The organism is Microbacterium sp. ET2, assembly GCF_030347395.1.
GTDB lineage: Bacteria > Actinomycetota > Actinomycetes > Actinomycetales > Microbacteriaceae > Microbacterium > Microbacterium albipurpureum.
Map to the genome: position 1 here is coordinate 2,038,396 of NZ_CP128170.1, position 449,354 is coordinate 2,487,749.

444 protein-coding genes, 1 tRNA gene and 19 pseudogenes (2 of these 464 only partly in view) are annotated in these 449,354 nt (G+C 70.2%); 279 read left to right on the forward strand and 185 right to left on the reverse strand.

Annotation, left to right across the window (positions count from 1 at the left end; translation table 11 throughout):
- The 6 genes in view from QSU92_RS09860 to QSU92_RS09885 are tightly spaced (at most 43 nt apart) and all read left to right on the forward strand, a layout consistent with a single transcriptional unit that may run on beyond the window.
- Positions 1–125 carry the final stretch of a metal ABC transporter permease gene (locus QSU92_RS09860; protein ID WP_289261319.1) on the forward strand. It extends 784 nt beyond the left edge of the window, so 125 of the gene's 909 nt are visible here — the last part of the coding sequence; its start codon lies beyond the left edge, outside the window; its stop codon occupies positions 123–125.
- Positions 126–127: 2 nt separating this feature from the next.
- On the forward strand, positions 128–538 hold the full coding sequence (locus QSU92_RS09865; RefSeq protein ID WP_289261322.1) for a Fur family transcriptional regulator: 411 nt from the start codon (positions 128–130) through the stop codon (positions 536–538).
- 43 nt (positions 539–581) lie between these two features.
- The gene (locus QSU92_RS09870) at positions 582–1,622 is read left to right on the forward strand and encodes a permease (protein ID WP_289261324.1); all 1,041 of its coding nucleotides are present in this window, start codon (positions 582–584) and stop codon (positions 1,620–1,622) included.
- Positions 1,615–2,589, forward strand: a complete 975-nt coding sequence (locus QSU92_RS09875; protein WP_422880372.1) for a TIGR03943 family putative permease subunit — start codon at positions 1,615–1,617, stop codon at positions 2,587–2,589. Before QSU92_RS09870 ends, QSU92_RS09875 begins: the two co-directional genes overlap by 8 nt.
- A complete protein-coding gene (locus tag QSU92_RS09880; protein WP_289261326.1) occupies positions 2,579–3,997 on the forward strand; it encodes a hypothetical protein in 1,419 nt (472 codons plus the stop codon). Before QSU92_RS09875 ends, QSU92_RS09880 begins: the two co-directional genes overlap by 11 nt.
- Positions 3,994–4,773: a DNA-3-methyladenine glycosylase gene (locus QSU92_RS09885; RefSeq protein WP_289261328.1), complete on the forward strand. Its 780-nt coding sequence runs from the start codon at positions 3,994–3,996 to the stop codon at positions 4,771–4,773. The genes QSU92_RS09880 and QSU92_RS09885 overlap by 4 nt, the downstream gene beginning before the upstream one ends.
- Before the next feature lie 141 nt (positions 4,774–4,914).
- On the opposite strand, the gene QSU92_RS09890 is transcribed toward QSU92_RS09885, so the two are convergent.
- Positions 4,915–5,211: a DUF4287 domain-containing protein gene (locus QSU92_RS09890; protein WP_289261331.1), complete on the reverse strand. Its 297-nt coding sequence runs from the start codon at positions 5,209–5,211 to the stop codon at positions 4,915–4,917.
- Between the two features lie 118 nt (positions 5,212–5,329).
- Here QSU92_RS09890 and QSU92_RS09895 point away from each other — a divergent pair, with 118 nt between their 5' ends.
- From QSU92_RS09895 to rpsN, 4 genes are all read left to right on the forward strand, one after another.
- Entirely contained in the window at positions 5,330–6,661 is a 1,332-nt protein-coding gene (locus QSU92_RS09895) for an HNH endonuclease (protein WP_289261332.1), read from the forward strand.
- Positions 6,662–6,863: 202 nt separating this feature from the next.
- On the forward strand, positions 6,864–7,100 hold the full coding sequence (gene rpmB / locus QSU92_RS09900) for a 50S ribosomal protein L28 (protein WP_124291907.1): 237 nt from the start codon (positions 6,864–6,866) through the stop codon (positions 7,098–7,100).
- Positions 7,100–7,270 (forward strand): 50S ribosomal protein L33, encoded by a 171-nt coding sequence (gene rpmG, locus QSU92_RS09905; RefSeq protein ID WP_005051772.1) that lies wholly within the window; start codon positions 7,100–7,102, stop codon positions 7,268–7,270. The genes rpmB and rpmG overlap by 1 nt, the downstream gene beginning before the upstream one ends.
- A 4-nt stretch (positions 7,271–7,274) precedes the next feature.
- The gene (gene rpsN / locus QSU92_RS09910) at positions 7,275–7,580 is read left to right on the forward strand and encodes a 30S ribosomal protein S14 (protein ID WP_289261350.1); all 306 of its coding nucleotides are present in this window, start codon (positions 7,275–7,277) and stop codon (positions 7,578–7,580) included.
- Positions 7,581–7,627: 47 nt separating this feature from the next.
- Here the strand turns inward: rpsN and QSU92_RS09915 are convergent, their stop codons facing one another.
- Both QSU92_RS09915 and QSU92_RS09920 read right to left on the reverse strand, forming a co-directional pair.
- Positions 7,628–7,765 carry a hypothetical protein gene (locus QSU92_RS09915; RefSeq protein ID WP_289261352.1) on the reverse strand — a complete coding sequence of 46 codons (138 nt, stop codon included), beginning with the start codon at positions 7,763–7,765 and terminating at the stop codon, positions 7,628–7,630.
- Complete coding sequence (locus tag QSU92_RS09920) at positions 7,762–8,523, reverse strand: potassium channel family protein (RefSeq protein WP_289261353.1); 762 nt, start codon at positions 8,521–8,523, stop codon at positions 7,762–7,764. Before QSU92_RS09920 ends, QSU92_RS09915 begins: the two co-directional genes overlap by 4 nt.
- 23 nt (positions 8,524–8,546) lie before the next feature.
- Here QSU92_RS09920 and QSU92_RS09925 point away from each other — a divergent pair.
- The 4 genes and pseudogenes from QSU92_RS09925 to QSU92_RS09940 all read left to right on the forward strand — a co-directional run.
- Positions 8,547–9,236 (forward strand): annotated as a pseudogene (locus QSU92_RS09925) (alpha/beta hydrolase); the annotation flags it as partial.
- A gap of 149 nt (positions 9,237–9,385) precedes the next feature.
- Positions 9,386–9,667: an alpha/beta hydrolase fold domain-containing protein gene (locus QSU92_RS09930; RefSeq protein ID WP_289265874.1), complete on the forward strand. Its 282-nt coding sequence runs from the start codon at positions 9,386–9,388 to the stop codon at positions 9,665–9,667.
- Between the two features lie 235 nt (positions 9,668–9,902).
- Positions 9,903–10,190, forward strand: coding sequence for an HU family DNA-binding protein (locus QSU92_RS09935; protein WP_289265875.1), 288 nt, complete (start codon positions 9,903–9,905; stop codon positions 10,188–10,190).
- Positions 10,191–10,296: 106 nt separating this feature from the next.
- Entirely contained in the window at positions 10,297–12,300 is a 2,004-nt protein-coding gene (locus QSU92_RS09940) for a bifunctional copper resistance protein CopD/cytochrome c oxidase assembly protein (RefSeq protein WP_289261355.1), read from the forward strand.
- 15 nt (positions 12,301–12,315) lie between these two features.
- Here QSU92_RS09940 and QSU92_RS09945 read toward each other — a convergent pair whose 3' ends face one another.
- Positions 12,316–13,386 (reverse strand): hypothetical protein, encoded by a 1,071-nt coding sequence (locus QSU92_RS09945; RefSeq protein WP_289261357.1) that lies wholly within the window; start codon positions 13,384–13,386, stop codon positions 12,316–12,318.
- A gap of 66 nt (positions 13,387–13,452) precedes the next feature.
- Between QSU92_RS09945 and QSU92_RS09950 the strand changes: the two genes are divergently transcribed.
- Positions 13,453–14,817, forward strand: coding sequence for an ATP-dependent DNA helicase (locus QSU92_RS09950; RefSeq protein WP_289261359.1), 1,365 nt, complete (start codon positions 13,453–13,455; stop codon positions 14,815–14,817).
- A gap of 3 nt (positions 14,818–14,820) precedes the next feature.
- Here the strand turns inward: QSU92_RS09950 and QSU92_RS09955 are convergent, their stop codons facing one another.
- Complete coding sequence (locus QSU92_RS09955; RefSeq protein ID WP_289261361.1) at positions 14,821–15,474, reverse strand: biliverdin-producing heme oxygenase; 654 nt, start codon at positions 15,472–15,474, stop codon at positions 14,821–14,823.
- 82 nt (positions 15,475–15,556) lie between these two features.
- The gene (locus QSU92_RS09960) at positions 15,557–15,865 is read right to left on the reverse strand and encodes a DUF2470 domain-containing protein (protein WP_289261363.1); all 309 of its coding nucleotides are present in this window, start codon (positions 15,863–15,865) and stop codon (positions 15,557–15,559) included.
- Positions 15,866–15,965: 100 nt separating this feature from the next.
- Here QSU92_RS09960 and QSU92_RS09965 point away from each other — a divergent pair, with 100 nt between their 5' ends.
- From QSU92_RS09965 to QSU92_RS09985, 5 genes are all read left to right on the forward strand, one after another.
- Entirely contained in the window at positions 15,966–17,249 is a 1,284-nt protein-coding gene (locus tag QSU92_RS09965) for a serine hydrolase domain-containing protein (RefSeq protein WP_289261365.1), read from the forward strand.
- Between the two features lie 13 nt (positions 17,250–17,262).
- On the forward strand, positions 17,263–18,135 hold the full coding sequence (locus QSU92_RS09970) for an EamA family transporter (RefSeq protein WP_289261367.1): 873 nt from the start codon (positions 17,263–17,265) through the stop codon (positions 18,133–18,135).
- Between the two features lie 54 nt (positions 18,136–18,189).
- Positions 18,190–18,849, forward strand: coding sequence for a GntR family transcriptional regulator (locus tag QSU92_RS09975; RefSeq protein ID WP_289261370.1), 660 nt, complete (start codon positions 18,190–18,192; stop codon positions 18,847–18,849).
- Positions 18,850–18,869: 20 nt separating this feature from the next.
- The gene (locus QSU92_RS09980; protein WP_289261372.1) at positions 18,870–19,211 is read left to right on the forward strand and encodes a Dabb family protein; all 342 of its coding nucleotides are present in this window, start codon (positions 18,870–18,872) and stop codon (positions 19,209–19,211) included.
- A 138-nt stretch (positions 19,212–19,349) separates the two neighbouring features.
- Positions 19,350–20,561, forward strand: coding sequence for a Fic family protein (locus QSU92_RS09985; RefSeq protein WP_289261374.1), 1,212 nt, complete (start codon positions 19,350–19,352; stop codon positions 20,559–20,561).
- 77 nt (positions 20,562–20,638) lie between these two features.
- On the opposite strand, the gene QSU92_RS09990 is transcribed toward QSU92_RS09985, so the two are convergent.
- Positions 20,639–20,712 (reverse strand) — tRNA-Gly (locus tag QSU92_RS09990).
- Positions 20,713–20,773: 61 nt separating this feature from the next.
- Here QSU92_RS09990 and dcd point away from each other — a divergent pair.
- Complete coding sequence (dcd, locus tag QSU92_RS09995; protein WP_289261376.1) at positions 20,774–21,379, forward strand: dCTP deaminase; 606 nt, start codon at positions 20,774–20,776, stop codon at positions 21,377–21,379.
- Positions 21,380–21,440: 61 nt separating this feature from the next.
- A complete protein-coding gene (locus QSU92_RS10000; RefSeq protein WP_289261378.1) occupies positions 21,441–21,599 on the forward strand; it encodes a hypothetical protein in 159 nt (52 codons plus the stop codon).
- Positions 21,600–21,610: 11 nt separating this feature from the next.
- On the opposite strand, the gene QSU92_RS10005 is transcribed toward QSU92_RS10000, so the two are convergent.
- Positions 21,611–22,204: a hypothetical protein gene (locus tag QSU92_RS10005; protein WP_289261381.1), complete on the reverse strand. Its 594-nt coding sequence runs from the start codon at positions 22,202–22,204 to the stop codon at positions 21,611–21,613.
- A gap of 111 nt (positions 22,205–22,315) precedes the next feature.
- Here QSU92_RS10005 and QSU92_RS10010 point away from each other — a divergent pair, with 111 nt between their 5' ends.
- Positions 22,316–22,885: a MarR family winged helix-turn-helix transcriptional regulator gene (locus QSU92_RS10010; protein ID WP_289261383.1), complete on the forward strand. Its 570-nt coding sequence runs from the start codon at positions 22,316–22,318 to the stop codon at positions 22,883–22,885.
- 12 nt (positions 22,886–22,897) lie between these two features.
- Here the strand turns inward: QSU92_RS10010 and QSU92_RS10015 are convergent, their stop codons facing one another.
- Together QSU92_RS10015 and QSU92_RS10020 are read right to left on the reverse strand one after the other, a co-directional pair.
- Entirely contained in the window at positions 22,898–24,301 is a 1,404-nt protein-coding gene (locus QSU92_RS10015; protein WP_289261385.1) for an MFS transporter, read from the reverse strand.
- Positions 24,302–24,363: 62 nt separating this feature from the next.
- Entirely contained in the window at positions 24,364–25,158 is a 795-nt protein-coding gene (locus tag QSU92_RS10020; protein ID WP_289261387.1) for a response regulator transcription factor, read from the reverse strand.
- Positions 25,159–25,436: 278 nt separating this feature from the next.
- Here QSU92_RS10020 and QSU92_RS10025 point away from each other — a divergent pair, with 278 nt between their 5' ends.
- The 3 genes from QSU92_RS10025 to QSU92_RS10035 are packed head-to-tail and all read left to right on the forward strand — an operon-like array spanning position 25,437 to position 29,516.
- Complete coding sequence (locus QSU92_RS10025; RefSeq protein WP_289261389.1) at positions 25,437–27,101, forward strand: GspE/PulE family protein; 1,665 nt, start codon at positions 25,437–25,439, stop codon at positions 27,099–27,101.
- A complete protein-coding gene (locus QSU92_RS10030) occupies positions 27,088–28,287 on the forward strand; it encodes a type IV pilus twitching motility protein PilT (RefSeq protein WP_289261391.1) in 1,200 nt (399 codons plus the stop codon). The genes QSU92_RS10025 and QSU92_RS10030 overlap by 14 nt, the downstream gene beginning before the upstream one ends.
- A complete protein-coding gene (locus tag QSU92_RS10035; protein ID WP_289261393.1) occupies positions 28,287–29,516 on the forward strand; it encodes a type II secretion system F family protein in 1,230 nt (409 codons plus the stop codon). The genes QSU92_RS10030 and QSU92_RS10035 overlap by 1 nt, the downstream gene beginning before the upstream one ends.
- Before the next feature lie 9 nt (positions 29,517–29,525).
- On the opposite strand, the gene QSU92_RS10040 is transcribed toward QSU92_RS10035, so the two are convergent.
- From QSU92_RS10040 to QSU92_RS10080, 9 genes are all read right to left on the reverse strand, one after another.
- The gene (locus tag QSU92_RS10040; RefSeq protein ID WP_289261395.1) at positions 29,526–29,681 is read right to left on the reverse strand and encodes a hypothetical protein; all 156 of its coding nucleotides are present in this window, start codon (positions 29,679–29,681) and stop codon (positions 29,526–29,528) included.
- Positions 29,678–30,199 (reverse strand): hypothetical protein, encoded by a 522-nt coding sequence (locus QSU92_RS10045; RefSeq protein ID WP_289261397.1) that lies wholly within the window; start codon positions 30,197–30,199, stop codon positions 29,678–29,680. Before QSU92_RS10045 ends, QSU92_RS10040 begins: the two co-directional genes overlap by 4 nt.
- A gap of 4 nt (positions 30,200–30,203) precedes the next feature.
- The gene (locus QSU92_RS10050; protein WP_289261399.1) at positions 30,204–30,857 is read right to left on the reverse strand and encodes a hypothetical protein; all 654 of its coding nucleotides are present in this window, start codon (positions 30,855–30,857) and stop codon (positions 30,204–30,206) included.
- Complete coding sequence (pilM, locus tag QSU92_RS10055; protein ID WP_289261401.1) at positions 30,854–31,969, reverse strand: type IV pilus biogenesis protein PilM; 1,116 nt, start codon at positions 31,967–31,969, stop codon at positions 30,854–30,856. Before pilM ends, QSU92_RS10050 begins: the two co-directional genes overlap by 4 nt.
- 10 nt (positions 31,970–31,979) lie before the next feature.
- Positions 31,980–32,807, reverse strand: a complete 828-nt coding sequence (locus tag QSU92_RS10060) for a prepilin peptidase (protein ID WP_289261404.1) — start codon at positions 32,805–32,807, stop codon at positions 31,980–31,982.
- Complete coding sequence (locus tag QSU92_RS10065; protein WP_289261406.1) at positions 32,804–34,417, reverse strand: hypothetical protein; 1,614 nt, start codon at positions 34,415–34,417, stop codon at positions 32,804–32,806. Before QSU92_RS10065 ends, QSU92_RS10060 begins: the two co-directional genes overlap by 4 nt.
- Positions 34,408–35,031 (reverse strand): PulJ/GspJ family protein, encoded by a 624-nt coding sequence (locus tag QSU92_RS10070; protein ID WP_289261408.1) that lies wholly within the window; start codon positions 35,029–35,031, stop codon positions 34,408–34,410. Before QSU92_RS10070 ends, QSU92_RS10065 begins: the two co-directional genes overlap by 10 nt.
- Positions 35,028–35,447, reverse strand: coding sequence for a type IV pilus modification PilV family protein (locus QSU92_RS10075; RefSeq protein ID WP_289261410.1), 420 nt, complete (start codon positions 35,445–35,447; stop codon positions 35,028–35,030). Before QSU92_RS10075 ends, QSU92_RS10070 begins: the two co-directional genes overlap by 4 nt.
- An 82-nt stretch (positions 35,448–35,529) precedes the next feature.
- Positions 35,530–35,907 (reverse strand): type II secretion system protein, encoded by a 378-nt coding sequence (locus tag QSU92_RS10080; protein ID WP_289261412.1) that lies wholly within the window; start codon positions 35,905–35,907, stop codon positions 35,530–35,532.
- Between the two features lie 278 nt (positions 35,908–36,185).
- Between QSU92_RS10080 and dnaK the strand changes: the two genes are divergently transcribed.
- The 4 genes from dnaK to QSU92_RS10100 are packed head-to-tail and all read left to right on the forward strand — an operon-like array spanning position 36,186 to position 40,170.
- On the forward strand, positions 36,186–38,057 hold the full coding sequence (dnaK, locus tag QSU92_RS10085; RefSeq protein ID WP_289261414.1) for a molecular chaperone DnaK: 1,872 nt from the start codon (positions 36,186–36,188) through the stop codon (positions 38,055–38,057).
- A gap of 2 nt (positions 38,058–38,059) precedes the next feature.
- Positions 38,060–38,689, forward strand: a complete 630-nt coding sequence (locus tag QSU92_RS10090; RefSeq protein ID WP_289261417.1) for a nucleotide exchange factor GrpE — start codon at positions 38,060–38,062, stop codon at positions 38,687–38,689.
- Positions 38,690–38,701: 12 nt separating this feature from the next.
- Entirely contained in the window at positions 38,702–39,694 is a 993-nt protein-coding gene (locus tag QSU92_RS10095; protein WP_289261419.1) for a DnaJ C-terminal domain-containing protein, read from the forward strand.
- Positions 39,695–39,708: 14 nt separating this feature from the next.
- Entirely contained in the window at positions 39,709–40,170 is a 462-nt protein-coding gene (locus QSU92_RS10100) for a heat shock protein transcriptional repressor HspR (RefSeq protein WP_289261421.1), read from the forward strand.
- On the opposite strand, the gene QSU92_RS10105 is transcribed toward QSU92_RS10100, so the two are convergent.
- Complete coding sequence (locus QSU92_RS10105) at positions 40,167–41,531, reverse strand: DUF2252 domain-containing protein (RefSeq protein WP_289261423.1); 1,365 nt, start codon at positions 41,529–41,531, stop codon at positions 40,167–40,169. The genes QSU92_RS10100 and QSU92_RS10105 overlap by 4 nt on opposite strands.
- Positions 41,532–41,669: 138 nt before the next feature.
- Between QSU92_RS10105 and QSU92_RS10110 the strand changes: the two genes are divergently transcribed.
- The 3 genes from QSU92_RS10110 (at position 41,670) to QSU92_RS10120 (ending at position 44,898) form a co-directional block, all read left to right on the forward strand.
- Positions 41,670–42,386, forward strand: coding sequence for a potassium channel family protein (locus QSU92_RS10110; RefSeq protein WP_289261425.1), 717 nt, complete (start codon positions 41,670–41,672; stop codon positions 42,384–42,386).
- 22 nt (positions 42,387–42,408) lie between these two features.
- The gene (locus QSU92_RS10115; RefSeq protein WP_289261428.1) at positions 42,409–42,966 is read left to right on the forward strand and encodes a cysteine hydrolase family protein; all 558 of its coding nucleotides are present in this window, start codon (positions 42,409–42,411) and stop codon (positions 42,964–42,966) included.
- A 1,020-nt stretch (positions 42,967–43,986) separates the two neighbouring features.
- Positions 43,987–44,898, forward strand: coding sequence for a hypothetical protein (locus QSU92_RS10120; RefSeq protein WP_289261430.1), 912 nt, complete (start codon positions 43,987–43,989; stop codon positions 44,896–44,898).
- Between the two features lie 111 nt (positions 44,899–45,009).
- Here the strand turns inward: QSU92_RS10120 and QSU92_RS10125 are convergent, their stop codons facing one another.
- Positions 45,010–45,606, reverse strand: a complete 597-nt coding sequence (locus QSU92_RS10125; RefSeq protein ID WP_289261432.1) for a hypothetical protein — start codon at positions 45,604–45,606, stop codon at positions 45,010–45,012.
- A gap of 155 nt (positions 45,607–45,761) precedes the next feature.
- On the opposite strand from QSU92_RS10125, the gene QSU92_RS10130 reads away from it, so the two are divergent.
- Positions 45,762–46,979, forward strand: coding sequence for a glycosyltransferase (locus QSU92_RS10130; protein ID WP_289261434.1), 1,218 nt, complete (start codon positions 45,762–45,764; stop codon positions 46,977–46,979).
- 10 nt (positions 46,980–46,989) lie between these two features.
- Positions 46,990–48,192 (forward strand): glycosyltransferase, encoded by a 1,203-nt coding sequence (locus QSU92_RS10135; RefSeq protein ID WP_289261438.1) that lies wholly within the window; start codon positions 46,990–46,992, stop codon positions 48,190–48,192.
- On the opposite strand, the gene QSU92_RS10140 is transcribed toward QSU92_RS10135, so the two are convergent.
- Positions 48,179–48,622 (reverse strand): hypothetical protein, encoded by a 444-nt coding sequence (locus QSU92_RS10140; RefSeq protein WP_289261444.1) that lies wholly within the window; start codon positions 48,620–48,622, stop codon positions 48,179–48,181. The two genes, QSU92_RS10135 and QSU92_RS10140, sit on opposite strands and share 14 nt — an antisense overlap.
- 253 nt (positions 48,623–48,875) lie before the next feature.
- On the opposite strand from QSU92_RS10140, the gene QSU92_RS10145 reads away from it, so the two are divergent.
- A complete protein-coding gene (locus QSU92_RS10145) occupies positions 48,876–49,868 on the forward strand; it encodes a GlxA family transcriptional regulator (RefSeq protein ID WP_289261446.1) in 993 nt (330 codons plus the stop codon).
- Between the two features lie 109 nt (positions 49,869–49,977).
- Complete coding sequence (locus QSU92_RS10150; RefSeq protein ID WP_289261448.1) at positions 49,978–51,582, forward strand: hypothetical protein; 1,605 nt, start codon at positions 49,978–49,980, stop codon at positions 51,580–51,582.
- A 12-nt stretch (positions 51,583–51,594) separates the two neighbouring features.
- Here the strand turns inward: QSU92_RS10150 and QSU92_RS10155 are convergent, their stop codons facing one another.
- The gene (locus QSU92_RS10155; protein WP_289261452.1) at positions 51,595–53,148 is read right to left on the reverse strand and encodes a M28 family peptidase; all 1,554 of its coding nucleotides are present in this window, start codon (positions 53,146–53,148) and stop codon (positions 51,595–51,597) included.
- A 270-nt stretch (positions 53,149–53,418) separates the two neighbouring features.
- Here QSU92_RS10155 and QSU92_RS10160 point away from each other — a divergent pair, with 270 nt between their 5' ends.
- Entirely contained in the window at positions 53,419–55,641 is a 2,223-nt protein-coding gene (locus QSU92_RS10160; protein WP_289261454.1) for an ATP-dependent Clp protease ATP-binding subunit, read from the forward strand.
- A gap of 28 nt (positions 55,642–55,669) precedes the next feature.
- Complete coding sequence (locus QSU92_RS10165) at positions 55,670–56,512, forward strand: UbiA family prenyltransferase (RefSeq protein WP_289261455.1); 843 nt, start codon at positions 55,670–55,672, stop codon at positions 56,510–56,512.
- 19 nt (positions 56,513–56,531) lie between these two features.
- Here QSU92_RS10165 and QSU92_RS10170 read toward each other — a convergent pair whose 3' ends face one another.
- From QSU92_RS10170 to QSU92_RS10190, 5 genes and pseudogenes are all read right to left on the reverse strand, one after another.
- Complete coding sequence (locus tag QSU92_RS10170) at positions 56,532–56,942, reverse strand: DUF2255 family protein (RefSeq protein ID WP_289261457.1); 411 nt, start codon at positions 56,940–56,942, stop codon at positions 56,532–56,534.
- A 135-nt stretch (positions 56,943–57,077) separates the two neighbouring features.
- Positions 57,078–58,211 (reverse strand): FAD-dependent oxidoreductase, encoded by a 1,134-nt coding sequence (locus tag QSU92_RS10175; protein ID WP_289261462.1) that lies wholly within the window; start codon positions 58,209–58,211, stop codon positions 57,078–57,080.
- Positions 58,204–58,911: a methyltransferase domain-containing protein gene (locus QSU92_RS10180; protein WP_289261463.1), complete on the reverse strand. Its 708-nt coding sequence runs from the start codon at positions 58,909–58,911 to the stop codon at positions 58,204–58,206. The genes QSU92_RS10175 and QSU92_RS10180 overlap by 8 nt, the downstream gene beginning before the upstream one ends.
- Positions 58,908–60,048: pseudogene (locus QSU92_RS10185) on the reverse strand (type III polyketide synthase). The gene QSU92_RS10180 and the pseudogene QSU92_RS10185 overlap by 4 nt, the downstream one beginning before the upstream one ends.
- Before the next feature lie 63 nt (positions 60,049–60,111).
- A complete protein-coding gene (locus QSU92_RS10190; protein ID WP_289261465.1) occupies positions 60,112–61,386 on the reverse strand; it encodes an MFS transporter in 1,275 nt (424 codons plus the stop codon).
- Positions 61,387–61,497: 111 nt separating this feature from the next.
- On the opposite strand from QSU92_RS10190, the gene QSU92_RS10195 reads away from it, so the two are divergent.
- Complete coding sequence (locus tag QSU92_RS10195; RefSeq protein ID WP_422880441.1) at positions 61,498–61,974, forward strand: helix-turn-helix domain-containing protein; 477 nt, start codon at positions 61,498–61,500, stop codon at positions 61,972–61,974.
- A gap of 107 nt (positions 61,975–62,081) precedes the next feature.
- On the opposite strand, the gene QSU92_RS10200 is transcribed toward QSU92_RS10195, so the two are convergent.
- Both QSU92_RS10200 and QSU92_RS10205 read right to left on the reverse strand, forming a co-directional pair.
- Positions 62,082–63,272 (reverse strand): glycosyltransferase, encoded by a 1,191-nt coding sequence (locus QSU92_RS10200; RefSeq protein WP_289261469.1) that lies wholly within the window; start codon positions 63,270–63,272, stop codon positions 62,082–62,084.
- Entirely contained in the window at positions 63,269–63,838 is a 570-nt protein-coding gene (locus QSU92_RS10205; RefSeq protein WP_289261471.1) for a TetR/AcrR family transcriptional regulator, read from the reverse strand. The genes QSU92_RS10200 and QSU92_RS10205 overlap by 4 nt, the downstream gene beginning before the upstream one ends.
- Before the next feature lie 112 nt (positions 63,839–63,950).
- On the opposite strand from QSU92_RS10205, the gene QSU92_RS10210 reads away from it, so the two are divergent.
- On the forward strand, positions 63,951–64,349 hold the full coding sequence (locus QSU92_RS10210) for a VOC family protein (protein ID WP_289261473.1): 399 nt from the start codon (positions 63,951–63,953) through the stop codon (positions 64,347–64,349).
- A 42-nt stretch (positions 64,350–64,391) separates the two neighbouring features.
- Here QSU92_RS10210 and QSU92_RS10215 read toward each other — a convergent pair whose 3' ends face one another.
- From QSU92_RS10215 to QSU92_RS10225, 3 genes are all read right to left on the reverse strand, one after another.
- Complete coding sequence (locus QSU92_RS10215; protein WP_289261475.1) at positions 64,392–65,777, reverse strand: glucose-6-phosphate dehydrogenase; 1,386 nt, start codon at positions 65,775–65,777, stop codon at positions 64,392–64,394.
- Positions 65,778–65,853: 76 nt separating this feature from the next.
- Positions 65,854–66,954, reverse strand: a complete 1,101-nt coding sequence (locus QSU92_RS10220; RefSeq protein WP_289261477.1) for an ABC transporter permease — start codon at positions 66,952–66,954, stop codon at positions 65,854–65,856.
- Positions 66,951–67,835 carry an ABC transporter ATP-binding protein gene (locus QSU92_RS10225; RefSeq protein ID WP_289261479.1) on the reverse strand — a complete coding sequence of 295 codons (885 nt, stop codon included), beginning with the start codon at positions 67,833–67,835 and terminating at the stop codon, positions 66,951–66,953. The genes QSU92_RS10220 and QSU92_RS10225 overlap by 4 nt, the downstream gene beginning before the upstream one ends.
- A 242-nt stretch (positions 67,836–68,077) precedes the next feature.
- On the opposite strand from QSU92_RS10225, the pseudogene QSU92_RS10230 reads away from it, so the two are divergent.
- A pseudogene (locus QSU92_RS10230) lies at positions 68,078–68,626 on the forward strand (NADPH-dependent FMN reductase); the annotation flags it as partial.
- 204 nt (positions 68,627–68,830) lie between these two features.
- Positions 68,831–69,382 (forward strand): annotated as a pseudogene (locus tag QSU92_RS10235) (dihydrofolate reductase family protein); the annotation flags it as partial.
- A gap of 9 nt (positions 69,383–69,391) precedes the next feature.
- Here the strand turns inward: QSU92_RS10235 and QSU92_RS10240 are convergent.
- Positions 69,392–70,132: a response regulator gene (locus QSU92_RS10240; protein ID WP_289261482.1), complete on the reverse strand. Its 741-nt coding sequence runs from the start codon at positions 70,130–70,132 to the stop codon at positions 69,392–69,394.
- Complete coding sequence (locus QSU92_RS10245; RefSeq protein WP_289261484.1) at positions 70,129–71,430, reverse strand: sensor histidine kinase; 1,302 nt, start codon at positions 71,428–71,430, stop codon at positions 70,129–70,131. The genes QSU92_RS10240 and QSU92_RS10245 overlap by 4 nt, the downstream gene beginning before the upstream one ends.
- Positions 71,431–71,562: 132 nt before the next feature.
- Here QSU92_RS10245 and QSU92_RS10250 point away from each other — a divergent pair, with 132 nt between their 5' ends.
- The gene (locus QSU92_RS10250; protein WP_289261485.1) at positions 71,563–71,805 is read left to right on the forward strand and encodes a hypothetical protein; all 243 of its coding nucleotides are present in this window, start codon (positions 71,563–71,565) and stop codon (positions 71,803–71,805) included.
- Positions 71,806–71,852: 47 nt separating this feature from the next.
- On the forward strand, positions 71,853–72,422 hold the full coding sequence (locus tag QSU92_RS10255; protein ID WP_289261487.1) for a hypothetical protein: 570 nt from the start codon (positions 71,853–71,855) through the stop codon (positions 72,420–72,422).
- 9 nt (positions 72,423–72,431) lie between these two features.
- Here the strand turns inward: QSU92_RS10255 and QSU92_RS10260 are convergent, their stop codons facing one another.
- From QSU92_RS10260 to QSU92_RS10270, 3 genes are all read right to left on the reverse strand, one after another.
- On the reverse strand, positions 72,432–73,877 hold the full coding sequence (locus tag QSU92_RS10260) for a carotenoid oxygenase family protein (RefSeq protein ID WP_289261489.1): 1,446 nt from the start codon (positions 73,875–73,877) through the stop codon (positions 72,432–72,434).
- Positions 73,874–75,538: a phytoene desaturase family protein gene (gene crtI / locus QSU92_RS10265; RefSeq protein ID WP_333783422.1), complete on the reverse strand. Its 1,665-nt coding sequence runs from the start codon at positions 75,536–75,538 to the stop codon at positions 73,874–73,876. The genes QSU92_RS10260 and crtI overlap by 4 nt, the downstream gene beginning before the upstream one ends.
- A 117-nt stretch (positions 75,539–75,655) precedes the next feature.
- Positions 75,656–76,504, reverse strand: coding sequence for an exodeoxyribonuclease III (locus QSU92_RS10270; RefSeq protein ID WP_289261493.1), 849 nt, complete (start codon positions 76,502–76,504; stop codon positions 75,656–75,658).
- A 40-nt stretch (positions 76,505–76,544) separates the two neighbouring features.
- Here QSU92_RS10270 and pyrE point away from each other — a divergent pair, with 40 nt between their 5' ends.
- Positions 76,545–77,123 carry an orotate phosphoribosyltransferase gene (pyrE, locus tag QSU92_RS10275; RefSeq protein WP_289261495.1) on the forward strand — a complete coding sequence of 193 codons (579 nt, stop codon included), beginning with the start codon at positions 76,545–76,547 and terminating at the stop codon, positions 77,121–77,123.
- 115 nt (positions 77,124–77,238) lie between these two features.
- Here the strand turns inward: pyrE and QSU92_RS10280 are convergent, their stop codons facing one another.
- From QSU92_RS10280 to QSU92_RS10290, 3 genes are read right to left on the reverse strand one after another with little or no spacing between them, the layout of a single operon-like run.
- Complete coding sequence (locus tag QSU92_RS10280; protein WP_289261499.1) at positions 77,239–77,367, reverse strand: hypothetical protein; 129 nt, start codon at positions 77,365–77,367, stop codon at positions 77,239–77,241.
- Positions 77,364–77,936, reverse strand: coding sequence for a YdeI/OmpD-associated family protein (locus tag QSU92_RS10285; RefSeq protein ID WP_289261501.1), 573 nt, complete (start codon positions 77,934–77,936; stop codon positions 77,364–77,366). The genes QSU92_RS10280 and QSU92_RS10285 overlap by 4 nt, the downstream gene beginning before the upstream one ends.
- A gap of 44 nt (positions 77,937–77,980) precedes the next feature.
- Positions 77,981–78,814 carry an HAD-IIA family hydrolase gene (locus tag QSU92_RS10290; protein WP_289261502.1) on the reverse strand — a complete coding sequence of 278 codons (834 nt, stop codon included), beginning with the start codon at positions 78,812–78,814 and terminating at the stop codon, positions 77,981–77,983.
- A 63-nt stretch (positions 78,815–78,877) separates the two neighbouring features.
- Between QSU92_RS10290 and QSU92_RS10295 the strand changes: the two genes are divergently transcribed.
- Positions 78,878–79,813 carry an SDR family NAD(P)-dependent oxidoreductase gene (locus QSU92_RS10295; protein WP_289261504.1) on the forward strand — a complete coding sequence of 312 codons (936 nt, stop codon included), beginning with the start codon at positions 78,878–78,880 and terminating at the stop codon, positions 79,811–79,813.
- A 164-nt stretch (positions 79,814–79,977) separates the two neighbouring features.
- On the opposite strand, the gene QSU92_RS10300 is transcribed toward QSU92_RS10295, so the two are convergent.
- The 5 genes from QSU92_RS10300 to QSU92_RS10320 are packed head-to-tail and all read right to left on the reverse strand — an operon-like array spanning position 79,978 to position 84,485.
- Positions 79,978–80,616 (reverse strand): metal-dependent transcriptional regulator, encoded by a 639-nt coding sequence (locus tag QSU92_RS10300; RefSeq protein ID WP_289261506.1) that lies wholly within the window; start codon positions 80,614–80,616, stop codon positions 79,978–79,980.
- A gap of 13 nt (positions 80,617–80,629) precedes the next feature.
- Complete coding sequence (locus QSU92_RS10305; protein WP_289261507.1) at positions 80,630–81,043, reverse strand: ATP-binding protein; 414 nt, start codon at positions 81,041–81,043, stop codon at positions 80,630–80,632.
- Complete coding sequence (locus QSU92_RS10310) at positions 81,033–81,365, reverse strand: STAS domain-containing protein (protein ID WP_422880373.1); 333 nt, start codon at positions 81,363–81,365, stop codon at positions 81,033–81,035. The genes QSU92_RS10305 and QSU92_RS10310 overlap by 11 nt, the downstream gene beginning before the upstream one ends.
- Positions 81,362–83,323: a glycosyltransferase family 2 protein gene (locus QSU92_RS10315; RefSeq protein WP_289261509.1), complete on the reverse strand. Its 1,962-nt coding sequence runs from the start codon at positions 83,321–83,323 to the stop codon at positions 81,362–81,364. The genes QSU92_RS10310 and QSU92_RS10315 overlap by 4 nt, the downstream gene beginning before the upstream one ends.
- Before the next feature lie 16 nt (positions 83,324–83,339).
- A complete protein-coding gene (locus QSU92_RS10320) occupies positions 83,340–84,485 on the reverse strand; it encodes a PP2C family protein-serine/threonine phosphatase (RefSeq protein ID WP_289261511.1) in 1,146 nt (381 codons plus the stop codon).
- A gap of 156 nt (positions 84,486–84,641) precedes the next feature.
- Here QSU92_RS10320 and QSU92_RS10325 point away from each other — a divergent pair.
- Together QSU92_RS10325 and QSU92_RS10330 are read left to right on the forward strand one after the other, a co-directional pair.
- A pseudogene (locus tag QSU92_RS10325) lies at positions 84,642–85,269 on the forward strand (TrmH family RNA methyltransferase).
- Positions 85,270–85,350: 81 nt separating this feature from the next.
- Positions 85,351–87,261 (forward strand): heavy metal translocating P-type ATPase, encoded by a 1,911-nt coding sequence (locus tag QSU92_RS10330; protein ID WP_289265878.1) that lies wholly within the window; start codon positions 85,351–85,353, stop codon positions 87,259–87,261.
- On the opposite strand, the gene QSU92_RS10335 is transcribed toward QSU92_RS10330, so the two are convergent.
- The gene (locus tag QSU92_RS10335; RefSeq protein ID WP_289265879.1) at positions 87,209–88,519 is read right to left on the reverse strand and encodes an MATE family efflux transporter; all 1,311 of its coding nucleotides are present in this window, start codon (positions 88,517–88,519) and stop codon (positions 87,209–87,211) included. The genes QSU92_RS10330 and QSU92_RS10335 overlap by 53 nt on opposite strands.
- Before the next feature lie 263 nt (positions 88,520–88,782).
- Here QSU92_RS10335 and QSU92_RS10340 point away from each other — a divergent pair, with 263 nt between their 5' ends.
- Both QSU92_RS10340 and QSU92_RS10345 read left to right on the forward strand, forming a co-directional pair.
- Positions 88,783–90,765: a M13 family metallopeptidase gene (locus QSU92_RS10340; protein WP_289261515.1), complete on the forward strand. Its 1,983-nt coding sequence runs from the start codon at positions 88,783–88,785 to the stop codon at positions 90,763–90,765.
- Positions 90,766–90,845: 80 nt separating this feature from the next.
- Positions 90,846–91,643 (forward strand): annotated as a pseudogene (locus QSU92_RS10345) (serine hydrolase); the annotation flags it as partial.
- A gap of 128 nt (positions 91,644–91,771) precedes the next feature.
- Here the strand turns inward: QSU92_RS10345 and QSU92_RS10350 are convergent.
- Complete coding sequence (locus QSU92_RS10350) at positions 91,772–92,224, reverse strand: shikimate kinase (protein ID WP_333783468.1); 453 nt, start codon at positions 92,222–92,224, stop codon at positions 91,772–91,774.
- Between the two features lie 172 nt (positions 92,225–92,396).
- Here QSU92_RS10350 and QSU92_RS10355 point away from each other — a divergent pair, with 172 nt between their 5' ends.
- The 5 genes from QSU92_RS10355 to QSU92_RS10375 all read left to right on the forward strand — a co-directional run bounded on the left by QSU92_RS10355 (position 92,397) and on the right by QSU92_RS10375 (position 100,069).
- Positions 92,397–93,314 (forward strand): PaaX family transcriptional regulator, encoded by a 918-nt coding sequence (locus tag QSU92_RS10355; RefSeq protein WP_289261517.1) that lies wholly within the window; start codon positions 92,397–92,399, stop codon positions 93,312–93,314.
- Between the two features lie 371 nt (positions 93,315–93,685).
- Positions 93,686–94,855: an HNH endonuclease signature motif containing protein gene (locus tag QSU92_RS10360; protein WP_289261519.1), complete on the forward strand. Its 1,170-nt coding sequence runs from the start codon at positions 93,686–93,688 to the stop codon at positions 94,853–94,855.
- Positions 94,856–94,903: 48 nt separating this feature from the next.
- Positions 94,904–95,794 (forward strand): hypothetical protein, encoded by an 891-nt coding sequence (locus QSU92_RS10365; protein WP_289261520.1) that lies wholly within the window; start codon positions 94,904–94,906, stop codon positions 95,792–95,794.
- A 230-nt stretch (positions 95,795–96,024) separates the two neighbouring features.
- The gene (locus QSU92_RS10370) at positions 96,025–98,847 is read left to right on the forward strand and encodes a DUF6351 family protein (RefSeq protein WP_289261522.1); all 2,823 of its coding nucleotides are present in this window, start codon (positions 96,025–96,027) and stop codon (positions 98,845–98,847) included.
- A 109-nt stretch (positions 98,848–98,956) separates the two neighbouring features.
- The gene (locus QSU92_RS10375) at positions 98,957–100,069 is read left to right on the forward strand and encodes a 5-methyltetrahydropteroyltriglutamate--homocysteine S-methyltransferase (RefSeq protein ID WP_289261524.1); all 1,113 of its coding nucleotides are present in this window, start codon (positions 98,957–98,959) and stop codon (positions 100,067–100,069) included.
- A gap of 60 nt (positions 100,070–100,129) precedes the next feature.
- On the opposite strand, the gene QSU92_RS10380 is transcribed toward QSU92_RS10375, so the two are convergent.
- The 5 genes from QSU92_RS10380 to QSU92_RS10400 form a co-directional block, all read right to left on the reverse strand.
- A complete protein-coding gene (locus QSU92_RS10380; RefSeq protein WP_289261525.1) occupies positions 100,130–100,426 on the reverse strand; it encodes a GIY-YIG nuclease family protein in 297 nt (98 codons plus the stop codon).
- A gap of 191 nt (positions 100,427–100,617) precedes the next feature.
- Positions 100,618–101,625 (reverse strand): VOC family protein, encoded by a 1,008-nt coding sequence (locus QSU92_RS10385; protein WP_289261526.1) that lies wholly within the window; start codon positions 101,623–101,625, stop codon positions 100,618–100,620.
- 47 nt (positions 101,626–101,672) lie between these two features.
- A complete protein-coding gene (locus QSU92_RS10390) occupies positions 101,673–102,749 on the reverse strand; it encodes a PrpF domain-containing protein (RefSeq protein ID WP_289261528.1) in 1,077 nt (358 codons plus the stop codon).
- Positions 102,736–103,449, reverse strand: a complete 714-nt coding sequence (locus tag QSU92_RS10395; RefSeq protein ID WP_289261530.1) for a 4-carboxy-4-hydroxy-2-oxoadipate aldolase/oxaloacetate decarboxylase — start codon at positions 103,447–103,449, stop codon at positions 102,736–102,738. Before QSU92_RS10395 ends, QSU92_RS10390 begins: the two co-directional genes overlap by 14 nt.
- Positions 103,446–104,201 carry a PIG-L deacetylase family protein gene (locus QSU92_RS10400; protein ID WP_289261532.1) on the reverse strand — a complete coding sequence of 252 codons (756 nt, stop codon included), beginning with the start codon at positions 104,199–104,201 and terminating at the stop codon, positions 103,446–103,448. Before QSU92_RS10400 ends, QSU92_RS10395 begins: the two co-directional genes overlap by 4 nt.
- A gap of 142 nt (positions 104,202–104,343) precedes the next feature.
- Here QSU92_RS10400 and ligM (QSU92_RS10405) point away from each other — a divergent pair, with 142 nt between their 5' ends.
- On the forward strand, positions 104,344–105,750 hold the full coding sequence (ligM, locus tag QSU92_RS10405; protein WP_289261533.1) for a vanillate/3-O-methylgallate O-demethylase: 1,407 nt from the start codon (positions 104,344–104,346) through the stop codon (positions 105,748–105,750).
- On the opposite strand, the gene QSU92_RS10410 is transcribed toward ligM (QSU92_RS10405), so the two are convergent.
- From QSU92_RS10410 to QSU92_RS10425, 4 genes are all read right to left on the reverse strand, one after another.
- Positions 105,741–106,547, reverse strand: a complete 807-nt coding sequence (locus QSU92_RS10410) for a DUF1932 domain-containing protein (RefSeq protein WP_289261535.1) — start codon at positions 106,545–106,547, stop codon at positions 105,741–105,743. The two genes, ligM (QSU92_RS10405) and QSU92_RS10410, sit on opposite strands and share 10 nt — an antisense overlap.
- The gene (locus QSU92_RS10415) at positions 106,540–107,421 is read right to left on the reverse strand and encodes an IclR family transcriptional regulator (protein ID WP_289261537.1); all 882 of its coding nucleotides are present in this window, start codon (positions 107,419–107,421) and stop codon (positions 106,540–106,542) included. Before QSU92_RS10415 ends, QSU92_RS10410 begins: the two co-directional genes overlap by 8 nt.
- Before the next feature lie 3 nt (positions 107,422–107,424).
- Positions 107,425–107,868 carry a DUF6069 family protein gene (locus tag QSU92_RS10420; protein WP_289261538.1) on the reverse strand — a complete coding sequence of 148 codons (444 nt, stop codon included), beginning with the start codon at positions 107,866–107,868 and terminating at the stop codon, positions 107,425–107,427.
- 180 nt (positions 107,869–108,048) lie between these two features.
- Positions 108,049–109,416 (reverse strand): aminomethyl transferase family protein, encoded by a 1,368-nt coding sequence (locus QSU92_RS10425; RefSeq protein ID WP_289261539.1) that lies wholly within the window; start codon positions 109,414–109,416, stop codon positions 108,049–108,051.
- Positions 109,417–109,674: 258 nt separating this feature from the next.
- Between QSU92_RS10425 and QSU92_RS10430 the strand changes: the two genes are divergently transcribed.
- The 5 genes from QSU92_RS10430 to QSU92_RS10450 are packed head-to-tail and all read left to right on the forward strand — an operon-like array spanning position 109,675 to position 114,372.
- Positions 109,675–110,454 carry an ABC transporter ATP-binding protein gene (locus QSU92_RS10430; protein ID WP_289261540.1) on the forward strand — a complete coding sequence of 260 codons (780 nt, stop codon included), beginning with the start codon at positions 109,675–109,677 and terminating at the stop codon, positions 110,452–110,454.
- Positions 110,441–111,151: an ABC transporter ATP-binding protein gene (locus tag QSU92_RS10435; RefSeq protein ID WP_289261542.1), complete on the forward strand. Its 711-nt coding sequence runs from the start codon at positions 110,441–110,443 to the stop codon at positions 111,149–111,151. Before QSU92_RS10430 ends, QSU92_RS10435 begins: the two co-directional genes overlap by 14 nt.
- A 1-nt stretch (position 111,152) precedes the next feature.
- Positions 111,153–112,034 carry a branched-chain amino acid ABC transporter permease gene (locus tag QSU92_RS10440; RefSeq protein WP_289261543.1) on the forward strand — a complete coding sequence of 294 codons (882 nt, stop codon included), beginning with the start codon at positions 111,153–111,155 and terminating at the stop codon, positions 112,032–112,034.
- Positions 112,034–113,092: a branched-chain amino acid ABC transporter permease gene (locus tag QSU92_RS10445; protein WP_289261545.1), complete on the forward strand. Its 1,059-nt coding sequence runs from the start codon at positions 112,034–112,036 to the stop codon at positions 113,090–113,092. Before QSU92_RS10440 ends, QSU92_RS10445 begins: the two co-directional genes overlap by 1 nt.
- Positions 113,089–114,372, forward strand: a complete 1,284-nt coding sequence (locus QSU92_RS10450; protein WP_289261552.1) for an ABC transporter substrate-binding protein — start codon at positions 113,089–113,091, stop codon at positions 114,370–114,372. The genes QSU92_RS10445 and QSU92_RS10450 overlap by 4 nt, the downstream gene beginning before the upstream one ends.
- 152 nt (positions 114,373–114,524) lie before the next feature.
- Here QSU92_RS10450 and QSU92_RS10455 read toward each other — a convergent pair whose 3' ends face one another.
- Positions 114,525–115,178, reverse strand: coding sequence for a GntR family transcriptional regulator (locus QSU92_RS10455; RefSeq protein WP_289261554.1), 654 nt, complete (start codon positions 115,176–115,178; stop codon positions 114,525–114,527).
- A 240-nt stretch (positions 115,179–115,418) separates the two neighbouring features.
- Between QSU92_RS10455 and QSU92_RS10460 the strand changes: the two genes are divergently transcribed.
- The 8 genes from QSU92_RS10460 to QSU92_RS10495 are packed head-to-tail and all read left to right on the forward strand — an operon-like array spanning position 115,419 to position 123,941.
- Entirely contained in the window at positions 115,419–116,339 is a 921-nt protein-coding gene (locus tag QSU92_RS10460; RefSeq protein ID WP_289261555.1) for a transporter substrate-binding domain-containing protein, read from the forward strand.
- Between the two features lie 7 nt (positions 116,340–116,346).
- Positions 116,347–117,270, forward strand: coding sequence for an amino acid ABC transporter permease (locus QSU92_RS10465; RefSeq protein ID WP_289261557.1), 924 nt, complete (start codon positions 116,347–116,349; stop codon positions 117,268–117,270).
- Positions 117,267–118,076, forward strand: a complete 810-nt coding sequence (locus tag QSU92_RS10470; protein ID WP_289261559.1) for an amino acid ABC transporter ATP-binding protein — start codon at positions 117,267–117,269, stop codon at positions 118,074–118,076. The genes QSU92_RS10465 and QSU92_RS10470 overlap by 4 nt, the downstream gene beginning before the upstream one ends.
- Positions 118,073–119,197, forward strand: coding sequence for a CapA family protein (locus QSU92_RS10475; RefSeq protein WP_289261561.1), 1,125 nt, complete (start codon positions 118,073–118,075; stop codon positions 119,195–119,197). Before QSU92_RS10470 ends, QSU92_RS10475 begins: the two co-directional genes overlap by 4 nt.
- Positions 119,194–120,447: a CaiB/BaiF CoA transferase family protein gene (locus QSU92_RS10480; protein WP_289261563.1), complete on the forward strand. Its 1,254-nt coding sequence runs from the start codon at positions 119,194–119,196 to the stop codon at positions 120,445–120,447. Before QSU92_RS10475 ends, QSU92_RS10480 begins: the two co-directional genes overlap by 4 nt.
- Positions 120,444–121,484, forward strand: coding sequence for a 2-hydroxyacyl-CoA dehydratase family protein (locus QSU92_RS10485; RefSeq protein ID WP_289261565.1), 1,041 nt, complete (start codon positions 120,444–120,446; stop codon positions 121,482–121,484). Before QSU92_RS10480 ends, QSU92_RS10485 begins: the two co-directional genes overlap by 4 nt.
- Complete coding sequence (locus QSU92_RS10490) at positions 121,481–122,725, forward strand: 2-hydroxyacyl-CoA dehydratase family protein (protein WP_289261567.1); 1,245 nt, start codon at positions 121,481–121,483, stop codon at positions 122,723–122,725. The genes QSU92_RS10485 and QSU92_RS10490 overlap by 4 nt, the downstream gene beginning before the upstream one ends.
- A 4-nt stretch (positions 122,726–122,729) precedes the next feature.
- The gene (locus tag QSU92_RS10495; RefSeq protein ID WP_289261569.1) at positions 122,730–123,941 is read left to right on the forward strand and encodes an MFS transporter; all 1,212 of its coding nucleotides are present in this window, start codon (positions 122,730–122,732) and stop codon (positions 123,939–123,941) included.
- Here the strand turns inward: QSU92_RS10495 and QSU92_RS10500 are convergent.
- The 6 genes from QSU92_RS10500 to QSU92_RS10525 form a co-directional block, all read right to left on the reverse strand.
- Entirely contained in the window at positions 123,931–124,167 is a 237-nt protein-coding gene (locus QSU92_RS10500) for a hypothetical protein (protein ID WP_289261571.1), read from the reverse strand. The genes QSU92_RS10495 and QSU92_RS10500 overlap by 11 nt on opposite strands.
- Entirely contained in the window at positions 124,130–124,468 is a 339-nt protein-coding gene (locus QSU92_RS10505) for a MarR family transcriptional regulator (protein WP_289261576.1), read from the reverse strand. The genes QSU92_RS10500 and QSU92_RS10505 overlap by 38 nt, the downstream gene beginning before the upstream one ends.
- A gap of 22 nt (positions 124,469–124,490) precedes the next feature.
- Positions 124,491–125,069: a PadR family transcriptional regulator gene (locus tag QSU92_RS10510; protein WP_289261579.1), complete on the reverse strand. Its 579-nt coding sequence runs from the start codon at positions 125,067–125,069 to the stop codon at positions 124,491–124,493.
- Positions 125,070–125,144: 75 nt separating this feature from the next.
- A complete protein-coding gene (gene ligM / locus QSU92_RS10515; RefSeq protein WP_289261581.1) occupies positions 125,145–126,554 on the reverse strand; it encodes a vanillate/3-O-methylgallate O-demethylase in 1,410 nt (469 codons plus the stop codon).
- Positions 126,555–126,608: 54 nt separating this feature from the next.
- Entirely contained in the window at positions 126,609–127,493 is an 885-nt protein-coding gene (gene purU / locus QSU92_RS10520) for a formyltetrahydrofolate deformylase (RefSeq protein WP_289261585.1), read from the reverse strand.
- A 10-nt stretch (positions 127,494–127,503) separates the two neighbouring features.
- Positions 127,504–128,310, reverse strand: a complete 807-nt coding sequence (locus QSU92_RS10525; RefSeq protein WP_289265881.1) for a methylenetetrahydrofolate reductase — start codon at positions 128,308–128,310, stop codon at positions 127,504–127,506.
- A gap of 321 nt (positions 128,311–128,631) precedes the next feature.
- On the opposite strand from QSU92_RS10525, the gene QSU92_RS10530 reads away from it, so the two are divergent.
- The 5 genes from QSU92_RS10530 to QSU92_RS10550 all read left to right on the forward strand — a co-directional run bounded on the left by QSU92_RS10530 (position 128,632) and on the right by QSU92_RS10550 (position 133,034).
- Positions 128,632–129,630, forward strand: a complete 999-nt coding sequence (locus tag QSU92_RS10530; protein WP_289261586.1) for an ABC transporter substrate-binding protein — start codon at positions 128,632–128,634, stop codon at positions 129,628–129,630.
- Positions 129,631–129,783: 153 nt separating this feature from the next.
- Complete coding sequence (locus tag QSU92_RS10535) at positions 129,784–130,578, forward strand: ABC transporter permease (RefSeq protein ID WP_289265882.1); 795 nt, start codon at positions 129,784–129,786, stop codon at positions 130,576–130,578.
- On the forward strand, positions 130,575–131,399 hold the full coding sequence (locus QSU92_RS10540) for an ABC transporter permease (protein WP_289261588.1): 825 nt from the start codon (positions 130,575–130,577) through the stop codon (positions 131,397–131,399). The genes QSU92_RS10535 and QSU92_RS10540 overlap by 4 nt, the downstream gene beginning before the upstream one ends.
- Positions 131,392–132,198, forward strand: a complete 807-nt coding sequence (locus QSU92_RS10545; protein WP_289261590.1) for an ABC transporter ATP-binding protein — start codon at positions 131,392–131,394, stop codon at positions 132,196–132,198. Before QSU92_RS10540 ends, QSU92_RS10545 begins: the two co-directional genes overlap by 8 nt.
- Positions 132,195–133,034, forward strand: coding sequence for a PaaX family transcriptional regulator (locus tag QSU92_RS10550; protein ID WP_289261597.1), 840 nt, complete (start codon positions 132,195–132,197; stop codon positions 133,032–133,034). The genes QSU92_RS10545 and QSU92_RS10550 overlap by 4 nt, the downstream gene beginning before the upstream one ends.
- Positions 133,035–133,160: 126 nt before the next feature.
- Here the strand turns inward: QSU92_RS10550 and QSU92_RS10555 are convergent, their stop codons facing one another.
- The 8 genes and pseudogenes from QSU92_RS10555 to QSU92_RS10590 all read right to left on the reverse strand — a co-directional run bounded on the left by QSU92_RS10555 (position 133,161) and on the right by QSU92_RS10590 (position 141,544).
- Positions 133,161–134,681, reverse strand: a complete 1,521-nt coding sequence (locus QSU92_RS10555) for an acyl-CoA synthetase (RefSeq protein ID WP_289261598.1) — start codon at positions 134,679–134,681, stop codon at positions 133,161–133,163.
- 47 nt (positions 134,682–134,728) lie between these two features.
- Complete coding sequence (locus tag QSU92_RS10560; RefSeq protein ID WP_289261599.1) at positions 134,729–135,181, reverse strand: MaoC family dehydratase; 453 nt, start codon at positions 135,179–135,181, stop codon at positions 134,729–134,731.
- 24 nt (positions 135,182–135,205) lie between these two features.
- Positions 135,206–136,399 (reverse strand): acyl-CoA dehydrogenase family protein, encoded by a 1,194-nt coding sequence (locus QSU92_RS10565; protein WP_289261600.1) that lies wholly within the window; start codon positions 136,397–136,399, stop codon positions 135,206–135,208.
- A 2-nt stretch (positions 136,400–136,401) separates the two neighbouring features.
- On the reverse strand, positions 136,402–137,286 hold the full coding sequence (locus QSU92_RS10570; RefSeq protein WP_289261602.1) for an amidohydrolase family protein: 885 nt from the start codon (positions 137,284–137,286) through the stop codon (positions 136,402–136,404).
- A gap of 25 nt (positions 137,287–137,311) precedes the next feature.
- A complete protein-coding gene (locus QSU92_RS10575; protein WP_289261604.1) occupies positions 137,312–138,226 on the reverse strand; it encodes an SDR family oxidoreductase in 915 nt (304 codons plus the stop codon).
- A gap of 77 nt (positions 138,227–138,303) precedes the next feature.
- Positions 138,304–139,708, reverse strand: a pseudogene (locus tag QSU92_RS10580) (NAD(P)/FAD-dependent oxidoreductase).
- Between the two features lie 100 nt (positions 139,709–139,808).
- A complete protein-coding gene (locus QSU92_RS10585; RefSeq protein ID WP_289261606.1) occupies positions 139,809–140,270 on the reverse strand; it encodes a MarR family winged helix-turn-helix transcriptional regulator in 462 nt (153 codons plus the stop codon).
- A gap of 53 nt (positions 140,271–140,323) precedes the next feature.
- Positions 140,324–141,544, reverse strand: coding sequence for an MFS transporter (locus tag QSU92_RS10590; protein ID WP_289261608.1), 1,221 nt, complete (start codon positions 141,542–141,544; stop codon positions 140,324–140,326).
- A gap of 113 nt (positions 141,545–141,657) precedes the next feature.
- Here QSU92_RS10590 and QSU92_RS10595 point away from each other — a divergent pair, with 113 nt between their 5' ends.
- Entirely contained in the window at positions 141,658–142,878 is a 1,221-nt protein-coding gene (locus QSU92_RS10595; RefSeq protein ID WP_289261610.1) for an MFS transporter, read from the forward strand.
- 45 nt (positions 142,879–142,923) lie between these two features.
- Here the strand turns inward: QSU92_RS10595 and QSU92_RS10600 are convergent, their stop codons facing one another.
- From QSU92_RS10600 to QSU92_RS10610, 3 genes are all read right to left on the reverse strand, one after another.
- Entirely contained in the window at positions 142,924–144,108 is a 1,185-nt protein-coding gene (locus tag QSU92_RS10600; protein ID WP_289261612.1) for a 4-hydroxybenzoate 3-monooxygenase, read from the reverse strand.
- Between the two features lie 113 nt (positions 144,109–144,221).
- Positions 144,222–144,980 (reverse strand): IclR family transcriptional regulator, encoded by a 759-nt coding sequence (locus QSU92_RS10605; protein ID WP_289261614.1) that lies wholly within the window; start codon positions 144,978–144,980, stop codon positions 144,222–144,224.
- 12 nt (positions 144,981–144,992) lie between these two features.
- A complete protein-coding gene (locus tag QSU92_RS10610) occupies positions 144,993–145,481 on the reverse strand; it encodes a hypothetical protein (RefSeq protein WP_289261616.1) in 489 nt (162 codons plus the stop codon).
- Between the two features lie 116 nt (positions 145,482–145,597).
- On the opposite strand from QSU92_RS10610, the gene QSU92_RS10615 reads away from it, so the two are divergent.
- The 17 genes and pseudogenes from QSU92_RS10615 to QSU92_RS10695 all read left to right on the forward strand — a co-directional run bounded on the left by QSU92_RS10615 (position 145,598) and on the right by QSU92_RS10695 (position 162,286).
- Positions 145,598–146,383 carry an IclR family transcriptional regulator gene (locus tag QSU92_RS10615; RefSeq protein WP_289261617.1) on the forward strand — a complete coding sequence of 262 codons (786 nt, stop codon included), beginning with the start codon at positions 145,598–145,600 and terminating at the stop codon, positions 146,381–146,383.
- Positions 146,384–146,656: 273 nt separating this feature from the next.
- Positions 146,657–147,501: pseudogene (gene pcaH, locus QSU92_RS10620) on the forward strand (protocatechuate 3,4-dioxygenase subunit beta).
- Positions 147,501–148,082 (forward strand): protocatechuate 3,4-dioxygenase subunit alpha, encoded by a 582-nt coding sequence (gene pcaG / locus QSU92_RS10625; protein ID WP_289261619.1) that lies wholly within the window; start codon positions 147,501–147,503, stop codon positions 148,080–148,082. The pseudogene pcaH and the gene pcaG overlap by 1 nt, the downstream one beginning before the upstream one ends.
- The gene (locus QSU92_RS10630; protein ID WP_289261621.1) at positions 148,057–149,469 is read left to right on the forward strand and encodes a lyase family protein; all 1,413 of its coding nucleotides are present in this window, start codon (positions 148,057–148,059) and stop codon (positions 149,467–149,469) included. The genes pcaG and QSU92_RS10630 overlap by 26 nt, the downstream gene beginning before the upstream one ends.
- Positions 149,466–150,251 carry an alpha/beta fold hydrolase gene (locus QSU92_RS10635; protein WP_289261623.1) on the forward strand — a complete coding sequence of 262 codons (786 nt, stop codon included), beginning with the start codon at positions 149,466–149,468 and terminating at the stop codon, positions 150,249–150,251. Before QSU92_RS10630 ends, QSU92_RS10635 begins: the two co-directional genes overlap by 4 nt.
- Positions 150,238–150,639 carry a 4-carboxymuconolactone decarboxylase gene (gene pcaC, locus QSU92_RS10640; RefSeq protein ID WP_289261625.1) on the forward strand — a complete coding sequence of 134 codons (402 nt, stop codon included), beginning with the start codon at positions 150,238–150,240 and terminating at the stop codon, positions 150,637–150,639. The genes QSU92_RS10635 and pcaC overlap by 14 nt, the downstream gene beginning before the upstream one ends.
- Positions 150,640–150,646: 7 nt before the next feature.
- A complete protein-coding gene (locus QSU92_RS10645) occupies positions 150,647–151,549 on the forward strand; it encodes a hotdog domain-containing protein (RefSeq protein WP_289261627.1) in 903 nt (300 codons plus the stop codon).
- Between the two features lie 338 nt (positions 151,550–151,887).
- Positions 151,888–152,616 (forward strand): 3-oxoacid CoA-transferase subunit A, encoded by a 729-nt coding sequence (locus QSU92_RS10650; protein ID WP_289261630.1) that lies wholly within the window; start codon positions 151,888–151,890, stop codon positions 152,614–152,616.
- Complete coding sequence (locus QSU92_RS10655) at positions 152,613–153,263, forward strand: 3-oxoacid CoA-transferase subunit B (protein WP_289261632.1); 651 nt, start codon at positions 152,613–152,615, stop codon at positions 153,261–153,263. The genes QSU92_RS10650 and QSU92_RS10655 overlap by 4 nt, the downstream gene beginning before the upstream one ends.
- A gap of 2 nt (positions 153,264–153,265) precedes the next feature.
- A pseudogene (locus QSU92_RS10660) lies at positions 153,266–154,436 on the forward strand (thiolase family protein).
- A complete protein-coding gene (locus QSU92_RS10665; RefSeq protein ID WP_289261633.1) occupies positions 154,433–155,212 on the forward strand; it encodes an IclR family transcriptional regulator domain-containing protein in 780 nt (259 codons plus the stop codon). Before QSU92_RS10660 ends, QSU92_RS10665 begins: the two are co-directional and overlap by 4 nt.
- A 183-nt stretch (positions 155,213–155,395) precedes the next feature.
- Positions 155,396–156,697 (forward strand): C-glycoside deglycosidase beta subunit domain-containing protein, encoded by a 1,302-nt coding sequence (locus QSU92_RS10670; RefSeq protein ID WP_289261635.1) that lies wholly within the window; start codon positions 155,396–155,398, stop codon positions 156,695–156,697.
- Between the two features lie 13 nt (positions 156,698–156,710).
- A pseudogene (locus QSU92_RS10675) lies at positions 156,711–156,974 on the forward strand (C-glycoside deglycosidase beta subunit domain-containing protein); the annotation flags it as partial.
- Positions 156,975–157,449: 475 nt separating this feature from the next.
- Positions 157,450–158,196 carry a sugar phosphate isomerase gene (locus tag QSU92_RS10680; protein WP_289261638.1) on the forward strand — a complete coding sequence of 249 codons (747 nt, stop codon included), beginning with the start codon at positions 157,450–157,452 and terminating at the stop codon, positions 158,194–158,196.
- On the forward strand, positions 158,189–159,106 hold the full coding sequence (locus QSU92_RS10685) for an alpha/beta hydrolase (protein WP_289261640.1): 918 nt from the start codon (positions 158,189–158,191) through the stop codon (positions 159,104–159,106). The genes QSU92_RS10680 and QSU92_RS10685 overlap by 8 nt, the downstream gene beginning before the upstream one ends.
- On the forward strand, positions 159,103–160,809 hold the full coding sequence (locus QSU92_RS10690; RefSeq protein ID WP_289261642.1) for a DUF5597 domain-containing protein: 1,707 nt from the start codon (positions 159,103–159,105) through the stop codon (positions 160,807–160,809). The genes QSU92_RS10685 and QSU92_RS10690 overlap by 4 nt, the downstream gene beginning before the upstream one ends.
- The gene (locus QSU92_RS10695) at positions 160,793–162,286 is read left to right on the forward strand and encodes a family 43 glycosylhydrolase (protein ID WP_289261644.1); all 1,494 of its coding nucleotides are present in this window, start codon (positions 160,793–160,795) and stop codon (positions 162,284–162,286) included. The genes QSU92_RS10690 and QSU92_RS10695 overlap by 17 nt, the downstream gene beginning before the upstream one ends.
- 103 nt (positions 162,287–162,389) lie before the next feature.
- Here the strand turns inward: QSU92_RS10695 and QSU92_RS10700 are convergent, their stop codons facing one another.
- The 3 genes from QSU92_RS10700 to QSU92_RS10710 all read right to left on the reverse strand — a co-directional run bounded on the left by QSU92_RS10700 (position 162,390) and on the right by QSU92_RS10710 (position 168,161).
- Entirely contained in the window at positions 162,390–163,355 is a 966-nt protein-coding gene (locus QSU92_RS10700) for a LysR family transcriptional regulator (protein ID WP_289261646.1), read from the reverse strand.
- Positions 163,356–163,526: 171 nt separating this feature from the next.
- Entirely contained in the window at positions 163,527–164,837 is a 1,311-nt protein-coding gene (locus QSU92_RS10705) for an extracellular solute-binding protein (protein WP_289261648.1), read from the reverse strand.
- Between the two features lie 99 nt (positions 164,838–164,936).
- Complete coding sequence (locus QSU92_RS10710; RefSeq protein WP_289261650.1) at positions 164,937–168,161, reverse strand: glycosyl hydrolase; 3,225 nt, start codon at positions 168,159–168,161, stop codon at positions 164,937–164,939.
- 171 nt (positions 168,162–168,332) lie between these two features.
- On the opposite strand from QSU92_RS10710, the gene QSU92_RS10715 reads away from it, so the two are divergent.
- The 16 genes from QSU92_RS10715 to dinB all read left to right on the forward strand — a co-directional run bounded on the left by QSU92_RS10715 (position 168,333) and on the right by dinB (position 182,545).
- A complete protein-coding gene (locus QSU92_RS10715) occupies positions 168,333–169,295 on the forward strand; it encodes a carbohydrate ABC transporter permease (protein WP_289261652.1) in 963 nt (320 codons plus the stop codon).
- Positions 169,296–169,298: 3 nt separating this feature from the next.
- A complete protein-coding gene (locus QSU92_RS10720; protein ID WP_289261654.1) occupies positions 169,299–170,135 on the forward strand; it encodes a carbohydrate ABC transporter permease in 837 nt (278 codons plus the stop codon).
- A 49-nt stretch (positions 170,136–170,184) separates the two neighbouring features.
- Complete coding sequence (locus tag QSU92_RS10725; protein WP_289261655.1) at positions 170,185–170,979, forward strand: sugar phosphate isomerase/epimerase family protein; 795 nt, start codon at positions 170,185–170,187, stop codon at positions 170,977–170,979.
- Positions 170,976–172,484 (forward strand): GMC oxidoreductase, encoded by a 1,509-nt coding sequence (locus QSU92_RS10730; protein WP_289261657.1) that lies wholly within the window; start codon positions 170,976–170,978, stop codon positions 172,482–172,484. Before QSU92_RS10725 ends, QSU92_RS10730 begins: the two co-directional genes overlap by 4 nt.
- A 77-nt stretch (positions 172,485–172,561) precedes the next feature.
- Positions 172,562–172,966, forward strand: coding sequence for a C-glycoside deglycosidase beta subunit domain-containing protein (locus QSU92_RS10735; protein ID WP_289261659.1), 405 nt, complete (start codon positions 172,562–172,564; stop codon positions 172,964–172,966).
- Positions 172,963–174,072 (forward strand): sugar phosphate isomerase/epimerase family protein, encoded by a 1,110-nt coding sequence (locus tag QSU92_RS10740; RefSeq protein WP_289261661.1) that lies wholly within the window; start codon positions 172,963–172,965, stop codon positions 174,070–174,072. Before QSU92_RS10735 ends, QSU92_RS10740 begins: the two co-directional genes overlap by 4 nt.
- A 10-nt stretch (positions 174,073–174,082) precedes the next feature.
- Positions 174,083–175,129 carry a sugar phosphate isomerase/epimerase family protein gene (locus QSU92_RS10745; protein ID WP_289261663.1) on the forward strand — a complete coding sequence of 349 codons (1,047 nt, stop codon included), beginning with the start codon at positions 174,083–174,085 and terminating at the stop codon, positions 175,127–175,129.
- Positions 175,122–175,904 (forward strand): nuclear transport factor 2 family protein, encoded by a 783-nt coding sequence (locus QSU92_RS10750; protein WP_289261665.1) that lies wholly within the window; start codon positions 175,122–175,124, stop codon positions 175,902–175,904. The genes QSU92_RS10745 and QSU92_RS10750 overlap by 8 nt, the downstream gene beginning before the upstream one ends.
- A 10-nt stretch (positions 175,905–175,914) precedes the next feature.
- Complete coding sequence (locus QSU92_RS10755) at positions 175,915–176,184, forward strand: C-glycoside deglycosidase beta subunit domain-containing protein (RefSeq protein ID WP_289261667.1); 270 nt, start codon at positions 175,915–175,917, stop codon at positions 176,182–176,184.
- Positions 176,096–176,332, forward strand: a complete 237-nt coding sequence (locus QSU92_RS10760; protein ID WP_289265976.1) for a hypothetical protein — start codon at positions 176,096–176,098, stop codon at positions 176,330–176,332. Before QSU92_RS10755 ends, QSU92_RS10760 begins: the two co-directional genes overlap by 89 nt.
- The gene (locus tag QSU92_RS10765; RefSeq protein ID WP_289261668.1) at positions 176,329–177,516 is read left to right on the forward strand and encodes a Gfo/Idh/MocA family protein; all 1,188 of its coding nucleotides are present in this window, start codon (positions 176,329–176,331) and stop codon (positions 177,514–177,516) included. Before QSU92_RS10760 ends, QSU92_RS10765 begins: the two co-directional genes overlap by 4 nt.
- 23 nt (positions 177,517–177,539) lie before the next feature.
- Positions 177,540–178,547: a sugar phosphate isomerase/epimerase family protein gene (locus tag QSU92_RS10770; protein ID WP_289261670.1), complete on the forward strand. Its 1,008-nt coding sequence runs from the start codon at positions 177,540–177,542 to the stop codon at positions 178,545–178,547.
- A gap of 3 nt (positions 178,548–178,550) precedes the next feature.
- Positions 178,551–179,423, forward strand: coding sequence for a ThuA domain-containing protein (locus QSU92_RS10775; RefSeq protein ID WP_289261672.1), 873 nt, complete (start codon positions 178,551–178,553; stop codon positions 179,421–179,423).
- A 2-nt stretch (positions 179,424–179,425) separates the two neighbouring features.
- Positions 179,426–180,418 carry a Gfo/Idh/MocA family protein gene (locus tag QSU92_RS10780; protein WP_289261674.1) on the forward strand — a complete coding sequence of 331 codons (993 nt, stop codon included), beginning with the start codon at positions 179,426–179,428 and terminating at the stop codon, positions 180,416–180,418.
- A gap of 52 nt (positions 180,419–180,470) precedes the next feature.
- The gene (locus QSU92_RS10785; protein WP_289261677.1) at positions 180,471–181,088 is read left to right on the forward strand and encodes a histidine phosphatase family protein; all 618 of its coding nucleotides are present in this window, start codon (positions 180,471–180,473) and stop codon (positions 181,086–181,088) included.
- A 248-nt stretch (positions 181,089–181,336) separates the two neighbouring features.
- On the forward strand, positions 181,337–182,545 hold the full coding sequence (gene dinB / locus QSU92_RS10790) for a DNA polymerase IV (protein ID WP_289261679.1): 1,209 nt from the start codon (positions 181,337–181,339) through the stop codon (positions 182,543–182,545).
- A gap of 15 nt (positions 182,546–182,560) precedes the next feature.
- Here the strand turns inward: dinB and QSU92_RS10795 are convergent, their stop codons facing one another.
- The 3 genes from QSU92_RS10795 to QSU92_RS10805 are packed head-to-tail and all read right to left on the reverse strand — an operon-like array spanning position 182,561 to position 185,266.
- Complete coding sequence (locus QSU92_RS10795) at positions 182,561–183,565, reverse strand: restriction endonuclease subunit R (protein WP_289261680.1); 1,005 nt, start codon at positions 183,563–183,565, stop codon at positions 182,561–182,563.
- The gene (locus QSU92_RS10800) at positions 183,555–183,965 is read right to left on the reverse strand and encodes a hypothetical protein (protein ID WP_289261681.1); all 411 of its coding nucleotides are present in this window, start codon (positions 183,963–183,965) and stop codon (positions 183,555–183,557) included. Before QSU92_RS10800 ends, QSU92_RS10795 begins: the two co-directional genes overlap by 11 nt.
- Positions 183,966–184,018: 53 nt before the next feature.
- A complete protein-coding gene (locus QSU92_RS10805) occupies positions 184,019–185,266 on the reverse strand; it encodes an ROK family protein (protein ID WP_289261683.1) in 1,248 nt (415 codons plus the stop codon).
- 146 nt (positions 185,267–185,412) lie between these two features.
- Here QSU92_RS10805 and QSU92_RS10810 point away from each other — a divergent pair, with 146 nt between their 5' ends.
- The 14 genes and pseudogenes from QSU92_RS10810 (at position 185,413) to QSU92_RS10870 (ending at position 199,416) form a co-directional block, all read left to right on the forward strand.
- A complete protein-coding gene (locus QSU92_RS10810) occupies positions 185,413–186,444 on the forward strand; it encodes a Gfo/Idh/MocA family protein (protein ID WP_289261686.1) in 1,032 nt (343 codons plus the stop codon).
- Positions 186,441–187,262: a hypothetical protein gene (locus tag QSU92_RS10815; RefSeq protein WP_289261688.1), complete on the forward strand. Its 822-nt coding sequence runs from the start codon at positions 186,441–186,443 to the stop codon at positions 187,260–187,262. The genes QSU92_RS10810 and QSU92_RS10815 overlap by 4 nt, the downstream gene beginning before the upstream one ends.
- A gap of 116 nt (positions 187,263–187,378) precedes the next feature.
- A complete protein-coding gene (locus tag QSU92_RS10820) occupies positions 187,379–188,389 on the forward strand; it encodes a VOC family protein (RefSeq protein WP_289261690.1) in 1,011 nt (336 codons plus the stop codon).
- Positions 188,390–188,461: 72 nt separating this feature from the next.
- On the forward strand, positions 188,462–188,962 hold the full coding sequence (locus tag QSU92_RS17515) for a hypothetical protein (RefSeq protein ID WP_333783423.1): 501 nt from the start codon (positions 188,462–188,464) through the stop codon (positions 188,960–188,962).
- Positions 188,963–188,982: 20 nt separating this feature from the next.
- A complete protein-coding gene (locus QSU92_RS17520) occupies positions 188,983–189,429 on the forward strand; it encodes a fumarylacetoacetate hydrolase family protein (RefSeq protein WP_333783424.1) in 447 nt (148 codons plus the stop codon).
- Positions 189,426–190,443: pseudogene (locus QSU92_RS10830) on the forward strand (cyclase family protein). The gene QSU92_RS17520 and the pseudogene QSU92_RS10830 overlap by 4 nt, the downstream one beginning before the upstream one ends.
- A gap of 36 nt (positions 190,444–190,479) precedes the next feature.
- Positions 190,480–191,646 (forward strand): FAD-dependent monooxygenase, encoded by a 1,167-nt coding sequence (locus tag QSU92_RS10835; RefSeq protein ID WP_289261692.1) that lies wholly within the window; start codon positions 190,480–190,482, stop codon positions 191,644–191,646.
- The gene (locus tag QSU92_RS10840) at positions 191,643–192,662 is read left to right on the forward strand and encodes an amidohydrolase family protein (RefSeq protein ID WP_289261694.1); all 1,020 of its coding nucleotides are present in this window, start codon (positions 191,643–191,645) and stop codon (positions 192,660–192,662) included. The genes QSU92_RS10835 and QSU92_RS10840 overlap by 4 nt, the downstream gene beginning before the upstream one ends.
- Positions 192,659–193,643, forward strand: a pseudogene (locus tag QSU92_RS10845) (fumarylacetoacetate hydrolase family protein). The gene QSU92_RS10840 and the pseudogene QSU92_RS10845 overlap by 4 nt, the downstream one beginning before the upstream one ends.
- A gap of 129 nt (positions 193,644–193,772) precedes the next feature.
- The gene (locus QSU92_RS10850; protein ID WP_289261696.1) at positions 193,773–195,269 is read left to right on the forward strand and encodes an MDR family MFS transporter; all 1,497 of its coding nucleotides are present in this window, start codon (positions 193,773–193,775) and stop codon (positions 195,267–195,269) included.
- Between the two features lie 30 nt (positions 195,270–195,299).
- Positions 195,300–196,892: a GMC oxidoreductase gene (locus QSU92_RS10855; RefSeq protein WP_289261698.1), complete on the forward strand. Its 1,593-nt coding sequence runs from the start codon at positions 195,300–195,302 to the stop codon at positions 196,890–196,892.
- A 39-nt stretch (positions 196,893–196,931) separates the two neighbouring features.
- A complete protein-coding gene (locus tag QSU92_RS10860; RefSeq protein ID WP_289261700.1) occupies positions 196,932–198,143 on the forward strand; it encodes a cysteine desulfurase-like protein in 1,212 nt (403 codons plus the stop codon).
- A 105-nt stretch (positions 198,144–198,248) separates the two neighbouring features.
- Positions 198,249–198,845 (forward strand): hypothetical protein, encoded by a 597-nt coding sequence (locus QSU92_RS10865; RefSeq protein WP_289261703.1) that lies wholly within the window; start codon positions 198,249–198,251, stop codon positions 198,843–198,845.
- Between the two features lie 40 nt (positions 198,846–198,885).
- Positions 198,886–199,416, forward strand: a complete 531-nt coding sequence (locus QSU92_RS10870) for a hypothetical protein (protein WP_289261705.1) — start codon at positions 198,886–198,888, stop codon at positions 199,414–199,416.
- Between the two features lie 66 nt (positions 199,417–199,482).
- Here the strand turns inward: QSU92_RS10870 and QSU92_RS10875 are convergent.
- Positions 199,483–200,614 (reverse strand): annotated as a pseudogene (locus tag QSU92_RS10875) (AAA family ATPase).
- A 12-nt stretch (positions 200,615–200,626) separates the two neighbouring features.
- Positions 200,627–201,019 (reverse strand): MerR family transcriptional regulator, encoded by a 393-nt coding sequence (locus QSU92_RS10880; RefSeq protein WP_289261708.1) that lies wholly within the window; start codon positions 201,017–201,019, stop codon positions 200,627–200,629.
- An 84-nt stretch (positions 201,020–201,103) separates the two neighbouring features.
- Between QSU92_RS10880 and QSU92_RS10885 the strand changes: the two genes are divergently transcribed.
- Positions 201,104–202,627: a SulP family inorganic anion transporter gene (locus tag QSU92_RS10885; protein ID WP_289261710.1), complete on the forward strand. Its 1,524-nt coding sequence runs from the start codon at positions 201,104–201,106 to the stop codon at positions 202,625–202,627.
- Here QSU92_RS10885 and QSU92_RS10890 read toward each other — a convergent pair.
- The 3 genes from QSU92_RS10890 to QSU92_RS10900 are packed head-to-tail and all read right to left on the reverse strand — an operon-like array spanning position 202,621 to position 206,395.
- The gene (locus QSU92_RS10890) at positions 202,621–203,406 is read right to left on the reverse strand and encodes an SDR family NAD(P)-dependent oxidoreductase (protein ID WP_289261712.1); all 786 of its coding nucleotides are present in this window, start codon (positions 203,404–203,406) and stop codon (positions 202,621–202,623) included. The genes QSU92_RS10885 and QSU92_RS10890 overlap by 7 nt on opposite strands.
- 3 nt (positions 203,407–203,409) lie before the next feature.
- Complete coding sequence (locus QSU92_RS10895; RefSeq protein ID WP_479724388.1) at positions 203,410–205,008, reverse strand: peptide MFS transporter; 1,599 nt, start codon at positions 205,006–205,008, stop codon at positions 203,410–203,412.
- Positions 205,009–205,036: 28 nt separating this feature from the next.
- The gene (locus tag QSU92_RS10900) at positions 205,037–206,395 is read right to left on the reverse strand and encodes an MFS transporter (RefSeq protein WP_289265884.1); all 1,359 of its coding nucleotides are present in this window, start codon (positions 206,393–206,395) and stop codon (positions 205,037–205,039) included.
- Positions 206,396–206,655: 260 nt separating this feature from the next.
- On the opposite strand from QSU92_RS10900, the gene QSU92_RS10905 reads away from it, so the two are divergent.
- The 6 genes from QSU92_RS10905 (at position 206,656) to QSU92_RS10930 (ending at position 211,898) form a co-directional block, all read left to right on the forward strand.
- Positions 206,656–207,375: a GNAT family N-acetyltransferase gene (locus QSU92_RS10905; RefSeq protein ID WP_289261714.1), complete on the forward strand. Its 720-nt coding sequence runs from the start codon at positions 206,656–206,658 to the stop codon at positions 207,373–207,375.
- Complete coding sequence (locus QSU92_RS10910; RefSeq protein ID WP_289261716.1) at positions 207,372–207,542, forward strand: hypothetical protein; 171 nt, start codon at positions 207,372–207,374, stop codon at positions 207,540–207,542. Before QSU92_RS10905 ends, QSU92_RS10910 begins: the two co-directional genes overlap by 4 nt.
- 72 nt (positions 207,543–207,614) lie before the next feature.
- Complete coding sequence (locus QSU92_RS10915) at positions 207,615–207,752, forward strand: hypothetical protein (RefSeq protein WP_289261718.1); 138 nt, start codon at positions 207,615–207,617, stop codon at positions 207,750–207,752.
- Positions 207,753–207,868: 116 nt separating this feature from the next.
- Positions 207,869–209,737: a glycoside hydrolase family 15 protein gene (locus QSU92_RS10920; protein WP_289261721.1), complete on the forward strand. Its 1,869-nt coding sequence runs from the start codon at positions 207,869–207,871 to the stop codon at positions 209,735–209,737.
- A gap of 50 nt (positions 209,738–209,787) precedes the next feature.
- A complete protein-coding gene (gene menC, locus QSU92_RS10925; protein ID WP_289261723.1) occupies positions 209,788–210,921 on the forward strand; it encodes an o-succinylbenzoate synthase in 1,134 nt (377 codons plus the stop codon).
- Positions 210,922–210,926: 5 nt separating this feature from the next.
- On the forward strand, positions 210,927–211,898 hold the full coding sequence (locus tag QSU92_RS10930) for a hypothetical protein (protein WP_289261725.1): 972 nt from the start codon (positions 210,927–210,929) through the stop codon (positions 211,896–211,898).
- On the opposite strand, the gene QSU92_RS10935 is transcribed toward QSU92_RS10930, so the two are convergent.
- Genes QSU92_RS10935 through QSU92_RS10970 form a run of 8 tightly spaced genes read right to left on the reverse strand, consistent with a single transcriptional unit; the run spans position 211,895 to position 221,128 of the window.
- Positions 211,895–212,266, reverse strand: coding sequence for a hypothetical protein (locus QSU92_RS10935; RefSeq protein ID WP_289261726.1), 372 nt, complete (start codon positions 212,264–212,266; stop codon positions 211,895–211,897). The two genes, QSU92_RS10930 and QSU92_RS10935, sit on opposite strands and share 4 nt — an antisense overlap.
- On the reverse strand, positions 212,256–216,266 hold the full coding sequence (eccCa, locus tag QSU92_RS10940) for a type VII secretion protein EccCa (protein ID WP_289261728.1): 4,011 nt from the start codon (positions 216,264–216,266) through the stop codon (positions 212,256–212,258). Before eccCa ends, QSU92_RS10935 begins: the two co-directional genes overlap by 11 nt.
- The gene (locus QSU92_RS10945) at positions 216,263–217,024 is read right to left on the reverse strand and encodes a hypothetical protein (protein WP_289261730.1); all 762 of its coding nucleotides are present in this window, start codon (positions 217,022–217,024) and stop codon (positions 216,263–216,265) included. Before QSU92_RS10945 ends, eccCa begins: the two co-directional genes overlap by 4 nt.
- Entirely contained in the window at positions 217,021–218,340 is a 1,320-nt protein-coding gene (locus QSU92_RS10950) for an EsaB/YukD family protein (protein WP_289261732.1), read from the reverse strand. The genes QSU92_RS10945 and QSU92_RS10950 overlap by 4 nt, the downstream gene beginning before the upstream one ends.
- The gene (locus QSU92_RS10955) at positions 218,337–218,630 is read right to left on the reverse strand and encodes a hypothetical protein (RefSeq protein WP_289261734.1); all 294 of its coding nucleotides are present in this window, start codon (positions 218,628–218,630) and stop codon (positions 218,337–218,339) included. Before QSU92_RS10955 ends, QSU92_RS10950 begins: the two co-directional genes overlap by 4 nt.
- On the reverse strand, positions 218,623–219,708 hold the full coding sequence (locus tag QSU92_RS10960; protein ID WP_289261736.1) for a DUF6177 family protein: 1,086 nt from the start codon (positions 219,706–219,708) through the stop codon (positions 218,623–218,625). Before QSU92_RS10960 ends, QSU92_RS10955 begins: the two co-directional genes overlap by 8 nt.
- On the reverse strand, positions 219,705–220,478 hold the full coding sequence (locus QSU92_RS10965) for an FHA domain-containing protein (RefSeq protein ID WP_289261738.1): 774 nt from the start codon (positions 220,476–220,478) through the stop codon (positions 219,705–219,707). The genes QSU92_RS10960 and QSU92_RS10965 overlap by 4 nt, the downstream gene beginning before the upstream one ends.
- A 53-nt stretch (positions 220,479–220,531) precedes the next feature.
- Positions 220,532–221,128 (reverse strand): TetR family transcriptional regulator, encoded by a 597-nt coding sequence (locus tag QSU92_RS10970; protein ID WP_289261740.1) that lies wholly within the window; start codon positions 221,126–221,128, stop codon positions 220,532–220,534.
- A gap of 73 nt (positions 221,129–221,201) precedes the next feature.
- Here QSU92_RS10970 and QSU92_RS10975 point away from each other — a divergent pair, with 73 nt between their 5' ends.
- Complete coding sequence (locus tag QSU92_RS10975) at positions 221,202–222,020, forward strand: SDR family NAD(P)-dependent oxidoreductase (protein WP_289261742.1); 819 nt, start codon at positions 221,202–221,204, stop codon at positions 222,018–222,020.
- A gap of 52 nt (positions 222,021–222,072) precedes the next feature.
- Here QSU92_RS10975 and QSU92_RS10980 read toward each other — a convergent pair whose 3' ends face one another.
- Positions 222,073–222,702, reverse strand: a complete 630-nt coding sequence (locus QSU92_RS10980; protein WP_289261743.1) for a TNT domain-containing protein — start codon at positions 222,700–222,702, stop codon at positions 222,073–222,075.
- Positions 222,703–222,782: 80 nt separating this feature from the next.
- Here QSU92_RS10980 and QSU92_RS10985 point away from each other — a divergent pair, with 80 nt between their 5' ends.
- Complete coding sequence (locus QSU92_RS10985; protein ID WP_289261744.1) at positions 222,783–223,214, forward strand: hypothetical protein; 432 nt, start codon at positions 222,783–222,785, stop codon at positions 223,212–223,214.
- 176 nt (positions 223,215–223,390) lie between these two features.
- Here QSU92_RS10985 and QSU92_RS10990 read toward each other — a convergent pair whose 3' ends face one another.
- The 5 genes from QSU92_RS10990 to QSU92_RS11010 are packed head-to-tail and all read right to left on the reverse strand — an operon-like array spanning position 223,391 to position 227,661.
- Complete coding sequence (locus tag QSU92_RS10990; RefSeq protein ID WP_289261746.1) at positions 223,391–223,681, reverse strand: YrhB domain-containing protein; 291 nt, start codon at positions 223,679–223,681, stop codon at positions 223,391–223,393.
- Positions 223,674–226,652, reverse strand: a complete 2,979-nt coding sequence (locus QSU92_RS10995) for a glycohydrolase toxin TNT-related protein (protein WP_289261748.1) — start codon at positions 226,650–226,652, stop codon at positions 223,674–223,676. The genes QSU92_RS10990 and QSU92_RS10995 overlap by 8 nt, the downstream gene beginning before the upstream one ends.
- 3 nt (positions 226,653–226,655) lie before the next feature.
- Positions 226,656–227,000 carry a DUF6507 family protein gene (locus QSU92_RS11000; RefSeq protein ID WP_289261750.1) on the reverse strand — a complete coding sequence of 115 codons (345 nt, stop codon included), beginning with the start codon at positions 226,998–227,000 and terminating at the stop codon, positions 226,656–226,658.
- Between the two features lie 13 nt (positions 227,001–227,013).
- Positions 227,014–227,325: a pore-forming ESAT-6 family protein gene (locus QSU92_RS11005; RefSeq protein ID WP_289261752.1), complete on the reverse strand. Its 312-nt coding sequence runs from the start codon at positions 227,323–227,325 to the stop codon at positions 227,014–227,016.
- 15 nt (positions 227,326–227,340) lie between these two features.
- Positions 227,341–227,661 (reverse strand): hypothetical protein, encoded by a 321-nt coding sequence (locus QSU92_RS11010; RefSeq protein WP_333783425.1) that lies wholly within the window; start codon positions 227,659–227,661, stop codon positions 227,341–227,343.
- A gap of 162 nt (positions 227,662–227,823) precedes the next feature.
- Between QSU92_RS11010 and QSU92_RS11015 the strand changes: the two genes are divergently transcribed.
- Genes QSU92_RS11015 through QSU92_RS11025 form a run of 3 tightly spaced genes read left to right on the forward strand, consistent with a single transcriptional unit; the run spans position 227,824 to position 231,489 of the window.
- The gene (locus QSU92_RS11015) at positions 227,824–229,656 is read left to right on the forward strand and encodes a glycoside hydrolase family 15 protein (protein WP_289261755.1); all 1,833 of its coding nucleotides are present in this window, start codon (positions 227,824–227,826) and stop codon (positions 229,654–229,656) included.
- A 47-nt stretch (positions 229,657–229,703) separates the two neighbouring features.
- Entirely contained in the window at positions 229,704–230,084 is a 381-nt protein-coding gene (locus QSU92_RS11020) for a DUF4870 domain-containing protein (protein ID WP_289261757.1), read from the forward strand.
- 19 nt (positions 230,085–230,103) lie between these two features.
- On the forward strand, positions 230,104–231,489 hold the full coding sequence (locus QSU92_RS11025; RefSeq protein WP_289261759.1) for a glycine--tRNA ligase: 1,386 nt from the start codon (positions 230,104–230,106) through the stop codon (positions 231,487–231,489).
- A 1-nt stretch (position 231,490) separates the two neighbouring features.
- Here the strand turns inward: QSU92_RS11025 and QSU92_RS11030 are convergent, their stop codons facing one another.
- On the reverse strand, positions 231,491–231,913 hold the full coding sequence (locus QSU92_RS11030; protein WP_289261761.1) for a DUF1801 domain-containing protein: 423 nt from the start codon (positions 231,911–231,913) through the stop codon (positions 231,491–231,493).
- Entirely contained in the window at positions 231,910–232,482 is a 573-nt protein-coding gene (locus QSU92_RS11035) for an HhH-GPD-type base excision DNA repair protein (RefSeq protein WP_289261763.1), read from the reverse strand. Before QSU92_RS11035 ends, QSU92_RS11030 begins: the two co-directional genes overlap by 4 nt.
- Before the next feature lie 78 nt (positions 232,483–232,560).
- Here QSU92_RS11035 and QSU92_RS11040 point away from each other — a divergent pair, with 78 nt between their 5' ends.
- From QSU92_RS11040 to QSU92_RS11095, 12 genes are all read left to right on the forward strand, one after another.
- Positions 232,561–234,975 (forward strand): FtsX-like permease family protein, encoded by a 2,415-nt coding sequence (locus QSU92_RS11040; RefSeq protein ID WP_289261765.1) that lies wholly within the window; start codon positions 232,561–232,563, stop codon positions 234,973–234,975.
- Positions 234,972–237,704, forward strand: coding sequence for an FtsX-like permease family protein (locus tag QSU92_RS11045; RefSeq protein ID WP_289261768.1), 2,733 nt, complete (start codon positions 234,972–234,974; stop codon positions 237,702–237,704). The genes QSU92_RS11040 and QSU92_RS11045 overlap by 4 nt, the downstream gene beginning before the upstream one ends.
- 4 nt (positions 237,705–237,708) lie before the next feature.
- On the forward strand, positions 237,709–238,671 hold the full coding sequence (locus QSU92_RS11050) for an ABC transporter ATP-binding protein (protein ID WP_289261769.1): 963 nt from the start codon (positions 237,709–237,711) through the stop codon (positions 238,669–238,671).
- Entirely contained in the window at positions 238,665–239,387 is a 723-nt protein-coding gene (locus tag QSU92_RS11055; RefSeq protein WP_422880442.1) for an ABC transporter ATP-binding protein, read from the forward strand. Before QSU92_RS11050 ends, QSU92_RS11055 begins: the two co-directional genes overlap by 7 nt.
- A complete protein-coding gene (locus QSU92_RS11060) occupies positions 239,371–240,831 on the forward strand; it encodes a protoporphyrinogen/coproporphyrinogen oxidase (RefSeq protein WP_289261772.1) in 1,461 nt (486 codons plus the stop codon). The genes QSU92_RS11055 and QSU92_RS11060 overlap by 17 nt, the downstream gene beginning before the upstream one ends.
- A 99-nt stretch (positions 240,832–240,930) precedes the next feature.
- Complete coding sequence (locus QSU92_RS11065) at positions 240,931–241,311, forward strand: hypothetical protein (RefSeq protein WP_289261774.1); 381 nt, start codon at positions 240,931–240,933, stop codon at positions 241,309–241,311.
- Position 241,312: 1 nt separating this feature from the next.
- Positions 241,313–241,714, forward strand: coding sequence for a phage holin family protein (locus tag QSU92_RS11070; protein WP_289261776.1), 402 nt, complete (start codon positions 241,313–241,315; stop codon positions 241,712–241,714).
- On the forward strand, positions 241,704–242,006 hold the full coding sequence (locus tag QSU92_RS11075) for a hypothetical protein (RefSeq protein WP_141936698.1): 303 nt from the start codon (positions 241,704–241,706) through the stop codon (positions 242,004–242,006). The genes QSU92_RS11070 and QSU92_RS11075 overlap by 11 nt, the downstream gene beginning before the upstream one ends.
- Before the next feature lie 158 nt (positions 242,007–242,164).
- Complete coding sequence (locus QSU92_RS11080; protein WP_289261780.1) at positions 242,165–243,007, forward strand: uroporphyrinogen-III synthase; 843 nt, start codon at positions 242,165–242,167, stop codon at positions 243,005–243,007.
- 3 nt (positions 243,008–243,010) lie between these two features.
- On the forward strand, positions 243,011–243,751 hold the full coding sequence (locus QSU92_RS11085) for a sulfite exporter TauE/SafE family protein (RefSeq protein WP_289261782.1): 741 nt from the start codon (positions 243,011–243,013) through the stop codon (positions 243,749–243,751).
- 56 nt (positions 243,752–243,807) lie between these two features.
- Positions 243,808–244,344, forward strand: a complete 537-nt coding sequence (locus QSU92_RS11090) for a GNAT family N-acetyltransferase (RefSeq protein WP_289261784.1) — start codon at positions 243,808–243,810, stop codon at positions 244,342–244,344.
- A 53-nt stretch (positions 244,345–244,397) separates the two neighbouring features.
- Entirely contained in the window at positions 244,398–244,796 is a 399-nt protein-coding gene (locus QSU92_RS11095; RefSeq protein ID WP_289261786.1) for an ester cyclase, read from the forward strand.
- Here QSU92_RS11095 and QSU92_RS11100 read toward each other — a convergent pair.
- From QSU92_RS11100 to cofG, 7 genes are all read right to left on the reverse strand, one after another.
- Positions 244,709–246,061, reverse strand: a complete 1,353-nt coding sequence (locus QSU92_RS11100; protein ID WP_289261788.1) for an FAD-dependent oxidoreductase — start codon at positions 246,059–246,061, stop codon at positions 244,709–244,711. The genes QSU92_RS11095 and QSU92_RS11100 overlap by 88 nt on opposite strands.
- A gap of 47 nt (positions 246,062–246,108) precedes the next feature.
- Positions 246,109–247,476, reverse strand: a complete 1,368-nt coding sequence (locus QSU92_RS11105) for an HNH endonuclease signature motif containing protein (RefSeq protein WP_289261790.1) — start codon at positions 247,474–247,476, stop codon at positions 246,109–246,111.
- A 115-nt stretch (positions 247,477–247,591) separates the two neighbouring features.
- A complete protein-coding gene (locus tag QSU92_RS11110) occupies positions 247,592–248,383 on the reverse strand; it encodes a DNA/RNA non-specific endonuclease (protein ID WP_289261792.1) in 792 nt (263 codons plus the stop codon).
- Positions 248,380–248,997, reverse strand: coding sequence for a 2-phospho-L-lactate guanylyltransferase (gene cofC, locus QSU92_RS11115; protein ID WP_289261794.1), 618 nt, complete (start codon positions 248,995–248,997; stop codon positions 248,380–248,382). The genes QSU92_RS11110 and cofC overlap by 4 nt, the downstream gene beginning before the upstream one ends.
- Positions 248,990–250,006 carry a glucose-6-phosphate dehydrogenase (coenzyme-F420) gene (fgd, locus tag QSU92_RS11120; RefSeq protein WP_289261796.1) on the reverse strand — a complete coding sequence of 339 codons (1,017 nt, stop codon included), beginning with the start codon at positions 250,004–250,006 and terminating at the stop codon, positions 248,990–248,992. The genes cofC and fgd overlap by 8 nt, the downstream gene beginning before the upstream one ends.
- On the reverse strand, positions 250,003–251,520 hold the full coding sequence (locus tag QSU92_RS11125) for a flavin-containing monooxygenase (protein WP_289261798.1): 1,518 nt from the start codon (positions 251,518–251,520) through the stop codon (positions 250,003–250,005). Before QSU92_RS11125 ends, fgd begins: the two co-directional genes overlap by 4 nt.
- Positions 251,517–253,931: a 7,8-didemethyl-8-hydroxy-5-deazariboflavin synthase CofG gene (cofG, locus tag QSU92_RS11130; protein ID WP_289261800.1), complete on the reverse strand. Its 2,415-nt coding sequence runs from the start codon at positions 253,929–253,931 to the stop codon at positions 251,517–251,519. Before cofG ends, QSU92_RS11125 begins: the two co-directional genes overlap by 4 nt.
- A 105-nt stretch (positions 253,932–254,036) precedes the next feature.
- Between cofG and QSU92_RS11135 the strand changes: the two genes are divergently transcribed.
- Complete coding sequence (locus tag QSU92_RS11135) at positions 254,037–254,516, forward strand: hypothetical protein (RefSeq protein ID WP_289261802.1); 480 nt, start codon at positions 254,037–254,039, stop codon at positions 254,514–254,516.
- An 18-nt stretch (positions 254,517–254,534) separates the two neighbouring features.
- On the opposite strand, the gene QSU92_RS11140 is transcribed toward QSU92_RS11135, so the two are convergent.
- Positions 254,535–255,185, reverse strand: coding sequence for an ABC transporter permease subunit (locus tag QSU92_RS11140; protein ID WP_289261804.1), 651 nt, complete (start codon positions 255,183–255,185; stop codon positions 254,535–254,537).
- A 166-nt stretch (positions 255,186–255,351) separates the two neighbouring features.
- On the reverse strand, positions 255,352–256,518 hold the full coding sequence (locus QSU92_RS11145; RefSeq protein WP_289261806.1) for an ABC transporter ATP-binding protein: 1,167 nt from the start codon (positions 256,516–256,518) through the stop codon (positions 255,352–255,354).
- A 93-nt stretch (positions 256,519–256,611) separates the two neighbouring features.
- Here QSU92_RS11145 and QSU92_RS11150 point away from each other — a divergent pair, with 93 nt between their 5' ends.
- Genes QSU92_RS11150 through QSU92_RS11170 form a run of 5 tightly spaced genes read left to right on the forward strand, consistent with a single transcriptional unit; the run spans position 256,612 to position 259,842 of the window.
- The gene (locus QSU92_RS11150; RefSeq protein WP_289261807.1) at positions 256,612–257,673 is read left to right on the forward strand and encodes an enoyl-CoA hydratase/isomerase family protein; all 1,062 of its coding nucleotides are present in this window, start codon (positions 256,612–256,614) and stop codon (positions 257,671–257,673) included.
- A gap of 5 nt (positions 257,674–257,678) precedes the next feature.
- Positions 257,679–258,554: an LssY C-terminal domain-containing protein gene (locus QSU92_RS11155; protein WP_289261809.1), complete on the forward strand. Its 876-nt coding sequence runs from the start codon at positions 257,679–257,681 to the stop codon at positions 258,552–258,554.
- Positions 258,551–259,078, forward strand: a complete 528-nt coding sequence (locus QSU92_RS11160; protein ID WP_289261810.1) for a hypothetical protein — start codon at positions 258,551–258,553, stop codon at positions 259,076–259,078. The genes QSU92_RS11155 and QSU92_RS11160 overlap by 4 nt, the downstream gene beginning before the upstream one ends.
- 36 nt (positions 259,079–259,114) lie before the next feature.
- A complete protein-coding gene (locus QSU92_RS11165) occupies positions 259,115–259,498 on the forward strand; it encodes a YidH family protein (RefSeq protein ID WP_289261812.1) in 384 nt (127 codons plus the stop codon).
- Entirely contained in the window at positions 259,495–259,842 is a 348-nt protein-coding gene (locus tag QSU92_RS11170; protein ID WP_289261815.1) for a DUF202 domain-containing protein, read from the forward strand. The genes QSU92_RS11165 and QSU92_RS11170 overlap by 4 nt, the downstream gene beginning before the upstream one ends.
- Here the strand turns inward: QSU92_RS11170 and QSU92_RS11175 are convergent, their stop codons facing one another.
- Genes QSU92_RS11175 through QSU92_RS11185 form a run of 3 tightly spaced genes read right to left on the reverse strand, consistent with a single transcriptional unit; the run spans position 259,843 to position 263,011 of the window.
- A complete protein-coding gene (locus tag QSU92_RS11175; protein WP_289261817.1) occupies positions 259,843–260,913 on the reverse strand; it encodes a threonine aldolase family protein in 1,071 nt (356 codons plus the stop codon).
- A 24-nt stretch (positions 260,914–260,937) separates the two neighbouring features.
- The gene (locus QSU92_RS11180) at positions 260,938–261,612 is read right to left on the reverse strand and encodes an SDR family NAD(P)-dependent oxidoreductase (RefSeq protein ID WP_289261819.1); all 675 of its coding nucleotides are present in this window, start codon (positions 261,610–261,612) and stop codon (positions 260,938–260,940) included.
- Complete coding sequence (locus tag QSU92_RS11185) at positions 261,605–263,011, reverse strand: DUF6421 family protein (RefSeq protein WP_289261821.1); 1,407 nt, start codon at positions 263,009–263,011, stop codon at positions 261,605–261,607. The genes QSU92_RS11180 and QSU92_RS11185 overlap by 8 nt, the downstream gene beginning before the upstream one ends.
- Positions 263,012–263,099: 88 nt before the next feature.
- Here QSU92_RS11185 and QSU92_RS11190 point away from each other — a divergent pair, with 88 nt between their 5' ends.
- Together QSU92_RS11190 and QSU92_RS11195 are read left to right on the forward strand one after the other, a co-directional pair.
- Positions 263,100–263,600, forward strand: a complete 501-nt coding sequence (locus QSU92_RS11190) for an Lrp/AsnC family transcriptional regulator (RefSeq protein WP_289261823.1) — start codon at positions 263,100–263,102, stop codon at positions 263,598–263,600.
- Complete coding sequence (locus QSU92_RS11195; RefSeq protein WP_289261824.1) at positions 263,597–264,544, forward strand: diacylglycerol/lipid kinase family protein; 948 nt, start codon at positions 263,597–263,599, stop codon at positions 264,542–264,544. Before QSU92_RS11190 ends, QSU92_RS11195 begins: the two co-directional genes overlap by 4 nt.
- Positions 264,545–264,671: 127 nt before the next feature.
- Here QSU92_RS11195 and QSU92_RS11200 read toward each other — a convergent pair whose 3' ends face one another.
- The 9 genes from QSU92_RS11200 to QSU92_RS11240 all read right to left on the reverse strand — a co-directional run bounded on the left by QSU92_RS11200 (position 264,672) and on the right by QSU92_RS11240 (position 275,301).
- On the reverse strand, positions 264,672–266,204 hold the full coding sequence (locus QSU92_RS11200) for a CoA-acylating methylmalonate-semialdehyde dehydrogenase (protein ID WP_289261826.1): 1,533 nt from the start codon (positions 266,202–266,204) through the stop codon (positions 264,672–264,674).
- 52 nt (positions 266,205–266,256) lie between these two features.
- Entirely contained in the window at positions 266,257–267,594 is a 1,338-nt protein-coding gene (locus QSU92_RS11205) for an aspartate aminotransferase family protein (protein ID WP_289261828.1), read from the reverse strand.
- 406 nt (positions 267,595–268,000) lie between these two features.
- Positions 268,001–269,167: an ABC transporter substrate-binding protein gene (locus QSU92_RS11210; protein ID WP_289261830.1), complete on the reverse strand. Its 1,167-nt coding sequence runs from the start codon at positions 269,165–269,167 to the stop codon at positions 268,001–268,003.
- Between the two features lie 96 nt (positions 269,168–269,263).
- Positions 269,264–270,043, reverse strand: a complete 780-nt coding sequence (locus QSU92_RS11215; RefSeq protein ID WP_289261832.1) for an ABC transporter permease — start codon at positions 270,041–270,043, stop codon at positions 269,264–269,266.
- Positions 270,040–270,879, reverse strand: coding sequence for an ABC transporter ATP-binding protein (locus QSU92_RS11220; RefSeq protein ID WP_289261834.1), 840 nt, complete (start codon positions 270,877–270,879; stop codon positions 270,040–270,042). Before QSU92_RS11220 ends, QSU92_RS11215 begins: the two co-directional genes overlap by 4 nt.
- Positions 270,876–271,835, reverse strand: coding sequence for an ABC transporter permease (locus QSU92_RS11225; protein ID WP_289261836.1), 960 nt, complete (start codon positions 271,833–271,835; stop codon positions 270,876–270,878). The genes QSU92_RS11220 and QSU92_RS11225 overlap by 4 nt, the downstream gene beginning before the upstream one ends.
- Positions 271,836–271,842: 7 nt before the next feature.
- Positions 271,843–272,859, reverse strand: a complete 1,017-nt coding sequence (locus QSU92_RS11230) for a TIGR03842 family LLM class F420-dependent oxidoreductase (protein WP_289265885.1) — start codon at positions 272,857–272,859, stop codon at positions 271,843–271,845.
- A 5-nt stretch (positions 272,860–272,864) separates the two neighbouring features.
- Complete coding sequence (gene hydA / locus QSU92_RS11235) at positions 272,865–274,298, reverse strand: dihydropyrimidinase (RefSeq protein ID WP_289261838.1); 1,434 nt, start codon at positions 274,296–274,298, stop codon at positions 272,865–272,867.
- A gap of 154 nt (positions 274,299–274,452) precedes the next feature.
- Complete coding sequence (locus QSU92_RS11240) at positions 274,453–275,301, reverse strand: nitrilase-related carbon-nitrogen hydrolase (RefSeq protein ID WP_289261840.1); 849 nt, start codon at positions 275,299–275,301, stop codon at positions 274,453–274,455.
- 245 nt (positions 275,302–275,546) lie between these two features.
- On the opposite strand from QSU92_RS11240, the gene QSU92_RS11245 reads away from it, so the two are divergent.
- The 4 genes and pseudogenes from QSU92_RS11245 (at position 275,547) to QSU92_RS11260 (ending at position 279,745) form a co-directional block, all read left to right on the forward strand.
- The gene (locus QSU92_RS11245; RefSeq protein WP_289261842.1) at positions 275,547–276,725 is read left to right on the forward strand and encodes a sensor histidine kinase; all 1,179 of its coding nucleotides are present in this window, start codon (positions 275,547–275,549) and stop codon (positions 276,723–276,725) included.
- Positions 276,722–277,377: pseudogene (locus QSU92_RS11250) on the forward strand (response regulator transcription factor). The gene QSU92_RS11245 and the pseudogene QSU92_RS11250 overlap by 4 nt, the downstream one beginning before the upstream one ends.
- Positions 277,378–277,493: 116 nt before the next feature.
- Positions 277,494–278,279 carry an ABC transporter ATP-binding protein gene (locus tag QSU92_RS11255; protein ID WP_289261844.1) on the forward strand — a complete coding sequence of 262 codons (786 nt, stop codon included), beginning with the start codon at positions 277,494–277,496 and terminating at the stop codon, positions 278,277–278,279.
- Positions 278,276–279,745 (forward strand): ABC transporter permease, encoded by a 1,470-nt coding sequence (locus QSU92_RS11260; RefSeq protein ID WP_289261847.1) that lies wholly within the window; start codon positions 278,276–278,278, stop codon positions 279,743–279,745. The genes QSU92_RS11255 and QSU92_RS11260 overlap by 4 nt, the downstream gene beginning before the upstream one ends.
- A 153-nt stretch (positions 279,746–279,898) precedes the next feature.
- On the opposite strand, the gene QSU92_RS11265 is transcribed toward QSU92_RS11260, so the two are convergent.
- On the reverse strand, positions 279,899–280,405 hold the full coding sequence (locus QSU92_RS11265) for a hypothetical protein (RefSeq protein ID WP_289261848.1): 507 nt from the start codon (positions 280,403–280,405) through the stop codon (positions 279,899–279,901).
- Between the two features lie 52 nt (positions 280,406–280,457).
- Between QSU92_RS11265 and QSU92_RS11270 the strand changes: the two genes are divergently transcribed.
- Complete coding sequence (locus QSU92_RS11270; RefSeq protein WP_289261851.1) at positions 280,458–281,138, forward strand: 2-phosphosulfolactate phosphatase; 681 nt, start codon at positions 280,458–280,460, stop codon at positions 281,136–281,138.
- Here the strand turns inward: QSU92_RS11270 and QSU92_RS11275 are convergent.
- The 3 genes from QSU92_RS11275 to QSU92_RS11285 all read right to left on the reverse strand — a co-directional run bounded on the left by QSU92_RS11275 (position 281,091) and on the right by QSU92_RS11285 (position 283,175).
- Entirely contained in the window at positions 281,091–281,645 is a 555-nt protein-coding gene (locus tag QSU92_RS11275) for a SprT-like domain-containing protein (RefSeq protein ID WP_289261852.1), read from the reverse strand. The genes QSU92_RS11270 and QSU92_RS11275 overlap by 48 nt on opposite strands.
- A 29-nt stretch (positions 281,646–281,674) precedes the next feature.
- Positions 281,675–282,202 (reverse strand): hypothetical protein, encoded by a 528-nt coding sequence (locus QSU92_RS11280; RefSeq protein ID WP_289261854.1) that lies wholly within the window; start codon positions 282,200–282,202, stop codon positions 281,675–281,677.
- Between the two features lie 109 nt (positions 282,203–282,311).
- Entirely contained in the window at positions 282,312–283,175 is an 864-nt protein-coding gene (locus QSU92_RS11285) for a spermidine synthase (protein WP_289261856.1), read from the reverse strand.
- 193 nt (positions 283,176–283,368) lie between these two features.
- On the opposite strand from QSU92_RS11285, the gene QSU92_RS11290 reads away from it, so the two are divergent.
- From QSU92_RS11290 to QSU92_RS11300, 3 genes are all read left to right on the forward strand, one after another.
- On the forward strand, positions 283,369–285,036 hold the full coding sequence (locus QSU92_RS11290; protein ID WP_289261858.1) for an ABC transporter substrate-binding protein: 1,668 nt from the start codon (positions 283,369–283,371) through the stop codon (positions 285,034–285,036).
- Between the two features lie 129 nt (positions 285,037–285,165).
- Positions 285,166–286,170 (forward strand): ABC transporter permease, encoded by a 1,005-nt coding sequence (locus QSU92_RS11295; RefSeq protein WP_289261860.1) that lies wholly within the window; start codon positions 285,166–285,168, stop codon positions 286,168–286,170.
- On the forward strand, positions 286,167–287,126 hold the full coding sequence (locus tag QSU92_RS11300) for an ABC transporter permease (RefSeq protein ID WP_289261862.1): 960 nt from the start codon (positions 286,167–286,169) through the stop codon (positions 287,124–287,126). Before QSU92_RS11295 ends, QSU92_RS11300 begins: the two co-directional genes overlap by 4 nt.
- A 195-nt stretch (positions 287,127–287,321) precedes the next feature.
- Here the strand turns inward: QSU92_RS11300 and QSU92_RS11305 are convergent, their stop codons facing one another.
- Positions 287,322–289,061: an ABC transporter ATP-binding protein gene (locus QSU92_RS11305; RefSeq protein ID WP_289261864.1), complete on the reverse strand. Its 1,740-nt coding sequence runs from the start codon at positions 289,059–289,061 to the stop codon at positions 287,322–287,324.
- Positions 289,062–289,153: 92 nt separating this feature from the next.
- On the opposite strand from QSU92_RS11305, the gene QSU92_RS11310 reads away from it, so the two are divergent.
- Together QSU92_RS11310 and QSU92_RS11315 are read left to right on the forward strand one after the other, a co-directional pair.
- Complete coding sequence (locus tag QSU92_RS11310; RefSeq protein WP_289261866.1) at positions 289,154–289,909, forward strand: 5-oxoprolinase subunit PxpA; 756 nt, start codon at positions 289,154–289,156, stop codon at positions 289,907–289,909.
- 26 nt (positions 289,910–289,935) lie between these two features.
- Positions 289,936–291,513 (forward strand): 5-oxoprolinase subunit B/C family protein, encoded by a 1,578-nt coding sequence (locus QSU92_RS11315; protein ID WP_289261868.1) that lies wholly within the window; start codon positions 289,936–289,938, stop codon positions 291,511–291,513.
- An 18-nt stretch (positions 291,514–291,531) separates the two neighbouring features.
- Here the strand turns inward: QSU92_RS11315 and QSU92_RS11320 are convergent, their stop codons facing one another.
- Positions 291,532–294,201, reverse strand: a complete 2,670-nt coding sequence (locus tag QSU92_RS11320) for a DUF4062 domain-containing protein (RefSeq protein ID WP_289261871.1) — start codon at positions 294,199–294,201, stop codon at positions 291,532–291,534.
- 297 nt (positions 294,202–294,498) lie between these two features.
- On the opposite strand from QSU92_RS11320, the pseudogene rpoB reads away from it, so the two are divergent.
- The 3 genes and pseudogenes from rpoB to QSU92_RS11335 all read left to right on the forward strand — a co-directional run bounded on the left by rpoB (position 294,499) and on the right by QSU92_RS11335 (position 302,830).
- Positions 294,499–297,997: pseudogene (gene rpoB / locus QSU92_RS11325) on the forward strand (DNA-directed RNA polymerase subunit beta).
- Positions 297,998–298,042: 45 nt separating this feature from the next.
- Positions 298,043–301,912, forward strand: a complete 3,870-nt coding sequence (rpoC, locus tag QSU92_RS11330; protein ID WP_289261872.1) for a DNA-directed RNA polymerase subunit beta' — start codon at positions 298,043–298,045, stop codon at positions 301,910–301,912.
- A gap of 300 nt (positions 301,913–302,212) precedes the next feature.
- A complete protein-coding gene (locus QSU92_RS11335) occupies positions 302,213–302,830 on the forward strand; it encodes a hypothetical protein (protein WP_289261873.1) in 618 nt (205 codons plus the stop codon).
- 12 nt (positions 302,831–302,842) lie between these two features.
- On the opposite strand, the gene QSU92_RS11340 is transcribed toward QSU92_RS11335, so the two are convergent.
- A complete protein-coding gene (locus tag QSU92_RS11340) occupies positions 302,843–303,463 on the reverse strand; it encodes a hypothetical protein (protein WP_289261875.1) in 621 nt (206 codons plus the stop codon).
- Positions 303,464–303,681: 218 nt separating this feature from the next.
- Here QSU92_RS11340 and QSU92_RS11345 point away from each other — a divergent pair, with 218 nt between their 5' ends.
- From QSU92_RS11345 to tuf, 14 genes and pseudogenes are all read left to right on the forward strand, one after another.
- Positions 303,682–304,824: an ABC transporter gene (locus QSU92_RS11345; protein ID WP_289261876.1), complete on the forward strand. Its 1,143-nt coding sequence runs from the start codon at positions 303,682–303,684 to the stop codon at positions 304,822–304,824.
- A gap of 61 nt (positions 304,825–304,885) precedes the next feature.
- A complete protein-coding gene (locus QSU92_RS11350; RefSeq protein ID WP_289261878.1) occupies positions 304,886–305,425 on the forward strand; it encodes a hypothetical protein in 540 nt (179 codons plus the stop codon).
- A 31-nt stretch (positions 305,426–305,456) separates the two neighbouring features.
- Positions 305,457–306,116 (forward strand): spermidine/putrescine ABC transporter substrate-binding protein, encoded by a 660-nt coding sequence (locus tag QSU92_RS11355; protein ID WP_289265886.1) that lies wholly within the window; start codon positions 305,457–305,459, stop codon positions 306,114–306,116.
- Between the two features lie 157 nt (positions 306,117–306,273).
- Positions 306,274–307,411, forward strand: a pseudogene (locus QSU92_RS11360) (serine/threonine-protein kinase).
- On the forward strand, positions 307,411–313,428 hold the full coding sequence (locus QSU92_RS11365; protein WP_289261882.1) for an Ig-like domain-containing protein: 6,018 nt from the start codon (positions 307,411–307,413) through the stop codon (positions 313,426–313,428). Before QSU92_RS11360 ends, QSU92_RS11365 begins: the two are co-directional and overlap by 1 nt.
- A gap of 34 nt (positions 313,429–313,462) precedes the next feature.
- On the forward strand, positions 313,463–314,431 hold the full coding sequence (locus tag QSU92_RS11370; RefSeq protein ID WP_289261884.1) for an AAA family ATPase: 969 nt from the start codon (positions 313,463–313,465) through the stop codon (positions 314,429–314,431).
- A 38-nt stretch (positions 314,432–314,469) separates the two neighbouring features.
- Positions 314,470–315,858, forward strand: coding sequence for a DUF58 domain-containing protein (locus QSU92_RS11375; RefSeq protein ID WP_333783426.1), 1,389 nt, complete (start codon positions 314,470–314,472; stop codon positions 315,856–315,858).
- Positions 315,855–318,374, forward strand: a complete 2,520-nt coding sequence (locus QSU92_RS11380; RefSeq protein WP_289261888.1) for a transglutaminase TgpA family protein — start codon at positions 315,855–315,857, stop codon at positions 318,372–318,374. Before QSU92_RS11375 ends, QSU92_RS11380 begins: the two co-directional genes overlap by 4 nt.
- The gene (locus QSU92_RS11385; RefSeq protein ID WP_289261892.1) at positions 318,371–320,389 is read left to right on the forward strand and encodes a DUF5684 domain-containing protein; all 2,019 of its coding nucleotides are present in this window, start codon (positions 318,371–318,373) and stop codon (positions 320,387–320,389) included. Before QSU92_RS11380 ends, QSU92_RS11385 begins: the two co-directional genes overlap by 4 nt.
- Positions 320,390–320,391: 2 nt before the next feature.
- A complete protein-coding gene (locus QSU92_RS11390; RefSeq protein ID WP_289261894.1) occupies positions 320,392–320,919 on the forward strand; it encodes a hypothetical protein in 528 nt (175 codons plus the stop codon).
- 245 nt (positions 320,920–321,164) lie between these two features.
- Positions 321,165–321,533 (forward strand): 30S ribosomal protein S12, encoded by a 369-nt coding sequence (gene rpsL, locus QSU92_RS11395; RefSeq protein ID WP_018171438.1) that lies wholly within the window; start codon positions 321,165–321,167, stop codon positions 321,531–321,533.
- 5 nt (positions 321,534–321,538) lie between these two features.
- Positions 321,539–322,009, forward strand: coding sequence for a 30S ribosomal protein S7 (gene rpsG, locus QSU92_RS11400; RefSeq protein WP_124291717.1), 471 nt, complete (start codon positions 321,539–321,541; stop codon positions 322,007–322,009).
- A gap of 74 nt (positions 322,010–322,083) precedes the next feature.
- The gene (fusA, locus tag QSU92_RS11405) at positions 322,084–324,198 is read left to right on the forward strand and encodes an elongation factor G (RefSeq protein WP_289261907.1); all 2,115 of its coding nucleotides are present in this window, start codon (positions 322,084–322,086) and stop codon (positions 324,196–324,198) included.
- Between the two features lie 126 nt (positions 324,199–324,324).
- Entirely contained in the window at positions 324,325–325,518 is a 1,194-nt protein-coding gene (gene tuf, locus QSU92_RS11410; protein ID WP_124291715.1) for an elongation factor Tu, read from the forward strand.
- A gap of 463 nt (positions 325,519–325,981) precedes the next feature.
- Here the strand turns inward: tuf and QSU92_RS11415 are convergent, their stop codons facing one another.
- On the reverse strand, positions 325,982–326,854 hold the full coding sequence (locus QSU92_RS11415) for an endonuclease domain-containing protein (protein ID WP_289261910.1): 873 nt from the start codon (positions 326,852–326,854) through the stop codon (positions 325,982–325,984).
- A gap of 211 nt (positions 326,855–327,065) precedes the next feature.
- Here QSU92_RS11415 and QSU92_RS11420 point away from each other — a divergent pair, with 211 nt between their 5' ends.
- From QSU92_RS11420 to QSU92_RS11540, 25 genes and pseudogenes are all read left to right on the forward strand, one after another.
- A complete protein-coding gene (locus tag QSU92_RS11420; RefSeq protein ID WP_422880374.1) occupies positions 327,066–327,317 on the forward strand; it encodes a hypothetical protein in 252 nt (83 codons plus the stop codon).
- 396 nt (positions 327,318–327,713) lie between these two features.
- The gene (gene rpsJ, locus QSU92_RS11425) at positions 327,714–328,022 is read left to right on the forward strand and encodes a 30S ribosomal protein S10 (protein WP_045246810.1); all 309 of its coding nucleotides are present in this window, start codon (positions 327,714–327,716) and stop codon (positions 328,020–328,022) included.
- An 11-nt stretch (positions 328,023–328,033) separates the two neighbouring features.
- Positions 328,034–328,694: pseudogene (rplC, locus tag QSU92_RS11430) on the forward strand (50S ribosomal protein L3).
- A 5-nt stretch (positions 328,695–328,699) separates the two neighbouring features.
- Complete coding sequence (gene rplD / locus QSU92_RS11435; RefSeq protein ID WP_179558514.1) at positions 328,700–329,362, forward strand: 50S ribosomal protein L4; 663 nt, start codon at positions 328,700–328,702, stop codon at positions 329,360–329,362.
- Positions 329,359–329,664: a 50S ribosomal protein L23 gene (rplW, locus tag QSU92_RS11440; RefSeq protein ID WP_289261920.1), complete on the forward strand. Its 306-nt coding sequence runs from the start codon at positions 329,359–329,361 to the stop codon at positions 329,662–329,664. Before rplD ends, rplW begins: the two co-directional genes overlap by 4 nt.
- A 24-nt stretch (positions 329,665–329,688) precedes the next feature.
- Complete coding sequence (gene rplB / locus QSU92_RS11445; protein WP_124291709.1) at positions 329,689–330,528, forward strand: 50S ribosomal protein L2; 840 nt, start codon at positions 329,689–329,691, stop codon at positions 330,526–330,528.
- A gap of 13 nt (positions 330,529–330,541) precedes the next feature.
- Positions 330,542–330,823: a 30S ribosomal protein S19 gene (rpsS, locus tag QSU92_RS11450; RefSeq protein WP_124291708.1), complete on the forward strand. Its 282-nt coding sequence runs from the start codon at positions 330,542–330,544 to the stop codon at positions 330,821–330,823.
- A 23-nt stretch (positions 330,824–330,846) separates the two neighbouring features.
- On the forward strand, positions 330,847–331,245 hold the full coding sequence (gene rplV / locus QSU92_RS11455) for a 50S ribosomal protein L22 (protein ID WP_124291707.1): 399 nt from the start codon (positions 330,847–330,849) through the stop codon (positions 331,243–331,245).
- Positions 331,245–332,000 (forward strand): 30S ribosomal protein S3, encoded by a 756-nt coding sequence (gene rpsC, locus QSU92_RS11460; RefSeq protein ID WP_124291706.1) that lies wholly within the window; start codon positions 331,245–331,247, stop codon positions 331,998–332,000. The genes rplV and rpsC overlap by 1 nt, the downstream gene beginning before the upstream one ends.
- Positions 332,000–332,419 (forward strand): 50S ribosomal protein L16, encoded by a 420-nt coding sequence (rplP, locus tag QSU92_RS11465; RefSeq protein WP_124291705.1) that lies wholly within the window; start codon positions 332,000–332,002, stop codon positions 332,417–332,419. Before rpsC ends, rplP begins: the two co-directional genes overlap by 1 nt.
- Entirely contained in the window at positions 332,419–332,736 is a 318-nt protein-coding gene (gene rpmC, locus QSU92_RS11470) for a 50S ribosomal protein L29 (RefSeq protein ID WP_124291704.1), read from the forward strand. The genes rplP and rpmC overlap by 1 nt, the downstream gene beginning before the upstream one ends.
- Complete coding sequence (gene rpsQ, locus QSU92_RS11475) at positions 332,736–333,071, forward strand: 30S ribosomal protein S17 (protein ID WP_289261927.1); 336 nt, start codon at positions 332,736–332,738, stop codon at positions 333,069–333,071. Before rpmC ends, rpsQ begins: the two co-directional genes overlap by 1 nt.
- A complete protein-coding gene (rplN, locus tag QSU92_RS11480) occupies positions 333,068–333,436 on the forward strand; it encodes a 50S ribosomal protein L14 (protein ID WP_124291703.1) in 369 nt (122 codons plus the stop codon). The genes rpsQ and rplN overlap by 4 nt, the downstream gene beginning before the upstream one ends.
- 2 nt (positions 333,437–333,438) lie before the next feature.
- Positions 333,439–333,798 carry a 50S ribosomal protein L24 gene (gene rplX / locus QSU92_RS11485; RefSeq protein WP_289261931.1) on the forward strand — a complete coding sequence of 120 codons (360 nt, stop codon included), beginning with the start codon at positions 333,439–333,441 and terminating at the stop codon, positions 333,796–333,798.
- A gap of 2 nt (positions 333,799–333,800) precedes the next feature.
- Positions 333,801–334,391 (forward strand): 50S ribosomal protein L5, encoded by a 591-nt coding sequence (gene rplE, locus QSU92_RS11490; protein WP_289261933.1) that lies wholly within the window; start codon positions 333,801–333,803, stop codon positions 334,389–334,391.
- 69 nt (positions 334,392–334,460) lie between these two features.
- Positions 334,461–334,859, forward strand: a complete 399-nt coding sequence (gene rpsH / locus QSU92_RS11495) for a 30S ribosomal protein S8 (RefSeq protein WP_124291700.1) — start codon at positions 334,461–334,463, stop codon at positions 334,857–334,859.
- Positions 334,860–334,865: 6 nt separating this feature from the next.
- Entirely contained in the window at positions 334,866–335,402 is a 537-nt protein-coding gene (rplF, locus tag QSU92_RS11500; protein ID WP_289261936.1) for a 50S ribosomal protein L6, read from the forward strand.
- Positions 335,403–335,404: 2 nt separating this feature from the next.
- Positions 335,405–335,764: a 50S ribosomal protein L18 gene (rplR, locus tag QSU92_RS11505; RefSeq protein WP_289261938.1), complete on the forward strand. Its 360-nt coding sequence runs from the start codon at positions 335,405–335,407 to the stop codon at positions 335,762–335,764.
- Complete coding sequence (gene rpsE, locus QSU92_RS11510) at positions 335,761–336,453, forward strand: 30S ribosomal protein S5 (RefSeq protein WP_422880375.1); 693 nt, start codon at positions 335,761–335,763, stop codon at positions 336,451–336,453. Before rplR ends, rpsE begins: the two co-directional genes overlap by 4 nt.
- Positions 336,453–336,638, forward strand: a complete 186-nt coding sequence (gene rpmD, locus QSU92_RS11515) for a 50S ribosomal protein L30 (RefSeq protein WP_289261942.1) — start codon at positions 336,453–336,455, stop codon at positions 336,636–336,638. Before rpsE ends, rpmD begins: the two co-directional genes overlap by 1 nt.
- Entirely contained in the window at positions 336,638–337,234 is a 597-nt protein-coding gene (rplO, locus tag QSU92_RS11520) for a 50S ribosomal protein L15 (protein WP_289261944.1), read from the forward strand. Before rpmD ends, rplO begins: the two co-directional genes overlap by 1 nt.
- 101 nt (positions 337,235–337,335) lie before the next feature.
- Positions 337,336–338,658, forward strand: coding sequence for a preprotein translocase subunit SecY (secY, locus tag QSU92_RS11525; RefSeq protein WP_289265888.1), 1,323 nt, complete (start codon positions 337,336–337,338; stop codon positions 338,656–338,658).
- Complete coding sequence (locus QSU92_RS11530; protein ID WP_289261945.1) at positions 338,658–339,251, forward strand: adenylate kinase; 594 nt, start codon at positions 338,658–338,660, stop codon at positions 339,249–339,251. The genes secY and QSU92_RS11530 overlap by 1 nt, the downstream gene beginning before the upstream one ends.
- An 8-nt stretch (positions 339,252–339,259) precedes the next feature.
- Complete coding sequence (gene map / locus QSU92_RS11535; protein ID WP_289265889.1) at positions 339,260–340,093, forward strand: type I methionyl aminopeptidase; 834 nt, start codon at positions 339,260–339,262, stop codon at positions 340,091–340,093.
- Positions 340,094–340,120: 27 nt separating this feature from the next.
- Entirely contained in the window at positions 340,121–340,804 is a 684-nt protein-coding gene (locus tag QSU92_RS11540) for a DsbA family protein (RefSeq protein ID WP_289261947.1), read from the forward strand.
- A gap of 156 nt (positions 340,805–340,960) precedes the next feature.
- On the opposite strand, the gene QSU92_RS11545 is transcribed toward QSU92_RS11540, so the two are convergent.
- Positions 340,961–341,941 (reverse strand): hypothetical protein, encoded by a 981-nt coding sequence (locus QSU92_RS11545; protein WP_289261949.1) that lies wholly within the window; start codon positions 341,939–341,941, stop codon positions 340,961–340,963.
- Positions 341,942–342,276: 335 nt separating this feature from the next.
- Between QSU92_RS11545 and infA the strand changes: the two genes are divergently transcribed.
- The 6 genes from infA (at position 342,277) to rplQ (ending at position 345,397) form a co-directional block, all read left to right on the forward strand.
- Positions 342,277–342,498 (forward strand): translation initiation factor IF-1, encoded by a 222-nt coding sequence (gene infA / locus QSU92_RS11550; RefSeq protein ID WP_028496510.1) that lies wholly within the window; start codon positions 342,277–342,279, stop codon positions 342,496–342,498.
- A gap of 74 nt (positions 342,499–342,572) precedes the next feature.
- Positions 342,573–342,689, forward strand: a complete 117-nt coding sequence (gene rpmJ / locus QSU92_RS11555) for a 50S ribosomal protein L36 (protein WP_022893853.1) — start codon at positions 342,573–342,575, stop codon at positions 342,687–342,689.
- A 121-nt stretch (positions 342,690–342,810) separates the two neighbouring features.
- Positions 342,811–343,185, forward strand: coding sequence for a 30S ribosomal protein S13 (gene rpsM / locus QSU92_RS11560; protein ID WP_179558525.1), 375 nt, complete (start codon positions 342,811–342,813; stop codon positions 343,183–343,185).
- Between the two features lie 32 nt (positions 343,186–343,217).
- The gene (gene rpsK / locus QSU92_RS11565; RefSeq protein ID WP_013583990.1) at positions 343,218–343,616 is read left to right on the forward strand and encodes a 30S ribosomal protein S11; all 399 of its coding nucleotides are present in this window, start codon (positions 343,218–343,220) and stop codon (positions 343,614–343,616) included.
- Positions 343,617–343,753: 137 nt separating this feature from the next.
- Positions 343,754–344,743 carry a DNA-directed RNA polymerase subunit alpha gene (locus QSU92_RS11570; RefSeq protein WP_141936816.1) on the forward strand — a complete coding sequence of 330 codons (990 nt, stop codon included), beginning with the start codon at positions 343,754–343,756 and terminating at the stop codon, positions 344,741–344,743.
- A 39-nt stretch (positions 344,744–344,782) separates the two neighbouring features.
- Positions 344,783–345,397, forward strand: a complete 615-nt coding sequence (gene rplQ, locus QSU92_RS11575) for a 50S ribosomal protein L17 (protein ID WP_289261975.1) — start codon at positions 344,783–344,785, stop codon at positions 345,395–345,397.
- A 78-nt stretch (positions 345,398–345,475) separates the two neighbouring features.
- Here rplQ and QSU92_RS11580 read toward each other — a convergent pair whose 3' ends face one another.
- Positions 345,476–347,515 carry an acyltransferase family protein gene (locus tag QSU92_RS11580; protein ID WP_289261977.1) on the reverse strand — a complete coding sequence of 680 codons (2,040 nt, stop codon included), beginning with the start codon at positions 347,513–347,515 and terminating at the stop codon, positions 345,476–345,478.
- 102 nt (positions 347,516–347,617) lie between these two features.
- Between QSU92_RS11580 and truA the strand changes: the two genes are divergently transcribed.
- From truA to QSU92_RS11605, 5 genes are all read left to right on the forward strand, one after another.
- Positions 347,618–348,484: a tRNA pseudouridine(38-40) synthase TruA gene (truA, locus tag QSU92_RS11585; RefSeq protein ID WP_289261979.1), complete on the forward strand. Its 867-nt coding sequence runs from the start codon at positions 347,618–347,620 to the stop codon at positions 348,482–348,484.
- A gap of 75 nt (positions 348,485–348,559) precedes the next feature.
- Positions 348,560–349,261 carry an endonuclease/exonuclease/phosphatase family protein gene (locus QSU92_RS11590; protein WP_289261981.1) on the forward strand — a complete coding sequence of 234 codons (702 nt, stop codon included), beginning with the start codon at positions 348,560–348,562 and terminating at the stop codon, positions 349,259–349,261.
- Positions 349,262–349,360: 99 nt separating this feature from the next.
- Complete coding sequence (locus QSU92_RS11595) at positions 349,361–350,998, forward strand: sensor histidine kinase (protein ID WP_289261983.1); 1,638 nt, start codon at positions 349,361–349,363, stop codon at positions 350,996–350,998.
- Positions 350,995–351,903 (forward strand): hypothetical protein, encoded by a 909-nt coding sequence (locus QSU92_RS11600; protein ID WP_289261985.1) that lies wholly within the window; start codon positions 350,995–350,997, stop codon positions 351,901–351,903. Before QSU92_RS11595 ends, QSU92_RS11600 begins: the two co-directional genes overlap by 4 nt.
- A 62-nt stretch (positions 351,904–351,965) precedes the next feature.
- Positions 351,966–352,130: a hypothetical protein gene (locus QSU92_RS11605; protein WP_289261987.1), complete on the forward strand. Its 165-nt coding sequence runs from the start codon at positions 351,966–351,968 to the stop codon at positions 352,128–352,130.
- Positions 352,131–352,145: 15 nt separating this feature from the next.
- Here the strand turns inward: QSU92_RS11605 and QSU92_RS11610 are convergent, their stop codons facing one another.
- A complete protein-coding gene (locus QSU92_RS11610; protein WP_289261989.1) occupies positions 352,146–352,790 on the reverse strand; it encodes a hypothetical protein in 645 nt (214 codons plus the stop codon).
- 259 nt (positions 352,791–353,049) lie between these two features.
- On the opposite strand from QSU92_RS11610, the gene QSU92_RS11615 reads away from it, so the two are divergent.
- From QSU92_RS11615 to QSU92_RS11625, 3 genes are all read left to right on the forward strand, one after another.
- Positions 353,050–353,796 carry a fructose 1,6-bisphosphatase gene (locus QSU92_RS11615; RefSeq protein WP_289261991.1) on the forward strand — a complete coding sequence of 249 codons (747 nt, stop codon included), beginning with the start codon at positions 353,050–353,052 and terminating at the stop codon, positions 353,794–353,796.
- Positions 353,797–353,966: 170 nt separating this feature from the next.
- Positions 353,967–355,400 carry a glycosyltransferase family 2 protein gene (locus tag QSU92_RS11620; protein WP_289265890.1) on the forward strand — a complete coding sequence of 478 codons (1,434 nt, stop codon included), beginning with the start codon at positions 353,967–353,969 and terminating at the stop codon, positions 355,398–355,400.
- 120 nt (positions 355,401–355,520) lie between these two features.
- Positions 355,521–356,591, forward strand: a complete 1,071-nt coding sequence (locus QSU92_RS11625; protein ID WP_289261993.1) for a response regulator transcription factor — start codon at positions 355,521–355,523, stop codon at positions 356,589–356,591.
- 30 nt (positions 356,592–356,621) lie between these two features.
- Here QSU92_RS11625 and QSU92_RS11630 read toward each other — a convergent pair whose 3' ends face one another.
- From QSU92_RS11630 to QSU92_RS11640, 3 genes are read right to left on the reverse strand one after another with little or no spacing between them, the layout of a single operon-like run.
- Positions 356,622–357,647, reverse strand: coding sequence for a glycoside hydrolase family 6 protein (locus QSU92_RS11630; RefSeq protein ID WP_289261996.1), 1,026 nt, complete (start codon positions 357,645–357,647; stop codon positions 356,622–356,624).
- A 10-nt stretch (positions 357,648–357,657) separates the two neighbouring features.
- Positions 357,658–358,221, reverse strand: coding sequence for a cell wall protein (locus QSU92_RS11635; RefSeq protein WP_289261998.1), 564 nt, complete (start codon positions 358,219–358,221; stop codon positions 357,658–357,660).
- 9 nt (positions 358,222–358,230) lie between these two features.
- Positions 358,231–360,033: a DUF4012 domain-containing protein gene (locus tag QSU92_RS11640; RefSeq protein ID WP_289262000.1), complete on the reverse strand. Its 1,803-nt coding sequence runs from the start codon at positions 360,031–360,033 to the stop codon at positions 358,231–358,233.
- A gap of 105 nt (positions 360,034–360,138) precedes the next feature.
- On the opposite strand from QSU92_RS11640, the gene QSU92_RS11645 reads away from it, so the two are divergent.
- The 5 genes from QSU92_RS11645 (at position 360,139) to QSU92_RS11665 (ending at position 361,947) form a co-directional block, all read left to right on the forward strand.
- Positions 360,139–360,582: a VanZ family protein gene (locus tag QSU92_RS11645; protein WP_289262002.1), complete on the forward strand. Its 444-nt coding sequence runs from the start codon at positions 360,139–360,141 to the stop codon at positions 360,580–360,582.
- A gap of 104 nt (positions 360,583–360,686) precedes the next feature.
- A complete protein-coding gene (locus QSU92_RS11650; protein WP_289262006.1) occupies positions 360,687–360,989 on the forward strand; it encodes a hypothetical protein in 303 nt (100 codons plus the stop codon).
- A complete protein-coding gene (locus QSU92_RS11655; protein WP_289262008.1) occupies positions 360,986–361,369 on the forward strand; it encodes a PPOX class F420-dependent oxidoreductase in 384 nt (127 codons plus the stop codon). Before QSU92_RS11650 ends, QSU92_RS11655 begins: the two co-directional genes overlap by 4 nt.
- An 81-nt stretch (positions 361,370–361,450) precedes the next feature.
- Positions 361,451–361,729, forward strand: a complete 279-nt coding sequence (locus tag QSU92_RS11660) for a hypothetical protein (RefSeq protein WP_289262009.1) — start codon at positions 361,451–361,453, stop codon at positions 361,727–361,729.
- Positions 361,726–361,947, forward strand: coding sequence for a TFIIB-type zinc ribbon-containing protein (locus tag QSU92_RS11665; protein ID WP_289262013.1), 222 nt, complete (start codon positions 361,726–361,728; stop codon positions 361,945–361,947). The genes QSU92_RS11660 and QSU92_RS11665 overlap by 4 nt, the downstream gene beginning before the upstream one ends.
- On the opposite strand, the gene QSU92_RS11670 is transcribed toward QSU92_RS11665, so the two are convergent.
- From QSU92_RS11670 to QSU92_RS11680, 3 genes are read right to left on the reverse strand one after another with little or no spacing between them, the layout of a single operon-like run.
- A complete protein-coding gene (locus QSU92_RS11670; RefSeq protein WP_289262015.1) occupies positions 361,896–362,207 on the reverse strand; it encodes a hypothetical protein in 312 nt (103 codons plus the stop codon). The two genes, QSU92_RS11665 and QSU92_RS11670, sit on opposite strands and share 52 nt — an antisense overlap.
- Positions 362,204–362,794: an Asp23/Gls24 family envelope stress response protein gene (locus QSU92_RS11675; RefSeq protein ID WP_289262017.1), complete on the reverse strand. Its 591-nt coding sequence runs from the start codon at positions 362,792–362,794 to the stop codon at positions 362,204–362,206. The genes QSU92_RS11670 and QSU92_RS11675 overlap by 4 nt, the downstream gene beginning before the upstream one ends.
- Entirely contained in the window at positions 362,791–363,342 is a 552-nt protein-coding gene (locus tag QSU92_RS11680) for an RNA polymerase sigma factor (protein WP_289262019.1), read from the reverse strand. The genes QSU92_RS11675 and QSU92_RS11680 overlap by 4 nt, the downstream gene beginning before the upstream one ends.
- A 146-nt stretch (positions 363,343–363,488) precedes the next feature.
- Here QSU92_RS11680 and QSU92_RS11685 point away from each other — a divergent pair, with 146 nt between their 5' ends.
- From QSU92_RS11685 to QSU92_RS11715, 7 genes are all read left to right on the forward strand, one after another.
- Positions 363,489–363,977: an Asp23/Gls24 family envelope stress response protein gene (locus QSU92_RS11685; RefSeq protein WP_289262020.1), complete on the forward strand. Its 489-nt coding sequence runs from the start codon at positions 363,489–363,491 to the stop codon at positions 363,975–363,977.
- Positions 363,974–364,162, forward strand: coding sequence for a DUF2273 domain-containing protein (locus QSU92_RS11690; RefSeq protein WP_289262024.1), 189 nt, complete (start codon positions 363,974–363,976; stop codon positions 364,160–364,162). The genes QSU92_RS11685 and QSU92_RS11690 overlap by 4 nt, the downstream gene beginning before the upstream one ends.
- Positions 364,159–364,542, forward strand: a complete 384-nt coding sequence (locus QSU92_RS11695) for a hypothetical protein (RefSeq protein ID WP_289262025.1) — start codon at positions 364,159–364,161, stop codon at positions 364,540–364,542. Before QSU92_RS11690 ends, QSU92_RS11695 begins: the two co-directional genes overlap by 4 nt.
- Positions 364,539–365,129, forward strand: a complete 591-nt coding sequence (locus tag QSU92_RS11700) for a DUF6286 domain-containing protein (protein WP_289262027.1) — start codon at positions 364,539–364,541, stop codon at positions 365,127–365,129. Before QSU92_RS11695 ends, QSU92_RS11700 begins: the two co-directional genes overlap by 4 nt.
- Complete coding sequence (locus QSU92_RS11705) at positions 365,126–365,740, forward strand: hypothetical protein (RefSeq protein ID WP_289262029.1); 615 nt, start codon at positions 365,126–365,128, stop codon at positions 365,738–365,740. The genes QSU92_RS11700 and QSU92_RS11705 overlap by 4 nt, the downstream gene beginning before the upstream one ends.
- 56 nt (positions 365,741–365,796) lie before the next feature.
- The gene (locus QSU92_RS11710; protein WP_289262031.1) at positions 365,797–365,970 is read left to right on the forward strand and encodes a CsbD family protein; all 174 of its coding nucleotides are present in this window, start codon (positions 365,797–365,799) and stop codon (positions 365,968–365,970) included.
- Between the two features lie 101 nt (positions 365,971–366,071).
- Positions 366,072–366,242: a CsbD family protein gene (locus QSU92_RS11715; protein WP_289262033.1), complete on the forward strand. Its 171-nt coding sequence runs from the start codon at positions 366,072–366,074 to the stop codon at positions 366,240–366,242.
- A 66-nt stretch (positions 366,243–366,308) separates the two neighbouring features.
- On the opposite strand, the gene QSU92_RS11720 is transcribed toward QSU92_RS11715, so the two are convergent.
- Entirely contained in the window at positions 366,309–366,854 is a 546-nt protein-coding gene (locus tag QSU92_RS11720) for a MarR family winged helix-turn-helix transcriptional regulator (protein WP_289262035.1), read from the reverse strand.
- An 85-nt stretch (positions 366,855–366,939) separates the two neighbouring features.
- Positions 366,940–368,436: an aldehyde dehydrogenase family protein gene (locus QSU92_RS11725; protein ID WP_289262037.1), complete on the reverse strand. Its 1,497-nt coding sequence runs from the start codon at positions 368,434–368,436 to the stop codon at positions 366,940–366,942.
- Positions 368,437–368,667: 231 nt separating this feature from the next.
- On the opposite strand from QSU92_RS11725, the gene QSU92_RS11730 reads away from it, so the two are divergent.
- From QSU92_RS11730 to QSU92_RS11770, 9 genes and pseudogenes are all read left to right on the forward strand, one after another.
- Positions 368,668–369,543, forward strand: coding sequence for a transketolase (locus QSU92_RS11730; protein WP_289262038.1), 876 nt, complete (start codon positions 368,668–368,670; stop codon positions 369,541–369,543).
- Positions 369,543–370,502 carry a transketolase family protein gene (locus QSU92_RS11735; RefSeq protein ID WP_289262040.1) on the forward strand — a complete coding sequence of 320 codons (960 nt, stop codon included), beginning with the start codon at positions 369,543–369,545 and terminating at the stop codon, positions 370,500–370,502. The genes QSU92_RS11730 and QSU92_RS11735 overlap by 1 nt, the downstream gene beginning before the upstream one ends.
- Positions 370,503–370,521: 19 nt before the next feature.
- Complete coding sequence (locus tag QSU92_RS11740; protein WP_289262042.1) at positions 370,522–371,583, forward strand: zinc-dependent alcohol dehydrogenase; 1,062 nt, start codon at positions 370,522–370,524, stop codon at positions 371,581–371,583.
- 5 nt (positions 371,584–371,588) lie between these two features.
- Positions 371,589–371,747: pseudogene (locus QSU92_RS11745) on the forward strand (hypothetical protein); the annotation flags it as partial.
- Between the two features lie 688 nt (positions 371,748–372,435).
- The gene (locus tag QSU92_RS11750) at positions 372,436–373,119 is read left to right on the forward strand and encodes an ATP-binding cassette domain-containing protein (protein ID WP_289262044.1); all 684 of its coding nucleotides are present in this window, start codon (positions 372,436–372,438) and stop codon (positions 373,117–373,119) included.
- 1 nt (position 373,120) lies between these two features.
- Positions 373,121–374,110, forward strand: a complete 990-nt coding sequence (locus QSU92_RS11755; RefSeq protein WP_289262046.1) for an ABC transporter permease — start codon at positions 373,121–373,123, stop codon at positions 374,108–374,110.
- 74 nt (positions 374,111–374,184) lie between these two features.
- A complete protein-coding gene (locus QSU92_RS11760) occupies positions 374,185–375,186 on the forward strand; it encodes a sugar ABC transporter substrate-binding protein (protein ID WP_289262048.1) in 1,002 nt (333 codons plus the stop codon).
- Between the two features lie 82 nt (positions 375,187–375,268).
- Positions 375,269–376,051 carry an SDR family NAD(P)-dependent oxidoreductase gene (locus tag QSU92_RS11765; RefSeq protein WP_289262050.1) on the forward strand — a complete coding sequence of 261 codons (783 nt, stop codon included), beginning with the start codon at positions 375,269–375,271 and terminating at the stop codon, positions 376,049–376,051.
- Complete coding sequence (locus QSU92_RS11770) at positions 376,051–376,980, forward strand: sugar phosphate isomerase/epimerase family protein (protein ID WP_289262053.1); 930 nt, start codon at positions 376,051–376,053, stop codon at positions 376,978–376,980. The genes QSU92_RS11765 and QSU92_RS11770 overlap by 1 nt, the downstream gene beginning before the upstream one ends.
- Before the next feature lie 9 nt (positions 376,981–376,989).
- On the opposite strand, the gene QSU92_RS11775 is transcribed toward QSU92_RS11770, so the two are convergent.
- A complete protein-coding gene (locus QSU92_RS11775) occupies positions 376,990–378,156 on the reverse strand; it encodes a cystathionine gamma-synthase (RefSeq protein WP_289262055.1) in 1,167 nt (388 codons plus the stop codon).
- Positions 378,153–379,103: a cystathionine beta-synthase gene (locus tag QSU92_RS11780; protein WP_289262057.1), complete on the reverse strand. Its 951-nt coding sequence runs from the start codon at positions 379,101–379,103 to the stop codon at positions 378,153–378,155. Before QSU92_RS11780 ends, QSU92_RS11775 begins: the two co-directional genes overlap by 4 nt.
- A 308-nt stretch (positions 379,104–379,411) precedes the next feature.
- On the opposite strand from QSU92_RS11780, the gene QSU92_RS11785 reads away from it, so the two are divergent.
- The 3 genes from QSU92_RS11785 to QSU92_RS11795 are packed head-to-tail and all read left to right on the forward strand — an operon-like array spanning position 379,412 to position 382,030.
- The gene (locus QSU92_RS11785) at positions 379,412–380,674 is read left to right on the forward strand and encodes an aminotransferase class V-fold PLP-dependent enzyme (RefSeq protein ID WP_289262061.1); all 1,263 of its coding nucleotides are present in this window, start codon (positions 379,412–379,414) and stop codon (positions 380,672–380,674) included.
- A complete protein-coding gene (gene sufU, locus QSU92_RS11790) occupies positions 380,671–381,105 on the forward strand; it encodes a Fe-S cluster assembly sulfur transfer protein SufU (protein WP_289262063.1) in 435 nt (144 codons plus the stop codon). Before QSU92_RS11785 ends, sufU begins: the two co-directional genes overlap by 4 nt.
- A 43-nt stretch (positions 381,106–381,148) precedes the next feature.
- Positions 381,149–382,030: an SGNH/GDSL hydrolase family protein gene (locus QSU92_RS11795; protein ID WP_289262065.1), complete on the forward strand. Its 882-nt coding sequence runs from the start codon at positions 381,149–381,151 to the stop codon at positions 382,028–382,030.
- A 69-nt stretch (positions 382,031–382,099) separates the two neighbouring features.
- On the opposite strand, the gene coaBC is transcribed toward QSU92_RS11795, so the two are convergent.
- The gene (gene coaBC, locus QSU92_RS11800; RefSeq protein WP_289262067.1) at positions 382,100–383,335 is read right to left on the reverse strand and encodes a bifunctional phosphopantothenoylcysteine decarboxylase/phosphopantothenate--cysteine ligase CoaBC; all 1,236 of its coding nucleotides are present in this window, start codon (positions 383,333–383,335) and stop codon (positions 382,100–382,102) included.
- 35 nt (positions 383,336–383,370) lie between these two features.
- Here coaBC and QSU92_RS11805 point away from each other — a divergent pair, with 35 nt between their 5' ends.
- Positions 383,371–384,069 (forward strand): NRDE family protein, encoded by a 699-nt coding sequence (locus QSU92_RS11805; protein ID WP_289262071.1) that lies wholly within the window; start codon positions 383,371–383,373, stop codon positions 384,067–384,069.
- Here QSU92_RS11805 and QSU92_RS11810 read toward each other — a convergent pair.
- Together QSU92_RS11810 and QSU92_RS11815 are read right to left on the reverse strand one after the other, a co-directional pair.
- Positions 384,064–384,954 (reverse strand): oxidoreductase, encoded by an 891-nt coding sequence (locus tag QSU92_RS11810; RefSeq protein WP_289262073.1) that lies wholly within the window; start codon positions 384,952–384,954, stop codon positions 384,064–384,066. The two genes, QSU92_RS11805 and QSU92_RS11810, sit on opposite strands and share 6 nt — an antisense overlap.
- A 75-nt stretch (positions 384,955–385,029) precedes the next feature.
- Positions 385,030–385,635, reverse strand: coding sequence for a peptidase M23 (locus tag QSU92_RS11815; RefSeq protein WP_289262075.1), 606 nt, complete (start codon positions 385,633–385,635; stop codon positions 385,030–385,032).
- Between the two features lie 86 nt (positions 385,636–385,721).
- Here QSU92_RS11815 and QSU92_RS11820 point away from each other — a divergent pair, with 86 nt between their 5' ends.
- Positions 385,722–387,734 carry an acyltransferase family protein gene (locus QSU92_RS11820; protein ID WP_289262077.1) on the forward strand — a complete coding sequence of 671 codons (2,013 nt, stop codon included), beginning with the start codon at positions 385,722–385,724 and terminating at the stop codon, positions 387,732–387,734.
- Positions 387,735–387,740: 6 nt separating this feature from the next.
- On the opposite strand, the gene QSU92_RS11825 is transcribed toward QSU92_RS11820, so the two are convergent.
- Complete coding sequence (locus QSU92_RS11825; RefSeq protein WP_289262079.1) at positions 387,741–388,214, reverse strand: GNAT family N-acetyltransferase; 474 nt, start codon at positions 388,212–388,214, stop codon at positions 387,741–387,743.
- Positions 388,215–388,259: 45 nt separating this feature from the next.
- Here QSU92_RS11825 and QSU92_RS11830 point away from each other — a divergent pair, with 45 nt between their 5' ends.
- Positions 388,260–388,691 (forward strand): MmcQ/YjbR family DNA-binding protein, encoded by a 432-nt coding sequence (locus QSU92_RS11830; RefSeq protein ID WP_289262081.1) that lies wholly within the window; start codon positions 388,260–388,262, stop codon positions 388,689–388,691.
- On the opposite strand, the gene QSU92_RS11835 is transcribed toward QSU92_RS11830, so the two are convergent.
- Positions 388,669–389,541, reverse strand: coding sequence for a helix-turn-helix transcriptional regulator (locus QSU92_RS11835; RefSeq protein ID WP_289262083.1), 873 nt, complete (start codon positions 389,539–389,541; stop codon positions 388,669–388,671). The genes QSU92_RS11830 and QSU92_RS11835 overlap by 23 nt on opposite strands.
- 166 nt (positions 389,542–389,707) lie before the next feature.
- Between QSU92_RS11835 and QSU92_RS11840 the strand changes: the two genes are divergently transcribed.
- Together QSU92_RS11840 and QSU92_RS11845 are read left to right on the forward strand one after the other, a co-directional pair.
- On the forward strand, positions 389,708–390,565 hold the full coding sequence (locus tag QSU92_RS11840) for an SDR family NAD(P)-dependent oxidoreductase (protein ID WP_289262085.1): 858 nt from the start codon (positions 389,708–389,710) through the stop codon (positions 390,563–390,565).
- Positions 390,566–390,626: 61 nt separating this feature from the next.
- Positions 390,627–392,093: a glutamate-cysteine ligase family protein gene (locus QSU92_RS11845; RefSeq protein WP_289262087.1), complete on the forward strand. Its 1,467-nt coding sequence runs from the start codon at positions 390,627–390,629 to the stop codon at positions 392,091–392,093.
- 12 nt (positions 392,094–392,105) lie between these two features.
- Here the strand turns inward: QSU92_RS11845 and QSU92_RS11850 are convergent, their stop codons facing one another.
- The 8 genes from QSU92_RS11850 to QSU92_RS11885 are packed head-to-tail and all read right to left on the reverse strand — an operon-like array spanning position 392,106 to position 397,436.
- Positions 392,106–392,249 carry an SIP domain-containing protein gene (locus QSU92_RS11850; protein WP_333783469.1) on the reverse strand — a complete coding sequence of 48 codons (144 nt, stop codon included), beginning with the start codon at positions 392,247–392,249 and terminating at the stop codon, positions 392,106–392,108.
- On the reverse strand, positions 392,200–392,892 hold the full coding sequence (locus QSU92_RS11855) for a siderophore-interacting protein (RefSeq protein ID WP_289262089.1): 693 nt from the start codon (positions 392,890–392,892) through the stop codon (positions 392,200–392,202). Before QSU92_RS11855 ends, QSU92_RS11850 begins: the two co-directional genes overlap by 50 nt.
- Before the next feature lie 30 nt (positions 392,893–392,922).
- Positions 392,923–393,675: an iron ABC transporter ATP-binding protein gene (locus tag QSU92_RS11860; RefSeq protein ID WP_289262091.1), complete on the reverse strand. Its 753-nt coding sequence runs from the start codon at positions 393,673–393,675 to the stop codon at positions 392,923–392,925.
- A complete protein-coding gene (locus QSU92_RS11865) occupies positions 393,675–394,682 on the reverse strand; it encodes an iron chelate uptake ABC transporter family permease subunit (protein ID WP_289262092.1) in 1,008 nt (335 codons plus the stop codon). The genes QSU92_RS11860 and QSU92_RS11865 overlap by 1 nt, the downstream gene beginning before the upstream one ends.
- Complete coding sequence (locus tag QSU92_RS11870) at positions 394,679–395,620, reverse strand: iron chelate uptake ABC transporter family permease subunit (protein WP_289262093.1); 942 nt, start codon at positions 395,618–395,620, stop codon at positions 394,679–394,681. The genes QSU92_RS11865 and QSU92_RS11870 overlap by 4 nt, the downstream gene beginning before the upstream one ends.
- A complete protein-coding gene (locus QSU92_RS11875) occupies positions 395,617–396,654 on the reverse strand; it encodes a siderophore ABC transporter substrate-binding protein (RefSeq protein WP_289262094.1) in 1,038 nt (345 codons plus the stop codon). Before QSU92_RS11875 ends, QSU92_RS11870 begins: the two co-directional genes overlap by 4 nt.
- 60 nt (positions 396,655–396,714) lie before the next feature.
- Entirely contained in the window at positions 396,715–396,951 is a 237-nt protein-coding gene (locus tag QSU92_RS11880; protein ID WP_289262096.1) for a helix-turn-helix domain-containing protein, read from the reverse strand.
- Positions 396,951–397,436 carry a DUF2975 domain-containing protein gene (locus QSU92_RS11885; protein WP_289262098.1) on the reverse strand — a complete coding sequence of 162 codons (486 nt, stop codon included), beginning with the start codon at positions 397,434–397,436 and terminating at the stop codon, positions 396,951–396,953. The genes QSU92_RS11880 and QSU92_RS11885 overlap by 1 nt, the downstream gene beginning before the upstream one ends.
- Before the next feature lie 94 nt (positions 397,437–397,530).
- Between QSU92_RS11885 and QSU92_RS11890 the strand changes: the two genes are divergently transcribed.
- The 4 genes from QSU92_RS11890 to QSU92_RS11905 all read left to right on the forward strand — a co-directional run bounded on the left by QSU92_RS11890 (position 397,531) and on the right by QSU92_RS11905 (position 400,376).
- Entirely contained in the window at positions 397,531–399,258 is a 1,728-nt protein-coding gene (locus tag QSU92_RS11890; RefSeq protein ID WP_289262100.1) for an FAD-dependent oxidoreductase, read from the forward strand.
- A complete protein-coding gene (locus QSU92_RS11895; protein WP_141936917.1) occupies positions 399,258–399,533 on the forward strand; it encodes a metal-sensitive transcriptional regulator in 276 nt (91 codons plus the stop codon). The genes QSU92_RS11890 and QSU92_RS11895 overlap by 1 nt, the downstream gene beginning before the upstream one ends.
- 25 nt (positions 399,534–399,558) lie before the next feature.
- Positions 399,559–399,726, forward strand: coding sequence for a hypothetical protein (locus QSU92_RS11900; RefSeq protein WP_289262103.1), 168 nt, complete (start codon positions 399,559–399,561; stop codon positions 399,724–399,726).
- Between the two features lie 128 nt (positions 399,727–399,854).
- Positions 399,855–400,376, forward strand: coding sequence for a hypothetical protein (locus tag QSU92_RS11905; protein WP_289262105.1), 522 nt, complete (start codon positions 399,855–399,857; stop codon positions 400,374–400,376).
- Positions 400,377–400,609: 233 nt separating this feature from the next.
- On the opposite strand, the gene QSU92_RS11910 is transcribed toward QSU92_RS11905, so the two are convergent.
- Positions 400,610–401,662: an agmatine deiminase family protein gene (locus QSU92_RS11910; protein ID WP_289262107.1), complete on the reverse strand. Its 1,053-nt coding sequence runs from the start codon at positions 401,660–401,662 to the stop codon at positions 400,610–400,612.
- 347 nt (positions 401,663–402,009) lie between these two features.
- Positions 402,010–403,683 (reverse strand): annotated as a pseudogene (locus QSU92_RS11915) (amidase); the annotation flags it as partial.
- 67 nt (positions 403,684–403,750) lie between these two features.
- Between QSU92_RS11915 and QSU92_RS11920 the strand changes: the two are divergent.
- Positions 403,751–405,226: a protein adenylyltransferase SelO gene (locus QSU92_RS11920; RefSeq protein ID WP_289262109.1), complete on the forward strand. Its 1,476-nt coding sequence runs from the start codon at positions 403,751–403,753 to the stop codon at positions 405,224–405,226.
- 50 nt (positions 405,227–405,276) lie between these two features.
- Positions 405,277–406,275 (forward strand): arsenic resistance protein, encoded by a 999-nt coding sequence (locus tag QSU92_RS11925; RefSeq protein ID WP_289262110.1) that lies wholly within the window; start codon positions 405,277–405,279, stop codon positions 406,273–406,275.
- Here QSU92_RS11925 and QSU92_RS11930 read toward each other — a convergent pair.
- Positions 406,223–406,573 (reverse strand): biopolymer transporter Tol, encoded by a 351-nt coding sequence (locus tag QSU92_RS11930; RefSeq protein WP_422880443.1) that lies wholly within the window; start codon positions 406,571–406,573, stop codon positions 406,223–406,225. The genes QSU92_RS11925 and QSU92_RS11930 overlap by 53 nt on opposite strands.
- A 234-nt stretch (positions 406,574–406,807) precedes the next feature.
- On the opposite strand from QSU92_RS11930, the gene QSU92_RS11935 reads away from it, so the two are divergent.
- The 3 genes from QSU92_RS11935 (at position 406,808) to QSU92_RS11945 (ending at position 410,067) form a co-directional block, all read left to right on the forward strand.
- Entirely contained in the window at positions 406,808–408,118 is a 1,311-nt protein-coding gene (locus QSU92_RS11935; protein ID WP_289262114.1) for a quaternary amine ABC transporter ATP-binding protein, read from the forward strand.
- On the forward strand, positions 408,118–409,071 hold the full coding sequence (locus QSU92_RS11940; protein WP_289262122.1) for an ABC transporter permease: 954 nt from the start codon (positions 408,118–408,120) through the stop codon (positions 409,069–409,071). The genes QSU92_RS11935 and QSU92_RS11940 overlap by 1 nt, the downstream gene beginning before the upstream one ends.
- Before the next feature lie 81 nt (positions 409,072–409,152).
- Entirely contained in the window at positions 409,153–410,067 is a 915-nt protein-coding gene (locus QSU92_RS11945; protein ID WP_289262126.1) for a glycine betaine ABC transporter substrate-binding protein, read from the forward strand.
- Between the two features lie 86 nt (positions 410,068–410,153).
- Here QSU92_RS11945 and QSU92_RS11950 read toward each other — a convergent pair whose 3' ends face one another.
- On the reverse strand, positions 410,154–410,795 hold the full coding sequence (locus tag QSU92_RS11950) for a phosphoribosyltransferase (protein ID WP_289262129.1): 642 nt from the start codon (positions 410,793–410,795) through the stop codon (positions 410,154–410,156).
- Between the two features lie 21 nt (positions 410,796–410,816).
- Positions 410,817–411,719: a hypothetical protein gene (locus QSU92_RS11955; protein ID WP_289262131.1), complete on the reverse strand. Its 903-nt coding sequence runs from the start codon at positions 411,717–411,719 to the stop codon at positions 410,817–410,819.
- 171 nt (positions 411,720–411,890) lie between these two features.
- On the opposite strand from QSU92_RS11955, the gene QSU92_RS11960 reads away from it, so the two are divergent.
- Entirely contained in the window at positions 411,891–412,721 is an 831-nt protein-coding gene (locus QSU92_RS11960) for a tryptophan-rich sensory protein (protein ID WP_289262133.1), read from the forward strand.
- 13 nt (positions 412,722–412,734) lie between these two features.
- On the opposite strand, the gene QSU92_RS11965 is transcribed toward QSU92_RS11960, so the two are convergent.
- Together QSU92_RS11965 and QSU92_RS11970 are read right to left on the reverse strand one after the other, a co-directional pair.
- Positions 412,735–412,938 carry a glycine zipper domain-containing protein gene (locus tag QSU92_RS11965; RefSeq protein ID WP_289262135.1) on the reverse strand — a complete coding sequence of 68 codons (204 nt, stop codon included), beginning with the start codon at positions 412,936–412,938 and terminating at the stop codon, positions 412,735–412,737.
- A gap of 9 nt (positions 412,939–412,947) precedes the next feature.
- A complete protein-coding gene (locus QSU92_RS11970) occupies positions 412,948–413,811 on the reverse strand; it encodes an alpha/beta fold hydrolase (protein ID WP_289262137.1) in 864 nt (287 codons plus the stop codon).
- A 122-nt stretch (positions 413,812–413,933) separates the two neighbouring features.
- Here QSU92_RS11970 and QSU92_RS11975 point away from each other — a divergent pair, with 122 nt between their 5' ends.
- The 4 genes from QSU92_RS11975 to QSU92_RS11990 are packed head-to-tail and all read left to right on the forward strand — an operon-like array spanning position 413,934 to position 415,980.
- Positions 413,934–414,374, forward strand: a complete 441-nt coding sequence (locus tag QSU92_RS11975) for an ester cyclase (protein ID WP_289262139.1) — start codon at positions 413,934–413,936, stop codon at positions 414,372–414,374.
- The gene (locus QSU92_RS11980) at positions 414,371–414,829 is read left to right on the forward strand and encodes a MarR family winged helix-turn-helix transcriptional regulator (RefSeq protein ID WP_289262141.1); all 459 of its coding nucleotides are present in this window, start codon (positions 414,371–414,373) and stop codon (positions 414,827–414,829) included. Before QSU92_RS11975 ends, QSU92_RS11980 begins: the two co-directional genes overlap by 4 nt.
- A complete protein-coding gene (locus tag QSU92_RS11985; RefSeq protein ID WP_289262143.1) occupies positions 414,826–415,542 on the forward strand; it encodes a hypothetical protein in 717 nt (238 codons plus the stop codon). The genes QSU92_RS11980 and QSU92_RS11985 overlap by 4 nt, the downstream gene beginning before the upstream one ends.
- A gap of 9 nt (positions 415,543–415,551) precedes the next feature.
- Positions 415,552–415,980, forward strand: coding sequence for a hypothetical protein (locus QSU92_RS11990; protein WP_289262144.1), 429 nt, complete (start codon positions 415,552–415,554; stop codon positions 415,978–415,980).
- 253 nt (positions 415,981–416,233) lie between these two features.
- Here the strand turns inward: QSU92_RS11990 and QSU92_RS11995 are convergent, their stop codons facing one another.
- Positions 416,234–416,401 (reverse strand): hypothetical protein, encoded by a 168-nt coding sequence (locus QSU92_RS11995; protein WP_289262146.1) that lies wholly within the window; start codon positions 416,399–416,401, stop codon positions 416,234–416,236.
- A gap of 189 nt (positions 416,402–416,590) precedes the next feature.
- Positions 416,591–418,036 (reverse strand): HNH endonuclease signature motif containing protein, encoded by a 1,446-nt coding sequence (locus QSU92_RS12000; RefSeq protein WP_289262148.1) that lies wholly within the window; start codon positions 418,034–418,036, stop codon positions 416,591–416,593.
- 178 nt (positions 418,037–418,214) lie between these two features.
- Here QSU92_RS12000 and QSU92_RS12005 point away from each other — a divergent pair, with 178 nt between their 5' ends.
- Both QSU92_RS12005 and QSU92_RS12010 read left to right on the forward strand, forming a co-directional pair.
- Positions 418,215–418,883, forward strand: coding sequence for a hypothetical protein (locus tag QSU92_RS12005; protein ID WP_289262150.1), 669 nt, complete (start codon positions 418,215–418,217; stop codon positions 418,881–418,883).
- Between the two features lies 1 nt (position 418,884).
- Entirely contained in the window at positions 418,885–419,550 is a 666-nt protein-coding gene (locus QSU92_RS12010) for a hypothetical protein (protein ID WP_289262152.1), read from the forward strand.
- A gap of 50 nt (positions 419,551–419,600) precedes the next feature.
- Here the strand turns inward: QSU92_RS12010 and QSU92_RS12015 are convergent, their stop codons facing one another.
- The 5 genes from QSU92_RS12015 to phnD all read right to left on the reverse strand — a co-directional run bounded on the left by QSU92_RS12015 (position 419,601) and on the right by phnD (position 425,342).
- Entirely contained in the window at positions 419,601–420,548 is a 948-nt protein-coding gene (locus tag QSU92_RS12015) for a PaaX family transcriptional regulator (protein ID WP_289262154.1), read from the reverse strand.
- 62 nt (positions 420,549–420,610) lie between these two features.
- Entirely contained in the window at positions 420,611–421,861 is a 1,251-nt protein-coding gene (locus tag QSU92_RS12020) for a cytochrome P450 (RefSeq protein WP_289262156.1), read from the reverse strand.
- A gap of 1 nt (position 421,862) precedes the next feature.
- Entirely contained in the window at positions 421,863–423,503 is a 1,641-nt protein-coding gene (gene phnE / locus QSU92_RS12025) for a phosphonate ABC transporter, permease protein PhnE (RefSeq protein ID WP_289262157.1), read from the reverse strand.
- Positions 423,500–424,219: a phosphonate ABC transporter ATP-binding protein gene (locus tag QSU92_RS12030; protein ID WP_289265892.1), complete on the reverse strand. Its 720-nt coding sequence runs from the start codon at positions 424,217–424,219 to the stop codon at positions 423,500–423,502. The genes phnE and QSU92_RS12030 overlap by 4 nt, the downstream gene beginning before the upstream one ends.
- 115 nt (positions 424,220–424,334) lie before the next feature.
- Positions 424,335–425,342 (reverse strand): phosphate/phosphite/phosphonate ABC transporter substrate-binding protein, encoded by a 1,008-nt coding sequence (gene phnD / locus QSU92_RS12035; RefSeq protein WP_289262159.1) that lies wholly within the window; start codon positions 425,340–425,342, stop codon positions 424,335–424,337.
- A gap of 285 nt (positions 425,343–425,627) precedes the next feature.
- Between phnD and QSU92_RS12040 the strand changes: the two genes are divergently transcribed.
- The gene (locus tag QSU92_RS12040) at positions 425,628–426,992 is read left to right on the forward strand and encodes an alpha/beta hydrolase family protein (protein WP_289262160.1); all 1,365 of its coding nucleotides are present in this window, start codon (positions 425,628–425,630) and stop codon (positions 426,990–426,992) included.
- Positions 426,993–427,133: 141 nt separating this feature from the next.
- On the opposite strand, the gene QSU92_RS12045 is transcribed toward QSU92_RS12040, so the two are convergent.
- A complete protein-coding gene (locus QSU92_RS12045; protein WP_289262162.1) occupies positions 427,134–427,700 on the reverse strand; it encodes a TetR/AcrR family transcriptional regulator in 567 nt (188 codons plus the stop codon).
- A gap of 98 nt (positions 427,701–427,798) precedes the next feature.
- Here QSU92_RS12045 and QSU92_RS12050 point away from each other — a divergent pair, with 98 nt between their 5' ends.
- The gene (locus QSU92_RS12050; RefSeq protein WP_289262167.1) at positions 427,799–428,764 is read left to right on the forward strand and encodes an alpha/beta hydrolase family protein; all 966 of its coding nucleotides are present in this window, start codon (positions 427,799–427,801) and stop codon (positions 428,762–428,764) included.
- Positions 428,765–428,785: 21 nt separating this feature from the next.
- On the opposite strand, the gene bla is transcribed toward QSU92_RS12050, so the two are convergent.
- Entirely contained in the window at positions 428,786–429,736 is a 951-nt protein-coding gene (bla, locus tag QSU92_RS12055; protein WP_289262169.1) for a class A beta-lactamase, read from the reverse strand.
- 267 nt (positions 429,737–430,003) lie between these two features.
- The gene (locus QSU92_RS12060) at positions 430,004–430,267 is read right to left on the reverse strand and encodes a helix-turn-helix domain-containing protein (RefSeq protein ID WP_289265893.1); all 264 of its coding nucleotides are present in this window, start codon (positions 430,265–430,267) and stop codon (positions 430,004–430,006) included.
- Positions 430,268–430,358: 91 nt separating this feature from the next.
- On the opposite strand from QSU92_RS12060, the gene map (QSU92_RS12065) reads away from it, so the two are divergent.
- Positions 430,359–431,135, forward strand: a complete 777-nt coding sequence (gene map / locus QSU92_RS12065) for a type I methionyl aminopeptidase (RefSeq protein WP_289262172.1) — start codon at positions 430,359–430,361, stop codon at positions 431,133–431,135.
- A 10-nt stretch (positions 431,136–431,145) separates the two neighbouring features.
- Here map (QSU92_RS12065) and QSU92_RS12070 read toward each other — a convergent pair whose 3' ends face one another.
- Together QSU92_RS12070 and QSU92_RS12075 are read right to left on the reverse strand one after the other, a co-directional pair.
- On the reverse strand, positions 431,146–432,444 hold the full coding sequence (locus tag QSU92_RS12070) for an MFS transporter (protein WP_289262174.1): 1,299 nt from the start codon (positions 432,442–432,444) through the stop codon (positions 431,146–431,148).
- A gap of 77 nt (positions 432,445–432,521) precedes the next feature.
- Complete coding sequence (locus tag QSU92_RS12075; RefSeq protein ID WP_289262176.1) at positions 432,522–433,136, reverse strand: TetR/AcrR family transcriptional regulator; 615 nt, start codon at positions 433,134–433,136, stop codon at positions 432,522–432,524.
- A 127-nt stretch (positions 433,137–433,263) separates the two neighbouring features.
- On the opposite strand from QSU92_RS12075, the gene QSU92_RS12080 reads away from it, so the two are divergent.
- Positions 433,264–433,497 (forward strand): hypothetical protein, encoded by a 234-nt coding sequence (locus QSU92_RS12080; RefSeq protein WP_289262177.1) that lies wholly within the window; start codon positions 433,264–433,266, stop codon positions 433,495–433,497.
- Positions 433,431–433,985 carry a TetR/AcrR family transcriptional regulator gene (locus tag QSU92_RS12085; protein ID WP_289262178.1) on the forward strand — a complete coding sequence of 185 codons (555 nt, stop codon included), beginning with the start codon at positions 433,431–433,433 and terminating at the stop codon, positions 433,983–433,985. Before QSU92_RS12080 ends, QSU92_RS12085 begins: the two co-directional genes overlap by 67 nt.
- Before the next feature lie 88 nt (positions 433,986–434,073).
- On the opposite strand, the gene QSU92_RS12090 is transcribed toward QSU92_RS12085, so the two are convergent.
- Positions 434,074–435,348 carry an ABC transporter substrate-binding protein gene (locus tag QSU92_RS12090; protein ID WP_289262180.1) on the reverse strand — a complete coding sequence of 425 codons (1,275 nt, stop codon included), beginning with the start codon at positions 435,346–435,348 and terminating at the stop codon, positions 434,074–434,076.
- A gap of 125 nt (positions 435,349–435,473) precedes the next feature.
- Here QSU92_RS12090 and QSU92_RS12095 point away from each other — a divergent pair, with 125 nt between their 5' ends.
- The 4 genes from QSU92_RS12095 (at position 435,474) to QSU92_RS12110 (ending at position 439,433) form a co-directional block, all read left to right on the forward strand.
- Positions 435,474–436,427, forward strand: coding sequence for a LysR family transcriptional regulator (locus tag QSU92_RS12095; protein ID WP_289262182.1), 954 nt, complete (start codon positions 435,474–435,476; stop codon positions 436,425–436,427).
- Between the two features lie 82 nt (positions 436,428–436,509).
- The gene (locus tag QSU92_RS12100; RefSeq protein WP_289262184.1) at positions 436,510–437,709 is read left to right on the forward strand and encodes an acyl-CoA dehydrogenase family protein; all 1,200 of its coding nucleotides are present in this window, start codon (positions 436,510–436,512) and stop codon (positions 437,707–437,709) included.
- A 19-nt stretch (positions 437,710–437,728) separates the two neighbouring features.
- Positions 437,729–438,961 carry a flavin reductase gene (locus tag QSU92_RS12105; RefSeq protein WP_289262186.1) on the forward strand — a complete coding sequence of 411 codons (1,233 nt, stop codon included), beginning with the start codon at positions 437,729–437,731 and terminating at the stop codon, positions 438,959–438,961.
- A 37-nt stretch (positions 438,962–438,998) separates the two neighbouring features.
- Positions 438,999–439,433 carry a protein-tyrosine phosphatase family protein gene (locus tag QSU92_RS12110; RefSeq protein ID WP_289262188.1) on the forward strand — a complete coding sequence of 145 codons (435 nt, stop codon included), beginning with the start codon at positions 438,999–439,001 and terminating at the stop codon, positions 439,431–439,433.
- A 13-nt stretch (positions 439,434–439,446) separates the two neighbouring features.
- Here QSU92_RS12110 and QSU92_RS12115 read toward each other — a convergent pair whose 3' ends face one another.
- On the reverse strand, positions 439,447–439,869 hold the full coding sequence (locus QSU92_RS12115) for an organic hydroperoxide resistance protein (RefSeq protein ID WP_289262191.1): 423 nt from the start codon (positions 439,867–439,869) through the stop codon (positions 439,447–439,449).
- A gap of 52 nt (positions 439,870–439,921) precedes the next feature.
- Positions 439,922–440,371, reverse strand: a complete 450-nt coding sequence (locus tag QSU92_RS12120) for a MarR family winged helix-turn-helix transcriptional regulator (RefSeq protein ID WP_289262194.1) — start codon at positions 440,369–440,371, stop codon at positions 439,922–439,924.
- A 311-nt stretch (positions 440,372–440,682) separates the two neighbouring features.
- Between QSU92_RS12120 and QSU92_RS12125 the strand changes: the two genes are divergently transcribed.
- Complete coding sequence (locus tag QSU92_RS12125) at positions 440,683–441,468, forward strand: glucose 1-dehydrogenase (protein ID WP_289262196.1); 786 nt, start codon at positions 440,683–440,685, stop codon at positions 441,466–441,468.
- Positions 441,469–441,567: 99 nt separating this feature from the next.
- On the opposite strand, the gene QSU92_RS12130 is transcribed toward QSU92_RS12125, so the two are convergent.
- On the reverse strand, positions 441,568–441,936 hold the full coding sequence (locus tag QSU92_RS12130) for an HNH endonuclease signature motif containing protein (RefSeq protein ID WP_289262198.1): 369 nt from the start codon (positions 441,934–441,936) through the stop codon (positions 441,568–441,570).
- Positions 441,937–442,037: 101 nt separating this feature from the next.
- Positions 442,038–442,988: a DUF222 domain-containing protein gene (locus tag QSU92_RS12135; protein ID WP_289262200.1), complete on the reverse strand. Its 951-nt coding sequence runs from the start codon at positions 442,986–442,988 to the stop codon at positions 442,038–442,040.
- A 285-nt stretch (positions 442,989–443,273) separates the two neighbouring features.
- On the opposite strand from QSU92_RS12135, the gene QSU92_RS12140 reads away from it, so the two are divergent.
- Positions 443,274–444,764 (forward strand): plasmid pRiA4b ORF-3 family protein, encoded by a 1,491-nt coding sequence (locus QSU92_RS12140; RefSeq protein WP_289262202.1) that lies wholly within the window; start codon positions 443,274–443,276, stop codon positions 444,762–444,764.
- A gap of 55 nt (positions 444,765–444,819) precedes the next feature.
- Here QSU92_RS12140 and QSU92_RS12145 read toward each other — a convergent pair whose 3' ends face one another.
- From QSU92_RS12145 to QSU92_RS12160, 4 genes are all read right to left on the reverse strand, one after another.
- Positions 444,820–445,233 (reverse strand): type II toxin-antitoxin system VapC family toxin, encoded by a 414-nt coding sequence (locus tag QSU92_RS12145; protein ID WP_289262204.1) that lies wholly within the window; start codon positions 445,231–445,233, stop codon positions 444,820–444,822.
- 5 nt (positions 445,234–445,238) lie between these two features.
- Positions 445,239–445,478 (reverse strand): type II toxin-antitoxin system Phd/YefM family antitoxin, encoded by a 240-nt coding sequence (locus QSU92_RS12150; RefSeq protein ID WP_289262206.1) that lies wholly within the window; start codon positions 445,476–445,478, stop codon positions 445,239–445,241.
- Positions 445,479–445,598: 120 nt separating this feature from the next.
- Entirely contained in the window at positions 445,599–446,399 is an 801-nt protein-coding gene (locus QSU92_RS12155) for a DUF2690 domain-containing protein (RefSeq protein ID WP_289262208.1), read from the reverse strand.
- Between the two features lie 375 nt (positions 446,400–446,774).
- Positions 446,775–447,782 carry a LacI family DNA-binding transcriptional regulator gene (locus QSU92_RS12160; RefSeq protein WP_289262210.1) on the reverse strand — a complete coding sequence of 336 codons (1,008 nt, stop codon included), beginning with the start codon at positions 447,780–447,782 and terminating at the stop codon, positions 446,775–446,777.
- Positions 447,783–447,986: 204 nt separating this feature from the next.
- Here QSU92_RS12160 and QSU92_RS12165 point away from each other — a divergent pair, with 204 nt between their 5' ends.
- A complete protein-coding gene (locus tag QSU92_RS12165) occupies positions 447,987–449,255 on the forward strand; it encodes a sugar ABC transporter substrate-binding protein (RefSeq protein ID WP_289262212.1) in 1,269 nt (422 codons plus the stop codon).
- Between the two features lie 49 nt (positions 449,256–449,304).
- Positions 449,305–449,354, forward strand: partial view of a carbohydrate ABC transporter permease gene (locus tag QSU92_RS12170; protein ID WP_289262214.1) — the start only. 913 nt of this gene lie beyond the right edge of the window; only the first 50 of its 963 coding nucleotides appear in the window; its start codon is at positions 449,305–449,307; its stop codon lies off the right edge, out of view.

Below are 449,354 nucleotides of genomic sequence, written 5' to 3' on the forward strand. Positions count from 1 at the left end.
CCACGATCTCGTTCGTGATCTACCTCGTCTGCCGCGTGATCGGCGCCCGGCAGGGACGGGTTACCCGGGAGCGCGGGGGAGATCCGCGTCCAGCAGTGGCTCAGGGCGCCTCGGTAAACTCCTGATCATGGCCCAGCGGAACACGTGGCAGCGCGAACGCGTGCGCGAAGCCCTCGCCGACGCTCGCGGCTTCGTCAGCGCTCAGTCGCTGCACGCCACCCTCCGGGGCGAGAACACCGGCATCGGCCTCGCCACGGTGTACCGGGCGCTCGCCGGCCTCGCCGCCAACGGTGAGGCCGATTCTCTGCAGAGCCCGGAGGGCGAGAGCCTCTACCGCGCCTGCGTGTCGACCGGCCATCACCATCATCTGATCTGCCGCACCTGCGGCGTGACCGTCGAGATCGAAGCGACGGATGTCGAGGACTGGGCGCGTCGCACCGCCACCGCCCACGGGTTCAGCCAGGCCGAGCACATCGTCGACATCTTCGGTTACTGCTCCGCCTGCACGGCCGGAGCCGGTGAGCGTGACACGGACTGATCCGGCCCCCCGCGTCGCGCCCCCCGAGAGCCGCGCTCGCACCGTGACCCCCGAGGGGTCGCGGCCGTCGTCGAGCGCGCGTGCGCTGGTCGCCCTCGGCATCGGGGTCGCGGTGATCGTCGGACTGTTCCTCGTCGACGCGCTCGCGCCCGCGATCTTCCCCGACCCGCTGCCCACCCGCGCGCAGGACGGGCTGACCCTCGCCGTCAGCGTGCTGATCGAGTCGCTGCCCTTCGTCGTCCTCGGCGTGGTGCTCTCGATCGCGGTGCAGGTGTGGGTGCCGCCGGGGCTCATCGAACGATGGATGCCGCGGCGAGCGTGGGCGCGCAGGGCGGTCCTCTCCCTCCTCGGCATGCTGATTCCGGTCTGCGAGTGCGGCAACGTCCCGTTCGCCCGCGGGCTGCTGATGCGCGGATTCAGCGTGTCCGAGACGATGACCTTCCTCATCGCCGCGCCGATCGTGAACCCCATCGTCATCATCACCACCCACGCCGCCTTCGGGTTCGACGACGGGATCCTGGTCGTCCGACTCATCGGCGGGTACCTCATCGCGAACCTCATCGGATGGCTCTACAGCCGTCACCCCGACCCCGACGCACTTCTGACCGACCGCTTCCGCGACACGCGCGCGCTGCAGGTGGCACGCGGTCCGGTGGAGGCGGGATCGGCGGGCGCCCTCGGCGAGCGCGGGCGTCGCAGCCTTGCGCAGTTCGTGATCGAGCTGCGCGCTGTCATGCCGGCGCTCATCATCGGCTCGGCGATCGCCGGGGCCGTGCAGGTGCTGATCCCGCGCGATGTGCTGCTGGCGATCGGATCGAACCCGGCACTGTCGATCGTGGCGATGATCGCACTGGCGATGGTGGTGTCGATCTGCTCGAACGTCGACTCGTTCTTCGCGCTGTCCTTCGCCTCGACCTTCACGCCCGGATCGCTCGTCGCGTTCCTCCTCGTCGGGCCCCTCGTCGATGTGAAGATGCTCGCCCTCATGCGCACCACCTTCACCACCCGCGCGCTGGCCGGTGTCGTCGTGGTGGTGCTTCTCGCCGCCTTCGCGATCGGGACGGGGGTGAATCTCCTTGCCTGAGCGCTCCGCCCTGCTGACACGGTGGCTCGGCGTCGGCCTCGCCGCGATCATGGCCGTCGTCACCGTCTCCCTCGCCCTCACCGGAAGGCTGGGTCTCTACATCAACCCCGAGTCGTCGTGGTTCGCGGTGTCGATGTCGGTCCTCGTGCTGGTCGGCGCGGTGTTGAGCTTCCTGCTCCCGGCCGGAGCCGAAGAGGACCACGGGCACGATCACGGTGACGGTGCTGACGGGCACGGGCCTGACGGGCACGGTGCTGACGGGCACGGTGGCGACGTCGACGCGCACGTCCACAGCCACGGCCCCGATCCCGTCGCCGACCACCCGGCTCCGGCCGCCCCCGTCCTCACCCGTGCGCAGGCGCGCGCCGCGGCATCCCGTTCACGTCCGTCTCGCCCATCTGGGGTACCGCGACCCGCTCGAGCACCGCGGCGATCGCGAGAGAGCCGCCGACGCTCACTGGGGCTGATCGCGACGGCGACCGGGGCGGTCCTCGCCTCGACGGTCGTTCTGCTGACACTCGTTCTCCCCCCTCGCTCCCTGTCGGCCGAGCTCGCGATCTCACGCGACGTCGGAGCCCCTCCGCTTTTCGGCGGAACCGATGTGGTCACCCTGGCGCGCACCGGCGACACCGCCTCGTTCGGCGTCGGGGAATGGTCGGCGGTCTTCGCGACCGCGACCAATCCCGAGGCGTTCGACGGCGACCCGGTGACGCTGACCGGCTTCGTCACGCCCGGAGAGGACAGCGGATTCGCGCTGTCGCGCCTGGTTATCACGCATTGCGTGATCGACGCCCAGTCGGCGAGCATCCCGGTCGCGGTCGGCGAGAACGAGGCGCCCGCCGACGCCGAGACCGGACAGTGGGTCACGGTCGACGGCATGGTGCGCGCGAATTCCGACGGACGCCTGTTCATCGACGCGGCGACGGTGGAGCTGATCGACGAGCCCGAGGACCCGTATGAGTACTGACCGGGTGCGCTCCTCGCCGCGCACGCGTTCGACATCTCGTCGCGCGTTCGTGCTGCCGTTCCTCATCGTCGCCGCACTTCTCGGCGCGCTGGGTCTTGCGGGGGCCGCCGTGAGCACTCTTCAGGGGCCCCGGGTGACCGCGGTCGATGTCGACCCCGAGGCTGCGGCCGCCGCATCCGGGGGCCGTCTGATCGTCTCGACCTCGCTGCCGCTCGCCGAAGTGGCGGCTGATCAGGTGAGCATCACCCCCGAGGTCCCGTTCGCGATCGACACGTCGGGGCGCAATCTCGGGGTGCGCTTTGGGCTGCCGCTGCGGGATGACACCGAATACACGGTCAGCATCGATGGGCTGACCGCCGCGGGCGGCGGGCCCGCCACCGAGGTCATCGAGACGTTTCGAACGCCGCGGGCCGAGGTCTTCCTGCTGCAGCGCGGCAATGGCGGCGACACCGTGTTCCGCACCGATCTGACCGGCGACGACGCCGAGGCGGTGTTCTCGCACCCGCACATCGAGGACTTCCGCGCGACCTCGCGGCACCTCGTGATGTCGGTGCTCGCCGACGACGGATCGGCCGAGTTGATCGTGACGGACCTCGAGGGCGGAGACGAGAGAACTCTCCCGCTGCCCGGCGACGGTTTCGTCTCGAACCTGCAGAGCGCCGATCGCGGCGAGGTGGTCGGCTACCTGTACACCGATGACGATGTCAGCGCCGAGGGTGCGCGCGAGAGTCGCCTCTACACGGCATCACTCGCTCGGGGCGCCACCGAGACCGAGCCGACCGAGATCGCGATCGACGGAGCCGACCCCCGCATCGCGGAGTGGCGGTTCGTGCCCGATACCGACAGCATCCTGCTCCTCTCCTTCGACGGTCAGCTCCTCCTGACCGGCGCGGACGGTGCGGATTCGACGGCGCTCGGGACAGCGCTCTCGATCGGCGGAATCGCCCGGGGTTCGTCGGCGGCAGTCGTCGAGCGCGCCGACGGGCCGGCTGTGATCGATCTGACGGATGCGTCGGAGGAGCCGCTGGCGACTCCGGAATCCGATCTCGGGACGGTCACCACCATCACTCCCATGCCCGATGGCGGGACGATCCGCTCTGCCGCGGTGTTCGGCGCCGACGGCAACCCGACCGGATCGACGGCCGTCGTGCGCGTCGGAGCCGACGGCGCCACGAGCGCCCTCACCGAGATCGGAGCGGAGGACGCCGTCGTGCAGACATGCGTCTCGCCGAGCGCGCGCTATCTCGCGGTGCTCGTCGCCCCGGCCGCGGCTCAGAACGCGTACGACGACTACCGTCTGCCGCTTCCGGAGCGACTTCAGACCCGCATCGTCGAGATCGACGACGGCACGCAGGTCGTCTCGCTGCAGGGCTTCGACATCTCGTGGTGTCAGGTGCCGCCGCGGTGAGCGTGACCCCGGAGAACTCTGCCGGGGCGCGCTCGGGGCTGCGTCCGGCCTCGCGCGCCGACGTTGCGGGACTGCCCGTCGACGTCGCGCCGCGGCTGCTCGGAGGAGTCCTCGAGGTGACCGTCGCGGGAGAGACGGTTGCCGTCCGCCTCACCGAGGTCGAGGCCTACCACGGTCGGGGCACGGGCCCGGTACCCGACCCAGGCTCGCATGCCCGAATGGGGCCGACAGTGCGCAATGCCACCATGTGGGGGGAGCCCGGTCACCTCTACGTCTACCTCAGTCACGGGATCCATTCGTGCGTGAATGTCGTGTGCGGCCCCGAAGGTACCGCGGGCGGAATCCTCCTTCGCGCGGGAGAGATCGTGAGCGGAAGGGATGCCGCGACGCGGCGTCGCACCGCCGCCCGGCCGTCGGTTGCCGCCGACGCTGCCTCCCGGCCGTCGGTTGCCGCCGACGCTGCTTCCGGCACTCTCACGCTTCCGCACCGTGACCTCGCCCGCGGACCCGGCCGGTTGGGTCAGGCCGTCGGTCTGCGGCATCCGGTTCACGATGGAATCGACGCGATCACCTCCGAGCCCCGCGCAGGAGCGGTGGCAAGGCTCCTGCTTCGAGAGGAAATCCTTCCGGAGACGGTCTCGGGGCCGCGGGTCGGCGTCGCCGGCGTTGCGGGCACCGCCGTGTTCCCGTGGCGTTTCTGGATCGACGGCGACCCGACGGTGTCGCCTTTCCGGTGGGGACGCGGCGCCCGCGAGGCCGCAATACCGGCCACCTGACGATCGCGGCCCCAGACGGTGGGCCCCGGAGGGACCCGACGGTCGCGATATCCACGTCGCAGTCGCAGTCGTAGTCGCAGTCGTAGTCGCAGTCGCAGTCGCAGTCGATGCCCGAGTTGCAGTCAATGCCCGAACCCGTCGTCAGAACCCCTCGGGCTTGGTCGCGATGCCGTCGAGCCAGAGACGATCGCTTGCGTCGGCGTGCGTGCCGCCCGAACCGACATGCTTCGGGTCGATCCGATCACCCTTCGTGATGACGTGGACCATCGCCATCGCATGCCCGCGTCCGAGGTCGTAGTCGGACTTCAGCCACTCGATGATCTCCGTCGCCTTCACGCCGGGCGCATCCAGTCCTCGCTCGTGGGCGACCCCGACGAGTTGCCGGGGGGTCAGTCCCGTCTTGCGTTCGATGGTGTCGAGATAGGCCTGGAAGGACATCCCCTGCTCCTTGGCGTTCGATCGGTGGAGGCGCCGGCGGCGCGACATCATCAGCATATCGAAGAAATCTTCGTTTGCAAGTGTTGTATTGATAGAACATGTGTACTACTATCAAGGCATGACATCACCACTCGCGGGGATCGCACAGGCGCTCGAGGCGCTGGCGCTCGCAGGTGGCGACCGCATGCCGTCGGCGCTGACCCCGTCGGAGCTGATCGAGGTGACCAACGCTTTCGGGTCGTTGAAGAGGCACGTCGACGCGGCATACGCGGGTGTTGCGGCGGAGGTCGCTCGGCAATCGCGCGCCGAGCTCGGCAGAGACTCCCTGGCGAAGAGACAGGGATTCGGATCGCCCGCGGTCCTCATCTCGACGACGACCGGCACGAGTGTCGGTGAGTCCGTGCGGATGATCCAGGTCGGCGAGGCAACAGCGCCCCGCATCGCCCTGAGCGGGGAGCAGCTTCCGGCCAGGTGTCCGCACGTCGCAGCCGCGGTATCCGCCGGGCGGATGGGGATGACGGCCGCCGCATCGATCGTGACCATGTTGACGAAGCTGGCGCTGCGGGTTGATTCTGTGAGGCTCGACGACGCCGAGCGGCAGATGTGCGACCTCGCGCCGGGACTGCGCCCCGACGAGCTGGTCAAGCTGCTCGCGCGCGTCGAAGCGCACCTCGACCCCGACGGTGTCGCCCCGCGACACGAAGAGCTGAGGGGCGCGCGGACGCTCGTGATCCAGGAGCGCGACGGGATGCTGGTCATCTCGGCGAAGCTCGACGTGGAGACCGGTGCGCCGGTGAAGGCGGCGATCGAGTCGCTCGTGGGTGCGACGCTCCGTCGGAACGAGCACGCCCCGGACGACGACCGGGACGTCCGGTCGGTGAAGCAGATGAGTGCCGATGCCCTCGCCGACATCTGCCGGCACGCCATCGGATGCGATGAGGTTCCGACTGCGCCGTCGGCGACCGTGGTGATCCGCATGGACCTCGCGTCCCTCGAGAGTGGCCTCGGCGCGGCGACGATCGACGGTATCGCTCAGCCGGTTCCCGCGGGGATGATCCGCCGACTGGCCGCTGACCAGCAGGTCATTCCGTGTGTGCTCGGCGGTGAGAGCGAGATCCTCGACTGGGGTCGTAGTCGTCGACTGTTCACGACGGCCCAGAAGCTCGCCATCGTCGAGCGCGACGGAGGATGTATCGACTGCGGCGCACCGCCGGCGTGGTGCCATGTGCATCACATCTCCTGGTGGAACAGGGACGGAGGCGCGACGGATCTCCGCAACGGAGTCCTGCTGTGCACCGGCTGTCATCATCGGCTTCACGCCGACGGATGGGAGATCATCGTCGACGGCATGGGGGTCGACGGTCGCGTCCACCTGGTGCCACCACCTTGGATCGATCCACAGCGAAGGCCGCGACTCGCCGGGCAAGCCCGCTACCGCCTGACCGCCTGACCGCCTGCCCCCGAGATCGCCGCTCATCCCAATTAGGTCGAGCCTGCGGCATCCGGTACCATCGAGGTTTGTCTGCGCGCACTCCAGCGCGTAGTTCGTACCCCTCCTTCGAAGCCGGCCCATGGTCGCGCCCGAATCGGGGTGCAGACAAGGGATCTTGGGTGGCACCGTCCGGTGTCACGGTACAGAAGGAGACATCACCATGGCAGCAGTGTGCCAGGTGACTGGAGCGGTTCCCGGCTTCGGTCACAACATCTCGCACTCGCACCGCCGGACGAAGCGCCGCTTCGACCCGAACGTGCAGAAGAAGACCTACTACGTTCCCTCGCTCGGTCGGAAGATCACGCTGAACGTGTCGGCCAAGGGCATCAAGGTCATTGACGTCCGCGGCATCGAGTCGGTCGTGAAGGACCTCATCGCGAAGGGTGTGAAGCTCTGATGGCGAAGAAGGCTCAGGACGTACGTCCGATCATCAAGCTGCGCTCGACCGCCGGCACGGGGTATACCTACGTGACGCGCAAGAACCGCCGCAACAACCCCGACCGCATCGTGCTGAAGAAGTACGACCCGGTCATCCGCAAGCACGTCGAATTCCGAGAGGAGCGCTGATCTCATGGCCAAGAAGAGCAAGATCGCGCGCAACAACCAGCGCAAGGAGATCGTCGAGCGCTACGCGGCCAAGCGGGCCGAGCTGAAGAAGGCCCTCGTCAGCCCCACCAGCAGCGACGAAGAGCGGGAAGCCGCCCGCCTGGGCCTGCAGAAGCTGCCCCGCGACGCGTCGCCGGTTCGCCTGCGTCAGCGCGACGCCATCGACGGCCGTCCCCGCGGAAACCTCCGCAAGTTCGGCATCTCGCGTGTGCGCTTCCGTGACATGGCCCACCGTGGCGAGCTGCCCGGTGTGACGAAGTCGTCCTGGTAATCACAACCAGCCGGTGAAGGGCGGGAGTTCTCCGGAGCTCCCGCCCTTCACCCGTTTCCGGGGCGCGGCGGAGACGCTGATCGCTCGGCGTGGGCGATCGCGACATTCGTCACGATCTCCTCGGTCGACTCGCCGACGACGTGCGGATACTGCGCCTTCAGCAGGCTCGCGACCTCCTCGATCACGGCGGAAAGGCTCCTTCCTGCTGCGCGGACGTCCACGCTCGTCGACGACAACGCCGCATCGCGAAGCTCGAGCACGTACTGCATGCGTGGGGGGCGGACATCCGCTCCGACGCCGAACCGAAGTAGAAGATCTCAGAGTTCTGCACGAGATCCGCGGTCAGCGTCGAGAGCGAGTCCGTCACCGCTGTCAGGAGATCGGCGGCCCGGCCAGCACTCAGCGCCGCGAGGTCCTCGGCAGTTCGCGCCTCGCTGAGGCTGTGCACCAACAAGTCGAAAGCCCGCCGGCGGGCCAACGCCGGGTAGACCTGCATGAACCACGACACCGATGCCGAGAGCAGCGCGAACCCCATGAGCGCTTCGAGCGGAGAGACGAACCGCAGAACCGGTTGGCTCGGAACCACATCGCCCAGCCCCAGAGTCGTCAGTGCGACCATCGACATCGTGAGTGCTTCCGCGAACGGATGGTAGTCGGATGCGTCAACGCTCTGGTAGGCGAATCCGTCCGGCATGTGCGGGAGATAGATGAGGGCCCAGCCGACGGTCACGAGCGAGACCCACACGATGATGACCGCCAGAATGGTCAGCGGAGCCGACGCTGCGACCCGCCGGGTTCGCCTCAACGACCAGGCCAGCCGGAAGATGAGATGAGTGAGTCTTCCGGTCCCGCTCGGGCGCAGGAGCGTCTGGAAGACGTCGTTCAACGCCACGAGGATCAAGAGGATGCCGGAAACCGTGGCTACCGCGGACAGAACGGTCATCTCACACAGGGTAGGGGAGCCCCATGCCACTCGATCCGATCTTCGCCGAGCGCCTTCGGGTCCACCGGCGATACCTCATCGGGCAAGCACTCACGGCCGCCAAGAAGCGCCTCACCGCGCTCTGGCCCTTCGCGCACGCGCTGAGCTCCGGCTCGACGCAGAAGCAGGATGCCGCGCCGCCGTCGGCCCGGCGACCGGCAACGCCTGAGCTGACGCCCGTCGCCGCCCGCGCCCGTGCGCGGGCGAAGCATCGTCGCGCCGCCCTGGCCTGGGATCGCACGGAGCTCGAGACCGTCGGAACCCCGGGCCCCGACATCCGCACGATCGAGCGCACCGTGGACGTTCCGGGACGGCCCGCCGTGCGCGTGCGCGTCTACGACCCGCGCTCGTCCGCCGCAGGCCCTGCCACGACGCCCGCACCCGCGGTGCTGGCGTTCTTCGGTGGCGCCTTCCGCATCGGCGGAATCGACTACCCGACCACCGACGCCGGCTTCCGCCGCCGCGCCGCCGATGCCGACGTCGTCATCGTCGCCGTCGACTACGCACTCGCTCCCGAGCACCGCTATCCCGTCGCGGTCGAACAGGGCGCGGCGGCGCTCCGCTGGCTCTTCGCCCACGCCGCCGAGCTCGGCGTCGACGCGGGCCGCATCGGCATCCTCGGCACCTCCGCGGGCGCGAACCTCGCTGCGGCCGTCACCCTCCTCAACCGCGACGACGAAGGTCCGCTGCCCCTCCGACTCCAGGTGCTCGAGGTCCCGGTCCTCGACCTCACCGGCCGCCATCTCGACCTCCGGGCCACCCGTGCGCTGGGCGTGCCGACCGTCATCGCGCTCCGCGGCTCCGCTCGGTCGCCCGCACCTACCTGCCTCATCGCCGTACGGCGCGCGAACCCCTCGCCTCGCCCCTCCGGGCCGCCTCGCACGCGGGACTCCCGCCCGCGGTCATCTTCACCGCCGAATTCGATCCGCTCCGCGGCGACGGCGCCGCCTACGCCGCAGCGCTCCGCGCGGCCGGCGTCGACGCCAGCGCGGTGCAGTACCTCGGCGTCACCCACGACACCCCCATCTTCACCGGCGTGCTTCCCGCGGCTCGGCGATGGCACGGCGACGTCGTCGCAGCCCTCCGTCGACTCCATGGACACTGATCGCGCCGCTCGACCTGCGCCGCCGCGGGATCATCCCGAATCCCGCCTCAGGCGTCACAACAGCACCACAGAACGCGCGACACGCCGCCCATTCCGTCCGCCAGGAGCCGAAATCCGCGAGATTCCGCGGTTCCGTGGGTATATTCGACCCCGGTCGGTCCGACCAGCCGGCGGCGAACCCGCCCCGGTCCACGTAGCAGAAGGCGACCTGCGGTCGCCCTGGAGGACAATCCACATGGCTGACAAGTCCATCACCAAGACCGAACTCGTCGCGAGCATCGCGAGCGCCACGGGTCAGAGCCAGTCCGCCGTGTCCGGCGTGCTCGACTCGCTCTTCTCCACGGTGTCGGAGGCGGTGGCCAAGGGCAGCAAGGTCTCCATCCCCGGATGGATCTCCTTCGAGCAGGTCGACACCTCGGCTCGCACCGGCCGCAACCCCCAGACGGGCGAAGAGATCAAGATCCCCGCCGGCAAGCGCGTCAAGGTGACCGCCGGCTCCAAGCTCAAGGCTGCGGTCAAGTAACCACTGCCGCACCTGATCGAAGGGGGATGTCGCACAGCGCGGCATCCCCCTTCGGCTTCCCCCGCGCGCCCAGCCGCCGCCCACCGCCCGCACGTAGGCTGGAGGGGTGAACTCCCGCGCGCTGCGGGCCACCGGGCCCGCGATCCTGGTCGCCGCGGCGCTCGTCACCCTCATCGCGGGACTCGCCCTCGGCGGGGGAGCAGCCCCGCTGCTCATCGGCGATCCCGGCCCCGTCGCCCGCTGGGGCCTCCCGGTCGCCAAGCTCCTGGTCAACCTCTCCGCCGCCGGCATGGTCGGCGCTCTCGTCCTGGCGCTCTTCGCCCTCCGCGCGGGAGAGCGCGAGTTCGACGTCGCCCTCGACACCGCATCGGTCTCGGCGGCGCTCTTCACCGTCTCCGCCGCGGCCACCGGCTTCCTCACCTTCGTCGACGCGTTCAACCCGGCTGTCAACGCCGGCGCCGAGTTCGGAGCCCAGCTCGGCCGCTTCCTCGTCGACACCGAACCCGGCCGGGCGTGGCTCCTCACGACGGTCGCCGGCGCCGCCCTCACCGTTCTGACGTTCGCGGTGCGCTCCTGGCTCGCCACGATGCTCGTCGCCCTTGCCGCGATCGCGGCGCTCATCCCGATGGCCACGCAGGGCCACTCGGGGGAAGAGGCCAACCACAACTCCGCCGTCATCGCGCTCGCGCTTCACATCATCGCGGCCGCCGCATGGCTCGGCGGCCTCCTGCTCCTCGTCATCCTCCGGCCGGTCCTCGAGCGTTCCCGCCTGACCGTCGTGCTCAGCCGCTACTCGAGCATCGCGCTGGCCGCCTTCCTCGTCGTGGCCCTCTCGGGCACCGTCCGCGCCGCGATCGGCGTGGTCACCCCCGAGGCGCTCCTCAGCCCCTACGGCGCGATCCTGGCCGTGAAGGTGATCGCCCTCATCGCGATCGGTGTCTTCGGTGCCTGGTACCGCCGCGGCGCCATCGCACGACTGGATCAGAAGCCGGATGCCGCGGCCCGCCGCTTCTGGGGGATCATCGCCGTCGAGCTGGCGTTCATGGGCATCGCCAGCGGCGCCGCCGCCGCGCTCGCGCGCACGCCCCCTCCGGTCGACACCACCCTCCCGACCGTCCGCACCCCGGCCGAGGTCCTCACCGGAGCCCCGCTCCCGCCCGAGTTCACCCTCGACCGGTGGCTGACGGCGTGGGACCTCGATCTGCTGTGGGCGACGGCGGCCGGCTTCGGGCTGTTCTTCTACCTCGCCGGCGTCTGGCGCCTCACCCGCCGCGGCGACCGGTGGCCCGTGTACCGCACGGTGCTGTGGACCCTCGGGATCGTGCTGCTGTTCTGGGTGACGAGCGGTCCGGTCAACGCCTACCAGGACTACCTGTTCAGCGCCCACATGCTCGGCCACATGCTGCTGTCGATGGCCATCCCCGCCCTGCTCGTGGCCGGTGCCCCGGTGACCCTGGCGGCGCGGGCGATCCACAAGCGCGACGACGGCACGCGCGGCGGCCGGGAGTGGATCCTCTGGGCGGTGCACACACCGTTGTCCCGCGTGCTGACGAATCCGTTCGTCGCCGCCGGGCTCTTCATCGGGTCGCTCTGGGCGTTCTACTACACCGATCTCTTCCGCTGGTCGCTCTACGACCACCTCGGCCACGAGTGGATGATCGCCCACTTCCTCATCACCGGATACCTCTTCGCCCTCACCCTCATCGGCATCGACCCCGTGCCCTGGCGTCTGCCGTACGCGGGCCGGCTGCTGCTCCTCATCGGCGTCATGGCGATGCACGCGTTCTTCGGCGTGGCCATGATGATGCAGTCCGGTCTCATGGTCGCCGAGTGGTTCGGCTCGATGGGCCGCACCTGGGGGCCCACGCCGGTGGAGGACCAGTACATCGGCGGCGGGCTCGCCTGGTCGGTGGGAGAGATCCCGACCCTGATCCTCGCGATCACCGTCGCCATCCAGTGGAGTCGCAGCGATGCCCGCGACCAGAAGCGCAGCGACCGTCACGCGGACCGCACCGACGACGCCGAACTCGAGGCCTACAACGCCCAGCTCGCCGCCCTCGCCCAGCGCGACGCCGAGCGTGCCGAACGCGAAGCCCGCGTCAGCCGCTGATCGTGCCGCCGGAGATCACTGCGTCTCCGAGCCGGTGATCGAGATCGACGCCCGCCCCTCGGGGTCGACCGTGATGCTGCCCGCGAGGGTGAACGGCACGTCTTCCTCTGTGCGCTCCACGCGACCGTCGAAGAGCGAGCGGATGTCGACGGCGATCCGTGCCACAGCCGGGGCCGCCGCGATGGTCCAGTTCGCCCCGTCGGGCTCCAGTCGGATGGCGGGCTGCTGTGTGATCGACCAGGTCGGCGGCGAGACGATGCGGTCCTGCACCCGGTAGCCGAAGGGGCAGCCGGTCGGCTGGAGCACCTCCTGGGTGGCGCACTCGGTGAGGAACTCCTCGACACGGTCCTGCACCACCGAGACGAACTCCTCGGTCGGCTGGGCCTGGAGGGACACCGGCACCGAGGAGAACGGGCTGTCCGACACCACGGCCACCCCGGGCGTGGTCGAGATCGCCGTGTCCACCGAGACGGAGTAGATCCCGGGGGAGAACACCAGCAGCGACACCGGTGCCGACGGGTCGGCCTCCGTGCCGTCGGGCGAAACCTGCCGCTTGTCCAGCGAGAAGCCGTTGACGTCGAAGGTCATCGACCCCTGCACGGCCACCTGCATGACCGCGAGCGGGCTCGTCGCGAACCGCCAGGTGGGAAGCGGCCCCACCGATCCGTCGCGCTCGACCTCGAAGGTCGTGGTCCCCTCGAACTGACCGGCCCGGTAGGCGGCGGTCACGCGGGTCACGCTGCGGTCGGTCTCCTCGCCCACGATCTCCACGCCGCCGAGGGCCGCGAGAGCGTCCCGACGCAGCAGCGCCTGCGAGGCGGTCGGGGGGAGACCCGCCGCCTCGAGCGCCTCGATGTCGACCGAGACCCCCGGGGTGGCCAGGGCTTCGGCCGCTCGCCCGTCGGCGAGGAGTCCCAGATACCGCTCGACGAAGGCGGCGGGGCTGTAGAACTCGCGGTAAAGCGTCGCGCCCGCCGCGACAAACGCGGCGACCAGGAGCGCCCCGACCACGCCCAGCACGGCCAGATCGGTGGCCAGGCGCGAGCGCGAGCGACGCCTGCCCCCCGCCGCCGCCCCCTGCTGCATGAGCCCAGTCTAGGAAACCGCTCCCCGGTCTGCGCCGAGCTCGCGGCATCCGTCTACCATGAACCGGTGACCACGCCCGCGCTCTCCGCCGAGCAGGAGGCGCTGTTCCGGCTCATCGAGGACTCCCGCGACCACGTCTTCGTCACCGGCCGCGCCGGAACCGGCAAGTCCACGCTGCTGCAGCACCTGGCGTGGAACACCTCCAAGCAGATCGCGGTGTGCGCCCCGACCGGCGTCGCCGCGCTCAACGTCGAGGGTCAGACGATCCATTCGCTGTTCCGGCTGCCGATCGGGCTCATCGCGAACACCGACCTCGACCAGTCCGATGCGACGCGGCGCATCCTCAACGCCATCGACACCCTGGTCATCGACGAGATCTCCATGGTCAACGCCGACCTCATGGACGGCATCGATCGCGCCCTCCGTCAGGCGCGGGGCCGGCGCGCCGAGCCCTTCGGGGGCGTCCAGATCGTCATGTTCGGCGATCCCTACCAGCTCGCTCCCGTGCCGCCCCGCGGCGACGAGATGCGTTACATCCGCGACCACTACCGCTCGTTCTGGTTCTTCGACGCCAAGGTGTGGACCGGTGAGGTCGCCGGCGACGGGCTGATGGAGCTCGGAGGGTACGGCGCCTCGCTGCACGTGCGCGAGCTCGCCGAGATCCACCGGCAGGCCGACCCCGCGTTCAAGGCGATGCTGAACGCCGTCCGTCACGGTCGGGTCACCGCCGACATCGCGCAGGTGCTCAACGACACCGGTGCCCGCACGCCCCCGCACCCCGACGACGGCGAGCACCCCATCATCACGCTCGCCACCCGCAACGACATCGTCAACAACATCAATCGCCGCCACCTCACCGAGCTCGTCGGCCGCGAGCAGACCGCGGTCGCCGAGATCAACGGCGACTTCGGGCGTGGTGAGGCGAACTACCCCGCCGACACCGAGCTGAAGCTCAAGGTGGGGGCTCAGGTGATGTTCCTGCGCAACGACGCCCAGGGCTACGGCGATCCGCCCCGGTGGGTGAACGGCACGATCGGCACGGTCACCCGCATCGCCGGCGGCACCGTGCGCGTCGAGGTCGACGGGCAGGAGTTCGATGTGGAGCCCGCGGTGTGGGAGAGGTTCCGCTACGCCTACAACGCCGGATCACGCACGCTCACCCGGGAGGTGGTCGCCGAGTTCACGCAGTTCCCGCTGCGGCTGGCGTGGGCGGTGACGATCCACAAGTCGCAGGGCAAGACCTACGACCGCGCGGTGATCGACCTCGGTTCGGGCGCGTTCGCGCCCGGCCAGACCTACGTGGCGCTGTCGAGGCTCACCTCGCTCGACGGGCTCTACCTCTCGCGGCCCCTCCGACCCAGCGACATCCGCGTGGATCCGGATGTCGCGCGGTGGATGCACGAGCACGTCCGCCGCCCCGCGGCATCCTGACCCTCAGGCGACGGCTTCGGCCTTCGCGGCGGCGAGATCCTCGAACAGCTCGGTGTTGTAGCGGTACGCGCGCAGCACCTCGTCGATGACGCGTTCCTGCTCGTCGGCGTCCCACGGTGCGGCGTCGAGCTGCTCGCGGTAGACGTCCTTGAAGCCCCGGGGGTCGGCGATCTCGTCGAAGAGGTAGAAGCCGATGCCGTTGGTCTCGAATCCGAAGCGCCGGGCCATGAGGCGCCCGATGAAGAGTCCGCCCGACAGGTCGCCGAGGTAGCGGGTGTAGTGGTGTGCCACGAAGCCGCCCGGCCAGGTCGCCCCGACCTGCCGGATGCGCTCCACGTAGGCGCGGGTCGTCGGGAGAGGGCTGATGCGGTCTCGCCAGTCGGCACCCAGCAGGAACGCGAGGTCGGCTTCGAGGGCGGGGAGCCTGGTCAGCTTGTCGGAGATGAAGACGGATGCCACGGGGTCGCGGCGCATCCGCTCGGCGGCCGTCTCGAGTGCCTCGTAGATGAACCAGTGCTGGGCGACCAATGCCACGTAGTCCTCGCGGGTTCCGGCACCCTCGATGAGGTCGGCCATGAATCCGGAGCGCTCGCTGGAGGAGTGCGCGCTGCTGGAGCGCTCACGCAGCATCGCCGAGAACGGGATGAGGTCGGCCATGCGCCTCATCATAGGCGACTTAGGGTCACCTAACCAGCATCGTTCCCCGGTCGATGCGGGCGTCGCTCCGTGCAGGCGTTGGTCAATGCGGTCGTGGCGCGACGCCGAGGCGACGGCACGCCTCGTCGTACAGCGCCACGATCTCGCGCCGCACCTCGGGGCGTTCGGTGATGGCTCCCCCGGGCCAGTCCACTCGCACCGCGACCTCGTCGCCCGCGTCGGTCTCGGCCGTCCAGTCGCCTCCCGCGCCGTCGAGCCCCGTCATCCGCGCCCCCCGGTACGGGCCAGACGGACCGAACGCGCTCACGATCAGCAGATTGTCGTCACGGTGGTCGTCGTTCATGTGGCGGAGGATCGCCGCGACGGTGGTGTCGTCGAACCGATGGGTCACAGCTGACCACCCTACGACGCTGAGCACACGACGACCAGGAGCGTTCACCCAGCCCCCGTGTGCTTAGATTCTCGAGGACGACGATGCTCCTGGGGGTGACATGCGGCTGCGTTCGGATCGATCGCGCGCCCTTCGTGGCGCCCTCGCGGCGGTCGTCGCAGGTGCGGTCGCCATCGGGCTGACGGCCTGCTCTCCCGACCAGACGGTGCCGATCGACGTACCCGCGCAGGTCGACGGCGCCCTTCCCGACGACATCGTCACTCAGCTGCAGGACGCCGTGACCTTCACGATGGCCGCCACCGGGTCATCCGGCGCCGTCGTGGGCGTCTGGGCGCCCTGGAGCGGATCATGGGTGTCGGGGGTCGGGACGACCGCCCCCGGCGGCGCGGAGACGTCCGCCGACAGCGCCTTCCGCGCCGGACAGGTGACGCGGGCCATGACCTGCGACGCGGTCTACCTCGTCGCGGAGCGGGGACTGATCGACCTCGACGCGCCCATCACCGACTATGTCTCGGGTTTCGCCGGACTCGCCGACGTCACCGTCGAGCAGCTGTGCGACGGCACCTCGGGACTCGGCGACTACGCACCCCGTCTGCAGAGCAGTTTCCTCACCACACCCGACCGCGTCTGGAACCCGAGGGAGCTCGCCGGATACGGCGTCGGCACGACCGCCGACGTGACGCCCGGCGCTGCGTTCCGCGACTCCGACTCGGGATACCTGCTCGCCGGGCTCATCCTGGAACGCGCGACAGGCCAGACCGCGGCCGAGGTGCTGCAGGACGAGGTCTTCACCCCGCTCGCCCTCGACGCCACCCGGCTTCCGGGCGGAGCGGCAGCGGCGCCGGCGACCGAGGGTGCGGTGCTCGACGGACTCTGGTCACCCGACATCGAAGGCGGCGTCGACTGCGCCGAGCCGCTGAACATCACCGAGGCCTCGGCGAGCTTCGGCTGGACCGACGCCGGCGTGGTGACGACGATCGACGACCTCGGTCGCTACGCCCAGGGCCTGGCCGCCAACGCCCTCGGCATCGACACCGACCAGCGCTACGACGCACCGCTTCCGCCCTACGACGGCGCACCGTCGTGGCAGACCACCGCCGGCGGCGTCGTCCAGGCGGGGTCGATGATCGGCCAGTACGGCTCGACCCCCGGGTACATCACCGCCACCTTCGCCGACCCGCAGACCGGCCTGACCGTCGCCGTCTCGCTGAACAACTCGCGCGCCAACGACGGGATCGGAGCGTTCCTGGCCTGGCAGCTCGCGGCGGTCGCGTCGAAGGCGCCCGCCGCGTCGGGGCAGACAGCACCCGAGGCGGGTCTTCCCTGGACTCCCGAGCAGCAGCGCGACGCGATCGCCCAGAACGCGATCTGCCCCCTCCCGTGACCGCGCCGGTCTCGTGAGCACGCGGGCGCCGAGCCCCGCCGTCCTCCTCGTGGTGGCGGGCCTGGCCTGCCAGGAGGTGGGTGCCTCGATCGCGGTGCTGCTGTTCCCGCAGGTCGGGCCGCTCGGCATGGTGCTGCTGCGATTGGCCTTCTCCGCCGTGCTGCTGCTGGCGGTCGCCCGCCCCGCGCTCCGCGGGCATTCGCGGGCGGCGTGGCGCGCCGTCATCCTGTTCGGTCTCGTCCTGGCCCTGATGAACGGACTGTTCTACCTCGCGCTCGAACGCCTCGCTCTCGGGGTGACGGTCACGATCGAGGTGCTCGGCCCCCTGGTCCTGTCGATCGTCGCCTCCAAGCGTGCCTCGGCGTGGCTGTGGGCGGTGCTGGCTTTCGCAGGTGTGGTCGCGCTCGGCGGCGGGGGGTGGGACCGCCTCGACCCCATCGGCGTGCTCTACGCGCTCGGCGCCGCAGCGAGCTGGGCGTTCTACATCCTCGCCTCAGCGCGCGTCGGGCGGGAGTTCCCGAAGCTCGACGGACTCGCCATCGCCATGGCCGTCGGTGCCGTCGTGATGCTGCCGCTCGGGATCTGGGATGCGGGGCCCGCGCTCCTCCGCTGGGATCTCCTGGCGCTCGGAGCGGCCGTGGCGGTGCTGTCGTCGACCATCCCCTACGCACTCGAGCTCATCGCCCTCCGCCGGCTGCCCGCGGCGGCTTTCGCGATCCTCATGAGCCTCGCTCCGGCCACCGCCGCCCTCGCTGGATTCATCCTGCTCGGCCAGGAGCTCGCCTGGCTCGAGCTCGTCGGCATCGCCCTCGTGATCGCGGCGAGCATCGGAGCCGTGCGTTCGTCGGCCCGCGCCGCGCGCGAGACCGCCGAGCCGTTGCCGTAGCGCCGGGACACCGCGCGGTTGCGCCGATGCCGCACACTGTGTGCAATATGTCAGGTGCCGATCCCTCCCGCCTCCCCGTCGCTTCCGCGCAGCCTGCTCCGCGATGACGTCTACCGTCGACTCCGCGACGCGATCGTCGACGGCACGTTCGAACCCGGGGAGCAGCTGAAGGACGGCGATCTCGCCGCATGGCTCGGCGTGAGCCGCACCCCGGTGCGCGAAGCGCTGCTGCGACTCGGCGGCAGCGGGCTGGTCGTGTCGCAGCCGGGTCGCTCGACCACGGTGAGCCCGATCGAGGAGTCCGCACTCCGCGACGCGCGCGACGTCGTCGCGGCCATGCACGAACTCGCCGTCCGCGAGACGGTCGGGCGGCTCACTCCGGCCGACATCGCAGGCATGCGCGACGCCAACCGGCGTTTCACCGCGGCCGCGGAGCGCGGTGACGTCTCGGCAGCCCTCGACGCCGACGACGAGCTGCACGCGGTCCCCGTCGAGGCCCTCGGCAATGCCGCCGTCGTGACGGTGCTCGAGCAGTTCGGTCCGATCGTCCGCCGCGCCGAGCGCCTGCGCTTCGGCAGTGACGCACCGGCGGCCGCGGAGCGCCACGAGCGCTTCATCGTGCTGTGCGAGAAGAAGGATGCCGCGGCCGCGGCCGCCATGGCCTACGAGACCTGGCACACGCTCCCGGTCCGTGCCCGGGACGCGGTCGAATGACGAAGGAAACGAGGAACGAGATGTCGATCGTCCATGTCGTGCTCATCCAGTGGCCGAGTGGGGTCTCGCCGGCCAGGGTTGAGCGCGCCCGTGTCCTCGCGCGCGAGTTCCCCGATCGGATCGGCGGGCTGAGCATCGTCGAGGGGCCGAGTGTGAGCGGCGAGGGGCTGGAGCGGGGGAACGACTACGGGATGGTGGTGACGTTCCGCGACCGGAATGCCCTCGAGCACTACCTGCCGCATCCCGTGCACCAGGAGTTCGTGCGCGTCCTCGAGGAGCAGCCGCCGGCTCAGGTGACCGTCTTCGACATCACGGGCGCGTCTTCCGCGGCAGAGACGCCCGGGAGTACGCCTCCCGGGTGACGGGGTCCGAAGGTGTGCCGGGAATGGTGACGTTCCGGTGTGTGGGTCGCTGCGCGTCGGCGCAGGCTCGCAACCAGGGCTATCACTCTTGTTATTCCTGTTTGTAGTATCTAAACAGGAATAACGGAAGAGCTATTCATGGTTACCGAGCTCGCAACAAGCGACTGGCCGCCGCACGGCGCGGAGGTGGTTCCCTGGCGTCAGGAGCGTCGCGGCGGCAGCCGGGAGGACCGGGTGCTCACCGAGGTCACGACCTCGATGCCACCGCTGATCGCGGAACTCGATTACGCCATCCCTGCTGATCTGACGGCGCTGAGCGAGCGCGCACTCGTCGTGCTGGGAGCGATGGACGGTGAGGCGACAGGGCAGCCTGCCGCGATGGCGCGTTTCATGATCCGGAGCGAGTCGGTCGCATCCTCGAAGATCGAGCGCATTTCGGCGAGCACGGAGGACTTCGCCCGTGCACTGGCCGGCCAGAGATCGAACTCTTCGGCACTCAGCATGGTCGCGGCCAGTACTGCGCTGGCGACGATGGTCACATCCGCCGGGTCGCGCGGCACGATCGACAAGGCCGACATCCTCGCCGCGCACGAAGCTCTGATGCGCGACGACCTTGCCGAGGGTCCGTACGCGGGGACGCTGCGCGACAGTCAGAACTGGATCGGTGGCAGCGACAACAGCCCGCGCAACGCGCTCTTCGTCCCGCCCCCGCAGGGTCGGGTGGACGAGCTGCTCGATGACCTCATCGTCTTCGCGAATCGGGATGACCTCCCGACGATGGCGCAGGTGACCATCGCGCACGCGCAGTTCGAATCGATCCACCCTTTCGGGGACGGCAACGGCCGTACCGGTCGCGCCCTCATCGGCGCGATTCTCCGACGTCGCGGTGTCACACCGCAGACCGTCGTGCCCGTCGCCAGCGGCCTGCTCGCCCGCCGCGGCGACTACTTCGACGGGCTCGGCAGCTATAGGGCTGGTCACGTTCGGCCGCTGCTCGAGCTGATGCTCCGCTCCGCTGTCGCCGCGGCCGAGGAGGGCCGAATCTCTGTGCAGCGGATCAAGCAGTTCCCGCAGCAGTGGGAAGCGCAACTCGACGTGCGTCGCGGCTCCACCGCAGCCCTGCTCATCCCGGCGTTCTTCGACAACCCGGTCATGAGTGTCGCCGATATCGAGCGGGTCGTCGGCCCGGTGTCGCAGAAGCTCTACAACGCGATCGCCAGACTGGAGGACGCGGGCATCGTCCAGGAAATGACCGGCCGAAAGCGGGACCGAGTCTGGGCGGCTGTCGATCTGATGGCAGAACTCGAGGATCTCGACGGGCGGATCGCCGCCGCGATGGAGACGATCTGACCGTTCGTGCTCCTGGCTTCGTCTCGCTGCTCTAGCCCTACTTCAGCTTCTTGTTCTTCGTGGCGGTGATCGTCAGGTGGAGGGGGTGACGGGAATCGAACCCGCGCTCTCAGCTTGGGAAGCTGATGTTCTGCCATTGAACTACACCCCCGGAGGGTGCGCCCGAAGCGCCTCGCAAGGATAACACCAGCGACAGCGATAGTCTGATCCGCGTGCTGCTGAGCGACCGCGACATCCGCTCCGAGATCGACGCCGAACGCATCGGTCTCGCGCCGTGGGATCCCGCGATGGTGCAGCCCTCGAGCGTCGATGTGCGCCTGGACCGCTACTTCCGGCTCTTCGACAACCACAAGTACCCGTTCATCGACCCGGCGCTGGACCAGCCCGACCTCACCCATCTCATCGAGGTCGACCCGGCCGAGCCGTTCATCCTGCACCCGGGCGAGTTCGCGCTCGGGGCGACGTTCGAGCAGGTGAGCCTCCCCGACGACATCGCCGCGCGCCTGGAGGGGAAGTCGTCGCTGGGGCGGCTGGGTCTTCTCACCCACTCCACCGCCGGCTTCATCGACCCGGGTTTCACCGGGCACGTCACGCTCGAGCTGTCGAACGTCGCGACCCTGCCGATCAAGCTGTGGCCGGGGATGAAGATCGGGCAGCTCTGCTTCTTCCGCCTCTCCTCGCCCACGCAGACGCCCTACGGTTCAGGGCCGTACGGCAATCGGTATCAGGGTCAGCGGGGTCCGACGGCGTCGCGCTCTCACCTGAACTTCCACGTCACCGACGTCGGCGCCACCGACGCCGGAGCCCGCGGCGCCTGAACGCCACGGGCTCCGCTGTCAACCCTTTGCCGCCAGGAGGCAGACGGGTCAGGCTGAAGGCATGCCCGTACTCGCACTCATCCTGCTCATCGTCGGAATCGTCCTTCTGCTCCTCGGCTTGTTCGTCGAGGCGGTGAAGTTCCTGCTCTGGCTGGGCATCGTCCTGCTCGTGCTGGCCGTGATCGCCTGGCTGATGCGCTTCATCCGCCGGCAGACCTGATCCGGCTCCCGTCAGACCGCGTCCGCGTCGGGACGGGGACCGGCACCGCGGAAGCCGTGGTGGGGATTGCCGCCGAAGCGGCGGCCGGGGCCGTCTTCATCGCCGGGACGGGGTTCGCCCGGCGCGAAGGGCCGGAGACCGAAGCGGTGGCGTGGATGCCGCAGCGCACCGCGCCACGGACGAGGGTCATCCTCGGAGAACCCGAGCTCCCGCGCGATCGCCTCGAGGGAGGCGATCGTCGTGCGGTAGTCCTCGGGGGAGACGGCGTCGGAGACGCGGGCACGGACGCCGCTGACCGTGTCGGCCAGGAGGTCGCGCCGGGCGCGCCCCTCGGTCGTCAGGGTCCAGTCGTCGCCGTCGCGATCGACCAGGCCACGATCGGCGAGGTGTCGGAGCATCTTCGGTCTGCGGGCGAGACGGTCGCGGAACCCGCGGGCGTCGACGTCGCCTGCGAGCACATTCAGCACCATCCATTCTCGCCGGTCGGCATCGTGGGCGGCGAGCGCCGCGTCGACCTCGCGTGAGATCAGGGCCTCAGTCGCCCGGAGCCAGAAGCCGAGCGGGCGGTCTGGTGTGTTCGGGGTGTCGGGTGATTCGGTGTTCATGGTGTCCTTCCGATCGTCGCGCACGGCGACGAGATTCATATGTCATAAGGCATGTACATGCAGTGTGACATGCATCTCAAATGCATGTCAAGTGGCATGTATTCTGGACGGGTGAGCGATCCGCTGTCCGACCCGTCGCCGGATCCCTCGGACCGCTTCGCCGCGGCCGATCAGATCGCCGCAGCTCTGGCCCGGCTCCGACCCCGTCGCGGCGGGCCGCCCTGGACGGGGCGCGGCGACACCGAAGGCGCCGGCCCGCGGCATCCGTGGTCCGAGCGGGGACCGCGCGGTCACCGGGGCCCGCCGGCTGCCGGTCCCGAGGCCGCCGCCATGCCCCCGCACTTCGGCGGACCTGCGCGCCTGCGACTGCTCGAGTCTCTCGCCGCGGCCGCGCATCCGCTGAGCGTCGGCGAGATCGGCGAGGCGATCGGCGTCGACCAGCCCCGCGCTTCGCGTCTGGTGCAGCAGTGCGTGCAGCTCGACCTGGTGCGCCGCGAAGCCGACCCCGACGACGCCCGGCGCACCCGCGTCGCGCTGACCGACGCCGGGAGACGGCTCGTGCGAGGGTTCCGCGGCGAGCGACGCGAGGCCATCGCCCAGGCTCTGGAGACCTTCACCGAGGACGAGCGCACCGAGCTCGCGCGCCTGCTCGCAAAGCTCGCCGACAACCTCAGCGGCTGACCCCTCGGCCCGTCAGCGCGGAGCGCGCACGGGCAGCAGCAGCAGCAGTCCGACGAGCAGGACGAGCACGATCCCCAGGATGCCGAACGCGGTGACGCCTCCGATGATGATGAAGACCGACCACATCGCCGACGCCATCCAGCTCGCGGCGCGTCCCGTCGTGGCATAGAGGCCGAAGATCTCGCCCTCCCGGCCGGCCGGCGTGACGCGCGAGAGGAACGATCGCGCGGCAGCCTGAGCGGGGCCCACGAACGCGCAGAGGATGAGACCGCCGATCCAGAACACCGTGGTCCCGGCGTCGACGAGGAAGAAGACGGCGAGCCCTGCGATCACCATGCCGCTCAGTGAGAACACGATCACCGACTTCGGGCCGAAACGGTCGTCGAAGCGCCCGGCGATGATGGTCGACACACCGGCGACGAGGTTCGCGGCGACGCCGAAGATCACGAGGTCCAGGAACTCGAAGCCGAACACCTGCGCGGCGATGACGGCCCCGAAGGCGAACACACCGCCGAGTCCGTCGCGGAAGACGGCGCTGGCCAGGAGGAACCAGAACGTCTGGCGGGTGCCCGGGTTCTTGTAGAGGCCGATGACATCTCGGATCAGCAGGCCGTAGGCGGCGAAGAATCCCACCTTGCGCTCGGGGCGACCCACGGAGGGCTCCGGCACGGCGAGGAAGATCGGGATCGAGAAGACGATCGCCCAGATCGCACAGCCGACGGCGATGATCCGGAACGGAAGGCCATCGGCTTCGGAGATGCCGAACCAGTCGGCGCTGTAGAACACGATCACCAGCACCAGGGCGACGATGCCGCCGAGGTAGCCGAAGCCCCACCCGAGCCCGGACACCCGGCCGATCGTCTTCCGGTTCGCGATGCCGATGAGCATCGCGTTGGAGTTGACCGCCGCGATCTCGCCGAACACGGTGCCGGCGGAGATGAGCGCGACACCCAGCCAGAAGTACGCCGGCGCGGGTTCGACGAACCACAGCCCGAACATGCAGAGGATGAGCGCGCCCGTACCGATTCCGAGCCAGAGCTTCTGGCGTCCGCGGGCGTCGGCCTGCTGCCCGAGGATCGGCGCGATCGCGAGGATCAGCAGGCCCGCGATCGTGCCACCCCAGCCGAGCCCGACGGCGAGGTCGGCGAGGGCCGCCTCCTTCGCCGGCGCATCGTTCGGGAGAGCTGCGACGTCGGCCGGCAGGAAGGCGTCGGTCGTGAGGTACAGGGCGGTGAAGATGAAGGTGAGGATGACCGTGTTGAACGGCTGCGTCGCCCAGTCCCACAGCGCCCAGGCATAGATCTGGCGCCGCGGCGCGGCGCGATCCTCCCGGAGGTCCAGCCCCATCACCGGGACGGCGGCGCTGTCAGCGGCTGCGGGGGGTTTCATAGGACGGGCCTCGTCGCGCGAACTCATGCGCTCACGCTAGGACCGGCGGGTGAACGCGGGAAGAACCGCCGCGCCGCACGGTCGCGGGCTCACCCCGCCACGTGGAGCATCACCGGCACGCGCGCCGCAGCGGGGGCCAGGCGGTAACCGAGACCTCGGACGGTCTCGATCCACAGCGGCGCTCGGGGGTCGTCGGCGAGCTTTCGGCGCAGGTTCATGATGTGCACTTCGACGGCGTGGCGGTCGTGGGGCGTGATGTGGTGGCCGAGGAGCCCGTTCGATTCGCGGAGCATGAGCGCCAGCGAGGCTTTCGTGAAGACCTGGTCCTTCGCGCTCATGAGCGTGAGGAGGATGTCGAACTCGGAACGCGTGAGGTCGCATTCGGCGCCGTCGACCTCGACGCGTCGAGACGCGGCATGCAGGCGGAGCGACCCGTGCTGCATCCACCCGGCGCCGTCGTCGAGGACCGAGGACTCCAGGCGCACCCGCGACCGACGCAGCAGCGCGTCGATCCGGGCTCGGAGTGCGTGAGGACCGTAGGGCTTCATCACATAGTCGTCAGCGCCGGCCCGAAACGCCTCCACCGCCGCCGACTCGGTCTCGTCGTCGCTCACCACGAGGATGTAGCCGTCCGAGAACGCCCGGATGCGCCGAATCGTCTCGAATCCATCGATGCCCGGGAGATCGAGGTCGACGACCATCAGGTCCGGCCGGTGCTTGCTCGCCCGCTCGACTCCCCGCAGCCCGTCGCGGGCGACGTGCACCGTGAAGCCCTGGCCCCGGAGCGCCCCCGCGAGCTTCTCGCTGTGGAGGGCATCGCGGTCGATCACGAGCGCGGTGCGCGCGAAGGGATCGGACAGGGGATGTGAGGCGATCGGTCGCATGGGTTGGAGCTTTCTGCGGCGCGGTGGGGGGATGGAGAAACGCGTGGGTCGAAAAGCTTCGTTTATGAGTGTTTTCTCATCTTGCACGTATTCCTCAGAATTCACATAGCTCACACTCAGATTCAATTTCAGTTTTTCCTCAGCACGCGCAGGTCTTGCTCAGCGTTCGCGGTCGTCACGGTTCCTTCGTTGTAGGTCGCCGTAGCGTGGTCGTGGTCCACGCGGTCGCTCTTCCTGGAACGCCGGTCGGGACGAGTCCGTCGGGGGTGACACGGAATATGCGCGGAATCGCACAGACCCTCGTCCTCATGGGCGCGACACGCGCTGCTCAGCTGAGTGAGCTGCTCGCGGAGCACGGCGAGAGCGACGAGTTCATGCGCCAGCTGGTCGATCGGGGTCTGGTCACGCCCACGCAGCTCAGCGAGGCGATCGCGCGCCACACCGGTCATCGCTTCGTCGACATCAACGCCGCTCAGCTCGACGCCGGCGTGGTCGGGATCATCCCCGGGAGCCTCTGCCGCAAGTACGAGGTGCTGCCCATCGACCGCCACGGCGACCGCATCGTCCTGGCGATGGTGAATCCCACCGACATCATCGCCCTCGACGACGTGGCGACGCTCACCGATCTCCAGGTCGAACCTGTCGTCGTCGCCTCGGATGCCCTGCAGTCGGCGTTCCAGCGGTACGTCCGCTCCGATGAGGAGCTCTCCGACCTCTCCGCCACCCTCGAAGAGAGTGCGTCGACGACGCAGGTCGCGACCGAGAGCATCGACGAGCAGGACAGCGACGCCCCCATCGTCCGGTTCGTCAACCTGCTCATCACGCAGGCGATCGATGATCGCGCCAGCGACATCCACGTCGAGCCCGGCGAGACGCACCTCATGGTCCGCTACCGCATCGACGGGGTCCTCCACCAGATGCAGCGGGCCGATCGCAACATCCAGGACGGCGTGATCTCGCGGCTGAAGATCATGGCCGCGATCGACATCGCCGAGCGTCGCCGTCCGCAGGACGGCCGGCTCTCGGTGTCGCACGACGGGCGCAAAGTCGATCTGCGCGTGGCCACGCTGCCGACCGTGTGGGGCGAGAAGATCGTCATGCGCATCCTCGACACGACGGCCGTCAGCCTCTCGCTCGGCGACCTGCGGATGGGTCCGGAGAACCTCGGTCGATTCCGGTCGGCGATCTCCCGTCCCCACGGCATGGTCCTGGTGACGGGGCCGACCGGGTCGGGCAAATCCACGACGCTGTACACGGCTCTGCGAGAGGTGTCGTCTCCGACCGTGAACGTCATCACGGTCGAAGACCCCGTCGAGTACCGGATGACCGGCATCAACCAGGTGCAGGTGAACACCAAGGCCGGCCTCACCTTCCAATCGGCGCTCCGCAGCATTCTGCGCGCCGACCCCGACGTCGTTCTGGTGGGTGAGATCCGCGACAGTGAGACCGCCATCATCTCCATCGAGGCGGCCCTCACCGGTCATCTCGTGCTGTCCACTCTGCACACCAACGACGCTCCGGGCGCGGTGGCGCGCCTCACCGAGATCGGCGCCGAGCCATACCTGGTCGCCACCGCCCTGTCCGCCGTCGTCGCCCAGCGGCTGGCGCGTCGGCTCTGTGTCACCTGCCGGGAGCCCTATCGGGAGGATCCGGTCGTGCTGCGGCGTCTGAACGTGCCGCACGACCCCGCCGACCCGCCTCTTCTCTACCGGGCCGCGGGATGTCCGGCGTGCTCGGGCACCGGCTACCGCGGTCGCGTCGGGGTGCACGAGGTCATGGCGATGACGGACGAGCTCGAAACGCTCGTCGTGCGGACGGCGACGGGCACCGAGATGCGCGAACTCGCCCTGGAGCAGGGGATGACGACGCTGCGCGACGACGGCTGGGCCAAGGTGCTCGAGGGGCTCACCACGATCGAGGAGGTTCTGCGTGTCACAGTCTGAGATGAGGATGTCGGGCGTCGGCCTGGCGGCCGAGGGCGCAGCGCCGCTCCTCGACGGCATCCTCCGCGAGGCGGCCGCGGCGGGAGCGTCGGACATCCATTTCTCCGCCGACGCCCCGCCGCTGCAGCGCCTCGACGGCGACCTCGTCGGCGTGCCGGGGTACCCGGACGCCCTGCCGGCGGCGACGCTCCTCGACGAGCTGCTCTCGACCATGGGACCGTCGCATCGTGAGGACTACCGCGCCTCGGGGGAGGTGGACCTGTCGTACCACGTCGCCGGCGTCGGGCGCTTCCGTGTCAACGTCTTCCGCCAGCTCGGTCAGGTGGCAGCGGCTTTCCGGCTCATCGCGTCCCGCGCCTACACGCTCGATGAGCTGGGCGCCCCGCCGATCGCGCGCGAGCTCGCGCTCCGCCCGCGCGGTCTCGTCCTGGTCACCGGTCCCACCGGGTCGGGCAAGTCGACCACGCTCACGGCGATGATCGACATCATCAACACCCTCGAGCCGGCGCACGTGGTCACGGTCGAAGACCCGATCGAGTTCGTCCACACCAGCCGCCGCTCGCTGATCCATCAACGCGAGGTCGGTTCCGACACCCGCTCGTTCGCGGAGGCCCTCCGGCGCGTGCTGCGTCAAGACCCCGACGTGATCCTCATCGGCGAGCTCCGCGACCCCGAATCCATCTCGACGGCGCTCACCGCGGCCGAGACCGGGCACCTCGTGCTGTCGACCCTCCACACGCAGGGAGCGGCCAAGAGCATCAACCGCATCGTGGACGCCTTTCCCGCTCATCAGCAGAATCAGGTGCGCAGCCAGCTCGGCGACACCCTGCAGGGCGTCATCAGCCAGACGCTCCTGCCTCGTGCGCAGGGCGGCGGCCGCGTGATCGCGACCGAGGTGCTCGTCTCGACGCCGGCGGTGGCGAACCTCATCCGCGAGAACCAGATCTCGCAGCTCTACAACGCCATGCAGGCCGGAGAGGCCCACGGCATGCACACCCTCGACCAGTCGCTGAAGCACCTCGTCGCCGAGGGAGAGGTCGCGGCCTCGGTCGCGCGGCACTTCCTCACCGACGCCCACGCCCTCGACGACGTGCGCGTGCGCCCCCGCGATCTCGACGCCGAGGCGTGGCTGGCGGCCGCGGCTCCTCCGGCCGCCGCCGCGGCATCCGACGACTGGAGCATGTGATGCCGCTCGAGGAATATCAGTGGCGTGCGGTCAGCGCAGCGGGGGCCGAGGCGAAGGGGACGATCGAAGCCGCGAGCGAGAGCGCCGTCGTGGCGAAGCTCCGTGCGCAGGGGCTTCTGCCCCTCAGCGTCGTTCCGATGTCGAAGGCCGGGCTCAACCGCGACATCTCGATCCCGGGCTTCGAGAAGCGGGTGGGCACCAAAGACCTCGCGGTCTTCGCCAAGCAGTTCGCCGGGCTCATCCACGCAGGTCTGCCGCTCGTGCGTGCGCTGGCGATCCTCGCCGACCAGACCGAGAACCGGAAGCTCGCCTCGGCCCTGGTGGCGGTGCAGGTGGACATCGAGTCCGGGCACTCCTTCTCGTCGGCTCTCTCGGCGCATCCGAAGGTCTTCCCCCCGCTGATGGTGAGTCTGGTGAGCGTGGGGGAGACCGGCGGATTCCTCGCCGACTCGCTCGACGCGATCGCCCGCGCGTATCGCGCCGACGTCGACCTGCAGCAGAAGATCAAGTCGGCCATGACCTACCCGATCATCGTGCTGGTCATCGCGGTGATCGGCGTCATCGCCATGATCACGTTCGTCGTGCCCATCTTCGAGGGCATGTTCGCGAGCATGGGCGGCGAGCTCCCCCTCCCGACGCAGATCCTCGTGACGCTGTCCCGCAACATGGCGTGGATCCTGCCGCTCGTCGTCGTGCTCGTCGTCGGCGGCACGGTCTGGTACCAGCGGGTGAAGAACACCGATCGGTTCCGCGGCGCGGTCGACCCCTTCCTCCTGCGGATGCCCGTCTTCGGGCCGCTCGTGACGAAGATCGCCGTCGCCCGCTTCGCGCGGAACCTCTCGATGATGCTGAAGGCCGGCGTCCCGCTCATGCAGGCTCTCGACCTGGTCGGCCGTGCGGCGAACAACAAGGCCGTGGAAGACGCGCTGCACCAGGTGCGCGAGTCCGTCCGCCTCGGGCGGTCGTTCGCCGCGCCGCTGGCGAAGGCGAATGTGTTTCCGCCGCTCGTGGCGCAGATGGTCTCGGTCGGCGAGGAGTCCGGCTCTCTTCCCGACATGCTCGAGAGCATCGCGGACTTCTACGAGACCGAGGTGAACGCCGCCTCCGAGCAGCTCACGAGTCTCATGGAGCCGATCATGATGACCGTCCTCGGCATCCTGATCGGCGGCATGGTCGTGGCGCTCTACATGCCGATGTTCACCATGTACGAGCAGCTCGGCCAGCAGTGAGCGGCGCAGTCAGGGGCGGTAGAACGACAGCAGCGCGGCCGTCAGGGTCACGCGGCCGTCGGTTGCGGTCGTCACCGTCGCCTGCGTGACCGACACCAGGCGCGGCCCGGCACGAAGTGCGTCGACGATGCGGGTCACCGCCGGGACGTCCGCGGCCTCGATCACGACGGTCGCGGAGATCTGCTGCGGCGCGTCGGCGGTGGGGGCTGCCTCGGGCGGAGCAGCCCCGGGCTGTGCGTCGGTGCTCGGTGACGCCGACGGCGCCGGCGCGCCGTCGGGCGTCTCATCAGCGGGCGGTTCGGCAGGAGGAGCAGGCTGTTCACCCGCCGAGGTCGTGCGCTCGATGAACGGCTCGGGCGTGCCGGGGGTGAGCGAAGTGACGACGCCGCCATGGTCAGCCGCCGCCTCGACGGCGAGGAGCAGGATGTCGTCGAGGTGCGCCGCGGCGGGGATCTCGTCCCGGGCTCGCCGACCGCGGCTTCGAGGTCGGCCATCTCCCTCGACTGCGCCGTGAGGGTGTCGAGGAGGAGCTGCTGGTCGCGGTTCTGGCGGGCGACGTCGTCGGCCGATGCGGCCGTGGCGGTCGCTGCCGAGAACTGGGGCAGCGCGAAGACCAGGATCCCCACGGCCAGGATGCCGGCGACGCCGAGGGCGCCGATGAGATTCACGAGTTGCTTGTTCACCGCGTCAGTCCTCCTCGTCGGGTGCGAACGCTCCGGTGTAGACCGTCTGATCCACGTCGACGCGCACCCGGTAGGTGAAGATGCCGTCCGCAGAGGTGAGCTCGGCGAGGTCGGCGTCGCGCATGCCGGGGGCGCTGCGCAACTCTCGTGTGGTTCCGACGAAGTCGATCGCCGCGGGGCTCACGAAGGTGACCGTTCCCGAGACACCCGTCGCGTCCTCCGGTGCCACGTCCGCCGCGGGAACGGGCCCGGCGTCCAGGGCGTACCCGGTGATCGACACCCCGGGGGGCAGACGCTCGGCGACCAGATCGATGACCGGTCCCCACGCCAGGTCGCCGCCCATCGCCTGACCGCGGAGCTGCTGGAGGGCGCCCCGGGTGGACAGGGCTTGGCTGACCTCCGACAGTTCGGCGATGCCCCCGAGGATCTGCTGCGTACGGGTCTGCTCGAAGCCGAGTCGCAGGGAGGTGGCCACGTTGTACATGAAGGCGCCGGCGATGGTGACCGCGGCGACGGCGGCAGCGGCGACGGCGACGTACACCCAGCGTCGCGCCTGCCGGAGCATGTCGCGTCGGCGGACCTCGGAGGGCGGCAGCAGATCGACCCGGGGCAGCGCGCCGAGCGGAAGGATCGGCGCGCGTGAGGACAGCGCGCTCATCGGCTCGGTCCGAGGAGGAGGGCGACCGTGCCGGCCAGTCGCTGGGCGGAGGTGGGCGAGAGCGCGAGCGCGCGGCTCGGCGCGACGAGGTCGGTCGCGGTCACCGGCGTGACCGTCGTGCCGGTGACCCGGCCCACCGCCTCGAGGAGACGAGGGTGGTCGGCGTACGGGCCGGTGACCCACGTGCGGTCGATCGGCACCGCCTCCGGACGGTCGCGGTAGAACGTCACGGTCCCGCGCAGCCGGCCGACGAGATCGATGAGCGCCGCCTGCACCGCCGGGTGAAGCGTCGGTGGAGCAGAGGGAGGAGCGGATGCGGCGGGGTCCACCGCGCTCGCCGGCGAGCGATCGCGCCGCAGGGCGAGCCGCGATACGGGTGCGGCCGCCCCGGCTGACGTCGCGACGGGCGCTGCCGCGCCGACCATCGCCAGCTCCTGGGGCGCTCGCTCGGCGGCATCCGCGTCCTCGTCCTCGTCCTCGGCCGGGGGGACGACGTCGATCGGCACCACCCGGACGAAGCGGGGGATCCCGCCGGTTGCGATGACGATGTGCGTCGTGTGCTCGCCGATGCCGAGGAGGAGCCCGGTCTCACCCGGTGCGCTGAGGGTCGCCAGTGCCCGCGCGAGTCCGAATGCGGTGAGGTCGATCGAGGTCGCGCGCAGCTTCGCCTGCTCGAGCGCTCCGACGAGTTCCTCCATGTGCTCGGCGACCGCCGCGACGAGGAGACCGTGCACGCCGCGGTCGTCCTGCGCGGTGGGAACGAAGTCCAGCACCGCCTGATCGACCGGCACGGGGAGCCGGTCCTGCACCTCGAAGGGCAGAGCCTGCCGGATCTGCGCCGGATTCGTCAGCTGGGTGGAATGCTCCCGAACGAGGATGCGGCGGTTGCCGACACCGAGGACCACGTCGCGACGGGAGAGCTTCGCGTCGGCCCAGAGCCGCTGAAGCGCCACGGCGACGGCATCCCGGTCGAGGATCTCGGAATCCTTCGCCGCGCCCGGGGGGAGGGGCACTTCGCCCCCGGCGACGAGCGTCGGCGTACGACCGGTCGTCATCTCCACGGCACGCACGCTCGTCTCGGTGATCTCCACCGCCACCTGGGTCTTGGCCATCAGTTTCCTCTCAGAGCAGCACTGGATACAGGGCCAGATACGACCGCCCGAGCGCCTCACCCGCGACGACACCGATCCAGGCGCCGACGACGATCCACGGCCCGAACGGGATGGCGGTGCGTCGATGCGCGCGCCCGCGGGCGAGGAGGGCGACGCCGAAGACCCCGCCGAGGACGAAGGCGGCGAACCCTCCGACGAGGAGCGGACCCCAGCCGAGCCAGCCGAGCATCAGACCGACGACGGCCGCGAGGCGGACGTCTCCGCCGCCCATGCCGTCCGGACGGATGACGCGGAGCAGGGCGTAGAACCCGGAGACCGCCGCGGCACCCGTGAGGGCGCGGATGAGTGGTGCGGCGTCGCCCGCGAGCAGGCTCGCGACCCCGAGGAGTGCAGCGCACACGGCGAGGGTCGTGCCGGTGATGACGTGCGGCAGTCTCCGGACGTCGAGATCGATCACGGTGAGGACGATGCCGGCGGCGGCGAACCAGAGGAAGGCCGCGAACACGGCCCACTGCCCGAGGCCCGTGCCGGCGCCGGGCTGCGCCGCCCACCAGGCAGCCACGCCGGCGAAGACGGCGCCGGTGACGGCTTCGACGATCGGGTAGCGCGCCGAGATGGGCGACCTGCATGACGCGCACCGGCCCCGGAGGAGGAACCACGACGCGACCGGCGCGTTCTGCCACCATCGCACCGGCGCGGCGCACGAGGGGCAGCGGCTCTCGCGAAGGAGCGAGACGCCCGCGGGCACACGGTAGGCGACGACGTTGAGGAACGACCCGACCGCGAGCCCGAGCAGGCCCGAGAACGCGACGACGAAGACGGTGAGGGGAGCGCTCACGGCTCGCCTCCGACATCCCGGCGGGAGAGGACCTCGCCGAGGGTGTGACGTCCCGTCTCGACCACGACCGGCGTCCCGCCGTACCCGGCGTCGGGAGGGGGCATGCCGGGAAGCGTCATCAGCTCGCCCTTGATCGTGATCTGCCCGCCGGAGTTGAAGCCGTTCGTGTAGAGCGAGCCGAGGAGCACGCCGCCGCCCGAGACGGACAGGCGGCACGGGGTGTAGATCAGCGAACGGACGCCGTCGAGGTTCGCGCCGTTGGTGTCGAAGTTCGTCGCGGTCGCGCCGAGCGGGCAGGTGGGCTTGGCGTCGGGCACCGTGTCCTCGGTGATGAACCACACGCGGGGCGAGGCACCCGGTGCCGAGGTCATCGTGAGACCGGTGGTGTTGTACCGCTTGGCCAGGAGCACGACGTGCGACGCCTTCAGCGCGGGTGCGGGGTTGCCGCCGGCGTTCGAGGTGAGGAGGTCGCAGGCGCGCGCGTCGACGACGACCGTGCCGGTGTAGTTGGCGAGGTCCTTCCAGCCCTGGTTGGCGAACGTGCCGTTGTTCTCGTTGAAGTAGCGGCACGAGGTGGTGCTCATGTCCGACACCTTGCGGAGGGTGACGACGACGGCGCCCGGCCAGTCCTCCGGCTTGTACGTGTAGTCGATCCAGCCGGGGAGGGCGGGCGGCTCGACGACGGGGATGCTGTCGCTGTTCACCACGCCGCCGTCGATGCGGCCGCCCGACCCGATCGAGGGCGTAAGCCCGGCGGGCAGGGTGACGCTGCCTTCGACCACGCGGCTGTTGACGGTGACGGCACCGCCGGCGACGACGTTCGCGTGCAGCCGGGCGCCCGACCACAGCAGGTCGACCGCGCCGCCGGTGCGGACGGTGGAGAGGGGGGAGCCCGCGGGTCCGCCGATGCTGCTGTTGATGCGCGAGAGGCCCGTGCCCGCGGCGACGATGTCGCCGGTGACGGTGGTCGCTCCGCCGTTGAAGGTCACGGTGCCGCCGACGTAGATGTCGCCGGCGACGTTGCACCCGTCGGAGGAGGTGACATCGCCGCCGACGATGAGGTTCCCCGGCACCGTGAGCCGGCAGCCGAAGGGCCCTTTGACCGAGACGATCTGGGGCTCGTTGCCGCCGTGCGCGAGGAGGGTCACCTGGCCCATGGACGACCCTTCGTAGATCACCAGTCCGACCGGGGTGAGCGACGGATCGATCACCTCGGTGGTCTCGGGGACCAGCCGGTGCACCGCCTGGACGGTCGTCGACGTGCCGCCCGCCGTGCCCGTGGCCTCAAGGGTGACGCTCGTCATCGCGTCGTCGCACGTGACGCGGGCGGTGTAGGCGGCGCCCCCGCCGCTGCCGGGCAGCGTGCCGTCGGGGACGGTCGCCGCGCACACCTCGCCCGCCTTGGCGGCGGCGACGGCGGCCGCCATGCCGGCGTCGGCGGCGGCCTGCGCCTGGAGCGTGCCCCGCACGTCGACGGTCGTGCGGGTCGTGTTCATCACCGCGGCCGACAGGGCGACGGTCAGGAGGCCGAGGACCAGCGCGACGATCACGACGGAGATGAGGGCCGCACCGTCGTCTCCCGGCCGCTCGTCCGTCCGGGTCACCAGCATCGGACCGCCTCCTCGGTCTGCGCGAGGGCGGTCGCCGTGCCCGTGATGGTCGCGCTGCTCCGCGCGCTCACCGAGGGCTGTTCCGAGACGACGACGGTGAGCGCCCACGAGAGTCGGCCGTCGGCGAGGGTGAAGACGGGGATGTCGGCGCCGGTGGCGTCTTCGGCGTGCTCGATGCGCTCGGCGAGGGCGCCCCAGCCGGTGGCAGGGGAGGGCGCGGTCGCGGCCGGGCCGAGGGGCGCGTAGGTCGTGACCCGGAACTCCGGGCGACCGTCGGCGCCGGCGCGCCGGCCCGCGGCATCCGTCGTCTCCAGGTCGACCACCGCCCAGGCGCGGCACTCCCACCCGGCATCTCCGGTGGCGACCAGCGCGCGGACGACGGTGCCGTCCTGCTGCACGGCGGCGGCGTTGCGGATGCTCGTGGTGAGCGCGGTGCTGATGGCCTGGGCGCGACCCGTCGCCAGGTCGCGGTCGCGCGTGGCGGCGTTGGCCTGCAGGGTGGTCACGAAGATCGTGCCGATGAGGCTGAGGATGAGGCCGCCGACGAAGACCGTGACGAGCAGCTCGACCAGGGTGATCCCGTCGTCGGAGTCGTGGCGAACGCGAGCGGTCATGGCGCCAGCACCACGATCTGCGTGGCCATCGTGACGAGCGCTGCCGTGCTTCCGACCGTCGTGTCGCGGACGGCGACGGTCGCGGTGACGGTCGAGGGGAAGGTCGCCGGGCACGTGGCGACGGTCAGGTCGGCCACCAGGTCGGATGCCGCGGGCGCGGCGGTCGTGCCGGCGGCGCCGCGGACGGCGGCGCAGGAGTTGGCCGCGTGGTCGGGGAAGAGCTCGCGGAGGGCGGCGAGCTCGCCGGAGGCGAGAGCCTGGGCCGTGACGGTGTCGCGGTTGCCCGCGCTCAGCTTCGTGGCCTGGATCGCCAGAGGCAGGATCGCCATCGCGATGACCGCGAACAGCAGCATCGCGACCACGACCTCGACGAGGCCGAAGCCGTCGTCGAGGTCGTGATCGCGTTCGCCGCGCATGCGCTGCGCCCTTCTTGAGGGAGGGGAATTACGGCCGGGCGGTGGGATGGGGGATGGGCCGCCCGGCCGGTATGGGTGATCGCTACGAACAACCAGGGCCGGACGTCTGGGACGTTTGGCCGGTCTTGCTCGCGGTGACGCAGAAGTTGTCGAGCGTCGGCGTCCCGGCTGCGGGGAGGGTCAGGGCGACCTTGATGCCATCCGCCGCGTCTTCAGACAGGTTCGACGGATCGGGCGCTTCACCCTTCGCAATCTCGGCTGCCACTTGCGAGGCGCCATTGGCAGCGGCCGTCCTCAGCGCATTCGTCTCCGCCTCGCTCTGAAGGTTCATGAACACCGGGATCGCGATCGCGGCGAGGATGCCGAGGATCACGACGACGACGATGAGTTCGATGAGGGAGAAGCCCGATTCGCCGGTCTCCTCCTTGCGACGCTTCAGGGCGTCCAGGTAGTGCTTCATGGGTTTCTCCGATGCTGGTGCAGTGTCCGACGCGGGCCCACCCCGCGTCATCCCACCCTGGCGATGCTGTTTCAAGCGATGCGTCGCACGGAGTCAGCCCTTCCTCAGGGTTCGCTCAGGACGGCTCGTCGCGAGAAGTTGAGCCGACGCATATCAAGTTCATTTGACGCCGATCACCGCGCCGCGTAGTCTTGAGTCATCGCGGCTCAACCCGCGAGAAGACTTCATGACAACGCCCCGGGTCGAGGCTCTCGGCCCCGTGAAAAGGAGAAACACACATGGCACGTGCTGTTGGTATCGACCTCGGAACGACGAACTCCGTCGTCGCGGTGCTGGAGGGCGGCGAGCCCAAGGTCATCGCGAACGCCGAGGGCTTCCGCACCACCCCCTCGGTGGTCGCGTTCACCAAGGACGGCGAGATTCTCGTCGGTGAGACCGCCAAGCGACAGGCGGTCACCAACGTCGACCGCACCGTCTCGAGCGTGAAGCGCCACATGGGCACCGACTGGACCTTCGAGGTCGACGGCAAGAAGTGGACGCCGCAGGAGATCTCGGCCCGCATCCTCCAGAAGCTCAAGCGCGACGCCGAGCAGTACCTGGGCGACACCGTGACCGATGCGGTCATCACGGTGCCGGCGTACTTCAACGACGCCGAGCGTCAGGCCACCAAGGAGGCCGGTGAGATCGCGGGCCTGAACGTCCTGCGCATCATCAACGAGCCCACCGCCGCGGCCCTCGCGTACGGCCTCGACAAGGGCAAGGAGGACGAGCTCATCCTCGTCTTCGACCTCGGTGGCGGTACCTTCGACGTCTCGCTGCTCGAGGTGGGCAAGGACGACGACTTCTCCACCATCCAGGTGCGCTCCACCGCCGGTGACAACCGCCTCGGCGGTGACGACTGGGACCAGCGCCTCGTGGAGTACTTCATCAAGCAGTTCAAGGACACCACCGGCGTCGACGTCTCGGGCGACAAGATCGCGCTCCAGCGCCTGAAGGAGGCTGCGGAGCAGGCGAAGAAGGAGCTGTCATCGTCGACCTCGACGAGCGTCAACCTCCCCTACCTGTCGCTGACCGACTCGGGCCCCGTCTCGCTGTCGGAGACGATCACCCGTGCGAAGTTCGAGGACCTCACGAAGGACCTCCTCGACCGCACCAAGAAGCCCTTCGAGGACGTGATCCGCGAGGCGGGCATCAAGGTCGCCGACATCGCCCACGTCGTGCTCGTCGGTGGCTCGACCCGTATGCCCGCCGTGTCGGAGCTCGTCCAGCGCGAGGCCGGCAAGGAGCCCAACAAGGGCGTGAACCCCGATGAGGTGGTCGCCGTCGGCGCCGCTCTGCAGGCCGGTGTGCTGAAGGGCGAGCGCAAGGACGTCCTGCTCATCGACGTCACCCCGCTGAGCCTCGGCATCGAGACCAAGGGCGGCATCATGACCAAGCTCATCGAGCGCAACACCGCCATCCCGACCAAGCGCAGCGAGACCTTCACGACCGCCGATGACAACCAGCCGTCGGTGGCGATCCAGGTCTTCCAGGGCGAGCGCGAGTTCACCCGCGACAACAAGCCGCTCGGCACGTTCGAGCTCACCGGCATCGCGCCGGCTCCCCGCGGCATCCCGCAGATCGAGGTCACCTTCGACATCGACGCCAACGGCATCGTGCACGTCTCGGCGAAGGACAAGGGCACCGGCAAGGAGCAGTCGATGACGATCACCGGCGGCTCGTCGCTGCCGAAGGACGACATCGAGCGCATGGTGCGCGAGGCCGAGGAGCACGCTGCGGAGGACAAGAAGCGCCGCGAGGCCGCCGAGGTCCGCAACCAGGCCGAGACCCTCGCCTACTCCGTCGACAAGCTCATCAAGGACAACGACGACAAGCTGCCCGCCGACGTCAAGGAGTCGGTCCAGGCCGACGTCGACGCGCTGAAGACCGCGCTCGCCGGTGAGGACGACGACGCGGTGAAGTCGGCGTTCGAGAAGCTGTCGCAGTCGCAGGGCAAGATCGGCGAGGCGATCTACTCGGCGAACCAGGCCGCGCCGCAGGCCGACGGCGCCCCCGCCGGTGGCGAGGGTGCGCCCGCGGACGACCAGCCCTCGAACGATGAGGACGTGGTCGACGCCGAGGTCATCGACGACGAGGAAGACAAGAAGTAACCATGGCCAAGGACAAGGACGACCCCACGGTTCCCGGGCCTGACCCCGAGGACGGTTCGGCGCCCGAGTCGGCAGACGCCTCACCGAACGCGTCGGCGGACGCGGCGAACGCGGAGGACGACGACTTCACCGTCGACGACATCCTCGGCGCCGCCCAGTCCGCCGACGCGGCGGCCGCGGATGACACCGACGCCGTCGCCGACCGCGTCGAGGCTCTGGAATCGCAGCTGCTCACCGATCTGAAGCGCCTGCAGGCGGAGTACGCCAACTATCGCCGCCGCACCGAGGACCAGCGCGAGGTCGAGATCGAGCGTGCCAAGGGCGCGGCCGCCAAGGGCCTCATCCCGGTGCTCGACGACCTCGACCGTGCGGCCAAGCACGGCGATCTCGTGGAGGGCACGCCCTTCGCCGCCATCGCCGACAAGGTGCGGGCTGTCGTCGAGCGCATGGGTGTGGAGGCGTACGGCGCCGCCGGCGAGACGTTCGACCCGCAGCAGCACGAGGCGATCTTCCAGCAGCCGACCCCCGGTGCGACGGAGGCGACGATCCTCGAGGTGGTCGAGACGGGCTACCGGCTCGGCTCGGTCGAGCTGCGTCCCGCCAAGGTCGTCGTCGCGGTTCCGGCAGAGTAGGCCGGAGGCGCCATGGCCAGCCAGGACTGGTTCGAGAAGGACTTCTACAAGGTGCTGGGGGTCTCCAAGGAGGTCTCCGACGCCGATCTGAAGAAGACCTACCGCAAGCTCGCGCGGCAGTACCACCCCGATTCCAAGCCGGGGGATGCCGCGGCCGAGGCGAAGTTCAAAGAGATCAGCGAAGCGTACGCGGTACTCTCCGACCCGGAGCAGCGTGCCGAGTACGACCAGATCCGTGCCATGGGCTCGGGCGCCCGCTTCACCGCGGGCGGCCCGGGCGCCGGCGGGTTCGAAGACGTCTTCAGCGCGTTCGGTCAGGGTCGCGGCGGCGGCCGCTACGAGTCCGCCGACTTCGACGACATCTTCGCGATGTTCAACCAGCAGCAGGGCGGCAGCTTCGGCTCGGGCCGGTTCGGGCAGCCCACCGGCGGCTTCCGCGGGTTCGGCGGTCCGACCCGCGGGGCAGACGTCACGGCCCGCACGACCATCGACTTCGTCACCGCGACGAAGGGCGAGACGATCACCCTCCAGGGCGAGGACGGCAAGCCGTTCAAGGTGAAGATCCCTGCCGGCGTCGCCGACGGGCAGCGCATCCGCCTCCGCGGTCGCGGGCGCCCCTCGCCCGACGGCGGCGAGAACGGTGACATCGTTGTGCAGGTGACCGTGCGCCCCCACCCCGTGTTCACCCGCGAGGGACTGAACCTGCGGGTGGTGGTGCCGGTGACCTTCACCGAAGCCGCTCTCGGCGCCACGATCGAGGTCCCCACGCTCGGTGGAGACCCGGTGAAGCTGCGCGTCGCGCCGGGCACCCCGTCGGGCCGCGTGCTGCGCGTCAAGGGGCGCGGCGTCGCGACCCAGAAGGGGACCGGCGATCTTCTCGCCGAGGTGCAGGTGGTCGTCCCGTCGCACCTGGAGGGTGCGGCGCGCGAAGCGCTCGAGCGCTTCCACGAGGTGGAGCCGAAGGAGAACCCGCGGGCAGACCTCATGGCCAAAGCGCGCGGCTGACACAGGAGGGACGGATGACGGACCACGTCGACATCGACGGTGACGCGCCGATCTTCGCGATCGCCGCGGCAGCGGAGCTGTCGGGCATGCACCCGCAGACGCTGCGTCAGTACGACCGACTCGGTCTCGTCGTCCCCGCCCGCACGCAGGGCGGCTCCCGCCGCTACTCGCTCCGACACGTCGAGCAGCTGCGGGAGGTGGCCCGGCTGTCGGCCGACGGCATGAGCCTGCCGGCGATCGCTCGGCTCATCTCGCTCGAGCAGCGCGTGCACGATCTCACCCGGCGGGTGCGCGATCTCGAGCAGCAGCTCGAGATCGAACGCCAGTCACGCCCCGGAGCGCGGGTCTTCGCCGCGGGAGCGACCGGATCGGTCGTGACCCTCCGACACGGCACGCGCGTGCGCCGCGCCACCGAGCTGGTGGTCTGGCGCCCGCGTCATCCGCTCTCTCCCGGCGCCGAAGACGAGTCGGCCTAGCTTTCCGTCACCTGCGTGATCGACCGGTGGCGCCGGAAGGCCTCCCAGTCCTGGTACGACAGATCGGCGTAGGCGTAGGCCCACTCGACGATGGCGTCCTCGAACCGCGTTCCGCCCCCGACGTAGCCCGCGGCCGTCGCCCCCGTCGGCGATTGCCCGTGGGCGCGCGCCAGCGTCGCCGCGCACGCCATGGCGTACCAGCGGAACGGCTTGTCCTCCATCGCCTCGGCGTCGAAGCCGCCCTTCATGTCGTGGAACTGCCGCACGTAGAAGTCCCGTCGCGCGCCGGACGGCGACCGGCGGATGTGACCGAGGAAGGGGTCGGACACCGCCTGCAGGATGCGCTGCAGCGCGACCACCCGCCCCCCGTTGCCGTAGGTGTCGATGAAAGTGGCGACAGCCTCGGGCTGCGCGACGCACCCGTACTGCACGAGCACGCTCTCGCCGGCCTCCTTCCCCTGGAGGAGGAGCACACCGCCGTCGCCGTCCTGAAGGGCGATCAGCAGACACCGGGTGCCGACGCTGCCGACGCCGACCACGCGAGCGGAGACGTCGGCCATCACGTACTTCTGCAGCAGGACCCGGATGTCGACATTGACCGACAGTCGGTACTCGTCGAAGACCCGCCACGCCCGTTCCTCGTCGGCGGTCGTGAGGTGGGTCATCACGGGGGGATCGTCGAGGAGCGTCACGCGGCCGTGATCGTCGGTCGTCGTCAGCTTCCGCGCAGCCCGCGAACCGGTGCGCTTCTGCGCGGACTGCACCGCGCGCTCGACGACCGTCGCCGTCTCCTGATCGGTCGACCGGTGAGCTCCCAGCGCGTCGAAATGGTCGAAGTACCGCTCGAGCGGCGACCGTTTGGCGGCGGTGCGGAGGCCCCGCTGATAGGTGCGGACGGCCTGCCTCGCGGCATCCTCGATGACGGCGTCCGCCCGAGAGGTCGCGCGGCCGGCGATGACGACGCTGGTGACCAGCCGCTTGAGGTCCCACTCGAAGGGCGCCCAGGCCGACTCGTCGAAGTCGTTGAGGTCGAACACGAGGGTGCGCTGCGGTGAACCGTACAGGCCGAAGTTCGACAGGTGCGCGTCGCCGCAGGAGGCGACGAGGATGTTCGTGCTCGGGCCGCGCGACAGGTCGTCGGCCATGATCGCGGCGCTTCCCCGGTAGAACGCGAACGGGCTCGCCCCCATACGGGCGGTGCGCAGCGGCACCAGCTCCGGCACGCGATCGACGTCTTGCGCGTCGAGGACCGCCATCGGGTCTCGGTCAGTGGTCACGAGCTGGGCGAGCGCGGCACGGGGCGTCCGACCTGGCTCGACCTTGCCCTCCGCCGTGTGAGCCGACAGGCCCGGGGGTGGCATCCATGGATCTCGAGGCACGGCGCCTCCTCTCGCCCGGCCGCATCGCCGCCTGATCAGACGGTACGGGATGGGGTCGCGCGCCGCCAGCATCGGCGTGCGCTCCCGGTCTCGAGCGACCTGCGCCGTTACTGTCGAGCCGTGACGCAAGAGCGGTGGCACCAGCTGACGTACTGGCCGCTGATCATCACGTCGCTGATCTTCATCGTCGTGTACTCCTGGCAGGTGATCGCCGACCTGCAGGGACCGGCCTACGCCGTCGCGCGCGTCGTCATCGCGGTGACGTGGGTCGTCTTCGCCGTCGATTACATCGTCCGGTTGGCCCTGGCGGATCCGCGCGGGAAGTGGTTCCGAGGGCACCTGTTCGACCTCGCCGTCGTGGCGATCCCCGCCCTTCGGCCGCTGCGGCTGCTTCGCGCGCTGACCGTCGTCAAGACGCTGCAGCGCACAGCCGGGTCGGCGATCCGCAACCGGGTGGCGATCTACGGTGCGGGTGCGGCGGCGATCCTCATCTGGATCGCCGCGCTCGCCGTCCTGGAGGCCGAGCGCGGGGCCCCCGGCGCCAACATCGAGAATTTCGGTGACGCCGTCTGGTGGGCCTTCGTCACGATCACCACCGTCGGCTACGGCGACTTCTACCCCGTCACCTGGTGGGGCCGCGTCGTGGCGGTGCTGCTGATGTGCGGTGGTATCGCGGTCGTCGGCGTCGTGACGGCGACGGTGTCGTCGTGGGTGATCGAGCGCGCGGCGGCGACCGTCGGCGACGACACCGAGCCGGCCACGCGAGGGCAGGTGCGCGAGCTCTCCCGGCAGCTGACGGCGGTCAGCGCCAAGCTCGGCGACCCGCCGGCGCGCTGACCCGCGCGCCTAGGCTGAGGCGATGGGCCCGGTTCTCGTCCTCATCGACATCCAGCGCGACTACTTCCCCGGCGGGCGCTTCCCCCTCGTGGATCCCGATGCCGCGGCGGAGCGTGCTGCGGAACTGCTCGTGGCCTTCCGCGCGGCGGGGCTCCCCGTCGTGCACGTGCGACACGAGTCATCCGGTTCGGGAAGCTTCCTCGAGGCCGGGACACCGGGAGCCGAGATCGACCCGCGGGTCGCCCCCGAGGGCGACGAGACGGTCGTCGTGAAGCACCACCCGAATGCGTTCTGGGGAGGGCTGCTCGGCGAGGCGCTCGCCGCCCATGCCGGTGCCCCGCTCGTCGTCGCCGGGATGATGACGAGCATGTGCGTCGACGCCAGCGTTCGCGCGGCATCCGATCTCGGCTGGGAGGTGACGGTCGCCGCCGACGCCTGCGCCGCCCCCGACCTGGCCTTCGGTGGCGTCACCGTCGGCGGAGCCGACGTGCACGCGGCCTTCCTCGCCGCCCTCGCGAGCGCCTACGCCCGGGTCGAGCCGGTCGCCGCGGTGGTCGCCGCGCTGCGCGCCCCCGCCTGATCGGCGCGCGCCGGGGCGCGCGCCCCGCGCCTCCCCCGACCCGCTCGCGACCCGTCGATTTCTGCGGCTGTCGCGCTGATCGGGCCGCACGTTTCGACGGGTCGCGCTCGGGGCCGCGGGTCCGACCCGCGCGCTACGCGCCGGCGCACACCCTGCCCGCGCACGACCGGTCGATTTCTGCGGCTGTCGTGCCGAGCGGGCCGCACCTTTTGACGGGTCGCGCTCGGGGCCGCGGGTCCGACCCGCGCGCTCCGCGCCCGCGCACACCGTGCCCGCGCACGACCGGTCGATTTCTGCGGCTGTCGCGCCGATCGGGCCGCACATTTTGACGGGTCGCGTTCGGGTCGCGGGTCCGACCCGCGCGCTCCGCGCCCGCGCACACCCCGCCCGCGCACGACCGGTCGATTTCTGCGGCTGTCGCGCCGACCGGGCCGCACATTTTGACGGGTCGCGCTCGGGGCCGCGGGTCCGACCCGCGCGCTCCGCGCACACCCCGCCCGCACGCGACCCGTCGATTTCTGCGGCTGTCGCGCCGATCGTGCCGCACGTTTCGACGGGTCGCGTTCGGGGCGCGGGGTCGACCCGCGCGCTACGCGCCGGCGCACACCGTGCCCGCGCGCGACCGGTCGATTTCTGCGGCTGTCGCGCCGATCGGGCCGCACATTTTGACGGGTTGCGTTCGGGTCGCGGGTCCGACCCGCGCGCTCCGCGCCCGCGCACACCCCGCCCGCGCACGACCGGTCGATTTCTGCGGCTGTCGCGCCGATCGGGCCGCACATTTTGACGGGTCGCGCTCGGGGGCGCGGGGCCGACCCGCGCGCTGCGCGCCCCCGCACACCCTCCCCCCGCACGACCGGTCGATTTCTGCGGCCTGTTCGACGGCTCAACCGCAGAACTTGACGGGTCGCGCAACGCCGTCGCGAGCCGGTCGACTCCTGCACAAACGCGCGAATCGGCGGGCTATCCACCGGCGCGGTTGCGACGCGTCATCCGGTATCCAGGTGGCGGGATGCTGGGGCGATGCCGCATCCGAAACCTCTGCCCACAGCTCTTGCCGGCAAACCGTTCGCGGTGGCCGAGGCGCTTCGCGAGGGAGTGTCGCCGGGGCGTCTTCGGGCCCGTGATCTCGATGCTCCGTTCCAGGGTGTACGTAGCCGAGCCGGCGGGGATTCGTCGTTCGTCGGGCGCGTGCGCGCGGTGGCCCCGCGCCTCCGCGACGGCGACGCGGTGAGCCATCTCGCTGCGCTCGCGCTCGTCGGAGCCGACGCGATCGGCGGCCTGTCGACGATGGTCGACGTCTGTTCTCGGGCGCCCCTGACCCGCATGCGGGCCCGCGGCGTGCGGGGGCATCAGATCATCGAGGGCTCCGTCCGCGTCGGCGCCGTGGCCGGCTTACCCGCGGTGCACCCCGTCGATGCCTGGTGTCAGCTCGCCTCCGACCACTCCGTGCGAGAACTCATCATCGTCGGCGATGCGCTGGTTCGCCGCCAGAACCCCATCGCTGACCGGGACGAACTTCGGCGCGCGACCGCGCAGTGGAGCGGTCGCCGCGGCGCGAAGCGGCTGAGGGAGGCCGAAGCGCTGGTGCGCGAGGGGACCGACTCTCCGCGCGAGACGCGGCTGCGCCTCGACGCTGAGGCCTACGGACTGCCGGAACCGGTGGTGAACCACCCCGTCTACGACGAAACCGGGCAGCTCGTCGCGATCCTCGATCTGGCTTACCCGGAGTACCGCGTCGGGCTCGAGTACGACGGCGACCACCACCGCACCGATGACGGGCAGTACTACCGCGACCTCGAGCGGCTCGACGCCCTCGCGCGGCTCGGGTGGCGTGACGTCCGCGTCACGAGAGAGCACCGCGGCATCCGGCTGAGCCTGGCACTGAGCAGAGTGGCCGATGCCCTCCGGGATCGCGGATGGCGGCCCGGGTGACGGCTGCGCGCGACCCGTCAAGAATCGTCGGTCCGCGGCCGGGTGAGCCGCAGGAATCGACGGGTCGTGGCAGCGATCAGGCGGGTGGGCGCGGGGCAGGGGCGGGCCCGGTCAGGCCCGCGGCTCGATGCGCAGCACCTCGGGCGAGTCGCCGACCGTCAGGTCATCGATGACCCGGATGCTGCGGGCCACCTGATCCACGAACGGGATCACCGTCCCCACCCGCTCCCGGTCGGAGCACACCGCCGTCAGCGTGACGAGGTGGGTTCCGGTGTCCCACGTGTAGGTGGCGAATGGCGGTGTGCGAGGCTCGGGCGGCAGCGCCATGACCAGACGCTCGCCGACACCCAGGTGAGGGTTGTGGAACGACTCGGTGTCGTGGTACTCGATCGGCATCATCGCCCGCGCGGTGCGCAGCTGCGGGGTGAGCTCCTGCAGCTGGGCCATCATCACGACGAGCTCGGGGTCGGCCTTCCAGACCCAGATGAGAACACGGCCGTCGGCACGACGCATCAGCAGCGGTGCCGCCTGACTCATCATCCATGCCATCCCGCGGCTTCCCGGGCGCTCCTCGGCGCCCATCGCCCGATTGGCCTGGCCCAGCAGCATCCGGATAGCCGCCTTGCGATGGCGACGCCCGCGGAATCCGAGCGAACCGGTGACGGGAACCCAACGATCGGGGGAGGCATCGGCCTGAAGTCGAGGCATGCCCCCAAGGGTAGGCGCGCGGCCTGCGGAAATCCTCGACGCACGCCCCGCCCGAGCCGCGCTCCCGGGGGGAACGCCCCGCCTCGATTAGAGTGGGACCGCCGTGCGACCCTGCGCGGCGCCATCCTCCGCCGCAGAGAACAGGCACACCTTTCGTGACCACCCCCGCGACGCCCGATGACCCCATACGCTCCGACGCCGTGAAGCGACCGCTCCGGGTGCTCATCGGCTGCGACACCTTCGCTCCCGACATCAACGGCGCCGCCCGGTTCGCCGAGCGCCTCGCCGCCGGCCTCGTGGCCCGCGGCCACGACGTGCACGTGATCGCCCCCAACAGCGCCTACCGGAGAAGCCCCGCCCACACCGAGGTGATCGAGGGCGAGCCGATGACGATGCATCGCCTGCCCTCGGTGCGCTGGCCTCCCCACGACTGGCTGCGCTTCGTCTGGCCGTGGCGGTCGAAGCACTACGCCCGCATGGTGCTCGACGAGGTCAAGCCCGACGTCGTCCACATCCAGTCGCACATCGTGATCGGTCGCGGTCTGTCGCGCGAGGCGCGCAAGCGCGGCATCCCGATCATCGCGACCAACCACGTCATGGCCGAGAACATCCTCGACTTCACCACGCTCCCCGACGCGATGAACAGGGTGGTGCTGAAGCTCGCCTGGGCCGACGCGCGGCGCACGTTCCAGATGACCCGCGCTGTCACGACCCCGACCCGCCGCGCCGCCGACTTCCTCGAGTCGACGATCGAGATCCAGAACGTCATCCCGATCAGCTGCGGCATCGACCGTTCGAACTACGCCCCCGACCTGACACCGCGCGACCGCAACCGCGTGCTCTTCGTCGGTCGCCTCACGAGCGAGAAGCACATCGACGTGCTGCTGAACGCCGTCGCGACGCTCGACCCGGCCCTCGACGTCTCGGTCGACATCGTCGGCGGCGGCGATCAGCGCAAGAACCTCGAGAACCTCACCGCCCAGCTCGGGCTCACCGATCGCGTCACCTTCCACGGTCACGCGTCGGAGGAGGACCTGCGGGCCATCTACTCCCGCGCGAGCGTCTTCGCGATCGCCTCGATCGCCGAGCTGCAATCCATCGCCACGATGGAGGCCATGGCCTCGGGGCTGCCGATCGTCGCGGCGAATGCCGTCGCCCTGCCTCACCTCGTGCGCGACGGCGAGAACGGCTACCTGTTCGAGCCGGGGAACGTCGCCGAGATGGCCGACAAGCTCACGGCCGTCCTGACCGCCACCCCCGAGGAGCGGCAGCGGATGCAGCAGGCCTCGCTCGACGGGGTGGTCGTCCACGACATCGGCCGCACCCTCGACACCTTCGAGGCCCTGTACCGCGGCGAGCCCATCCCGCAGTGAGGCGTTCCGCGTGCACATCGTGATGTTCGGCGACCAGCACGTCGAGTCCTCCGGCGGCGCGCAGGTGTCGATGAGGCTGCAGCGACGCTTCCTCGAGCGCGCCGGGCACATCGTGACCATCGTCCAGCCGCGCCTTCACGCCCGCCGGGTCGACGACCCCGCCTACCTCGACCTGCCGTCGGTGCCGGTCACCCTCGACCGGGAGTACGGGATGACGCTGCCCACGCGGGCGGCCGACCGCGCCGTCGATGCGGGAATGGCCGAGCGCCCGCCGGTCGACGTCGTGCACGTGCAGGGCGATTTCTGGGGGGCGGTCCTCGGTCACCGCTTCGCCGCCCGTCACGCGCTGCCGCTCGTGCACACCATGCACAACAGGGTCGACGTGGGAATCGAGGCGACGACGCCCTTCCCCCGCCTGGCGCTGCGCGCACTCAACACGTGGGCGAGCCGGGCGATCCTTCCGCGCGCGCCGCGGGAACCCGGCACGGACGGGTGGGCCTACCTCCGCCGGTTCGCCGCGCGCGCCGCGGCGGTGACCGCGCCGTCATCCCACTTCGCCCATCGCCTGATGGCCCACCACGTGCGTCCCGGCGGGTCACCGGAGGGCCACGTCGATGTCGTCTGGAACGGCATCGATGACGAGGTGCTGGATGCCGCGGCCGCTGCCGGTCCTCGACAGCCGGTGCCTCCGCAGCCCCGGCTGGTGTGGGTCGGTCGGATGAGCCCCGAGAAACGCCTGCTGCCCTTCCTCGACGCGCTCGCCGACTCCGGCGTCTCCGCCGACGTGACGGTGATCGGCGGCGGAGGTCAGGCCCGCGCGGCGCGGCGGCTCGTGGCGCGCCGACGGCCGGCGGCGCGCGTCACCTTCGCCGGGCGGCTGCCCTACGCCGAGACCCTCCGGCGCCTCGCCGCCGCCGACGCCGTCGTGCAGAGCTCGATCGGCTTCGAGACGCAGGGGATGACGGTGTTCGAGGCCGCGTCGCTGGGCACCCCGGCCATCGTGGCCGACCCCGACATCGCCGACGAGCTCGGCGACGGAGTGTGGCGTGTCGGCGAGGAGCCCGATGGCTTCGCGCAGACACTCCGCGACGCCGTCGCCGACATCGCCGCCGGGCGCGCGCCGCGGCCGCTGCCCGAGACCGCCGAGGCGTTCCGCCAGTCCTCGCGGACTGCGGCGATGGTGGCGGTGTACGAGCGGGTCAGGCGGCGCTGAGGATCAGCGGGTAGAGCACGTTCCAGAGCACCGCGCTCAGCAGGGCGAATCCCCCGGCACCGAGCGCGATCGCGGCCAGGACCGGTGAACGGTCACGCTGGAAGAGGCCGACGAGGCCGAGGACGACGGTGACGAGGGCGACGAAGCCCTCGACGATGCCGAGGATGCCGGTGATCGGACCGAACAGGTCGTAGGTCTGCGACAGCAGGATTCCGACCTGCACGAACAGCTGCAGCACGAGAAGCAGGACGAGGACGGCGGCCGAGATGATGGCGGCCAGTCCCCACGGGTTTCTGCGGCCTCGAGCGCCACCGGGCGCCGGGGCGACGCCGGCGGGGGCATAGCCGGCCGGCGGTGCGAAGGAGGAGGCCGGCGCCGCCGGCTCGACGCCGGGCGTAGGCGTGGGATCAGAAGGAGTGGAGTAGGACACGGCGACCTCGTCTCATCGAGGTTCCGAGTCTATGGTCAGCGCAGTCGCGTGCCGTCGGTCGGCACGCGACGGTACCCGTCACGGCGCACGGCGATCGCGGAAGCGACGATGCCCCACACGGAGGCTGCGGCAAGGAGGATGAGGAGTGACATGGCAGAAAAGCTATGCTTGACGCGATACTGCCAAAAGTGGCAGGATGGACACTGTCCGAATGATTTCTGCCATACCGTGGATGGGTACGGAAGGATCTGCCATGAGAACCGTCGCCTGCATCGTGACCGACGGGTTCGCCCCGTTCGAGTTCGGCGTCGCCTGTGAGGCATTCGGGCTGGATCGCTCGGCCGACGGTGTGCCGAACTTCGACTTCCGCGTGGTGACACCCGACCCGGGCCCCGTCTCATCCAAGCTCGGCTTCTCGATCAACGTCGCCGCCGATCTGGGCTTCGCCGACGAGGCCGATCTCGTGGTGGTCTCGCCCACTCCGCATGAGTACTGGGGCGATCCGGACCCCCGCGTGATCGAAGTGATCCGCCGCGCGGTCGATCGTGGTGCCTGGGTTCTCAGCGTCTGCAGCGGCTCCTTCGTGCTGGGCGCCGCCGGCGTGCTCGATGGACGACGCGCGACGACCCACTGGATGTACGCAGCGACGATGGCCGAGATGTTCCCCGCCGTCGAGGTCGACCCCGACGTGCTGTACGTCCAGGACGGCCGCATCATCACCAGCGCCGGCACCGCCGCCGGAATCGACGCGTGCCTGCACCTGCTCCGCCAGGAGCTCGGCGCGGAGCTGACCAACAAGATCGCCCGGCGCATGGTCGTTCCTCCCCAGCGCGACGGCGGTCAGGCGCAGTTCATCGACAAGCCGTTGCCGGTGTCGACGTCGCAGTCGCTCGCGCCGGTCACCGACTGGATGCTCGACAATCTGCGCAGCGACCTCACCGTCGAGCAGCTGGCCGCGAAGGCGCACATGTCGCCACGCACGTTCGCCCGGCGATTCAAGGCCGACCACGGCGCGACTCCTGCCGCGTGGCTTGCTCGCCAGCGTCTCATCCACGCGCAGCGGCTGCTGGAGACCACCGACCTCGGCCTCGATCGCATCGCCTGGGAGAGCGGCTTCGGATCGGCCGCGGTCCTGCGGCAGAATTTCGCCCGCACTCTGGGGATCACTCCGACCGCGTACCGCGACCGGTTCTGCTGCGTGCGGGAGGGCTCCACCGCGGCATCCGTCCTCGAACCCGCCCTCTGAAGAGTTTTCCCGGACGAAACGTTCGGACGCTAGGCTCCCGCCGAAACCGACCGGCCCGCGCCCGGGGCCATCGTTCGGTCACATCGAGTTCGCCGGGGGGGATGGCGACATGGGGACACCGTATGCGGTCGCGATCGACCTGCGCGACGAATCGACGTCCGTGGCGATCGCCGAACGGCTGCCGGACGGCGCGCTCGCTGTGCGCCCGGTCCTCGAAGGGTCCGACGGCGGCATACCGACGACGGTGTTCCTGGGGGACGACGACGTGGTCTTCGGTGAGGCGGCGCTCGAACTCGGCCTCGCCGAGCCGGATCGCCTGATCGACGGTTTCGTGTCCCGCGTGGCAGAGGCCGGCGCGTTCTTCGAGGTGCACGGCGAGCGGGTCACACCGCCGCAGTTGGTCGCGTGGGTCGTCGACGACGTCGTCCACCGGGTGACGGGACTGATGGGAGAGGCTCCGGCGAGCATCGGAGTGCTCGTGCCCGACGCGTGGAGCGATGCGCGCCTGGCCGCCGTGGAGGAGGAGCTGCGCGCCGACGGCCACCGCGCCGAGTTCCTCGACAGACTCGATTCCACCGCTCTCGCCTTCGCCCGCAGCGCGCCGTACTTCGGCAGCCGGATGATCGTGTCGAGTGTCGCGGATGACACATCAGTGGAATCTGCGGTGCTGCGCATCGGCGGCGACGGGGTCGTGAATCGGTTGGCCGATCCGGTCACGATCGAGCTGGATGCGGGCCTCGACCACCGGCAGGATGCCGCGGACGTGCGGCAGGCGATCCTCGACGCCCTTGCTGCGGCCGGCCGGGCCCTCGAGGATATGCACGCCGTCATCGTCAGCGGCGAACCCGCCGTCGTCGAGCCGATCGCGCCGACGATCGCCTCGCAGCTCGGGAGACCCCTTGAAGCGCTCGCCGACGTCGGTGCCTTCGCGGCGGTCGGTGCGGCGTGGGACCTCTCGGCGGAGCTCGCGCCCGTTGCGCCGCTGACCGCGGTGCTGCCCTCCGCCGGGGCGACGGCCGCATCCGCCGGCAGTGCGTCGCCCGCCGTCTCCACGACGGCGATCTCGTCGCCGACCGACCCGGCTGCGGGTTCCCGCCCCGCGCGCTCGAGGCGATGGATCGCCGTGTCCGCGGCGGTGGTCGCGATGGTCGCGGTCGTGGGTGGGGCCTCGGCCCTCGCCCTGGGAGTCGGCGGCACGCCCGAGGTAGACCAGGAGGTTCCTGCAGTGGTCGCGCCGACTCGTTCCCCCTCGGAACGCGAGGTTCCCGCCTCCCCGACCCCCGGTCCCACGTCTCCGGCATCGGTGACGCCCGTGCCTTCCCCCACGAGTGAGATTGTCGTCGACGGGCCGACCGAGGCAAGCGACCGGCGCACGTCCGCCCGCCCGACCCCCACGAGGTCGACCCCTGTCGCATCGACGCCGCCGAGGGCGACGTCTCCGACGCCGACGTCGCCCTCGGCCACCTCGCCCGCGACCACGCCGTCGCCGTCGGTCACGGCGTCGCCGCCGGTCACGCCCTCCCCGGAACCGAGTGAGTCATCCCCGACGCCGGATCCCCCGCCCGCCTCGCCGACGCCGAGTCCGTCCGAACCGGAGGAGCCGGGGGAGCCCGGAGTGCCCGGGGAGCCGGGGGAGCCAGGTGAGCCGGAGAACCCGACGGAACCCTTCGTCCCGGATCCGGGCAACGAGGTACCGCCGGGGACTACTCCCTGACCCCCCGAGGCGTCAGCGCGCCGCCGCCTCGGTGTGATGCCCGTGGTCGTGCAGGAACCCGCCACCGGGGGTCGACGGACCGTCCGTCGCCCCCTGAGATCCGTCTCCGCCACCGGTGAGGATCGACGTGTCGAAGGCGAACGTGATGATCGCCGACGCCAGAGCATCGGAGTTGACGTCGAGCGCCGTGCGGTTGACATTGCCGGTGAGGCGCTGCTTCACCGAGCGAGCGAGATCTTTGTAGAGCACCTCGTCTTGGCCCTCACCGGTGAGGTTGTCGCACAGCTGGTGATAGCAGGGGTCGTACGCGACGCCGGCGAGACCGCCGAAGCGAGCGGCCTCCTCCTCGGTCTTGATCCCTTCGGCGCCCGTGAACAGGCCGCCCGCCGGAATGCCGACGGCGATGAAGGGCCCGTAGTCGGAGCGTCCGGAGAACTCGGTGTCCTGGAAGGGCACGCCCTGGGAGGTGTAGAACTGCTCGAACACGTCCTCGATCTCCGCCGACCCGGCGGGGATGAAGCCCTCCGGCGCGGTACCGCTGGAGTTGTCGCCGTCGTAGACGCCGTAGACGTGGTTCGGCGAGCCGATCATGTCGAAGTTCAGGTACAGAGCGATGTCGTCGATCTGTTCCGGCGTGAGATTCGACACGTAGTGGTCGGCTCCGAGGAGACCCTCCTCCTCCGCGCCCCACCACGCGAAGCGCACGGTGTTCGTGGGCTCCACGCGCTGCATCTGGATCGCGGTCTCGAGGAGCGCTGCGCTGCCCGACCCGTTGTCGTTGATTCCCGCGCCCGCCTGAACGCTGTCGAGGTGCGCGCCCGCCATGACGACGTTCGCGTCATCTCCGGTGTTCGTCTCCGCGAAGACGTTGTAGGTGGCGCGTTCCTCGGAGAAGTAGTCCACCGTCACGGTGACGCTCGCGCCGGGGGTGGCGGCGAGGTCCTCGCCGACCGTGGACGATGTGAACACGGCCGGGATGGTCAGCCCTGTGGCATCCCCGCTCATCTGCACGAGGCCGGGGCGACCGTCGTTCGTGACGATCACCGCGGAGGCTCCCGCGGCCTGCGCATTCAGGGCCTTCACGACGAAGTCGCACGTGCCGCGCTGGACCAGTGCCACGCCGCCGGCGGGGAAGCCGGCGAAGTCGTCGGCTTCGCACCCGCTCGTGCTCGTGCCGTCCGCCGGGAAGGGTGTGACCAGATCGACGGGCACGAGCGCGCCCGTGGCGGTTCCCTCCGGCGCGCTGGGGTCGAAGCCGTTGCGGAGGAAGTCCTGCCCGTCGACCCACGTCACGGCCGGGTCCTCGCGGCTGAGCGCGCTGTTCTCCTCGGTGTAGGTGAAGGGGAACTCCTGGACCTCGGGCGAGTAGCCGGCGCGCGTGAGCTCCTCGACGATGTAGTCCACCGATGCGTCGTAGCCCGGCAGGCCCGACGCACGGTTGCCGTCGTTGGCGTCGGCGATCTTCTGGAACTGCTTCAGGTGGTTCATCACCTGGCTGATCTTGACGGCCTTGACGATCTTCTCGGGTGTGTCGGCGACCGGTACCGCGTAGGCCGGTGCGGCCATTCCCATCGTGGTGATGACGGCGGCCGCGGCGGTGACCGCCGCGACCCTGCGCTTCGTGAGCGACAGGGCTCTCCCTTCGGATGCCGGCGACCTCGTCGACGCCGACCCTCCCGACCGTAGTGACGCGGGAGCGGGCGGGGAAGGGAAATCTGCGGAGATGAGAGGGGTCTCATCCGACGGTGCCATTGCCGCAGCGCCGAGGCGCTGCTAAACTTGAGCCATACCGACTCAGGTTTTTCCTCTTGAGTCCCTCAGTCTTCAGGAGAACCCATGCAAGCCACGCAGATGCCCGGGCAAGAGGAGCAGCAGAGCGCCCTCGAGCAGTTCGGGATCAATCTCACCGACCGTGCCCGGCAGGGCAAGCTCGACCCCGTCATCGGGCGCGACAGCGAGATCCGCCGGGTCAGCCAGGTGCTCACCCGCCGCACCAAGAACAACCCGGTGCTGATCGGCGAGCCCGGCGTCGGCAAGACCGCCGTCGTCGAGGGTCTCGCCCAGCGGATCGTCGCCGGCGACGTCGCGGAGTCGCTCAAGGACAAGGAGCTCGTCACCCTCGACATCTCCGCGCTCGTCGCGGGCGCGATGTACCGCGGTCAGTTCGAGGAGCGTCTGAAGAGCGTCCTGAAGGAGATCACCGAATCCGACGGCAAGATCATCACCTTCATCGACGAGCTGCACGTGCTGATGGGCGCCGGCGGCGGTGAGGGGTCGGTCGCGGCATCCAACATGCTCAAGCCCATGCTCGCCCGCGGCGAGCTGCGGCTCATCGGTGCGACGACGCTGAACGAGTATCGCGAGTTCATCGAGAAGGATGCCGCGCTCGAGCGTCGCTTCCAGCAGGTCTACGTCGGCGAGCCGTCGGTCGAAGACACCGTGGCGATCCTGCGCGGACTCAAAGAGCGGTACGAGGCGCACCACAAGGTCGCGATCTCCGACGGGGCGCTCGTCGCCGCGGCATCCCTGTCCCATCGCTACATCCCGAGCCGCCAGCTGCCCGACAAGGCCATCGACCTCATCGACGAAGCGGCGTCGCGGCTGCGGATGGAGATCGACTCGGCGCCGCTCGAGATCGACGAGCTGCGCAGGCACGTCGACCGGCTGAAGCTCGAGGAGCTGGCGCTGAAGAAGGAGAAGGATGACGCCTCGCGCGAGCGTCTCGCGGCGCTGCGCGAGAGCCTCGCAGGGGAGCAGGCCAAGCTCGACGAGCTGCAGGCGCGCTGGGAGCGCGAGCGGTCGTCGCTGAACCGGGTCGGCGACCTGAAGACCCGACTGGATGCCGCCCGCATCGAGGCCGAGCGCGCGCAGCGCGAGGGCAACCTCGAGAAGGCCTCGCGGATCCTCTACGCCGAGATCCCGCGGCTCGAGCGCGACCTCGTCGAGGCCGAGCGCGAGGAGCCGGCCGGCGACCGGATGGTGAACGACCAGGTCACCGAGGAGGACATCGCCGCGGTGATCGCCGCCTGGACGGGGATCCCGGTCGGGCGCCTCATGCAGGGTGAGACCGAGCGGCTGCTGCACCTGGAGAAGGAGCTCGGCAAGCGTCTCATCGGCCAGCGCGACGCGGTGCGCGCGGTCTCGGACGCGGTCCGGCGCTCGCGCGCGGGCATCAGCGACCCGAACCGGCCGACGGGGTCGTTCTTGTTCTTGGGGCCCACCGGTGTCGGCAAGACGGAGCTGGCCAAGGCGCTGGCGGAGTTCCTCTTCGACGACGAGCACGCCATGGTGCGCATCGACATGTCGGAGTACGGCGAGAAGCACACGGTGTCGCGGCTCGTCGGCGCTCCTCCCGGGTACATCGGCTACGAGCAGGGCGGACAGCTGACCGAGGCGGTGCGTCGCCGGCCGTACTCGGTCGTGCTGCTCGACGAGGTCGAGAAGGCGCACCCCGAGGTGTTCGACGTGCTGCTGCAGGTGATGGATGACGGGCGCCTGACCGATGGGCAGGGGCGCACGGTCGACTTCAAGAACGTGATCCTCATCCTGACCTCGAACCTCGGGTCGCCGATCCTCATCGACCCGACGCTGTCGACCGAGGTCAAGCGCGAGCAGGTGCAGGCGCTCGTCCGGCAGGCGTTCAAGCCCGAGTTCATCAACCGCCTCGACGACATCGTCATCTTCCAGGCGCTCACCGAGGACGATCTCGCCCAGATCGTCGAACTCGCCGTCGACGCGCTGCAGCGGAGGCTGAAGGACCGGCGTCTGACCCTCGCCGTCACCCCCGATGCCCGAGCCTGGCTCGCCGAGCGCGGGTACGACCCGGTGTTCGGGGCGCGGCCGCTGCGCCGGCTCATCCAGTCCGAGATCCAGGACCGCCTCGCGATGGCGATCCTCTCGGGCGGGGTGCGCGACGGCGATCTCGTGCGGGTCGATGTCGCGGCCGACGGATCGTCGCTGGTGCTCACGAGCGACGGTCCGGCGAACGTGCCCGGCGGCGCCGGTGCAGCGGACGGGGCGGACGACGACGAGGTGATCGAGGCGATCCTCGAGGACTGACCGCCCCGCGGTCGGCTAGCGTCGGATGATGCGGATCGTCCGGGCGCTGTGGGGGTCGTCCCATCCCGGACCGACCCTCGTCGTCACCACGCTGTCGGCGGGCCTCGGCATCGCCGCGGGGCTGGACGCCTGGCGCATCGCGGTGCTCGCCGCCGCCGTGTTCTTCGGCCAGCTGTCGATCGGCATCTCCAACGACGCGATCGACGCCGACCGCGACCGTGCGGTCGGCCGCAACGACAAGCCGATCGCGCGCGGAGACATCAGCGGCCGGGTCGCGTGGATCGGTGCCGTCGGGTGCGTCATCGTGGCGTTGGCGTTCTCGGCACCGCTCGGGTGGGGCGTGCTCATCGGCAACAGCGTCGTCATCCTGTCGGGGTGGGTCTACAACCGGCCCCTGAAGTCGACCCCGCTGTCGATCGTGCCGTTTCTCGTCGCTTTCGGGTCACTTCCGTCGCTGGCGACCCTCGCCGCGTCGCCGCCGACCCTGGCGCCGGCGTGGGCGACGGTCGCCGGTGCGGCGCTCGGCGCCTCGGTGCATCTGACGAACGTGCTGCCCGACCTCGACGCCGACCGTGAGACAGGAGTGCGGGGGCTGCCGCACCGGCTCGGGGCTCGCGCGTCGACGGTGCTCGCGGCGCTCGGCGTCGTCGCCGGTGCGCTCGCAGTGCTGCTCGGTCCGGTCGCCGGCGATGTCTCCCGGGTCGCGGTGGTGTCGTGGGTGCTGTTCGCGGCCGTGATCGCGCTGGCGGTCGTGACGGTCGTGCTGACCGTGAATCGCGCGCCCGGGCGGACGCTGTTCCGGCTGGTGATGCTGTCGGCGCTCCTCCTGGCGGCCCAGCTCATCCTGTCGGGCGGAGCGCTCCGGGTCTGAGGTGCGCGGGGGCCTGGAGTCAGGCGGCGACGACGCGGAACGTGCAGGCGCGGGCGCGCGGGGTGATCGTCTCCTCGACCGAGGAGGGTTCATCGGCGTACTTGGTCCAGAGCGCCTCGTCGATGCGGTCGTTGATCGGGTTGTCGGCGGGGACGGGCTCGAGGGCGACGCGCTCGCGGGGAAGATCGAGGGCCACTGCCTTGTCGCGTTCCGCGACGGCGCCGTCCGCCATCGCGAATGCGACGTCGCGACCCGCCATGACATGGCGGTACCACCACGCCTTCTCGCCGTAGGCCGAGCGCACGTAGGGGACGCCGTCGATCACGACGGCCCAGATCGGGGTGGCGGTGGGCGACCCGTCCTGGCGGCGGGTGATGATGGCGACGACGCGGGTGGCGTCGAGGTGGTTCACGACATCGAGGAAGGTCACGCGTCAACGCTACGCGTCGAGGGCCCCGCGCCGCCACGGCCTCAACTCCTGCAGAATCGCGTCTCTCGGTCTCAGAACCCCTTCTGAGCGGGGTGGGAGCCCCGGGTTGCAGGAGTTAGGGACACAGCAAGACCTTCACGCATCGCGGTCGAGGCCCATCGCGTACGCGTGGGCGAAGGCCCGCGCGCCTGGTCCGGCGAGGAGCGCGCGCAGTGCGACTCGTCGCGTCGCGTCCGCCGCCGCGCCGCGCGGCCGCCCGAGCCCGGTGTTCAGTGACGCCAGCATCGCCGCGCGCCGTGCCGAGGCGACCCGCCGCCGCTCCCAACGCTCGAGCTCGGCGTCGGGCGCCTCGCCGTTGCGCACCCACGCCGCCACGAGCGGGGCGAGTGTCGCGGCATCCAGCAGCCCGAGGTTCATCCCCTGCCCGCCGATGGGGCTGACCTCGTGCGCGGCGTCGCCGATCACGACGACCCTCCCGCGGCGCAGGCGCGGGGCGACGGCCCGTCGCACCCGGAAGGACGTCGCCCCGTCGATCGAGACCGCAGCGTCCGCCCTGCCGCGGTCGGCGACGGCCGCGCGCAGCCGAGCAGTCCGGGCGGCGGGGTCGTCATCCTCCGGGGACGGATCCCAGGCGACGAAACGGCGCACGCCGCCCGGCATCGGGAACGACTCCAGCACACCCCCGCGGTCGAGGTGAACCTCCGCCACGGGTCGACCGCCGGCGGGGGCATCGGCCATGAGATACCGGTCGGCGTATTCGCGCACGGCGACGGCGCCCGGGCGGTAGACGAGCTCGCGTGCCCCCGCACCCGAGGCCACGATAACCACCGCCGCGCGCATCTCGCCGGGCTCCCCCGCCCGTTCGACGTCGATCCGAACCGCACCGCGCTCGGCCACGATCCCTCGGACCGTGACCCCGCGCTCGACCTCGGGCGCGCCATCCGTCAGCACGCGTTCGGTCGCGGCCTGGGGCAGCGTCGCGACGAACGGGAACCGGCGCGACAGCCGATCGAATCGCACGACCCCCAGCACCCGGCCGCCTGCGCGCGCCTCCCCCCGATCCACCCGCAGCGCCTCGGCGAGCAGGCTCTCGGTGTATCCCCCCGGTTCGAGCGCCGCGAGCGACGGCGAATGGATCCCGATCGCACGGGACCCAGGCCCCGCGATCGGCCGGCGCTCGATCACGGTGACGTCGCGGCCGAGGCGCCGCAGCTCGGCGGCGGCCAGAAGCCCGACGGGCCCGGCGCCGACGACGACGACCTCAGGCACGGCGGCCCCCCGCCACGGCCAGCACCCGGAACGGCGCGGGCCGTTCGACCCGCCACCCCGTCCCGAGGGCGGTCGCAAGCTCAGGGCCGGTATACGAGCGACGGATGCTGCGGAGCCCGTCCGTCCGCAGAAACGACCCCGGGGCGAGCGGCGTGATCCCCACGGCATAGAGGCCGTACGCCAGGCGCCCGCGGGCGATGTCGCCGTGCAGCACGAGCCCGCGCGACCCGCCCTCGACCAGGGCGAGCGAGTCGTCGCGGAACGCGGCGAACGCCGCCTGGTCGAGGTGGTGCAGCACGTGGTTCGAGATCACCACGTCGAACCGCTCGCCGGCCGCGCGGAGCGCCGCCGAGTCCGTCGCCTCGAACCGTATGCCGAGACCGGCATACCGCCGGGCGACGGCCAGGGCCCGTTCATCGGGGTCGACACCCACCCACTCGGCCACCAGGCCCTCGCGGCGCGCCAGCGCGGCGAGCCGGGCGATGACGTCGCCGCCGCCGCATCCCAGATCCAGCACCCGGGCGGGCCGCCCGAGCCCGCGCAGATACGGCGCCACGCGCGACCGGTAGACCGCGCCCCATCCCGACACCAGCCGGTTGACCACCGAGAACCGGCGGAGCGTGGTGTGCAGGCGGGTCAGGTCGCAGGCGGGGTCGTCCATGAGCTCGCGCAGCTGGGTGTCGCGCACGGCGAGGGTCACGCGCGCCCGCCGGTGCGCGCGGTCAGGAGAGCCGCCTCGACCGTCAGTCCCGGGCCGAAGGCCAGCGCGGCCACGCGCTCACCCTCGTCGAGGCCACCGCGCAGCATCTGCTGCAGGATGAACAGGATCGTCGCGCTCGACATGTTCCCGTAGTCACGAAGCACCGCCCGTGACGCGTCGAGCGCAGTGTCGGAGAGCTCCAGTCCCTGCTCGACCCGGTCGAGCACACTCCGACCGCCCGGGTGCACGGCCCACGTCGCCGGGCGCTCGTCGCCGAGGAATCCGCCGACCGCGTCCCGGATCTCGCGGCCGATGATGCGGGGGACTTCGGCCGACAGGGTCATGAGGAAGCCCTCGTCGCCGATCGTCCAGACCATGTCGGACTCACCCTCGCTCGTCAGCGTCGTGGCGAAGCGGTCGAGCTCGAGCGTCGTGCCGGGCACGCCGGCGGCCAGATCGTCGCGCGCTGTCACGACCGCCGCGGCGGCGCCATCGGCGAACACCGAGGCGGCCACGATCTGCTGGGGGTCATCCGAGGCGCGGATGTGGAGCGAGCAGAGCTCGGTGCAGACGACGAGCACGACCGCCTCGGGCTGGGCCGCGCATATCCGCGCGGCCGCGCGCAGCCCCGGAAGCGCCGCCGCGCAGCCGATGAACCCCAGGTGATACCGCTCGACCGTCGTGCTCAGATCCAGATCGCGGACGAGCCGGTAGTCCGGACCCGGGGCGAAGAACCCCGTGCACGAGACGGTCACGACGTGGGAGACATCGGATGCCGCGACGCGCCCGTCCGCCAGTGCGTCGCGAGCAGGCTCGCGCCGAGAGCTCCGGCGCGAGCGCCGTGTAGGCGGCGTTTCGATCGCCCGTCGAGGGCCGGTTGAGGTCGCCCTCGGCGCCGATGAACCCGCCGCCGGGCGCGGCCTGCGCGGCATCCGTGCCGTCGACGCCGCGAAGACGGCCGAACTCGTGCAGGACGGTGTGCCGGCGATCGATCGCCGCGGCGTCGAACGCCGCTCCGATCAGCCGACCGGTGAGCCGGTCGACGCCGGGCTGCCGGGTGAAGAAGTCGCGCACATCGCTCTGGGCGAGCGCGGTGGCGGGAACCGCTGTGCCGATCGAGAGGATGCGTGCGACCATGCTCACACTCAACCACGCCCGGCACCGGGTCGGGCCGGGGCTTGCGTCCCGCGGGAGCGGCGCCTACGCGTCCGCGTGCGCGTCGGGGAGCTCCCGCATCCCCCAGAACGGGCCGATCACCACGAACAGGCACGACAGCAGCTCGCCGGCTGCGGCGATCCACAGGGTCGGCACCGTGCCGATCCAGGTGCCGAGGGCGCCGGCGACCAGGGCGGCGACGGGCATCACGCCCCACACGACGAAGCGGATCGACGCGTTCATCCGCCCGAGGAGGCGTGCGGGGGTGATGCGCTGCCGGAACGTGACCTGCGTGATGTTGTACAGCAGCACCGAGAAGCTGAGCCCGAAGAACTGGATGACCAGCAGCGGGAAGGCGAGCTCCGGCACGAGCGAGATCGCCGGCAGGAAGAAGGGCACCAGGCAGAAGATGATCGCGCTGATCGGGATGGCGCGGGCCTCGCCGATCCGCTTGACGATGTGCGGTGTCGCGATGGCGCCGAGGAGGCCGCCGACGGCGGAGAGGGAGAACACGACGCCGAGCATCTCGGGGGAGAGTCCGAGCTCGCGCAGCACGAAGATCGGCAGCAGCGTCGTGGCGATCGTGCCGAAGAAGTTCGCGGTGCCGGTCGTGCAGACGATGCGGCGCAGCAGCGGGTTGCCGAACACCCAGCCGAGCCCCTCGCCGATCTCGCGGTGCAGCGGACGGCGGCTCTCTCGCTCGTGGGGCGGTTCGTGGTCGCGTGTGAACAGCAGCGCGACGAAGGAGGCGAGGTAGGTGGCCACCGTGGCGAGGATGGCGACGGGAGCGGCGAGGACGCCCACGAGCCATCCGCCCACCGCCGGCCCCGCGAGACCCGCGACCTGGTGGGTCGCCTCGAGCTTGCCGTTGGCCTCGGCGATCTGACCGGGCCCCACGAGCGAGGGGATGAGGCTCTGATACGACACGTCGAAGAAGACCGTGGCGACACCCATCACGAGCGCGACGGCGATGAGGTGCCAGATCTCCAGGATCCCGGCGAACCAGAGCAGCGGCAGCGAACCGAGCGCGAGCGCCCGGACGAGGTCGGCCCAGATCATGACGTGGCGCTTGCGCATCCGATCGATCCAGGCACCGGCGGGCAGGCCCACGATGAGGAACGCGGCGACGTTGGCGGCGTTCAGGACGCCCACCTCCCACTCGGTCGCCTGGAGGAGGATGACGGCGAGCACCGGGATCGCGAGCTCGGTGATCTGCGAGCCGAACTGGCTGAACGCCTGCCCCGTCCACATCGTGAGGAAGTTGCGGTCGCGCCAGAGAGACCCTTTCGGTGCGGCGTCGGCAGCGACTGATTGAGACATGTCGATCAGTGTGGTGCGCTGATTGAGAGAAGTCAATCGGTGTGGTTAGGTGGGGGCGTGAGTCGCGAGCGGATCGAGCTGCGCCCGGGGGATCCCGAGGCCGAGGCGCGGATGCGCGCGCTCAGCTCGCCGCTGAGGCTGCGGGTGCTGCGCCTGTGCGCCTTCGAGGCACGCACCAACAAGGAGCTCGCCGAGCTTCTCGGGGTGAACCCCGGGACGATGCTGCATCACGTTCGGACGCTCGTCGGCACCGGCTACCTCGCCGCCGAGGCCGAGCGCAGCGGCGCGCAGGGCGCGCGCGAGGTGCCGTACCGGGCGACCGGGCTGTCGTGGCGCACGTCGATGCCGGGCGGGTCGCATGTCCTGGTCGAGACGTTCCTGCAGCAGATCGAGGGCCTCACCGACGAGGACCTGGACGCGACCTGGCTGGGGCTGAAGCTCAACGATGCGCACAAGGAGGAGCTGCAGGACCGGCTCTACGCGCTCGTGAGCGAGTTCAAGGACCGCGGGCCCGACCCCGACGGCGAGACGTACTCGCTCTTCACGGTGCTGCACCCCGACAAGAACCCGCCCGCCGTGGGCGCGTGACCCCAACTCCTGCAATTCGCGACGGAAACCCCTGATTCGGCCGCCTCAGCCGCTCGAATCGACGATTCTGCAGGAGTTGGGGACAGGCGAACGCCTGCACATTCCGCTCAGCCGGCCTCGATCAGCTCGAGCGCGCGACCGGTGCCGTCCTCCGCGGCGACGAGGGGGCCGAGCTCGGCTGCGCGCCGCCGGCACCTGAGGGCCTGGTCGATGGCACCACCGGCGCGCCGCACCGTGAGGTGACGCCGCGACAGCGGGTCGGCGGCGACGCCACAGCCGCGGAGCGTCCGCGCCCAGAACGGCTGATCCGCCAGGAACGGCACGACCACCGACGGCGTGCCGGCGCGCACGGCGGCCTGCGCGGTCCCCGCACCACCGTGATGCACCGCCACGTCGACGAGGGGGAACACCTGGTCGTGCGAAGCGCCGTCGATGACCAGCACGTCGTCGCCCCGCAGCTCGGGCGGCACGTCGGCACCGCCCCAGCCGCGGAGCACCAGCGTCTGCAACCCGCGCTCGCGCGAGGCCGCGACGAAGGCCGCACCGCGCGCGAGGGGATCGCCCTGCGCCATCGACCCGAAGCCGACGGACACCGTGGGCCCCGTGCGAAGGAAGGCCGCCACCGTGGCATCCCCCTCTTCGTCGACGGCTTGGTCGCCGTCGCCCACCCAGGCGCCCGTGAGGTGGGCGCTCGCAGGCCAATCGACAGGGCGCGGCAGGATCTGCGGGCTGATGGGCAGGAGTGTCGCTCGCGCCGCGCGCGGCTGAGGGCCGCCGAGGAGCCGCGCCGCCTCGGCCAGTTCACGCCGGAACATCGCCGCGGCGGCCCCGCCCGCGCGGTACGTGAGCCGGTTGAGCGGCCCCAGGTCGAACGGCACCGTGCCCGCGGCCGGGAACTCGCGGGTGGGAATGGTGGTGGGGACGGTCTCGACGGCGAACAGCTGCGCCCCGAGACGCGCGGCGATGTGCGGGGCCGAGAGCACCTTGGGGTGGGCGATGACCGCGTCGGCGCCGTGATCGAGACCGATCTGCGCCGCGCCGACGATCACGGCCCGCATGGTCGGCCGTACGACCGATGCGAAGTTCCGCATCGCCTGCCGGACCGACGTGCCCTGCGCGGCGATCATCGCCTGGAAGTCCGCTCCGAGCGATGCGGTGTCGAGCCCTGACAGGTCGACCCCGGAGTTGTCGGGCACGGCCAGCGTGACGTCGTGTCCGTCCCGCTGCGCGCGGCGCGCAAGGGCGGCGAACGGCTCGACGTCGCCCCGAGAGCCTGCCGTCAGGAGCAGCAGCCTCACCGCGTGACCCTCGCGCCGAGGAGGGGCGCCACGGCCGCGAGCCCGGCGTCCAGGCGCAGGAGCACGTCGGCGTCGACTTCGTCGTGCCCGAAGCGCCGGGCGATGAGTCCGCCGAGGAGGAGGGGGGCGAGCGAGTAGGCGGTGAGCGCGACGCGGGCGTCTTCCCGCGCGTCGGCCGAGGCGCCGGCGAGCATTCCCGCCGTGTCGAGGATCCGATCCGATGACGCGATGAGCGCGTCGAAGAACGCGGCCGCGCTGTCACCCCCTTCGATCAACGCGCGGGCGATGTAGCGGACGTGAGGCGCGAGGTGCTCTGCGAGCATGCGCCGGCTCACCTCGTCGTCGGGTTCGCCCTTGTGGGTCACGGCGTGGAGCGCGGCGTCGTCGCAGGCGCGACGGAGGCCGGATTTGTCGGTGAAGTGGTGGATGACCAGCGCCGCGCTTACGCCCGCCTCGGCGGCGATCGTGCGGACGGAGCAGGCGAACCCGTCGCGGGCGAAGCACGCCACCGCGGCGTCGAGGATGCGCTGGCGGGTGGAGTCGGATGCCGGTGGGGGAGGAGTCACGCAGCACATCATTGAACAAGTGTTCAATGCCTGTCAACCGCCGGGTCTCCTCAGCCCTGGACGCCGACCGCCGAACGCGCCAGGCTGGCACCGACACCACTCAGGAGGACCCATGTTCACCACCGACCACGCCTTTTCCGGCTTCAGCGTCGACGACATCGACGCGGCGCGCCAGTTCTACGGCGAGACGCTCGGACTCACCGTCAGGGACAACCCGATGGGCTTCCTCGATATCGGTTTGGCGTCGGGGGCGCACATCCTCGCGTACAGCAAGACGAATCACGAGCCCGCCAGCTTCACCATCTTGAACTTCCCCGTCGCCGACATCGAAGCGGCCGTCGACGATCTGAACGCCCGCGGCGTGACGACCAAGATCTACTCCGACGATGAGTTCCCCACCGACCACCGCGGCATCCTCCGCGGCGAGGGACAGGGCCCCGACATCGCGTGGTTCCGCGACCCGGCCGGTAACGTCCTCGCCGTGATGCAGGACGACGCCCTGTCCGGATGACCGCAGGCGCCGCTTCCGTCGTGAGGTGCGCCTGACCGGCGCCTAGGGCCGCGGCCACCCCGCGGGGCCGTCGGTGCCCGCGGGGTACTCATCCAGCGGCACCTGGCCGCTGCGCCACGCGTCGAGCACGGGCTGAACGATCCGCCAGCACTGCTCGGCCGCGTCGCCGCGGACGGCGAGCATCGCGTCGCCGTCGAGGATCCCCGACAGCACCTCGGCATAGGCCTTCAGCGTCCCCTCGCCGAGGTCGGCGACGAGCCGGGCGCGTTCGAGCTCGAAGGCGTCGCCGTCTCCGCTGACGTTCAATTCGAGCGTCATCCGGTCGGGGCCCAGTGCGAAGCGCAGCACGGTCGGCTCGGTGCTGCCGGTGAGACCGTCGGGGAGGTGCCGCACGGGCTTGAATCGCACGATCACCTCGCGCTCGGCGTCATCCAGCGCCTTCCCCGACCGCAGCGTGAAGGGAACCCCCTGCCAGCGGGCGTTGCGCACCTCGAACACGACCTGGGCGAGTGTCTCGGTCTCGCGCGCTGGATCCACTCCCGGCTCGTCGACGTACGACGGGAGGGCGCGGGCCTGCACGACACCGGCGGTGTACCGCGCGCGGTGCGACGAGGCCACCGGGTCGCCCTGCCAGACGTCGGTGGCGCGAAGGACCGCGCCGGTCGCCTCGCGGAAGTCGATCTCGGACAGTGACGCCGGAGGCTCCATCGCCACGATCGCCAGCACCTGCAGGAGGTGGCTCTGGATCATGTCGACGAGTGCCCCCGCGTGGTCGTAGTACCCGGCCCTGCCCTCGAGTCCGAGGGTCTCGTCGTAGCCGATGAAGATCGACTCGATGTGCTCGGCCGACCACACCGGCTCGAGCACCCGGTTCGCGAGCCGCGCGCCGAGGATGTTCAGCGTCGTCGACCGTCCGAGGAAGTGGTCGATGCGGAACACCTGCGACTCGGGGACGATCCGCGCGACCGTCTCGTTGAGGGCACGAGCCGTCGCCTCGTCGCTGCCGAAGGGCTTCTCGATCGCGAGGATGAGCCCCTCGGGAACCTCCAGCCCGGTCAGCGCCTGGCACGCGCGCTCGGTGATCGCCGGCGGCACGGCGAAGTACAGCGCGACCCGCCCGTCGTTTCCGGCCATGAGTGCGGTGAGGTCGGCGGGGTCGGTGATGTCGGCCTTCGTGTAGGTCGTCTCCGCCACCGAGGCGAACGCCTTCTGCGACCCGGTCGTGGCGAAGGACGCCTTGACCACCTCGCGCCACCGGTCGTCGTCCCAGTCATCCATTCCGGCGCCGCGGAGGTGGATCCGGCGGTCGGGCTCGCGGGTGAGCAGCTGCCCGAGGGCGGGGAGGAGGAGCCTCGAGGTGAGGTCTCCCGATGCTCCGAGGATGATCAGGGTGGTCAGGTCGGTGGCCGTCTTCTCCGCAGCGCTCATGCTCGCCACCCTAGTTTCTCGGCGAGGAGGAAAAAGGGGGATGCCGGAATTCCGGCATCCCCCCTGGCGCGGCGCCTCAGGCGGCCAGCGCCTCCCGCAGCTTGACGCGTGCCCCCATGCGCAAGAGCGAGTTCTCGTAGATCTTCGCGCCGACGAGGATCGCCCCGACGCAGGTCGCGGCGAGGATCGCCAGCGACACCAGCGGCTCCCACCACTGCGCCTCGCCGAGGAAGAGCCGCATCGGCATCCCCACGGGTGCCGAGAACGGCACGTAGGACATGATCGTCAGCACCAGCGAGTTGTCGTTGAAGAAGATCACCAGGAAGTACGGCGCCATGATCAGCATCGTCAGCGGCGTCGTGGTCGACCCGATGTCCTCCTGGCGCGACACCATAGCCGCCGCCGCGGCGAACAGCGCCGCCAGCAGGATGAAGCCGAAGAGGAAGAACACCGCGAACCACGCGATCGGCGCGCCGAGGCCCTGCAGCAGCGCGGTCTGATCGGTGACGGTGAGTCCCACCACCGCCACCGCGGCGAGCACCAGGATCTGCCCCACCGCGAGCACGGTGTTGCCGATGACCTTTCCTGCCAGCAGCGCCCGGGTGGGCACCGCCGAGATCAGCAGCTCGACCACGCGGGTCTGCTTCTCTTCGACCACACTCTGGGCGATGGTGCCGCCGAAGAGCGACGCGGCGAGGAGGAAGACGATTCCGAACCCGAGGGCGACGAAGTAGCGGAGGAGGGGGTTGGTCTCATCCGGGTTCAGCAGCTCGACGGGCGGCACCTGCGCCAGGGTGAGCATGAGGTCGGTCGGCGGGTTCGAGTCGGCCACGATGATGAAGCCGAGCGGCGAGGACGAGTCGCCCACGACCGCGGCGTCGACATCACCCGAGGCGACGAGATCCTCGGCCTGAGCGCGGTCGCTCACGTCGGTGACCTCGAGCCCCTCGACGCCGTCGACGTACTGCGACGCGTTGCTGGTGACCGCGACAGGGGTCGCCGACGAGTTCCCGGCGGTGAAGCCGCCCCAGATCACCAGGGCGAGGGCGCCGAGGATGAGGATCGCGGTGGAGATGACGAAGGCCTTGCTGCGCAGCTTCGACCCGATCTCGCGCTCGGCGACGAGCCACACGCTCTGAGCGGTGCTGGGTGCGGCGGGAAGAGTGGACGTGCTCACTGGATGACCTCCTTGAAGATCTGGGCGAGGGTGGGATGCTGCGGGGCGAAGCTCGCGACATCCCCCTGGGCCACCGCACGGCGGAGCACCCGCTGCGCGGCGTCTTCGGAGTCGACGTCGAAGACGGCGTACCCGCCGTCGAAGTCGACGACGCTCACGCCGGGCTCGTCGCGGAGCCAGCCGGCGTCACCGGCCGACACGAGCTCGTACCGGTGGGCGGAGTGCTCCGCGCGCAGGGCGTCGCGCGCCCCGGCGGCGCGCACCCGGCCTCCGGCGATGATGACGAGGTCGTCGCACAGGCGCTCGACGACGTCGAGCTGGTGCGAGGAGAACAGCACCGATGCGCCGGCCGCGGCCCGCTGCTGCAGCACGCCCGCGACCACGTCGACCGCGAGCGGGTCGAGGCCGGAGAAGGGCTCGTCGAGGATCAGCACCTCGGGCTGATGCACGAGGGCGGCGGCGATCTGTGCACGCTGCTGGTTTCCGAGCGACAGTGTCTCGACGTTGTCCTCGAGGCGCTCGCCGAGGCCGAGCTCCTCGAGCAGCGCGGTGGCTCGGGCGGTGGCGTCGGGCTTGGAGAAGCCGTGGAGGCGCGCGAGGTAGACGATGTGCTCGAGCACCTTCATCTTCGGATACAGCCCCCGTTCCTCGGGCATGTACCCGAAGCGGCGGCGGTCGGCGGGGGTGACGGGTGATCCGTCGAGGGCGACGGTGCCGGCATCCTTCCCCAGGACCCCGAGGACGATGCGCATCGTCGTGGTCTTACCGGCGCCGTTGCCGCCGACGAAGCCCGTCAGGCGCCCGGGGCGGACGTCGAACGACACGTCGTCGAGCGCGCGGCGGCCGCCGTACGCCTTGGTGATGCCTCTCAGCTCCAGCATGATGCTCCTTCTGGTCGGGGTCGGCCGGGGATGACATCGACGTTACGGAGCGGGCCCGCCCGCGGCATCCGTCCCCGGGTGGGTTTCTCGTCGGCCCGGCTCCTCCTCCCCGCGGGGGATGTCACGACGTCGAGAGGAATTTCCATACGCGGGAATAGATAACGGATGCCGGGCCTTTGACCCCGTTGGAATGTCCGACGGCGGTCTCCCGCCGGGAGACGCCATCTATGGAGGAGAACTCAATGAGCAACCGCACAATCGGGTACATCGTCGGGAGCATCTCGTCGACCTCGATCAACCGTCGCCTGGCGAAGGCCCTCGAGCGTCTCGCTCCGGAGGGGACGACCCTGGTCGAGATCCCGATCCAGGACCTGCCGTTCTACTCGCCCGACTACGACGCCGACTTCCCTGAGGTCGCCCGCGACTTCAAGCGCGCGATCGAGGACGTCGACGGCGTGATCATCGTCACCCCCGAGTACAGCCGCTCGATCCCCGGCGTGCTGAAGAACGCCCTCGACTGGGCGGCGCGCCCGTGGGGTCAGGGCTCGTTCAACCACAAGCCCACTGCCATCATCGGCACCTCGCAGGGCGGCATCGCCACGGCGACCGCGCAGCAGCACCTGAAGGCGATCCTCAGCCACTTCAACGCCCCGACGCTCGGCCAGCCCGAGGGTTACGTCCAGACGACCCCCGGCCTCTTCTCCGAGCACGGCGAGATCACGAGCGACGAGACCGCCGCGTTCCTCGTCAGCTACCTCGAGGCGTTCAACGCGCTCGTCGACCGTTACGCGCACGGCTCGTCAACGCCTGACGGATCCCCCTCGACGGCCCCGGTCCCGCCTCGGCGGGCCGGGGCCGTCGCTCTTGCCGCTGCCGCCTCGCCGGGCGAGGATGAAGACGGACGCAAGCGCGGAGGGGACCACATGACCGGACGCATCACCATCGACCTGTTCGTCTCGCTCGACGGCGTGGCACAGGCGCCGGGAGCGCCGGACGAGGATCGCTCGGGCGGCTTCCCCTACGGCGGCTGGCAGGCGCCGGTGATGGGGGAGGTGGAGGGTCGGGAGGTCGCCCGAGGTATCGAGGAGATGGACGCCCTGGTGCTCGGCCGCCGCACCTACGACATCTTCGCCGCATACTGGCCGCACCACGTCGAGGGCGACGGAGCCGGCCGCATCGGCCGGACGTTCGCGGCGATCCCGAAGTACGTCGCCTCGCGCGGAGCGCCAGAACTTCACTGGCAGGGGGCGAGGCTGCTGGGCCCCGACGCGGTGCAGGCGGTCCGCGCGCTTCGCGACGTGCACGAGCAGGTCCACGTCATCGGCAGCGTCGACTTCGTCCAGTCCCTCCTCGCGGCGTCGGCGTTCGACGAGCTGCGGCTCTACACCTACCCGGTGGTGATCGGCCGGGGGAAGCGGGTGTTCCCCGAGGGCGCCGCGCCCGCAACCCTCGCGCTGCTCGGCGACCCGATCGTGTCGGAGAAGGGGGCCGTGCTCCTCCGCTACGCCCCTGCCGGCGCGCTCCGCACGGGAGAGATGGGCGACTGACGGCCCCTCTCAGGCCAGGCCGTGGCGGTGGGCGTAGACCACCGCGGCGACCCGGTCGCGGGCGCCGAGCTTCTGCAGCACGTTCGACACGTGGGTCTTGACCGTGGCCTCGCCGATGAACAGGCGCTCGGCGATCTCGGCGTTGCTGAGCGCCTGCGCGATGAGGCGCAGCACCTCGGTCTCGCGGTCGGTGAGGTCGACGACGGGTGCGCCGGGCGCCGCCTGCGGTCCAGAAGACGAGATCCGGTCCAGACGAGGACGTTTCGGCGCGAAAAGTCCTCCGCTCGGCCGATCCTCCTCGCGGGGGGATGCCTGGGCCGCCGGCCCGCCGCCGCCCGCGAACCGGCGGATCACCCGGCGCGTGACCTCGGGGGCGAGAAGCGCGTCACCCGCCGCGGCGACCCGCACCGCGTGGACGAGCTCCTCGGGCCCGGCGTTCTTCAGCAGGAATCCGCTCGCCCCCGCCGACAGCGCCTCGAAGAGGTAGTCGTCGCGGTCGAAGGTCGTCACGATCAGCACGGCCGCCTCAGACCCGGCGTCGACCAGCTCCCGGGTCGCGGCGATCCCGTCCATTCCGGGCATCTGCACGTCCATGCAGATCACGTCGGGAGAATGCGCGGATGCCGCGGCGACCGCCTCGGCACCGTTCGCGGCCTCTGCGACCACGGCGATGTCGTCCTCGGACTCCAGGATCATCCGGAACCCGGCGCGCATCACGGCGTGGTCGTCGACGAGGAGGACGCGGATCATCGGGAAGCGCCTTCGGCCACCGCGACGCCCACCGGCGGCGTCTGCGGCTTCGGGGTGCCGAGCGGCACGTGCGCACGAACGCGGAACCCGCCGCGTGGGCGAGGCCCGGCCTCCAGGACGCCACCCGACGCGGCCGCGCGTTCCCGCATCCCCACGAGACCGAGGCCCGGGCGCGGGGAGGTGGCGACGCGACCGGTGTTGGTGACCTCGAGTTCGACGCCGTCGCGGGAGTACCGCAGCCGCACGTCGGCGCCGGCATCAGGACCGGCGTGACGACGCGCGTTCGTGAGCGCCTCCTGGGCGATGCGGTAGAGATTGACCTGCACGACGTAGGGGACGGGCAGCGGATCGCCGACGACGGTGAACGTGGTCGGCAGACCGTTGTCCTCGGCGTGTCGGACGAGGGCCTCCAGGTCGTCGAGCGACAGGGTGGACCCTTCGTCCGTGTCGGCATCGGCCGTGCGCAGGGTCTGCAGCAGATGGCGCAGCTCGTCGAGGGCCGATCGCGCCGACGACTCCACTCCTGAGAGCGCCGCGCGCGCAGCATCCGGGTCCTTTTCGATCACCGCGCGTGCCGCACCGGCCTGCACCCCCATGGCGGAGACGTGGTGCGCGACGACGTCGTGCAGTTCGCGGGCGATCTTCAGGCGATCGAGGGCGACCGCCTGCGCCGCCGTCAGTTCGCGCTCGCGCTCGAGCTCCTCTGTGCGAAGCTCCAGCGCACGGCGCTGCAGGGCGGAGGCGTACGCGCGATCGCCCATGTAATAGGCCCCGCCGAAGAAGGCGACGTTCACCAGGAACTGGATGAGCATGTAGGCGACGAAGGGGGAGAAGATCCCTTCGCGCGAGAGCCCGTCATCGGTCGGCGCCGTGACGGCCTGGAATGTGGTGATCAGAAGCCAGAGGAACATGCCGACGGTGATCACCGCGCGGACGATGACGGCCCGCCGGCGGTCATCGACCCAGGCGCCGACGGTGTAGAACGCGATGAAGACGGCGATGTTGCCGACGTACAGCTCGGGGATCCGGACGCTCATCCCGATGAAGAAGGCCAGCGAGACCACGACGGCGATGATCTCGGGGTAGCGACGCCGCAGGGCAAGCGGCAGGGTGAGCGCGGCTCCGTACAGCAGTGACCACTGGATCTCGGCGGTGTCGGTGCCGTAGAAGCCGGCGACCGAGCCGAGGGCCGCGCTGAGGATGGCGCCGACGAAGAGGCCGATCGCGAGGCCGAGGTCGGCGCGGAAGTCGGCGCGTGTCGCCGGAGCCCGAGCGATCGTGGATGCGGGCGACGTCATCCTTCCACGGTAGAGGCGCCGACCGGCCGTGGCATCCGCCCGCGGGCGGAGCGATGCGTCTCCGTCGCGCGGGGGAGGCGCGGGGCCGGGCGCGCTGAGAGGGTGGGCGTCACGAACGGGAAGGAGTCCGCGATGGCGACGCTCGAGAATCTGATGTGGGGCGACCGTGACGATCCCCGGCGTGAGTTGGCCGAGCTGTTCCCCGGCGAGGGTGATGCGGTGTCGGTGCGGGCCCGCGACTGGGCACGCCGGGTGGTGGATGCGGCGGGTGTACCCCGCGAGGATGAGCTGCGCGTGATCAGGACGCTGCGCGATGCCGAGCCGCGGCTGTCGCTCAAGCCCGCCCGCTATCTGGCGGCGCAGCTGAACGTCTGAGGCCCGGCTCCTCGGGACCCGGGCCATCCGCTGCTAGCGTGCGGCGGGTGAGCGAACAGCAGACCCGGGAGCCGGATGACACCCAGCGCGCGGTCCCCATCGGGGTCGTCATGGTCGGGATGTCGCTGGTGGTGTGGTGGCCCGCCTTCACCATCGGCGCGTGGGGCGATCTCTTCTTCGATCAGCTGCTGACCCTGTGGGCGGCGTCCACCGCTGCGCTGGTGTTCGTCCTCGTGGAGCGAAAGCCGGTGGGCGCGAAGCTCGGGCGGGCGCTGCTGCTGCTCACCCCGTCGCTGTGGATCGTGCTGTCGTACGTCTTCAATGAGAACGAGACGAACATCGCCGTTCTGCTGCTGGCCGTCGGCGGCATCCTCGTCATCGTCGCCGGGCTGCCGCTGACGATGTGGGTGCTGGTGCGCATCGTCTGGCCCGACTTCGCGTCGTTCACCCGGCGGTCCACGCGATGGCTCATCCTCGGTGTGGTCGGCGGGATCGCGATCATCTCGTTCGTCCTGGGTCTCACGCAGTCGCAGTGGCTGTACTGCGAGGACTTCGCGATCAGCGGCAACTCCGAACCCGCCGGCTGCACGCCCGAGCCGCCCGACCTCTACGAGTGACGTGCGACGTCAGTTCGGGCGCACCTCGCCGTAGAACTGACCGTGATAGCCGTGGAGCACCGCGTGCGGAAGCTCGGCGCGGGCGATCTCGGCGAAGCTCGCGGCGTCGAGCACCAGCAGGAACGACGTCTCCGCCGCGGCATCCAGCACCACCGAGAGCACGACGCCGTCGTCCTCGGCCTCCCGCCCCGGGCGCCCGACGAAGACGCCCTCGCCCGGGTAGCAGCCCTCGGCCCGCCAGGTGGCGGTCGTACGGGCGACGTTGTCGATCTTGACCAGGCGGTCGTAGAAGCCCGGCGCGTCGCCGAGACTCACGCCGTAGATGTAGCGGTGGTCGGGCCGGGTGTTCATCCGGGCGTAGTCGAGACTCGGCAGCTCGATCGGCGTCGGCGAGATCTCCTCGCCGGTGACCGTCTTCCCCCCGCCCTTCAGCGCCAGCCGGAATCGGCGGAGCGTACCGGGAGGGATCCGTGCGTCGGGCTCTTCGAGCCGGTGCAGGTAGAACGCTTCGATCACCGAGGCGTCGTCGTAGCCCACGAGGTCGACGACGACGTCGTCGCCGTCGTCGTAGGCGTTGACGTGGTGGAAGGCGAAGAAGGCGGGAGAGGTGAGGGTCTTCACGTGCGCGCCGGTCTGCCGGTCGAACACGTGGAACTTCGTGCCCCGCTCGGGCTTCCACCGGAAGTTCTCGATGTAGGGCTTCAGCCACAGCAGGAGCGAGACGGGGTTGACCACGAGGGGGAACTCGGCGAGCACGAGGTAGCGCTCCGACATCCCGAACGAGTGGATGTAGCCCGGTTCGCCCACTCGCCGACGCGCCAGCGTCGTCGGAGTCGCCCCCGGGGCGGTGGTGTCGAGGTGGCGGAAGACGTACTGGCTCGAGGCGTTGAAGCGCGTGACGAGGTTGATCGCCTCGCCGCGCGCGTCATCCAGCTGAGGGTGCACCGTCGTCATCCGTCCGAAGTTCGAGGTGTCCCACCCGGTCACCCCCACGGTCTTCAGCGTCACGGGGTCGAACTCGACCTGGATCGGCGTCTCGGCCAGGGCCAGGAACTTCTCGGCCACCTTGGCGATGTTGACCTTCGCGCTGTCGGTGGGCTGGGGATCGAACACCGCCATCGCGCGGGCGAACAGCGACCGGCACGGATCGGTCGCGAACTCGGGGAAGGCGATGCGGCCCTCGTCGCGCGCCGCACGGTAGGCCTCGGTCTCGAGGAACCGGTTCTGGTACGACACCCGGCCCTCCGAGACGGTGAAACGGTGAAGCATCGCCAGACCGTCGAACCAGTGCCGGTAGCGCCGCTCGCCCACCTGGAACGACCCGGGACCGTTGCGCAGCAGTGAGCCTTCCAACCAGTCGGGAAGGATGCCGCGGACCGGCACGTCGTCGATCTCGACCTCGGGGCTCTCGCCGAACCCGGCGGCGAAGCCCTGCGACGTCGTGCCCGCGCTCACGAGGGCACCTCGTCGGCGATGCGGGTCGTGTCGGCGTCGCCCGAGCGGCGGGTGGCGGCTCCGGGGTACTCCTCGCCGATGAGCCCCGCCGCGATCTTTCCCGAGGCGAGCACTGCCGGCACCCCGGCGCCCGGGTGGGTGCCGGCGCCGACGAGGTACAGACCCCGGACGGCGCGGGAGCGGTTGTGCGGGCGGAACCAGCCCGACTGGAAGAGCGTCGGCTGCAGGGAGAAGGCCGCGCCGCGCGGCGTCTGCAGGATGTCGCGGAAGTGCTCGGGCCCGATCGCGTGCTCGGCGACGATGTGGTCGGACAGGCCGGGGAGGAAACGTTCGTCGAGCGTGTCGAGCACGAGGCGCCGCACGCGCGCGGCCTCGTCGGCGGCGGCCTCGGCCGACCGCTCACCGTGCGCGGGAAGGGCCGGAGAGGCCACCAGCACGTACAGCGCCTCGCACCCGGGCGGCGCGACCGACGCGTCGGTGCGGGTCGGCACGTGCACGTAGAGGAAGAGGTCATCGGCCGCCAGGTGCGCATCACCCGCGAGGTCTCGGGCTTTCGGCCGGAAGACGCGCTGCATCACCGCGCGGGCGTCGCCGCCGAGGAGGAGATTGTGGTGGGCGAGCGGGGTGTCGGGCCAGGTGCGGTCGGCGCCGAAGTAGAGCACGTGCAGCGACATGCTCGGCGTGCTCCGCCGCATCCGCATCCGCGACGGCGCCGCCTGCGGCGCACCGGCGAGCAGGCGTTCGTAGGTGGCGCCGGGGTCGGCGCCGGAGATCACGACGTCGGCCTCGATCTCCGAGCCGTCGACCAGGCGCACACCGGTGACGCGCCCGCCGGCGTGGAGGATGCGGTCGACCTCGGCGCCGCAGCGGATCGTGCCGCCCAGGCGCTGGACGAGTGCGCCGATCGCCTCGACGAGGGCGCTCGTGCCGCCGATGGCGTAATGCACGCCCCAGCGGCGTTCGAACTCGACGATGAGGGCGTACAGCGACGGGGTGCGAGCCGGGTCGCCGCCGATGAGGAGCGGGTGGAACGCCAGTGCCCGCCGCAGGAAGGGGTCGCGCACGGTGGTGTTCACCAGGTGCTGCATGCCGCGGGCGGCACCGTGACGCAGCAGGTAGGGGAGCATGCGCAGCATGACGTGCAGCTGCATCATCGAGCGCTCGGTGTAGGGGTAGAAGGCGTCGAAGATTCCGCTGATCTTCCGCTGCAGCCGGTCGAATCCCGAGACGTCGGCGGGGCTGCGACGAGCTACCTCCTCGCGGAAGTCATCGAGCGCGGCGCGGAAGTCGAAGCGCCCACCCGCGGCGTCGAAAGCTCGGTAGAAGGGGTCCAGGGGGACGAGCTCGACGTGGTCGGACAGCTTCTCACCGGCGAGGGCGAACAGCTCCTCGAACATGAACGGGGCGGTCAGCACCGTCGGCCCGCCGTCGAAGCGGAACCCGTCGATGTCGTACCGGTACGCCCGCCCGCCGATGAGGTCGCGCTTCTCCAGGATGGTGACCTCGTGCCCGGCGGCGGCGAGGCGCGCGGCGGCGGCGAGCCCTCCGAAGCCGGCGCCCACGACGACGACGCGCGCGCCCCCGGCGGTCACCGGCGGCCGCTCGGTGCGGGGTGCACCACGACGATCGAGGTCACGGCCGCGGCCACGCCTCTTCCCCACCCGCGGGAGCTCCCTCGGGTTTCTGACACGCTCCCCATCGCACTCCCCTTTCGAGGATGTGGGGCTAGCATACGGCTCCCCCGAGAGGGGGCGGGTCGCGGGAAAGGGTCTTCCGGTTCAGCCGAAGATCATGGGGCGATCGTCGTCTTCGTCCGCCGGCGGCTTCAGGTCGAGGTCGATCACGACGGGCACGTGGTCGCTCGGCAGCTCGCCCTTGCGCTCGTTGCGGTGGATCTGAGCGCCGGTGACCTTCTCGGCCAGGCCCGTCGAGCCCAGGATGAAGTCGATGCGCATCCCCTCGTTGCGGGGGAACTTCAGCCGCTTGTAGTCCCAGTAGGTGTAGCCGGTGGGCACGAGCGGTCGCACCACGTCGGTGAGTCCCGCCGACTGCAGCGCCGAGAACGCCTCGCGCTCGGGCGGTGAGACGTGCGTGGAGAATCCGGGCACCACCGCGGGGTCGCCGTTGTCGGCGTCGGTGGGGGCGATGTTGAAGTCGCCGACGAGCGCGAGCGGCAGACCGGGTTCCGCGGCGAGGGCGTCGCGGGCGTACTGCTCGAGGGCGGCGAGCCAGTGCAGCTTGTAGTCGTAGTGCGGGTCGCCGAGCGCGCGACCGTTCGGCACGTACAGACTCCACACTTCGACCCCGTCGATGCGCGCGCCCAGCGCCCGCGCCTCCTGCGGAGCATCCGGTCCCTCATGCCCCTTCGCGAAACCGGGCATCCCCGGGAAGGCGGTGCGGATGTCGTCGATCGGCGCCTTGCTCGCGATCGCGACGCCGTTCCACTGCGAGAAACCGTGCGCCTCGACCTGGTAGCCGGCCTCTTCGAACCGCTCGAAGGGGAACTGCTCGGCCTTGCACTTGATCTCCTGCATCGCCAGCACGTCGATGCTCTCGCGGACGGCGAAGTCGACGATGCGGTCGACGCGAGCACGGATCGAGTTGACGTTCCAGGTGGCCAGGCGCATGCCTCCAGCGTAGAACCGCGCCGGATCTAGACTCGTCGTCGTGACCGTCGCCTCCACTGCCGAGCTCGAAGCCGACCGCCAGGCCCTCATCGCCCTCATCACCGGCGAGGCGGTGTTCCACGGTGACTTCACGCTCTCCAGCGGCAAGAAGGCGTCGTACTACGTCGACATGCGCCGGCTCACCCTCGACCACCGGGCGGCTCCCGCGATCGGACGGATCATGCTCGACCTCATCCGAGACGTCGACGGCGTCGTCGCCGTGGGTGGGCTGACGCTCGGGGCCGATCCGATCGCCAACGCCGTACTTCACGAGTCGGTGCGGGCGGGGCGACCGCTCGACGCCTTCGTCGTGCGCAAGGAGCCCAAGGACCACGGCCGAGGCCGGCAGGTCGAGGGGGCGGATGTCGCAGGCAAGCGCGTCGTCGTCGTCGAGGACACCTCCACCACCGGCCAGTCGGCGCTGAAGGCGGTGGAGGCCCTCCGACGCGAGGGCGCGGAACCGGTCGCGGTCGCGGTGATCGTCGACCGCAAGACCGGGGCGCAGGACGCCGTCGAGGCGGCCGGGCTTCAGTGGCTCGCCGCGATGGACCTGGACGACCTGGGCCTCGCGCCGCAGTAGCCCGCGCTTCCGTGGGGCCCGGGTGGTTCACCGAGAAACCAGATCTCCGCCGAGACGTCGCGCGGTGGCGTGGGGGCTCTGCGCCGATGTGCTTTCTCGGCGAGACGGCGAGGGACTACTCGTCGTCGCGCGGGCCGCGCCCGCGGCGCGATCGCACCAGCTGCCAGAGCAGCACCACGAGCGTGCCGGCGATGATGATCGCGCTGGTGACCAGCAGCAGCGTCTGCTCGGTCTCGGAGATCATGGGCGCTTCCCTTCCGCCGCGTCCGCGACGATCTTCGCGATGCGCGCCGCACGGGTCTCTTCCCTGCGGGCGGTGTCGACCTGGGTGATGCCGAACTTCCGGGATGACGGCGGGAAGCCGTTCCACGCCGCGCGCGCCTCGGGCGTCGCATCCAGAGCCGCCGCGAGGTCGTCGGGTTCGCGCAGGGCTTCGGCGTTGTCGAGCACGCTCCACGCCCCGTTCGCCTTCGCCACCTCGATCGCGCGGAGGCCGGCCTCTTCGAGGAGCCCCTCCGCCTCGAGCCGCGCGACGCGCGCCTTGTTGGTCGCGGCCCAGCCGCTCGTGGGCCGGCGCGGCGCGAACCACAGTCCGCTCGTGCGTTCGTCGAAGGTCCGCACCGGCCCGTCGATCCAGCCGAAGCACAGGGCCTGGAGGATGGCGTCTTCGTAGCCGATGAGGTCGAGGTCCGATCCCGGCCGCGGTCGGACGAGCCAGGCGCCTCGCGATGCGCGGTGGTTCTGTTCCAGCCACGAGCGCCACGCCTCGGCATCCTTCGCGATGACCTGCTCGCCGTCGTCGAGCGCTCCCATGCGGTGACTCTATCGGGCGGTGGCGTGACGGGTCCCGGACGGGTTCAGAGTCCGTCGAGCGACCCCATGTCCGACGCCTCCGTGAGGTCGGATTCCAGGGGTTCGGGGGCGAGCAGGTCGGCGACGGAGTCGACGACCTCGTCGGGTCGGAACGGGTAGCGCTCGATCTCGGTCTGGTCGCTGATGCCGGTGAGGACGAGAACCGTGTGAAGGCCCGCCTCGATGCCGGCCACGACGTCGGTGTCCATGCGGTCGCCGATCATGCCGGTGGTTTCGGAGTGCGCACCGATGCGGTTCAGCGCCGACCGGAACATCATGGGATTGGGCTTGCCGACGACGTAGGGCTCCTTGCCGGTCGCCCGGGTGATGAGCGCAGCGAACGACCCGGTGGCGGGGACCACTCCGTGGGGGGTCGGCCCCGTGGCATCCGGATTGGTGATGATGAAGCGTGCCCCGTCGTTGATGAAGCGGATCGCCTTGGTGATCGTCTCGAAGTTGTACTGCCGAGTCTCGCCGACCACGACGTAATCGGGCTGCGTCTCGGTCATGACGAACCCGGCCTCGTGGAGGGCGGTCGTCAGGCCCGACTCGCCGATGACGAACGCCGTGCCGCCGGGGAGCTGCGAGCGGAGGAAGTCGGCGGTCGCGAGCGCGGAGGTCCAGATCCGCTCCTCGGGGACCTCCAGGCCCGACCGGGTCAGCCGGGCGCTCAGGTCGCGCGGGGTGAAGATCGGGTTGTTCGTGAGGACGAGGAACGGTGTCGCCTGGTCGCGCCACTGCGCGAGCAGCTCGGCGGCGCCGGGGATCGGACGGTTCTCGTGGACGAGGACCCCATCCATGTCGGTGAGCCAGCATTCGATATCGGCGCGGGTCCGCATGGTGCCAGCGTACCGGGGAAGCCGGGGATGCCACCGGGCGAGGTGAGGTCTACTGTCGGAGGGGTGACCGCGCCCGACTGGGACCCCGAAGCGCTGCCGGATCTGACCGGCCGCACTTACCTCGTCACGGGTGCGACGCGGGGCCTCGGGTACTTCGCCTCGGAGCAGCTGGTGCGTGCGGGCGCGCGGGTCGTCATGACCGGCCGGAACCCGAACCGCCTCGTTTCGGCTCGGGCGGCGGTGGAACGGCGTGTGCCCGAGGCGGCCACCGTCGGACCCACCGAGACCCTGCTGCTGGACACCAGCAACCTCGGCTCGGTGCGCGCGGCTGCGGCGACCGCGCGAGCCCGGTGGAACATCGACGGCGTGCTGCTGAACGCCGGCGTCGTGCATCCGCCCCGCACCCGCGAGACCACCTACGGCGGCAACGAGGTCGTCTTCGCCACGAACGTGCTCGGTCACTTCGCCCTGGCGGGGGCGCTGCTGACCTCGTTGTCGGCCGTCGCGGGGCGGATGGTGTGGGTCGGCAGCGTCGCGGCGACGATCTCGCCGTACGACCCCGTCGACCCGCAGCTCGTCGAGGGCTACACGCCCTGGCGGGCCTATGCGCAGTCGAAGGTGGCGTGCACCTCGCTCGGGCTCGAGGCCGACCGCCGGCTGCGGGCGGCGGGCGCGCCGGTGTCGAGCGTCGTCGCCCACCCCGGCTACAGCATCAGCGGACGGACCCCGGGCATCCACGGGGTGAACGAGCCGTCGCGCTGGGCGCGCTTCGTCGACAACCTGCAGGGGCCCGTCACCCAGTCGAAGGAGGAGGGTGCGTGGCCCCTCGTCCGCGCCCTCGTCGACCCGACGGTGGGCGGCGGGGAGTTCTGGGGGCCGCGTCACCTGCTCCGTGGCCGGCCGGCGCAGCAGCGCCCGTCGAAGGTCACCCGCGACCCCGAGGTCGCCGAGCGACTGTGGCGCTTCTGCGAGGAGACGTCGGGCATCCACTGGCCCTGAGCGCACCGCTCCGGCGCTGCTACCCGGCGAACCACCCCGAACGCGTCGAGCCTCCCGGCATGGCGCGGCGGCTCGACGCGGATGAGGTGGTTCGGGGTGCCGAGGGGGGCGAGGGGGGGAGGTGCCTCTCGGCGGAAGGGGGAGGGCCGGAGCGCGGTTGGGGATCAGGCGCTCAGCCATACCGCCGACGTCGCGCCCTCGGGGAGGGTGAGCGGCGCGCCGCCGTCGACCGAGACCCGGCCCGCCGGGCGCACCTCGATGTCGTGCCCCACGGCGACACCGACGACCTCCAGGGCACGGAGCAGATCGGGGTCGCGATCGCTCACCCGCAGCACGCGTCCCCGGTGCCCCGCGGGGGCGACCGCGAGCAGCACGAAGGGTTCGCGCTCGACGCGCCCGTCGGCGTCGGGGATCGCATCGCCGTGCGGGTCGAACCGCGGGTGCCCGAGTCGCTCGTCGATGCGGGCGAGCAGCCGGTCGCTGACGGTGTGCTCGAGCACCTCGGCTTCGTCGTGCACCTCGTCCCAGCTGTACCCGAATTCCCGCACCAGCCAGGTCTCGATGAGCCGGTGGCGACGGATGATCGCGGCGGCGCGCCGCTGCCCGTTCTCGGTGAGCGTCACCGGCCCATAGGGGCGGTGGGTGACAAGCCCCTGCGCGGCGAGCTTCTGCACCATCTCGGTCACGCTCGAGGGAGCGAGGCCCAGCACCGTCGCGAGCTGGGACGGCGTCATCCGGGCGTCCTGCCACTCGGTGTGGTGGTAGATCGTCTTCAGGTAGTCGTCGACGGCGGGGGAGGCCACCGTTCCAGGCTACCTAGGAGCCTCGACTCAGCCTGCGTGTGAGCCGCCACACGTTGCCGCCCTCGCCGGAGTGCTCGAGTTCGTCGAGGGTCGCCAGGGCGAGCGCCAGTCCGCGGCCGGACTCGGCGTCGACGTCGGGCATCGACACGTTCCTCAAATCGATGAGGGCGGGGTCGGCGTCATCGGCGAACACCGCCCGCAGCCCGGTGTCGTCGATCGACACGTCGAGGCTCATCGAGATCTCCTCGCGTGCGCGCGCGTGTTCGACGATGTTCGTCGCGATCTCGCTGACGGCCAGGGTGAAGAGGGTCCGGTCCTCCTCATCGACCTCGGGGTGGCTCGACCACAGCAGATCGAGCACATGATGCACGTCGTCGATGAAGCCGTCGTCGGCGCGCCCCTCGACCCGGAGGCCGTCAACGCTCATCGAAGGCCGCTTCGACGGTGTCGTACTCACGGAGCACCCGATCGAGGTTGGTGAGCTTCAGCACCCGACGCACCGGCTCGGTCACACCGGCGATCCGCAGGTCGCCGCCGGCGAGACGTGCGGACTTCAGCCCGCCGATGAGCGCGCCCAGGCCCGACGAGTCGACGAATTCGGTACCCGCGAGGTCGATGACGACCCTGGTGCTCCCGCCGTCGACGAGTTCGCCGATGGCGGACCGCAGGCGCGGCACGCCCGGAGCGGTCAGGCGCCCTTCGAGGGCGATGACGGCGTAGGCGCTGCCGGGGGTGACGGTGAGGTTCACGGGGCGATCTGCCTTTCGTCGGTGAACGGGGCCTTGGGGCCACGATAGAGCGCGGCCTGGATGATCACGCTCAACACCGCGAGGTCGTAGACGACCCAGACCGTGTTGACGAGCGTTCCCGTGCCGTCGGCGGTGCCGACGGCGAGCCGGGTGAGCCCGATCCCCAGGGCGAAGACGAGCACGGCGATGGCGGTCAGCTGCGGCCAGATCTGCCGCCACGGCGGGCCGCCCTCGGCCCGGCCGTCCTTCTTCGTCACGGCGAAGCCGAGGGGCTGCTTCAGCACGACGTTGGCGAAGGCCGTCACGCAGGCATCGATCCACACCGGGAAGAGCGCGAGAGCGTACTGCTGCCCTCGCCAGGTCTTGATGCCCCGCGCCACGACGAGGAAGAGGATCTGGTTGATGATGAAGTACGGCAGGAACCGTGCGAAGAAGTCCACGCTCCAGGCCGTGACGGGCATGACGCCGAAGACGAGGTAGATCACGGGGGCAGCGAGGTAGACCAGCGCGGTGAACCCCGAGAGGTAGCTCCACATGGTGGCGAAGTACATCAGCCGCTGCCCCGCCGACAGCCCCTTCTTCACCAGCGGGTTGTCGCGCAGCATCACCTGGAGCGTCCCCTGAGCCCAGCGAAGGCGCTGGGTGAGCATCGTGCGCAGGTCTTCGGGGGCGAGGCCGTGGGCGAGGATCTCGTGGTGGTAGACGCTCCGCCACCCCAGGGAGTGCAGCTGCATCGCTGTCGCCATGTCTTCGGTGACCGAGATCGTGGCCATCGGCTGCACCGGCTGGGCTTCTCCGGGGCGGTCGACCCGCAGAGCGTCGAGGAGGGCCGAGACCGACTCGACCGCACCGAGCGGTGACATCTCGCGGGTGGCGAGGGCGTCGAGCGCGGTGTCGTCGATGACGATCGCGTCGAGCTCGCTGTCACGTTCGATCGGCAGCTGGGCGATGACGTCGAGGTCTGCCTGGAGGGCTGCGAGATCGCGCGAGACCAGACGGCGGGATGCCGCGTCGACGGCGCTCTGCACGCGGTACGTCACCTCGCCGATGGGCTCGCCGGCGGCGATCTGGCGGCGCGCGCCGGCGACCTCGTCGCGTAGCGCCGTCAGCTCGGTGCGGACGGTCTCGTCGGCGTCGCGGTCGCGCGCCGCGCGCGAGAGGAGAGACTCCGCAGCCCGGAGGGTGCGGGCTGTGGACTGCTCGAGGTCGCGGACGTAGCCGACGATGCCGAGCTGCATGAGCGCGTCGCGACGGAGGACGGCGTTGGATCCGCAGAAGAAGGCCGCATTCCAGCCGTCCTTCCCCTGCTGGATCGGCCCGTAGAACAGCGGCGCCTGGCTGCCCAGCGGATCGGCGTCGTCGACGTTGACGAACCACTGCGGCGTCTGCACCAGCGCCACCTCGGGGTCGTCGGCGAAGTAGCCCAGCGTGCGGTGGAGGATCAGCGGGTCGGGCACCTGGTCGGCGTCGAGGATGAGCAGGAACTCGCCGTCGGTGTCCATCAGGGCGTTGTTGAGGTTGCCGGCCTTGGCATGCCGCGGCTTGCCGGTCCAGTCCTGGGACCGGGTGATGTACCCGAGCCCCGCCTCCTGAGCGGCGGCGGCCATCTCGGGTCGTGCCCCGTCGTCGAGCACCCACGTGTTGTGCGGATAGGCGATGCGCTGGGCGGCGAGGGCCGTGGCCATCACCATCTCGATCGGCTCGTTGTAGGTGGTGATGAAGACATCGGCCGTGCCCTGCGGTGGCGAGGTGGGCGCCGGCCGGTCTTTCGCACGCCACATCGTGACGGCGAAGAGGAACGTGTCGATGAGGCTGTAGGTCTCGGCGATGACGAGGGGGACCGCGATCCACCACGCCGACCAGTTGATCGAGTCGAGCCACCGCCACGCGATGTAGTTCACACCCAGGAGCACCGACAGCAGGGCGAGGATGCGGATCCAGACGAAACGCGCGCTCATCGTGCGCGACCCCTTCTCACGCGTCCCGGCGCACGAGCAGCACCGTGACGTCGTCGGGAGCGTGGCGCTCCTGAGCGAGCCGTACCGCTTCGGCGACCGCTCCGACCGGCCCGTGTTCGGCGATCACCCGCAGCACATGATCGAACGGATCATCGTCGAGGATGTCGAGCAGACCGTCGCTGCAGCACAGGAATGCATCTCCCGGCTCGAGCTGCACCGAGGCCGCCGCGCGGTCGAAGTCGAAGCCCATCCCCAGGGGCAGACCCGTCGAGCGCAGCGCCGTCCAGCCGCCGTCAGCCCGCAGGATGAACGCCAGGCTGTGGCCGGCGTCGACGAACGAGATCGTCCCCGACTCGGGGTCGAGCTCGGCGTGCACGGCGGTGACGAACAGTCCGGCCCGTCCGAGGTCGGATTCCAGCAGCCTGTCGGCCTCTCCGACGGCGTCGGCGAGGCCGCGGTCGGGCGCGGTTCTGAGAGACGCCCGCACCGACGCGGCGACGATCGCGGGTCCGGTGCCCTTGCCCATGACGTCGGCCAGCGTCATCCGCAGTCGCCCGTCGTGGAGATACCAGTCGTAGAGGTCTCCCATGAGCTGACCGGATGCCGTGGCGGCCGCCGCCAGGGTGTACCCGGCGATCTCGGGGGTGTCCCGGGGGAGCAGCGCCTGCTGCACGACTGTGGCATGGTCGAGATCGTCTTCGGCCATGAGCTCGGTCTGCACCCACTGCGCCATCTCGCGCAGGAGCTCCACCTCGCGGGCGTCGAGGGACCGGGGCTGGGTGTCGAGGATGCACAGCGTGCCCACATGCTCGCCCCCCGGCGCCTGGAGCGGGTGGCCGGCGTAGAACCGGAGGTGCGGGTCGCCCACGACGAACGGATTCTCGGCGAAGTAGTCGTCGATGCTCGCGTCCTCGACGATGAGGGTGTCGCCGGTGCGGACGGTGAGATCGCAGAAGGCGCCCTCGCGTGACGCCTCGTTGCCGCCGAGGCCGATCTGCGACTTCCGCCACTGGCGGTCGCGGTCCAGCAGCGTGACGCTCACCATCGGCACGCCGAAGATCTCCTGGGCGAGGCGCGTCACCCGGTCCACGCGCTCATCGGGTCGGGTGTCGAGCAGTCCGAGCGCCTCGATGGCGCGCTGTCGTCGGTCGTCGTCGAACAAGGAAACCCCCCACTGGTTCGTCGTCGGCGAATCTCCAGTATGTCGGGGATCGGCCGGAGAGGGGAGGGCAGGGGAGGGTTCGGAAAATGCTTGCGCGGGCGGCGATAACCTGTGTCCGTGGATGCCGCACCGTCCGAGCCGCAGCCGGAGTCGGCCATCACTGAGCCTGCGCAACCCGCTCTGGCCCACGGCGTCGGCCCCTGGCCCGGCGGGACGGACACATGGCCCGACGACCCGCGGTACGACCCCGACCTGCTGGCCACCGGTGATACGCGGAATGTCGTCGACGACTACCGGTACTGGCGGATGGAGGCGATCGTCGCCGATCTCGACCGGCGTCGCCACGGCTTCCACGTCGCGATCGAGAACTGGCAGCACGACATGAACATCGGCTCGATCGTGCGAAGCGCGAACGCCTTCCTCGCGGCCGAAGTGCACATCGTCGGCCGGCGCCGCTGGAATCGGCGCGGGGCGATGGTCACCGACCGCTACCAGCACGTGCGTCACCATGAGGATGTCGCGGCCTTCGCCGCGTGGGCGGAGCCTCGAGGGTCTCCCCGTCATCGCGGTCGACAATGTCGAGGGCTCGGTGGCGCTCGATCACGCCGACCTCCCCGAGCGATGCGTTCTGCTGTTCGGCCAGGAGGGCCCGGGGCTGTCGCCCCAGGCGCTCGCCGCAGCATCGGCGGTGGTCGAGATCACCCAGTACGGCTCCACCCGATCGATCAACGCCTCCGCCGCGGGCGCTGTGGTCATGTACGAATGGTGTCGCCGCTGGGCGTGATCGGCTCCCCGTGTCGGCCGCCTCCCGGGACGTGACCTTGGTCCCGTGGTGAGTGCCGACCGCGACCGCCATGCTGGAGCGATGGCGGTGGTGAGGGCGCTGGTGCGGTACCCGATCATCGCGGCGACGCTCGTCGTTCTCGCTGCGGTGGCGATCATCGCGTCCTCGGGTGGGGAGCAGCAGGCCCGATGGATCGCGAGCGCGTACGTGGGGATGTTCATCGCGTGGACCCTCGTGCGGATGGTGCGCGACGTGCTGCGCGGGCACGTCGGCCTGGACGTGCTGGCGGTCGTTGCGATGGTCGCCACCCTCGCCGTCGGGGAGTACCTGGCCTCCCTCATCATCGTTCTGATGCTCTCGGGCGGCGAGGCACTGGAAGACTTCGCCGCGCGTCGGGCGACGCGCGATCTCACCGCTCTCCTCGACCGCTCGCCGCGCACCGCGCACGTCGTGGCGCCCCTGCCGCCGGAGCGCATCACGGACGTTCCCGTCGACGAGGTCGCCGTCGGCGACATCCTGCTCGTCCGTCCCTCCGAGATCGTGCCCGTCGACGGCGAACTGCTCGGCGAAACCGGCACGTTCGACGAGTCCTCCCTCACCGGCGAGAGCATGCCCGTGGTCCACAGCCGGGGGGAGGAGGTGTTCTCCGGCGCGGTCAACGGGTCGGAGGCCGTGCGGATCCGGGCGCGCCGTCCGAGCTCCGAGAGCCAGTACCAGCAGATCGTCGCTCTCGTGCAGCAGGCGCAGGCCTCGCGGGCACCGGTCGTGCGGCTCGCGGATCGCTTTGCGATCCCGTTCACCGCGGTGTCACTCTCCCTCGCCGGCGCCGCGTGGACGATCTCGGGAGATCCGGCGCGCTTCGCCGAGGTGCTGGTGCTCGCCACGCCGTGCCCCCTCCTCATCGCGGCACCCGTGGCCTTCCTCGGCGGGCTCTCCCGCGCGGCGAAGGCCGGCGTCATCGTCAAGGGCGGCGGCATCATCGAGCGGCTCGCGCGGGCACGGTCGGCGTGCTTCGACAAGACCGGGACGCTCACGGCGGGAAGGCCCGAGCTCGTCGACGTCAGACCGGCCGACGGGTTCGACCGTCGCGAACTGCTGACCCTCGCCGCATCGGCCGAGCAGTACTCCACGCACGTGCTCGCAGACGGGGTGCGTCGCCTCGCCGCCGCGGAGGGCATCACCCTCCGTCCCGCGGAGGCGGCGACGGAGATCGCCACCAACGGCGTGACGGCGCTCATCGACGGCACTCCGGTCGCCGTGGGGAAGCCGGCGTTCATCGCCTCGCGCGCACCCGCCCTCACCCGTACGCCTCTCGTGTCGGGGCATGCCGCGGCGTACGTCGCAGTGGGCGACCGCTTCGCCGGCGCCCTCGTGCTCGCCGACGCCGTCCGGCCGGAATCGGCGGCCGTGGTGGACTGGCTTCGCAGGAACGGCGTCGAGCGGGTCACGATGCTCACCGGGGACGCCGAGGCCACCGCCACCGCCATCGCGTCCCAGGTCGGGATCACCGAGGTGCACGCCGAGCTCCTCCCGCCCGAGAAGGTCCACCTGGCCGCCGGCATGCGGCCGAGGCCCACCATGATGGTCGGCGACGGCGTCAACGACGCCCCGGTGCTCGCCGCCTCCGACATCGGCGTGGCGATGGGCGCGCGCGGGGCGACCGCGGCCGGCGATGCCGCCGACGTGGTCGTGGTCGTCGACTCCCTGGCCAAGGTCGTCGAGGCGGTGGCGATCAGCCGCCACACCCTCCGAGTGGCGCTGACGGCGATCTGGATCGGGATCGCCCTCAGCGTCGGGCTGATGCTGGTGGCGACGACCGGCGTCATCCCGGCCGTTGCGGGCGCCCTGATCCAGGAGGGCGTCGATCTGGCGACGATCCTCTACGCCCTTCGCGCACTGCGCGGACCGGTGCCGGTGATCGGCGCCGCAGCGCCGGAGATCACTCGCCCGCGGTCAGCCACGCCCGACCGCGCACCCGGCGCCCCAGCGTGACCAGGCGCGCGAGCATGTAGATGCCGAAGAACGCCACCGCCAACCACGCCAGGCCCGCGGCGCCGGCCGGCGCGAAGATCGCCACGAGGACCAGCGCGGGGACGAACGGCACGAGGTTCAGCACCCCGACGATCGCGAGGTACTTCCCGTCGCCGGCTCCGATCAGCACCCCGTCGAGCACGAACACCACGCCGCACACCGGCTGGGTCACCGCGAGCACGAGCAGGGCCGGCTGCACGAGGGCGGCAAGCGCCGGGTCGCCGGTGAACACCAGGCCGATGACCCCGGATGCCGCGGCGATGGCCGCGCCGACGATGACGCCGAACCAGGCTCCCCACGCCACCGTGCGACCGAGCACGCGGCGAACGTACGGCTCGTCGCCGGCGCCGAGGCCCCTGCCGATGAGTGCCTGTGCGGCGATCGCCAGCGCATCGAGCGCGAAGGCCGCGGTGGAGAAGATCGTGAAGGCCACCTGCCAGCCGGCGAGCTCGTCCGTGCCGAGACCGGTCGCGACCGCGACCGTCGCGAGCAGCGCCGCGCGCAGTGACACGGTGCGCAGGAACATCCATCCGCCCTGCAGTGCCGAGCCGCGCACACCCTCGCGCTGCGGACGGACGGATGCCGCGTGCCGGCGGGCCAGCCGGCCGATGACCACCACGTAGGCGGCGACCATGCCCCACTGGGCGACGACCGTGCCGGCAGCCGACCCCGCGATCCCCCAGCCGAAGGCGTAGATGAACACCCAGTTCAGCAGCGCGTTCGCACCGAACCCGAGCCCGGCGATCCACAGCGGCGTCACGGTGTTCTGCATGCCCCGGAGGAGGCCCGTCGCGGCGAAGACGATGAGCATCGCCGGGAGGCCCCACATCGAGATGCCGAGGTAGATCTGCGCGTCGGCGGCGACCTCGGCGCCGGCGCCGAAGAGACCGACGAGGAACGGGGTGGCGAGGTATCCCGCGAGGGCGAGGATCGCTCCGATGCCGAGGGCCAGCCACATGCCGTCGATGCCGACCGACACCGCGCGCGAGGGATCGCCTGCCCCGAACCGCCGGGCGACGGCGGGGGTGGTGGAGTAGGCCAGGAACACCATCAGACCGACGATCGTCTGCAGCACCGCCGCACCGATGCCGAGCGCTGCGAGCGGCACGATCCCGAGGTGCCCGACGAAGGCGGAGTCGAGGATGAGGAACAGGGGCTCGGCGATGAGGGCACCGAGCGCCGGGACGGCGAGTCTCAGGATGTCGCGGTTCAGCGACATCCGCCCGGTCTTCTGCCCGCTCTCGCTCACCCTCCGAGGGTAGAACCCGTCGGCGACATCGCTCGTGATCTGCGTTCGCGGGGAGGCCGCGGTCGTGCGGATCGCCGACCCGTCAGAAAACGCGGCTCCGCCGCATCCCGAGCCGCGTTTTTCGACGGGTCGCGGCATGACGGGTGGTATTCGCGGCGCGAGGGGGCGCGCTCGACGGGCCGGCGACACGGGCCCGGACGCCGCCCGCAGAACCGCCGCCTATCCTGGAACCCATGACCGATGCACTCCGCTCCGGCCTTGCGCTCGACGAGCTCCGCGACGAGATCCGCCCGCAGGACGACCTTTTCCGCCACGTGAACGGGTCGTGGCTCGACCGCACCGAGATCCCCGACGACAAGGCGAGGTGGGGGTCGTTCCACCTCATCGCCGAGCAGGCCGAGAAGGATGTCCGGGCGATCATCGAGGAGTCGCAGGACGCCGAGCCCGGCACCGAGGCCCGCAAGATCGGCGACCTCTACGCCAGCTTCATGGACACCGGCCGCATCGCCGAGCTCGGCGCCGCGCCGCTGACGGCGCAGCTCGCGCGGGTCGACGAGGTTGCGAGCATCCCCGATTTCCTGCGTCTCGTGGGCGCGTTGGAGCGGGAGGGTGCGGGCTCGCTCATGGTGCTCTACGTCGAGCCCGACCCCGGCAACCCGCAGCGGTACGTGCCGTTCTTCGTCCAGGGCGGCTTGAGCCTTCCCGACGAGAGCTACTACCGCCTGGAGAACTTCGCCGACACGCGAACAGCGTTCCGGACGCACCTCGAGAAGATGCTGGAGCTGGCCGGGGTCGCCGACGCCGCAGCGTCCGCTGACCGCATCTTCTCGCTCGAGACGGAGCTCGCGACCCACCACTGGGACAACGTCAAGAGCCGCGACGCGGTCGCGACCTACAACCTCCGCACCTGGGAGCAGGTGAAGAGCCTCGCCGGGGCCGACCTCCAGCCGTGGCTCGAGGGCCTCGCTCCCGGGTACGAGGACGCGTTCGGTGAGGTCGTCGTCTACCAGCCGAGCTTCATCGAAGGACTGGGCGGGCTGCTGCGCGACGACCGGCTCGAGGACTGGAAGGCGTGGCTGCGCTTCCAGGTCGTCCACGCGCTCGCGCCGTTCCTCTCGGATGACTTCGTCGAGGCGAACTTCGCCTTCTACGGCACTCAGCTCACCGGCGTGCCGGTCAATCGCGAGCGCTGGAAGCGCGGGGTGAGCCTCACCGAGGCGGCCATGGGCGAGGCGATCGGCAAAGTCTACGTCGAGCGACACTTCCCGCCGGCGGCGAAGGACGCGATGGACGAACTCGTCGCGAACCTCATCGAGGCATATCGCCAGAGCATCTCCGAGCTCGAGTGGATGACCCCCGAGACCCGCGAGCGGGCGCTCGCCAAGCTCGAGGCCTTCACGCCCAAGATCGGTTACCCCGTGAAGTGGAAGGACTACTCCGCACTCGATATCGACGAGGCCGATCTGGTGGGCAACGTCCGCCGCTCGCACATCTGGGAGCACGACCGTCAGCTGTCCAAGGTCGGCGGGCCGATCGACCGCGACGAGTGGTACATGACCCCGCAGACGGTCAACGCGTACTACAACCCCCTGATGAACGAGATCGTGTTCCCGGCGGCGATCCTCCAGTACCCGTTCTTCGACGAGACGCGCGATGCGGCCGCCAACTACGGCGGCATCGGCGCGGTCATCGGCCACGAGATCGGTCACGGCTTCGACGACCAGGGGAGCCGCTTCGACGGCGACGGATCGCTTCGGGACTGGTGGACCGATGCCGACCGCGCGGCATTCGAGGAGCGCACCGGCGTGCTGATCGAGCAGTACAACTCCCTCGTGCCGCAGGGCCTCGCCGAGGAGAACACGGTCAACGGGGCGCTCACGATCGGCGAGAACATCGGCGACCTGGGCGGTCTCGGCATCGCCATCAAGGCGTATCGCCTGTCGCTCGGAGCCGACCTCGAGGGTGCCCCGGTGGAGGGTCCCGAGATCGACGGCTACACCGGCATCCAGCGGCTGCTGCTGTCGTGGGCGCAGATCTGGCAGCAGAAGGGGCGCGACGCCGAGACGATCCGCCTGCTGACGATCGACCCCCACTCGCCGAACGAGTTCCGATGCAATCAGATCGTCCGTAACATCGATGCGTTCTACGACGCGTTCGGTGTCACCGAGTCCGATGCCCTCTGGCTCGAGCGGGACAAGCGCGTCACCATCTGGTAATCCGCCCGGTCTGGTGGCGGAGGCCGTCTTCGCGTAGACAGTTGATCGAACCGTCTGGCAGGAGGGACAGTCGCGTGGCGATGCCCATCGAACCGCCCTCGCAGGGGTCTTCCGAACCCGGCTCCCGTCGGGAGCCCGACACCCTGCGCGGGCCCCGCCGCGGGCGTGCGCGCACCTCGCGTCGCGGCGGGGGCGGCGCGCGCACGTTCACCACGACGCTGCGCGCCCTCGACGCCGTCGCCGCGTCGGGCGCGCAGGTCTCGGTGCGCATCACGGACCTCGATCGGGGCACCACCGTGCTCGCCGGCGACGACCATGTCACGCAGCCGGTCGCCGGCCTGGGCGTGGTGCCGCTGCTGATCGAGGTCGCGGCGCAGTTCGAGGGCGGAACCCTCGACCCGCTCGAGCTGGTCGACCGGGCGAGCCTCGCCGGCATCGAGGGGGCGGGCATCTGGCAGCACCTGAAGGTGCCCACCCTTCCGCTCGTCGACGTTGCGGTGCTCGCGGCTGCCGCCGGTGACGGCCTCGCGGCGAACGGACTGCTCGAGCGGGTCGGCCTGCCCGCGGTGCGGGCGCGGATCGACGCACTCGGTCTCACGCGCACGGCTCTCCTCGACCGGTTCCGCGACCACCGCGGGCCCGACGACGCGCCGCACTTCGCCCTGAGCTCGGCCCGGGACCTCGCGGAGGTCTTCGCGGCCCTGGCGAACAGTCAGGCCGTATCGCCGGCGGTCAGCGCCCAGGTGGCGGAGTGGCTCACCCTCAATCACGACCTCTCCCTCGTCGCCTCAGCGATGGGGCTCGACCCGTTCGGACACGAGAGCGACGACCACGGACTGCTCTTCCTCAACAAGACCGGCCGCGACCGCGGCATCCGGGTCGAGGCCGGCGTGATCGCCGGACCCCGCGCCGGTGTGGCCTACGCGCTCATCGTGTGCTTCGATGACCTGTCGGTCATGCACCGCAGCCGCGCGCACGAGGCGTTCCGCACGCTCGGGGTGGAGCCTCATGGAGTACGTGTACTGAGGGCCTCGACCTCGTCTGCGAGGTCGGCGACCGGTCTGCGGGCGTCGAGCTCGAGCGTCGCCGATCGGCGGAGGAGGGGCTCGACCTCGATCGTGTATCGGCGGATGTCTTCCTGCTGGGTGGGCGTCTTTCCGTACGGATTGCCGGTGCGGTGCTGCACCCGGTCGAGGAGGACTTCGATCGGCGCGCTGAGCAGGACCACATGGGCGAACCGGTCTCGGAACACTCCCTGGTTCTCGACGGTGCCCGAGACCACGACGTCCTCGTGCGAGGCGAGGAGCCGGGTCATCCGCTCTTCGTCCCAGGGGCCGCCGTCGCCGTCTGTCCAGCCCTCATAGTCCGTGTCGACGGTGTCGTAGCCGCGCCGCGCGAACTCGGCCAGGAGTGTCGACTTCCCGGCGCCCGACATTCCGGTGATGAGGATGCGAGCCATCCGGCCCCTCAGACTCCCTCGTCGCCGGGGACGCCGGCGAGGTCGGCGAAGTCGAGCGGCATCCCGCGCCACGTCGTCCGCGCGGTGCTCGTCTTCATTCGCCACAACATACCGGCGCCGTGGCTCGCACGATAGCGGCCGGGGTGGCCGTGCGACCTGCCAGGATGTCGGCATGGCCCTCGCCCCGTCATCCGCTGGTGTGTCGCCGTCCTCCGGGGTGGCCGCGGCTGGCGCGGGATCGAGCCGTCCGCTGCGGAAGGTCTCGCCCGCTCGCCAGGTACTCACCCTCTTCGGCGACTACTGGTGGCGCAACGACGCCCCTCTTCCCTCCGCGGCGCTCGTCGGTGCGATGGGCGATCTCGGGATGAAGGAGCCGGCCGCGCGGGCGACCCTGGCGCGGCTCGTCCGGCTGGAGCTTCTCGAGCAGCACCGCGACGGGCGGCGTACGACGCACGGACTCACCGCACGTGGTCGCGCCATCATCGAGGACGAAGCGGCGTGGCTGGAGAGCTTCGGAGTCGCGCCGATCGTGTGGGACGGGGCGTGGAGCGTCGTCACGTTCTCGATCCCCGAAGCGCAGCGTGCGCTTCGCCACACGGCGCGCTCGCGGCTGAAGTTCCTGGGGTTCGGTCCGCTCTACGACGGCGTCTGGATCTCTCCCTCGGATGTCGCTGCGCTCGCCCGAGCGGAGCTGCTCGCACTCGGGGTTCCGGATGTCACCACGATGCGCGCACAGCTGGATGTCGCGGGGCCGGGCGGGCCGCAGCGCGCGTGGGATCTCGCTGGGGTCGGGGAGCGCTACGGGGTGTTCCGACGCGAGCTGGTCGCGTCGACGGCGGAACTCACGGGGGCGGCGGCGCTGGCGGAGCGGACGGGGCTGATGATCCACTGGCAGGCGTTCCGAGGCGTGGATGCGGGGCTTCCGGCCGCACTGCTGCCGCCGGACTGGCCGCGCGAGGAGATCCGCGGGCGCTTCGGCCGCCGATTCGACGAGCTCGGACCGGCCGCGGAGGAGCGGATGCGGTGGCACGTGTCACGGGTGGATGAAGCGCTGGCCTGGGGCGTTCTGGAGCGACGGCTGTCTCGGTGATGTCTCGAAATTAGTTTCTACTTTCGTGGCCTTGAGCCCGAGTCAATGTCGGAGCTCCCTGCGATGATGTGGGTAGGTCATCGAGACGGGGATTCCAGTGAACGCGGACGAGAAGCGGCGGCGGGCTGAAGACAAGCGCGCCGGGGTGTTCGCGGATGAGCTGGCGAAGCTGCAGCGGGCGGAGGCGAAGCTTGCCGCGAAGAAGACCCGGCTGCTGGCGGACGCGTACGCGCTGACTCTGGAGCAGCGGTCCCGGATCGGGTCCGCGTCGTCGCGGGAGCGGGACATGCCGCTGCGGTCCATGGCGCTGGAGCTGGGGATGGCGGTGCGGGTCAACGACCGGTCGATGCAATCGCAGATGCACGACGCGCATGAGCCTGATCGAACTCTTCCCCGCGACGATGGAGGCCCTGGTGGAGGGGCGTGTGTCGCGGGCGCATGCGCAGGTGATCCAGGACGCCGGCCGGGTCATCGAGGATCCCACCGACCGGGCCGCGTTCGAACGGATCGTGCTGGTAGAGGCGGAGCGTCAGACGGTGGCGCGGACGAAGACGTACGCCCGGCAACGCGCCGCGGTCCTCGACCCGCGGCCGTTGCAGGAACGACACGACACGGCGATGCGGGAACGCCGGGTGTGGGTCACCGACCTCGACGATGCCATGTCGACCCTCACGATCCTCGGCAAGAACGTCTACATCCACGGGGCCTACCACCGACTGACGGGCCAGGGCACCACGACCAAGGACGTCGACCGCGCGAGACGACGCGCATATGCGGCCGCGCAGGCGGACGCGAGTGCCGGGCCGAGTGGTGGCGATGGTTCAGGGGCCGCGTTCGGGCTCAGCGGCGACGGGGATGGCGCCGGGAGCGGTAGCGGCGACGACGAAGCGGCCTCGGGTGAGGATACTGAGCCGTGGTTCGATGAACGGACGCTGGATGAGATCCGCTGCGACCTGGCGCTGGACATGCTGCTGGCCGGGTCGCCGGTGATCGACCCCACCGACCCCACCACCGGTGGGCTGGGCGCCATCCGCGCCGAGGTGCAGATCACGATCCCGATCACCACCCTGACGGGGGTCACCGGGTCGGGGGCCGAGTTGAATGGGGTGACTCCGGTCGATCCGGAGACGGCACGCCGGATGGCGGGGACGACCCGGGTGTGGGACCGGGTGATGACCGACCCCATCAGCGGAGTCGTCACCGCCGTCGACAGATACCAGCTCCATCCCTCCCAAACCCGCTACCTCAACGCCAGGGACGTGACCTGTCGAACACCGGGATGTCGAAGGCCGGCGAAGCTGTGCCATATCGACCATTCGAAGGACTTCGCCCTCGGCGGACCCAGCTGCAACGACAACCTCTGCAACGAATGCGCCCGACACCACACGCTGAAGCACGCCACGAACTGGCACGTGGAACAGCTGCCCGGCGGCATCCTGACCTTCACCAGCCCGGGTGGGAAGACCTACGACAGCCACCCACCCTCACGCGTCACCTTCGTCCCCACCGACGACGGCCAACTCACCGTCGCACCCTTCTGACCGGTTTCCCCGTACGCTCCGGTGTGGGGGGCGACGATGAAACGAACGATGGAGACGGCAGCCTTGGCGGCAGCGGTCATGGCGACGGCAATTGCGATGACGGCGGGAATGGGTGCGAGCGCCGTGGCTGCCACGGCCGAGGAAGAGCTCGCGATCACGGTGCCGGTTGGGCTCGTGGTCGAAGATCTCGTGAAGTCCGACCTCGCCGGCGACATCCTCATCGAGGGGTGTGCGGATGGCAGCAGTCTCATCGATCTCTTCTACTCTCCGCTCGATCGCGGAGACGATCCCGGTCCGTCGCTGCGGGATGTCTTTCTGGTCCCCGACGATGACGGTGTGACGCGCCTGCCCGTGCAGACGGTTTCGAGCTGGTTCTCCTCGACGACGCGTCCGCCCGGTGGCGAGGTCGAGATCACGGTCGAATGCGACACCGCCGGTGACCGCACCTACGCCCTCGCCGCCATCGAGTCGATGGGGCTCCGCGTGGTTGTCCCTGCGGGCATGACGGTGGCCACGCTTCGCGCCGCCGCCGTGCCGAGCGCGGTGACGATCGAGGGATGCACCGGCGGAGCCGTCTCCGCACAGTTCAGCTACGCCTATCCGCTCGGCCCGGGAGCGCCGGATGTATCGACGCCGATCGTGCTCGTGCCGCCCGTCGAGACGGTGGACAGCTCCGTCTCGATCCCTCTCGCGGCCGTCTCGGAGTGGCTGCGGCTGAACGTTCCCGAAGCAGTGGAGGAGGAGCGGATCATCGTTGCCGCGCAGTGCGTGGGACGAGACCGAGCCGAAGGGGTCATCCCGTCCGATCTCGCGGTCGTGCCCGAGATCCCCGACACCGAACCGCTGCCCGACGGCGAACCGCTCCCCGAGGTCGCGCCCGTTCCCGGGAGCGCGACCGGCTCGCCGCAGCAGGGGCGCCCGCTCCCCGCCACGGGCTGAGGCGAGACCTCCGCCGAGACCGTGCCAGCGGGCGGTGCGTGCCGCGCCCGGGCCGCACTCGGCGTGGCCCGGAGATCGTCGACTACAAACTTTCATTGACGCTCGTCACTGTGACTTCTACTATGACTCGCGTGCGGCGACGACGCCGCATGTCAACGACGATGACGTCGAAAGGTTCGGGACCTATGACTTCTGCTCGAGCGCGCCTGTGGGCGTGTACGACCGCGACGGTGGCGCTCCTCGCCTCTGTCCTCACCCCCGTGGCGGCGAATGCCGCTCCACAGAGCGCAGCGATCGAAGTGCTGTCTGGGCGCGCCGACAGCGTCTCAGGCGGTGACGCACTGATCGGCATCTCGGGAGCCTCCGACGGCTTCCGCGTCACCGCCGCAGGCGCCGAGGTCACCGACGCCTTCGCGCCGCTCGGCGGGCGACTCGTCGGCGAGATCGACGGACTTCCGATCGGTCTGAGCGAGATCACCGTGACCTCGAGCAAGGGCGTCGAGCTCGGCAGCCTCGAGGTCGAGAACCACCCGGTCACCGGTCCGGTCTTCTCCGGCCCGCAGCATCCGATGTACTGCACCGCCTCCGGTGCGCCCTGGAATCTCGGGTCCGTCGACGAAGACTGCCACGTCGAGTCAGCGGTCGTGACCTACCGTTACCGCACGACCGGCGGACAGTTCGCGAACTATCCGACCGACGGCTCGACCCCGGGAGACGTCGCCACAACCACGACCCTCGAGGGTGACACCGTCCCGTACGTCGTCCGCGTCGAGCGGGGCACCATCAACCGGGCGGTCTACGAGACCGCGATGCTGCACCAGCCGACCGATCCAGAGCCGACCCCCTTCGCAAGCCCCACGGGCTGGAACGGACGCCTCGCGTACACCTTCGGGGGCGCCTGCGGTGTCGGGTACTGGCAGGGATCGTCCACGGGCGGGGTCGAGAACGACCTGCTGCTCAGCCGTGGCTACGCGGTGGCGTCGGCGACCTTCAACGTCTACGCCCAGAACTGCAACGACGTCACCAGCGCCGAGACGGCGATGATGGTCAAGGAGCACATCGTCGAGCAGCTCGGTCCCGTGAAATACACGGTCGGCTCGGGCGGATCGGCGGGGACCATGCAGCAGCTGCTGCTGTCGAACAACTACCCCGGCATCCTCGACGGCGTCCTCGGCGAGATCGGCTACCCCGACGAGCGGTCGACCACGATCGGCGGTCACGACTGCCGCGGTCTGCTCGGCTACTGGAACTCGCCCGCCGGCGCCGGCTGGACCGATGAGCAGAAGCTCGCCGTCACCGGCCACGCCACCACGGGCACGTGCTTCGGCTTCACCTTCTTCGACGGCGTCGACGACCCCAACCGCGGGTGCAACGCGGCGATCCCCGTCGAAGACCGGTGGTCCCCGAGCAACCCCGAGGGTCTGCGCTGCACGATCGCCGACATGGTCAAGAACGTCTACGGCACCGACGACCAGGGCCGCGGCCTGCGGGTAGAGCCTGACAACGTCGGCATCCAGTACGGACTGAATGCCCTCGAGGACGGCGTCATCACACCCGAGCAGTTCCTGTCGCTGAACGAGAACATCGGCGGCATCGACGTCGACGGCGCCCCCACCGCCGAGCGTTCGGAGGCGAGCGTCGAGGCGATCGAGCGGGCCTTCGCCACCGGCCGGGTCAACATGATGACCGGCGGGCTCGAGACCATCCCGGTCATCGAGATCCGCAACTACACCGACCCCACGGGCGACTTCCACGAGCGGTACCGCTCTGCGATCATCCGTGAGCGGATGCTGCGGGCCTGGGGTGATGCCGATACGCACGTCAACTGGACCGGCCCGAACAACGGTCCGGCGACGGCGGCGATGCGGGCCGAAGCGCTGACCCAGCTCGAGGCGTGGCTCGATGCGATCGTCGAGGCCGGCGGTCCGGGCGATCGGGCTCGGACGGTCGCGGCGCGTCCGGCGGGCCTCACCGACGGGTGCTTCGACGCCGAGGGCGGGTTCATCACCGAAGTCCTCGATTACGACGACCCCACCACGACGTGCAACACGCTGTATCCGTATCACTCGCAGCCGCGAGCCGAGGCCGGACTGCCGTTGTCGGCCGAGGTGCTGAAGTGCCAGCTGACCGAGCCGGTGCGGGGCGACTATCCCGAGATGACCGATGACGAGTGGAATCGCCTGACGGCGCTCTTCGACACCGGTGTCTGCGACTACACCCAGCCGAGCCAGGGCTACACCGAGCTCGCGGGCACGTGGCTCGACTTCGGTGACACCGAGGCAGCTGCGCTCGACGCTGTAGGAATCACCGGCAGTGCGCGCGTCGGTGCCGAGCTCGCCGCCACAGGCGGGTCGTCGACGCCGGGCGCGACGCTGTCGTACCAGTGGTTCGCCGACGGCCAGCCGATCGAGGGCGCCACCGGGGCGACCTACGTCGTCGACCCCGCCGTCGCGGGTGCGGCGATCACGGTGCGGGTGACGGCATCCGCTCCCGGCTTCGTCGACCGTAGCGTCGTGTCCGACCCGACCCAGCGGGTGCTGCTCGCCGCGGTGCCGACGATCGAGGGCACACCGGTGGTCGGCGAGACCCTCCGCGCGGTGCCCGGCACCTGGACCGAGGGCGCGAAGCTGACCTACCAGTGGTACGTCGGCGACCGGGCGATCCGCGGGCAGAACAAGCCGACGCTGAAGGTCAGCGCGGCGTACCTGAAGCAGCCGCTGAGCGTCGAGGTGACCGGCACTCTCGCCGGGTATGAGACGGTGACCCTGCGCTCGGATGCGACGCTGAAGACGGCGCTGGCGACCGAGGGCTTCGTCATCGGCCTGCCGTGGGTCGGTGCGAAGGTCACCGCGGTGGCCGGGGTCTGGACGCCCGGGACGGCGATCAGCTACCAGTGGCTCCGCGACGGGGAACCGATCCCCGGCGCAACCGGCCGCCAGTACACCCTGACCCGGGATGATCGCGGCTCGAGCATCTCGGTCGCCATCACCGGGACGCTCGACGGGTACCCGACGGTCACCCTCGAATCGCGGAACGCGGTGCGGCTGCGCTGAGCCGGCGTGTGCCTGCACGGGGTCACGTCCTCGGCCGCTGGAGCCGGGAGACGTGACCCCGTGTGTCAACGGGCGGGTGATGTCGGCGAGTGGTGATTACGCTCGAGCCATGTCCACACCGCCCTTCCGCGCCGACATCGTCGGCAGCTTCCTCCGCCCCACCGCGCTCGCCGAGGCGCGAGCACGGCACGCCGCCGGCGAGCTGGATGCCGAAGGGCTGCGCGTCGCCGAAGACACCGCGATCGCCGAGCTCGTCGTGCAGGAGGCGGATGCCGGGCTGAGGCTCGCCACCGACGGGGAGTTCCGACGCTCGTGGTGGCACTTCGACTTCTTCGGTCTCCTCGACGGCGTCGAGATCGTCGAACTCGACCACGGCATCCAGTTCCAGGGCGTCCAGACCCGGCCGCGGGGCATCGAGATCACCGGACCGATCGGGTTCAGCCCGAGTCATCCGTTCCTCGAGCACTATCGGTCGCTCGCCTCGCTCCTCGAGAGGACAACGGGCGCCGTGCCGAAGTTCTCGATTCCCGCGCCGACCGTGCTCGACTTCCGCCTCGAGCCCGGGCACATCGACGCCGGCACCTACGGCGGGCGTGACGCCATCGTCGACGACCTCGTGCAGGCGTACCGCGACGCGGTGCAGGCGTTCTACGACGCTGGTGCGCGGTACCTGCAGTTCGATGACACCGCCTGGGCCTACCTCTGCTCCGAGGAGGAGCTGACCAAGGCGGCGAGCCGCGGCATCCGCACCGACGGCATCGCGGAGCGCTACGCCGAGCTTCTCAACCGCATCCTCGACGGTCGGCCTGACGACCTCACCGTCACCACGCACGTGTGTCGCGGAAACTTCCGTTCGACCTGGATCTCGTCGGGTGGCTACGAGCCGGTCGCCGAGCAGCTGCTCGGCGTCGTGGACTACGACGGCTACTTCCTGGAGTACGACAGCGAGCGTGCCGGTGGCTTCGAGCCGCTGCGGTTCCTTCCCAAGGGTGACAAGACCGTGGTGCTCGGGCTCGTGACCACCAAGAGCGGTGCGCTCGAGGATCCGGATGCCGTCCGTCGCCGCATCGACGAAGCTGCGGCGTTCGCGCCACTCGAGCAGCTGGCGCTCAGCCCGCAGTGCGGATTCGCCTCGACCGAGGAGGGGAACCTCCTCAGCGAAGACGAGCAGTGGGCGAAGATCCGCGAGGTCGTCGCCGTCGCCGACGCCGTCTGGGGCTGACCCGCCCGCGGTCAGCGAGGGAGCCTCGGTCGTTGAGCGAGCGAAGCGAGTCGAGACGCGTCAGCCCGTGGCGCGCTTCTTCCGATCACGCACGCTCCAGCCGATGACCGCATCAAGGCCACCGTCGATGAGAGCCTGCCGCTTGGCGCGGCTCCATCCCTGAATGCGCTTCTCCCACGCGAAGGCTTCGTCGATTCGGGCGAAATCGGCGCTCCAAGCGAGCTGAACCGGTAAACGACGACGCGTATAGGCGCTTCCCATTCCCGCGTTGTGCTGGGTGAGCCGTCTTGCCAGATCGTTGGTGCTTCCGACGTAGAAGGAACCGTCGGCGCAACGAAGGATGTAGACGTAACCCATGGCGTGAAGATAGCCGCGGCCGCGGACACCCGGGCAGGGCGTTTCGTCTCGCTGCGCTCGCTCAACGACCGGGTGCTCGTTTCGTCTCGCGGCGCTCGCTCAACGACCGGGTGCTCGTTTCGTCTCGCTGCGCTCGCTCAACGACCGGGTGCTCGTCTCGTTGCGCTCGCACGACGACCGGCGGCTCGTCGTCAGGGCTTCTTGTAGGGCTCGCCGCGCATCGCGGCGGCGTCGATCTCCTCCTGGTTCTCCACGAACGGGGTGCCGTGGGTGTGGAAGGTGGGAACGGTCTTCGCGCCCCAGGCTTGACCCTTCGCCCGCTCGGCCTGGCTCCATTCCACGACCGGCCAGTCGGGGTCGAGGATGAGCCGCGCACCCGCGTTCGCCAGCTCGATGCGATTGCCGCCCGGTTCCCAGACGTAGATGAAGAACGTCTGGTTGATTGCGTGCTTGTACGGCCCGAACTCGATGTGCACGCCGTTCTCGAGGAAGATGTCGGCGGCCTTCAGGATGTCTTCGCGGGTGTCGGGCGCGAAGGCGAAGTGGTGGAACCGACCGCGCGTACCCGTCCAGTCGTCGGAGTACACCACGTCGTACGACTTCTGCTGGAACCGGAACCACCAGGCCCCGTAGCGGCCGTCGTCCAGCCGCACTCGCTCAGACTCGCGCGAGCACATGACATCGCGCCAGAACTCGCCGGCGGCGTTGACGTCGGAGGCGAGGTAATTGATGTGGTCCATGCGACGGGCGTTGGCCCCGCGGCCCGGGAACGCCGAGGCCTGGTTCTTCAGGGCGGGCCGATCCTCGTCGTCCGAGACGTAGTGCTCGGTGTCGTAGTAGAGCGCCATCACGTGCCCGTCGGGGTCTTCGAACTCGTAGGACCGCCCGACGCCCACCTCGGGCTCGCGCCACCCGTGTCCGAGCCCTGCCGCCTCGATCGCGGCCACCCGACGATCGAGCGCATCCGGGCTGGTGGTGCGGAAGAGCGTACGGCCGATGCCGTTGGTGTCGGACGCCGTGAGCTTCAGCGTGTACAGCTGGTACTCGTCCCAGCACCGCAGGTAGACGGAGTCACCCTGCTCGGCGACGACCCGCATCGCGAGCAGATCGCGGAAGAAGTGCAGGCTCTCATCGAACTTCGGGGTGTACAGCTCGACGCCGCCGATGTGGGCGAGGTCGAAGTTCTCGCTGCTGGCCATGGTCGGTCCTCTCTGACGCGGGTGGGTGAGACGCGGGTGGTTCGGGGTCAACGGCGCGGCCGTGGGAACACGGCGCCGTCGAAGATCTTGCGGGCGGTGCGAAGGGATGCGGATGTCGCGTGCCAGACGCCCGTGTCGTCGGCGGCGACCCGCACCCGGGAGGTGAGGATGCCGCTCGGATGCTCGACGTCGATCGCGAGACCCGCATCGGGCGCTCCCTCCGGAAGCCGCGCGGCATCGGCGCCGATCGCGCCGGGAACGCAGACGCCGGCGGCGACGGAGGCCGCCATCAGCACCCCGATGGACGAGTGGACGCGGTGGGGGATGAAGGCACGGGTCGCCACGGCGCCGTCCCCGGCCGGGGCCGACACGAGGATCATCTTCGGAACGGTCTGGTCGGTGACGTCACCGAGTCCCATGAGAGGGCCCGCCGCGCGGCGAATCTCCTCGACGGCCGCTTTCACCGCGATGTCCGCTTCGAGTTCTTCCGGCACCTCGTGCCCGGTCGCCCCGACATCCTCGGGGCGGAGGAGCACCACCGGCATCCCGTTGTCGACGAGAGTGACGGTGCGCCCGGCGACGACGTCGGTCACGTTCCCCGTGGGGAAGAGGGCACGGATGCCGCCGGACTCGAGCTCGATCGCAGCGGCCGTCCCCGGCACACCGTCGATCGACGCCTCACCGTCGTAGCGAGGCATTCCGTTCTCCAGCGGGAAGGTTGCTGTGGCGACGTCGCCGGTGTTGACCAGCCGTATGCGGATGACGGCATGATCGCCGTCGGCCTCGACGATGCCCCGCTCCATGGCGAAAGGACCCACGCCGGCGAGCAGGTTGCCGCACGTCTGCGTCGTTGCGACGGTGGGCTCCTCGACGCCGATCTGGAGGAAGAGGTAGTCGACGTCGACGTCGGGCACGCTCGACCGGCTGACGATCGCGACCTTCGACGTCAGCGGGTGGGCTCCGCCGAGGCCGTCGATCTGACGGGCATCCGGGGTGCCCATGATCCGCAGCATGAGGTCGTCGCGGGCGTCGGCGTCGGCGGGAACGTCATCGGCCACGAAGTACGCGCCCTTCGATGTGCCGCCTCGCAGCAGCATGCACCGGATGCCGTCACTGCTGCCCACGCTGATATTCCTCCTGCGTCATGTACGCGACGCCGAGGTCGGCGAGGAGCGGTCGCAGCCCCTTGCGATCGAGACTGAGCTCTGTTCCCGCCGCGTAGACGTCCCGGTCGGCAGACTCCTTGGCCACGCGCGCGTCGGCGGCGGCCAGCGCCGCGGGGGCGTCGGCGCGCGGCACGACGACGACACCGTCATCGTCGGCGATGACGACGTCGCCGGGATGGACGACCGCGCCGGCCACGACGACCGGCACGTTCACCGAGCCCGGCGTCGCCTTGACCGTGCCCTGCGCGTGCACGCCGTTGGACCACACCGGGAAACCCATCCCACGGAGGTCGGCGATGTCGCGCACCCCGGTCGTGGTCACCAGGCCCCGCACGCCCCGGGCCTGCAGCGCCGTGGCGAAGAGGTCGCCGAAGGCGCCGTCGGAGGAGGGCGAGGTCGTGGTCACGACGAGGAGATCACCCGCACGGCACTGCTCGATCGCCGCATGGATCATGAGGTTGTCTCCCGGTGCCCCGACGACGGTGACGGCGCTGCCGGCCACGCGCGCCGCATCCTGAATCGGACGGATTCCCGGCCCGACGAGACCTGTGCGCCCCATCGCTTCATGCACCGTCGCCACGCCGTGGGCACCCAGTGCATCGATCACGCGGGACTCGGCCCGCGCGATGTCGGTGACGATGACGGGGCGGGTGGTCACGACAGGACGCTCGTGACCTGGGGGAGGTGGCGCATGTACGCCTCGCCCATCGTGTCGTGGGGCAGGCCCAGGTTCGGGCCCGCGTTGCGCTTGACCTGAACCCCGCGGCGCACGGCGAGGTCGGTGTAGTACGACCACATGTGCTTCTGGGCGGGAAGGCATTCCATCGCCGCACGCTTGCGCGGGAAGGCGTCGGTGATGTCGAGCAGGACGTTGGGTGTGAAGTCGCACTGCTCGGGCTGGTGCGGTTCGAAGAAGAACACCGGCGGAGCGCCGATGATCTGCTCCTTCGTCGGCGTCGATCCGTCGCCGTTGGGAACGCCGATGGCCTGCGCGAGGATCCGCGCCTCCAGGGCCATCCGCGCCGCGGCCGGGTGGTCGCCGTTGTAGGGATCGCGCAGGGTGTGGGTGAGCACGACGGTGGGCTGGACCCGCCGGTAGAGGTCGACCAGCTTCACGACGGCGTCCCGCGATTCCACGAGGGGGTAGTCGCCGAGGTCGAGGAATTCGATCTCCGCGCCGAGGGCGGATGCCGCGGCCTCGGCCTCCCCGCGCCTGATCTCCTTGATCTCGTCGAGGTCCTTTCCCTGCAGCCACTGACTGGCCGACTCGCCACGCTCGCCGTACGAGAGGCAGGCCACCACGGCGCGATCACCACGCATCGCGGCGGACGCAATCGCGCCCCCGGCCCGCCAGACGAAATCGCCCGCGTGGGCGCTGACCACCAGCAGTGTGCCCTGAGCCTCTGACATGCCGTAAGGGAATCACACCCCTAGCGGAATGGTCAAGAAATTGTCTACAATCTCGGCTACCGGATCCCTCCGCTCGTAGGGATGTCGCCCACCCACGCCGCAGCCGCGGACGCGGTGCTGACAAGGAAGTCGAGGACGCCACATGGCCGCCACCCTGCAGGAACTGCTCGATGAGCGCGGGAACACCGTGGACATGCTCCGCAACTCCCGCCTCGGCACCTACATCTACCCGGTGGTGCCGGCCGAGTTCACCAACTGGCGACGCGAGCAGAAGGCGTGGCGTGAGACCGCCGTGCTCTACGACCAGTCGCACCACATGGTGAATTTCTTCATGTCGGGCCCGGGTGCACTGCAGCTGCTCTCGGACACCGGTATCAACAGCTTCGCCAACTTCCCCGTCAACGTCGCCAAGCAGTTCGTCCCGACCGCCTCCAACGGCGGTGTCATCGGCGACGGCATCCTCTTCCACGAGGCCGAGAACGACTACGTCTACGTCGGCCGCGCACCCGCGGCGAACTGGCTGCAGTTCCACGCCGAGACCGGCGGGTACGACGTCGAGACCCGCTACGACGACCGCTCGCCTTCGCGCCCCTACGGCGCCGCGGTCGACCGCGAGTACTACCGCTTCCAGATTCAGGGTCCCAACGCCTGGGCGATCATCGAGAAGCTCGCCGGCGGCGAGGTCGAGAAGGTCAAGTTCTTCCACATGGGCGAGATGACCATCGCCGGCGAGAACGTCCGCACCCTGCGCCATGGCATGGCCGGCGCGCCGGGCCTGGAGCTGTGGGGGCCGTACGAGCACCACGGCAAGATCCGCGACGCGATCCTCGAGGCGGGCGCCGAGTTCGGCATCGAGCCGTGCGGCTCGCGGGCGTACTCCTCCAACACGCTCGAGTCGGGGTGGATCCCCTCGCCCCTTCCGGCGATCTACACCGGCGGCGACATCGAACGTCGTTACCGCGAGTGGCTCCCCGCCAACAGCTACGAGGCGATCAACGCCCTCGCCGGATCGTTCGTCTCCGACAGCATCGACGACTACTACCTGAACCCCTGGGAGCTCGGGTACGGCTCGTTCGTGAAGTTCGACCACGACTTCATCGGCCGCGAAGCGCTCGAGCAGATCGACCCCGAGCGCCAGCGCAAGAAGGTCACGCTCGCCTGGAACGACGAGGATCTCGCGAAGATCCTCGCCTCGCCGCTGGACCGTGAGGGCCCCGGCTACCAGTTCTTCGACCTGCCGAACGCCAACTACGGCTCGTCCAACTACGACGCCGTCATCGACGCCGACGGGAACACCGTCGGGCTGTCGCTGTTCACCGGTGTCACGGCGAATGAGAAGCGCGGCCTGTCGCTGGCGACGGTCGACCGCGACGTGCCGATCGGAGCCGAGGTGCGCGTGGTGTGGGGCGAGCCCGACGGCGGGTCCGGCAAGACCACCGTCGAGCCGCACGAGCAGATCGCGGTGCGTGCCGTGGTGAGCCCCGTGCCCTACGCCGAGACCGCGCGCACCGAGTACCACGGCGGCTGGCGCACCACCGGTCAGGCCTGATCGGCGCCCTGCCGGCCCTGATCGCTGCGGAGCCGCGCGAGCCACGCGAGCGTCGCGCGGGTCATGTCGGTGGGCGCGCCCAGGGCCTCGAGCTCGGTGAGGGCGTCGTGCATCTCCTGCTCGCGCCGCGCGGCGTGGGTGCGGGTGCCGTCGACGAGGCGCGCCACGCGCTGGTGACCCTCGCCATCGACGTCGAGCTCGGCGGCGATGTGGTCGCGCATCCACGCCTCGGCATCGGCAGCGCGCGCGGCGTCGAGGCTCTCGAGCACGACGGCGGCGAGCCCCTTCATGAACACGCTCCGCAGGAGCTTGCGTTCGGCGGCCGCCCCCGCGGGTGCATCGACGACCTCGACCGGCACGCCGAGCGGTGACACGATCGCCGCGAAGGACGCGGCGCCGTCGCCGGAGGCGAGAAGCGGCGTCGCGTGCCCGGTCCGCGGAACCGGGGCGAGCACCGCGACATCCGCCATCGACACTCCGCGGTCGGCCGCCATCCGCGCGACCGTCCGCATCGCGTCGGGCGAGGCGGCGTTGAGGTCGGCGTACACCGTTGTGGCGGCGATGTGGGGGAGGAGGCCGGAGGCGACCTCGATCGCGAGTCGACCGTGCACGAGGCTCAGCACCAGGTCCGCGCCGGCCACTGCGGCGGCGGCGCTGTCGGAGTGCACGACGCCGGAGAGTCCGGGGGCGTGATGCGGATCGTATCCGCGCACGCGGGCACCGGCGGCCGCGAGTCCCGCGGCGTAGCGGCTGCCTGCCTCGCCGAGCCCGATGACCGCGATGGTCGGCTCACTCACCGCGCACCACGATCCCGGCGTCGTGGGGGTCGCTCGTGAGCTGTTCGAAGTACTCCAGCGACCGCGCCGAGCCGCGCACGAGGGAGCGGATGCCGAGGGGATGCTCTTCGACGTCGGCCCGGTAGGCCTCGGCGAGGTCCTTCTCGATGCCCGCGGCGGCACGGCGGAGGAGTCCGATGTATGGATGCGGCGACGCGCCGTCGTTGGGGACGACGACCCCGATCGCGGCGTACACCGATCCGTCGGGCCCGGAGACCGGCACGGCGATCCCGCGCGAGTCGGCGTGGATGTGGCCGTCGTTGACGGCGAACCCGTCGGCGCGCACCTGGCGCAGGCGCGCGCGGAGGTCCTTCTCGGTGCGGATGGTGCGCTCGGTGTAGACGCGCAGGCCCTGCCGCACCACCTCGGTGACGAGGACGGGATCGGCGAACGCGAGGAGCACCAGTCCGCTGGAGGACGCGTGCAGCGGCATCCGTCCGCCGATGAGGGTGGCGTTGAGGACGGCGTCCCGCATCGAGAGGCGCTCGATGAAGAGCACGTCGGTGCCGCTGAGCACCCCGAGCTGCGTGTGCTGGCGCACCCGCTCGTGCACCGCGCCGAGCCAGGGGCGCGCGATCTCTCGCAGACCGAGGGCTCCGGGTGTGCGGCTGGCGAATTCCCACAGCCGAACGCCGAGCCGATAGGTGCGGTCGGGGAGGCGCTCCAGCAGTCCCTCGCGTTCGAGCTCGGAGACGAGACGGTGCGCACTGGAGCGCGGCAGCCCCGAGGCATCCGCGATCTCACTGAGGGTGAGGAACGGATGCCACGCGTCGAATGTGTCGAGGATGCGGAGGTGCTTGTGGAGCACCGACTCCCCCGCGGATCCGCGTGCCATGGGTCACTCCTGCGTCACGGCGCGCCGTGCGTCGCGCCGAGCGCGGAGGGCGAGGAGCGCCGCAGCGGTGAACGGCGCCATGGCGAGGTGGCAGAGGGCGAGGGCGACGGTGCTGCCGGTGTCGAAGTCGGCGGGGATCGTCAGGGCGAAGATCGTCCCGATCTCGAGCAGCACCGCCACGATGATCGCGACGAGGAAGACCCAGCGCCACCAGTGCCCCACGATCGCCGCGACCGTCAGCCCGACGAGGAGCGGGACGGCGGTGAACTGGATCAGCACGGGTGGCAGCACCTGCAGCGGACCGCCGGCGGCGGTGAACCGGAAGTCGACCCCGAGAAGGCGTGCGATGCCGTAGATCGCGAGGTTCGCCAGCACGGCGCCGACCACGGCGATGAGGATGATCCAGACCGACCTCAGCGACGAATATCGGTTCATCGCGCGGCGCATGCTCGCACGCTACCCGAGATCCACCCTTCTCAGAGCGAATCGGGCCCCGCCTCATCAACGCTCACGAGGAGATCCACGCTCCTACGGACCGATCGAGCGGAATGGCACCGTAGGAGCGCGAACCGCCTCGCGGAGGAGGCGCAGAAGCCGGGACGAGCGAGCCGCAGCGAGCGGCGCGGGTCAGTCGTTCGCGCGATAGACCGTCCGCGCGTACTCGTGGAACGGCGCCGGAGCGACCGTCGCTCGGATGCGCACCTGACGGTGCTGCCGGTCGACGGAGTGCTTGCGCGAGATCGGCTCCTCGCCCCAGAGCACCTCGACCTCGGCGCCCTCGGGAATCTCGTTGTCGAGGGTCGCGAGCGACATGTACAGCTGGTCGTAGGCGACGTAGCCGGCATCGGTCGAGATGCCGACGCGGCGACCGTCCTGCTGGACCGCATCCATCTGGTAGAAGCCGTAGCGGGCCTTGGGGAAGTCGAGGTACTTCGCCGGCACGCCGGGTTCGACCTGCGAGCGGACGACGTCGGCGACGTCCGAGGAATTCCAGATGAGGGTGACCTTGCGGCGCGCCGGCGCCTCGGCGATCTTCTCCAGCGCCTCCCGGCCGTGGAAGTCGTGGTCGAAGCGCACCGAGCGGCCGAGGCCGAGATCGAACGGCGTCATGTAGTAGTCGTGGACGTCGGGCGAGTACAGCGATCCGCCGATGGACCCGATCCGCGCCGCGGGGAGCCACTCGCGGTACTCGGCGAAGTCGTCGTCGAAGATGGCCGGGAACGGCGTGGGGACCCATCCGGACTCCAGCGGCGAGGACGAGTACGCCTTCGCGCCCACGCGGCGGATGTCGAACTCCTCCCCGGCCTCCATGATCGCGTTCAGGACCACCTCGTTGTCCTCCCAGGGGCCGTAGAACTCGAAGCCCGGCTGGCCTGCCATCCCGTGGCGGAGTGCCTTGACGGGACGGCCGGCGATCTCGACGTCGCCGATGTGGAAGAACTTGATCGCCGGCGGCGGGCCGCCGAAGATCTTCTCCATCACCCGGTCGGCGTGCGGCCCCTGCAGCTCGTAGCGGTAGAACGTCGGCGGGCCCTGGCGCATGTGCGAGTTCGGGTCGAGGCGATACTGCGCGTCCTTGCCCGCGGCCTGCGCCTTCTCGATGTTGAACCGCACCCAGTCGATGAGGATGTGGTGTCCCACCAGCACGATGCCGTCCGAGCCCTCGTGGTTGTAGAACAGGATGCCGTCGCCGATGAGGTAGCCGTCCTTGTTCACCGAGATGAGCTGCTTGGCGACCCCCGGCCGGAACGTCGCGAAGGTGTTCGGCGAGATGCTCTGCAGCAGAGGGATCAGGTCGGCGCCGTCCATGAACAGCTGCGTCATGTGGTGCGACTGATCCATCAGTGCCACCGAGGTGTTCCATGCGCGCTGCTCGTCGCGCCAGTTGGTGAACTCCGGCGCCACCGGGAAGGTGAACGCGGGCCAGTTCTGGTTCCGCAGCAGTTCCACCGGGCTTGCCTCGCGGGCGATCGCCTGGGCCAGTGTTTCGGTCATCGTCGACCCTCCATTCGTCGGCGTCACACTATGCGCTGCCGCGTGGCGATACCGGCGTTGTTCCGTTGAACGGAAATTGGCGGCGCCTGCACGCGGCGGCGCGCCACCATCGGAGCGCAAGGGTCTCGAATGGGTCACAGTCAGCCGATCTGCGCACCAAAATCGTTGACAATTTCGACGATTATCGCGTAGCGTCCCCTGCACGGGACGACTCGATCCCTGGTGTCAGAGCAGAGGCGCGACGACGGAAGGCGGGCAATGGGTGCTCGATTGACGGTGTCGGACGTCAACCTCCACTTCGGCGGTGTCCGTGTGCTCGAGGATGTCTCGTTCGCCGTGGAACCCGGCAGCATCGCCGGGCTCGTCGGACCGAACGGGGCCGGCAAGACGTCGCTGTTCAACTGCATCAGCGGTCACTACAAGCCCTCGAGCGGGTCGATCACGATCGACGGCTCCGAGGTGCTGGGCTCCTCGCCCGCGAGCCTGGCCACGCACGGGCTCGCCCGCACCTTCCAGCATCCGGCCCTCCAATTGCGCGAGACGGTTCTCGAGAACGTGCTCCTCGGCGCCCACGGACGACTGCCCGGCGGCGCACTGGAGTGGTCGATACGGATGCCGCGGACTCGCCGCACCGAGAAGGAGCTGCGCGCCGAGGCGCTCGCCCTGCTCGAGCGCAACGGCCTCGGCTGGACCGCTCACGTGCGCGCCGATGAGCTGTCGCACGGTCTGCACAAGGGCGTCGAGCTCTGCCGCGCCCTGATGAGCCGCCCGACGCTCCTGCTCCTGGATGAGCCCGCAGCTGGGCTGCCGCACAACGAGGTGGAGCAGCTCGTCGAGACCGTGCGGAGGGTGCGCGACGATGGCATCACCGTCGTCGTGGTCGAACACAACATGGGGCTCATCGCGGCACTGACCGACCACGTCGTCGTCCTCGACCACGGCCGGAAGCTGATGGAGGGCACTGCCGCAGAGGCCCAGTCCGATCCGCGCGTGATCGAGGCGTACATCGGAAAGGACGCCGACGATGACGCTGCTTGAGCTCAAGGACGTCACCGCCTTCTACGGACCCGTTCAGGTGCTGGAGGGCGTCTCGCTGACCGTGCCCGACGGCGGGGCGGTCGGCATCCTCGGCGCGAACGGCGCCGGCAAGACCACCACCCTGCGTGCGATCAGCGGAACCGTCCGCGCCGGCGGCACCATCCTCTTCGAGGGCAAGGACATCCGCGGCTCCAAGCCCGAGAAGGTCGCGGCCATGGGGATCGCGCACGTCCCCGAGGGCCGTGGCACCCTGGGCGGGCTCACGGTCCGCGAGAACCTCCGCGTCGGTGCGTACCTGCGGCGCGACCGCAAGGGCATCGAGAGCGACATCGAGTACTGCCTCGATCTCTTCCCGCAACTGCGCGACCGCATCCGCTCTCACGGCTCGGCCCTGTCGGGCGGCGAGCAGCAGATGCTCGCGGTGGCCCGCGCGATCATGGCCAAGCCCCGCCTGTTGCTCCTCGACGAGGCGTCGCTCGGACTCGCGCCGTCCACCGCGAAGTCCGTCTACGAGGCGATCGGGCGCCTGCGCCGCGAGTCGGGTATCGCGATGCTCGTCGTCGAGCAGAACGCCAACCTCGCCTTCACCCTCGTCGACAGCGCCACGGTGCTCGAGACGGGCCACAACGCCGTCACCGGCTCGACCGCGGAGCTGCGGGGCATGGACGAGATCCGCCGCGCATACCTGGGAGGCTGACGTGCAGACCTTCATCCAACTCGTGGTCGACGGCCTGTCGACCGGGTCGATCTACGCAGCGCTCGCACTTGCGATCGTCCTGGTGAATCAGGCCACCGGCCTGATCAACTTCGCCCAGGGCGGCATCGCGGTGCTCTCCGCCTACATCGCCTACCAGTTCACCGTGTGGGGGCTCCCGCTGGTCCTGGCGATCCTCGCCTCGGTGGTGGTGTCCTTCTTCATCGGGGCGTTCATCGAGCGATACCTCATGCGCCGCTTCGAGAAGGGCGACCCCGACACCGCCGTCGTGGTCACGATCGGGCTTCTGACCCTCATCACCGGCATCTGCGCGTGGATCTGGAGCTACAACAACCTGCAGTTCCCGTCGCTCTTCCCGCTGGACACCGTCACGATCTTCGGAGCGGTCGTGAGCGTCCGCTCCCTGGGCACGATCCTCGTCATCGTCGTGATCATGCTGATCCTGCAGGGGCTCTTCCTCGGAACGAAGCTGGGCCTGGCCCTGCGCGCGGTGGCGATCAACCCCGAGTCGGCGTCGTTCTCCGGCTTGAAGGTCGGCCGGCTCCTCATGGTCGGGTGGGGCCTGGCCGCCGCCCTGGGTGCCGTCGCCGGCGCGATGGTCGCCCCGCAGCTGACCCTCACCCCCGGGATGATGGACGGCGCCCTCGTCTACGCGCTCGCCGCCGTCATCATCGGCGGTCTCTCCAGCCCCCTGGGCGCGGTCGTGGCCGCGTGGCTCATCGGGGTTCTGGAGAATCTCGCCGCGGTCTACGTTCCCTTCATCGGCTACGACCTCCGCATCGCAGTGCCGTTCATCCTCCTCTTCATCGTCCTCATCCTGAGGCCGCAGGGCCTGTTCGGCCGGAAAGTCGTGGTGCGGGTGTGATGACAACGGCAACCAGCATCCTGCAGCGTCCCTGGGTCAGATGGGCGGGCCTCGCGCTCGGCGTCATCCTCGCCATCGTGCTCCCGCTCGTCTTCGACGCGGGTACGAATTCCACCCTCGCCCGCATCGGCGTCTTCGCCGTGGCCGTCCTCGGCCTGAACGTGATCATGGGATACACCGGCCAGGTCATGCTCGGTCAGATCTTCTTCGTCGGACTCGGCGCGTACATCACCGCCTACGGGGTGTCGCAGGAGTGGAACATCCTCCTGGTGTTCATCCTCGCTCTCGCGCTGACCGCCCTCGTCGGGCTCGTGATCGCGCTGGCGGCAGCGCGCCTGGGCGGACTCGCGATCGCCATGGTGACCATCGCCCTCCCCATCGTGGGCGTGCCGCTCGCCCGGCGCCTGGGGGAGTTCACCGGCGGATCGCAGGGCCTGTCGGCGCGGTTCTCCAGCGCTCCCGAGTGGGCGCCGCTGTACGACGATCAGTGGCAGCTGTACCTCGTGCTGCTGATCGGCGGCATCACCTTCCTCCTCACCCGCAACCTCGTGCGGGGGAAGTACGGACGCGCGTTCGCCATCGTGAAGGAGAACGAGGCGGTCGCGGCATCCATGGGCATCTCGCCCTACAAGTACAAGGTGCTCGCCTTCACCATCGCCGCCCTCATCGGCGGGGTGAGCGGGTTCCTCTACATGGTCGTGATCCAGTACACCTCGCCCGAGACGCTGAGCTTCGGTCACTCGATCGAACTCGTCATCTCGATGGTCGTCGGTGGGGCCGGCAGCATCGTCGGGTCGATCCTCGGCGGCGCCTACTACGTCCTCGTCCCGCAGCTGACGAACATCATCGACCCGAACCTGACCGCGATGCTGCAGGGCGCCATCCTGCTGCTCGTGCTGTTCCTCCTCCCCGGCGGGCTCGTCTCGCTTCCCCGGGTCATCCGGCGGCTCGTCCGCCGCGGCGACCGGGGTGGAGGACCCGGCGCGCGGTCTCAGGCGGCGACACCGCAGCCGGTCGCCGCATCCCACCCATCCACCGAGAGAAAGCAAGACACATGAGCGAGTTCCACACGAAGACGTGGGGACGCCGGGCGCGGGTGACGACCGTCGTCGCCGGCATCGGCATCCTCGCCCTGGTGGCCACGGGCTGCGCCCGCGGCGCGAACACCGGGGGCGGTGATGAGTCGGGCGACGCCGTCGCGGCGAGCCCGGGCATCACCGACGACAGCATCACGCTCGGCATCACCACGCCGCTGTCGGGTCCGACCGCCGGACCCGGCACCTGCACGGTGGCGGGCCTGGAGGCCTACTTCGGCGCCGCGAACGCCGAGGGCGGCATCGAGTTCGGCGACGGCAACACCCGCACCGTCGAGATCGAGGCCCTGGATGACGCCTACGACCCGCAGCAGGCGGCGGCGAACTTCGAGCAGCTGAAGGACAGCGTGTTCGCCATGACCTCGGGACTCGGCACGCCGACCAACCGCGCATGGCGCGAGGCGGCGATCGACGACGAGGTGCCGCAGGTGCTGATCATGACCGGCGACCCGTTGTTCTCCAACACCGAGGAGAGCCCCTGGCAGCTCGGCTTCGTTCCGATCTACCAGAACGAGGGTGCCGCGTTCGGCGAGCTCCTGGCCGCGTCGGGCGAAGACCACAAGGTCGCGATCCTCGCGCAGAACGACGACTACGGCGAGGGCTATGTCGAGGGCTTCAAGGAGGCCATCGAGGGCGCCGGCAACGTCGAGATCGTCGAGGAGCTCACCTACGAGGCGACCGACACCTCGGTCGACGCGCAGCTGACCGAGCTGGCCGCATCCGGCGCCGACGTCTTCTTCAACGCGATGTCGATCACGCCGCTGGTGATCTCGTCGCTGCAGAAGGCGCAGGAGCTCGGGTGGCTCCCCTCCTGGTTCCTGCCCTCCAACACCTCCAGCCCCACGGCGATCCTCGAGCCGGGCGGCGCGACGGCGTTCCCGGGTGTCTACTCGGTGTCGTTCGCCAAGGCTCCCGCGAGCCCCGCCTACGCCGAGGACGAGGATGTGCAGAACTTCCTCACCAACCTCGCCGAGTACGCCGACTACCCCGACACGCCGGCGTTCCCCCACTGCATGTGGAGCTACATGATCGGCGGCACGCTCGAGCAGGTGTTCGGCGAGATGACCGAGCCGACCCGGGAGAACTTCATGGAGGCGCTGCGGACGGTCTCGGACTACCAGGCGCCACTGATGCTCGAGGGCACGGCCGTCGACACGACCGAGGACGGCCAGCCCGCCGTTTCGAGCGTCGTGGTGCAGAAGTACAACGGCCGCGGGTACGACACGGTGGAGACGTTCGAGTAACCGGCGTCGTCCCATCGCTGCGCAAGGCGCGTCGTCCCCACAGGGGCGACGCGCCTTCCCGTTGCGATGAGACGTCCGCGACCCGTCACGGACTGCGGGTCGTGCAGCGCACAGGCCGCAGATGTCGACGGGTCGCGGTGGGAGCCGGGATGTCAGCCGAGCGCGCGCAGCACTCCGACGATGCCGTTCAGGTGGGCGCGGGTGGCGGCGTCGGCCGCATCGGGGTCGCGGGCGAGCACCGCGTCGATGATGGCGATGTGCTCCGGCGCCGACTGCGAAGCCCGCCCGGGGTGGAAGGCGAGACGGAACTGGTGGCGCGCCGACTGGGCCCGCAGCCGCTCGAGCAGCTGGGTCGCGGTCAGGTGGCCGCTCTCCTCGCGGAGGCAGCGGTCCATCTCCTGGTTGAGCCGGGCGTACTCCACGAGGTTGCCGGTGGCGATGGCCTCTTCGATGCCGTCGCGGATGGCGCGGAGCTCCGCCTCGCCCTCCGCGGTGAGATTCTCGGCGGCCTTCCTGGCGCAGAGGGACTCCAGCCCCACGCGCACCTCGACGATCTCGACCGCTTCGTCGACGCTGATGGCTCGCACGCGTGCACCCCGGTTGGGGAGGCGCTCCACGAGTCCCTCGCCGGCGAGGTTCAACAGGGCGTTGCGCACCGACGCCCGGGACGCCTCGAAGCGTTCGCTGAGGTCTGCTTCGATGAGCCGCTGATGCGGCGCGAACTCGGCGCTCAGAATCGCGTCGCGGATGCGCTGGGTGAGGTCCGGGCGCGCGGGCGCGCCATCCAGAACGTCCGTGTCGGTCATCCGCTCCACCTCTCCATCGACGTCGACCGGGCACGCGGGCGTCCTCACGCAGGAGGATCAGCCGCACACGGTCCGAGCGTACTCCGAATCGACGATTGCCGACGAGATCGCCGCGGATTCTGTCGCCAATCGCCGCGGAGGAAATCGTTGAACTTCTCCATGAAAATATCAATCAATATGATATTCTTCCTCCGAGGGACGCGAAGAACGCGGCCTGCAGCACAACGATGTGGAGTCCTCATGCGCACTTTCCGAGCACCCGTTGCGGCATCCTTCGCGGCCGCCGCTGTTCTCGCACTCACGGCCTGCAGCGGCGGCGGTTCAGGTGATGCGCCGGCCGCGACCGACGAGCCCGGAACCGGGGCGAGCGCCGACGCGCCGCTCTACGACCAGCTTCCCTCCTCGATCCGCGACGCGGGCGTCATCACCGTCGCCGCAGACACGCACCCGCCGTACCGCACCATCGAAGAGGGCGGCGAGATCACGGGGATCGACCCCGACCTGCAGGCGGCCCTGTCGGAGCAGCTGGGCGTTCCGTTCCAGATGCAGACCTCGTCGGGTCTGGATGCGATGCTCACCGGCATGCTCTCGGGGCGCTTCGACGCGTTCAACGGTCCCGTGCGGACCACGCCCGAACGGGAGGCGGAGTTCGACGCCGTCGTCTGGATGACGACGCGGACCTCCTACGTCTTCCTCGCCGAGCGCGCCGACGAGCTCGACGATCCCGAGGCGCTGTGCGGAGCCCGGGTCGCCGGCGTGACGGGGTCGGTCACGGAGAGCCAGCTGGAGCGCTACAACGAGTGGTGCGAAGGCGAAGGGCTCGATCCCGCCGAGTTCGTCGGACTCGAGGACACCAACTCGACCTTCCTCGCCGTCAACTCCGACCGAGCCGACTACGCCGGTACGACCCAGTCCGCAGCGATCGATCTGCAGGCGAGCGATCCCGATCAGTACGGGTACCTGATCCAGACGGATGAGCAGGGGGCCGGAGTGGACCAGCTGGCCATGTTCATGCCGAAGGACAGCGGTCTGGCGGAGCCGATGCTCGCGGCGTTCCAGGCCATCTTCGACAACGGCGAATACGACCGCATCATGTCCGAGTGGGGCATCGAGGACGCCGCCGTCGAGGAGCCGTCGCTGAACCCCATGACCGGACAGTGAGGACCGCATGACCGACCTGACCACGCAGCCCGTGCGCAACCCACGTGCCGACAGGACCGTGGACGTCGCCGCAGCCAAGCGTCGCATCCATCCCTGGCGAGTGGTCGTCGGCATTCTGCTCCTCCTGGTGACAGCGCAGATCCTGGTCTTCCTCGTCACCAATGAGCGCTTCGACTGGCCGGTCGTCGCCGAATACCTGTTCAACCCCAGCGTGCTTGTCGGCCTCAGCGTCTCGATCATGCTCACGATCGTGGGCATGGTGCTGGGGTCGATCCTCGGAACTGCGCTCGCGGCGGGTCAGCTCAGCGACTTCGCGCCACTGCGCTGGGCATGCATCGCCTTCGTGGGGGTCTTCCGTGGCGTCCCGCCGCTGGTGCAGCTGATCTTCTGGTACAACCTCGCCTACCTCCTGCCCCGCCTCGCCGTCGGAGTGCCCTTCGGGCCGGAGCTGTTCAGCTGGCCGACCAACGACCTCATCACCCCCCTGACCGCCGCGATCATCGGCCTGTCGCTGCACGAGGCGGCCTACATGGCCGAGATCGTGCGGGCCGGCATCTCGTCGGTGGACTCCGGGCAGCGCGACGCCGCCAAGGCGATGGGATTCAGCCGGTGGCACTCGTTCAGCCGTGTGGTTCTTCCGCAGGCCATGCGCGTCATCATCCCGCCGACCGGCTCGCAGGTCATCGCGCTGATGAAGGGGACGTCGCTGGTGAGCGTCATCGCCATGGGCGACCTGCTGCACTCGGTGCAGGTCATCTACAACCGCACATACGAAGTCGTGCCGATGCTGATCGTGGCGGTCATCTGGTACCTCGTCGTCGTCACGGGCCTGACCATCCTGCAACGGCGGGTCGAGCGTCATTTCAACCGAGGGATGTCGCGCGCCGCCATCACTCGACGGGTCGTCGCACGCACGGAGGTGACCGCATGATCGCCGGTTCCGACACATCGACCACCCCGGTGCTCCAGGTCACCGGGCTCCGCAAGGAGTACGACGGCACCCTGGCCCTCGACGGCGTGGATCTGGAGGTCCACGCCCAGGAAGTCGTCGCGATCCTCGGCCCGTCGGGGTCGGGCAAGTCGACGCTCGTCCGGTGCGTCGACCAGCTCGAGTCCATCGAGGGCGGCGCGATGTACCTCGACGGCGAGCTCCTGGGCTACGAGGACCACCGGGGGCACCTCCGTCCGCTCCGCGACAGCGACGTCGAGCGTCAGCGCCGGCGGATGGGCATGGTGTTCCAGCAGTTCAACCTCTTCCCCCACTGGACCGTGCTGCGAAACATCACCGAGGCGCCGATCAAAGTGCACGGCATGGCGCCCGCCGAGGCGCGCGAACGCGCGATGGATCTCCTCACCCGCGTCGGGCTGGCGGACAAGGCGCAGGCGCACCCTCGGCAACTCTCCGGCGGTCAGCAGCAGCGGGTCGCGATCGCCCGCGCCGTGGCGACCAATCCGCGCATCCTGCTGTTCGACGAGCCCACGAGCTCGCTGGATCCCGAACTCGTCGACGAAGTCCTGCAGGTCATGAAGGACCTCGCGGATTCGGGGATGACGATGGTGGTCGTCACACACGAGCTCGAGTTCGCTCGCGGCGTGGCCGACCGGTGCGTCTTCATGGCCGACGGCCAGGTGATCGAGGACCGGCCCTCGACGGAGTTCTTCGCCGACCCCCACTCCACCCGGCTCCAGGCGTTCCTCACCCGTAGCTCGCGTCCCGACCGCGAGGTCTCGGCGTGATCACCGTTCACGCGGTCGGCGACCTCGTCCTCGAGACGACGGATGCCGCCGGCCTGCTCGCACCCGTGGGGGAGACGCTGCGCGGCGCGGACGTCGTGATCGGCCACCTGGAGATCCCTCACCTCGAAGGGGGCATCGTCCACACGACCGACGTCGCCGCCGTCCCGGGTCCCCCGTCGGCGCTCGATGCCCTCGCCGACGCCGGGTTCGACATCCTGACCCTCGCAGGCAACCACGTCTACGACTTCGGTCCGGAAGGGATCCGCGAGACACGCCGACACTGCGAGGAGCGTGGGATGCAGGTGGCGGGTGTCGGAGAGACGCTCGACGACGCCTTCGCCCCCGCGCTGGTCTCCGCGGGTGGGGTCACCGTCGCCGTCGTCAGCATCAACTGCGTCGGACCTCGGGAGACGTGGGCGACCTCGCTCAAGCCCGGGGCCGCGTACGTCGACGTCGTCACCCACTACGAGCCGCGGGGCGCGAACCCCGGCGGTCCGCCGCGGGTGCACTCCTTCGCGGAGCAGACGAGTCTCGCCCGGGCCGTGGCTGCCGTCCGGGATGCGGCGTCGGCGGCCGACGTCGTCATCGTCGCGCTGCACAAGGGACTCGTGCACGAGCCGGCCCGGATCGCGGACTACGAACGCGAGGTCTCCCACGCGATGGTCGACGCGGGCGCGCAGGCCGTCGTCTCGCATCATGCGCACATCGGCAAAGGCATCGAGATCTATCGGGGCCGCCCCATCCTCCATGGGCTCGGCAACTTCGCCACGGTCACCCGTGCGCTCGCACTCGACGGGGATGATCCCGGACGTGCGGCGTGGGCGAGGGAACGTCGGCGTCTGTTCGGATTCGAGCCCGACCCGGCGATGCCGACCTACCCGTTCCATCCCGAGAGCCGCCACACCATGATCGCCGCCCTCACCTTCGACGACGGCGCCGTGGAAACCGCCCTCATCCCCTGCTGGATCGACGACGATGCCCGCCCGGTGCCCGTCGGCCGCTCGCCTCGCGGCGAGGCGGTCGCCGACTACCTGCGCACCATCACCGCCGATGCGGCTTTCGCCACCGACCTGGCGTGGAGCGGCGACAGACTCGTCGCCCGCGCAACGGAGACACCATGACCGCCACCCGACCGACCCAGGGTCCGCTCGCCGGCAAGACCGTCATCGACCTGACCACCGCCCTCGCCGGGCCCTACGCCACGCTGCTCCTGGCGAGCCTGGGCGCACGGGTCATCAAGGTCGAGAACCCCGAGCGCGGAGGTGACTCCTCGCGGAACAACTCGCCGTACGTCACCGCGGACGGTCTGCAGATGCGCCGCCAGGATCCCGACGACATGTCGGTGTCGATGATGGCCCGCGGCCGAGGCAAGGAGAGCATCACTCTCAACCTGAAGCATCCGCAGAGCCGCGAAGTGTTCTTCGATCTCGTGCGCAACGCCGACATCGTCGTGGAGAACTACAGCGCGGGGGTGACCCGGCGCCTGGGGATCGACTTCGCCGTGGTGCAGCAGATGAACCCGCGTATCGTCTACACCTCGATCAGCGGCTTCGGGGCGCAGGGCGTGCCGGGCGACGGCAAGGCCATGGACACCATCATCCAGGCCCTGAGCGGCGTGATGATGACCGCCGGTGAGCCGGGGGACGCGCCGGTGCGGTTCGGCCTGCCTATCGGCGATCTGGTGGCGCCCCTGTTCGCCGTGATCGGCACCCTCGGTGCGGTGATGCATGCCGACGCGACAGGAGAGGGACAGCACGTCGACGTCTCCATGCTCGGGAGCCTCACGTCGCTCGTCGCCTGTGAGCCGTTCGATGCCCTGGAGTCCGTCGGCTTCCCGCTCCGGACCGGCAGTGTCGTCCCGCGACTCGCCCCGTTCGGCACCTTCGAGGCCGCGGACGGATGGTTCGCGATCTGCGCACCGACCGACGCCTTCGCCCAGGGGACGCTGGCGGCCATCGAGCGGGAGGACCTCGTGGCAGACCCGCAGTTCGCCACGCGAGACGCCCGGGTCACCAACGCCGATGAGCTGCACGCGCTGATCACGGACTGGGCGGCGACGCGCTCGACAGCCGAGGTCCTGAGCGCCTTCGAGCGGAACGGCGTGCCGGCCGCCCCCGTCCGGGACACGGCGACCGCGGTCCGTGACGACATCGTCACCGGTCGCGGGGAAGTCGTGCCGCTGGTGCACCCCCGATTCGGACACTTCGAGGGGCTGTACGGCAGTGGGCTCCCGGTGGTCTTCTCGCGGAGCACCACCGACCTGTCCCGCCCGGCTCCGGGCCTCGGCGAGCACACGGACGAGGTGCTCGGTCGGATGCTCGGGTACGACGCCGATCGAGTTGCAGAGCTGCGCGGCAACGGAGTGCTGTGACCGCCGGGTCAGGGCCGGTGATCGGGATCGTCGGCAACGACGTGCCCCGACAGATCGTGCTGGCCTCGGGGGCGCTGCCCTTTCGGATCACGGGGCTGTGGGAGGCGCCCGGCGACCGCGCCTGGCTCGATCTCCTGGGCGCCGCCGACCCCGTGGCTGCCACCGTCGCCGAGGAGCTCAGCGACGCCGACGTCGACGGCATCGTGGTGAGCAACGACAGCGAGGCTCATCTCCGGCTGTTCTACGTCCTCCGGGCGACGGGCTCGCGTGTCCCGCTGCATCTGGTCGACCTCCCCCGCCGCGACTCGGCGGGGTCGCGCAGATTCCTCCGGCATCAATTCACCGCGCTGGCACGCTTCTGCGGCGGGGTCACCGGACGGACTCCGGATGCGCAGAGCCTGCACGACGCGGCTGTCGCCGAGGCAGCGCTGGGGGAGGAGCTGGAACGCCTCCGCGCGCGCCGCCGCGCGCACCCGCCCCGGTGCTCCGGCGCTCAGGCTCTGGAGGCGACACTCGCTGCGATGCGGGTGCCGCCGCCAGTCGCGGCCGACATCATCCGCGCCGCAGGCGGTGAGGACGTCCCCGCCCGGCGCCGCGTCCACATGACCGGATCCGATCACCCCGACGCTCGTGCGTACGCGGCCCTGGAGGCAGCGGGCCTGATCGTCGTCAGCGAGGACCACGGCACCGGCGACGGGGCCTGGCTCGGCGTGAGCGCGGCCGGCGGCTCGGTGACGGAGACGGTGGACCGGCTGATCGACGCGCATTTCGCCCGCATTCCCGCTTCGACGACGGGGTCGGGCGCAGACCGCGCCCGGACGACCCGGTCCCTCGCCGCAGCGAGCGGTGCGGATGTCGCCGTGTCCCTCATTCGCGATCTCGACGAGTCTCCGCTGTGGGATGTCGTCGATCAGCGCGATGCCCTCGCCGCGGATGGGATCGAGCTCCACGTCGCCGACCACGTCCGGCCGGGTGAGGTCGTCGGCCGGGTGTCTGCGATGGCAGCGGAACTCTCAGCCGGAAGGGCGAGCCGATGACGAGGTCACCGCGGCTTGACAGCGCCGTCGCCGCCACGACGTATCAGAAGGAGTGGTTCGCCCGGACCTCGGCGGCGGCTCGTGCCGGTGCGCCCCTCGCGCTCGCGAACGCCGACGCCCCGCATGAGATCCTCCGCGCACTGGACATCCCCTATGTGGTGAACCAATGGTGGTCCTCGATCATCAGCGCCAAGCGGGCCGGTCCTGCCAGTCTCGCCGCCGTGGCTGCGCTCGGGCTCCCCGACGACAGCCGGCAGTACGACGTGCTGCCTCTCGGCGCTCAGCTGCTGCCTTCCGACGAGGCGCCGTGGGGCGGGCTGCCCGAGCCGCGGTTCGCGATCGCCGAGCGCGGGGGCGATGTCACGCACAAGATCTTCGAGCAGTGGGGACGTCGGCCGGGCACCGAGACGTTCCTGCTCTCCCGCACCGGCGCCGTCCCCGCACCCGAGGGGTGGTGGGACATCGTCGCCGACGAGTGGGACGCGGTGTTCGGCGCCGAGCGCATCGACCTCCTCCGCGACGAGATCGTCGAGCTCACGCACTGGCTGGCCGAGCGCACCGGTCGCGGACTCGACCTGGCGGTGCTCGCCGGCATCCTCGACCTGGCCAATCAGCAGGCCGAATGGAACCGGCGCACCCGAGCACTATTGGCACAGGCGCGTCCGCTCCCGGTGCCGGTGACCGATGTCATCCCGGCGGTCATGGTCCCGCAGTGGCACCGCGGCACGGCCTGGGCGGTCCAGGCCGCCGAGCGCCTGCATGACGAGGTGGCTGCGCGGATCGACGCCGGAGACGCGGTCCACCCCCGCGAGCGACGCCGTCTGATGTGGATCGGGCGAGGGCTGTGGTCGGACCTCGACATGTACCGCGCGTTCCAGGACGAGTTCGACGCCGTCTTCGTGTGGTCGATGTACCTGGCGATCGCCGCCGACGGATACCTGCGCCGCGGCCCCGACCCGCTGCGCACCCTCGCCGCGAGATTCGTGGGACTCACCGACCTGCTGTACGTGCCGCCCATGTCGTCGTCGTGGTACGCCAAGGAGGCGCTCGCACACGGGGTCGACGGCGTCGTGCACCTCGTCGCCGACGACACCCCCGGCAGCGCACTCATCACCGCCGCGCTCGAGGAGCAAGGCGTGCCCGTCCTCGAGCTCCGCGGCAGCAATGCCGACCCGCGTGCGACCGGCGGGGTCCGCGAGCGCATCGCGTCGTTCCTGCGCGAACGCGTACCGGTGTCGTGAGCGGATGACCCGGGGCGGGCCGACCGCGGCGCTCCAGCCCTTTCACAACCGCAACTTCTCCCTGTACTTCGCGGGGCAGGTCGCATCGAACACCGGCACGTGGTTCCAGAACCTCGCGCTCTCGCTCGCGGTGCTGGACGCCACCGGCAGCGCGCAGGCGCTCAGCGGTGTCACGATCGCTCAGTTCCTGCCGCTGCTGCTGCTGAGCGTCCCGGCCGGGCGCGTCGCCGACCGGTTCCGTCCACGGTCGATTCTCCTGGTCACCTCCATCGCCTCGGCTGCCGTCGTCGCGGGCCTCGCTCTGCTCACGCTCGCACCCACACTTCCGCTCGGGCCCCTGTACGCACTGGTGGCGGCGCTCGGCGTGGTCCATACGTTCGAGCGACTCGCCGCGCAGGCGATCATCTACGAGCTCGTGGGGCCCGAAAGACTCTCGACGGCCGTGTCGCTCAGCACGATCGCGCTGGCTTCGGCGCGGTCCATCGGACCAGGGCTCGCCGGCGTCGCCTTCGCTGCGCTCGGGCCGACGGTGTGCCTGCTGGTCAATGCGGGTTCGTTCCTTCTCGTGTTCGTGTCGGTCCTGCTCCTGCGGCCGGCGCGGATGTTCCCTCGGGTCATGCGCGATCGCCGCGCGCCCCGTTTCCGCCCGCCCCGCGCGCTCGCGACGCTGCTCGTGGTCAACGTCGTGATCGCTCTGCTGGCGCTGAACCTCATGCTGGTACTCACCTCGACGGTGACGCTGTCCTTCGGCGGCGACGCGGCAGCGGTCGGCGCCGTGCACACTCTCAATGCCGTCGGCGCCATCGTCGGCGGCCTCATCGCCGCGGGCAGAACGACAGTGACCGTGCGTTCGCTCATCGTCGCGTGCGCGGTGATGGGGGCAGCGCTGCTGGTCAACGCCGCCGCGCCGACGCTCGGAGTGCTGCTGCTCCTCGGCCCCGTCCTCGGCCTCGGTGTCGGGTACTACCAGGGTGTTCTCTACGCCGCCGCGCAGGGGAGCGTGGCGCCCGAGCACATCGGCAGGACGATGTCGTGGGTCACCCTCGGCAACTACGGGATGGTGCCGATCGGTGCGGCGCTGATCGGCTGGGTGATCGACCTCTCCGACGGTCGAGTCGCCCTCGCCATCGGTGGAACGGCTGCTCTCGCATGCGCGGTGTTCGTCGCGCTGCGGCTGGGGCGACGCGGCGAGGCGCCCGGCGCGGTCACAGACTGAGTCCGGGCCCCTTCGCCGGGCGGCGACGGCGTGCCTCCACGGCTGCGGCTTCCGCGGCACGATCGCCGAAGTAGCCGCCGGCGAGCACCGAGGCGGCGCGGTCGAGCACCTCGGCGAGGGAGTCACCGAGGTCGGGGCCGATGAGTTCGGTCAGACGGTCCTCGCGCGCGCGGATGTCGTCCTCGCAGTCATGGAGGACGCGCCATCCTTCCTCGCTCAGCCGCACCAGCCGGACTCGTCTGTTCGTGGGATGTTCGGCACGCTCGATGAGGCCGTTCGCCAGGAGCCTCGGCCGAGACGACGTGCGCGGCCTGAGAGCTGACGAAGGTGCGGCGTGCCACCTGGGCGTTGGACAGTGGCTCTCCCTCACCCAGCACCTGCAGGATGAGCAGCTGCGGCAGGGTGACGCCGTGAGCGAGGGCCGTGTTCTCCGCCGCACGGTTGAGTGCGCGAGCCAGTCGATAGGCCGTGTAGTTCAGACGCTCGGTGGCGGGCCTGCCCCGAGGATCGCGGTCCATGCTCGCCACCGGTCCAGCCTACGGCGAACCGTCAGCCCACCCGGTCCACGAGGTCGAGCCCCCGCCGGGCCCACTCGATCTCGCCGCGAGCCCGCTCCACGAGGCCCTCGTAGGCGAAGCGCTTGTAGGCGATCGTGCGCTCGCGATCCTCGTCGGCGGTGGCCGCGAGGCGCCTGACGAGCATCGGGTTGCTCAGTGCGTCGATGCGCGCCAGCTCCCCCTCCCACTGCGCGAGCTCGGCCGACCAGGCCATGATGTGACGCTCGAGGAAGCGCCGCGCCGCGTCGGGCGTCGTGGTCTCGAGGTAGGCCGCTCGCAGATGCGCGGGGTCTCGCACGCGCTGGTAGTCCAGCGGTGAGGTCATCCAGTCGAGAAAGGCGCGATCACCGGCATCCGTCACGTGATAGAGCCGTCGCCGACCGCGCTCGCCGCGGGTCTGCTCCTCAGCCTCGACCAGGCCCTCCTGCTCCATCTTGCGCAGCTCGGGGTAGATCTGCGAGTCGGGAGCATGCCAGACATGACCGACCGAGAGGGAGAACTGCTTCTGCAGCTCGTAACCCGACAGCGCACCGACGCGGAGGATCGCCAGCAGGGCGTATCGCAGACTCATGAAGCTCCTTGCCGGGTCTGGGTCAGTGAGCGAAGGGGCCCGGACGTGTGCGCCCGAGCCCCTTCGCGGTCATGGTCAGTCGTTCTTGTAGCCGGTGCGCCATCCGCCCTGGTAGGTCTGGCGGGCCACCGTGGAGTACGGCACCGGAGAGACCACGACGCGGACCTCGGTCTGCTCGTGCGGCTCGACCGACGCCTTGGACGAGCCGCCGTTCGGCTCGCCCCAGACGACCTTGAGCTCGGTACCCTCGGGCACGTCGGGGTCGACGGTCCCCAGCGACAGGCCGCGCTTCTCGTTGGCGCTGTATCCGGTGAACATCGAGTATCCGACGACCGTGCCGTCGGCGTCCACGACCGAGTCGTAGTTCGCCGAGCCGTAGTTGGCCAGCGGCAGGTCGAAGAACTTGTAGCTCGGGCCGTCGACATCCAGCAGCGACGACCACACGCGGCCGAGGTCCTCGGCGTTCCAGGCGAGGGTGACCTTCTTGCGCTGTGTGGCGGGGTCGATCTTCTCGAGGGCGTCGCGGCCGATGAAGTCGTGGTCGAACTTCACGAACGAGCCGTAGCCGAGCTCCCACGGGGTGAGGTAGTAGTCCTCGATGTTGTCGGACACGAACGACCCGGCGAGCGTACCGGTCGCCTCGTAGCTGTCCACGCCGAGCCACTCGCGGTACGCGCGCTCCTCTTCGCCGGTGTAGATGGCGGGGAGGGGCGAAGGGATCCACCCCGACTCCAGCGTGTTCGACGGGTAGGCCCTCGAGCCCACCGGCACCAGGCCGAACTCGGCGCCGGCCTCGACGATGATGTCGCGCACCCGGTGGTGGTCGGCGTAGGGACCCCAGATCTCCAGACCCGGTGCGCCGGCCATGCCGTGACGGAGCGTGCGGACGTTCATGCCTTCGATGTTCATCGTCGACATGGCGAAGAACCGCAGCTGCTCGAGCGGTCCGCCGTTGAGCTTCTCGATGACCTTCCAGGCCGCAGGGCCCTGGATCTGGAAGCGGTAGTAGCGGCGCGAGACGGCGTCGCCGTAGGGACGCGACGGGGAGCGGCGGTCGACCTCGATCTCGAGGTTCTTGTAGCCGCCGGTCTCACCGTGGAACATCAGCCAGTTGGACGCGGGCGCGCGGCCGACGTAGACGTACTGGTCCTCCTCCTCGTGGAAGAGGATGCCGTCGCCGATGACGTGGCCCGACGCGGTGGTCGGCACGTACTGCTTGGCGCGGTTGACGGGGAACACCTCGACGGAGTTGATCGCGGTGTCGCGGATCAGGTTGATCGCGTCGGAGCCGCGGAGGAACACATTGTCCATGTGGTGCGACTGGTCGTACAGGACGGCGGTGTCGCGCCAGGCCTTCTGCTCCTTGATCCAGTTCTGGAAGTCGGCGGGGACGACGGGGTAGATGTAGGAGCCGATCTGGGAGTTGCGCAGCAACTCGACCGGGCTTCCCTTCTCGTCCAGCAGGGCTTGCAGATTCTCTGCCATGGGTGGAACCTCTCTGTTCGGTAGGTGGTCTTTCGGGAGGGTGTGCGGGGATCGTCAGGGGCGGTCGCTGAAGACGATCGTGTGGTTGCCGTGACGGATGACGCGGTCCTCGGCGTGCCACTGCACGGCGCGCGACAGCACAGCGCGCTCGACGTAGGCGCCGCGGGCCTGCAGGTCGGCCGCCGTCATCCGGTGGTCGACGCGGGCGACATCCTGCTCGATGATCGGTCCCTCGTCGAGGTCGGCGGTGACGTAATGGCTCGTCGCCCCGATGAGCTTGACGCCCCGTTCCCTGGCCTTCTTATAGGGCGCCGCGCCGATGAAGGCGGGGAGGAAGGAGTGATGGATGTTGATGACCGGCACGCCGATCTTCGCCAGGAACTCCTCCGAGAGGATCTGCATGTACCGCGCCAGGACGACGAAGTCGACGTTGCCGTCGAGGAGCTTGAGGATCTCCGCCTCGGCGGCGGACTTGTCGGGCCCCTGCGAGTGGACGTGCACGAACGGGATGCCGAACGAGCGGACGTCCTCGGCGGTGTTGGTGTGATTGGAGATGACCATCGGGATGGTCACGGGTAGCTCGCCGCGGCGATGGCGCCACAGCAGCTCCAGCAGGCAGTGGTCGCTCGTCGAGGCGAGGATCGCCATGCGCTTGGGCACCGACTGGTCGGTGAGCACCCAGGTCATGCCGAGTGGTCCGAGCGTCTTCTCCAGGTCGGCCTCGATGGCGGGCATCGTCGCGGTGAGATCGGGGCGGTGGAACACCACGCGCTGGAAGAACTCCCCGCCCTCGGGGTTGTCGGAGTACTGGTCGAGGGTGACGATGTTGCCCTCGTTGCGGGCGATCAGCGCCGACACGGCCGCGACGATCCCGGGCTGGTCGGGGCCGTGGACGATCAGGCAGGCGTGGTCGCGCCGGGCATCGGTGTGCAGCGTCATGCGGGACTCCTCAGGATTGCGGGGCGCGGAAATCGCGCACCCACTCCGAGGTCGCGCGCAGCCCGCCGAATGTGTAGAAGTGCAGTCTGACATTCCCGAGGGCGCCGTTCTGAGCCAGCAGGTCGGCGAGGTCGGTGACGAAGCGGTCGGGACCCGCGGTGCCCATCAGGTTGGTCAGCGAGAAGCCGTACTTCTTCACGATCATCGCGTTCGCGCCGATTCCGAAGCGGCGGGCGAAGCCCAGCAGGCGCTTGATGCCCGCGGGACCGGGCGTGCCGATCCGGATCTCGGCGGTGATGCCGCGGCGCCGGACCTCCTGGATCCAGGCCATCACCGGATCGGTGTCGAAGGCGAACTGCGTGAGGATGACCGCGTCGAGACCCTGCTCGGCGAGGGCGGCGATCTTGTCCTCGAGGTGGCGCCACAGGATCTCTTCGGAGATGTCGGGGTGACCCTCGGGGTATCCCGCGATGCTGACCTCCTTCACGCCGTACTGCTGCAGGATGCCGGATCGGATCACCGACAGCGAGTCTTCGTAGGGGCCTTCGGGCTCGGCCGGGTCGCCGCCGACGGAGAAGACGTGCTCGCTCGCGCCGACCTCCTGGAGGTGGGCGAGGAACTCCTGGAGCTGCTCCGCGGACTTCAGGCGCCGCGCCGAGATGTGGGGTACGGGGACGAAGCCGGCTTCCTTCACCGCCTTCGACGCGGCGACGCGCATCTCGAGGTCTTCATTGCCGAGGAACGTCACGTTCACCTTGGTGCCGGCGGGGATCGAGTCCTGCGCCTCCTGCAGACCCGGGATGTCCTTCCCGGTCATCTCCAGCGAGTAATCCTGAACGAGCGCGCGAGCGGCTGCGGAATGTTCGGAGGTGGTGCGTGCCACGTCGAGGTCCTTTCCTCTGCGATGAGCATCGGTGCTCTCGTCCCTAACGATAACTATGAACATAGGTAATGGCAAGAGGCATGTGATGTCGTGCAGATTCAACGATTCGGTGACGCTCGTCACAGAAGTCTTGACAAGCGGATGTCGCTGCCGGACCATGATCTCGTCAGGCCACGAGGACGTGACGACCCGACGCAGCACCGACGTCACGCCTCGAGGACCGGCTCCACTCCGACACCAACGAGAGGCCCGTCAATGAAGAAGAGGCTCGCCGCGCTCGGCCTGATGGCCGCAGCCGCACTCGCCCTCGCCGGTTGCACCGATTCCGCAGCCGGCCCCACCGCCGAACCCAGTGACAGCGCCGACGCCGGCGGTGGCACGACCGAAGAGATCCGCGACGTCCGCGTGGCCGCGCTCCCGATCGCCGAGTCCGGGGCCCTGTGGGCCGCCATCGACGAGGGGATCTTCGAGGAGTACGGGCTGAACGTCGAGGTGGTGCCCGCCCAGGGCGGCGCCCAGGCGATCCCCGCGCTGCTCAGCGGCGACATCGACTTCGCGATCGGTCAGCCCTTCGGCCCCATCCGCGCCGACCTGCAGGACCTCGGCGTCGTCATCTTCAGCAACTACGCCTCGTCGCTGGCCGACGGTGAGGACGTCAACGGCGTGGTCGCGCTCGGTGATGCCGGCATCGCCGGCCCCGCCGATCTCGCCGGCAAGCGCGTGGCCGTCAACAGCCTCGGTGCCGCGGGTGACCTGACCATCCGCAAGGCGGTCGACGACGCCGGCGGCGACTCCTCGACGATCGAGTTCGTCGAGGTCGCCTTCCCCGACGCGCAGGCCCAGCTCGAGGCCGGCAACATCGACGCCGCGTGGGTCCCCGACCCGTTCCGCGGCATCGTCGTCGGGGGTGGTGGGGTCGAGGTCGTCGCCCCGTACCAGGCGACCATCCCGGGCCTGACGGTGCTGACGAACTTCACCACGCAGGCGAAGATCGACGAGGACCCCGAGCTCGTGGCCGACTACGCCGCGGCGATGGCCGATGCGCTGGAGTTCGCCTCGCAGAACGAGGATGCCGTGCGCGCGGCGATCGCGACCAACCTCGAGATCCCGGAGGAGGCCGCCGCCGGGATCGTGCTGCCGGACTTCACCGCCGACCTGGGCAGCGCCGGTGTCGAAGAGCTCGCCGCCCTCGCGGTCGAGTACGGCTACATCGACGCCGAGCCGGACTTCTCGCGGCTCATCCAGCAGCAGTAGCCCGTCGGGAGCGGGCGGCCGCGTTCCCGCGCGCCGCCCGCTCCCGTTCCCCACTTCGATCCCGAGAGGTCCCCCGTGTCCGAGAACGCGGTGATCCCATCACCGAAGACGACCGTGCCGCCGCGTGAGCACCGCCCGGCCCCGTCGAGCCGTCTGCGCTCGGCCCGCCGCGCCCGCGCCTTCCGCAAAGTCGCCCTCGGGGCACTCGGCATCGCCGGGTTCCTCATCACCTGGCAGCTGATCCCGACTTTCGGGATCCTCGACGCCCGCTTCTTCCCGCCGCCCACCGAGGTCCTCGCCCGCCTCGCCTCCGACCTGCGCGACCTCGAGTTCTGGCGCAACATCGGCCGCACGATGACCGCCTGGGCGATCGGGCTCGCCATCGCCACGGTGCTGGCCGTGGTGCTCGGCACGATCATCGGACTCGTGCCGTTCCTGCGGAAGGCGACCCACACGACGGTGGAGTTCCTCCGTCCCATCCCGTCGGTGGCCCTCATCCCGCTCGCGATCCTCATGTTCGGTCTGCGCATCGAAGCGGCGCTCGTGATCGTCGTCTACGCCACCTTCTGGCAGATCTTCGTTCAGGTGCTGTACGGCGTCGCCGACGTCGACGCCGTCGCCCGCGATACCGCCAAGAGCTTCGGGCTCCCGCGCGCCCACCGCATCCGCTATCTGATTCTGCCGACAGCGCTGCCCTACCTCATGACCGGGCTCCGCCTCGGTGCGACGGTGGCGCTGATCCTCGCCGTCACCGCCGAGCTCACGATCGGAAACCCCGGGCTCGGCCGTGCGATCGTCGTCGCGCAGTCCGCGGGTGACTATGTCCGGGTGTACGCGCTGGTGATCGTCACCGGCATCCTCGGGCTCATCATCAATCTCGTCTTCCGCTTCATCGAGCGCCGGTCGCTCTCGTGGCATCAGTCGGTCCGCGGGGAGGAAGTGCTGTGACCCTCTACACCAGCACCGTGGTGACGCCGGGGCCCCGCTCCCGCCGCTGGGCGAAGTTCGGCTCGGGCATCGGGTACGCCCTCGGGTTCCCCATCGTTCTGCTCATCCTGTGGGGGATCTGGTCGTCCTTCTCGACGACCCCGTTCTTTCCGAGCCCCCTCGCCATCGCCGAGGCGTTCGTCGATACCTGGGTGGGTCCGGCGTTCTTCACCGACGTGCTCCCGAGCCTCGGGCGCCTGGTCGTCGGGGCCGCCCTGTCGATCGTCGTCGGCATCGTCGCCGGCTTGGTCATCGGGCTCACCCGGTGGCTGAGCGAGCTGCTCGAGCCGATCCTGGAGTTCTTCCGCGCCATCCCGCCGCCCGTGCTCATCCCGATCATCGCGGTACTGCTCGGCCCCACCGACTCGATGAAGATCGTCGTCATCGTCGCCGGCTCGCTCTGGCCGGTGCTCCTCAACACCATCGACGGCGTCCGGGCGACCGACAGCGTGATGACCGAGACAGCCCGCTCCTTCGCGCTGACGCCGGGCGAACGCATCCGCTATCTCGTGCTGCCCGCCGCGAGCCCGCGCATCATGACCGGCGTCCGACAGGCCCTGTCGATCGCGCTGATCCTCATGGTCATCTCCGAGATGTTCTACTCGTCGTCGGGACTCGGCTACCGCATCGTCTTCTTCCAGCGGAACTACCTCATCGCCGAGATGTGGAGCGGCATCGTGCTTCTCGGTCTCATCGGTGTGCTGCTCGCCACGATCTTCGGGTTCGTCGAGCGGAGGGTGCTGCGCTGGTACCACGGAATCAAGGAGGTGGAGCGTGCCTGAAACGCTGCTCGAGGTGCAGAACCTCAAGAAGGTGTACGAAGCGGCGACCGGAGACGTCGAGGCGATCGGCGACATCAGCTTCCGGATGAAGGCCGGCGAGCTGGTCTGCATCGTCGGTCCGTCGGGCTGCGGCAAGACCACGCTGCTGAAGTGCATCGCGGGGCTCCTCCGCCCGACTGCCGGCAGCGTCGAGCTCGACGGTCAGGCCGTCACGAACCCGCCGGAGAGCATGGCGCTGGTCTTCCAGGAGTACGGCCGGTCGCTGTACCCGTGGCTGACGGTGCGCGGGAACGTCGAGCTGCCGCTCAAGCACAAGCGGATGTCGCGGGCCGACCGCGACCGCCTCGTCGACGACGCCCTGAAGGCCGTCGGTCTCGATCACGCCGACAAGAGCTACCCCTGGCAGCTGTCGGGCGGGATGCAGCAGCGCGTCGCGATCGCGCGGGCGGTGGCCTATCAGCCCGAGGTGCTGATCATGGACGAGCCTTTCGCCGCCGTCGACGCGCAGACCCGTGCCGACCTCGAGGATCTCGTGCGGACCCTCCACCGCGAGCGCGGGATGTCGATCCTGTTCGTCACCCACGACATCGACGAGTCGGTGTACCTGGGGGAGCGCGTCGTGGTGCTGTCGAAGTCGCCGACCTGGGTGCAGGAGGATCTGGCGATCGACCTGCCGCCGGCGCGCGATCAGATCACGACGCGGGCGATGCCACGATTCACCGAGCTGCGGACCCACGTGTACGAGCAGATCCAGCGCGCCAAGCGCGGCGAGGCCGTGAGGCCGGGCGCGGTGGCGTGAGCACTTCTGCCCTCCGGTCGGCGCCGCCCGATCGCACCTTCCGCACGCGCAAGCCGCGCCAGCTGCTGCTGGCGTTCTTCGGCGAGTACGTCAGCGATCGGTACTTCGAGCCGCTGCGCGCGAGCGTGCTGCTGGGGGTGCTGGAGGGAGCGGGGGTCACCGGCCCCGCGGTGCGGACGAACCTCGACCGGATGGTCTACAGCGGCCTCGTCGAGCGCCGGCGCCTCGGCCGCGAGATCGGCTTCGTGCTGACTCCCCACGGCAGCGACGTGCTGCGCGAGGCATCGCACCGCGTGCACAGCCCCACCCCGTTCGCGCGGGAGGGGGAGGGATGGACGCTGGTGACCTTCAGTGTTCCCGAGCACCAGCGGACCCTTCGTCACCGCCTTCGCGCGGCCCTCACCTGGTCGGGATTCGCGCCGCTGCGCGACGGGCTGTGGATCGCCCCGGGAGAGGTCGACCTCGCTGCCGCGCTCGCCGCCATCATCCCGGATCTGAAGCCCGGGTCGGTGACGGCCTTCGCCGCGAGCCAGCTCGACGGCTTCCCGATGGGAGACGCGGTGCGCACCGCGTGGGACATCGAGTCGATCCGGCGTGCGCATCAGGAGTTCCTGTCGCAGTGGGATGACGACGTCGACCCCGATGCTCCCGGAGCCCTGGCCACCCGCATCCTGCTCGTGGCCGACTGGCTCGCGCTGCTGCGCGCCGACCCGGCGCTGCCGGCGCAGTACATGGATGACGACTGGCCGGCGGACCGCTCGCTGGAGCTGTTCACACGCCGTCACCGCGAGTTGGCCTTCCCCGCGGTGCGGGAGTTCGCCGCGCTCGTCGGGTGAGGGCACCCCGGACATCGTCATCGAAGGTGGCGCAGATGGCGACCTTGGGGCGCTGAACCTCGCCATGCGGGTCACTTCGGCGCGGGCTGCGACGAGCGGCGACAGGCGACGGCCGCCGTGCCCGCCTCACCGCGCGAAGCGCGTGCGAAGCTCGGCCTTCCGCACCTTCCCCGACGCGGTGCGGGGCAGCTCGTCGACCACCACGAGGTTCTTCGGGATCTTGTACCGCGCGATCCGTCCCTCGAGGTGCCCGCGCACGTCGTCGAGCGACACCTCCGTCCCGGGCGCCGTCGTGACGACGGCCCACGGCACCTCGCCCCAGCGCTCGTCGGGCACGCCGATCACGGCGACCCCCGTCACGCCGGCGACGTCGCTGATGAGGTTCTCGACCTCGGCGGGGTAGATGTTCTCGCCACCCGAGATGATCATGTCCTTCAGCCGATCGGCGATGAAGAGGTACCCGTCGGCGTCGAGGTACCCGAGGTCGCCCGAGCGGAACCAGCCGTCGGCGGTGAAGGCCGCGGCCGTGGCATCCGGCAGGTTCAGATAGCCCGCGAACACGTTCGGTCCGGAGATCTCGATCTCCCCCACGGTGCCGCGGGGCACCATCGCCCCTGACTCGTCGGCGATCCGCACCTCGGTGAAGAAGTGCGGCAGCCCCACGCTCCCCTGCTTCTCGCGCGTCTTCTCAGGCGAGAGCGACGTCGCCCCGGGCGAGGTCTCGGTCATGCCGTAGCCCTGCGAGAACGACATCCCGCGCGCCTCGTAGGCATTGAGGATGCGGGTGGGGACGGCGGATCCGCCACAGGTGAGCTTCCGCAGGCTCGACAGGTCGGTGTCGGCCCAGTCGGGATGATCGGCCATCAGCTGATACGTGGTGGGCACACCGCTGAGCATCGTCACCCGGTGCTGCGCGATGAGCGCGAGCGCCCGGCCGGGGTCGAAGCCCTTCTCGAGCACGAGCGTGCCGCCCTTGAGGAAGACCGGCAGCGCACCCATCCCGAGCGAGGCGACGTGGAAGAGCGGCGAGATCATCAGCGCGATGTCGGTGGAGACCACGTCGTAGTCGATGATGCAATTCAGCGCCACCCATGTGAGGTTGCCGTGGGTGAGGACGGCGCCCTTCGCCTTCCCGGTCGTGCCGGAGGTGTAGATGATCGCCGCGGCGTCGTCGGGGCCGGCCTGCTCGTCGGCCTGGCCGCCGGAGGCCGCCCGGATCAGCAGATCCAATCCCGGATGCTGCGCGTCACCCTCACCGGTCTCGATGACGTCTCCGATGCGGGCCTGTTCGATCCCCGGCTGGGCGCGATCGCGGAGGGCCGGGTCGACGATCACGACATGCGCCCCCGAGTCGGCGAGCACATGGGCGACCTCGGGCGGGGCGAGCCGGGTGTTGACCGGCACGAACACGGCACCCAGCTGTGCCGCGGCGAACATCACCTCGAGGAACTCGGGGCAGTTCTCACCGATGTACGCCACCGCCTCGCCGCGACCGAGGCCGCGATGACGCAGCACCGATGAGATGCGGTCGACCTGATCGGCGAACTGCCGATAGGTCACCTTCACGTCACCGGCGACGATCGCCACCTTGTCGGGGCTCTTCAGGCGACGCGTCGCCGCCCATGCCCCGATGCCGTGGTTGTGCATGCACTTCTCCTTCGAAGTCGGATGCCAGAGCCCGCCGTCCCGCGCGCTCAGGCGTAGAAGCGGTACAGGCCCCGGGCGACCACGGCGGGCTTCTCGGCACCCTCGATCTCGATCGTCTGGTCGACGGCGAACTGGTATCCGCCCTTGACCTCGGTGACCTCGGCGATGACGGCCGTCATGCGCACGCGCGCGCCGACTTTCACCGGCGAGACGAAGCGCACCTTGTCCAGGCCGTAGTTGACGCGGGTGCTGACGCCGGTGACGTCGAACAGCTCCGACCAGAACTTCACCGTCAGCGACAGCGAGAGGAAGCCGTGCGCGATCGGGGCGCCGAACGGACCCTCGGTGGCGCGGGCGGGGTCGACGTGGATCCACTGGTGGTCGTCGGTGGCGTCGGCGAAGAGGTTCACCCGGTCCTGGGTGACCTCGAGCCAGTCGGTGTAGCCGAGGTCGGTGCCGGCGAGGCCGGCGACGTCGTCGTAGCTGACGGTGGTGGTCATGGGATGTCTCCTTCGGTGGATGGATCAGGTGAAGGCCGAGGCGCCGGTGAGCGCGCGCCCGACGATGAGGGCGTTGATCTCGTGCGTGCCCTCGTACGAGTACACGGCCTCGGCATCGGCGAAGAACCGCGCGACGTCGTGCGCGAGCAGGATGCCGTTGCCGCCGAGCACCTCGCGGCCGAGGGCGGCGGTCTCCCGTGCGAGGCGCGAGGTCTGCATCTTCGCCAGCGCCGAGTTCTCGTCGGCGAAGGTGCCCGAGGCGTCCTGGTGGAGCGACAGCTCCACGACGAGGGAGAGGGAGGCGACGGCGTTGCCGAGCATGCGGGCGAGCTTCTCCTGCACGAGCTGGAACCCGCCGAGCGTCCGATCGAACTGGCGCCGCTCACGCGCGTAGCGCACGGCCGCATCGAGCACGCCGGCCTGCAGACCCGCGGCGATCCAGGCGACATCCGATCTCATGGTCCGGAGGATCCGCGAGACGTCGCGCCAGCCGTCGACCCGCTGCAGGCGATCGCTCTCTCCCACCCGCACGCCGTCGAGCGCGATGAGGGCGTTCTGCATCGGCCGAAGCGAGACCTTGCCGGTGATCGCCGCCATGCTGACCCCCGGGGCATCGGTCGGCACGAGGAAGGCTTTGACGGCGGCGTCGGCGACGTCGCGGGCGAAGACCACCAGGACATCGGATGCCGCGGCGCCGCCGATCCAGGTCTTCGCGCCGTCGATCACCCAGACGTCGCCGTCCCGGCGCGCGGTGGTCGCGAGGCCGCCGGCGACGTCGGAGCCGTGGTCGGGCTCGGTGAGGGCGAAGACGCCGGTGACGTCGAAGCTCCGCACGCGCGGATCGAGCTCGGCCGCCTGCTCGGGGGAGCCGCCGAGCGCCACGGCTGAGCGGAAGAGGCCCGACTGGGCGTTGTACAGGGTCGCCACCGAGACGTCGGTGCGGGCCAGGACGTAGTTGCGGAAGCCGGAGAACATCGTCGAGCGCGCCTCCGCGGCATCCATCCCCGACGGCTGCATGAGGTCGAGCGGGATCAGCGCCTCGAGGATCGCCTCGGGCATCACCGCCCGTTCCCAGGCGTCGGCGAGGAGGGGGCGCACCTCGCGATCGAGAGTCGCCTGCAGGCGCGCGAGCGCGTCGCGCGCGGCCGGGCTCAGGTGCCGCGCGGCGATCGCGTACGGGTCGAACCCGAACACCTCGTCCGCTTCGAGCGCGGGCATTGTCAGCGTCCGAGGCCGAGGAGCCGCACGGCGTTGTCCTTCAGGATGCCGGGCATCACCTCGGGCTTCAGCGTGGTCTCGGCGGCGTCGCGCTGCCAGCGGTCGGGAGTGAGGAGGGGGAAGTCCGAGCCGAACAGCACCCGCTTCTTCAGGTAGGAGTTCGCCGCCCTCACAAGCGACTCGGGGAAGTACTTCGGGCTCCACCCCGACAGGTCGATCCAGGTGTTGTGCTTGTGGGTCGCCACCGACAGCGCTTCGTCCTGCCAGGGCACGGAGGGGTGGGCCATGATGATCTGCAGCTCGGGGAAGTCGGCGGCGACGGGGTCGAGGAGCATGGGGTTCGACAGGCCCAGCCGCATGCCGCGCCCGCCCGGCAGACCCGCCCCGATGCCGGTCTGGCCGGTGTGGAAGAGGGCGACGACCCCGGCCTGCTGAAGGATCGCGTACAGCGGGTGCCAGCGCTCGTCCGACGGGTCGAAGCCCTGCACCGTGGGATGGAACTTGAACCCGCGCACCCCTGCGTCCTCGATGAGGGCGCGCATGCGGTCGGCGGCGTCGTCGCGGTGCGGATCGACCGAGCCGAAGGGGATGAGGACGTCATTGTGACGGGCGGCGCCCTCCGCGACCTCGGCGCTGGAGATCGGCGGATGGCCGAGCGTGTGCTCGGCGTCGACGGTGAAGACCACCGCAGCCATCCTCCGTTCGCGGTAGTAGTCCGCCACGGAGTCGAGGTCGGGGCGGGGGCCGTCGGCGGCGAAGTACCGGGATGCCGCGGCGACGAGGTCGTCGGGAAGGGAGTGGTGTCCGTGCCCGTCGACCTCGATGTGCACATGGACGTCGACGGCGGTGATCGCGTCGACGTCGATCGCGGGCTCGTAGCGGGTCATGGGCGCCTCAGGGTCATCGCGCCGGTCAGCGCTGCAGATCCTCGGGGAGGGGCGGGAATTTCTCGCCGACCGTCTGCAGGTCGCCGACGGCCTCGCTGAAGCCCTCGACGAGGGCGTCGTAGGTCCAGCCCCCCTCTCGGTAGGCCGTCGCGACGGCCTCGGGATGCGACCACAGCTGCAGGCGGTCGCCGCCGATGCCGATCGCCTGGCCCGAGACGCTCGCGGCGGCGTCGGAGGCGAGGAAGGCGATGAGCCCGGCGACGTCGTCGGAGGTGCCGAACCCGAGGTCGTGGCGGAAGAAGGCGGGCATCGCCTCGCCCTTCTCCTCGGCCTCGACGGCGGCGGCGAAGTAGGGAACGGTCGCCGTCATCGCGGTCGCCGCCACCGGGATCACCGCGTTGGTGGTGATGCCGGCCTTCTTCAGCTCCAGCGCCCAGGTGCGGACCATCCCCACGATGCCGGCCTTGGCGGCGGCGTAGTTGGTCTGCCCGAAGTTGCCGCGCTGACCGGTGGGCGAGCCGATGCAGATGATGCGCCCCGCGATCTCATTCGCCCTCATGTAGGCAGCCGCGGCGCGGACGCAGGTGAAGGTGCCGCGCAGGTGCACGTTGATGACGGTGTCGAAGTCGTCGTCGCTCATCTTCCACAGCACGGTGTCGCGGAGGACTCCGGCGTTGGTGACGAGGATGTCGAGGCGCCCGAACGTGTCGACGGCCGTCTGCACGAGCTGCTCGGCGGTCTCGGTCGGGCCGACCGGGGCGACGACGGCGACAGCGGAGCCCCCGGCATCGGTGATCGTCTTCACGGCCGCGTCGGCGGTGGCGGCGTCGACGTCGTTGATGACGACCGAGGCGCCCTGTCGTGCGAGTTCCTGCGCGTAGGCCAGGCCCAGGCCGCGGCCCGAACCGGTGACGATGGCGACTTTGCCTTCGAGTGACATGACTGCTCCTTCGGTCATCACCCATTGAATCGGACGATGATTGAAGTTGTCAACTATTCAGCGTTGCGGGTGCGCTGTCAGGAGTCGAATCCCATCCCGACCGCATCGAGCGCGCGCAGGAGCAGGTTCCGACGCCCCTGGTTGTGGTCGGCGCGGTCGAGCGACCACTTGGTGAGGGTGACGCCGAGGGCAGCCGCCGGCTCGGGCGGGAAGGGGATGGGCTTGTCCCTGACCATCTTCAGCTCGGTGCGCTCGGTGGGCGATCCGGCGAGGAGGTCCAGCATGACGTCGGCGGCGAACCGCGTGGCGCCGACCCCGAGTCCTGTGAAGCCGGCGGCATAGGCGACGGTGCCGCCCCGGGCGACGCCGTAGAAGGCGCAGAACCGCGAGCAGGTGTCGATGGGGCCCGACCACCGGTGCGAGAAGCGGAGCCCTTCGAGCTGCGGGAAGGTGGTGAAGAAGTGCGACGCGAGGCTGCGGTAGCTCGACGGCCGTTCCTCATAGGCCGGGCGCACCTTCCGGCCGTAGTGGTAGATCGCGTCGTACCCGCCGAAGAGGATGCGGTCGTCGCGGGTGAGTCGGTAATAGTGGAACTGGTTGGCCAGGTCGGCGATGCCCTGGCGTCCCTCCCACCCGATCGCGGCCTTCTGCTCCGCGGTGAGCGGCTCGGTCATGAGCACGTAGTCGTAGACCGGCACCGTGTAGAGCCGAGTGCGGGTCAGCAGCGACGGGAAGACGTTCGTCGCGAGCGCCACTCCGGCGGCCCGGACGGCGCCGTCGGCGGTGCGGACGATCGGCCGGCGCCCCGCCTCGGAGTCGATGCCGACCACGCGGGAGTGCTCGAAGATCTCCACTCCTGCCTCGGTCGCCACCCGTGCGAGCCTCGGCGGCGAGCTTGGCAGGGTGGACGAGCGCGGTCTCGTCGCGCTCCCAGGCGCCGGCGAGATAGGTGGGCGAGTCGACGAGGGCGCGGGTGGCCGCGGCATCCAGGAATCCCTCCTCCTCGGCCAGCCATTCGATCTGATGGGGTTCGACGGCCACCGACAGCGTGCCGGTGCGCTCGAACTCGGCGTCCATGGCGTAGCGGGCGACGGTGTCGCCGATCGCATCGAGGTTCTCGCGACCCAGTTCGTCGAGGCGGTCGATCTCGTCGGACCAGCGGGCGGCGCCGTTGTCATGGCCGTGGGTCAGGCTCGCCTCGCAGAAGCCGCCGTTGCGGCCGGAGGCCGCCCAGCCGACGGTGCGGGCCTCGACGACGACGACGCGTCGCCCGGGGTCGCGCTCCTTCGCGCGGAGCGCTGTCCAGAGCCCCGCGTACCCTGCTCCGACCACGACGAGGTCGGCGAGGTGCGTGCCGACCAGACGCGGATAGGAGGGCGGGGTGATGTCGTCGAGCCAGAACACGCTGTGGCGGGTCGCGCCGAGCGCGTGATCGATCACCGAGGCCGCCGGTGGTCGGCGTTCGAAGACGGTGGTGTGCATCGGGTCCTCCTCGAGCGTGGCGAAGGCCGCTCAGCACCACTGTGCACATCGACGGCATGGTTCGCCAGTGCCGCGGGTCGAGTGGGGAGTGCGTGTGCCGTCAGGAGGCGAAGGCGAGGCGGCGCAGGAGCGCCATGAGCGTGCGGCGCTCGTCGGCGTCGAGGTCGCCGTGCACCGCTTCCTCCGCGCGGCGCGCCGTCTGCTGCGCGTCGCGGGCGAGCTCCTGCCCGGCGGCGGTGGCGACCACGGCGTTCGCGCGCCTGTCGTTGGGGTCGGCGCGGCGTTCGACGAGGCCCCGCTTCTCGAGCTGGTCGATCAGTGCCACGACCTGGCTGGGATCCAGGCGCAGGAAGTCCGCGAGCTCGCGCTGCGACGGCGGCGGAGTGGCGCAGGCCGCGACCAGCACGGCGTATGAGCGGGCCTTCAGATCGTGCGCGGCGAGGGCGGCGTTGCCGGCGCTCAGCGACAGGGCGTTGGCGCGCGCGAGAAGGAAGCTGAGGTCGTCGCCGAGGACGGACGCCGCGAGCCCGGCTGTCGCGATGGCGTCGTCCTTTGTCGGCATGCCGCCGATCGTAGCGCCGAATCGTTGAGTTTCCCAACGATATGCGCAGGGGGTCACTCCAGCACGTATCGCGGGCGTCCCGCGAAGACGCCCACCGCGCTCTGACCGAGGAGGACGACGAGCAGCAGGCCGAGCGGCCACAGCCACGACCCGGTCGCGGAGTACAGTGCGCCGAAGACGATCGGTCCGGCCGCCGCGACGAGGTAGCCGACAGACTGCGCCATCCCCGACAGTGCCGACGAGGCGACGTGGTCGCGGGCGCGCTCCGCCATGAGCGTCAGCGACATGCCGAGCGACGCCCCCGACGACAGTCCGATGAGCACCACCCAGCCGGTGATGAGGCCGGGCGCGGCCATGAGCCCGACGGTACCGACCACCGCGAGCACCGGGACGGAGGCCGGGGCCCAGCGCTCGAATCGGCCGCGCAGGAGCAGCGGCAGCACCAGGGCGCCCGCGGTGGCGAAGAGCTGGTAGAGCATCACGTCGACGCCCGCTGCGACTTCGCTCCGCCCCGTCGAGACCGAGATCGCGGCGAACCAGGTGACGCTCATGTAGAACATCGCCGACTGCAATCCCATGTAGGCCGCGACGAGCCAGGCCACGCGGTCGCGCCAGATCCCGGTGCTCCGCCGGGGCGGCCGCGCCGTGGCATCCGCTCTCTTCCGGCGCGATGCCGCGGCCCATCCCGCGATAGCCGGGGGGATGAGCACGCCGCCGACGAGGACCAGCGCCCAGCGCCAGCCGAGCTCGCCGCCGGCGGTCGACAGGTGCGAGAGCGGTACGACCACCCCCGACGCGAGGGCGCCGAAGCCGCCGAGGAGGGCGGTGTAGACCGCCATCATCAGCGGAACGCGGGCGGGGAAGTCGCGCTTGACCACCGCGGGCATGAGGACGTTGACCACGGCGAGCGCCATGCCGATGAGGGCCGTTCCGATCCACAGCAGCGCGATGGGACCCGGGAGCGAGCGGACGACGGCGCCGACGAGCAGCAGCACGAGTGCCCCGAGGATCGCGCCGCCGAGGCCGAAGCGGCGCGCCACCTCGTGCGCGAGGGGGGAGAAGAGCGCCCAGGCGGCGAGCGGAACGGCGGCGAGAACGCCCAGCACGGCGAGCGAGAGACCGGTGTCAGCGCCGATCTCGTCGAGCACCGGGCCGAGCGCGGTGATCGTCGGGCGCATGTTGGCTGCGACCAGGCACACCGCGAGGACCAGGATGACGGTGCGCGCCGTCGTGCGCGATGCCGTGCGCCCCGTTGTCCGCGCCGGTGAGGTCATGAGCACCGAACCTAGCCGAGCCCTGCGCCCGGTCGGACCCGCCGCTCACTCACCGGGACCGGGAGGGTGCAGGTGGGGTCGGGTGCCCTTGATCGCGCACTAGCCTGGGCGGGATGTCCGTCCGACCGCCCCGCTCGACCGCGACCTCGCTGTGGGGCGTCGCGCTCACGATCGTGCTCACCGCGGCGGTGCTGCGCTCGCCGATCGTGGCGGTGGCGCCGGTGGCGCGTGACATCCAGGCCGACCTCGACGTCTCGGCGGGCGTCGTCGGGCTCCTCACCAGCATCCCCGTCCTGGCCTTCGCGGTCTGCGCGCCGCTCGCCGTCATGGCGATCCGACGACTCGGGCCCGACGCCGCGCTCAGCCTCGCCCTCGCGGGAGCGGTCATCGCGTCGATCGTGCGCTCCGCGGGCGGCCTTCCCGCGGTCATCCTCGGAACGGCCCTGCTGGGGGTCTTCCTCACCGTCGGCAACGTCGTCGTGCCGCTCATCATCAAGCGGGAGTTCCCGCCGGAGCGGGTGCCGTGGATCACGAGCCTGTTCACCTCGGCCATGAACGTCGGCACGATGACGGTCACCCTGGCGACCGCACCGATCGCCGCCGTCACCGACTGGCGGGTCGCGATCGCGGTCTGGGGCGGTTTCGGGCTCGCCGCACTCGTCGTCTGGGTCGGCATCCGCCGCGGCGAGGCTGTGCGGGCCGCCCCCGAGCCGGTGACGACCGGGGCTGCCGGGCGCCCCGATGGGCGGGGGCGTGCCGCGGCCCTGACGCTCAGCACGTGGCTGCTCGCCCTCGCCTTCGCCGGCCAGGCGTTCGCCTTCTACGGAACCACCGCGTGGCTGCCCTCGCTCCTCATCGACGGCGGGATGCCGGCGGTGCAGGCCGGGGCGGTCGCGGCGATCTTCCAGGTGATGGGCGTCGCCGGCGCCCTGCTGACGCCCGTCCTCACCCGACGCTTCTCGGCCGCACCCGCGGCCGTCATCATCGGCGCGGGATGGCTCGCCATACCCCTGGGGTTCCTGCTGGCGCCGGACGGATGGCTCGCGTGGTGCCTCGTCGGAGGTCTCGCCCAGGGCGCGGGGATCACCTGGGTCTTCATCATGCTGAACGGCTTCGGAGGTGACGAGCGGGTGGTCGCAGGGCGGTCGGGGACGGTGCAGGGGATCGGGTACGCCGCGGGCGCTCTCGCACCTCCGCTGCTGGGAGGCGTGCACGATGCGACCGGTGACTGGACCCCGGCGCTTCTGCTCCTGCTCGGGGCGGTCGTGGTGCTCCTCGTCACCGGAGCCGTGGGCGCGAGGATCGGGGTGCGCGAGGCCCGCGACCGCTGGTGAGCCTGCCCGGCCGGCTGTGGTTGAGCCGGATGCCGCGGAGGGGCCTCAGCCCGCCTGCGGGAGCGGCCAGCCGGTGTAGGCCTCCGCCAGGTAGGTCTTCCCCGCCTCGGATTCCACCACCGAGCGCAGCTCGCCGATCTGCCGTCGCCGGTCGAAGTCGGTGGCGTCGGGCGCCACGTGGAGCATGCTCGTCATCCACCAGGAGAAGTGCTGAGCCTTCCAGATGCGGGCGAGTGCCGTCTCGGGGAAGGCCTCGATGAGCCGGGCGTCGTTCTCGAGCAGCAGGGCGCGCAGCGCCCGCTCGAGGACGATCACGTCGGCGATCGCGAGGTTCATGCCCTTCGCGCCGGTGGGCGGCACAGTGTGGGCGGCGTCGCCGATGAGGGCGACCCGGCCGCGCAGCAGTTCGTGGGCGACGAAGCTTCGGAACCGCAGCACGTCGCGCTGGAAGATCGGCCCCTGGTTCAGGGTCGTCCCCGGAACCCGCACCTGCAGCTCGTGCCAGAGCTGCTCCTCGCTGTACGAGGCGGGATCGACCTCGGGGTCGCACTGGAAGTACATCCGCTGCACGGTGGCGTTCCGCTGGCTGATCAGGGCGAAGCCGTCGGCGGAGTTGGAGTAGATCAGCTCCTCCGAGCTCGGCGGCGCCTCGCAGAGGATCCCGAACCACGCGAACGGGTACTCGCGGAAGTAGCCGCCGGTCGCCGATCCCGTGACCGCAGGACGCACCACGCTGCGGGAGCCGTCGGAGCCCACCACGAAGTCGGCCTCGATCTCGAGCGGCTGACCGTCGGCATCGACGGCGATGACCCGCGGATGATCCGTCTCGGCGTCTTCCACCCGCTCGGCCGTGACCCCCAGGCGCAGGTCCTGCCCCTCGGCGAGGCGCACCGCGACGAGGTCTTTGAGCACCTCGTGCTGCGGGTACAGCCAGACCGCACGGCCGGTCGCCGACGGGAAGTCGATGCGGTGCCCCTCGCCCTCGAAGCGCAGCTCGATGCCCTCGTGGCGGTTCCCGACGGTGCGCACGCGGGAGGAGGCGCCGCTGGATTCGAGGATGTCGACGGTGCCCTGCTCGAGGATCCCCGCACGGATCGTCGTCTCGATCTCCTCGCGGGTGCGCTGGTCGATCACGATGGATTCGATGCCGGACTTGGCGAGCAGGTGCGACAGCAGCAGGCCGGCGGGGCCGGCGCCCACGATCGCGACGCGGGTGCGGATGCGGGTCATGACGTCTCCTTCGACGGAAGTCGGTGCGCGGCGACGGATGTCGGTGCGCGGCGCTCGGCGCCGGTGCGACCAGTGTGCCGGGCCTCAGCCGCGCAGCATCCACTCTTTCTCGTTCAATGAGAACCTGGTCGGAGTGCCTGCTCCACGCCCGCTGCGGCGGACCGCAGCTCGTCGAGTGCCCCGGCGGTCGGCGCGTCGCGGGGGAGGACGACCGAGAGCGCCGCGACCACGGGGCCCGTCCGGCCCTCGCGGACCGGCACCGCCACCCCGGTCGACACCGTCTCGACCGTGCCGGCGGCGACGACGAAGCGCTCGCGGCGGATCCGGGCGAGGAGGCGCCGGAGCTTCGCGGCATCCGTCACCGTCTCGGGAGCCACAGCAGCCAGGGGGCCCGACAGCACGTGCTCCTGCACCGTCTGATGGGCGAAGGCGAGGAGCACCAGTCCCGAGGAGGAGGCGTGGAGCGGCAACCGCCCCGCGACGCGGGTGATGTTCGCTCCGGCCTGCGGGTGGCTCAGGCGTTCGAGGAACAGCGCCTCGCCCTGCTCCAGAACGGCGAGCTGGGTGTGCTCTCGCACCCGCGCCTGCACCCGCTCCATGAACGGCAGGGCGGCCTGGCGGAGGCGCAGGGCGAGCGATCCGCGTTCGGCGAGCTCCCACAGCCGCAGGCCCAGGCGCACCCGATGATCCTCATCGCGCTCGAGAAGCCCGGCGGCGACGAGGTCGCCGACGAGGCGGTGCGCGGTCGAGGGCGGAAGACCCGCGCGGCGACCGATCTCGGACGCCGTCTGCAGCGTCCGATCGGCGTCGAAGGTCTCGAGCACCCGTACCAGGCGGTCCAGACCCGAGTCGCCGGAGGGCGAGTTGGCCATGGTGACACCATCTCACGCGACCGACCACCGCCCCAGGTGGTCGTCGGCGGTCAGCTGCCGGATGCCGTCGTCGTGGAGCACGAACTGCGCCCGGAGGTGCACGCCTTCGGCGCCGCACTCGACCGCCATCGCCCCCGCCCACGTCCGTTCATCCTCGGTGAATTCGCGCGATCCGCGTCGCTCCCACACGATCACCGCCTGGGCCGCGCCGATCGCCGCGAGCAGACCGCCGATCCAGGCCGCGAGGATCTCAGCGCACGGCAGGGGCCCGAGGTCATCGGTCACCTCGAGCCCGAACGGATCGAGCGGGTAGTCGTCGCACGGCATGACGGGGCCCGTGAGACGCTGGTCGGCGTCGAGGAAGAGCAGCCACACCTGCCGGGGGTTCAGCGCCCGGTCCAGGAGCAGTTCGAGCACCTCCTCCAGATCGCTGTCATGGCGGAGTGCGCGGTCGCGGCTGAGCCTGCTGTCGGGACCGAGTCGGGGATCCATCGTCGTCATGCCCCCACGCTGGCCGAGCGCGCGGTGCGGATGAGGCCCCTCGACGGATCTGGGGACAGCTCGCCTCGCCGGGGCGCCTGTGCAGGAGCGGTTGCGGGGACCGTAATGTCGGATGGGTGCGCGAAGCTGCCGAACAGCGGGACGACCGAGCCCCCTCGGGGGAGGGTCTCCTCGATCGCGCGCTGCGCGTCCTCGGGGCGTTCACCGAGGACGAGCCGGCGCTCACGGCCGCCGAGCTCGGGGCCCGCGCCGCCCTGTCGTCGTCCACCCTGCACCGGCTGCTCGCCCGTCTGATCGATCAGGGCCTTCTCGTGCGGCTCCCCGACCGCCGCTATGCGATCGGCCCGCGGCTCTGGGAGCTCGGCGAGCTTTCCCCCCTCGCCCTGAGGCTGCGCGAGACCGCGCTCCCGCACATGCTGCGCCTCTACGAGGCCACCGGCGAGAATGTGCATCTCGCCGTCCTCGACGGCCCGAGCCCGGCGGGCTCGGCGGCGCTCTACGTCGGCCGGGTCACCGGGCGGCACTCGATCCCGACCCTCAGCCGCATGGGCGGCCGCGGGCCGCTGCACACCACCGGTGTCGGCAAGGCGCTGCTGATGACGAGGGATGGTGCGTGGCTGGCGCAGTACTTCACCGCTCCGCTCGAGCGCGAGACCGTCCACTCGCTCACCGACGAGAACGCGCTGCGCGCCGACGTGTCCCGCGCTCGCGCGCGGGGCTTCGCCACGACGCGCGAGGAGATGACGCTCGGAAACGTGTCGGTCGCAGCTCCCCTGCCGCGCATCGACGGGCTGCCGCCCGCGGCGATCGGACTCGTCGTACACCTCGAGCGGGCCGATGAGCGCCGTCTCGGCCCCCTGGTGATCCAGACCGCGCGCGAGCTGGCCGACGACCTGCGCTGAGGTCTCCCCGCCCGGCACAGCGGAGGAGATCGGCATGGCGGAGGCCAAGGCGCGCGCGAACCGCCTCCCTGCGGCGAACCTCCTCCCGTGTGCGGAGGGCCGGGGTGTGAGGGGTGAGGGTGAGCGCGCGTGAGGTGAGGGTGAGGGTGAGTGAGGGTGCGGGCGAGGCGCGGGCAGCGCTCGCCCTGCTCCCACTGAGTGAGACAGCGGCCGGGGTCCGCGACCGCGCGGTGTCACCCTGGACGCACCCGGACCCGTCGAAGGAGACCGCCGATGACACTCGCGGACCAGGCGCCCACGCCACCCGCCGCCGCGGCCGACGCCGCAGCCCCCGAGTCGCTGCTCGCGACCCCGGTGCAGGTGAGCCAGGCCGAGATCACCCAGGAGATCCGCGATCTCCACGCCGAGTACGACCGGCGCGAGGCCGCGGGCGAGACCCTCCCCGCCACGATGTGGGACTTCCCGCCCTACCGCTCGAGCATCCTGCGGCACCCGACGAAGAATCCCAAGCTCGTCGACCCCGAGACGATCGAGCCCTCTCCCCGGCCTTCGGTCAGCGCGACGTCGCTGCGATCGAGTCCGACCTCACGCTGCAGCACTCCGGTGAGCCGATGGGTGAGCGCATCACCGTCCGCGGTCGCCTGCTGGACTCGTGGGGTCGCCCGATCCCCAATCAGCTGATCGAGATCTGGCAGGCCAACGCCGCCGGTCGCTACATCCACCAGCGCGACCAGCACCCCGCTCCGCTCGACCCGAACTTCACCGGTGCCGGGCGCACGGTGACCGACGATCGGGGCGAGTACCTCTTCACCACGATCAAGCCGGGGCCCTACCCGTGGAAGAACCACACCAACGCCTGGCGTCCGGCGCACATCCACTTCTCGGTGTTCGGGAGCGCCTTCACGCAGCGCATCGTCACCCAGATGTACTTCCCCGGCGACCCGCTGTTCGCCCTCGACCCGATCTACAACACCATCCGCCGCCAGCGCGATCGCGATGCCCTGATCAGCATCTACGACCACGACCTCACCGTGCCGGAGTTCTCGATGGGCTACCGGTTCGACATCGTCGTGGACGGCCCCGACGCCACCTGGTTCGAGCCCGAGGAAGAGCACTGATGCCCCGCCCCACCGGTCCGAAGACCCTCACCCCGTCAGCCGGCCAGACGGTCGGCCCGTTCTTCCACTACGGCGTGACCTACGACGCGATGCATCAGGTCGCCTTCCCGCACTCGCCGGGGGCGGTCGTGCTGTCGGGCACCGTCACCGACGGCGCGGGTGCGCCGATCCCCGACGCGCTCGTGGAGATCTGGTCGGCCGACAGCGACGGCACCGTCTCGCGCGCCCGCGGCGCGCTCCGCCGCGACGGCCACACCTTCACCGGGTACGGCCGCTCGGGCACGACCGACGACGGCCACTACGAGTTCTGGACCCGCAATCCGGGGGCCGAGGCCGGCAAGGCCCCGTTCTTCGCGGTGATCGTCTATGCCCGGGGCCTGCCGAACAAGCTGCACACCCGCATCTACCTGCCCGACGACGAGTCGCTCCTCGCCGCCGACCCGCTGCTGGCCTCACTCGACGCCGACGAGCGCGCTACGCTCATCGCAACGCGCACCCCCGACGGCCATCTGCGCCACGACATCCGGCTGCAGGGGGAGAAGGAGACCGTGTTCCTTGCCTTCCCCGACGCCCCCGCCTGACACGCCTGACGACTTCGGCCCGATCGACGTCGGTCTGCTCAGTCCCGTCACCGTCGGTCACGACGCGCGGGTCTCGGATGCCGCTGTGCTCGACGCCCTCGTGACGGCCGAGGTCGCCCTCACCCGCGCCTACGCCCGGGTGGGCGCCGCCCCCGAGAGCGCCGTCACCGAGGTCGCCTCGACCTTCGGCTGGCAGGACGGGCAGAGCGGATGCCGCGGCCACGACCTCGCACTCGGTGATCTCGTCGCCGCGTCGGTGGCCGGAGGCAACCCCGTCATCCCGCTCGTCAGCGCCCTGAAGTCGCGGGTCTCACCCTCGGCGGCGGTGTGGATCCACCGCGGGGCGACGAGTCAGGACATCCTCGACACCGCTCTGGTCCTCGTGGCGCGAGCCGCTGCGGCGGAGGTCCTCGCTTCGCTCGCGGCGGCCTCTGGGGCCCTCGCGCACCTCGCGCGCGCGCACCGCGACGAGGTCGCCGCGGCCCGCACGCTCACCCAGCACGCCGTGCCGACGACGGTCGGTGCCCGCGTCGCGGGCTGGCTCCGCGGGGTCGACCGCGCCCGGGCCAGGCTCGACGACGCGCGCGCTGCGCTTCCGGCCCAACTCGGCGGCGCAGCCGGGACGGCCGCCGCCTTCGCCGAACACCTGGGATCCGACGCGGGCGCCACCGCGCTCATCGACGCCTACTCCGCCGAGCTCGGCCTCGCCGCACCGGCAGCCCCCTGGCACACCGAGCGCTGGCCGATCACCGAGCTCGGCGATGCGCTCGTGCAGGCGATCGACGCGGCCGGCAAGATCGCCGCCGACGCCGCCACCCTCAGCCGCACCGAGATCGGCGAGATCGCCGAGGGCGCCGGCGGCGGATCATCGGCCATGCCGCAGAAGCAGAACCCCGCGGCATCCGTCCTCATCCGCTCCGCGGCGCTGCGTGCCCCGCAGCTGGGGGCGACCCTGCACCTGGCCGCCGCGCTCGCCGCCGACGAGCGGCCCGACGGCGCGTGGCACGCCGAGTGGCCGACGCTGCGCGACCTCCTCCGGCTCGCCCTCGGCGCGGCCGCCACCGCCGCGCGGCTGGCCGGCGGCCTGCGGGTCGACGCCGGCGCGGTCGCGGACAACCTCGCCGCGACCGGCGGCCTCCTCGTCTCGGAGCGGCTCTCGATCATCCTCACCCCCCTGGTCGGCGCGACGCGCGTGCGCGAGATCGTCGCTGCCGCCGCACGCGGCGACGACCTCGCGGCTCTGCTTCGCGCCCTCCCCGAGCTCGACGGAACGGATGTCGCGGACCTCCTCGATCCCGCGGCCTACACCGGCCTCGCCGGCACCTTCGTCGACCGCTCGGTCGCCGCCGCCTCGCCCGCCCCCGACGCCGCGGAGGACGCCCGATGACCCGCCCCGTGCTCACCCTCACCGATGCCGGCGGCCCGGCAGGCGCCCCGCTCGTGGTGCTCGGCAACTCGCTCGGCACCTCGACGATCCTGTGGGAGCAGGTCGTTCCGGCCCTTCGGGACCGGTTCCGGGTACGCGCGTTCGACCTCCCCGGTCACGGTGTGTCCCCGGCGGCGACCGACGCGTTCTCCGTCGCCGATCTCGCCGACGCCCTCGCCGAGGAGATCGCGGAACCGTTCCACTACGTGGGCGTGTCGCTCGGGGGCGCCGTCGGGTTGGAGCTGGCCCTGCGGCATCCGTCCCTCGTCCGCTCCGCAACGGTCATCGCCTCGGGTGCCAGGATCGGCACGGCCGAGGGATGGCAGGAGCGTGCCGCACAGGTGCGGCAGCAGTCGACGTCGTCGCTCATCATCGCCTCGGCGGGACGATGGTTCGCCCCCGACACCATCGCCGAGAAACCCGACCTGACCGGGCGGCTCCTGCATTCCCTGCGCGACGCCGACGCCGAGAGTTACGCCCGCTGCTGCGAAGCGCTCGCCGCCCACGACGTGCGCGACCGTTTGGGAGAGATCACCGTTCCCGTGCTGGCGGTGTGGGGCGGACACGACCAGGTCACCCCCGAGAGCTTCGCCCGCGAGATCGCCGACGGCGTCGCGCGAGGCCGCGCCACCGGCATCCCGACCGCCGCCCACCTGCCGCCCGCGGACGACCCGACCGCCACGGCGGCCGTGGTCGCCGAGTTCATCAGCGAGATCGAGAGGACATCGGATGACCCGGCCTGACGGCGAAGGACTGACCGACCAGGAGCGATACGACCAGGGCATGTCGGTGCGCCGCGAGGTGCTCTCACACGCCCACGTCGACCGCGCGATCGCGGGGACGACTCCGCTGACGGCGGACTTCCAGGACTTCATCACCCGCGTCGCCTGGGGGGACGTGTGGTCGCGCCCGGGGCTCGATCGCCGCGCCCGCTCGGTGGCCGTGCTGACCGCTCTCATCGCGCTCGGCCATCACGAGGAGCTGGCGATGCACCTGCGGGCCGCGCTTCGCAATGGCCTCACCGTCGACGAGGTGCGCGAGGTCATCCTGCAGTCGGCGGTGTACTGCGGGGTGCCCGCCGCCAACACGGCGTTCCGCATCGCTGCGGAGGTCTACGCCGACGGGCCATGATGTCAGCATGAGCGCTGAGCCGCCCGTGACGGATGCCGCCGCCCCCGCCGATCGCGTGACGATGCGCTTTCTCGCGCTTCCGCACGACGCCGCCGCCGGCGGCCTCTCCGTCGCTGCGGGAAGCGTGATGGAGTGGATCGACCAGGCCGGGTATGCCTGCGCGGTCGGCTGGAGCGGGCGGTACTGCGTCACGGCGTACGTCGGGAACGTGCAGCACACGCGGCCGATCGCACCCGGGTCTCTCGTGGCGGTCCACGCGCGGGTCGTGCACACGGGCCGGTCGAGCGTGCACGTCGCCGTGACCGTCGAGGCCGCCGACATCCGCTCCCGCCGATACGAGCCGGCGACCACCTGCATGCTCGTCTTCGTCGCCGTCGATGACGATCGCCGGCCCGCGTCCGTGCCCGAGTGGACGCCGCGCACCGACGCCGACCGCGCACTCGGGGCGATCGCGACGTCGCGTATCGCCGCGCGCGACACCATCAAGAAGGCCATGCTCTCCCAGGTCTACACCGACGACACCGCGGCACCCCGGTCGCAGATGCGCTTCCTCGCCCCGCCGAGCGCGGTGAACTTCGGCGGCGCCGCGCACGGCGGCACGGTGATGGGCTGGATCGACGAGGCCGCCTTCGCGTGCGCAGCCGCGTGGTCGTCCGACAAGGCCGTGGCGGTGTACTCCGGGGGAATCCATTTCCTCGCGCCGGTGCGGATCGGTCACGTCGTCGAGCCTCGACGCCCGCCTGATCTACACCGGGCCCCGCAGCATGCACATCGTCGTGCGGGTGCTCTCCGCCGACCCCCGGATGCCCGCCGAGACGACCCTCACCACGCAGTGCATCATGGTCTTCGTCGATCCCGGCCAGGACGGCCGTGCCCGCGCCGTTCCACGCTGGGAGCCCGAGCTCGCTGAGGACGTGCGGCTCGTGAGGCATGCGGTCGAGCTCATTCACGAGCGGGAGCGGATCGTGCCGATCCCCGCCGAGCTGACCCTCCAGGACTGAATCCCGCCGCGTCGCCCCCCACCGCTCGCCTGTCGCGATCGGCGATCCCGCACCGCGCATCGTGCCCACCGAAGCACGGTCACGGTCATTCGCCTGTCGCGAACGGTGCACGGGGGAGCCGTTCGGGCCAGGTGAACGATGGCGTCTTCGAGAGGGGTCGCGGTAGGGGCGGCCCCGGCGTACGATAGGTCCGTCATACGTACACGTGTACGTATCGCGAACACTTGCGGAGAAGGCAGGAGCCGGTGTGATCGACAAAACCGTGGCGGGCGTCGCAGACGCCGTCGCCGACATCCCCGACGGGGCGACCATCATGATCGGCGGGTTCGGCCGCGCCGGTCAGCCGGTCGAGCTCATCGACGCCCTCATCGCGCAGGGCGCGAAGGACCTGACGATCGTCAACAACAACGCCGGGAACGGCGATGTGGGGCTCGCAGCCCTCCTCGCCAAGAGGCGGGTGCGCAAGATCATCTGCTCGTTTCCGCGCCAGAGCGACTCGTGGGTGTTCGACGGACTGTACCGCGACGGCGACATCGAGCTCGAGCTCGTGCCGCAGGGGAACCTCGCCGAACGCATCCGCGCCGCCGGCGCCGGGATCGGCGCCTTCTTCTCACCGACCGGGGTGGGCACCGAGCTCGCCGAGGGCAAGGAGGCCCGCGAGATCGACGGTCGCACCTACGTGCTGGAGTACCCGATCAAGGCTGACGTCGCGCTGATCAGCGCGCTCACGGGCGACCGGTGGGGCAACCTCGTCTTCCGCGAGACGGCCCGCAACTTCGGCCCGATCATGGCCACAGCGGCGACCCGCACGATCGCGCAGGTCGACCAGATCGTCCCGCTCGGAAGCCTCGATCCCGAGGCTGTGGTGACCCCCGGAATCTTCGTCGACCGCGTCGTCGCGGTCGGCGAGCGCCCCTGGCTGAAAGACGGCGCCTTCGTGGGCGGCGTCGACCTGGAAGGACGGCCCGTCCGATGAGCACCCGCATCTCGCGAGACGACCTCGCCCGCCGCATCGCCGCCGACATCCCCGAGGGCGCCTACGTCAACCTCGGCATCGGCGCCCCCACCCTCGTGGCGAACTTCCTCCCCGCCGACCTCGAGATCATCCTCCACACCGAGAACGGGCTCCTGGGAATGGGGCCCGCGCCCGAGGCGGGCGCCGTGGACCCCGACCTGATCAACGCCGGCAAGCAGGCCGTCACCGCCCTCCCGGGTGCGGCGTACTTCCATCACGCCGATTCCTTCGGCATGATGCGCGGCGGGCACCTCGACGTCTGCGTGCTGGGGGCGTTCCAGGTCTCGGAGACCGGCGATCTGGCGAACTGGTCGACGGGGGCGCCCGGCGCGATCCCCGCCGTCGGCGGGGCGATGGATCTCGCCATCGGCGCGAAGGATGTCTACGTCATGACCGACCTGCTCACCAAGTCCGGGGAGTCCAAACTCGTCACGGCCTGCACGTATCCGCTCACCGGCGTGGGCTGCGTCACCCGTGTGTACACCGACCACGCGATCTTCGACGTGACCCCGGGGGGGTTCGCGGTACGGGAGGCGTTCGGCGACAACACCGTCGCCTCACTCGAAGAACTCACCGGCCTCAGCCTGGCCCCGGCGGAAGGACACTGACCATGCCCGCGACCTACATCTACGACGCGGTCCGCACCCCGTTCGGCCGCGCGGGCGGCGCGCTCTCGGGCGTGCGTCCCGACGACCTGGCCGCCGTGGCGATGAAGGCGGCCGTCGAGCGGACGGGCCTCGACCCCGCCCGCATCGACGACGTGATCTTCGGCGACGCCAACCAGGCCGGTGAGGACAACCGCAACGTCGCGCGGTTCGGCGCCCTCCTCGCGGGGTTCCCCACCACGGTGCCGGGTGTCACCGTCAACCGCCTCTGCGGCTCGAGCATGGAGGCCGTCATCCAGGGCTCCCGCGCGATCGAGTCCGGCGATGCCGACGTCATCCTGGCCGGGGGCGTGGAGTCGATGAGCCGCGCGCCGTTCGTGGTGGAGAAGTCGCCGAAGCCGTGGCCGGCCACCGGCAACCAGACGATGTGGAACACCTCGATCGGCTGGCGCATGACGAACAAGGCGCTGCCGAAGGAGTGGACGATCTCCAACGGCGAGTCCGCCGAGAAGCTCGCCTCGATCTACGGGATCTCCCGAGAAGAACAGGATGCCTTCGCGCTGCGCAGCCACGAACGTGCCGCCCGGGCCTGGGCGGACGGCGTCTTCGACGGAGAGATCACCCAGGTCCCCGGCGCCGAGCTCACCCGCGACGAGGGCATCCGCGCCGACACGACCCTCGACAAGCTCGCGGGTCTGCGCGCGCTCTTCGCCGCCGACGGCACGGTCACCGCCGGCAACTCGTCGTCGATCAACGACGGCGCCGCAGCCATCGTCCTGGGCGCCGAGGGGGCGCTGGACGCCGAGCCGCTGGCGCGGATCACCGGCCGCGCCGCCTTCGGCAACGACCCCGACGTGTTCGGCGTCGCCCCGGTCGAGGCCGCCCATCGGGCCCTCGCCCGCGCCGGCCGGACGTGGGCCGATGTCGACGTCATGGAGCCTCAACGAGGCGTTCGCGTCGCAGAGCCTCGCGTGCCTGAAGCTGTGGACCGAGCTCGACCCCGAGAAGGCGAACGTGCACGGCGGTGCGATCGCGATCGGGCACCCGCTGGGCGCCTCGGGTGCCCGCGTCATCGGCCGCGCAGCGCACGAGCTCGCCCGTCGCGGCTCGGGTGTCGCGGTGGCCGCACTCTGCATCGGCGTCGGTCAGGGGCTCGCGGTGGTCCTCGAGCGGTGAGCGGCGAAGGACCCGAGCCCTCGAGCGAGTTCGTTCAGTCGCTGGCGCGCGGACTCGGCGTCATCCGCGCCTTCGACGCGGAGCACCCGTCGCTCACCCTCAGCGACGTCGCGCGCCGCACCGATCTGACCCGCGCCGCGGCGCGACGGTTCCTGCACACGCTGCAGACGCTTGGATACGTCCGCAGCGACGGTCGTGCCTTCGCACTGACGCCGAAGGTGCTCGAGCTCGGGTTCAGCTACCTGTCGGCGCTGTCGCTGCCCGAGGTCGTGCAGCCGCACCTCGAGGCGCTCTCGCGCGAGGTCGACGAGAGCGTCTCGGCGGCCGTCCTCGCCGGCGCGGAGGTCGTGTACGTCGCCCGCGTGCCCACGCGTCGCATCATGAGCGTCCGCATCACGATCGGCACGAGGTTCCCCGCCTACGCCACGTCGATGGGACGGGTGCTGCTGGCCGCCCTGCCGGAGGCGGCGGTCGCCGGCATCCTCTCCCTCCTTCCGCCCGCGCACCTCACCGACCGCACCCTCACCGATCCCGAGGCGCTCGCCGCCGAGCTCGCGCGCGTGCGCACGCAGGGGTGGTCGCTCGTCGACGGCGAGCTGGAGCCGGGCCTCCGCTCGGTCGCCGCACCGGTCCGCGACCGCACCGGCTCGGTGGTGGCCGCCGTGAACATCTCCACCAGCGCGACGCGCGACACCGTCGACCGGGTGCGCGAGACCTATCTCCCCGCGCTCCTGGCGGCCACTCGGGCGATCGAGGCGGATCTGCGGCTGGTGTAGCGGGGCTGAGGCGTTTCGTCTCGCTGCGCTCGCTCGACGACCGGCAGCATCGGCCACCTCAATGCGGATATCGATCCTTCTTATGCGCGAAAATGACAGATCGGTCTAGCCTGGGGGTGGGCCTGTCGAGGCCCCGTGCCGGCGTCGCCGCCGTGCCGGACCATCCCGACGAAGTGAGCATCGATGCTTCTCGAACGAGACATCCTCCAATCCATCGGCTTCCGCAACGTCCGTGAGGGCGACCGCGTGACCGGCTTCCAGATCCGCCTGCGCATGCCGTCGTATCGCGGCATGGCGGCCTCGCTCATCGACGGGGTCGCGGTGCGCGTCGGCGACCTCCTCGATGTCGGTCCCGACGTTCCACGCTGGACGCTGCAGGGCCGCACGTACACCCTCCAGGAGTTGTGGGACTCCGAGGGTGTGCGGTGGCCGCTGGAGGATGCCGCGGTGATCACCGTTCCCTTCGACGGCGGCCTCCCGGAGGGCACCCACGAGGTGTCGATCGAGCTGCGGCTGCGGATGTCGTACATCCCCGTCGAGCATCAGCCGTCGACATACCGCGAGACGCGGCACATCACCCTGAGCTCCGACCTCGACGGCGGGCCCTTCAAGTACGGCGTCTCGCTGTACAGCTTCATGCACGACTTCGGCACGGTGCTCGACCTCGAGTCGGCGCTCGCACACGTCGCCGACGTCGGCGCCACCGGGGTCGAGATCCTCGGGGAGGGGCACATCGCGGGCTACCCCGAGCCGTCGACCGCCTGGATCGACACGTGGTTCACGCTGCTGGAGAAGTACCGGCTCGAGCCGACGAACTACGGCTCGTGGATCGACACGCGCCTGCACTCCAGCGGCGCGAACGCGCGCGACCTCACCGCCGCTGAAGGAGCAGCGATGCTCCAACGCGACCTGCGGCTCGCCCGTCGCCTGGGATTCGGGTTCGTCCGTCCCAAGATCGGTGTGATCTCCAGCGACCTCGTGCCTCACCCGACGTGGACGGAGGCCGTGGAGCGGAGCCTCGACCTCGCCGCCGAGCTCGACGTGATCATCTGCCCCGAGATCCACTCGCCGACCCCCATCAAGCACGAGGTGGTCGACGACTACATCGGGCTCATCCAGCGCACCGGCACGAAGCATTTCGGTCTGCTGCTGGACACCGGCATCTTCCAGGACCGGCCGATTCCGCTCCGCCCCGGGGAGCTTCCGGGTCAGCGCCCGGCCTTCCTCGACGGCATCGGGGTCGACCCGGCCGACATCGCCGACATCGCCGAGTACGTCGTGTTCATCCAGGCGAAGTTCCACGACATCGACGAGGACCAGGTCGATCAGCAGATCCCGTGGGAGCCGGTGCTCCGTGCTCTGAAGGACGCGGGGTACTCCGGCTACCTCTCCAGCGAGTACGAGGGCGATCGCGCGCCGTGGCGCGCGATCGAGCAGGTGCGAAGGCAGCACAGCCTCATCCGCCGCATCGCCTCCGGCCTCTGACGAGGAGCAGCCCATGCCCAATGGACTCATCGCCGACGACAGCCTCCGCCCGCACCCCGAGGGCTTCGCGCTCGCGCTCACCCTCCCCTGGTACCGAAGCCTTTGGCTGTCGTCGGTCTCGACGCTCGCCGTCACCATCGACGGCGCGAAGGTCGCGGCATCCGATCTGTCCTTCGAGCTCGCCGGGCGCCGCTACGCGATCGACGAGCTGTCCGCGCAGAGCGAGACGCTGTGGTTCCTGCAGGCGCATCCCCTGCTCATCGTCCGCCGCGACGAGAAGGTCACCGTCGGCGACACCCACGCGGTGACGGTTCACGGCGAGCTGCGGCTGCCCTACATGCAGATCGCGCCCGGGGACGAGGGCGGCCCGGGCCTGTACGTGCCCAATGTGGTGCATCAGACGCTCACCCTCACGGCCACCGACGTCGACGCCGCGCCTCCCGCGCTCGTGCGCGATGTCGCACCGCCGCCGTCTGCGACCGACAGTGATCCGTTCCAGCTGGGGCTGACCCTCTACTCCGCGAGCGCCGAATTCCGCGCTGGCTGGTACGACTTCGATGGCCTGCTCGACCGGGTCGCCGAGCTCGGCATCGGCCCCGGCATCGAGATCGTCGCGTCGCAGATGGTACCCACCTACCCGGTCGTCTCGGATGACTTCGTCCGCACGTGGCGCGACGCCTTCGACCGGCACGGGTTCGCGGCGAGCCTCCTTCGGTGCCAACCTCGACATGGGCCGACGCCGCGATCGCGACATGACGCCCGACGAGGAGTTCGCGTTCTCGGTGGAGATGTTCCGCGGCGCGAAGAAGCTCGGGTTCCCTCTGGTGCGCATCCAATCGGCGAAGCCCGCGCTGCTGCGGCGGCTGCTTCCGGTGGCCGAGGAACTCCAGCTCACGCTCGCCTACGAGATCCACGCGCCACTCGGTCCGAACGCGCCCGAGATCATGAAGGTGCGCGACACCTACGCCGAGCTCGATTCGCCCCTTCTCGGGTTCGTCGCCGATTTCTCCTCGACGATGCACGCGATGTCGCCGACGCTGCTGCGCGCGGTGCGGCGGGCGGGGCTCGACGACCCTGCCGTGGAAAGGCTGCAGGAGATCTGGGCCACAGACGCGTCGATGCGCGATCGGCAGCAGGAGTTCATCGCCTATCTGCACGGCCGGGATTTCGATCCCGGGCGGCTCGGGGCCTTCGCCCACCTCGCTTTCAACATGCACGGCCACGTCGACCCGCGGGAGTGGGCCGACATCATGCCGCAGATCCTCCACGTGCACGCGAAGTTCTACGACATCGACGACAACGGGCAGGAGCCGGCGATCGACTATCCCGCCCACGTGCGGGTGTTCGTCGAGGGAGGCTACCGCGGCTTCTGGTCCAGCGAGTGGGAGGGTCACGCGTTCGCCGAGCTCGGCGAGGTCGACCCGCTCCTCCTCGTCCGGCGACAGCATGACCTCATCCGCTCGGCGATGCGGGCTGCGACGGAGCCGGCACGTGCCTGAGACAGACACTGATTTTCGCTCCCTGCCCCTTACGGAGCTTCTGCGGCTGCTGCGTGAGGAGGGTGAGCCGTCCGACCCGCGCACCGACATCGACACCGCATCTCTGAAACGCCGGTTCCCGAGGCTCGCCGAGGTGGCGATGCGCGACCTCTCGTTCGACGGTGGCGAGGGTCGTGCGGTCCCGGCGAGGGTGTATCGGGATGTCACGGCGCCGGCCTCGGGCCGGGCGCTCGTCTGGGTCCACGGCGGGGCCTTCATCGGCGGTCACCTCGACATGCCCGAGTCGCACTGGGTCGCGATGGAGCTCGCCGCACGCGGCACTCCTGTCCTCACGCTCGACTACGTCAAGTGCCTCGGTGCAACCCACTTCCCCGAGCCCTCCGACGACGTGCTGGCAGGATGGTGGTGCGCTGTCGCCCACGCCGAGGAGCTCTTCGGGCTCCCTGCATCCGCGGTTCTTCTTGGCGGCGCGAGCGCTGGCGGCAATCTGACCGCAGGGGTCACCGCCCGCCTGCGTGACGCAGGAGACGCCATGCCGGCGGGGCTCGTCCTCGTCTACCCTGTGGTTCATCCCAACGGGCCGGAGGCCACCGCCGAGGTCGACCCGTCCTCCCGCCACGGGGAAATGGTGCTGAATTTCGCGGGCACGATCGAGGTCCTCGCCGACCCGCATGCGTTCGCGGCGCTCGGTCCGGCGGCGGGCTTCCCGCCGACGCTGGTGTTGGTGTGCGAGCACGACGAGCTCCGCCCGTCAGGCGAGGCGTTCGCACGGCAGCTCGGCGATGCCGGCGTGCCCGTCTCGCTGCGGGTGGAGCCCGGCGCAGCGCACGGTCACATCAACGAGCCGTCCGACCCCACCGCCCTCCCCACCGTCAAGGCGATCGCGGACTGGATCGGAGGACTTCCGTGAGCACGTCAGGCAATCACTCACGTTGGGCGTTCGACGACGACATGCGTCTGCGACAGGGGAACGAGCTTCGTCTCCTTCTCGGCGGGCAGGTACACAACTCGTCCAGTTCCTCGGCGGCGACAATCCGCCGGTCATTCGCGCACACCCGACGCCTGGGCGCCAATGCGGTGCTCGCCCCGGTCAGCTGGGCGCTGACAGAGCCGCAGGAGGGCGTCTTCGATTTCGACCTCGTGGACACGATGATCGAGGAGGCGCGCCGGCTGAGTCTGCGCCTCGTGCCACTGTGGTTCGGTGCGTTCAAGAACGCTGCCTCAACGTACGCGCCGCGGTGGGTTCGCGCAGACCTCGAGAGGTTTCCGCGAGCCGTGGTGCAAGCCAAGGTCCGCGGCAACGCGTTCCACTACTCCGGAGTGACGCCCACACCCGTGCTTTCGGTGTTCAGCGAGAACCTCCGCGCGGCCGATGCTGCGGCGTTCGAGGCGTTCCTGGCACACGTGGCGAAGGTTGACGCGACCGACGTCGTCGCCATGGTCCAGGTCGAGAACGAGTCGGGCATCCTCCGCGACAGCCGAGATCGAAGCGCACTCGCCGAGGAGGCTTGGGCCGGCCAGGTCCCGTCCGAACTGATCGTGCTCGCACGCGCTGGTCGCGCCGACTCGTTGCTGCGCGAGCTCTGGACAGCGCACGGGGAACGGGAGAGCGGAACCTGGGCCGAAGTGTTCGGTGAGGGGTCCGGAGCCGACGAGGTCTTCATGGCGTGGTCCATAGGCTCATACGTGCAGCACGTCGCCGAACGTGGACGTGTGCACAGGCGTGTCCCGATGTACACCAACGCGTGGCTCGGGCCGCAGCCGGGGCAGGACGAGCCGGGACGGTGGCCGAGTGGCGGCCCCGCCAGCCGGGTCGTGGATGTATGGCGCACTGCGGCTCCCTCGCTGTCGTTCGTCGCCCCCGACATCTACGTCGACGACGCTGATTCGGCGATGCGGGTCTACACCTCCCACAACCAGCCGTTCTTCGTCCCGGAAAGCCGGTTGCGCGCAGGCGAGCTCGTCCGTGCGATCGGCAGCTACCGCGCCATCGGCTGGTCGGCGTTCGGCATCGATGGCGCGAACCCCGATGGCCAGGTCGCGGCCGTGCTCACGTTTCTCAGCGCCCTCGAGTCGGACATCGCCGAGGCTCAGCGCGCCCGTCGCATCGGAGCCGTCGTCGTCGAGCGCGGCTCTTCACCTGCCGAGACTCGGGTCGGCGATCTCACGGTCTCGGCCCGCGGCCTCAACGACATCGTGCGCACTTTCCTCCTCGACGTCGGTGTGCAGCTGCCCGACGCAGCACTCCCCGTTCCTGACGAGACGCTCCCGCAAGAGCCCGTCCCGACGCCCGGTGAGCAGCGACCGTTCGCCCTGGTCTTCGCAGTAGCCGACGACGAGCTGGTCGTCGTGGGACAGGGGGTCAAACTGGACTTCGCCACTTCCGACGGCGATGTCGAAATCGACTCCGTCACGGAACTGCTCGTCGAAAAAGGAGAGCTCGTGCCGGGCAGGGTCCTCAATGGCGATGAACGCCTGCAGGTCGTGCCGGTGGACCGCGTCGGCGCTGCGAAAATCACTCTGCTCAGGCTTTCTCAGAATCAATGGGTCCGGGCGGTTCGCCCGAGCGTCACCGAGTGGCGTGCAGGAGGGGGACGTGGATCAGGAAGCTGACGGACCGGGAGCTGCGCGGAGCTACACCAACCCAGTCCTCGGGGGAGACCGGCCCGACCCCGCGGTCATCAAGGTGGGGGACGAGTACTGGATGACGTACTCGTCGTTCGAGGCGGCTCCCGGGCTGCTCCTGTACCGCTCGGACGACCTCGTCACCTGGACGTACGTCACAGCCGCGCTCCCCGAACCTCTCGGCAGCACGTTCGCCGTCGACGTCGCCGAGCATGACGGCCGCTTCTTCATCTACATCCCCTTCATCCCGACACCGTGGTCGTCCCTCACCGACGCCTCGATCTTCGTCATCCACGCCGACGCGATGGCCGGTCCCTGGTCGGAGCCGATCGATCTCGGCGTCCGGGGAGCCATCGACCCCGGCCACGTGGTCGGCGAGGACGGCCGGCGCTACCTGTTCCTCAGCGGCATTCGCCGGGTCGCCCTGTGCGACGACGGACTGTCGACCGTGGGGGAGATCGAGCAGGTCTACGACGGCTGGCGGTACCCCGACGACTGGATCACCGAGGCCTACGCCCTCGAGGGCCCCAAGCTGTTCCGGCGCGGGGAGTGGTTCTACCTCGTCAGTGCGGTCGGCGGCACGGCTGGCCCGCCGACCGGTCATATGGTGATCGTCGCCCGATCGCGGTCGGTGCACGGTCCGTGGGAGAACCACCCGGGTAACCCGATCGCTCGCACCCGCAGCGCGGACGAGCGCTGGTGGTCGCGCGGGCACGCCACGATCCTCGAAGTCCCGGGCGAGCAGTGGTACATGCTGTCGCACGGGTACGAGAACGGCTACCGCACTCTCGGTCGGCAGATCCTGCTCGAGCAGGTTGCGTGGACGGAGGACGGATGGCCCGTGGCGGCCGCCGACGACGTCGGCGGTGCGCTTCCCCTCCCCGAGGGGGCAGCCCCGCAGCATCCGCTTCTCCCACCGGCCGAAGAGATCCCCGGCTTCCGCCTCGGGGAGCGCTGGGCCTTCCACGCCCCGTTACCGGGCGAGTCCGGGCGCCTCACCGTCGCCGACGACGTGCTGGTCCTCCGCGGCAAGGGGGTGGGGCCCGGAGACTCCTCGCCGCTCGCCCTCGTCACCGGCGACCACGCTTACGAGATCGAGGTCGACGTCGAGCTGGAGGGGCCCGTCGAGGCGGGGCTGCTGCTGTTCTTCAACGGGCGCCTCTTCTGCGGGATGGGCATCGACGGTGCGGGGATGCGCAGCTACTCCGGGGGCATCCGCACGCACTGGCGGGAGCCCGCGCCGGCCGGGCGCCGCCTGTCGCTTCGCCTGCGGAACGACCACCACATCGTCACGGGCTGGTGGCGCGAGCAGGGCGGCGAGTGGACACGGCACGGCGTCCGCTACGAGACGTCGGGCTACCACGCCAACACGATCGGCGACCTGCTGAGCCTCCGTCCGGCCATCTACGCCGCCGGTGACGGGTCGGCGCGCTTCCGCGACCTGCGCTACCGCCGCCTGGCCTGACGCGCTGCCCGTCGGCTGGCACACGGAAGGAGATCGGCGCGCAGGAGGTCGACGCCGCCCGTCTCGTCCTCCGCTGTGCCGATGTCCTCCGGGGCGCGCGCGGCTATACCGCGACGGCCGCCTCGGGCATCGAGGCGACGTGGGCGCCGGAGTCGACGATGCGTCCGGCCTCGACGAAGAGGTCGCGCATCCAGGCGTGCTCGGGGTCGCGCCCGTGCACCGGATGCCACCACAGGGCGTTCGTGAGCGGTGTCGGCTCGAACGGCAGCCCGACCGCGCGCACCCCGCCGGCCCGGGTGGCGAGGTGGGCGATCGCCTTCTGGATGACGCCGATGCGGCGCGTTCCGGCGATGAAGTGGCTCATCGCGAGGAAGCTCTCCACGATTGCCTCGATGCGCGGCTCGATCCCGAGCTGCTGCACCTGCCTCCCCGCCGAGGTGAACGCCGAGCGGGTCTGATACGTCATCACCCAGGGGAGCTCGGCGAGCTGGTCACGGGTGAGTTCGCTGCCGACCTCGTCGTTATCGGTGGCGACGAGGGCGGTCCAGTCGTCATGCCAGAGGTCGACGAACGGATGATCAGAGATCGGCCCGTGGGGGATGATCATGCCGTCCACCGACCGCAGCCGGGTCGCCGCGTCGTCGACGATCGTGGGGTTGTGGAGCATGAAACGGAAGCGCACGCCCGGCGCTCGCTCGGCGGCGAGGCGCGACACGACACTGCCGACGGTGACGAAGCCGTAGTCGGAGCCGTAGATGGAGAACTCACGCGTGGACTCCTCGGGTGACCAGGTCGCCTGCGACTCGAAGACGCGACGGGCGGCTTCGAGGGCCGAGGTCGTGTGCTCGCTGAGGCGTACGGCGAAGGGCGTCAGTTCGTAGGTGTTGCCGCGGCGGGCGAGGATCGGGTCGCCGAAGTGGGTGCGCAAGCGTGCGAGCGAGGCGCTGAGGGCGGGCTGGCTGAGGTGCAGCCGCTCCGCGGCCCGGGTGACGCTCCGCTCGGTGAGGAGAGCGTCCAGGGAGACCAGCAGGTTCAGGTCGAGGCGGGAGAGCGGCATCTGGTCGGTCACGGCGGTGTGATCCTTCGGTCGGGGATACACCAACCGTATCAATCGGCTCTATGTTCGTGCTATCCCTTATCGGCGCCAGCGATGCGCCTGGTCGCACGAGACAAACGTCGCCGCCCGGGAGGAGGACCCGGGCGGCGACGGTTCGACGCAAGGCGTCAGGGATGTGCGGAGTTACTCACCCCATGCGGCATCCATCTCATCGAGCACCTGGTCGACGGTCTTCTGTCCGGTGAGCAGACCCTGGACACCCACGCCGAGCGTGTCGTAGACGTCGGGGTTCGGCCACGTGGCGTTCGGAAGACCCGCGTAGTCGCCGTTCTCGAGCAGCTGGCCGATCGGCGAGTAGATCGGCAGCAGGTTGTCGGCCGTGGCGCCGGTGATCGGGACGAAGCCCGACAGGTCGGCGAAGGCCTGCGACTCCTCGGGGGTCGCCAGCCAGTCGAGGAACTCCTGTGCGGACGCCTTCACGGCGTCGTCAGCCGAGGCGTTCACGGCCCAGGCGTAGTTGGCCGAGGCCAGCCCGTAGGGCGCGCCGCCGTCTGCGGGCGGGAAGGCCTGGACCGTCAGGTCGAGGCCGGTGCCGGCGCTGATCGACGTCGCCGCCGAGCCGGGAACCGCCGCGGTGAGCGAGGCCTGCGATCCGATGCCCTGCGTGATGGAGTCGAAGGTGCCGCCGGCGACACCGTCCTGGAAGCAGCCGCCCTCGTTCATCTCCAGGATGTCCTCGAGCACGTCGCGCCATCCGCTGTCGGCGAAGGTCACATCGCCCGCCGCGCGCTGCTCGTTCCAATCGGGGGTCTCGGCGTACACGCGGGTCGCGGAGATCAGCATCGAGAACAGGCCGGTGTTGAACGGCACGCTTCCGGCGAGCACCGTGAAGGTCTTGCCGCCGTCGCGTGCCGTGGTGCACGCCTCGAGCAGGTCGTCGTAGGTCTCGGGGTAGGCGTCGATACCGACCTCTTCGCCGCCGGCGCCGTTGTAGATGAAGCCGACAGGCACGAGCGCGGCGGGCTGGGCGTACACATCACCGTCGAAGGAGTACTCGGCCTCGGTCCCGGCGGGGATCGTGCCGCTGGAGGTCTCGTTCAGCGGCTCGAGGAAGCCCGCCTCTGCGAGGTTGACGACCGAGATCGGCTGCCCGGTGCCGGGTGCGAGCACCATCATGTCGGCGGCGTTCCCGGCCTGCAGCTGGGTGGTCACCTGCGTGTTGTACGCGTCGGAGGGGTAGGGGATCACCTCGATCTCGACGCCGGTCTGCTCGGTGTACTTCGCGGCGGTCTCGGCCCAGTAGTCGTCCTGGTCGTTGGCCTGAGCGACCATGAGGCTGAAGTTCGCAGAGGTCTCGTCGCCGGAGTCTCCTCCGCTGTCGGACCCGCCGTTGTCGGAACCGCCGCCCGAGCAGCCCGCGAGGACGAGAGCGCCGGCGGCGCCCACAGCCAGGAGGGACCAACGGAGGCGCCGGATGTCGGAATGCTGTGACATGTCGACCTTTCATGACGTCGTTGTCGCCAGTGCAGAACTGGCGCGGCTTCGGATCTGCCGCACCATCAGCCTGACACGATATGCCGCTTTTCGACATAACTAGTGCTTATGTATAGCCATAGTCCTGCTGATTCGCCGGTCTGGGCCCAGAACGAGTGACACCGGCCCGGCGATCCCGGCGGGCCGAGGGGTCGCGTCCACGGTGAAGACCGTCGTCATCGGTTCATAGACCTCCCCGGTCGGTGCCTTCGCCTCGGCGATGAGCCGGTTGCGCCACCCCGTCGCCACGCGGACCGTCACGTCGTTCTGCCCCTCGCCGACCAGACCCGTGATGTCGAGACGCCAGGGCGCTGTCCACACCACTCCGGCGCTCTCCCCGCCCACGAGGATCTCCGCGATGTCATGGACGGCCTCGAACTCCACGCTCACCCGCCCCTGCAGATCCGCGGCCGAGAGGGTGAACCGCGTCTCGTAGGTGCCGACCCCCGAGAAGCCGACAGCCTCCGGGTGCTGCGTCCACGGCTCGGGCCCGGTGGTGAACTCTCGAGGTGCGAGCCCGGGCAGTGTCATCCGCCATGGCCCCTCGAGGGGCACCGACCGCTCGTCGACCTCGGAGACGAGGGGCGCGTCTGCTCCGGACAGCAGGAACGCAGAACCGAAGGGCCCGAGCGTCAGCTCGAAGGTCGTCGGGTCGTCGTCCGGCGCGCTCTCGAGCGCTGTGACCATCGTGGTGGCCGCGTCCCAGCGGGCGATGCGCTCCGCGTCGCCGATCGACACCGTGGTCGTGATCGGGGCGGCGGAGGGATTGGCCACGAAGGTCAGCAGCTGTCCGTCGATCCGCCGCGACAGGGTGCGGACGGAGGGGTCGGCGACGGTGACCGGGGGCGCGATGCCGAGCCCCCGAAGCGCGCCATGGAGATCGGATGTTGCCACGAGGCGTCCCCCATGATCAGAGCCCCAGATCCGGTCGCGGACACGGGTGAACGTCTCGACGTCGTCCGCGAGCGACGGAGAAGCGGCCGGTGGACGCCCCACCACGGTTGCGCCGGCAGCGAGGAGGCGCTCGATGTGAGCGAGGGCGGTGAGTGTCATCCGGTGTGAGGTGCCGCCGAGGAACAGGGCGGCATAGGAGGCGCCGCGCGCCATGACCCGCCCGCCCTCGACCCGGAGGACGTTCGCCAGGGCGTCGGCTCCGACGTAGTCGAAGCCGTACCCCGGGGGCACGGTCTCGTCCGATGCCTCGCCGAAAAGGCCCGTGACCGGTGCCTCCTCGCCGACGAACACTGCGACGTCCACAACCGGCTCGCCCTCGGCGAGCAGCGCCGAGCATCGCGCGAGGTAATCGGTCCACGGTCTCGCCATTCGAGCCCATGTCTCGTTTCGAGAGAAGGTCTGCCCGAGGAAGGGCGCGAGAGCCATCCCGGGAGGCGGAACCGTCGTGGGCTGATGCGGTGACGAGTGGATGCAGAACCGGGTCACACCGAGGGTGAGCTGCAGATCGGCGACGTGCTTGAGGCTGCCGGGTGTCGCCGTCCACGGGTCTTCGAAGGCGGTGAACGCCTCTGATCCGGTGCGGGAGGCTCCGTACACATGCGCCACCGACGCAGCGCCGCGCAGGTCGGCGACGTACGTCGGTCTGGGCCCGTCCTCCGGCGCGAAGGTCCACATCGCGCCCATCGGCACGTCGGCCGCTGCCCGCATCGCCAGGTCGTCGCCGAGCTGCGGGCGACGATCTTCCAGCGCTTCGGCGTAGAGGGTCCAGCCCCGCTCGTGCGCGACCGCGGCGAGGGTGCCGTAGTAGTGCTCGGCGAGAAGCTCGGCGAGCGTGCGTCGATAGTCGTACAGGAACGCGTCGGCGCGGCCCGCGTCGCCCACCACCCATCCGAGGAGGCACGGTAGCCACGGCGTCGGATCGTAGCCGCGCCGCGCGGCGAACTCTTCGGCGATGGCATCGGTCCAGTTCTGCAGCCCCGCCTCGATGCTGTCGCTGAGGAGCGCCGAGACGGCCTCTGCCGCCGCCCCGGCGAAGCGCGCCAGGTGGGTCTCGAGATAGCTGCGCACCCGGCGGCCGTCGAGCTTGTCGACCTCGAGACCCGTCGCATCGGGAAGTGCCGGGCCGTTGACCGCGCCCGTGGTCGAGGCTCCGAGTCGCAGGACGCGCCAGCGTCCCGGCGGGGGAGCCCAGTGCAGGATGCCGTCTGAGACGTGTCCGGTGAGGTCGACCACCTCCGCCGGATCGATCACTCCGGCCGCCGCGTCGGGGGAGTCGAGCGCGTAGTAGTCGGATGCGACGCCGAAGCCGGCCTTCGCTTCGCTCATGTGCACACGGGACGCGCTGAACAGGGCGAACTCGCTGACCTCGAAGGTGTGGGCGGGGCGGAGCACGGGTGGTGTGGCGAGGCCGTCGGCCGTCGGAGGCAGCGCCGCTGCGGCAGGCTCGCCGTGCAGCCGAAGCCGGAACACGCGGGAGGTCACGGGCGCGAAGGAGGCCGATCGCACCGGCGCGCGGGTGTCGATGAGCTCGGAGATCGAGGCCCACACGCCGTCGACCCGCTCCGCCTCGAGCACCGCGCCCGCCGGCGGCGCGGCGCCGAAGCCGCGGGGACCGGGCAGTCCCACGACTACCGAGCGCACGGTGACCGGCTCGTCGAACCTCTGCACGATCCAGGCCTCAGACGGCCGATCGGGATCACGGGCCAGTGCGACGCCGGCGACGAAGGAGCCGTCGGTGAGGACCTCCGGCGACCCGACGGCGCCTGCAGACGTGTCGACCGTCTCGGCACGCAGCGGCAGGCGATCGACATCCTCGGGTACGGCGAGAACCCGCCACGGAGCCGTGAACCGCCGCTCCGGGTCATCCGATCCGCAATCCTGGTACGCGCCCACGGCGTCGGGTAGCGGGGGGAGAGGGACGCGCACCGGTGTGCCACCCTCGACGATCGCCTGCGACCACACGACCTTCTTCATCGCGTTGACGGGCTCCACCCAGGGCCCGCCCGAGGCACTCCACCCTGAGGAGGTGGCCACCGCCACCTCGAGTCCGAGCTCCCGCGCCCGTGCTGTCGCTGCGGTCATCGCTTCGTCCCATGCCGGTGTTCCCGGTCGCACCGGCGCTGCGACCACCGACGGAAGCCCCATGCCGCCGTCGAAGATCTGCACGCCGCCGACGCCGACCTCGCGCATCCACTCGAGGTCGGCGAGAAGACCGGGAATGTCGATGTTGCCGTCCATCCAGTGCCACCACACGTGGGGTCGCGCATCGGCGGGCGGGTCGAGGAACACCCGGCGGAGGCGGGCGACGGTGTCTGGGGCGGGCTCGATCACGCGCCGATCCTGCCACCGCGCCGCATCGGGGCGGCACCCTCCCGCGCCTCGCGCCCACTTATATCCGATATCGCAAAAACTAATGTGCGGTTTCGACGCAAGCGTGTGATCCTGAATCGACGGCGCCCCGAAACTGCTGCGGGCGCGCAGACGACGACGAGGTCAGGGCGAATGACAGCGACGATGCAGGACGATCAGAGCACCCGGGCGGTGACCGTGCCGCCGAAGAACCGTCGGGCGAGCACCCGCGTGAAGGGGCGCCGGCCGCTCATCAGCTACGGCCACTGGTGGTGGGCGCTGCCCGCCGTGATCTTCGTCATCGGGGTGCACTACGTCGCAACCCTGACGGGCGGGTTCTTCGCCTTCACCAACTGGACGGGCCTCGGCGACTGGGAATTCATCGGCGTCGACAACTTCGTCCGCATCTTCAGCGACCCGCTTCTGCTCGGCTCGGTCTGGAACACCCTGTTCCTCGCGATCGGCTCCGTGGTGCTGACAAACGTTCTGGGCCTCCTCTACGCCCTCGCCATCAACCGCATGCTGAAGACCCGCTACATCCTGCGGACGCTGTTGTTCATGCCGGTGGTGCTGAGCCCCCTGGCGGTGTCGTACGTGTGGAAGTTCATCTTCCAGTTCGATGGGCCGCTCAACGACTTCCTCGGCCTCATCGGCCTGCAGTCGTGGCAGAAGGTGTGGCTGGCCGACCCCACCTACTCGATCTGGGCGATCCTCATCGTCATCGTCTGGCAGCAGACCGGCTTCACCATGGTGATCTACCTCGCGGGACTGGCGTCGGTGCCCGTCGAAGTCGAAGAGGCCGCGGCGCTCGACGGCGCGAACCTCTGGCAGCGCTTCCGGCATGTCGTCGCTCCTGCCATCCGTCCCTCGATCGCCATCGCGACGACCCTCGGCATCATCCAGGGGCTGCGGGTGTTCGACCAGATCCTCGCCCTCACGGGCGGTGGACCCGCCGGAGTCACCGAGACCCTCGCCACCCAGGTCTACAAGCAGGCGTTCTCACTCGGTCAGTTCGGCTTCGGTTCGGCGCTCGCGCTCGTGCTGACGGTCATCATCCTCGTCTTCGCCATCTTCCAGCAGTGGCTCACCCGCGACCGCTCGGTCGGAAAGGCCTGAGACATGTTCCGCTACACCAAACTCACTGCCACGCGCGAGGTCTTCGTCTGGGTGGTGACCCTCCTCGGACTCCTTCCTTTCTGGATCCTCATCATGACGTCGCTGAAGTCCGACCAGGAGGCCCTGACCTCCAGCGCCGTCGCCCCGCCCACCGCCCCGACCTTCAACGCCTTCGTCGAGGTGCTCACCACCACGGGGCGCAACAGCATCCCCCTCAGCATCCTCAACAGCGCTCTCATCACCGCAGGGTCGATCTTCCTGCTCGTGCTGCTCGGGTCGGTGTCGGCCTACGTCATCGCGCGGCGCACCCGCACCTGGACGACCCTCACCTACTACCTCGTGCTGATCGCGATCATCCTCCCCGCGCAGCTGGGCACCGTGCCGCTGTACATCGGTGCCCGCAGCGTCGGTCTGACCGGGTCGGTGCTTGGCATGGTGCTGCTGTGGGCCGGAATCCTCCTGCCGCTGTCGGTCTTCCTCTACGCCAGCTTCTTCCGAGGTTTGTCGACCGAGTACGAAGAAGCCGCCGTCATCGACGGCGCCTCGCCCACGCAGGCGTTCTTCCGGGTCGTGCTTCCTCTCATGGCGCCGGCGACCGGGACGGTGGCGATCCTCACCGGCCTCATCATCTGGAACGACTTCTTCAACTCGCTGATCTTCCTCGGCGGCACCACGACGCAGACCCTTCCGGTGGCCATGTACACCTACGTCGGCGGCCTGGTGTCGGCGTGGAACAAGATCTTCGCCGTCGTGATCATCTCGATGATCCCGATCCTGGCCTTCTACATGTTCGCCCAGAAGCGCTTCATCCAGGGCTTCGCCGGCGGGCTCAAGGGCTGAGCCCTCACCCGCCCGTCGACCCACCCGCATCCCGTCAGGAGACCTTTCCGTGTATCAGCTCGCCCCCAATATCGAACTCCTCTTCACCGAAGCCGGTGACTACCACGATCGCGTCCGCGCGGCCGCGGCCGCCGGGTTCACCGCCGTGGAGATGTGGGGTCCCACCGGTGTCGACGCTCCGGCGCAGCCGAAAGACCTGCCGGCGCTGAAGGCGGCGCTCGAGGAGACCGGAACTCAACTGACCGCACAGCTGTCGGAGCCGCGCACCCAGTTCATGATTCCGCCGTGGGACCACACCGAGTTCTTCCGCAAGCTCGACGAGGGCGTGGAGATCGCCCAGGACCTCGGCTGCCCGCGCATCGTTGTCGGCAGCGGCACGGGGTTCGGCGGGTGGAAGCGCCAGGTGCAGCTGGACAAGCTCGTCGAGATCTACCAGAAGGCCATCGCACAGATCGACGGCTCAGGCATCACGCTCGTGCTCGAGCCGGTGAACGTGCGGGTCGATCACCCCGGCTCCCTCCTGGACCGCACTGCCGAGGCGGTCTACGTCGCCCGGGGTGTCGACTCGCCCTTCTTCGGGGTGCTCTACGACGTCTACCACTCCGCGGTGGAGGGCGAAGACATGGCCGCCGAACTGGCGAACGCGGGCGACCTCGTGAAATACGTCCAATTGGCGGATGCACCGGGCCGGGGTGAGCCCGGATCCGGCGGCCTCGACTGGACTGAGCGTCTGGGCGTCCTGCGCGCTTCCGGCTACGACGGACCCATCGGCCTGGAGTACTACCCCACCATCGAGTCCGCCGCCTCGGTCGCGCGCATCGTCGAATGGGCAGCATCGGCATGACGCGGTACCCCTCCGAGGTCGATGTCGCCATCGTCGGCAGTGGTCCGACCGGCGCGGCGTACGCGCGCGTCCTCAGCGAGCAGGCGCCGAACGCCACGATCGCGATGTTCGAGGTGGGTCCCACGGTGTCCGACCCGCCGGGCGCCCATGTGAAGAACATCGCCGACCCCGAGGCCCGCGCCCGCGCGCAAGCCGCTTCCGAAGGCCCCGGCGAACGCGGCGAGAAGGTGGCCAACCCCGGCCAGGCGAAGGCCGGCATGCGCGCCGCTCGACCGGGCACGTTCCTCCTCGAGGACGGCTTCCGATTCCCGGACGAGGACGGGATGCCGGTGGCGGCGATGTCCAGCAACGTCGGCGGCATGGCCGCGCACTGGACTGGTGCCTGCCCGCGGCCCGGCGGCAGCGAGCGGATCGCCTTCCTCCCCGACCTCGACGACCTGCTGACCGAGGCGGAGCGCCTGCTCGGCGTCACCACCGACGCCTTCGACGCCGCGCCCTTCGGCAAGATCGTGAGGGATCGCCTCGCCGTCGCGGTCGACGAAGGCCGGACGGCGGAGGCGAAAGTGCAGCGCATGCCGCTGGCCGCGCACCGCCGCGCCGACGGCCGGCTGGTCTGGTCGGGATCGGATGTGGTGCTCGGCGACGTCACTCGCGACAACCCCATCTTCGACCTGTTCGATGAGTCGCTCGTCACGCGGGTGCTCACAGGCGATAGTCGCGCGACGGGCGTGGAGGTTCGGGATCTCCGGTCCGGAGAGACCCACCGGGTGGCGGCGCGGTTCGTGGTGGTCGCCGCCGATGCGCTGCGCACTCCGCAGGTGCTCTGGGCCTCCGGCATCCGTCCCCCCGCCCTCGGGCGCTATCTCAACGATCAGGCGCAGATCGTCTTCGCCTCGCGGCTGCGCGGCGTCGAGACCCTCGGCGCCGATGCGCCGACCACGGGGCTGGCGGAGTACAGCGGCGTCAGCTGGGTGCCGTTCACCGACGAGGTGCCCTTCCACGGGCAGATCATGCAGCTCGACGCCTCGCCGATCCCCCTCGCCGAGGACGACCCGGTCGTCCCGGGCTCCATCGTCGGGCTCGGACTCTTCTGCGCGAAGGATCTGCAGGCCGATGACCGCGTCGAGTTCGATGACGATGCGCATGATGGCTACGGCATGCCGGCGCTGCGGATCCACTACCGGCTCACCCCGCGCGACCACGAGGTGATCGATCGGGCCCGTACCGAGATCGTTCGCCTCGGAGAGGCGATCGGCAACCCGCTGGACAGCCGGCCGTTCACCCTGCCGCTCGGCTCGTCGCTGCACTATCAGGGCACGACGCGCATGGGCCGGACGGATGACGGCACGAGCGTCTGCGGACCCGACAGCCAGGTCTGGGGCGTGCCCGGCCTGTACGTCGCCGGCAACGGTGTGATCCCCACGCCGACGGCGTGCAACCCGACCCTCACCTCGGTCGCCCTCGCGGTGGCCGGGGCTCGTTCCCTTGCTGCCGCACTTGCTTAGGTGCGAAAGAGACATTAGAGTGTGTGAAACATGACAAAGCAGTCTGCGGCGCTCGCCGCCGTGACAAGGAGGTCGCTGTGATTCCCGATCGCATAATCGAGCAGGGAACGCTCACCACCGGGAGCGGCCGTGCCGCCGTCGAGGTGCGCCTGCCCTGGTACCGCGCCTTGCCGGGATCGTGCATCGCCGGTGCGAAGCTGGCCGTCGACGGAGTGGAAGCGCCGGCGGAGTCCGTTCGCTGGCGGATGAACGGCACCGACTTCACCTTCGACGAGCTGAAGACGAACACCGACGAGTGGTGGTTCCCGACCGACTCGGCGGTGCTCTCCGGCGATCTCGAGGTCGCCGGCAGCGGCGAGCACGAGGTGAGCGTCGAGCTCGTCCTCTACATCCCGTACATCATCATCTCCGACGACGAGGTGCTGCACATCGAGGAGCGCGACACGAAGAAGATGACCGTCCGCCAGGAGGTTTCGGCATGACCGCCGCCGCCACACCGGGCACGCCCATCCAGGGCGTCACCCTGTACAGCTTCACCCGTGCGTTCCACGGCCGGGAATACGACCTCGACCAGCTGATCCGCAAGGTCGCCGACGAGGGGTACGGCCCCGGCCTGGAGATCATCGGGTTCTCGAGCTTCCGTGGTTTCCCCGAGATCGACGATGCGTACGCGGCATCCTTCTCCGACCTCGTGGACGAGGCCGGCCTCGTGCGCACCTCCCTCGCGGTCAACGCCGACATCGGTATCCACCGCGACCGGCTGCTCAACCAAGACGAGCTGCTGGAGTACATGAGGCGCCAGATCCAGGCCGCCGCCAAGCTCGGCTTCCCCATCGCGCGCGTGCAGATCTCGATCACGCCCGACTCGATGGAGGCGCTCGCACCCATCGCCGAGGAGTACGGCGTCACCCTCGCACTCGAGGTGCACGCCGACCAGTACGCGTCGCACCCGCGCATCCTCGCCCTCCGCGACCGCTACGAGAAGGTCGGCTCGCCCTTCCTCGGCTTCACGATGGACTGGGGTGCCACCGTCTCGGGCTTCGCTCCTTCGCTCATCGAGGCCTACCGTCGCCGCGGCGCCTCCGAGGAGTTCCTCACCGCGGTCGTCGAGCTGTGGAACGACTTCTACGAGCAGGGACCCCCCGCCGATCAGGCCGAGCACGGCCAGCGTTTCGGACGCTTCATCGGGCTCGCGCACCAGCACGGCCGCCCCGACCTCGGCATCGACGTCGGCATCAACGGCACGGGGCTGTTCGGTCCCGCCCGCGTCGATGACTGGCTGGAGATCTTCCCCTGGATCCGTCATGTTCATGGCAAGTTCTTCGGCATCGACGAGAACCACCAGGAGCCGTCGGTGCCCGTCACCGAACTCACCACCCTGCTGGTCGAGAACGGCTACAGCGGCGCGATCTCGAGCGAGTACGAGGGCTGGCACTGGAACCACTGGCAGAGCCCGTTCGAGATCATCCGCGACGAGCAGGCGATCCAGCGTGCGGCCGCTCAGGCTGCGGGCTCCCGAATGATCACGGATGCTGCGGAGGCCCGCCGCATCCTCGATTCCCACCTCGCGCACGCTGTGCGCTCCTGAGAGGACGATGATGAGCGAAGGTATCGCCGGAACCGGCATCAAGCTCGGCACCACCCTGTATTCGATGACCAGCGAGTTCGCTGCGGGCCTGTACACGCCCGAGACGCTCATCAAGGCCGTCTACGACGAGGGCATCGGCCCGGGTGTGGAGTTCAACATCGCCCAGCTGCTGCGCACGTACCCCGATGTGGATCAGGAGTTCGTGAAGCTGTGGTTCGATTCGCTGGAGAAGTACGGCCTTGAAGCCAGCGCGGTCGGCACGAACCTCGACATGGGTCGTCGCAAAGACCGCGACATGACCCCCGACGAGGAGCACGACTTCCTCGCCCGGCAGCTCAAGACCGCGCACACGCTGGGCTTCAAGAGAGTGGTCATCCGCTCGCACGGCAAGGAGCTCCTGCGCGGCCTCCTGCCGCTCGCCGAGGAGTACGACCAGTACCTCGGCTACGAGATCCATGCACCGTCAGGGCCGAACGACCCGCAGGTGCTGCAGATGCGCGAGATGTACGACGAGTTGCAGTCCGAGCGCCTCGGCTTCACCGCCGACTTCTCCTCGACGATGCACAGCCTCTCGCCGACGCTGCTCGCGCAGCTCGGCAAGATGGGCATGGACGAGAAGCACTTCTCCGTCATGGACGAGATCTGGCACGAGCCGACGCCCATGCACGTGCGCAACCAGAAGTTCGAGGACTACCTCGTCAGCGAGGGTGTCGACCCCTTGACCTTCGGTCCGTTCACGCGCCTCGCCTTCAACATGCACGGTCTCGTGCCGGCGGAGGAGTGGCTCGACATCATGCCGCAGATCTTCCACGTGCATGCGAAGTTCTACGACATCGGTGCCGACGGCGAAGAGCCGGCGATGGACATCCCGCGCATCGTCAAGCAGTTCGTCGTGGGCGGCTACGAGGGATATCTCTCCAGCGAGTGGGAGGGCCACGCCTTCCAGGATCTCGGCGAGGCCGACCCCATCGATCTCGTGAAGAAGCAGCATGCGCTCATGCGCAAAGCCATCGAAGACACCGTCGCCGAGCAGTCGAAGGAGACCGCCAATGTCTGACACCGCCACCGACGTCTCGGTCGCGGAGCTCGCCGCCGAGCTCGCCGCCCTCCGCGAGGAGGTCGTCGCCGCCCGCGCTTTCGCGCAGCGCGCCGAGGACCGTGGACAGGTCGAGAACCTGTTCAACCGCTACATGTACCTCCACAACGCCTTCGAGGACGAGCAGATCATCCCGCTCTGGGTGAAGGAAGGGACGGAGGGCATTCGCGCCCGCTACACCAACGCCGGTCAGTACACGACGTGGAAGAGCGTCACCGAGTACCACCGTGGTCGGCCCCACCCGGAGGGCAAGCTCATCCTGCACGCGACGACGACCCCGGTCATCGAGGTAGCTGCCGACGGCAAGACCGCCAAGGGCGTGTGGTTGATGGCAGGAACCGAGTCCGGCCTCACGGACCCCGAGGTCGCTGAGGCCTTCCCCGACATGTACTCCCCCGACGAGGTGCTCGGCAAGAAGGTCTGGGCGCACTGGGTGTGGTGCAAGTACGCCATCGACTTCCTCAAGCAGGACGGCGAGTGGAAGTTCTGGAAGTTCCGCTGCTACGAGCTCGCCCGCGCGCCGTTCGAGGAGAACTGGGTCAGCTTCGGCCTGAAGAACCAGGGCGCGTTCGACCTCGACCTCATGTATTTCGGCGATGACGGCAAGCCGGTCTTCATGCCGCCCGCCGACGAGCCCGTGCCGTCGACCAACCACCCGTACAGCCCCGAGACGGTGCAGAAGCTCGAGCCGGCCCCGCCGGTTCCGCACGACACCTTCACCGACACCTACGCCTGAGGAAAAGATCATGGCCACGCACGACTCCCTCTTCCGCGACGACGACGTCCGTCGCACCGATGACGGCCTGGCCGTCTCGCTGCAGATCCCCTGGTACCGGAGTCTCTGGCTCTCTGCGGTCGACGACGTCGCTGCGACCGTCAACGGCGTGGAGGTCGCCACCGAAGACCTGCGCTTCGTGCTCGAGGGACGTGAGTACCGCATCGAGGAGCCTCCCCGAGCAGTGGGACACCCTCTGGTTCGTCGCCGAGCGCCCCGATGTCCTGATCCGCCTCGATGACCCGCCTGCCGCCGGTGAGAAGGTCACCGTCGGGGTGGTGCTCACCATGCGCCTGCTGTACATGCAGATCATGCCGGGCGTGGACGGCGGACCCGGCCGGTACGTGACCAACCGTGTGCCTGTGGAACGGGAGCTGGTGCTGGCATGACCAGGCCGCTCCGCGTCGCCATGATCGGCTACGGCTTCATGGGGGCTGCGCACTCGGTGGGCTGGCGCCAGGCGCCGCGGGTGTTCACCCTGCCCGAAGCCGTCGAGATGGCCGTCGTGGTCGGTCGAAACGCGCGGGCGGTGGCGGATGCCGCGGCCCAGTGGGGCTGGCAGGAGTCGGCGACCGACTGGCGCGAGGTGATCGCACGTGACGACATCGACATCGTCGACATCGTGACGCCCGGCGACTCGCACGCCGAGATCGCGATCGCCGCCCTGGAGGCGGGCAAGCACGTCCTGTGCGAGAAGCCGCTGGCGAACACGGTCGCAGAGGCCCAGGCGATGACGGATGCCGCGGAGCGGGCGTCCGAACGCGGGATGCGCGCCATGGTGGGCTTCACCTATCGGCGGGTTCCGGCGGTCACGCTGATGCGGGACATGATCGCCGAGGGTGCCGTGGGAACGGTGCAGCAGGTGCGGGCTGCGTATCGGCAGGACTGGCTCGTCGATCCGGCGATGCCGCTGGCGTGGCGCCTGCAGAAGGAGCACGCCGGAACCGGCGCGCTCGGCGACATCGGCGCGCACATCATCGACATGACGCAGTTCGTCACCGGGCAGGCAGTTGAGCGCGTGAGCGGCACGCTGGAGACGATCGTCTCGGAGCGTCCGCTGCAGGCGGCCGGCTCGGGCCTCAGCGGCGAGGCCGGTGCGGGTACGGGCACGGTCACCGTCGACGACCTCGCGATCTTCACCGGCCGACTCTCCGGAGGGTCGCTCGCCTCCTTCGAGGCGACGCGCTTCGCGACGGGGCGCAAGAACGCGCTCACCGTCGAGGTCTCCGGTGACCGCGGCGCGCTCGCGTTCGACCTCGAGGACCTCAACAGCCTGCGCTACTACGACCGCACAGCCCCCGAGGGGCGGCAGGGCTTCACCCAGATCCTCGTCACCGAAGCCGTGCACCCGTACGTGGCGGCATGGTGGCCGGCCGGCCACATGCTCGGATATGAGCACGGCTTCAGCCACCAGGTGGTCGATCTCGTCACCGCGATCGCCGAAGGCACCGACCCGCACCCGAGCTTCGCCGAAGGCCTCAGCGTGCAGCGGGTGCTCGACGCGGTCGAGCGGTCGAGCGAGAACGACGCCGCCTGGACGCCGGTCGCGACCAACGCGCCGGTCGCGGTCTGATCTCTCTACTGAAGGAGCCTGACATGGCACGACCGATCACGTTGTTCACGGGTCAGTGGGCGGATCTTCCGTTCGAGGAGGTGGCGCGGCTGGCGGGTGAGTGGGGGTACGACGGGCTGGAGATCGCCTGCTGGGGTGATCATCTGGATGTGTCGCGGTGGGATGACGCGGAGTACGTGGCGTCGCGGAAGGAGATTTTGGAGCGCAACGGTCTGGGGGTGTGGGCGATCTCGAATCATCTGACCGGTCAGGCGGTGTGCGATGACCCGATCGATCAGCGGCATCGTGACATCCTGTCCGACCGGGTGTGGGGCGACGGCGATCCCGAGGGGGTCCGGCAGCGCGCGGCGGAGGATCTGAAGGACACCGCGCGGATGGCGGCGAAGCTCGGTGTGATGACGGTGAACGGGTTCAGCGGGTCATCCATCTGGAAAGCGGTGGCGATGTTCCCGCCGGCCTCGGACGAGTGGATCGACGCGGGGTACCAGGACTTCGCCGACCGGTGGAACCCGATCCTCGACGTGTTCGAGGAGGAGGGCGTGCGGTTCGGTCTCGAGGTGCACCCGTCCGAGATCGCCTACGACTACTGGACCGCCAAGCGCACCCTCGAAGCGATCGGCCACCGGGCATCGTTCGGCCTCAACTTCGACCCGTCGCACTTCATGTGGCAGCAGCTGGATCCCGTCGCCTTCGTCCTGGACTTCGCCGACCACATCTTCCACGTGCACGTCAAGGAATCGATCACGAACCTCGACGGCCGCAACGGCGTGCTGGGCTCCCACCTGGGGTGGGCCAACCCGCGCCGGGGGTGGACGTTCGTCTCGACCGGTCACGGTGCCGTGCCGTGGGAGCCGCTGTTCCGTGCCCTGAACGCGATCGGCTACGACGGACCCACGAGCGTGGAGTGGGAGGACGCCGGCATGGACCGCCTCATCGGCGCCCCCGAAGCCCTGCAGTTCGTCCGCAAGCTCAACGCCATCACCCCACCCGCCGCAGCGTTCGACGCCGCGTTCTCGACCAGGGCGGATTGACGAATGACCGACATCCTGAACGTCCTCATCCTCTCGGGCCACATGACGCGAGAGCACGACAACGAGCACCGCAGCTTCCGCCTGCACAACCAGTGGATCACGACCCTGCTCGAGGACACCGGCCGCTTCAAGGTGCGCGTCGTGGAAGACCCGCGAGGGCTCGGTGCCGACATCATCGACAAGTACGACGTGCTGATCGTCGTCTTCGAGGGACGCGACGGCTTCTTCGAGAAGGCCGTCGGGTTCGGCGCGGAGACCGACGCGGCGATCCTGAAGTTCGTCCACGACGACGGCAAGGGCATCGTCTGGTTCCACGGCTCGGCCGCACAGGAGGACCGCTGGGGCTACCCCGAGGAGTACAACATCATGCGCGGCGCCAAGCTCAGCGCGTATGAGACCGGCCTGCGTCCCCGCCCGTGGGGCGAGGCACAGCTCGACACGGTCGAGCCGCGGCATCCGATCACCGAAGGGATCAGCGCCCGCTGGACGGTGACCGGTGACGACATCCTCACCGGCGTCGACCTCTACGAGGGCGCCCAGGTGCTGCTGACGACCTTCGACGATCTCGAGGCGTACGAGAACGCGCCGATGTGGCCGATGTCGCACTACCCGGTCGAGATCCCCGAGGGGGGGATCGCTGCGCTCAACGGCATGAACACCGACCAGCCGATCGCCTGGATCAACGAGTACGGCGAGGGGCGGTCGTTCACGATCACGATCGGACACGACATCGACACGTTCCGGCGCATCGAGTTCATCCGCATGTTCCCGCGCGGTGTCGAATGGGCGGCCACCGGCGAGGTCACCCTCGAGGGTCCCGATCGCCGTGGCGAGCGCCGCTTCCTCCCCTGGCCCTACTACAACCGCGAGGGCTGAACGTGGCGAACAAGCCGCTGCGGGTCGGGATCTTCGGCTCGGGCGGTATCGCCGAGCGGGCCATGGTGGAGCCGGCTGCATTCATCGAAGGCGTCGAGGTGGTCACCGTGGGATCACGCGACCCTGAGCGTGCGCGCGCGTTCGCCGACCGGTTCGGCATCCCCTCGGCCGGCGGTTACGCCGACGTGATGGCCGACGCCGACGTGGATCTGATCTACGTGGCGCTCCCGCCCGCCGTGCACGCCGAGTGGGCGACGGCCGCCCTCCGCGCCGGCAAACACGTGCTCTGCGAGAAGCCGCTGGCGGCCAATGGTGCCGACGCGCGCCGCATCGCCGAGGCAGCGGAAGAGAACGGCCGCGCGGCGTTCGTGGGCTTCCACTATCGTCTGCACTCGTTCACGCGCCGGGTGCTCAACGTCCTGGGCTCGGGCGTCCTCGGCGACATCCACGACGTCGAGGTCGACTTCAGCATCCCCCACTTCGTCGTGAAGCCCGGCAACATCCGGCTCGACGGCGACCTCGGGGGAGGGGCGGTCATGGATGTCGGCTGCTATGCGATCGACCTGCTGCGCGCGGCGTGGGGCGACGCCGAGGTGGTGTCATCGGTATCGCGTGTGTACGAGGCCGACCCGCGGGTCGATCTCGAGACCGACTTCGTGCTGGCCTTCTCCCGCGGCGGGACGGCCCGGGTGCGTGCGTCGTTCCTCGGCGACGACGAGGGACGGATGCATCTGCACGTCGTCGGCTCCGCGGCGACGCTGCACGCGACGAGTGTCATCGTGCCGCAGTGGGGAGCGACGCTCCGCGTCACCGCGGGCGACGATGTGCTCATCGACGAGAAGGCCGACGTGACGGAATCGAGCTACGCGGCGCAGCTGCGGCATCTCGTCGAGGTGGTGCCCGACGGGCCGTCGCCGCTCCGGGCCGCCGACGCGGTGCGGACGATGGAGCTCGTCGATGACGTCTACCGCGCGGCGGGCCTGCAGCCGCGCTGACGGGCTGCGGTGATCGGACTTCGCGGCCAGGGCAGGGCAGGATGAAAGGGTGATGAGCACCGCGAGCACTGAACCCCGGGGAACGATGGTCCTCGTCCGACACGGCGAGACCGAGTGGAGCAAGATCGGGCGCCACACCGGTCTCACCGACATTCCGCTCACCGAGACCGGCGTCTACAAGTCCGAGCTCGCCGGCACGCTCCTCGCCGCCCGTCGCTTCGACCGCGTGCTCACCAGTCCGCTCCGCCGTGCCGTCGAGACCGCGCGGTATGCCGGGTTCCCCGACGCCGAGCCCGATGAGCGCCTCCACGAGTGGGACTACGGCGCGTACGAGGGGCTCACCACCCCCGAGATCATCGCGCAGCTCGGCCGCCCGTGGTCGATCTGGGATGACGGGGCGCCCGCGGGCGAGACTCCCGGCGAGAGCATCGCTGCCGTCACCGCCCGCGCCGAGTCGCTGCTGGGCGACATCCGTCCGCACCTCGAGCGCGGCGAGCACGTGCTGATGTTCTCCCACGCCCACTTCATCCGCGCCCTCACCGGCACCTGGCTCGGACTCACCGCCGCCGGCGGCCGCTACTTCTGGCTCGGCACCTCAGCGGTGAACGAGCTCGGCTTCGAGCACGGGCGGCCCGTCGTGCTGCAGTGGAACCACGTGCGCGGCCGCTGACGGTCAGCGCGCTGTCATCCCGAAGACGCGCATGATCGAGGTGGCGAATCTGGTCGCCGGCAAGCTCGAGATCCGACCATCTTCGTCACCTCGATCGCACCACTGCCATCGAGGTGGCACAAAATGCCGCCCGCGCCGCTGAGCGGCGACCAATTCCGCCACCTCGGTCACGCAGCCTGCCGGCCCGGCCGCCTCCGGCCCGCGATGTCACACCCCCGTGCGACGATGCGCACGGGAGAGGGAGTGACATGCGCGACGCCGCGACGGTGCTGCACGCCGACCTCGATGCGTTCTACGCCTCGGTCGAGCAGCGCGACGCACCCGCCCTCCGCGGCCGCCCCGTGATCGTCGGCGGCGGGGTCGTCCTCGCCGCCAGCTACGAAGCGAAGGCGCGCGGGGTGCGCACCGCGATGGGCGGGCGTCAGGCGCGGGAGCTCTGCCCCGATGCGATCGTCGTGCCCCCGCGCATGGAGGCGTACTCGGCGGCGAGCAAGGCGGTGTTCGAGATCTTCTGCGACACCACCCCGCTGGTCGAGGGGCTCTCGATCGACGAGGCCTTCCTCGAGGTCGGCGGACTCCGACGCATCGCCGGCCCTCCCGCCGACATCGCTGCGCGCCTGCGCGAACGCGTCCGCGCCGAGGTCGGCCTTCCGATCTCGGTCGGCGTCGCCCGCACGAAGTTCCTCGCCAAGGTCGCCAGCGCCGTCAGCAAGCCCGACGGGCTCCTCATCGTCGAGCCCGGCGACGAGGAAGCCTTCCTCCTGCCGCTGCCGGTCGAGCGACTGTGGGGTGTGGGGGCGAAGACGGCCGAGAAGCTGCACGGCCTCGGCATCCGCACGGTCGGTCAGCTCGCCGAGCTCGAGGCCGCGACCGCCGAACGCCTCCTCGGAAGGGCGGCGGGTGCGCACCTCCATGCGCTCGCGCGCCTGCGCGACGCGCGACCGGTCGACACCACCCGCCGGCGCCGCTCGATCGGGTCGCAGCGGGCGCTGGGCACCCGCCCCCGCACCCCCGACGAGCTCGACGTCATCCTCAGCCAGATCGTCGACCGGCTGGCCCGGCGGCTCCGCGACGGCGACCGCGTCTGCCGGAGCATCGTTCTCCGCCTCCGCTTCGGCGACTACACGAAGGCGACGAGGTCTCGCACGCTCCGGTTTCCGACCGACCGCACGTCGCTGCTGCTCGACACGGCACGGATGCTGCTGGCCGCCGCCCTTCCGGCGATCACCGAGCGGGGCATCACCCTCATCGGTCTTTCGCTGTCGCACCTCGAGCGCGCCGACGGCGTCCAGCCCGAGCTGCCCCTCGACTTCAGCGGGGAGGATGAGGTCGACGGCGCCCTCGACACCGTGCTCGACCGCCTCCGCGATCGCTTCGGTTCCACCGCGGTCGCCCGCGCCACGCAGCTCGGTCGTGATCCGGGGTGGTCGACCCCGATCCTCCCCGAGCACGAGTGACGACCGAGACCCCGCTCACTCGATCCCGAGGGCCTTGCGGGCCCCTGCGATGTGCGCCCGCGTCATCTCGGTGGGGTCGGCGTCGAGCCACTCATGACCGCCCCATTCGCTGGTCAGTACGCCGTCGAACCCGCTCCCCGCGAGCTGCGCGCCGAGGTCTCGCACCGGCTGCCACACGCGGCCGTCCGCATCCTCGAGATCCCAGAATTTGAGGTGGAATCCAGCCACCAGGGGCAGAACCGGACGGATGACGTCGACCGACGACCGCCCGAAGCGGACGACCATGTCCATGTACAGCGTGCGAACCGGTCCCGGGACCCCGCCCGACCGCAGCAGCTGGACGACTACGCCCAGCGTGGCGGGATCGCGCCAGTGGTCGCGCACGCGCTCACGCAGTGAAGCCGGCACACCCCCGCGCTCGAGCTCGGAGAGGTAGCTGACCGGCACCGCGGGCATGAGCATGCTGATGTCGATGAGGAGGCGCACGTGGCGATCGTCAAGTTCGGCGATCACGTCATACGCTTCCGCCGACGTCGGAGACTGCGGAGTCTGCGACCCCTGCGCCTCCTCGAACAGCACGAGATCGAGCTCGTGGAGGAGGGGCAGCAGTCGTCGGAGGAGCTCGGGCCCCGCCTGCCCGATCGGCAGGCGCACACCGATGGCACCGAGTGCATGCGCGGCATGCAGCTGGGGCACGAGGAACTCCAGGCGCTCCTCCTCGGTGCGACGCCGCGTCGGCGACATCCAGTCATCCAGACTCGCGCCGACGATGGTGACCCGCCCTCCGACCGCCGCGAGGTGCTCGCGCAGGAGCGCGGCCTCGTCGACACGGGTGACCGGGAACGATCGCCACAGCTGGCCGGGCTCGACCTCGACGAGCGTGCTCACCCCCTCGGCGACGATGTCCACGGTGATGTCGGTCGCGGCGTGCTCGGCGCGGATGACCTCAGGGGTCCAGTTGAAGGCGCTCGCCCCGATCTTCAGGGTGGGGGGAAGGGATGCTGCGGCATCAGGCGACATCGCGCGACACCGTCCCCATGGCGGGCGCGTCCAGCAGAAGGGTGCGCGCGGAGGAGAACGGGAGGCTGAGCGGCCCGTCACCACCCGCGTCGAGGTAGGGCACGATCAGCCGGAAACCGAGCATCACCTCATGGACGCCGGGTGCCAGCATCCGTCGTCCCTCGAGCCGGAGTCGATCCTGCACGAACCACCAACCGCGCTCGAAGGCGAGCGCGGAGGGGGCGACGCGGCGATCGCCGATCCCCACAGCCGACACGCCGACGGGATCGCCGTCGACGGCCAGCTCCAGCGAGTTCACGCTCCACACCGGCAGCGACCTGATCCACGGCAGAGAGATCCGCAGCTCGAAGCCGACGTCCGTGGAGCTCAGGGCGTCATCGCGCAGGCTGGGCAGACTCATGAAGCACGTCCTCGTGGTGTCTTTGACCTAGAAGATACATGCTTACGTCGAAATCAGGTAAAAGCGATCCGCTCGCTCGTCGGTCGACCGTCGGCGAACCACCGGGCGAAGGTGACCTCGAACAGCTGTTCCCGCGCGAGTTCTGCCCCGCCCCGGAGCGGTGCGTTGGGATCATTCACCGATTGGACGATCTCGAGGTCCCGGGTCGCGAGCGGCAGCGAGAGCTCGTACACCCGCTGTCTCACTTCGGCGAGATAGAGCTCGCCGGCTGAGGCGACCGCCCCGCCGATCACGATGATGCCCGGGTTGAAGACGTTGACCAGTGTCGCGATGGATCCGCCCACCACCCGCGCCGAGGCCTGCAGCAGCGAGATGGCCAGCGCGTCCCCGTCCTCGGCCGCCAGCGAGATCGTCTCGGCGCTGAGGTCGTCGGGGGACAGGCGACTGGCTTCCCCCGCCTGAATGCGCGCCTGCGCCTCGCGCACGAGCGCCCAGCCGCCGGCGACGGCCTCGAGGCACCCGATCTTCCCGCAGCGGCATGGCGCGTCCGACTCCGGGACCCGGACGTGCCCGATGTCGCCTGCCGACCCGTTCGCGCCGCGATGGATCCTTCCGCGCGAGAGCAGGCCTGCGCCGATTCCCGTGCCGATCTTGATGTAGACGAGGTCGGCGTGGTGGCGGTGCCGTTCGGCGCGCTCGCCGAGAGCGAGGAGATTCACGTCGTTGTCGACCCAGACGGGGGCGTCGAAGCGCTGCTCGAAGCGTCGCCGGATGTCGAAACCGTTCCAGCCCGGCATGATCGGCGGGGCGACGGGACGGCCTGTCTCGAAATCGACCGGACCAGGCACGCCGACGGCGACCGACCAGACCGGGGCGTCGCCGGTGCGTTCGAGCACCTCGTCGATCATGCTCATCACCACATCGAGGGTGTCGGCGGGGCCGCGGGAGATCTCCCACGACCGGTGCACCTCGGCGAGGACATCCCCGTCGAGGGCGGCGACGCCGACGTGGATGTGCAGTGCGCCGAGGGCGCAGACGATGATGCGGCCCTGGTCGGCGCGGAAGTGGAGCGTGCGCGGCGCGCGACCCCCCGACGACGGGCCGAAGTCGCCATCGGCGAGAAATCCCATGTCGATCGCCTGATCGACCCGCTGCGTCACGACGCCGCGGCCGAGTCCGGTGATGCGTCCGATCTCCGGGCGGGTCGCCGCCTCCCCGGTTCGAACGAGGTTCACGATCCGCAACAGGCTGGTCACTTCATCGGTCTGCGCCGCGAATCGGAGGGTGCTGTCTCTCGCCACGCTCGATTCTGACACAACGGATGCCACGAAGAGCCCATATCACCGATGACTAATGCCGAACTCGCCTAGCCTTCTGTATTGTTCAGACCGAAGCGCCGGTGTTCGGGCTTGGGTATCACGGGGTGCGCGTCGACGAGGGGGCCGCCATGCGAGGAGTCGGGCTGGTCGGTGCCGGGCCGGGCGGGTGGGCGCTGCATGCGCCGACGCTCGCGCGTCTGGGGGGCGTTTTCCGCCTCGTCCACGTCGCCGACGGCGGCAGTGGTCGTGCCGCCGAGATCGCCGCCGCGTGGGGCGCGCGGAGCTCGGCCGGGATCGACGGGCTCCTCGCGGATCCCGCCGTGGAGGTCGTGGCGATCTGCTCCCCACCCGACGCGCATGCGGCCCAGATCCTCGCCGCCGTGGACGCCGGCGTCCGCGTCATCCTCTGCGAGAAGCCGCTGGCCACCTCCATCGCCGACGCCGAGCGGGTGATCGAACGCTGCCGCGAGGCCCGCGTCGCGTTGGTCGTCGGCACGCACCACCTCTTCGATCCGGCCTGGGGCCGGGCCACCCACCACCTCACCGCCCTGTCCGGCCAGGTGCGGAGCGTGACGGTCACGCTCGCGCTGCCGCCGAACGACCGATACCACCGCGTGGTGAGCGACGCCGCCCTCCCTCCTTCGCCGCCGCGCCCGCGGCCGGATCTCTCGAACGCCGCCGTCGCCGCACAGGTCGCCCGAGCCCTCGTCTCCGGGCTTGTGATCCACGACCTTCCGCTCGTGCGGGATCTCGCCCGTGGCGTCCCGCAGCTGACCTATGCGACGCTCCTCCCGCCGATCGGCGTGGCGCTCGGGTGGACAGCCGGCGAGGTGGCGGTGCGTTCCTCCGCGGTCATGGTGCAGGGCGGCGCGGATGCGCTCTGGCGGCTGACCGTGCAGACCGACCGTGACCGCCTCGACATCGCGTTCCCACCCGCCTTCGTGCACGCCGGGAGTGCGACGGTCACGGTGCGAAGCGCCGACGGCACCCGGACGATCCACCCCGCCGACGCCGACGACGGGTACGTCGCCGAGTGGCGGAACCTCGCCGCGCTCGCGCGAGGCGAGGACGTGGTCGAATACGACGAGATCCTCGCCGATGCGCGCTTCGCGATCGACCTGGCGGATGCCGCGGCTGCGGCGATCGGATCGGACTCGTGATCGCGGTGTGGGCCTCCCCGGGCATCGCCCGCCAGGCCGCCGTCGCGGTGGGCTCACTCACGGCCCACGCCGTCACGACGACGAAGGCCGCCGACGCGCTCGCCGTCGTCGGGGGAGCGGCCTGGTGCTCCGATGCGACGGCCGCCCTCCAGGCCGGAGCCCGGGCAGTGCTGGCCGTGCACCCCGAGGGCGGCACCGCCGCCGACCTCCACGCGGTCCGCGCGGTCGCCGATGGCCGCCGGGTGTGGGTCGAGCGGCGACTCCGACCCGCCCGACTCGCCGCGCAGGTGCGTGAGCTTCTCGCTGCGCCGCGATCGGCCCTCTTGCCCCCCTCGCTCATCGAGATCGACGTCGCGGCCGCGGGAGCGGATCTGGCCGATGCGCTCGCCGACGCGATCTCGTGGGTCGGCGTCGTCGTCCACGATCCCGTCGTGCGCCTCGAGGGCAGCGCGGCGACGCGCTACGGGGCGATCGCGCGGCTGACGGCGCTCACCGGGGTCGGCGACGCTGCGGCGTCGACGACCGTCGTCGTGACCGCGACTGCCGTTCGAGCGGGCGCCGGCGTACTTCGCGCGACCCTCCTCGCTCCTGCGCGCGTGGAGGTGGAGATCGACCTCGATGCCCGAACGCAGGCGGTCACCGTCACCGATGAGCAGGGTGCGATGACCCTCGCTCCCTCGTTCGACGATCCCCTGCGTCACGCCCTCCGACGGGCGATCGAGCGCCTCGACAGCGCCGAGCCCACCCATGATCTCGACGCTCTTGTCGACGATCGCGCAGCCGCAACGGGCATCTTCCGGCCGACCGACTATGCATAAAACAGGCTGATATCTGGCATCCGCATATTCGGATTCCCTTATGTCTTTAATCGACCGATAGTGGATCTGGGCGCCGAAGTGACACGCCCCCCAGAGCTTTTTCGAAAGGGTCGAAGATGATCAAGCTTCTCTCTCACCTGTCCTATATCTCCATCACGACGCCCGACGTCGAGGCGTCGGTGAAGTTCTACGAGGAGGAGGTCGGACTCACCGTCGTCGACCGCGTCGACGGACGCGTGTACCTCCGCTGCTGGGGTGACTACTACGCCTACTCGGTGGTCGTGGTTCCCGGCGACGAGCCGACGCTGGAGACGATGGCGTGGCGCACCTCGAGCGAGGAGGCCCTCGACGAGGCCGTCAAGCGCATCGAGGCGGCGGGCGTTCAGGGCGAGTGGTTCGAGGCGCACAAGATCGGGCGCGCATACCGCTTCGTCGGTCCGCAGGGTCACCCCATGACCCTCCACTGGAACGTCACGCGCCACCAGGCGCCGGGACACACCGCGTCGATCTACCCCGACCGCCCCGAGAAGCGCAGCAAGATCGCCGGTGCACCCCGCCAGCTCGACCACGTCACGATCGCTGCGCGCGACGTCGACGAGTTCGCGAAGTGGTACAACGAGGTGCTGGGCTTCCGCATCATGGCCCGCACCGTCCTCGACCAGGCCCCGATCTCGGTGTTCAGCGTGCTGACCACCAACGAGAAGTCGCATGACCTCGGCGTCGTCCTGGACGGTTCGACCCGGCCCGGCCGCATCAATCACTACGCGTTCTGGGTCGACACCTACGAAGAGCTCCTCATCGCCGCCGACACGCTCATGGAGCGCGACATCCCGATCGAGTACGGCCCATCCATCCACGGCATCGGCGAGCAGACGTTCCTGTATTACCGCGAGCCGTCCTCGATGCGCATCGAGCTGAACACCGGCGGCTACCGCAACTACGTGCCGGACTGGACGCCCAACACCTGGAAGCCCTCGCTCGGATCGAGCAACATGTACCGCAACGGCGCCATGCCGATGTCGATGACGGAATCGTTCCCGTCCGCCGACGGCCCGAGCGCGACCGAGGAGGGCGTGCCCGACGAGATCCGTGACGCGCTCATCAACCCGTACACCACGACCGGCTGATCACGTGCTCCACTCCTGGGGCGGTCGTTCGGCGGCCGCCCCAGGCACCACGTCAGGATTCGAGGAGGACTCATGACGACACCACCCCCCGCTCCCTTCGCTCTCGCCCGCTACCGCGAGGGCGATTCCGTGCGTCTGGGCCTCGTCGCCGGCGACCGCATCCGACCGCTCGGAGAGACCGAGCTCGGCGCGGCGAGCGTCAACGGTTTCCTCGCCGCACCCGACTGGTCGCGGCTGCAGAAGCTGGCGGAGCAGACGGATGCCGCGTGGCGGCCGCTCGACGAGGTCACCCTGACTGCTCCGGTGGAACCCCGGCAGGTGCTGCAAGCCGGTGCGAACTACCGCACCCACGTGGTGCAGCTGATCATGGCGGGGCTGACGAAGGGCGGCGAGTCGGAACTGAGCCCCGACGAGGTGCGCGCGAAGGCCGAGAAGATCATGGACGCCCGGGCCGCGAGCGGTCGGCCCTTCATCTTCCTCGGCCTCGCGCAGTGCGTCGTCGGTGACGACGCACCACTGGAGCTCCCCTCCTACAGCGACACCCACGACTGGGAGCTGGGCTCGCCGTGGTGATCGGCCGGGAAGCGTTCCGGGTGACCCCGGAGAGCGCGCTCGACCACGTCGCCGGCTACACGATCGTCAACGACATCACCACGCGCGACCGCGTGTTCCCGCCCGACGTGGGAGACATCGGCGCGGACTGGTTCCGCTCGAAGAACGCGCCCGGATTCCTCCCGACGGGCCCGTACCTCGTGCCGGCTCCGTTCGTCGACCCGAGCGACCTGTCCGTGCGCCTCGAGCTGAACGGCGAGGTCATGCAGGACGCGACGACGGCGGAGCTCGTCTTCGACGTGCCGACCCTCATCTCCGCCGCATCGCAGACCCTCCCCCTTCTCCCGGGCGACCTCCTCCTCACGGGCAGCCCCGCCGGCAACGGCCAGCACTGGAAGCGGTTCCTCCGCGACGGCGACGTCATGACCGGCACGATCGAGGGCCTGGGAACCCAGGTCCTCCGCTGCGTGGCGGAGGTCGGCGCGTGAGCGGGCACACCGAGACGACACGTCCGTCCGAGAACCCGGCCGACCTCGACCGCACCGATCCCGAGGGCGAGATCGCGGCACGTGCCGCGGCCTACCGCAACTGGGGGCGCTGGGGTGAGGACGACGTGCTCGGGACCCTCAACTTCATCGATGCCGAGGCGCGCGTCGCCGCGGCATCCCTCGTCCGTGAGGGGATCGTGGTCTCCCTCGCGCAGGCCTTCGACACCGACGGGCCCCAGACCGGCTGGCGGCGCCGCACGAACCCGGTCCATACGATGACCGACACCGGCACCGACGCCGAGCGGGGCAACCAGGGCTTCCCGCACGGCATCGGCGGCGCTGACGACGTGATCGCGATGCCGCTGCAGTGCTCGACGCAGTGGGACGGTCTCGGGCACATCTTCGACCACGGCATGGCGTGGAACGGTCGTCGTGCGGGCGACGTCGTCACCAGCGACGGCGACCTCGTCACCGGCATCGAGCACACCCGCACCTCGTTCGTCACCCGCGGCGTGCTGCTCGATGTCGCCGCGCACCTGCGCCCCGACACGGGCGAGCCTCGAGGACGGCTACGCCATCTCGGCCGCCGATCTCGAGGCCACGATCGCCGCGCAGGGGCCGTCGAGCCGGGTGGGTCGCGGGGACATCGTCGTGGTGCGCACCGGGCGCTATGCGCGCACGCGCCGCGAGGGCTGGAACGGCTACGCCGGAGGCTCGGCGGCGGGGCTCTCGCTCACCACCGCCGGGTGGCTCCACCGCACCGAGATCGCCGGGATCGCCACCGATACGTGGGGCTTCGAGGTGCGGCCGAACGAGTTCGACGTACCCTCCTTCCAACCCCTCCACCAGGTCGTGATCCCCAACATGGGACTCTCGATCGGTGAGATGTGGAACCTGGAAGAGCTCGCCGAGACCTGCCACGGTCTCGGCCGGTTCGACTTCTTCCTCGCCGCACCGACCCTGCCGATCACCGGCGCGGTCGGATCGCCCGTCAATCCCGTCGCCGTCCTGTAGACGGCGCGCACACCCACAGAACAGGGAGGTTCTGAAATGACCGAGCAGCATGACGATGCCGTTCAGGACAATGCCGTGCAGAAGGTCGCGATCGCCGGTGCCGGCGTCGCGGGACTCGCCGCCGCGATCCGGTTGGCGGCGAACGGCGTCGACGTCGACCTGTACGAATCCAAGCCCGAGCTCACGGCCCTGGGGTCGGGGATCTCGCTGCAGGGGAATGCGCTCCGGGTCTTCGACGCCCTCGGTGCGTGGGACGACATCCGTGCCGCCGGTTTCGCGTTCGAGGGCCTGACGCTGCGCGCCCCCGGACCCGAAGCCCCCGTGGTGGCGAACCTCCCCGACGTCAAGACCGGCGGTCCGGACTATCCGGCGGCGATGGGGATGCCGCGGCCTGACCTCGCGCGAATCCTGCTCGAGCACGCCGAGAAGGCGGGTGCCCGGGTGCACTTCGGTCGCTCGATCACCGGTATCGATGCCCGCGCGAACGACGCGGTGGAGGTCTTCGTCGACGGCGAGTCGGCCGGCGAGTACGACCTGCTGATCGGCGCCGACGGGCTGAACTCCGCGATCCGAGAGATGATCGGCATCACCGAGAAGCCCGAGCCGACCGGGATGGGCATCTGGCGCACCTTCGTCTCCCGCCCCGCCGAGGTCGAGCGCAGCGAGCTCTACTACGGCGGGCCCGTCTACATCGCCGGGTACACCCCCACCGGTGAGAACTCGATGTACGCCTTCCTCGTCGAGAAGGCGCAGGACCGTCAGGGCGTGTCCGATGAGGAGGCGACCCGCATCATGATCGAGGAGTCGCGCGCGTACGGCGGCCCCTGGAACGCGATCCGCGCCGACCTGGAGAAGGGTGCGCACGCCAACTACACATGGTTCACCAAGCACCTCGTCGACGGACCGTGGAACCGCGGCCGCGTCGTCATCATCGGCGACGCCGCGCACAGCTGCCCTCCGACGATCGCCCAGGGCGCGGCCCAGGGTCTGGAGGACGCCCTCGTGCTGACCGAGCTCCTCACCACCCGCGACACGGTCGATCAGGACCTCTGGGACACCTTCCACGCGCGGCGCCTGCCGCGGGCGAAGGCGGTGGTCGAGGCATCCGTCCAGCTCGGACAGTGGCAGATCGACGGCAATCGTGATGCCGACGCCGGCGGCCTCATCTTCGGCATCGCCCAGCAGATGGCCCAGCCCGCATGAGCGCCGTCGCCCCGATCACCGACGTACACGCGCACGTGCTGCTGCCGGCGCTGCACGCCGAGGTCGAGCGACGAGCGCCGGACGAGGTGCGCGCCGCCGCCGAGCTGGACCTGCGTCGAAACGGCGCCGAGAGCCAGGCGGTGTCGGGCCCGATGGTGGGTTCGCGCATCCCGAAGCTCACCGACGTCGCCGTGCGGCTGGCCGATATGGATGCCCAGGGCGTCGATCGCCAGTGGGTGAGCGCGTCGCCGAACCACTTCTACCCGTGGGCGAACGAAGGACTGTCGGTGTGGATCGCGATGGAGGCCAACCGCCTCATCGCCGAACACATCGCCGAGGCCCCCGACCGTCTCACCGGTCTCGGCGTCGTCCCGCTCCAGCACCCCGAACGGATCGTCGAGTGCCTCGACGACGCCGTCCTCGGTCGCGGACTCGCGGGGGTGGAGATCTCCTCCTTCGCCGGCGACGTCGAGCTCTCGGACGAGCGGCTCGAGCCGTTCTGGGCACGGGCGGCCGAACTCGGCGTCGTGATCTTCCTGCACCCCTTCGGCTGCAGCCTCGACGAGCGGCTCGACCGGTTCTATCTCGCCAACACGGTGGGACAGCCGGTGGAGAATGCCGTGGCGCTGTCGCACCTCATCTTCTCGGGCGTGCTCGACCGGCATCCGGATCTGAAGATCGTCGCCGCGCACGGCGGCGGGTATCTTCCCACGGTGATCGGGCGCTCCGATCACGCCTGGCGGGTGCGGCCCGACGCGCGGCGCTGTGCGCACCTGCCGTCGACGTACCTGTCGAAGCTGTGGTTCGACACCGTGGTGCACGACGCGCGGACGCTCCGCGCCCTCGTGGACGTCGCGGGCGGCACCAAGGTCGTCCTCGGCAGCGACTACCCCTTCGACATGGGACTGGAAGACCCGGTCTCCTTCGTGCAGGACGCAGACCTGTCCGAGGAGACCACCCGGCGGATCCTGTCGGAGAACGCCGCCGAGCTCCTGCGGACGCGGGTGAAGGTATGAAGATCGCACGTTGGACGGGTGGGGGCGAGGGCTTCATCATCGGCGATCGCGTCGTGCCGTTCCCCGACGGACTGACCGTCGCGCGGGTGCTCGCGGGCGGACTGCCGCTCGCGCAGGCGCTGCACCATCGCGTCAGCGACAGCCGCACGATCGCCGATCACGGCCGGCCGCTGGAGGATGTCACGCTGCTCGCGCCGCTGCAGCCGGCGTCGGTCCGCGACTTCGTGACCTTCGAAGAGCACGTCGAAGGCGTGAGCGCCGGCGTCGAGGGCAAGAGCAACGTCGCCGATGAGTGGTACCAGGCGCCGACGTTCTACTTCACCAATCCGCACACCATCCTCGGCCCTGACGAGACGGTGGATCCACCCGTCACCGAGCGCCTCGACTTCGAGCTCGAAGTCGCCGTCGTCATCGGCGACGTCGCCGGATCGACAGGCTCGAACCTCGACGCCGAGCAGGCGGCGGCGCACATCTTCGGCTACACGATCATGAACGACTGGTCGGCCCGCGACCTTCAGGCGCGTGAGATGAAGGTGCGCCTCGGACCCGCGAAGGGCAAGGACTTCGGCACGAGCCTCGGTCCCTGGATCGTCACCGCCGACGAACTCGCGCACCATCTCGACGACGACGGCTTCCTCGCGATCCGCGCCGAGGTGCGGGTCAACGGCGAGCTCATCGGCGAAGATCTCGTGTCGAACATGGGCTGGCCCTTCCCCGAGGCTCGTCGCCTACGCCTCGCGCAACTCGCGCGTCGCGTCGGGGGACGTGCTCGGTTCGGGGACGGTCGGCAACGGCGGATGCCTCGGCGAGCTGTGGGGCCGCAACGGCGACCTGACACCGCCGCCCCTGAAGCCCGGCGATGTCGTGACGATGTCGGTCGAGGGCCTGGGTGAGTTGAGCGGTCGGGTGGGGGAGTACGTCCGGGCCCCCGAGCTGCCCGTCGCTCGTCCCCGCCCACGGCTGCGGCGGCGACCACTTTAGTTGCTTTTCGACTGAAGCAGGCCTAAGATGGACATGACGTCGGGGTCCTCCGGGCCCGTTCCCGCCGTGATGGATCGGATGGGGCACACCGAGTCGCGTCGACGGCCCGATCGATCGGGCACATCGAATATGCCGCTCTCCCGCGCCAGGCTCCGCCTGCTCGTCTTCTCCCTTCTGACCGCCGCCTTCCTCGGCGCCCTCGACCACACGGTCGTCGCGACCTCACTGGCCACCGTGGCCGGTGACCTCGGTGCCCTCGAACACATGAGCTGGGTGGTCGTCGGCTACACCCTCGCCGCGACGGTGCTGCTCCCCGTCCTCGGCAAGCTCGGCGACATCCTGGGCCCGCGGGCGGTGTTCCTGACCTCCCTCGTCGTCTTCATCGTCGCCTCGCTCGCGTGCGGCTTCTCCCAGGACATGACCCAGCTCGTCATCGCGCGTGTGCTGCAGGGGGCCAGCTCGGCGGGGCTTCAGCTGATGTCGCAGACGATCGTCGCGTATGTCACCACTCCGCGCGAGCGGCCGCGGTACCTCGCCATCATCGGAGCCGCGTTCCCGGTCGCCATCGTGCTCGGCCCCCTCTTCGGCGGTCTCATCACCGACTTCTGGGGCTGGCCGTGGGTGTTCTGGGTCAACGTGCCCGTGGGCCTGGTCGCCCTCGTGCTGGCCGTCGTCGCGGTGCCGCACGTCGAGCCGTCGGGGAGGCGCAGCTTCGACGTCCCGGGCGCGGTCCTGTTCACCGTGGCGATGGTCGCCCTCGTGCTCGCCGTCAGCTGGGTCGGCGACCCCGCGGCATCCGTCCCGGTGCTCATCGCCTTCGCGGTCGCCGGCGTGACCTTCACGGCGTTCTTCGTGGTGGAGGCGCGGGTGGCCGAGCCCTTCGTGCCGCTGCGCGCCTTCCGCAGCCGCACGGTCGCTGCCGGCATCGCCCTGTCGGGGATCATCGGCATCGGCCTGTTCTCGGTCACCGCGTACCTTCCGACGTACTTCCAGATGGCCTACGGCACCACCGCGACCGTGTCGGGGCTCGTCCCCATCGCCACGGTGTTCGGGATGCTGGTGGCCAACCTCGGCACCGGATGGCTCGCCAGCCGCACGGGGCGCTACCGGCCCTATCCGATCATCGGCACGACCCTCGGTGCCATCGGACTCTTCACCATGTCGCTCCTTCCGGTCGGGCTCCCCCTCTGGGTGCCGATGGTGGTCATGGCCGTGGTCGGGCTCGGCACCGGGAGCTTCATGAGCCTCGTGATCGCCGTCGTGCAGTCGGCCACGCCGCGCAGCGAGACCGGCAGCATCACCGCGACGATCAACCTCGTCCGCCAGGTGGGCTCGACGGTCGCGACCGCCGTCATCGGGGGAGTGGTCGGTTTCGGCGTCGCGGCGCGCCTGCCGTCGATGATTGATCCGAACGGGCTCACGCCGCAGGTCGTGCGCGAATCCTCCCTCGCCGTCCAGACCGAGGTCGCCGCGATCTACCGCGACGTGCTGGCCCCGGTCTTCCTCGCCCTCGCCGTGGTCTACGCCCTCGGCATCATCGCCGCGCTGCTCCTTCCCGGCGGCCGGCTCTCCGACGAGGCGCCGGCCGACACCCCCGTCGACGCCGACCGCGTCACCACGCCCTGAACCCCCTCACCCGCACCACCAGGAGTCACCATGTCCGACACCCGCACCGTCGCCATCGTGGGCAGCGGCCCGATCGGCAGCGCCTATGCGCGCACCATCCTCGAAGGCTCGCCCGACACCCGCGTCATCATGTTCGAGGCGGGACCGACGCTCACCGACCCCCCGGGTCAGAGCGTCCGCAACATCGCCGATCCCGACGCCAAGGCCCGCGCACGCGAGATGTCGCAGGGCCCGCAGGCCGGCGACTACCGCTCGGAGCTCGGGATTCCCGAGTCGGTCGTCGTGGAGGGGATGTTCACCGCCCGTCAGGGCACGCACCTGCTGGACTTCGGGGGCCCGGGCTCCGCGCACGCGCCGAGCTTCGGCGCCGTGGCGGCCTCGACGAACGTCGGCGGCCAAGGGGCGCACTGGACCTGCGCGACGCCCGCGCCGCAGTTCAGCGAGCGCGTCCCGTTCATCGACGACGCCGAGTGGGAGGAGCTGATCGCCGAAGCCGGACGCCTGCTGCACGTGCAGAGCGCCGCATTCGCCGACTCACGGGTGGGCGAGGCGATCCGCTCGCTCCTCGATGAGGAATTCGGCGCCGAGCTGCCCCCCGGTTTCGGCCCGAGCACCCTCCCGGTCGCCGGCGACCCGCAGCCCGACGGCACGATGCGGTGGGCGGGAGCCGACGTCGTCCTCGGCCCGCTGGTCGAACCGGGTCATCCTCTCGCCGGGCGCTTCGAGCTGCGCGACCTCACCCTCGTCCGCCGGATCGAGCACGACGGCACGCGCGCCACCGGTGTGACCGTCGAGGATCTCCGCACCGGGGAGCACTCCACGGTCGATGCCGACCTCGTCGTCGTCGCCGCCGACGCGTTCCGCTCGCCGCAGCTGCTGTGGGCGTCGGGCGTCCGCCCGCAGGCACTCGGGCGCTACCTCACCGAGCACCCCGTCGTGATCTCGACGGTCGCCCTCGACGCCGAGAAGATGCGGCGCTTCGCCGACGAGTCCGACCTCGCCGACGAGAAGGCCCGTCGCGCGGTGAACCCCGTCGACCCGGTCGCGGCGGTCAACCGCATCCCGTTCTCCGAGCCCGATCACCCGTACTCGCTGCAGGTGATGTACTCCGAGACCACTCCCTTCCTCATGGAGCCGGGCACCCCGTACGCCGAGAACGAGTGGGGATACGTGAACATGGGCTACGGACTGCGCAAGCGCCCGCGTGTCGACGACGGGGTGAGCTTCGACGACGAAGAGCTCGACTGGCGCGGGTTCCCGAACATGACGATCGACTACGCCCTCACCGATGACGAGGAGCGCGAGATCGCCGCGGCGACCGAACGCCTCCGCCGCGCCGGAAACGCCCTCGGTCACTTCGTCGCCGAGCCGCGACTGCTTCCCGCCGGGTCGAGCCTGCACTACATGGGCACGATGCGGATGGGGGAGGCCGACGACGGCACGTCGGTGAGCGACCCGTGGTCGCGTGTCTGGGGATTCGACAATCTCGTCGTGGGCGGCAACGGGGTGATCCCGACGGCGAACACCGTCAACCCGACTCTGATGAGCACCGCGATCGCCGTGCGCGGTGCCCGCAAGGCGCTCGAGCAGCTGCGCGGCGCGGAGGCGGTTTCCTCACGCTGAGCGATAGCCTCGCTCCGTGCCTGGAAATGAGCGGGGTTCATGAGTCTCGATGTCGATGCGCTGCGCGCGCAGTTCCCCTCTCTCGCCTCCGGCATCGTGCACTTCGACGGCCCCGGCGGCACCCAGACGCCGCTCGCGGTGGCCGAGGCGATCGCACGCACGCTGACCGGGCCGCTGTCCAACCGCGGCTCGTCGGTGCGGAGCGAACGGAACGCGGATGACGCGGTCGCGGGGTTCCGCGAGGCGGTGGCCGATCTGCTGGCCGCAGACCCTCGGGGCGTGGTCTACGGCCGAAGCGCCACCCAGCTCACGTACGACCTCTCCCGCACGCTCGCACGGTCGTGGGCGGAGGGCGACGAGATCGTCGTCTCCGAGCTCGATCACGACGCCAACGTCCGTCCCTGGGTGCAGGCAGCCGAGGCGCGCGGGGCCATCGTGCGGTGGCTGCCGCTGGATCCCGCCACCGCCGATCTCGACCTGTCGGGTCTGGACGAGATCGTCAACGACCGCACCCGGCTGGTCGCGGTCACCGCGGCATCCAATCTCCTCGGCACCATCCCGCCCGTCGCTCGCATCGCGGCCCGCGCCCACGCCGTCGGTGCCCTCGTCCACGTCGCCGGGGTGCACTACACCGCCCACGCGTCGGTGGATGTCACCGCCCTCGGAGCCGACTTCTTCGTGTGCTCGCCGTACAAGTTCTTCGGCCCGCACTGCGCGGTGCTCGTCGCCGACCCGGCGCTTCTGGATACCCTGCGCCCCGACAAGCTCGTGCCCTCGAGCGACCAGGTGCCCGAGCGGTTCGAGCTCGGCACCCTGCCCTACGAGACCCTCGCCGGCGTCACCGCCGCGATCGAGGTGATCGCCGGCCTCGCCCCCACGACCGGCGAACCGGGTGCCACCCGCCGCGAACGCCTCGTCGCCGCGCACGAGCTGATCGAGGAGCGCGAGAGGGCGCTTCGCGAACGCATCGAGACTCGCGTCACCCAGCTCGGCCTCGAGGTGCACTCGCGTGCCGCGCGACGCACGCCGACGCTCTACATCACCCTCGGCGACCGCGTCGCTGCGGCAGCGTCGAGCTTCCTCGCCGAGCGCGATGTCCTCGCGCCGTCGGGGAGCTTCTACGCCTGGGAGACCTTCCGGGCGATCCGCCTCCCGGTCGAGGCCGGTATGCGGATCGGGGTCGCCGCATACACGAGCGACGACGACGTCGATCGCCTTCTCGAGGGACTCTCGGAGTTCCTGTCGCGATGACCGCAGAACCCTCCGCATCGGAAGCGCCCGCGGCTGCCCCGCCGGCGCGCCTGTCCGGCCTCTTCGGCGACATGGAGCCTGCTCGTCGTCATCCTCCTCGGCATCGTGTCGGTCGCCACCGCCTACACCTCGTTCCAGTCGACGCTGTACGACGGGCTCACCGCGTCGTCATACTCGCAGGCGCAGAACAGCCAGACCGAGGCCGAGTCGCTGTACCTCGAGGCCAACCAGACGTATGTGCAGGATATCCAGGCCTGGGGCCGGCTCACCGAGCTCTCCGTCGACATGGAGAACCCTAATCCCGTGATCGCCGACGCCGCGAGTGCGAAGTTCGACACCCTGCAGTTCGTCCTCGTCGACGAGGCTTTCGACGCGGCCATCACCTGGTCCGACGAGCAGACCACGGCCACCGGCGACTACGTCGGCCCGTTCGAGTCGGAGGAGTACTTCGCCGCCCGCTTCGGTGCCTGGGCCGAAGAGGATGACCGCAGCATCGCGCTCTTCGAGACCGCCGAGGAGTTCAACACCCTCGGCGATCGGCTGCAGCTGAACACCGTGCTGATGGCGATCACCCTGTTCCTCCTCGGTGTCGCCGCGGTCGTCAAGCGCCGCCGCATCCAATGGATGCTCATCGGATTCGGCATGTCGATCTTCACCGTCGCCGCGGTGTTGACGGCTCTGGTGCCGTTCGCCTGGTTCTGATCGGATGGGTTCTGACCGGCGTGAGCTGAGGAGGCAGGCGATGACATCCACTCCCGAGGATCCCGACCGGTCGGCGCTCACCCCCCTGGCCGCCCTGACCTCGAGCTTCGTGACGGAGCAATCCGTGTACGGGGTGATCCTGGTGTCGGGGATGATCGTGATGAGCGGCGCCGGGGATCCCACCAGTCTCAGCGTCTTCGTCGTCGTCGTCAGCACCGTCGTCGTCTTCTGGGGCGCTCACGTCTACGCCGGCACGGTCGCCGGGCACGGCTTGGGGCGGGATGCGCGCCCGCTGTCGGTCGCGTTCCGTCGAGCGGTGCGGCAGTCGAACGGCTTGCTGATCTCCGCCCTGATCCCCTGCGCCATCCTCCTGCTCGGCACGGCGCGCCTGGTGGACGACCAACTCGCGATCTGGGCGGCTCTTCTGTCGGGAACCGTGCTGCTGGCGGCGCTCGGGTGGATCGCATTCCGCCGACGCGGCGCGTCGGTGCCGCGCAGTCTCGCCGGTTCGGCCATGACAGCCGCCTTCGGCGCCATCATGGCGCTGCTGAAGGTCGTCGTCGTGCACTGACCGCGGTGCAGACGCGTGCCCCGCTCGCGTCGGCTGGGTCGCGCTCGGGATCGTGATGAACGCGCGCTACCGCGACCCCCAGTTCCACGCCGGCCGGTCGAGCATGCCCTGCCCCGCGACCTGCGTGCCGTCGGTCGCGCCCTCCAGCCGATGGGTGAGCGCGCCCGATCGCTCGAGCTCTGCGGCCAGACGTTCGGCGTGCGTGACGACGACGACCTGGGATCGAGCGGATGCCGCGGCGATGAGTTCGGCGAGGGGGTCGAGCAGGTCGGGGTGCAGGCTCGCCTCCGGCTCGTTCAAGACGAGGAGGGGGGCCGGGCGGGCGGGGAGGAGTGCCGCGCACAGCAGCAGATATCGCAGCGTGCCGTCGGAGAGCCTCACCGGCGGCGAGCGGACGAAGCAGTCCCGGCTGCCGCACCGCCAGGGTGAATCGACCGTCCGCCGCGTCGATCTGCACCCGGGTGCCCGGGAAGGCGCGGGCGACGGCACCGTCGAGATCCGCGCCGAAGCCGGCATCGCGGATGCTCGCCCAGACTGCCGCGAGGTTCTCGCCGCCGTGCGCCAGGGTGTGCGAGCGGGTACCGATCTGCGGCGTTCGGGCGGGGGCATCGGCGTCGACCCGGAAGTGGTCGTAGAAGCGCCAGCCCGCGAGGGTGCGTCGGAGCGTCAGGAGCTCGGGACCGGTGTCGCCGTCGGCGAGGTCGGTGACGATGCTCTCCCACGGCGCGAGCGGCTGGGCGAGGGTCGTCCAGGAATCCTCGCGGACGCGCGTCGCCGAGCCTGTGCGGTCGATGAGCAGCGCAGCCGGCTTCGCGACCGGCCCCGCGAACACCTGCTCGCGCTTGATCTCGGGGTCGCGGCTGAAGAGGTTCTGCGGGTCGGCCTGCGGGATGCCGAGGTCGACGAGGAAGCCGAGTTCGTCCGAGGCGTACCCGAGCTTCACCGCGATCGGTTCGCGCCGGACGGTGCCCTGGGTGCCGCCCGACTCGGGGCCTGCCCACAGCAGAGAGGGAAGTCCGCCTTCGCGGGCGACCGCCGCGATGAGCGACCCCGTGGCGGACTGCGCGAGAAGGCGCATCGCCCGGTACAGGTTGGACTTGCCCGACCCGTTCGGGCCGGTGATGACCGTCAGCGCGTCGAGCGGGAGCACCAGGTCGCGAAGCGACCGGTAGCCGGCGACGGCGAGGGTGGTGAGCACCCCGCCATCCTGTCAGGGGTGGACGACGTCGCCGTGGCGCGCCTGCAGCTGGGCGACGAACTCCTCGGCTGCCGCGAGCTGCTGGGCGAGGCGGTCACGGCGCTCCACCGCCTCGCCGGTCATCTCGGCGAGCCTGCCGTGCAGGTCGGCATCCGTCGCATCCCTTTCGAGACCATCGATGACCGTCAGGAGCTCACCCATCTGCTCCAGGCTGTAACCCAGCGGCTTCATGCGACGGATCAGCAGCAGTCGGGATTCGTCGTCGGGAGTGTAGAGACGGAATCCGCCCTCGCTCCGACCCGAGGGCGTGAGCAATCCGATGTCGTCGTAGTGGCGCAAGGTGCGCAGCGAAAGTCCGGTCCGCTCGGCCAGCTCGCCGATGTGCATCGTCCCCTCGTCCGCCATCGCTCCGATTTCCTCTCAAACCTCACGTTACGTTAGTGTTGCCCGGTCCAGGTCGTCTGACCCCGCCGTCCCCGAAGGAGCTCCGTGACCGCTGTCGTGCCCCGTGACGACCCCCGAGCTCGGTATCGGATCGAACCCACCGTAGGCCAAGCGCTGCGCAGCCCCCGCATCCTCACCCGTGAGGTGCTGGCGGGGCTCGTCGTGGCGATCGCGCTGATTCCCGAGGCGATCGCCTTCTCCATCATCGCCGGCGTGGATCCCCGACTCGGGCTGTTCTCGTCGTTCGTGATGGCGGTGGCGATCGCGTTCCTCGGCGGCCGCCCGGCGATGATCACCGCGGCCACCGGCGCGATCGCCCTCGTCATCGCTCCGGTCGCGCGGGAGTACGGCGTCGACTATCTCATCGCGACCGTCATCCTGGGCGGACTGATCCAGATCGTCTTCGCCGCGCTGGGGGTGGCGAAGCTGATGCGCTTCATCCCGCGCAGCGTCATGGTCGGGTTCGTCAACGCCCTCGCCATCCTCATCTTCACCGCCCAGTTCCCCCAGCTGTTCGGCGTCGACATCCCCTGGCTCGTCTGGCCGCTGGTCGCCGCGGGGCTCGTCATCATGTATCTGCTGCCGCGCTTGACCAAGGTCGTGCCCTCGCCGCTGGTCGCGATCGTGGTGCTGACCGCGGTCGTTGTCAGCTTCGGCGTCGCCGTGCCGACGGTGGGTGACCAGGGTGACCTTCCGGAGTCGCTGCCTCAACTGCTCATCCCGAACGTTCCGTTCACCCTCGAGACGCTCTCGATCATCGCGCCCTACGCGGTGGCGGTGGCGGTCGTGGGCCTTCTCGAGTCGCTGATGACGGCCAAGCTCGTCGACGACATCACCGACACCCACTCCCGCAAGACCCGCGAGGCCTTCGGTCAGGGCGGCGCGAACATCCTCTCCGGCATCTTCGGCGGGATGGGCGGCTGCGCGATGATCGGGCAGACGATGATCAACGTCAAGGCCTCGGGCGCCCGCACGCGCATCTCCACCTTCCTCGCGGGGGTCTTCCTCCTGGTGCTGGTCCTGGTCCTCGGCGACGTGGTCGCCGTCATCCCCATGGCCGCCCTCGTGGCGGTGATGATCGTCGTCTCGGTGGCCACTTTCGACTGGCACAGTGTGCGCCTGTCGACTCTGAAGCGCATGCCCAAGAGCGAGACGCTCGTGATGGTCGTGACGGTCGCCATCACCGTGTGGACTCACAACCTCGCCATCGGCGTGGGTGCGGGAGTCATCGCGGCGATGGTTCTCTTCGCCCGGCGCGTCGCACACTTCGTGACGGTGACCCGTCAGGTCGACGACGCGGCGGGGACGGCGCGGTACACCGTCGACGGCGAGCTCTTCTTCGCCTCGAGCAACGACCTCACGACGCAGTTCGAGTACTCCCGCGATCCCGACACCGTGACGATCGACATGTCGCGTTCGCACGTGTGGGATGCCTCGACCGTCGCAGCGCTCGACGCCATCCAGACCAAGTACACGCACCTCGGGAAATCCGTGACCTTCGAGGGCATGAACGACGCCACCACGCAGTTCCACGGGCGCCTGAGCGGCGGCCTCGGCGCCGGTCACTGACCGGGAGCTCGCGACTGCCTCAGCCGGTCGGAGAGCACCTTCGCCCCTGCGGATGACGCGAACCCGCCGTCGACCGGGATCTCGGCACCCGTGACGTAGGTCGCGGCATCGGACAGCAGGAACGCCACCATCTCGGCGACCTCCTCGGCCTCACCGGTGCGCTCGAGCGGTGTGAGGTCGAGCTGCGCGGCGCGCATCGCGGCCGGCGCGTTCGCCGTCATCGGCGTCTCGACGAACCCGGGATGCACGATGTTGACCCGCACCCCGCGCGGCCCGAGCTCGGTCGCCGCGGCATGGGTGAGGCCCCGCAGGGCCCACTTCGAGGTCGTGTAGGCGACGGGGTAGTGCCCGCTCACCGCTGCGATCGAGCCGACGTTCACGATCGACGACCCCTGGTCCATGAGTGTCGCGAGGGCCTGGATGCCGAGCATCGCCCCGGTCACGTTCACCGCGAGCACCCGGTTCCAGTCGGCAAGGGCGACCTCGCCGAGCCGCGCGCGGTGAGTGATTCCGGCGTTGTTGACGAGCCCCCGCACAGGTGGGCCGTCGGCGAGCTCGGCCGCGAGCGCACCCCACGCGCCCTCGTCGGCGACGTCCAGTCGACGGTAGGTCACCCCCGACCCCTCGAGGGCGGGAGCGGTGTCGCTGAGATCGGTCGCGATCACCCGCGCCCCCGCCTCCGCCAGGAGGAGCGCTTCGGCGGCCCCCTGTCCTCCGGCTGCGCCCGTCACGACCACCACGCGGTCGGCGAGTCCCGGATGACGCCCGCTCGGCGTCATCCGCTACTTCACGCCCTTCATCAGCGCCAGCACGGGCTTCACCGACACCAGCAGTCCGATACCGACGACGATCGCGAGCCCGCCGAGGATCGCGAAGTACGGACCCTCGTTGTCCACATCGAAGAACTGGGCGAGCCAGCCCGAGATGGAGGTGCCGAGCGCGACCGACAGGAAGAACAGCGCCACCATCTGGGTGTGGAACATCTCGGGCGCGAGCTTGGTGGTCACCGAGAGTCCCACGGGGGAGACCAGCAGCTCGGCCACGGTGAACACGAACAGGATGCCCACCAGCGCGAGGAGCGGGGTGGAGTTCGGCCCTCCGCCGGCGAACGGCAGGAAGAGCAGGAAGGCGAGGCCCATGATCATCGTGCCGATGGCGAACTTCACCGGTGTCGACGGCTGGCGGGTGCCGAGCTTCAGCCACAGGGTGGCGAAGACGCCCGAGAGGATGATGATGAAGATCGGGTTGATGGACTGCACCCACGACACCGGCATCGTCCAGCCGAAGATGTCGCGGTTCAGCTTCTGGTCGGAGTAGATCGTCACCACGGTGAACTGCTGCTGGTACAGCGACCAGAACGCCACGCTGGTGATGAACAGCGGCAGGAATCCCCAGACCCGAGAGCGCTCGGTCGAGGTGATGCGGCGGCTGGAGAGGATGACGAAGAAGTAGGCGATCGTCGCGCCGAGCGTGACCACGATGACCACCAGCGAGAGGTTGTCGACCGTGATGACGCCGACGAGCAGCAGCACCACGATGAGCCCGAGCCCGGCAGCGGCGATGCCGATGAAGAGGCCGTAGCGGTGGCGCGGAAGCGGGTTCGGCACGATGCTCGCCTCGGGCGGGAGCTGCTTGCGGCCGAAGGAGTACTGGATGAGCCCCAGGGCCATGCCGACCGCGGCCAGGCCGAAGCCCCAGTGGAACCCCATCGTCGTCTGCAGGAGACCGGTCAGGAGCGGCCCGAAGAACGCGCCGAGGTTGATGCCGAGGTAGAACAGCGAGAACCCGGCGTCGCGGCGCGGGTCATCGGCGGTGTACAGCGTGCCGACCACGGAGGTGGCGTTGGCCTTCAGTCCGCCCGATCCGAGGGCGACGAGGATGAGGCCGACGGTGACCCCGAGGAATCCGGGGAGGAGCGCGAGGGCGATGTGCCCCGCCATGATCACGATCGCGCTGTAGAAGAGCACCCGCTCGGAGCCGAGGATGCGATCGGCGATCCAGGCGCCGAGGATGGTGGAGAGGTAGACCGATCCGCCGTAGGCGCCGACGATGCCTGCCGCGACGGTCTCGGGCAGGCCGAGGCCGCCCTGCGTCGTGGAGTAGTAGAGGTAGATGAGCAGGATGCCCTGCATGCCGTAGAAGCTGAAGCGCTCCCACATCTCCACGCCGAAGACATGGGCGAGCGCCCACGGCTGGCCGAAGAACCGGGTGTCGTGGTCGCCCTTACCGCGCCCGAAGGCGGCCGCGGCGTCGGTGCCGCTGTCGTCGGCGGCGCGCTGCCCTGCGGGCGTGCGGGCTTCACGATCTGCGGCCGCCGTTGCGCCCGTGGGGGGTCCTACGGGCACCTGCTCCGGTGCCCGGTCGCGGTCGTCGCTGTCCATGCGATGACCATACGCCCGGGCGGGGGGCTCAGCCAGTGACGCGCTCGTGCTCCGGCAGCGCGGGGCGCCGTTCGCGCGAGTCGTGGCGGCGCGGGATGAAGAGGGCGACCACGAGCGCGACGATCGCCGCGGCGCCCCCGAGGATGAACGACATCTGGAACGCCGTGCCGGTCGGGACGTCGACACCCTGGAACGGGGTGACGTACGTGGCCAGTACAACGCCGATGACGGCGGCGGCGGTGCTCGTGCCGAGCGAGCGGAAGAGCGCGTTGAGTCCGTTGGAGGCGCCCGTCTCGGACTGCGGCACCGAGCGCATGATGAGCATCGGCATCGCGGCGTACCCGAAGCCGATTCCGACGCCGATGAGGATGTTCGCGACCAGGATCTCCCACACCTCGGTGGAGAACAGCAGCGTGTAGCCGTAGGCGGCGATGAGGGCGAGTGCGCCGAGGACGAGGAGCAGGCGCGGCCCGAAGAGGCGGGCCAGGCGCCCCGAGAAGGGAGAGAGGAGCATCATCATCAGCCCCGCCGGCATGACGACCAGGCTCGCGGCGATGAGCGAGAGCCCGAAGCCGCCGGTCGCGACGGGAAGCTCGAGCATCTGCGGGTAGACCACGTTCGATGCGAACAGCGAGAAGCCCATTGCGATCGAGGCGATGTTGGTCAGGAGCACCGGGCGGCGCGCGGCGACACGCAGATCGAGGAGCGGTTCGCTGATGCGCAGCTCGTACCAGCCCCACGCGACCAGGATGGCGAGCCCGCCGAGCCCGAGCGCCAGGACGGCGGGAGAGCCCCAGCCCCACTCGTTCCCCCGGGAGATCGCCAGCAGCACGCCCAGCAGGCCGATCGACATGCCGGCCGCGCCGACATAGTCGAAGCGCCCGGCGGTGCGCAGCGTACTCACCGGAACGATCCACAGCACCAGGCCGAAGACGACGACGCCGAGACCGGCCGACATCCAGAACAGCACATGCCAGTCGCTGCGCTCGGTGATGAGGGCGCTGATGGGAAGGCCCAGTGCCCCACCGACGCCGAGGGTCGCGCTGATGAGCGCGATGGCGGTGTCGACGCGGTTCTCGTGGAGCACGTCGCGGAGGATCGAGATCCCGAGCGGGACGACGCCGGTCACCGCCCCCTGCAGGGCGCGCCCGACGATCACCCCCACGATCCCGGGCGAGAGCGCGGCGATCACCGAACCGATGACGAGGAGGGTCAGGAGCACCAGCACGATGCGGCGCTTGCCGTACATGTCGCCGAGGCGCCCGGCGACGGGGGTGCTGATCGCGGCGGCCAGAAGGGTGGCGGTCACCACCCACGCGGTGTCTTCGCGGCTGGCGTCCAGAAGCTCGGGGAGCTTGGACTGGATGGGCACCACAAGGGTGAACATGAAGGATGACGCGAGCCCGGCGACGGCGAGCACGGCGACGATCGCCCCCTGTCGAGGGTTTCGGCTGAGGCTCTTCCGGGTGTCCTCAGCTCGATCTCGCACCGGGTAAGCCTACTCCCGTACAGCGAGTGCGGCGCTCGCTGAGTGAACAAGTGTGCGCTGAACGCACGGGCACTATCGCCGAGCTGATGCCCGGGGTGTCGCTGGAGCACTGGGGCACCCAGCGACGGGGAGAAGAACCTCGCGAGTAGGGTGAGGCCATGGCCGAGGCATCCGTTCCCACTCCGCCCGGAATAGCCCTTCGCCCACTCGACACGGTGGAGGCTGTCCACACTGCCTCGGCGGTGCTGTCGGAGGTGTGGGGCGGTGACCGATCGGGCATGCCGCCGAACCTCTTGCGCGCGCTCGCGCACACCGGCAATTACGCCATGGGTCTCTACGCCGAGGAGCGGATGGTCGGCGCCTCCGTCGCATTCTTCGCCGCGCCCGCCGCCCGCTCGATGCACTCGCACATCACCGGCGTCCTCCCCGGACACCAGAGCCAGGGTCTCGGGCGGATCCTCAAGCAGCATCAGCGCGAGTGGGCGCTCGCGCGCGACGTCGGGCACATCACCTGGACCTTCGACCCGCTCGTCGCGCGCAACGCCCACTTCAATCTCCAGGTGCTCGGCACAAGGGTCACCGAGTACCTGGTGAACCACTACGGCGCGATGGACGACGGGGTCAACCGGGGCGACCAGACCGATCGGATCCTGGTGTCGTGGGCGCTCGCCGCGCCGCCGGTGCCGACACCCGCCGATGACCGGGTCGTCGCCGAGGTGCCCGTGCCCTCCGACATCGCCGCGATCCGGCGCGACACTCCGGCCGAGGCGGCTGCCTGGCGCCGGCACGTGCGAGCAGCGCTGCTCGGGCGCCTCGCCGAGGGTCTCGTCATCGGCGGGTTCGACGCCTCCCGCGGCTACCTGCTGGTGCGGCCGTGATCCCGCCGGACTGGACCCCTCACCGCCGCGACGATGGCGAACTCATCGGCTGGATCTCGGTCGGCCGGCGTCCGAAACCGTCGACGCGCATCCCGCTCCCCTGGCCGGCGCTCGCTGCGCTGCGGCCGCGACGGCCGGACGACCCGGACGGGCGTCTGTTCGGCTGAGGGACGTATCAGATCCGCTGGCCGGGCCTCTCTTCTGATGACGCTGGGGGCGTCATGACAGGGGAGTCCGACATGAATCTGCGCACCACGATGTTCCCGACCACCGCTGACGGTGCGGCGCGTCGTCTCACCGCACGCATGGTGCGGCGACTTCGTCCGCGGCGGGCGCGCTCGACCTTCCGGCCGCTGAACGCATCGTCGGTCGGCTGACACGGGGGCACGGTCGATCCAGGGAGTAGCAGACCCCTGGAAGCTTCGGATGATCCAGGGCATGGTGGGGGATGCGAGACGAATCGTCATCCACCCGCTGACAGAACGGTCACGGCATGCCTGGGAACACCCCATCTCCCCATTCAGCGGACGACAGTGCCGACGATGCCGGTCGTCCCGCAGCGTCTTCCCGTGCGATCAGCGACCACGGGCTGATCGGTGATATGCGCTCGGCCGCGCTCGTCGCCGATGACGGGACGGTCGACTGGTTCTGCCCGGGCCGGTTCGATGCGCCCAGCGTCTTCGGGGCGATCCTCGACCCGGACCGCGGTGGCCACTGGCGGATCGGACCGACCGACCCCGAGGCGACGAGCCGGCAGTTCTATCTGCCGGACACCAATGTGCTCGTCACCCGTTTCGCAACAGCGAGCGGCGTGGTCGAGGTCTGGGACGCGATGATCGTCGAGCGCGCGCACGACACCGAGCACCGGCAGCGGTTGGTTCGCAACGTCGTGGGCGTCCGCGGCTCCCTCGACATGCGGTGCGAGATATCGCCGCAGTTCGATTACGGCAGGCGCCCGCATCGAGCGGACATCAGCGGTCACGGCGCGGTGTTCTCAGATGAGCGCACCGTTCTGAGCCTTCACACGCCCGTGGCGCTGCGGGTGGTCGACGCGACGGCGTCGGCGGAGATGACTGTCACCGTCGGGGACGAGTACGAGTTCATGCTCGTCGTCGGATCCCCCGGCGACGAGCAGGACGACTCCGTTCCGTCCACGCGGCCGTTGATCGACGCGACAGTCGCCTTCTGGCAGGGGTGGCTGCGGCAGTCGCAGTACCGCGGACGGTGGCGGGAAGCCGTGCACCGGTCAGCGCTGGTGTTGAAGCTGCTGACCCACGAACCGACCGGTGCCGTCATCGCCGCGCCCACCACGTCGCTTCCCGAAGTCCTCGGCGGCGAGCGGAACTGGGATTATCGACACGTCTGGGTGCGTGACGCCGCGTTCTCGATGTACGCCCTGCTGCGGCTGGGCTTCATCGAGGAGGCGCGGGGCTTCATCAACTGGCTCATGAGCCGGCTGGAAGACCGCGCCCACTGCGACGACAGCCTGGGACCGCTTCGGTCGATGTACGACATCGACGGCAACACCACCAGCGGGGAGTTCACCCTCGATCACTGGCGCGGGCACCGAGACAGCACGCCGGTTCGGGTGCGGAACGACGCCGCCGACCAGCTGCAGCTCGATGTCTACGGCGAGCTGATCGATTCCGTCTACCTGTACGACAAGCACAGTGACGGCATCGGTTACGACGATTGGAGCCGACTCACCGGAGCCGCAGACTGGCTCGCGGAGAATTGGCGGCGTCCCGATGAGGGGATCTGGGAGACCCGGGGCGGAAGGCGGGAGCACACCTACTCCCGGGTCATGAGCTGGGTGGCATTCGAGCGGTTGCTCCGCATGGCGCGCAGCCGCGGTCTGCCGGGAGATCTCCCGCAGTGGATGCGGGTGAAGGACGAGATCGCCGCCAGTGTCTTCTCCGACGGCTGGAACGACGAGCTCGGCGCCTTCACGCAGTACTCGCACAGCGACGTCCTCGACTCCTCTCTGCTGCTCATGCCGGCAGTGAAGTTCGTGTCGCCCTCCGACCCGCGGTTCCGTTCGACGGTCGCCGCGATCGAGCGGGAGCTCGTCACCGACACCCTCGTGTTCCGGTATCACGCCGCCCGATCCCCTGACGGCTTGAACGGCGAAGAGGGGACGTTCTCGATGTGCTCGTTCTGGTATGTCGAAGCACTCACCCGGACAGGGCGGCTGGATGAGGCGAAGCTCGCACTCGAGAAGATGTTCACCTACGCCAATCCGCTCGGACTCTATGCCGAGGAGGTCGGGCTGAACGGCGCGCAGCTCGGCAACTTCCCCCAGGCGTTCACCCACTTCTCCCTCATCAGCGCCGCAGTCAATCTCGATCGCGCGATCGGCTGACGCGGCAGACGGCCCCGCGCACCGCCTGAGACCCGGCGTACGCTGAGCGCATGCCCATCGCTCAGCCCGCGGCATCCGTGTCTATCGAGGGGTTCGAGCTGCGCGTGCTCCACCTGCCGCTGGTCTCGCCCTTCACGACCTCGTTCGGCACCGAGACGGTGCGCGAGGTGATCGTCGTCCGGGCCCTCACCGCCGACGGCGACGGGTGGGGGGAGGTCGTCACGGGGGCGGCGCCGCTGTACTCCAGCGAGTACACCCAGGGTGCGTGGGACGTCGCGACACGCTTCCTCGTGCCGGCCCTGCTCGAGCGCGGGCGGGTCGCGCCCCACGAGGTGCCCGGCGTCTTCGCTCCCATCGTCGGACACCGCATGGCCAAGGCCGGCCTCGAACTCGCCGTCCTCGATGCGGCGCTGCGCGCCGAGTCGCGCTCGCTCGGGGCGTTCCTGGGGGCGAAGGTCGACCGGGTGCCCTCCGGCGTCTCGGTGGGACTGCAGCGCGACCCGGCGGCGCTCGCCGACGCCGTCGGCGCCTACCTCGCCGAGGGGTACGTGCGCATCAAGATCAAGATCAAGCCAGGGCGGGATGTCGCCGACACCGCCGCCGTGCGCGACGCGTTCGGCGAGGTGCCGCTGCAGGTCGACGCGAACTCGGCGTACACCCTCGCCGACATCGACACCCTGGCGGCTCTCGACGCCTTCGATCTGCTCCTGATCGAGCAGCCGCTGCAGGAGGACGACCTCGTCGACCACGCCGTGCTCGCCGAGCGCGTGCGCACGCCCATCTGCCTGGACGAGTCGATCGTCTCGGCCAAGGCCGCCGGTGATGCGCTCGCGCTGGCGGCGGCGTCGGTGATCAACATCAAGGCGGGCCGGGTAGGGGGGTATCTCGAGGCGGTGCGCATCCACGACCTGTGCGTGGCCGCGGGGGTGCCCGTCTGGTGCGGCGGCATGCTCGAGACCGGCATCGGTCGGGCCGCCAATGCGGCCCTCGCCGCCCTTCCCGGCTTCACGCTGCCCGGCGACGTGTCGGCGGCGAGCAGGTTCTACCACCGCGACATCGTGACCGAGCCCGCGGTGCTCGAAGACGGGCACGTGCGGGTGCCGACCGGCCCGGGGCTCGGAGTCGAGATCGATCGGTCGTTCCTCGACGAGGTCACCGCGGAGCGGGTCGAGATCCGGAGATAGCGCCGGTGCGGTGTCCCCAACTCCTGCAGATCGGTGGTCGACGTCGTCGACACGCCGAGCGGAAGGTCCATGGTCGCCGATTCTGCAGGAGTTCGGTCGCCCTCGCCGTCGGGCTCCTCCTGACGGGCTGCGCCGGTGGCGGCGAACCGGGTGATGCTGCCTCCCCCGGCGCGCCGGCCCTCCCCGACGGCGTCACCGTGGAGATCGTCCAGCTGCGCGCCGACGTCGCGGTGCGTCAGGCGCAGGTGCACGTCGTCAACGACGGCGACACCGACCTCGAGATCGGCGAGGTCGCCGTCGACGACCCCCGCTTCGTCGCCCCCGCGTCCCGCGTACTCCCCGGCCGCACGAGCCGCGTGCCCGCCGGCGGCGAGGTCGACATCCGTGTACAGCTGCCGGAGGTGGCGTGCTCCGCCCGCGAGGCGGACACGGCGGACTCGACGGCGGAGCCGACCGTGGAGCTGACGTTCCTCGCCGACGGCATCGAGAGCACCGCGCGCGTCGCCGCTGCCGACCCTCTGGGCTTCCTCGCGCCCCTCCACGAGCGGGAGTGCCGGGCGGCCGCGCTCGCCGAGGCCGCGACGCTGGAATTCACCGGGTTCGCTCCCGCGGCGACGGGAGCGCCGGCAACCCTCGAGCTGACGGCGACCCCGACCGGTCGCGGCGGAGAGGCGACGGTCGTCGCGGTGCAGGCGACCAACCTGCTCGACTTCGGCCCGGCGACCGTCGACGGGGCGTTCCCGCTCGATCTGCGGGTGTCGCCCGGCGACGCCGAGCCCGTCGTCGTCGACATCCCGATCCTCCCCTCGCGGTGCGATCCGCACGCGGTGCAGGAGGACAAGCGGGGCACGATCTTCGACGTCCGGCTGAGCATCGACGGTGAGCCGGGAGAGATCGAGCTCTTCGTCGGCGACGCGCTTCGCGGCGACATCCTCACCTGGGTGTCGAGCTGGTGCGGGTTCTCAGGCTCGGACTAGTCCTCGCGCGCCGGACCCACCCCGCCGTGCACCGCGATGCCGTCGAGGGCATCGAGGATCGCCACGCCGAGCGACCCGCCGGCATGCCAGGGGGTGTATGCCTCGGTCCACCAGCGGGTGGTCTCGGGCGGCGTCACGCCTGGCAGCACGCGCGCCAGCTCGCGGACCTCGGGCACGAGGCGCGGTCGCAGCACCGACAGCACCACGACGCCGTCGGCGATGACCTGCAGAACAGCGCCGTCATCCAGGGGGCGCAGCTCGAAGGGTGCGTCGCCGCCGGACACCCGGTCGTGGACGGATGCCGCGGCCCGGCCGATCGCGGTGGCATCGACCGGGTCGGGGGTGAGCACCACGCTGCTACGAGGCATCGGACATCCTCCGTCGGCGTCGCGGACCCGGTGCCGCGGTTTCGGGCTGTGGCGCCGGCTGTGGCGCCGGCGCCGGCGCCGAAACCGCTCCGGCTTCGAAGCGCGCCACCTGAACAAGCGTCGGCCGCTCGCCACGCCGCGCGAGGCGTCCGCGGCCGGCGATCATCGGCTCGGCATACAGCTTGGGGAGCAGCTGCCCCTCGGCGCGGTCGCCCGACATGATCAGGGCCGTGCCGCCGGTGTCTCGGATGCCCTGCAGCGCCAGGTCGAACATCGCGCGCGAGGCTCCGGCGACCGGCCGGCTGACCACGACGTTCAGGCGCAGGTCGCGCGCCGAGGCGAGGTAGGGCAGAAGCGGGCGGAGCGGCTCGGTGCCGCCGGCGGCGAGGATGTCGAAGTCGTCGGCGACGACCAGGATGCGGGGGCCTGGGGCCGATCGGTCGATTGCGCGCTTCTCGAGCTCGGTCGCGATCGACTCCGCCAGCTGGCGTCCCTGACGACCCGAGGTGGCGTGTCCGCCGAGGTAGGCGTCGGGCACGTCCGCGGCGAGCTCACCGCGCGCGTCGAGCAGGCCGACGACGAGCTCTTCGGGCGAGTAGCGGTCGATCGCGCCCTGCACGACGCCCCGGAGGGTCGTGGTCTTGCCGCAGCGACTGTCGCCGAAGACGAGCAGGTGCGGGTCGCCGGTGGCGAGGTCGAGGGCGACCGGCTGCATGGTGTCCTGGCGGATGCCGAAGGGGATCGCATCGGGCTCGTCGAGCGCGTCGGGAAGCTCGGCGGGCTCGAGCACCTCGGGGAGGAGCCGGATGGGCGCGGCCTCGGGCCCCTGCCACCGCGCGGCGCTCTCGCGGGCGATGCGTTCGAGGGCGGCGCCGATGTCGTCGTCGGCCTCCTCCAGGAGCGGCAGCGCGATCTGGGCGAACAGCTTCTCGTCGGTGAGCACCCGGCCCGGCTCGTCGGCGCGGAGGGTGGTGGAGAGCTTGCGGGCGATCTGCGAGTCGGCCGGATCGTTGAGCTTCAGCCCCAGGCGCGTGCCGACGAGGTTCTGCAGGTTCATCCGCAGCTCGTTCCAGCGAGACAGGGTCACCACGACGTGGATGCCGAAACTGCCGCCGCGCTCGAGCAGCTGCGCGATGGGTGCCTCGAGGTCTTCGAACTCGGTGCGGACGGCGCCGAGGCCATCGACGAGCAGCACCACGTCGGCGCTCGGGAGCTCGGGGAGCCGACCGGCGGCGTGCTGGCGGCGCATGTCCGCGAGGGAATCGAGGTTCTGCTCGCGGAAGACCCGCTCCCGCACGGCCAGCATGCCGGTGAGCTCTTCCAGCAGTCGTCCCAGACGCTCCCGGTGCCCGCGTGTGGCGACGCCGCCGACGTGGGGGAAGGGCTCGATCCGCGCCAGTCCACCGCCGGTGAGGTCCATGCCGTAGACGCTCACCTCGCGCGGCGAGTGGGTGAAGGCGAGCGCGGTCGCGAGGGTTCGCAGGAACGTCGACCGGCCCGACTGCGGGGCGCCCATGATCGACACGTGACCGCCCGAGCGGGTGAGGTCGAGCAGCCACGGCTCCTGCCGCTGCCGGCTCGGGTCATCGAGCAGGCCGATGGGCGCCTTCAGGGTGCCGGCGACGCTCTCGCCCTCGCTGCTGGGGAGCACCCCGCCGAGGGTGAGCACGGGCGGGAGAGGCGGAAGCCACACCGGGCGGGTGCGCGCGACACCGCGTGCGACGCGCTCGGTCGCGGCCTGCACCAGGGTGCGCCCGGTGAGGGGAACCTCGGGCTGCGAGCTGTCGAGCCCGTCGGGGTCGCCGGGGTCGACGTCCGCGACACGGACGTCGTACGGCGGCAGGGGCAGCACCGGCGGCGCCGCCTCGCGCTCGGGGCCGCGTTCGACCCGCTCGGGCACGGGGCCCGAGACGAATCCTGCGCGGAACCGCGTGTAGACCGAGGTGTCGACCTTGAGGTAGCCGAACCCGGGGATCGCGGGCAGATGGAACGCGTCGGGGCTGTCGAGCACGACGGCCGACTCGGCCTCGCTGAAGGTGCGCAGGCCGATGCGGTACGACAGGTAGGTGTCGAGGCCGCGCAGGCGCCCCGCCTCGATGCGCTGGCTCGAGAGCAGCAGGTGCACGCCGATCGATCGACCGATGCGCCCGATGGTGAGGAGAAGCTCGACGAAGTCGGGCTCGGCGGTGAGAAGCTCGCCGAATTCGTCGATGACGAGGAAGAGGTGCGGGAGCGGCGGAAGATCGTCGCGTTCGCGACGCAGCTGGCGGTAGTGCCCGATGGATGCCGCGTTGCCGGCCTCCTTCAGCAGGCGCTGGCGGCGCACCACCTCGCCCTGGATGCTCGCGCGGGCCCGCTCGGTCAGCTGCGGGTCGTCGGCGAGGTTGTCGATGATGCCGGCCACATGGGGGAGCTGGGCGAACGGCGCGAAGGCCGCGCCGCCCTTGTAGTCGACGAGGATCATCGACAGATCGTCGGGGGCGTGGGTCAGGGCGAGCCCGAGGATGAGCGTGCGCAGCAGCTCGCTCTTGCCCGATCCGGTCGCTCCGATGCAGATGCCGTGGGGGCCCATGCCGAGCTGGGCCGATTCCTTCAGGTCGAGCAGAACCGGAGCGCCGCTGTCGTCGATGCCGATCGGCACGCGCAGGAAGTCTCCGGCGCTGCGGGGACGCCAGGCCGAGCCGACATCGATCGTGTCGACGTCGGCGACGCCGAGCAGCTCGGTGACGTCGGGGGCGAGCACGGTCCCGCTGTCGGTGGAGCTCGTGCGGGTGAGGCGGAGGCCGGCGAGGGGACGGCCGATCACCTCGAGGAGTGCGATGTCGACGGGGTCGGGCTGGATGTCGGTGACGGCGGGGACGCCGGTTCCCGGCGTCTCCACGGTGGCGGTCCCTTCTGCGAGGGTGATGCGCGTGGCGACGGTCGAGGGCTCCTTCAGTCGGTCGTCGACGACGTGGACGACGGTGACACCGAGGTCGGCGAGGTCGAAGGCGGCATCGATGCGCGGGAGCGCGGTCGCGGCCGCTCCGTCCTCGTCGATGAAGATGACGAGACGTCCGGGCTTGGTGCGTCGCCCGGCGCGGCGGGCTGCGGCGGTGGCGGCGGCTCGGTCTCGCAGCTCGTCGCGCAGCAGGGTGAGGAGCTCCGGCAGGGACGGCGCGATGCGGCGGGCGGCGAGGGCGCCGGCGGGGATGTCGCTCGCGGCGACGTGGGGCAGCAGGTCGAATCCGCGCCACTCGTCGCGCACCCGCTCGGGGAGGACGGCGGCCAGGTGGACGTCGTCTGGCGAGTGCAGTGCGGCGATCTGCGCGGCGATCCCGCGGCACACCTGGAGGGCTGCCTCGCGGTCCCCGACGATCGAGACCTGGCCGCCCCGCTCGAGGTCGATCTGGGCCGGCATGCCCTGCGAGAGACCGGCGAGGCGTACCATCCGCTCGGCTGATTCGCGCATCACCGGGTCGAACGGCTGCACCGGATTCTGCTCCGGCGGCAGCGCGACCTCGACCGCGCGCAGGTCGGCGGTGCCGATCCTGACGCGCAGGAAATCGGCGTCGCTCGGGCGGCGCTCCCACCGTCGCGCCGGATTGAGCGCGACCTCGACGAGGGTCGCCGGCGCCGGATGGAGGGCGAGCAGGGACTCGCGATGGGCGTCGGCGAGCTCGCGCACGTCGCCGCGGGTGCGCTCGAGGTAGTCGAGATACCGCTCGCGCTGCAGGCGGCGCTGGCGCGCGGCGTTGCCGCGCGAGCCGAAGGCCATGCCGACTCCGCCGACCAGGGCGACGACGAGGATGACGGCGCCGACGACGACCATGATCGGGTTGTTGCGCAGCAGCACGATCATCGTGATCGACGACAGGCTCCCCACGACCGGGAGGAGGGACTGGATGGGGAAGCCCGAAGCCCCTTCGCCGAGGGGAGGCGGCGGCGCGAGCATGATGTCGGCCGGCGGCTCGACCGGGGTGGTGAGGCGCGCGGGGCGGTGGATGACGCGAAGGGTCATGCGCTGACCTCCCGTCCGCCGGCCACGAGGGATGCGGCAAGGCTCAGGACGGCGCGGCGCGCGGCCCGCGGAGCGCGTGGGATGAAGACGACCGGATGCGAGGAGGTCATCGCGATCGCTCGTGCCACCGCCGAGGAGTCGGGATCGGTGTCGGTGAGCGCCAGAACCACGGCGGGCGCTTCGGGCAGCGCCTGGATCGCGGGGACGACCGCGCGGGCGTTCTCGGCCGCGAGGCGGGTCGCGTCGGCGACGAGGCACACGACATCGCTGAGCGCGGCGCAGGAACCGAGGTCGGCGAGGGGGTGGTGGGCGCCGAAATCGGTGACGGCCACCTCGAAGAATCGGGTGATCGGCGCCGCCTCAGCCAGCCACGCGCCCACCGGATCGCCGGCGGCAGGTGGGCGGAGGCCGACGATGCCGCGGCGGTCCTCGAGCCCGGTCAGTGCCTCCGCGGTCGTCCGCGCGCCGGCGCGCGTCTCGTTCGGCGCCGTCTCGGCGACTTCGAGCGCCCGTGCCAGGCCGCCGTCGGGGGTGACGTCGACGGTGAGCACCGACTCGGGGCGACGTGCAGTGACGGCGCGGGTCACCTGCAGTGCGAGGTGTGTGATCGACTCGTGCGGCGAGAGCGAGAGGAAGCCGATGCGACGCGTCGTGGACAGCGGAGCGCGGATCGCGGCATCCTGGGTTGCCAGCACGGTCTGCGCGGCGGTGGCGCTGCCGAAGACGATGCGGGGAAGCGAAGCGAGCCCCTGACTCATGCGCCGCCGCCGAACATACCGAGGAGCTCGTCGTAGACGCCGAGCGCACCGAGGAGCAGCGGCAGCAGCGACGCGACGGCGAGGGTCTCGAGGATGTTGCCGAGCCCGCGCAGGCGCGCGCGGGCGGCGGGCTTGGGCGAGACGATGCTCGCGGCGGCGATGACGGCGGCGACCGCGACGCCGACGGCGGGGGCGATCCAGCCGAGGGCGGCCAGCTGCGTGAGGAACGCGGTGAGCGCGATCGCACCGACCGCGGCCCAGAGCGCCCAGCCCTGCGCGCGGAGGGGGAACGCGCGGAAGCGGAGGGCCGCGACCACGGTGATGGCGAGGGCGACCAACCCCGGCCACAGCGCATCGGCGAGAACGAGTGCCACCCCGGTGATGGCGAGGGCGGCGGCGACCGCGACCACGCTCCAGGTGAGGGCGGCGTACGCGTCGTCGATCGCCGAGAACGCCCGGCCTCGGCCGATGCGGTCCCCGGCGGCGGCCTGGGTGTCGAGGGTGGTGAGCCCGGCGGCCGACAGGGCGATCCACGGGAGGGGCCCCGTGGCGAAGGCGGCCACGACCCCGGTGATCGCGGCGGCGGCCGGGTCGGGGACGCCGGCGAGAAGGAGGACGAGGAGGAGCGTGCCGAGCACCGCCCCGAGAGCGCCGCCGGCGAGGGCGCCGGGAGCGCGACGGGCGACACCGATCGCCACGAGGACGGTGGTGGAGGCGGTGGCGAGTCCGACAGCAGCACCCACGAGCAGGTCGGAGGTGAGGGTGGCGGCGGCGATCGCGAGCACGGCGGCGACCCCTGCGGCGGCTGCCCCGACTGCGGCCGACACGCGACCGAGCCCGCCGAGCCCGAGCCCGGCTGAGGCGGCGAGGAGGATCGCGAACGCCGCGATCTGGGTCGCCGCGGCCGCATCGCCCGGCAGTGGCAGGAGCAGGGCGCCGCCGCCGACGGCCACCGCGATGCCGATGCCGGCCGCGAGGGCCCGGGCGCGCGAGTCCCACCGGTCGGGACGACCGTCGTGGGCGTCGGCCGCCGCGTCGGTCACGTCGATGACCACAGGCGACGGGGGCGCGGCCTCGAGCCGCTCGAGCCGGAGCAGCGTGCCATCGAGCAGGTCGAGCTGCGTGGGCGTGCGGGCGATGTCGAGCTGTTCGCCGTCGGGGGTGACGAGGGTGAGCGGGCGGGCGACGGTGCCCTCGGTCTCCCCGAGGAGGTCGAGCAGGCGCGGCAGTGCCGAGCCGAGGGACTCGTCGCTCGGAACGACGACCTCGGCACGGGCGCGGGCACCGGCGACGGTGACGCGGGTGTAGATGCTCACAGGGTCTCCGTTGTCTCGGTCAGAGCGGAAAGGGGCAGGACGATTCCTGCCGGGACGGCGTTCGCCTGCTCGCGGGCGGCGGCCTGATCGGCCAGGAGCTGGCTGACGAACGAGATGCCCGCGCAGACCGCGCAGGCGATCGCGGCGACGATGATCGAGCCGATCAGCCGCTTCATGTGGTCGTTGACGGTGCGGCGCTCATCGATATGTCCGTAGAGGAGGGCCGACCCCAGTCGCATCCGCTGGATCTTCGCCTGCTCGATGAGCACGGCGTCCTTCTGATCAGGCATCTTCTGTACCTCTGCCTTCGAAGAACAGGCGCGCGACGGCGGGCGAGAGCCCGAGGAGGCGCCACAGACGTTCGCGTTCGAGCGGGGCGACGACCTCATCCAAGCGCTGCCACCCGCCGCCGTCGATCGACCCCAGGGGGATCAAGACGCCGGGGAGGCGCGGGCTGCCGACGGTGGTGCCGCCGACCTGGGCCGTCCACGCGGCGGCGTCGACACCGAGGGCGCGGACGCCCGGCGGGCCGACGAGCAGGGCCAGGGGTTCGGGGGCAGGGGAGGCGGTGGCGCGGCGAGCCAGATCGGGCGATCCGATCGAGCCGAGCACCACGCCGATGAGCGGCATGCCGACTGTGGCCGCGGCCGCGAGCGACCTACGGGCGAGCCCGGCGAGATCGGTCGAGGCCGCGTCATCCGCTCCGGCCACGTCGGCGACGACCCGTGTCGTCTCCTCGAGACCTTGACCGGTGCGACTGACGTGAACAGTCGCGGCCAGGGGTCGGGGAGAAGCGGAGACGGCGACCCAGCGGCTGTCGTTCGGCATGCGCCGGCGGCTGCGCTCGGTGAGGTCGTCGCGATCCCACTCGGCGAGAAGGGGTTCGAGGGCGCCCCAGTGCGTGGGCGGCGCCTGGGTGACGACCTCCGACACCGCGTCGAGGACGCCGCCGAGGCGCACGGGGCGGCTCACCCGGTGACGGGTGGAGACGGTGACGACCAGCTGCAGGCGACTGCGGATCGTGGCGCGGAGGAAGGCGGGGTGCACGCGGGCCGGGTCCAGCCGGCCGCCCAGGGACAGTACGGCAGCGGGTGCGTCGAGGCGGGTGCCGGAGCGGGCGTCGTAGAAGCCGTCGGCGTGGGTGCGGACGATCCAATGCCCCTGCGTCGAGGACAGCGCTTCGGCCAGGGGCTCGGTCATCCGGGCATGCTCGCCCGAGACGATCAGGGGTCTACGGCCCTCGGCGGCGGTGCGCCCGATGAGATCGCTGAGCCCCTGCGAAAGGCTGAGCACCTCGCTGTGGATCTCAGTGAGCACCCAGCCTTCGCCGGTCGCATCGGCGAGGGGATGGTCGATCGTGAGCGTCATCGCGCCTCCGTCACCGAGAGGCTCCGATCGCCGAGGTCGATCTCGGCGGGGAGGGGAAGCGGGGTGCGCTGGTGTGCGAGGAGCGGATGCCGGTTGCCGGCAGTGCGCACGAAGGTGCCGTTGGTCGAGCCGAGGTCGGTGATCCACAGGCGCGCGCCGTCCCACTCCAGGCGTGCGTGCGACTTGGACAGCGAGCGCGAGAGATCGGGCCATTGGAACGCTTCGGCCGGGGCGTCGGCGGGAGCGGTGGGCGTGCGTCCGAGGATGAGGGCGGATTCGAGGGAGAGGCGCTCGCCGGAGTCGAGGCGGACGAGCGGCACACCCCCGCGGGCGGCGGGTCGGGGCCGGGGCGCCGGTGCCGGCGTCTGCGGGAAGGTCACGGGGGCCAGAGCCGGTGCGAAGGGGTCGCGGCCGCGCCGCAGGTCGAAGGTCTCGAGCTTTCCGCGCAGCAGCGCCGGGAGGAATGAGCGGCCTGCGGCCGCGCCGGTGAGCGCCTTCACCGTGCGCAATCCCACGGCGAGCCCGCCGAGGGCGCGGCCCGTGCGGGCGAACTGCCAGGCGGTGAGGGCGATGAGGATCGCGGCGATGACGAGAAGCGCGGCGCCGAGGGCAGGCGCTCCCGTGACGAGGGCGAGCATGCCGCCGATCGTGGCCACCAGCGGAGCAGCGAGGTCGATGAAGACGGCCCCCGCGAACTGGCCGGCCCGAGCGCGGGCGGTGAGCACGAGGGGGTCGACGTCAGCCAAGCGCAGCGAATCCTGTGTGGTCATCGTGTTCTTCCCGATCCGGCGAACCCTCCGATCTTAGTCGGGGCCGCTTCTGATCAGGCTTTCGGGCGGACGGCGGTCAGGGCGGCGTCGACGTAGTAGAGGAGTGGCCGCGCCCCGTCATCCCGCGTCCACGCCTCTCCGGCGAGGTCGATACAAGTGATGGCGGTTCCGACGAGCACCCGAGCGGCGAGTGCGCGGGCGTCGGTGGGGGGCGGGAGCCGTCGTTCGACCTCCGGGACGAGGTCGTCGTACCAGCGCAGGTGCTTCTCGATGCTGCGTGCGCGAAGGGACGGCGTGCCGTACATCATGCGCGACACCGCGAGCATCTGAGCCTGGTCGGGTGCGGCGAGGGTGGCTGTGACCGCCGCCTGGAGCGCCTCCCAGGCATCCTCATCGGTGGGGCGCTTCTCGAGCTCGGCGCGCAGGAGCGCGCCGTCCGCGACGAAGTGGCCGAGCACCACGTCCTCCTTCGTTCCGAAGTAGCGGAAGAAGGACCGCCGGGAGATCCCCGCCGCCTGCGCGATCTCGTCGATGGTGGTGTTGTCGAACCCATTGGCGAGGAACAGGCCCATCGCGACCTCGGTGATCTCGGCGTACGCGCGTTGGCGGGAGCGGGCCCAGAGGCCGGGAGCAGGGGTGGGGGAGGTCATTTCAGCATCCTAGGACAGCGTGACTTCCTCTGCCGGTTTGGCACTAGGTGCCAGTCAGGCATAGGATGCGAGAATGACGACTCCCACTGCACTCGACTTCCCTGCCCAGACGGTTCTCATCACCGGCGCGAGCGCCGGCATAGGCGCGGAATTCGCGCACCAGCTCGCCGCACGCGGCAGTGACCTCGTTCTCGTGGCCCGACGCGCGGATCGGCTCCGAGCGCTCGCCGACCAGCTCGCCGCGACGTACGGCGTGCGCGCGCTCGCGCTCCCCGCGGACCTCTCCGAGCCGGGCATCGGTGAGCGCCTGCGCACGCGGACCGCCGAGGCGGGTTTCGCCGTGACGGGCGTCGTCAACAACGCCGGTTTCGCCAATCACGGTCTACTCCATGAGGCGCGGCTGAGCGACCTTCAACGCGAGATCGCCGTGGATGTGTCGAGCGTCGTGGAGATCACCCATGCGTTTCTTCCGCAGCTGCGCGCGCGGCGCGACGGCTTCGTCGTCAACGTCGCGAGCATGTCGGCCTACGCGGCGAACCCCACCATGGCGGTGTACGCGGCGACGAAAGCGTTCGTACTCAGCTTCACCGAGGGGGTGTGGTTCGAGTCGCGAGGAACTGGGGTGCGGGTGATGGCCCTCGTCCCCGGCGCGACCGAGACGGAGTTCTTCCAGGTGGCCGGCGAAGCTGCAGGCGGCGGTGCCCGTCGCATGTCGGCTGAGGCCGTGGCCCGCACTGCTCTGACGGCGATCGCCCGGCGTACACCGCCGGTCACCGTCATCGCGGGAACCTCGAATCGTCTGTCCGCCATCGCCACCCGGCTTGCCGGGCGCCGACGCATGACCGAGTTCGTCGGGCGCTTGATGATGCGTGATCAGCCGGTGCGGGCCTGAGGGGCGATACGCCGCGCCTCAGCTGCGTCGACGACATCCCCCGTGAGCCTGTTCACGGCGTCGCGATCCTCCGCAGCTGTCCTTCTCGCACGAGGTCGCGGACGCCCATCGAGGGGTCTTGGACCGCGAATCGGATGCCGCCCCCTTCGCGGCCGAACCACGGCGGTGTGACGGTGGCGGCAACCCGGATCGGGGCCGTCGTGAGGAAGGACTGGAGGGGCTGATCCAGGGCGGCCACCGGAAGCGAGCGCGCCTCGAAGGACGTGCCGGTCGGGTAGAGGAGGAACCCGTCGAGGGCTCCGATCCGGTCGACCAGCAGTCCGGCGGGCAGGTCGATCACGGTGTCCTTCACGCCGCGAGCGGCGAGATCCATCACGTGCGGAGCGGCCCAGGAGAGAAGTCGTTCCCGCTCGATATCGGGTAGTTCCTCCGGCTCGGGGAGCGGCGACAGCGCGTACTGGAACAGGGCGGTGACGATCTCCGGCGCCGATGGGCGTCGCAACAGGACGCGCGCCGTCCCGTAGTCGACGGTGGAAAGGGTCCACCGGTCACCGGCGTCGGCGATGACAAGAGCCCCTTCCCAGGGCACCCCGTCATCCCCGGGGAGGAGGACGGCACGGTCGGGGACACCGTTCTCGCGCAGGGTGGTTCGGACGTCCGCCCACGAGATCTCGGGCGTCATCGGTCTCCTCTTTCGTCGCAGGACATCGCGATCAAGCCTATGCACACGGCCGGAATGTCGATCGACGTCAGAATAGGGCTGTGGATGACGCTGGAATTCTCGCGATGTGGGCCGACCGCCTGTCCTACCTCCCGCTGACGGGCGACGGGAGGTTGCTGGTCGGGTGGGGCGACCTGGAGACGGCGTTCGCCATTCGCCAGGACCGCGAGGGGTTCACCGTCGACAAGCAGAGTCGAGGTCAGTGGACGACGCTCGGGCGCTTCTCGTCACGGTCGGAAGCGGAGACCTTCCTCGCGGTCTGCCTGGCATCGATCTGGCGCGCCGATCGCGGGCTCGGAGATGTCTTCCCCGCCGAACCCGCACCGGACACCACCGTCACCCGGATCGATCAGGGATACGACGTCGAAGCCCGAGGACACGAAGCATCCTTCCGTCAACGCACAGACGCCAAGCGCTACACCTACGTCGCCGGCCTCGGACTCCGTCAGGTCAACGGCTTCCTCATGCAGTAGGCGGGCCGGTCGTCGGGTTCCCGATCAACATGGCGTCGATGTCCGCTCTCGACGTGCGCCAGCCACCCCATCTCGCACGCGACGGCCCAGCAGTTCGGCCAGCTCGGGCTCGTAGGCGTCCGTTCCGGTTGTGCCGTCTCGCTCGAAGAGCCTGCTCTCCACTTACGGCCGAGTTGTCACTCACGCTCCCGGATGCGGGCGAGTTGGATGTCGGCCGGCTCCGCGCTCCCCAGGCGGAACGGCGGCGAACCATCCTTGGGTATGGCGAAGGGTCCATTGCCTGCAAGCGCCTGCATGATGTCCCCCTCTTCCATGAAGGCGCGGCTCTGGTAGCCCTGCACCCACCAGCGACCGTGATCCTCTGGTTCACCGACGAGCACGCAGGGGACACCTCCGTTGCGCTCTCCCTCGGCGAGGAGCTCCACGGCGATGCGCTGCGCCTCGACAGCGTCGACGACGTCAGCCATTCTTCGTCACCATGAGTCCGATTCTCGACACATCTTCGAGGCGGGCGAAAGCGCCGGTCTGCGCATCCAAGAACACCACGCCGTTGCGATCGTGGATGACGTTGAACACGTGAGCCGACCCATTCGGTCTCGCGATGTAGACGACCCCGCGGCTGCCCTCGGGCATGGCGGTCATCCGCGCGACGACATCCTGATATCCACCCATCCACTGGAAGTTCGGTTCGATGCCGAGTCCGGTGAAGATGTCTCCCACGTCACGGGGTACGGCGGAGGGCATCGCCGATGCCGGCGTTCCTTCCATGACGCGATCGAACGCGATCACGCATCGCGTGCAGTTCTGATCCCATCCTCGCTGGGCGAATCCCGGATCGAGCGTGCCGGCTTGAAGGCCGTCGAACCGCGTCGCATTGACGCCGAGAAGCCCCGGGTACTCGTGCCGGATGATCGAGCGCTGCAGGTCAGCCGGGATGCTGTCGAAGTGAAGCGCCGTCACATCGACAGCACCGGGGACCGGTGAGGAGAAGTCGCTGAGTGCGTTGGCGCCCGCGTCCAGACCACTCGGCACCGTCGGGGTCGTCGACTCGATGATCCGGTAGTCGTTCGACAGCAGCTGCTCGACGCTGAGAACACCGTCGACGTCGTCGACGAACTGCAGCTGGATGCCGCCGCCCGGCTGACCGAACGCGGGAGCGACCTCGGAGACCTCGATGTGGACCCCGGGAGGGAGCTCATCGGTGAGACGGAACACGTGATACCCGGCGTTGAGGTTGCCGCCCGGCAACGCCCGCTGCTCGAACAGCACACCCTCCGGCGAGAGGTAGGCGCCACCGCTCCCGCCGAAGCGGTCGATCGTGTCGCCGTAGTCGCGGCGGAACGCCTCCATGTCGGTGTACGATACGCGCGAGCCGGGAACCGCGCCGTCGTTGCCGGGGTAGATGGGGCGGTTGTCCGGACCCATGTACCGCTCTTCCCACTCTGCGCGGGTGTAGGGCTCGCCATCCGACCCGCGACCGTAGGGCGCCTCGGGGTCGGAGACGAGGTGCCGGATGTCGGCCGGCACGTCAGCCGGCGGCGCGTACTGGTCGGCCAGTGTCCCGTGATCGGCGCGAGGCTCCCCGTATTCGGGATCGATGTCTCCCCCGCGGTGCTCCGGTCCCTCGGTCCAGCCGTCGCCCTCGTCGCCGCGACCGACCGGAGCCGACCCGTCGCCCGGGCCCGAACCGTCGCCCGATCCTGCGCCGTTTCCGGCGGGTCCGTTCGTGTCCGCGCTGGCGCCGCCCGACCCGCCGGTCTCGGTGCGCACCGGTGCCTCGTCCACGACCGCGTTCGCCGGCGCAGGGCCGGTCTCGCCGCGCACGCCACCCGCATTCACCAGTTCCGGCTCGCGCACGGGCGCGGGAACGGATGCTTCGGCCCCGCCGTCGCCGGCGCGGACGCCACCGGCCACGGCGTTGTCGAGAGAGCCCGCCGGCATCTCGATCACACCGCCGGGGAACTCCAGCACGGGCGCGCCGGTCTCGTCGACCCGGGCGTAGACGTTCTGCGGGTCGACGCCGACCTCGTCCAGCAAGCGCATCGCCGACGTCGGGTCGGTCGCGGTGTACACCTCGACGGGGCCGAGGTTCACGTCGACGGGGGTGGTGTCGAGACGCCCGATGAGGTTGTCCAGGCTCCCGAGCCCGGCGCTTCCCAGGCGCATGGTGCCGTTCACGGCCCAGGCGGCCGGGTCGACGAAGTCGGCGACCCGCGCCATCCGGGAGAGGACGGATGCCGCTGTCGAGGCCGTCTTCACTCCGGCGACCGCCGCACCGCCCACCGGGATGAGCGCCGTGCCGACGTTGAACACCGACTCGCCGAGTGCGGTACCGGGGTCATCGGCCCACTTGTCCCAGGCGATGAGCGCCTTGCCGGTGTTGATCGCGGCCTCGTCCGCCTGTGCTTTGAAGTCGCGCACCTCCTGCGGCAGGAACCCGTCGCCGCCGAGCTGCTGCATGAGCGAATCGGCGTGGAAGATCGGAGCGAGCACACCGGTGTTGGCGGCGCCGGCGAACAGCAGATTGCCCAGGTTCCCCCAGGCCGCCCCGTAGGCGTCGCCGGAGAAGAAGTCACCGGTCGCGGGGTTGTAACCGAGGACCAGAGTGCCGAGGCCCTCGACCGTGCCCCAGATCCCGCCGACGGCGATGCCCTCCCAGAGGAAGTCCTTGAAGACGAATTTCGCCGTCGCCTCGCCGCAGCCCTCGGTGCGCTCGACCTCGGCGCCCCACGGCATCTCGGTGCCCTCCGGGATCTCCTCGATCCCGTATCCGAGGGCGTCGTCCTCCGACTGCGCGGCCCGGAGCGGATCAGCGCCGTACAGGGCGCGGATGGTGTTCGCACAGTCGCGCTCGGCCTCCCACAGCAGTACCTGCTGTGCGTTCACCTGCGCGATGAGGTCGTTGTTGCGGTCGACATACTCCTGGACCTCGTGCCACTCCTTCGTGACGGTCCGGTACTGCTCCACCGGCTCGGCCGTCGACGTGGATCCAGTCGCGCCGTAGGCGTTCCACGACCCCGAATACGTTGCCGTCGTGCCCCCGTACGACCCGTACGCGGTGTACGCGGGGTTCAGCTCCTGCACCTGCACGCCGCCGGCGATCTCCGCGCGGAAGGCCTGCGCGTCCAGGCGCAGCTGATCCAGTGCCGCCTTGATCGGGCGCACCGCCTCGGCGAACCCGTTCAGCGCCTGCGAGACGACGGAGAGGTTGTCTCCGACCTGCGTGGACTGGGTGTTCACCGGCTGCATCAGGTCGAGAACGATGCCTGATTCGGGCGCCTCGTACACCGCGGCCATGCCCTGCCACTTCGTGTGCACGGCGGCCCCGTGGTCGCGCACCTGGCCGGAGATGGTGCTCACCGTGCCCGCATGCAGCTCGATGGTGTCCGGATCGATGTCCTTGCCCGGAATCGCGTCCGGATCGATGGCACTCGGCATCGGTCACCTCACCCCCGGGGGCAGCACGGGCGGGTAGACCGTCGCGTGCGCCGCAGACTGCGCATTGGCCGCCATGTCCAGGTCGCCCTGCACATAGGCCTCCGTTGCGCTCACCACGCCCGTCGCGGCCGCGCCGATCCGAGCACTCATCCCCTGGATACGAGGACCCTCGTGAATCTGGAAGTACGACTGCACCGCTTCAGCGATCGCGGCCGACTGCGAGGCGGTCACCGCCCCCTCGAGGGCGGGACTGAGGTTGTTCAACGCGGTGCCGAGAGCCTCGGCATCGACGTTGACGTCCTGCAGTACGGCGACGACCCCCGACGGTTGGATTCTCCAGCCCGTCACAGGTCAGCCCCTCTCAGCCGATGGATTCGACCGCGGTGCGCGCCTTGCCGAGAGCGGTCTGCGCCGACTCGTCATTGCGCTCCAGCGACGAGCGGAGCGTCTGGATGATGGAGCGCACCTCGCCCGCGGCGTTCTTCCACCGCAACTCCTTGGCGCGATAGTCCTCCGAGACGCCGTCGGCGGCGTAATCGGCCATCGCGGCGTTCACGTCGCGGTCGTGCGCGTCGATCAGCGTCTCGAGCTGCGCGGCCACGCGGTTGAAGTTGTCCTGGGCATTCTGCGATGCCGGAATGCTGTAGTCCCGACGGTCACCCTGATTCGCCATGATGATCCCCTCCCGTCATCGGGCGCCGAAGCGCGCCGCGTCGAACGATGAACCCGACTCGAGGCTGGTGGTGGAGTCGACCATCGACGCCTCACCTTCCTGGAACGACCGGTCCATCCCTGCGATACCGCCGAGCACGCCGTCCAGCGCGAGCTTCAGCTCACCCGAGATGGCGTCCGTACGGGCCTTGAAGCGGTCGAACGCCACGCGTCCAGCGCCCTGGAACTGCCCCTCCAGCGGCTCCGCCGCCTCGAGCAGCTGCCGCACCAGCAGTGCCAGCTCGTCGCTCGACCCGGAGGTCGCCTTTCCCAGCACGCCCAGCGTGTCAGCCCCCATCGCGAACTTCATCGCGTACCTCCCCGAACCCGTTGAAAACGACTTCCACAGCCTAGACAACGGCGAAACCGCCTTCCAATCAGATGAGAGAACTCTCCTTTTCGCGTCCCTCAGCTGACACGATGGGTCCGACGGCCACGACCGTCGGACTGGAGGGTGCTCATGGCGGATTACCCCAACATCGCCGACCACGGCGTGATCGGCGACCTTCAGACCGCGGCGCTGGTGTCGACCGAGGGCACGATCGACTGGTTCTGCGCCCCGCGGTTCGATTCCCCCAGCATCTTCGGTTCGCTCCTCGATGCCGAGAAGGGCGGGTTCTGCAGCATCCGCCCGCTCGCCGACGACGTCGTGACCCGGCAGCTCTACCTGCCCGACACCGCGATCCTCATCACCCGGTTCATGACCGAGGACGGCGTCGGCGAGGTCGTCGATTTCATGCCGATCGCGGGACGTGGGCATACTCAGCGCCACCGCATCGCACGCCTCATCCGCGTCGTCCGAGGTGCGATGGAGTTCGAAGCCGAGGTCCGCCCCCGGTTCGGATACGGAGAACACCCCGAGAGCGTCGAGGTATCGCCCGATCACGGTGTGGTGTTCACCGGGGCGGGTCAGAGCCTCACCGTCCACCGGGTCGGTGACGTCATCGAGCGCGACGGTGCTCCCGCCGGCCACCTGGAGATGGTCGACGGCGCCCTCCGCGTCCGAGGCGAGCTGCGTGCCGGTGAGAGCACCGGGCTGCTGCTGGAGACCGGCGGCGCCCGCGCCGAGCGGGTTCCGGCCGGTGAGCTCGACCGGATGTTCCGGCGCACTCAGCGGTTCTGGCGGGAATGGGTGGACCGCTCGACCTATCACGGTCGATGGCGGGAAGTGGTCACACGTTCGGCGATCACCCTGAAACTGCTGACCTACGCACCCACCGGGGCCCTGGTCGCCGCACCCACCGCCGGACTCCCCGAGCAGGTCGGTGGCGAGCGCAACTGGGACTACCGCTACACGTGGATCCGAGACGCGTCGTTCTCCGTCTCGGCCCTCCTGGCTCTCGGATACGCCGACGAGGCGGAGGCCTTCGTGGCGTGGCTCGCCGATCGCGTCAAGGAGAGCGTCGGTGATGAATCGGGTCCGCTGAAGATCATGTACCGCGTCGACGGCACCCACGACCTCGACGAGACGGTGCTGGAAGACGTCGAGGGCTACCGCGGTTCACGACCCGTACGCATCGGCAACGGCGCGGAAGACCAGCTGCAGCTGGACATCTACGGCGAGGTCATGGACTCCATCGCACACGCCCAAGCTCACGGCCTGATGCTCTCGCACCGCGGGTGGACCGAGGTCGCGCGCATGCTCGACTGGGTGTGCGACAACTGGCAGCGCGACGAAGAAGGGGTCTGGGAGACCCGCGGCGGCCGGCAGCGCTTCACCTTCGGGCGCCTGATGTGCTGGGTGGCGCTGGACCGCGGCATCCGTCTGGCGGAATCGATCGGAAAGCCCGCCGACATCGTCCGCTGGCGAACCGAGCGCGACGCCCTCTACTCCGAGATCATGAGCGCCGGGTGGGACGACAAGCGTCACGCCTTCGTCCAGCACGAGGGGACGGACGTGCTGGATGCGTCGCTCCTGGTGATGCCGCGGACCGGTTTCGTCTCGCCGCGCGACCCGCTGTGGCTCTCCACCCTGCGCGCGATGGAGGAAGAGCTCGTCTCCGACAGCCTCGTGTATCGCTACAACCCGGCGGCCTCTCCCGACGGCCTGCGCGGGTCGGAGGGCACCTTCACCCTCTGCTCCTTCTGGTACGTCGATGCGCTCGCGCGGTCGGGAAGACTGGATGACGCGCGGCTGACGTTCGAGAAGATGCTGACCTACGCCAATCACCTCGGTCTGTACGCCGAGGAGATCGGTCTCACGGGCGAGCAGCTCGGCAACTTCCCGCAGGCCTTCAGCCACCTCGCTCTCATCGACGCAGCCGTGAACCTCGACCGGCTGCTGGGAAAATAGGGGTAACCCCCTCCCACTCCGGCACCGGCCGCTCGTACGCTGAGCCCATGACCACGTCGCCTCCGCCGCCCGCCGGCGGCTATGCCCCGCCCCCGGCGCAGCCGATGAACCCCGCGGATGAGAAGCTCTGGGCCACGCTGATCCACCTCGGCGGACTCTTCTTCGGTTTCCTGGCGCCCCTCATCGGCTACCTCGTGCTGAGGGATCGGGGGCCCTTCGTCCGGGCGCACACGGCCACTGCGCTGAACTTCCAGCTGACCCTGATCATCGCCTACCTCGTCGGCGGGATCCTGACCTTCTTCCTCATCGGCGTCTTCGTCATCCTGGCCGCCTACGTCCTGAACATCGTGTTCTGCATCATCGCCGCCGTCGCCGCCAACCGCGGCCAGTGGTACACCTACCCGCTGTCGATCCCGTTCGTTCGGTAGGCCTCACTAGAATCGACGGGTGCCCGACCAGTCCCGTCTCGATAAAGTCATCGCTCTCGCTCGCCATCGCGGGTTCGTCTTCCAAGCGGGCGAGATCTACGGAGGGTCGCGGTCGGCGTGGGACTACGGTCCGCTCGGCACCGAGCTGAAGGAGAACATCCGCCGCCAGTGGTGGCAGACCTTCGTCCGCGGACGCGGCGACATGGTGGGCCTGGACTCCTCCATCATCCTGCCCAAGCGCGTGTGGGAGGCCTCGGGCCACGTCGCCACCTTCACCGACCCGCTCGTGGAGTGCCTGCAGTGCCACAAGCGCTTCCGCGCCGACACCCTGATCGAGGACTTCGAAGCACGCAAGGGGCGCGCGGCCGAGAACGGCCTGGCCGATGTGCCGTGTCCGAACTGCGGCACCAAGGGGCGGTACACCGAGCCGAAGGCGTTCTCAGGCCTGGTGAAGACCTACCTCGGCGTCGTCGACGACGAGTCGGGTCTGTACTACCTCCGTCCCGAGACAGCGCAGGGCATCTTCGTCAACTTCTCCAACGTGCTCACGGCGAGCCGCAAGAAGCCACCGTTCGGCGTCGGCCAGGTGGGCAAGGCGTTCCGCAACGAGATCACTCCCGGCAACTTCATCTTCCGCACCCGCGAGTTCGAGCAGATGGAGATCGAGTACTTCACCCCGCCGACCGAGGCCGAGACGTGGTTCCACCACTGGGTCGAGGCGTGCTGGAACTGGTTCGTCGACCTGGGCATCGATGAGGGCAACATGCGCCGCTTCGATGTGCCCGCCGAGGACCGCGCGCACTACTCCGCCGGCACCATCGACCTGGAGTACCGCTTCGGCTTCCCGGGCAAGGAGTGGGGCGAGCTGATGGGGGTTGCCAACCGCACCGACTACGACCTCAAGAGCCACAGCGAGGCGTCGGGCCAGTCGCTGACCTTCTTCGATCAGGCCTCGGGGGAGAAGTACACACCCTTCGTCATCGAGCCCTCGTTCGGTCTGACACGGTCGATGATGGCCTTCCTCGTCGACTCGTACCACGAGGAGGAGGCGCCCAATGCCAAGGGCGGCACCGACAAGCGCACCGTGCTGCGTCTGGACCCGCGCCTGGCCCCGGTGAAGGCCGCCGTCCTGCCGCTCTCGCGCAACGAGCAGCTCTCGCCGATCGCCCGCGAGGTGGCCGACGACCTGCGCGGGCAGTGGAACGTCGACTTCGACGACGCCGGCGCGATCGGTCGCCGCTACCGCCGCCAGGACGAGATCGGCACGCCGTTCTGCGTGACCATCGACTTCGATTCCCTCGAGGATCGGGCGGTCACCGTCCGCGACCGCGACACGATGGGTCAGGAGCGCGTGCCCCTCGAGGGCCTGCACGCCTACCTCGCGGAGCGACTGAAGGGCGCCTGACTCAGCCGGTCACCGTGATGGCGGCGTAGTCGCCGCCGCCGCTGGTGACCGATGCGAAGCTCTGCACGAGGATGTGGCGGAGCACGTCGAGGTCGACCTTCTCGAGGTCTTTCAGGTAGATGCACGACACGCTCGACGTGTGCGGCCCGAGCTTCGCCAGATCGTCGGTGTGCGCGGCGACGGCGTCGACGTAGACCGTGGTCGATGCCTTTCGCGGCGCGAACGACAGCAGCGGCATGTCGCCCTCCGTGCCCGTGGGATAGCGGTAGTGACAGCTGCCGAAGCCGATGATCGTGCCCCAGAGCTCGGGCTCCCGGCCGGAGATCTCGCGCATCATCGTCACGAGCGTCTCCGCATCGCGCCTCCGGCGCTCCGGCGTCACGGCCGCGATGTACTCCTCGACGCTGCCTCCGGTGGCTTTCACGACGACTCCTTCGCCTTCGCCTTCATCGCCCGCTTGTACTCGCGCACCTTCGTCAGCGATTCGGGCGAGACGATGTCGGCGACGCTGCGGAACGACCCCTCCTCGCCGTAGGGGGCCGACGCCTCACGCCAGCCCTCGCCGGTGTAGCCGTACTGCTTGCCGAGCAGGGCGAGGAAGATCTTCGCCTTCTGCTCTCCGAACCCGGGCAGCTTCTTCAGACGCTTCAGCACCTCGGCACCGTCCGGTTCGCCGCGCGTCCAGATCGCCGAGGCGTCGCCGTTCCACTCCTCGACGACCGCGGCGCACAGCGACTGCACCCGTGCCGCCATGGACCCGGGGAAGCGGTGCACCGCCGGGGTGGCGGAGAACAGCTCGGCGAAGGCGTCGGGTTCGAAGCTCGCTATCGTCGCCGCATCGAAGGTGCCGGCTCGCTCGGAGATCTTCAACGGACCTGCGAAGGCGGTCTCCATCGCCACCTGCTGGTCCAGCAGCATCCCGATCAGCAGCGCGAGCGGATCGTCGCTGAGCAGCTGATCCGCGGTCTCATCACCGGTGATGTGAAGCGTCATGCCGACAGTCTCCCACCCGTTAGGTTGTCAGGAGCCATCGATCGGACCACCATCGAGCAGACCAAGGAGGTGCGCGACGTGGCGGATCCGCGCACGCTCGTCACGGCCGGCCTGCTCTTCCGCAGAGCCCGTGCCCGCACCGGGCATCTCGGCGCGCTGGCGGCGACGGTCGCCGTAGCGGTGGCAACCGTCATCCTCATCCTCGTCGTCACCGGCGAAGCCGAGTCGCGCGCCCGCGCCGCCGCGGCCGCCGGCACTCCCGTGGAGGACGTCGACGCCGCCGTCGCCGTCGGGGCGGCGTCACTCGCCTCGGCGCTTCCCTCACTCCTTCTCACCGTTGCGGTCGTGGCGGGCGCCGCGGTGGCGCAGCTGGGCAGACTGCTCGCCGCCGCGCGTGAACACGAGACCGAGACCGCCCGCGCTCGAGGACTCTCGCGCGGCCAGGCGCTCCTGCTCCACACGACCGAGGCGGTGATCGTCGGTGTGGCCGGCACGCTCGCGGGTTCGGGGATCGCCGCCGGGCTCGCGGCGGCGATCGGAGGGACGGATGCCGCGACCGCGGCCCTGACGCAGACGGCGGCCGCAGCGCTGATCGCGCTGCTCCTCGCGGTGATCCTCGTCTCGGCGCTCGCGCGGCGCTCGGTCACGCGTCGCCGGGGGGCGCGCGCGACCACCATCGCCGCCGTAGCCCTCGTGGTCGCCGCCGCAGCCCTCGGCCTCTGGCAGCTCGGGTTCGCCCGGCCCGGGGGGTTCGACCCGATCGTGGCGCTCACCCCCACCGTCGTCCTCCTGGCCGCTGCGCTGGCGGCACTCGCCGTGTTCGGCGTCCTCGCGCGCGTCGCAGCTCTCCCGGCGGCGCGCGCCCGAGGCCTGGAGACCGCGCTCGGCCGCCGGCAGGTCGCCCGCCGGCTTCCGCTCTCGGGGGTGGCCGTGCTCCTGGTGGCGCTGACGGTGTCGCAGGCGATCCTGGCCGGTGCATTCGCCGGCACGTGGGCCGCCGCCACGACCGACTCGGCCGCGCTGCGCGTCGGAACCGACCTCCGCGTCGACCTGGCACCGCAGAGCGCGTCACCCGCCGATCTCGGCGCGAGCGCCGCCGTCGACGGCGTCGACGCGGTGGCCGGTGCGGTCACCGATCTGCTCGAGTTCGGCGACGACGAGGTGAGCCTCGTCGCGCTCCCCGCCGCTTCCGCACCGGTGGTCATGACCGATGCGGGCGGCGCCGCCGATCCCTCAGCGCTCGTGCGGGCGGTCACCGGTGAGGAGGGCGACGCCGGTGAGGCCGGCGCCGGTGAGGCCGACGTCGTGCGCGCTGCACCCGTGGCGCTCGGGGAGGGAGCTGCCGGCCTCTCGATCACCGTGTCGGCGCAGTGGACGGGCGCTGACGTGAGCGGCGCGCTGCAGCCGCTGGCGATCCTCCTGGACGCACGCGGGACGCCCGCGGCCGTGCCGCTGACCGTGGCGCGCTCGCTGTCGTCGATCGATGGCGCGCGGGTGGTGGCCGAAGCCGCCCTCCCCGGCGGAGCGGCGCCGTGGACGCTGGCCGCCCTCGTCATGCGGGTGGGCCCCACCCCCGGCGTGCCGGCCGGGACGGTGACCCTGGAGGAGATCTCGGCGGTCGGCGGCGAGGCCCTCGATCTCGCCGGCTCGGTCGTCTTCCAGGGCGGCGAGCGTGAACAGGTGATCTGGCTCGCCGACGGCCGGGAGCGCGGCCCCGCGGCCGTGCCGGCCGATGCCCTGCGGGTCGCGGTCTCCGAAGCGTTCGGGGCGCGGTTCGGTGTCGCCGTGGGTGACCGTCTCGATTACCGGGTCGCCGGCACCGGCCGCCGCGGCGAGGTGCTCGTCACCGCCGTCGTCGACGCGATTCCCGGGGCCTCGCGCGCCGACGCGGTCTTCGCGGTGACGGACGACCTCCTCGTCGCCTCGCTGCAGCGCGGAACGTCGTTCGCCCTTCCCGGAAGCGTGTGGGCTGCGGGCCGCTTGGATTCCGATGCCGCGCTCAGCGCTGCGCTCGACGACCGGGCCGTACGGGTCGCCGCTCCGGGGGTGGCCGACCGGATGGTCGGGGTGCTCGTCCCGGGATGGTGGGTGGCCGCCGGTGGCGCTGCCGTCCTCGCGCTGATCGCCACGCTCGCCATCGTGCAGTCGCTCGCTCTGGCCCGGGGGCCCGAGCTCGCGGTCCTCCGGGCGCTCGGAGTCACCGGCGCCCGGCAGGCACGGCTCCGCACCGGCGAGCTCGGAGCGATCCTCGGCGGCTCCGCCCTCCTCGGCGTGGTGGGCGGTGCAGCGGTCGCGCTGGTGCTGGCCGAGCCCCTCGTCCGCGCGACGACGCCCGGCATCCTCGCCGTGGCTCTCTCGCTCCAGCCGGCCTGGGCTCCCCTCATCGGTGTCGTGGCAGCGCTTGCCGGCGGACTGGTGCTCATCATCGTCGGCGCGAGCCAGAGGGTCCGTCGTGCCGCTCGCGACGCGGTCGTGGGGGAGGAGGCCCGATGAGTGGCCGCGTGACCCGCGCCGCGCTGCTGCGCCACCACCTCGGCTTCGCCTCGGGCGGCGGGTTCGTGGTCGCGCTGCTCGTGCTGGTTCTCACGATTCTCGCCACCGCCGCTCCGGTGGCACTGGGCCGACTCGGCGATGCGACGGTGCAGTACCGGCTCGCGGGGCTCAGTGCGGTCGAGCGCGACGTCGTGGCCGACGAGAACGGCATCCCCCCGGTCGCGCCCGACGTGCTGTTCTCCAACCCGACCGTCGTCGCCGACGTCTGGGGAGGCTTCACGACCGAGGTCGAAAGGATCCGCACCGAGGCGGCGGCGCCGCTCCCCGACATCCTGCAGCCGGCGCGCACGATCGCCGTCGGCTCCGCTGCCGCCCTCGCCGACGAGCCGGGGACCGCGGAGATCGCCGTCGCCGCGGATCCCCGCTACGAGGACGAGATCGAGATCGTCGACGGCCGGCTCCCCGACCCCGCTGTCTTCGTCGAGCCCGGCGCCGAGGGCGCGGACGGTCAGGCCCGCGGGAGGATCGAGATCGTCCTCTCGGCCGACACCGCCGATGAGCTCGAGTGGGAACGGGACACCACGCGTCAGATCATCGGCTTCGACGGCGTCGTCGACGTGGTGCTCGTCGGTGTCTTCGCCCCCGTCGATGCGGCCGGTGCGTATTGGCAGCACGTGCCGTCGGTGCTCGAGCCGAACATCTTCGACGACGGCAATCGGCCGCGCGTCGTCACCGGCACCGGGTTCGCCCACCCCGCATCCCTCCGCGCGACCTTCCCGACGCAGGGCGCGAGCGTCACGACGACCGTCTGGTACCCCTTCGACGAGACCGCGGTCGACGCGCGGGACGCGGAGGCGGTCGCGGCGGGCCTTCGCCTCCTCACCGCGGTGGGACACACGGTCGCCGAGACCTCTACGGGCACCGGCGGCATCCTCAGCCTCCGATTCACCGCCGACGCCATCGGCGCCATCGACGCCGCGCAAGCCCAGGAGCGGGCGACCGCGGGCGTGGTCGCCATGATCGCCTCCGGTCCGATCGGCGTGGCCACCGCGGTGCTGATCCTCGGCTGTCGTCTCGTGTTCGACCGGCGCCGACCCGCCCTTCGGCTTCTCGCCGCGCGCGGGGCGGACACCCGACAGCTCCGGGCTCTCCTCGCGCTGGACGGGGTCGCGTGCGGCATCCTCCCCGCCCTTCTCGGGGTCGGAATCGGCGTGGCCGTCACGCAGTTGGCTCTGGGAACCGTTCCCGACCTCGCAGGTGTCGGCCTTGCGGTCGCCGTCGGTGTCGTTCCCGCCGCGGTACTCGCCATCCTCGCACCGTCAGCCGCGGACCGCCGGCCCCGTGCCGACCTCGGCGGACGCGGCTCGCGGCTGCGCGTCGTCCTCGAGGGCGCTGTGCTCGTGCTGGCCGCCCTCGCACTCATCCTGCTGCTCCTGCGGGGCGCGGGTGACGGTGCCGATCTCCTCACCGCCGCGACCCCGCTCCTGCTTGCGCTCGTCGCGTGCGTGGTGACGCTGCGGCTGTATCCGGTCCCGCTGGCCGCACTCCTCCGGCGCTCTCGCGGAGCGCGCGACCTCGCCGGCTACCTCGGCGCCGTGCGGGCGCTGCGGGAGCCGGCGATCGGACTCACCCCCGTGCTCGCGCTCGTGGTCGGGGTGTCGGTGGCGGTGTCCTCCGGCATCCTCCTCTCCACCGTCCAGGCGGGGATCGACCGATCGGCGGGCGCGCAGATCGGCGCCGACGTCCGGGTGGCGGGCGGCATCATCACCGGTGACCAGCTCGCTCAGCTGGGTTCGCTGAACGGCGTGGCGGGGGCGACCGGGATCTCGGGAGCCGACCCCGTCACCCTCGACATCGACGGTGAGCGGGTCGGCACCTCGGCCTTCGTCGTCGACGCCGACGACCTCCGCGCGGTGCAGGGGGAGGGCCCGGGGATGCTGCCGCCCGGCGTCTCGCTGGCACCGGCGTCAGGGCCGCTCCCGATCGTCGTCTCCACAGCGCTCGCCGACGAGATCGATGGCCGCGGCGGCCTGCGGGTCGGCTCGGTTCCCGCCGAGGTGGTGGGGGTGCTCGACGGTCCCGCGCCGATCGGTGCCCGTGCCGCGTGGCTCGCGCTGGACTCCTCCGCCGCCGAGGAGACGCTCGGGCGGGATCCGAGCGATCGCACCGCCGTCATCCGGCTGGAAGAGGGCGCCGACCCCGTCGCGGTGGTCGACGCCGTGCGGCAGGTGGTGAGTCCCACGCTCCGCATCGACACCGCCCGCGAGATCACCGATCAGATCGAGGAGAGCCCCGCCGTCGCGGGACTGCGCGCCGCGCTCTTCGCCGCGACGGCGCTCGCCGCCCTTCTCGGGGCCCTCGCCGTGGTGATGACGCTCACCCTCGCCGCCGCGCCGCGGGCGAGGCTGCTCGCGCTCCTGCGCACCCTCGGCGCCCCCGCCCGCATCGGGCGCGCCCTGGCGGCGTGGGAGGTCGCGCCGGCCGGGCTGGCCGCCCTCGTCGCCGGCACCCTCTTCGGGGCTCTGGTGCCCCTCGTCGTCCTGGCCGGGGTCGACCTCAGATCGTTCACCGGCTCGACGGCCCAGCCCGCGTATTCCGTCGACCCCGTCATCCTCGGGGTGACCCTCGGTGCCTTCGTCGCGCTGGTCACGGTCGCCACGCTCATCGCCCTCGCGGTCTCGCGCCGCGCCCGCACCTCGCGCCTCCTGCGTACGGTCGAGGAAGGATAGGACCATGGACCCCACCACCCGCTCACGCCCCGCGGCGGCGCCCGACGCCGACATCTGGTGCGCTGACCTCGTGCGCATCTTCCAGGTGCCCACCGCTTCGGGTCCCGGCATCGAGGTGCAGGCCCTCCAGGGACTGAACCTGCGGGTCGAGGCCGGAGAACTCGTCGCCGTCGTGGGTGCGTCGGGGTCGGGCAAGTCGACGCTCCTGTCGATCCTCTCCAGCCTCGACCGGCCCACCGCCGGCGTGGCGGTCGTCGCCGGCCACGACCTCCTGACGATGAAGGAGAAGGAGCGGGTCGGCTTCCGCCGTCGCAGCGTCGGATTCGTGTGGCAGCAGACCTCGCGCAACCTCTTCCCCTACCTCACAGCCGCCGAGAACATCGCGGCGAGCCTCGCCGTGACCGGGACGCCTCGCGGCGCGGCCGCCCGCAAGGCACGGGTGCAGGAGCTCCTCGATCTCGTCGAGGTGGGGCACTGCGCCGCTCGTCGACCGGCGGAGATGTCGGGTGGTGAGCAGCAGCGGGTTGCGATCGCCGTCGGCATCGCCAACGATCCGCGGGTGCTCCTCGCCGACGAGCCGACCGGTGAACTCGACGACGCCACGAGCGCCCACGTCCTCGAGGCCATGCGCACGGTCAATCGGGAGCGCGGCATCACCACGCTCATCGTCACGCACGACCCCGGCGTGTCCGACCATGTCGCGCGCACCGTGCAGATCCGCGACGGGCGTACCTCCACCGAGGTTCTGCGCTCCACCCGCGTCGACGAGCACGGGGCCGAGGAGCACATCGCCGAGGAGTACGCGGTGCTCGACCGGGTGGGACGACTCCAGCTTCCCGATGAGTTCGTCTCGGCGCTCGACCTGCGCGATCGGGTGCGCCTGGCCCTGGAACCCGACCACGTCCAGGTGCGCCCAGGGGAGCGAGCGGATGCCGCGCCCCAGGCTCCCGCGGAGGATCGATCGTGAGCGGCGGCGGGCCCGCGGCCCTTCGCGGCGAGGGGCTCACCCGCACCTTCCACAGCGCCGCCGGTGACGTCCACTCCTGCGTCGACATCGATCTCGAGGCGCATCCAGGAGAGCTCGTCGTCGTCACCGGACCCTCGGGCGCGGGGAAGACGACCCTTCTGAACATCCTCGGCACACTGGACCGACCCGATGCGGGCCGCGTCTGGGTGGGCGAGACCGAGGTGACCGGCCTCGACGAGGACGCCCTGGCCGAGGTCCGCCGCCGTGATCTCGGGTTCGTCTTCCAATCCTTCGGCCTGATCCCCGTGCTCTCGGCCGCCGAGAACGTCGAGCTGCCATTGCGGATCGCGCGCACTGATCCCGCCGAGCGCGACGCGCGGGTCACCGAAGCCCTGCGACAGGTGGGGCTCGCCGACCACGCCGCGCAGCGGCCCGGCGAGCTGTCGGGCGGGCAGCAGCAGCGGGTCGGGATCGCGCGCGCGATCGTCGCCGAGCCGCGCGTGCTCATCGCCGACGAGCCGACGGCGCAGCTGGACTCCCGCACCGCAGCCGCCGTGATGGACCTCATCGTCGATCTCGTCCACACCCGGGGCATCGCCGCGGTGGTCGCGACCCACGATCCGATCCTCCGCGCACGCGCCGATCGGGTCGCCGAACTGCACGACGGCCGACTGGCGGCCGCCGAGGGGAGGCTGCGCCGTGACCGACGCCGCTAGCGCCGCATCCGTCCCCTCGCATCCCGCCGAGAAGGCCGTGATCGTCGTCGGAGGCGGTGTCGCGGGCCTGGTCGCCGCCCTGGAGTGCGCGAAGGTCGGGATGAGCGTCACCGTTCTCGAACGCGACACCCGGGTCGGCGGCGTCATCCGCCGCGAGGACGTGGGCGGGGTCTCGGTGGACCTCGCCGCCGACGGTTTCTCCACCCGCGGCGGGGTGGTCTCGGCCGTCCTCGACGAGGTGGGGCTCGGCGGCGCGGTGATCCGTCCCGACCACGGCGGGCGCTGGATCGCGGGCGCGAACGGCGTCGCCGTTCTCCCGGCGGAGACCGTCTTCGGCATCCCTGCGAACGCGTGGGCTGACGACGTCCGACGCCACATCGGGTGGTCGGGCGCGTGGCGCGCCTACCTCGATCGCCTCCGTCCGCCCCTGACGATCGGTCAGGAGCAGAGCCTGGGTCGCCTCGTGCGAACCCGGATGGGAGACCGGGTCCGTGACCGGCTCGTCGCCCCGCTCAGTGTCGGCGGTTACGCCGTCGATCCTGACGACGTCCTCGTCGACGAGGTGGCGCCGGGCCTGAACGCCGCCCTCACCCGCACGGGATCGCTCGCCGGCGCGGTGGCCGCCGTCCGCGCCGAGCGCGACGGCGGAGAAGACGGCCTCGCCGGGCTCTCGGGCGGGATGTCGCGGATCGTCGACGGACTCGTCGCGCGCCTGTCCGACTTCGGCGTCGAGATCCGCACCGGGGCGCCGGTCACCGGGATCGGGCGCGCCGGCGCCGGCGACGGTCGGCCATGGCGGGTCCAGACAGCCGCCGACGCCGTCGCTGCCGATGCCGTCATCGTCGCCGTGGATGAGGGGGCCGCACGGGCGCTCCTCGCCGACGCGGCACCGCAGCTGGCCTCTCTCGCCGTCGATGTCGCACCCACCGTGCCGCTGGAGTCCATCACCCTCGTCCTCGACGCCCCCGGCGGCGCGGCCGACCGTCCCGGGCCGGTCGTGCACGCGGTGCCGGGAGCCCGAAGGGCGTCGACGCTTCTTCATCAGACCGGCCGTTGGGAGGAGGTGCGCACGGAAGCCGGGGACAACGGCCTCGTCGCCCGGGTGACCTTCGGCCGCCCGGGCGTGCTCCCCGCCACGGCTGCGCTCGATGACGCCGCGGCGACGACGATGGCGCTCGCCGAGGCATCCGCTCTGCTGGCCCTTCCGCTCGACGGCGTCCGCCTGCGGGGCACGCACCGATATCGCTACGACCAGCCACCGCCGGCCACGGCCCGGGGGCGCGCCGAACGCGCCACCCGCGCCCGTGCCGCACTGGCCGCGCCGGGCATCGCGCTCGTCGGGGCCTGGCTGGCGGGAACGGGCCTTGCGCAGGTCGTGGAGGATGCGGTGGCTCAGGCCGACGCTCTTCGACGTGGCGTGCTCTTCGGCGGTGTCGCCGGTTGATTGTGCCCCGCGCGACTGCGTGCGTCAAGAGCGGATGCCGTCAAAGGAATACGCCGCTACTGTGTAAGGGATTTCACCCGACGAACGTGAGGAGACGTCATGCGAGGCAAGATCGGGCTGGTCATCGGACTGGCCGCCGGCTACGTTCTGGGATCCCGAGCGGGACGCGAACGCTACGAGCAGATCAAGACGCAGGCCGAGAAGCTGTGGAACCAGCCCCCGGTGCAGAAGCAGGTCGCGAAGGTGACGGAGTTCGCCAAGTCCAGCGCCGCCTCCATCCCGGGCACCCTGTGGGATGGCGCGGTCAAGGTCACCAAGGCGGCCACGTCGAAGGACACCAGCGGCGACCAGAAGGCCGCCGAGGTCAAGCGTGCCGCGAAGTCGTCGGCGGAAGCCGTGAAGGATGCCGCAGCCGACGCCGCCTCCGACGCGTCATCGGCTTCAGCGAAGACGTCATCCGCGTCCACCTCCGGAGCCTGATATGACGACCCCGCGCGGGTTCCGCGACCGGGCTGACGACAGTCTGCTGACGCTTGTCGGCGACATCCCCGAGCTGGTCAAGAACCTCATCGTCGCCGAGATCGACTCGGCGAAGAAGTGGCTGGCGAAGACCGCGAAGGATGCCGGCATCGGGGCGGGGTGGTTCGTCGCGGCCCTCTTCGTGCTCTTCTGGTCGGTGCCGGTCCTCGGGACCTTCGTCATCGCGGGCCTGTCGTCGTGGTGGCCGGTGTGGCTGTCGGCCATCGTCGTCTTCGCGGTGATGATCCTGATCGCTGTGGTTCTGGCGTTGCTGGGCTATCTCCGTTTCCGGCGCCTGTCCAACCGCGAGACTCCGGTCCAGTCGATCGCCCTCGACGTGAAGGAGGTGCGCGATGAGCTCTGAGGTCTCGCCGCGCAAGAGCGCTGTGGCGCCGGTTCCCGTCCCCCGGACCGCCGTGCCGATCGGCATCGCCGACCCGGTGGAGCAGGCGCGAGCCGAGTTGAAGGCTGCGCTGGCCGCCATCGAGGTCAAGGCCAACGTGCCGCGTCGGGTCTCGGAGGCGACCGACCGGGAAGTCGAGCGCGCGCGCGACTTCGCGCGGCGCAACCCCGGTGCGGCGACAGCTGCGGTGGTCGCTGCCGCCGCGGCGGTGGGTGGGCTCGTCTGGCTGTTCGTGCGCTCGTACACCCGGTGATCTGAAATATCGGTCGCGAGGCGGTCTCGCGCGCCCGGGGGTATGCTCGGGGAGCAGGCAGTGCAATGGAGCGGATGCTGCCGATCGCGCGTATGCACCTGCGCGCGTCGGTTGCTCGAAGTGCGGGCGGCCGAACACGCCCCACGAGAGTCGACTGAATGAACCACGCAGCTCAGGACCCGTCCGTCAAGCCCCTCGGGGGTTGGCGCGTCCTCGTGCCCCGCGGTGGCCCGTGGGGTGATGGGGTGGCGGCGTCGCTTCGCCGTCAGGGCGCGACGCCGGTCATCGCGCCGCTGATCAACTTCGCCCCCACGCGCGATCACGAGACGCTCGAGAAGGCTCTGGCCGACCTCGCCGCGGGTGCCTTCCGCTGGCTGACGGTGACGAGCGCGACCACGGTCGATGTGCTCTACGCCTATCGCGCCACGATCCCCGCCTCCACCAAAGTCGCCGCCGTGGGCGAGACCACATCGGCTGCGCTCCAGGCCGTCGGCTACAAGGTCGACCTCGTGCCCGAGCGCGACAACTCCGCCGCGGGAATGGCCGAGCAGCTGATCGGGCTCGAGCCCGAGCCGGTCGACATCCTCACGCTGCGGAGCGAGATCGCCAAGCCTGTGCTGACGCGCAGCCTCAGTGACGCGGGTCATCGGGTGCGCAGCGTCGTGGCCTATCGCACCGTGGGGGTGCCTGTCGCCGACCGAGTGGCGCGCGATGTCGCGAGCGGTCGCATCAACGCGATCCTCGTCACCAGCGGATCGGTGGCCGAGCAGGTGCACGCTCAGTTTCCCCGCATTCCCGAGACGACCGTCATCGCCGCGATCGGACCCCGTACCGCGCGCGACGCACGGCGTGCCGGCCTCGCGGTCGATGTCGTCGCCGACACGCAGACGGTCGATGCGCTCATCGCCGCCGTGGCGACGTTCTCGCTGCCGCACGCGGCCGATGAGTTCGCCCCTCAGACGGGTGTGATCCGGCTGCCGGGCGTCGGTCGCGAAGACTGAGGGGTGCCCGAACTCAGCCCATTCGCCTGGGTTCTCCTCGCTGTCGCGGCGGTCGTCATCGGACTGTCCAAGACCGCGGTCCCGGGGGCGGGCACGCTGGCGGTGGCGTCGTTCGCCGCCGTCCTTCCCGCGCGCGAGTCGACCGGCACCATCCTGCTGCTGCTGATCCTCGCCGACATGTTCGCCATCACGATGTATGCGCGGCACGTCAACTGGCGGGCGCTCCTCCGGCTGGCCCCGGCGATCATCGCCGGCCTTCTCGTCGGCGTGCTCTTCCTCGCCGTCGCCGATGACGCGTGGGTGAAACGGACCATCGGGGTGCTTCTTCTCGGGGTGATCGCGGTCACCCTGTGGCGTCGCCGGATGGCGTCGACCCTCGTCGAAGGACCGCCTCGGCGCGGCGCGGCCGCGGTGTACGGCACGCTGGGCGGTTTCACGACGATGGTCGCCAATGCGGCGGGACCGGTGATGTCGATGTACTTCCTGGCCGCACGGTTCCCGGTGAAGGAGTTCCTCGGCACCGCGGCATGGCTCTTCGCGATCGTCAACATCAGCAAGGTCCCCTTCTCCGTCGGCCTCGGCCTCATCACGGTGCCGGGTCTCGTGCTCGACGCGATCCTCGCTCCGCTCGTGGTGGCCGGTGCCCTCGGCGGTCGCTGGATCGCCGACCGAATCGACCAGCGGCTGTTCGAGCGTCTCGTGATCATCCTGACGGTCGTCGGCGCGGTCTATCTGCTGATCTGACCCGCTTCTCCACGACCCGCTGCTTCACCGACGTCGGGCGGCGGTACTCTGCGGTCGTGATCACGTTGCGCACCGAGAGACTGGTCCTGGAGCCGCTCGGCGTCGACGACCGCGACGCCTTCGTCGCCTATCGCCGCGACCCCGACGTCGCACGCTGGCAGTCATGGACGCCTGACTACGGCGCGGCGGACGCCGACGCGCTGCTCGCCGGGCAGCCCGAGCAGTGGCCGCCACCGGCCGGGGAGTGGCTGCAGATCGCGATGCGGGATGCCGCCTCCGGCGCCCTGCTCGGCGATGTCGCCGTCCACACCCTGGCCGATCAGCCCGACACCTACGAGGTCGGCGTCACGGTGGCGGCCGAGCATCAGCGGCACGGTATCGCCGGTGAGGCGCTGGGAGCGGTCGTCGCTTCGCTGTTCGACGATCACGGTGCGCACCGGGTGATCGCGACGTCCGATCAGCGCAACGCCGCCGTCGCGCGACTTCTCACCGGACTGGGATTCCGCCACGAGGGCCGCGCGGTGGAGGCCGACTGGTTCAAGGACGAGTGGACGACCCTCGACACGTGGGCGATCCTGGCACGCGAACGGTGAGGGCCGGGCTCGCCGCCGACGATGATCCGGGCTCGCCGACGATAATGGGCCGTGTGGAGCCCTGGCAGATGCACGAGTGGTTCGCGGACTACATCGATGCGGCCAACCGCCACGACCTCGACGCGATCCGCGGCTTCGTGCACGCCGACGTGCGGCGCGCCCATCGACCCGCGGGTGCCGAGGCGTGGGTGAGTGACCTCGAGGATCTCTTCCACGCCTTCCCCGACTGGCGGTGGCGGATCATCCAGGTGGTCGCCGAGGATGACCGCGTCGCCGCACACGTGCGGGGAAGCGGCACGCACACCGGAGCCTGGGAGGGCATCGCGCCGACGCGTCGCCACGTGAACGTGGCCGAGTTCGCCGTCTACACGGTGACGGCGGGTCGGGTCACCGCGTTCTCGGGTTCGGAGCCGTTCGAATTGCGGGTGCAGCTCACCGAGCCTCGCGGCTGATCGGCGCCGCGCCGTCCGGTCGGCGCGCCCACCGCGGTGCGCGCTCGGGTCTGATGCCCACCCCGATCGCGAAGGCGGGAATGACCGTCAGCGGCGGGATGGCGCGGACGAGGCGGAGGAGCCATACGGGCGGGTCCAGCGTGCTCCCGCCCAGGCCCGGCATGATCACCCGCGCGTGGAGGATCCGCTGGAGGGTCTGGATGACGACCACCGCCGGGAGGCGGCGCCTGCGCACCCGGGCCAGCACGCGGCTGCCGGCCGGGCGGAGGAGCCTCACCTCGTGCGAGGGGACCGGCGAGGAGGCGAGCGGTCGCGACGGCGTCCTGGATGGCGAGGTTGATGCCCACACCTCCGACGGGTGACATGGGGTGGGCTGCGTCGCCGATGCAGAGGATGTTGTTCGCGTGCCAGCGCCGCAGTCGCTCGAGCCGCACGTCGAGATGTTTGACATCGTCCATGCTCGCGACCGTGTCGACCGCATCCGCGAGTTCCGGGAACAGCGTCGCCGCGTCGCGACGGAAGGCCTCGATCCCGCGGGTGCGGACTGCCACGTCGGTGTCCTTCAATCCGAGGGCCGCAACCTGTACGTAGCCGCGGCGGGGGATGCCGATCGCCACCTTGCCGTCCCTCACGCGGGGCAGGAGGCTCTCGTCGAGGTGTCGGTCGGTGGTCAGCCGGTACCACCAGACGTCGAACCCGACCGGGATCTCCCGCACCGCGAGCCCGACGCTGCGGCGGACGGTGGACCAGCGGCCGTCGCATCCCACGACCAGGTCGGCGGTGAGACGGCCGTCGCCGCTCGGTGAGGTGAAGGCGACCCCCGTCGCACGGCCGTTCCGGCGGGTCACCGCGGTCACGTCGTGTTCGCGCAGGAGGGTGAAGGAGGGCTCGGCGGCGGCGGTACCCGCGAGCAGGTCGAGCAGGTCCCACTGCGGCACCATCGCGATGTACGGATGCCGAACCGGCAACCGGCTGAAGTCGGCGAAGACGTCGGTGCCTTCCCGGCCTGGGAAGAAGGCGCGACGGATCTTCGAATGCGGCAGGGCATCGAATTGATCGAACAGCCCGAGATCATCGAGGAGTCCGAGGGTGGCGGGGTGCACCGTGTCGCCGCGGAAGTCGCGGAGGAAGTCGGCGTGCTTTTCGAGCACCGTCACCTCGATGCCGGCGCGGGCGAGCAGGAGACCCAGGACGATACCCGCGGGGCCGCCGCCCACGATCGCGCAGGTCGTGTGGGCGGGCGCGGCGTTGGTGCCTTCGGTCACGCGACGAAGATACTCGGGAGGGATCTCCCGCGAGCAGACCGGAGCGGTCAGAAGGGTGCGACGGTGAGTTGGCCGTCGTCGGTGGGGACGAAGGTGACGCGTGAGGGTGGGTGGCTGTTGTAGGTCTTCCCGCCGGGGCTGGTGAAGGTCAGGATGCCGCCGGGCAGCTGTTCGACGTGCCAGTTCGTGGCGTGCTTCAACGTGTGGTGTCGGGCGCATTCGTTGCAGAGGTTGTCGTTGCAGCTGGGTCCGCCGAGCGCGAAGTCCTTCGAATGGTCGATGTGGCACAGCTTCGCCGGCCTTCGACAGCCGGGTGTGCGGCAGGTGACGTCGCGGGCGTTGAGGTATCGGGTTTGGGAGGGATGCAGCTGGTATCTGTCCACCGAGGTGACCACGGCCGTGATGGGGTCGGTCATGATCCGATCCCACACCCGGGTCGTCCCCGCCATCCGGCGTGCCGTCTCCGGATCGACCGGAGTCACCCCATTCAACTCGGCCCCCGACCCGGTGACCCCCGTCAGGGTGGTGATCGGGATCGTGATCTGCACTTCGGCGGTGATGGCCCCGAGCCCACCCTTGCTCTGATCGGTGGGGTCGATCACCGGGGTCCCGGCGAGGAGCATGTCCAGGGCGAGGTCGCAGCGGATCTCGTCGAGGAGCCGGTCGTCGAACCACGGCTCGCTGCCCTCCGTGGGCTCTGCTCCGCCGCCCGCGTTCTCCGCCTCGGCCTGCGCGGCGGCATAGGCGCGCCGCTTGTCCCGGTCCACGGCTTTGATCTCGGTGCCCTGGCCCGTCAGTCGGTGGTAGGCCCCGTGGATGTAGACGTTCTTGCCGAGGATCGTCAGGGTCGACATGGCATCGTCCAGGTCGGTGACCCACACCCGGCGTTCCCGCATCGCCGTGTCGTGTCGTTCCTGCAGTGGCCGCGGGTCCAGGACCGCGGCGCGTTGGATGGCGTACTTCTTCGTGCGCGGCACCGTCTGCCGTTCGGCTTCGACGAGGACGATGCGTTCGAACGCGGCCCGGTCCGTGGCATCCTCGATCACCCGCCCGGCGTCCTGGATCACCTGCGCATGCGCCCGCGACACTCGCCCCTCCGAAAGCGCCTCCATCGTCGCGGGGAAGAGTTCGATCAGCTCATGCGCGTCGTGCATCTGGGACTGCATCGACCGGTCGTTGACCCGCACCGCCATCCCGAGCTCCAGCGCCATGGACCGCAGCGGCATGTCCCGCTCCCGCGATGGCGCGGACCCGATCCGGGACCGCTGCTCCAGGGTCAGCGCGTACGCGTCCGCCAGCAGCCGGGTCTTCTTCGCGGCAAGCTTCGCCTCCGCCCGCTGCAGCTTCGCCAGCTCATCCGCGAACACCCCGGCGCGCTTGTCTTCAGCCCGCCGCCGCTTCTCGTCCGCGTTCACTGGAATCCCCGTCTCGATGACCTACCCCCATCGTCGCAGGGGGTTCCGACATTGATCACGACTCCTGGGCTCATAACTCGAAACTAAGAACGAGTAACGCGAAGCTACGAGCCCGTCACCCCCGGTGCCACCGGATATCCGAGACCTCCGTGAGCTCGCGCCATCCCGCCACCCGGGCACCGGCCGTCCCGAGCACATCCGCCACGACCAACGGTCCGAAATCCAGACCCGTCGCCGTGGCGATATCGCTGATCGGCACCTGGAACGTCCGGAACGCGCCCAGACGATTCACCACCACGACACCCGCGCGGGTGTCGACCAGCTCCGACTGATCCAGCACGAATCCCGTCGCCTCGAGCCCGGAAGCACCCCGCCACGCGGCGACCTTGTAGAACCGCAACGGCACCCGGATACCCCGGTACGGCGGGTCCTCGTCACCGAAGATGGGAGCGGTGAAGACACTGACCCGCTGGTCGGATGCCTCGGCGAACGCGAGCACGTGATCCTCGAGCCCCAGCCACAGCTCCCGGGACTGATTGAAGTCCGCGGCCTGCGGTGCGGCGTTCGTGTAGAAGAAGGTCGCCTCAGTGGCCTCCCGCGCCTCGGCCGGCGTTCCCCAGCCCGGATCCCGCCGCCGCACCAGGTGTCCTCGATCGAGGTCGTTACGGGAGTAGACCTCGGGGCCGGTCTGCTCGGCCGCGGGCGCACGGGGGTCGAGTCGCCAGTCTCCGGTGCGCGGGAGATCGAGAAGTCGTGCGCCGTCGATGTTCACCGCCGTCACCGCGGCGAGCCTTCGGTCCGCGTCGAGCAGCACGCTGAAACGCGGGTAGTCGAGCATGCGCCCGCCCCGCGAAGACACGGCGAGCGGAACCGGCACCCCCAGGAAGTCCGGATCGTAACCGCTCATCCGAGCATCGCCGCCGTCCGCACCCCGAGCCCGAAGGCGGCCGCGTCACGCAGTTGATCAGCGGTGTCGACGTCGCGCCGCAGGGTCGAATCGCCCGGCACCTCGAGCACCTCGCACCCGAGCGCGCGATGCGCGGCGAACGACCCCTCACCGAACGCCGACGACCACGGCACCCCCACCCACGCCGTCACGAGCGTCGACCCGGTCCCCTCGGCGTCGGCGACGACGCCGCGCGCGACGCCCGACGCAGCCCGGAGCGCCACAGCCAGATCCTCGCCCCGCAACGCGGGCACGTCACCGAGGAGGGCGGCCCGCGGCATCCGGTCTCCTGCCGCTTCCATGCCGGCGGCGATCGCGGCATTCAATCCCCGTGCGTCCCCCTCGGGCACGAACCGCAGACCGGGGATGTCGGACGCATGAAGCGGAAGCGTCGCCTCGTCGGTCACCACGATGACCTGCCCGACCGCGGGACTGGATGCCGCTGCGGCGATCGTGTCGAGCGCGATCGCCCGCGCGAGCGCGACACGATCGAGCCCCTCGACGGTGAGCCGTGACTTCCCGCGGGTGGTCGCCTTCACGGGGACGACGACCACCCAGGGAAGCGCATCAGGCATCGGCGAAGCGTGCCCGCAGTCGGGGCAGGATCTCCTCGCCGTAGGTCCGGAGGAACTCGGCCTGGTCGTGACCGGGGTCGTGGAAGACGAGGTGGCGGAACCCGAGGTCGACGTACCGGGCGATCTGCTCGACGTGCTCCTCAGGGTCGGTCGAGACGATAAATCGAGAGGCTGCCCGCTCGATCGGCAGCTCGGCGGCCCGGCGCTGCATCTCGATCGGGTCGTGGATGTCGCGCTTCTCCTCGGGTGAAAGGGCGAGCGGCGCCCAGAAGCGCGTCTTCTCCAACGCCGTGGCGCGGTCGGGATGGTACGAGACCTTCACCTCCATGAGCGTGTCGATCGCATCGCTCGGGCGTCCGGCCTTCTCGAGCCCCTCGTGCAGGGCGGGCAGCAGGGTGTCGGTGTACAGGGAGGGATCCTTGCCGCTCGTGGTGATGTAGCCGTCGGCGATCCGACCCGCGAGCCGCGTCGCGGCCGGACCCGACGCACCGATGTAGATCGGCACCTTCTGTTCGGGCCGGTCGTAGACCGTCGCTCCGTCGAGCGAGTAGTAGGTGCCGTCGAAGGTCACCCGCTCGTCGTCCCAGAGCTTGTCGATGAGCTGGATCGATTCCTTCAGGCGCTGGAACCGCTCGGGCGGGTCGGGCCACTCCAGACCCAGGGTCACCTCGTTGAGCGCTTCGCCTGTTCCGACACCGAGGATCACCCGGCTGGGGTACATCACCCCGAGGGTCGCGAACGCCTGCGCGATCACCGCCGGGTGGTAGCGGAACGTCGGGGTGAGCACCGATGTGCCCATGACGATGGTCGACGTGCGTGCACCGATCGCGCCGAGAACCGGGATGGCCGCCGGGGCGTGCCCGCCCTCGTGCATCCACGGCTGGAAGTGGTCGGAGAGGAACACCGAGTCGAACCCCATCTCCTCGGCGAGGACGGCGAAGTCGGTGAGTTCCGCCGGACCGAACTGCTCCGCCGACGCCTTGTATCCGAACCTCAGCGGTACGGTCATGTCGATTCCTTTCCTCGTGCTCCCACCGGGGTCCCGGTGAACTCGGTCCCATCCGTCTCCGACAGCCGCCGCCGGAAAGCGTCGACCGTCCCCGGCCAGAGCAGCGTCAGTCGCCCCGACCGGTCGTCCACGTACCAGTTGCGGCATCCGCCCGAGAGCCAGGGAGTGGATGCCGCGGCCGCGGCGATCTCGCTGACGTACGCGCGCTCGGCGGTGGGATCCACCCGCAGCACGCCATCGGCGGTGAGACCTCGGCGCTCGAGCGCCGAGACGGCGTAGGCTGCCTGCTCCTCGATCATCAGAACGGCGGAGTTGTGGCCGAGCGAGGCGTTGGGTCCGTTCAGCACGAACAGGTTCGGGAACCCGCTCACCACTGTCGAGGCGAATGCGCTCATGCCCTCGGACCAGTGCTCGGCGAGGGTCGTGCCGCCTTCGCCGCGGACCAGCTCGGCGTAGGGCTGGCGCGACGAGGCGAAACCCGTGGCGAGCACGACGGCATCGACGTCGACCTGCCGTCCGCTCGCGGCGACGAGAGTCCTTCCGTCGGCCCCCGCGAGCGCTGACGGCTCGAGGGTCACCGTCTCGGAGGTGACAGCGGGATAGAAGTCGTCCGAGAGCAGCACGCGCTTGCAGCCGAAGGCGTAGTCGGGCGTGAGAGCCCGACGGAGCGCGGGGTCGGCGACCTGGCGGCCGAGGTGCGCGAGCGCGACCGCCCGGGCGGCTTCGGATGCCGCGGCATCGCCCGACCGCGAAGCGAAGCGCTCCTCACCCTCGCGGTACAGGTCGTCGCGCAGGCGTGCGAGCTCCTCGGGGTGCGCAGCGAATCGGGCACGCTCGGCGTCGGTGTACTCGCGTGCCTCGCGCGGCACGATCCACGCCGGCGTCCGCTGGAAGAGCGTGACGTGCGAGGCGATGCGGGCGAGCTCGGGAACGAGCTGGACGGCGCTGGCGCCGGTGCCGACGACGGCGACGCGAAGGCCCGCGAGGTCGGTCTCGTGATCCCACCGCGCGGAGTGGAACAGGGGACCGGGGAAGGTCTCGAGCCCCGGGACCTCGGGGATGAGCGGCTCGGTCAGCCGGCCGCACGCGAGCACGAGGGCCTCGGCGGTGATCTCCCCCGCCGGTGTGCGCACGCGCCATCGCGCGGCGATGTCGTCCCACTCGGCGCCGAGCATCGGAGTGCGAAGCCGCGTGCGGCTCCGCAGGCCTTCACGGTCGGCGACGCCGTCGAGGTAGCGGCGGATCTCGTCGCCCCGGGCGAAGACGCCCGACCAGTCGGGATTCGGGTGCGCCGCGAACCCGTACAGATGGCTCGGCACGTCGCACGCGACCCCCGGATAGGTGTTGTCGCGCCACGTTCCCCCGACCGCGTCGGCCCGCTCGAGGACGACGACGTCGTGGTGGCCCGCGCGGCGAAGGGCCATCGCCATGCCGAGACCGGCGAAGCCGGCACCGACGATCACGACCTCGGCGGTCCGCGGCAGCGGGGGAGGGGGAACGGGGGTTCGATTCACTCGGCCGCCCCGCTGCCGGAGAGAGGATGCGACACCGTTCGGTAGTCGGTCGTGCGCAGCCGGAACGGCCGGAACAGGCGTGCCGCGATCCCCGCGGCATCCGCCACCGGCAGCTCCTGGCCGTACTCGATGCCCGCCTCGGGCTTGACCCGCCCGTCCAGGAGCGTTCCGCCGAGGTCGTCGCCGCCGGCGCCGAGGAGCACCGCGGCGTCGGCGCGGCCCACCCGCGTCCACGGGATCTGGATGTGCGGGATGCTCCCCGACAGCAGAAGCCGCGAGACCGCGACCATCGCCCGGTGCTCGTCGATCGCGGCACGCCCGGCGACGAGCGGTACCCCGCCCGCGGGACCGGGGAGGGGAATCGGCACGAACTCGGTGAACCCGCCACCGCCGGCCGCCTGCAGTGCCCGCAGGCGCCGGAGGTGTGCGATCCGCTCGGCCGCGGTCTCGACGTGGCCGTAGAAGAGCACGGAGGTGGAGCGGAAGCCCGCACGGTGCGCGGCGGTGATGCCCTCCTCCCACCGGTCGATCTCCAGGTCGCCCGGTGCGACGACAGAACGGACGCGTTCGCTCAGCACCTTCACGCCCGTCCCGGGGACGGTGTCGACCCCCGCCGCGCGGAGCGCGGACAGCGCGCCGGCGAGGCCGAGCCCGACCCGGTCGGCGAGGTCCCAGACATCCTGCGGGCGGTAGGCGTGAAGGTGCAGCAGGGGAGCCGCGGCACGCGCCGCGCGCACGATCTCGACGTACGCGTGCGGGTCCTCCGCATCGGGCAGTCGCCCCTGGATGCACAGCTCGCTCGCGCCGAGCGCGGCGGCATCCGCGGCGATCGCCGCGACATCGTCGAGGTCGAAGGTCTCGCCGTCGGTGGCGCCCGCCGCACGGAAGCCCGTCGAGGTGAGGTTGCGGTTGACAACGAGGGTCACCGCCTCGCCGACGGTGTACCGGCGCACATCGTCCGCGGTGGCGGTCAGCGCGTCGAGGTCGGATCCGGTCGCCGTCAGCAGGCGCTCCCACTCGGCGTCGTCGAGGGTGAGCGGGTCGGTCGCGGCCCGCTCGACCAGGGGACGGACGCCGGCGGCGCTGGTTTCCACAGCGAGGGGCAGCTCGGTGCGCGGTGGGCGATCGGATGCCGCGGCGGGCGACGTCTCGGGCTTCGCCAGGCCGGTCGCCGGGTCGGCGAGGCGTGCGACAGCCTGGTGCAGGCCGGGGTCGATCCATTCGGTCGCGGCGGTGATGTAGTCGGGCTGGGCGGTCAGGCGCTCGGCGAGCGTGAAGCCGAGCTCGGCGGTGCGCTCGGCGAGCTCGGCGAGCTGGGGCCACGGCCGCTCCGGGTTGACGTGGTCTGCGGTCAGCGGCGAGACTCCGCCCCAGTCGTCCGCGCCGGCGCGGACGAGCAGCTCGAGCTCGCGTGCGTCGGAGAGGTTCGGGGGCACCTGCACGCGCGCGTGCGGACCGAGCACCAGGCGCGCGGTGGCGACGGCGGCGACGTACTCGCGCATCGTGGCGTCGGGCGCGCCCTGCATCGCCGTCCGGGGCTTCGCGCGGAAGTTCTGGACGATGACCTCCTGCACGTGGCCGAGCTTGCGTCCACCGGGGCCGTCGACCCGGTGGGCCTCGTCGGCGGCGCGAATCGCCACGAGCGACTCGGCCCGGTCGCGGATCGTCTCTCCGATCCCCACGAGGATCCCCGTCGTGAACGGCACGCGGGCGCGGCCGGCGTCCTCGATCACCGCCAGACGGACGGCGGGGTCCTTATCGGGCGATCCGTAGTGCACCTGGCCGGGCTCGGCGAACAGCCGTCGCGAGGTCGTCTCGAGCATCATCCCCATCGAGGGCGCGGTGGGCCGGAGCGTCTCGAGTTCGGCCAGCGTCATGACGCCGGGGTTGAGGTGCGCGAGCATCCCGGTCTCGGCGGTGATGAGCCGCGCGATGTAGCCGACGTAGTCGAGGGTGGAGGCGAAGCCGTGGTCGTCGAGCCACTCCCGGGCCTCGGGCCAGCGGTCTTCGGGGCGGTCGCCGAGGGTGAGGAGCGCCTCCTTGCATCCCATCGCCTGACCCTGACGCACGACGGCGAGCACCTGCTCGGGGGACATGAAGGCCGGCTTGTGCTTCTTCCTCAGCTGCGACGGAGTGTCCACGAACACGCAGTAGTGGCATCGATCGCGACACAGCGTCGTCAGCGGAACGAAGACCTTCCGCGAGTACGTGAGGATCCGCCCGCGTCCGGCCGCGTCGAGACCCGCCGTGCGGACGGACGCGGCGAGCTCCAGCATCCGCTCGAAGTCGGCACCCTCGGCCTGCAGCAGAATCTCGGCATCGTCGACCCCCAACCGCGCGCCGGACTCCGCTCGCGCGAGGACGTCGCGGGCGGAGAGTCGGGAGGCGCGGACCGGATCGAGCAGGGTCACGCTCCCAGTCTTGCACCGTCGCCCGACAGCGGGGCGCCGGGATCGTTGCCGCTCTGTGAGCAAAAGCGTTCTCGAGCGCCCGCTGAGCGCTGGCAGACTAGTCGCATGGTGACCCTGCTGCTCGACTCGACCCGGCTCGAAGTCGCGCTGTCGGTCACCGAGCGCGCTCTGTCATTCCGCAAGGGGAATGTGCTCATCGAGCGGTCGGCGATCACGAAGGTGCAGCTGACGGACGACCCGTGGACCTGGCTCCGCGGCGCGGCGAGTCCGGGCACGTTCGTTCCCGGCATGGTCGCGATGGGGACGTTCAAGATCGCCGACGGCGCCGACTTCGTCATCGTCCGGCGGCGGCGGCCGGGCGTCGTCATCGACCTCGACGGGCACCCGGAGTACGCCCGGGTGATCCTCACCACCCGCCACGGTGTCGCTCTCGCACAGGCGCTGCGCCTCGACACCGACGCGACGCCCACCGACGTCGTCGACATCATCGCCGCCACCGGACCCATCGAGACCGTGACGCCGAAGCAGAAAGCGCGCCGTCGTCCGTCACCGGCGCCCGCCCCGTCACCGGCCCCTGCGCCCTGACGACACCCGGTCGATGACTCAGGTGACGTCGCGTCGCCAGCTGACCACGTGCCCGAGCACGACGAGCACCGCCGCGTAGGCGATGAGGACGAGTCCGCCGGCCCACCATGCCAGGGGCTCGGGCCCGCCCGCGCCCGAGGCGGCCGAGAGGATGCTCTCTCCCACGAGGGCATCGCTGGCGGCACCGGGGAGGAAGCGCAGCACGTCGCCGAGGCCCTCGACGAAGGATGCCGCCAGGCGGGCGATCGGCTCGAGGAACAGCGTGAACACCAGGACGCCGACGATCGCGCCGACCTGGTTGCGGATGAGGGCGCCCACTCCGATGCCGATCCACACCCACAGCACGAAGGCGATGAGCATACGGCCGAGCAGCGCCCACGTGTCGCCCGAGGTGAGGTCGGTGTCCAGGCCGTAGCCGGCGAGGAACGCCGCCGACGGCCCGACGGCGGCGATGACGCCGAGCACGCCGAAGAGCAGACCGACCACGAGCCCCACGACGAGCTTGGCTCCGAGCACGAGTCCGCGGCGCGGCGTGGCGAGGAAGGTGGAGGTGAGGGTCTTGTGGCGGAACTCCCCCGTCACCATGAGCGTGCCGATGAGGAGGGGGAACACGTAGCCGACCGCGGTGGCGGTGCTGTACAGGAGCGCCGGAATCCCCTCTGGCGGCACCGGGGAGCCCCCTCGCCGCCGATCGAACCGGTCGATGCGGCCGAGAAGACGAAGGCGAGTGCGGCGGCGTTGAATCCGATGTACCCGACGAGCGCGATCGCGAGCACCCACCAGATCGACGTGGTGAACAGCTTCGTGCTCTCGGAGCGGCTGGCGGCGATCAGACTCATCGCGCTTCTCCCCTGTCGGTCGTCGGATGCCCGCCCGGGCCGTCGACCTCGGGGCTGATCACATCGATCACGCCGGTGCTCGCGACCGAGAACGAACGGTCGGGGGCGGCCGCGGGATCCGGGGCTCCCTCCGGCGCGGCGGCGGGCTCGACCGCGCTGCCGGGCTCGACCGCGCTGGCGGGCTGAGGTTCCGGCTCCGGTTCCGGTCCCGCTTGGGGTTCGGGTTGGGGTTCGGGTTCCTTCGGCAGTCCCGAGGCGCTCGGGTGGGTCCGCACGCCGTTGACCAGTTCGAGGAACACCTCCTCGAACGCCGGGCCCTTGCGCTGCAGCGACGACAGGGCGACACCGGCGTCGGCGGCGACCCGGCCGATCTCCTCCGTGGTGTGCCCGCGAACGGTGAGGCCGGTGCGCAGCACCTCGCCCTCGATGCCCGCCGCCGCCATCGCGGCGACCAGCGCCGCGCGATCGGGGGCGTCGACGACGGTGGCGAACTCCGTCGGGTCGGCGAGATCGGCGATCTCGCCCTGGAAGACCAGGCGCCCTCGCGAGATGATCAGCAGCGCGTCGACGGTCTGGGCCACCTCGGCGAGGAGGTGCGACGAGACGAACACCGTCCGGCCCTCGGTGGCGAGCTGGCGGAGGAACCCGCGCATCCACTTGATGCCCTCCGGGTCGAGGCCGTTCGACGGTTCGTCGAGGACGAGCACTCCCGGGTCGCCGAGCAGGGCGTAGGCGAGCCCCAGGCGCTGGCGCATGCCGAGCGAGAATCCGCCGATGCGGCGGCCCGCGACATCCGCCAGTCCCACCAGACCCAGCACCTCGTCGACCCGCGATTCCGGCAGTGAGGCCGCCTGAGCGTACACCTTCAAATGGTTCGCGGCACTGCGCCCCGGGTGATAGCTGGACGCTTCGAGCACCGCGCCGACGGTCTGCAGCGGGTGGCGCAGCTGCGCATAGCGCTCACCGCCGATGAGTGCGGCGCCGGCGTCGGGGCGCACGAGGCCCAGGAGCATCCGCAAGGTCGTGGTCTTGCCGGCCCCGTTCGGGCCGAGGAACCCGGTGACGACTCCGGGCTCGACCCGCGCGGTGAATCCGTCGACCGCCGCGACGGCACCGAACCTCTTGGTCACCCCGGAGAAGTCCAGCGCGTGTCCATCGGGCATGCCGAAGTCCCCTCGTCGTGGAAAGCCGTTCCCCCCATCTTGGCCGATCACCCCCTCCCGGGCGAAAAGGTCCGCGGCCGGTAACGTGGCATTGTGACCGACAGCGACCGTTCTCATGTGCTCACCCGCATCGCGAACGGCCTCGGCCACCTCACGCTCAACCGCCCGCGCGCCATCAATGCGCTCGACCTCGGCATGATCAACGACCTGCACGCAGCGCTGGACGCGTGGGAGCGTCATCCGGGGGTGGATCTCATCGTCCTCGACGGCGCCGGCGAGCGCGGGTTCTGCGCCGGCGGAGACGTGCGCGGCCTGCGCGAGCAGATCCTCGGAGGAGATCCGGATGCCGCGGGCGTCTTCTTCCGCGCCGAATATGCGCTGAACGCGCGGATCGCCGAGTACCCCAAGCCCGTCGTCGCCCTCGCCGACGGGGCCACGATGGGAGGGGGCATCGGCCTCGCGGGCCACGCCGCCGTGCGCGTGGTCACCGAACGCTCGCGGCTGGCGATGCCCGAGACCCGGATCGGGTTCACCCCGGATGTCGGAGGCTCCTGGCTCCTCGCCCGCGCACCCGGACGCACCGGCGAGTACCTGGCCCTCACCGGCCGCACGATGGACGCGGCCGACGCCCTCTACGCCGGCTTCGCCGACCACCTCGTGGTCTCGGCGAGTCTCGAGCCCCTGCGCGAGGCGCTGCAGAACCGGGCCGATCCGGCGAGCCCGACGGAGATCGTGCTGCTGTTCGACGACACCGCCGGAGCGCCGGCGCTCGCCGCGGCACGCCCCTGGATCGACGATGCCTTCGCCGCCGACACCGTGGTCGAGATCGTCGATCGCCTCCGCGCCCGTCCCGAGCCCGAGGCGCTCGCGACCGCCGACACGCTGGGGGAGCTCTCGCCTACGGCGCTCGCCGTGACGCTCGAAGCCGTCCGCCGGGCGCGCACCCTTCCCGACCTCCGCGCGGCCCTCGCCCAGGAGTACGGACTCGTGCTCTGGTTCGCCGCCACCCAGCCCGATCTTGTCGAGGGGATCCGCGCGCAGCTGGTCGACAAGGACCGTTCGCCGCGCTGGCATCCCGCGCGGCTCGCGGACGTGTCGCCGGAGACCGTCGACGCGGCCTTCGCGTTCGAGCCGTCACGGCCGCTCTGGGGCTGACGGAGATGTCGCCGAGATCGGAGCGCGCCCGGCGGCGCCGCGTGTCCCGGGGCGTCGCGGTCGACTGGTTCTTCTTCGTCTTCGCCGGTCTCGCCGCGATCTGGCTGGCCTACCTGAGCCTCACCGAGTCGTTCCGAGTCGGCTGGTGGGGGATCCTCGTCGCCGTTGCATTCTGGGTGCTGCTGGCCTACCTCGTCCTTCCGCGGCTCCACCGGATCCTCACCGCGATCTACGTGCCCGACTACTTCATCGGGCGCACCCGTACGAGTGATGGGCTGCTCGGCGACCCCGTGAACCTGGCGTTCGTCGGCGAAGCCGAGCAGATCAAGGCGGCGCTGCGCGCGTCGCGGTGGACCGAGGCCGACCCCGTCACCCTCGCCTCGTCGTGGCGCATCGTCACCTCGACCCTCTCGCGTAGGAGCTACAACGAGGCGCCGGTGAGCCCGCTGTTCCTCTTCGGCCGCCAGCAGGACTTCGCCTTCCAGCAGGAGGTCGACGGCAACCCCGCCAAGCGCCACCACGTGCGTTTCTGGCGCTGTCCCGACGACTGGCTGCTCCCCGGCGGCTACCGCGTCGACTGGCTCGCGGCCGGCACCTTCGACACCGCGGTCGGTCTGTCTCTGTTCACCCTGCAGATCACCCACCGCATCGATGCGAACACCGACATCGAGCGCGACCACATCGTCCGCACACTCCGCGAGGGGGTGCCGGAGATCACCGTGAACGTCATCGCCGACTTCTCCACCGGCTACCACTCGCGAAACGGCGGCGGCGACAGCATCCGCACCGACGGCGACCTGCCGGTCGTCGACGTCCGCGCTGTGCCGGTCATCTCGGCGTCGGCAGGGCTCCCCCACTCCACGGGCGAGGTGAGCGCATGAGGCACGAGGAGCATCCCAAGAAGCGGGTGGCCTTCGAGCCCGCCGAGCGCCTGCTCCAGGCTCCGGGGTACGACCCGACCATGAAGCGACCGCCCACGATCATCGCAGGCGCCCTGCTCATCGTCCTCGGCGTCCTCGCCGGGGCGGTGTGGATCATCGCTTCGTCAGGGGTGTGGCCGGAGTGGGTGGGAGAGGTCGCCGCGATCATCGGCGGTGACGGGGGAGACGTTCCCGACCGCGTGGAACAGAGCACCTTCCTCCTGTTCGCCGCGTTCGGCGGCGTCTTCCTGGCGATCGAGGCGACGCTCGCGCTGCTGGTCTTCCTCGGAGTGAACTGGGCACGGGTGCTGATCATGGTCTTCGCCGCCCTCACCATCTCCGCTGCCTTCGTGCGGTGGTGGTCGGAGGGTCAGGAGATCGAGATCACCACCACCTACGTCTCCCTGGGCATCGACATCCTGATCCTGCTCGCGCTGTCGAGCCGGAGTGCCGCGGCCTACGCGCGCCGCACGGAGCGCCGCTGAACACCCGGTCGCAAGCGCCGGACCTAGGGTGGAACCGTGTCGACTCCGCGTGATCCCCGTGGCCGCCGCCGCTTCCCGGCCGCCGTGTTCCGTCACGGCGCCGAGCCCGACGCACGCTTCACCCTCGCCAACGAGCGGACCTTCCTTGCGTGGATCCGCACCGCGCTGGCCCTCATCGCCGGCGGGGTCGCCCTCGAACTCCTGGGGCTCCAGCTCCACCCGGGGCTGCGGCTCGCGGCGAGTCTGGTGCTCGTGATCGTCGGCGTGATCGCGCCGGCTCTGGCCTGGCTGAACTGGATGCGCGCCGAGCGCGCACTCCGCAACGCCGAACCGCTACCGGCGTCGCTGCTCGGTCCGGTCATCGCCGTCGCCGTCACGATTGCTGGGGCGCTGGTGCTGCTGTCGATCCTGCTGGCATGAGCGCCCTGTTCGATCCGGGGCTGCAACCGGAGCGCACGGAGCTCGCGTGGCGGCGCACCGCCCTGGCGTTCGGCATCGGCTCGATCGTCGCGATGCGGCTGATCCCCGCCGTCTTCGGCAGCGCCTGGTGGGTGCTCGTGGGCGTCGCGGGACTGATCACGGCGGGCGCGCTCTGGGTCTTCGCCCAACGACGGTACCGCGCCGTCAACGTCGTCCTGCGCCGAGACGGAGACCGGGGGCGGATGCCGGGGGGCGGCCTCCTGCTCGCCCTCGCCCTGTGCGCGGTCGGGGCCGGCCTCCTCAGCCTTGCGGTGGTGCTGGTCGTCGCGCTCGCGCGCGGGTGATCAGGCGTCGCCCGTCAGCCGCGACAGCTCCACGACGAACGCGTCGACGTCGTCCTCGGTTGTGTCGAAGGAGCACATCCATCGCACCTCCCGGCGCGCGGCGTCCCAGTCGTAGAAGCGGAACTTCTGTCGCAGCTGATCGGCGACCCCATCGGGGAGGATCGCGAACACGCCGTTGGCCTGCGTCGGCTGTGTGAACTCCACGCCGGCGATCGAGCCGTCGGCCAGGCCCGCTTCGACCCCGGCGCGCAGGCGCTGGCCCATGGCGTTCGCGTGACGGGCGTTCCGCAGCCACAGGTCCCCCTCGAGCAGGGCCACCAGCTGCGCCGAGACGAAGCGCATCTTGCTCGCAAGCTGCATGTTGAGCTTGCGCAGATAGGTCAGCCCCGCAGAGGCAGCCGGGTCGAGCACCACGATCGCCTCGCCGAGCATCGCGCCGTTCTTGGTACCTCCGAAGCTCACCACGTCGACGCCGACGTCGCGCGTGAACGCCCGCACCGGCAGATCGAGGGCGGCCGCGGCGTTGGCGATGCGCGCGCCGTCGAGGTGCAGGCGCATCCCGAGGGGGTGGATGTGGTGGGCGATCGCCCGGATCTCGTCGGGGGTGTAGAGGGTGCCGAGCTCGGTGGACTGCGTGATCGACACGACGAGCGGCTGGGCGCGGTGCTCGTCGCCCCACCCCCACGCTTCGCGGTCGATCAGCTCGGGTGTGAGCTTGCCGTCCTCGGTGGGAACGGTGAGGAGCTTGATGCCTGCGACCCGCTCGGGCGCCCCGCCCTCGTCGACGTTGATGTGCGCGCTGGACGCCGCGATCACCGCGCCCCACCGGGGGAGCATCGACTGCAGGCCCACCACGTTGGCTCCGGTGCCGTTGAACACCGGGAAGGCCTCGACGCCCTCGCCGAAGTGGGCGGTGAACACCTGCTGGAGACGCTCGGTGTAGACGTCCTCGCCGTAGGAGATCTGATGCCCCTCGTTCGCGGCGGCGATGGCCGCGAGGACCTCGGGGTGGATGCCGGAGTAGTTGTCCGAGGCGAAGCCCCGCACAGCGGTGTCGTGGATGGTCGTCACGTCGATCAAGCCTAGGTGTACGAATCAGGCGTCGAGTGTGAAGACCTCGTGGTTCACCGACGACGCTTCGCCGGAGAACAGCGCGACGAATTCGGCGGCGACGCGCTCTTCCAGACCCTCGAGGCTCTTCACGCGGAAGATCACCGCGGCGCTCGACGCGGGCTCACCGGCATCCCTCGCGGCCTTCGCCAGACCCTGCGCGACCGCACGGGTCCATGCCTCGCTCGCCGCCTTCACCGCGGCGTAGTTCGCACCCCCGGCGAGCGGACGCGCGACGGCGGTCGACGAGATCATCGCCAGGCGCCCCACGGGGGAGGCCACGAGGTCGTCGAAAAATGCGCGCGAGGTGTGGCGGAGTGCCGTCAGAGACGTCTCGAGCACGCGGTAGTCGTGGTCGGTCTGCCCGGCGAGCCCGCCGCCGCCGCGCCATCCGCCGACGAGATGGAGGATGCCGTCCACGCGGCCGTGTGCGGCGTGCACCCTCTGTGCGAGCTCGACAACCGCCGACTCATCGGTGAGGTCGACCGCCTCGGTGGATGCACCGGGGACGGCGGAGGCGAGGGCGGCGAGCTTGTCGGGATCGCGGCCGGCGACCACCACCTGCGCGCCCGCGGCGGCCAGGGCTTCGGCCGCCACGCGGCCGACCGTGCTCGTGCCGCCGGCGAGCAGCACGACCCGGCCGGTGACGGCGTCAGTCATCGGTGCCCCGGATGCCGGCGGTCGACTCGATCACCGGACGCATCTTCTTCTCCAGCGCCTCGAAGAACATCGACAGCGGGAACTCGTCGTCGAGCACCGCATCGGTGTATCCCTTCGGTGCGCCGGCGAGGATGTCGTCGGGGAGTCCGCGGGCCCACCGAGACGCCGGGTGCGGGGTGAGGGTCTGACGCACGAGGTCGTAGGCGGCGAGCCAGTGAGCGGTCTTCGGGCGGTCGATCGAGCGCCAGTACAGCTCGTCGATCGCGTCGCCGAGGGCGACGACCGCGGCGGGCACACCCTCCCAGTCGAACGCGAGCGAGGTGTCGGTCCAGTGCAGCACGCCCCGCTGGTGCAGCCACGCGAAGAGCAGCTGACCGCCGAGTCCGTCGTAGTTGCGCACCCGCGAACCGGTGATCGCGAAGCGGAAGATGCGGTCGAAGATCACCGCGTACTGCACCAGCACCGCATGCTCGAGCGTCTCGGCGTCGGTGGCGTCGAGAGTCTCGCCGGCCTCGACCCGCGACCGCAGCCGTGCGGTGAGGCCGACGCACTCGCGGAACGCGGTGAGGTCGCACCGCAGCTCCTCCAGCGAGTAGAGGAAGTACGGCATGCGCTGCTTGATCATGAACGGGTCGAACGGCAGGTCCCCGCGCATGTGGGTGCGGTCGTGGATGAGGTCCCACATGACGAACGTCTTCTCGGTCAGCCGCTGGTCGTCGAGCATGCGCGCGGCATCTGCGGGCAGGTCGAGCTTGGTGATCTCGGCGGCGGCCCGGGTGACCCGGCGGTATCGGGCGGCCTCGCGGTCCTGGAAGATCGCACCCCAGGTGAAGGTCGGGATCTCCCTCATCGCGACGGTCTCGGGGAAGAGCACGGCGCTGTTGGTGTCGTAACCGGGGGTGAAGTCCAGCAGCCGCAGCGAGAGGAAGAGGCGGTTGGTGTACTCGGTCTCGAGCCGGGCGATGAACTCGGGCCAGATCACCTCGACGAGGACGGCCTCGAGGTGCCGGTCCGGTGACCCGTTCTGCGTGTACATCGGGAAGACGACGAGATGGCGGAGTCCGTCGACGCGGTGCTGCTGGGGCTGGAAGGCCACGAGCGAGTCGAGGAAGTCGGGCTCGGCGAAGCCGCCGGCGGCCCAGCGGCGAAGGTCGGCGACGGATGCCGCGAGGTAGGCCTCGTCATGCGGGAAGCGCGGTGCGAGGGCGGTGATCGCGTCAGCGACAGTGGCCACGAGCTCGCGTGCGCGGTCGTGCACCTGCGGATCGGGGATCGAGCCGTCCTTCACCTGGAGGGCCTGGATGTCGATGGTGGCGACCTTCAGGGCGAGCCACTCGGGCGAGGTCTCGACTCCGGACGCGGTCAGCGACACCACAGGCGCGGGGATGACGGTGCTCATGAGCCTCAGTATAGGAAGTATTCCTGCGAGCGGCCAGAACGACAGGAGAACTTCCGGTCCGACGTGAGCACGCTGCTACGCTCGAGCCATGACCGGAGGCGACGAGAGCAGCCGCGGCCCCCGCCTCGACGACGACATCGACGCCGGGATCGTCTCGGTCGTGAGCGCCAACGCCCGCGCGACGCTGGCGGAGCTCTCCGCCGCGGTCGGGCTGTCCGTGTCGGCGGTGCAGACGCGCCTGCGACGCCTGGAGGCGCGCGGAGTCATCACCGGGTATCGGGCGCAGCTCGACGCGGAAGCGGTCGGCAAACCCCTCTCGGCCTTCGTCGAGATCACCCCGCTCGACCCCGGTCAGCCCGACGACGCGCCCGAACGACTGGAGCACCTCGCCGAGATCGAGGCGTGCCACTCCATCGCCGGCGATGCCAGCTACATCCTCTTCGTCCGCGTGGAGAGCCCGCGTCACCTCGAGGCACTGATCCGCGACATCCGTGCCGCCGCCCAGGTCAACACCCGCACCACCGTGGTGCTGCAGACCTTCTATGAGAACCGGCCGATCCGGGTGCCGCGGGGTACGGTCGACGGATGACGACCGACGGTTCGGGCCTGCTCATCCTCCGCAACAGCCGGTCGGGGACGGCGGTGATCCGCACCGACCCCGCCGAGCTGTTCGCCGAACGCCTTCCCGCGGCGCGCGTGCACGAGCTGAATGAAGGCGAAGACCTGGCGGATGTCGTCGAGGCGGCGTTCGCCGACGGCGACGCGCCCACGGTCCTCGGCGTCTACGGCGGCGACGGGTCGGTCTCGCGCATGGCGGGCCTGGCGCGGCAGCACGGCGTCCCACTGCTGGTGATGCCGGGCGGCACCTTCAACCACTTCGCCCGGTCGGCGGGTCTCGAAGACGTGGAGACCGCCGTGGAGGCGTTTCTTGCGGAGGACACCGTCGAGGTGAGCGCCATGGAGGTCCGCGAGAATGGCGCCGACGCGGTGCTCGTCCTCAACGCCGCGTCGGTGGGCGCCTACCCCGAGCTGATCGAGGAGCGCGACAAACGGCGCCGGCGGTTCGGGAAGTGGCTCGGCGGCATCGTCGCCGCCTGGCGGACCATGCGCACGGCCGAGCCGCTCGTGATCGTCCGGGACGGCCGCCGCGCTCGGGTGTGGTCGGTCTTCGTCGGCGTCGGCACGAACGACCCGAAGCGGGTCGCGACGATGCAGCGCGAGAACCTCGAGGACCCCGTCCTCGACATCCGCATCCATCACGCCCGCGGCACGCGCCTGCGCGCGATCGCCTCGCTCGCCTTCGGCAAGCGGACGGCGGCGGTGCTTCGCGCGGTGCGGCTCATGCCCGCCGAGCGCGACGTCGAGCGGCTCCTGGAGACCGGGTTCGAGATGATCGTGCGGCCCGGGCCCGGGCGTCCCGAGGTCTGGGTGCACGATGGCGAGCTCGAAGAGCCGCACGGTGAGGAGTTCACGCTGCGCTTCGCCGTGGTCCCCGCGGCGCTGACGGTGTTCGCCCCGCGCCCTGGTCGCTGACCCGCCCTCCGCCCTCGTCCCCTTCCCCCGTCCGCGAGAGTGCATCTGAGCGCCGAGCATGCGGGTAGACCCCGGATTCTCGGCGCGCAGATGCACTCTCGCGGTGGAGAGCGGAGGAGGGGTCGCGTCAGCTGTGCTGGGGGAAGCCCAGGTTGATGCCCCCGTGCGACGGGTCGAGCCATCGGCTCGTGACCGCCTTCTCCTGCGTGAAGAAGTCGAACCCGTGCGGGCCGTACGCCTTGGCATCGCCGAAAAGCGACGCCTTCCACCCACCGAAGGAGTGGTAGGCCACGGGCACGGGGATCGGCACGTTCACGCCGATCATCCCGACCTGCACCTCGTGCTGGAAGCGGCGGGCCGCGCCCCCGTCGTTGGTGAAGATCGCCGTGCCGTTGCCGAAGGCGCCGGAGTTGATCAGCTCCAGTCCCTCCTCGTAGCCGTCCACCCGCACCACCGAGAGCACCGGGCCGAAGATCTCGTCGCGGTACGCCGCCGAGGAGGTCGGCACCCGGTCGATGAGGGTCGGCCCGACCCAGAATCCGTTGGGGTCGCCGTCGACTTCGATGCCGCGCCCGTCGACGACGACGTCCGCGCCGTCGCCGGAGGCGACGTCGACGTACGACGAGACCTTGTCGCGGTGCGCGGCGGTGATCACGGGGCCCATGTCGCAGCCCCGCGTGCCGTCGCCGGTCCGCAACGTCGCCATCCGCTCCGAGATCTTCTCCACCAGCGCGTCGGCGACCGCGTCGACGGCGAGGACGACCGAGATCGCCATGCACCGCTCGCCCGCCGAGCCGAAGCCGGCGTTCACCGCCGCGTCGGCGGCGAGGTCGAGGTCGGCGTCGGGGAGGACCAGCATGTGGTTCTTCGCTCCGCCGAGCGCCTGCACGCGCTTGCCGTGGCGGGTTCCGGTCTCGTAGACGTAGCGGGCGATCGGGGTCGAGCCGACGAACGAGATCGCGCGCACCTCGGGGTGCTCGAGGAGCGCGTCCACGGCCACCTTGTCGCCGTGGACGACGTTGAGCACGCCGTCGGGCAGGCCCGCCTCGGTGAGGCGCTCGGCCATCCAGTTCGCCGCCGTCGGGTCCTTCTCGCTGGGCTTGAGCACCACGGCGTTGCCTGCGGCGAGAGCGATCGCGAAGAACCACATCGGCACCATCGCCGGGAAGTTGAACGGGCTGATGATTCCGACGACGCCGAGCGGCTGACGCAGGGTGTACACGTCGATGCCGGTCGAGACGTTCTCGGAGTACGCGCCCTTGGTCAGATGACCCAGGCCGCAGGCGAACTCCACGACCTCGAGGCCTCGCGCGATCTCGCCGTGTGCGTCGGAGATCACCTTGCCGTGCTCGGAGGTGAGGATCGCGGCGAGTTCGTCCTTCCGCTGATTCACCAGCTCCCGGAAGGCGAACATCACCTGCTGGCGTTTGGCGATGCTGGCGTTCTTCCACTCCGACGCGGCGGCCGAGGCGACACCGACGACGTGATCGACGTCGTCGGCGGTGGCGAAGCGCACCTCCTTCTGCACCCGACCGAGGGCCGGGTTGTACACCGGGCCGGTGCGCTCGCCCGCTCCCGCCCAGGGGGCGCCTCCCACCCAGTGATCGAGGATCGCGGTCGCGGACGGCGTCGTCTGCTCCAGAGTCGTGGTGTCGGTCATCTCTTCCTTCCGGTGGGTCCCCTCGTGAGGGACACGTGGTTCCAGTGTGTCGTCAGAGTCGGACGGTCGCGAGGGCGGCGTCGTAGATCTCCAGCGCCTCGGCGACCTCATCGGCGGTGACGACGCACGGTGGCACGACGTGGATGCGGTTGTCGGCGGTGAAGGGCAGGAGGCCCCGCGCCAGGAGGTCCTTCTTGAGCGCTCCGATCGCTGCGGCGGGCAGCGGTTCACGGGTCTCACGGTCGCTGACGAGGTCGAGCGCCCAGAAGACGCCCTCGCCGCGCACCTCCCCGATGACCTCGTGCTTCTCGGCGAGCGCGAGGAGCCCCGGACCGATCGCCTCGGCACCCATGCGGCGGGCGTTGTCGACGATTCCCTCGGACTCCATCGCATCGAGCGCCGCGATGATGGATGCCGCGGCGAGCGGGTGCCCGCTGTACGTGAGGCCGCCGGGGAAGACGCGCTCGTCGAACGTCGCGGCGATCTCGTCCGAGATGATCACTCCGCCCACCGGCACGTAGCCGGAGTTGACGCCCTTGGCGAAGGCGATGAGGTCGGGCACCACGTCGTAGCCGTCGAACGCGAACCAGCGGCCGGTGCGTCCGAACCCCGCCATGACCTCGTCGAGGATGAGGAGGATGCCGTAGCGGTCGGCGAGGTCGCGAACCCCGGCGAGGTATCCCGGCGGCGGGAGCAGCACCCCGGCGGTGCCGGGTATCGACTCCAGCAGCAGGGCGGCGATGCTCGCAGGCCCCTCGGCCTGGATGACGCGTTCGAGGTGGTGGAGCGCCCGTGCGCTCTCCTCTTCGGGTGTCGTCGCCCAGAACTCCGAGCGATACAGATACGGGCCGAAGAAGTGCACGTGCCCGCGGGCGTACTCGTTCGGGATGCGGCGCCAGTCGCCGGTCGCGACGATCGCCGCCCCGGTGTTGCCGTGGTACGAGCGGTACGTCGACAGCACCTTCTCTCGCCCGACCTCGCCCTTGGCGGCGGCGTGGAGGCGCGCCATCCGGATCGCGTTCTCGATCGCATCCGCACCGCCGTTGGTGAAGAACACCCGGTTCATCCCCTCAGGGGCGCGGGCGACGATGCGGGCGGCGGCCTCGCCGCGCTGGAGGTTGGCCGTCGCGGGCCCGATCGTCGCGAGCCGAGCGGCTTGCTCCTGGATGCCCGCGACCACCGCAGGATGCTGGTGACCGATGTTGACGTTCACGAGCTGGCTCGAGAAGTCCAGCATCCGATTGCCGGCGTGGTCCCACACCGTCGTCCCCGACCCCCCGGCGATGACGGGCAGATCGAGCCCGGCCTGCGCCGACCACGAGTGGAAGACGTGCGCACGATCGAGCTGCGTAGCCCGGGCGTCGAGATCGGTCTGGATGTCGGTGGTCATGGTGTCTCCTCATCGATGGTGCGGTCCCACCCACGAGACAGCACTGCGGCTGAGAGACCCGTTGCGGCGAACGTCGTCTCGGCGCGCATATGCAGTCTCGCCGATCGCGGGCGTGTTGGGGAGAGGGTCACGCGGAGCGCGCTCCGTCTCAGGCGCCGATGTATGCCAGGAAGAAGAAGAATCCCCATGCGCCGGAGTTCACGACGGTGACACGACTGTCGGATGCCACGAGCCGACCTCACTTCCCCTTCGCCCCGGGTGGTCACGTCCATGATCGCGAGGCAGGTGTCGCGGCTCCGGGCCCAAGGTCCCGCGAGACTGCACTGCGGCGTCGAGACCGATCGCGGCGCGGTCGGTCTCGACGTGCACATGCAGTCTCGCGGATCACAGATGGTTGCGACGCGGCTCAGTTGCCGCCCTCCTGCAGCTCGACCTCGATGGGCTCGAACGACTCGCCGAACACGTCGACGCCGTCGGCCTCCAGCTCATCGAGCGCCTGCTGGATGTACTGGTTGTCGTACGCCGTCGCCGGGGGCTCCTCGGTGATCAACCGCGCACCGGTCTCGTTGACCGCGGCGAGGGCGCCCTCGACGGTCTGTGTCCAGGCCGCTTCGTCGATGATGCCGATGCCGTCCGCCGCGGGCCAGATGAGCTTGTTGGTCTCGTTCATCATCCACAGCTCGTGGCTCGGGCCCCAGCCCGACCCCGACGCGAGGGTGATGTCGGCGGCCTGCTCGGGGTTGTCGCGCGCGTACGCCCACCCCTTGATGACGGCCTTGAGGAACGCCACCGCCGTCTCGGCGTACGCCTCGTCCGATTCCAGACGCTCGGTGTCGGCCCAGATCGCGTCCTGCAGCATGGCTCCGACGGTGTCGTCCTGGTAGCTGATCACCGAGAAGTCCTCGGGCTGATAGAGCTCACCGGTGTCGGGGTCGACGGTCTCGAGCAGCTGGGCGTACTCGTTGTAGGTCATCGCCTGCGCCGCGTCGATGTCGCCCTGCAGGAAGGCGTTCATGTTGAAGTCCTGCGTGATGATCTCCACGGTCGTGGAGTCCAGACCCTCGGCGGCCATCGCCGCGAAGATCTCCCACTCGTTGCCGAAGCCCCACGATCCGATCCGCTTGCCCTCGAAGTCGGCGACCGAGTCGATGCCCGCATCGGCCCACGCGACCTGCAGGGTGCCCGAGCGCTGGAAGATCTGGGCGATGTTGGTGAGGTTGGCGCCCGCCTCGATCGATCCGAGGACCTTCGGCACCCAGGCGATGGCGAAGTCGACGTCACCGGCGGCGAGGGCGTCCTGCGGCACGATGTCGCCGCCGGAGGGGATGATCTCCACTTCCAGGCCCTCCTCCTCGAAGAAGCCCTGGTCGACGGCGGCGAAATAGCCGGCGAACTGCGCCTGCGGCAGCCACTGCAGCTGCAGCGTGACGGGTGTCAGTTCGCCGTCGGGGGCGTCGCCGGACGCCTCTCCCGAACCCGAGTCCGAGCCGCCGCCCGAGCAGGCGGTGAGGACGAGCGCCGCGGTCAGCGCGGCGGCTCCGGCCGCGAGGATGCGGCGTGTGCTGTGTCTCATGGTGGTTCCCTTCGGATCCCTCCCGGGATCAGATCGTGCGATGGGATGGTGCGGTGCCGGCCCCGCCGGGTGCGGGGACGCTGTCGGGGGCGGGCGTCATCGCGCGGCTCCCGGAGAGATGCGACGGAGCACCAGGCGCTCCAGGGCCGCGGTGGCGAGGAAGAACAGCAGGCCTAGGGCGATCGCCGCGGCGACGTAGGCCCAGGCGCGCGCGTAGGCGCTCGTGGCGGCCGAGGTGGAGATGAAGCTCCCCAGGCCACCGCGGGGCCCGCCGAAGTACTCGGCCACGAGGGCGGAGATGACGGCCAGCGAGCTGGCGATCCGGATGCCGGTGAGGAGGAACGGCGCGGCCGTCGGCAGCGTCACGATCCGGAAGGCCTGCGACGAGCTGGCCGCGTAGCTGCGCATGAGGTCGCGGTGCACCGGGCGGGTCTGCCGGAGGCCCCGGAGAGTGTTGACGAAGACGGGGACGAACGACGCCAGGGCGGCGATCGCCTGCCGACCGAACTGGCTGTCGGCGCCGAACATCGAATTCAGCACTGGAGCCAGCGCCACGATCGGCACGACGGCGAGAGCGGCGACCACAGGGGCCGACATGCCGTCGACCGCCTGCCAGCGGGCGGCGAGGGCGGCGAGCACCACCGCGAGGATCGTGCCGACCACGAGCCCGATGAGGGCGTTGGTGCCGGTCACGAGGGTCGCGTCGCCGATCGCAGGTGCGAAGGCGATGAACTCCTCCGCGATGGCTGCAGGACTGGGAAGCAGATAGTCCGAGACGCCGACGACGCCGACCAGCAGCTGCCAGACGCCGAGGAAGATCAGCCCGACGACGATCGGGGCGATGATCCGCAGGCGCTCGGCGGTGGCGGCCGTCATCGCATCTCCCGCGTGGCGGCGCGCTCGCCGTCGGCCTGCCCGTGCAGGGCTTCACGCACCGCGGTCACGCTGTCGAAGAAGACGGATGCCTCGCGAAGGGCCTCATCGCGACGGGTGGCCCCGAAGCTCACATCCACCACCGCGGTGATCCGGCCCGGGCGCGGGGACATCACGACCACCCGGTCGGAGAGGAAGACAGCCTCGGGGATGGAGTGGGTGACGAAGACGACGGCTGCGCCGGTCTCGGTCGCGATGCGTGCGAGCTCGGTCTGCATGCGCTCGCGCGTCATCTCGTCGAGCGCCCCGAACGGCTCGTCCATCAGCAGCAGCCGCGGCTGTTCGGCGAGGGCCCGCGCGATGGCGACGCGCTGCTGCATCCCTCCCGACAGCTGATCCGGATACCGGTCGGCGAAGTCGGTGAGTCCGACCATCTCGGTGAGCTCGGCCACGCGCGTCCGCCGATCGGCGGCTCCGACGCCGTGGATCTCCAGGGGCAGGGCGATGTTCGCGGCGACCGTCCGCCAAGGGAGGAGACCCGCCTGCTGGAAGGCGATGCCGTAGTCCTGGTCGCGGCGGGCGCGGGAGGGGTCTTTGCCGAAGACGTCGATGTGCCCCGACGATGCGGTGTCGAGATCGGCGATGAGCCGCAGGAGCGTCGACTTGCCGCACCCGGACGGGCCGATCAGCGACACGAACTCGCCGGGGGCGACCGTGAGGTCGACGGCGCTGAGCGCCTGCACCTCGCCCGAGGACGAGGGAAAGGTCTTGGTCACGTCGGTCACCGAGACCGCTGCTGTCGCGGTGACCGGTACGGCGGTGGGGGTGGGGGTGCTCATGCGGTGACCTCGCCTCGTCGATAGTTCTTCAGGATGACGCCGAGGACCGCGATCGATCCGGCGGCGATGAGGCCGAGGGCCACGGCGCCGAAGATCGGCCCCCAGGCCTTGGCGGGGTCACCCGAGGCCTGGCCGGCGAACTGGATGAGGAGGCGGCCGATCCCGCCCTGGAGGCCCGTGGACACCTCGGCGACCACCGCGCCGACCACGGCATTGGCCGCTCCGAGGCGCAGCGCCGGGAGGAGGTAGGGCACCGCGGCGGGAAGCCGCAGGCGCCAGAGGGTCTGCCAGTAGCCGGCGGAGTAGGTCTGGAAGAGCTCGGCGTGGAGGCGCTCGGGCGACTGCAGCCCGCGCAGAGCGCCGACGGCGATGGGGAAGAACGCGAGGTACGAGGCGATGACGGCCACCGACATCCAGTCCTGCCACTGGGCCCCCGCGATCTCGATGCGCGACCCCCAGCTGCGGACGATCGGGGCGAAGGCGATCAGCGGAACGGTCTGGCTGAGGATGATCCAGGGGAGAAGCCCCCACTCCGCCAGCCGCCAGCGCTGCATCACCAGGGCGAGCGCCATGCCCACGACGAGACCCACGAGCCATCCGGCCGCCGCGATCCCCAAAGTGGTGAGGGCGGCGAGCGCGACCGCCGTCCACAGCGGCGGCGAGCCGTCCTGCCGGGTGACGGGTTCAGCCAGGCGCACCACCATGTCCCAGACGTGGGGCATCGCGAGGTCGGTGGTGCGTGGCAGGACCCGGACGTCGCCGACGATCACGCCGTTCTCGGGCGCGAGGAGCTTGTACATCTCCCAGAGCAGGATGACCGCGGCGACCCCGACGACGCCCCAGAGCCACGCCGCGCCCCGGCGTCCACCGCGCCGCCCGCCGGGGCGGGCCGCACGGACCGACGTGGACCGGGTGGCCGCGGTGACGACGTCGGGTGCGACATCCGTTCTCGTCATCCAGCCCTCACTTCTTCGCCGCCACGTGCGCCTGCAGAGCCGGGATCACGGTCTCGCCGTACACGCGCATCGTCTCCTCCTTGTTGTCGTGCTGGAGGTACCCCGCGAACTGGGTGACGCCGAGGGCGCGGAGCTGCTCGAGCTTGGCGATGTGCTCCTCGGCGCTGCCGAGGATGCAGAACCGCTCGACGATCTCGTCGGGCACGAAGTCGACGTGGTCGTTGTCGGCCTTGCCGTGGGTGTTGTAGTCGTAGCCGGTGCGCCCCGCGATGTAGTCGGTGAGGGCGTCTGGTACGGCCCCGTGCTGGCCGTACTTGGCCACGATGTCGGCGACATGGTTCCCGACCATCCCGCCGAACCACCTGCACTGCTCGAGCATGTGCGCGCGGTCGGTTCCGATGTACATGGGCGCCGCCACGCAGAACGCGATGCTGTCGGGGTCGCGGCCGGCCGCCTCGGCCGCATCGCGCACCGTGGTGATCATCCACGCGGCGATGTCGACGTCGGCCAGCTGCAGGATGAAGCCGTCGCCGACCTCACCGGTGAGCTTCAGCGCGAGGGGACCGTAGGCGGCGACCCAGACGTCGAGCTCCGACCCGCGGCTCCACGGGAACTGCAGGGTCGCGCCGTTGTACCCCACCGGCCGGGAGTTGCCGAGCTCGCGGATGACGTGGATCGACTCCCGCAGCTCCTTCAACGTCGTCGGCTTGCCGTTCGTGACCCGCACGGCCGAGTCGCCCCGCCCGATGCCGCAGATCGTGCGGTTGCCGTACATCTCGTTGAGGGTCGCGAACACCGAGGCGGTGACCGTCCAATCGCGGGTGGCCGGATTGGTCACGAACGGCCCGACGGTGACGCGCTTGGTCTCGGCGAGGATCGCCGAGTGGATGACGTACGGCTCCTGCCACAGCAGGTGCGAGTCGAACGTCCACACGTGGCTGAACCCGTGCGCCTCGGCGAGCTTGGCCAGCTGCACGGTACGGGCCGCGGGCGGGTTGGTCTGCAGGACGACGCCGAAATCCATGGCCGTCACACCAGGTACTGGCTCAGGCCACGACGCAGGTACTGTCCGTCGCCCTTGCTGCCGTGGTACATGCCGCCGTCGACGATGACCCTGCCCCGCGAGATGACGGTGTCGACGTGCCCGTCGACCTCGAAGCCCTCCCAGGCCGAGTGGTCCATGTTCATCTGGTGGCTGGACGCCGAGATCGTGGTGTGGCCGTGGGGGTCGTAGACCACGACATCGCCGTCGGCGCCGGGCTGGATCACGCCCTTCCTGCCGTACAGGCCGAACATCCGCGCCGGGGTCGTGGAGGTCAGCTCCACCCACCGCTCGAGCGTGATCTTTCCGGTGACGACGCCCTGGTACATGAGGTCCATGCGGTGCTCGACCGAGCCGATCCCGTTGGGGATCGCGCGGAAGTCATCCTTCCCCAGCTCCTTCTGCCCCTTCATGCAGAAGGGACAGTGGTCGGTGGAGACCATCTGGATGTCGTTGGTACGCAGGGCCTGCCACATGTGGTGCTGATGGCCCTCGCCCCGGCTGCGCAGGGGCGTGGAGCAGACCCACTTCGCACCCTCGAACTGGCCCCACTCCTCACTGAATGCGCCGAGCTGCTCCTCCAGCGAGAGGTAGAGGTACTGCGGACAGGTCTCGCCGAAGACGTTCCAGCCCTGATCGCGTGCCCAGGCGAGCTGGTCGACGGCCTGCTTGGCGCTGACGTGCACCACGTACAGCGGCGCACCGGTGAGGTTCGCGAGCATGATCGCCCGATGGGTGGCCTCCTCCTCCATCTGCCACGCGCGCGCGATGCCGTGGTAGTACGGCGCCTTCTTGCCCGCCTCGGCCAGCTGGGCTGCCAGCACGTCGATCGCGGGGCCGTTCTCGGCGTGCATCATCGTCAGCAGGCCCGTGTCGGCCGACTTCTGCATCGCCCGCAGGATCTGCGCGTCGTCGGAGTAGAACACCCCGGGGTAGGCCATGAAGAGCTTGAAGCTCGTCACCCCCTCGTCGATGAGGGAGTCCATCGCCCGCAGCGAATCGTCGTCGACGCCGCCGATGATCTGGTGGAAGCCGTAGTCGATCGCGCAGTTGCCGGCGGCCTTCTCGTGCCAGGCGGCCAGTCCGTCTTCGACGCGCTCGCCGTAGCGCTGCACGGCGAAGTCGATGATGCTCGTCGTGCCGCCCCAGGCAGCCGCCCGGGTGCCGGTCTCGAAGGTGTCCGAGGCGGCGGTGCCCCCGAAGGGCAGCTCCATGTGGGTGTGGGCGTCGATGCCGCCGGGGATCACATACTTTCCGGTGGCGTCGACGACGGTGTCGACGGATGCCGCCAGGTCGGTGCCCAGCAGCTGCGAACCCGGCGCGAGCACCGCGACGATGGTGTCGCCGTCGATGAGCACGTCGGCGTCGCCGCGGCCTGTTGCGGAGACGACGGTGCCTCCGGTGATCAGGGTCGTGGTCACGATCAGTCCTTCTTTCTGTCCGCTGCGCGATGCGGCATTCGGCATCGCATGCCCCCGCGTCGGCCTTCGGCCGGCGCTCCCGCCAGTCCCGATGCCAGCGATGCCGAACGCCGCATCGCTTCGCTCGCTCCATACACCTCGGCCATGAGGGGGATCAGGGCCGGGCGATCTTCGAGTAGGAGTCGGGACGGCGATCCCGATAGAACTGCCAGTCGTCGCGCATCTCGCGCACCATGTCCATGTCGAGATCGCGCACGAGGATCTCCTCCTCGGTCCCTGAACCCCGCTCGCCCACGAAGTCGCCGCGCGGGTCGATCACCTGACTGGTGCCGTAGAAGTCCACGGCGAGCTCGCCGTACTCGTTGTCCTCGCGCCCCACCCGGTTGGGCTGGAGCACGAAGTACCCGTTCGCGACCGCGGCCGCCGGCCCCTCGACCTCCCAGAGCCGGTTCGACAGGCCGGGCTTGGTGGCGTTGGGGTTGAACACCATGTGCGCGTCGTTGAGGCCGAGCTCGCGCCATCCCTCCGGAAAGTGCCGGTCGTAGCAGATGTACATACCGATACGGCCGACCGCGCTGTCGAAGACCGGGTAGCCGAGGTTGCCCGGACGGAAGTAGAACTTCTCCCAGAACCGATCGAGGTGGGGGAGGTGGTGCTTGCGGTACTTCCCGAGAATCGTGCCGTCGGCATCGACCAGGACCGCGGTGTTGTAGTACACCCCGGTCTCGGCCTCCTCGTAGATCGGGAGGACCATTACGGTGCCGAGCTCCTTGGCGACCGCGGCGAAGCGCTGCACGATCGGGCCGTCGGCGGCCTCGGCGAAGCGGTAGTACTTCTTGTCCTGCGTGATCCCGAAGTAGGGGCCGTAGAACAGCTCCTGGAAGCACACCACCTGCGCGCCCTGCGCGGCGGCATCCCGGGCGAAGCCCTCGTGCTTGTCGAGCATCGACTCCTTGTCGCCGGTCCACGTGGTCTGTGTGATCGCTGCGCGCACCATCGTCATCTACGCATCTCCATCCGTGTCGTCCAGTACTTCTTCGTGCTGACGCCGACGGGGACCGGTGTCGGGACCGTCCGGTGAGTACTCACCCCGTGGACTGATCCTTCTTCCCGGACGTTTCCCGCCGGTTTCGGCCTGTGTCCGGACAGTAAAGCCTCGGCCGCGCGGCCACAAGAGGCGGTGGCCGCGTCGCGGAGATACATCGGAGGACGGATGCCGCGCGGCATCCACTCCTCTAGCGTGAAACGGTGTTCCGACCCCTCCGTCCCCTCCAGATGGCGACCGACATCGCGTTGGCGGCCGGGTTCTTCCTCGTCACCGTCGTCTTCGAGCTGAACGCCGGGGTCGGGATGATGGGACCGCCGACCCAGGTGGGCGCGATGCTCGGGGTCACCGGGTACGTGCTGCTGTTCAGCGTGGCGTTGGGCTTCCGCCGCTTCTCGCCGGGGGTGGCGCTGGCGCTGGCGTGGGCGGGCGCCCTTGCGCAGATGAGCCTGCTGCGCGGGCCGAGCCTGGTCGATTTCGCGATCTTCGGCGTGCTCTACGCGGCAGCGGCCTACGGGAGTGTCCGCGTGTTCTGGGCCGGGCTCGCGTCGGCGGTGACGGGCGCCGTCGTGATCACCCTCTACCTCTACCTCGGGCCGCTGTACTCCGGCGCCCTCGACCTGTCGGTGCTTCCCATCGCGGTGATCGTGCTCGGGGGAGCGACCTTCGCCCTGATGCTCGCCTGGACCTGCGGGGCGCTCGTGCGCACCGCGCGGCGTGCGCGCGAGAACCGGCTCGCCCAGGAGTGGGCAGAGGAGGAGGCGCGGTCGGAGTTCGAGCGCGCGCGGATCGCGCGCGACATGCACGACGTCGTGGCCCACTCGCTCGCCGTGGTCGTCGCCCAGGCCGACGGGGCTCGGTATGCCGCCGCGGCCGATCCGCAGGCGGCGACGGCCGCTTTGCAGACGATCTCGTCGACGGCGCGCGCGGCGCTCGCCGACGTGCGGCTGCTCCTCACCCAGCTGCGTCACAGCCAGGGCGACGGGCCGCAGCCGAGCCTCGCCGACCTCGAGGAGCTGTGGGCCCAGGTGCGTGCCGCGGGCGTCGACCTGCGCGTGGACATCGACCCCGCCCCGCCGGGCGAGCTGCCGGCATCCGTTCAGATCGCCATCTACCGCATCCTGCAGGAGGCTCTGACGAACGCGCTCCGGCACGGACGCGGTGACGTCTCCGTGCGGCTGGGGTGGCACGCCGATCGCGTGGAGCTCGCGGTGCGCAACGCCAGGGCGGTCGACGGTGCGGCATCTGCCGACGGCCCGCGGGGCCACGGCGTGATCGGCATGCGCGAGCGCGCCCAGCTCGTGGGCGGGCGACTGGAAGCCGGCGAGGACGGTGGCGACTGGGTCGTCTCGGCGACGGTGCCGATCGGGGCGACCGCATGAGCGGGGGCGCCGGGGTGATCCGCGTCGTGCTGGTCGACGATCAGGCGCTCTTCCGTGCGGGGATCCGCATGGTCGTCGACTCTCAGCCCGACCTCGAGGTCGTCGGCGAAGCCGCCGACGGGCGCGAGGCGCTGGCGGTCGTGCGAGAGGCGCGGCCGGACGTGGTGCTGATGGACATCCGGATGCCGGTGATGGACGGCCTGGCCGCCACCGCCGAGCTGCTGCGCGACCCCGACCCGCCGCGCGTGGTGATGCTGACGACCTTCGACCTCGATGAGGCTGCGGCGCGGGCGATCCGCGGGGGCGCGAGCGGATTCCTGCTGAAGGACGCCGACCCCGAGTTCCTTTTGGCCGCGATCCGCACCGTGCACGCGGGGTCGGCGGTGATCGCGGCCTCGGCGACCCGTGATCTGTTCGCCCGCTTCGCCGATGCGGCGCCGCGTCCCGCTCCCCCGCCTACGGCGAGCTCACCGAGCGCGAGCGCGAGATCTTCGCCCTCGCCGCTCGAGGACTCTCCAATGCCGAGATCGCCGCCCGGGAGTACCTGTCGGAGGCGACAGTAAAGACGCACATCAGTCGCATCCTGAGCAAGCTCGCGCTCCGCGATCGCGTGCAGCTGGTGGTCTTCGCCTTCGAGCACGGCCTGGCCTGAGCGCGACGCGCGGCGCGGCGCGCGCCGGCACGCGGGCCCGCGTCATCCTTCCGATGTACACGGATCGGCCCCGGGGCCGACGCGCGCCCACCCGGGTGATTCCTAGCGTCGAAGGCATGCACATCTCCTCCACCGACCTGGGCCTGGCGGCCCGGGTGCAGCAGCTGACCAAGACCTACGGCACCGGCGACAGCGCGGTGCGCGCGCTCGACGGCGTGACGATCGGCATCCGCCGTGGCGAGTTCACCGCCATCATGGGGCCGTCCGGCTCGGGCAAGTCAACGCTCATGCACGTCATGGCAGGGCTTGACGCCCCCACTTCGGGCCGCGCGTGGCTCGGCGACACCGAGATCACCGGGCTCACCGACCTCGAGCTCACCATCCTTCGCCGCCGCCGTGTCGGGTTCGTGTTCCAGGCGTTCAACCTGGTGCCGACCCTCGACGCGCTCGGCAACATCCTGCTGCCCTTCGACCTCGACGGACGGCGCCCGTCCGCGCTGGAGCGCGCGCGCATCGACCGGCTCGTCGACACGCTCGGCCTCACCTCACGCCTCGGACACCGCCCGCATCAGCTGTCGGGCGGCCAGCAGCAGCGCGTCGCGATCGCCCGCGCCCTCGCCACCGCCCCCGACGTGGTGTTCGCCGACGAGCCGACCGGAAACCTCGATTCCCGCAGCGGTCGGGAGGTGCTGCGGCTCCTCGCCGACGCCAGCCGCGAGCATGGCCAGTCGATCGCGATGGTCACCCACGACCCGGTCGCCGCCAGCCACGCCGACCGCGTGATCGTGCTCGGTGACGGCCGCATCGCCGCCGACAAGCCGCGGCAGAGCGCCGAGGAGATCGCGGCCTTCCTCCTCGCCGGCGAGCTGTCGTCCCCGGCATCCGCGGAGGTGACGGCATGAGTGCGGTCGCCCTGGAGAACCGAGCAGACCGGATGCCACGGACCGCCGCCCCACGATGGGCGTTTCTGCGCGAGCGCGGCATGGCCGCCAGCGTCCTGGTGGCGGCCATCTCGAGCGCCTTCGGCGTGCTGCTCGTCTCGGTGACGGGTTATCTCGCCGCGATCCTCCGTTCCGATCCCTACATCGGCGACAGCGGGACGCTGGCGTTCGTGCTGAGCTTGCTCACCGTCATCCTGGTCGGCGTCGCGGTGTACGTCGCCGGGATCGTCACCGCGAACACGTTCGCCACGGTCATCGCCGGGCGCACCCGGCAGATCGCCCTTATGCGGCTCATCGGCGCCTCGGCGCGCGCGCAGCGCCAGGAGGTCGCCCGGCAGGGGCTCGCCGTCGGCGTCGTCGGCGCCCTCAGCGGCCTCGTCGTCGGCACCGGCGTCGCCGCGCTCGGCGTCGCCGTCGGCACCGAGCTGCTCGGGCTCGATGGCGTCTCGTACGGCGTCGTCACCGGAGAGCTCCTCGTGCCGGCCGTCATCGTCGCGCTCACGACCTGGGCTGCGGCGTGGGCCGGATCGCGGCGCGTGCTGACCGTCACGCCCATGGAGGCGCTCGGTGGCGCCGTTGAGGCCACGCGCGAGGACGTCGTCCGTCGCACCGGACGCAACGTCACCGCCGTCGCGCTGTTCGTCGCCGGCGGGGCGCTGCTGGCGGCGGGCATCGTGCTCGGCCTCGTCTCACCGCTGGGTGTCGCCGTCGCGTTCGTCGGCGGCATCCTCTCCTTCACCGGCATCGCGCTCGGCGCGACCCTTCTCATGCCGCCGGTGCTGCGGCTGATCGGTCGGCTCTTCGGCGGATCGGCGACCGCGCGGCTGGCCGCCGAGAACGCCCTCCGCTACCCCGAGCGCTCGAGCCGGATGGCGATCGGAGTGGTGATGGGTGTGACGCTCGTGACGATGTTCGCCGTCGCCATCGAGTCGACCAAGGCCGTGCTCACCGCGTCGGCCGGGGGTGAGCTCCCCGCCGAGATGGCAGCCGTGCTCGACACCTTCGCCGCGGTGATGATGGTGCTCGTGGCGATCTCGGCGGTGATCGCCGCCGTGGGCCTGGTGAACCTCCTCACCCTGGGCGTCGTGCAGCGCCGGCGCGAGCTCGGACTGCTCCGCGCCCTCGGACTCACCGCCCCCCAGGTGCGGCGGGTCGTGCTGCTCGAGGCGGCGCACCTCACCATCGCCGCGCTGGCGACGGGCCTCGTCCTGGGCGTCGCCTACGGATGGGCGGGTGCGCAGTCGCTGCTCGGCTCCGTGCCGGGCGACCCGAGCCTCCCGCCGGGACCGACGTTCGTGTGGCCGGCCGTGCCGCTCGTGCCGGTGCTGATCGTGGTCGCGGCGACCGCGGCGCTCACCCTCATCGCCGCCGTGACCCCCACGCGCCTGGCCACCCGGGTCGCGCCGGTGGAGGCGCTCGCCGAGTGAGGCGCGGGCCGCGGCGAGCGCCTGCGCGGGCGTGCTCGCCCCCGCGGACCGGAGGAGATCGGCACACCGGAGGACGCGCCGCGGCGCAGCCGCCTCCCTCGTGTCGATCTCCTCCCGTGTGTCGCCGAGCCGACGGGCGCGGCGCGGGAGGCGTCAGGCGTCAGCGAGCTCCGGATCGTGCGCCCACGTCGGCGCGAGTGCCCGGATGCGCGCCGCGCGCCACTGCCATGCCGCCCACAATCCCGGCCAGAGCACGGGCGCGGCCGCCCCGCCGATGACGAGGCGGTCGCGCCACAGGGTCTTCGTCGGATCGCCCGGCGCCGGTGACACCGCCATCTGGTGGTCCCAGACGTCGAGGGCCGCAAGCGGCCCGGAGATCGGGATGCCGCTGTCGCGGAAGATGCGGATCGGGCCGTCCGGGCCCTTCATCGTCCGGTCGCTCGCGTGGATGATCTGCCGGCCGAGCGAGACCCGCCCGCCGAGGCTCATCTCGACCCCGACTTCCGCTCCCGGCTCCCAGGCGGTCGGCAGCGCGTCGGGTTCGAGGGGCGCCAGCTGCACCAGCGGGCCGTACAGTTCCGCGACCGCGCGCGGGGAGTGCAGCGCCCGCCAGGCGGCATCCGCATCGCAATCGATGACGAGCTTCAGCATGATCCGCATGTGCCCACTCTGTCATTCCGCGCCACCCGGCTCGCCCGTTTAGGCTGACGGAATGCCCTCGCCCTTCGATCAGTCCCGGTATCAGGTGCGTCTGGACTGGGGCCTCGACGCCCTCGCGCGCCTCGCGCCCGCCGACATCGTGGTGGTCGTGGATGTGCTCCGCTTCTCCAGCAGGGCGATCGACGTGGTCGAGCAGGGCCAGGAGATGATGCTGGATGACGCGGCCTTCGCGGTGTCGCTGAACGGCGCCCGTGTCGCCGCCGCAGCAGCCGCCGCCGCGGGCTCCGTCTCGGCCGGCCCTCACGCGGTCGCGGACGAACCCGACGGCCCGATCGTCCTTCTCGCGGGACTGCGCAACGCCTCCGCCGTGGCGCGGGCGATCGCCGACGAGCAGGAGCGTCGCGGTCGCCGCACCTCGATCTCGATCATCCCGGCCGGCGAGCTCGGCCACGGCGGCGCACCGCTGCGCTTCGCCGTCGAGGATCTCCTCGGCGCCGGCGCCGTCATCGACGCCCTCACCACTCGGGGGATCGACCACTCCTCGCCCGAAGCCGCCACGGCAGGCGAAGCCTTCCGCGGGCTTCGCGGGGCGGTGCGTCACCTGCTGACCGCAAGCGGCTCGGGTCAGGAACTCATCGAGGAAGACCTGCGGCCCGACGTCGTCCGCGCCGCCGAGGTCGACGCTTCAGACGCGGTGCCGATCGTGCGCGGGGACCGCATCGCCCTGCTCTGACCCACCCCGGGCGGCATCCGTGCGCGGCGTCATCGCGGCCAGCCGGGCGGCGGCCGAGATCTCGCGCCGCGTCCAGGTGAACAGATGGCGGCGGTCGAACTGCGGCGCGCATGCGACGCACGACGTCGCCCGCGGCGGGCGCCGATGCCGGTAGGCGGTGTGTCCGGCGGGGCACACGCCCACCCACGGCGCGAGTTCGACAGCCGTCTCGCCGTCATGGGTCGTGCCCCCGACGTAGCCGAGGTCTCGGGCGATGCTCTTCCACTCCGCGCCGTGCCCGGCCGCAGGCCCGGCGATCGCGTGGGCCACCTCGTGCAGGAGCGTCTGGTGGTTGGTGTCGTCGTCGTACCGCGCCGAAAGGTAGCGCGAGACGCTGATGCGCTTGCGCCGGAAATCGCAGAGGCCCGCACGCCTCTTGGCGTTGTCGAAGCCGAAGGTCCACGAGGGGTCGAGGTGGCGGCGGATCAGGGCGTTCGCCCAGACGCGCACCCGTTCAGGTTCTGACATGCCGTGATGTTAGAACGTACCTACGACACTCAGCTCGCGACCGACGGCCGCACGCGCCGCCGCTCGGACGCGTCGATCGCCAGCAGCGTCGATTCGAGCTGCTCGTCGGGAGCGCCCGACTCCTGTCGGAGGAACAGCGCGCGCTTGAAGTCGGTGCGCGCGGCGTCGAAGTCCTCGCCGTCGTAGCGGGTCTTGCCGCGATGCTGGTACGCGAAAGCGGCGATGCCCGACCAGCCCTGGCCGTCGGCCTCCTCGGCGCACGCGGTGAGTTCCTGATCGGCGGCGGCGAGCTGACCGCGCACCTGGAGCACGGTGGCATGGAGGATCCGGGCTCGCAGCAGGTCTTTGCGCGTCCCCGCCATCCGGGCCACGCGCACCGACTGCTCGGAGAGCACCAGCGCATCATCCAGGCGATCGAGCACCTTCAGCAGCCACACCCGCTCGAGGAGGGCGGGCAGACTCCGCTGCTCGCCGATCTCACCCAGGCGCCCCTCGCAGCGAATCGGGTCGACCTGCTCCCTCAGGGTGTCGGGGTCGTATCCCAGGATGTAGCTCACGATCGACTCCTTCCACGCTCGAGGGTCCCGCGCCCACGCTCCCCCAGTCTGCGCGACGGCGGCGCCGGCGCCGGCGTGGCACGCCGCAGGGCGGCATCCGGACAGGAATTCACCGTTCGAAGACGGATGCCGCGGGCTTGGGCGACGGCGTCGCGTCACCGTCGGTCGCGATACGCGCTCCGCGCGCGAACTCGTCGACCTCCTGGCCTTCGGCCACCTTCGCGGGGTGGGGGCCTGCCGCCATCAGCCGCGGGAGCCACTGGGTCGGGAGGGGTGACGGGGAGGCGGCGACGACGAGGTTGCCGAACCGGCGACCCTTGAGCGTCTGCACCTCGGCCAGCACGATGACGTGGGGGAGCACCTCGCGCACCGTCGCCACCTGACGACGGGCGAAGGCGAGTCCTGCGCCGTCGGCGACGTTGACCAGCAGCACGCCGTCGGGGGCGAGGAGTGCGGCGGCCTCGCGGTAGAACTCCACCGTGGTCAGATGCGCCGGGGTCTGCGCCCCTGCGTAGACGTCGGAGACGAGCACGTCGACGGCTCCGACGAGCGCACGGGGGAGACGCGCGAGCCCGATTCGGGCGTCGCCGATCCGCACCCGGATCGCCGCCCCCCGCGGAAGGGGCAGATGCTCGCGCACGAGGTCGACCAGGGGTTGCTCGAGTTCGATGACCTGCTGGCGCGACCCCGGCCGCGTCGCCTCGATGTAGCGCGGCACCGTCAGCGCACCGGCGCCGAGGTGCACGGCGGTGAGCGGCTGGCCGGGGAGCTTCAGGCGGTCGATCACCGCCGCCATCCGCAACACGTACTCGAAATGCAGGTGCGTCGGGTCGTCGAGGTCGACGTGCGACTGCGGCGTGCCGTCGACGATGAGCTCCCAGCCGGTGTCGTACTCCGACGGCGCGATCGTCGCGAGAGTGCCGTCGCCGAGCCGTGCCGAAGGTCGCACCTGTTCCACCCGAGCGCGCGCCATGGCTCAACGCTAGCCCGCGGCGTCCGTCCGTCACGCCCCGGCCGCCGAAACAGAATCGCAACCTCACCGTGACCATCCGTGCGACGACGCGCGGGTACGGTCGAGGGATCACACTCCGTGGGCCGGTGCTGTCACACATATCGCTGTGCTCGCGACCCGAAAGGGACCCTCAAAAAGGAAGGTGCAGTACACGATGCTTCACTCAACGAGAAAGCGCCTGCTCGCCGGCGCTGCGGCCATCGCCGTCGGATCGCTGATCCTGACGGCCTGCGCGAGCCAGCGCGACGAGGGCGGCGGAAGCGAGGAGCCGAGCGACGTCGACTCGACGTTCATCTTCGGAGCCTCCGGTGACGTGTCGAGCCTGGATCCGGCGTTCGCCAGCGACGGCGAGTCGTTCCGCGTCTCCCGGCAGATCTTCGAGGGCCTCGTGGGCGTCGAACCGGGAACCGCCGACCCCGCGCCGCTTCTGGCGAGCAGCTGGGAGCAGTCCGAGGACGGATTGAGCTACACCTTCACCCTCGAGGAGGGCGTGACCTTCCACGACGGCACCCCTTTCAACGCCGAAGCGGTGTGCGTCAACTTCGACCGCCAGAACAACTTCACCGGCATCGCCCAGAGCGAGAGCCTGTCGTACTACTGGGGCAAGCTCATGCGCGGCTACGCCGACACGGGCACCTCGATCTACGGCGGCTGCGAGGCGGTCAGCGACACCGAGGTCACGGTCACCCTGACCGAGCCCTTCGCCGGATTCATCCCCGCCCTGTCGCTCCCCGCGTTCGCGATGCAGAGCCCGACGGCGCTGGAGGAATACGGCGCCGATGACGTCGGCGGCACCTCGGAGGCACCGACCCTCAGCGAGTACGCCACGGGTCACCCGACCGGCACCGGTCCGTTCCAGTTCGAGTCATGGGATCCGGGCAGCACCACCACCCTCACCGCCTACGAGGACTACTGGGGCGAGCAGGGCGTGGTCGAGGAGATCATCTTCCAGGTGATCGGCGACACCACCGCGCGTCGCCAGGCGCTGGAGTCCGGCAGCATCGACGGCTACGACCTCGTCGCCCCCGCCGACCTCGGCGCGCTGGAGGAGGCGGGCTTCACCCTCATCAACCGCGACCCGTTCAACGTGCTCTACCTCGGCATGAACCAGGCCGTTCCCGAGCTCGCGGACGAGCGCGTGCGTCAGGCGATCGCCCATGCGATCGACAAGGAGCAGCTCATCTCGCAGGTGCTCCCCGAGGGCACCGAGGTGGCCACGCAGTTCATGCCCGACAGCGTGATCGGGTGGAACCCCGACGTCACCACCTACGAGTACGACCCGGAAGCCGCTCAGGCGCTGCTGGCCGAGGCGGGCTTCGACGAGTCGAACCCCCTCACCATCACGTTCAACTACCCGGTCAACATCTCTCGGCCGTACATGCCCAACCCCGAGCAGATCTTCACCAACCTGCAGTCCCAGCTCGAGGCCGTCGGCATCGTGCTCAATCCGGTCTCCAACGAATGGGGCGAGTACCTCGACCTCATCCAGGGCGGCAGCGAGCACGGCATCCACCTGCTCGGCTGGACCGGTGACTACAACGACCCCGACAACTTCGTGGGGACGTTCTTCGGTGCGCCCTCGAACGAGTGGGGCTTCGACAACGCCGAGATCTTCAGCGCCCTGACCACCGGCCGGGGCCTGGCCACCGCCGAGGAGCAGGAGTCGGCCTACGCCGACGCCAACGCGCAGATCATGGAGTTCCTCCCCGGAATCCCGCTCGCCCACCCGGTGCCGACCCTCGTCTTCGACGAGCGCGTCACCTCGTACCCGGCGAGCCCCGTGCAGGACGAGGTCTACAACCTGGTCGAGCTCTCCGAGTAGCGACGATCCGGATGTCGCGGCGCGGCCCCGAACGCCGCGCCGCGACATCCGCTCGTCTTCTCCTCCGCACGACCGCGCCCCCGGCCCCACCCCCGGATCCGGGGCGCACGTCCTCGAAGGCTGCCTTCCGTGATACGCACCATCGGCAAGAGGATCCTCTTGCTCATCCCGACGCTGTTCGGGTTGTCCATCCTGCTGTTCCTCTGGGTCCGCGCCCTCCCGGGCGGACCCGCCGTCGCGCTCCTCGGTGAGCGGGCGACCCCCGAGGCGGTCGCCGAGATCAACCGTCTCTACGGCTTCGACCGACCGCTGTTCGAGCAGTACATCGTCTGGCTCGGGCGGCTGCTGTCGGGCGACTTCGGCACGTCGATCCAGACCGGGCGCGCCGTCACCGAGGAGTTCTGGCGCCGCTTCCCCGCGACCCTCGAGCTCTCCAGCGCTGCGCTCCTCATCGCCGTCGGGGTCGGCATCCCCCTCGGATACTGGGCGGCCCGCCGGCACGGCAAGGCCACCGATCACCTCACGGTGGCCGCGAGCCTTCTCGGCATCACGATCCCGGTGTTCTTCCTGGCGTTCCTGCTCAAGTGGGTGTTCGCGGTGCAGCTGGGCTGGCTGCCGTCGGAGGGGCGGCAGGACCCGCGCATCGACGCGACCCACTACACGAACTTCTACATCCTCGACGGGATCATCACGGGGGAGTGGGATGCCTCGTGGGATGCGATCCTGCACCTGATCCTGCCCGCGGTGGCGCTCGCCACGATTCCGCTGGCGATCATCGTGCGGATCACCCGCGCGTCGGTGCTCGAGGTGCAGAACGCCGACTACGTCCGCACCGGCATGGCCAAGGGCGTGCCGCGGGGGACGATCCGCGGGCGTTTCATCCTTCGCAATGCACTGCTCCCGGTCGTGACGACCGTGGGTCTGCAGACGGGGCTGCTCATCTCGGGGGCGGTGCTCACCGAGACGGTGTTCGCCTTCCCGGGGATCGGGTCGTTCCTCGCCCGCGCCATCTTCACCCGTGACTTCCCGGTGCTGCAGGGCTTCATCATCTTCATCGCGATCGCGTACGCCCTGATCAACCTGATCGTGGATGTCTCGTACAGCTTCATCGACCCGAGAGTGAGGGTCCAATGACCTCGGCGATGCTTCCCCCCGCCCCCAGCGGCGGGCCGGTCGACGACACCGCCGTCGACGACCGGGAGCTCCTGGACGCGCAGGTGCGCGGCGGCTTCTGGCGCGACGTCTTCCGGCGGCTCCGCCGCAATCCATCGGCGTGGGTGGGCGCGATCATCATCGCGCTGTTCGTCCTCGTCGCCGCGCTCGCGCCCGTGCTCGCGCCCTACGGCCCCACCGACCTCCCGGGCCAGCGGTACATCACTCCGACGGACATCCCGGGTCCGGGCGAGCTGCCGCAGTTCCCGCTCGGTCTCGACCGCTTCGGCGGCGATGTGCTGTCCAAGCTCATCTGGGGCGCGCAGGCGTCGCTCACGATCGGCGTGGTCTCGACCGCGTTCGGGCTCCTCGGCGGCATGCTGCTCGGCCTCATCGCCGGCGCGTTCGGCGGATGGGTCGACGTCGTGGTGATGCGCTTCGTCGACATCCTCCTCTCGGTGCCCTCGCTCCTGCTCGCGGTGTCGATCGCGGCGATCCTGGGGCAGACCCAGCTGTCGGTCATGATCGCGATCGGCGCCGCGCAGGTGCCGGTGTTCGCGCGGCTGCTGCGCGCGTCGATGCTCCAGCAGCGCTCGGCCGACTACGTGCTGTCGGCGCAGACGCTCGGCCTCGGTCGCGGCAAGATCACGATGAGCCACGTGCTGCCCAACGCCATCGGCCCGGTCATCGTGCAGGGCACGCTGTCGCTGGCGACCGCCGTCATCGAGGCGGCGGCTCTGTCGTTCCTGGGGCTCGGCGGTGGGCTCCCGCAGACCGCGGAGTGGGGGCGCATGCTCACCTACGCCCAGCTCGAGCTCGCGATCGCGCCGTGGCTGGCGTTCCTGCCCGGTGCCTGCATCACGATCACGGCGCTCGGGTTCACCCTGCTCGGCGAGGCGCTGCGCGAGGCGATGGACCCCCGCACCCGCGCGCGGTAGCGCCGGATCGCGTCACTTCACCGTTCGCCTGTCGCGATCTGCGCTCGCGCGCGGCCGATCGCGACAGGCGAGCGCTGGCGCTGACCATTCGCCTGTCGCGATCTGCGTTCGCGCGCGGCCGATCGCGACAGGCGAAGCGGTGGCGGCGCAGCCGCGAAGCGCGAGCGGGGTCAGCAGCCGCGAGCGCGAGAGGGGTCAGACGGCGATGTCGAGCTCGTTGCCCGGGATCGAGGCGAGCAGGCGCCGGGTGTAGGGGTCGCGCGGGTTGGTGAAGATCTCCTCGCCCGACGCCGCCTCCACGAGGTGCCCGTCCTTCATCACGCAGACGTAGTCGCTGATCAGCCGCACCACCGCGAGGTCGTGCGAGATGAACAGGTAGCTCAGTCCGTACTCGCGCTGCAGGTCGCGCAGAAGCCGAAGCACCTGATCCTGCACGAGCACGTCGAGCGCCGAGACGGGCTCGTCGCAGACGATGAGCTCGGGCGAGAGCGCCAGAGCCCGCGCAATCGCGACGCGCTGACGCTGGCCACCCGACAGCTCCGACGGGTAGCGCCGCATCATCGAGGCCGGAAGCGCCACATCATCCAGCAGCTGCCGCACCCGCTTGGTGCGCTCGGCCGACGAGCCGCGCCGATAGAACTCCAGCGGCTCCTCGATCAGCCGCTCGATGGTGAACATCGGGTTCAGCGACGAGTAGGGATCCTGGAAGATCGGCTGCACCTTCTGTCGGAAGTCCCGCAGTGCCCGGCCCTTGAGGGTCGACACGTCGACCCCGTCGAACGAGATGGTGCCGCTGGTCGGTTCGACGACCTTCAGCATCATCCGCGCCGTCGTGGTCTTCCCCGACCCGGACTCCCCGACGATCGCGACGGTCTGCCCGCGCGGGATGGCGAAGGAGACGTCCTCGACCGCGACGAAGTCCTCCTTGCGCCCTCGCACCGGGAAGGTCTTGGTCAGCCCCTCGACCTCGACGATGTGGTCGGGTGCCGCCTCGACGCCCGGCTCGGCCGGCGCAGCCGGCTCGGTCACCACGACGGTCGCGGATGCCACGGGCACGGCCGGCCCGGCGGCATCCGTCTTCTCGGCCCGGCGGAAGGCCTCGGGACGCAGCCGCACCGCCGCCACCGACGGCGCGGCCTTCACCAGCGCCTGAGTGTAGGGCTGCTGCGGGTCTTCGAGGATCTGGCGGGCGGGGCCCTGCTCGACGATGCGCCCTCGGTGCATGACGACCACGCGCGAGGCGCGCTCGGCGGCGAGGCCGAGGTCGTGCGTGATGAGCATGACCGAGGTGCCGGTGTCGCTGGTCATCCTGTCGAGCTGGTCGAGGATCGTCTTCTGCACGGTCACGTCGAGGGCGCTCGTGGGCTCGTCGGCGATGAGGAGCTTGGGGTTGCACGCCAGGCCGATCGCGATGAGCGCGCGCTGGCGCATGCCGCCGGAGAACTCGTGCGGGTACTGCTTGGCGCGGGCGGCGGCGTCGGGAAGACCCGCCGCCTCGAGGGTCTCCACGACCCTGCGGTCGACGTCCTTACGGGTGGCGAGGCCGTGCGCGAGAAGGGTCTCGGCGACCTGGGTGCCGATCTTCGCGACCGGATTGAGGTTCGACATCGGGTCCTGCGGCACGAGGCCGATCGAGCGGCCGCGCACCTGGCGCATCACCGACTCGGGGGCCCCGACGAGGTTCTCGCCTTCGAAGAGGATGCTGCCCTGCGTCACCCGCCCGTTGCCCGGGAGGAGCCCAATCACCGCCATCGCCGTGGTGGACTTCCCCGACCCCGACTCGCCGACGATGGCGAGGGTCTCGCCGGCAGCGAGGTCGAGGTCGACCCCTTCGACGGCGTGCACCGTCCCGTCGACGGTGCGGAACTCCACGGCCATGTCGCGGACCTGCAGAAGCGGCGTCCCTGCCGTGGGCCGCTCGAAAGATCGGGGCATCCCCCCATCCTGCCTCGGCGCGGGGGTCGGCGCATCCACCGGGGGGAGCCTTTATTCATCCGTAACGTGGCGCCGCGGCGTAGCGTGAAGGCATGGGCGCGATCGACCTCAATGCCGACCTGGGGGAGACGGTCGACGGGATGCCGACGGCCGACGATGCCGCGATGTTCGCCGTGATCTCCAGCGCGAGCATCGCCTGCGGCGGCCACGCGGGCGATGAACGATCGATGCGCGAGGCGGTGGCGCGCGCGGCCGCGCACGACGTCGCCGTCGGGGCGCATCCGTCCTATCCCGACCCGGCGAATTTCGGGCGGGCGCCGATGGCGATCGCGGCGGCCGACCTGCGCGTCGAGGTCGCGGGGCAGCTGCGGACGCTGGCGGCGGCGGGCGCCGACATCCGGTACGTCAAGCCGCATGGCGCGCTCTACCACGCGGTGTCGGTCGACGCCGAGCAGGCGCGCGCGATGGCCGAGGCGGTGGCCGAGCTCGCGGGATTGCTCGGGCGCGCGGTGCCGATCCTCGGCATGCCGGGGGAGATCACTCGGGCCGCCGGAGCGGCCGGTCTGCCGTTCGTGGTCGAGGCCTTCCTCGACCGCGGTTACCTCCCGAGCGGGGGCCTCGTGCCGCGGGGGCGCCCCGGGGCCGTGCTCGACGACGCGGCCGCGGCCGCGGAGCGGGCGATCCGGCTGGCGCGCTCGGGGGAGGTCGTCGCCGTCGACGGGTCGGTGCTCGAGGTCGCGGCGGCGTCGCTCTGCCTGCACGGCGATTCACCGGCCGCCGTGGCGATGGGCCGTGCGGTGCGCGAGGCGCTCGACGCGGCGGGCCTGATCGTGCGATCGCCGTGGTGAGGCGCGCGACGGTGAGACTGCTGCCGATGGGCGACGCGGTCCTCGTCGAGGTGGCGGGACTCGACGACGTGCTGGCGCTCCACGCCCGCCTCGTCGCATCCGCCCCCGACGGCGTCGTCGACATCGTGCCCGCGGCGCAGACGGTGCTCGTCACGGTCGATCGCGCGGTGCTGAGTCTCTCCCGGGTGCGGGGCTGGGTGACGGATGCCGCGGGCGCGGCCTTCTCGGAGGAGACGGTGGCGGGGCCGGAGGTCGTGCTCGACATCCGCTACGACGGTCCCGACCTCGCCGAGACCGCGGAGCTTCTCGGAGTGTCGGTCGCTGAGCTCGTCGGGGCGCACGCGGCGGCGACGTGGACCGTCGCGTTCACCGGATTCGCGCCCGGATTCGGGTATCTCGTGAGCAGCGACTGGCCCTTCGACGTGCCGCGGCTCGATTCCCCGCGCACCCGTGTGCCGGCCGGCGCGGTCGGTGTGGCGGGGGTGTTCTCGGGGGCCTACCCGCGCGAGACCCCCGGCGGATGGCGTCTGCTCGGCACCACGGACGCACCGCTGTTCGACCCGACCGGCGAGAACCCTGCGCTCCTCGCGCCGGGTGCGCGGGTGCGGATCCGCGCGGTCGAGGCCCGCGAGCGCACCTTCGCGGGGAGTGAGCGCACCCTCGCGGGGAGCGAGCGCACCCTCGCGGGCGATGAGCGCACTCTCGCGGACGCGGACGCGGGCGCGGGGGTGGGGGCGGGGTTCCGGGTCGAGGAGGCGGGGCTGCTCGCCACGGTGCAGGACCTCGGCCGGTCGGGCGCCGCCGCCCTCGGCATCGCCCGCTCGGGCGCGATGGACCGCCGGGCCCTCGGCGCCGCGAACCGTCTCGTCGGCAACCCCGACGGCGCCGCGGCGATCGAGATCACCCTCGGCGGGTTCCGCGCACTCGCCCTCGCCGACCTCTCATTCGCCGTCACCGGCGGCAGCGGCCAGGTCCGCATCGCGGGGCGCATCGTCGACCCCTACGCCGCGCATCGCTGGCCCGCCGGTGCCGAGCTCGAGGTCGGGTGGATCGAGCGGGGCGCCCGTGCGTATCTCGCCGTTCGCGGCGGCGTCGACGCGCCGACGGTCCGCGGGTCGCGTGCCACAGACATCCTCTCCGGGCTCGGCCCCGCACCGCTCGCGGCGGGCGACGTCGTGCGGGCCGGGCCCGACCCCGCCCTCCCGGTCCCGCCCGCCCCCGACGCCCCGTGGGGCGCGCCCGACGGCGACGACCTCGAGGTCGAGCTCGCGCCGGGGCCGCGCGCCGACTGGTTCACCGCCGAGGCGGGCGCGATCCTCTTCGAAACGACCTGGACCGTCTCGGGCGCCGCCGACCGCGTCGGCATCCGCCTCGACGGTCCCGCCCTCGTCCGCGCGCGTCGCGACGAACTCCCCAGCGAGGGCATGGTGCCGGGGGCCCTGCAGGTGCCGCCCTCCGGCCGACCCACGATCCTCGGGCCCGACGCGCCGGTCACCGGCGGGTACCCGGTGATCGCGGTCGTGACGGATGCTGCGCGCGACGCGCTCGCCCAGGCTCGGCCGGGCAGCCGCATCCGCTTCCGCCACGCGCGTCCGACGGACTGAGCCGCGCGGGCGCTCCGCTCACCAGCGGGCGATGAGCGCGGCAGCCTCGTCGCGGGCGTCGGCGGGGAGAGCGAGCGCGATGGCCTCGGCGAGGGTGAGCTCGGCGCCGCGGCGCTCACCGGCGGCGACCGCGTCGGGGTCGACCGCGCGCATGGCGTCGAGCTGCGGGGTGTGCACCGTGAAGGCTTCGGCGTCGAACACGCCGATGCGGTGGCGGATGACGGCGGCGACCGCCGACAGTGCGCCCGCCCGTTCGCCGTCCCCGCGGGCCGCGGCGACGGCGCACAGCCCTTCGAGCCCGTAGGCGATCCCCTCTTCGAAGTGCAGGCGCAGCGACACGAGAAGCGTCCGCACGCACTGCCCTTCTGCCGTGTCGATCTCGCCGCGGACGAGCTGCAGTCGCGCGAGGTGGTTGCCGGCGACCGACGTCGTGAAGAGGTCACCGCCGGCGGCCGCCGCCACCGTCGCGCGGTCGAAATGTCCGAGTGCGTCGTCGGTGAGCCCGCGGAGCCACGCCAGTCGTCCGCGGGCGACCTCGGTGATGGCCTCGGCCCAGGTGTTGCCGAGGGCGTGGAGCCTCTCGACCGCGGCGGTCAGCTCCCGCTCGGCGGTATCGAGGTCGGGCAGCTCGAGCTGGAGCCGCGCCGTCGCCCGCGCGGCGAGCGCCATCGCCGCGGCATCCTCGTCTCCGCTCTCCTCGAACAGCCGGATGCACTCCCCGAGCCCCGCCACGGCCTCTTCGCTCGGGCGCTGCCACATCTCGCCCCACAGGGCGAAGAACCAGGCCACGGCGCGGGTGTGCGGGGTGATCGGCTGATCTTTGCCGAGGAGCTCCAGCATCCACACCCGCACCTCGGCGAAGAAGCCGGCCACCCACCAGTAGATCAGGAGAGACCACGCGAAATCCCCGGCGTCGTCGAGCCGGCCGGTGTGGATGAGGTGACGCACCGCCGCGCGGAGGTTGGGAAGATCCAAGCCCAGCTCCGCGACCGCGTCCGCCTGTCCCGGTCCGCCCAGCCGGGGCGCGATGCGCGCGACGAGGTGGCGATAGTGATCGGCGTGCGCGGCGCGTACCGCGGCAGCATCCCCCCGCTCCTTCAGCCGCCCCACCGCGTACTCGCGGACCAGCGCCAGCAGGGAGAAGACGGGGCGACCGTCGACGTCGACGGGCTTGACCAGCGAGGAGTCGACGAGCGCCGCGAGATCCTCCATCGCATCGGCGCCCCAGGATCTGCCCCGTCCGATCGCCTCCACCGCATCGAAGGTGAACCGGGTGGCGAAGACGCCGAGGTCCTCGAGCATGGCGCGCTGCGGGGCCGGCAGCAGGCTCACGCTCCACTCGATGGTGGCCCGCATCGTGCGGTGCCGGTCGGGGAGGTCGCGCACCGCCGCGGTGAGCAGCGGCAGACTCTGCTCCAATCGCTCCGCGATCCCCCGGGTGCCGAGGACCCGCACCTTCGCCGCCGCCAGCTCGATGCCCAGCGGCAGGCCTTCCAGGCGACGGCAGATGTCGGCGACATCCTGCGCGTTGGCGTCGGAGAGGGCGAAGTCGGGACTGACCGCGCTCGCGCGGTCGGCGAACAGACGGCACGCGGGGGTGGTGCGCACGCGCTCCCGCGTGGCGCGTGTCCACGAGTCGGGGACGGGCAGCCCCGCGACGTCGTAGACCTGCTCGCCGCGGATGCGCAGGACGATGCGACTGGTCACGAGGAAGGTCGCCATGGGGGAGGCGTGCGAGAGGCGCACCAGCAGCGGCGCGGCCTCGACCACCTGCTCAAAGTTGTCCAGGACCACGAGGACGCGGCGGCCGGACAATGCCCGCGCGATGCGTTCCTCCAGGGGCGCCTCGCCGTTGTCGCGCACGCCCAGGGAGTAGGCGATCGTGGGGACGACGAGGCCGGGTTCGAGGACGCCCTCCAGGAGGACGAAGTACACTCCGTCGGGGAAGAGGTCCTCGCTCGCGCGGGCGACCTCGATCGCCAGCCTGCTCTTCCCGACTCCGCCGGGTCCGATGAGGCTGACCACGTGGGCGGGGCCGGTCAGGAGCTCGCGGATCGCCGCGACATCCTCCTCCCGACCGATCGTCGAGGTGTACGGGACGGGCACCTTCGGCGCCGCGGCCGGGACGACATCCGAGATCTCGCGATCAGCCAGTGGGCGGGACGCGTCGAAGCGCTCGGCCAGCAGGGTCGCCAGGTCGTCGCGGACGTGATCGCGGAGCTCGTCGACCGACGAGAAGGAGAGGTAGGCCGCGGTGTCGTCGTCGCGGATGCGGTCGATGAGGGCGACCAGGCGCGGGTCGCGACGTTCGGATGCGCGGATGTAGATGAGCTTCGGCATCTCGCGGGGCGCGAGGTTGTACTCGTCCTCCAGGCCCGAGACCTGCTCCTCCGGCGCCACCCACCCGTAGCTGTCGCCGTAGATCCCCACGAACACGTCGCTCTGCGCCAGGTAGGACCGGTACAGCGCGCGGGGTGGATGCGGCCGGGCGCCGAGTTCGAACATCACCGGCGCCAGACGCAGGCTCTCGATGGCGCCCCGCACCGCGACGCGCTCGTCGGCGAGCTCGCGCAGGGTGGAGCTGACGAAGATCCGCAGACGCTGGTCGGGCGTGCGGATCACCCGCTCGTGCCCGTCCGCGCCTGCGGGCTCGACGAGCCCGGCGGTGGCGGCATCGCCCCCCGTCATGCAGACATCATGGCCTCACCAGGGATTCTCCGCCAGATGTCGGGGAATGGTGGGGGGATTTGCGGGGTTATACCCGAGGAACATCGACTCGTCAAGGATCGCGCTGGACACGGCGCGTCATCCGGACTATAGTTGGTCCTTGCGCTCCTGGTTTCCCCCTGCCCTCATATGGTGGTCGGCTGTGACTGCACGCCCCCGCTTCACCGCGGTGTGCGACGTGCAGGCTTCGGGGATGACTGAGCACTCCACCTGACGACAAGGAAACGAAGCCCGATCCGGGCTCACGGAGGTTATCCCTTGGCTGCTGCGCCCAACGCATCCAATCCCACCACCACCCCCAAGAACGGCCGCGGCGCATCGCGGCTCTCGTTCGCGAAGATCTCCGACACGCTGACGGTCCCCGACCTTCTCGCGCTGCAGACCGAGTCCTTCGACTGGCTCGTCGGCAACGACGCGTGGCGGGAGCGCCTCGCCGAGGCGCAGGCCGCCGGTCGTACGGACATCGCCCTCAAGAGCGGACTGGAGGAGATCTTCGAGGAGATCTCGCCGATCGAGGACCTGAGCGAGACCATGCAGCTCTCGTTCACCAACCCCTACCTCGAGCCCGAGAAGTACTCCATCGAGGAGTGCAAGGAGCGCGGCAAGACCTACGCGGCCCCTCTCTACGTCGAGGCCGAGTTCATGAACCACCAGACCGGTGAGATCAAGACGCAGACGGTCTTCATGGGCGACTTCCCGCTCCAGACCGACAAGGGCACGTTCATCATCAACGGCACCGAGCGTGTCGTGGTCTCGCAGCTCGTGCGCTCGCCCGGCGTCTACTTCGACAAGACCCCCGACAAGACCTCCGACAAGGACATCGTGTCGGCCCGCATCATCCCCAGCCGCGGCGCGTGGCTGGAGTTCGAGATCGACAAGCGCGACCAGGTCGGCGTCCGCATCGACCGCAAGCGCAAGCAGTCGGTCACGGTGTTCCTGAAGGCCCTCGGCCTGTCCAGCGAAGACATCCTGAACGAGTTCGCCGGTTTCGACTCCATCGAGGAGACCCTCTCGAAGGACACGATCCTGTCCAAGGAGGACGCGCTCCGCGACATCTACCGCAAGCTCCGTCCGGGCGAGCAGGTCGCCGCCGAGGCCGCCCGCGCGCTGCTGGACAACTTCTACTTCAACCCCAAGCGCTACGACCTGGCGAAGGTCGGTCGCTACAAGATCAACCAGAAGCTGGGGCTGGATGCTGCGCTGTCGGACTCGGTGCTGACCGTCGACGACATCGTCGCGACCATCAAGTACCTCGTGCGCGTGCACCGCGGCGACGAGACCTTCGAGGGCGTGCGCGGTGGCAAGAACGTCGAGATCCGTCTCGACGTCGATGACATCGACAACTTCGGCAACCGTCGCATCCGTGCGGTGGGCGAGCTCATCCAGAACCAGGTCCGCACGGGGCTCTCGCGCATGGAGCGCGTCGTCCGCGAGCGCATGACCACGCAGGACATCGAGGCCATCACCCCGCAGACCCTGATCAACGTCCGCCCCGTGGTGGCTGCGATCAAGGAGTTCTTCGGCACCTCGCAGCTGTCGCAGTTCATGGACCAGAACAACCCGCTCGCGGGTCTGACCCACAAGCGCCGCCTCTCGGCGCTGGGCCCCGGCGGTCTGTCGCGTGAGCGCGCCGGCGTCGAGGTCCGCGACGTCCACCCCTCGCACTACGGCCGCATGTGCCCGATCGAGACCCCGGAAGGCCCGAACATCGGTCTGATCGGGTCGCTGGCCTCGTTCGCCCGCATCAACTCGTTCGGCTTCATCGAGACCCCGTACCGCAGGGTCACAGACGGCAAGGTCACCGACCAGATCGACTACCTCACCGCGAGCGAGGAGAGCGACTTCATCATCGCCCAGGCCAACGCCCCGCTGAAGGCGGACGGCCACTTCCAGGAGGACCGGGTCCTCGCGCGGAAGATCGGCGGCGAGGTCGACCTCATCCCCGCCGACGAGATCGGCTACATGGACGTCTCGCCGCGCCAGATGGTGTCGGTCGCGACATCCCTCATCCCGTTCCTCGAGCACGACGACGCCAACCGCGCGCTCATGGGTGCGAACATGCAGCGTCAGGCTGTGCCGCTGCTGCGCAGCGAGTCGCCCGTGGTCGGAACCGGTATGGAGGGCTACGCCGCCGTCGACGCCGGTGACGTCGTCACCGCCGAGAAGAGCGGTGTGGTCATGGAGGTGTCGGCCGACGTCGTCACCATCCAGCTCGACGAGGGCGGCACGCAGGACTACTTCCTGCGCAAGTTCGACCGGTCCAACCAGGGCACGAGCTACAACCAGCGCGTGATCGTCTCGGCGGGCGACCGCATCGAGGCCGGCGAGGTCATCGCCGACGGCCCGGCGACCGAGAACGGCGAACTCGCGCTCGGCAAGAACCTGCTCGTGGCGTTCATGACCTGGGAGGGTCACAACTTCGAGGACGCCATCATCCTCAGCCAGGACCTGGTGAAGGACGACACCCTCTCCTCGATCCACATCGAGGAGTACGAGGTCGACGCCCGCGACACCAAGCTCGGCAAGGAGGAGATCACCCGTGATCTCCCCAACGTCAGCCCCGACCTGCTGAAGGACCTCGACGAGCGCGGCGTCATCCGCATCGGCGCCGAGGTTCGCCCCGGCGACATCCTCGTGGGCAAGGTCACGCCCAAGGGCGAGACCGAGCTGAGCGCCGAGGAGCGGCTGCTGCGTGCGATCTTCAACGAGAAGAGCCGCGAGGTGCGCGACACCTCGCTGAAGGTTCCTCACGGTGAGCAGGGCACGATCATCGCCGTCAAGGAGTTCAACGCCGAGGACGGCGACGACGAGCTCGGCTCGGGCGTCAACCGCCGCGTCGTGGTCTACATCGCCCAGAAGCGCAAGATCACCGAGGGCGACAAGCTCGCCGGCCGTCACGGCAACAAGGGCGTCATCGCCAAGATCCTGCCGGTCGAGGACATGCCGTTCCTCGCCGACGGAACGCCGGTCGACGTCGTGCTGAACCCCCTCGGCATCCCGGGTCGCATGAACTTCGGCCAGGTCCTGGAGACCCACCTCGGGTGGATCGCCAAGCAGGGCTGGAAGGTCGAGGGCACCCCCGAGTGGGCCGTGCGCCTGCCCGAGGAGGCTCGCGAGGCCGCCCCCGGCACCAAGGTCGCCACCCCCGTGTTCGACGGCGCCGCCGAGGAGGAGATCGCGGGTCTGCTCGACTCGACGACGCTCACCCGCGACGGTGTGCGACTGATCGACTCGTCGGGCAAGACCCAGCTGTTCGACGGCCGGTCGGGTGAGCCGTTCCCGGCGCCGATCTCCGTCGGGTACATGTACATCCTGAAGCTGCACCACCTCGTGGACGACAAGATCCACGCCCGTTCCACCGGCCCCTACTCGATGATCACGCAGCAGCCGCTGGGTGGTAAGGCGCAGTTCGGCGGTCAGCGGTTCGGTGAGATGGAGGTGTGGGCACTCGAGGCCTACGGCGCCGCATACGCGCTCCAGGAGCTCCTCACGATCAAGTCCGACGACATCCCCGGCCGCGTCAAGGCGTACGAGTCGATCGTCAAGGGCGAGAACCTGCAGGAGCCCGGCATCCCCGAGTCGTTCAAGGTGCTCATGAAGGAGATGCAGTCGCTGTGCCTGAACGTCGAGGTCCTCTCGGCGGACGGCACCGTGGTCAGCCTCCGTGACAGCACCGACGAGGCGTACCGCGCCGCTGAGGAGCCTCGGAATCAACATCTCGAGCCGCTTCGAGTCGTCGTCGATCGACGAGATCTGATCCGTCGACGCCGACCGCAACCCACTTTTGACAACAGGAGAACTAGTGCTCGACGCAACAACGTTTGACGAGCTTCGCATCGGCCTTGCCACGGCCGACGACATCCGCCGCTGGTCGTTCGGCGAGGTCAAGAAGCCCGAGACCATCAACTACCGCACGCTCAAGCCCGAGAAGGACGGCCTGTTCGGAGAGCAGATCTTCGGGCCCAGCCGCGACTGGGAGTGCGCCTGCGGCAAGTACAAGCGCGTCCGCTTCAAGGGCATCGTCTGCGAGCGCTGCGGCGTGGAGGTCACCAAGTCCTCCGTCCGCCGCGAGCGGATGGGTCACATCGAGCTGGCCGCCCCGGTCACCCACATCTGGTACTTCAAGGGCGTGCCCTCGCGCCTCGGGTACCTGCTCGACATGGCGCCGAAGGACCTCGAGAAGGTCATCTACTTCGCCGCCTACATGGTGATCTCCGTCGACGAGGAGGCGCGTCACCGCGACCTCGCCACGCAGGAGAACAACATCCGCCTGGAGATCAAGACGCTCGGCGACCGCCGTGACGCCAAGATCGCCGCGCGCCTGTCCAAGCTGGAAGAGGAGCTCGCCGCCCTGGAGGCGGAGGGCGCCAAGGCCGACCAGAAGAAGAAGGTCAAGGACGCCGCCGAGAAGGACATGGCGCAGGCCCGCAAGCAGGCCGACGACGCCATCGCCAAGCTCGAGCGCGTGTGGGAGGACTTCCGCACCCTCGAGGTCGGCTCGCTCAAGGGCGAGGACGAGATCTTCCAGGAGCTGCAGGACCGCTTCGGTCAGTACTTCGAGGCCCACATGGGCGCCGAGTCAATCAAGCGCCGCCTGGAGGCGTTCGACCTGGCCGCCGAGGCGGAGAGCCTGCACCTGCAGATCGCCGAGGGCAAGGGCCAGCGCAAGATCCGTGCGATCAAGCGCCTGAAGGTCGTCAACTCGTTCCTCCAGACCGGCATGAGCCCGGCCTCGATGGTGCTCGATGTCGTCCCGGTCATCCCACCGGAGCTGCGCCCGATGGTGCAGCTGGACGGTGGCCGCTTCGCGACATCCGATCTGAACGACCTGTACCGTCGCGTGATCAACCGCAACAACCGTCTTCGTCGCCTGATCGACCTCGGCGCTCCCGAGATCATCGTCAACAACGAGAAGCGGATGCTGCAGGAGGCCGTCGACGCGCTGTTCGACAACGGCCGTCGCGGTCGCCCCGTCACGGGTACCGGCAACCGGGCCCTGAAGTCCCTGAGCGACATGCTCAAGGGCAAGCAGGGTCGGTTCCGCCAGAACCTGCTCGGAAAGCGCGTGGACTACTCGGGCCGTTCGGTCATCGTCGTGGGTCCGCAGCTGAAGCTGCACCAGTGCGGCCTCCCCAAGCAGATGGCGCTCGAGCTGTTCAAGCCGTTCGTCATCAAGCGCCTGATCGACCTCGGTCACTCGCAGAACATCAAGGCCGCCAAGCGGGCCGTCGAGCGCACGCGTCCCGAGGTGTGGGATGTGCTCGAGGAGATCATCCGCGAGCGTCCGGTCCTGCTGAACCGCGCGCCCACCCTGCACCGTCTGGGCATCCAGGCGTTCGAGCCTCAGCTCGTCGAGGGCAAGGCCATCCAGCTCCACCCGCTCGTATGTGCGGCGTTCAACGCCGACTTCGACGGTGACCAGATGGCCGTGCACCTGCCGCTGTCGGTCGAGGCCCAGGCCGAGGCCCGCATCCTCATGCTCGCGTCGAACAACATCCTGAAGCCGTCGGACGGCCGTCCGGTGACCCTGCCCTCGCAGGACATGATCATCGGCCTGCACCACCTCACCACGGTGAAGGAGGGCGCCGCGGGCGAGGGTCGCGTATTCGGCTCGGTCTCCGAGGCGATCCTGGCCAAGGACGAGGGCACCATCGACCTGCAGGCGAAGGTCCGCATCCGCGTCCCCGGACTCGCGTTCCTCGAGGGCGAAGCCCCCGAGGGCTACGAGCGCCACGGCCTCGTCGACACCTCGCTCGGCCAGGCGATCTTCAACGACGCGCTGCCCAAGGGCTACCCGTTCGTGCGCGAGCAGGCTGACAAGGGCAAGCTCTCGCAGATCGTCAACAAGCTCGCCGAGGAATACCCCAAGGTGGAGGTCGCCGCGACGCTCGACCGCATCAAGGACGCCGGCTTCTACTGGGCCACGCGTTCGGGTGTGACGGTCGCGCTCAGCGACATCCTCACCCCGCCGAACAAGGCGGAGATCGTGGGTCGCTACGAGAAGCAGGCCGCGAAGGTCCAGTCGCAGTTCGAGAAGGGTCTGACCACCGACGCCGAGCGTCGTCAGGAGCTCATCAAGATCTGGACCGAGGCGACCGACGAGGTCCAGAAGGCGATGCGCGACAACTTCCCCGACGACAACACCATCAACCGGATGGTCTCGTCGGGCGCGCGTGGTAACTGGCTGCAGATCCGGAACATCGCCGGTATGCGAGGCCTGGTGAACAACCCCAAGGGTGAGATCATCCCGCGTCCGATCATCTCCTCGTACCGCGAGGGTCTGTCGGTGGCGGAGTACTTCATCGCCACGCACGGTGCCCGCAAGGGTCTGGCCGACACCGCCCTGCGTACCGCCGACTCCGGGTACCTCACCCGGCGCCTCGTGGACGTCTCGCAGGACGTCATCATCCGCGAGGAGGACTGCGGCACGTCAAAGGGTCTCGAGCTGCCGATCGCCGCTCCCGGCTTCGACGGCACCCTGGTCAAGGACGCCAACGTCGAGAACTCCGTGTTCGCACGGACGCTCGCGGCGGACGTCGTCAGCGCGTCCGGCGAGGTTCTCGCCGCGGCGGGCTCCGACGTCGGCGATGTGGTCATCAACGCGCTGGTCGAGGCGGGTGTCGAGACCATCAAGGTGCGCTCGGTGCTCACCTGCGACTCCGCCGTCGGTGTCTGCGCCCGCTGCTACGGCCGCTCGCTCGCGACCGGCAAGATCGTCGACATCGGCGAGGCCGTGGGCATCATCGCGGCCCAGTCGATCGGTGAGCCCGGTACCCAGCTGACGATGCGTACCTTCCACACCGGTGGTTCGGCGTCGGCGGATGACATCACGCAGGGTCTTCCCCGCGTGCAGGAGCTCTTCGAGGCCCGTACCCCCAAGGGTGCGTCCCCGATCGCGGAGGCCGATGGCCGCATCACGATCGAGGAGACCGACAAGAGCAAGAAGATCATCCTCACGCCCGACTCCGGCGACGAGCCGGTCGTCTACCCGGTGCTCAAGCGCGCGACGCTGCTGGTCGAGGACGGCCAGCACGTCACCGTCGGTCAGCCCCTGCAGGTCGGCACGCTCGACCCCAAGGAGGTCATGCGTGTCATGGGTGCCCGCGAGGTGCAGAAGTACCTGGTGAACGGCGTCCAGGGCGTGTACCGCTCGCAGGGTGTGCCGATCCACGACAAGCACATCGAGGTCATCGTGCGTCAGATGCTGCGGAAGGTCACCGTGGTCGACCACGGCGACACGACGCTGCTCCCCGGCGAGCTGGTCGACCTCAAGCGCTACCAGGGCATCAACCGCGAAGCGGTCGGCTCGGGCAAGCGTCCGGCGTCGGGTCGTCCCGAGCTCATGGGTATCACCAAGGCGTCGCTCGCGACCGAGTCGTGGCTGTCGGCTGCGTCGTTCCAGGAGACCACGCGTGTTCTCACGCAGGCCGCCATGGAGGGCAAGAGCGACCCGCTGGTGGGCCTGAAGGAGAACGTCATCATCGGAAAGCTCATCCCCGCCGGCACCGGCCTTGCGAAGTACCGCAACGTCGTGGTCGAGGCGACGGAGGAGGCCAAGAGCGAGCGGTACCCCAACCGCATCTTCGCCTCGGACGGCGCCTACAGCGACGCCGACCTGAGCTACGTCGACTTCGACAGCTTCTCCACGGACGACTTCGGCACCTATAACTGAGTCGATCCACCGCAGTGACACGAAGGGCCCCGGCATCCGCCGGGGCCCTTCGTGTTGCCGGGCGCGGGTGCTCGTCGAGGCCGACCTCCCGCGTCGAAATCGACCTCCCGCGTCGAAACCGACCTCCCGCGTCGAAACCGACCGTGGCAGCGGGGTTTCGACAGCGACCTGGGGAGGGGAGAGGGAGTGGGGAGGGACGGATGCCGCGGGGCGGTGACGCACGGGAAGCGCGTATGCCCGGCGAGCCGTCACGTGCGGTGTGGGCGCGCCGCCGTACCGTGGGTCCGGAGGTGGAAGAAGGTGGCGCGCACCCCGGGTCGGAGCCTGTGGCTCTCCGCCCCGGTCGGACTTCTCTGCGCGGCGGTCGTCGCAGCACTGGTGTGGCTGGCCGCTCCGATGGTCCCGACCGTGGTGACGTGGGCCGGCGACACCCTGCGGGCCGCCACCGCCCGCGCCGAAGCGGCTCCGCCCGACGACCCCCTCGTTGCGGCACTCGCCGGCGAGGCGCCCCTCGACTGCCGGGACATCTACCCCGACGACCTCTGGCGGCAACTCGCCTGGTTCCCGGGGGCGCTGCTCGCCCAGTCGGGGGCGGTCCCCGAGATCGCGACGCCGCCCCTCGTCGAGGCGCTGGCCCCGGACATCCGCGTCTCCTGCCGGTGGCACACCCGCGACGGTGCGACCCTGCAGACCGCGCTCGCCGCCGTCGCCCCCGACGCCTCCGCCGCGGGCGAGGCCGCCCTGCGCGGTGCGGGCTTCGCCTGCAGCGCCCTCGCGCCCGGTCTCACCTGCACCCAGATCGCGGGCGACGCGACCGAGACGCACGTCTTCCGCGACGGGTGGTGGCTCGTGAGTGTCGAGCGCGGCTGGCACCCCGAGGATTACGCCGGCCGCATCGCGGCGCGGCTCTGGGGCTGACGGGTGCGCGCGCTACGCGTCCGGCCAGATCGCCGAGACGATCGAGGACGTGTAGCCGCTGGGAGCCAGGTTGGAGTACCACGTGTCGATCAGCAGGTCGTCGCGCCAGAACAGCGTCCGCCCGTTCGTGACGGGATACTCCTCGCTCTCCCACGTCTTCTCGCACCGCGTGCCGCCGTCGGGCGTGTAGCAGGTGAACCCCTCGTCGGCCGCGAGCTGGTTCAGCAGGTCGAGCGCCGGGCCGCGATTCATCGGGAGGTACGACGTCTCGAGGAACGTGGTGTCGGCGGCCGGTTCGCGCCACAGGCACACGAGCGAGCCATCGGGCTGCGGTCCGAGCTCGCCGCCGTTCGCAGGATCGTTCAGCGGGATGCCCTCGAGCTGTGCGAGCACGCCGTCCGACAGCGGCGCCTCGCAGTCCTCGGGTACGGCAGCAGCCCCCACGGCGGTAGCCGGCGTGGGGCTCGCCGACGCCGAGGGAGATCCGGATGCGACGGGTGACGGTGTCGCAGAGGCGTCGGCCGCGGGGGTGTTCGCCGCCCCTTCGCCCTCCTCGGGCGCGCAGCCGCTGAGAGCCAGGGCGAGAAGGAGAACGGATGCCGCCGCTGCCGCGACGACCGCACGGTGCGCCATGGCCACACTCTACGAAGGCGTCGCGACGCCCGTCGAAGGACGCGCGGGAAGAACGCGCGTCGTGCAATATTCCGATGAGGGAATGGCGCCGGGGAGCGCGCGAACGGCCCGGATCGGCGAATCGGTACGCCGCCGCGCGGCACGCCTGCGCGGTTCCGGGCGCCGGTGCCGCTAGTTTCGCTCTGCGGGGCGCCAGTCCCGCGTGAGGAGTGCGAACGATGAGTGATTCGAAGTCGTCGTACGGCGACCCCGTCGAGGAGCCCCGTCCGGCGGACGATGACGTCGTCACGCGCGCGAACGAGGGTCTCGCCGACGCCGAAGCCGCCCGCGAGGCCGCCGCGCGCGAAGACGCCGCCCGTGCGGCCGACCCGGCCGGCCCGGCCGACCCCGACCACCGCGCGGACGGTTCGCCGCATCACGACTCCGCCGCGCACACCGATGCCGGCGACGACCGCACCGGCGCGCCGACGCCCGCCGCGGATGATCGGGCCTACGCCCCGCCGAGCGAGCCCGCCACCGTTCGCTGGGACGCCCCCGCCGACCGCGACGCCTCCGATTACCGTGACGATGCCGAGCGCGACCGCTTCGCGGCGTACGAGGCCTCGGCCGGCAGCTCGGCGGACAGCCCGTCCGACCGCTCCGTCGCACCGGCCGCCGCCGCAGGCGCCGCAACCGGCGCCGCCGCAGCATCCTCTCGCCCGCAGGTGACCGCGAGCGAACCCGCCCCAGACCGCGGATATGACGCCCCCACCGTCGTCTCCGCCCCCCTCCCGCCGCAGCAGACCGCGGCGCCGCAGCCGATCTTCGTGCAGGCGCCCGAGGCGCCCCGGCCCCGCGGCAACCGCGCCGCCGCCGGAGCCATCGGCCTCCTGGCCGCCCTGCTGTTCGGGCTGCTCTACCTCGCCGCCTGGCTGGGCCTCGGCGCCCTCGCGGGCGAGGTCGGGGTCGACGACCTCGCTTCGACGACCCTGGCGGCGCTCGCCAGCTGGTCGCTGTGGATCCCCGTTCTCGTCTTCTTCATCGCGTTCTGGCTCCTCGGCGCGATCATCAACCGCGGCCGCTGGGGTTCGTGGGTGATCTTCGGCCTCCTGGTGGGCTTCGCCGCGTGGGCGGGCCACATCCTGGGCCAGCTCTTCCAGGCGCCGTTCTGGACGCTCACCGCCCGCGAGGGCGCGGAGATCACGGCCGAGCAGGTGCTCGCACCCCTGGCGATCGTGGCGTTCATCCTCGGCCGCGAGCTCACGATCTGGTTCGGCGCGTGGGTGGCTGCGCGCGGGCGGCGGGTCACCGAGCTGAACGACGAGGCGCAGCGCGAGTACGAGCGCACCCTCGAGGCGGGGCCTCAGCTCGTCCGGCAGTGAGCCGGGCGCGCTGAGGCGACGAGGCCGGAACGCGGGCGACGGCCGGCAGTGACGGGGTGACGTGATCGAGCCTGTCGACGACCGCCCCCGGGTGCCGGTGCCCCCGCTCATCGCCGTGACCTTCGCGACCGTCGGGTACGTCGCCCTGATGATCTTCGGGCTGGGGATGACGAGCCTCGCCCTGGATCGGAGCGTCATCGAGGTGCAGGGACTCGGGCCCCTCCCCGGGGTCTTCGCCGCGACGGCTTCGACGCTCGCGGTCGCCGGCGTCCTGCTGAGCGTCATGCCGCGCCCGCTCCTCCCGCAGCCCGACGCCCCGCCCCGCGCGGGCGCCGCGGCTACGCCGCGCTACTCGGCCGCCCTCTGGACGGCGATCGGCGCGTACCTCGGTTATGTCGTCGTGGTCTGGATCGCCGTCGTCGCCTCGGGCGAGGAGCTGAGCACCGCCTCCACGGTGGCCGGCGGTGTCGCCGCATCCTGGTTCGGACTCGTCCTCGCCGCCGCCGGGGCGATCGCCGGAATCAGCGGGGTGGCGATGGTGCGCACCCGCGGCGAACGCCCGCAGTGGCCCTGGGAGGGGGAGGAGCGGGATGACGCATGACGCGGCCGACCCGCAGGGATACCGTGTAGGGGTGGAGCGGTCGCTCGAGACCCAGGTCAGCCAGGCGGTGGACGCCTGGCTGCGCTGGTTGCCGCGCTGGGAGCCGGCGACCCATCGGGGACGCGTGGCACCGTGCCGACGCTGCTTCGGCTCTCCCGTCCTGTCTGCGGCGGGTCTCGGCGCCGACGTCCCCCACGGGGTGCAGCACGGCCTGTCGACCCGCATCAAGACGATCGTCGACCACGCCGTCGCCGAGTACACCGCAGTGAACCTCCCCATGCTGCAGGCCGAGCTCGACCAGCAGGCCGCCCGCAACCGCGCGCGCAGCTACCGGCCCGCAGAGGGACTCGAGCCCGAGTTCGAAGGGCTGCCGCTGGATCCGGAGCCGACGCCCGGTGCGCCGTTCCTGTTCACCCTGTCGGGGCTCGCCGCGCAGGCCGACTCCGATGTGCCCGAGCTTCCCCCGCTCACCGAGGAGGCCAAGGCGGCGCTCCGCCAGGAGGTGGGGCTCGCCGACGACTACGCGAACATGGTGGGGCGCGAGGTGTGCACCATCCTGCTGCACCATCGCCTGCGCATCCAGGCCGGGATCGCCGAGTACGTCGAGCCTCAGATCGAGGCCATGCTCGACGAACTCACCCGATCGCTCGATGCCCCGTTCGATCCCAACGATCCGCATCCGCTGCCCTGATCCGGACGCGCGTCGGTAACGATCCGGGCGCGGTTCCCAGGGCTCTCCGCAGCCCTGGGCGAGGGTGCAGGCGGGCTTTGTTAGCATGGCCGGGTTTCCAGCGTCGTTGCGCTGTGATCCCGCCGGTCGGCGGGTGGGATTCCGGGGAGGGGATGCGGTGACGACTCGCCTGCCCTCCGCACCCCCGATCCTGCCGGGGCTGTCCTACATCCGCCCCCTCGGCTCGGGCGGTTTCGCCGACGTCTTCCTCTACGGGCAGGACATGCCCAGGCGGGATGTCGCGGTGAAGGTCCTCCCGAGCGACGTGGGCGACCCGGAGCCTGCGGCGCATGTTCAACGCCGAGGCCGACGTCCTCGCCCACCTGTCGGCGCATCCGTCGATCGTGACGGTCTACCAGGCGGGGATCTCCGCCGACGGCCGCCCGTACATCGTGATGGAGTACTGCCCGGGCTCGCTCGCCCAGCGCTACCGGATCGAGCGGATGCCGGTGGACGAGGTGCTCACGATCGGCGTGAAGATGGCGAGCGCCCTGGAGTCCGCCCACCGGGCGGGGCTCGTGCACCGCGACGTCAAGCCCAGCAACATCCTCGTCACCACCTTCGGTGCGCCGGTGCTCGCCGACTTCGGCATCTCCTCCTCTCTCGCGCGAGTGAGCGCCGGCGAGGTGCTGGCGATGTCGATCCCGTGGAGTGCCCCCGAGGTGGTGGCCGAGGAGACGGCGGGAACGATCGCCAGCGAGGTATGGAGTCTCGGCGCCACGACCTACTCGCTGCTGGCCGGCCACAGCCCGTTCGAGCGGCGCGAGAAGGGCCAGAACACCAAGGAGCTTCTGCGGCGCCGCATCGCCAAGGCCAGCTACACCCCGATCAACCGCGGCGACGTGCCCGACGCCCTCCAGGACGTCCTGGCCCGAGCGATGAGCCGCGATCCGCGCGAGAGATACGCCACCTCGCGTGAGGTCGCCGACGCGCTCCGGGAGGTGCAGGCGGGGCTCGGGCTGTCGCCGACCCCGCTGGAGGTGCCGGTGACCGACTGGGCCGCGAGCGGCGGCATCGACCTGTCCGACGACGCCCTGCGGGGCCCCGCCCGCAGCCGCCTCGAGCGGGAGGTGACCCGCAAGCGGGCCGCGACGACGGGGGTCGCCTCGCTGCTGCGCGACGAGGACACCTCGCTGTCGTCGCCGGCCCCCGCCTCCGCGCCCCACCGCGCGCTGCCGTGGATCCTCGGCGGAGCGGGTGCCGCTGCGCTCGTCGCCGTCGTCCTCGCCGCCCTCAGAGCGGCGGGGATGCTGTGATGGCGGCGAGGCGGGCCCGGCCCGCGCACGCCGCGCGCCCCCGCGCGGCGCGGATGCCCCGCCGTGGTCCTCTCCTCGCCCTCGTCGCCGGCGGTGTCGCCGTGGCGACGGTCGTGGTGGCGAGCATCGTCTGGCCGGGGCTCGACGCGCAGGAGACCCCGCCGGTGGACACGTCGGTCTGGGCGCTGCAGACCGGCGAGGGCACGCGGTACGCCCGGGTGAACACCTCGATCCTCGAACTCGACACCGTCCGCACCGTCTCCGACCCGAGCCAGGTGGCGCAGTCCCGCGCCGGCACGTTCCTCTTCACCGGCAGCAACAGCCGGGTGACCCGCGTCGATGAGGCCCTCCCCGTCGACCTGGACGACGAAGCCCTCCGCGAGTCGCCGAGCACCCCCGAGGGCACCGTCGAGGTCGTCACCGCGGGCGACTTCGTGGTCTACCGGACCGAGTCGGGTGTGCTCTACACCGGCACGCTCGCCGAGGGCGGCTCCGTCTCGCGACTCGAGCCGTTCCCATCGGACGACGAGGACGCCCCCTCGTACGCCGCCGAGGCCGTCGCCCTCGATGACCGCGGCATCCTCCTGAGCTTCTCCGAGAGCGATGGGTCGGTCCTCACCTACGACATCGGGGCGTCCGACGTGCGCTCCCGCGATGCGGTGTCGATCGACGACCTCGCCGATCCCGCGATCACCGGTGCCGGCGACACGTGGGTGCTGGTCGATCGAGAGGACGGGTCGTACCTGGTGGAGGGGACGGATGCCGCGCGGCCCGCGCCCGTCACGGGAGCCGTGGTCGCAAGCTCCCCCGACCCCGGCGGGGAGGCGGTCTACCTCGCCTCCGACACCGGCCTCGCGCGCATCCCCGTCGACGGCGGTGATCCCGAACCGGTGGTCGGCGACACCACGCTCCTCGGAACCCCGGCGCAGCCGCTCGTGCAGGACGGGGTCGTCCACGCGGCGTGGCTGGCGGAGGGGGATCTCGGGGGACAGCTGTGGACCTCCGAGCGCGGCACGCTCAGCCCCCTCGATTACGCGGGGCAGGAGCTCTCGGACCAGCGGCGTCCGGTCTTCACCTCCAACGGCGACACGGTCATCCTCAACGAGACGCGCACGGGCTGGGTCTGGACCGTCCCCGAAGGGCGTCTGGTCCCCTCCAGTCAGCGGTGGAGCCTCGACGACGAAGTCGTCTCCGACGCACAGCCGAGCGAGGAGCAGCTGAGCGTCGTGATCGACCCGAAGGCGCCGATCGCCGAACCCGACGCATTCGGCGTGCGCCCCGGAGCTCTGGTGGGCCTTCCCGTGCTGTTGAACGATCACGACCCGAACGAGGATGTCCTCAGCGTCGAGCCCGCGTCGGTGACCGGGCTCGACCCCGGCTTCGGCACGGTCTCGATCACCGACGACGGCCAGCGCCTCGCCGTCCGCGTCGCTCCGGGTGCCAGCGGAGCCGCCAGCTTCTCCTACGCCGTCACCGACGGCACCGCCCCCGGCGGTCTGGTGTCGAGCCCCACGACAGTCACGCTGCTGGTGGCCGGGGACGAACAGAACGGCGCGCCGGTCTGGTGCGGCGTGGAGCGCTGCCTCGCCGAGTGGCCGAGCCCCGAGGTGGCTCGGGGCGGCACGGTGACGGTGCCGGTGATGACGGGCTGGGTCGACCCCGACGGTGACCCGATGCTGCTACTGTCCGCCGAGAACGCTTCGGGGGTCGGCAAGGTCGCCGCGACCCCCGCGGGCGACGTCGTCTACCAGCACGCGGACGACGGCAGCGGCGCTGAGCAGCTCATCGAGATCGTCGTGTCGGTGGCCGACACCCGGGGCGCGGTAGCGGTGAAGTCGCTGGTCATCCGGGTGTCGCCGAAGCCGACGCTGTCGATGCAGTCCTTCGCCGTCGTCGACATCGTCGGGGCGACCACCACCGTCGACGTCGGCCCGCACGTCACCGGCACCGCCGGAACCGTGCGCCTGGACGCGGTCCGCGTGCTCGATGACGCCCGCGCGACCGCGACGATCGTGGGCGGCTCGACCTCGTTCGACTTCCGCGCCGAGGAGGCCGGCACCTACCGCGTCGATGTGACCGTCACCGACGGCACGACGCAGGAGAACGGCACCGTCCGCGTCACCGCGTTGGCCGCCGACGCCCCGACCGAGCTCGCCACCGCACCGGTGGTCGCCTTCGTCCGCCCGCAGCAGGACGCCACGCTCGACATCCTCGCCGCGGTGTCGAATCCCACCCGGCGCGTCCTCCTCCTCAGCGACGTGCAGGCCCAGCCCGATCCCGGGGCATCGCTGTCGTTCGACACGCTGTCGCAGAACTTCCTGCGCGTGTCGGGGTCGACCACCGACGGCTCGCCGGGGCGGCTCGGCACGATCACCTACACCGTCACCGACGGCACGGAGAACCAGGGCTCCTCGGTGGAGGGTCAGGCCACCGTCTATCTCCTGCCGCCCGCGCCCGAACTCGCCCCCATCGCGGTGGACGACACCGTCGTGGTGCGCGCCGGGACGCAGATCGACATCCCCGTTCTGGAGAACGACGTCGCCCCCGCCGGTGGACGCCCCACCCTCAACCCGGCGACGGTGACCTCGTCCTCCGCTTCGGCCCTGGCTTTCGGCTCGGGTGACGTGCTGCGCTACCTCGCCCCCGACGAGCCCGGCGAGTACGCCGTGGACTACGACGTCTACACCACCGGCGCACCGTCTCTGTCGGATCAGGCGCGCGTGAGGGTGCAGGTGCTGCCCGACGACGAGAACCGCGCTCCCGCGCCCGACACCGTGGAGGGCCGCGTGCTCAGCGGTCAGTCGACGCGGATCGAGTTCGACGGCTACGGCGTCGACCCTGACGGCGACACGGTGTCGCTCGACCGCATCATCGCCCAGCCCGAGTCGGGGGTCGCCACCATCTCGGCCGACGGGGACGCGATCGTGTACACCAGCGTGTCGGGCTTCAGCGGCCAGGTGACCTTCCCGTACCGCGTGGTCGACGAGTTCGGTCAGAGCGGCGAGGGCGTCGCTCGGGTCGGCGTGCTCGACAGCGACGCCAACCCGAGCCCGGTGACCTTCACCGATTATGTGCAGGTGCAGGCGGGCGCCGAGAGCTCGATCCGGGTCAACCCGCTTTCCAACGACAGCGATCCGACGATGGGGGAGCTGACGGTCGACGACGTGCGTCCCGACGTTCCCGAGACCCTCGACGACGGCTCGGAGAACCCCGAGTTCGCCCGTCTCGACGGGCGCATCCGCTCCGTCGACGACAGCCAGGTCGTGATCGCGGCGGGAACCGAGCCCGGCACGATGTCGTTCCTCTACGACGTCTCGTCGAGCTCGGGCAACACCGGTCGCGGGCTCATCGTCGTCACCGTCGTGCGCGAGAGCGTTCCCGACTTCCCGGTCGTCGAGGACACCGTTCTGACCGCGGAGACCCGCGAGGACTTCATCGACGGGGTCGACGTGCTCTCGGGGAACGTCTCGTGGTCGGGTGGCGACATCGGCGACCTCGAGCTCGATCTGTGGGGCGAACCCGACGATGTCCTCGTGCGCGGTTCGGAGATCGCCGGCCCCCTTCCCGACACCACCCGCGTCATCCCGTTCGCGGTCAGCGGTGAGGGAGCTTCCGGAGAGGTGACCAGCTACGGCTTCCTCCGGGTCCCGGGCGACGCCGATCTGTCGCTGGCGCTGCGGTCGTCAGCCCGTCCCGTCGAGGTGCCCGAGCTCGCCTCCGCGACCTTCGACATGAACGACCTCGTCGCGCTCCCGCGGACGGCCGAGCTCGAGGTCGGCGACGACGTCCGGGCCTCCGGTGCGCGCGGCGAGGCGGTCTGCACAGCCGTCGGCGAGGGGCAGATCCGGTACGACGCCGGGGCGGGTGCACCGTGGACCGACGCCTGCCAGGTGCCGGTGCGAGTGGCCGGCACCGAGGACTTCACCTATCTGGCCGTGCCGATCCTCGTCGAGGCGCAGGACCCGCAGCCGGAGCTGCGACCCGGAGCCCTCACCGTCGGACCGGGCGAGACCGCCACCTTCGACCTGCGGAACATGACCACCTGGCAGCTCCGGGAGGACTGGGACGGCATCGCGTACGCCCTGTCGTACCCGGGCGGCGCGTTCGAGGTGGCGCTCGAGGGCTCGATCGTCACCGTGACGGGCACCGACGCCGCCGTCCCCGGCCGCGAGGAGGTCGTCGGGGTCTCGGCGACGAGTCACCCGAACACCGCGCCGTCGCGGCTCATCCTCCGTGTGGGTCAGGCGCCGTCGACTCTTCCGCAGGGCGGGTCGGTGACACAGCAGTGCTCGCAGGCGGGCGGGTCGTCGTGCACCATGACGGTCATCGGCGGGGCCGGAGAGATCAACCCGCTGCCGCGAACGCCCCTCGAGGTCGTCGACGTCCGCCCGACGGGCGCGTGCGCGGGGGTGAGCTTCCAGGTGTCCTCGCCGCGCACGGTGACGGCGTCGTGGGCGCCGGATGCTCCGGGGGCGACCTGTTCGGCGACGTTCTCGGTCGTGGATGCGCAGGGCCGGCGCACAGCGGGCGAGCGCGACGGGCGCCTGCTGCTCGACCTCCAGGGCTTCCCCCGTCCGCCGGCGGCGCTCGTGCAGACCGCGTTCGGCAACGAGACCGTCACGCTCCGGGTCGACCCGGGCGACGCGCGATTGGCCTACCCCGGGCTGAGCGGCTTCCGCATCCGCTACGCGGGCCAGGTGGTCGCCGAATGCGGTCCTGCCGGAACGTGCCCGCCCATCTCGGCACCGAACGGCGAGCGGCGCGCGTACGAGGCGGTCGCGGTCAACGCCGTCGGCGAGTCGCGCGGAGCGGTGCGCACCGATGCCTGGGCCTACGACGCGCCGCCCGCGCCGGGCCGCGTGCAGTGGGTGCCGCTGCAGACCCGCGGCGAGGGAGGCTACATCGGCCTGCGGATCGAGGGGATCGACCCCTCCCGCACGGGGTCGCTCGAGATCACCAGCCCCACCGGCGATCGGTCGGTGGTCAACGTCGGCAGCCGCGACACCACGGTCGACGTCCGCTCCTACCGCGTGGGCTCCAACGCGCCCACGCCCGTGACGGTGACGCCGTATTCGCGCTTCGACCGGCCTCCCGGCCTCGGAGGCGGCGGTGTGAATGCCGGCGCCTCGGTCACCGTCAACGCGAACGGCGTCGGCGCTCCTCTCAATCCCGCCCTCGACCTCGACTCCGTCTCCGACGGGGAGGGCACCTCGACGGTCACCGCGCGCGCGAGCGCAGGGCCGAACGGTGCGGGCTCCACGCTGCGTTTCGGCATCGTCCCGGAGGGCGACCGCTGCGTGCCCGCCGACAACGGTGCCACCGCCAGCTTCCCGGGCGTGGAGGACGGCGAAGAGTACGAATTCGAGATGTGCGTCGAATCGGTCTACCGGGGCGAGGTCTACGGCACCGCGACGGCGACCGCGACGGTGCGCGCCGCCCAGTCGGCCGCGGCGCCGACGGGATACACCTTCGTCGTCGACGGCCGGCCCGACGTCTCCGGCAACCGGGCGGACTGGGTCATCCGCGATCAGCCGACCTCGAACGAGGAAGTCCCGAACCGCAACGAGGTGCGCTTCTCCGGCCTCCCCTCGGGCGTCTTCGGACAGGACCCCCGCGTCCGCGTCTGGTACGAGCACCGGTTCTGGGGGACGCGTTCGGCCGAGGCGACGGTGACCCCGCGCGATGGGAGCGCGCCGTGGCAGATGACCGCGTCCTGGCGGGCGACCTCCTGCGTCGGCGGGAGCACCCTCACGCTCGTGGGCGATTCGTCGACCGGCCCCGGCGGCAACGGGGCGGCCGTCACCTTCAGCCCGGCGAACCTGCGGTACTTCGACGAGGAGGGGAACGTCCTCCCGCACACCGCCGACTCCTTCGCCGTGCCGCAGGGCGCCGTGCGGGTCTCCGGGATCACCGTGACCGTCGACTGGTCGGCTCGCGGGCGGGGGCTGCAGAACGTCACCGAGCAGTTCGAGGCGACCTGCCAGCCCGGCACCGGCGCCCCGCCGACCCAACCCTGATCTCACGCTCCACCGACAACCGAGGAACGACACGATGACCATCACGCAGGAGCAGGCGACCTGGTTCGCGCAGACCTTCAGCCAGCTCGCCGACAACGTCGAGCGCGCGGTGCTCGGCAAGCGCCGCGTCGTCGAACTGGTCCTGACGGCGATGCTCAGCGACGGTCACGTGCTCCTCGAAGACGTCCCCGGCACCGGGAAGACCTCGCTCGCCCGGGCGATGGCGCAGTCGGTGCAGGGCACCAACACCCGCATCCAGTTCACCCCCGACCTCCTCCCGGGCGACATCACCGGCATCTCGGTCTACGACCAGAAGAGCGGCACCTTCGAGTTCCATGCCGGCCCGATCTTCGCCAACATCGTCCTCGCCGACGAGATCAACCGGGCGAGCCCCAAGACCCAGGCGGCGCTCCTGGAGGTCATGGAGGAGGGCCGGGTCACGGTCGACGGCGTGAGTCGCCAGGTGGGCGTGCCGTTCCTCGTGCTCGCCACGCAGAACCCCGTCGAGCAGGCGGGCACCTATCGGCTCCCCGAGGCGCAGCTCGACCGCTTCCTGATGCGGACCTCGCTCGGTTACCCCGACCACGCCGCGACCGTGCGCATCCTCGACGGCGCCGCCGTCGCCACGTCCGATCTGCCGGCGGTCATCACCCCGCAGGCCCTCGTGGGTATGGCCGATCTCGCGGCGAACGTCTACGTCGATGCGCTCGTCCTGGACTACATCGCGCGCCTGGTCGACGGCACCCGCTCGGCCGACGAGGTGCGGCTCGGCGTCAGCATCCGCGGCGCCCTCGCCCTCACCCGCGCGGCCCGGACCCGCGCCGCCTCGCAGGGACGCACCTATGCCACCCCCGACGACGTCAAGGCTCTCGCCGTCGCGGTCCTCTCGCACCGCCTCATTCTTCAGCCCGAGGCGGAGTTCGACGGCGTGACCCCCGAGGCCGTCGTGGGCCAGGTGCTGCTGGATGTCGCGCCCCCGACCCGTCGCGAAGCAACCGTCTGAGGCTCGAACCCGAACCCATGAGCGCCACCGAGTCCCGCGTGACCCGAACCTCCCGCACCGGGGGGCGGACGGGCGCGGGCGTGCACACCCTGCACAGCACGGTGCAGGGGACGGGGCTGCAGAGCACCACGCAACTGGCGCCGGGAGGGCGTTCGGGCCGGATCGTCCGCGCGGCGGTCGCCGTCACCGCTGCGGCGCGGGCCGTGGGCGACGCGTCGCGGGTCACCGCGTCGTGGGCGGCGCGCACGATCCGTCCCGCGGGGGCTCTCGTCGCCCTCGCCGCCACGGTGGGCCTGGTGATCGGCATCGTGTTCGGCTGGACGGAGTGGGTGGTCGCCGGGGGCATCTCGCTGGTCCTGGTCGTCCTCAGCATCCCGTTCCTCTTCGGTGCCCGTGCCTACGACGTCGACCTCGCCCTCACCCACGAGCGGGTGGTGGCCGGGCAGGGGATCCTGGGCGAGATCACCGTCCGCAACGACAGCCGGAGGATCGCCCTCCCCGGGCGTATCGACATCCCCGTCGGACGCGGGCTCGTCGAGTTCGGCGTGCCGCTCCTGCGCCCCGGCCACACCGTCGCCCAGCCGCTGGACATCCCCTCGCTGCGCCGCGGCATCGTGCCCGTGGGGCCGGCGACGACGGTGCGGTCAGACCCCCTCGGGCTCCTCAGGCGCGAGCACAGCTTCGAGGACGTGCACGAGGTGTTCGTCCACCCCCGCACCGTCGCCCTGCCCTCGACGAGCGCGGGGCTGGTGCGCGACCTGGAGGGAAGCCCCACCCGGCGCCTCGTCGACGCGGACATGTCGTTCCACGCCATCCGCGAGTACGCGAGCGGCGATTCGCGCCGGCACATCCACTGGAAGTCCACCGCCAAGACCGGCCGGCTCATGGTACGTCAGTACGAAGAGACGCGCCGCTCGCGCATGGCGGTCGTGCTCGGCGTCGCCGAGAACGAGTACCTCGACGACGATGAGTTCGAGCTCGCCGTCAGCACCGCCGCCTCGCTCGGCCTCCGAGCCGTGCGCGACGCCCGGGACCTCGACATCGTGGTGGGGTCGGAGATCCCGCGCGTCGTGCGAGGGCGGCTCCGCGCCATCCGCCACCTGCCGACCATCTCGCCGCGCGCGATGCTCGACGGCTTCAGCGGGGTCGAGCGGCTCGAGAGCACCATGCCGATCGTCGACGTCTGCCGGCTGACGGCCGAGGCGAACGAGCGGCTGTCGGTGGCCTTTCTCGTCGTCGGGTCGACCGTGACCCTGCCGCGCCTGCAGCAGGCGGCCCTGACCTTCCCCGCCGACACCGCCGTCGCCGCGGTGATCTGCGACGAGCGGGCGCACCCGCGCATGCGGGTGCTCACGGGTCTGAGCGTCCTCACCGTCGGCACCCTCGACGACCTCTCCGGCCTCCTGGTGCGCGGAGCGGCCTCGTGAGCCGGGTCGCCGAGGCGCCCGAGCGCGCCCTCGATGCGTCGACCGACCGGCGCAGCGACCTCCCGCGCCTGGTCGCGGGGGGTGTGTTCACCCTTCTCATGGTGCTCATCGCCGCCGTGGCGGCGTGGCCGGTCTACCGGTCGGGGTCGTTCGTCGTCCTCGTCGCGGTCGCGGCCTCGCTCGCCGCCGCGATCGTGGTCCTCGCGCATCTGCGGCGGTGGAGCGGATGGCTCGTGGCCGCCCTCCTCGCGGGCGTCTTCGTCGTCGTGGGAGTTCCGGTCGCCGTCCCTTCGCGCCTGACCGGGCCGGGGGAGTTCCTCCGCGGGCTCGCCGAGCTCGGCGCCGGGGCGGTCGTGGGCTGGAAGGATCTCGTCACCGTCGAACTGCCGGTGGGGTCGTACCGCAACCTCCTCGTCCCCGCGCTCGTGGTCTTCCTCGCCGGCACGGCTGCCGCGCTCCGCCTGTCGTGGCGCGAAGACCGTCTCGCCTTCGCCGCGGTGCCCGTGGGCCTGGCGATGACCGGCTTCGGCCTGCTGTTCGGTCAGGCTGTCGTCAGCCCCCCGCTCGTCATCGGGCCGTTGACCCTCGCCGCCCCCGTCGAGACGGCGGTCGGAGCCCTCGCGGTGCTCACCGGCGTCCTGTGGATGGCCTGGCGGAGCCACGACGAGCGCTCCCGTGCCCTGCAGCGCGCCGCGCTCTCCAGCGGCGTCCGCATCACCCGACGCCCCTCGCGCACCGAACGCCGGCGCACCCTGCTCGGCGCCGGCATGATCGTCGTCGCCATCGTGGTCGGCGCGGGGGTCGTGCCGCTTCTCGCCCCGGCCGGGTCACGGGACGTGCTGCGCTCGGCGGCCGGGCCCGACCTCGATCTCTCGCGCGAGGTCAGCCCCCTCGCCGAATACCGCGCCCTGTTCGTCGATGACCGGGCAGGCGACGTGCTCTTCACCGTCACGACCGAGGGGGAGCGGGGGCCCGATCGCGTGCGACTGGCGACCCTCGACACCTATGACGGCGAGGTCTTCCGAAGCGGCGCCGACGCGGCTTCCCGATTCGTGCGGCTCCCCTCCGCCCTCGATGCGGGAGACGGTACGCCGACGACGGCCGGAATCGAGATCGGTGCGTGGGAGGGGATCTGGATGCCGACGCTCGGCCGGGTCGCCTCGGTGCGCTTCGACGGCGATCGGGCTGACGCCCTCACCGATCGGTTCTACTACAACGCCGATCTCGCCGCGGCGGTGCAGACCGCCGACGGCGGGCTCGCCCCGGGTGACCGGTACACCATCGAGGGCGTGGAGCCCGCGCTTCCCGCGCTGTCGAGCCTGACCGCTCCCGGCGCTCCGAACGACGCCGCCCCGGCCGCGCCGGAGAATCTCTCGCGATGGGTCCAGCGGCACGCCGCCGGTGAGGGCGGCGCGGCCCTCGAGGGCCTCGTGTCGCTGCTGCGCGAGCGCGGCTACCTCAGCCACGCGCTCGAGGTCGGCGACCAGACGCCGCTGTGGATGAGCGATCTGCCCGACTACCGGTTCCAGCCGAGTGCCGCCGGTCACTCACTCGCGCGCGTCGACGACATGTTCGACGCCCTCCTCGAGCGCGAGAGCGATCCGCGAGCCGCGGAGACGGGCAACTACGTCGCCGCGATCGGCGACGACGAGCAGTTCGCCGTCGCCGTCGCCCTGATCGCGCGGGAGGTCGGCTTCCCCTCGCGGGTCGTCGTCGGCGCGCGGCTGGCATCGGCCGACACGGGCGTGTCGGTGTGCGAGGCCGGCGCGTGCCGCGCGCAGGACGTCTCGGCCTGGACCGAGGTGCAGGGCGGCGACGGACGCTGGGTGCCCGTCGACGTGACCCCGCAGTACGCGCAGTCGCCGAGCCTCGAGGTCACCGAGCAGCGCGATCCCGAGAACGTCACCGAAGTGCTCCCCGACCCCGTCGAGGAGGTCGTGCCGCCCGACCCGACGCAGGAGGACTCGGCGCGCGATGACACCGAGGATGACCAGGCGGGTCTCGACCTCGCGTGGCTCTGGCCGATCCTGCGGATCACCGGCCTCGTGCTCCTCATCCTGCTGGTGGTCCTGGGGCCGTTCCTGTCGGTCGTCCTCGCGAAGTCCCTGCGCCGGCGGGGCCGGCGTCGCCGGGGCGACGCGCCGACGCGTGTGGCCTCGGGGTGGGACGAGTATGTCGACGCGGCGATCGACGCCGGCCGGGATGCACCTGCGTCCCTCACCCGCACGGAGTTCGCGACCGCCGTCGATTCGCCGGCGGGGCGGACGCTCGCCGCCGCCGCCGACCGCGCGGTCTTCTCCCGATCCGACGTCTCCGAGGCCGAGGCCCGCGAGTTCTGGCGGGGCGTGGACGCCGAGCGGCGGCGGCTCCGCCGTGAGCGTGGCTTCTGGCGAGGACTTGCGGCGACCGTATCGTTGAGATCGTTCATCCGACATCTGTCGCCTGGGGGCGACAGCCCGCGCACCGTCGAGAGGGGGAAGCGCCGGGGAGTCCTCCCTGCGCGCGCAACGACATGAGCGCAACCGACGCATCGCTGGTCGTGACACTGGGGGTCTCCAGCGCCCTGGTCGTGATCGTGATCTACGTGTGGACCGCCCTGGCTCTGGGCGCGGTCTTCCGAAAGTCCGGCGAGCAGAGCTGGAAGGCGTGGGTGCCGATCCTGAACATCGCGGTGCTGCTCCAGCTCGGCGGCTTCTCGGGGTGGCTGGTCCTCCTTCTGCTGCTGCCCGTGCTCGGGCAGCTGCTGGTGTGGGTGGCGATGATCGTCGCGTGTCACCGCATCGGTCGGGAGTTCGGCTACGGCGCCGGGATGACCGTGCTCGCCGCGCTCCTCCTGCCGGTCTGGGCCTCGGTGCTCGGCTTCGGATCGGCCCGGTGGGTGGGAAGCGACGACGCCGGCCCCCGACGGAGCGTCAACCCCGAGCTCGGCGGCTCGGTCTCCGAGGCCGCCGGTGCGGACGAGGACGACTTCGATGATCGGGTGTACGGGGTCCCGACGGCGCGCGGCGCGGTGTACACCCCGCTCCTTCCGGCCCCCGACTACGCGGGCTCACGCGAGACCACCCGGAGCGAGGCGTCGTGGGAGGACACGGTGCGGGGTACCGGCGAGGGAGATCGCACCGAAGCCGATCTCGCCGACCCGGAACTGGATGAGGATTCCCCGACCGACGAGTCACGCCGGTCGGCCCCGGCTGTGGGACTCCCGCCTGCCGAACCGACGGACACCGCGCCGATCGCCACGGCGGCGGGCAGGGGCGGTCGCTATTCCGGCGCAGACGACGTCATGGGTGGACTGTTCGCCGAGCCCGAAGTGCCGCGCTTCACCCCTCCGGCAGCGGAGGACGTGCCCGCGGCGGAGCCGGCGGCAGAACCCGAACCTGCGGCGGAGGTCGCAACGGCGGCATCCGACCCCTTCTCGATTCCGTCGTGGCCGTCGGTGCCGCCCGCATCTCGACCCGAGACGCCGGTGCACTCCGGACCGGTGTGGCCGTCGGTCGAGCCCTTCCGCCCGGTGCGCTCGTGGGACCCCGAGCCGGCGGAGGAGCCGGCAGCGGCGGCGGATGCCGTCGATGCGCCCCCTGCGCCGGGCGCCTCCGGGCCCGAGGTCGTCGCAGAGGCGGTCATCGGTGCACCCGCCGACGAACCGGAGCCCGGTGAGGCGTCGGAGTCGGGCGGCGCTGCCACCTCGCGCGCCGAGATCCGTCGCTCCGAGTCCGTGTGGAACGGGTTCGTCCTCGACCAGAACGTCACGGGCGAGGTCACGGGGGCCGTCACCGGCGCGCCCGCCCCGATCGCCGCGGTCCCCGGCGCCGCACCCTCCGCCGGCGGTGAGGAGATCCCGGGCATCCGTCGTCGAAGCACGCCCGCAGAGGGGGCCGCGGGCGGGGATGAGGCCGACCCCGCGGCATCCGCCCCGCTCTTCCAGGCCCCCCTCACCCGGGTGCCGCCCGCGGAGCCCGCTCCCGCGGCCGACCCCGCGTCGTCGGCGCCCGCAGACGACGAGCCGTGGCGGCCCGCGCACTCGCCGATGCCCGAGTCCGAGCCCTTCCCCGAGACCTCCGGTCCGGTGTCCGCGATCGCCGGGGCACCGGTGGCCGGCGCCCCGCGCGCTGCGGGCGGCTCGGTCTCGGCGCAGTACGCCCGCCCCGGGGTGCCAGATCTCGACGACGGACTCGACCAGACGATCGTCGCGCGCCGCCGCCGGACGAACTGGGCGGTCGTCACGCCGGCGGGGGAGTCGATCGCCATCACCTCGGACGTCGCGATCCTCGGCCGAAAGCCCGCGCCCGACCCCGAGCACCCGCGCGCCCAGCTGATCCGGATCGACGACTCCACGGTCTCGAGCACGCACGCGCGCCTGGAGCTTCGGAAAGACACCTGGTACATCCTCGATCTCGGCTCCACCAACGGCGTCGTGTTCGCCACCCTGATGGGGACCGAGGTCGAGGCGCCCTCGGGGGTCGAGGTCGAGGCGGGAGACCGCTTCTTCCTCGGCGACGCCGAGATCCGCCTGGTGCGCAGCAACAGCTGACGATGACCGACCTCCCCGACGAACGGACGGCGCCCTCGAAGCGCCAGGCGCCCGCTGCGGCGGAACCGGTCGAGCAGACGGTGCTGTCGCGGCGTCAGGCCCCGGTCGAGACGACCGCCCCCTCCGTCCGGCGGGCCCCCGCCGAGGAGACGGTGGTGTCCGGGCGCGCGCGCAGCCGCGGCGACGGTGTCGACGAGTGGACGGTGCGCACCTCCGATGCGCGGTCGACAGGCGTCATCCGTCCCGCCCCCGACGCCGGTGGCGAGGCGGATGCCGACGGGTGGGCGCGCACGGCCCGCCGCCCCGACACCGAGTCGGGCGTGTACGCCCCCCGCGCCGACACCGCCGCCCGCGTGGCGCGGACGGTCCCGGCGGCTCAGCCCGCACAGCCCGTCGTGGACGCCGCTCGCGCGGCAGCCGAGCGGCGGCGGCGGTCCCGGTTGCGCGCGGCGGCGGCCGTGGTGGTGGGGGTGGTGGTCCTGGCGGCGGCGGTGGTCGCGATCGTCGCGCTCGTGACGCTTCCGGCCTGAATTGCCCGGTCCCCGAAAGGGGCGTATCATTGAGCGGGTGTGCGCTCACGCGCGCCGTCCGCTGTGCCTCACGACTATCGGGTCCGGCGAGCGGCCGTCCCGGCGCCGCACAGGGATTGGTTCTGCGAACAGGCCACCCCCACGGCATATCCACCCTCGAAATCGCGTCAGGTCGTTCTGCTGCGCCGGTGGATCTGTGGTGAAACCACGACGCTGTCACCGTGCAGCACTGACAAGGAGAGAACGTGCCAACCATTCAGCAGTTGGTTCGCAAGGGTCGCTCGCCCAAGGTCTCAAAGACCAAGGCGCCCGCCCTGAAGGCGAACCCGCAGCAGGCGGGCGTGTGCACCCGCGTGTACACGACCACCCCCAAGAAGCCGAACTCGGCGATGCGCAAGGTCGCCCGTGTGAAGCTCCGCAACGGGACCGAGGTCACCGCGTACATCCCCGGTGAGGGTCACAACCTGCAGGAGCACTCGCTGGTGCTCGTGCGCGGCGGTCGTGTGAAGGACCTCCCCGGTGTCCGCTACAAGATCGTCCGCGGCGCCCTGGACACCCAGGCCGTAAAGAACCGCAAGCAGGCCCGTAGCCGCTACGGCGCGAAGAAGGGTTGAGTTAGATGCCTCGTAAGGGACCCGCTCCTCGCCGCGTCGTCGTCAACGACCCGGTCTACGGCGCGCCGATCGTCACCCAGCTCGTCAACAAGATCCTCGTCGACGGCAAGAAGTCCATCGCCGAGTCGATCGTCTACAACGCCCTGCGCGGCGTCGAGGCCAAGAACGGCCAGGACGCCGTCGCGACCCTGAAGAAGGCGCTCGACAACGTCCGCCCCACCCTCGAGGTCAAGAGCCGCCGCGTCGGTGGTTCGACCTACCAGGTGCCGGTCGAGGTCAAGCCGCACCGCGCCAACACGCTCGCCCTCCGCTGGCTCGTCAGCTACGCCAAGGGCCGTCGTGAGAAGACCATGACCGAGCGCCTCCAGAACGAGATCCTGGATGCCTCGAACGGCCTGGGTGCCGCGGTCAAGCGCCGCGAGGACACCCACAAGATGGCCGAGTCGAACCGCGCCTTCGCGCACTACCGCTGGTAACCAGCATCCTCGCACCGGCCGGAGGCCACCCCTCCGGCCGGTGCAGCCCGACACCAAGGTAAGGAAGACACCCCGTGGCACAAGAAGTGCTCACCGACCTCAAGAAGGTCCGCAACATCGGCATCATGGCGCACATCGATGCCGGCAAGACGACGACGACCGAGCGCATCCTCTTCTACACGGGCGTCAACCACAAGATCGGCGAGACCCACGACGGCGCCGCCACCACCGACTGGATGGAGCAGGAGCAGGAGCGTGGCATCACGATCACCTCCGCGGCCGTCACCTGCTTCTGGGAAAAGAACCAGATCAACATCATCGACACCCCCGGGCACGTCGACTTCACCGTCGAGGTGGAGCGCTCGCTCCGCGTGCTCGACGGCGCCGTCGCCGTCTTCGACGGCAAGGAGGGCGTCGAGCCCCAGTCCGAGACGGTGTGGCGTCAGGCCGACAAGTACGACGTCCCCCGCATCTGCTTCGTCAACAAGATGGACAAGCTCGGTGCCGACTTCTACTTCACCGTCGACACGATCGTCAACCGCCTGAAGGCCAAGCCCCTCGTGCTGCAGATCCCGATCGGCGCCGAGAACGACTTCGTCGGCGTCGTCGACCTCGTCTACATGCGTGCCCTGGTGTGGCCCGGCGATGCCAAGGGTGACGTGACCATGGGCGCCAAGTACGAGATCCAGGAGATCCCGGCCGACCTGGTGGACAAGGCGAACGAGTACCGCGAGATGCTCATGGAGACCGTCGCCGAGAGCGACGAGGTTCTCCTGGAGAAGTACTTCGGCGGTGAGGAGCTCACCCACGAGGAGATCAAGGGCGCCATCCGCAAGATGACGATCGCCAGCGAGGTCTACCCCGTGCTGTGCGGCTCGGCCTTCAAGAACCGCGGTGTGCAGCCGATGCTCGACGCGGTCGTGGACTACCTCCCTTCGCCCCTGGACGTCCCCGCCATCGAGGCGAAGGACCCCAAGAACGAAGAGATCATCATCGAGCGTCACCCCGACCGCGATGAGCCGTTCACGGCGCTGGCGTTCAAGATCGTCACGCACCCGTTCTTCGGTCGCCTCACCTACATCCGCGTGTACTCGGGTCACCTCGACTCCGGTGCCCAGGTCGTCAACGCGACCAAGGGCAAGAAGGAGCGCATCGGGAAGATCTTCCAGATGCACGCCAACAAGGAGATGCCGGTCGACTCCGTCACCGCGGGTCACATCTACGCCGTCATCGGCCTGAAGGACACCACCACGGGCGACACGCTGTCCGACAGCAGCAACCAGGTGGTCCTGGAGTCGATGACGTTCCCCGAGCCGGTCATCGAGGTCGCCATCGAGCCCAAGACCAAGGCCGACCAGGAGAAGCTGGGTCTTGCGATCCAGAAGCTCGCCGAAGAGGACCCGACGTTCCGCGTGGAGCAGAACTCCGAGACCGGCCAGACCGTGATCCGCGGTATGGGAGAGCTGCACCTGGACATCCTCGTCGACCGCATGAAGCGCGAGTTCAAGGTCGAGGCGAACGTCGGAAAGCCCCAGGTGGCGTACCGCGAGACGATCCGCAAGACCGTCGAGCGTCACGACTATACCCACAAGAAGCAGACCGGTGGTTCGGGTCAGTTCGCGAAGATCCAGTTCGCGATCGAGCCGCTCGAGGTCACGGCCGACAAGACGTACGAGTTCGAGAACAAGGTCACCGGTGGCCGCATCCCGCGCGAGTACATCCCTTCGGTCGACGCCGGCTTCCAGGACGCGATGAACGTCGGTGTCCTGGCGGGCTACCCGATGGTCGGCGTGAAGGCCATCCTCCTCGACGGTGCGGCGCACGACGTCGACTCGTCGGAGATGGCGTTCAAGATCGCCGGGTCGATGGGCTTCAAGGAGGCCATCCGCAAGGCGAACCCCGTCATCCTCGAGCCGATCATGGCCGTCGAGGTGCGTACTCCCGAGGAGTACATGGGCGACGTCATCGGCGACCTGAACTCCCGTCGTGGGCAGATCCAGTCGATGGAGGATGCCGCCGGCGTCAAGGTGGTGCGTGCCAACGTGCCGCTGTCGGAGATGTTCGGCTACATCGGCGACCTGCGCTCGAAGACCTCGGGCCGTGCTGTGTACTCCATGGAGTTCGACAGCTACGCCGAGGTTCCGCGCAACGTCATGGACGAGATCGTCCAGAAGACCAAGGGCGAGTAACCCTCCGGGGCTGCGCGCACACCAACCACCAGAAACCCTCTCTACTACACTGAGAGCCATCCCCGTAGACGACCGGTCGCAAACCAGTGCCCGGAACTTCTACACGACCGTCCTGAGGAGGACCCAGTGGCTAAGGCCAAGTTCGAGCGGACCAAGCCGCACGTGAACATCGGAACGATCGGTCACGTCGACCACGGCAAGACCACGCTCACCGCCGCGATCTCGAAGGTGCTCGCCGACAAGTACCCGTCGGCCACCAACGTTCAGCGCGACTTCGCGTCGATCGACTCGGCTCCCGAGGAGCGTCAGCGCGGTATCACCATCAACATCTCGCACGTCGAGTACGAGACCCCCAAGCGTCACTACGCTCACGTGGACGCCCCGGGTCACGCCGACTACATCAAGAACATGATCACCGGTGCCGCCCAGATGGACGGCGCGATCCTCGTGGTCGCCGCCACCGACGGCCCGATGGCTCAGACCCGTGAGCACGTTCTGCTCGCCAAGCAGGTCGGCGTGCCCTACCTGATGGTCGCGCTGAACAAGGCCGACATGGTCGACGACGAGGAGATCCTGGAGCTCGTCGAGCTCGAGGTCCGCGAGCTGCTGTCCAGCCAGGGCTTCCCCGGCGACGACGCTCCGGTCGTCCGCGTCTCGGGCCTGAAGGCGCTCGAGGGTGACGACAAGTGGGTCGAGTCGATCGTCGAGCTGATGGACGCCGCCGACGAGTCCATCCCCGACCCGGTGCGTGACAAGGACAAGCCGTTCCTCATGCCCATCGAGGATGTCTTCACCATCACCGGTCGTGGCACCGTCGTCACGGGCCGCGCCGAGCGTGGCACCCTCGCCATCAACTCCGAGGTCGAGATCGTCGGCATCCGCCCGACGCAGAAGACCACGGTCACCGGTATCGAGATGTTCCACAAGCAGCTCGACGAGGCGTGGGCCGGCGAGAACTGTGGTCTGCTCCTTCGTGGTCTCAAGCGTGACGACGTCGAGCGCGGCCAGGTCGTCGTGAAGCCCGGTTCGGTCACCCCGCACACCAACTTCGAGGGCACGGCGTACATCCTGTCCAAGGAGGAGGGCGGCCGTCACAACCCGTTCTTCACGAACTACCGTCCGCAGTTCTACTTCCGCACCACCGACGTCACCGGCGTCATCTCGCTGCCCGAGGGCACCGAGATGGTCATGCCCGGCGACACCACCGACATGACGGTCGAGCTGATCCAGCCGATCGCCATGGAGGAGGGCCTCGGCTTCGCGATCCGTGAGGGTGGCCGCACCGTCGGCGCCGGCACGGTGACCAAGATCCTCAAGTGATCTCCGCGCCCTAGGCGCACCCACGAAAGCCCCCGGGTCTCCCGGGGGCTTTCGCTGTGCGTGCGCCCGCGTCCGCGACGGGATGTGCGCCTTCGCCGCGGCGCGCGGGAGGAGATCGGCCAAGCGCAGGACGGCTCCGCCCACCGCAACCTTGACGGTGCTTATCTCCTCCGGTGTGCGCGCGATCGCGTGTTTTCGCGGATCTCACCGACGCGTCACCAACCGTTTTCCGAAATCTCGTCGCCGGATGTTGCATGAAGCACGCTTCTTTGGTTGACTGCTGATCGCAGGGAGTGGAAAACGCATACTAGTCCGCCAGGAATGACGGACGATCCTCGCAGAGCATTGCTTCTCGACCCCGTGCGCTGATCGATCTCCTCCCGGGTGCGGCGAGGGCGTGCAGTCGGCGCGCCTGCGTGCGATTGGGAGCGTGCGGCGCGGGCGCGCAGCGGGGCGTGAGGGCTCACGCGCGGTGGAGACCCTGCGCCACCGCACGCATGATGCGCTCCTGGACCTCGGGCCACTGGTGGACCACCTGCTCGTATCCGACGCGGATCACGTGATAGCCGAGCAGCATGAGCTCGGCGTCGTGGGTGATGTCGCTCGTGCGCTGGGGGCCGGTGTGCGTCGCGCCGTCGATCTGCAGCACCAGGCGATCCCCGATGAGGAGGTCGACGCGGTGGCCCCCGATCCAGACCTGACGGCGCAAGGGCAGCCCGAGCCAGCGGAGCCGTGGCACCACGAGCGTCTCCAGCCCAGAGTCGGAGAAGATGTCGGCGGCGTCCAGAAGCGCGCGGGCGGCGGGCGAAAGGGGCAGGCGTGCGAGGGCGTCAGGCGTCGTGAGACCGCGGCGGAACGCCGATTCCCAGACGACGAGAGCGTCTTCGAAGGGGAGGCAGCCGGCAGTGGAGACGAGCACGTTCTCGATGCCGTCGACGAGGCTGTTGGGAGGCCGCGGCACCGCCGGCGTCGCCCAGTGGACCGTCGCTGCGAGACGCCCGGCGCGACCCGAGTGAGGCGGCGCGGCGACGTGCGGCGTCTTCGAGGGATGCAGCACGAAGAGTCCCAGCCGCTCCGCCTGGGTGACGCAGGTCAGGACGACCCCGTGCCGGGCGGCCGCCATGAGGCGAGGGTCAGCGGTCGGAAGAGCGACCCATCCCTTGCGCAGCCGAAGCAGCGCCCCGTCGGCGCAGAGGCGGTCGATGACGTGCCGGCTGTGACCGCCCCGCTTCAGCGCCGCCACCGACGAGATGCCGTCGATGCGAGCGACAGCGGCGAGCACCTCCTCGCGGCGGCGCCGCACCGCGGCATCCCTCTTCGATTCGACGACGATCACCCTCTCAGGGTGGTGCCGTTGCGAATGTCGGCGGGGATCGGTCGCGCGATCTGTGCATGGATGACGACGCGGCACGCGTGTGCAGGAGAGGTCGCGTTCGCAAGTCGGAGGACATCAGCACAAGGGAGGATGGATGCGGCGGCGGACGCCTCCCACGCGTCGATCCCCTCCGGTCTGCCGCCGACGGTCCCTCTTCGGCGCGAGAAGGAGCATGATGGTTCGCACAACCCTCGCGAAGGAGCAGGCAATGGGCATCGACGACATGGTGAATCAGGGCAAGCAGTTCCTCGACCAGAACAAGAACAAGATCGGCGAGACGCTGAAGTCGGAGCAGGCAGAGGGCGTCAGCGACAAGGCCCTCGATGCCGCGGCCGAGTTCGTCAAGAAGATCGCTCCGGACAGCGTCGATCAGCACGTCGACGGTGTCCGCGACAACATCGACAAGCACATCGGCAACCAGTAGCCGAAGCACGGCGCCCGACACGCGGGTGCGACACGCCCGAGTTTGCGACACGCCCGGGCGACACGTAGACTGTTCCAGTTCCACATTCCGGTGCGCTTCGGCGTGCGACGGATCACTGCCAGGGCAGTGCATAGGCGGTGCGCAAGCGCCGGACGCCTAGGCCGCGGGCAGCAGAACAACACAATCCTTCCCCACTTCGGCTCGAGAGCCGCGCGTTCGCGTGTCGAGGGGCGACGGATGCCGGGTGCCGTGCGCGCCCGGATTGACAGAAGAACAGCGGTGCAGCACGCACTGCGCAAGCGGTGCGAAAGTGCCACGGCGCGTCAGCGCCACCGTGCGTCCAATGCCCCCGGGCCCTCCGGGACGGTACGACGCGGAAAGAGAGTGAGCAGACACATGGCGGGACAGAAGATCCGCATCCGACTGAAGTCGTACGACCACGCCGGTCTCGACTCGTCGGCGCGCAAGATCGTCGACACCGTGACCCGTGCCGGCGCAACGGTCGTGGGCCCCGTGCCCCTCCCTACGGAGAAGAACGTCGTCGTCGTCATCCGGTCGCCCCACAAGTACAAGGACAGCCGCGAGCACTTCGAGATGCGCACCCACAAGCGTCTGATCGACATCATCGATCCCACGCCCAAGGCCGTCGACTCGCTGATGCGCCTTGACCTGCCGGCCGACGTCAACATCGAGATCAAGCTCTGAGGTTCGTCGACATGGCACACATCAACGAAAAGGTTTCCAAGGCTCTGCTGGGCACCAAGCTCGGCATGACCCAGGTCTGGGATGAGAACGGCAAGCTCGTTCCCGTCACCGTCATCGAGGTGACCCCCAACGTGGTCACCCAGATCCGCACCGCGGAGAAGGACGGCTACTCGGCCGTCCAGATCGCCGCCGGCGCCATCGACCCCCGCAAGGTGAACAAGCCCCTCACGGCCCACTTCGAGGCCGCGGGCGTCACCCCCCGCCGTCACCTCACCGAGGTGCGCACCGCTGACGCTGCTGACTACTCACTCGGTCAGGAGCCTCACGGTGGACGGCGTCTTCGAGGCCGGCCAGCTGGTCGACGTCGTCGGCACCAGCAAGGGCAAGGGCACCGCAGGTGTGATGAAGCGTCACAACTTCGCCGGTGTCTCGGCCTCGCACGGTGCACACCGCAACCACCGCAAGCCCGGTTCGATCGGCGCCTCGTCGACCCCGAGCCGCGTCTTCAAGGGCATGCGCATGGCCGGCCGTATGGGCGGCGAGCGCGTGACCGTTCTCAACCTCACGGTGCACGCCGTGGACGCCGAGAAGGGTCTGCTGCTCGTCAAGGGCGCCGTCCCCGGTGCCCGTGGCCGTACCGTCTACGTCCGCAACGCAGTGAAGGGTGCCTGATCGACATGGCTGACTCCACTCTCGCGCTCGACGTCCTGAAGGCCGACGGAAAGAAGGCCGGCTCTGTCGAGCTGCCCGCCGCGCTCTTCGACGTCAAGACGAACATCCCGCTCATCCACCAGGTCGTCGTCGCCCAGCGCGCCGCCGCCCGCCAGGGGACGCACGCGACCAAGACCCGCGGCGACGTCTCGGGTTCGGGTCGCAAGCCCTTCAAGCAGAAGGGCACGGGCAACGCCCGTCAGGGTTCGGTCCGGATGCCGCAGCACCGCGGCGGTGGCACCGTCCACGGTCCGCAGCCCCGCGACTACTCGCAGCGCACCCCCAAGAAGATGATCGCCGCGGCGCTCCTGGGCGCCCTGAGCGACCGCGCCCGCGGTGAGCGTCTCCACATCGTCGAGTCGCTCGGCGTGACCGATGCGCCCTCGACCAAGGCCGCGGCATCCGTGCTCACCGCACTCGGCGCCGTCAAGAACGTCCTGGTCGTGGTCGAGCGCACCGACGAGATCAGCGTCATGAGCGTCCGCAACCTCGCGTACGTCCACGTGCTGTCCTTCGACCAGCTCAACGCCTACGACGTGCTCGTCTCCGACGACATCGTCTTCACCAAGGCCGCGTACGACGCCTTCGTGTCGGCTCGCACAGCCACCACCCAGGAGGTCTCGGCATGAACAACATCGCCGTCAACAAGGACCCGCGCGACATCATCCTGAAGCCGGTCGTGTCCGAGAAGAGCTACGGGCTCATCGACGAGGGCAAGTACACCTTCCTCGTCGACCCGCGGGCGACCAAGACCGAGATCAAGCTCGCGATCGAGAAGATCTTCGGCGTCAAGGTGGCCTCGGTCAACACGCTGAACCGCACGGGCAAGGCTCGTCGCACCCGCTTCGGCATGGGAAAGCGCAAGGACACCAAGCGCGCCATCGTCACCCTGAAGTCGGGCACCATCGACATCTTCACCGCGGTCGGCTGACCGGCGGGATAAGGACGAGAGAACATGGCTATTCGCAAGTACAAGCCCACGACCCCCGGTCGCCGCGGCTCGTCGGTGGCGGACTTCGCCGAGATCACCCGATCGACGCCCGAGAAGTCCCTCCTCCGCCCGCTGGCAAAGACCGGCGGTCGCAACAACCAGGGCCGCATCACGACCCGTCACATCGGTGGTGGCCACAAGCGCCAGTACCGCGTCATCGACTTCCGTCGTGACGACAAGGACGGCGTCAACGCCAAGGTCGCGCACATCGAGTACGACCCCAACCGCACCGCTCGCATCGCGCTGCTTCACTACGTCGACGGCGAGAAGCGCTACATCCTCGCCCCGAACAAGCTGGCGCAGGGTGACGTGGTCGAGTCGGGTCCGTCGGCTGACATCAAGCCCGGCAACAACCTGCCGCTGCGCAACATCCCCACGGGTACGGTCATCCACGCCATCGAGCTCCGCCCCGGCGGCGGCGCGAAGATGGCCCGCTCGGCCGGCGCCGCGGTGCGCCTGGTCGCGAAGGACGGCCCGTACGCCCAGCTGCGTCTGCCCTCGGGCGAGATCCGCAACGTCGACGTCCGCTGCCGCGCGACGATCGGCGAGGTCGGCAACGCCGAGCAGTCCAACATCAACTGGGGCAAGGCCGGCCGCAAGCGCTGGAAGGGCGTCCGCCCGACCGTGCGTGGTGTCGCCATGAACCCCGTCGACCACCCGCACGGTGGTGGTGAGGGCAAGACCTCCGGTGGTCGCCACCCGGTCTCGCCGTGGGGTCAGGCCGAGGGCCGCACCCGCCACGCCAACAAGGAGAGCGACAAGCTCATCGTCCGCCGTCGCAACGCCGGCAAGAAGCGCAAGTAGGTAGGAACTTCAGATGCCACGCAGTCTTAAGAAGGGCCCCTTCGTCGACGAGCACCTGCTTCGCAAGGTTGTTTCGCAGAACGAGGCGGGAACCAAGAACGTCATCAAGACGTGGTCACGTCGCTCGATGATCGTGCCGGCCATGCTCGGCCACACGATCGCCGTCCACGATGGCCGCAAGCACATCCCGGTCTTCGTCACCGAGACGATGGTCGGCCACAAGCTGGGCGAGTTCGCGCCCACCCGCACCTTCCGCGGTCACGAGAAGGACGACAAGAAGGGCCGCCGCCGCTGACGCGGGGGCGCAAGGAGAGAGAAATGGTGGAGTCCATCGCACGCGTGCGACACATCCGCGTGACCCCTCAGAAGGCTCGTCGTGTCGTCGCTCTCATCAAGGGCAAGCAGGCTCAGGAGGCCCTGGCCATCCTGAAGTTCGCTCAGCAGAGCGCCAGTGAGCCCATCTACAAGCTCGTCGAGTCGGCCATCGCGAATGCTCGCGTCAAGGCCGACAAGGAGAACGAGTACCTCGACGACGCCGACCTGTACGTGAAGAACGCGTACGTGGACGAGGGCACGACGCTCAAGCGTTTCCAGCCCCGCGCCCAGGGTCGCGCGTTCCAGATCAAGAAGCGCACCAGCCACATCACCGTCGTGCTGTCGACCCCCGAGGTCGCCGAGACGGCTCCGGCTGCCACGAGCAAGAAGGCGAGCAAGTAATGGGACAGAAGGTCAACCCGTACGGCTTCCGCCTCGGCATCACCACCGACCACGTGTCGCGGTGGTTCTCCGACTCGACGAAGCCCGGTCAGCGCTACGCCGACTACGTGGCCGAGGACATCAAGATCCGTCAGCTGCTGCAGAAGCAGCTCGACCGCGCCGGTGTCAGCAACATCGAGATCGAGCGCACCCGCGACCGTGTCCGCGTCGACATCCACACCGCCCGCCCGGGCATCGTGATCGGTCGTCGCGGCGCCGAGGCCGAGCGCATCCGCGCCGACCTCGAGAAGCTCACCGGCAAGCAGATCCAGCTGAACATCCTCGAGGTCAAGAACCCCGAGGCCGACGCTCAGCTGGTCGCGCAGGGCATCGCCGAGCAGCTCTCTGCTCGCGTGGCGTTCCGCCGCGCGATGCGCAAGGGCCTGCAGGGCGCGCAGCGCGCCGGCGCCAAAGGCGTCCGCATCCAGGTCTCCGGCCGCCTCGGCGGCGCCGAGATGAGCCGTTCGGAGTTCTACCGCGAGGGCCGGGTGCCGCTGCACACGCTGCGCGCGAACATCGACTACGGCTTCTACGAGGCCAAGACCACCTTCGGCCGCATCGGCGTGAAGGTCTGGATCTATAAGGGCGACCTCACCAACAAGGAACTCGCACGCGAGCAGGCCAACGCGCCGAAGTCGCGCGGTCGTGACGACCGCGGCGACCGTCGCCGCGGCCCCCGCAGCGAGGCCCCCGTCGCAGAAGGAGCGTCGGCGTAATGCTCATTCCCCGCAAGGTCAAGTACCGCAAGCAGCACCACCCGGGTCGCTCGGGCCAGGCCACCGGCGGCACGAAGGTCTCCTTCGGCGAGTTCGGCATCCAGGCCCTCACCCCCGCGTATGTGACGAACCGTCAGATCGAGTCCGCTCGTATCGCGATGACACGTCACATCAAGCGTGGCGGCAAGGTGTGGATCAACATCTACCCCGACCGACCGCTCACCAAGAAGCCCGCCGAAACCCGCATGGGTTCCGGTAAGGGTTCGCCGGAGTGGTGGGTCGCCAACGTCAAGCCGGGCCGGGTCCTCTTCGAGGTCTCGGGCGTGAACGAGCAGCTCGCTCGTGAGGCGCTGACCCGTGCCATCCACAAGCTGCCCCTGAAGGCACGCATCATCAAGCGCGAGGAGGGCGACGCGTAATGGCGATCGGCACCAAGACGCTCGCACCGAGCGAGCTGGACACGTTCGAAGACCAGCGCCTGGTCGAGGAGCTGCGCAAGGCCAAGGAAGAGCTGTTCAACCTGCGCTTCCAGTCGGCCACCGGCCAGCTCGAGAGCCACGGCCGCATCCGCGCCGTCAAGCGCGACATCGCGCGGCTGTACACCGTGATCCGTGAGCGCGAGCTCGGCATCCGTGCCACGCCTGCGCCCGTGGAGACCGCGACGAAGACGAAGAAGACCAAGGCCAAGAAGGCGGATGCCGCTGACTCGGCCGCGAAGGAAGAGGGGGCTGAGTGATGGCCACCGCCAAGAAGGCCGACGCCGCCACGGAGCAGGTCAAGGGCCACGAGAGCGCCGAGCACGATGTGCGCGACGCCGACGCCCGCGGGTACCGCAAGGCCCGCCGCGGCTACGTCATCAGCGACAAGATGGACAAGACCATCGTCGTCGAGGTCGAAGACCGCGTGAAGCACCCGCTGTACGGCAAGGTCATCCGCCGCACGTCCAAGGTGAAGGCGCACGATGAGGGCAACACCGCCGGCATCGGCGACCTGGTCGTCATCAACGAGACCCGCCCGCTCAGCGCGACCAAGCGCTGGCGTCTGGTCGAGATCGTGGAGAAGGCCAAGTGATCCAGAACGAATCCCGGCTGAAGGTCGCCGACAACACCGGCGCCAAGGAGCTGCTCACCATCCGCGTGCTCGGCGGCTCGAACCGTCGGTACGCCGGCGTGGGCGATGTCATCGTCGCCACCGTCAAGGACGCCATTCCCGGCGGCAACGTCAAGAAGGGTGACGTCGTCAAGGCGGTCGTCGTCCGGACGGTCAAGCAGACCCGACGTGCCGACGGCTCATACATCAAGTTCGACGAGAACGCCGCCGTCATCCTGAAGAGCGACGGGGAGCCCCGCGGCACCCGCATCTTCGGGCCGGTCGGCCGTGAGCTGCGCGACAAGCGGTTCATGAAGATCGTCTCGCTCGCCCCGGAGGTCATCTGATCATGGCGAAGATCAAGAAGGGCGACCTGGTTCAGGTCATCTCGGGCGCCAAGCCCGAGCGCGGCGGAGATCGCGGTAAGCAGGGCAAGGTCCTCGAGGTCCTTCCCGAGCAGAACCGCGTGATCGTCGAAGGCGTGAACTTCGTCACCAAGCACAACCGCGTGGGCCAGTCCCAGCGCGGCACCAAGACGGGCGGCATCGAAACGATGGAAGCCCCGATCCACATCTCCAACGTCTCCCTGGTCGACCCCCAGACGAAGAAGCCGACCCGCGTCGGTCACCGCGTCGAGGAGCAGGCCAAGGACGGCGTGAAGCGCACCGTCCGCGTGCGCTATGCGAAGAAGTCAGGCAAGGACCTCTGAATATGAGCACCGCAACTGCCGTCGAGGCTGGCAAAATCCAGCCCCGCCTGAAGCAGAAGTACAAGTCCGAGATCCAGAAGAAGCTGCAGGATGAGTTCGGCTACGCCAACGTCATGCAGATTCCGGGCCTCGTGAAGGTCGTGGTCAACACCGGTGTCGGTGAGGCGGCTCGCGACAGCAAGGTGATCGATGGTGCGGTCGACGACCTCACCAAGATCACCGGTCAGAAGCCGGTCGTGACGAAGGCTCGCAAGTCCATCGCGCAGTTCAAGCTGCGTGAGGGCCAGGCCATCGGCGCGCACGTGACCCTCCGGGGCGACCGCGCGTGGGAGTTCCTGGACCGCCTGATCAACCTGGCTCTGCCCCGCATCCGCGACTTCCGCGGGCTGTCGGGAAAGCAGTTCGACGGCAACGGCAACTACACCTTCGGCCTGCAGGAGCAGTCGGTCTTCCACGAGATCGACCAGGACAAGATCGACCGCGTCCGCGGGTTCGACATCACGATCGTGACGTCGGCGAAGACGGATGACGAGGGCCGCGCACTCCTGCGCCACCTCGGCTTCCCCTTCCGCGCCGAGGGCGCACAGCAGTAACACCTGACCATGGAAGGTCGTCAGTCGTGTAACGGCTGCCGATACCTCATGAACGAAAGAAGCTAAGAAATGACGATGACAGACCCGGTCGCTGACATGCTGACCCGTCTGCGCAACGCGAACTCGGCGCACCACGACTCCGTGTCGCTGCCGAGCTCGAAGCTCAAGACCCACATCGCCGACATCCTCAAGCAGGAGGGCTACATCTCCGACTGGGCCGTCGAGGACGCCCGTGTCGGCCAGACGCTGACCCTCACCCTGAAGTACGGCCCGAACCGCGAGCGGTCCATCGCCGGCATCAAGCGCGTGTCCAAGCCGGGCCTGCGCGTGTACGCCAAGTCCTCCGAGATCCCCACGGTCCTCGGCGGTCTGGGCGTCGCCATCCTGTCCACCTCCTCCGGTCTTCTCACCGACCGTCAGGCCGAGCAGAAGGGCGTGGGTGGGGAAGTCCTCGCCTACGTGTGGTGATCTGACATGTCGCGTATCGGACGTCTCCCGATCGACATCCCCTCCGGCGTCACCATCACGGTGACCGGCCAGGATGTCGCAGTGAAGGGCCCCAAGGGCGAGCTCGCGCTCACCGTGGCCCGTCCCATCGAAGTCAAGGTCGAGGACAACCAGGTGATCGTCACCCGTCCCGACGACGAGCGCGAGTCGCGGTCGCTTCACGGCCTGACCCGCACGCTCATCAACAACAACATCATCGGCGTCACCCAGGGCTACACCAAGGGCCTCGAGGTCGTCGGCACCGGTTACCGCGTCGCGCAGAAGGGCAGCTCGATCGAGTTCGCCCTCGGCTTCTCGCACCCGGTTCTCGTCGAGCCCCCCGCGGGCATCACGCTGACGGTCGAGGGCAACAACAAGGTCACCGTCAGCGGCATCGACAAGCAGGCCGTCGGCGAGGCGGCTGCGAACATCCGCAAGATCCGCAAGCCCGAGCCGTACAAGGGCAAGGGTGTGCGCTACGCCGGCGAGGTCGTTCGGCGCAAGGCCGGAAAGGCTGGTAAGTAACCATGGCTGTGAAGACGAAGTCCGACGCGCGTTCGCGCCGTCACGCCCGCCTTCGCAAGAAGGTCGTCGGCTCCTCCGAGCGTCCCCGCCTGGTCGTCACCCGTTCGGCACGCCACGTGTTCGTCCAGGTCGTCGACGACAGCAAGGGCCACACCGTGGCATCCGCATCGACGCTCGAAACCGACCTGCGCGGGTTCGACGGCGACAAGACCGCCAAGGCCCGCAAGGTCGGCGAGCTGGTCGCTGAGCGCGCCAAGGCCGCCGGCGTCTCCGACGTGGTGTTCGACCGCGGCGGCAACCGATACGCAGGTCGTGTCGCGGCCATCGCCGACGGCGCCCGCGAAGGGGGGCTCAACCTGTGAGTGACAACAAGGAGAACAACGTGACCGCAGAGGCCGCTGCCGAGGCTCCGGCCGACGCCGCCACCGCTACCGCTCCCCCCGAGCGGGAGCGCGAGCCGCGTCGCGGCGGACGCGAGCGCAACCCCAACCGCGACCGTGGGTCGCGCGACCGCAGCGAGAGCCAGTTCCTCGAGCGCGTCGTGACGATCAACCGCGTGTCGAAGGTCGTCAAGGGTGGTCGCCGGTTCAGCTTCACCGCGCTCGTCGTCGTCGGTGACGGCAACGGGCTGGTCGGAGTCGGCTACGGCAAGGCCCGCGAGGTGCCGCTGGCGATCTCGAAGGGCGTCGAAGAGGCAAAGCGGAACTTCTTCCGCGTGCCCCGCGTCGCCTCGACCATCCCGCACCCCGTCCAGGGTGAGGCTGCTGCCGGTGTGGTGCTCCTGCGCCCCGCCGCCGCCGGTACCGGTGTGATCGCGGGCGGCCCGGTGCGTGCCGTCCTCGAGTGTGCGGGTATCCACGACGTGCTGTCGAAGTCGCTGGGATCGTCGAACACGATCAACATCGTCCACGCGACCGTCGAGGCGCTGAAGCAGCTGGAGGAGCCCCGTCACGTCGCCGCGCGCCGTGGACTGGACTTCGACCAGGTCGCGCCCGCCCGTCTGGTCCGCGCCGAGGCCGAGGCCGCGGCTGCAGCGAAGGTAGGTGCCTGATGGCCGCGCGTCTGAAGGTGACGCAGATCAAGTCCAAGGTGAGCGAGAAGCAGAATCAGCGCGACACCCTCCGGAGCCTGGGTCTCAAGCGGATCGGCGACACCGTCGTCCGTCCCGATGACTCCCAGACCCGCGGGTATGTGCGCACTGTCGCCCACCTCGTGAAGGTTGAGGAGATCGACTGATGGCGGAGAAGAAGGAAGAGACGGCCGAGGCCGTCGAGTCCGCGCCGAAGAAGACCGCGGCGCGCAAGGCTGCGCCGAAGAAGGAGACCGCCGCGAAGAGCGCGCCGAAGAAGGATGCCCCGGCTTCGCGCCCGGGCGTGCTCAAGGTGCACCACCTCCGCCCGGTCCCCGGTGCTCACACCGCCAAGACCCGCGTGGGTCGCGGTGAGGGCTCGAAGGGCAAGACGGCCGGCCGCGGTACCAAGGGAACCAAGGCCCGGTACCAGGTCAAGGCCGGCTTCGAGGGCGGGCAGATGCCCCTCCACATGCGCACGCCGAAGCTGCGCGGGTTCAAGAACCCGTTCCGCGTGGAGTACCAGGTGGTCAACCTCGACAAGCTCGCCGAGCTCTACCCGCAGGGCGGCGACGTGACCATCGGCGACCTGGTCGCCAAGGGCGCGGTGCGCAAGAACGAGAAGGTCAAGGTGCTCGGCACCGGCGACATCTCGGTGGCGCTCAACGTCTCGGTCGACAAGGTGTCGGGCTCCGCCGAGCAGAAGATCGTCGCCGCGGGCGGCTCGGTCTCCGCCGGCGAGTCGGCGGGCACCGCCCAGTAAGGCCTGCAGGAGGGGTCGGAGTTCGCTCCGGCCCCTCCTCGCGTTACCCTGGGAGTCGGCGTGCCCGCGTGGCCGTCGGCATCCCCAATGGAGGCAGCCTCTTGTTCAGCGCCATCGCGCGTGTCTTCCGCACTCCGGATCTGCGTCGGAAGATCGCTTTCACCCTGGGCATCATCGCCCTGTACCGGCTCGGTGCGCACGTGCCGGCACCGTTCGTGGACTTCCCGAACGTGCAGTCCTGCCTGCGCGACAGCGCCGGCACCGAGGGCCTGCTGTCGCTGGTGAACCTGTTCTCGGGCGGTGCGCTGCTGCAGCTGTCCATCTTCGCGCTCGGCGTGATGCCCTACATCACGGCGACGATCATCGTGCAGCTGCTGCGCGTGGTCATCCCGCACTTCGAAGCGCTGTACAAGGAGGGCCAGGCGGGTCAGGCCAAGCTCACCCAGTACACCCGTTACCTCACCATCGCGCTGGCGCTCCTGCAGTCCACCACTCTGGTGACCGTGGCCCGCAGCGGTCAGCTGTTCGGCGTCACCGGCATCCCCGAGTGCGAGCAGCTGCTCACCAACGACGTCTGGTGGGCGCAGCTGCTGATGATCATCACGATGACCGCCGGAACCGGCCTCATCATGTGGTTCGCCGAGCTCGTCACCGAGCGCGGCATCGGCAACGGCATGTCGCTGCTGATCTTCACCTCGATCGCCGCCGCGTTCCCCGCCTCGATGTGGGCCATCGCCCAGTCGCGCGGCTTCGAGGTCTTCCTCCTCGTCCTCGCCGTCGGCATGGTCGTGGTCGCGCTGGTGGTGTTCGTCGAACAGTCGCAGCGGCGGATCCCCGTGCAGTACGCCAAGCGGATGGTCGGCCGGCGCACGTACGGCGGCACGAACACCTACATCCCGATCAAGGTCAACATGGCCGGTGTGGTGCCGGTGATCTTCGCCTCGTCGCTGCTGTACATCCCCGCGCTCATCGCGCAGTTCAACCAGCCGCAGCCGGGCCAGGAGGTTCCGGGCTGGGTGGCGTGGATCCAGCAGTACCTCGTCTCGGGCGATCACCCGCTGTACATGGCGCTGTACTTCCTGCTCATCGTCGGCTTCACCTACTTCTACGTCGCGATCACCTTCAACCCGGTCGACGTCGCCGACAACATGAAGAAGTACGGCGGCTTCATCCCGGGCATCCGTGCCGGACGTCCGACGGCGGAGTACCTGGACTACGTGCTGACCCGCATCACCCTGCCCGGCTCGATCTACCTCGGCCTGGTGGCGCTCCTGCCGCTGTTCGCGCTGGCGCTGGTGGGTGCGAACCAGAACTTCCCGTTCGGCGGCGCCTCGATCCTCATCATCGTCGGTGTGGGTCTTGAGACCGTGAAGCAGATCGACGCGCAACTGCAGCAGCGTCACTACGAAGGGCTTCTGCGCTGATGGCTCGTCTCCTCATCGTCGGCCCCCAGGGCTCGGGCAAGGGCACCCAGGGCGTCCGCATCGCCGAGGCCCTCGGGGTGCCGGTCGTCTCGACCGGTGACGTCTTCCGCGCGAACGTCGCGGGCGGCACCGACCTCGGCGTGCAGGTCAAGGAGATCATCGACGCCGGGCAGCTCGTCCCCGATGAGCTGACGAGCGCGGTCGTGCGCGACCGGCTGTCGAAGGAGGATGCGGCGGGAGGCTTCCTCCTCGACGGATATCCGCGCAACCTTCCGCAGGTCATGCACCTCGATGAGTTCCTGGGCGGTCGCGAGGAGCAGCTCGACGCGGTCATCGTGCTCGAGGTGCCCCGCGAGGAGTCGATAGCGCGGCTGAGCAAGCGCGCCCTCGAGCAGGGCCGCGCGGACGACACCGAAGCCGCCATCGCCCAGCGCCTCGCGATCTACGAGAGCGAGACCGCACCGATCATCGCCGTCTACGCCACCCGCGGCATCGTCGACGAGATCGACGGCACCGGCACGGTCGACGAGATCACCGATCGCATCCTCGCCGCTCTCCGGGCCCGCGGCCTCGGGGGCCCGGCGACCGCGTGAGCCCGAACGTGGGACTGCGCCGCTCGATCTACAAGACTCCCGCCCAGCTGCGGGCGATGCTCGAGCCCGGCCTCATCACCGCCGACGCCCTCGCCGCGGTGAAGACCCTCATCGCACCCGGCGTCACCACTGCGGAGCTGGATGCCGCGGCATCCGATCTGATCGTCTCGCGCGGGGCGAAATCGAACTTCCAGATGGTGCGGGGGTACCGGCACACCGTCTGCGCGTCGGTGAACGAGCAGGTGGTGCACGGGATCCCCGGTGACCGCCCGCTCGAACCCGGCGACATCCTCTCGATCGACTGCGGCGCGGAGTACAAGGGCTGGAACGGCGATTCGGCCCTCACCGTCGTCCTGCCCGACCCGACCCGGCCCGAGCTCGTGGCCGAGCGGGAGCAGCTGTCGCAGGTGACCGAAGGGTCGCTGTGGGCGGGAATCGCGGCACTCGCGACCGCACGGCACATCGCCGACGTCGGCGCTGCGATCGAGGACTACATCCGGGCCCACGGCGAGGATTACGGGATTCTTCGCGAGTACGTCGGTCACGGCATCGGCCGGAAGATGCACGAGTCCCCGTCGGTGTTCAACTACCGCGTCGACGACCCCGGTCCCGAGGTTCGGCCCGGGCTCGCCCTCGCGATCGAGCCGATGGTGGTCGCAGGGTCGGATGCCACGTTCGTCGAGGACGACGGCTGGACCGTCTCGACCGTCGACGGCTCGGCCGGCTCACACTGGGAACATAGCGTCGCGGTGCATGATGACGGTGTGTGGGTGCTCACGGCGCCCGACGGCGGCGCAGCCGGGCTCGCGCCCTTCGGCGTCACCCCGGCACCGATCCCGTAGCGCCGGGACTGTTCAAGGAGGACGCCGATGGCAACGGCCACGCGCAAGGTCAACTGGTTCGCGATTCTCGTGAGCGTCGCCGTGGTGGTCGCGCTCGTCGTGACGGCGGCCATCGTGATCTGGTCGAACAACCAGTCGGATGACGCGGGGCCCGCGCCGCAGTCCGCCTCGATCAACGCCGAGACCGGCGCCATCGAGATCGGGACGGGCGAGCAGACCCTGGATACGTACATCGACTTCATGTGCCCGATCTGCAACCAGTTCGAGCAGGTGTACGGCGAGTCGATCCAGGAACTCGTCGACGATGGGACGATCACCCTGGGCATCCACCCGATCGCCATCCTCGATCGGTACTCGCAGGGGAGCGAGTACTCCACTCGCGCCGCGAACGCGATGTACTGCGTCGCGGAGACCGCGCCCGACGAGGCCGTGTCGTTCATGCAGACCCTCTATGCCAACCAGCCGGCGGAGGGCTCGACCGGCCTGACGGACGAGCAGCTCATCGAGATCGCCGGATCGGTCGGCGCGGAAGGCGTGGATGCCTGCGTGACCGAGCAGCGCTACAGCGGGTTCGTGTCGTCGATGACGCAGCAGACCCCCATTCAGCCCGGCCAGCAGAACATCGCCACGCCGACTCTGGCAGTCAACGGCGAGGCCATCGCCAACGACACCATCCCCGCGCCGGCGGATCTCCGCTCGCTCTTCTCCTGACCCGCGGCGCGGCCGCGCTTCGCGCGCCCGCCTCGCTCGCCTCGCTCTCGCGCCCCCTCACCTTCGCCGATCCACCGTGATCGAGACCAACCTCCCGGCCATGCGCGGTGGGTCGTCGCGATTTCGGTGGATCGAGGCCCGACGTCGCCCAGATGATCATCGGCGCCAGCCCGAGCCACTCGCACGCATGCCTGACAGCAGAGCCCATCGCGGAGCGGTGATGCGCGGGACGCCCAAGCGGAGCAGTTCCTGCACCACCGGCTCGACGGCGATGGACGCCGCCATGTCCCAGCGCCCGAACGCGCGGCAGCGTCGCCGCAGGCGATCCTCGCGCTGTTTCTCCTGTATGAGGGCGCGCACCGAGTCCTCTGTCGTGCCCAACCGGTACTTGCCGTAACCGTCCGACTCGGCGAGAACGCCCGCGCCCGGCCATCCGTAATCCACGCGGTCGCGGATCCCATCCGTGACCACCTCCACCTGCAGCAGGGGCGTCTCGAATCCGGACCAGACGATCACAGCGCGTCCGATGCTCTCCCCGACGCTCTCCGAGCGCGGGTCGATCGTCTCGAGCAGCAGGCGCAGTTGCCGGATGCCGCGGGTGTCGGTCTGCGTGGCAGTCATGCGACGGAGGTCGTCGACGGTCGCCGTTCCCCCTTGCCGCGGAGAGATCACAGCGTCGCCGACCGCCAGCGCGAACGGAGGAGCAAGACGCCGCATGAGCGTCACCGCTGTCCGTGCTGCTGAGGTGACGCTGAGGCCCCCTCGCGTTTCGATGTCAGGTGCCTCGACGCTCTCGTGCACGACGACGTCGCCGTAGCGACGGGCGCCGGAACCCTTCGCATCGAACAGGTGCAGGTGGCGGGGTTCGCCGAACACAGGAAGTCCGAGGAGCGCAGCAGCGGACTCGTCGCTGAAGACCGCGTCGGGGTTGATGAGCGCGTATGCGTGGACGCGAGCCAGGTAGCGATCCCAGGGGGCAAGCTCGTCCCACGCAGATCGCGCGGCGTAGACGCCCGGACGGACGCGTCGGTGGGTCGTCGGATTGCGGAGCGAACGCGTGGAGGCGTGCGCATCCGCGAGGCGGAGCAGTTCGAGCGGGGCGGGCTTGACCCCGGATGCGAGGAGGAGGCCGGTCATCCGCCGATCGTGGCGCTCCGAGCGACGCAGGGTGTCCTCGCGATGCGATCTGCGGAAAGATCGTCGGCCGTCCTGGCTGTGCAGGAAGGGTCGAACCAGCGTTATCGCGACGAGCCACCGGGTATCGCACGGTGGTTCGTCACGATCGGGGTGGTTCGGCGGAATGGGGATGGGCGGGAGGGGGAGGGGGAGGGGCGGAGAGACGCGCGGTTGCCGCGGGGTGCGATATCACCTATAGTTGATCTTTGGTGCGTTGCGCCTTTATTGGCGTGTCGCCGCACCACAATCCCATCCACCGCAGACCGACCGGTCTGCATGCAAGCGATAGCGAGTTTATGGCGAAGAAAGACGGTGTCATCGAGATCGAGGGTGTCATCTCCGAGGCGCTGCCGAACGCGATGTTCCGCGTGGAGCTCACCAACGGACACAAGGTGCTCGCCACGATCTCAGGCAAGATGCGGCAGAACTACATCCGCATCATCCCCGAGGACCGCGTGGTCGTGGAGCTCAGCCCCTACGACCTCACCCGCGGCCGGATCGTCTACCGCTACCGCTAGACCGGTCGAGAAGTAACGCCCCACGCGGCTCGGGAGAGCCCGCGTGCCCGGCGAAGACAGCGAACAGGAACATCATGAAGGTCAACCCCTCCGTCAAGCCCATCTGCGATCACTGCAAGGTGATCCGTCGCCACGGCAACGTGATGGTCATCTGCAAGTCCAACCCGCGCCACAAGCAGCGCCAGGGCTGACGACCACGACTCACAACTGAATACACACCGGCAGGATCAGAACCCGCAAGGGGGACACCTCGGGGCGGAGGCCCGGGCACCGATCCTGCTCCACACCTCCACCAACTCCTAGGAGAGCCGCATGGCACGTCTTGCCGGCGTCGACATCCCGCGCGATAAGCGCGTGGTCATCGCCCTGACCTACATCTACGGCGTGGGCCGTACCCGTTCGCACGCGATCCTCGCTGAGACGCAGATCGACGAGAACATCCGCGTGAAGGACCTCAGCGATGACCAGCTCATCGCCCTCCGCGACTACATCGAGGCCAACTTCAAGGTCGAGGGTGACCTCCGCCGCGAGGTGGCCGCCGACATCCGCCGCAAGGTCGAGATCGGCTCCTACGAGGGCATCCGTCACCGCCGCGGCCTCCCGGTCCGCGGACAGCGCACCAAGACCAACGCGCGCACCCGCAAGGGCCCGAAGCGCACCGTCGCCGGCAAGAAGAAGGCGCGCTGAGCGCGGCCTGCAGGGTTTAGGAGAACACGCACATGGCACAGGCCAAGTCCGCCGCGCGCAAGCCGCGCCGCAAGGAGAAGAAGAACATCGCCGTGGGTCAGGCCCACATCAAGTCGACGTTCAACAACACCATCGTCTCGATCACCGACCCGTCGGGCGCCGTGATCAGCTGGGCGTCCTCGGGTGGAGTGGGCTTCAAGGGCTCGCGCAAGTCCACCCCCTACGCCGCCGGTATGGCCGCCGAGTCGGCCGCCCGCCAGGCGCAGGAGCACGGTGTCAAGAAGGTCGACGTCTTCGTCAAGGGCCCGGGCTCGGGCCGCGAGACCGCGATCCGCTCGCTCACGGCCGCCGGCCTCGAGGTCGGTTCGATTCAGGACGTCACCCCGCAGGCGCACAACGGGTGCCGCCCGCCCAAGCGTCGCCGCGTCTGACGCTCGCATTCTGACTCACGGATGCCGCGGGGCGCTGTCCCCCGTGGTGCGCGCCTCCGCGGCATCCCTGAACACAACTCAATACTTCACCCACCGCACGTGTCATATAGCGGGCACGTGACTGAAAGGAACACATCGTGCTCATCGCACAGCGTCCCACTCTGACCGAGGAGAAGATCGGGGAGTTCCGCAGCCGCTTCGTCGTCGAGCCGCTGGAGCCTGGCTTCGGCTACACGATCGGCAACGCGCTGCGTCGCAGCCTCCTGTCGTCGATCCCCGGCGCTGCCGTGACGTCGATCCGCATCGACGGCGTCCTCCACGAGTTCAGCACCATCCCCGGTGTGAAGGAGGATGTCACCGAGATCATCCTCAACATCAAGCAGCTGGTCGTCTCCAGCGAGCGCGACGAGCCCATCACCGCGTACCTGCGCAAGACCGGCGCCGGTGAGGTCACCGCCGCCGACATCTCCGCTCCCGCCGGCGTCGAGGTGCACAACCCCGAGCTGGTCATCGCGACCCTCAACGACACCGCGCGTTTCGAGCTCGAGCTGACGATCGAGCGCGGCCGCGGTTACGTGTCGGCGACGCAGAACCGCAACGAGTACGCCGAGGCCGGGCAGATCCCGATCGACTCGATCTACTCGCCGGTGCTGAAGGTGTCGTACCGCGTCGAGGCCACCCGTGCCGGAGAGCGCACCGACTTCGACAAGCTGGTGCTGGATGTCGAGTCCAAGCCCTCGATCGCCCCGCGCGACGCCGTCGCATCGGCCGGTCGCACCCTGACCGAGCTGTTCGGTCTCGCCCGCGAGCTGAACGTCGAGGCCGAGGGCATCGAGATCGGCCCCGCGCCGGTCGAGACCGTCCTGTCCAACGAGCTGTCGATGCCGATCGAAGACCTCGATCTGTCGGTGCGCTCGTACAACTGCCTCAAGCGCGAGGGCATCAACACCGTCAGCGAACTGGTCGCCCTCTCGGAGACGCAGCTGATGAACATCCGCAACTTCGGCCAGAAGTCGGTCGACGAGGTGCGCGACAAGCTCGTCTCGCTCGGCCTGTCGCTGAAGGACTCGGTCCCCGGGTTCGACGGCGCGCACTTCTACGGCGGCTACGACGACGAGACCGTCTGAGCTGCGGCACCCGACTGACTTTCGACTGGAGTAACTGACATGCCCAAGCCCACGAAGGGTCCCCGCCTCGGAGGCGGCCCCGCCCACGAGCGCCTGCTGCTTGCGAACCTCGCCGCGGCCCTTTTCACCCACAAGTCGATCCAGACCACCGAGACCAAGGCCAAGCGCCTGCGTCCCCTGGCTGAGCGCCTCATCACCTTCGCCAAGCGCGGCGACCTGCACGCGCGTCGCCGGGTGCTGTCGGTGATCGGTGACAAGGAGGTCGTGCACGTCCTCTTCACCGAGATCGCACCGCTGGTCGCCGACCGCCCGGGTGGCTACACCCGGATCACCAAGATCGGCAACCGCAAGGGTGACAACGCGCCGATGGCCGTCATCGAGCTCGTGCTGGAGCCCGTGACTCCGAAGGTCAAGAACTCGCGCTCGTCGACCACGGCGGCCCCGGCTGTCAACCCCGCTTCGGATGACGCCGCCGCGGAGGAGACTGACACGGAGGACACCACCGAGGAGGCCCCCGTGGAAGACAGCACCGCTGACCAGAGCGCCGATGCCGGTTCGGAGTCGCCCGAAGAGGGTGCCGCCGCCGAGCAGGCAGCGGAGGACGCCGTGGTGGAGGGTGACTCCACCGCCGACGCCGACTCCGACGACAAGTAACGACCCCGGTCGTACCGAGACCCGCCGCCCCTGGGGGTGGCGGGTCTCGTCGTCGGTGCGCGCGACGCGCGAGCAGCGCTACTCGTACTCGCGACCGACGGTGAAGTGCGCCCGCCGCCAGGCGCGCAGCTCCTGCTCGTAGGCGAGGAGGGCGCGATGCTCCTCCGCGCGGTCGACGGCCTGCCCGACGGCCTCGGCGAAGACCGTCCCGCCGCCGGAGTCGGGGTGGATCTGGTCGCCGGCGAGCAGCTCGGGCTTCGTGGTGATCGCGCCCGACCAGTCGGCGATGAACACGCGCGGGTGCGTCGCGGCGAAGTCGGCCAGCTCGGCGTTGACGCCGGGGATCCAGTCGCGCGGCGCGAAGGCGTTGACGAGGATGAGCGTGCGCTCCGGCCCCGCGATCGCCGCCATCCGCTCGAGGGCGTCGCGATCGACCGGACCGTTGGTCCCGAGGCCCAGGACGACGTACGGGCGCAGCTGCCCACTGTCGGCGAGCTGCTGCAGGATGCCCGGGCCCGCCCACGCCGAGCGCGACACGGCGGCGTCGACGGCGATGCCCGGGTAGCGCTCCAGCAGCGCCGGAGCCGAGGCGAGCATCACCGAGTCGCCGATCGCCGAGATCTGATCCCCCGCCACGGCCGTGGGCGCAGGCCGGGGCACGCTGTCGCCGGAGGGCACCCCCGGCACGCCGGGAACTGATGATCCGGATGCCGGAGGGGCACCCTCCGGCGCGTCGGTCGCCGTCTCTTCCGGCGTCGGTGGCGCAGCCGGCGCGGCAGGGACGTCGACCTCCGCGAGCGCGCGCTGACCGGCGTCCACCATCGCCTGTCCCGACGACACCGTCGGTGCCGCGGCGACCGCGGCGCCGGTGCCGGCGACGAGTGCGATCGCGACCGCGCCGGCGGTCACCGCTCCGATGCGCGCGCCGGCACCGGCGCGAAGGGCCCGCCCGAGGAGGCGGAGCGATCCACGGAAGCCGTGCCGGCGCACCGGCGTCTCGACGAAGCGGTACGACAGCTCCGCGGCGACGAGGGTGAGCACGAGGGCGGTGAGGCCGACGCTCCCGGGGACCCCGGCCTCGGCGCCCGTGCCCTGGAGCCCCGCGAGGAGCAGGACGAGGATCGGCCAGTGCCACAGGTAGATGCCGTACGAGCGGTCGCCGATCCACCGCAGCGGCTGGGCGTCGAGCGCCGGGCCGAACCGCGAACCCGGCCACACCCCCGCGATGATCGCCGCGGCGGAGAGGAGGCTTGCCGCCACGAGTGCGCCGGGGAAGGTCACCGCCCCGTCGACGGGCGCGAGGAACGACAGCAGCACGAGCCCCGAGATCGCCGCCGCGCCGACCGCCCCTGTCCACCGCGGCCGCGATGTCTCCGGGCGCGACAGCACATGTGTCGTCGCGAACGCCAGAGCCACCCCCAGCAGGATGCCGAAGGCGTGGGTGTCGGTGCCGAAGTACACGCGGGTGAGGTCGCCGCCGGGCGTCCCGAGGCCCGACGTCACCAGCACCGCCATCCACGCGGCCGAGGCGGCTGCGAGCAGCACCGACGCGCCGGCGCGGGCCCAGGCGCGAGGGACGAGGAGGAACAGCGGCAGCACGATCGGCCAGACGACGTAGAACTGCTCCTCGACGGCGAGCGACCAGAAATTGCGGAAGAGCTCGGGGGTGGCGGCGGAGAAGTAGCCGCCGTCACCGGCGAGCGAGACCCAGTTGTAGCTGAAGGTCGCCGCCCCCAGCACCTGCGCCCCCAGGCGCACGAGAACGTCGCCGCCGACGAGGAGCGCCGCGCTGGAGCACACGAGCACCACCAGCGCGAGGGCCGGCAGGAGCCGCCGAGCCCGCCGTCGCCAGAAGCCGACGAGCGCGATCCGGCCGTTCCGGGCGTGCTCGCGCAGCAGCAGGCTGGTGATGAGGAACCCGCTGATGACGAAGAAGACGTCGACGCCGATGAACCCGCCAGGGAGCATCACGGGGAAGAGGTGGTAGATCACCACGAGCGCCACGGCGACCGCCCGCATCCCGTCCAACCCCGCGTATCGGCGCGGCGGATCGGCGGTCGGCGAGCTGGGGCTGCTGAGGAGTGTGGGGGCGGTGAGCGTCATGGGGAAACCGGTCACGTCGGCGATCCTGCGGAGGGGACACCACAGTGTACGTCGGTCCTCGCCACGCCCTCGGGGGAATCTCCGGGAGGCGGCTCGGCAGCGAACTACGCTGGTGCGGTGCGCATCCGCCTCGACCTCTCCTACGACGGCACGCACTTCCGCGGCTGGGCACGTCAGCCGGGCCTTCGGACCGTGCAGGAGACGCTGGAGTCCGCCCTCGCCCGCGTGCTCAGCGGCGATCCGCGCGTCGTGGTCGCCGGGCGCACCGACGCCGGCGTCCACGCCACCGGACAGGTCGCCCACCTCGACCTCGACCCGTCCCAGGAGCAGCGCCTGGCCGCCGCCCGCGCGCCTCGCGGCGCGGCGAGCACCGACACGGAGCCGTTCGATCCGACGGCCCAGCTCGCGCGCCGCATCAACGGGGTGCTGGGCGCGTACGCCGATCTGACCGTACGGGCCACCGCGGTCGCTCCCTCCGGGTTCGACGCGCGCTTCTCCGCGGTGTGGCGGCGCTACGTCTACCGCGTCGCCGACCGCACGACCGGATACGACCCCCTCGAGCGTCACCGCACCACGAGCGTGCGGTCGCACCTCGATCACGAGCGGATGGATGCCGCGGCGCGGTCGCTCATCGGGCTCCACGATTTCGCGGCCTACTGCAAGCCGCGCGAGGAGGCCACCACCATCCGCACCCTGCTGCACTTCGGCTGGCACCGCGACGTCGACGGCGTGCTGATCGCCGACGTCAGGGCCGACGCGTTCTGCCACAGCATGGTGCGGGCACTGGTGGGGGGGTGCGTCGCGGTCGGGGAGGGGCGCCTGGACCCGGGAGACCTCGCCGCGATCCGCGATCGTGGGGGAAAAGTGCCCGAGATCCACGTCCTCGCCGCGCGCGGGCTGACCCTCGCCGAGGTGGGCTACCCCGCCGACGACCTGCTCGCCGCCCGCGCCGAGCAGACCCGGGCGCGGCGCGGAGCGGATTGACGACACCTGATCATCGCTTATCGGTCACTTCCCGGTGAGCCTTCGACCTCCCACACGGCCGTAGGCTGAACGTCGATGAGAGTGATCTCGTACAACCTGCGCAAGCATCGCGCCGCGGGCGAGCTGGCAGAGCTCGTCGAACGCCACGGTGCCGACGTCCTGTGTCTGCAGGAGTACGACACCTCCGACATCCCCGCCGAGATCGCGGGGCTGCGCCTTGCCGATGCGACCTCGCGCAACCGGCTGGGCCTCGCGGTCTACTACCGCGCCAATACGTTCCGCGCGGTCGAAGTGCGGGCGCTGGCGCTGAAGAAGTCTCTGCACGATCACCTGCTCAAGCCCGCCGAGGAGCGGATGCTGGGGGTGCGGCTGCACGACATCGACCACCGCACCGACATGATCGTCGCGTCCTTCCATGCGGCTCCCCTCACCGCGCTGAATTCCCTCCGCCGGCACCAGATCCGCACGGCGCTGGCCGAACTGCAGCAGCTGGGGGAGGGTCTTCCCGCGCTCATGGTGGGCGACTACAACTACCCGGTGTTCAAGGAGAACCTCGGACAGAAGGTGCGCGAGCAGGGGTACGAGCTCAGCCTCAGCGACTCGCGCACCTACACGCGCTACCGGTTCTTCCGCGGCCACTACGACTTCGTGACATCGTCCGGGTTCACCATCGACCGCGTCCGCACCCTTCCGCAGGGCCTGTCGGATCACCTGCCGATCCTGGTGACGGCGAGCATCACCTCCGCCCAGCCCGCGGAGGTGTCGACGGCCGGCTGAGCGGCGGTGCATCCGAGCGCTCGGAGCCGGCGCGCACGTGGCTAAACTCTGCGTATGTTGACGCGGGGCAGGTCGCGAGCGGTCGATGCCTCTCCGGCGGTGACCTCGACCTGGTCCGTCGCCCCCGACACCCGCATACTGGCTCCCGCGCCGATCTCCACCCGCACCCGGTCGATCTGGTTGAGCCAGCTCGTCCTGGGTGCGACGGTCCTCGCCGTCGTCATCCTGCTGCTGTTCATCCAGCCGGCGCAGCTGGCCAACGCGACCTTCACCGCGGGCATCCTGCTGCTCGTGGTGATCACGGCGGTGACGATGATCGCACCGTGGGCGCGGCTGACCTCGGCCGCGGTGCTGATGGTGCCGTTCGCCGACCTGTTCGCCGTCGGGCTGCTGAATCTCGACGGCGACCTGCGGTTCGCATTCCTGTGGACCTTCCCCATCGTGTGGATCGCCCTGCACTACGGCGCCCGCACCCTCGCCGTCGCCCTCGGCGCAGTCGGCGTCTTCCTCCTGATCGTCGCGAGCCTCAGCCCCGGCACCGACTCCACGATCCGCGTGGTGCTCATCATCATCGTGCTCAGCTTCATCGGCATCACGCTGTTCGTGGGCTCGAAGCGGACCAGGGCGTTCAAGCGCCTGCTCCGCCAGCAGGCGCGGCGCTTGCGCGCGACTCTCGATCGCGCGACGGCGCAGGAGCGCCGGATCGCAGAGATGATCGACGGCATCGACCTCGGCATCGTGCGCCTGTCGCCCGGCGGTGAGCTGCTCGCCCTGAATGCCGCCTATCGGCGGCTCTACGGTCTGGGAGAGCAGGAGGATCCGGCACACGCCACCGTGATCGAGCACACCGGTGTGGACGGGCCGGAGGTGCCCGCCGACGAGCGTCCGTTCGCGCGCGCCGCCCGTGGCGAGGCCTTCGCCCCGGAGACGTACTGGATCATCGACGCCGAAGGCACATGGCGAGCGGTGACCGTGTCGGCGAGCCCGCTGGCATCGCGGAGCGAGGACGAAGCCAGCATGCTGCTCGTCGCGCGGGAGGTGACCGCCCTCCTGCACGCCGAACGCGCGCGCGATCAGGTCGTCGCGATGGCCTCGCACGAGATCCGCAACCCGCTCACCGTCATCCTCGGCCGGGCGGAGCTCGCACTCGAGCGCGACGTCGACCCCGCCAGCCGCGACGACTTCACGGTGATCGAGGCGTCGGCCGAGCGGATGCTCACGATGCTCGAGCAGACCCTCCGCGATTCCCGGTCGTCGTTCACGGCCCCTCGCGGCACCGATGCGATCGACCTGCGCGGCGTCCTGGAGGCGTCGCTGGTGGGGGTGACGGCCAATGCGCGAGCGCGCAACATCACCCTGCACACCGAGCTCCCCCCGGTGCTGCCGGTGCGGGGCGATGCGTTCCGCCTCCGCCAGGTGTTCGACAACCTCCTCACGAACGCCGTGAAGTACACGCCCCGGCAGGGGACGGTGTGGGTGAGGGCGGCGGTCGACCGCGACCTGATCCACGTCGACATCGGCGACTCGGGGATCGGGATCCCCGCCGACGAGATCGACCGGGTGTTCGAGCCCTACTTCCGCTCCTCCGCCGCCGGCGCGACGGCGTCGGGGACGGGCCTGGGCCTGGGAATCGCGCGCGACATCGTCGAGGCGCACGGTGGCACACTGACGCTGACCTCGCGCGTCGACGAGGGGACCACGGCGAGCGTCGCCCTCTCGCGCGAGGCGACGCCGTGATCGACACCATCCCCTCCTTCAGCGGGCCCAACCTCGCCCTGGCGCAGGCGACCGTGGCCACGCTCGGCGTCGTCGTCATGATCGGGGTGGCCTTCCTGGATCGCCCGCATCGTTCGACGCTGCTGTGGTCGATGGCCTTCCTCCTGGCGATGACCTCGTCGTGGGGGGTCGTGCTGGCCGAGACCGTCGACTCCGAAGTGATCCGCCGCGTCTCGCTCGGCGTCCTGATGGGCGCACCCGGTTTCATCTGGGCCGGGTTCCGCACCCTCCGCGGTGCTGCGTCTCGGTGGTGGCTCGCGGCGCTGCTGTCGATCCTCAGCCCGGCGCTCCTCGTCGCGGCGGGGGCCACCGAGGTCTACAGCGTCGTCTTCCGCCTGATCTTCTTCCTCTCGGCGGTCTTCGCCTTCCTGCTCCTGGTCGAGTGGCTCCGCCTTCCCGATCGCGGCGACACCGTGCTGTACCCGCTCGTGGTGATCTCGGTGCTCTATTCCGCTCTCGCCGCCTTCGTCGCCGTCGCGGGCCTGGTCTTCCCCGCCTCCAGCGGCGACGACCTCCAGTTCGTCCGGTCGGTCAACCAGCTGGGATTCATCGTCTACATGGTCTGCGCACTGGTGTCGCTCGTGGGCTTCGCCACCCGTCGCGAGCGGGTGGTGGCGCCGGGATCGCGCACCCCGTGGGATGAGTTCGCCGCGGGATGCCGCGAACGACTCGTTCGCGCGGGACGACGCGGAGAGCGTTCGTGGGCGCTCCTGGTCTTCCGGCTCGACGATGAGGCCGACGTGCGCGATGCCGTCGGGGTCGCAGGTTTCGACGCCGTCTGCTCCGCTTCGCGGAGGAGATCTGCGCAGCGCTCCCCGCCGACGCCGACATCGCCGAGCGCCGGCCCGGAACGGTGGCCGTGCTGATCTCCCGGCCGGAGCCCGTGCTGCGGGCCGCGCTTCGCGGCGCGCTCGGAAGGGTCGGCCGCATGGAGAACGCCGGGGGCATGGAGATCCAGGTCTCGGCGAGTGTCGGGTGGGTCTCAGCAGACGGTGACGAGGATGACCTCGACACGCTGCTCGATCGTGCCGAGGCGGCCGCGGGCGCCGCGCGCGCCGCGGGGGGCGACCGGTGGGAGCGGATCAGCCGCTGACGGCGGCGGGTCGCCTCATCCTTCGGAGTCCGACTCGGTGCCCGCTGCCGCGGCGATCGCGACCGTCACGGTGTCGCTCGCTGTCTGCTTGGCGAACTCGTTGGAGGTCGGGGTGGTCTGCACGAGGAAGTCGTAGCTGAACTGCAGCTGCACGTGCGTCGCGTCGGCCGGCACCGACCCCACGTTGAAGGTCTGCGAGTAGCTGTACGGTGCCAGGACGAGGTACCCGGGGGCGACCGACGACTGGTCGATCTGTGCCTCCAGCGGCGCCATCGCGCCATCCGGTCCCTGAGGCACCGCGACCATCACCGCTCGTTGCAGATAGACCTTCTGGCCGTCGTCGGGGGTGACCGTCGTCGTCATCGACAGGCTCACAGGTTTCAGCGCCTCGGCCGTCCACCGATCCATCGACAGGTTCGACCAGTAGTCCACCGACGCCGCGACCGCGCCGGCGACGAGCTCGCGCTCGGTCGAGCCGCTCGAGAGATCGTTGGGAACCGGTGTCGGCGCAACCGACGGCGTCGAACTCGTCGACGTGCTCGGTGTCGGTTCGGCGCCGAAGTCCCACGGCGCCGGCCCGCAGCCCGTCAGGCCCAGGGCGAGCGTCACGGCGAGTGCGCAACTCGCGGCGCCCGCGACGGCACGGCGGTGGGGACCCATGGAACCTCCCGGGGCAGGTGAGACGAAGCGCCTTCCGGCCGGGAAGACAGTGGCGTCATTCTACGGACCTCCCAGCGCAAGGCTGGCGCAAGATCGCCTCAAGAACCTCAAGATCGCCGATCGGCGTGGTTGTGTAACCGGCGAGGGGTGGGACCGGTCGCTTTCGCAGCCGCCTGAACCCGAACCGGGCGGTGTGCCCACAGTTCGCGGAAACGGCCGGCCCCCACCCCGTCCGAACCGGCACGTCAGGAGTCCCGCCGTGAGCACCTCAGCCCCCCGCATCCGTCGCCCCCGCCGGTTCCTGGCCGTCGCGGCCGCCGGCGCCCTGGTCGTGGCGCTGTCCGGGTGCGCTCAGGTCGTCGATGCGTTCAATCAGTTCCAGCAATCCACGGGCGCACCGGCCGCGGCGGCGACTCCGACGCCGCTCGCGTCGCCGTCGATGGACTTCGATTCGCAGTTCACCTACGACGGTTCCGTGGCGCTCTCGACCGAGGTCGCCGACCAGCTCGAGGTGCGCCTGGACGTCTGGGCCGCCGACCCCAAGCGCACCCTCGAGTGGACGCCCACTCGTGCGAAGACGCTCGGTTTCGCCGTGAACGTCCACGATCACCGCGTGGACGAGAAGGCCGTGCTCACCGAGAAGCGTCGTGTCTACCTCTCGTCGGTCTCGGTGACCTCGCAGACCGCGCAGACCAGCGGCCAGGTGCAGAGTCCGTTCCAGTTCAGCGCCGACCCGCGCACGCTCGTGCCGAGCGACACGCTGCGCTCAGACCGCGGACTGCTCCTGAACAGCTTCCAGGGGGGCCTCCTCGTCCCCGAGACGACGATCAGCCAGCTGCCCGGCGACACCTACGGCATCACGCTGGAGTTCGCTCTGACCGTCTGGGTCGAGGGCAACGCCAACGACGAGAACTCCTTCTCGCAGCAGACGGTCTACCAGTACCTGCCGGTGGCCATCTATCCCGACGGCTCAGCCGCCGTGGCGGGTCCTCCGACCCAGCCTTGAGGCAACCTTGCGGGGGGCTTGGCGAGACCTCGGGCCCGCGTCGCGGTCGGGCGGGCAGGGTTGGTCTCAGCGGCAGGATGCCACCCGGCAGAAGCAGGCCGCTCTGAACGACACAGGATGTCACGATGACCGAGCAGAACTCTCCCGTCGCCCTCCCGCGGACCGCCCCGATGTCGGCCGTGCCCCGGCCGCCCGCCGACGTGCCGCTGGAGCCCGGGTTCGCCGATGACTTCTCGTCGGTGCTGGAGAACCTCACCGGTCACCGTTCCACCATCGGCTGCATCATCCCCGCGTACAACGAGGAGGAGTCGATCGCCGGGGTGCTCGAGTCGCTCCTCGGGCAGACGCGGGTGCCCGATGTGATCCATGTCGTGGTCAACAACTCCTCCGACGCCACGGTGAAGGTCGCCTCCGAGTTCGCCGGGCCCCACCAGATCACCAACGACCTGGGGGAGCAGTTCACCGAGGTCTTCGTGCACGACATCGGCAAGAACCCCGACAAGAAGGTCGGCGCGCTCAACTACGGCTACTCGCTGGTGGAGGGTTACGACTACTTGCTGGGCGTGGACGGCGACACGATGGCCGACCCCAAGGCCGTGGAGTTCCTCGAGACCGAGGCGGTCTCGGACTCGCGCATCGGCGGCATCTCGGCGATCTACTCCATCGACGATCGACCCATCAAGGGTCTGGTGGGCAAGTTCCTCATCGCCGGCCAGCGCACGCAGTTCGCCGCGTTCAACCTGCAGAATCTGCTCCGCGGCCGCAACATGGCGGTGCTGGGCGGGCAGTTCTCCATCTTCTCCACCAACGCCCTCCGTGACGTGATGCGCCAGAACCACCAGTCCACCCCGTGGGTGCGCGACAGCGAGGTGGAGGACTCGCTGCTGTCGCTGCAGATCAAGAGCGCCGGCTACCTCACCAAGATCAGCCCCTACGCGCGCGCCGATGTCGGCGGCATGACCACCCTGAAGGGCTACGACGCCCAGCAGGTGAAGTGGACCTACGGCGCCATCGAGCTGATGTGGCCCGGACAGCGCGGCGACACCAAGGGTCAGCCCCTGCACCCGAACCTGCGGCTGCGGTGGTTCGAGAACTTCGGCATGCTGACGAACCTCTTCGTGCGCGTCGCCTTCCTCATCCTCCTCGCCGGTTCGCTCTCGATCGGCGCCTTCATCTTCTCGCCGTGGTGGCTGATCCCGCCGGTCGTGGCGACACTGCTGAACCTGCGGATCGCCCGCACCATGAAGAGCCACAACTCGCGCGACCTGCTCTTCGCCGGTCTGGTGTTCCCCGCGGAGATCTTCATGTGGATCCGGCTCAGTCACTTCCTGCGGTCGTGGACGCGCTTCCTCTCGCGCAAGAAGGTCGACAACTGGGCCATGCAGGCCAAGGCTGAGAAGGGCGGCGGCAGCGCCCACTGGCTGCCCCTCGTGCTCCTCGTGGCGGTGCTGGTGGCCATGGCGGTGATCTGGACCATGCTCGGACCGATGGTGCAGTCGACCATCCTGTGGATCGGGTGGCCGATCGTCGGCGTGGTCACGGTGCTGCAGACGCTGCTGATGTTCTTCAAGCTCATCCGCCGCTACCAGGGGTACAAGGTCTGACGACGGGATCGTGAGGGCGACGCAGGACGGGAGATGTGTAGCATGACCGTGGACAGCGCTTACGCAAGGCAGACCGCCGTAGCTGCTCCGCTTTCTCTTCACACCTGGGAGCCCCCGCCGATGAGCGACCCTTCGATGGCCCTGCGGACGGCCGTCATCGTCGAAGACGATCCCGACATCCGCCACCTCCTCGTCGAGGTGCTGGAAGCGGCGGGGTTCTCGACGGTGTCGGTCGGAAACGGCATCGACGGGGTTCGCGCGGTGGTGTCGTACCAGCCGCTCATCACGACGCTGGATGTCAACATGCCCGGCATGGACGGGTTCGAAGCGGCCCGCCGCATCCGCGCCCAGTCCGACACCTACATCATCATGCTCACCGGCCTCGAGGACGAGGCCGACGTCGTGCTGGGGCTCGGTGCCGGCGCCGACGAGTACATCGTCAAGCCGTTCCGCCCTCGCGAGCTTCGCGCCCGCATCGACGCACTGCTGCGCCGACCCCGCACCCCGCAGGCCACTCACGCGCCGCGCCAGGACAGCGTGGGTCCGTCCTTCCCCGGCGCCCGCCCGATCGCGCAGCGCCCCTACGATCCCCAGGCCCCGGTCCCGTACCCGTATCCCTACGAGGGAATGCCCGGGATGCCGCAGATGCCGTCCGGTCCTGCGATGCCCTACCCCGGCTACGCCGGTGAGCAGGGCGCGCAGCCGGGCCAGGCACCGGCGCCCGCGGGCCCCGGGTCGCCGTTCGAGCCGATCATCATGGCGGCGCAGTCCGCGTCGACAGCTCCCGCCGACCCGAACGCCGGCACCGACCTGGTGCCCGCCGATCAGGGCCCGCGCGAGCTGGCCGGCGTCAACGTCCTGGCGCACCGTGATCTGCAGCTCGATCCCGACACGCGGATCGTCATGGTCGCCGGTGACACCCTGGATCTCACCCGCACCGAGTTCGACCTGCTGGCGACCCTCATGGAGTCCAAGCGCCGAGTTCGCAGCAAGGCCGACCTGACGCTGGTCCTTCGGGGAGAGTCGTACGTGACGTCGTACTTCGTCGGCGAAGCCGACAAGCGGGCGATCGAGGCGCACATGACGAACCTGCGACGCAAGCTCGGCGACAACCCCACCAATCCCCGGTACATCGAGACCGTGCGCGGCGTGGGCTATCGCCTCACCTCGGAGCTGGTCGCCGGGTCCTGACCCGCCCGATACGCACCGCGCCGGCGAGGGTCATCCCACCTCGCGGGTCAGTTCGATCGCGGCCTTCGGCCACCACACCCCCGCGGCCGGGCCGCCGTTGCACTCGCCGTCGGACTCGCCGGGAGGCTTGATCCAGAGGTTCGTGTCCACCACCTCATCGGCGAGGGTGCCGCCGGGTTCGCCGATGAGGCGGCCTCGCGGGTTGCACCACTCGCCGTTCGACCCCGCCCCGCTGCGCGACGTGTCGACGAGGGCCTTCGCGCCGCCGAGGAGACCCGAGAGCTGTCGGGCGTACTCGAACTCCACGCTGGCGTGGTTGTAGTTGGAGACGTTGGTGGCGAAGCCACGGATGCTGCCCGCGCGGTCGAGCTGCGAGATGAGGCTCGCCATCTCCTCGGCCGGGAGCCAGGTGGAGTGGCCGCCGTCGACGTAGATCCAGGTGTTCGGGCCCGCGATCCGATCGATGGCCCCGCGCAACTGGTCGACGCGCTCGGCGACGTTCCCGCACTCGGGAGCAAGGGCGAGGCTGTCGGGTTCGAGGACGACGATCTTCTGCAGATCTCCCGCCGCGCGCAGGCCCGCGGCGATCTCCTCGGTCCAGGTGATGTAGTCGGGTTCGTCCAGGCCTCCGGCCGAGAAGTTGCCGCAGTCGCGCCCCGGGAGCCCGTAGACCACGACGGCGATCGAGGCATCCTGGTCGCGTGCCTCCTCGGCGAGGTGGGTCATGCGCCCGAACACCTCCCCGATCGGGTCTTCCTCGGGGGTGAGCCAGTAGGCGGTCGGCTGTCCGGCGAGATACTCCGTCGCGGCGTACTCATCCGTGCCGGGAGTCTCGGTGGCCAGGGCCTTGGCCGCCTTCGATTCGTCGGGGACGACGATCGTCGTGCCGAGGGCGGGTGGACGGGCGCTGAGCATCTGGAACCCCCAGGTGGCGACCCAGCCGATGGCCGCGAGGATGGCCAGCAGACCCGAGGCTGCCAGCACGACGAACGCGATGATGAGCCACCGCGGCATTCCGCGGCGGCGACGACGCACGGCTGCGGGGGCGACGACCACGACAGTGATGCTATCGGCGCGCGCGACCGCGTCGGAGGATCGCCGCCACGGCGAGGGCGACGCCGGCCAGCAGCAGCGCGCCGCCGCCGACGAAGAGGCCGATGAGCGAGCCGGAGTCCATCCCCGAGACCGGCAGCCCCCCGGCCGGAGCGGTCACCGTCACGGCGGCGGTGCTTCCGGCCGACGTCGACGACACCGCGGCGATGTTGTACGTGCCCGACGCGTTCTGCGGGAGCGTGATCTGCACGGACGCGATCGAGCCGTCCTCGGCCGAGGTCGTCGTTCCGCTGGCGGTGGTGATGGCGAAGCGGACCATGCCGATGTCGGCGCCCGCGCCGTCCTCGCCGGTGACGGTGATGGTCACCTGCTCGGAGCTGGAGAACGTCGCCGCCGCGCACTGGAAGTCGAAGCCGCCCCCCGGCTCGACGGTCGCAGGGCTCGTCGTGCACGACCCCGAGGGCGGATAGATCGATGAGGCGTCGGCGACGGATGCCGCGTGCGCGGCGCCCGGCGCACCAAGGGCCGCCATGGCCACGAGGGCGATGAGCGCGACGCGGGGGGAGCGGCGGGGCACGCCTCGAGTCTAAGCGGGCTCGCAGACCGCGACGAGGTCGGGCGGCGAAACCAGGGTGGGGGTTGACACCAGCTCCAGCTGCGGTGCCGAGCCCTCGGGCGCGGCGACGGTGACCGTCGCCGTCGCCGACGCCCCCGGCGCCACGTCGACGGCGAAGCTCAGCACCCGGCGCCCGTCATGGGTGCCGCCGCCGAATCCGACGTCACCGGTGATGGTGGCGTCCTGCAGCTCGAAGCCCTCGGGCAGATAGACGTAGCCGACCGTGCGGGCGATGCCGGGGTCGACGTCGAACGCGCCGCCGCCGGTGATGTAACGGGGGAGCGAGGTGCCCGCGTCGGCGGGCGCGTTGTTGGTCAGCGTCACGGTGAGGGTGGCCGTACCCGAAGCCGTCGGTGAGGCCGGGGACCCCCCGGTCGCGCACGAATCCCACGTCAGGGTGGGCGCGGCGCTGACGTAGTAGTCCATCTTGGAGCCCGTGCCGTCGTTGAGGTACACCCCGAATCGGGCGACGTCGTCGTCGGTCCCGGGCAGGGGCCCCGCGAGGGTGGTGCCGGCGAGGAGGGCCTGCTCGTCTTCACGGGCGCTCCACAGCAGCAGCCGCCGCTCATCGCCCGCGCGGGTCAGAGCGTCCACGAGGGCGGCGGGGTCGGTGCCGCCGGCCGTCAGCGCCCCGAAGACCGAGGCGGCTGCCGCGGCGAAGAACGCGTCCTGATCGGCGGGGTTCTCGTACCGGAGATACACCTCGTTCAGCAGCAGCGGCACCGCGTTCTCGGCCGTGAGCACGTCGCCGGTGGGGAGGGTCACAGGTCCGGTCGCCCCGAGGAGGTACGACAGCGCCACGGGGTCGATCGCGATCACCCCGTCGACCTGCTCGCCGCCGCGCTCGCGCGCCCACATCTCGCGGGCGAGTGCGCCGGAGACGGCGAAGTCGGGGATCTGGGTGACGTTCTGGATGAACCGTCCGGGCCGAGCCGAGAAGATCCCCTCCACATCCGGGCCGAGCGGAAGCACCGATTCGTCGTAGCGCGGGAAGTCGGAGGATGAGGCCTGCTCGGCCAGCGAGATCGCTCCACCGTCCGTCCGCACGAGCGCGGTCGCCCCGGGGATGCCGCCGAGCGAGCGCCACTCGGCATTGTTCTGGAACAGCACGAGGTACGACCGCGGTCCGTCGGCGCCGAGCATCGCCGGCAGCAGAGTCGCCGCGCGGGTCAGCGCCCCTGTCGCGGTCTCGGTCTCGTCGAGCAGGGCGCCGACCTCGTCGACGGCCTCCCGCAGCGGGCGGACGAGGGGCGCGCGATCGATCGCCGCGACAGCCTCGGCCGCCCCGCCGATCGATGCGGCGCCGGTAGCCGCTGCGTCGCGGATGCCGGTGAACGGCGCCAGGTCGATCCTGCCGTCCTGGGGGCGGAGCGCGGCGAGGTCGAACCCGCTCGCGACATCGGCGAGAGGAGCCAGCGCCGACCCCGCGACGTCGTCGACGGCGGCAGCGACGGTCGAGACCGCCGACAGCTGCGGACCCGCCCACGGGAGGGCCTCGGCGACCTTCCAGAGCGGATCGGAGGTGAGAGCACGAGCGGCCGCGGTGTCGGCTGCGACATCGGCGATGGCCGCGGACGCGAGGGCCGGGTCGGTCAGGTCCTGGCGCACCGCGGTGGCGGTCGCCTGCGCGTCGGTGAGGTGCTGGTACGCGAGGAAGCCGCGCACCCCCACCCATCCGGAGAGAAGGACGAGAGCGACGAGAAAGGCGGCGACGACCCAGGCGAAGACGACGCCGGCCTGGCGCAGGGCGCGGGGGTTGGCCGATTCGCTCACCCGATCACCCTAAGCGGTCTCGTCCGGGCATGCCGGTGCGCAACGGAGTATGCTCGCACCATTCATCGCGCGGCAGGGTCGCGGCGCCGGACCCGAAGGGACCGCGTGACCGCACATCCGACGGCGCCTGTTCGCCCCCGCAGCCCGCACCTGGGTGCGGTCCTCCTGCTGAGCGCCTATGGACTCGCCCTCCTCCTGATCGCCTTCTGGCCGACCCCGGTCGATCGCGGGGCGGGCCCGCTGCTGCGTGCGCTCACGCGGGTGCTGCCCTGGCTCACCTATGACGTGATCGAATTCAGCGCGAACATCCTGCTGTTCGTGCCTCTCGGGGTGCTCCTGGCGGTGATCCTGCGTGCCGAGCGCCCGCTGATGCTCCCGGTGATCCTCGGCACCACCCTCTTCGTGGAAGGGGGACAGCTCCTCCTTCCCGAGCGCACCGCCACCCTCCTCGACGTCCTGGCGAACACGCTCGGGGGTCTCGTGGGCTGGGGCATCGTCGCCGTTCTGGAGCGCCGCCGCGGGAGACGCATTCCGGCGCAGGAGCCGTGAACTTCTCGTTACAGCGGGCGATTCCATTGGCGGTGTCCTCGGAGGCGGGAGCACAATGACGAAAGTCCGCATCACCCGAAGCTGCGGGCGAAGTGAGGAGACCCATGTCCGACGTCGATGAGCCGCCCCGGCGGCGGCGATCCTCGGCAGCGTCGCGTCCGTTCGCCGAGGCGCCGGACGGTGCGACCGCGGTCTACCGCCGCAGGAAGCTCGGGGCCGTCGACGCGACCCCGAGAATCATCGCCGAGTACCACGGCATGCGGGGGTGGGAACCGGTCAAGGATCAGCGACTCGACCCCGGCACGGCGCGGTCCCTCCTGGCGCTCGGCGTCTCGCAGGTGCGGATCCGTCGGGCGTTCTCGACCGTCGAAGTGACCCTCCGCCGCTACCTCGGTCCCGACTCGTGACCCTCAGTACCGAGGGGAGGCGGTTCGTCGCCGATCGGCATCTGGCCACCCTCTCCACCATCGGGCCCCACGGCCGGATCCACGTCGTCGCGGTGGGGTTCACCCTCGTCGACGGTGTCGTGCGCGTCATCACCAGCGAGGGGACGCAGAAGGTGCGCAACGTCGAGCGCGACGCCCGCGCCACCGTCGCGCAGGTTGAGGGCGCGCGATGGCTGAGTATCGCCGGCTCCGCGCTCATCGAGCGCGACCCCGACGCGGTGCGCCTGGCCGAGCGCCTCTATGCCGAGCGCTACCGGACGCCCCGGGAGAATCCGCGGCGCGTGGTCATCCGGATCGACCCCGACCGATTCCTCGCCTCGTCAGGGCTCCTCTCCCGCTGACGAGGGAGCACGCCGGGAGACCACTGGGCGGTGTCGGCGCGCGGGAGTAGCCTGTGGTCATCGGCCGGAGAGAGGACTCCCATGGTCGAAGGATGGAACCCGATCCTCGCCGCGGTCGAGGGCCCGACCGGAACGTGGCGAATGGTCGATCCGGCCGGCGACGAGTACGGAACGGTGGAGATTCGACGGGTGATGGACGGCACGGACGTGCGGTACCGGGCGATGTATCGCGGCGAGATCCTGGGGTGGTCGACCACCCTGCGGCTGGCCTGCGAGCAGATCCACCGCGCGTACCTCCGTGCCCACGGGCCGGGCGGCGGGGCGATCGCCGACTGGGGTCGGCATCCGGTGGCGCGATGACCGTGCCCGACGACGTGGACGACCTGGGCGGCCTGGACGCCCTCGCCCAGCCGGCGTGTCCGGAATGCGGCACGGCGCTCCGCGACATCCGCCGGGGGTACCGCTGTCCGGCGTGCGCGCTGGTGTTCCTTCCCGACCTGTCCCCGCACACTGCCGGGGACGACGCTCAGCTGATGCGGCCGACGTCCACCGACACCGTGGCCCCGGCGGGAAGCTGATCCAACAGCGCGTCGGCCACGCCCCGCGCGACATCCGCGGTGCCGGCCGCCCGGTCGACCGCGATCCGCGTCGACACCGACACCGCGTCGCCCGCCGCTTCGACGACGACCTCCGGTGGGGGCACCGGGGCGCCGCGCAGTGCCGCGGTGGCCATGTCGGCGACCTGGGCGAGAGCAGGCCTCGGCGAGTACACGTCGGTCACACCCGCCACGGCGCGCACGATCGGCGACAGCCCGGTACTGGTGAGGGGTGTGCTCATCGCTTCTCCTTCGAGGAAGGGCTCCCGTGCACATCCTCCACTGTGACGTTCACGGCGGCGACGTTCAGCTCGGTGTGGCGGGTGAGGGCGTCGTAGACGAGGGAACGGAGGGTGCCGGCGACAGCGGCGAACGGCTCGCCGTAGGCCACCGAGGCGCTGATGTCGATCTCCACGGGGGCGCCGGGGATCTCGGCGTCGCCGACGATCTGCGTGCGCCCCACCACCACGCCGTCCAGCGCGTCGCCGGTCGCGCGCAGGAGCGTCCGCACGGCCCCCTCGGAGACAGTGATCTTCACCCGTGGATCGGGGTGGTGGATGGGGAAGCTGCGTCCGGACGTCAGCTCCGACTGGATCGTCGCGAAGAGGGCGTCGAACCAGCTGTCGGGCGGCGGAGGGAGGCGGGTGGCATCGTCGGCGACGAGGTCGCGCGACAGCGCACCGACCCGCTCGAGCGCGTCGAGGGCGTTCAGACACTCGGGGCAGGTCTCGATGTCGGGGTCGTGGGGCGCGCGCCCGGCATCGAGGTACTCGCTGAGTTCCTCGATGGTCTTTCCGCAGTCGAGAACCACCCGATCGTCCTCGCTCATCGCCATCCCTCCATCTGCGCGGTGATCCGCGCTCTCGCGCGGGCGAGGGTGCCCCGCACGGTACTCACCGGCATCTGCATCTCGTCGGCGATCTCGTCGTAGCTGGGCTCGGCGACCTCGCGCAGTAGCCAACATCGTCGCTGATCGGAGGGCAGTGTGTCGAGCGCAGCCGACAGCGCGGTCAGCTGCGCGTGCCGCATCGCGACGTTCTCGGGTTGGGTGTCGGCGCTGTGCGGCGCATCGAAATCGGCGATGTCGGCGTCTTTGGGGCGACGGCGCAGATATGCGGATGCTTCGCGGCTGGCGATCCGCATGAGCCAGGCCCGTACGGCCGAATGGTCGCGAAGGCTCGGCAGCTGGCGCCAGGCGGTGACGAACGCCTCCTGCACCACGTCGTCGGCTTCGCTGCGGGATCCCACCATCCGGATGACGTAGGCGCGCATGAGGCCCGAGTGGCGCCGTACGAGCTCACCGAAGGCGACGGTGTCCTGATCGAGCGAGCGCGCGACGAGGATCGCGTCTGACGCCTCGACGAGCGTTTCGCTCACAGCAACCTCTCAGAAAAATCCGGCGACGAATTCGTGACGAATCCGGTGCGACGACCCTCTTATCTCTGAAGCGAACGTACTGCTTCGGTGCCGGGACACACGCTCTTGCGCACCCCTGAACGATCAGATAGTGAAAGGACATCTTCATGGCCACTTCGGACCAGACCCCCACCACGCCCGCCGCTCCCGCCGCGCCCAAGGTCGCGTCGCGCGTCGACCGCTCGGTCTCGAGCTCGCTCCCTGCCGCGGACGGCAACGCCGGCGGCCGCACGGTGATCGCGGACGGCGTGGTCGCCAAGGTGGCCGGCATCGCTGCTCGCGAGGTGTCAGGTGTCTACGCCCTCGGCGGGGGCGCGTCCCGTGCCTTCGGTGCGATCCGCGACGCCATCAACGCCACCGACCTCACGCAGGGCGTCAAGGTCGAGGTCGGCGAGACCCAGGCGGCCGCCGACCTCACCATCGTCGTGGAGTACCCGGCTCCCATCCAGGAGGTCGCCTCCAGCGTCCGCAACGCGGTCGCTGCTGCCATCACGCGCCTGGTCGGGCTCGAGGTCGTCGAGGTCAACGTCGAGGTCAACGACGTGCACCTGCCCGGTGACGACGACGACAGCGCCGAAGAGTCGCGCGTCGCATGAGTGCCACGACGACCGGAGTCCTCGTCGGCGCCGTTCTCGCCTTCGCGGCGCTCCTGTTCGGGTTCTGGGGATTCCTCCTCGTCGCCCTGTTCATGGCGATCGGCGCAGGGGTCGCGCGCGTGGCGTCGGGCCAGCTCGACCTGCGCGCCGTCGCCGGAGCCTTCAGCGGGAGGCGGACGTCATGACCCTGGCCGGCTCGGTGGGACAGGCGGTGGGCGGCCCTCAGGCGGCCGCCCTCGCCGGCCGGGTCGACGTCACGGAACGCGTCTACACCAACGTGGTGCGGGCGGCCTCCGCCGAACTGATCGGGATCGAACGCGATGCCCTCAGGGCGGAGGTCGCCGGATACCGCGGCGGTCTGGCCGTTCGCCTGGCGACACCCCTCCCCGTACCCCCTCTCGATGATTCCGACGCCATCCGGGCCATGCCCGGCGTGATCGAGCGCAGCAGAGCTCTCCAGGAGAGCCTGCAGCAACGTCTGGCGCGCCTCACCGGCCGGGACATCACACGAATCGACATCACGGTCACCGGAGCGGTGACCCCTGAACGAAGGAGAGTGAGATGACCGATCGGGCGCTGTCGCGCGTCGTGCGTCGTGAGACGCACTCGCCGCGCACCGTGGCGATGTTCGTCGCGGTCATCCTGCTGATCCTCGCGCTGATCTATGTCGGTGTGGAACTGGTGCTGTCACTGCTCGCTCAGCCGGCGCTCGTCGCCGCACCGGGTGCGATCGCGCAGTGGCTGCTGGCCCTCCCGGGTGACCAGCCCACCCCGCTGGTGATCGTCGGCGGCGCCGTCGTGGCCCTCCTGGGCCTGGTGTTCGTCATCCTCGCCGTCACCCCGGGACGGCTGTCCAAGCACGAGCTCACCTTCGACGGGTCCGAGCGTGCCGTCGTCGTCGACAACGGCGTGATCGCCTCCGCCGTGGCCCAGAAGGTCAGCGCCGATTCCGGCGTCGCCCGCGACCGCGTGACCGTCGGGGTCGCGCACCGCACCGTCGATGTGACCGTTCGCCCCGATCCAGGGGTGGAACTCGAGCGCGAGGGCGTCCGTCAGGCGGCCGCCGAGGCGCTCGCGCTCTACCGCCTCGTGCCCCGCGTCACGGTGCGGGCGCGTATCGAGCAGGCAAGGCAGGAGGAGGTTTTCCGATGAACAACACCAACCGTGTGCTCAACCGCATCGTGCTGTTCGTGGTGGGTCTCGTCCTCGTCGCCCTCGGGGCGGTTGCGATCGCGGCCACAGCGTGGAATCCCGCCCGGGATGCGTGGTCATCGGCGACGCAAGCCGGCGACTCCTGGCTCGCGGGTGCCGCCGAGGCCACCGCGATCGGTGCCACGACCGCCTCATGGGTCGCGGTCGGCGCGGTGGTGCTGATCGTCCTCGCCATCGCCCTGCTGATCTTCCTCCTGACCCGGGTGGGCGGTGGACGCTCTCGCGTCGTGATGCGTTCGGATTCCTCCGAGACGCCCTTGGGCCGCGTCGTGGTCCGAGAGGGCTTCGCTTCCGACGCCCTGAAGAACGCCCTCTCCACCCGGCCCGATGTGCTCTCGGTGTCGGTGTCGGCGTCCGATATCCGCCGACAGCCGGTCATGCACGTCGCGGTCACGCCGCGTCAGAACACCGATCCGCGGTCGCTGGCCGAAGACGTCGATCAGCTCGTGGCGAATCTCGCCATCATGACCGGCCGACAGATCCCCACCTACATCTCGGTGCATTCGGGCCTGCGGGCCAGGCTCGCCTCCGACCACCGCCGACTGGCCTGACCCGGTTCATCACACCTCGCCATCCGTCCGAAGAAACACACAGAAAGGAGACCCCCATGGGACTCGACGACAAGATCAAGAACGCCGCTCAGGAGATCGCCGGCAAGGCCAAGGAGGTCATCGGCAACGCGACCGACAACGACAAGCTCGCTGCCGAGGGTCAGGCCGACCAGTCCAAGGCCAACCTCAAACAGGCCGGCGAGGACGTCAAGGACGCCTTCAAGAAGTAAGACCGCCCCTGCGTATAACACTCGCCGCGGCTTGGCAAGGCCCTTTCCGCCCCTGCCGCCCGGCGTAGCGTCGAAGGCAGCCGATCGAAAGGAGAACCATCATGGGACTCGACGACAAGATCAAGAATGCCGCCGAAGAAGCCACGGGCAAGGCCAAGGAGGCCTTCGGCAAGACGACCGACAACGAGCGTCTCGAAGCCGAGGGCAAGGGCGACCAGTCCAAGGCCAACGTCAAGCAGGCCGGCGAAAACGTCAAGGACGCTTTCAAGTAAGGCGTCCTCTCTCCACACGAACGGCCCCGGCGTTCCTCAGGGATGCCGGGGCCGTTTCGTCTGCCGTCAGTCGATGGGGTACTGACTCGGCGACCCGGGGGCGCCCTGCAGTGCGGCGTCGCTGCGGATCCGCAGGAGCATGCCCCGCAGCACCTCGTTGAGGGCCGCGACCTCGGTCGCCCCGAGCCCCTCGGTGATGATCTCCTGCCCCCGAAGCGACACGGGCAGCATCTTGTCGTGCATCTGCGCGCCGGCGCGGGTGAGGTAGAGAGGGCGGGAACCGCGGGGCCCATCGCTGAGGACGATGAGCTTGCGCAGCTGCAGCCTCGTCACCGAGCGCGACACGACGGACTTGTTCATCCCCAGGAACTCGCACACCTCCGTCGCTGACATGCCGGGCCGCATGGAGAGTGCGGAGATGACCCGCCACTCGTTCGTGCCGAGCTTGAACTGGCGCCGAAGCTCGTGGGACTCGCGGTAGACCAGCGCATTGGAGAGCAGGGCGAGCAGGCGCGGGGTGAACTCGTCGGGGTCGATGACCGTCTCGAGCGGATCGGCGACGATGTCGCCGGTCACCGCCGCGTCGGTGGCGGTTGTCGGTGCGGAGGTCATCGGGGGTCCCTTCGTCGGCGCCGGAGCGCGGGGGTCGTACGCGACGGGATCCGGTCCTCGCGGACCGGATCCCGCTGCGTGTCGATCAGTGAGCCATTCCGGCGAGGGCCTCGGGGTCGATGGTAGCGATGGAGCGGGTGTCCTGGAACGCCCGCACCCCTTCGATCCCCTGCTCCCGGCCGAAGCCGGACTGCTTCATGCCTCCGAACGGAGCACGCAGGTCGAGCCGCGTCGCGCCGTGATCGTTGACCCAGACGTAACCGCAGACGAGCTGGGAGCCCACGCGCTGGGCCGAAGCCGGGTCGCCGGTCCAGACCGATCCGCACAGTCCGCCCCAGGTGTCGTTGGCCAGTCGCACGGCCTCCTCCTCGCTGTCGAAGGGGAGGATCGGGATGACGGGACCGAACTGCTCCTGCGTGACCACCCGCAGCTGCGGGTCGGGGTCGACGACGATCGCCGGGCGCAGGAAGTTGCCGCCCGCGAGGTCGCCGCCGGGCAGGTCGCCGAACTCGCGGACGTCCGCCCCCGCGTCCTTGGCCTCCTGGATGATCTCCTCGACGAATGCCTTCTGCGCCGACTGGTGCAGCGGCCCCATCGTGGTGCCCTCATCGAGGCCGTACCCGATGACGGCCTTATCGAGACGGGCCGACAGTCCCGCCACGAGCTCGTCCATCCGCGAGCGGTGCACGAACACGCGCTTGGCGTTCATGCAGATCTGGCCGGTGGTGTCGAAGATCGCCGCGTAGAGGCGGTCCAGGTGGGTGTCGTCGAGGATGGCGTCCTCGAGGAACACCGCCGCGTCGTTGCCTCCGAGCTCGAGCGTCACGCGGGTGAGGGTCTTCGACGCCATCTCCATGATCCGCTTGCCGCCGTTGACGCTTCCTGTGAAGCAGACCTTGGCGATGTCGGGGTTCTGGATGAGGCCCGCCATGTTCTCGTCCTTGCCGGTGACCACGTTCAGCACACCCGGCGGCAGCTTCTCGGCCACGCGCTGGACGACACGGGTGGTCGCCAGCGGCGCCGAGGGCGGCGGCTTCACGATCGCGGTGTTGCCCGCGAGGAGCGCGTGCGGCAGGGCGGCGCCCAGGATCGCGATCGGCCAGTTGAAGGGCACGATCACGGTCACGACCCCGAGGGGCTGGTAGGCGACCTCGGTGTTCACCGGGATCGCGCCCGGCACCACCGGGAGCGTATGGCCCTTGTCGACCTCGCCGGCCAGCATGAGCGCGAGGTTCCACCGGATCTCGAACACGAGGGCATCCACCCACGCCTCGAAGCGGATCTTCCCGTTCTCCTGGGAGAGGATCGCCGCATCGGCGTCCCGGTCGTCGGCGATGCCGGCGATCGCGTCGGCCATGAGGCGCGCGCGCTCCTCGGCTCCCATCGCGGCCCACGCGGGGAACGCCGACTTCGCCGCCGCGACGGCGTCGGCGACATCCTGGACCGAGGCAGCGGCGGCCGTGCCGACCGTCGCTCCCGGCTTCGCCGGGTCGGCAACGGTCAGCACGTCGTCCGTGAACCGCTCCTCCCCGCCGATGAACAAGCCCGTCGACACTCCTGCCGACGTCATCACATCTGTCATGGCTGAAACTCACCTCTCTGTGGGTTCTGGTTCCCGGGCCATTGTCCAACACCCGGCGAACGTGCGGGCCGTCGCCGGAGTGAGAGCCCGTGCAGCGAGTTTACGTGCATCCCTCTTTACTTGTAAATGAGTCGGTGGTAGCTTCACCGACATCCCTCCCCGTCGAGGGATCGCAGACGGCCGATGAAGGCCGACTGATCGACAACGTGTCATTCAAAGAGGAGGCATGTGGTGAGTTCGCCGACCCTGACAGCCGGTCGAGAGCACAGCGTGGCTGAGCTGGAAGACCTCGCGTTCGAGCTGCGATCGAAGCTCCTGCAGCTGTGCGGCACCTACGAGGGCGCCGTCCACATCGGTGGAGACCTCTCCGCCGCCGACATCCTGACCGTGCTCTTCAGCTACGGACTGCGTGTGGACCCGTCCGACATCGCCGCTCCCGAGCGCGACCGGTTCGTGCTCAGCAAGGGCCACGCCGCGGTCTGCATGTACATCGCCATGGCGATCCGCGGCTTCTTCGAGTACGACGACATCGTCGCCACGTACGGTCAGCTCGACAGCGCCTACGGCATGCACCCGTGCAAGGTGCAGCTGCCGGGCGTGGAGTGCTCCACCGGGTCGCTGGGTCACGGTCTGCCGCTGGCGGTCGGGATGGCGCTGGGCGCCCGTCATCGGGGAGAGACGCACCGCGTGGTGACCCTGCTGGGTGACGGCGAGACCGGCGAGGGATCGGTGTGGGAGGCGGTGATGGCCGCGCGCAGCAATCGCCTGGGGAACCTCGTGGTCTTCATCGACCGCAACAAGCAGCTCATGACGAGCTTCGCCGAGGAGCGGGTGATGTTCGAGCCCTACCCCGACAAGTGGCGCGCGTTCGGCTGGAACGTCGTCGAGGTCGACGGCCACGACATGGCCGAGCTCGTCGCGGCGGTCGATGCACTCCCCGATCCCGCCAGCGAGGTGCCGACCGTGGTCATCTGCAACACCGTCAAGGGCAAGGGCGTGGACTTCATGGAGCACAACCTCGCCTGGCACGCCGGCTCGCTCGGCGCCGCCGATCTGGAGCGCGCGCTCGCCGCGCTCGAGGCATCCCGCGCGAAGGAGAGTGTCTGATGCCCGTCACCTTCACCTTCGGTGAATTCCTCGGAGCCCGATCGGTCATCGGCTCGACCCTGGCGGAGCTGGGGGAGGAGCGCGAGAACCTCTTCGTGCTCACCCCCGACATCGGGGCGACCCTTGTGGAGTTCCGCGACCGCTTCCCCGACCGCTTCATCGACGTGGGGTTGGCCGAGCAGGCGTGCGTGGGGATCGCGGCGGGGTTGGCCTACGACGGCAACATCCCCGTGGTCTCGGGCATGCTGCCCTTCCTCAGCATGCGGGCGCTGGAGCAGATCCGCACCGACATCTGCTATCCGAACCTGCCGGTGAAGATCATCGGCACCCACGGCGGTCTCGTCGGCAACGGCGGGTCGACCCACTACGCCGTCGAAGACCTTGCCCTGATGTCGGCGCTGACCAATATGACGGTCACCTCGATCGGCGACCCACTGATGGTCGGCGAGATCATCCGGCAGTCGATGAGCATGCCCGGTCCGCTCTACATCCGCCTCGCAGTCGGCAAGAAGGACATGGTCCTCTACGAACCCGGCCAGCACGACATCCGCATCGGCAAGGGCATCATCGCCCGCGAGGGCACCGACCTCACTCTGTTCACCCACGGCACCACCGTCGCGCAGGCCCTCACCGCCGCCGAGCAGGTCGCCGAGGCGGGGATCTCGGTGCGGGTGGTGGACATGTTCACGCTGAAGCCGATCGACGAAGAGCTGATCCTCGACTCCGCCGAACGGACGGGAGGCCGGTTCGTCGTGCTCGAGGACCACCTCGCCTACGGCGGGCTTGCCAGCCGCATCTCCGACGTCATCGCCGACCGCCGCCTGCACCTGTCCGCCTTCGAGCGGCTCGGCATCCCGCAGGTCTACGCCGGGTTCGGCGAAGACGAGCAACTGCGCGACAAGCACGGCTACGGCCTCTCGGCCACGGTCGCCGCCATCCGCCGGGCTCACGCGGCCTGAGAACGGGAGAGGGGTCACCATGAAGACGGTCGCCGTCACCCGGGTGGGGAACCTGCGCGCCGAGCACGCCGACGAGCGCGGGGTCATCGGTCTCGCCGACTTCCCCGCGCAGCCGCTCGGGCCGGAGGACGTCCGCATCCGCGTCGCGTACGCCGGCATCTGCGGGTCGGATCCCCATGTGGCGGAGGGCTACTTCGGAACCGAGGTGCCGATCGGGCTCGGCCACGAGATCTCCGGTGTCGTCGAGGCGCTCGGTGACCAGGCGCATCGCACGGGCCTTCAGGTCGGCGACCGCGTCGCGGGCAACTTCCTCCGGTTCTGCGGCACCTGCCTGCCGTGCCGCGACGGTCGTCAGCAGTTCTGCGAGTTCATCCAGGAGTACAACCGTCCCGGGATGGCCGAGACCGTCACGTGGCACGAATCGCAGGTCTACCGGCTGCCGCGCGAGGTCAGCCTTCGCCAGGGCGCCTTGCTCGAGCCGGTATCGGTGGCCGTGCGCATCGCCGACAAGACCCGCCTGCGGGTCGGCGACCGGGTGGTGGTCTGCGGTGGCGGTCCCATCGGCCAGCTGGCGCTGCAGGTGCTGAAGCTGCACGGCGCGACATCGCTGACGCTGATCGAGCCGATCGCCGAGCGGCGCGAGATGGCCCTTCGCGGCGGCGCCGAACACGTGATCGAGCCGATCGCCGAGGACCAGGCCGCCCGCGCGGATGAGATCACCGGCGGCAGGGGCTTCGACGTCGTCGTCGACGCGTCGGGATCCACGCGCGCCGTTCCGGGGCTGCTCGACCTCGCCGCGCACGGCGCGACGGTGGTCTACGGCGCGATGTATCCGGCTGACTACGAGCTGCCGCTGAACCTCTCGTCGTACCTCTACCTCAAGGAACTCACCCTCACCGGCGTATTCGTCTCGCCCTACGCCTTTCCGCGCGCCGTGCAGCTGCTTCCGCACCTGCGGCTCGACGATTTCACTCGGGCGGTCTACGACCTCGACGACGCCGTCGCCGCCTTCGCAGAACACCTGAGTGGACGTCACCCGAAGGTCCTCATCCGGTGCAACGACATCCCCGACGGGAGCTGAGGAGCATGACGACCGTGGAAGAACGTCCGCAGACGGTGGGGACCCCGGCACCGACCATCCAGGTGGAGAACATCGTCAAGCGCTTCGAAGGCGTGCACGCACTCAACGGCGCTCGGCTCGACGTGCGCCCCGGCGAGATCCACGCCCTGCTGGGCGAGAACGGCGCCGGCAAGTCGACCCTCATCAAGATCATCACCGGCATCCACGAGCCCGACGCGGGGTCGATCCGGCTGAACGGCGAGGAGGTTCACTTCGCCAGTGTCCGCGCGGCCAACCGCGCGGGGATCGTGGCCCTCTACCAGGAGCTCTCGATCGTCCCCTCGATCAGCGTCGCCGAGAACATCATGCTGGGTGAGGAGACCCCGAGCATGGCGGGTGTGGTGCGGTGGGCGCACCTGCGCCGGCGTGCGAAGGAGCAGCTCCAGCGCATCAACCAGAAGATCCCGCTCGGCAAGCTCGCAGGGGAACTCTCGCCCGTGCAGCAGACCATGGTCGCCTTCGCCCGCGCACTCGCCACCGATGCCCGGGTGCTGATCCTCGACGAGCCGACCGCGTCGCTCACCGACACCGAGATCCGCGACCTCTTCGCGGTGCTGCGGTCGCTGCGCGACGAAGGCGTGTCGATCGTCTACGTCTCCCACCGCCTCGAGGAGGTCTTCGAGCTCTGCGATCGGCTGACGATCATGCGCAACGGCGAGACCATCATCACCAAGCCCGTCGCCGAGTCGCACATCGACGAGGTCATCTCCCTCATGGTGGGCCGTTCCCCTGATGCCCTCTATCCCGATCGGGGCACGGCGACCGCCACGCCGGCGATGACGGTGAGAGGGCTCAGCGGCCGCCGTGTGTCGGATGTGTCGTTCACCGTGCACGCCGGCGAGGTGCTGGGAATCGGCGGACTCGCGGGCTCGGGACGCAGCGAGCCTGCTGCGTCTCATCGCCGGGGCGCAGCGCCACACCGCCGGCGAGATCGCCGTCGGCGACGCGGTCCTCCCGCGCCGCGGCGGTGTCGGTCGTGCCCTCGAGGCGGGGATCGCCCTCGTCCCCGAGGAGCGCCGCAGCCAGGGAGTGATCCTCGGGGCTTCCATCCAGGACAACATCACCCTGGCGAACCTCGGCACAGTCAGCTCCGCCGGCTACGTCGCCGGGGCCCGCGTCGCCGACATCGCCAAACGCGGTATCGCCGACCTCCGCATCAAGGCCCGCAGCCCCCGCCAGCACGTCAGCGAGCTCTCCGGCGGCAACCAGCAGAAGGTGGTGCTCGCCAAGATGCTCGCCCGCAACCCGCGGGTGCTGCTGATGGACGAGCCCACCCGCGGAATCGACGTCGGGACGAAGGCGGAGATCTACCGCCTCATCCGTCAGCTCGCCGCCCAGGGCACCGCCGTCATCGCGGTGAGCTCCGAACTCCCCGAACTCATCGGGATGAGCGACCGCATCATCATCCTCCACGAGGGTCGCGTCTCGGGAGAGGTCCCGGCCGAGGGCGCCGATGACGAGATCCTCCTGTCCTACTGCTACGGAAAGGCGGTCTGACATGACCACCACGGAAAAAGAGCGCACCGGCGCCGTCATGGTCGCCGGTCACGCCCGCAACGTCGGCACCCGGCTCATGCAGGGCGGCACCGTCGTCGCCCTCGTGCTCCTGGTCGTCTTCTTCTTCGCCATGCGGCCCGACGTCTTCCTGACCTTCACCAACGTCCGCAACATCCTCTATCAGGTGTCGATCCTGGCGATCATCGCCGGCGCGCAGACGCTCGTCATGGTCGTCGGCGACTTCGACCTGTCGGTCGCGGCGACCTCGGCGCTGGCGGGCGCCGTGGCGGCATCCCTCATGCTCCAGGGTGTTCCGGTGATGCCGGCGATCGCGATCGCGCTCTTCGTCGGACTTCTCATCGGCATGGTCAATGGGGCGCTCGTGGCGTTCCTCAACCTCTCGGCGTTCGTGGCGACACTGGCGACGATGACCTCCGTCATCGGCCTCGCCTTCCTCGTGACGCAGGGGACGACGCTGTTCAACCTGCCCCCCGAGTTCAACGCCCTCGGCCAGGGACGGTTCCTGGAGATCCCGCTCCCGGTCTTCATCGCCATCGCCATCTCGGCGGTGCTGTGGTTCATCCTCCGCTACACCACGCTCGGTCGTCGCTGGTATGCGATCGGCGGCAACGCCGAGGTCTCGCGCCTCTCGGGCGTGAACGTCAAACGCGCACGATTCCTCGCCTTCTCGGCGGCCGGCCTCGTCGCCGCCGTCGGCGGAGTGCTCCTGGCTGCGCGGCTGGGAAGCGCCAGCGCCATCCAGGGCGAGGACAACCTCATGTTCTCCGTCGCCGCGGTCTTCCTCGGCATGACCATCGTCCGCTCGGGTGCCGCCAACATCGTCGGCACCATGGTCGGCGTCGCCATCATCGGCGTCATGAGCAACGGACTGAACATCCTCGGTGTGAACGCCTACGTGCAGCAGGTCGTCACCGGCATCATCATCATCGCCGCGGTCACCCTCAGCTCGTTCAAGAACCGAGAACGCTAGGCGTTCTCACCATCCCGGCGACACCCGCGCCGGGGCACCAAGAAAAAACGCAACCATCACAAAGGAGTAGAGAAGTGCGTAACAGAATCAGGGCATTCGCAGTCCTCGCCGTGGCCAGCGCCCTCGCGCTCGCCGGATGCGCCGGTGGCTCGGACGGAGGCGGAGGCGACGCCGGCGGCGGCGGTGGTGGCGACGAGCCGCTGCGCGTCGTCGCCTTCACCTCCGGCAACCAGACGCCCATCGGCGCCTGGTGGGTCAAGGCCGTCGAGGAGCAGGCCGACGAGCTCGGTTGGGAGCTCACGATGGTGCAGGGCGACTTCGACTTCCAGAAGATGAACCCCGCCGTGGAGAGCGCCATCGGACAGGGCGCCGACCTCGTCTACAACGGCTACACCGATGTCGCCTCGATCGGCTCGATCGTGACTGCGGTGAAGGATGCCGGCATCCCGATGTTCGCCATCGACGCCGGCGTCGAGCCCACCGACGCCTACGCGCTGAACATCACCACCGACCAGCAGGGCATCGTCGACCAGACCATGGGCGCGATCTCCGACGCCATCGGCGGTCTCGAAGGCAAGAACATCATGGTGATCGGTCACGACCCGCACGCCGGGATCCGCACCCGCGCCGCGCTCGCCGCCGAAGCGGTCGAGGCCGCCGGCGCCACGCTCGCCGGCGGCGAGATCCAGCAGGTCGTCTCGCCGGCCACGGGCCGCACCGAAGCCCTGGCGCTGGTCGCCGACTACCTGTCGGCGAACCCCGACGGCCTCGACGCCGTCTGGGTCGGCTGGGACGACGCAGCCCTGGGCGCCGTGCAGGCGGTGACCGAGGCCGGTGCCGACGTCGCCGTCACAGGCGTGGATGCCACGAGCGAGGCGATCGCGGCGGTGAAGGCCGGCACGATGACCGCCACGGTGGAGCAGCCCTGGCCGTTGATCAACGAGGCCGTCCTGGAGGCGATCGCCCAGTGGCGCTCGTCGGGTTCGGCGCCGTCGAACAACTTCGAGGAGGAGGCCACGACGCTGGTCACCACCGAGAACGCCGACGACATCACCCCCTCCGACCAGCTCGGCTGACAGAACCCCTCGGGGGCGGGCTCTTCTCTCGGGCCCGCCCCCGAGCGGCACCAGCGAGAGGTCACCAGTGAAAGGAACCCCCATGCGCCTGGAAGGCAAGGTCGCCATCATCACCGGCGGCGCGAGCGGCATCGGCCGCGCCACCGTCGACAAATTCGTCCGCGAGGGAGCGAAGGTGCTCATCGCCGACATCTCCCTCGAGGCGGCCGAGCGCGCCGTCGCCGAGGTCGAGGCCGCCGGCCACGCCGGCATGACCGCCGCGTGCCGCGTCGACGTCTCGGACTTCGCCGAAGTCGAGCAGATGGTCGCCACCGCCGTGTCGACCTTCGGCAAGCTCGACGTCATCTTCAACAACGCCGGCATCGCCGGGGGCACACCGCTCCTGGACCACGACCCGGCGAAGGACTACGTGCCGATGATCCGCGTCGATCAGGACGGCGTCTACTACGGCATCCTCGCCGCGGCCCGCCAGTTCCGCGATCAGGGGACACCCGGTGTGATCATCAACACCTCCTCGATCTACGGCGAGCAGGCGGCCGAACTCGCCTTCAGCTACAGCGCAGCCAAGGCCGCGGTGATCTCCTTCACCCGCTCAGCCGCGTACGAACTGGCCGAGCACGGCATCCGGGTCGTGGCGATCACGCCCGGCAGGGTGGGAACGGCGATCATCAATCAGTTCAGCGACGAACTGAAGACGGTGTTCGCCTCGGAGCAGCTGCGCAACACCATGACCCAGCCGTCGGAGATCGCCGACGTCGTGGCCTTCCTCGCCTCGGACGAGGCGAACGTCATCAACGGCACGGTGGTGCACGTCGACGACGGCTACTCGGTGTTCAAGCAGCGACTGGATCTCCCGGTGTTCTGATGACCGCCCACGCCGCCGACATCCCGATGACCCTCGATGTGGCATGCCACCTGAACGTCGTGGTCGCCGACGCCTCGCCCGCGAGCCTGGAGCGCGCGCTGCCTGCGCTGATCGGCCTCGGCATCCATCGGGTCGTGCTTCCGCCGCTCGACCCCGCCGCGACCGACGTCCGCGGCATGAGCGATGCCTTCGCGCACTGGGAGGTCTCGCCGATCACCATCGCCGGGCAGGCTCCCGGTGCCGATGTCTCTTCGGATGACGCGGACGAACGTGCCGCGGGCGTCGACGCGCTCCGCCGGGCGCTGCGGCTGACCGCCGAGCTCGGCGGCGACCAGATGAACGGCGTGCCGTACGGCCTCTTCGGCTCGCCGGGTGCTCCCGTACCCCGGCAGCGCGTCGAGGAGGCCGCGCGCCTGGTCGGACAGGTCGCCGACGAGGCGGCCGATCTCGGGATCGCCATGACCTTCGAGGTGCTCAACCGCTACGAGACCTCGGTGGTGAACACCGCCGCGCAGGCGATGCGGTTCGCCGAGGCGAGCGGGTCGGAGAACCTCCGCATCCACCTCGACACCTTCCATATGGCGGTCGAGGAGTCAGACCTCGAAGGGGCGATCCGTCTCGCTCTGCCGCGCCTGTCCTACCTCGAGCTCGGGCAGTCGGGGCGCGGCGCCCTCTCGGGCGGAGCCGTCGACATCCCGCAGATCGTGCGTCAGGCGCTCGACGACGGGTATCGCGGCAGGTTCGGGGTGGAGGCGTTCTCGCGCACGGTGCTCGCCGAACCGGTCGCCGACATGCTGGCGATCTGGCGGGCGCCGTACGACGACGGGGTCGAGCTCATGCGCGACGCCCTGCGCGTCATCCGCTCGGGATGGGCGGCGAGCACCGCCGGGAGGCGCGAGATCCGTCTCGCCCGCGGGGCGATGGTCTGACTCAGCGGGTCAGCGGGTCGCGGCGCGCAGCGCCTGCTCGATGTCGGCGATCAGATCGGCGGGGTCTTCGATTCCCACGGACAGGCGCACGACCTCGACCGGGACGGCCGCGTCGGTGCCGCGCACCGAGGCGTGGGTCATCGCGTCGGGGTAGTTCACGAGCGACTCCACGCCGCCGAGCGACTCGGCGAGCTGGAAGAGCGTCGTCGACTCCGCGAAGCGGCGAGCGAGCTCGCCCGAGTCGAAGGCGACGGAGACGATCCCGCCGAAGTCCGACATCTGGCGTGCCGCGATCGCGTGACCGGGGTGGTCTTCCAGCCCCGGGTAGTACACGTGCGCGACGTGGGAGTGGCCCTGGAGGAACGCGGCGATCGCGGCCGCGTTGGCGCTGTGGCGTGCCATCCGGATTCCGAGGGTCTTGATGCCCCGTGAGGCCAGCCACGCGTCCATCGGACCCGAGACCGCCCCGACGGCGAACTGGAGGAACCCGATCTTCTCGGCGAGCGCGTCATCATCGAGCACGAGCGCTCCGCCGACGACATCCGAGTGCCCGCCGAGGTACTTCGTCACCGAGTGGACGACCACGTCGGCGCCGAGGGTGAGGGGGCGCTGCAGAGCCGGGGTGGCGAAGGTGTTGTCGACGACGACGAGCGCTCCGGCGTCGTGCCCGAGCGCGGCCAGCTCGGCGATGTCGGTGATCTTCAGCAGGGGGTTCGACGGCGTCTCGACCCACACCAGCTGCGCGGGGCGCTCGGCGAGGGCGGCGCGGACCGCCGCGGGGTCAGCCATCTCGACCGTGCGCATCTGGACACCCCACGGTGCGAGCACGCGAGCGAGCAGCCGGTGGGTGCCGCCGTAGACGTCGTTGCCGAGCAGCACGCTGTCGCCGGGCTTCAGCGTCGCGCGCAGGAGCGCGTCTTCGGCGGCCAGGCCCGACGAGAACGAGAACGCGTGGGCGCCGCCCTCGAGCGCGGCGAGCTGACGCTGCAGCGCCGTGCGCGTCGGATTGCCGCTCCGGCCGTACTCGTACCCCTGGCGGAGCCCGCCGATGCCGTCCTGCGCGAAGGTCGTGGAGAAGTGCACCGGGGGGATGACCGCACCCGTGGTGGGGTCGAACTCCTGGCCGGCGTGGACGGCGAGGCTGTCGAAGCGGTGGGTGTTCTGATCGACGGTCATGCCAGGTTCCTCGTCATCCACTCGTCGTCGAAGATCTTGCTGATGTAGCCGCGGCCGGAGTCGGGGAGGATCACGACGACGACGTCGTCCTCGCCGAGCTCGCGTGCCGTGCGGAGGGCGGCGACGACCGCCATCCCGCACGACCCTCCGACGAGGAGGCCCTCTTCCCGCGCCAGGCGCCGGGTCATCTCGAACGACTCGCGGTCATCCACGCGTTCGTAGCGGTCGACCACGTTCGGGTCGAAGGTCGTCGGCCAGAAGTCCTCGCCGACCCCCTCGACGAGGTAGCCGTGCACGGGACCTCCGGAGTAGATCGACCCCTCGGGGTCGGCGCCGATGACCGTGACGCGGCCGTCGGAGACATCCTTCAGATACTTGCCTGTGCCGGTGATCGTGCCCCCGGTGCCGATGCCGGCGACGAGGTGGGTGACCCGGCCCTCGGTGTCGTCCCAGATCTCAGGACCGGTCGTCTCGTAGTGCGAGAGCGGCCCGTTGATGTTGGCGAACTGGTTGGGCTTGAACGCCCCGGGGATCTCAGCGGCGAGGCGGTCGCTGACCGAGTAGTAGGAGTCCGGATGATCCGGCGGCACGTTCGTCGGAACGGTGACGATCTCGGCGCCGTAGGCGCGGAGCACCGCCGTCTTCTCGCCGGCGAACTTCTCGGGCACCACGAAGATCATGCGGTATCCGCGCTGGAGGGCGACGAGGGCGAGGCCGACGCCGGTGTTGCCGCTCGTGGCCTCGACGATGGTGCCGCCGGGCTGGAGCTGACCGCTCTCTTCGGCGGCGTCGATCATGCGGCGCGCGATGCGGTCCTTGACCGAGCCGCCGGGGTTGAAGTACTCGACCTTCGCCAGCAGGGTGGGCTTCACGTCACTGACGACGTGGTTCAGGCGGACGAGGGGGGTGTGGCCGACGAGGTCGGCGACGTGGGAGGCGTAGCGCACGGTGTGTTCCTGAGTAAGGGCCGCTCGTGGCAGCCGGAGATGAGTGGTCGTCGAAGGCGCGCCGAGGGGCGCTCACTCACAACAACGACACGTCAGGGTCACAACCCGAGGGTATCAGGCCCCGTCACGCTCACGCCCGCCCATGACGGGAAGGCCGACGCCGCGATGCCGTTCACAGCCGCGGGGCTCGGGCCCGACACGCCGCGCGTCTTCGCCGAACGGCGGCGCGTCGCCGGCCCGACCCGCGGTTGCGCGCCGGCCCGCACCCCCGGAGCGCGACGCGCCGATCCGCGAGAGACTGGAGGGTGATGAACATCCTCCCGACTCGTGTGCGCGACGACTTCCCCTTCCTCGCCGCGCACCCCGACCGCGCCTACCTCGACTCGGCGGCGACGTCGCAGCGCCCGCGGCAGGTGATCGACGCCGAGGCGGCGTTCGTCGCGACCGACTACGCGGCGGTGCACCGCGGGTCGAGCATGGCGACCGGAGCGGCGACCCTGGCATTCGAAGACGCCCGCGCACGGGTGGCCTCGTTCGTGGGCGCGGCAGCCGATGAGATCGTGTGGGCCGAGAACGCCACCGACGCGATCAACATGATCGCGCTCGGCATGTCGGATGCCGCGCTCGGCCTCGGCGGCGATGACGCCGGCGCCCGGTTCGGCCTCGGGCCCGGGGACGAGATCGTCGTCACGGAGGCCGAGCACCACGCGAACCTCATCCCGTGGCAGCGTCTCGCGGCGCGCACCGGCGCAGCCCTTCGCTGGGTCCCGGTCGACGACGACGGTCTGTGGCACACCGACGCCCTCGCGGCCGTGGTCACACCGCGCACCCGGGTCATCGCCTTCGCCCACGTCTCCAATGTCACCGGCATGATCGCCCCCATCGCCGATGTCGTCGGCCTCGCCCAGCGCGTCGGCGCGCTGACGGTGCTCGATGCGTGCCAGTCGGTGCCGCATCATCCGGTTGCTTTCTCTGCGCTCGGCGTCGATTTCGCCGCGTTCTCGGCCCACAAGATGCTCGGCCCCACCGGCATCGGCGCGCTCTGGGGTCGCAAGGATCTGCTCGACCTGCTGCCGCCCGCCCGCACCGGCGGATCCACGATCACCACGGTGACGATGGAGTCGGCCGAATTCCTCCCCGCACCGAACCGCTTCGAGGCGGGCACCCAGCCGGTGAGCCAGGCGGTCGGATTCGCCGCGGCATCCGATTTCCTGCAGGCGATCGGGATGCCGGCGGTCGCGGACCATGAGCACGAGATGACCGGCCTGCTCGTCGACGCCGTCGCTCACACGCCGGGTGTGCGCCTGGTCGGTGTGCCGGCCGGGGCCGAGCGCGGGCCGCTGGCGAGCTTCATCGTCGACGGTGTCCACGCGCACGACGTGGGCCAGTTCCTCGACGACCGCGGGATCACCGTGCGCACGGGACACCACTGCGCTCAGCCCCTTCATCGCCGTCTCGGGGTGGCGGCGACCACCCGGGCGAGCGCCTACGTCTACACCGACGCCGCCGAGGTGGCGCGGTTCGCCGACGCGCTCGCCGAGGTGCGCCCCTTCTTCGGAGCCGACCGGTGAGCGATCTCGAGAGCCTGTACCGCGAGGTGATCCTCGACCACTCTCGTGACCCCGAGGGGCGCGGCGACGTCTCGGGCTTCGCCGTCACCCATCACGAGCTCAACCCGTCTTGCGGCGACGAGATCACCCTCGGCCTCGCCGTCGAGGACGGCGTCGTGAGCGGGTTGGCCTGGGAAGGGCAGGGCTGCAGCATCTCGATGGCGTCGGCGTCGGTGATGTCGGGCCTGCTGAGGGGTGCCGACGTCGAAACGGCACGGGCGCTCATCGAGGACTTCCGCACCATGCTGCGCTCGCCGGGTGTCGAGCCGCCCGAACGTCTTGAAGACGCCGCCGCCTTTCACGGCGTCGCCCGCTACGTCATGCGGGTGAAGTGCGCGATGCTCGGCTGGGTCGCCGCCGAGGCGTGCCTGCTGCGGGCGAGCGCGGACTGACGCACCCCTCGAAATCCCTGGATCGGCGATTTAGGGTCGATGTATGGCGCACGGGCAGCGGCCGTCGGCGGTGAGCATCGGTGCCCGGCGGCGCGCAGAGCTGGCGGTCGCGGGTGCGGTTCTCGCGCTGGTCGCCCTGGTCTTCGTAGTTCCCACGAGTGAGGATGCAGCGGGCGGAGAGGCCGTCGCGACCGACGCTCCCCGTTCCATCGAGCCGGACGGCTCTGGCGAGCCACACCAATCCGCCGCTCACGCGCTCGGCCCTTTCTCGACGCCGTCGCCGACGCGCCGGCCCGACCTCAGTCCGTCCGCCGAGCCCGAGCCGCCCCGGCGGGCGGCCTTCATGGGCGATTCCTACACCCAGGGCGGTGGGGCGGAATTGCACGCGCACCGGTGGAGCACTCTCGCCGCCGACGATCTCGGGTGGGTGGAGGTGAACCTGGGGCTCGGCGGCACGGGGTTCGTGACGACCAACAGCTGGCGGGGATGCGGCCGGCAGTACTGCCCGACCTACGTCGAGATGGTCGCCGAGGTCGTCGCCGCGTCTCCTGACGTCGTCGTGGTCGCGGGTGGGCAGAACGACTTCGGCACCTTCGTCCGCGACCCCGAGCGTGTGCGTGCGGCCGTGTGGCAGACGTTCACCTCGTTGGGGGCAGCCCTTCCCGACGCCGATATCGTCGCCGTCGGACCGTCCACGCCGTGGGAGGTCGATGACGTCGCGCGCGGTCTCGACGCCGTCGTTCAGGAGGCAGCCGAGGCGGTCGGGGCGTCCTACATCAGCATGCTCGAGCCGAATGTCATCGACCCGGCGTTCTCCCTCGGCGATGGGCATGTCGGAAACGACGGGCACCGGGCCATCGCCGACCGGGTCGTCGAGCATCTGCGGTCCCCCCAACCGGCCGGCATCCCTCGCGTGCCTGTGTGACGAGGCACGCTGCGAGAGTGGAGTCGGCGTGACCTGTCGCTCGGCCGTCGGCCGTCGGCTGGTCCCGCGTCAGGTGCCGCGCACTGCGAGCACCGCGTCCCACAGCGCCTCGGCCGTCTCGCGCTTGGTGCCCGACACGGTCGCGAGCACCGCGCCGTCGGCTCCGATCAGGCTCAGTGTGTTGTCCGTCGACTCGAAGCCCTTCGTCCAACCGACCTCATTGAGAGCGAGGATATCGACCCCCTTGCGCTCACGCTTGCGGCGGGCGCGCTCGATTCGGATGTCGGGGTCGGGTTCGGTCTCCGCCGCGAACCCGACGATGGTCTGTCCCGTGCGACGGGCCGCCGTCGTGGCTGCGAGGACGTCGGCGGTTTCCACGAGCGTCAGGTGCAGCGCGCCGTCGGTGCTGTCTTTGGAGATCTTCGTCTCCGACGCATCCTCGACCCGGTAGTCGGCGACGGCCGCGGCCATCACGATGACGTCTGCGGATGGTGCGAGACGCGCTACGGCGTCGCCGAGCTCGGCGGCCGTTCCGGCACGCTCGAGGGTGATCGAGCGGTGTGCGGATGCTTCCCGGAGGACGTCCGAGTCGACGTGAGCGAGAACCACCGTGACCTCCGCGCCTCGGTCGGCCGCAGCCGTGGCGACGGCGATCCCCTGTTTTCCGCTGGAGCGATTTCCGATGTAGCGGACCGGGTCGATCGGTTCTCGCGTCCCGCCCGCCGTCACCAGAACACGGACGCCGTCGAGGGATTTCGCTCGGGTTCCTTCCGGATCCTCGCCGGCGAGCAGCCCGGCGACATAGGCGTGGATGGCGTCGGGTTCCGACATCCGCCCTGGTCCGACATCACCCCCTGTGAGCGCCCCGCTGTCGGGGCCGATGACGTGCACGCCGCGGGCGCGCAGCACCTCGACGTTCTGCGTCGTCGCCGGGTGGCGCCACATCTCGGTGTGCATGGCCGGCGCGACGACGACCGGCGCCGTGGTGGCCAGTAGGCTCGTTCCCAGCAGGTCGTCGGCCAGACCCGCGGCGAACTTCGCGAGGAAGTTGGCGGTCGCGGGCGCCACGACGATGAGATCGGCCTGCTGGCCGAGCGCGACGTGTCTCACCTGGGCGACGTCGTCGTGTACCGAGGTGGTGACGGGGTGACGGCTGATGGCTTCCCACGTGGGACGACCGACGAAGCGGAGCGCATCCTCGGTCGGGATGACGTGCACCTCATGACCGTCGAGGACGAGTGCCCGCACGAGGTGGACGGTCTTGTACGCGGCGATGCCGCCGGTGACCCCCACGAGGACGAACATGGCTCGAGTCTGGCACGCCTGACCGGAGGCATCGCATGTGCACGGTGATCATCTCGGTCCCCGAGACGTCAGGCGGCGGGGCGGTGCGCCTCCTCGCCGTCCGCGATGAAGACCCCGATCGGCCGTGGAACCGGCTGGGGCCCTGGTGGGACGACGCCTATGAGGGCGTCGTCGGGATACGCGACGTCCGGGCGGGCGGCGCGTGGATGGCGGCGGACCCGGTCGCTCGCCGCGTCGCCGTGCTCCTGAACCGCCATGACCTCTCCGATCGTCCGGACAGCGCGGTGCACACCCGGGGATCGGTCGCACTGGAGTCTGTGGCCGGCCGCTCACCGGCGGGGGCGCCGATGACCCGTGGCTTCAATCTCGTCGAAGTCACCGGCCGCCGCGCGCGCGTCGTGTCGTGGGACGGACTGATCCTCTCGGCGACCGAGCTCGCTACCGGCGTCCACATGGTCGCGCACGACGACGTCGACGACCAGCGCTCACCGCGCATCGCACGGTGGCTCGCGGATTTCCGCGCCGCTTCTCCCGACGAATGGATGACGGTCCTCGACCGTTCTGCCGAGCTCGACCCTGCCGACCCGGCGGCGATCATCCGAAGGGACAGCTACGAGGGCATCCGCTCGTACTCACTGGTCGTCGTGTCGGCGGTGGTCGACGATGACGGTGTCGACGTTCACGATGCGCCCCTTGCCGACCCGGGTCACTGGCCGCCTATCGCAGGATCATGACGGTGCCGTCACCGCACCGCGCGCGCCGGCGGAGGACTCCTCCGCAGCCAGCCGATCGGCGGGGGTGACGCCGAACACGCGGTGCACCGCGGCGTCGAACACGCGGTCGGGCAGCAGCCAGCGCGCGAACACGATCGCTTTCGCAGCGAAGGGCACGGTGTAGCGGATCCGCGGCTTCGCGGCATCCACGGCCCGCCCGATCGCCTCGGCGACGACTGCCGGACCCGCCGCACTCTCCGTGTCTGCCGCGGTCAGCGCCCGCACGAGCGCGTGCGCCTGGGGTCCGTACGCGGTCTCGCCCGAGACCTCGAGGGCGCTCCGCCGCGAGATCTCGTTCCACTCGGTACGGATCGCCCCGGGCCGGATGAGCACCACCCGCACCCCGTGCGGCTCGACCTCGACTCGCAGGGAGTTGCTCAGCCCCTCCACGGCGTACTTCGTCGCGTGGTACCAGGCGCCCAGCGGCTCGTAGATGCGTCCGCCGATCGAGGAGATGTTGACGATCGTGCCGCGGCGTTGGCGGCGCATCGTCGGCAGCACCAGCTGGGTGAGTCGCGCGAGGCCGAAGATGTTCACCTCGAACTGGCGTCGGGCCTCGTCGATCGGCACGTCTTCGACGGCGCCGTAGGAGCCGTATCCGGCGTTGTTGACCAGCACGTCGATGCGTCCCTGATCGTTGAGGATGCCGGTGACGGCCGCCGTCATGGACTCGTCGTCGGTGACATCCAGATGGATGACGCGGGCGCCGTGATCGGCGAGGTGGGCCATGCGCTCCACCCGCCGTGCCCCGGCATAGACGACGAACCCGCGGCTGATCAGTTCGAGGACGGTGGCCTCTCCGATTCCCGAGGATGCTCCGGTGACCAAGGCGACGCGTGAATCCATAGGGAACACACAACCAGGTGCTCCTGCATGTCTCCTCCGCGGATCTGGTGCGTTTGCCTAGCTGACAACGCCCCGTCAGCAGCCTCCTGAGCCCGCGGCATCCGTCTCCTCGGGAGCGCCCTCCGCACCCGCGCCGTCCGCACCCGCGAGCTCCGCGACCATCGCCTCTGCGGCGGGCCAGTACGGCGCGTAGTGGTCGGGCTCGGCGTTGATCTGCGTGCGGTGGGCGACGAGCGTCGGCTCCATCGCCAGGCGCTCGGGCTCGGGCACCTCCTCGAGCATCGCCCGGTAGAACATCGTCGCCGCGGTGTACGGATCCATGCGCGCGTCGCGCGGACCCCACTCGTCCTGCTGCTGGAAGAGGCCGACCGAGGTCGTGGGGCTGCCGTCGGGGTTTCGCACTCCGCTGGTCTCCCAGTCGCCGTAGTCGAGATTCTCGAGCGACGACTCGCCCATCGCGGTCATCACGGCAATGGTCTGGTCGCGCTCCGAGAGCCCCAGATCCTGTCCCGCCCGGATGACGGTGGCGGCGTTCTCGCGCTGCTCAGCGGTCCACGTGCGGCACTCGGGGGCGCTCTCGCGGGGCGAGAACAGCACCACGACGGCGATCGCGGCGACGACCGCGACGGTGACCAGACCTGCGAGCACGGTCTGGATTCGGGATGCCGCAGAGGAGCGCACCCGCACATCGTGGCATCCGTTCCTGAGATCCACCCGGCGGGCAGGGGTTCGCCGGCTGTTCTCCCCGACCACCTAGACTGCGCCGCGTGGCAGCCACCGGCACGGCATCGCCTGCGGGTTTCCGCGGCGACATCCAGGGTCTTCGTGCCGTCGCCGTGGGCGCGGTGGTGCTGTATCACGCCGGGGTGCCGTTCCTCCCGGGCGGTTTCATCGGGGTCGACGTCTTCTTCGTCATCTCGGGGTTCCTCATCACCACCCACCTCCTGGCTGAGCTCGACCGTGAGGGTCGGGTGCGCTTCGCGCGCTTCTACGCCCGGCGCGCGCGCCGCATCCTGCCTGCGGCCTTCGTCGTGATCGCCGCCTCCGTCGTGGCGGCAGTCATCTGGTACCCGCCGCTTCTCATGGGGGAGGTGTGGAAGGATGCCGTGGCCACCGCGCTCTACGTGCCCAACTACCTCTTCGCGGTGGAGGGCACCGACTACCTCGCTGAGCAGACGCCGTCGCTGTTCCAGCACTACTGGTCGCTCGGCGTCGAGGAGCAGTTCTACCTCCTCTGGCCGGTCGTCCTCGCCGGTGCGGCGGCGTTCACCCGCACGCGACGCTGCCTGTTCGTCGTCCTCGCCGTCCTCGTCGCCGTGTCCTTCGCCGGCGGCGTCGTCCAGACGTACAGCGACCAGCCGTGGGCGTTCTTCTCCCTCCCCACCCGGGCGTGGGAGCTCGGCGCAGGCGGGCTGCTCGCACTCGCGGTGAGCCGCGGCATCCGCATTCCCGCCCGCCTCGCACCTGCCGCCGGCTGGATCGGGCTCGCGGGCATCGTCGCGGTGGCCGTGCTGTTCGACGCGGGCACCGTCTTCCCCGGCGTCGCGGCGGCGCTGCCGGTCGCGGCCACCCTGCTCGTCATCCTCGCGGGAAGCACGCCCGTGCGGGGCGGGCCGGGGGCCGTGCTGTCGACGCGCGGGATGCTGTTCGTCGGCGCGATCTCGTACTCGCTCTACCTGGTGCACTGGCCGGCGCTCCTCGTTCCGCAGGCGGCGTCGGGCTTCACCGCGTCGCTGCCGCTCCCCGTCGCGCTCGGTATCGCGGCGCTCTGCGTGCCGGCGGCGTGGGTCCTTCATCGGATCGTCGAGAACCCGGTCCGTCGTATGCCGTGGCTCGTCGCCGCGCGACCGCGCCGGTCGCTGGTGGCGGCGCTCGCCGGGTCGGCGGCGTGCGTGCTCCTCGCCTCGGCAGCCGCTGCCACGGCGAGCGCCGCGCCGCTGCGGACCGGCGACGTCGCCTCTTCCGAGGTCGCCGCCCCGCCCGCCGCCACTTCCTTCGTCCCCTCCAACGTCACCCCCGACCTTCGCGACGTGCTCGACGACGAGCCCGTCATCTACGCCGACGGCTGCGTCGACGACTACCACTCGGCCGAAGCGAAGGGATGTCTCTACGGCGACGTCGATGCCCCCCGCATCGTGCTCTTCGGCGACTCGCACGCCGCCAGCTGGTTCCCGGCCGTCGCCGGTGCCGCCGAGGCCCACGGCTACGCGCTGCAGGTCTTCACCAAGGCGTCGTGCCGATCACTGGAGATGCCCCAGGAGCGCGACGGAGTGCCCTACGTCTCGTGCGACCAGTGGCGGGCCAAGGTGTTCGAGCGGCTCCGCGAAGACCCGCCCACCCTGGTGATCGTCGCCAACTACGCAGCGGCCGCCGACAACGTCGGTGCAGATCCCTGGCGCGAGGGACTCACCGGCACGCTCGATGCGATCGACGTGCCGGTGGTGATCCTCGCCGACAGCCCCGACCTGCGCACCCCGCCCGCGGTATGCCTCTCGGCGCATCTCACCGACACCGCCGCGTGCGGCGCGTCGGCGGACGAGGCCCTGCGCCCCGAGGTGCGGGGGATCGAGCGTGAGGTCGCCGCTGCCGAGGGCGCGGAGGTCATCGACCTCGCCCGATACTTCTGCGACGAGATGTGCGCGCCGATCATCGGCGACTCCGTCGTGTATCGCGACGCCCACCACCTCACCGCCACCTTCAGTGAGCGGCTGGCCCCGCCGCTCGCGCGTGAGCTCGCGCCGATCCTCGCGGGTGTCGAAGGATCGTCGCAGACAGGATGAGCCCGCTCAGAGCTCCCGGATGTAGCAGAGCATCCGGTAGTCCTCGCCGGGCTCGATATTCACAAAGCCGTGCCGCTCGTAGAACCGGCGGGTGTCGTGATCGATCTCGTCGACGTTGATGTGCATCTCGCCGGCCCCCCGACGGCGCGCCTCGTCGATCGCGGCGGTGAGGACCTGCGTGCCGATTCCCGCGTCACGAAGCGTCGGTCGCACGTACAGCTCCTCCAGTTGTGCCAGTGCACCTGGGTAGTAGGGAGTAGGGCGAAGCGTCAGGTACGCGAAGGCGATGGCCTCACCGTCTTCCTTCTCGGCCAGCACGACGAGCACGTCCTCTCGTGTCAGCAGATCGGTGAACCTCTCGCCGAAGAACTCCGCGCCGGGGGTTGCCGCCTCGAACTCGGTGTTGAAGTCGTGAAGCAGGGCGCCGACGGTCGCGGCATCCTGCTTCGTGGCGAAGCGGAGCGTGACCGACGTCGACATGCGCTCATCATTGCCCATGTCGTTCCCCGGCGGTACGGTGCCCCCGTGAGTCACCCGATCATGTTCGACGACGCGGATGCTGCGCTGCAGCGCATCCGCGAGATCTCCCTCGCCTTCCCGGGGGCGGCCGAGCGGGTCTCGCACGGACGGCCGAACTTCTTCACGACCAAGACGTTCTGCTACTACGGCGGGTCGGAGCGGGGCGATCACGTGGGCGCGCGGCACGACACCGCCATCCTCTTCCGGCCGGACCCCGCCGACGAGCCGGCCCTCCGGCAGGATGGGCGGTTCTGGGAACCGGCCTACCTCTGGCCGGCGGGATGGCTCGGTGTCGACCTCGCCGCCGCGGGCGGCGTCGACCGGGGCGGGGTCGACTGGGACGAAGTCGCCGAGTTGATCGACGCGTCGTACCGCGTGACGGCTCCGAAGAGGCTCGTCCGAGAGCTCGACGCTCTCAGCGGGCGAGGCTCTGGCTGACGGCGGCGGGTGTCTGCTGCTCGATCCACTGGTGCAGCAGGCTCAGCGCCTCGGCAGATCGCGAGCCGCGGGCGGCGGTGTAGAGGAAGAGGGTCTGATCCGGATCGCCGGGCAGCGTCAGGGTCTCGTACTGCAGCGTCAGCTCTCCCACGAGCGGGTGCCGGAATCGCTTGTCGCCGAAGGTGCGCTGGAAGACCCGGTGCTCGTCCCACCACCGCGCGAAGTCGCTGCTCGCCACAGCGAGTGCGGTGACGAACGCGGCGAGGTCGGGGTCGCCTCCGCTGCGGCCCGCCTCGAGCCGGAGGTTCTCGACGACGCGACGGGCCTGTGCTTCCCAGTCGATGAGGCGCTCCCGGGCCTCGGGTGAGAGGAACATCCACCGGGCGTAGTTGCGCTCCCGCGCGGGCATGACCTCGAAGTCGGCGATGAGCGCGCGAGCCATCGGGTTGATCGCCAAGACGTCGGTGCGCCGGCCGAGGATCATCCCGGGCGTCGCATCCAGTCCTTCCATCAGCTGGTGGAGGCCGTGACGCGCCCGCTGCGCGTGGGTGGCGCGATCGGCGGCGATCGTCGGGTCGAGGAGGTCGCGCAGGTGCCGTGTTCCGGTCTCGTCGAGGCCGAGTGCGCGCGCGATCGCGTCGACGACGGCCGGGGAGGGAACGATCGGCCGGCCTTGCTCGAGGCGGGTGTAGTAGTCGGTCGACACTCGGGCGAGCCGGGCCACCTCCTCCCGGCGGAGACCGGGAACCCGGCGCACCCGGCCGTCTGGCGGCAGGTCGGCCCGGACCGGATCGGCGGCGGCACGCGCACGCCGCAGGAAGTCCGCCAGCTCGGCGTTGCGAGGGGTCATCACCCCATTGTCGCGACGCACGCGGCATCCGTCAGGGGTTTGCCTGGCCCTCGGAGTCCTGGTCTCGCAAGGGCCGGGTGCAGGCCTCTCGGCCGACGTCCGGAGACCGACAGTGGAAGCACGACGGCTGATCGCCGCGCATCGAACACTCTCGAAAGGACCTCTCATGTCATACCCCGTCGACCGTCCCGCGGTCTGGTTCGTCACCGGAGCGTCCCGGGGGCTGGGTCTGGCCCTCGTCCGGCACCTGCTCGCCTCGGGCGGCCGCGTCGCAGCGACCAGCCGCTCGGCCGAGCGGCTGCGGACGAGTCTGTCGGACCTCGACAGCGATCGGCTGCTCGCGCTTGAAGTCGATCTCGTCGATCAGGACGCGGTGGCGCACGCGGTGTCGCAGACGCTCGAGGTCTTCGGTCATCTCGACGTCGTGGTCAACAACGCCGGATACGGATTCCTCGGGGCCGTCGAGGAGACCACCGACGCCGACGTGCGGGCGATGCTCGACGTGCAGGTGAACGGCACCTGGAACGTCCTGCGCGCGGTCCTTCCCGCGATGCGGGCTGAGCGCTCGGGCCACATCCTCAACATCTCCTCGATTCTCGGGCTGCTGGCCTTCCCGGGGTGGGGGCTCTACTGTGCCGGAAAATTCGCTCTGGAGGGGATGTCGGAGGCGCTGGCGGCCGAGGTCGCGGACTTCGGCATCCGCGTCACCATCGTCGAACCCGGATACTTCGACACCGACTTCCTCACCTCGCGTTCGCTGCAGCAGGCGGAGCATCCGATCGACGCCTACCCCGCCATCCGCGACATGATCGCCACGCACCAGGCCATGCCGGGAACGCAGCTCGGAGACCCGGCTCGTGCCGCCGCCGCGATCCAGACGATCGCCGAACGCGGCGACGGCCCGCTGCGGCAGCAGCTCGGCACCGACTCATCCGGCTTCGCACGTGACCGGGCGGCGTCCCTCGCCGCCGAGATCGAGATCGCCCGCGAGCTGGCCGTGACGACAGACTACGTCCGCTCCTGAGCGCCCGCCGCCCCGTCCGCAAGCCCTCGCCTGCGGGCGGGGCGCCCTCTAGAGTGCCCCCATGGGAGAGGATGTCGCACCGCAGGAGTTCACCCGCGCCGACCGCACGCGCCACCGCGAGAAGGTGCGGCAGAACCTCGACGTCTTCGCGCAGATGCTGCGCGAGTCGCGGTTCGACACCGACGATCCGCTGACGGGGCTGGAGGTCGAGTTCAACCTCATCGACGAGGTCGGCGACCCCGCTCTCCGAAACGCCGAGGCCCTCGCCGCGATCGCCGACCCGGCGTTCCAGACCGAGCTCGGCCAGTTCAACATCGAGATGAACGTCCCCCCGGCGCGACTGAGCGGGGGAGGGCTGACGACATTCGAGGAGGGGCTGCGCCGCAGCCTCAACCGTGCCGAGGAGCGCTCTGCGGGGGTCGGCGCCCACCTGGTGATGATCGGCATCCTGCCGACCCTCGCCGAAGGGCACCTCACGCGCGAGACGCTCAGCGCGAACCCCCGCTACGCACTGCTCAGCGAGCAGATCCTCGACGCCCGCGGGGAGGATATCGCGCTGTCGATCACCGGCGCCGAGAAGCTGCGCACCACGGCGGACTCGATCATTCCCGAAGCGGCATGCACCAGCACGCAGTTCCACGTGCAGACCGCGCCCGACGACTTCGCCGCCTACTGGAACGCCTCGCAGGTGATGGCGGGGGTGCAGCTCGCGGTGTCGGCGAACTCGCCGTATCTGCTCGGCAAGGAGCTCTGGCGCGAGACGCGCATCCCCCTGTTCGAGCAGGCGACCGACACCCGCAGCGAGGAGCTGAAGGCCCAGGGCGTCCGCCCCCGGGTGTGGTTCGGCGAGCGGTGGATCACCTCGGTGTTCGACCTCTTCGAGGAGAACGTCCGGTACTTCCCGGCCCTGCTCCCCGTTGTCGACGAAGAGGACCCCACGGTCGCCCTCGAGGAGGGCCGGGTGCCGTCGCTGGCGGAGCTGAAGCTCCACAACGGCACCGTGTACCGTTGGAACCGCCCGGTATACGACATCGCCGACGGGATGCCGCACCTGCGTGTGGAGAACCGGCTGCTGGCCGCAGGCCCCACCGTCGCCGACATCATGGCCAACGCCGCGTTCTACTTCGGGCTCGTGCGCGCACTCGCCGAGGACGACCGGCCGCTGTGGTCGCAGATGTCGTTCAGCGCGGCGGAGGAGAACTTCCACGCCGGGGCCCGTGACGGCATCGATGCGCGCGTCTACTGGCCCGGGGTCGGCCAGGTGGCGGCGACCGAGCTCGTGCTCCGGCGCCTGCTCCCCCTCGCCCACCGCGGACTCGAGGCGTGGGGTGTCGAGACCTCCGAACGCGAACGCCTCCTCGGCATCATCGAGCAGCGGTGCCTGACGGGTGTCACCGGCGCGGAGTGGTTCGTCGGGCGGATGCATCAGCGCCGCGGCATGGAGCGCTTCGACGCCCTGCGGGCCACCCTGCTCGACTACACCGCCGGCATGCACACCAACGAGCCCGTGCACACCTGGGAGCGCTGACCGGCGCGCAACTCAGCGCGGCTTCTTCTCCGAGGTCTCGCCGCGCTTCCAGTAGCCCTTGATGACGGTCTGGTCGGCCGGCACGCCCCACCGCTCGAGCAGCAGCTCACGACCCGGCTTGACGATCGACTGCTCGGCCGCGATGAACCCCAGGATGCTGCCCGTCGGCCGCTCCCCGTCGCCGAGCCTCGATCAGCCGGGCGGCCAGCGCCGACCCGGGCGCCGTCGTGTCGCGGTGCACCTGCTCCACGCCGACACCCGCGGGCGCGTCGATCGGCAGCTCGTGGGCGGCGTCGTCCACCTCGACGAGGATGCGCCCCTGCGCCTCATCGTCCATGAGCCCGGCGAAGCGGCGCATGGCCGGCACCGCGGTCTCGTCGCCGGCGAGCAGCCAGTAGTCCGGCCGGCCGTCGACGACCTTCGAGCCTCGCGGACCGCCGATGCCCGCGAGCGCCCCGAGCGGCGCGGTCGCCGCCCACGCCGCCGCGACGCCCGCGGTTCCCGCATCCGGGTCGCCGTGGACGGCGAACTCGAGGTCGAGCCAGTCGGCGTCGAAGCGGGCGGGGGTGTATTCGCGGCTCGCCGCTGCGCGCAGCTCCTCGACCGTCTCGGGCTCGCCCTCGGGGAAGAAGATGCGGAGGTGGTCGTCGGCTCCGAGGGAGACGAACCCGGCGAGTTCGTCGCCGACGAGTCGCACCCGCACGTAGCCGGGGGTCAGCCACTCGCGGCTGTGGAGACGGACGCGGCGGAACCGCAGCTCCAGACCCTCGGGACGGAAGGAGAAGGATGACTCAGGCATGGCGATGGCGCTCTTTCGGATCGTGTCGGTTCAGTCCCACAACACCACGGGGCGTCCGTCGATGTCGGCGACGCGCGCAGGGGTGTCGTAGAGGTCGGTGAGGTTGTCGGCGGTGAGGACGTCGGCGACTGTTCCATGGTGGACCACGCGACCGTCGCGCATCGCCACGATGTCGTCGGCGTAGCGCGCGGCGACGTTGATGTCGTGCAAGACGACGACCACCGTCATCCTTCGCTCCTCCGCCAGGCGGCGGACCAGCCGCATCAGGGTCACGCCGTGACGGGGATCGAGGTTGTTCAGAGGTTCGTCCAACAGCAGGTGATCGGTGTCCTGCGCGAGCGCCATGGCCACGAACGCCCGCTGCCGCTGACCTCCCGACAGCTCGTCGAGGAAGCGGCCGCGCACAGCATCGAGGTCGAGATCGTCGATGGCTCGATCGACATGGGCACGGTCCTCGACCGAGCGCCCCGAACCGCCGTGGGGAAACCGCCCATAGGCGACGAGGTCGTCGACACTCAGGCGGATGGCCAGCTGGTTGTCCTGCCGGAGGATCGCCAGGCGCCGGGCGAGATCGCGAGAGCGGGTGGTGGCGACATCCATCCCGTCCACCGTGATGCGCCCCGCGTTCGTGCCCACGAGGCGGCCGATCGCCGCGAGGAGCGTCGACTTGCCCGCCCCGTTGGGTCCGATGATGGCGGTGACGCCGGCGCGGAGCGCCAGGCTGACGTCGTCGACGGCGAGGAGGGTGCCGTGGCGTTTCGTGACCTGCTCGGCGAGGATCATCAGCGGGCCCTTCCGGTGAGAACGAGGACGATGAAGAAGATGCCCCCGACGAACTCGATCACGATCGGCAGTTCGGTGCCGAACCCGAGGAGACGGTCGAGGATCAGCTGCCCGCCGATGAGCGCGATGACGCCGAGGGTGATGGCAGTCGGGATGCTGCGGAGGTGTCGGTGCCCGACGGCACCGTAGGCGAGGTTGGCGGTGATGAGCCCGAAGAATGTCACGGGGCCCACGAGCGCCGTCGAGGCCGACACCAGGACCGCCACGACGACGACGACGTGGAACACGGTCCGCCGGTGGGCGACACCGAGCGAGATCGCCGTGGTCTCGCCGAGCGACAGCACGTCGAGCTGCCGCCGGATCGGCCACAGCGACGCCACCGCGAGCACCACGAGCACACCCGTCGGCAGGAGCAGTTCCCGGTCGACCGAGGTGAAGCTGGCGAAGGTGACGTTCTGCAGGATGGCGAAGGTGTCTGGGTCGAGCAGGCGCTGGAGGAAGGCGGTCACCGAGCGGAACATCACACCGAGCACGAGGCCTGCCAGCACGGTGACGTGCAGATCGAGGCGTCGGCGTTGGAAGAGCCACCAGTACAGCAGCAGCACCGACCCCGCCATCAGCACGAGCTCGACCGACCACGAAACCGCGGGTGGTGCCGCGACGAGGATGAGCGGGCCGAACACGAACGCCACGACCGTCTGCACGGTGAGGAAGACGGCATCGAATCCGAGGATGCCGGGGGTGAGGATGCGGTTCGCGGTGATCGTCTGGAAGAGCACGGTGGCTGCGCCGATCGCCGCTGCCGCGATCAGCATGCCCGCGACGGTCCGCCACCGAAGGCCGAGGGCGTACTGCCAGGCGCCGGGAAGGTCGGTGAAGAGGAAGAGTGCGACGAGTGCGACCGCGACGCCGGTGAGAAGGAGGGTGACGGTGGTCGGGTGCCGCAGGATCGCGTGACGCAGGATCGGATGCCGCGGACCGGTCGTGCGAGGGCGGGTCAGGGTCATGATGTGGCCACCCGATCCACTGGTCGGGCGCGGCCCACCAGCATCCAGAGGAACACGATCCCCCCGATGATCCCCATCACGATCGAGATCGGCAGTTCGTACGGGTAGCGCACGACCCGACCGATGATGTCGCACAGCAGCACGATCGCCGCTCCCAGGAGCGCGACGAGCGGCACGGCGCGACGCATGTTGTCGCCGACCAAGCGGCTGACGATGTTCGGCACGATGAGCCCCAGGAAGGGAAGGGCTCCGGTGGTGACCATGAGGATGCCGGTGACCACGGCGATGATCCCCACTCCCAGAACCATCACCAGGCGGGTGTCGAGTCCGAGCCCGCGGGCGGTGTCGTCTCCGAGGCCGGCGACGGTGAACCGGTCGGCGGCGATCCAGGCGACGGCCGCAGCCGCCGCCGCGAAGAAGAGGATCTCGTAGCGGCCGCGGAGGATCGCCGAGAAGTCGCCGATGCCCCAGCTGAGCAGCTCCTGCAGCAGCTCGGTGCGGTAGGCGATGAAGGTGGTCGCCGCGCCGATGACGCCGGCGTAGAGGATGCCGACGACGGGCACCAGCACGCTGGAGCGGGAGGGGATGCGACGCGCCAGCAGGAGGAAGCCGCCGACGCCGATGACAGCGCCGACGGCGGCCAGAGCGGCCTTCGCCCAGAGCGCGAGGCCCGGGACCGTGAGAAGGATGAGCAGCAGGGCCAGGCTCGCGGCATCCGTGGCCCCGGTCGTTCCGGGCTCGACGAACCGATTGCGCACCAGCAGCTGCATGATGAGGCCGATGATCGCGAATGCCGCTCCGGCGAGGATCAGAGAGACGGTGCGAGGCACGCGGCTGGCGAAGAGGATGAACCCGTCGAGCTCGGCGACACCGATGAACAGCGAGATCGTCGCGAGGGCGGCGACGGCCGCCGCCCCCGCGATGATCCACCGGGTCACGCGCCCGCGGCCTCGTGCACCGAGGTGAGCACGTTCTGGATCGCGGTCAGCCCGTTGATGACGATGTACAGCTCGCTGGCGGGGAGGTAGACGATGTGGCCGTTCTGTGCTGCGGAGGTCTCGGCCACCAGTTCGTTGTCGAGCGTCTCCTCGGCGGTGGACCCTTCGCCGGTGGCGGCGCCGCGGTCGAATGCGAAGATCCAGTCGGGGTCGGCGGTCAGCAGGAACTCGTTGGTGACGGTGTCGCCGTGCGGCGATCCCTCAGCTCCGGGGAGCTCGGCGGCGGTCACGGCGGGCGTCCACCCCAGCTCGTCGTAGAAGTAGCCGAAGCGCGAGCCCTCGCCGAAGGCGCCGTATTCGCCGCCCGACACCGACAGCACGAGCGCCGTGCCGTCAGCTTCGTCGCGCAGGGTGTCTTCGAGCGCCTCGATCTCGGCGGTGAGGGCTTCGACCTCGTCCTCTCGACCGAAGATCTCGCCCAGCTGCGCTGCGCGCTCGAGGCCCGCGCTCGGGTCGAAGGTCCCGGCGTACGCCCCGGTCAGGTCGATCGTGGTGCTGATCTCCGACAGCTCGTCGTACTGGCCTGTACTGCGCGCGGCGGTGACGATCAGCTCGGGATCGAGCTCGGCGACGGCTTCGAAGTCGGGCTCGAACAGACTCCCGACCTTCGGCAGGTCGGCGTAGGCCGACAGATAGTCGGGGAGCGGGATGTCAGGGATGCCGACCACGGCATCCCCGGCTCCGATCGCATCCAGCGTGTCGAGGGTGGCGATGTCGAAGGTCACGACCGAGGCCGGGCTCGCGGGCACCTCGACGGCGTCGCGCGGGACCTCCAGGTCCTCCTGGTACGACGACTCGCCGCCCTCCTCCACGAGCGCGAGGGTGGGCTTGGCGTTCTCGACGACCACGGTTTCGCGGGTCTCAGCCGCGGGGGCGCTGTCGCCCTCCGCAGCCGGCGTCGCGCAGCCGGAGAGGACGAGGGCGGTGCCGCCGAGGGCGGCGAGGACGGTGAGCAGACGAGGCGATGGATGCATGTAGGTGAGGCTATCCTTACCTCATGCCTCGTCGTCAAATCCGGTATCTCGACGCGGCGCTCACCCCGCCGGGCGCCGGTCGCCGTCCGTGCCGGCGGGCTCGAACCGCAGGATGTCGCCGGGCTGGCACTCCAGCGCCTGGCACAGTGCGTCGAGCGTCGAGAAGCGCACGGCCTTGGCCCTGCCGTTCTTCAGCACGGCGAGGTTCGCCGGGGTGATGCCGATGAGGTCGGCGAGAGTGCCGACGGCCATCTTGCGCCGGGCGAGCATCACGTCGATGTCGACGATGATCGGCATCAGATCACCTCGTCGAGCTCGGCGCGCAGGCGCCCCGCCTCGGCTTCGCGCGCGATGGCCTGCGTCAGCAGCATCCTCATCACGACCACCAGCAGAGCCATGCCGGCCAGGACGAGCGCGAAGCCCGAGATGAGGCCGATGATTCCAGGGGCCGCTTCGCCGAAGCGGAGCACCACGGCGAAGGCGAAGGTGACGACGGATGCCGCGATCACCGCGCCGATGATCGCGTCGACGTAGCGGAACGCAGCGGGGGTGAACACCGCGCCGCGGCGCACCATCGTCAGCAGCCTCCAGACGCAGACGGCGAAGACCTGCAGGGTCAGGACCCCGACGACGACGAGGGCGGCGATGCTCACGCGCGCCCACGACGGCGCGCCGTCGAGGTCGATCCACAGCAGCGGCACGATGACCGTCTGCACGATCAGCGATCCGACCAGCGACAGCGCGATGATCATCCGCAACGCCAGAATCGTCTTCTTGCCCATGGCAACCTCCTGTTGGTCGAGAGGAATCTATCGAATATCGATAGTTCAGGCAACTCCCGGTTCGCACGGATACCCCCGGGGGTATCATCGGTCCATGCCCCAGAGCCTCTCACCCCACAGGATCGTCATCGTCGGAGGCGTCGCCGGCGGAATGAGCTGCGCCGCCCGCGCCCGCCGACTGGATGAGTCCGCGGAGATCATCGTCCTCGAGCGCGGCCCGCACGTCTCCTTCGCGAACTGCGGTCTGCCCTACTACGTCGGAGGGGAGATCGTCGAGGCCGACAAGCTCCTCGTCCAGACTCCGGCCTCGCTGCGCGCCGCGCTGAACCTCGATGTACGCACCGGTCACGACGTCACAGCGGTCGACACCGCGGCGCAGACCGTCACCGTGATGACCGCCGACGGGGTGGAGGAGATCCGCTACGACGCCCTCGTCCTCTCTCCGGGCGGGCAGGCGGTGCGTCCCCCGCTGCCGGGTCTCGACTCCCCTCGGGTGCGGACCCTCCGCACGGTCGACGACGCCCTGGCGCTCCGCGACCGCGTCGACTCCGGCGCGCGCCGGGCCGTGGTGCTCGGCGCCGGCTTCATCGGCCTCGAAGCCGCCGAAGCCCTCGCCGCCCGGGGGCTCGCCGTGTCGCTCGTCGAGCTGGCCGACCACGTGCTGCCCCCGCTCGAGCGCGAGCTCGCCACGCTCGTCGCCGACGAGCTCGCCGCCCTCGGCGTGGATCTGCACATCGGGGTCGGCGCGAGCGCGGTCGAGCAGGGTGCTGAGCACGATGCGGTCGTCCTCGCCGACGGCGCCCGCATCGACGCCGACCTCATCGTCCTGTCGGTGGGCGTCCGACCCGACACCGGCCCCTTCGAGGCCGCGGGCATCGTGTGCGATCGAGGTGCCATCGTCGTCGATGAGCACGGACGCACCTCCGCTCCGCGGGTCTGGGCGGTCGGCGACGCCACCGCGACCCTCGACGCGGTGACCGGCGTCCGGCGCCCCATCGCCCTCGCGGGCCCGGCCAATCGCGCCGGGCGGCTCATCGCCGACGACATCCTCCGCCCCGGTTCCGCACGGGCGGTGCCCTCGTCGGTGGGCACCGCGATCGTGCGCGTCGGCGGTCTCACCGCGGCCCTCACCGGCGCGAACCGCGCGGCCCTCGACGCCGAGGGCACGCGCTACCGCACCCTCCACCTGCATCCGAATCAGCACGCAGGGTACTTCCCGGGCGCCGTGCAGCTGCACCTCATCGTGCACTTCCGCGAGAACGACGGCCGCCTCCTCGGCGCACAGGCGGTCGGGGAGGACGGCGTCGACAAGCGCATAGACGTCCTGGCCACCGCCATCCGCTCCTCCCTCACCGTCGATGACCTCATGGATCTCGACCTGGCCTACTCGCCGCCCTACGGCGCCGCGAAAGACCCGGTGAACCTGGCCGGCATGCTCGGTGAGAACGTCCGCACCGGTCAGCTGCGCCTCTGGTACGCCGACGACCTCGACGAGGTGCTCGCCTCGGCGCTCGTGCTCGACGTGCGCTCGGCCGACGAGGTCGCCACCGGTCACCTGCCCGGTGCCCTGCACATTCCGCACACCGAGCTGCGTGCCCGGCTGGCCGAGGTGACGGATGCCGCCGACGGCCGCCCGGTTCGCGTCATGTGCGCGTCGGGGGTGCGGTCGGCGATCGCCTACCGGGTGCTCGTGCAGGTGGGCTTCGATGCCGCGTCGCTGTCGGGCGGCATCCTCACCCTCCGCGCGGCGCTCGGACCGCGCGCCGCCGATCTGCTGCGCGTCGGGTCCGAACCCGTCGCCCGTGAAGAAGGAGTCCGCTGATGCGCACCGCCGATCCCGAGGTCCAGCGCCGGATCGTCAACCGGCTTCGTCGCGCCCGCGGCCAGCTCGATGCGGTCATCGCCGCCGTCGAGCAGGACAAGCCCTGTCGTGACGTGATCACCCAGCTCGCCGCCGCTGGCAGCGCCATCGACCGTGCAGGATTCGCCATCGTCTCCACGGCGATGAAGGAGTGCCTGGCCGACCCCGATGCCGCGTTCGAAGACGACGGCACCACCCCCGAGGAGCTCGAGAAGCTCTTCATGATGCTCGCCTGACCCCCGAACCCGAAGGAGACTCCCCATGTGCTACCCCGTGACCTGCTCCACCTGTGGCAAGACGACCTGGGACGGATGCGGCCAGCACGCCGACCAGGTCATGAAGGCCGTTCCCGCCGGTCAGCGCTGCCCCGGTCACCAGCCGGCGCCCCGCGCCGGCATCCTCGCGCGCCTCTTCGGCGGCGCCGCCTGACGCCGATCACACAATCGCGCCATTCCCACAGAATGTCGGCCCGTGCGTGTGATGTTCGCGTGATGGTGTGATCCGCCGGCTTCGGAGAGGCCTTTCCCGCGTCGAGACGCTCGGGTAGCGTGGCGGGCGTGCCCCAGCTCTCGCCGCCACTTCCCGCCGCCGCGCCCGGCCTGACGGGGTCATTCGCGGGCCGCGAGCTCGTCGTGCAGATTCGGCGCCTGCTCGTCGTCACGCTGGTGACGTGCCTGGTCTACGCGGGCTTCACCCGGGCGTCGAGGTCGTTCTGCCCCGGCGGTTTCGACGCCGACGGCGGCTTCATCGACGGCAACGGGCAGCCGACCGATCTGGCGCCGGAGTGCCTCTCGCTCCAGATGGGGCCGAGCCCCGTTGTCTTCATCGCGGTCGCCGCGATCGTGCTGCTGACGCTCGGCCGTGTCATCCGAGTGGCGGATGGTCTCGAGTCGGCGACACGGATGCTTCGCCGCGCCGCCCTCGCGATCATGATCGTCGCAGGTCTCTCGCTGGTGATCGCCCAGGTGTGGTTCGCGCTGCTGCCGGTCGCGGAGTGGGACCCGGAGGCCGGGTACTTCTTCCTGTTCCCTTTCCCGTTCGCCGGTGTCGAGGTGACGATCACGCCCCTGACACCCTGACCGCGCTACCCCACCCCTCGCCCCTCGCCCCTCACCCCTCACCCCATGGCCCGGCCATCTCCGCCGCGCGGTCGCAGAATCGTGCCGTGGACGCAGGATTTCCGCGGAATTCTGCGACGGCCGTGCAATTCTGCGACGCGCTGGAACAAGGGCTGGCGCCGCGCGCGACGCGCGGGAGCAAGGGCTGGCGCCGCGCGGGACGCGCGGGAGCAAGGGCCGGCGCCGCGCGCGGCTCAGACCGCGGGCTGCTGCTGGGTGATGCAGTGGATGCCGCCGCCGCGGTCGAACAGGGGGCGGGCCTCGACGGTCACCACGCGGTGACCGGGGTAGGCATCGGCCAGGATCTCGCGCGCCCGGGTGTCGGCGAGGTCCTCGCCGAAGCCGCAGGCGATCACGCCGTCGTTGACGACGAGGTGGTTGACGTAGCTCCAGTCGACGACCCCCGCGTCGTCGCGGAGGGTCGCGGGTGCCGGGAGCCCCGAGATCGTCACATCCCGTCCCCGGGCGGCGAAGGCCTCCTCGAGCTCACGGCGCAGCTGTCGCGACACGGCGAAGTCAGGGTGGTCGGGGTTCTGCTGCTCGTGGAGCAGCACCCGGTCTGGCGCGGCGAAGGTCGCGACGATGTCGACGTGGCCGTTGGTGCCGAGGTCGTCGTAGTCGCGGGTGAGTCCGCGCGAGAGCCAGATCGCATCGGTCGCGCCGATCGTGCGGGCCATCTCGGCCTCCACCCGCGCCTTGTTGGCGAAGGGGTTCCGGCGGGGGTCGAGCTGCACCGTCTCGGTCAGCAGCACGGTGCCCGCCCCGTCGACGTGCAGGCCGCCGCCCTCGTTGACCAGCAGCGAGCTGATCACCTCGACACCGAGGAGGTCGCCGACGAAGCGCCCGATGAGGGCGGACTTCTGCCACTCCGCCCAGTCGGGTGCGCCCCAGCCGTTGAACACCCAGTCGACGGCCGCGAGCCGCCCGGGCCGGTCGTCGTCGACGACGAACGTCGGGCCCACATCGCGCATCCAGAACTCGTCGATGGGCGCCTCGACGATCTCGACGGCGGCGCTGAGCATCCGCCGGGCGCGCGTCATCTCGGTGGGGTCGACCACCATCGTCACGGGCTCGAAAGCAGCGATCGCGTGCGCCACCGCCGTCCACGTGGCGTAGCCCTCCTCGCGCTCCTCGGCGCTGTCGCCGAGGGTGAAGCCCTCGCGGGGGAACGCCATCCACGTCCGCTCGTGCCGCGCGGTCTCGGCGGGCATCCGCCACGCCGGGGTCGAAGGGGCGCTGCCTTTCATAGGGGAGATCCTTCCGTGGTCGCGAGGGCCCCCGCCACCGCCCCGGTGAAGCCGCGTGCGACGACGACGACGAGGGGCCCGAACGGCGGCAGCCACTCGCTGAAAGGCACCGTGTGCGCGTCGGCTGCGAGGTGGTGGCGACCGTCGACGCGCGAACCGCTGACGGTGATGGTCGCGCGCACGCCGTCGACGAAGGCGACGACCTCGTCGATCGGTCCGCCCTCGACGGTCGCGGTGAACGTCACGGTCGTGTGGTCGTGATCCGGGTCGACCCGCACCTCGTCGATCCGCACGTCGAGGGCTGCGGCGACCGCCGGCCGGGGCGCATCGAACAGCACCTCGTCGGCGAGGGCGGGCGTGCGCGGGGGCGTGGTGCGCCGGCGCCCGAGCGCTTCGATCGCAGCGCCCAGCTGCACGAGGCGGACGTCGTCGTAGGCGGCGCCGGCGATCGTCACGCCGACGGGCATGCCCGCGTCATCCATCTTCCCCATCGGCACGGTCACGGTCGGGATGCCGAGGTGACGGGGGACGAGGTTTCCGTTGGAGACCCACACGCCGTTGCGCCAGGCGATGTCGGCCGAGGCCTCGTTCACGTCGGCGTCGGCGGGCCCGACATCGGCATGGGTGGGGAAGATCACGGCGTCGAACCCCTCGGCGGCGAGCCAGTCGTCGACGTCGACTCTGCGGGTGTGCTCGAGTCCTCGCATCCCCTGCTCCACACTCGGGATGTCGCGGGGCTCCCGCACCCCGGCACGCGCGGCGTCGACGTACTCGGCGATGTCGTACGCGATGTCGAAGGGGTAGATGCCGTAGCGGTCGGGGAGGGAGCCGGCCGGGCGGGGGAATATGCGGTCGCCGTCGACGTCGGCGAGCCGGTGCAGCGCCGGGTCGCCGTTCAGGCGCAGGAAGGTGTCGAAGCCCCACACGGCCAGGTCGCCGACCTCGTCGGCGAGGAACTGACGCGGAACGAAGCCGCGGTCGACGAAGTCCTCATCGCCGGCGTGGAGCTTCTCGTAGTTGTTCACGGCGGGGAAGTCGACCTCGATCACCTCGGCTCCGGCGGCTTCGAGGTCGGCGCGCAGCTGTTGCCAGAGCGCCATCACCGACGGGCGTGTGTCGATCGGATAGGCGCTGTCGTCGTCGGCGCCCACGTAGATGCGGGGGACGGCCAGACGCAGCCCCGCGAGGTCTGACGCGGGCAGCGCGGCGAACGACTCCGGTCGCACCTCCGACGGTGCGGGGAGGGTGATCCATGGCTGGCTGCGCCAGAGGTCGCCGTCGGTGACCGGGTCGTCGACGACGACGGCGTCGAGCACGTGGGCGAGGTCGTCCATGGTGCGGGTGTGGGGGACGACGACGTCCATCGTGGGGACCAGGGGCCAGTTACCGCGCACCGAGATCATGCCGCGCGACGGGGTGTAGGCGCAGAGGGCGTTATGGGATGCCGGGGCGCGGCCCGATGACCAGGTCTCCTCACCCAGGCCGAAGGCCGCGAAGCTCGCCGCGGTCGCCGTTCCCGACCCGTTGGACGACCCCGAGCCGAACGCCGAGGTGAGGTAGTCGGCGTTGTACGGCGACTCCGCCCGGCCGTACAAACCTCGCTGCATGCCGCCGGCCGCCATCGGCGGCATGTTCGTCAGCCCGAGGAACACCGCGCCGGCCTCGCGCAGTCGAGCGACGGCGAACGCGTCGGCTCCCGCGATGAGATCGGCGAACGCGGGGGATCCGGATGCGACGGGCAGGCCCTTCACGCAATAGCTGTCCTTCGCGGTGAACGGGATGCCGTCGAGCACACCGCGGGTCTCACCGCGGGCGCGGCGTTCATCGGCAGCGCGCGCTTCGGCGAAGGCGGAGGGGTTCAGCACGATCACCGAGTTCAGGGCGATGCCGCCGCGGTCGTAGAACGCGATGCGGTTGAGGTAGCGGGCGACGAGCTCGACGCTCGTGATCCGACCGTCACGAAGGGCGGCCGCGAGCTCGGCGACGTCTGCCTCGACCACGGTGGCGAGGGGGGTGATCATGGGCGTAAACATACAGTCCGCGCCCCCGGCCCAGCCGCACTCCAGGCGTGTGACGTACCCTCGCCTCATGACGCCCACGGCTGCCGCAGAGATCACCCTCTCGCACCGCTTCGCCGACGAGCTGCCCGAGCTCGCCGTCGACTGGCAGGCGGTCGAGCCCGCGGTCCCGCAGCTGCTCGTCCTGGACGACACGCTCGCCACCGACCTCGGCCTCGACCCCGCGTTCCTCCGCACCCCGGAGGGCGTGGGCTTCCTCACCGGCACCGCCGTGCCCCAGGGGGCCCGCCCCGTCGCGCAGGCGTACGCCGGTCACCAGTTCGGGGCCTTCAACCCGCGCCTCGGCGACGGTCGGGCTCTGCTCCTCGGCGAGATCACCGACCGAGAGGGCGCGCTTCGCGACATCCATCTGAAGGGGTCGGGACCCACGCCCTTTTCGCGCGGCGGTGACGGCCTTTCCGCGGTCGGCCCCATGCTCCGCGAGTACGTCATCAGCGAGGCGATGCACGCCCTCGGCATCCCCACGACGCGGGCTCTCGCCGTGGTCGCGACCGGTCGCACCGTGCGGCGCGAGAGCGACCTCCCGGGCGCGGTGCTCACCCGGGTCGCGTCGAGCCATCTGCGAGTCGGCACGTTCGTGCTCGCCCGCGCCACGGGCGATACTGCGCTGCTCGAGCGCCTGGTCGACCACGCCATCGCGCGCCATTATCCGCACGCCGCCGACGCCGACAACCGGGCCCTCGCCCTTCTCGACGCGGTGATCGACGCGCAGGCGCGCCTCATCGCCCGGTGGATGCTCGTCGGATTCGTCCACGGCGTCATGAACACCGACAACATGACGATCTCGGGCGAGACGATCGACTACGGACCCTGCGCCTTCCTCGACACCTTCGACGTCGGCGCCGTCTTCAGCTCCATCGACCAGCAGGGCCGCTACGCCTATGGCGCGCAGCCCGCCATCGGCGAGTGGAATCTCGCTCGCTTCGCCGAGGCGCTCCTGCCGTTGCTGGCGGAGGGCACGGATGCCTCGGATATGGATGCCGCAGTCGCGACCGCCCAGCAGTCGCTCGCCGCCTACCGCGAGACCTACAACGCCGCCTGGGCCGAGGGGATGCACGCCAGACTCGGCGGCACGCCCGACGACGAGCGGACCGCGGCGCTCGTGAACGACATGTTCGACATGCTGGCGATGGCACGGGTGGACTACACCTCGTTCTTCCGTCGCCTGGCCTCGGCGGCGCGGGGTGATCGCGAGCCGGCGCGCGCACTTTTCGCCGATCCGGCACCCTTCGACCTGTGGGTCGAGCGGTGGCTGGCGCTCGCGCCCGACGCCGATCTGATGGACCGGGTCAATCCGCTCTACATCCCGCGGAACCACCTCGTGGAGGAGGCGCTCGCCGCCGCATCCGCGGACGGGAACCTTTCGCCGCTGAACGAGCTGGTCGAGGTCATCCGCGATCCCTTCACCCCCCGCCCTGGACTCACCCGGTATGAGCAGCCGGCGCCCGAGGCCTTCGGTCCATACGTCACCTACTGCGGCACCTGAGCGACCGCGGCGCCTGAACGCTACGAACCAGAGGTCCCTAGGCTGATCCTGTGACGTCGGCAGCCGTGTGGTGGGATCGCCACCAGGTCTGGCTGTACGTCGCCGCCATCGCGCTCGGTGTCGTCGTCGGGCTCGCCCTGCCCGCCGCCGGCCCCGCTCTGTCCCTCGCGACCACTCCGGTGCTCGCGCTGCTGCTGTTCGCCACCTTCCTCGGGGTGCCCCTGATCGAGGTGGGACGGGCGTTCCGCGACATCCGGTTCCTCGGCACGGTGCTCGCTCTGAACTTCGTGATCGTCCCGCTCGTCGCCTTCGGTCTCTCACGGTTCGTCGCCGACGACCGCGCCCTCCTCCTCGGCGTGCTGCTGGTGCTGCTCACCCCCTGCGTGGACTACGTCATCGTCTTCACCGGCCTCGCCGGAGGCGCTCGCGCGCGCCTCCTCGCCGCGACGCCGCTGCTGATGCTCGTGCAGATCGTGCTGCTCCCTATGTACCTGTGGCTCTTCGCGGGTGGGGCGGTCGTCGCCGACATCGACATCGCCCCCTTCGCGGAAGCCTTCCTCTGGCTCATCGTCGTGCCCCTCGTGGCAGCAGCGCTCGTGCAGGAGCTCGCTCGCCGCCACCGGATCGGCCGGCGGATCGAGCGATTCTTCGCGGCGGCGATGGTGCCCCTGATGATGGCGACGCTCACGGTGGTGGTCGGGTCGCAGATCGCGGATGTCGGCGCTGCGGCCGCCGCGCTCGTGCGCCTCGTGCCGATCTACGTCGCGTTCCTCGCGATCATGCTCTTCGCCGGTCTCGGTGCGGGGCGTCTCGCGCGGCTCCCCGTCCCCGAAACCCGGGCTGTCGTCTTCAGCGGCGCCACACGCAACTCGCTCGTCGTGCTGCCGCTCGCCCTCGCGCTGCCCGCCTCCTTCGCGCTCACCCCGTTGGCGGTGGTCACCCAGACGCTCGTCGAGCTCGTCGGGATGGTCGTCTTCCTTCGCGTCGTGCCGGCCCTCACCCGGGCGGCGGGTCGGCCGTCAGCGCGTCGAGCTCGGCGAGGGCGGTGAGCGCCGCTTCGCGGCGCTCACCTTCGGGCCGGTCCCACCAGTAGGGGCCGCGCTCGCCGAGTCCGTGCTTGGCGAGGTTCACGCGGGCGCGCGCAGCCGCCAGTGCGTCGGGGTCTTCCTGGCTCGCACGCCGCGCGGTTTTGACCGCAGAGCGTGCGCGCCCGAGGTGCGAGGTGAGCGCGGTCACCACATCTTCGGGCAGCGAGGGGTCGGTGCGGCGCCAGCGGCGACCGTCGATGACGAGCCACCGCTCCCGCTCGCCCTCCTCGTTCGCCCCGTCTTCAGACACAGTTCCCATCATGGTGTCGTCCACGCATCCGCACGACGGGGGATTTGCGTTCCCCTCCGGGTCTGTGAAACGGTTGGGCCGGGCCCGTTACGGCCCACCCCCGACCAGTCCGCGGTTGCTGGTGGCTCCCGAAAGCCAGACCGGTGAGCGTACGGTCGGCGACTTCATCCGGCGGGTCCGATGCCCGCTTTCCGGCGCCCCGCGCCCCGAAGCCGCCACCCGGGCGTGACCGAATGCAGTCACGTGACTGCCGAGGTGCCTGTGACGATCACTCCTGCCATCGAGGCCCGAGGCCTCTTCAAAGTCTTCGGTCGCAATCCCCGAGCGGCGGTCGAACGCCTTCGCGCGGGCGCCCGCCGTGACGAGGTGGCCGACGCCGGAACCGCCGCGGTCATCGACGCCAGCTTCAGCGTGAACCCCGGTGAGATCTTCGTGATCATGGGCTTGTCGGGATCGGGCAAGTCGACCGTCATCCGCATGCTCAACGGACTGCACGACCTCACGGCCGGTGAGGTCACCATCGGTGGTGACTCGATCGGCGACGTCTCGCCCACCCGGCTTCGAGCCCTTCGGCGCGACCGCGTCTCGATGGTCTTCCAGCATTTCGCCCTGCTGCCGCACCGCTCGGTCGCGGCGAACGTGGCGTATCCGCTCGAGCTTCGCGGCGTCGGCAAGGACGAGCGCCGTGCCAAGGCCGAGGAGATCCTCGAGCTGGTCGGTCTGGGGGGATGGGGCGACAAGCTGCCCGATGAGCTGTCGGGCGGCATGAAGCAGCGGGTCGGCATCGCACGCGCGCTCGCCGCTGACACCGACATCCTCCTGATGGATGAGGCTTTCAGCGCGCTTGATCCGCTGATCCGGCGCGAGATGCAGGAGCAGCTGCTCGAGCTGCAGCGGACGCTGAAGAAGACGATCGTCTTCATCACCCACGACCTCAACGAGGCGATGTTCCTCGGCGACCGGATCGCGGTGATGCGCGACGGTCGGATCGTGCAGATCGGCACGCCCGAGGACATCCTCACCGACCCCGCCAACGACTACGTCGAGCAATTCGTCCAGGACGTCGACCGCGCCCGCGTGCTGACGGCGGCCAATGTGATGGAGCGCCCGCGCCCGGTGATCACCGACAGCGGAGGGCCCCGCACGGCTCTTCGCCTCATGCGCGACGCCTACATGTCGGCGGCGTACGTGGTCGACCGCGACCGGCGTCTCCTCGGCGTGGTGAGCGATCGCGATGCGGTCAAGCTGGTTCGTCGCGGTGAGCGGTCGCTGCTCTCGGCGATCCGGCCCGCACCGCCCACTGTCTCGGAAGACGAGGTGCTGATGAACCTCTTCGTCCCGGCGGTCGAGTCGCCCCTGCCGGTCGGGGTCACCGACAGCGGGGGACGCCTCGTCGGCGTCATCCCCCGGGTCACCCTCCTCGCCGCCCTCCAGCCGGGCACGGGAGCCACGGGGGAGATCACGATCCCGATCCAGCCGATGCCGACCACGGAGATCGACGAACTGCTGGCGGGGTACCCCGAACCGTCGAACACCGAGGAGGGGGCACTCTGATGGATGGTTTCCGCATTCCGATCGGCACCTGGGTCGAAGACGCCGTCGACTGGGCTCGCGACACCTTCAGCGGCTTCTTCGACTTCATCACCGTCGTCGTGCGGGTGCTCGTCGAGGGGCTCACCGACGGCCTCCTCGCCGTTCCGGTCCCGCTGGCGATCCTGCTGTTCGCGCTCATCGGCTGGGCTGTGCGCTCGTGGAAGATGGCAGTCGGCACAGCCGTGACCTTCACGCTCATCGTGGCGATGGACCTGTGGGTCGAGTCGATGCAGACCCTCGCACTCGTGCTCGTGGCCACCGTGGTGGCGCTCCTCATCGCGATCCCACTCGGCATCTGGTCGGCGCGCAACGACACCGTCCGCGCCATCCTGAAGCCGGTGCTCGACTTCATGCAGACGATGCCCGGCTTCGTCTACCTGATCCCTGCGATCACGTTCTTCAGCATCGGCGTGGTGCCGGGGGTCGTGGCGACGGTCATCTTCGCGTTGCCGCCGGGCGTCCGGCTCACCGAGCTCGGGATCCGCGGCGTGGACTCCGAGACGGTCGAGGCCGGTTACGCGTTCGGCGCGAAGCCCGGCCAGATCCTCCGGGGAATCCAGTTGCCCCTGGCGATGCCGACCATCATGGCGGGCGTCAACCAGGTGATCATGCTCGCGCTGTCGATGGCGGTGCTCGCCGGCATCGTCGGCGCCGACGGCCTCGGAAAGCTCGTCGTGCAGTCGGTCTCGACCGCGCGACTCGCCATCGGCGTGGAGGCCGGTCTCGCCGTCGTCATCATCGCCGTCTACCTCGACCGCGTCACCGCGGCGCTCGGGAGTCCCGGCGAGTACTCCTCGTCGATCCTGGGCGCCCTGCGCCGGCGACGCCTCACCGCAGGGACGGCCACGACCACCGAACCGCGGGCGCAGGAGCAGGTCGCTGCACCCGAAGACCAGAGGGTGAAAGCCCTCTGACCGAGCGCGCGGCGACGCACGCTCAACACCAAGAGAACAGATACGGAACGAGTGACTGATATGCATCAAGGAGCACAGCGAATGAAGAAGAAGAACCTCACCGGATTCCTCGCGCTCGGGGCGGCAGCAACCCTCACGCTCGCCGGCTGCGCCGGAGGATCGGATGACGCGGCGCCGGCAGGCGGCGGCGACGCCTCGGCCGAGAACTGCGACACCGTCACGCTCGGGTTCCTCCCGTCGTGGACCGACGGGCTGAGCACCGCCTACCTGCTGGAGAACCTCCTCGGCGAGCGCGGTATCGACGTCGAGATGGAGACCCTCACCGAGGCGGGGCCGCTGTACACCGGTCTCGCGCAGGGCGACGTCGACATCTACCCGTCGGCCTGGCCGGAGCTCACCCACGCCTCCTACATGGAGGAGTACGGCGACGACATCGAGGACCTCGGCGCGTACTACGACAATGCCAAGCTGACCATCGCGGTGCCCAGCTACGTCGACATCGACTCGATCGAAGACCTCGAGGGCAACGCCGACCGCTTCGGCGGACGCATCGTCGGCATCGAGCCGGGTGCCGGCCTCACCGCCCAGACGCAGGACTCGATGCTTCCCGAGTACGGTCTCGACGGCGACTACGAGCTGGTCACCTCCTCCACGGCGGCGATGCTGGCCGAGCTGGATGCCGCGATCGCGGCCGAAGAGGACATCGTCGTGACGCTCTGGCGTCCCTTCTGGGCCAACGACGCCTACGACGTCAAGGACCTCGAAGACCCCATGGGCGCCATGGGTGAGGCCGAGGCTCTGCACTTCCTCGGCACCGCCGGGTTCTCCGACCGCTGCGCAGAGGCCGCCGAGCTCATCGGTGAGATCCAGCTGAACGACGAGCAGTACGGCGCGCTCGAAGACCTCGTGGTCAACGAGTACGGCGAGGGTCGCGAAGCCGAGGCCGTCGAGGCCTGGCTCGAGCAGTACCCCGACGCCGTGCCCAGCAACAGCTGATCAGCGCCGGCTGACGCCCTCTTCACCAGAGGGCACAGGCACCACAGCACCCCCGGCATCCATGCGGACGCCGGGGGTGCTGCGTCTCAGAACCCGCTCGGCTCGGTCTTCTCCAGCAGCGCCACCACCTCGGCATCGGTGGTCTGGCCGAAGTCGCGGTAGTACGCGCCCACGGCCCGGAAGCCGGCCGGCCGCTGGAGGCAGATCACCCGGTCGGCGCCGCGGACGCGGCGGACGGCGTCACTGCCCCCGACCGGTGCGGCCACCATCACCTCGGCGGCGCCGCGCTCTCGCGCGACCAGGCACGCCGCGGAGGCGGTGGCGCCCGTCGCGATGCCGTCGTCGATGATGAGGATGCGTGCGCCGGCGAGGTTCCGCGGCGGTCGATCGCCGCGCAGCGCCGCGGCCCGGCGGGTCAGCACATCGCGCTCGCGCTCTTCGACCGTGTCGATCTCGGCGCGGGTCGCACCGAGGTGGCGGACGAGGTCGGCGTCGATGAGGCGGACGCCCTCCTCGCCGATCGCCCCCATCGCGACCTCGGGATGACGGGGGTAGCCGAGCTTGCGGACGATGATCACGTCGAGCGGGGTTCCGAGGATCGTCGCCACCTCGGCCGCCACGGGCACGCCGCCGCGGGGAAGCCCCGCTACGACATCCGCGGTGACGCCGAGGCTTCGCAGGTGGGCACCGAGGCGCCGCCCCGCGTCGACCCTGTCGTCGAACATCATCCGGGCCCTACGTCTTGCGGGTCACGTCCCGTCCATCCGCATGCTGTCACCGCCGGGGCCGCTGGTGCCCGAGCCCGCCCCCGCCTGCCTGCTCCGTCGCGACAGGACGATCCAGGTGACCACGATCGCGAGGATCAGCACGACGAGCGCGATGATGATCCCGATCAGCAGGCCTGAGCTGTCGCCCGCCGGTTCCGGCGCCGCGGTCGGGCTCGCCGTCGTGGGCGTGGGCGTCGGCGTCGGCGTGGGCGCGGCCGTGATGGCGACATCCACCGACGCGAGCGGCGTCTCGCCGTCGCCGACCGCGATGACGAGGTCACCCGCCTCGGTGGCGGTGAAGGTGGTGGTTGCCTCGCCGTTCGTCACGGGTACCTGAGCCGAGGTTCCACCGCCGTCGAAGGAGCCGCTGCCGGTGCCGCCGAGCCCGAACGAGGCCTCTTCGAGTCCGCCGAGCCCGGTCGCGGTGACCGTCGTGCTCTCACCGGTGTCGATCGATGTCGGGTTCGCGGTGATCGCGACGCCGCCCCCGTCCCCGCCCGCGGTGACGGTGATCTCGACCGTCGCGAGCACGTTCTCGCCGTCGCCGACCGAGATGGTGTTGGTGCCCTCCGTCAGCGCGCTGAGTGTCGCCGTCGCCTCGCCGTTCGAGACGGGCGCCTCGTAGACGCTGTCGTTGTTCTCGGTGAAAACGGCCGCCGACGTGTCGCCGAGTCCGAAGAACGCCTGCTCGAGGCCGCCGAGGCCGGTCGCGGTGACCACGGTGGTCTCGCCGACCGCGATCGAGCTCTCCGCGGTCGTCACCTCCGGGGTGCCTGATGCCTGCGCGGCAGCCGAACCTCCCAGCGCCAGCACTGCGGCGCCGATGCCGGCGAGCAGGGCGAGTCCGAGGCGACGAGGACGACGGATGACGGAGCTGGAGGTCACGGCTGGGCTCGCTCTCTGAGGCCACGGTGGCTTGCGTCGAACGCTACACCCGCACACCGACTGCGCAAGAGCAACTCCTGGCGGTGCATCCGCGACCGGCCTACCGTGAGAACAACCTGGTGAGCGCCCGGTGTCCGGCGGAGCGTTCGACGCCACGAGCAAGGAGTCAGGATGTCCAGCAAGACCGCCTCTCACACGACCACCGAGCCCACGACCCGCACGAGGGCGATTGCGCGTCAGATCATCATCCTCGTCAGTTCGATCCTCGCGATCGTGGCGGCCTTCATCGGCTCGGGCGTGTTCTTCGGGACCCCGATCCAAGACGCCGCGGGCGGGTTCCTCGACTCCGATTCCACGCTCATCGCCCCCGGCACCGGGGCGTTCCGCATCTGGAGCGTCATCTACACCGGAATGCTCGCGTACGCCATCTGGCAGGCTCTGCCCGCGCAGCGCTTCGATGAGCGGCAGCAGCGGATCGGCTGGTGGGTCGCCGCATCCCTCATCCTCAACGCCGTCTGGATCGGCGTCGTTCAGCTGAACCTGCTGGCCCTGAGCCTTCCGGTGATCGTCCTGCTGCTGGTGGTGCTGTGCCGGATCTTCGTGATCCTGCGTCAGACGCGCCCGAAGAACAAGGTCGAGGTCGTCGTCGCCGACGGCGCGATCGGCCTCTATCTCGGCTGGGTCATCATCGCCACCGCCGCCAACGCGACGGCGATCTTCTACGCGGTCGGCTTCGACGGCTTCGGCATCGCGCCCGAGATCTGGTCGTCGTTCGTGCTCGTCGTCGCGGCGGCGGTCGGCATCGCGCTGGCCTTCTGGGGAGGTGGACGGATCGCTCCGGCGCTCTCCCTGAGCTGGGGTGTCGCGTGGGTCGCCATCGCGCGGTTCACCGACGAGCCCTTCTCACCGCCGACGGGCGTGGCGGCGATCGTCGCTGTCGTCCTGATCGTCGTGGCGACCCTCGTCGCGCGCGTGCGGCACGACCGCGCGGCGCGTCGCTGACCCCTGCCGGTCGCTACCGTCCCTCCTCGGCCTCGTCGTCGTCTTCCGACGTCGAGCGGGCGTCGATGGCCGCGCCGATCGCGATGCCGAACACCAGCCCGAGCCCCGCTCCGGTCGCGATGTTGTCGAACAGCAGCATCCCGATGACGGCGCCGAAGGGGAGGCCGAGGGCGATCCCCAGGCCCATGCCGTTTCGCGACTTCCCCTCATCCGCCATCCGGCGAGCCTAGCCGGCCTCGACGATCCGCTCCAGGATCTCCGCCCGTCGCGTGACGGCGATGAAGTGCCCCTCACCGGGCCATCGGATGAGTCGGCCATGCATCAACCGCGCCGCGAGCTCCTCGGCCCACTCCGGTTCGATCAGCTGGTCGGCACTGCCCTGGTGGACGTCTACGGGCACGGTGACGCCCTCGGGCGCGAACCCCCACGGGGCCACGAACACCCGATACTCGTCCGTCGCGCCGCCTAGGTCGTCCATCGCCCCGAGCGCCGAGGACACGAACCAGTCTTCGTGCGCGTGGATCACCGCCTGGTCGGTGGCGTCCAGGACCCGAGCGGATGCCGCGGCGAACCGATCCGGCACGTGCCGTCCCATCCGCCTCGCGGCGGCGAAGTAAGCGTGCGCGAGGGTCGGTGCATGCTCCGACAGGGCAGCCAGGCGCCGATCGGGTCGATTCAGATGTGCGCGGTTCTGCGGGTCGTCCAGCGGGAGCGCGCCGGCGATGACCGCCGCGCGCGTGATGCGCTCGGGCAGTTCGTGGGCGATGGCCAGGGCGTACTGACCGCCTTCCGACCATCCCATGACCGCACAGCTCGCGATTCCCAGGTGGTCGAGCAGAGGGCGCACGTCCCTCTGGACCCACGGCAGCATCCCGGAGTGGCGTGCTCGCGAGGTGCCCCCGACTCCGGGGCGGTCGGGGGAGACGATCCGGATGCCGCGCTCGCGCGCGACCCCGTCGGTGAGGGCGACGTCGCGGCCGTCCATCAGTCCGCCGTGACAGTTGAGCACCACGGTGGTGGCGTCCGGATCGCCGAACTCCCACCATGCCACGGTGCGGCCCTCGGGGAGTTCGATCGCCATCTCGTTCATCGACCACCTCGTCGCTGGAGCACCGTCGGGTCGGCGCTGTCGCGCTCACTCTATGTCCCCGCCACCAAGGCAATGTCGTGATCCTGATACATTGTGAAGCAGATACACGAAATGGAGACATGATGACTGATTCGACGCACCCGAACATCACCCTGCTGCGAACCGGGCTCGACCTCGTCGCCGCTGGCAGGTCGGACGACGTCGTTCCCCTCCTCACCGACGATTTCCGCATCACCGTCCACGGTGCACCTGAGACTCTCGTCGGTCGTGAGGCCTGGCTCGGCAATGTCGCGATCATGAATGCATCCTTCTCAGACCTGACGCTCGATATCCGACACGAGCTCGCCGATGGCGACCTGGTTGCCTTCAACATCACGTACACCGCTCGTCACACCGGCGACTTCCTCGGGATTCCGGCTACGGGCCGCACGGTGTCGTGGCAGAGCCTCGAGCACTATCGCGTGAGGGATGGGCTCATCACCGAGGAGTGGATCGCCTCCGACATCTCCACGCTTCTGGGCCAGCTCGCCCCGCATACCGCCGTGGTTGAGGATGCGCGTTGAGCGACGCCCTTCGCATCCTCGACGGCGTGATGCGCCTGGCCGAACTCGTGCAACGCGACATGGCCGAGCCCTTCGCGGGCACGTCGTTGACGGTGTCTCGCGCCGCCCTTCTCTGGGTTCTCCAATCGACGGGGCCCTCGACGCAGCAGGCGCTGGCGACGGCGCTGAAGGTCAGCCCCCGCAACGTGACCGGACTGGTGGATGCGCTGGAGGCGAGCGGGCATGTAGAGCGCGCACCTCATCCGACCGACCGGCGGGCGACGCTCGTCACCCTCACCGGGCTCGGCCTCGACGTCATGCAGCAGATGGTCGCTCAACGCGAGCAGATGGCCGACGACCTCGTCGCCGAACTCGCACCGGCCGAGGAGGCGGCGCTCGCCGCGGGCCTGAAGAAGCTGGCGGACCGCTACGAGATCATGCTCGCCGCGGCGCGCGAGCGGAAGGATATGCCGTGACATCCGCATCTGTTCCGGCGTCCGCCACCGCGACGGAGGCGGCCGTGTCGGGTCCCGCCTTTCCCGAGGAGACGCGAGGCGATCGCGCGAAACGCCTCGCGCGGCGTGCGGCCCAGATGGAAGCGGCGGGATGGGTCAGCCTCGCTCGGCTCATCTTCTTCCGACCGCGGGTCCCGGCGGGAGCGGTCGCGGTTCCCTATCACCGGCCCGTCACCGGCATCCTCACCATCTTCATCGTGCTGTCGGCGCTCGAGGTCCCGATCATAGATCTGATCGTGCATCCCTGGCCGTTCGTGCGCATTCCTCTCCTGATCCTCGGGATCTGGGGTGTCGTCTTCATGCTCGGGATGCTGGCGGGCTATCTCACGCGTCCGCACGCCGTCGGTCCGGGTGGCCTCCGCATCCGGCAGAGCACCGACCTGGAGATCGCGCTCACCTGGGATGACGTCCTCTCGGTCGCCCGCCGGCGCGAGGTCCGGCACAAGGGTCCGAAGTTCACGCCCGGACGAACGGATGACACGTGGACCGTGCACCTGCCGATGCAGGATGAGACCAACCTCGCGGTCGAACTCGAGCGTCCGATCGATGTGGCGATGCCGCAGGGTGTTGTGCGTGTCGATGAGATCCGTTTCTGGGCCGACGATCCCGCGGTGTTCATGCAGGCGGCGCGCCCGCACCTCGAGGCTGCGACTCCGTCTGCCGCTGATCGTTAGTCTCGGCGCATGCCCCTCGTTCGTCGAAGCGTTGCAGCCGTCGGCACGATCACCCTCGCTCTCGTGCTTGCGGGATGCTCCCTCGACACCGTCGTCTGGGGACCGGAGGGTGCGGCGGTCATCCGGCAGGCCGACCGGGTCATCGCCGCCGGTGCGTCGGAAGACGCGGCCGCCGTCGCCTGCGACGACAGCGGTGCCGACTTCGGGGAGTCCGCCGATTGGCGAGGGCTGGAGCCCGGCGAACCCGAGCGCTTCGACCCGGGCAGCTGGCGCTCCGACCCGGTGCCCCTCGACGCCGAATGGATCATCAATCTGGAGCTCGACGGATCCCGCGTCTCGGAGGGCCTCAGGTTCCCCGGCGATGTGCTGTTCGGCGAGCACGACGGGGAGCTGTGCGTGATCGATGTCCTGTGGTCGACGATCGACTCGGTCGGGTGACCCGCACGCTGCAGACACGTGGCCCCCTCGAGCGCACGTCTGGCGAGGGGCGCTCGAGAGGGCGGGACTTCACGGGCACAAGCGGCGAACGGGGGGAGTTCGCGCGTCACCGCGCGCTGGGGGTGTGCGCGCGGGCGTTGCCTGACCGGGGGAGTCCTCGCTAAGCGTAGGCCCCGAGCCTGAGAGCGCCTCTTCGCACCCTCGCCTGTTCGCACATTCGTAACAATCGGATGCCACGGGGCCCGCCCGTTCGTCAGTGCGTCGGTGCGCTGCGTGCCGAGATCGCCCTCGCTGGCGCGACGGGGCGCTCGTGCTGGTCGGCGACCGAGATGCTGCGGCCGACGAGAAGCCCCGCGGTGATCGAGAGGGCGATCCAGGCCACGACCGCGACGATGGCGATGATGAGGAGGGTGGTGACCATAAGACTCTCCTTTGAGTCTCGGTGGTGCTTCCGGACGGGTTGCGTCCCACGATAGGGCCGCGGAAGGCATGTGGGCCGCTCATCGAGCCAGTCCTGTGGAAATGTTGAGGAATCCGTACGGGGAAGAACGGTCGGTGTGCGCCGGGCGACAACGGGTTGCCCTGGGCCACGAGACTCATCTCGATCCCCTCAGAAGGGCGCGACGGTGAGTTCGCCGTCGTCGGTGGGGACGAACGCGACGCGTGAGGGTGGGTGGCTGTCGTAGGTCTTCCCGCCGGGGCTGGTGAACTTCAGCACCCCGCCGGGCAGCTGTTCGACATGCCAGTTCGTCGCATGCTTCAACGTGTGGTGTCGGGCGCATTCGTTGCACAGGTTGTCGTTGCAGCTGGGCCCGCCGAGCGCGAAGTCCTTCGAGTGGTCGATGTGGCAGAGCTTCGCCGGCCTGCGGCATCCCGGTGTTCGGCAGGTGACGTCGCGGGCGTTGAGGTACCGGGTTTGGGATGGATGAAGTTGATACCGGTCCACCGCGGTCACGACCCCGCTGATGGGGTCGGTCATCACCCGTTCCCACACTCTCGCCGTCCCGGCCATCCTTCGGGCTGTCTCCGGGTCGACCGGGGTGACCCCGTTCAACTCGGCCCCGGAGTTCGTCACTCCCGTCAACGTGGTGATGGGGATGGTCATCTGCACTTCGGCTCGGATGGCGCCGAGCCCGCCGGTGGCGGGGTCGGTGGGGTCGATCACCGGGGAGCCGGCCAGGAGCATGTCCAGGGCGAGGTCGCAGCGGATCTCGTCCAGCGACCGGTCATCGAACCACGGCTCAGCATTCTCAGCTGCGGCACGGTCGTCATCTCTGCTGCCGCCGCCGTCGCCCTCACCGTCCCCGCCACCGACTCCGAACGCGGCCCCGTTACCGCCCGCCTTCTCCGCCTCGGCCTTTGCGGCGGCGTGTGCGCGCCGCTTCTCCCGGTCCACGGTCTTGATCTCGGTGCCCTGGCCCGTGAGCCGGTTGTAGGCGCCGTGGATGTAGACGTTGCCGCCCACGATCGTCAGGGCCGACAGGGTGTCATCCAGGTCGGTGACCCACACCCGCCGTTCCCGAATGGCTTTGTCGTGTCGTTCCTGAATCGGCCGCGGGTCCAGCACCGCGGCGCGTTGGATGGCGTACTTCTTCGTCCGCGGCACCGTCTGCCGCTCCGCCTCCACCAGCACGATGCGTTCGAACGCGGCCCGGTCCGTGGCATCCTCGATCACCCGCCCGGCGTCCTGGATCACCTGCGCATGCGCCCGCGTGACCCGGCCCTCCGAAAGCGCCTCCATCGTCTGGGGGAACAGCTCGATCAGTTCGTGCGCGTCGTGCATCTGCGATTGCATCGACCGGTCGTTGACCCGGACGGCCATCCCGAGCTCCAGCGCCATGGACCGTAACGGCATGTCCCGCTCCCGCGACGACGCGGACCCGATCCGTGACCGCTGCTCCAGCGTCAGCGCGTACGCGTCGGCCAGCAGCCGGGTCTTCTTCGCGGCAAGCTTCGCCTCCGCACGCTGCAGCTTCGCCAGCTCATCCGCGAACACCCCGGCGCGCTTGTCCTCCGCCCGCCGCCGCTTCTCGTCCGCGTCCACTGGAATCCCCATCTCGATGACCTACCCCCATCATCGCAGGGGGTTCCGACATTCGGGTTTGCGCATGACAACTCTGTATAGAACAAAAATCCAAACCCAGCATCCCTCACCCCCACCCCTGACGAATGTCACCCCAGAACGTGTCACCCCGACACTGCCGCCGCAGGCCGTCATCCGGTGCGATGGATGCATGCCTACAACGCAAGCCGTCCCCGCCGTCGCGCCGTCGAAGAGCACCCCCTTCTTCCGCCGTCCCTTCCGCATCATCCGCGAGAACGCCCGCGTCTACGGCCTTCTCAATCTCGCCGCGTACGGCCTCCTCGCGATCGGATTCGCAGTGGGCATGATCTTCCCCGAGCTGCCCGCCGCCCGTGCCCAGACCCTCGAGACCGACGGCACGAGCGACCTCATCAGCTCAGTTCTCGGATCGGCGCCGCTGTTCGCACTGCTGATCTTCGCGGTGAATGTGTTCCGCCTGAGCCTGGCGACCATCATCCTGCCGTCGCTCATCGTGCCCTTCGCGGGACTGGCCTTCTTCGGGTACTGGGCCGTCGAGACCGGGATCACCCTCGTGCAGTCGACGCCAGTCGGCTGGGTGGCGATGATTCCGCACCTTCTCACCGTGCTCATCGAGCTGCAGGCGTACGTGCTGATCCTCCTCGGCGCCTACCTCCTCGGCCGCAACTGGCTCCGCCCGAAGCTGATCGGTGCGCCCACCCGACGCCGCGGCTATCTCGAGGGGCTGAAGAGCATCGGCTTCCTGTCGCTTCCCGCGCTGGCGCTTCTCGTCATCGGCGCCATCTGGGAGGCGTACTCGCTCCTCTACCTCGTCCACCCGCTCAGCCAGCTCCTTCTCTGACATGTCCTCCGACAAGAACACGCCCTCGTGGCGCGCCCGCCTCGCCGAGCGCCGCGCGAAGCCCGGCGACGGGCGTCCGCTGCCGCCGTTCCGCTGGTGGCACACTCTCGGCCGGTCGCTGTTCCTCCTCGACCTCACCACCGCCGAGGGAGTCGGAACCACCTTCGCCGTCGACGTCCGACAACTGGGTGACCGCGACGACGGCGAGGTACGCGCCCGGCTCTACCGCGACGGCCGCCAGACCGCGGTGTCGAAGCTCCCCGCGAGGTTCGCGGTCCCCGGTGGTCACATCGAGGTCGCCGCCCGCTCGTCCGGGCTTCGTCGCTGCCATTTCGTTCCGGATGCCGGTGAGGAACGTCAACTCACCCCTCATCCTCGCTCGGCCGAGGGCCTGCGGGCACGTCTTCATCACCGGCATCCGGTCCTGAGCACCGTGATCGGCGTCATCGCCACACTCGTCGCGCTCGTCGGCGTGTGCATCACCGTGCCGCAGATCATCGAGACGATCTCGCAGGTGCCGGCGATCGCCGACAACATCGGTACGTTCGCGTCGCCGATTCATCTTCCGCCCGCCCTGAACGTCATCGTGACCATCGCCGTGGTCCTCGCCAGCACCGAGCGCGCCCTCCGCCTCCGCTCGTCGTGGCTCGATGATCTGGCCACCTGACATCGACCCGCGACCGCCCTACACCGTCGCGGGTGATGGGTCCGCCCGGCTCAGTGCCCCGTCGGGTGCTCCGGAGCGGAGTGGCGATACCCGGCGAACGTGTGGTGCGACACATGTGCCTCCAGCTCGGGGGCGTGAATCCGCAGGACCGCGCGAAATGCCTCCTCGGCAGCAGCGCCCGTCCCGTCGTAGACCGTGGAGCACACCTCGAGCGCACGGGCGAACGGAACGCGATCCGAGAGGAGTTCGGCGGGAAGCATCGGATCGGTGTGTCGCAGCCCGCGCCAGTCGCGCATGATCGAGGTTCGCAGCAGCAGCGCCTCCCCGGGTTCGACGGGAGGCTCGGCGTCGGCCCCCGCTCGATCGACGCGGGCGGCATCTCCGGCCCACCGCTCGATGAAACGCTCATAATCCGTCGCCACGTCGTCGAGCGCGAAGGCGGTGCGCGCGAACTCATTGAGATCGTCGGCCGCGATGCGGGCGCCGGAGAACGCGACGATGCGGCCCTCGCCGAGTGGCTGGATCGCCGACCTGATCTCCGCGACGCGTGGCAGGGCGTCACCGGGTCGCACCCACAGACCGTCATGGATGCTGCCGAACCGCGCCTGACGGAGCTGTTCGCGCAGGGTCGCCCGCAATCCCCGCTGCTCCTCCGGGAGCGAATAGCTGACGAGAGTCCACGTGCCGTCCCAGGCGGGGGAGAGGTGACTGCGGAAAAGGATCTGCACGTGCGCGTCGACGCTCGCCTGGCTCATCGGCGAGACCGCGTACAGCGTGGCACGGCCGACCTTCCTCGGTACGAGGAAGCCACGTCGAGCCAGCCGCTGGACAGCGGCGCGTGCGGCGGCAGCCGAGACCCCGAACAGGTGAAGGAGCGCCACCAGCGCGGCGGAGGGCAACGGCTCGGTACGCAGGTGCCAGTAGTCGCCGAGAAGCACGGTCAGGAGCTGCTGTGATCGCGCTCCCTGCTGGTCGCGGGGCAACAGACGATCGACCATAACGGAATTGTGCCAGGCGATACGGTGGGTCCCGGCCGCTCGAGATCGCGTGCTGTCGGCGCTCAGCGCGCTTCGACGCGCAGCGGCACGGAGCGCGGACCGTACTCGAGCCAGTTCATCATCTCCACCTCTCCGGCCAGGGAGAACGAGCGCGTGCGGGCGAGCAGTGTCTCGAGCGCGACGAGCAGCTCCAGACGTCCCAGCGTTGCTGCCGGGCACCGATGTGCACCACGACCGAACGCCAGGTGCGAATTGTTCTTGCGATGCAGCACGAACGTGTCGGGGTCGTCGAAGACCTCGGGGTCGCGGTTCGCCGAGGGGAAGACCAGGGCGATCGGTTCCCGTTCGCGCACCAGTCGTCCGTGGACGACCAGGTCTTCGCGGGGTGTGCGGGCGAACACCCGATAGGGAGCGTGAAGCCGGAGGAACTCCTCGATCGCTGCCGGCAGGTCCTCCGGGTGCTCCCGGAGGTGCGACTGCAACTCGTCATCCTGCGCCAGGTGCACGATGCAGCTTCCAAGCACAGCCTGAGGAGCCGCCATGCCGGCGACGATCATCTGGCGGATCGTGGCGATGGCCGTGCGCTCGGTGATGTGATTCGACGAATCGAGCGCGGCGGCGTGAAGACTCGCCACGAGGTCTGTCGTCGGGTCGGGCTCTTCCGCCAGCCGGCGGCGGTACACGTCCTCGGCGATCTCGTAGAGTTCCGCGCTGCATTCGGCGATCACGGGATCATCCATGTCCTGGATGGCGAATCCGTAGCGCACACCGATGTCCCGGATCCGACGCGCGAGCTCGGCGGTGACGCCGAGGTACGAGGCGAAGCAGTCCACCACGAAGGGCGCGGCGAAGTCAGCCACCCCGTCGGCTCTCCCCGTCGCGATCATCCCGCTGACCAGCTCATCGGCGCTGGCCCGGAATTCCGGCTCATGTCGGGCGACGATGCTCCTTCGGAGCACCGGGTCGATGGCCTCACGGTAGGCGGTGTGCTCGGGCGGATCGAAATGCAGAGGCGGCCGCCGGGATGAGCGAGGAACATGCGGCACCACGTTCTGCACCGAGGTGATGAAGCGTTCGTCCTGCGTCACGCTCACCACGTCCTCGTACGTCGTGGCGGCCCAGAACCCGCCGAACTCCTCACTCCACGGGAACGGGTTGTCCGTGCGAAGACGGGCGTAGTCGGTGTGCGCGCTCCCGAAGGTCTCGTCGAGCGCCGGCGCCCACTCGCTGTCTCGCTCGCCTCGTGTGCGGGCATCGACACCTGTCGCCCGCGCCTCGGCCGCGGCTGCGGCCGCGTAGGGACATCCGGTCATGTCAGATCACCTTTCTGCGGGCCCAGCCGGCGACGGCTTCGAGGGCGACCACGACCACGACCAGGGCGATGAGGATGCCGGCGGTGACGTCGTAATGGAGGGTGGCGACGGACTCGTCGAGCAGGAAGCCGATACCGCCCGCCCCGACGATCCCGAGAACGGCGGACTCCCGCAGTGCCAGATCGGATGTGAACAGGCTGTTGCCGATGAAGCTCGGCACGAATTGCGGCCACACTCCGCTGACGAACACCTGGAGCCTCGTCGCGCCGGTCGCCTCCAGCGCGCGAAGCGGCGCAGGGTCGACCCTCACGAGCGCATCGGTGAAGAACTTCGCCGCGAGCGCCGTGCACGAGATCGTCAGCGCGAGGAAGCCGGCGAAGGGGCCGAGGCCGAGGGCAGCGACGAAGAGCAGAGCGAAGATGATGTCGGGCACGCCGCGAAGCAGCACCATGAGGCCGCGAAGTGCGAGAGCGATCGGTTCGAACCGGATGAGATGCCGGGTGGAGAGCACGGCGATGACGAGCCCGATCACCACCCCGAACGCGGTGGCCGAGAACGCCATGATGACGCTCTCGAGAATGCCGTAGGCGATCGCCGGGGAGAAGGTGGGCGGGAAGAACCCGCCGAGCACACGGACGGTGTTGTCCCAGATCTGGGCCAGGCGTGGCGGGTCGGCCAGCACCTGGCCCAGAGAGACCAGGAAGACCAGGCCGACGGCGATTCCCGAACCGACGCGGAGAACTCGCGAGCGATTCCACCCGGGTGATCCAGCCCTCTTCTCGCGCCCGTAGAGCTGCGCGGCCGAGTGCTCACCGGCATGCTCCGACAGGGCGCGCTGGGCGACGTAGGCGAGGGCCTCCAGCGCGAGCAGAAGCAGGACGATGACGAGGATGATGCCGAGGGCGCGCCGGTAATCGAGGGAGCCGATCGCGGTCTGCAGGGCAAGTCCGAGGCCACCGGCTCCCACGAGGCCGAGCACGGCGGAGGCTCGGATGTTGATGTCGAGCCGGTACAACACGATCGAGGTCATGCTGGGAAGGGCGCGGCTGAGCGTCGTCGCGACGAAGTTCTGCGCACGTGTCGCCCCCACCGAGCGGATCGCATCCCGCGGCGCCGGGCCGAGCTCCTCGAAGACGTCGGCGAACATCTTGCCGATCATGCCGATGGAGTGGAAGGCGATGGCGAGCCCGCCGGCCAGCGGCCCGAGACCGACGATCCGCACCAGGATGAGAGCGAAGACCAGCGACGGGATGGCGCGGGTGACGATGATGAGGCCGCGGGCGAGCCAGGCGATCACGCGGGGGCCGGTGAAGTGACGGGATGCCGCGGCACCGAGGAAGACCGACAGGATCGTCGCGATCCCGGTGCCGGCGATGGCGATCCACAGCGTCTCGATCGCGAGGGACAGGAGGTTCCCCGGGTCGCCCGTGGTGGGCGGAACCATGCGCTGCAGAAGGCGCGCGATGTCTTCGAGACCGGAGAGGAGGACCGCCGGACGGATGTCGAGCCACCAGATCGCGAAGACCGTGACGGCGAGGTAGGCGAGGGGGATCGCGATCGTCGCGGCGGACGGTCGCGGCGGCCGATCGCGGCGTCTGCCTGGAGCTTCCGCAGAAGGGCGCTCGAGGGTGGTGGACATCATTCGTCGGCAGCTCGCGCGTAGACGGCCCGGACCTCGGCCTCGGAGATGCTCGCGGTCGGGGCATCCAGGACGAAACGGCCGTCTCGAACGGCGACGACCCGATCGGAGACCGCGAAGGCCAATTCGACCTGATGCAGCGAGCAGATGACGGTGAAGCCGTCCTCAGCACTCAGTGCGCGCAGCGTCTCCAGCACGCTGAGGCTGGCGTTCGGATCGAGGGACGCGACGGGCTCGTCGGCCAGGACGAGTTCGGCATCCTGCATCAGAGTGCGCGCGATCGCGACCCTCTGCTGCTGGCCGCCCGACAGGGTGTCGCTTCGCTGATACCGGAGGTCGGCCAGGCCGACCCGCTCCAGCTGTTCCGCGGCACGCGTCCTGAGCTCGCGGGGGTAGGTCGCGATGCCGTAGCGCGGCATCCGGAGCGACCCGAGCGCACCCATGAGCACGTTCTCCATCGCACTGAGCCGGCCCACAAGCCCGAACTGCTGGAAGACGAATCCGGTGCGTGCCCGCAGGCGCCGCAGCTCCTTCGGCCCACACGTCGCGGGGTTCACCCCCAGGACGGAGATCGTGCCGGCGGACGGGCGGTGGATGCCGTTGATCAGACGGAGCAGCGTGGACTTCCCCGCGCCGGACGGTCCGACGAGCGCGATGAACTGTCCGGGGAGGACGGTGAGATCCACTCCGTCGAGCACCGTCTTCTCGCCGAAGCGCATGCTCACGTCTCGCAGAGACACGCTCGCACAAGCCCCCGCGGTGGGCGTCGGCGCGGGTGCCGCCACCGGCCGCGGGTGGACGTCGGGAAGAGCGTGAGCGGATGTCACGGCCCGCTCATCCCTCGCTGCGGCAGACATCGGTCTCGAGAACATCGCAAATCGTGCCGATCACGTCGTAGTCCGAAGACTCGGCGGGCTCGAAGGCGAACGCCCCGGTGCCGCCCCACATGCAGGCCGTCTGTCCCGCGTACTCGTCGCCCCACTCGGGCGGAGCTTCGCGAGAGAAGTCGTCGCAGAGGCCGGCCTCGTAGGCGGTGACGGCGTTGTACTCCGTGACCGCTTCCACGATCTGCGCCTTGAGGTCGTCGCTCAGCCAGTCGCCGATCACGAGGGGAGTGCCGGGGATCGGATCCGACGTCCACACGGTCTCGGTGTCGCCCTCGGCGATGAGGCCGCGCTCGGGAAGGATCGTGGTGACGAATGTCTCGGCGACGAAAGCGATGTCGCAGTCTCCGGCGATCATCTGCGTCACTGCGACGTCGTGAGAGCCGACGAAGAGCGGGTTGATGCCGCTCTCGGGGTCGATGCCCGCCTCCTCCAGAGCGACGGCGGCCGTCAGGTAGCCCGTCGTGGATGCGGGGTCTGTGAAGCAGACGTTCTTCCCCGCGACATCGTCGATGCCGGTGATGTCCGAGCCGGGGGTCACGACGCCGATGGAGTTGACCGACCCCGAGCCCGGCTCGGGGGTGCGCTGATCTTTCGCGATCGGTGTGACCTCGGCGACGTCGGAGGCGAGGTAGTAGGAGAATGCGCCGTAGGTGGCGATGTCGACGCGTTCGGCGACCTGTGCCTCAATCACGCCGGCGTTGTTGGTGACGGCCTGGATGCTCGTCGGAATCCCGGTGACCTCCTCGATCGCCGCGACGATCGGTCGGAACGAGTTCTCGAGCTCCTCGCTGTCATCGGTCGGCACGACCGCGAAGACGAGCTCCGCAGGAGCATCCGACGACGTGTCACCGTCTCCGCCCCCGGCGTCGGGGCGTGCGTTCGGGCTCGCTCCGCATCCCGCCAGGAGAACCGCTGCGGCGACGGCTGTCGCCATCGCCATTGATGCCTTCTTCATCGCTGTGCCTTTCGATAGACCTCGACGTCTGCCGGTGGTGAGTGCCCCGTCACCGTGGGCACTTCATATGACGATCGATGACATAACTGTCGTCTGTTCTAGAGGAACACGAACCGTTGAGGATGTCAACAGTTTGTCCGACGGTGGTTGACATCACTCGCCCGAGCTGGAACGGTGTCATGCAACAGATCCGGTCGCGACGGCTAAGCAATGTGTCGCGTGATTTGGCGACTCACTGACGAGTGCCATAGCTCGACGCCGAGCGGTCGCCCACGAAGGGATGAGATGCGTTTCCATCGAAGTGCTGCGCTTGCCGTGGTCGCGTCGGCTGCACTGACTGTTTCCCTCACCTCGGCGGCGTCCGCAGCGGAAGCCGTACCGATCGAGACCCGGGGCGAGCTCCCTGGCGGCGGGCGCTACGTCGTGTACGAGCCGCTGTCGTGGAACGGCACGCTCCTCACCTGGAATCCTGGATACGGCGGGGGAGGGCCGGCGGCGTCCGCCGGTCCCTCGGCCGAAGCGGTGGCCTGGTTGACCGAGCAGGGCTACGCCGTCGCCGGCGTCTCGGCCGGCTCGGGATGGGCCGTGGAGGATCTGCTCGCAGCCGGACCTCAGGTCGTCGAGGTCGTCGAGGACAAGCTCGGCGACGCCGAGCATGTGATCGCGTGGGGCGCATCGATGGGAGGCCAGGTCTCGGTTGCGCTCATGGAGCAGTCGCCCGACGTCTTCGATGCTGCGCTGCCGCTGTGCGGCTCCATCGCGGGCGGGATTCCGATGCTGAATGCCGCGCTCGATGGCACCTACGCGCTGAAGACGCTGGTCGCGCCCGACGACGAGCGGCTCGAGTTGGTAGACGTCTCCGACGAGGGGGCGCGTCAAGCAGCGTTCCGCGAGGTGCTCGACTCAGCGCAGCAGACGCCCGAGGGCCGGGCACGGATTGCGCTGGCGGCGACGCTGGCGCAGATGCCGACCTGGTCTCAGGTCGGCACCGAGAAGCCGGCGCGCAACGACATCGCCACGCAGCAGGATCAGCTGTACCGCATCTTCCTCTGGGGCGTGGTCTCGCCGCGTCAGCCGCTCGAGCAGCGCGCCGGCGGGAACTTCTCGTGGAACACGGGCGTCGACTACGCCGACGCTCTGCGCGAGTCGGGCGGCACGACGCTCGTGCGCAAGCTCTACCGTGAAGCCGGAATCTCGCTCGACGACGACCTCGCGGCGTTGAACGCCGGTGATCGCATCGCCGCCGACCGCGACGCGGTCGCCTACATGCAGCAGAACGCCACTCCCACCGGCGCCATCTCGGGTCCGGTGCTCTCGATCCACGAGACCGGTGACGCCGCTCCGGTCGTACAGCAGGCCGCGACCTATGCCGAGCGGGTGAAACAGAACGGCGCGGGCCGCGATCTTCTGGCGCAGACCTTCGTCGATCGGCCGGGTCATTGCGCCTACGCCGACGCCGAGATCGCAGCGCTGGTCACGGCGATGCAGCAGCGCCTCGACACGGGCAGCTGGCGGAATTTCGCGAACCCGCATCAGCTGAACAAGACAGCCGATGCCGTCACTGCGGCCGACGGACTCGAACGCGGGGGCGAATTCACCCGTGAGAACCCTGACGAGATGGTGCGTTCCGAGCGCGAGCCCGACCTATAGGCTGATGCCGATGCCGCACCTGCCGTTCACAACGGTTCCGACCTGGGGGAAGTTCGAAGTTCGTCGGATGTCGGGTGTTCCCCGATCCTTCTGCGCGGACTAGCCCGTCGACAATGAGGAGAGATTGCTCCTCGGCGTAAGTCAGGAGCCGGATGACGCCAGCGCGCCGTCCACGAGAAGGTGCGCGAGGCGCTCCGGGTCGTACCCGGGAGCCGTGCCGCCGATGCAGAGGTTCCCGATCCCCCGCAGGAAGGCATATGCCTCGATGGGAGCGCCGTGCGGTGCGGCGGCGTCCAACAGATCGGCGCACACGGGTACGAGCCGGTCGGTGAGGGACTGGTGGAGCGCGCCGAAGCGCTCCGGGTGGCCCTGCAGGGCGTCGGCCAGGCCATGTTTGGTGACGAGGAACTCCACGAAGAGCGTCACCCAGGCGTGCAGTGCCGCGGCGGGGGTCGGGCTCTCGCGCAGCAATGCGGGCCCGGCTGCGGCCGCGGCATCCACCTGGTGCTGGTAGAGCGCCACGACCAGGTCGGCGCGGGTGGGGAAGTGGCGGTAGAGCGTGCCCATTCCCACCCCGGCCCGCTCCGCGACCGCCCGGACGGGCGCCTGGATGCCCGATTCGACGAACACCGCCGCGGCAGCCTCGAGGATCGCCTCCTCGTTGCGCTTCGCGTCACGGCGTCTACCGTGTGTCACGACTTCGGCCATCAGCCCTCCTTGCAAAACGGAACAACGTTCCGTATCGTTGCGGAACGATGCTCCGCTTAAGTATGGCGGAGTCACCGACATCCCGGAAATGAGACCTCGTGCACACCCCTGCCCCGCTTCACAACTCCACCATCGTCGCCGCCCTCGACACCGTGCTCGGTGCGCCGGCGCCCGTGGTCTCCGTCGCGCCCGTCACGCTTGCGGCGCCAGGGCGCCCCTTCCCGCTCGAGGTGAGGGTCTCGGCTCCCGCGCAGGGTCGTGATCTGCCGGTGCTGCTGTTCTCGCACGGAAACGGCTGGTCCCTCGACGGTTACGCTCCGCTCACGACCTCTTGGGCGTCGCAGGGGTTCGTCGTGGTCCAGCCCACGCACCTCGACTCCCGTCGGCTCGGTATCGGCGTCGACGACGACCGGTTCGGTTCGATCTGGCTGGAGCGTCGCGACGACCTCGCGAGAGTGCTCGACCAGCTCGACGTGATCGAGCAGTCGATACCCGGCCTGGCGGGTCGTATCGATCGATCCTCGGTCGTCGCGGCGGGGCACTCCTGGGGTGCGCACACCGTGCAGTTGCTCCTCGGTGCGCGCATCGTCGGCGCCGACGGCGTGGTCGGCCGCGATCACCGTGACGATCGCGTCGCCGCCGGCGTGCTCCTCGCGGCGACCGGGCTCGGGGGGGAGGAGCTGCATCCGTTCGCGAAGGCGCACTTCCCCTTCATGAACCCCTCCTTCGCCGAACTGACGACCCCGACTCTCGTCGTGGCGGGCGACCGCGATCAGTCCAAGATGTCGAGCCGGGGGCCGGACTGGTTCACCGATGCGTATGTCCACAGCGCCGGGGCGACCAACCTGCTCACGCTCTTCGGCGCCGAGCACTCGCTCGGGGGAATCCCGAGCTGGGAGGCGGCCGAGACCACCGACGAGGATCCCGAGCGCGTCGCCGTTCTCGCCCGCCTCTCGGCGGCCTACCTGCGTGCGGCCGCCGGCGGCGACCCGGGCGTGTGGCGGCAGGCTCGCGAGACCTTCGCGCGAGGTGGCGGTGCGATCGGCCGGATCGACAGCCGCTGAGCGCCGCCGGACGCGCGCCGGTTACTCGCCGTCTTCCGTAAGGCCCGCCAGCGCGACGGCGGCCGCCTCGGCGACCAGAGCGTCGTCGGTGGCGGCGTCGGCGACATCCCGGGTCGTGAGCACGGCGATGACGATCGGCTCGCCGTCCGGAGGCCAGACGATGCCGATGTCGTTCCGCGTGCCGTGCCCGCCCGTGCCCGACTTGTCGGCGACGGTCGATCCCTCGGGTGCCCCGGCGCGGATGAGGGTGTCGCCCGTGCTGTTGCCGCTCATCCACTCGATCAGCGTCGTCTTGTCGGCGTCCTCCAGGAGGTCTCCGAAGGCGAACTGCCGCAGCGTCTCGACCAGCGCGCGGGGCGTGCTCGTATCGCGAGGGTCGCCCGGCACCGCCGAGTTCAGCTCGGGTTCCCGGCGTTCGGGCTGCGTGATGTCGTCGCCCGATCGCGCGAGCGCGGCGGCGAACCCCTCCGGCCCACCCAGCTGATCCAGCAGCAGGTTGGCGGCGGTGTTGTCGCTCGTGCGGACGGCTGCTTCGGCGAGCTCGCGGACGCTCAGGCCGGCCTCCACGTACCGCTCCGTGATGGGGGAGTAGCTCACCAGCGCATCGCTGCCGTAGGTCACGACGCGGTCGAGGTCGTCGATCTCCTGCAGAATCACGCCGGCCAGCAGCGCCTTGAACGTCGAGGCGTAGGCGAAGCGCTCGTCGGCGCGGTGCGCGACCGTCTCCCCGGTCTCGGTGTCGAGGGCGTAGATCCCGATCCGGGCCTCGTACCGCTCCTCGAGCGCGCCGAGGTCGGCGCTCAGATCGATCGCACTCGGCGTCGGCATCGGCGTTGAGGTCGAGGTCGGCGTCGACGTCGGCGTTGCGGCATCCGGCATGTCCATCGACGGCGCGCATGCCGGCGCGATCAGAAGGACGGATGTCGCGAGGACCGCCCCCGCGAGGGCTCTGGCCCGAGCGATGGTTTTCATTTCCCTCCTGAAGAAGGCGGCCCCCTCGAGCGCAGAACCGACGAGGGATGCTCGAGGGGGCCCGACTCCACGTCGCGGGTACGGGTGCCCGCGCGCCGCAGTCAGCCGGGGGAGCGCTGACAGCGTCGCCGATCAGTGGAGCCTTCGGTCAGCGTATTGGTCGCGGCCGTGGCCTCACCACGTCTCCCGCGCCATCGCCGTCTTTCTCATCTGAACTCAGCGCGCCCCGATCGCTTCGCCCTGTGCATTCGCCGCCGCTGGGCCTCCTCACGCCGACAGCGCGACGTCCGCACCGCGCGCCTGCTCGGCGATGGCGTCCAGCGACAGGTCGAGCGCAGCGGCGACCGCGGCCACCGTCTCGAACGACGGGGTGGGCAGTCGCCCCGTCTCGATCTTGCGCAGGGTCTCGGCGGAGATCCCCGCGCACGCGGCGACATCGACGATCGAGCGGCTGCCCCGGGCCTCGCGCAGGAAGGCGCCGACCCGTCGACCCCGCGCGAGGGTCTCGGGCGTGTGAGGCAGGCGCACCATCATGCCGAGAAGCCTAGCGGTATTATCGGACCGGTATTGTTATACCGACCCGCTTGCCCCGCCACCCACCCCGAGACCCCGAAGGCGCCCCATGATCGAGATCCTCAACGCGGGCCAACTCGAGCACGCGCGGTCTGCGGGGGCCATCGTGGGGGCCACGCTGCGGGAGCTGCGCGAGCGCGTGTCCGCCGGCGTGAACCTCCTCGAGATCGACGAGTGGGCGCGGCAGCTGATCGCGAAGGCGGGCGCGCAATCGTGCTACGTCGACTACGCGCCATCCTTCGGCAACGGTCCCTTCGGTCACTACATCTGCACGGCAGTCAACGATGCGGTTCTCCACGGGATGCCGCATGACTACGCTCTGCAGCGCGGAGACCTCCTCACCCTCGACCTCGCGGTGCTGAAGGACGGCATCGCCGCCGACGCCGCGATCAGCTTCATCGTCGGTCCCGACAACCTTGGAGCTCCTGAAGACACCGCCCTCATCGCCGTCACCCAGCGCGCGCTCGCCGCAGGCATCGAGGTCGCGCGCTCGGGCAATCGCATCGGCGACATCTCGCACGCGATCGGCACCGTGCTCACCGACGCCGGGTACCGCGTGAACACCGAGTTCGGCGGCCACGGCATCGGCACCACCATGCACGGCGACCCTCATGTGCCGAACATCGGCCGGCCGGGGCGGGGCTACACGCTACGACCGGGCCTCCTCCTCGCCCTGGAACCCTGGGTGATGGCAGACACCGACGTCCTCGTCACCGATCCCGACGGCTGGACGCTCCGCAGCGCCACCGGCTGTCGCACCGCACACACCGAGCACACGATCGCCATCACCGACGGCGACCCCGAGATTCTCACACTCCCGCGATAGCGCTCAGCCCTTACGTCACATCCAGCGACCGGTCCGGACCGGCATCCGACACGACGTTCGTCTCATCGCTCACCGCCGTGGCCCTATCCGCCGGGTCCTTCGCTGCCCGGCTGAGCAGCACGAACGGGACGGCGACGGCGGTGATCACTCCGCTCCAGAGCATCGACTGTCCATAGCCGCCGATGTCGGCGGCTCGCCCGAGCACCGGCTGCCACACGACGCCCCCGCCCGAACCGAGCAGCGAATCGAAGGACAGCACCGTCGCTCGCTGCTGCGACGGGATCATGTCGTTGAGGTACGCGCGGCGCACGGGGTCGTCGATGGCCGAGACGATGCCCCATGCGGCGAGCAGCACGACGGCGACCCAGAAGTTCTGCACGAGTCCGAGGACGACGAGAACGAAGATGCTCCCCACGGTTGCGATGAGGATGACGGTGGTGCGGCGTCGGAACAGCCGCCGCACCCAGGGCGCGAGTGCGCCGCCGACGATCGATGACCCGGCGAGGAGGGCGGCGGCCAGGCCCGCGATCGAGTACGCCCCTTCGTCGCCCCACAGTTCGAGCAGGTACGGCTGCAGCGCGTAGAACACGTACATCCCGACTCCGGCGGCGAAGGGGCTCGCCAGCATCAGCCAGCGCACCGGTCGGTTCCCGAGCCCATATGTCACCGACGCGCGGAACACGGTCCGCGTCGCGCGCAGCGGTCCCTCGCTGCGATCGGGCGTGAAGCCGAGGTCGCGCATGAGCAGTGCGGCGACGACGAGCATCACCACGAGGATTCCGCCGCGAACGAGGAACGGCACTCCCAGGTTGGTCAGCTGTGCGATCACTCCGCCGAGCACCGACCCCGCCAGCATCGCGACGCCGCCGACGATCTGGGCTCGCCCGAAGACCGTCTCCAGGCTTCCGGTGTAGCCGGTCGCTCGGAGTGCATCGACGAGCCACGCGTCGACCGCCCCGGAGAAGAACGTGAAGCCCAGCCCGAGCAGCATCGACACCACGGCCCACGCCCAGAACGGCGACTCCATCACCCAGAGCCACCAGTAGAGCGCGGTCGTGATCGCCAGTGTCAGTGTGCCGAGGAGGTACGACACTCGGCGGCCGAGGGTGTCGGCCACGACGCCGGTGGGAATCTCGAAGATCAGCATGCCCGCGGTGAAGAACGCGTTGGCCGCGAACGCCTCCAGGTTGCTCAATCCGGCATCGAGAAGGAACAGCGTGTTGATGCCCCAGATGAAGGAGGCGGCGAGGGTATTGCCGAGCGTGAGCGTGTAATAGGTGCCCTGCACACGCCGCGGCGTCGGTGTCATGCGCTCAGTGTGCACCTCGGCGTCGACGGATGGAACGGTGCGCGAGATTCGGCGGTCGGCGCGGAGAGGACACGGCGTCAGAAAGATTCTGACGGATGCTGCGCCGCGGCGTCGCCGCTCCCCTGCTGCCGCCCCGCGACCGACGCGAACTGCGTCAGGATCCGCTCGACGCGGACGGTGGCGTCGACGTCTGTGCCGTCGAAAGCGCCGGCGCGCAACAGGGTGGCGACGCCGTGCGCTAACGCCCAGGCGACCATCGGTTCGACCAGCAGGTCGTCGGCGAGTCGCTCCGACAGCACGGTCAGCGCGGGGCCGGCTGCGGCTCGATAGTCAGGGTCGGTGCGATGTACGGTCGGGTCTTCGAACATGACGGCGAACAATCCCGGATGCGACGCGGCGAAGTCGATGTAGACGCGACCGAGCGCGACCAATCGGTCGGCGGGTGAGGTGCCCGGTCGCTTCGGCGCAGCGAGCAACGCCTCGCGCAGGGCAAGGAATCCCCGCGCAGCGAGAGCCGTGACCAGTCCGTCTCGTCCGCCGAACTCGTAGCCTGGCGCCGCATGAGAGACGCCCGCCCGCCGGGCGACCCCGCGAACCGTCAGCTTGTCCGCGCCGACGGTCTCGAGTTCGGTGAGGGCCGCAGCAAGCAGGCGTTCGCGGAGGGATGCCGCCGGCGACGCGTCGTCCGCCATGTTTCCCTCCTCGGGGGTTGACAGCGTCAAGCAACCATGCGAACGTATCACACACAGGAACTTGACACTGTCAACCGGCCTGCCGCCCCGTCAAGTGAGACGCCGCCCGCCCAACGAAGGAGCCCTCATGACCACGACCAGTCGCGCGCAGCGCACCGCCTCGCGAACGGTGCACATCCTCGTCGCTCTCGTGCTCGGCACGATCGTGTACGCGCCGTCCTACATCGCCGAACCGCTGATGCCCGTCGCGCAATTCGTCGCGATCCCGGCTGCGATCGTGACCGGCATCTTCCTGTGGAAGCAGGGCCGCATCCGCCAGCTGCTCTCCAGCCGGAATCGCCGGCAGTCGTCCGCGACCTGAGCCTCGTCCCGCAGAGGGGCTTCCGCCGAACCAAGGCTGCGGCCCTCTACCACGTCGGCACGAAGGCCGAGCTCGTCGAGCAGGCCTATTCGTCGGTCATCTCCGACTTCGTGGCGTTTGTGCAGGCTCGCGTCGATGATGCCCCGGGGTCTCTCGAACGTGTCGTCGCGTACGCGGAGGCGCACATCGATTACATGAGGAATCACCGGGATCACGCGCGGGTGATCGCCGAGACACTGGATGACGCGCACCCCACCGGCATCGATGATCGCCCCGAGACTTCGCGGCGCACCGACCCCGCCGTCGACCTCATCGATGCGGCTCGGAGGTCCGGGGGTGCCTCCGCGTCGCCCGAGTCATCGGTCGTCGTCGCCACCGCGCTCCACGGCATGATCGATTCCGCCATCGCCGCGTGGCTCGATCGGCCCGAGTTCGATCTCGACGCCACGAAGCGGGTCATGCGCCAGTTCGTCGTCTGTGCCGTCTGAACACAGTCGAATGGCCGCGCCCCGGCATCCGTCCGAGAGAATCCGGATGCCGGGGCTCGGCGCTCGACCGTCAGCCCGCGCCTTGGCGTCAGCCGAGCTCTTCCACGAGGTCGAAGCCCGACCCGTTGAAGCGCATCACGGCCACTTCGCCCATCGCAGGTCGTCCCTCCACTGTCGTGTCGATGACGTCACCCGGGAGCAGCCCGGGGGCAGCGAAGTCGGAGATGGACATCAGCGATTCCATGAAGTTCTCGCGCGTGGGCTCGGTCATGTTGCCGAAGGCCTCCTCGAGCACCGAGGCTCCGATCCAACTCCAGAGGCACTGCGGGAAGGTGGGCGTCTGGGTCTGGTTTGTGTGCGCGGCCAGTGCCTCAAGGAAGCGCTGACCCTCCTCCGACTCCGCGAACGAGGGTGCCGCGGCGTTCTGCGAGGACGCGGTGGTGTAGATCGCGGGGAAGCTGTCGGCCACTCCGGAAGGGATGAGCAGCGCCTGCGGACTCGAGGTCGTCGACGGTAGGAACCAGCTGGGGTTCCATCCGACGTTGTTCGCCTGCTGCAGCGAGCCGATCACCAGTGGCGCGAGCGACGACATCGCGTTGAAGAAGATGTCGGCATCGGTGGAGGCGAGGTCGGTGATCTGCGCCGACACGTCGGTCGCGGTCGCCTCGTAGCTCACCTGCTTCACGACTTCGACGTTGTCGGCGCCCTCCACCGCGGAGAGGAACCCTTCGACGTACCCCTCTCCGAAATCGTCGTTCTGGTAGAGGATGGCGACCCGGTGATCCTCTGGCGACGCGGCCAGGAGCTCTCCGAATGCCTCGCCTTCCTGCTGATAGATCGGGAGGAGTCCGAGCTGCCACGGGCTCTCCTCGCGATCGCTGAAGATCGGGTCGCCCGTCTGCAACAGCACCTGGGGGGTCTCGGCGGCGATCGCCGCGTCTCGCCAGGCGCGGTTGGTGGGGGTTCCGAGGCTCAGCACCGCGGCGAAGATGCCGTCGGTCGTCATCTGCTGGAAGTTCGCTAGCGATCGCTGTGGGTCGTACTTGTCGTCGTAGGTGATGAAGTCAACGGTGCGGGTCTTCCCGTCACCGAACTCGATGCCGCCCTCCTCGTTCTTCATCGCGAAGTACGCCGCGGCGCCGTCGGCGGCACAGTTGCCGACGCCCGCGGCGTTGCCGGTGAGGGGATTGGTGGACCCCAGCGTGATGGTGGTGTCGGTGATGCCCGGCGAGGCCGCCGCCGCCTCAGCCGCATCCGTGTCGCCCGATGTCGCCGGCGCCTGCCGCGCGCACGACGCCAAGGTCACGGCCAGAGCAGTCGCCGTCGCGAGTGCGGCGAGTCGTTGTGCAGTCTTGATCGTCATTGATCTGCCTCCCTGGCGGTATCCTCTCGGCAGGCCGCTTCGACGGTCAACGTGAGTAATCAGACCAACTAATGCGGTTTTCTCGATGAAGATCTCGGCGCGAAGACGCGGGCGAGGGATGAGACATGGATGACACGGGACTCCTCCGAGGCGAGCTGACCTTTCGGCAGCTGGGCCATTTCGTCGCTGTTGCGGAGGTCGGTTCGATCGCCGGTGCGGCGCAGCGCCTCCAGTTCTCGCCGTCGGCGGTGTCGGCCTCGATCAGCGAGCTCGAGCGAGCCCTCGGCGCACAGCTGTGCATCCGTCGCCGGGCACAGGGCGTGACCTTGACACCGACCGGAAGCCTGGTGCTCCTGCGCGCCAAGCGTCTGCTCGCCGATGTCGCGGAACTGAATCACGCCGTGCACGGCGGGGGTGAGCTCGTCGGTCCTCTCGTCGTGGGCTGTTTCCACTCCCTCGCTCCCACGCTTCTGCCGAGCCTTCTCGAAGAGTTCGAGAGCCGGCACCCCCGCGTGTCGATCGACTTCGTCGTCGGGGCACAGGACGAGCTCCAGCACGACATCATCGCGGGCCGGATCGATGCGGCGCTGATGTACGACATGAGCGGCACCGAACAGCTCGAGCGAGCTGTGCTCTTCGAAACCCGCGGCTACGCGCTGTTCGGCGCGGCGAATCCGCTCGCACAGAAAGACATCGTCACCCTCGAGGAGCTCGCTCCTCTTCCGCTCGTGCTCTACGACCAGGTTCCGAGCACGCACTACGCCACGGCGATGTTCGAAGCGCGGGGATTGGTGCCGAACGTCCGCTACCGCACGCACGCGTTCGAACTGACGCGGTCTATCGTCGCGCGGTCCGACACCGCCTACGGCATCTTGGTGCAGCGCCCCGAGAACTCGTTCAGCTACGAGGGTCTGCCCATCATCGAGCGCGACATCGAGCCCCCGCCCCCGGCGGCGACCGTGGTCTTCGCCTGGGCGCGGGGCGCCGAGTTAACCCCGCGCGCTGACGCGCTGCGTCGACTGCTGCGCGATCGGTACCCGGACGCTTCAACAGGAAATCCGCGTTTGATCCCTGAATAGTTCTGTTTGACCGTGCTTCGTTCTCTCGCGAATGCTGTCTGTGAGATGTCGAAGCGGTGTTGCTTCGGCAGAAGGGACAGCCATGACCACGGTGCTTACGCCGACGAACTCCCTGCGCTCCGCGCCGACGAACCTGTCCGCAGATGACGTCGTGCAGGCGTCAGAGGACCTCGTTCCGCTCCTTCGCGAACGCGCTGCCGAGGTCGACGAGCGTCGCAGGATTTCAGACGACACCTATCGGCGCCTCGGCGACGCGGGCTTCTTCCATGTTCTTAAGCCCAAGAAGTACGGCGGACTCGAGCTGACCGAGCACGAGCACGCCCGCATCGCAATGAACCTCGCCCGCGGGTGCGCCTCGACCGCGTGGGTCTTCTCGATCCTCAGCTCCGACAACATGGCGATCCTGGCGTACCCGGAAGAGGTGCAGGAAGAGATCTGGGGCGAGGACTCGTTCGCCACGCTGGCGGGCAACACTAACCTCAATCCGAAGGCGACCGCCACCCGGGTGAAGGGCGGATACCGCCTGACCGGTCAGTGGGGCTTCTGCAGCGGGTCCGACTTCTCGGAGTGGCTCATCTTCAACGCGCCCGTCGGAGACGACGGCGAGGGCTACATGTTCATCGTTCCGAAGGACGAGGCCGAGACCATCGACGACTGGTATCCCACGGGGATGCGGGGGACGGGCAGCCGCACGATGTCGGTGACGGATGTCTTCGTGCCCGAGCATCGCGCGCAGGCGACGCGTGACACGGTGCGCAAGCTCAAGGAGCGTCGCGCGCTCCACCCGACCTTCAGCACGATGTGGGCGACCTGGCCCTCGAGCGGCCGTTTCCCTTTCGCCGCCTGCGCGGTCGGAGCCGCCTGGGGCGCCACCGAGCACTTCGCGAGCACGGTCGGCACCAGCACGCGCGTCGCGGGTGCGCTCGGAGGGGCCGTCCGGCTCGCCGACCAGGACTATGTCGCCACCGAGTTCGGGCAGGCCGAGGGTGATGTGCAGATGGCGCGTCTCCTCATCGAGAAGCGCAGTTTCGAAGCATCCGAGCGGGCCCGCCAGCATCGCGAGTCGACGGAGCAGGAGATCGGTCGCGACCTTCGGGACAACGCGCTGGTGACGCGCACCGCGCTTCGCTCGGTGCAGACGATCTTCTCCCTCGTCGGGGCCAAGGCCGGCAAATCCGACCACCCGGTGTCGATCGCGAAACGCGACGTCGAGATGATCTCTCACCACGTGACCCTCAACTGGCGTCAGAACACCGTCCGCTACCTGGCGGCGGTGTCCTGACCCGGCGTCGGATCCGGTCATGACGCACACGATCGACAGCGCAGCCGAGACGTCGGCCTGGTGGCGGGCTGCGCTGGGGGAGTACCCGACCGGCGTGTGCCTCGTCACCGGGGTGGCCGGCGATGGCAGCCCCGTGGGGATGGTGGTCGGGAGCTTTGTCGCCATCAGCGAAGATCCGCCGCTCGTCGGCTTCTTCGCTGGTCGGGGTTCGAGTACCCTCCCTGGGCTGAAAGAGAGCAGATGCTTCACCGTCAGCGTCTTGGCTGACGGGTCGGAGTCGCTGTGTCGTGCTTTTGCCACGAAAGACCCGGGTCGGTGGGAGCACGGCACCTTCGAGCGGTCCGGCACGGCTGCACCGCGAGTGTCAGATGCCGTTGCGTGGTTCGACGCCCGCCTCGAAGAGGTACGGGAGTACGGCGACCACTCCTTCATCGTCGGGCGGATCACCGATGCGGGAGCGGGTGCAGGAGCGGCTGAGATGCCGTTGCTATTCCGGCGAGCGGGGTACGGCACGTTCGCAGCCTCCAGCGACACTTTCGACACGCGGGGCTTCATCGAACGGCTGCGATGGGCGACGGTCGGTGAACGTGAGGTCAGAGAGCTCGCCGACGACTTCGATGTGCACGTGGCCCTCTCCAGCCAGATCGGTGATGCCGTCGTGACGCTCGCCGCCATCGATCCGTCGTCGTCGGGCAGTTCCTACGAGAACGTCGGTGCGTCCCACCCCTGGGCCGCGCCGATTGCGTCGATCTTCGCGGCTTGGGCTCCGCCTCATCGTCGGCGGGCGTGGGAAGAGGCCTCGCGGCATCTCACCGGTGCGGTCGATCGTCCCCTGCTCGAACGCATTCTGTCCGGTGTGCGTGAGCGCGGGTATGCCGTCGCGGGAGACGCCAGTCTGACCGCCGACTTCCTCCGCCTCGCGCGCAGCGCTGATGTCGAGCGCGAGACGTACGCCCGCATGTGGGCAGACATCGCGACGTCGCGTGCGGAGCTCGAACCGGACGGCTCGGTTGACTGGAGCAGGGTGGCGGTCGTGCAGATGCCCGTCTTCGCTCCTGACGGCGAGGTGGCGATGGCGCTCTACGCGATCACCTCGTCGTCTTTCGATAGCGCCACGGGTGAGCGCCTGGTGGAGCGGATGTCGCAAACAGCACGCAGGATCGCGCAGTCGAGCCCGTCCGCTCGGCGGGGAGCTTCGTCCGCGGCAGCGGTCGGTCTGTGGGGTGACTCCTGGGAGCTCGACGCGACGTGAGTCGCTCGGGTCGGCCGCGCCTTGGTATAACCGCAGGATGACCACGTGGCCGCCCGACGCCGAGGGCGTCGTGACCCTGCCGAGCGGCTGCCGCGTGCGGGGGCGCGGCCTCGCGCGAGGCCCCGCTGAGGCGGCGCCCGCCCCCGACTTCGGGGTCTACCTCACCGCGCGCGTCCACGCGGAGCGCTGGCCGTCGCGGTGGATCGCGTGGCCCGACTTCCGTCTGCCCCGCGACCCGTCAGAAGCGATGGCCGCGCTCCGCGAGGCGTACGACCGCGCGGCGATCGAGCGGGTGGAGGTCGCCTGCGACGGCGGAAGCGGTCGGACCGGCACCGCTCTCGCACTCCTCGCCCGACTCGACGGCGTGCCCGCGGGCGACGCCGTGGCGTGGGTTCGCCGGCACTACCGACCGAGAGCCGTCGAGACGCCCTGGCAGCGCCGGTTCGTGCGCACAGCGCGGCTCGCCGACTGAGCCCCGCGGCCTCTCAGTCGTCGACGACCGAGACCGTGACCTCGATGTTGCCGCGCGTCGCGTTGGAGTACGGGCACACCTGGTGGGCGGCGTCGGCGAGCCGCTGCGCGACGTCGCCTTCGACCCCCGGGATGTTCACCTCGAGCAGCACGGCGAGCTGGAATCCGCCGTCGCCGTTCGGTCCGAGCGACACCCGCGACCCGACGCTCGAGCCGTCGACCTTCACCTTCTGCGCCCGCGCGACGCTCTGCAGCGCACTGTGGAAGCAGGCCGCGTATCCGGCCGCGAACAGCAGCTCAGGGTTGGGCGCGCCGCCGGCGCCGCCGAGCTCCTTCGGCACCCGCACGTCGGTGTCGAGAATGCCGTCGGCGGTGCGCACGTGTCCGTCGCGACCGCCGCCGGTGGCGAGGGCTTCTGCCGTGTAAAGGGCGTTCATGAGTGTCCTTTCGTGGGGGAGGAAGAGATGACGGATGCCGCGGCGAAACGCGTCACGAGGCCGCGCGCAGTTCGCCCGCGAGGGCGCGCATGTTCGCGGTGATCGCGTTCAGTTGCGCCAGGAGCTCGGGCACGCTGCGACCGCTGTCGACGAAGCCGGGCACGAGGCATCCGGCCGCCGCGACGACGTCGGCGTAGACCGATCGCCCCTCGTCGGTGAGGCTGACCCGCACCACGCGCTCGTCGGCGTCATCGCGCCGCCGGTCGACGAGTCCGCGGGACTCGAGCCGCCGCAAAAGGGGCGAGAGCGTCCCCGAGTCGAGGTGGAGTTCCTCGCCGAGGGAGCTCACCGTCCGCTCGCCGGTGGCGAGCACGACCAAGGCGAGGTACTGCGGATACGTCAGCGACCACGGCTTCAGCACCTCGCGGTACGCCTGGGTGGTCGCGTGCGACGCGGTGTACATCGCGAAGCAGACGAAGTCGTCGAGCGCAACGGGAGGCATGGTCAGAAGCATTGCACGCAATTCAGTTGTGCGCAATCCAGCTTCCAACCCAGGCCCGACCGCGCTTCCACGAGGAAATCCGCCTCCGTGAGGATGCCGCGGCGACGCGTCATCCTCAGGAGCGCGGATCGCTTCGCGACCGCGAAGCCGAACAGCGCTCCGGTGCCCTCCGCCCCCAACCCGCGCATCGATGCAGCGGAATAGATCGACCCGTGAATGGTTGGCCTCAAGAGAACAACGCACACAGGGGACATCCGGTCCTCTGCCCACAACGCACCCGGCCGGATGTCTCGAGACGAAAGGCGAGAGACATGACTGAACGATTCACCGACCGCACCGTCCTCATCACCGGAGCCGGCTCCGGCCTCGGCCGAGCGGCCGCCGTGCGACTGGCCTCGGAGGGTGCGAACCTCTCGCTCGTCGACGTCTCGAAGGACGGGCTGGATGCCACGGTGCAGGCCGTCCGCGATGTGGCGCCCGATGCGAAGCTCGTCACGGTCACCGCCGATGTCTCCAGCGAAGACGACACGCAGCGCTACGTCGACGAGACCCTGTCGGCCTTCGGCCGCATCGACGGCTTCTTCAACAACGCCGGCATCGAGGGCAAGCAGAACCTCACCGAAGACTTCAGCGCCGACGAATTCGACCGGGTCGTCTCGATCAACCTGCGCGGTGTCTTCCTCGGGCTCGAGAGGGTGCTGAAGGTCATGCGCGAGCAGGGGAGTGGCGCCGTGGTGAACACGGCCAGCGTCGGCGGCATCCGCGGGATCGGACGTCAGTCGGGCTACGCCGCGGCCAAGCACGGCGTCGTCGGCCTGACCCGCAACTCGGCCGTGGAGTACGGCGAGTTCGGTGTGCGCATCAACGCCATCGCGCCCGGCGCGATCTGGACTCCGATGGTCGAGAACTCTATGAAGCAGCTCGATGCCGAGAACCCGCGTCAGGCGGCCGAACAGTTCATTCAGGCCAACCCCACCAAGCGCTACGGCGAGGCCCCCGAGATCGCGTCGGTCGTCGCGTTCCTCCTCTCCGACGACGCGTCCTACGTCAACGCCACCGTCATCCCGATCGACGGCGGACAGTCGGCCAAGTACTGATCTGATCATCGATCAGATCGATCGACAGGTCGCATTCGCGTCGGAGACGGCGAAGCCGAGGGGCGTTCACCGCCTCCGACGCTGACCTGTCGTGTGTCGTCAGAACGGCGCGACCGCCAGTTCGCCGTCGTCGGTGGGGACGAAGGCGACGCGTGAGGGTGGGTGGCTGTCGTAGGTCTTCCCGCCGGGGCTGGTGAAGGTCAGGATGCCGCCGGGCAGCTGTTCGACGTGCCAGTTCGTCGCGTGCTTCAACGTATGGTGTCGGGCGCATTCGTTGCACAGGTTGTCGTTGCAGCTGGGTCCGCCGAGCGCGAAGTCCTTCGAATGGTCGATGTGGCAGAGCTTCGCGGGCCTTCGGCATCCCGGTGTGCCGCAGGTGACGTCGCGGGCGTTGAGGTATCGGGTTTGGGAGGGATGGAGTTGGTATCTGTCGACGGCGGTGACGACTCCGGTGATGGGGTCGGTCATGATTCGTTCCCAGATCTTCGCGGTTCCCGCCATGCGTCTGGCTGTGTCGGGGTCGACCGGGGTGACCCCGTTCAGTTCCGCCCCGGAGTTCGTCACTTCCGTCAACGTGGTGATGGGGATGGTGATCGCACCTCGGCGCGGATGGCGCCGAGTCCGCCGGTGGCAGGGTCGGTGGGGTCGATCGTAGGGGAGCCGGTGAGGAGCATGTCCAGGGCGAGGTCGGCGCGGATCTCGTCCAGTGTCCGCTCATCGAACCACGGCTCCGTCTCGCCAGCTGCGGCATTCGCGTCGCCGTCGCCTGCGCCGCTGAGTCCGAATCCGGCACCGGCGCCCACGCCGCTGTTCCCTGATGCGCCCCGCTCGGCGGCAGCGGCGGCGTAGGCGCGGCGTCTCGCCTCGTCGACGTTCTTGATGGTCGTGCCCTGGCTCGTGAGCCGGTTGTACGTTCCGTGGATGTAGACGTTGCTGCCCAGGATGGTCAGGGTGGACATGGCGTCGTCGAGGTCGGTGACCCATGCCCGTCGTTCCCGCATCGCCGTGTCATGCCGTTCCTGCAACGGCCGAGGGTCCAACACCGCGGCACGTTGGATCGCGTACTTCTTGGTACGCGGCACCGTCTGCCGCTCCGCTTCGACCAGCACGATCCGTTCGTAGTCCGCTCGATCGGCGGGGTCGTCGATGACCCGGCCGGCGTCTTGGATCACCTGCGCATGCGCCCGGGTGACCCGCCCTTCCGACAGAGCTCCCATCGTCGCCGGGAACAGCTCGATCAGCTCATGCGCGTCATGCATCAGGGTTTGCATCGACCGGTCGTTCACCCGGACCGCCATCCCCAACTCCAGCGCCATCGACCGCAACGGCATGTGCCGCTCCCGCGACGACACCGACCCGATCCGTGACCGCTGCTCCAGCGTCAGCGCGTACGCGTCCGCCAGCAACCGGGTCTCCTTCGCCTCCAACGCCGCCCGCCGACGCCGCAACTTCGCCAGCTCGTCCGCGAACACCCCGGCGCGCTTGTCCTCCGCCCGCCGCCGCTTCTCGTCCGCATCCACTGGCAATTCCCCGTTCCGATGACCTACGCACATCATCGCAGAGGGTTCCGACATTGCCTCCCCGTTCGGCGCAAGAAAACGAAGATATGTACGAAACTAGTAGCCGACTCGCCGCCGCGATTGCAATGAACCCGACGTTGGCCGCGGCAGGCCAGCCCGTTTGCGAGAGGGGGAGCCGGCGCAGCATCCCCGAGGCCCGAGCATGACCCGACGAATGCTCGCTACCCCACCATCTTGTCGATCTCCCTCCCAGAGCGTGACCCGGCCGCACTACCCTCGATCACGATGAACGATGAAGAGGTGCGCCGCCGATTCACCGAGCTGACCGCCGGCATGTCCGCCGCAGACCTCATGGGTCTTGCCGACGCCATCGCCCGCCAGCGCATCGATGAGGTGACGAACCCGGCGCGGCGCGAGCTCCGGCATCCGCAGCGAGACGGCACCGCCGTCTTCCGTGTCCGCGCCGACATCGACGGCGAGAAGCCGCCGATCTGGCGACGGCTCGATCTGCGCTCAACCATCACGCTCGACGTTCTGCACGACGTGCTGCAGGCTGCCTTCACCTGGGCCGACGAGCATCTGTATCGGTTCGCTCTGGGCGGCGGAGTCTGGGATCGGCACAGCCAGATCTTCCTCTGCCCATGGGACGTCGACGATCCGGAGAGCGCCGACGACGGCATCCCCGCCCGCGACGTCCGCCTCGACGAGGTCTTCGCCGAGCCCGACGACACTCTGCGATACGTCTACGACTACGGCGACGAATGGCGCGTAACGCTGCGGCTCGAGCAGATCCTCGAAACCGGCACGGTCATCCCATTCGCGCGATGCGTCGACGGACGCCGCGCCGCCCCGCCCGAGAGCAGTCGCGGGCTCGAGGGCGAGGCACTTCGTGCCAGCCAGCCCGATCCCACCCGGTTCGATCCGGCCGAGGTCAACGAGGCCCTCGCGGACGTCAGATTCCGGATGCGAGAGGCCGGCGTCCTGCCTGAGGTCATCGCCGTCATCGACCGCCTGCGGTACGACATCGACCTCGACGACCCCGACACTCTCACCGACCCCGTCATAGCGCGCGCCGCGAACGCGCTGGCCGAGCCCGAGCCGCCCGTCGACGACGCCGACCGCGAAGCATCCCTCCGGGCGTGGACCTGGTTCCTCGACCGCGCCGGCGGCGACGGCATCCCGCTCACCGCCGCGGGCTATCTCAAGCCCGCCGATGTCACGGACGCCATGCGCCATCTCCCCACAAGCGACGCGTGGCTCACCACCAGCAACCGTGAGATCGACCACTCCTCCCTGCTGCATTTCCGCGAGTCGCTCGTGCGGCAGGGATTCCTGCGCAAGTACAAGGGTCGCCTCCTCCTCACTCGCCTCGGCGCCTCCGCCCGGAAGCACCCCGACCGGCTCTGGCAGACGCTCGTCGACCGCTGGCGCGGCGTCGTGGCCGGAACCCACGTCGTCGACGCGCGGGCAGGATCGCGGGACGCTGACTTCGTGAGGGATGCGACGACGTGCACCCTTCTCGCCATCGCCGCCGGGGAGTCGTTCGACTCGTCGTGGGGCTCGCAACCGCCGGGTGGGCTCGACCGAGCGGCCCACTGGCTCTCCCGCCTCGGTTGGAGCATCGACGGCGCACCTGTCCCCGGTCGCGACCTGTACTCACAACCCGTCCGCACGGTTCTCGAGAACCTGTGGGACGGCGTTCGTGACACCCTCGGCAAGGGCGAGATGAGCGCCACCGCACGCCGCCTCGCTCGTCAGGTGCTGCGCCGCTCCTGAAGGACGAGCGATCGAGCTCGCCGGTCGTGGGCTGAGCAGGCTGGTGGCCGTCGTTCTAGCTTTTCGATGGCCACACATCGATTCCTGCTGCCCGCGCAGCATCGGCAAGTCGCGCGTCGAGGGTGGCGAGAGCTGAACCCGTACGTTCCGCCAGGAGCAGGTACGTGGCGTCGTAGGCGCTGAGTCCGGTGCGCAAAGCTGTGGTCACAAGGGCTGAGCGGTCGGGCGGTTGGGCGGGGAATTCCACGGGAATACCCGAGATCAGTTCGAGAGCTCTGATCAGCTGGGCTTCGTTGAGCCTTCCGCGGCGGTGTGCGGTGAGGAGAGCGTTAGCGGTCTCTTCGATCCATAGAGCGGGCGCGAGCATGGACGTCGCCGAAGCCGTGATGCGCTCCAGCACCGCGTCGGCCGCGAGACTTGATTCGTCGGGTAGCAGCCATGCCAGAGCGATCGACGTGTCGACGATCACGCGCATCAGTGCCGGCGGCCTTCCTCTACCAGCGAGCGGACGTCGACGTGATCATCGCCGAGTGCGGCGCGGAAGGCGCGCATCTCATGAGTGAGCTCGGAGAGCTCTGTGTGTGCCGGCGTCGCGGGCACGAGCTTCGCAACCGGGCGCCCGTGCCTGGTGATGGTGATCTCGTCGCCACGGGCGGCGCGCTCGAGCAACCTCGATAGGTGGGTCTTCGCTTCATAGGCGCTGACGCTGGACACGAGTCCAGACTAGTCGAAGACTGGTCGATCTATCTCGTTCACGATGGGATGCCACACCGGGGGCGTTGCCGCTCCGCAAGAACGAGGTGTTGATTCGCTCGCGAAAGAAGCGGCCACACCTCAGATGCAGAGCGGGTCGCCCAGATCGATCCGCTCCCCGTCGACGGTGAAGCTGCCCTCGGCGCACAGCAGAGTGTCGGGGCTCGGCCGCACGACGAGCGTCGTGTACGCACCCTGCACGTCGTGCTCCGTGGCTTCCTGCCGGCCGGGTCCGTCGGGCGCGGTCTCGGGGTAGATCGCGATCGTGACCGTGTTGTCCTGGCCGAGCCCGTCGTAGCGCGTGATGCGCCCCCATCCGGCCTGGCACTTGTCCGACCAGACGATCTCCAGAAGCGAGTTGTCGGCGCGCGTGTCACCGGTGGCGACGCGCGCATCATCGACGCACGCCGTCATGGCTGGGTCCACCCCGTTCGACACCGTGATCTGCGGAGCGTTCGGAGAAGCGGTCGTGGCATTCGCCACGATCAGGGTCGTCGTCACCGCCGACGCAGCGACACCGGCGAGGAACGTCCCCGTCGCCAGCAGCACCGCGGTGCGCCGCGAGACGGCTGTGGTCGATGAAGCAGAGACCGGAGTCTCGCCCCCGTTCTCCTTGCCTCGGGCGGCGAGGGCATCGCGCCGGTCGAGCCACGGGCCGGGATCCTCCCCGCACGCGCGCACGATCCCGTCGACCGTCCGCGCGGTAGGGAGCTTCGCTCCGTTGAACGCCTCGGAGAGCACGGTGCGGGAGATGCCGGTCTCGGCCTGGAGGCGCGCGAGCGTCGGGTTTTCCGCGCGGAGCCTCAGCCTGCTTAGATCACGCCCGAAGAGATGAACAGGATCCCCGGACGTCTCACCGTCGCCATGTTCCAGATCGGACACGGAACCCCCTCAACCCGTCCCTGAGACGCTTCCAGAGCGCGCAGATTTATGTATACCACCGCATATATTCCGTCTCGGAAACGCACACTCGATGACGACTACTCCCGGATGTTCCGCTTCGTACGCTTCCGACCGGCGTGAGCGGGCCGAACACGCCATCCTGCTAAGTGCCCGACGCGCGAGAGACGTCTTGCGTGATCGGGTGGGACGGATGCCGCGGTGCGGCGTAGATGCGGGGGACCTGCCTTGGGGGACCGTGGCATCCGTCCATGCCTGACGCGTCCCGCGCCGGTCTGGGATCGAAAGTTCTGCTATCGAATGCCCGTTACAGATGACCGCTCTACTCGGCCCCCTAGCCTGACCCCGCCGCAACCCTCACGTGCTCTCGCGAGCCACCACCCGGCCGCGCACGCGCCGGATGCCCGGCTCCACCGGTCCGGCCATCGAGGCGAACAGCAGCTCCGCGGCCTCTCGGCCGAGCTCCTTCAGATTGAGGTCGACGCTGGTCAGGGTCGGCGATGCTCCCGAGGTCATCGGCTCCCAGTTATCGACGCCGATGATGCCGACGTCGCGCGGCACGTCCCTGCCGAGGTCCTTGAGCGCATCCAGTGATCCACGCGCGATCTGGTCGCTCGCACACACGATGCCATCGATCTCGGGATCGGCCTCGATCAGGCGCCGGGTCGCCGTACGCCCCCATTGCTCCGACCACGAGCCGAACAGGGGCCGGCCGAGCGCGAGCGCCACACCTTCCTCGCTTAGCCGCTGCTCGACACCGCGCGCGCGATCGGTCGCCGCCGTGTAATCAGGATCCCCCGAGATATGCGCGATGTGCCGGCGGCCCGTGGTGAGCAGGTGATCGGTGGCGAGAACGCCCGCCGTCTCGTCGTCCGGGATCACCGAGACATCGTCGGCCGACTCGCTGGGCGCGTAGGCGTAGACCACCGGAACCGGAAGCGACTCCGGCAGCGGCACACGCGGGTTCGTGCGGTACCCCACGACGATGATGCCGTCGACGTTCCGGCGCAGCAGCGCGTCGAGATGGTACTTCTCGCGGATCGCGTCTCCCCGCGCATCGCAGAGCAGCACCGAGACGCGTCCCGCCCCGAACGCGTCTTCGGCTCCCATGAGGATCGGGAGGCTGAACCGGCCCTCGAGGTCGCCGGTGATCAACCCCACGGTTCCCGTCTGGCCGGCGAGCAGACTCCGCGCGGTCTCGTTCGGGGTGAACGACAGCGAGTCCGCCGCCTCACGAACGCGAGCGCGCGTGGTCGCGCTGACGTGCTGGCGATCGTTCAGCGCCTTCGACGCCGTCGCGACCGAGACGCCAGCGCGCTGGGCGACATCGCGCAGAGTCGCGCGCTTCGCCCCGGCATCCGTCACTTCGCCTCCGATGTCACCCCCGATCGCGACGCCCGACCGGCATCGCACTGGGTTCGGAAAATCATAAACCGATGTTTCCGAAACCGCGCGGTTGACAGCATCCAATTGCGCGTTCTAACCTACAGAAACCCTTTTCGGAATGTTTCCGAACGTGCGACGCAGCCCGTCGCCCGCATCAATGAAGATCAGGAGCAGCACCCGAGCATGAACAGCGCATCTCGAGTCCAGGGCCGCATCCTCGTCGCGTCAGCGGCGGCGGTCGCCCTCACTCTCACCGGTTGCACCCCGAGCGCCCAGACCCCGTCCGGCGACGGCGGGGGCGACGGTGGCGGCGCCCAGACCCTCAGTGTCTGGCACTACTTCAGCGACGACAACCAGGTCGCAATCCTCGACGAGTACAAGGCCATGTTCGAAGAGGCCAACCCCGACGTCACGGTCGAGAACGTCTTCGTCCCCTATGACCAGCTGAACCCGCGCCTGATCTCCTCGGCGGCATCGAGCACCGGGCCCGACGTGGTCGTGTTCAACGGCGCCGACATGAGCACCCTTGCCCTCGGAAACGCACTCGCACCGCTCGACGACTACTGGGCCGACTTCGCCGACGCCGACCAGTTCCCCGAGTCGGTCATCCACTCGCTCGACGACACGGTCTACGCCGTGCAGGGCTACGTCAACCTCCTCGGTCTCTGGTACAACGCCGACGTGCTCGGCGAGATCGGCGTCGAGCCGCCGACGACGATCGATGAGTTGGATGCCGCCCTGACGGCGGCCGTCGATGCAGGACAGGGGGGTATCACCCTCTCGGGCCTGCCCAACTCGCAGGGCGAGTGGCAGGCCTACCCGTGGCTGTCGTCCTTCGGCTTCACCTACGACGACCCGCAGCGCGAGCCCCTCGTCGAGGCATTCTCGATGATCCAGCGGTGGACCGAGTCGGGCGCCCTCACCCGCGAGGCCTCGACGTGGGACCAGACGGTTCCGTTCCAGACCTTCGCCGCCGGCGGCCACGCCTTCGCCGAGAACGGCAACTGGCAGATGGGCACCGCCGAGTCGACCGCCGACTTCTCCTACGGGGTCGTCCCGCTGCCGATCGGAGCAGAGGGCGGTGTCTACCTCGGCGGTGAAGGCCAGGCCATCGGGGCCTTCAGCGAGCAGCCCGACCTCGCGTGGGACTACCTCGAGGCGACCTACTACAGCGAAGAGGGCGGCGTCATCGCCGCAGAGCTCGTCGGCAGCATCCCGGCCCGCTCCGACGCGGCAGGCTCCGAGGCCGTCACGGGCAACGACCTGATGGCGCCCTTCGCCGACTCGATCGCGTCGAACGGCACGAACTACCCCGCCGGCGTCATTCCTCCCGAGTCGGTCGCCGACGTCCAGCTCGCCGTCGGGCAGGCCTGGAGCTCCGTCATCAGCGGACAGCTCACCCCCGACGCCGCCGCCGACCAGGTGCTCGCGGCCCTCGAGGGTCTGCTCTGACCGCAGCGTCATCCCCGCTCGCCCCCGCCCTGTCGAACCGAGGAGTCCCGTGTCGAACCTGACCACCGCGCCGCCCGCCGGCGCACCCTCCGTCCGACG

Bases quoted from the DNA above. Each gene is read 5' to 3' on its own strand.
- QSU92_RS09865 (WP_289261322.1), top strand. From the start codon at position 128: ATGGCCCAGCGGAACACGTGGCAGCGCGAACGCGTGCGCGAAGCCCTC.
- QSU92_RS09880 (WP_289261326.1), top strand. From the start codon at position 2,579: ATGAGTACTGACCGGGTGCGCTCCTCGCCGCGCACGCGTTCGACATCT.
- QSU92_RS09890 (WP_289261331.1), bottom strand. From the start codon at position 5,211: ATGTCCTTCCAGGCCTATCTCGACACCATCGAACGCAAGACGGGACTG.
- QSU92_RS09895 (WP_289261332.1), top strand. From the start codon at position 5,330: ATGACATCACCACTCGCGGGGATCGCACAGGCGCTCGAGGCGCTGGCG.
- rpmB (WP_124291907.1), top strand. From the start codon at position 6,864: ATGGCAGCAGTGTGCCAGGTGACTGGAGCGGTTCCCGGCTTCGGTCAC.
- rpmG (WP_005051772.1), top strand. From the start codon at position 7,100: ATGGCGAAGAAGGCTCAGGACGTACGTCCGATCATCAAGCTGCGCTCG.
- rpsN (WP_289261350.1), top strand. From the start codon at position 7,275: ATGGCCAAGAAGAGCAAGATCGCGCGCAACAACCAGCGCAAGGAGATC.
- QSU92_RS09920 (WP_289261353.1), bottom strand. From the start codon at position 8,523: ATGACCGTTCTGTCCGCGGTAGCCACGGTTTCCGGCATCCTCTTGATC.
- QSU92_RS09935 (WP_289265875.1), top strand. From the start codon at position 9,903: ATGGCTGACAAGTCCATCACCAAGACCGAACTCGTCGCGAGCATCGCG.
- QSU92_RS09945 (WP_289261357.1), bottom strand. From the start codon at position 13,386: ATGCAGCAGGGGGCGGCGGCGGGGGGCAGGCGTCGCTCGCGCTCGCGC.
- QSU92_RS09955 (WP_289261361.1), bottom strand. From the start codon at position 15,474: ATGGCCGACCTCATCCCGTTCTCGGCGATGCTGCGTGAGCGCTCCAGC.
- QSU92_RS09965 (WP_289261365.1), top strand. From the start codon at position 15,966: ATGCGGCTGCGTTCGGATCGATCGCGCGCCCTTCGTGGCGCCCTCGCG.
- QSU92_RS09980 (WP_289261372.1), top strand. From the start codon at position 18,870: ATGTCGATCGTCCATGTCGTGCTCATCCAGTGGCCGAGTGGGGTCTCG.
- QSU92_RS09985 (WP_289261374.1), top strand. From the start codon at position 19,350: ATGGTTACCGAGCTCGCAACAAGCGACTGGCCGCCGCACGGCGCGGAG.
- QSU92_RS10000 (WP_289261378.1), top strand. From the start codon at position 21,441: ATGCCCGTACTCGCACTCATCCTGCTCATCGTCGGAATCGTCCTTCTG.
- QSU92_RS10005 (WP_289261381.1), bottom strand. From the start codon at position 22,204: ATGAACACCGAATCACCCGACACCCCGAACACACCAGACCGCCCGCTC.
- QSU92_RS10015 (WP_289261385.1), bottom strand. From the start codon at position 24,301: ATGAGTTCGCGCGACGAGGCCCGTCCTATGAAACCCCCCGCAGCCGCT.
- QSU92_RS10020 (WP_289261387.1), bottom strand. From the start codon at position 25,158: ATGCGACCGATCGCCTCACATCCCCTGTCCGATCCCTTCGCGCGCACC.
- QSU92_RS10025 (WP_289261389.1), top strand. From the start codon at position 25,437: ATGCGCGGAATCGCACAGACCCTCGTCCTCATGGGCGCGACACGCGCT.
- QSU92_RS10035 (WP_289261393.1), top strand. From the start codon at position 28,287: ATGCCGCTCGAGGAATATCAGTGGCGTGCGGTCAGCGCAGCGGGGGCC.
- QSU92_RS10050 (WP_289261399.1), bottom strand. From the start codon at position 30,857: ATGAGCGCGCTGTCCTCACGCGCGCCGATCCTTCCGCTCGGCGCGCTG.
- pilM (WP_289261401.1), bottom strand. From the start codon at position 31,969: ATGGCCAAGACCCAGGTGGCGGTGGAGATCACCGAGACGAGCGTGCGT.
- QSU92_RS10065 (WP_289261406.1), bottom strand. From the start codon at position 34,417: ATGCTGGTGACCCGGACGGACGAGCGGCCGGGAGACGACGGTGCGGCC.
- QSU92_RS10070 (WP_289261408.1), bottom strand. From the start codon at position 35,031: ATGACCGCTCGCGTTCGCCACGACTCCGACGACGGGATCACCCTGGTC.
- QSU92_RS10075 (WP_289261410.1), bottom strand. From the start codon at position 35,447: ATGCGCGGCGAACGCGATCACGACCTCGACGACGGCTTCGGCCTCGTC.
- QSU92_RS10080 (WP_289261412.1), bottom strand. From the start codon at position 35,907: ATGAAGCACTACCTGGACGCCCTGAAGCGTCGCAAGGAGGAGACCGGC.
- dnaK (WP_289261414.1), top strand. From the start codon at position 36,186: ATGGCACGTGCTGTTGGTATCGACCTCGGAACGACGAACTCCGTCGTC.
- QSU92_RS10090 (WP_289261417.1), top strand. From the start codon at position 38,060: ATGGCCAAGGACAAGGACGACCCCACGGTTCCCGGGCCTGACCCCGAG.
- QSU92_RS10095 (WP_289261419.1), top strand. From the start codon at position 38,702: ATGGCCAGCCAGGACTGGTTCGAGAAGGACTTCTACAAGGTGCTGGGG.
- QSU92_RS10100 (WP_289261421.1), top strand. From the start codon at position 39,709: ATGACGGACCACGTCGACATCGACGGTGACGCGCCGATCTTCGCGATC.
- QSU92_RS10105 (WP_289261423.1), bottom strand. From the start codon at position 41,531: ATGCCACCCCCGGGCCTGTCGGCTCACACGGCGGAGGGCAAGGTCGAG.
- QSU92_RS10115 (WP_289261428.1), top strand. From the start codon at position 42,409: ATGGGCCCGGTTCTCGTCCTCATCGACATCCAGCGCGACTACTTCCCC.
- QSU92_RS10120 (WP_289261430.1), top strand. From the start codon at position 43,987: ATGCCGCATCCGAAACCTCTGCCCACAGCTCTTGCCGGCAAACCGTTC.
- QSU92_RS10125 (WP_289261432.1), bottom strand. From the start codon at position 45,606: ATGCCTCGACTTCAGGCCGATGCCTCCCCCGATCGTTGGGTTCCCGTC.
- QSU92_RS10145 (WP_289261446.1), top strand. From the start codon at position 48,876: ATGAGAACCGTCGCCTGCATCGTGACCGACGGGTTCGCCCCGTTCGAG.
- QSU92_RS10150 (WP_289261448.1), top strand. From the start codon at position 49,978: ATGGGGACACCGTATGCGGTCGCGATCGACCTGCGCGACGAATCGACG.
- QSU92_RS10155 (WP_289261452.1), bottom strand. From the start codon at position 53,148: ATGGCCGCACCGGCCTACGCGGTACCGGTCGCCGACACACCCGAGAAG.
- QSU92_RS10160 (WP_289261454.1), top strand. From the start codon at position 53,419: ATGCAAGCCACGCAGATGCCCGGGCAAGAGGAGCAGCAGAGCGCCCTC.
- QSU92_RS10165 (WP_289261455.1), top strand. From the start codon at position 55,670: ATGCGGATCGTCCGGGCGCTGTGGGGGTCGTCCCATCCCGGACCGACC.
- QSU92_RS10190 (WP_289261465.1), bottom strand. From the start codon at position 61,386: ATGTCTCAATCAGTCGCTGCCGACGCCGCACCGAAAGGGTCTCTCTGG.
- QSU92_RS10195 (WP_422880441.1), top strand. From the start codon at position 61,498: ATGCGCGCGCTCAGCTCGCCGCTGAGGCTGCGGGTGCTGCGCCTGTGC.
- QSU92_RS10210 (WP_289261473.1), top strand. From the start codon at position 63,951: ATGTTCACCACCGACCACGCCTTTTCCGGCTTCAGCGTCGACGACATC.
- QSU92_RS10215 (WP_289261475.1), bottom strand. From the start codon at position 65,777: ATGAGCGCTGCGGAGAAGACGGCCACCGACCTGACCACCCTGATCATC.
- QSU92_RS10225 (WP_289261479.1), bottom strand. From the start codon at position 67,835: ATGCTGGAGCTGAGAGGCATCACCAAGGCGTACGGCGGCCGCCGCGCG.
- QSU92_RS10240 (WP_289261482.1), bottom strand. From the start codon at position 70,132: ATGATCCGCGTCCTCCTCGTCGACGACCACGCCGTGATGCGCGCCGGG.
- QSU92_RS10245 (WP_289261484.1), bottom strand. From the start codon at position 71,430: ATGACGTCGCCCGCATCCACGATCGCTCGGGCTCCGGCGACACGCGCC.
- QSU92_RS10250 (WP_289261485.1), top strand. From the start codon at position 71,563: ATGGCGACGCTCGAGAATCTGATGTGGGGCGACCGTGACGATCCCCGG.
- QSU92_RS10270 (WP_289261493.1), bottom strand. From the start codon at position 76,504: ATGCGCCTGGCCACCTGGAACGTCAACTCGATCCGTGCTCGCGTCGAC.
- QSU92_RS10280 (WP_289261499.1), bottom strand. From the start codon at position 77,367: ATGATCTCCGAGACCGAGCAGACGCTGCTGCTGGTCACCAGCGCGATC.
- QSU92_RS10285 (WP_289261501.1), bottom strand. From the start codon at position 77,936: ATGGGAGCGCTCGACGACGGCGAGCAGGTCATCGCGAAGGATGCCGAG.
- QSU92_RS10290 (WP_289261502.1), bottom strand. From the start codon at position 78,814: ATGCGGACCCGCGCCGATATCGAATGCTGGCTCACCGACATGGATGGG.
- QSU92_RS10305 (WP_289261507.1), bottom strand. From the start codon at position 81,043: ATGAGCGTTGACGGCCTCCGGGTCGAGGGGCGCGCCGACGACGGCTTC.
- QSU92_RS10315 (WP_289261509.1), bottom strand. From the start codon at position 83,323: ATGAGCGCGCGTTTCGTCTGGATCCGCATCCTCGCCCTGCTGTCGGTG.
- QSU92_RS10330 (WP_289265878.1), top strand. From the start codon at position 85,351: ATGGCGGTGGTGAGGGCGCTGGTGCGGTACCCGATCATCGCGGCGACG.
- QSU92_RS10335 (WP_289265879.1), bottom strand. From the start codon at position 88,519: ATGTCGCTGAACCGCGACATCCTGAGACTCGCCGTCCCGGCGCTCGGT.
- QSU92_RS10340 (WP_289261515.1), top strand. From the start codon at position 88,783: ATGACCGATGCACTCCGCTCCGGCCTTGCGCTCGACGAGCTCCGCGAC.
- QSU92_RS10350 (WP_333783468.1), bottom strand. From the start codon at position 92,224: ATGGCTCGCATCCTCATCACCGGAATGTCGGGCGCCGGGAAGTCGACA.
- QSU92_RS10355 (WP_289261517.1), top strand. From the start codon at position 92,397: ATGGCCCTCGCCCCGTCATCCGCTGGTGTGTCGCCGTCCTCCGGGGTG.
- QSU92_RS10360 (WP_289261519.1), top strand. From the start codon at position 93,686: ATGAGCCTGATCGAACTCTTCCCCGCGACGATGGAGGCCCTGGTGGAG.
- QSU92_RS10365 (WP_289261520.1), top strand. From the start codon at position 94,904: ATGGAGACGGCAGCCTTGGCGGCAGCGGTCATGGCGACGGCAATTGCG.
- QSU92_RS10375 (WP_289261524.1), top strand. From the start codon at position 98,957: ATGTCCACACCGCCCTTCCGCGCCGACATCGTCGGCAGCTTCCTCCGC.
- QSU92_RS10380 (WP_289261525.1), bottom strand. From the start codon at position 100,426: ATGGGTTACGTCTACATCCTTCGTTGCGCCGACGGTTCCTTCTACGTC.
- QSU92_RS10385 (WP_289261526.1), bottom strand. From the start codon at position 101,625: ATGGCCAGCAGCGAGAACTTCGACCTCGCCCACATCGGCGGCGTCGAG.
- QSU92_RS10400 (WP_289261532.1), bottom strand. From the start codon at position 104,201: ATGTCAGAGGCTCAGGGCACACTGCTGGTGGTCAGCGCCCACGCGGGC.
- ligM (WP_289261533.1), top strand. From the start codon at position 104,344: ATGGCCGCCACCCTGCAGGAACTGCTCGATGAGCGCGGGAACACCGTG.
- QSU92_RS10415 (WP_289261537.1), bottom strand. From the start codon at position 107,421: ATGGCACGCGGATCCGCGGGGGAGTCGGTGCTCCACAAGCACCTCCGC.
- QSU92_RS10420 (WP_289261538.1), bottom strand. From the start codon at position 107,868: ATGCGCCGCGCGATGAACCGATATTCGTCGCTGAGGTCGGTCTGGATC.
- QSU92_RS10425 (WP_289261539.1), bottom strand. From the start codon at position 109,416: ATGACCGAAACACTGGCCCAGGCGATCGCCCGCGAGGCAAGCCCGGTG.
- QSU92_RS10430 (WP_289261540.1), top strand. From the start codon at position 109,675: ATGGGTGCTCGATTGACGGTGTCGGACGTCAACCTCCACTTCGGCGGT.
- QSU92_RS10435 (WP_289261542.1), top strand. From the start codon at position 110,441: ATGACGCTGCTTGAGCTCAAGGACGTCACCGCCTTCTACGGACCCGTT.
- QSU92_RS10445 (WP_289261545.1), top strand. From the start codon at position 112,034: ATGACAACGGCAACCAGCATCCTGCAGCGTCCCTGGGTCAGATGGGCG.
- QSU92_RS10450 (WP_289261552.1), top strand. From the start codon at position 113,089: ATGAGCGAGTTCCACACGAAGACGTGGGGACGCCGGGCGCGGGTGACG.
- QSU92_RS10455 (WP_289261554.1), bottom strand. From the start codon at position 115,178: ATGACCGACACGGACGTTCTGGATGGCGCGCCCGCGCGCCCGGACCTC.
- QSU92_RS10460 (WP_289261555.1), top strand. From the start codon at position 115,419: ATGCGCACTTTCCGAGCACCCGTTGCGGCATCCTTCGCGGCCGCCGCT.
- QSU92_RS10465 (WP_289261557.1), top strand. From the start codon at position 116,347: ATGACCGACCTGACCACGCAGCCCGTGCGCAACCCACGTGCCGACAGG.
- QSU92_RS10470 (WP_289261559.1), top strand. From the start codon at position 117,267: ATGATCGCCGGTTCCGACACATCGACCACCCCGGTGCTCCAGGTCACC.
- QSU92_RS10480 (WP_289261563.1), top strand. From the start codon at position 119,194: ATGACCGCCACCCGACCGACCCAGGGTCCGCTCGCCGGCAAGACCGTC.
- QSU92_RS10490 (WP_289261567.1), top strand. From the start codon at position 121,481: ATGACGAGGTCACCGCGGCTTGACAGCGCCGTCGCCGCCACGACGTAT.
- QSU92_RS10495 (WP_289261569.1), top strand. From the start codon at position 122,730: ATGACCCGGGGCGGGCCGACCGCGGCGCTCCAGCCCTTTCACAACCGC.
- QSU92_RS10510 (WP_289261579.1), bottom strand. From the start codon at position 125,069: ATGAGTCTGCGATACGCCCTGCTGGCGATCCTCCGCGTCGGTGCGCTG.
- ligM (WP_289261581.1), bottom strand. From the start codon at position 126,554: ATGGCAGAGAATCTGCAAGCCCTGCTGGACGAGAAGGGAAGCCCGGTC.
- purU (WP_289261585.1), bottom strand. From the start codon at position 127,493: ATGACGCTGCACACCGATGCCCGGCGCGACCACGCCTGCCTGATCGTC.
- QSU92_RS10525 (WP_289265881.1), bottom strand. From the start codon at position 128,310: ATGACCGGGAAGGACATCCCGGGTCTGCAGGAGGCGCAGGACTCGATC.
- QSU92_RS10530 (WP_289261586.1), top strand. From the start codon at position 128,632: ATGAAGAAGAGGCTCGCCGCGCTCGGCCTGATGGCCGCAGCCGCACTC.
- QSU92_RS10555 (WP_289261598.1), bottom strand. From the start codon at position 134,681: ATGCACAACCACGGCATCGGGGCATGGGCGGCGACGCGTCGCCTGAAG.
- QSU92_RS10560 (WP_289261599.1), bottom strand. From the start codon at position 135,181: ATGACCACCACCGTCAGCTACGACGACGTCGCCGGCCTCGCCGGCACC.
- QSU92_RS10565 (WP_289261600.1), bottom strand. From the start codon at position 136,399: ATGCCCGCGCTCGAAGCGGACGAGGTGTTCGGGTTCGACCCGTACGCG.
- QSU92_RS10570 (WP_289261602.1), bottom strand. From the start codon at position 137,286: ATGACCCGCTACGAGCCCGCGATCGACGTCGACGCGATCACCGCCGTC.
- QSU92_RS10575 (WP_289261604.1), bottom strand. From the start codon at position 138,226: ATGTCACTCGAAGGCAAAGTCGCCATCGTCACCGGTTCGGGCCGCGGC.
- QSU92_RS10585 (WP_289261606.1), bottom strand. From the start codon at position 140,270: ATGCCGACAAAGGACGACGCCATCGCGACAGCCGGGCTCGCGGCGTCC.
- QSU92_RS10590 (WP_289261608.1), bottom strand. From the start codon at position 141,544: ATGACCTCACCGGCGCGGACAACGGGGCGCACGGCATCGCGCACGACG.
- QSU92_RS10595 (WP_289261610.1), top strand. From the start codon at position 141,658: ATGTCCGTCCGACCGCCCCGCTCGACCGCGACCTCGCTGTGGGGCGTC.
- QSU92_RS10600 (WP_289261612.1), bottom strand. From the start codon at position 144,108: ATGACCCGCATCCGCACCCGCGTCGCGATCGTGGGCGCCGGCCCCGCC.
- QSU92_RS10605 (WP_289261614.1), bottom strand. From the start codon at position 144,980: ATGGCCAACTCGCCCTCCGGCGACTCGGGTCTGGACCGCCTGGTACGG.
- QSU92_RS10610 (WP_289261616.1), bottom strand. From the start codon at position 145,481: ATGACGACGATGGATCCCCGACTCGGTCCCGACAGCAGGCTCAGCCGC.
- pcaG (WP_289261619.1), top strand. From the start codon at position 147,501: ATGCCCCGCCCCACCGGTCCGAAGACCCTCACCCCGTCAGCCGGCCAG.
- QSU92_RS10635 (WP_289261623.1), top strand. From the start codon at position 149,466: ATGACCCGCCCCGTGCTCACCCTCACCGATGCCGGCGGCCCGGCAGGC.
- pcaC (WP_289261625.1), top strand. From the start codon at position 150,238: ATGACCCGGCCTGACGGCGAAGGACTGACCGACCAGGAGCGATACGAC.
- QSU92_RS10645 (WP_289261627.1), top strand. From the start codon at position 150,647: ATGAGCGCTGAGCCGCCCGTGACGGATGCCGCCGCCCCCGCCGATCGC.
- QSU92_RS10655 (WP_289261632.1), top strand. From the start codon at position 152,613: ATGAGCACCCGCATCTCGCGAGACGACCTCGCCCGCCGCATCGCCGCC.
- QSU92_RS10670 (WP_289261635.1), top strand. From the start codon at position 155,396: ATGCTTCTCGAACGAGACATCCTCCAATCCATCGGCTTCCGCAACGTC.
- QSU92_RS10680 (WP_289261638.1), top strand. From the start codon at position 157,450: ATGACGCCCGACGAGGAGTTCGCGTTCTCGGTGGAGATGTTCCGCGGC.
- QSU92_RS10705 (WP_289261648.1), bottom strand. From the start codon at position 164,837: ATGTCACAGCATTCCGACATCCGGCGCCTCCGTTGGTCCCTCCTGGCT.
- QSU92_RS10715 (WP_289261652.1), top strand. From the start codon at position 168,333: ATGACAGCGACGATGCAGGACGATCAGAGCACCCGGGCGGTGACCGTG.
- QSU92_RS10720 (WP_289261654.1), top strand. From the start codon at position 169,299: ATGTTCCGCTACACCAAACTCACTGCCACGCGCGAGGTCTTCGTCTGG.
- QSU92_RS10730 (WP_289261657.1), top strand. From the start codon at position 170,976: ATGACGCGGTACCCCTCCGAGGTCGATGTCGCCATCGTCGGCAGTGGT.
- QSU92_RS10740 (WP_289261661.1), top strand. From the start codon at position 172,963: ATGACCGCCGCCGCCACACCGGGCACGCCCATCCAGGGCGTCACCCTG.
- QSU92_RS10745 (WP_289261663.1), top strand. From the start codon at position 174,083: ATGAGCGAAGGTATCGCCGGAACCGGCATCAAGCTCGGCACCACCCTG.
- QSU92_RS10750 (WP_289261665.1), top strand. From the start codon at position 175,122: ATGTCTGACACCGCCACCGACGTCTCGGTCGCGGAGCTCGCCGCCGAG.
- QSU92_RS10755 (WP_289261667.1), top strand. From the start codon at position 175,915: ATGGCCACGCACGACTCCCTCTTCCGCGACGACGACGTCCGTCGCACC.
- QSU92_RS10765 (WP_289261668.1), top strand. From the start codon at position 176,329: ATGACCAGGCCGCTCCGCGTCGCCATGATCGGCTACGGCTTCATGGGG.
- QSU92_RS10770 (WP_289261670.1), top strand. From the start codon at position 177,540: ATGGCACGACCGATCACGTTGTTCACGGGTCAGTGGGCGGATCTTCCG.
- QSU92_RS10775 (WP_289261672.1), top strand. From the start codon at position 178,551: ATGACCGACATCCTGAACGTCCTCATCCTCTCGGGCCACATGACGCGA.
- QSU92_RS10785 (WP_289261677.1), top strand. From the start codon at position 180,471: ATGAGCACCGCGAGCACTGAACCCCGGGGAACGATGGTCCTCGTCCGA.
- dinB (WP_289261679.1), top strand. From the start codon at position 181,337: ATGCGCGACGCCGCGACGGTGCTGCACGCCGACCTCGATGCGTTCTAC.
- QSU92_RS10795 (WP_289261680.1), bottom strand. From the start codon at position 183,565: ATGTCGCCTGATGCCGCAGCATCCCTTCCCCCCACCCTGAAGATCGGG.
- QSU92_RS10800 (WP_289261681.1), bottom strand. From the start codon at position 183,965: ATGAGTCTGCCCAGCCTGCGCGATGACGCCCTGAGCTCCACGGACGTC.
- QSU92_RS10810 (WP_289261686.1), top strand. From the start codon at position 185,413: ATGCGAGGAGTCGGGCTGGTCGGTGCCGGGCCGGGCGGGTGGGCGCTG.
- QSU92_RS10820 (WP_289261690.1), top strand. From the start codon at position 187,379: ATGATCAAGCTTCTCTCTCACCTGTCCTATATCTCCATCACGACGCCC.
- QSU92_RS17515 (WP_333783423.1), top strand. From the start codon at position 188,462: ATGACGACACCACCCCCCGCTCCCTTCGCTCTCGCCCGCTACCGCGAG.
- QSU92_RS10835 (WP_289261692.1), top strand. From the start codon at position 190,480: ATGACCGAGCAGCATGACGATGCCGTTCAGGACAATGCCGTGCAGAAG.
- QSU92_RS10840 (WP_289261694.1), top strand. From the start codon at position 191,643: ATGAGCGCCGTCGCCCCGATCACCGACGTACACGCGCACGTGCTGCTG.
- QSU92_RS10850 (WP_289261696.1), top strand. From the start codon at position 193,773: ATGCCGCTCTCCCGCGCCAGGCTCCGCCTGCTCGTCTTCTCCCTTCTG.
- QSU92_RS10855 (WP_289261698.1), top strand. From the start codon at position 195,300: ATGTCCGACACCCGCACCGTCGCCATCGTGGGCAGCGGCCCGATCGGC.
- QSU92_RS10860 (WP_289261700.1), top strand. From the start codon at position 196,932: ATGAGTCTCGATGTCGATGCGCTGCGCGCGCAGTTCCCCTCTCTCGCC.
- QSU92_RS10870 (WP_289261705.1), top strand. From the start codon at position 198,886: ATGACATCCACTCCCGAGGATCCCGACCGGTCGGCGCTCACCCCCCTG.
- QSU92_RS10880 (WP_289261708.1), bottom strand. From the start codon at position 201,019: ATGGCGGACGAGGGGACGATGCACATCGGCGAGCTGGCCGAGCGGACC.
- QSU92_RS10890 (WP_289261712.1), bottom strand. From the start codon at position 203,406: ATGACGCCGAGCGGGCGTCATCCGGGACTCGCCGACCGCGTGGTGGTC.
- QSU92_RS10895 (WP_479724388.1), bottom strand. From the start codon at position 205,008: ATGGACAGCGACGACCGCGACCGGGCACCGGAGCAGGTGCCCGTAGGA.
- QSU92_RS10900 (WP_289265884.1), bottom strand. From the start codon at position 206,395: ATGTTCACCCTTGTGGTGCCCATCCAGTCCAAGCTCCCCGAGCTTCTG.
- QSU92_RS10905 (WP_289261714.1), top strand. From the start codon at position 206,656: ATGGCCGAGGCATCCGTTCCCACTCCGCCCGGAATAGCCCTTCGCCCA.
- QSU92_RS10915 (WP_289261718.1), top strand. From the start codon at position 207,615: ATGAATCTGCGCACCACGATGTTCCCGACCACCGCTGACGGTGCGGCG.
- QSU92_RS10920 (WP_289261721.1), top strand. From the start codon at position 207,869: ATGCCTGGGAACACCCCATCTCCCCATTCAGCGGACGACAGTGCCGAC.
- menC (WP_289261723.1), top strand. From the start codon at position 209,788: ATGCCCATCGCTCAGCCCGCGGCATCCGTGTCTATCGAGGGGTTCGAG.
- QSU92_RS10935 (WP_289261726.1), bottom strand. From the start codon at position 212,266: ATGCCTCGTAGCAGCGTGGTGCTCACCCCCGACCCGGTCGATGCCACC.
- eccCa (WP_289261728.1), bottom strand. From the start codon at position 216,266: ATGACCCTTCGCGTCATCCACCGCCCCGCGCGCCTCACCACCCCGGTC.
- QSU92_RS10945 (WP_289261730.1), bottom strand. From the start codon at position 217,024: ATGAGTCAGGGGCTCGCTTCGCTTCCCCGCATCGTCTTCGGCAGCGCC.
- QSU92_RS10955 (WP_289261734.1), bottom strand. From the start codon at position 218,630: ATGCCTGATCAGAAGGACGCCGTGCTCATCGAGCAGGCGAAGATCCAG.
- QSU92_RS10960 (WP_289261736.1), bottom strand. From the start codon at position 219,708: ATGACGCTCACGATCGACCATCCCCTCGCCGATGCGACCGGCGAAGGC.
- QSU92_RS10965 (WP_289261738.1), bottom strand. From the start codon at position 220,478: ATGACCACACAGGATTCGCTGCGCTTGGCTGACGTCGACCCCCTCGTG.
- QSU92_RS10970 (WP_289261740.1), bottom strand. From the start codon at position 221,128: ATGACCTCCCCCACCCCTGCTCCCGGCCTCTGGGCCCGCTCCCGCCAA.
- QSU92_RS10975 (WP_289261742.1), top strand. From the start codon at position 221,202: ATGACGACTCCCACTGCACTCGACTTCCCTGCCCAGACGGTTCTCATC.
- QSU92_RS10980 (WP_289261743.1), bottom strand. From the start codon at position 222,702: ATGACGCCCGAGATCTCGTGGGCGGACGTCCGAACCACCCTGCGCGAG.
- QSU92_RS10990 (WP_289261746.1), bottom strand. From the start codon at position 223,681: ATGGCTGACGTCGTCGACGCTGTCGAGGCGCAGCGCATCGCCGTGGAG.
- QSU92_RS10995 (WP_289261748.1), bottom strand. From the start codon at position 226,652: ATGCCGAGTGCCATCGATCCGGACGCGATTCCGGGCAAGGACATCGAT.
- QSU92_RS11005 (WP_289261752.1), bottom strand. From the start codon at position 227,325: ATGGCGAATCAGGGTGACCGTCGGGACTACAGCATTCCGGCATCGCAG.
- QSU92_RS11010 (WP_333783425.1), bottom strand. From the start codon at position 227,661: ATGGGGGCTGACACGCTGGGCGTGCTGGGAAAGGCGACCTCCGGGTCG.
- QSU92_RS11015 (WP_289261755.1), top strand. From the start codon at position 227,824: ATGGCGGATTACCCCAACATCGCCGACCACGGCGTGATCGGCGACCTT.
- QSU92_RS11020 (WP_289261757.1), top strand. From the start codon at position 229,704: ATGACCACGTCGCCTCCGCCGCCCGCCGGCGGCTATGCCCCGCCCCCG.
- QSU92_RS11035 (WP_289261763.1), bottom strand. From the start codon at position 232,482: ATGACGCTTCACATCACCGGTGATGAGACCGCGGATCAGCTGCTCAGC.
- QSU92_RS11045 (WP_289261768.1), top strand. From the start codon at position 234,972: ATGAGTGGCCGCGTGACCCGCGCCGCGCTGCTGCGCCACCACCTCGGC.
- QSU92_RS11050 (WP_289261769.1), top strand. From the start codon at position 237,709: ATGGACCCCACCACCCGCTCACGCCCCGCGGCGGCGCCCGACGCCGAC.
- QSU92_RS11065 (WP_289261774.1), top strand. From the start codon at position 240,931: ATGCGAGGCAAGATCGGGCTGGTCATCGGACTGGCCGCCGGCTACGTT.
- QSU92_RS11070 (WP_289261776.1), top strand. From the start codon at position 241,313: ATGACGACCCCGCGCGGGTTCCGCGACCGGGCTGACGACAGTCTGCTG.
- QSU92_RS11075 (WP_141936698.1), top strand. From the start codon at position 241,704: ATGAGCTCTGAGGTCTCGCCGCGCAAGAGCGCTGTGGCGCCGGTTCCC.
- QSU92_RS11080 (WP_289261780.1), top strand. From the start codon at position 242,165: ATGAACCACGCAGCTCAGGACCCGTCCGTCAAGCCCCTCGGGGGTTGG.
- QSU92_RS11110 (WP_289261792.1), bottom strand. From the start codon at position 248,383: ATGAGCGGTTACGATCCGGACTTCCTGGGGGTGCCGGTTCCGCTCGCC.
- cofC (WP_289261794.1), bottom strand. From the start codon at position 248,997: ATGCCTGATGCGCTTCCCTGGGTGGTCGTCGTCCCCGTGAAGGCGACC.
- fgd (WP_289261796.1), bottom strand. From the start codon at position 250,006: ATGACCGTACCGCTGAGGTTCGGATACAAGGCGTCGGCGGAGCAGTTC.
- QSU92_RS11135 (WP_289261802.1), top strand. From the start codon at position 254,037: ATGGTGACCCTGCTGCTCGACTCGACCCGGCTCGAAGTCGCGCTGTCG.
- QSU92_RS11145 (WP_289261806.1), bottom strand. From the start codon at position 256,518: ATGCCCGATGGACACGCGCTGGACTTCTCCGGGGTGACCAAGAGGTTC.
- QSU92_RS11155 (WP_289261809.1), top strand. From the start codon at position 257,679: ATGTCGCCGAGATCGGAGCGCGCCCGGCGGCGCCGCGTGTCCCGGGGC.
- QSU92_RS11160 (WP_289261810.1), top strand. From the start codon at position 258,551: ATGAGGCACGAGGAGCATCCCAAGAAGCGGGTGGCCTTCGAGCCCGCC.
- QSU92_RS11170 (WP_289261815.1), top strand. From the start codon at position 259,495: ATGAGCGCCCTGTTCGATCCGGGGCTGCAACCGGAGCGCACGGAGCTC.
- QSU92_RS11180 (WP_289261819.1), bottom strand. From the start codon at position 261,612: ATGACTGACGCCGTCACCGGCCGGGTCGTGCTGCTCGCCGGCGGCACG.
- QSU92_RS11185 (WP_289261821.1), bottom strand. From the start codon at position 263,011: ATGAGCACCGTCATCCCCGCGCCTGTGGTGTCGCTGACCGCGTCCGGA.
- QSU92_RS11190 (WP_289261823.1), top strand. From the start codon at position 263,100: ATGACCGGAGGCGACGAGAGCAGCCGCGGCCCCCGCCTCGACGACGAC.
- QSU92_RS11195 (WP_289261824.1), top strand. From the start codon at position 263,597: ATGACGACCGACGGTTCGGGCCTGCTCATCCTCCGCAACAGCCGGTCG.
- QSU92_RS11200 (WP_289261826.1), bottom strand. From the start codon at position 266,204: ATGACCGACACCACGACTCTGGAGCAGACGACGCCGTCCGCGACCGCG.
- QSU92_RS11205 (WP_289261828.1), bottom strand. From the start codon at position 267,594: ATGACCACCGACATCCAGACCGATCTCGACGCCCGGGCTACGCAGCTC.
- QSU92_RS11210 (WP_289261830.1), bottom strand. From the start codon at position 269,167: ATGAGACACAGCACACGCCGCATCCTCGCGGCCGGAGCCGCCGCGCTG.
- QSU92_RS11215 (WP_289261832.1), bottom strand. From the start codon at position 270,043: ATGACGGCCGCCACCGCCGAGCGCCTGCGGATCATCGCCCCGATCGTC.
- QSU92_RS11220 (WP_289261834.1), bottom strand. From the start codon at position 270,879: ATGAGCACCCCCACCCCCACCGCCGTACCGGTCACCGCGACAGCAGCG.
- QSU92_RS11225 (WP_289261836.1), bottom strand. From the start codon at position 271,835: ATGACGAGAACGGATGTCGCACCCGACGTCGTCACCGCGGCCACCCGG.
- QSU92_RS11230 (WP_289265885.1), bottom strand. From the start codon at position 272,859: ATGGATTTCGGCGTCGTCCTGCAGACCAACCCGCCCGCGGCCCGTACC.
- QSU92_RS11240 (WP_289261840.1), bottom strand. From the start codon at position 275,301: ATGACGATGGTGCGCGCAGCGATCACACAGACCACGTGGACCGGCGAC.
- QSU92_RS11255 (WP_289261844.1), top strand. From the start codon at position 277,494: ATGCACATCTCCTCCACCGACCTGGGCCTGGCGGCCCGGGTGCAGCAG.
- QSU92_RS11260 (WP_289261847.1), top strand. From the start codon at position 278,276: ATGAGTGCGGTCGCCCTGGAGAACCGAGCAGACCGGATGCCACGGACC.
- QSU92_RS11265 (WP_289261848.1), bottom strand. From the start codon at position 280,405: ATGCGGATCATGCTGAAGCTCGTCATCGATTGCGATGCGGATGCCGCC.
- QSU92_RS11270 (WP_289261851.1), top strand. From the start codon at position 280,458: ATGCCCTCGCCCTTCGATCAGTCCCGGTATCAGGTGCGTCTGGACTGG.
- QSU92_RS11275 (WP_289261852.1), bottom strand. From the start codon at position 281,645: ATGTCAGAACCTGAACGGGTGCGCGTCTGGGCGAACGCCCTGATCCGC.
- QSU92_RS11285 (WP_289261856.1), bottom strand. From the start codon at position 283,175: ATGGCGCGCGCTCGGGTGGAACAGGTGCGACCTTCGGCACGGCTCGGC.
- QSU92_RS11290 (WP_289261858.1), top strand. From the start codon at position 283,369: ATGCTTCACTCAACGAGAAAGCGCCTGCTCGCCGGCGCTGCGGCCATC.
- QSU92_RS11300 (WP_289261862.1), top strand. From the start codon at position 286,167: ATGACCTCGGCGATGCTTCCCCCCGCCCCCAGCGGCGGGCCGGTCGAC.
- QSU92_RS11305 (WP_289261864.1), bottom strand. From the start codon at position 289,061: ATGCCCCGATCTTTCGAGCGGCCCACGGCAGGGACGCCGCTTCTGCAG.
- QSU92_RS11310 (WP_289261866.1), top strand. From the start codon at position 289,154: ATGGGCGCGATCGACCTCAATGCCGACCTGGGGGAGACGGTCGACGGG.
- QSU92_RS11315 (WP_289261868.1), top strand. From the start codon at position 289,936: ATGGGCGACGCGGTCCTCGTCGAGGTGGCGGGACTCGACGACGTGCTG.
- QSU92_RS11320 (WP_289261871.1), bottom strand. From the start codon at position 294,201: ATGACGGGGGGCGATGCCGCCACCGCCGGGCTCGTCGAGCCCGCAGGC.
- QSU92_RS11340 (WP_289261875.1), bottom strand. From the start codon at position 303,463: ATGGCGCACCGTGCGGTCGTCGCGGCAGCGGCGGCATCCGTTCTCCTT.
- QSU92_RS11345 (WP_289261876.1), top strand. From the start codon at position 303,682: ATGAGTGATTCGAAGTCGTCGTACGGCGACCCCGTCGAGGAGCCCCGT.
- QSU92_RS11365 (WP_289261882.1), top strand. From the start codon at position 307,411: ATGGCGGCGAGGCGGGCCCGGCCCGCGCACGCCGCGCGCCCCCGCGCG.
- QSU92_RS11370 (WP_289261884.1), top strand. From the start codon at position 313,463: ATGACCATCACGCAGGAGCAGGCGACCTGGTTCGCGCAGACCTTCAGC.
- QSU92_RS11385 (WP_289261892.1), top strand. From the start codon at position 318,371: ATGAGCGCAACCGACGCATCGCTGGTCGTGACACTGGGGGTCTCCAGC.
- QSU92_RS11390 (WP_289261894.1), top strand. From the start codon at position 320,392: ATGACCGACCTCCCCGACGAACGGACGGCGCCCTCGAAGCGCCAGGCG.
- rpsG (WP_124291717.1), top strand. From the start codon at position 321,539: ATGCCTCGTAAGGGACCCGCTCCTCGCCGCGTCGTCGTCAACGACCCG.
- QSU92_RS11420 (WP_422880374.1), top strand. From the start codon at position 327,066: ATGATGGTTCGCACAACCCTCGCGAAGGAGCAGGCAATGGGCATCGAC.
- rpsJ (WP_045246810.1), top strand. From the start codon at position 327,714: ATGGCGGGACAGAAGATCCGCATCCGACTGAAGTCGTACGACCACGCC.
- rplD (WP_179558514.1), top strand. From the start codon at position 328,700: ATGGCTGACTCCACTCTCGCGCTCGACGTCCTGAAGGCCGACGGAAAG.
- rplW (WP_289261920.1), top strand. From the start codon at position 329,359: ATGAACAACATCGCCGTCAACAAGGACCCGCGCGACATCATCCTGAAG.
- rplB (WP_124291709.1), top strand. From the start codon at position 329,689: ATGGCTATTCGCAAGTACAAGCCCACGACCCCCGGTCGCCGCGGCTCG.
- rpsS (WP_124291708.1), top strand. From the start codon at position 330,542: ATGCCACGCAGTCTTAAGAAGGGCCCCTTCGTCGACGAGCACCTGCTT.
- rplV (WP_124291707.1), top strand. From the start codon at position 330,847: ATGGTGGAGTCCATCGCACGCGTGCGACACATCCGCGTGACCCCTCAG.
- rpsC (WP_124291706.1), top strand. From the start codon at position 331,245: ATGGGACAGAAGGTCAACCCGTACGGCTTCCGCCTCGGCATCACCACC.
- rplP (WP_124291705.1), top strand. From the start codon at position 332,000: ATGCTCATTCCCCGCAAGGTCAAGTACCGCAAGCAGCACCACCCGGGT.
- rpmC (WP_124291704.1), top strand. From the start codon at position 332,419: ATGGCGATCGGCACCAAGACGCTCGCACCGAGCGAGCTGGACACGTTC.
- rpsQ (WP_289261927.1), top strand. From the start codon at position 332,736: ATGGCCACCGCCAAGAAGGCCGACGCCGCCACGGAGCAGGTCAAGGGC.
- rplX (WP_289261931.1), top strand. From the start codon at position 333,439: ATGGCGAAGATCAAGAAGGGCGACCTGGTTCAGGTCATCTCGGGCGCC.
- rplE (WP_289261933.1), top strand. From the start codon at position 333,801: ATGAGCACCGCAACTGCCGTCGAGGCTGGCAAAATCCAGCCCCGCCTG.
- rpsH (WP_124291700.1), top strand. From the start codon at position 334,461: ATGACGATGACAGACCCGGTCGCTGACATGCTGACCCGTCTGCGCAAC.
- rplF (WP_289261936.1), top strand. From the start codon at position 334,866: ATGTCGCGTATCGGACGTCTCCCGATCGACATCCCCTCCGGCGTCACC.
- rplR (WP_289261938.1), top strand. From the start codon at position 335,405: ATGGCTGTGAAGACGAAGTCCGACGCGCGTTCGCGCCGTCACGCCCGC.
- rpmD (WP_289261942.1), top strand. From the start codon at position 336,453: ATGGCCGCGCGTCTGAAGGTGACGCAGATCAAGTCCAAGGTGAGCGAG.
- rplO (WP_289261944.1), top strand. From the start codon at position 336,638: ATGGCGGAGAAGAAGGAAGAGACGGCCGAGGCCGTCGAGTCCGCGCCG.
- QSU92_RS11530 (WP_289261945.1), top strand. From the start codon at position 338,658: ATGGCTCGTCTCCTCATCGTCGGCCCCCAGGGCTCGGGCAAGGGCACC.
- QSU92_RS11540 (WP_289261947.1), top strand. From the start codon at position 340,121: ATGGCAACGGCCACGCGCAAGGTCAACTGGTTCGCGATTCTCGTGAGC.
- QSU92_RS11545 (WP_289261949.1), bottom strand. From the start codon at position 341,941: ATGACCGGCCTCCTCCTCGCATCCGGGGTCAAGCCCGCCCCGCTCGAA.
- infA (WP_028496510.1), top strand. From the start codon at position 342,277: ATGGCGAAGAAAGACGGTGTCATCGAGATCGAGGGTGTCATCTCCGAG.
- rpmJ (WP_022893853.1), top strand. From the start codon at position 342,573: ATGAAGGTCAACCCCTCCGTCAAGCCCATCTGCGATCACTGCAAGGTG.
- rpsM (WP_179558525.1), top strand. From the start codon at position 342,811: ATGGCACGTCTTGCCGGCGTCGACATCCCGCGCGATAAGCGCGTGGTC.
- rpsK (WP_013583990.1), top strand. From the start codon at position 343,218: ATGGCACAGGCCAAGTCCGCCGCGCGCAAGCCGCGCCGCAAGGAGAAG.
- rplQ (WP_289261975.1), top strand. From the start codon at position 344,783: ATGCCCAAGCCCACGAAGGGTCCCCGCCTCGGAGGCGGCCCCGCCCAC.
- QSU92_RS11590 (WP_289261981.1), top strand. From the start codon at position 348,560: ATGAGAGTGATCTCGTACAACCTGCGCAAGCATCGCGCCGCGGGCGAG.
- QSU92_RS11605 (WP_289261987.1), top strand. From the start codon at position 351,966: ATGGAGAACGCCGGGGGCATGGAGATCCAGGTCTCGGCGAGTGTCGGG.
- QSU92_RS11610 (WP_289261989.1), bottom strand. From the start codon at position 352,790: ATGGGTCCCCACCGCCGTGCCGTCGCGGGCGCCGCGAGTTGCGCACTC.
- QSU92_RS11620 (WP_289265890.1), top strand. From the start codon at position 353,967: ATGTCGGCCGTGCCCCGGCCGCCCGCCGACGTGCCGCTGGAGCCCGGG.
- QSU92_RS11625 (WP_289261993.1), top strand. From the start codon at position 355,521: ATGAGCGACCCTTCGATGGCCCTGCGGACGGCCGTCATCGTCGAAGAC.
- QSU92_RS11650 (WP_289262006.1), top strand. From the start codon at position 360,687: ATGTCCGACGTCGATGAGCCGCCCCGGCGGCGGCGATCCTCGGCAGCG.
- QSU92_RS11660 (WP_289262009.1), top strand. From the start codon at position 361,451: ATGGTCGAAGGATGGAACCCGATCCTCGCCGCGGTCGAGGGCCCGACC.
- QSU92_RS11665 (WP_289262013.1), top strand. From the start codon at position 361,726: ATGACCGTGCCCGACGACGTGGACGACCTGGGCGGCCTGGACGCCCTC.
- QSU92_RS11670 (WP_289262015.1), bottom strand. From the start codon at position 362,207: ATGAGCACACCCCTCACCAGTACCGGGCTGTCGCCGATCGTGCGCGCC.
- QSU92_RS11675 (WP_289262017.1), bottom strand. From the start codon at position 362,794: ATGAGCGAGGACGATCGGGTGGTTCTCGACTGCGGAAAGACCATCGAG.
- QSU92_RS11685 (WP_289262020.1), top strand. From the start codon at position 363,489: ATGGCCACTTCGGACCAGACCCCCACCACGCCCGCCGCTCCCGCCGCG.
- QSU92_RS11690 (WP_289262024.1), top strand. From the start codon at position 363,974: ATGAGTGCCACGACGACCGGAGTCCTCGTCGGCGCCGTTCTCGCCTTC.
- QSU92_RS11695 (WP_289262025.1), top strand. From the start codon at position 364,159: ATGACCCTGGCCGGCTCGGTGGGACAGGCGGTGGGCGGCCCTCAGGCG.
- QSU92_RS11700 (WP_289262027.1), top strand. From the start codon at position 364,539: ATGACCGATCGGGCGCTGTCGCGCGTCGTGCGTCGTGAGACGCACTCG.
- QSU92_RS11705 (WP_289262029.1), top strand. From the start codon at position 365,126: ATGAACAACACCAACCGTGTGCTCAACCGCATCGTGCTGTTCGTGGTG.
- QSU92_RS11710 (WP_289262031.1), top strand. From the start codon at position 365,797: ATGGGACTCGACGACAAGATCAAGAACGCCGCTCAGGAGATCGCCGGC.
- QSU92_RS11715 (WP_289262033.1), top strand. From the start codon at position 366,072: ATGGGACTCGACGACAAGATCAAGAATGCCGCCGAAGAAGCCACGGGC.
- QSU92_RS11720 (WP_289262035.1), bottom strand. From the start codon at position 366,854: ATGACCTCCGCACCGACAACCGCCACCGACGCGGCGGTGACCGGCGAC.
- QSU92_RS11725 (WP_289262037.1), bottom strand. From the start codon at position 368,436: ATGACAGATGTGATGACGTCGGCAGGAGTGTCGACGGGCTTGTTCATC.
- QSU92_RS11735 (WP_289262040.1), top strand. From the start codon at position 369,543: ATGCCCGTCACCTTCACCTTCGGTGAATTCCTCGGAGCCCGATCGGTC.
- QSU92_RS11740 (WP_289262042.1), top strand. From the start codon at position 370,522: ATGAAGACGGTCGCCGTCACCCGGGTGGGGAACCTGCGCGCCGAGCAC.
- QSU92_RS11750 (WP_289262044.1), top strand. From the start codon at position 372,436: ATGTGTCGTTCACCGTGCACGCCGGCGAGGTGCTGGGAATCGGCGGAC.
- QSU92_RS11755 (WP_289262046.1), top strand. From the start codon at position 373,121: ATGACCACCACGGAAAAAGAGCGCACCGGCGCCGTCATGGTCGCCGGT.
- QSU92_RS11765 (WP_289262050.1), top strand. From the start codon at position 375,269: ATGCGCCTGGAAGGCAAGGTCGCCATCATCACCGGCGGCGCGAGCGGC.
- QSU92_RS11770 (WP_289262053.1), top strand. From the start codon at position 376,051: ATGACCGCCCACGCCGCCGACATCCCGATGACCCTCGATGTGGCATGC.
- QSU92_RS11775 (WP_289262055.1), bottom strand. From the start codon at position 378,156: ATGACCGTCGATCAGAACACCCACCGCTTCGACAGCCTCGCCGTCCAC.
- QSU92_RS11785 (WP_289262061.1), top strand. From the start codon at position 379,412: ATGAACATCCTCCCGACTCGTGTGCGCGACGACTTCCCCTTCCTCGCC.
- QSU92_RS11795 (WP_289262065.1), top strand. From the start codon at position 381,149: ATGGCGCACGGGCAGCGGCCGTCGGCGGTGAGCATCGGTGCCCGGCGG.
- coaBC (WP_289262067.1), bottom strand. From the start codon at position 383,335: ATGTTCGTCCTCGTGGGGGTCACCGGCGGCATCGCCGCGTACAAGACC.
- QSU92_RS11805 (WP_289262071.1), top strand. From the start codon at position 383,371: ATGTGCACGGTGATCATCTCGGTCCCCGAGACGTCAGGCGGCGGGGCG.
- QSU92_RS11810 (WP_289262073.1), bottom strand. From the start codon at position 384,954: ATGGATTCACGCGTCGCCTTGGTCACCGGAGCATCCTCGGGAATCGGA.
- QSU92_RS11825 (WP_289262079.1), bottom strand. From the start codon at position 388,214: ATGTCGACGTCGGTCACGCTCCGCTTCGCCACGAAGCAGGATGCCGCG.
- QSU92_RS11835 (WP_289262083.1), bottom strand. From the start codon at position 389,541: ATGACCCCTCGCAACGCCGAGCTGGCGGACTTCCTGCGGCGTGCGCGT.
- QSU92_RS11840 (WP_289262085.1), top strand. From the start codon at position 389,708: ATGTCATACCCCGTCGACCGTCCCGCGGTCTGGTTCGTCACCGGAGCG.
- QSU92_RS11845 (WP_289262087.1), top strand. From the start codon at position 390,627: ATGGGAGAGGATGTCGCACCGCAGGAGTTCACCCGCGCCGACCGCACG.
- QSU92_RS11855 (WP_289262089.1), bottom strand. From the start codon at position 392,892: ATGCCTGAGTCATCCTTCTCCTTCCGTCCCGAGGGTCTGGAGCTGCGG.
- QSU92_RS11860 (WP_289262091.1), bottom strand. From the start codon at position 393,675: ATGATCCTCGCCGAGCAGGTCACGAAACGCCACGGCACCCTCCTCGCC.
- QSU92_RS11865 (WP_289262092.1), bottom strand. From the start codon at position 394,682: ATGACCCTGACCCGCCCTCGCACGACCGGTCCGCGGCATCCGATCCTG.
- QSU92_RS11875 (WP_289262094.1), bottom strand. From the start codon at position 396,654: ATGCATCCATCGCCTCGTCTGCTCACCGTCCTCGCCGCCCTCGGCGGC.
- QSU92_RS11880 (WP_289262096.1), bottom strand. From the start codon at position 396,951: ATGCCGATCATCGTCGACATCGACGTGATGCTCGCCCGGCGCAAGATG.
- QSU92_RS11885 (WP_289262098.1), bottom strand. From the start codon at position 397,436: ATGGGCAAGAAGACGATTCTGGCGTTGCGGATGATCATCGCGCTGTCG.
- QSU92_RS11890 (WP_289262100.1), top strand. From the start codon at position 397,531: ATGCCCCAGAGCCTCTCACCCCACAGGATCGTCATCGTCGGAGGCGTC.
- QSU92_RS11895 (WP_141936917.1), top strand. From the start codon at position 399,258: ATGCGCACCGCCGATCCCGAGGTCCAGCGCCGGATCGTCAACCGGCTT.
- QSU92_RS11900 (WP_289262103.1), top strand. From the start codon at position 399,559: ATGTGCTACCCCGTGACCTGCTCCACCTGTGGCAAGACGACCTGGGAC.
- QSU92_RS11910 (WP_289262107.1), bottom strand. From the start codon at position 401,662: ATGAAAGGCAGCGCCCCTTCGACCCCGGCGTGGCGGATGCCCGCCGAG.
- QSU92_RS11920 (WP_289262109.1), top strand. From the start codon at position 403,751: ATGACGCCCACGGCTGCCGCAGAGATCACCCTCTCGCACCGCTTCGCC.
- QSU92_RS11930 (WP_422880443.1), bottom strand. From the start codon at position 406,573: ATGGGAACTGTGTCTGAAGACGGGGCGAACGAGGAGGGCGAGCGGGAG.
- QSU92_RS11940 (WP_289262122.1), top strand. From the start codon at position 408,118: ATGGATGGTTTCCGCATTCCGATCGGCACCTGGGTCGAAGACGCCGTC.
- QSU92_RS11945 (WP_289262126.1), top strand. From the start codon at position 409,153: ATGAAGAAGAAGAACCTCACCGGATTCCTCGCGCTCGGGGCGGCAGCA.
- QSU92_RS11950 (WP_289262129.1), bottom strand. From the start codon at position 410,795: ATGATGTTCGACGACAGGGTCGACGCGGGGCGGCGCCTCGGTGCCCAC.
- QSU92_RS11960 (WP_289262133.1), top strand. From the start codon at position 411,891: ATGTCCAGCAAGACCGCCTCTCACACGACCACCGAGCCCACGACCCGC.
- QSU92_RS11965 (WP_289262135.1), bottom strand. From the start codon at position 412,938: ATGGCGGATGAGGGGAAGTCGCGAAACGGCATGGGCCTGGGGATCGCC.
- QSU92_RS11970 (WP_289262137.1), bottom strand. From the start codon at position 413,811: ATGAACGAGATGGCGATCGAACTCCCCGAGGGCCGCACCGTGGCATGG.
- QSU92_RS11975 (WP_289262139.1), top strand. From the start codon at position 413,934: ATGACTGATTCGACGCACCCGAACATCACCCTGCTGCGAACCGGGCTC.
- QSU92_RS11990 (WP_289262144.1), top strand. From the start codon at position 415,552: ATGCCCCTCGTTCGTCGAAGCGTTGCAGCCGTCGGCACGATCACCCTC.
- QSU92_RS11995 (WP_289262146.1), bottom strand. From the start codon at position 416,401: ATGGTCACCACCCTCCTCATCATCGCCATCGTCGCGGTCGTGGCCTGG.
- QSU92_RS12000 (WP_289262148.1), bottom strand. From the start codon at position 418,036: ATGGGGATTCCAGTGGACGCGGACGAGAAGCGGCGGCGGGCGGAGGAC.
- QSU92_RS12005 (WP_289262150.1), top strand. From the start codon at position 418,215: ATGCCTACAACGCAAGCCGTCCCCGCCGTCGCGCCGTCGAAGAGCACC.
- QSU92_RS12010 (WP_289262152.1), top strand. From the start codon at position 418,885: ATGTCCTCCGACAAGAACACGCCCTCGTGGCGCGCCCGCCTCGCCGAG.
- QSU92_RS12015 (WP_289262154.1), bottom strand. From the start codon at position 420,548: ATGGTCGATCGTCTGTTGCCCCGCGACCAGCAGGGAGCGCGATCACAG.
- QSU92_RS12020 (WP_289262156.1), bottom strand. From the start codon at position 421,861: ATGACCGGATGTCCCTACGCGGCCGCAGCCGCGGCCGAGGCGCGGGCG.
- phnE (WP_289262157.1), bottom strand. From the start codon at position 423,503: ATGATGTCCACCACCCTCGAGCGCCCTTCTGCGGAAGCTCCAGGCAGA.
- QSU92_RS12030 (WP_289265892.1), bottom strand. From the start codon at position 424,219: ATGCGCTTCGGCGAGAAGACGGTGCTCGACGGAGTGGATCTCACCGTC.
- phnD (WP_289262159.1), bottom strand. From the start codon at position 425,342: ATGAAGAAGGCATCAATGGCGATGGCGACAGCCGTCGCCGCAGCGGTT.
- QSU92_RS12040 (WP_289262160.1), top strand. From the start codon at position 425,628: ATGCGTTTCCATCGAAGTGCTGCGCTTGCCGTGGTCGCGTCGGCTGCA.
- QSU92_RS12045 (WP_289262162.1), bottom strand. From the start codon at position 427,700: ATGGCCGAAGTCGTGACACACGGTAGACGCCGTGACGCGAAGCGCAAC.
- bla (WP_289262169.1), bottom strand. From the start codon at position 429,736: ATGAAAACCATCGCTCGGGCCAGAGCCCTCGCGGGGGCGGTCCTCGCG.
- QSU92_RS12060 (WP_289265893.1), bottom strand. From the start codon at position 430,267: ATGGTGCGCCTGCCTCACACGCCCGAGACCCTCGCGCGGGGTCGACGG.
- map (WP_289262172.1), top strand. From the start codon at position 430,359: ATGATCGAGATCCTCAACGCGGGCCAACTCGAGCACGCGCGGTCTGCG.
- QSU92_RS12070 (WP_289262174.1), bottom strand. From the start codon at position 432,444: ATGACACCGACGCCGCGGCGTGTGCAGGGCACCTATTACACGCTCACG.
- QSU92_RS12075 (WP_289262176.1), bottom strand. From the start codon at position 433,136: ATGGCGGACGACGCGTCGCCGGCGGCATCCCTCCGCGAACGCCTGCTT.
- QSU92_RS12080 (WP_289262177.1), top strand. From the start codon at position 433,264: ATGACCACGACCAGTCGCGCGCAGCGCACCGCCTCGCGAACGGTGCAC.
- QSU92_RS12090 (WP_289262180.1), bottom strand. From the start codon at position 435,348: ATGACGATCAAGACTGCACAACGACTCGCCGCACTCGCGACGGCGACT.
- QSU92_RS12095 (WP_289262182.1), top strand. From the start codon at position 435,474: ATGGATGACACGGGACTCCTCCGAGGCGAGCTGACCTTTCGGCAGCTG.
- QSU92_RS12100 (WP_289262184.1), top strand. From the start codon at position 436,510: ATGACCACGGTGCTTACGCCGACGAACTCCCTGCGCTCCGCGCCGACG.
- QSU92_RS12105 (WP_289262186.1), top strand. From the start codon at position 437,729: ATGACGCACACGATCGACAGCGCAGCCGAGACGTCGGCCTGGTGGCGG.
- QSU92_RS12110 (WP_289262188.1), top strand. From the start codon at position 438,999: ATGACCACGTGGCCGCCCGACGCCGAGGGCGTCGTGACCCTGCCGAGC.
- QSU92_RS12115 (WP_289262191.1), bottom strand. From the start codon at position 439,869: ATGAACGCCCTTTACACGGCAGAAGCCCTCGCCACCGGCGGCGGTCGC.
- QSU92_RS12120 (WP_289262194.1), bottom strand. From the start codon at position 440,371: ATGCCTCCCGTTGCGCTCGACGACTTCGTCTGCTTCGCGATGTACACC.
- QSU92_RS12125 (WP_289262196.1), top strand. From the start codon at position 440,683: ATGACTGAACGATTCACCGACCGCACCGTCCTCATCACCGGAGCCGGC.
- QSU92_RS12130 (WP_289262198.1), bottom strand. From the start codon at position 441,936: ATGACCGACCCCATCACCGGAGTCGTCACCGCCGTCGACAGATACCAA.
- QSU92_RS12140 (WP_289262202.1), top strand. From the start codon at position 443,274: ATGAACGATGAAGAGGTGCGCCGCCGATTCACCGAGCTGACCGCCGGC.
- QSU92_RS12165 (WP_289262212.1), top strand. From the start codon at position 447,987: ATGAACAGCGCATCTCGAGTCCAGGGCCGCATCCTCGTCGCGTCAGCG.